The sequence below is a fragment of the Curtobacterium sp. NPDC089991 genome, from assembly GCF_044748425.1.
In the GTDB taxonomy this organism is placed as follows: Bacteria; Actinomycetota; Actinomycetes; order Actinomycetales; family Microbacteriaceae; genus Curtobacterium.
Genome location: NZ_JBIVGB010000003.1, coordinates 1 through 458589, shown reverse-complemented (window position 1 = coordinate 458589; position 458589 = coordinate 1). Strand labels below are relative to the sequence as shown.

Here is a 458589-nt window from a genome sequence, read left to right as displayed (position 1 = left end):
GGGTGAGCGTGGTGAAGGGGTAGTCGGCGATCTTCGGCTTCGCGGCCGAGATCGCGGCGATGAGCGAGGACTTGCCGGCACTCGGGAACCCGACGAGGGCGACGTCGGCGATGGTCTTCAGCTCGAGGCTGATGTCACCCGCCCAGCCCTCGGTGCCGAGGAGCGCGAAGCCGGGGGCCTTGCGCTTGGTGGTGGAGAGCGCCGCGTTGCCGAGGCCGCCCTGGCCACCGGGGGCCACGACGACGCGCATGCCGGGCTCGGTCAGGTCGGCGATGACCTCGCCGGCCTCGTCGTACACGACGGTGCCGATCGGGAGCGGGAGCTCCTGGACCTCGCCGCTGACGCCGCTGCGGTGGTCGCCCATGCCCGGCTGCCCGTTCTTGGACGAACGGTGCGGCGAGCGGTGGTAGCCGAGCAACGTGGTGACCTGCGGGTCGGCCACGAGCACGATGTCGCCGCCGTCACCGCCGTTGCCGCCGTCGGGCCCGGCGAGGGGCTTGAACTTCTCACGGCGGACCGAGACGCAACCGTTGCCGCCCTTCCCCGCGCTGAGGTGCAGGGTCACGCGGTCGACGAAGGTCGCCATGGTTCCACTCCTGGAAGATCGTTGCGCCGACGAGACCCGTCAGCGCGTTGTGCCGACGTGGTCCGTCAGCGCGTTGTGCCGACGTGATCCGTCGGCGGGAAAAGCGAAGGAGGGGCGGGCACTCGGCCCGCCCCTCCCGCTGAAGCTGATCGTCGCGACTACGCGTTGACGATGTTGATGACCTTGCGGCCACCCTTGGTGCCGAACTCGACCGAACCGGCCGAGAGGGCGAACAGCGTGTCGTCGCCACCGCGGCCGACGTTGGCGCCCGGGTGGAAGTGGGTGCCACGCTGGCGGATGATGATCTCACCGGCGTTGACGACCTCGCCACCGAAGCGCTTCACGCCGAGGCGCTGAGCGTTCGAGTCACGACCGTTGCGAGTGGAACTCGCACCCTTCTTGTGTGCCATGAGCTGACTCCCTTACGCGATCTTGGTGATCTTGACGCGGGTCAGTTCAGCGCGGAAACCCTGGCGCTTCTTGTACCCGGTCTTGTTCTTGAACTTCTGGATGATGACCTTCGGACCGCGCAGGTCGTCGAGCACCTCGGCGGTGACGGTCACGTTGACGAGCTCGGAAGCCGCCGACGTGATCTTGTCACCGTCCACGAGGAGCACGGGGGCGAGGTCGATGTTGCCCTTGTCGTCCGCCTTGACACGGTCGACGGTCAGGATGGTGCCGACCTCGACCTTTTCCTGACGGCCGCCGGCGCGCACTACTGCGTAAACCACGTGGAAATCCTTACGTAACTCTGCTTGAGGGAAGTCTCGGGTGCCCACTTCTGCACGAGCGGCTCCCGGAAGGCCGGGCCCGATCGGCGACGCAGGCAGAACGGCCCGCTGACACCAGGGATCGAGAATACTCGATCCCCATGGGTCCGGTCAAACGGCGACACACGTAAGATTGCACGGTGACCGTGTTGATCGACCCACCGACGTGGCCCGCTCACGACACTCTGTGGTCGCACCTCGTCAGTGATGAATCCTACGCGGAACTCCACGCGTTCGCTGCACGCGCCGGTGTGCCGCGTCGTGCGTTCGACCACGACCACTACGACGTGCCGCTCGCGAAGTACGACGAACTGGTCGCCGCGGGGGCCTCTGCGGTGTCCGGCCGGGAGCTCGTGCTGCGGCTCATCCGCAGCGGTCTGCGCGTGGCGCAGCGCGACAAGCGCGCCCACTGACTCGCCGCGCGTGCGTCCGGCACGCACGGTGCGAGGTTCCCGACTCGGTGCCGGGCACGCCGGCTCGCACGGCGTCCGGAACCTCGCACGGTGCGGACGGGAGGCCCGGCGCACCCCCGCCACGCCCGTCCTGTCGCACGGTGCGGGGCCGGCTCGCAGGCGTCCGCGCACCGTGCGAGGTTGCCCACAGCGTGCGAGGTCGGCAGCACGGTGCGTCGCCAGAGGCTCGCACCGTGCCGCGGCCGCTGCACCGCCCGGAGAACCTCGCACGGTGCGGCGACAGGCGTGCGCCGCACCGCGCATGACCGCGGTCGCGGCTCGGGCACGTGCGCACGGTGCGAGGTTGGCCACACGGTGCGAGGTACGAAGGCCGCACGATGTGGTCAACCTCGCACCGTGCAGCGCCCACACGACCGCCCACACGACCGCACGAGCGACGAAGCGAGGTCAGCGGGGCGCTGGACCACCCCAGGGGGCTGCCGGCGGCTGCTGCTGGTCCGGACGGGGCTGTGCGCCGTACTGGCCGCCGTACTGCCCGTGGGGGTCCGGCTGGACCAGACCCTGTCCGTACGGGCCCTGCTGCGGCTGCTGCGGCCCCGGCTGCACGGTCGCGGGCGGGACGGCGTCGGCGGGCCGTACCGTCCCCGGCAGGCCGGACGTCGGCGCGGGGCCACGGTTCCGTCGCGGGCGCCCGAGCCACAGCCACGCCGCGGTCGCACTCGCCAGGAGCATCACCGTGAACGGCACGCCGTTGCGGAGCGGGTTCGTGACGACGTCGATCACGAGTCGGGAACCTCCCGAGGTGATCGCGCCGAACGCCCCCGTGAAGACACCGACGAGCGCGAGGGCGATCGTCCCGGCAGCCCCGGCGAGCACCGCACGGAGCAGCACGGTCGGCAGCGGACTGCGGCGGGCGATCGGCGTCAGGAACGCCAGCGCCAGGAACGCCCCCGCGTAGAACGGGAACGGCGCCAGGAACACCGAGGCGATGAAGCTGCCGACCAGGCTGGCACCCGCGCCGTAGTGCGCGAACGGACTGACGACGAGCGACGTCCCGATGAGCCCGACGATGCCGGACACGAACTCGACCAGCACGAGGGACACCACGGCGATGAGCGCCCCGGCGGTGTTGTTCACCGAGGCGCCTGGCGCGAAGGCCCGACGTGGATCAGCCGGTGCACGCGACGGTCGCGGCGGGGCGTAGGGCACCCCGGCAGCGGGCTGGAAGCCGTGCGGCGGCTGCCCGCCAGGCTGCCCACCGTACGGCGGCGCGGAACCGCCGGCTCCCCCGGGTCCGGGCGGTGCGGGCTGCTGCCAGCCCGCACCGTAGTACCCACGATCCTGCTGCGGGTCACCGGGGTTCGTCACGCTCAGTTCCCCAGGATGACGGAGCCGTCGGTGTCCTCGCCGGACGCACCCTCGGTCGTGGCCGGGGCACTGATGCTCGGCGACGACACCCGGCGGGACCGCGAACGGCCCTGACCCGGCTGCTTCGGCTCGGGCAGCGCCTGGAGCACGGAGTCCAACAGCGACTCGGCGTCCGGGGCGACCTGACGCGGCTCGCGCTTCGGGGCGGCATTGAGCGGGATGTCCAGGATCGCGACCGTGTTGTCGGTCGGGGTCACCGTCGCCCTGGAGCTGACCCGACGGCGGGCCGGGGCCTTGGCCTTCGGCTCGCCGGCAGGAGCAGCAGCCTCGGCGACCGCCTGCTTCGGCGCAGCCTGCTTCGGCTCGTTGCGCTTCGGCTCGACCTGCTTCGGCTCGACAGCGGCCTCCGCCTCGACTGCGACGGGCGCCGACTCGGTGACCTCGGTGGTCTCGGTCGCGGCAGCGTTCGACTGCTCACCGCTCCGTCCACCACGGCCGCCACGGCGCCGACGCTTCGACCCGGTGGGCTGTTCGCCCGCTCCGGAGTCCTCGGACGCGGACGTCGCCGCGGGGACGTCGGCCGAGGTCGGTGCCTCCGCCGAGGTCGGCGATGCCGGCGAGTCCTCGTGCGGGATCGTCGAGGCGGCGATCCGCGACAGCGCACTCTTCACGTCGTCGGTGATCTGGTGCGCCTGGCTCGACTGCCCGTTCGACGAACCGGAACCCGAGCCACCGCCGGAGTTGCCCCCGCCGTTGCCGTGCCCGTTGCCACCGTTGCCGTTGCTGCCGTTGCCACCGGCACCGCTGCGTCCCTTGCGACGCCCCTTGCTCGGGCCCGGGTCGGCGTTGTTGTCGTTGACCTTCGCGTTGACCTCGTCGAGCGACTCGCGCAGGCCGACGCCGATCTTCTTGCGGGTCATCTGCACGAGGCCGAGCGAGGTGACCTCGGCGACCTGGTGCTTCGTGCGGTCGCGGCTCAGGCACTCGATCAGGCGACGGAGCACGAGGTCGCGGTTCTCCTCGAGCACCATGTCGATGAAGTCGACGACGATGATGCCGCCGATGTCGCGCAGGCGGAGCTGGCGGACGAGTTCCTCGGCGGCCTCGAGGTTGTTCTTCGTGACGGTCTCCTCGAGGTTGCCCCCGGAGCCGACGAACTTGCCCGTGTTGACGTCGACGACCGTCATGGCCTCGGTACGGTCGATGACGAGCGAACCACCGGAGGGCAGCCAGACCTTGCGGTCGAGCGCTTTGTCGATCTGCTCGTTCAGGCGGTACTCCTCGAAGGAGTCCGGGCCCTCGTAGCGGACGACGCGGTCCTTCAGGTCGGGCGCGACGGCCGACAGGTACTCGTCGATGGTGCCGCCGGCGGCCTCGCCGTCGATGATGAGCTTCGTGAAGTCCTCGTTGAAGACGTCACGCACGATCTTGACGAGCAGGTCCGGCTCCGAGTGCAGCATCACCGGGGCCTGGCCACCGGCGACCTTCTTCTGGATGGCCTCCCACTGGCTGGTCAGGCGCTGCACGTCGCGGGTGAGCTGCTCTTCCGTCGCACCTTCGGCAGCGGTGCGCACGATGACGCCCGCGTGCTCCGGCAGGACCTCCTTCAGGATCTTCTTCAGGCGCGCACGCTCGGTGTCGGGCAGCTTGCGCGAGATCCCGTTCATCGAGCCGTTCGGCACGTAGACCAGGTAGCGACCGGGCAGCGAGACCTGGCTGGTCAGGCGGGCGCCCTTGTGGCCGACGGGGTCCTTCGTGACCTGGACCAGGACCTTGTCGCCCGGCTTGAGCGCGGCCTCGATGCGACGGCCGTGGCTGGTGTCGACCGAGTTCCAGTCGACCTCGCCGGCGTACAGCACGGCGTTGCGGCCGCGGCCGATGTCGACGAAGGCGGCCTCCATCGACGGCAGGACGTTCTGCACCTTGCCGAGGTACACGTTGCCGATCAGCGACACGTTCTCGGACTTGGTGATGTAGTGCTCGGCGAGGATGCCGTCCTCGAGCACGCCGATCTCGATGGTCGACGAGCTGGAGCGCACGATCATCTGGCGGTCGACGCTCTCGCGGCGGGCGAGGAACTCGTCCTCGCTCACGACCTGGCGTCGGCGTCCGGCGTCACGGCCGTCGCGGCGGCGCTGCTTCTTCGCCTCGAGCCGGGTCGAGCCCTTGATGCGCTGCGGCTCGGTGATGAGCTCGGGCTCGCGGCGGCGGGGCTCCTGGTGGTCGCGCGGCTCGCGCGGCGCACGGGCCTCGCGGTCGGCGCTGCTCCCCCGACGACGCGAGCGCCGGCGGGATCCGCCCTGCTCCTCGCGGTCCTCGGAGTCGTACCGGTCATCGCGGTCGAACCGGTCCTCCCGCTCCGAGCGCTCGGAGCGGTCGGAGCGCTCGTAGCGGTCGTCTCGGTCGTCCTCGTCGCGCTCGTACCGCGCGGCACGGCGCGGCAGCTCCGGCAGGACGGGGGCGTGGAAGATCAGGCTGAGCGTGCTCGTCGCCTTCGGGACGAACGGCTCGGCTGGGGCGGCGGGTTCGCTCGCCTCGGCCGTCGGCTCGGTCTCGGTCGGACGGGAGGCACCACTCGGCTCCGCCACGTCGGCTGCGGGCTCGGTCGGCTCGGCCGTGACCACCGGCAGGTCGCCGGTCAGCGTGCTCACGTCGTCCGGCTCGGCGCTCTGCGCGGAGACGGCCTCGACCGCGACGGACACGGCTTCTGCCGGTGCCCCGTCCGCCGGTGCCCCGTCCGTCAGCGCGAGGGGCTCGTCGACGGCCGGCACCTGCACGGCGTCGGCCGCGACCTGCTGGCCGGACGACCGGGCGCGGCGTCCGCCGAACAGGCGGGTCCGACGCTTCGGGGCGTTCTCGTCGTTGGTCGTGTTGTCGTTGTTCTGCTCCACCATGGACTGGCGCACTCCTCGGCCCCACTCGCACCCTTGTCAGGCGGCGGGAATTCTTTGGTTGTGGCGGTGGCGTCGACGCCCCGCGCTCGCTGTCTTCGTGATCGGTCTGCGTCAACTTCTCGTTGCGTCCGCTGCCGTTCCGGTCCGGGCACCCGGCCCGGGTCGGCTCGGCGTCGGAGTGACGCTGTCCCGACCACGGTGCGCTCTCACCGCACCTGATCGTCCGGACACTGCCCCGTGGGGCACTGCCCGGAAAGCTCTCTTCGGTCTGCGGTTGCCCGCACGACCTCCGGCCAGTATCGCACGCCGCTCCCGGAAAGGACCGGAAGCCGCATGCGATGATGACGGCGTGAGCACGTCAGCGCCTGCCCCCCGTCGTCCGATCCCGATGGCCGTCTTCCTCTTGATCACCGGGTTCGTCGGCCTGTACGGGTCCTTCTCCCTGGTGCTCGACGAGTTCAAGAAGTACGCCGACCCCGACACGGTGCTCTCGTGCGACGTGAACCCGTTCATCAGCTGCTCGGACGTGATGGCGAGCTGGCAGGGCCACTTGTTCGGGTTCCCGAACCCACTGCTCGGCGTGATGGGCTTCGTGGCGCCGATCGCCGTCGCGGTGATGATGCTCGCGGGCTTCCGCAACGGTTCGCGGTGGTTCTGGATCGCGTTCAACGCCGGCGTGTTCCTGGCGTGGGTCTTCGTGACGTGGCTCTTCACCCAGACCGTCTGGTTCATCGGCGCGCTGTGCCCGTGGTGCATGCTCGTGTGGTCGATGACGATCCCGATGTTCTGGGTGTTCACGATCTGGAACGCCGCGCAGGGCCGCTTCGGTGCCCGCACCAAGCGAGTCGGCCGGGCACTGCTCCCGTTCTGCTGGGCGTTCCCGCTGGCGAACTACCTGTTCATCATCGTGACGATCATCATCAAGTTCCCGACCATCCTGACGGTCTTCTGATCCACTGCTGGGCGTCCCCGATGCGGCGCCCATGATGCATCGATGACGCGTCACCGAATTCCTGGGGGCCTCCCAGGCAGGACGCCCGATCGACCTCCGGGCAGCACCTACGCTCGATCTCGATGAGCGAGAACGAGAGCAAGAAGGTCCGTCGCGACGCCGCCCGAGAGCGCGCTCGCGAAGCCCGGGTGCAGGAGCAGGCGCGACGTCGCCGCAACAAGACGCTCGGGATCAGCGGCATCATCGTCGGCAGCCTGGCGGTCGTCGCCGTGGTCGTCCTGGTGATCGCGAACTCGGTGCAACCCGCGGGGCCCGGGCCGCGGAACATGGCGAGCGACGGCATCCTGTTCACCGGCCAGAGCAGCGAGATCGTGCCCGTCGAGACCAAGGCGACACCCGACGGCGGGACCCCGACGGCGACGGAGCAGGACGACTCGGTGGCGAACATCACCGTGTACTCGGACTACATGTGCCCGTACTGCAACCAGTTCGAGACAGCGCAGATGGACCAGATCGAGCAGTGGGTGAAGGCCGGCTCCGCGACGCTCGAACTGCACCCGTTCAACCTGCTCGACCGGGTGTCGCTCGGGTCGAAGTACTCCACCCGCTCCGCCGCCGCGGCCGCCTGTGTGGCGAACTACGACCCGGACGCGTTCCTGGCGTACAACACGTCGCTCTACGAGAACCAGCCGTCCGAGAGCACCAAGGGCCTGACGAACGACGAGCTGGCGTCCCTGGCGAAGGACGCCGGCGCGACGAACAGCAAGGTCACCTCGTGCATCACCGGGCAGCACTTCGCCGGGTGGGTCGCCGACGCCACGAACCGGGTGATGAACGACCCGATCCCGAACTCGTCACTCGACAAGGTGACGAGCACCCCGACGATCATCGTGAACGGCAAGCAGTTCACCGGCTCCCTGACCGACACCGACGCCTTCGCGTCGTTCGTCGAGCAGAACGGCGGCGCCGCGTAGGCACGAGGCAGCGCGACGACGAAGGCCCCCGCTTCCGGATGGAAGCGGGGGCCTTCGCTCGTGCGGGTGGTGCTACTTCGCCGCGGCGTCGATCGCGGTGATGACCGTGCTGAGGTCGTCGAGACGCTTGCCGTTGACGACCACGGTCGGCGTGCCGAAGCCCTGCGTGCCCTGCAGTGCCTCGTCCGCGGTGACGAGCTTGGTGGACTTCGTCACCCAGCCCTTGAACTGCTCGGTCGACAGGCACTCGGAGACGTTCGACCCGGTCGCGCCGCCCGCCTTCACGAGCTTCGCGATCTCGGCGTTCGTCAGGCCCGAGGTGCCCTCGGTGGGCTGGTTGGCGAAGAACTGCGTCTGGACGTCCAGGAACTTGTCCGGCGCGTAGTTCGCGACGCACATCGCGGCGTTCGCGGCCCGGCTGGCGTAGCGCGAGCTCTGGTAGCTGCGGTCGAGGATCGACACCGGCTGGATGGCCAGCGTCGCGTCGCCCGACTTCACCTTGTCCAGGATCTGGTCGGCGTAGGCGGCCTCGAACTGCTTGCAGACCGGGCAGGCCCAGTCGACGTACTCGGTGACCGCGACCGCACCGTCGGTGTTCGACGTCGGGACTGCCGACGGGGTGCCCTTCGCGGTGACGGCCTTCGTGGTCACCGGGGTGACCTCGCCGCCCTCGCCGGTGAACTGGATCGCGCCGGTGGCCATGTTCTTCGGCCCGGCAGCGGACACGGCGGGCGCGTTGTTCACGTTCACCACGACGAGCGTGATGATCGCGGCGATCGCGATGATGCCCAGGCCGATACCGCCCTGCAGGAACCATTTGTTGCGGCGCTTGCGACGCTTCTCGGCGTCGGCGCGCTGGCGCGAGACCTCACGCGCGTGCTGGCGACGCTCGTTCTTGGTGGGTCGGTCGTTGTTCGTCACGAGTCGTTCCCCCGGCGTCTCAGGCGAACCAGAGCGCGAGCTCGCGCGCCGACGACTCGGTGCTGTCCGACCCGTGCACCAGGTTCTGCTGCACCTTGAGGCCCCAGTCGCGACCGAGGTCGCCACGGATGGTGCCGGGTGCGGCGCTGGTGGGGTCGGTGGTGCCGGCGAGCGACCGGAAGCCGGCGATCACGCCGTTGCCGGCGACGCGCACGGCGACGACCGGACCGGACTGCATGAACTCGACGAGCGGCTCGAAGAACGGCTTGCCCTGGTGCTCCTCGTAGTGCGCGTCCAACAGGTCGCGCGGCGCGGTGAGCATCTTCAGGTCGACGATCTCGTAGCCCTTCGACTCGATGCGGCGGAGGATCTCACCGGTGAGCTGGCGGGCGACGCCGTCGGGCTTGACGAGGACGAGGGTCTCTTCGAGGTCGGACACGCAGTACTCCTAGTGTGTTCGCGGGATCGGAGGGGGTGGTCAGTCCTCGCCCGTGGCGGCCCGGCGCGCAGCGTTCTGGCGGTCGAGCTGACCGCCCTTGACGAAGCAGAAGACCCACAGCGCCAGGAACACCACGGCGACCGCGAACATGAACGGTTCGATGAACCCGGTGGCGAGGATGGCCGCCTGCAGCAGCCACCCGAACCCTACACCGGCGGGGTTGCCGGTCAGGCGTGAGGCCAGCGCCAGCACGACCATCGCACCGATGCCACCGCCGAACGCCAGGGCCGGCGGCAGGGTCCCCTTGCCGAACACGACGAGCATCGGGAAGAAGAACATGATCGCCTCGAGCACGAGCGCGATCGACAGCAGGCTCTCCTGCGCCCCGCGGTCGCGTCGCGGCTTCCGGGTGCGCGGTGCGCGCCCCGGCCGGGAGGTGGGCCCACGCGAGCCGGTTCCAGACGACCGCGGAGCTTGCGGAGAGGTCGGCTGGCCGTGCTCGTGGGGACGTGGTGCGTTCGTCACTTCGTCTCGCCTTCCCGGTGGACCAGGTCCATGACCGCACCCACCATCACGATGGAGCCCGCGACGAGCACGAGGGCGTCCTCGGCGTCCGCCTCGTCCGCCAGGTCGCGTGCCTGCTGCAGCGCGGCGGCGAGCGACGGTTCGACGACGACACGGTCCGCGCCGACCTCGTCCACGACGACCTTCGCGAAGGCGTCCGCGTCGAGGGCACGCTCCCCCGGGGGCTGCGTGACGACGAAGGTCTCGACGGTCCCCTTCAGCGCGCGGACGAACCCGCGGGCGTCCTTGTCGCCGAGGATCCCGACGACGCCGACGACGTGCTCGGACGGGAACGCCACGGGCAGGGCCTCGGCCAGGGCCTTGGCACCGTGCGGGTTGTGCGCCGCGTCGACCACGACGGTCGGGTCGGTGGCGATCGGCTGGAGGCGACCCGGGCTGGTGGCACCGGCGAGGCCCTCGGACAGGACGTCCTCGTCGAGCGCCTGGGTGCCCCGACCGAGGAACGACTCGACCGCGGCGATCGCCACGGCCGCGTTGTGCGCCTGGTGCCGCCCGAACAGCGGCAGGAACAGGTCGTCGTAGCGGCCGGCGATCCCCTGCACGGTGATGAGCTGACCGCCCACCGCCGGCGTGACGTCGACGAGCGAGAACCCGGTGCCCTCGACCGCGAGGGTCGACTCGGTGAGCTCGGCGGCACGCTCGAGTTCGACGAGTGCTTCGGGGACCTGCTCGCTCGACACCACGGCGGACGACGGCTTGATGATCCCGGACTTGGTCCGCGCGATCTCCGCCACGGTGCTGCCGAGCTGCTTCGCGTGGTCGATGGCGATCGGCGTGAACACCGCGACCTGGCTCTGCACGACGTTGGTGGAGTCCCACTCGCCGCCCATGCCGACCTCGATCACGGCGACGTCGACCGGCGCCTCGGCGAAGCACGCCAGGGCCAGGACGGTCAGTGCCTCGAAGAAGGTGAGCGGGAGCTCGCCCTTCGCGGTGAGCTCCTGGTCGGTCAGTTCGAGGACCGGGGCGATGTCGTCCCAGTTCTCGACGAGCCGGCTCGGCTCGATCGGCTGCCCGTCGATGACGATGCGCTCCCGGATCGACACCAGGTGCGGGCTCGTCATCAGGCCGGTGCGCAGACCGTGGGCACGGACGATGCTCTCGGTCGTGCGCGCGGTGGACGTCTTGCCGTTCGTGCCGGTGATGTGGATCACCGGGTACGCCAGGTGCGGGTCACCGAGCAGCTCGACGGCGCGACGGGTCGCGGTCAGGCGGTGCTCGGGCGACTGCTCACCGATCCGGGCGTACAGGGCGGCCTCGACGCGCTTGACCTCGTCGTCGTCACCGCCGTACGGCACGGCCTCGACCGGGGCGTCTCCGGACGGCCCCACCGGGATCCGGATGCCGTCCTCGTCGTGCTGGTCGTGCTGGTCGTGCTCGTCGTACTGGTCGTCGTCGCTCATGCGCGTGACACCTCCACGGTCACCTTCGCGCCGTCACCGACATCGGTGGTGGCGCCTGCCCCGAGGGGCACGATCTCGACGCTCGTCGCCAGGGTCTCCCCCGCGATGAGCTGCTGGTGGGTGCGCACCGACGCGTCGGCGGCCTCGTCGACCCCGAGGGTCAGGACGATGCGGTCGCTGACGTCCAGGTCGGCGTCGCGCCGGGCCTGCTGGACGGCACGGACGACGTCGCGGGCGAGCCCCTCGGCCTCGAGCTCGGGTGTGGTCACGGTGTCGAGCACCACGAAGCCGCCCTCGTCGAGGAACGCCACGGCGACCGACGGGTCGGCGACGGTGAGGTCGAGCGTGTACTCGCCCTCGACCAGGTCGACACCGCCGACGGTCACGCCGGACTCGGTCGCGGTCCAGTCGCCCTTCTTCGCGGCCGGGATCACCTGCTGCACGGCCTTGCCGATGCGCGGGCCGGCGACGCGGGCGTTGACGGTCAGCTTCCGCTCGATGCCGTACTGCGCCAGTGACTCCTCAGCCTGGGCCTCGAGCACGACCCGCTTGACGTTCAGCTCGTCGCGCAGGATGTCGGCGAACGGTTCGACCGCCGCCGGGTCCGGCACCACGAGGGTGAGCGTGGCGAGCGGCAGCCGGACGCGCTTGCCGGTCGCCTTGCGGAGCGCGAGGCCCTTCGAGGCGACGTCGCGCACGCGGTCCATCGCCGCGACGAGGGCGTCGTCGGCGGGGAACTCGGCCGCGTCGGGGAAGTCCGTCAGGTGCACGCTCCGACCACCGGTCAGGCCCTTCCAGATCTCCTCGGTGACGAGCGGGGCGAGCGGGGCCGCGACGCGGGTCAGGGTCTCGAGCACCGTGTACAGGGTGTCGAAGGCCGCACGGGCGTCGTCCCCTGCCGCACCGTCGGCCCCGGTCCAGAACTTGTCGCGCGACCGGCGGACGTACCAGTTCGTCAGCACGTCGGCGAAGTCGCGGACGGCCTGGGCCGCGAGCGGGGTGTCGAGCGCGTCGAGGTGCTGCTGCACGTCGGACACGAGCACCCGGGTCTTCGCGAGCAGGTACCGGTCGAGGACGTCGGTGCTGTCCGTTCGACGGGTGGCCTGGTACCCCGACTCCCCCGATGCGTTCGCGTAGAGGGTGAAGAAGTAGTACGTCGACCACAGCGGGAGCATGAACTCGCGGACGCCCTGGCGGATGCCCTCCTCGGTGACGACGAGGTTGCCACCGCGGATCACCGACGACGACATCAGGAACCAGCGCATGGCGTCGGCGCCGTCGCGGTCGAACACCTCGGAGACGTCCGGGTAGTTCCGCAGCGACTTCGACATCTTCTGACCGTCCGAGCCGAGGACGATGCCGTGGCTGATGACGTTCTTGAAGGCCGGTCGGTCGAACAGCGCGGTGGACAGCACGTGCATGACGTAGAACCAGCCGCGGGTCTGCCCGATGTACTCGACGATGAAGTCGGCCGGGTTGTGCGACTCGAACCACTCCCGGTTCTCGAACGGGTAGTGCACCTGGGCGTACGGCATCGACCCGGAGTCGAACCAGACGTCGAACACGTCGGTGATCCGGCGCATCGTCGAGTTCCCCGTGGGGTCGTCGGGGTTCGGGCGGGTCAGGTCGTCGATGAACGGGCGGTGCAGGTCGACCTCGCCGTCGGCGTTCAGCGGCAGGCGGCCGAAGTCGCGCTCGATGTCTTCGAGCGAGCCGTACACGTCGGTGCGCGGGTACTCGGGGTCGTCGGACTGCCACACCGGGATCGGCGTGCCGAAGTAGCGGTTGCGCGACACCGACCAGTCGATGGCGTTGCCGACCCACTTGCCGAACTGGCCGTCCTTGACGTTCTCCGGCACCCAGTTGATGTCCTGGTTGAGCTCGCCCATGCGGTCGCGGAAGTCGGTGACCCGCACGAACCACGACGACACGGCCTTGTAGATGAGGGGCTTCCGGCACCGCCAGCAGTGCGGGTAGCTGTGTTCGTAGGACGCCTGGCGGAGCAGACGACCAGCGTCGCGGACGGCCTTGGTCAGCGGCTTGTTCGCGTCGGACCAGAGCATGCCGGCTACCTCGCCGAACTGCGAGGTGAAGACACCGCCCTCGTCGAGGGAGAGCACCACGGGGATGCCGGCGGCAGCACAGACCACCTGGTCGTCGGCACCGTAGGCCGGGGCCTGGTGCACGATGCCGGTGCCCTCGCCGGTCTCGACGTAGTCGGCGACCAGGATGCGCCAGGCGTGCTCCATGCCCTCGGCTTCGGCGAGGAAGTCGAACAGGCGCTCGTACTCGACGCCGTCGAGCTCCGCACCCGTCAGGGTGCGGACGACCGCGGCAGCGGCGTCCTCGGCCGTCTCGTAGCCGAGGTCCTTCGCGTAGGCGGCCACGGTGTCCGAAGCCAACAGGTACGAGACGGAACCGGCGTCGGCACCGTCAGCCGCGCCTCCCGGCCCCGCAGGGAGCACCACGTACGAGACCGCAGGCCCGACGGCCAACGCGGCGTTCGTGGGCAGGGTCCAGGGGGTCGTCGTCCAGGCGAGCGCACGCACGCCGGCCAGCCCGAGCGACTCGGCGCGCGCGCCCTGCAGCGGGAACGACACCGTGACGGACTGGTCCTGGCGCATCTTGTAGACGTCGTCGTCCATGCGCAGCTCGTGGTTCGACAGCGGCGTCTGGTCGTTCCAGCAGTACGGCAGGACCCGGAAGCCCTCGTACGCCAGGCCCTTGTCCCAGAGCTGCTTCCACGCCCACAGCACGCTCTCCATGAACGTGGTGTCGAGCGTCTTGTAGTCGTCCTCGAAGTCGACCCAGCGCGCCTGGCGGGTGACGTACTGCTGCCACTCGTCGGTGTACTGCAGCACGGACTTCTTGGCGGCGGCGTTGAACACGTCGACGCCCATCTCGTCGATCTCGTGCTTCTCGGTGATGCCGAGCTGGCGCATCGCCTCGAGCTCGGCGGGCAGCCCGTGGGTGTCCCAGCCGAAGCGGCGGTGCACCTGCTTGCCGCGCATGGTCTGGTAGCGCGGGAAGACGTCCTTCGCGTACCCGGTCAGCAGGTGACCGTAGTGCGGCAGGCCGTTCGCGAACGGCGGGCCGTCGTAGAAGGTCCACTCGTCGCAGCCCTGGCGCTGGTCGATGGACGCCTGGAACGTGCCGTCGCCCTTCCAGAAGGCGAGGATCCCCCGCTCGACGGCGGGGAAGGACGGCGAGGGGACGACGCCATCGGCATCGGCGTTCAACGGGTACGGCACCGGGACTCCTTGTGGGTTCGCTCGATCTCCACGAGGACGGAGCAGGCTCCGCGGTACCACCTCGCTTGCCACGCCGTGCTGTCCGCACGTCACGACCGCTCGTGTTCGGGTTCGGTGCGGCCCGGTCCGCCCGGTTCTACTGACGAACCGCTCGCGCGGACCGCGTTCTTCCGGGAGCTCCCCGGTGATGGCCGGATCGACGCTCGTGTGACACGAGTTTAGCGGACGGGAGCATGCTGGAGGGATGCCCGACGACTCTGCCTCCGGCGAACGCCCGGAGTCCTCCCTCACCGTCATCATCGCCTTCGGCGCGAACCTGCTCGTCGCGATCGCGAAGACCATCGCGTCGCTCATCTCGGGTTCGGCCTCGATGGTGGCCGAGGCGGCGCACTCGTGGGCGGACACCGGGAACGAGATCTTCCTGCTCGTCGCCGAACGACGGGGCGCGCGGAAGCGCGACACCGCACACCCGCTCGGGTACGGCCGCGAGACGTACATCTGGTCGATGTTCGCCGCGTTCGGGCTGTTCACCGCCGGCGCCATCGTGTCGATCTACCACGGCATCTCCGAGCTCGGCGAGACGGGTCCGGCCGAGGACGTCCTGCTCAACTACATCGTGCTCGCGCTGTCGTTCTGCCTCGAGGGCACGAGCTTCCTGCAGGCGTACCGCCAGGCGCACGGAGCGGCGACGAAGCGCAAGGTGCCGGTGCTGCGCCACGTGCTGCAGTCCTCGAACCCGACGCTGCGGGCCGTGTTCGCCGAGGACGCCGCTGCGCTCATCGGCCTCGTCGTCGCGTTCCTCGGGGTGTTCCTGCACCAGATCACCGGCCTGGCGATCTTCGACGCGATCGGGTCCATCGCGATCGGCCTGCTGCTCGGGGTCGTGGCGATCATCCTCATCGACCGCAACCGCCGCTTCCTGCTCGGCGAGAGCACGTCGCCCGAGCTCGAGAACGCCGTGCTCGTCGAGCTGCTCGGCCGCTCGCAGATCGAACGTGTCACCTACCTGCACCTGGAGTTCGTCGGACCGTCGCGGGTGTACCTCGTCGCCGCCGTCGACCTGACGGGCAACGAGAACGAGGAGCACGTCGCGGTGCGGTTGCGCGACGTCGAGAAGTCGCTCGAGGACAGCCCGTACATCGAGGAAGCCGTGCTGACGCTGAGCTACCCGGGCGACGCCTCGCTGCGGCCGACGAGCGACGAGGTGCCCGAGGTGGTGCGCGACGGGACGGCCTCGGACGTGGCCGCCGGCGGCGCCGGGACGCTGCGCACCGACTGACGCGCGGGCGCCCGTCGCCGGCGTCAGCGGGCGTCGAGGCCGGCGACCACCGGGGTCAGCGCCGCCGCGACGTACTCGACGAGCGGCCGGCGGGCCACCCCGTCGGCGACCCACACCCCGAACGCCGCAGCAGCCGCCCCGAGCACCGCGCCCGAGACCGTCTGCGGCCAGAGCGACCCCGGCTGCTCCCCCGTGCGCCCGGCCACGAAGGCGGCGACGGCCCCGTGCTGCGCCATCACCCGGACGGCGACCCCGGCGACGAGCTCGGAGCCGATGCCCATCACCTCGGCCTGCGCGACCGCCCACGGCACCCGCTCGGGGTCGTGGGCCCGGGCCGCGGCGAGCAGGGCCTGCTCCACCGCACGCACCGCGCTGGGTTCGGTCGAGGCCGCCAGGTACCCGGGCAGCCCCGCGACCGCGGCGTCGAGCTCGAGCCACATCACGTCCGACTTCGCCGTGAAGTAGTTGAAGAACGTCGCGCGACTGACCCCCGCACGCACGGCGATCTGGTCGACCGTGGTGCGTGCGTACCCCTGCTCGAGGAACAGCTCGGCAGCGGCGTCCGCGAGGACCTCGGCGCTCGAGCGTCGGGGCCGGCCACCGCGGCGGATCGGTTCGTCCATGGGCCCCAGTAAACCGCTAGACTCGTTCAGCCATGATCTTGGACTCAGTACAGAAAACCGTCGCCGCCGTCGCGAGCGCCACCGCCGTCGTCCTCGTCCTCGCGGGGTGCAGCGGCGCCGGGACGAGCACCACGAGCAGCAAGCCGGTGAGCGGCGGGACCCTGACGTACGCCTCCGGCGACGCCGAGCCCACCTGCCTCGACCCGCACGTCGGCGGCAACTACCCGCAGGCGCTCCTGGCGACGCAGTACATCGAGGAGCTCGTCGGGCTCGAGGACGGCGAGCCGACGCCCGAGCTCGCGACGAAGTGGACCACGAGCGACGACGGCAAGACCCTCACCTTCACGCTGCGCGACGACGTCACCTTCACCGACGGCACCCCGTTCGACGCCGCCGCCGTCGTGGCGAACATCGAGCACGTGCAGGACCCGGCCACCGCGTCGAGCACCGGGTACCTCGCGCTGCAGTCCATCACGAAGGCGACGGCCACCGACGACCACACCGTGAGGCTCACCCTGAGCCGTCCGGACAGCGCGCTGCTCGAGTCCTTCTCGCAGCCGTGGGTCGGCATGGAGTCCCCGAAGGCGCTCGAACGCAAGCAGGCGACGAACTGCGAGTCGCCCGTCGGCACCGGCCCGTTCGAGGTCACCGGGTGGAAGCACGGCGACCGCGTCACCCTGACGAAGAACACCGACTACTGGGGCACGACGAAGCCGCGCCTGTCCGGCATCACCTGGCGCTTCCTGCCCGACTCGACGTCGCGCTACGCGGCGCTGCAGTCCGGCCAGGTCGACGTCATCGACAACGCGCAGCCCGACCAGCTCAAGGCTGCGTCGGCGAAGGGCGCCATCCGCGACCTCGACGCCCCGCGCCCCGGTGCCTCGAACCGCCTCGAGTTGAACTCCGGCCACGGCGTGTTCCGTGACGAGGCCGTGCGGCAGGCGTTCATCGCGGGTGCCGAGATCGACCCCGGCCTGCAGTCGCTGTTCCTCGGCACCGCGAAGCGCTCGTACTCCGTGCTCTCGAGTGCCGAACCGCTGGCCTACTCCGAGAAGAGCCGGTTCGACTACTCGCCGACGAAGGCGAAGCAGCTGCTCGACGACGCCGGCTGGAAGGTCGGGTCGGACGGCATCCGCGTCAAGGACGGCCAGCAGCTCACCGTGACGTTCCCGGTGTCGACGAACCAGTCGGTGCCGGCCGAGCGCAGCCTGTTCCAGCAGATCCAGGCGTCCGAGAAGGCCGTCGGGTTCAAGGTCGTGCTCGACGAGCTCGACCTCTCCAGCTGGTACGCGGCCCTCGCGGCGAACGAGTACGACCTGGTCAGCGCCCCGTACACGAAGGTCGGCCCCGACGTCCTGCGGATCCTGTACGACAGCGCGAGCATCGAGCCGGCGCCGTCCGGGTACTTCGCGAACCTCGCGCAGCTCGACGACCCCGCACTCGACACCCTGCTCGAGCAGGCGGCCCGCACCTCGGACGCCGACGAGCGCGCCGACCTGTACGAGCAGGCGCAGAAGACGATCCTGGCGAGCGACACCGTGCTCCCCCTCTACGATCAGCAGAACCACTTCCTGGTGCGCTCGGCCGTGCACGGCATCCAGACGACCTCGGTGTCCACGCCCTGGTTCGGCACGGCCTGGATCGACCGCTGACGCGGATGCCCTGGGTGTGGTGGGCCGTCCGACGGCTCGCGGGCGGGATCGGCGTGCTCTGGGCCGTCGCGACGATCGTGTTCGTCGCGATCCGGCTCATCCCCGGCGACCCCGCACTCGCGATCCTCGGTGGTCCGGGCTCGCAGGCCTCCGCCGAGGCCGTCGCCCAGGTCCGGCACGAGTACGGCCTCGACCAGCCGGTGCTCGTGCAGTACGCGGTGTTCCTCGGACGCCTCGCCACCCTGCAGCTCGGTGACTCGTACGCCTTCCGCACCCCGGTCGCGACGCTGCTCGGCCAGCAGCTGCCCGTCACGCTCACCCTGGCGGTGGCCGGGCTCGTCGTCGCCTGGGTCCTGGCGATCGTCGCGGCCTGGTGGTCGACGCAGCGCGGTCGGTTCGCAGCCGGGCTGACGAGCGCGCTGAGCGTCACCGCGAGCGTGATGCCGCACTTCTGGCTCGGCAGCGTGCTCATCGTGGTGTTCGCGAGCGCCCTCGGTTGGGTGCCCGCGGTCAGCGACGGAACCGTGCGCGGCTGGGTGCTCCCGGTGCTGACGGTGGCCGTCCCGGTCGCTGGGTACCTGGCCGAGACCGTGCGCGACGGGGTCGTCGACGCGCAACGGTCCGCCTTCGCCCTCGCCGCGCGGGGCCGTGGTGAGACCCGCCTCGGGCTGTTCGCCCGGCACCTGCTCCGCCACGCGGCGCTGCCCGGGATCGCCCTGTCCGCCTGGGCGTTCGGGTCCCTCGTGTCCGGCGCCGTCGTCGTCGAGTCCGTGTTCGCGCTGCCCGGCATCGGTCGCGCCCTGGTGACCGCGGTGACGCAGCGGGACATGCCACTCGTCGCCGGCATCGCGCTGGTGTCCGCCACTGCCTACGTCGTGGTGCTCGCGATCGCCGACCTCGTCGAACGTGTCGTCGACCCGCGCACCGGCGCCCCGCGCACAGGACGCGCGCGTGCTCCGCGCGCCGCCCGACGCCGTGGAGCCGACCACGAGGCGGCCGCGCGGTGAGCGGCATCGCCGAGCCGAGCCTCCCGACCGACCGGTCCGCCGACGGACGCCCGGCAGCCGGACGCGGTCCCCGCGCCCTCGGCGTCCCCGGCGCCGTCGCGGGTGCCGTGGTCCTGCTCGCCGTCGTGGCGGCCGCGTGGCCGGCGCTGCTCGGCGGCGCCGACCCGCTCGCGGTGCACCCGTCCGAAGCGCTGCTCGCACCGAGCGGCGCCCACCCGTTCGGCACCGATGAATCCGGACGCGACGTCCTGTCCCGGGTCGTCGCCGGCACGCGGGCCTCGCTCGTCGTCGGTGTCGCCGCGACCCTGATCGGCGGCGGGACCGGCGTCGTGCTCGGGGTCGTCGCCGGCCTGGGCGCCGGTGCCGGGCGTGTCGGCCGGCTGCTCGACGCCGTGATCGGCCGCGTCACCGAGGTCGCGTTCGCCCTGCCGCTGCTGCTCGTCGCCCTCGTGGTCATCGCCGTCACCGGCCCCGGCCCGGTGCCCGCCGTGCTCGCCGTCGGCTTCGCCACCGCCCCCGGCTACGCCCGCATCGTCCGTGGTCTGGTCCGCGCTGCCCGGTCGTCGCAGGTCGTCGAGACCGCCGTGCTGCTCGGCCGCTCCCCCGTCCGCATCGTCGTCCGGCACGTCCTGCCCACCGCACTCTGGCCCGTCGTCGCGGTCGCCACGCTCGGCGTCGGTCAGGCGATCGTCTGGGCCTCGGCGCTGAGCTACCTCGGCGTCGGCACACCGCCCCCGGCTCCGGAGTGGGGCGCGATGCTCGCCGACGGCCGGACCTACCTGCAGACCGCACCGTGGATGAGCACCTTCCCCGGGCTCGCCATCGTGGTGGTCGCGACCGCCGTCACCGTGCTCGGTCGCGCGATCCGCCGAACAGGAGTCGTCCGATGACCACCGTCCTCGAGGTCCAGGCGCTGCACGTCGCCATCGCGGGCACGCCGATCGTGCACGACGTCGCCCTGCGGGTCGACGCCGGCGAGTGCGTCGCCCTGGTCGGCGCGTCCGGCTCCGGCAAGACCGTCACCGCCCGCGCCGCGCTCGGCCTGTCCGCACCCGGCTCCGCCGTCCGCGCCGACGCCTTCACCGTCGCCGGCCTCGACGTCCGCGCGTTCTCCGATCGTCGGTGGCGCCAGGTGCGCGGGTCTCGGGTCGGCTACGTCGGCCAGGAGGCCCTGGGCGCGTTGGACCCGCTGCGTCCCGTCGGACGCGAGGTCGCCGACAGCCTCCGCCTGCACACCGAGTTGGGTGCGGCCGAGCGCGTGGACGCCGTGCGCGATGCCCTGCGCGCGGTGGGTCTCGACCCGGACATCGCGACCGACGGCCGACTCGCCGGCACGCTGTCGGGCGGGATGCGGCAGCGGGCCCTCATCGCGGCGGCCACCATCGGGGCGCCAGCGCTCGTGGTCGCCGACGAGCCCACGACCGCGCTGGATGCCGGGGTCGCGGTCACCGTGATGGAGCAGCTGCGGGCGGCGCAGCAGCGCGGGGCGGGGCTGCTCGTGATCACGCACGACCTCGGGCTCGTCGCGGGGTGGGCCGACCGGGTGGCCGTCATGCACGAGGGCCGGATCGTCGAGCAGGGCCCGGTCGCCTCGGTGTTGCAGGATCCGCAGCACGCCGCGACGCAAGCCCTGGTGCGCGCGGCCACTGGCGCTCGGTGCGAGGTTGATCACTCCGTGCGAGCTTCCGACGACGCACGGAGTGATCAACCTCGCACGGGGCGCGGCGGGAGGGCTGGCGGAAGGGCTGGGGTGCTCGTCGCCGCGGGCCTCGCGCGCGACTACGAGGGCGTCCGCGCCGCCGACGACGTGTCGTTCGGGCTCGACCGCGGGCGAGTGCTCGGGGTGATCGGCGCCTCGGGGTCGGGCAAGACCACCCTGGCGCGGATGCTCCTCGGGCTCGAGACGCCCGACGCCGGCACGGTCTCGCTCGACGGAGCCCCCTGGGTACCGCTCCCCGAACACGACCGACGACCCCGACGCCACCGCGTCGCGGCCGTCGTGCAGGACCCCGGCGCCACCTTCGACGAGCGGTGGTCGGTCGAGCGGGTCCTCGCCGACGCGTTCTCGCGGGGCGACGACCGCCGCGCCCGTGGTTCCCTCGCCGCCCGGGTGGACGCAGCCCTGCGACAGGTGGACCTCGACCCGGCGCTCCGGCCGCGGTCGCCGCTGACCCTGTCCGGTGGGCAACGGCAGCGACTCGCGATCGCCCGGGCACTCGCCACCGACCCCGAGGTGATCGTCCTCGACGAGCCGGTCACCGCCCTCGACGCCACCGTGCAGGACGCCGTGCTGACCCTGCTCGAGCGGCTCCGCGACGACACCGGCGTGGCGATGGTCTTCGTGTCGCACGACCTGCGGGCCGTTCGACGGATGGCCGACGACGTGCTGGTCGTGCACCGGGGCGCGGTCGTCGAGCACGGCCCCGCCGCGACGGTGTTCGCGCGCCCGGCGCATCCCGTGACCGCGCACCTGCTGCAGGCCGCGGAGCGGCTGGCGACGGGCCCCGCAGCCGACTTCGCGGGCTGAGCGACAGTTCGCGCGGTGCCGCGTCCGCGAACTGTCGCTGCGCGCGTGACGTCACCCACGGCCCTGAACGTGACCGGAGGCCCGGTGCGCGTCCGTGGCGGACGTGCACCGGGCCTCCAGGGCGGGTTGCCACGGGGCGGCCCCGGGGTCAGGAGTCGGCGGACTCCTTCTTCGCAGCGTCACCCGAGATGATCGGGATCTCACTCGTCGCGAACTCCTTCGCCCAGTCGGACTGCGCGAACTCCGAGTTCGGGTCGTTGTAGTCGTCGATCACGCCGGCGACCTCGTCCTCGGAACCGACCGTCGGGCCGGAGCCCATGAGCGGGGTGGCGGCGGTCTCCTTGGTGAAGTACACCGCGACGAGCCCGATGACGGCGGCCAGCATCAGGTAGAAGGCCGGGATGTCCTCGGCCCAGCCGTAGCCGGCGTCCTTCGCGGCGTTGATGAGCGCCGAGGTCGCGAGCGGGGTCGTGCCACCGAACAGCGACACCGAGACGTTGAACGCGATCGCCAGGGCGCCGTAGCGGATGATCGTCGGGAACAGCGCGGGCAGCGTCGACGGCATGGTCGAGGTGAACGTGACGAGCACGACACCGAGGATGAGCAGGCCGGAGAACACCCCGACGCCCGTGCCGGTCTGGACGAGCTTGAGGGCCGGCCAGGACAGCAGGATGAAGCCGATGCAGCCGGCGGCGAGCACCGGGCGACGACCGAACTTGTCGGACAGCCGGCCACCGAACGTGATGACGACCATCATGAGCAGCATCACGACGACGATCAGGATGAGGCCGAACGTGGCGTTCTGACCGAGGTTCTGCTCGAGGTAGGTCGGCATGTACGACAGCAGCATGTAGTCGGTCACGTTGAAGACCAGGACCAGGCCGATGCAGATGATGAGCGCGCGCCAGTTCTCGGCGAAGAGCTTGAGGAACGGGGTCTTCTGCCCCTCGCGCTCGGCGGCCTGCTCCTGCTGCTTCTGGAAGGCCGGGGTCTCCTCGAGCTTGAGGCGCAGGTACAGCCCGATCAGGCCGAGCGGGCCCGCGATGATGAACGGGATGCGCCAGCCCCAGCTGAGCAGGGCGTCCTCGGACAGGCCGAACTGCAGGCCGGTGACGATCGAGGCGCCGAGCACGTAGCCGGCCAGGGTGCCGAACTCGAGCCACGAGCCCATGAACCCACGGCGCTTGTCGGGCGAGTACTCGGCGATGAAGGTCGCGGCGCCGCCGTACTCACCGCCGGTCGAGAAGCCCTGCACGAAGCGGGCCACGAGCAGCAGGACCGGGGCCCAGAAGCCGATCGAGTCGTACGACGGGATCAGGCCGATCATCAGCGTGCCGGCGGCCATCAGGATCATCGTCAGCGCGAGGACCTTCTGCCGGCCGATCCGGTCGCCGATCGGACCGAAGACGGCGCCACCGATCGGTCGGACGATGAACGCCGCGGCGAAGAAGCCGAAGGTCGCGACGATGTTCGCGGCCGGGTCGCCCTGCGGCAGGAAGACCTGCGAGATCGTGACGGTCAGGTACGCGAAGATGCCGAAGTCGAACCACTCCATCGCGTTGCCGAGGGCGGCGGCCGCCACAGCGCGCTTGAGCAGCGACTCCTCGACGACGGTGACGTCGTCCTTCGTCAGGTTGCGCCGAGCGCGCTTCGCAGCGCCCTTCGTGCGCAGCGGTCGGTCGCCGTGCGGCAGCGGCCGATCGCCGTGCGGGTGGGGTGCGTCGTTCGGTGCCAAGTCGTTCCTCCGGTGTGCGGTGCGTCCTTCGGGCGTCCGGCGGACGGCAACGGTGCAGTTCCTGCGAACCCGCGCTCGCCGGACAAACCCCGACAGACTACCAGGTCTCCGGCGTGTCCGACAGGTCGGTGTGGTAATCGCCGCTCCGACGCGTCACCGATCGGAGCGGAGGAAAACCGGGGCTGCCCGGACCCGCACCGACGCCGCACCGCGGACCACGGTCAGCCGGCTCGTCGCCCCGGTCGCCGAGACCAGCGAGGAGCCGCCCGGCACGCCGACCGACGTCGTGCGGACTCCCGACGTCGACCAGAGGACGCGGACCACGTCCCCGCCCGAGCCGTACCTGACGATCCAGACCCCGCCCGTGCCGGCCCGTTCGACCGCCACGAACCGGCGATCACCGACGGTGCGCACGAGGACCGCGTAGGCCGCGGCAGCCCGCCGCGCCGTGTACCCACCACTGGCGGAGCCGTACAGGCCGTACCCGGTCGGTGTCGACCCCGCGTCGTTCAGGGTGAACGGCACGACGAGCGTGACACCGAGGTGCGCGGCGAGCGCTCCCCAGCGCACCAGCCAGGCGGACTGCACTGCGGGGGTGACGGTACCCGCCTGCCCCAGCGGACCGGCCTGCCAGCCGCCTTCGGTCCACCAGACCGGGACGGAGCGGTGTTGCGCCGTGAGGGCCGTCCGGAGCTCCCGCATCGCGGGCCCCAGAGTCGTCTCCGGCGGTCGTGTCCCGGTGTACGCGTGGACCGACACCGCGTCGACCGTCGCCGGACCACCTGCGGCGAGCCACTGCCGGAGCCACGGGTGCAGGCCGTCCGCCCCGAGCAGGCTCATGGCGGGACCCGCCACCACGGAGCCCGGCGCCGCGGCGTGGACGGCCGCGGACGCCGCCCGGGTCAGTGCGACGTAGCGTGCAGCACTGCGGGCCTCCGGCGCGACGGTGTTCGGCCACTCGTTCCAGATCTCGTACCCCGCCACGTCCGGGCCGAACGTCGCGGCGACGAACCCCGCGTACCGCGCGAACGCGGCGATGCCGGCGGCTGTGGTCGGACCACCACCGCCGTCGTGGTGGGGATTGCCGTAGTCGAGGACGATGAGCGGTCGGATCCCCGCCGCGCGGAGACGGTCGACGGACTTCCGGTACGACGCGGGCATGACGAGTTCGTCCCGGGCCTTCTCGACGCCCGTCCACCACAGGTCGACCCGAGCGGTCCCCACGCCGAGCCCCGCCGCGAGGGCCACCTTCGCGCCGTCCGCCGTGGTGTCGATGCCGGAACCGATCCCGAACCGAGCCGAACCGGTCGCGGCCGCAGCCGCGGCCGCGGCCGCAGCCGGCACCGGCGGGGACATCGGCAGGAGCAGCGCGGCCACACCGACGAAGGCGGTCGCGACTTTCTCGAAGGTATTCACGGATTGCACCCTACGAGCATTTCCGATCAATGCAAACAATTGCATTCGTGCGGCATTTGCGTATTTCCGCCGAAAGAATTCCCCATCCAGCATTCCCGCGGTCGACTCCGGGTCTCCGGCACCGGGTAACCTTGGGACACCACGCACCAGGCGTGGACACTCAGGCACCTCATCACGGACTCGGTGCCGCACACACGCACGGAAGGCGCAGCCATGACCAAGCCCATGCCCGAGAAGCCCAGCGTCGACGGACTCGAGCAGGTCTGGGGGCCGGTCTGGGAGCAGGACGGCACCTACCGCTTCGACCGTGACGCCGCCGGCCACCGCGACGCCGTCTACTCGATCGACACCCCGCCGCCGACCGCCTCCGGGTCGCTGCACATCGGGCACGTCTTCTCGTACACGCACGCCGACCTCAAGGCGCGGTTCGAGCGCATGCGGGGCAAGCACGTCTTCTACCCGATGGGCTGGGACGACAACGGCCTGCCGACCGAGCGCCGCGTGCAGAACTACTACGGCGTCCGCTGCGACCCGACCCTCCCCTACGACCCCGACTTCACGCCGCCGTTCGAGGGCGGCGACGGCAAGTCGTCGAAGGCCGCCGACCAGCTGCCGATCTCGCGCCGCAACTTCATCGCGCTGTGCGACCAGCTGACCGTGCAGGACGAGCAGCAGTTCGAGGAGCTCTTCCGCACCCTCGGCCTGTCGGTGGACTGGACGCAGTCGTACCGCACCATCGACGACACCTCGCGGGCGAGCGCGCAGCGTGCCTTCCTCCGCAACCTCGCGCGCGGCGAGGCCTACCAGGCCGACGCCCCGACCCTGTGGGACGTCACGTTCCGCACCGCGGTCGCGCAGGCCGAGCTCGAGGACAAGGAGATGCCCGGCGCGTACCACGGCATCGCGTTCCACCGTGCGGACGGCGGCGACGACGTCGTGATCCAGACGACCCGTCCCGAGCTGCTGCCGGCGTGCGTCGCCCTCGTCGCGCACCCGGACGACGAGCGGTTCCAGGACCTGTTCGGCACCACGGTCCGCTCCCCCCTGTTCGACGTCGAGGTCCCGGTGCTCGCACACCACCTGGCGCAGAAGGACAAGGGTGCCGGCATCGCGATGGTCTGCACCTTCGGCGACACCACCGACGTGGTCTGGTGGCGCGAGCTGCAGCTACCGAACCGCGCGATCCTCGGCTTCGACGGCCGCGTCCGTTCCGACGAGCCCGCGTGGATCGAGTCGGCGAGCGGCAAAGCCCTCTACGCCGAGATGGCCGGCAAGACCGTGTTCTCGGCGAAGAAGGTCGTCGTGGACGCCCTGACCGAGTCCGGCGAGCTCGTCGGCGACGTCAAGACGATCAACCACCCGGTGAAGTTCTTCGAGAAGGGCGACAAGCCCCTCGAGATCGTCTCGACCCGCCAGTGGTACATCGTCAACGGCGCCCGCGACGACGCCCTGAAGACGACGCTCCGCGCCCGCGGCGAGGAGATCGCGTTCCACCCCGACTTCATGCGCGTCCGCTACGACAACTGGGTCGGTGGCCTGTCCGGCGACTGGCTCATCTCGCGCCAGCGCTTCTTCGGCGTGCCGATCCCGGTCTGGTACCCGCTCGACGCCGACGGCAACCCGGTGTTCGACCAGCCGATCGTCCCGACCGAGGCGCAGCTGCCCGTCGACCCGTCGTCGGACCCGGCACCCGGCTACTCCGAGGACCAGCGCGGCGTGGCCGGCGGGTTCCAGGGCGAGCTCGACGTCATGGACACCTGGGCCACCTCGTCGCTCACCCCGCAGCTCGCGGGCAAGTGGGAGACCGACCCGGCGCTGTACGACCTGGTGTACCCGTACGACGTCCGCCCGCAGGCGCAGGACATCATCCGCACGTGGCTCTTCACGACGGTGCTCCGCAGCCAGCTCGAAGCGGACACCGTGCCGTGGAAGCACGCGAGCATCTCCGGCTTCATCGTCGACCCCGACCGCAAGAAGATGTCGAAGTCGAAGGGCAACGTCGTCACGCCGCTGTCGATCCTCGAGCAGCACGGTGCCGACGCGGTCCGCTACTGGGCGGCCTCGTCCAAGCTCGGCACCGATGCGGCGTTCGACCCGCAGAACCCGAAGCAGATCAAGGTCGGCCGTCGTCTGGCCATCAAGGTCCTGAACGCCGCCAAGTTCGTCTACGGCTTCCCGCTGCCCGAGGGCGCCACGAGCGTGACCGAGGCACTCGACGTCGACATGCTCGCCGAGCTCGGTGCGGTCGTCGAGCAGGCCACCGCCGCGTTCGACGGCTTCGACCACGCCCGCGCGCTCGAGATCACGGAGCGGTTCTTCTGGACCTTCTGCGACGACTACCTCGAGCTCGTGAAGGAGCGTGCCTACGGCACGGCGGCCGACGCGACGCACGAGACCCAGGCGAGCGCCGTCCTGGCGCTGCGCGGCGCGATCGACGTGCTGCTCCGACTGCTGGCACCGTTCCTCCCGTACGCGACGGAAGAGGTGTGGGCCTGGACCCACGAGACCAGCGTGCACCGGGCCTCCTGGCCGACCGCTGCTGACCTGCCCACCGACGCGGCCCCCACCGGGCTGCTCGCGGCCGTCGGACAGGCGCTCATCGGGATCCGCGGCGCGAAGACGTCGGCGAAGGCGTCCCAGAAGACGCCTGTCACGCGTGCCGTCGTCGCCGCGCCGACCGAGACGCGGGCGCTCATCGAGCGCGCGGCGGTCGACCTGGCGGCCGTCGGCCGCATCGAGAACCTGTCGTTCGTCGACGGCGACGAGCTCGCCGTCACCGAGATCGAGCTGGCGGAACAGCAGGCGTAACGTCGGTCGTCCGGGCCGGGTCGCGTCGGCGACCCGGCCCGTCCACCACCGGACAGGAGGCACGGATGCAGTTGGGCACACGATGGAGCGTGGGTGGGGAGCCGCCTGCGCGACTGCCCGAGGCGATGGTCGTCGCCGTGCGCGGGGTCGAGGACGAACTGGCGGCCGAGTCGGTCGACACGGGGACCTGGGGCTGGACCCTGACCTTCCTCGAGGGCAAGCCGATCGTCGAGCTCGACGACGGCACCTCGATCCACCTCGACGATGCCGGGCGCGCCCAGGTCACGAACCCCGACGACGCCGCGGAAGAGGACTGACGCGGGGCGCGTTCGCTCGGTGAGCAGAAATGGTCGGGTCCCCGGTGGGAACCCGACCATTTCTGCTCACGATGCGAGCGGCTACTCGGCGAGCCAGGTGAGCAGGACCTCGTTCACCTCGGCGGTGTGCGTGGTGAGCAGGCCGTGCGGGGCACCCTCGATCTCGACGTACTTCGCGGCCGGCAGGGCCTTGGTGAAGCGGCGACCGGTGGCGTCGATCGGCAGGATGTTGTCCGCCGTGCCGTGCACGATGAGCGCCGGGACGGTGACCTTGGGGATGTCCTGACGGAAGTCGGTCGGCCAGGTCAGCGGTGCTGCGGCGGACGCGATCGCACCCGAGCCGGCGGCGATGTTCCAGGCGTTGCGGACGGCCTCTTCCGAGATGCGCGAGCCGAGGTTCTCCGACAGGTTGAAGAAGTCCTGGTAGAAGTTCGTGAAGTACGCGTACCGGTCCTTCTTGACGTCGGCGGCGATGCCCTCGAAGAACGACATCGGGCCGGCGCCGTCGGGGTTGTCGTCGGTGATGGCCAGGAAGGGCTCGAGCGAGGCGAGGAACGCGACCTTCGCGATGCGGTCCTGTCCGTGGCGGCCGATGTAGCGGGCGATCTCGCCGGTGCCCATCGAGAAGCCGACCAGGATCACGTCGCGCAGGTCGAGGGTCTCGAGGACGGTGTGCAGGTCGTCGGCGAAGGTGTCGTAGTCGTAGCCGGTGCTCGGCTGTGAGGACTGCCCGAAGCCGCGGCGGTCGTACGTGATCACGCGGTAGCCGGCCTCGAGCAGGGCCGGGGTCTGACCCTCCCACGAGTTGCCGTCGAGGGGGAAGCCGTGGATCAGCACGATCGGCTGTCCGGTTCCCTTGTCCTCGTAGTGGAGTTCGATGTCGACGCTGTTCTCGGTTCCGACGGTGATGGCACCCATGATCGTTTCCTTCCCTGAGCCTCGCGGAGAACGTCCGTTCTCCGTCGATGTGCCTTACACTAGAGAACGATCGTTCCCGGCGCAACTCGGGAACGGTGAACACGCAGCGAACGGGGTACGTCATGGCAACCAGCACCATCAGCACGGTCGACGCCGGCGTCCGCGCACACATCGTGGACGTCGCCGACCAGCTGTTCTACGCGCGCGGCATCCAGTCCGTCGGCATGGACGAGATCCGCACGGGCGCAGGCGTCTCGCTGAAGAAGCTCTACGCGGCGTTCCCCGGCAAGGAGCAGCTCATCGCGGCCGTCCTGTCCGGGCGGCACGACCTGTGGGAGCGCGGCGTGCACGGCGCGGTCGAGGCGGCCACGACCCCGCGCGACAAGCTGCTCGCCGTGTACGACTTCCTCGAGTCGTGGTTCGGCGACGACACGTTCCGCGGCTGCGGGTTCATCAACGCCTTCGGCGAGCTCGGCGCGACCTCGCCCGCGGTCGCCGAGATCGCCCGCGACCACAAGGACTCGTTCCAGCGGTTCGTGCAGGAGCTCACCGCCGAGGTCGTCGCCGATCCGGACCGTGCCGAGGAACTCGCCGCACAGCTCGCCCTGCTCGCCGAGGGCGCGCAGACCACTGCTGCCATCGCCGGCACCACGGAACCTGCAGCGCACGCCCGCCGTGCCGCGTCGACGCTGATCGAGGCCGCGACGGGGCCGTCCCGCTGACCTGGTCGTTCCGGGCGTACCCGGTCGTTCCGGGCGTACCTGGTCGGTTCTTCCGACCAGGTACGCCCGATTCCGCTTTCCAGTCCGGTCGCGATGGGAAGGAACGCGACCACAGGGCGGACTGGGCCCACGCCGCCGGTTCCGGTGCGACGCGCCAGCGGCGCGACGGCCGTGCCGGTGGGGGGAGGCGCGGGGCCAGGCCGCCACGGGCCTCCCGTCCGCCCCGTCGCGGCGCGACGTCCGTAGGGTGGTTGCCATGGCAACCCCGTTCGACGTCCCGAGCACCCTCCCCTACGCCCTGCCGCCCTTCGGCGACGTGCGACTCGAGCACTACCGACCGGCCTTCGAGGCCGGCATGGCCGAGCAGCGCGCCGAGGTCGAGGCCATCGCCACCGATCCGCACGCACCGACGGTCGAGAACACCCTCATCGCCCTCGAGCGCTCCGGGCAGCTGCTGACCCGTGTCAGCCACGTGTTCTTCACGCTGTCGTCGGCGGACTCGACGCCGGAGCTGCACGACCTCGAGGCCGAGGTCTCGCCGTTGCTCGCCGCCCACCGCGACGCGATCACGCTGGACTCCCGGCTCTACGCCCGCGTGCAGTCCGTGCTCGACGGCGCCGCAGCCGCCGGGCTGGAGGGCGAAGCGCTCCGCCTGGTCGAGCGCACCCACGCCGAGATGACCCTGGCGGGCGCCGGGCTCGACGACGCCGGCAAGGAGCGCCTGACCGCGATCAACCAGGAGCTGTCCACGCTCACCACCACCTTCGAGCGCAACCTGCTCGAGGACACCAACGACTCCGCCGTGCACGTGACCAACGAAGCCGAGCTCGAGGGGCTCGACGACGGCGCGAAGTCCGCCGCTGCCGGTTCCGCTGCGGACCGCGGCCTCGAGGGCTGGCTCATCACCCTGCCGCTCTACACCGGCCACCCGTGGCTGCCGTCGCTCGCGAACCGCGACCTGCGCGAGCGCATCATGCACGCCTCGCTCGCTCGCGGCCGCCGCGGCAACCAGTACGACAACCGCGAGGTCCTGCTGCGCATCGTGCGGCTCCGTGCCGAGCGCGCCGAACTGCTCGGGTTCCCGAACCACGCCGCCGTCGTCACCGCCGACGAGACGGCGAAGACCCCCGAAGCCGTCGACGGCCTGCTGTCGTCGCTCGTCGGCGCTGCGGCACGGAACGCCGACGACGAGCGGGCCGTCCGGTCCCGCACGGTCGGGTTCGACATCGAGTCGTGGGACTGGGCGTACGCCACCGAGATCCTGCGCGGCGAGCAGTTCGCCGCGGACAGCTCCGCGCTCCGACCGTACTTCGAGGCCGACCGGGTTCTGCGCGACGGTGTCTTCCACGCCGCGGGTGCCCTCTACGGCCTGACCTTCACCGAGCGCCCGGACCTGCACGGCTACAACGACGAGGTCCGTGTCTTCGAGGTCACCGGCGAGGACGACGAACCGGTCGGGCTCTACCTGCTCGACCTGTACACGCGCGACGGCAAGCGCGGCGGCGCTTGGATGAACCCCGTGGTCGAGCAGTCCGAGCTGCTCGGCACGCTGCCCGTCGTGGTGAACAACCTCAACGTCGCGAAGCCGGCGCCCGGGTCGCCGACGCTGCTCATCCAGGACGAGGTCGAGACGCTCTTCCACGAGTTCGGCCACGCGCTGCACGGCCTCATCGCCCGCACCACGTACCCCCGGTTCTCGGGCACGAACGTCGAGCGCGACTTCGTCGAGTTCCCGAGCCAGGTGAACGAGATGTGGGTGTCGTGGCCGTCGGTCCTGGCGAACTACGCGAAGCACCACGAGACCGGTGCCCCGCTGCCGCCCGAGCTCGTCCTGGGCCTGAGCGAGTCCGAGGGCTTCAACGAGGGCTTCGGCACGACGGAGTACCTGGCCGCGGCGTTGCTCGACCAGGCGTGGCACCGGCTGTCCTCCGCCGACGCCGCTGCGGTCACGTCCGTCGAGGACTTCGAGCGGAACGCCCTCGCCGCCGCCGGCATCGCCGTCGAGGCCGTGCCCCCGCGCTACTCGTCGACGTACTTCGCGCACACGTTCTCGGGCGGGTACGACGCCGGGTACTACGGCTACATCTGGTCCGAGGTGCTCGACGCCGACACGGTCGAGTGGTTCCGCGACAACGGCGGGCTGGACCGTGCAGCCGGTCGACGCTTCGCGGAACGACTGCTGGGCGTCGGTGGCTCGAAGGACCCGCTCGAGGCGTACCGCGACTTCCGCGGCCGCGACGCCGAGGTCGGCCCGCTGCTGCGTCGCCGCGGCCTCGAGTAGGGCGCTGCGCGCGGGAGGTCCCCTGCGGGGACCGGGCGTACCGCGTCGAATCGGGCGTACCTGATCGGAACTTCCGACCAGGTACGCCCGATCTCACTTTCCATCGCAGCCGTCATGGGAAGAACCAGGCGTCGACCCGCGGGCCGTGCCGACCGCCCCACCACGACGAAGCCCCGCACCGATCCGGTGCGGGGCTTCGGAGCGAGCGGAGCGCTACGCCGACTTCTCGACGCGCTTCGCCCGCGGCCGGGGCACGATGGTCGGCGCTGCGTTCTCGAGCACGGACTCGCGGGTGATCACCACGCGGGCGACGTCGTCGTCGGACGGGACGTCGAACATCACCGGGCCGAGGACCTCTTCGAGGATGGCGCGCAGGCCACGGGCACCGGTCTGGCGCAGCACAGCCAGGTCGGCGATCGCCTCGAGCGCGCCCTGGTCGAACTCGAGCTCGACGCCGTCGATCTGGAACATCCGCTGGTACTGCTTGATCAGCGCGTTCTTCGGCTCGGTCAGGATCTGCATGAGGGCGGCCTGGTCGAGCTGCGACACCGTGGTGACGACGGGCAGACGACCGATGAACTCGGGGATCAGGCCGAACTTGTGCAGGTCTTCCGGCAGGACCTCGGAGTACAGGTCCTGGTGGTCGGTCGCACTGTGCAGCGGCGCCCCGAAGCCGATCCCCCGCTTGCCGACGCGCGAGGACACGATGTCCTCGAGTCCGGCGAACGCACCGGCCACGATGAACAGGACGTTCGTCGTGTCGATCTGGATGAACTCCTGGTGCGGGTGCTTGCGACCACCCTGCGGCGGGACCGACGCGACGGTGCCCTCGAGGATCTTGAGCAGCGCCTGCTGCACGCCTTCGCCGGAGACGTCGCGCGTGATCGACGGGTTCTCGGCCTTGCGGGCGATCTTGTCGACCTCGTCGATGTAGATGATGCCGGTCTCGGCGCGCTTGACGTCGTAGTCGGCGGCCTGGATCAGCTTGAGCAGGATGTTCTCGACGTCTTCACCGACGTAGCCGGCCTCGGTCAGGGCGGTGGCGTCGGCAACGGCGAACGGCACGTTGAGGCGCTTCGCCAGGGTCTGCGCCAGGTAGGTCTTGCCGCAGCCGGTCGGGCCGATGAGCAGGATGTTCGACTTCGCGATCTCGATGTCGTCGCGGTCTTCGGCAGCGGTGATCTGCCCCTGCGCACGGATGCGCTTGTAGTGGTTGTAGACGGCCACGGCGAGGGCGCGCTTCGCCGGGTCCTGCCCGATGACGTACTCCTGCAGGAAGTCGAAGATCTCGCGCGGCTTCGGCAGTTCGAAGTCACCGCTCGAGGTGTCCTCGCCGGCTTCTGCCAGACGCTCCTCGATGATCTCGTTGCACAGCTCGACGCACTCGTCGCAGATGTAGACACCCGGACCGGCGATCAACTGCTGGACCTGCTTCTGGCTCTTGCCGCAGAAGGAGCACTTGAGGAGGTCCCCGCTCTCTCCGATGCGTGCCATTGCCGTGCCTCCCTGGTTGGACGTGCCGGCCCGCGCACTCGCACCGGCCGCTGGTGCACCGCTGCTGGTGGGCACCTCGTCGTGGACACGAGCCTAACCGCAACCGGTGACACCGACCGTGCGGCGCCGCGGGATTTCGCGCGCGCGTTCGCCCAGGGCGTTCGGGCCTGCTACCGTGATCCAGTCTTCTCTACAAGTTGTAGAAACACCGTCCCGACCATCGAAGGATCCCCATGCAGAAGCGTCTCGCCGCCGGCGGCGCCGTCACCCTCGGCGCCGTGGCCGTCATCGTCCTCGGCACCGCCGGCGCAGCCAGCGCGCACGTGTCCGCGACGGCCACCTCGACCGCCGCGAACTCGTACACCACGGCGACCTTCTCGGTCCCGCACGGCTGCGACGGCTCCCCCACCACGAAGATCGAGTTCCAGGTGCCGGAGTCCGTCATCGAGGTCACCCCCACCGTGAACCCGAACTGGAAGATCACGAAGGCGACCGAGCCGTACACGAGCCCCTCGGCCGCGGCCGACGGTGAGCACGCCGAGGATGCCGCCGAGCGCGTCACGAGCATCACCTACACCGCGAAGACCCCGCTCCCCGCCGACGAGCGCGACACCTTCGCCCTCTCCTTCTCGCTGCCGGACGGCAAGGCCGGCGACCTCGTCGAGTTCCCCGCGATCCAGACCTGCGAGAAGGGCTCGGTCGAGTGGAACCAGGAGCAGCAGGCCGGCGAGGCCGAGCCCGAGCACCCGGCCCCCTCGATCACGCTGACCGCGGCCGAGGCCACGGACGACGACGGTGACCCGGTCGCCGCCACCCCGACCGCCGAGGCCGCAGCCGGCTCGACGACCCCCGCGGACCCCGACCTGGTCGGCCGCTTCCTCGGCCTGGGCGGTCTGGTGCTCGGCGCCGTCGCCTTGGTCGTCGCCGTCGCCGGCACGCGTCGTCGGAGCTCCACCAAGTGACGCAGCGCGGCTCGCGTCGGACTCGGCTGCGGTCCTCTGCCTGGAGGCTCGTGGCCGGGTCCGCCGCGGCCGTCGCGATCGCGGGCGGTGCGGTCCTCGGGCTCGCGGGTCCCGCCAGCGCGCACAACTACCTGATCGCGTCCACCCCGGAGGTCGGCGGCACGCTCACGAGCCTGCCGAAGGCGTTCGAGATCACCACGAACGACAAGCTGCTCGACATCGGCGACTCCGGGTCGGGGTTCGCCTTCCGGGTCGTGGGTCCGGACGGGAAGTACTACGAGGACGGCTGCGTCGACATCGACGGCCCCTCGATGACCACGCCCGCCGCACTCGGCGACTCGGGGAAGTACACCGTCGAGTGGCAGATCGTCTCCGCCGACGGCCACACCGTCTCCGACGAGTACGCCTTCACGTGGAAGGCCCCGTCCGGCTTCTCCGCGGCCTCGGGGTCCACCACGCCGCCCACCTGCGCCACCGCGGGAGACGACTCCACCGAGGCCGCCACCACCGGCACCGCCTCGGGTGACACCGACTCGGCCGCGACCGACGCGCTCTGGATCGGCGCCGGAGGCGTCGTCCTCGTCGCCGCGGTCGTCGCGGTCCTGCTGCTCCTGCGGCGCCGCCCCGCGCCCGAGACGGACGACACCGAAGACTGAGCCGACGGGGCGGACCCGCGCCGCGCCTCCAGGCCGGTGTGCTGGCGAGCCGGCGCACCCAGGTTCCACGACTCGCCGCTCAGGTCCGCCGAGGTTCCACGGCACGTCGAAAGGGCGGTCGAGATTCCAAGATCTTGGAACCTCGACCGCCCTTCGTCGGCGCCGAAGCGGCCTACGGTGCTACTTGACGAGCGCCGGCAGGTTCTTGCGGCTGGTGAGGACCTGGTCGATCAGGCCGTACTCCACGGCTTCCTGCGCGGACATGATCTTGTCGCGCTCGATGTCGTGGTTGATCTCCGCCGGCGTCTTGTTGGAGTGCTTCGACAGCGTCTCCTCGAGCCAGGTGCGCATGCGGAGGATCTCCGCCGCCTGGATCTCGATGTCCGACGCCTGTCCGCCACCCTGCTGGACAGCAGGCTGGTGGATGAGCACGCGGGCGTTCGGCAGGGCCAGACGCTTGCCCGGCGTGCCACCGGCGAGGAGCACCGACGCGGCCGAGGCGGCCTGACCGAGGCAGACCGTCTGGATCTGCGGACGGATGTACTGCATCGTGTCGTAGATCGCCGTCATCGCGGTGAACGAGCCACCGGGCGAGTTGATGTACATGACGATGTCGCGGTCGGGGTCCATCGACTCGAGCACGAGCAGCTGGGCCATGACGTCGTCAGCCGACGCGTCGTCGACCTGGACACCGAGGAACACGATGCGGTCCTCGAAGAGCTTCGCGTACGGGTCCTGGCGCTTGTAACCGTAGGCCGTGCGCTCCTCGAAGCTCGGCAGGATGTACCGATCAGAGGGAGCCGGGACGTTCTGCGCGCCACCGAGCATTGGGAGATGCATTCTCGTTTCCTTTTCTTCGGTGGGGGTCAGGACTGGGCGTCGGGGTCGGCAGCCGCGGTCGGCGTCGCGCCGTCACCGACGGTGCCACCACCGCCGACGACCTCGGCCGACGAGGCACGCAGGTGGTCGACGAAGCCGTACTCGAGGGCTTCCTGCGCGCTGAACCAGTTGTCGCGGTCGTTGTCCTTGAGGACCTGCTCGATCGACTTGCCGGTCTGCTCGGCCGTGAGCTCCGCCATGCGCTGCTTCATGTCGAGGATGACCTTGGCCTGCGTCTGGATGTCGGCAGCGGTGCCGCCGAACCCGCCGGACGGCTGGTGCAGCAGGACGCGGGCGTTCGGCGTGATGTAGCGCTTGCCCGGCGTGCCGGAGGACAGCAGGAACTGTCCCATCGACGCTGCCAGGCCGATGCCCACGGTCACGATGTCGTTCGGGACGAACTGCATCGTGTCGTAGATCGCCATGCCGGCGGTGATCGAGCCACCGGGCGAGTTGATGTAGAGGTAGATGTCCTTCTCAGGGTCCTCGGCGGCGAGCAGCAGCAGCTTGGCTGCGATCTCGTTCGAGTTGTCGTCGCGGACCTCGGAGCCGAGCCACACGATCCGGTCTCTCAGAAGGCGGTCAAAAACACTGGGGTTCAGTGTTGCTTCGGCCATGGAAAAGCTCCCGTTCAGTTGTCGCTTGTTGTCGAACTTATCGGTTGCAACGCACCACTTCGCGTGTGTTCGCCGACAGCAATGCGGTGGTGCGGAAAACACGAGACGGGAGGCACGGTGCCAGCTGGCACCGTGCCTCCCGTCTGTATCGCTGGTGGCGTCGAGTTCGTTACTCGGCGTCCTCAGCAGGGGCCTGCGCGACGCCCGCCGTGAAGGCGGACAGGTCGACTGCGTCGCCGTTGGTGTCCTTGACGGTCACCTTCGACAGGACGGTCGCGACTGCCTTCGAGCGGGCGACCTCGCCGACCATGCCCGGGATCTGGCCGTTCTGGTCGATGACCTTGATGAACTCGGCCGGCTCCATGCCGTACTGCGCAGCAGCCTGGATGAGGTACTGGGTCAGTTCCTCCTGGGAGACCTGGATCTCCTCCTTCTCGGCGATGGAGTCGAGGAGGATCTGCGAGCGGAAGGCCTTCTCGCTGGACTCGGAGACCTCCTTGCGGTGCTCGTCGTCCTCGAGGCGGTTCTCCTGCTCGAGGTGACGGTGCACCTCGTCCTCGATGAGCTGCTCCGAGATCGGGATGTTGACGTCCTCGATGAGCTTCTCGACGAGCTTGTCGCGAGCCGCGGCGCCCTGACCGAAGGTCTTGGACTTCGCGATCTGCTCCTTCAGGTCCGCCTTGAGCTCGTCGATCGTGTCGAACTGGCTGGCGATCTGGGCGAACTCGTCGTCGGCCTCGGGGAGCTCGCGCTCCTTGACGGCGGTGACGGTGACGGCGATCTGGGCGGTCTCGCCCTCGCGGTCGCCACCGACGAGCTTCGACTCGAAGTTCGTCGACTCGCCGGCGGTCAGGGACTCGAGCGCCTCGTCGATGCCCTCGAGCAGGTCGCCGGAGCCGATCTCGTAGGAGACGCCGGTGGCCGAGTCGACCTCGTCGTCGCCGATGCTGGCGGTCAGGTCGATCTGCGCGAAGTCGCCGGTCTTCGCCGGACAGTCGACGGTCACGAGCGTGCCGAAGCGGGTGCGCAGGTTCTGCAGCTCCTCTTCGATCTCGTCGTCCGACACCTCGACGGCGTCGACGGTGAGCTCGTACGCGGAGTAGTCCGGCAGGTCGAACTCGGGGCGGACGTCGACCTCGAAGGTGAGGACGAGGTCGCCCGCGAAGTCGGCGAGGTTCGGCAGTTCGGCGACGTCGGCCTCGGCACGGCCGAGGATGCGCAGCTCCTGCTCTTCGACCGCCTGGCGGTAGAAGTTGTCGATGGCGTCACCGACGGCGTGGTTCAGGACCTCGCCACGGCCGACGCGCTGGTCGACGATCGCCGGCGGGACCTTGCCCTTGCGGAAGCCGGGGATGTTGATCTGCTCGGCGATGTGCTTGTACGCGTGGTCGATGCTCGGCTTGAGATCTTCCGGCGTCACGTTCACGGTGAGCTTGACGCGGGTGTCGCTCACCTTGTCGACGGTGCTGGTGGCCACGGGATGTTCTCCTGTTGGTTGACGTTCGTGTGGTCGATGGTTCTCGAGGACCTGGTCGGGGCGACAGGAGTTGAACCTGCGACCTCCCGCTCCCAAAGCGGGCGCTCTACCAAGCTGAGCTACGCCCCGTTTGACTGGGCCAGGGTGTCCGCGCGCGCCGAAGGGCGCATGCGACGCCGATGAGTCTAGCGGTCCCCCGGTGCGCGGTTCCCGGGAGGGACGTCACTCGTCCGCTGCGGCGCGTCGCAGGCCGTTGCGCCACCACACGCCGACCACCACCTGGACCCCGAGCGCCGTGATCGCGAGCACGATGCCGACGACGATCCGCCACACGTGCAGCAGGGCGTGCGCGGGCTGCGACTGCGGATCGCCGAACAGCTCCGGGCGCATCGAGAACACGATCGCGGCGAGGACCACCAGCGCGTAGGAGACCACGCGCGACCAGCGGATCGTGCGCTCGGCGCCGGCGTCCGGCTTGGGGATGACGCGCCCTGGCATGTCGTGCTCGTTCGTCCGGTACTCGTTCGTCCGCTACGATGGTCGGGCTGCGACACGTGCGCAGCGCGGGGATGTAGCTCAATGGTAGAGCCCCAGTCTTCCAAACTGGCCACGCGGGTTCGATTCCCGTCATCCCCTCTCTTGCTTCAGCTGGTGCGCGGTTACACGCTCGGTGCGAGGTTGTTCCGGCGCACCGAGCGATCAACGTCGCACGAGGCGAACACGCGCGCACCGTGCGTCGTCAGGGACTGCCGAGTTCGAGCGTGATCTGCGGGGCGTCGCCGAGTTCCACCCGGGCACGCTTGCGCTCCGCCGCACGCAACGGCACGAGGTACCCGCCGTCCTTCGGGAACAACGAGGTGGTCCAGGTCACGGCGCCGATCGTCACCCGGGCAGGGATCACACCCCAGCCGTAGGTGAGCATCGGCGCGAGGTCGGCGATGACCTCGGCGACGTCCGGCGGCACGACGGCGAAGAAGAACGGTGACGGGCCGCGCCACTCGATCACCTCACCGCGGAACTCGAGCTCCATGTCGCGATCGTACGGCCGCGTCGTCGAGCGCGCCGGACCGGGTTCCGATCTCGGTCCGTGACGGTTCCGGTTCACGATCACCGGGATCTGCGAACCGGAACCGTCAAGCGCGAGGAGGAACTGGTGCCTCCTCGGAGCCAGCGGGACGTGGACGACGGACGCGCCCCGTGTTTCCAGGCCGGAACCGGGGAGCACGGGGCGCGAGCTGCCGTCAGCGCGAACGCGTCAGCGGTACGTCGCGGCCTGACCGTAGAGCTTCTGCGTCAGGGCGGAGACGTAGGCGGACTTGTCACCTCCCGGCAGGTTGTACGTCATGAAGACGCCGTACCCGTCCGCCTTCGTGCGCTGCGCGAGCGACACCGCCGTCGACTGCGAGGTGTTCTGGATGTCCACCGCCGCAGCGGACAACCGGTCCTTGCCGAGCCCCGGGATCGACGGCGCCGAGTACGTGCCGTAGTAGGGGTTCCAGGCGTAGTCGAGCTTCGAGCCGACGGTGCTGCTCGACGACGACAGCGAGGACGAGGCCGGGCCGATGTCGTAGAACGAGATGAGCTTGCCGGGCATCTGGGCACGCAGCGCGGTGATGAGCCAGCCGATCGACTGCTGGTTCGGCTGCGGGGTGCCGTTCGCGCCGTAATCGGAGTACTCGTCGTCGAGGTCGACGCCGTCGAGTCCGTACTTCGACACGGTGGCGGCGATCTGGGACGCGAAGTCCGACGCCGCGGCCTGGGTCGGGAAGTTGGCGATGCCCGCACCCTGGTGGTTGCCGAGGACCGACAGCGACACCTTGATGCCCTTCGCCTGCAGCGGCTTGATCTGCGTGGCGGCGTTGTCGAGGGTCGCCTGCACCTTGTCGTTGTTGACCAGAACCGCCTTGGAGCCGTTCCAGTTGATGTTCGCCGCGAAGATGATCGCGACGTCGAAGGCGTTCGCACCGCCGGACAGCGTGTAGCGGCCGACGTTCGCGAGCTGGTCGTTGTTGACCTCGACGTAGGCGATGCTCGTCGGCCCCGACTTCGTCGCGGCGGCAGTGCCGGCGGCGGCTGCAGCAGCGGTCGGTGCTGCGGTCGCGGCTGACGGCACCAGTGGCGCCGCCACCATCGCGGCGATTGCCGCCACGATCCCGAACTTCATGGACTTCTTCATGACACTCCTCTTCGAGTGATGAACCGGCCGGCGGTCGCCGACCGGGGTCTCAGACGCGCGGGAACCGGAAGGTCCGCACCTCGTACGCGTCGACGGCGAACGACGACGCATCCGTGTCGGTCAACGGCTCTTCGAGCAGGGTGACCTCGGCAGCCGGTCCGAACGGCCCGTCGACCTCGATCCCGCCGGTCCCCCGCCGCCCCACCGGCTCGTACACCCGCACGACCAGGTCGCCGGAGCGGTCGTCGGCGAGCTTGACGCTCGACAGCACGACCCCGCCGGACACCCGCACGAGCGGCGCGAACCCGTGCGCCCCGATGAGGGTCCGCGCGCCGGCGTTCATCCGGACGCCCGCCGCGGTGGCCCCGAGCTGGTCGGTCCCGATGACGATCCCGTACCGGTGTGTCTGCACGCCCTGGTCGGTCTCAGGGTCGGGGAACCGCGGTGCGCGCAGCAGGGACAGCCGCACGGTGGTGGTGACGTGCCCGTCGACGGCGTCGCGGGTGGTGTCGAACCCGTGGATCGAGTCGTTCACGAGCGCGACGCCGAAGCCCGGCTCGGACACCAGCACGTAGCGGTGCATCGACGTCTCGAACTTCGCGGCCTCCCACGAGGTGTTCGTGTGGGTCACCCGCTTCTGCGCCCCGAACTGCGTCTCGGCGACAGTGTGCTCGGCGCGGACGTCGAGCGGGAACGCGACCTTGAGGAACTTCTCGGTCTCGTGCCAGTCGGTCGTCTGGTCGAACTCGAGCGTGCGGGAGTCCGGTGCGAGGACGATCTCCTGCCGCACGGTCGAGTCGCCGAAGGACCGGGACACGACGACCCGGGCGACACCGGCGTCGTCGACCGAGGCCTCGAGCGACGAGACGTCCGCCAGGTCCTCGACCCGGTTCCGGTAGTACCGGTCGACGTCCCACGCGTCCCACATGTTCGGGAAGTCCTGGTGCAGCTGCAGCAGGTTCGCGGCCTGCCCGGCGGCGATCGCCTCGCGCCCGCTGGCCAGGTCGACGGCGCTCGTGACGAGTCCCTGATCGGTGACCGTGACGCGCACCAGCTCGTTCGTCAGCACGTACCCGCCGTCCTGCTCCGTCAGCGTGACAGCGGTCGGTTCCGCCACGTCGGTCGCCAGGACCGCGCCCTGCGCGGGTGCGCCGGCCTGGAGGAACGGGGCCGGGTTCACGACGACGGCTGCCTGCCCGGTACCGGCGAGCGCCGAGAGCGCCTGGCCGATGATCGCGGTCAGCGCCGCGGCCGTCTCGGCGTACTTCGCCTCGGCTTCGCGGTGCACCCAGGCGATCGAGGTGCCCGGCAGGATGTCGTGGAACTGCTGGAGCAGCACCTGCTGCCACAGGGCGTCGAGCTCGTCGTACGGGTAGGCGAAGTCGCTGCGTGCGGCGGCGGTCGTGGCCCAGAGCTCGGCCTCGATGAGGAGCTGTTCGCACCGGCGGTTGCCCTGCTTGGTGCCGTGCTGGCTGGTCAGGGTGGCGCGGTGCAGCTCGAGGTACAGCTCCCCCACCCACACCGGCGGGTCCGGCAGTTCGGCCTTCGCGCGGTCGAAGAACGTGTCCGGGTGCTCCCACCGGACCTTCGCGCTGCCCTCGAGGTCGGCGAGGCGTGAAGCCGTGCCGGTCATCTCGCGGGTCGTGCCGCCGCCGCCATCGCCCCAGCCGACCGGTGCGATCGAGCCCGTGGCAAGCCGGTTCTCACGGAACTGGCGGGAGGCCTTCGCGACCTCGCTGCCGGACAGGCGCGAGTTGTAGGTGTCCATCGACGGGAAGTGCGAGAACACCCGTGAGCCGTCGATGCCCTCCCACAGGAACGTGTGGTGCGGGAACTTGTTGACCTGGTTCCACGAGATCTTCTGCGTGAAGAACCACTCGAAGCCCGCACGGCGCATGAGCTGCGGCAGCGCCGGCGAGTACCCGAAGCTGTCCGGCAGCCAGACGCCCTTGGGTCGGATGCCGAACTCGCGCTCGAAGAACCGCTGCCCCTGCGAGAACTGGCGGACGATGCTCTCACCGGTCGGCATCACGGTGTCGGACTCGACCCACATGCCGCCGATCGGCAGGAACCGACCGGCCTCGACGGCGGCCTGCACCCGGGCGTAGACCTCGGGGCGGTGTTCCTTGATCCAGGCGTACTGCTGCGCGCTCGACATGCCGTACAGGAAGTCGTCGGTCTGGTCGATGAGCTCGGTCATGGTCGACGTGGTGCGGGCGACCTTGCGGATCGTCTCGCGGACGGGCCAGAGCCACGCGGAGTCGATGTGGGCGTGCCCGACGGCCGAGATCGTGTGCGCGGAGGCCTCGGCGGGAGCGGCGAGCACCTCGGCGAGCGCCGCACGGGCGTCCCCGGCGGTCTCCGGGATGTGCTGCAGGTCGAGCCGGTCCAACGCGTCGTCGAGGGCCTGCAGGATCCGCATCCGTCGTGGCCCCTCGGGCAGCTCGGCCTGCAGTTCGAGCAGGACGTCGATGTCGAGCGCGAGTTCGTGCACCTCGGACTCGAAGACGGCGAGGTCCATCCGGCGCGAGGTGTACAGCCGCTTCGACGACGAGGTCTGGATGTCGCCCTCGTGCGTGACGAGGAAGGGGTGGTAGTCGAGCAGGACGGGGTTCGACGCGGCCTCGACGAAGAGCTCGATCGTCTCCCCACCCTCGGCCCGTTCCGTCAGCAGCACCCACTGGTTGCGCGGGTTGATCGACTTCACCGGCGTGCCGTCGGCCAGGTAGACGAGCCCCTCGCACTGGAACCCGGGCATGTTCTTGTCGAACCCGAGGTCGATCACGGCCTCGACCCGGCGACCGGCCCACTCGGCCGGCACGGTCCCGGTCAGCCGGAACCACGTCGTCCCCCAGGCCGCACCCCAGGGCGTGCCGACCTCGTACGGTTCGAAGGTGAGCTGCAGGCCCTCGGTCGGCGGGACGGGCTCACCGGGCAGCTCGTGCCACGCGGTCTCCAACGGCACGGCGGTGGCGTGCACCGCCGGCGTGATGCGCTCGTCGAGGACCCGGCGGGCCCGTCCGGTGGTGAGGGGGATGTCGTCGTGCATGGGGGCTTCCAGGGTCGGGGCGTGGGCGCGGGTCAGCGCGTGGTCGCGGGGTGCGCGACGCGGATGGAGGTGGAGTCGAGCTCGGCGGGCACGTCGGCGCAGCGGTCGATGCCACGGGCGGCGAGCATCCCGGTGTCGCCGAGCCGAGACCGCAGGACGACCTGCGGGCCGCGACCGTCCGGTTCCGCCGACGCGACCGCGAGCCAGGCGGCGGCGAACCGTCCGCCGGGGGCGCAGTCGGCACGCATCCCGTGTCGGTCCGAGCCGTCGGGCAGCACGTCGTCGAGCACGAGCGCCGTGGCCGGCGGCGCAGCAGCGGTGTCGGTGGCGCCGGACCGTGCGACGGCCGCGAAGGCCTCGCCGGCGGGCTTGATCCGGCCGTCGTTGGTGAAGAGCCCGAGGTCGTACTCGAGCTCCGGGAAGTCGGCGAGCGACCTGGCGACGTCGTGCGAGCACCACCACGTGACACCGAGCACCTCCTGCGCCCCGAGCACGTGCCGGATGGTCTGCTCGGTGAACGAGGCGGCGTCCTCCGGGGCGACGACGTTGGTGGGCGCCCCGACTTCCTGCAGCCAGTTCGGCCGTGCGGGGTCGCGGTTCCACGCGGCGGCGAGCTGGAGCAGGTACTCGCCGTGCCGCACCGATCCCGGTCCGAGTGCGCCGTGCAGGGCCGCCGAGCCGTTGAACACCCACGAGTGCGTGACGGTGGCGTCACCGTGGTCCGCCGCGTGCTCCGGTCCGAACGGCTGCGCGTCGTCGTACCAGGCCGCGTCGTACTGCGCGACGGTGACCAGCGGCCGTGGACGCGACCCACTGCCGGACGGAGCCGACGCGGACGAGTCGACCCGGGCCTCCAGGCCGGACGAACCTGCCGAACCTGCCGAACCGGGCGGACCGGACGCGAGCCCGGACCGCGCCGCGGCGACCATCGCCGCCGCCCACGCGTGCCCCTGCTCCGCCGTGATGTCGTGCGGGGCGGGGTGCGGCGCGTGCGCGAACTGGTTCACCTCGTTGCCGATGGTGATGCCGAGCAGGTTCGGCTTGTCCGCGACCGCTGCGGCGAGCGCCCGGACGTACGCCGCGGTCGACGCGACGACGTCCGGGTCGGTGAACATGTTCCGACGGTGCCAGCTGTCCAGCCACGACGGCACGAAGTCGAAGCTCGACAGGTGCCCCTGCAGCGCGTCGACGTTGACGTCGAGTCCGAACGAGCCGGCGATGTCCACGACCGTCGCGACGTCCTGCAGTGCCGACGCCCGGATGAGGGTGCGGTTCGGCTGCACCACCGGCCAGAGCGGGAAGATCCGCACGTGGTCGGCGCCGAGCGAGGCGATCGCCTCGAGGTCCCTGGCGGTGTCCGACGGTGAGAAGTCGAGCCACGAGTGGAACCAGCCGACCGAGGGCGTGTAGTTGACCCCGAAGCGCATCAGCCCTTCACACCGCCCTCTTCGACGCCCTTGAAGAAGAACCGCTGCAGGACGGCGAAGATCACGGCGATCGGGATGAACGCGATCATGGTGCCGGCGGCGATCATGCGCTGGTCGGTCGCGAACGTGCCCTGCAGGTACTGCAACCCGACGGTCAGGGTGAGGTTCTCCGGCGACTGCAGCACGATGAGCGGCCACAGGAAGTCGTCCCACGCCCCGATGAACGAGAAGATCGCGATGACGGCGATGGTCCCCTGCACGGCGGGCAGCGAGATGTACCGCAGCCGCTGCATCGCGTTCGCACCGTCCATCACCGCGGCCTGGTCGATCTCCTCGGGGATCTGCCGGAACGCGTTGAACATGAGCAGCACGTTGAGTGCGGCGATCATGCCGGGCAGGGCGACGCCGACCAGGTTGTCGGCGAGGCCGAGGTCCTTGACGGTGACGAACTGCGAGATGATCGTCGCCTCGCCGGGCAGGACGAGGGTCGCGAGGAACAGTCCGAGCACGAGCTTGCGGTGCCGCCACTGCAGCCGCGCCAGGGCGAAGCCGGCGAGCGTCGCGAAGACGATGTTGCCGAACACGTCGATCGCGGCGACGAGCAGGGAGTTGCCGATGTAGCGCCAGACCGGGATCGCGGCGGCCACCTTGAGGTAGTTCTCGATGGTCGGCTCGGTCGGGATGAACGACGGGTTCGCGGTGTAGATGTCCTCGCCGGCGCCCTTGAGCGAGGTGGACAGCTGCCACAGGAACGGGCCGATCGTGATGAAGAGCACCACGATGAGCAGGACGTAGCGCACGACCTTCTCGCGGGTGGACATGACACCCCAGACCGCGCGACGGCGCTTGCGTCCGCCTCGTCCGCCTCGTCCGCCTCGTCCGTCTCGTCCGTCTCGTCCGTTCGGCCGGGAGGCCCGTCCCGCGTCCGTCGCGCCGGTCACGTCCGGCGTCGGGCTGGCTGCACCGCGCGCCCCGCCCAGGGCGGGTTCGGTGGTCGTCGTGTTCGTCACTTGTCCGCCTTGCTGTTCATCCGCGCGAGGGCGAGCATCGGGATCAGCGTCACGACGAAGAGCAGGAGGCTCAGGGCGGACGCGTAGCCGAGGTTGCCGGTGAAGCCGCGGGCGTACTGCTGGATGAGCATGACGAGCGAGTTGTCCTGCCCGCCGGGTCCACCGGTGCCGTTGGTGAGGATGTAGAGCTCGCTGAACACCCGGAGCGCGGAGACGCACACCAGGATCCCGACGAGCGTCATGGTGCCCCGGACCCCCGGCATGGTGACCGACCAGAACCGGCGCACCGACCCGGCGCCGTCGAGGGCGGCCGCTTCGTGCAGGTCCTTGCCGACGTTCCCGAGAGCCGCGAGGAAGATGATCATGTAGTAGCCGAGGCCCTTCCAGACCGTCAGGCTGATCGCGCTGAGGAGCAGCAGCCACCGGTCGGTCAGGAACGGGACGCTGCCCTGCACGACGCCGAGCGCCTGCGCCATCTCGTTGATGACGCCGCGGTCGTCGAGGATCCAGGTCCAGATGAGCCCGACGACCACGGCCGACGCGATGACCGGCGTGTAGAACGCCGTGCGGAAGAACGCGATCCCCGGCAGCTTCTGCTGGACGAGCACCGCGATGAGCAGCGGCAGCACGGTCAGCAGGGGCAGGCAGATCGCCATGTAGATGACGCTGTTGAGCAGCGCCTCCCACACCTGCGGATCGGCGAGCAGGGTCTCGAAGTTCTCGAGCCCGACCCACTGGCTCACGCCCCCCAGCGGGCTCGCGTTCGTGAACGACAGCCGGACGGTGTTGATCGACGGCCAGAGGCTGAACGCGACGAGCCAGACGAGGGCCGGCAGGACGAGCAGCCAGGGCGTGAACCAGCGGTTGGCGCGCATCAGCCGTTGGCCAGCAGGCTGTTCATCTTGGTCTGAGCCGTCTGCAGCGCCTTCTCCGGCGCGACCTGGCCCTTCATGGCGAGGGCGATCTGCTGGTCGAGGAAGTCCGTCATCGCGGAGTTCGCCTCGACCGGGTTGAGGACCTTCGCGGTCTTCAGGGCCTCGTTCGCCAGGACACGGGCCTCGCCGTTGACGGTGCCGTCGTCCTTCGAGAAGTACGGGTCGGACTGCGAAGACGTGGTCGACGGGAAGATGTTGACCTTGTGCGCGAACGCCTCTTGGTTCTCCGCGTTCGTCATGAACTTCGCGAACGCCTCGGCGGTGGCGAGGTGCTTCGACTTGGCCGACACCGACAGGCCCTGCACGTACAGCGGCGGGGTGTCGAGCGCCGGGCTGACCGTCACCTTGCCCTTGAGTGACGGGTTGTTCTTCTCGAAGTCGGCGAGCGAGGTCGCGCCGCCCGTGGTCCAGGCGACCTTCTGCTGCGTGAACAGCGTCGAGTTGCCGAGGTAGTCGCTGTTCAGCACGTTCGAGGGCATGTAGCCGTCCTGGTACGCGTCCTTGTAGCGCTCGATCAGGTCGGCGGCCTTCGACGAGTCGGCGAAGGTGAACTTCGTGCCGTCCGCGTTGAGGACCTTCACGCCGGCCAGGGTGAAGTCGCCGAGGCCGGGCTTCCGGCTCATCAGGTAGTCGGCCGGGCAGTTCTCGTGCATGGTCTTCGCCTGCGTGAACAGCTCGTCGGTGGTCTTCGGCGGGTTCTTCGCGTCGAGGCCGCACTTCGCGAACATCGTCGCGTTCCAGTAGTCGACGTCGGTGTTGAGGTACCAGGGGTAGCCGAACGTGCCGTCGACGCCCTTGTACTTGTAGGAATCGAGCGCGCCGGCGACGTACGTGCTCGCGAGCTTCGTGTCGTCCTTCGCGACGTCCTGCAGGAACCCGCGCTTCGCGAGCGGCAGGGCGATGTCCGGCGGCAGGTTGATGACGTCGGGCAGCGAGTTCGACGACGCCTGGCTGAGCACCTTGTCGGCGTAGCCGTCGCCTGGCTGGTCCTGCAGCTTGACCTTCGCGTCGGGGTGGGCCTTCTCGAAGTCGGCGATCACCCCGTTCAGGTAGCCCGTGTACGTCGGCGTGAGCGCCCACGTCTGCAGCGTGATCGACCCGCTGATCTCCCCGCTGCCGGTGTCGGCCGCGTTGCCGCCGCTCGAGCAGCCGGTCAGGACGAGTGCCGTGGCGGCAGCTCCTGCGAGCAGCGCTGCGGCGCGGCTCCTCGTCGCACGTGTGGTGGTCCTCATGGCGTCTGACTCCCTCGTCATCCTGCGTGGTCATCGTGCTGAACCGGTTCAGTTCCTGTCCCTGAACCCGCTTGTGGCAGTGACTATGGAGGACTAAAACGCTATAGTCAAGCCCGTGGCCACGAACCGTCGAACGACGATCTCCGACATCGCCGCGCGTGCCGGCGTGTCCGTCAGCGCGGTCTCGTTCGCCCTCAACGACCGCCCCGGCGTGTCCGACGAGACCCGCGAACGCGTCCGCGCGATCGCTCGCGAACTCGACTGGCAACCGCACACCGCAGCGCGCGCCCTGGGCGGCGCGAAGGCCGGCTCGATCGGCTTCGTGCTGAACCGGCCGGCCCGCACGCTCGGCACCGAGTCGTTCTTCGGCGACCTGATCTCCGGCATCCAGCTCGGGCTCGCCGGCACCCACGTCGGGATGAACCTGCTCGTGGCACGCGACGCGGCCGAGGAACTCGAGACCTACCGGGCCTGGTGGCGCGGGCACCGGGTCGACGGCGTCGTCGTCATCGACCCGCGGCGCGACGACGACCGGCTCACCCTGCTCGCCGAACTCGGCATGCCCACGGTCGTCGTCGGCTCCCACCCCTCACCCGAGGGCTCCGCACCGAGCGTCTGGATCGACGACGGCGACGCGACCGACACGGTCCTGCGGTACCTGCACGCGCTCGGGCACCGGCGCATCGCGCACGTCGCCGGGCGCCCCGAGTTCGAGCACACCGCCATGCGGATCGGCCGCGTCCGGGCCTTCGCGGCGACCGAGGGGCTCACGGACGCCGTGTCGATCCCGACCGACTACTCGGCCGAGGCCGGCGCGAGCGCGACCCGGACCCTGCTGTCCCGCAGCAGCCGACCGACGGCGATCGTGTACGACAACGACGTCCTGGCGGTCGCCGGACTCGGGGTCGCGAGCGAGATGGGCGTCGCCGTGCCGACCGACGTCTCGATCGTGTCGTTCGACGACTCGGCGATGATCCAGCTCGTCCGGCCGTCCATCACCTCGCTGACCCGCGACACCGTGGAGCTCGGGCAGCGCGCGGCGACACTCCTGCGAGCGCAGATCGACGCCACTGCACCGCTGGCGTCACGGCCCGGACCACCACTGACCTTGAGCGTGCGGGAATCGACGGCGCGCGCGCAGCCCTGACCGCTCCCCGACACGCCGAGCGGCACGTCGGCGTCCGTCCACGGCGCGCGGCGGACTTGACTCCCGTTCGAACACACGTTCGAATACCGTCGTGGGACGGCGTCGCGAGAACCGGTGGCAGCCCCCGGAGCACCCGGAGGTCGAACGTCCGCGCGCCTACTCGCTCTCAGAGGACGCCCGCGGGCCCGACGTCTGCCACGCCGTCACCCCCGTGCCGGTCTGGGCGTGGATCCAGTTCCCGACATTCCACGTCCGGGTGAAGGCCTTCGCGAAGAGCTGGACCCGCGATGCCGTCATGGTCGAGTGGGCCCAGTTCGGACAGCAGGCGGACGCGTGGGTGTGGCGGTCCGCCGTGAAGCACCGCACCCTGCGCGCCGACCAGGCGGAGCGCGCGATGCGGAGTCCGCAGAACGCAGCGCGTTGACTTCTGCTCGCACCCCGAGGATGGTTTAGCGAACACCGGTTCGGCAAGTAACTCACTGATCGAGGCATTCGTTCGAGTGCCGCTCCGGGACGAGGAGGCACCATGAAGAACACAGCGGTGCCGTCCTGGGTCGCCCACGTGCTCACCCCGCCCGAGGTCATCAGCGCCTACGTCGAGGCCCGGGTCAACGATCCGGCCCTGCTGTCGGGCGAGCACACGGAACCCACGTACGCCGACTTCCTCGGCGACGAGTAGACGGTCGTTCAGCGGCGTCGGCGGCGCGCGGACAGCGTGACGCCGACGCTCGCAGCGGTGACGCACACCAGCGCCACCGTCTCCAGCACGGACAGCCCCTCGCTGAGCACCACGAGACCGGCCAGCGCGGCGATCGCCGGGCCGAGACTCTGCAGCACGCCGAACACCCGCGTCGGCATCCGCCGCAGCGCCAGCATCTCGAGGGCGTAGGGCAGCACGCTCGACAGCACCGCGACCGCGCCGAAGACGAGCAGGAGCAGGGGTTCGCGGGCCACGCCGTCGACCGCGGACGGGAGCCCGAACGGCAGCGACACGAGCATCGCGACCACCATCGACACCACCAGGCCGTCGACACCCGGGATCGCGGCGCCGACGTGCCGGTTCATCACGATGTAGCCCGCCCAGCACGCCGCCGCGAGCACGGCCCAGACCACGCCGCCGACCTCGGTCACGGCGCTCGGGCCGACCCCGAGCAGCACGACGCCGGCGAGCGCCAGGGCGGCCCAGAGCGCGTCCCGCCACCGCCGGGTGTGCACGAGGGACAGGGCGAGCGGGCCGAGGAACTCGATCGTCACCGCGACGCCGATCGGGATGCTCGCGAACGACAGGTAGATGAAGACGTTCATCCCGCCGAGCGCCAGCCCGAGGCCGACCGCGCCGAGCCACTGCGCGCGGGTCCAGTGCCTGATGCGAGGACGGACGACCAGCGCGAGCACCACCGCGCCGATGACGAGCCGGAGCGTCGCGGCCCCGACCGCGCCGACGTCGTCGAAGTGGGTCTTCGCGATCGCGGCCCCGAGCTGGACGGACACCATCGCGGTGAGGGCGAGCAGCGGAGCCGGGATCCGGTCGGTACCGCGGGCCTGGTTCATCCGCGGGACCGGCTCATCCGAGGTAGGCGAGCACGGCGAGGACGCGGCGGTGGTCCTCGCCGGTGTCCTCGAGCGCGAGCTTGCCGAAGATGCTCGACACGTGCTTCTCGACGGCGCCGGTGCCGATGACGAGGGCACGGGCGATGGCCGCGTTCGTGCGACCCTCGGCCATCAGGCCGAGCACGTCGCGTTCGCGCGGGGTGAGCGCGGCGAGTGGGTCGCGCCGTCGGCTCATCAGCTGCGTGACGACCTCGGGGTCGAGCACGGTGCCACCGGCCGCGATCCGACGAACGGCGTCGTCGATCTCCTCGAGCCGGGTGACGCGGTCCTTGAGCAGGTAGCCGATGCCCGTCGCACCGGCGGCGAGGACGTCTTCGGCGTAGGTGGCCTCGACGTACTGCGAGAGGAGCAGGACCCCGGTGCGCGGGGCGATCCGGCGGGTCTCGACGGCGGCGCGGACGCCTTCGTCGGTGAAGGTCGGCGGCATCCGGACGTCCATGACGACGACGTCGGGAGCGCCGTCCGGCAGCGTCGCGAGGAACGCGCGGGCGTCGGCGTACTGACCGATGACGTCGATGCCGGCTTCGTCGAGCACGCGGGCCAGGCCCTCGCGCAGCAGGACGGCGTCGTCGACGACGACGGCCCGGATGCGTGCTGCATCCGGGCCGTCTGTCATGCCGACCAGCCTAGTGGGAGCGCGGGCGCTCCCGTGGGGTCACGACCGCGGGTTCGCCGTCGTGGGGACGCCGTTCAGGGCACCGAGCGGGATCCGCGCCGTGGCCTCGGTCGGGCCGCCCTCGGGGCTCGCGACGACCAGGTCGCCGTCGAGCGCGCGCATCCGGCCGATCAGGCCCTCGATGCCGTGGCCCTGCTGGGGTCGTGCTCCGCCGCGGCCGTCGTCGGTCACGCTGACGGTCAGGTACCAGAGCCCGGAGGCGTCGACCACGAGGCCGAGGTACACCCCGGCGGTCGTGGCACCGGCGTGCTTCATGGTGTTCGTCAGGAGCTCGCTCACCGTGAAGTACACGTTGCGCTGGATCTCCGTCGCGAGCTCGAGGCCCTCCGGCAGGCGGACGTCGAGGCCGACCGGGATCGGGGTGCGGGCGACGAGCGCTTCGAGGGCCGCCACGAGCCCGCGGTCGAGCAGGATCGGCGGGGCGAACCCGCGGGACAGCGCACGCAGTTCGTCGAGGGCGTCCTGCGCGTGCTCGGAGGCCTCGCCGATCAGCTGCTTCGCCTTCTGCGGGTCCTTCTCGAACGCGCGTTCCGCTGCCGACAGGTCCATCCGGAGCCGCACCAGGCGCTGCTGGGGGCCGTCGTGCAGGTCGCGCTCGATCTGGCGCAGGGCCTGACCCTCGGCGGTCACGGCACCGGCACGGGAGGCCTGGAGTCCGGCGACGCGCTGCTCGAGCTGCTCGGCACGGAACCCACCGAGCAGACCGAAGTCCACCCAGTAGTGCGCGATGACCGAGCCACGGGCCCAGAGCGGGAACAGCACGACCGAGGCGGCCATCGACAGCAACCCGAGGAACCCGAACCCGACGACGGAGGTCATGTCCCACCCGAAGTACTGCGCACTCAGTCCGTTCGCGAACGCGACCACCGCGAGCCCGACGGGCCAGAGGAACCCGGCGAGCAGCAGGACGCCGGCGCCCACGGTGAAGAGCGCGACGAGCGGGTAGACGACCGCTGCGTGCAGCAGGTAGAGCCAGTAGTGCGGGTTGGCGACCGCGGAACCGGTGCGCGTCCACCAGTTCTGCTGCCAGCGGGGCGTCCAGTCCACCGGGCGGATCGGACGTCGGTCGGCCCATCCGATGCGGAGCTTCTCGAACTGTCCGAGCCACCGCGCCACGAACAGCGCGATGAAGAACATCAGCAGCACGAACGGGTTGAACAGGTCGCGGAAGCCGCCGCCGAAGATCGCCGCGGGGAACGCGAAGTAGAGCGTGCAGAGCAGCACCCCGGTCAGGGCCATGTAGCCGAAGTCGCGCGGCAGGCGCTTCCACGACTCGCGGTAGAACGCACCGGCGGTCATGCCCGAGCCCGCACTGCCGCCCCGGCCGCCACCCGGCGCCGATCCGTTCGGCGGGGTCGCTCCCCACGACGCCGGCGGCGTCTGCTGGTCGTGCTGTCGCGGGTACTGCGGCATCGGCTTGGTGGCTCCAGGTGGAACGGAGTCGCCCAGCGGGACGGTCTGGGCCTGGTCGGGCGAGGGCGTGACGTCGTCCAGCGGGACGGTTCGCGCCTGGTCGAGGCGGTCGGTGTCGGTCATGACTCCAGCCTCGCGATCGCGGGGCCGTTCCCCCATCCTGCCCCCTCCCCACCCCGGGTGGGGTTATCCCCCCTCTCCACAGATCTCCCGAGGCCGATCGTCGCGGGACGGCCCGCAGGACATGCTCGTGGTGATGGGCGACGCACTGCGAGCACTGATCGACGCCGTCGGCCTCGAGGTCGGCCCCGGCGAGGAGATCCGATCCGACGACGGCCGCTGGACGCTCGATCTCGATCCGGACGGTACGCACGCCTGGGTCGCGACCCGGCACCGGCCGGTCTGGCTCCACCGCGACGACACACTCGTGTTCATCGAGGCTGGTGGAGCCGCACTGGTCGAGCAGCACCCGACGACGTCGATCGGCTCCGACCCCGAGCGGCACGGTCCGCCTCGAACTACTCCTTCGTACGACTTCCCGCACGAGGCCCTGTTCGCCGACACCGGCGTCGTCGTCGGATCGGCGACGCTGGGGCCACTCGCTGCCGAGGTCCTCGCGCTCCCGTCGATCGCCACCACCCAGCCCGCGGGCTTCCCGTCGGCGGACGTCGTGCTGGCGCTGCGTCACGTCGGTCACCTCGACGGCGGCCGGTGGCACGGCGTGCAGCAGGATGCGCTCGCGCGACTCGTGGTCACGACCGTGCTCCACGACAACCCACCGCCCTCGCTGCGCGACAACAGCCTGGCGAGGGTCCTCGACCGGCTCTTCGACCCGGCGGGCGGGCACTCGACTGCGGACCTGCTCGACGGCGTCGGCATGTCTCCGCGCACCCTCGAGCGTCGGTGCACCGAGACCACGGGCTGCACGCCGGCCCAGCTCGGGCGGTGGTTCCGGAGCCTCGCTGTCCGGAGTGCACTCACCCGGGGTGACCGTCCCGCCGAGGTCGCTGCCCGCTTCGGTTTCAGCACCACCGCCTCCATGCGACGCGCGCTGCAGCGAGTCCGCGCACCGGAGACCGACCTCCCTCGGAGGTTCTGACGGTTCTGGTTCACGAATCCCGCGGTTCGCGAACCAGGACCGTCAGCCGCCCGGACAGAACATGCTTTCCCCGCCGCGCGGGCTGCGCGTAGTGTGCGGGTATGCAGAACATCACGGGGGTTCGGGTGGTCTCGGCCGCGGCGGTCGTCGCAGCGGTCGTGTTCGGGGCGCGCGGACTGGTCGGGACGATCTGGCTCGCGCCGTGGGACCTGCCGAACGGGCTGCTCCTCGTCGCCACCGCGCTCGCCGGGCTGGCGGGTGCGGTCGTGCTCGTCGCGGCGGTGCGCGCTCGGGACCGTCGGGCGCTCGCGTTCGCGGTGTCGGTCCTCGCGTTCGCGCTCCTGTGGCCCGCGCCGGGCTGGGCCACCGCGGTGCTCGTCGTCGTCGCGCAGGGTGCACTCGTGGCGTTCGGCGTGCTGACCGTCCGGAACGAGGACGGCGTGCAGCGGGCCTTCGGCTGGGTCGTCACCGTGGCGGCGTCGCTGTGGTTCGTCACCGCGCTGCTGTCGAACGCGGTGCTCCTCACGGCGCTGCCGCAGGAGGCACTCGGCATCGCCTTCTCCGTCCCGGGGCTGCTGCAGACCGTGGCGTACCTGGCGGCGACGGTGCTCGTCGCCGTCCCGCTCCTGCGTCCGGTGGGTCGGGGCGTGAACGCGCTCTGGGCCTCGGCCGAGGTGCGCTGACTCCGCAACGACGCTGAGATCGCAGGGCCGGCGAGCGCCCCTCAGCCGGCCCGTGCCGCCAGGCGCTCGGATCGGCGCACTGCCTGTTCGTCCGGGTCCGGCACCGGCGCGGCCTGGATGAGTCGACGCGTGTAGGGGTCCTGCGGCGACCGGAGGATGGCGTCGCGACTCCCCTGCTCGGCGACCTTCCCGCCGTGCAGCACGACGACCCGGTCGCACAGCGTGTCGACCACGGCGAGGTCGTGGGTGACGAACAGGCACGCGAAGCCGAGGCGTTGCTGCAGCTCACGGAAGACGTCGAGCACCCGCGCCTGCACCGAGACGTCGAGGGCGCTCGTCGGCTCGTCGGCGATGAGCAGTGCGGGGTCGAGCGCGACGGCGCGGGCGATCGCGACGCGCTGCCGTTGGCCGCCGGAGAGCTCGTGCGGGAAGCGCTCGCGGTACCCGCCGTCCAGGCCGACGTCGGCGAGCAGCCGGTCCACGCGTTCGTCGATCTGGGCCGACGGCAGGCGCAGGATCTGCCGGAGCGGCTCGGCGACGGTCTGTCCGACCGTGTAGCGCGGGTTGAGCGACCGGAGCGGGTTCTGGAAGACCACGCCGACGTGTCGCCGCATCGCCCGGCGAGCTGCTCGCCGGGCGACCGCCACGTCGGTGCCCTCGACGACGACCGAACCTGACGTGATCGGTGCGAGCCCCACGGCGGCGCGGCCGATGGTGGTCTTGCCGCTGCCGGACTCGCCCACGAGTCCGACGATCTCACCGCGACCGACCGTGAACGACACGTCGTCGACCGCGCGGAACCGCCCGCGCAGCGCACCGCCGTACTCGACCACGAGGTGCCGGACGTCGAGGACGACCGACGGGGCTTCCGTGACGGGGTCGACCCGCGCCTCCCGGCCGACCTCGGTGCCCATGCGTGGGACCGCAGCGAGCAGGTCACGGGTGTAGTCGGCGGACGGTGCGGCGAAGACCGCGGCGACGGTGCCCGTCTCGACGACGCGACCGCGGCGCATGACGACCACGCGGTCGGCGATGTCGGCGACGACGCCCATGTCGTGGGTGATGAGGAGGATCGCGGTGCCGGTGCGTTCGCGCAGCGCACGCAGGACGTCGAGCACCTCGGCCTGCACCGTGACGTCGAGTGCGGTCGTCGGCTCGTCGGCGATGAGCAGGTCGGGGTCGGCGGCGAGCGCCATCGCGATCATCACCCGCTGCGCCTGTCCGCCGGAGAGCTCGTGCGGGTACTGGCCGAGCCGGCGTTCGGGTTCCGGCACCTCGACGGCACGCAGGAGTTCGAGCGAACGGTGCCGGACGGCGGCGCGGTCGTGCGAGGCGTCGGCGCGGCGGACGGCCTCGGCCAGCTGGAACCCGACCGTGAACACCGGGTTGAGCGCGGCCGACGGGTCCTGGAAGATCATCGACACGCTGCGGCCGCGGACCCCGCGCAGGGTGCGCTCGTCGGTGCCGAGCACCTCGAGGTCGCCGAGCCGGATGCTGCCGGAGGAGCGCGCGCCGTCCGGCGCGATCCCCATCGCCGTCATCGCAGTCATGCTCTTGCCGGATCCGGACTCCCCGACGACGGCGACGACCTCGCCGCGGCCGACGGTGAACGAGGCGTCGTCGACCGCGCGGACCTCGGCGCCGTCGACGTCGAAGGTCACGGACAGGTGGTCGACGGTCAGGACGTCGGTCATGGGGTCTCCGAGCGGTCGGTGCGGTCGCGGGCGGCCTTGAACGCCTCCCAGTCCTCGAGCATCTTGTGGTGGTGGCCCTGCAACCACTGCATGTAGTCGCGGCCGTTGAGCAGGCGCTCGCGGACCTCGGCGTCGACGTCGCCCGCCCCGGTGCGGCCGGCGTGCTCGACGACGGCCAGGCCGTGTCCGATGATGTCGCGCTGCCGGTCGAGGTACTTCCGCTCGCCGGCGAGCCAGGAACCCCAGACGTCGGCCTCGGCACGGAAGTAGTGGCTGCGCTCGCCGGCGACGATCTGGCGTTTCACGAACCCGGAGTCGACGAGCCGGCGCGTCGCCATCGAGACCGAGCCCGAGCTGGCGCCGAGGGCGCGTTGGAGGTCGGCCGAGGACGAGTGCGGTGCGCGCGTCATCATGAGGTAGCCGAGCACGCGGGCGTCGGTGAGCGCCATGCCCGCACCGTCGTTGAGCATGAGGGCGAACTCCTCGACGAACGCCTGACGCTCGGGTTCGAGCACGACGTCGTCGCGCCGACCGTCGACGTCGCTCACGGTGCCAGCCCTGCCGCGACCTCGGGCGACTCGGTCGGGATCGTCCACGGTTCCTCGGTCATGCCACCGCCGGCGCGGATCGACCGCACGGCGCCGTCGGCGTCGCGCGTGAAGGTGATGTCCTCGTCGACCGAGCCGAAGCGGTTGCCGTGCGTCATCCGGAGCGTGTCCGCGTCGACGACCTCGAGCCGGGTCGGGGTGTCGAGCGGTTCGGGTCCGGACGGGTCGACCTCGACGAGCCGGTCGCCGATGCGGGCGATGTCGCTGACGCCCCACGGGTTGGCGAAGCGTCCGGTGTACGCATCGGTGTCGACGTCGTCGGGCACGGGCGTGCCCGGCGCGGATGTGTCCGCCGCGGCGTCGAGCATCTGCACGACGGCGGTGGCGATGAGGGTGGCGGGCCCGGCGGCGGCGCTCGTCATGACGGACACGACGAGTCCGGATGCCGGGTCGAACAGCGACTGCGTGATGTGCCCGGGGAACCCGCCCGAGTGGCCGCGGACGTCGCGGCCTCCGATGCGGTCGACGATGAACCCGGCGCCGTAGCCGCGGGCGGCCGGGTCGTCGGTGGCGCTCCAGGCCTTGCGCTGCGCGAGTCGCTTCGAGTGGTCGTCGAGCAGGCTGCCGGCCCCGATGACGTGCTGCGAGAAGTACTTGACCAGGTCGGAGGCGGTGCCGTGGAACCCGGTGGCGGCGGCCATGGCGTGGGTGTCCACGTGGTCGATGCGCTGCCGCTGCCGCGCGGTGTGGAACCCGGTGTAGCCGATCACGAAGTCGTCGGCACGCGTGGGGTCCCAGTCCGGGCCGGTGTTCCGCAGGCCCAGGGGTTCGGTGATCGACTCGCGGACGAAGTCGTTGTAGGACTGCCCGGAGACCGCGGCGATGACGAGCCCGAGCAGCGAGTAGCCGAGGTTCGAGTAGTTGAACGACGATCCGGTGGGGACCTTCTGCCCGCGGTCGAGCACGAGTGCCAGCAGCTCCTGCTCGTCGGGGAACGGGCGCAGGAGCGACCAGTAGTCGCCGTCGTGGCCGTCGCGGATGACCCCGGCGCCCATCTCCATGAGCTCACGGATCGTGGCGTCGGCGAGCGGGGAGCCGCCGTCGACCAGCGCCGGGATGTACGTGCCGACGGTGTCGTCGAGCCGGAGCGACCCGCGCTCGGCGAGCTGGAGCAGTGCCGTCGCGGTGAAGGTCTTCGAGTGCGAGGCGATGCGGAACAGGTCGGTGGTGGTCAGGCGGCGCCCGGCCTCGACGTCGGCGTAGCCCCAGGCTTCGTCGAACAGCACCTCGCCGCCGAACCCGATGGCGACCTGCACGCCCGGCACCCGCAGCTGCCAGACCTTGTACGACACCCACTCGTGGATGTAGGGCAGGGTCTTCCGGTACGCGGAGAGGGTGTCGGTCACGGTGGTCCTTTCGAAGGGCGGTGGTTCGAGTCTGGCGCGTCGGTCGCGACGGTGCCCACCGCGACGCGGCGTGCACCGTGCAGGTCAGCGCCGACGCGGGTCGAGCGCGGCGCGCAGCGTGTCGCCGAGCGCGATGACGGAGAGCACCGTGACGGCGAGGAACGCCGCGGGTGCGATGAGCATGTGCGGGGCGCGGAGGAACTGCGACGTCGCGGCGGAGAGCTGCAGCCCCCACGAGATCGCCGGGCTCTCGAGCCCGATGCCGAGGTAGGTCAGCGACGACTCGGACACGATGACGCCGCCGACGGTGATGGTCGCGAGCACGAGCAGCGGCGAGATCGACGACGGCAGCACGTACCGGGTGGTGATCCGCCAGGTGGACAGCCCCATCGTGCGGGCGGCGAGCACGAACTCGGCGTTCCGCACGCTGCGGACGCTCGACCGCACGAGCCGGGCCATCGTCGGCCACCCGAACAGCGCGAGCACGAGCGACACCGTCAGCACGGACCGCTCCCCCACGCTGTTGAGCACCACGACGGCGCCGAGCAGGAACGGGAAGCCGAGGAACACGTCGGTCAGGCGGGCGAGCACGGCGTCGACCCAGCCGCCGACCATGCCGGCGATCGTCCCGATGACGACGGCGACCATGCCGGCGAGCACGGTGGTGAGCACTGCGACGGCGATCGACGACCGGGTGCCGTACACGACGTTGGCGTACACGTCGCAGCCCTGCAGGTCGAAGCCGAACGGGTGTCCGCTGGTCGGCGAGGCGCCGCTCTGCCCGAGGTCGCACACCCGGGGGTCACCGTGGCCGAACAGTCCGGCGAACAGCTGCGGGAACGACGCGATGAGCAGCACGACGACCAGGACCGAGGCGGGCACCCAGAAGCCCGGGGTGCGGGCCGCGGCCAGCAGGGGTCGTCGTCGGCCGCCGACGACGGGTTCGACGGTGGCGCTGAGCGCTGAGGTGGTCATGCGGCTGCTCCGGTCCGGACGCGGGGGTCGAGGGCGGCGTGCAGCAGGTCGACGAGCACGCTCGTGACGAGGAACACCAGGATGAGCGCGGTCGAGATGCCGACGACGACGGCGCCCTCGTGCGACCGGATGCCCTGGAACAGCAGGTTGCCGACGCCGGGCAGGTTGAAGATGCCCTCGATGATCACGGTGCCGCCCATCAGGTACCCGAGGTCGGTCGCCAGGTAGGTGGCGGTGGGGATGAGCGAGTTCCGCATCACGTGCACGCCGACGATCCGACCGGGTGCGAGCCCCTTGGCCCGTGCGGTCCGGACGTAGTCGGCGTCGAGGGTCTCGATCATCGAGGTGCGGGTGAGCCGGGACACCGCTGCGAGGCCGAAGAGCGCGATGACGAACGCCGGCAGGATGTACGCCGTCGGCCAGCCCGCGGTGACGCCGGCGACCGGGAACCAGTGCAGCCGCACCGAGAACACGAGCTGCAGGGCGACGCCGAGGACGAACACGGGGATCGCACCGACGACGATCGTGCCGACCAGGACCGTCTTGTCGAGGGCGGTCCCGCGCTTCAGGGCGGAGAGCACCCCGAGCCCGATGCCCAGGACGATCTCGAGGGCCCACGCAGTGAGCGCCAGGGTGATCGTGACGGGCCACCGCGAGGCCATCTGCTCGCCGACGGACTGCCCGTTGAAGTCGGTGCCGAAGTCGCCGCGGAACAGCCCGCCGACGTACTGCACGTACTGCAGCCAGAGCGGCTGGTCCAGGTGGTACTCGGCCCGGAGCGTGCGGACGACCGCGTCGCTGAGCGGCCGGTCGCCGCCGAGCGCCCGGATCGGGTCACCGGGCAGCGCGAACGTCATCGCGTAGATGAGGAACGTCACCCCGAGGAACACGATGGCCAGGCCGCCGAGCCGGCGACCGACGGCGAGCGTCGGACGCATCACGCGCCTCCCGACACGGCCGCCGACACCGGACGGGAGGCACGGGTCGGGTCCGCCACGTGCGCCGCGCAGGCGAGGATCGCCCCGTACTGCACCCCCACCAGTTTCCGCACCGGGATCGGGTCCGCCTCGGTGGCCGCGTCCGCCTGCCAGTGCGCGTAGCGCTCCGCCAGGCGGTCGCGCAGGCGCCGGAGCGGCGCGGACGCCGTACCGGCGCTGGTCTCCGCCTCGAACGCGCGGAGCAGCATGCCGCCGTAGCGCAGCCGGAAGCAGCGGACCAGGTCCTCGCAGCCGAAGCGCTCCGCGACGGTGGCCCGCCGGTCGGCCGGCTCGCGGTCGGCCCGGCGGCGGTCGGTGTCCGCCGTGCCGACGAGCATCGGCACGAAGGCCCGCGACGCCTCGAGGAACGGCGACTCGATCGACAGCATCGGCGACGCCTCGTCGAGCAGCTGCTGGAGTTCCTCACCCGAGGCGCCGAGCTCGGCGGAGCAGCGCCGCAGCAGGTCGGCGTACGACTCGTCGGTCGGGGTCTGGTCGTCGGCGTCCGGGCGGCTCCAGTACGGCAGTTCGGCCACCATGCACAATGCTCCGTGCCGCATCGCCCACGCCGCACTCGACGCACCGTGGATGTGCTCGCCCGGGTCGACCCCGAGTCCTTCGAGGTAGTCGTACGCGGTCTCGATCCCGTCCATCGCGAACACCGCGGGGGCGAGTTCACGCAGGAACGGTGACTCGGGCTCCCCGGTGTCGAGCGGCAGCCCGAGCGCGGCGGGGACCGCGTGCAGGGTGTCGACGACGTCGGGCAGGTCCTCGGACAGGTAGTAGTAGACCCCGCCCATCTCGCCGTTGTGCAGCGACACCAGCAGGTCCGGCTCGGTGTCGTCGATGAGCCGCATGAACGCGAGCGTCTCCGGCAGCACCTGGTCGAAGTACACCGACTTGTGGCTGTTCGGGAACGTCCACTCCACCTGGCTGTCCGGTGCCGGGCGGTAGAAGTGCCGCGAGTAGAACACGCGGTCGTGCGGGTCGTGGAACCACGCCTCGTTGAGCCGCATGCCGTCCGGGTCGATCGTCGGGACGATGTGCCAGGTGACGTCGAGCGCACGGGCGTCGTCGTCGGTGAGCACCGTCTGGGCGAGGTGCAGGGCCGTCCACGAACCGATCGGTTCGTTCGGGTGCACGCCGCCGACCACGACGGCGGCGTGCGACCCGGTGCCGATCCGGTAGGAGTGCAGTGGTTCGCCGAGGCGGCTGGTGCCGATCCGGGTGACCGTGACCTGGTCCGGGTGGGACGCTGCGAGCGCGTCGAACCGGGCGTGCAGGTCGTCGACGAGCGGGAAGCCGTCGTGGTCGGGGACCTCGGCCGCCAGGCGGAGGATGGTGCGCTGGTCCATGTGGTGGTGCCCTACTTCACGGCGATCTGCGCGACGACCGGGCTGCCGGCGACCGCGGGGAGCTTCGTGACCTTGTCGCTCGTGACGTACGAGTACTTGTCGAAGAAGGTCGGGACGACGGGGAAGTCCTCGAGCAAGGCCTCCTGCGTCTTCGTGTAGTACTCGTTCGCCTCGTCCTGCGAGCCGGCCGAGTCGGCCTTCGCCAGCAGCGCGTCGACGGTGTCGGACTGGTAGTACCCGGTGCAGGGCGAGCAGCCGCCGGCCAGGGTGAACAGGGCGCGGAGGGTGTTCTGCTGACTGATGTACAGCGCACCCCAGTGACCGAAGTGCGGGCCGGCGACCTTCTTGTCCGTCAGCTCGGAGTAGTACGAGGCCCAGTCGGTGGTGGCCTTCGCGACGGTGTCGACGCCCAGGTTCTGCCGGATCTGGTTGGCGTACGCCTCGTAGAGCGAGTCGAGGCCGCTGCCACCGGGGTAGACGAGCGTGATCGTGCCGTCGAAGCCGCCGGACTTCGCCAGGAGCTTCTTGGCCGCCGCGGGGTCGAACTCGCACGCGTCGCCGCAGATGCCCTCTTCGGTGCCGGACATCGACGGGGGCGTGAGCGCGGTGGCGGGTTCGTACAGGCCGCCGTAGATTGCCGTGTTCACCTCGTCGCGGTCGATCGACATCGAGATCGCGCGACGGACGTCGGGGTCGGAGTACCGGTCGTCCCAGAGCGGGAAGCCGAGGTAGTCGATGCCCGGGGCGTCGAAGGAGTGCAGGCGGTCACCGAAGTCGGCCTTCGCGCTCGTCATCTTGTCGGTCGGCAGGAACAGCACGTCGGCGTTGCCCGCGAGGACGTCGGTGTAGGCGGTGTTCATGTCCGAGTAGCTCCGGAACGTGACGTCCTTCGTGACCGGCTTCGTGCCCTCGTAGTCCTTCCACGCGGTGACGGTGAACTCCTTGTCCGCCTTCCACGCCGACTGCATCTCGTAGGGGCCGTTCCCGATCGGCTTCTTGTCGTACGCCTTCAGGTCGTCGTAGGCGGCCTCGGGCATCGGGTAGAACGCCGTCTGGGCCTGGCTGAGCTGGAGCGGGAACTGGCTGTCGGCGTGGGTGAGCGTGACCGTGAAGGTGTCCTTGCCGGTGACCTGCAGCCCCGACATCTCCTTCGTCTTCGGGGTGCCCTTCGCCGGGTTGAGGTCCGTGTACCCGACGATCGCGGCGAGCTGCCCGCTGTTCTCCCACGCGTTGGGGCCGTAGGCGACGTGGTTCCAGGCCTTCACGTAGCTCTCCGGGGTGACGGCCTCGCCGTTCTGGAACGTCCAGCCGTCCCGGAGGGTGATGGTCCACGTGGTGGCGTCGTCGCTCTCGACGCTCTTCGCGGCGACGTCGTGGAGCTCGCCCTTCGCGTCGGTCTGCGTCAGCGGTGCGAACAGGCTCTGCACCTGATCGAACGCGACGGTCTGTCGTCCGGGCGTCAGGTGGTCGGGCTCGCCGGTGGCGTACACCAGGCTCGATCCGCCGGCGGAGTCGGCCGTGCCGCTCGCCGAACAGCCGGTCACCACGAGCGCCAGTGTGGCTGCCGTGGCCAGGGCGGCGATGGTCCTGCGTCGCATGGGGGTCTCCTCGGGTCGTCGTTGATGAGTGAAGCTAGGCCCGTTCGAGCACCCGGCACAATGCTTCTTTCAATGAACTCTGAAACTTTTACCGTTCTGAAACACTCGCGAAACGACAGGTGTCGCGCTCGACCGGGGCCGTGTGCCACGCTCGGACCATGCGGCACACACCCCACTTCCTGATGACGGACGTCGACGAGGTCAAGCGCCTCGTCGCCGGCAACCCGTGGGCCACGATCGTGTCGCACACCGACGCCGGGATCGTCGCGTCGCACTACCCGTTCCTGCTCGAGACACCCGGGCCGGACGACGACCCCGACCAGGTCGTCCTCGTCTCGCACGTCGGCCGCCCCGACGAACTCGCGCACGAACTCGGCCGCCACGAGGTCCTGGTCGTGGTGCAGGGTCCGCACGGCTACGTCTCCCCCGCCTGGTACCCGCCGGAGCAGTTCGTGCCGACCTGGAACCACGTCACCGCCCATCTGTGGGGCACGCCGGAGCTGCTGTCCGACGACGAGAACTTCCGGGTGCTCGGCGAGCTCGTCGACCACTTCGAGCGCGTCATGCCCGAGCCGGTGTCCCTCGAGATCGACGAGGAGACCGCGCGCCGGATGGCGAAGGGCACCGTCGGCATCCGCATCCGGGTCACCCGGTTCGACGCCCGTGCGAAGCTCTCCCAGAACAAGGCGCCGGAAGTCGTCGACCGCATCATCGCCGGCCTGCGCGGCGACGGCCCCTACGCGTCGCCGGCGCTCGCCGACGAGATGGAGCGGGTCCGGTCCGTCGGGCCCACGACGGACAGCCGGGAGGCGCGATGAGCGAGATCCTGCTCCGCACCGTCCGCAGGGTGGGCACCTCCGGGGCCCCTGCCGACGTCCGCATCACCGACGGCCTGGTCACCGAGATCGCGCCGGCCGGCACGCTCGACCCCGCCGGCCCCGACACCGAGGTCGTCGACGCCGCCGGCGCCTGGCTCGGCCCCGGCCTCCGCGACCACCACACGCACTTCGACCAGTGGGCCCTGGTGCGCCGCCGCGTCGACGTCTCCGGCTGCGACTCCGCGGAGTCGACCGCCGCCCTCCTCGCCGCGGTCGCGCGGACCGGGGTGCCGGACCGCGTGCTGATCGGACACGGCTACCGCGACGGGTTGTGGCCGACCCCCGCACGACGCGAGCTGCTCGACCAGGCCGCACCGGGCCTCCCGACCGTCGTCATCAGCGGTGACCTGCACGCGGTCTGGTGCAACGCCCTCGCGCTCGCGCACTTCTCCGCACTCGTCGGCCGGCCGCTCGAGGCGGGTGACGACGGGATCCTGCGCGAGCAGGACGCCTTCGACGTGACCGGTGCACTCTCGCAGGTGCCGGACGACCTGCTCGACGGGTACGTCGTCGACGCCGCGGAAGCCGCCGCCGCGCGCGGTGTGACGGGCATCGTCGACCTCGAGATGCGCTTCGGCCTCGACCGCTGGGCGCGCCGGATCCACGCTGGCACCGACGCCCTCCGGGTGTCGTCGGGCGTCTACCCGGCGGAACTCGACGCCGTGATCGACCGCGGACTCCGCACCGGCGACGTCGTCGACCGGACCCGCGGCCTGCTCACGATGGGGCCGTTCAAGGTCGTCACCGACGGCTCGCTCGGCACCCGGACCGCGGCCATGGCCGACGGCTCCGGCGTGCTGGCGTGGGAGTTCGACGACCTCGTCGCGATCACCCGCCGAGCCGTCGACGCCGGACTCGTCCCCGCGATCCACGCCATCGGCGACCGGGCGAACACCCTCGCGCTCGACGTCTTCGAAGCCGTCGGCGCCCGCGGCACCATCGAGCACGCGCAACTGCTCGTCGACACCGACGTCGACCGGTTCGCCAGGCTCGGGGTGGCCGCCTCGGTGCAGCCCGAGCACGCCATGGACGACCGCGACATCGCCGACCGGCACTGGGCGGGCCGCACCGACCGCGCCTTCGCGTTCGCGTCGCTCGCCCGAGCCGGTGCCCGGCTGCTGCTCGGGTCGGACGCCCCCGTCGCGCCGCTCGACCCGTGGATCTCGATGGCCGCGGCCGTCGGACGCGACCGGGACGGCCGCGACCCGTGGCACCCCGCCGAACGGCTCTCCGCGCTCGCCGCGTGGCAGGGCTCGACGGACGGTCGGGTCAGCGTCGCGGTCGGTGACGTCGCGGACCTGGTGCTCGTCGGGTCGGACCCGCTGGCAGCGTCGTCGTCCTCGTTGCGGTCGATGCGGGTGCTCGCGACCGCGATCGCCGGACGGTTCACGTACTCAGAGCTCTGAAGCGCGCTACTTCTGGTCCTTCGGGCACCAGTAGAGCTTCCGACCGGCCATGTCGGCCACCCGGATCTCGGTGCCGCACACCCGGCAGGGCTCACCCTGGCGGTGGTAGACCCAGTGCCGGTCCTTGCGCGACCGCTGCGCCTTCTTGTACTCGGCGTCGGACAGGCCGTCCATCGTCATCATCAGGCCGTCGCGGACGCCGTCGTGCAGCAGCTTCGACCAGTCCGCCCACAGCGCCTTCGCCTGCTTGACGGTGATCTTCTTGCCGACCTTGTACGGGTCGATGCGCTGCCGGAACAGCAGTTCGGCCCGGTAGATGTTGCCGATGCCGCTCACCACGGACTGGTCCATGAGCAGCTGGCCGATGGCGACGTTCCGCTTCCGGACGTTGTCCACGAACGTCTTCTCGGCCTCGGGACCGTCGTCGTTCATCGGGTCGGGGCCGAGCTTGTCGAGGGCACGCTGCACCTCGGCCGGGGTCTCCACCACGCAGGCCGTCGGGCCGCGCAGGTCGGCGACGGTGTCCTCGGTCAGGATGCGGACGCGCACCTGACCGACGGGGTCCGGCGGGAACGACTCGATCGGGTCCTCGACCTTCTCCTGCTCGGCCATCCGGTACCGCGCCAGGCGGGGAGCACCGATGGACGTGAGCGATTCCTCGCCGTCGTCGTCGGCGGACAGCGCCGTGGCGGTCGACAGGTCGCCGGCGAAGTCCCACGCGCCGTAGAGCCCGAGGTGGACGCGCAGGAACAGATCACCCTCGAACTCGAGGAACATCTGCTTCGCCACCGCCCGGGCAGCGATCATCCGCTTGCCGTCGAGCTGCGCGGCCCCGGCGGCGAACCGCCCCTGCGGACTGGACACCTCGCAGCGCTTGCCGACGAAGTGCCGGGTGAACTGGTTGGCGATTCGGTGGACGGAGTGACCCTCGGGCATGGGACCTGTCTACTCGGCCGAGCCGTCGATCTGCTTGCCGGCGATGTGCCCCGTCTGCTCGTACTCGGCCAGCTGCGCGATGCGGCGTGCGTGACGCTCCTCGCCCGAGAACGGCTCGGCGATGAACAGGTCGACGAAGCGGATCGCTTCGTCCTCGGTGTGCTGGCGGGCACCGATCGAGATGACGTTGGCGTCGTTGTGCTGGCGTGCGAGGAGTGCGGTCGACTCGTTCCAGACGAGCGCTGCGCGGACACCCTCGACCTTGTTCGCGGCGATCTGCTCACCGTTGCCGGAGCCGCCGAACACGACGCCGAGCGCCTGGACGCCGGCCCGCTGGTCCTGCACCACGGCGTGCGCGGCGTTGATGCAGAACGAGGGGTAGTCGTCGAGCGCGTCGTACTCGGTCGGTCCGTGGTCCACGACCTCGTGCCCGGCTTCGGTCAGGTGCGTTGCGAGGGTCTGGTTGAACTCGAGGCCGGCGTGGTCCGTTCCGAGGTGGATGCGCATGGAACCGATCCTATTCCTGCGACTACTGCCCCCGGACCACCACGACGACGTACCGCGTGGGCCCCTCGCCCGGGTTCCGGTAGACCACGTCGGCGGGGTCACCGAGCTCGATCCGGTCCCCCGCGGCGAGCCGCGTCGGCTCGCCGCCGACGACGAGCTCGAGCACGCCGTCGACGACCCAGATGCAGTGCCGCAGGAACGCGTAGGCGGACGCCGGGTAGGCCACTTCGCGGCCGGCCGGGAGGCGCACCTCGGTGACGTCCGCGGGGAACGCCGCACTCGAGACCGGACGGCGGCGGTACCCGGTGTCGGGATCGGTCCAGGACTCCGCGGTCGCGCCGCGTTGGATGCCACGTGCGTCGTCGGGGTCGGTCGCCCTGGGCACCTCGTGCTCGAGGGCCTCGTCGAGGAGCTGCGAGATCGTCAGGCCGAAGGCGCCGGAGAGCCGGCCGAGGATCGTCGCGGTGGGGCTCGACACCCCGCGCTCGACGCGGTTGATCATCGCGCGGGAGACACCGGACTCCTCGGCGAGCTCGGTGAGGCTCCACTTGCGTTCGGTGCGCAGGCGTTGGAGGCGCTCGCCGAGGGCCCGTTCCGCGAGACCCGGCTCGTCGTCTACGATGTGAGACATGACGACAGCATATGCGACGAACGGGACGGATCCGGTCGTGGTGCGCGATTGCGGACCCGGCGACCTCGACGTCGTGCACGCCCTGCACGTCGACGCCGTGCTGCACTCCACCGCCATCTGGCAGGAGACCCCGCACCCCCGCGCCTACTTCGACGGCTGGCTGGCCGAGCGGCAGGGCGACGGGTACCCCGTGCTCGTCGCCGAGGTCGACGGCACTGTGGCCGGGTACGCCACGTACTCGCAGTGGCGGCCGCACCACGGGTACCGGCTGACCGTCGAGCACAGCGTCTACGTGGTCGAGTCGTTCCGCGGTCGGGGCATCGCCTCGACCCTGATGCGATCGCTCGTCGAGCGGGCGACCGCCGAGGGCCGGCACGTCATGATGGCCGGGATCTGCAGCACGAACACCGGGTCGATCGCCCTGCACGAGAAGCTCGGGTTCAGCACGGTCGCGGTCGTGCCCGAGGTCGGGCGCAAGTTCGACCGCTGGCTGGACCTGACGCTCATGCGCCTGCCGCTCGCCTGACGCGAGCCGAGGGGCGGGGGCGAGCCGCGCCTCCCGTCCGCTTGCCGGAGCGTCAGGCGGTGGTGTCGAAGATCGGGCCGACGGTGCGCGAGCGCTTGAGCTCGAAGAAGCCGGGGTACTTCGCCACGGCGACGACGCCGTCCCACAGGTCGAGCGCTTCCTGGCCCTTGGGTGCCGGGGAGATGACCGGGCCGAAGAACGCGGTGCCGGCGACGGCGATGACGGGCGTGCCGACGTCCTGTCCGACGCGGTCGATGCCGTCCTGGTGGCTGACGCGCACGGCGGCGTCGACCTCGTCCGTCCAGGCGTGGTCGAGCAGGTCGGCGTCGAGGCCGAGTTCCGCGAGCACGGCGGGGACCACCTGGTCGGGGTCCTGCTCCTGGCGGTGGTGGATGTGCTCACCGAGGGCGTCGTAGAGCGGCTTCACGATGTCCTGGCCGAGCCGGAGCCGCGCCGCCGTGACGATGCGCGGGTAGAGCTGCCCCTTGTGGATGCGCTCGCGGTACTCGTCGGGGATGTCCTGGTCCTCGTTCAGGACGAACAGGCTCATCACCTTCCACGTGACGTCGAGGTCGCGGTGCTCGGCGACCTCGCCCACCCAGCGGCTCGTCATCCAGGCCCAGGGGCAGTTCGGGTCGAACCAGAACTCCACGGTGGTGCGTTCGGTCGGGTGTTCCGTCGTCTTGTCCACAGTCGTCTCGCTCACGCTCCGAGCGTACGCGGCGTCGCTAGGCTGGGGACGACCGTCCCGCCGGTGCACGACGCCGTGCCGGGACTCCCCCTCGCGGACCACGATCGTCCGCGTCCTCAGCGAAGATGGAGCGTTGCGTGCCCGGAGAGAACCTCACCAGAACCGAAGCCCAGGAACGTGCCGGCATCGTCAGCGTGCAGACGTACGACGTCGAGCTCGACCTGACCCGCGGCGCCGAGACGTTCGGCAGCACCACCCGCGTGCGCTTCACCGCGACCGCCGGTGCGTCCACGTTCATCGACGCGATCACGAAGACCGTGCACTCCGTCACCCTGAACGGCACCGCGCTCGACGTCGCCGCGGTGAACGACGGCGTCCGCATCCAGCTCGACGACCTGCAGGAGCAGAACGAGCTCGTGGTCGTCAGCGACGCGCTGTACACGAACACCGGCGAAGGCCTGCACCGCTTCGTCGACCCCGTGGACGACGAGGTGTACCTGTACTCCCAGTTCGAGGTCCCCGACTCGCGCCGCATGTTCGCGGTGTTCGAGCAGCCCGACCTCAAGGCCCAGTTCTCCTTCACCGTGACGGCGCCGTCACGGTGGCAGGTCGTGTCGAACTCCCCGACGCCCGAGCCCCACGTCGACGGTGAGAACGCGACCTGGGCCTTCCCGCCCACCGCGACCATCTCGAGCTACATCACCGCGCTCATCGCCGGCCCGTACGAGGTCGTCCGCGACGAACTCACGAGCAGCGACGGCCGGACCATCCCGCTCGGCGTCTTCGCGCGCAAGTCGCTGGCCGAGTACCTCGACCCCGAGTACGTGTTCGAGACCACGAAGAAGGGCTTCGCCTACTACGAGGAGAAGTTCGACGTCCCGTACCCGTTCGAGAAGTACGACCAGCTCTTCGTGCCGGAGTTCAACGCCGGCGCGATGGAGAACGCGGGCGCCGTCACGTTCACCGAGACCTACGTCTTCCGCTCGAAGGTGACCGACGCCATCAAGGAGCGCCGGGTCGTCACGATCCTGCACGAGCTCGCCCACATGTGGTTCGGCGACCTCGTCACCATGAAGTGGTGGAACGACCTGTGGTTGAACGAGTCGTTCGCCGAGTGGGCCTCCACGATCGCCACCGCCGAGGCCACCGAGTGGACCGAGGCCTGGACCACGTTCCAGGCGATGGAGAAGTCCTGGGCCTACCGCCAGGACCAGCTGCCCTCGACCCACCCGATCGTCGCGACGATCAACGACCTCGAGGACGTCCAGGTCAACTTCGACGGCATCACGTACGCCAAGGGCGGCTCCGTCCTGAAGCAGCTCGTGGCGTGGGTCGGCATCGACGCGTTCTTCGCCGGCGTCTCGGCCTACTTCAAGAAGCACCACCACTCGAACACCGAGCTGCGTGACCTGCTCGTCGAGCTCGAGGCCACCAGCGGCCGTGACCTGTCCGAGTGGTCGAAGCTCTGGCTCGAGACCGCGGGCGTCAACACGCTCCGCCCGGAGATCGAGGTCGACGCGTCCGGCGCGATCACCGCGTTCGCCGTCCTGCAGGAAGCGCCGGCCGACTACCCGACGCTCCGCCCGCACCGACTCGCCATCGGCGTCTACTCCTTCGGGACGGACGACTCCGCGCCGTTCGGTGCCGACACCGCGTCGTCCGGCGGCAAGCTCGTGCGCGTGCACCGCGTCGAGATCGACGTCGACGGCGCACGCACCGAGGTCCCCGAGCTCGTCGGCGTGCAGCGCGGCGACCTCGTGCTCCTCAACGACGACGACCTGGCCTACGCCAAGATCCGTCTCGACGAGCAGTCCCGCACGACGGCGATCGAGCACCTCGCGGCCATCGCGAACCCGCTCGCGCGCTCCATCGTGTGGGGTGCGATGTGGGATGCCACGCGCGACGCCGAATCGCCCGCCAGCGACTACGTCCGGCTCGCGCTCGGCAACATCGCGACCGAATCCGAGTCGACGACCATCCGCACGACCCTGTCGCAGCTGCTCCTGACGACGCGCAACTACGTGGCGCCGTCGAAGGTCGACGCCACGGTCCGCACGGTGGGCGAGACGCTCTGGCAGCTCGCGGCCTCGGCCGAGGCCGGGTCGGACGCCCAGTTCCAGTTCGTGAAGTTCTTCGCGCAGATCGCGTCGACGCCCGAGCACGTCGCCACCCTGCAGGGGCTGCGCGACGGTTCGGTCACACTGAACGGGCTCGAGATCGACACCGACCTGCGCTGGGAGCTGCTCGAGGGCCTCGTGCTCGCCGGTGCCGCCTCCGATGCCGAGGTCGACGCCGAACTCGCGGCCGACAAGACCGCGTCGGGTGAGCAGGCCGCGGCCCGCGCCCGTGCGACGATCCCGACCGCCGAGGGCAAGCTGGCCGCCTTCGCGTCGCTCGTCGACTCGTCCGAGCTGCCGAACGCGATCGTGCGCCAGACCACGGTCGGGTTCCAGCACGTGAACAGCCCCGTCGTGCTCGAAGGCCTCGTGCCGAAGTACTTCGAGGTGCTCACCCGCATCTGGGCCGAGCGCAGCTACCACATGGCCGACACCATCGTCTCGGGCCTCTACCCGGCGCCGCTCGCGTCGGCCGAGCTCCGCGACGCCGCCCACGCGTGGCTCGAGGCGCACCCGGAGACCCCGGCGCTGCGTCGCATCGTGTCCGAGAGCGTCGCGGGCACGGAGCGTGCGCTCCGGGTGCAGGCTGCCGACGCCTGAGTCGCTCGTGAACACGGGCGGGGCCTCGGCGTTCCTCATGGAACGCCGAGGCCCCGCCCTCTAGCATCGACCGGATCATGAGCCTCGCTGCAACCACCGATGAGACCACGAAGGCCGTCTCCAACGCCTTCACCGACTTCGTCACCACCTGGCACGACGCGATCGTCATCGTGATCACGATCCTCGTCGCGATCATCCTCCGGCTGATCCTGCGCCGAGTGATCCGTCAGGTCGTCGACCGCGTCGTCTCCGGCGTCAAGAAGCGACAGGGAGCGACCGACACGCAGGCGCTCATCGCGTCGCCGGTGCAGACCGCACGCGTCGTGCAGCGCACCCGCACACTCGGGAGCGTCCTGCAGAACCTGGCCACGGTCATCGTCGTGGTGATCGCCCTGGTCGTGATCATCCCGCTCCTGGTGCCGAACGCCGCCGTCGGCATCGTCGGTGGCGCGTCGCTCGTCGCCGCGGGCCTCGCCGTCGGCGCACAGTCGATCGTGAAGGACCTGCTCTCCGGCATCTTCATGATCCTCGAGGACCAGGCCGGCGTCGGCGACGTCGTCGACACCGGGCAGGCCACGGGCGTCGTCGAGAACGTCGGGCTCCGTGTCATGCAGGTGCGCGACGTCAACGGGATCCTGTGGTTCGTGCCGAACGGGCAGATCCTGCGCGTCGGCAACCTGTCCCAGGGCTGGTCGCGGGTCCTCGTCGACATCACCGTCCCCTACGACACCGACATCGACGCCGTGCAGGATGCCCTGCTCGCGGCCGCCGTCACCATGTCGCAGGAGCCCCGCTGGCGCCAGCGCATCGTCGAGAAGCCGGAGATCTGGGGGCTGCAGTCGGTCTCCCCCGACGGCATGGTGTTCCGGCTCGTCGTGAAGACCCGCGCCTCCGAACTCGACGTCGTCGGCCGCGAACTCCGCGCCCGCCTGAAGCACGCCGTCGACGAGATCGGAGTCACCCTGCCGGCGATGGCGATGATCATGCCCGAGGGCTGGGAGAACGCGACCTCGATCAACGGGCTGCGGTCGGTGCAGACGCGTCCCACCCCGGCGCCGACCAAGCCGCGCCGCCCCAAGCGCAACGTGCTCGGGCAACCCATCCGGACCGACGACCACCACGACGGCGGGAAGGACCCCCAGTGACCGATCCCACACCTCCGAGCAGCGGTCCCGGCGGGGCTGGTCTCGGCGTGCCTGGCGTGCCGGGTGTTCCGGCGCAGCCCATCACGCTTCGCGTCGGCGAGCACGGCGTCTCGGCCACCGGCTCGCTCTTCGACCGCATTGGCGGCGCCCCGACCTTCGACCGGCTCGTCCGCCGGTTCTACGAGGGCGTGCAGCAGGACGACGTCATCTGGCCGATGTACCCGGCCGACGACCTCGAGGGCGCGATCTGGCGCCTGTCGGCCTTCCTGCAGCAGTACTGGGGCGGGCCGGGCACCTACAGCGAGGAGCGCGGACACCCCCGGCTCCGGATGCGGCACAACCCGTTCCGCATCACGTCCGAGGCCCGCGAGCGCTGGCTGCACCACATGCGTGAGGCCGTCGAGTCCCTGCAGCTCGCACCCCTCGACGAGGCCGAGCTCTGGGCGTACCTCGACCGCGCCGCGCACGCCATGACGAACACCTTCGACTGACGCCAGCTCTTCAGCCGCCCGGGTTCCGACTGCCGCCCAGGTTCCGACTGCCGTTCAGGTTCCGAAATCTGCACATCTCGGCGCCGCCTCGTCCCGTTCGTGGAACCTCGGCGAACGGTGCGCGGCATGTTGTGGAACCTCGACGGCGCTGACGCCGTCGTCGAGGGCCGTTCGTCGTCCTCAGCGCGCGTACGAGCCGGTGGCGAGGTCCTGGACCAGGGACGGGTGCGTCGGGTTCCAGCCGAAGGCGGAGCGGGCGTGGGCTCCGGACGCCTCCTGGTGCAGGAGCAGCGCGTCGGCGAAGGCCCCGCCGAGTCGCTCGCGCGAAGCATCGACGCTCTCGGCCACGACCGGTGCGCCGTGCGCCCCCGCTTCGGCGAGTTCGCGCACCGTCGGGTTGTCCCCGGTCGCGGCGACGATGTACCCGTCCTGCTCGGCACGCTCCAGCGCGAGGACGTAGAGCTCGCCGAGGTCGTCGACGTGCACCGTGGTCCAGCGCTGCGAGCCGTCACCGACCAGCGTGACCGGCTGGGTGCCGTCGCTGACGAACATCGCGGGGATGCCGGCACCCCGCCCGTACACGATGCCCGGGGCGACGATCGTGGTCCGCACGTCGCTCGCCCGCACGGCAGCCTCGTTCGCCGTGCGCCACGACGTCAGCTCGGGCGGATCGATCGGCGACTGCTCGGAGATGTCCGTCGAGTTGCCGAAGGTGAAGATGCCGCCGGTGTGCACGAACGGCTTCGGTGTGCCGGCGGACGCGCGCAGGACCGTCGCGGTGAAGTCCGGGTCGACGTCGGGCGCGGACGCCGTGTGGACGACGCCGTCGGTCTCGTGCACCAGTCGTTCGACGACCTCGGTGTCGGTGACGTCCCCGCCGAGGGCGTGCCCACCGGCGTCACGCACGTGCTGCGCCTTCTCGTCGGAGCGGACGATGGCGGTCACCTCGTGCCCGTGGGCGACGAGGGCGCGGAGGACGGAAGAGCCGATGTACCCGGACGCACCGGTGAGCAAGACGTGCATGCGGCCAGCCAACCACCTGGCCAGGACGTGACGTTCGCTACAGGTTCAGGGTCCAGGCGCGGCGTTTGACGAGCACGTGCCCGCGCGACGTCGTGAGACGGCTCCACGGACCGGTCTCGAACAGGCGGACCGGGTCGTGCCCGAGGAAGCCGAGGCTCTCCCCCGCGAAGCCTGCACCAGCGGGCAGGTGCTCGATGCCCGGCACCGGACGGCCCCAGACCTCGGATCGCACCTTGCGGATGATCGCCTCACCCGCGTTGGTCGGGACGGCGTCCGCGACCTCGGCGATGCCGTCACGGGTGGCGCGGCGCAGCAGCTCCGGCGAGACGTCGGGCAGCGGCACCCATCCGCCACGGGGCGGGGAGATCGCCGCCCACGTCACGGTGTGGACCTCGTGCGGGAGCTCGACCTCGATCGGGGTGGCCCGCGTCGGGTCGGCGCCGTCGGCGTGCTCGGCGTCCTGTGCCTCGGCGAGGAGCCGGAGCCGCTCGAGCAGGGACTGCAGCGGCACCACGGCGTCGATCGTCGCGGGCTCGGTGAGCGAGAACGTGCGGAGGCCGAGCACCGTCGGCAGCTCGTCGAGGAGTCCGAGGGGGTACAGGATCGCCGTGTAGACCGCGAGGACACCGGAGTCGGCGATGAACCGGACCGAACCGTCCTCGATCCGAGCGGCACGTCCGAGGTACGTGCGGAGGTCCCCGAGGGAGGCGGCGTCGGGAAGCGTGAACGAGGTGCCCATGTCGAACCGATCCTACCGGCGCACCCTGTGTTCGTAGACTGCACCACGTGAACGGCGAACCCGACTTCCTGCGGACACTCCGACTCGAGGACACCGGTGCGAGCACGGGTGAGACGATCCTCACCGGCGCGAACCACTGGTCCCCCGGCGGGCGGGTGTTCGGCGGCCAGGTGCTCGCCCAGTGCATCGTCGCTGCGCAGGCCACCATCGAGGGGCGTGACATCCACTCGATGCACGGGTACTTCCTGCGCCCCGGCGACATCGACGTGCCGATCACCTTCGGCGTCGAACGCATCCACGACGGTCGGTCCTTCGCGACACGGCGCGTGCAGGCCTACCAGCGCGGAGTTCCGATCTTCTCGATGATCGCGTCGTTCCAGGTGCCGGACACCGGGGTCGAGCACCAGGACCCGTACCCGGTGGACACGCCGTCACCGGAGTCGTTGCCGTCCGCCGCGTCGATCCTGTCCACCATCGACCACCCCGTCGCCAAGGCCTGGGCCGAGCGCTCGATCGACCTGCGGCACGTCGAGGGACCGGTGTTCGTCGACGTGCAGGGCGAGCACGTGCCGCACCAGGCGGTCTGGTTCCGTGTGCAGGGCGACCTGCCGGACGACCCGGCGCTGCACCGTGCGGTCCTCGGGTACGCCAGCGACCTGTCGATCCTCGAACCGATCATGCGGCGGCACGGCGTCGCCTGGGGCACGCCCGGCGTGAAGAGCGCCAGCCTCGACCACGCGATGTGGTGGCACCGCGACGGTCGGGCCGACGAGTGGATCCTGTACACGCAGGAGTCCCCCAGCGCCCAGGGCGGCCGGGGGCTCGCGTTCGGTCGGATGTTCTCCCGCGACGGACGCCTGCTGGCGACCGTGGCGCAGGAGGGCATGATGCGGGTCCCTACGGGCGGCTGAACTCCACCGGGGCCTCGAGGTACTGCTCGCACGCCGCACGCTCGGCCGCGGTCAGCCGCCGAGGACGGTTCGTGGCGGCGTCCACCATGACGAGCGCGGTCGTCGCCCGGGTGTAGAGCTCCGCCGGCTGCTGCCCGACCGGCGACCAGACCTCGTACGACACGTCGACGCTCGCCCCACCGAGCCGCCCGATCCACATCTGGATGTCGAGCGGCTGGCGCAGGTACGGGATCGACGCGAGGTACTCGAGGCGCTGTCCGGCGATCACCGTCATCGTGCCGGAGCCCGGCCGACCGTCGATGATCGGCTCGGGCAGGCTGCCGTCCGCCGACAGCTCACCCTCGTCCGGACCCCAGAACCCCACGATGCGCGCCTCCTCGAGCAGGCGCAGCATCGCGGAGTTGTTGACGTGGCCGTAGGCGTCGATGTCGCTCCACCGCATGCGGATGGGAGCGTGCAGTCTCGCCACGCGGGTCAGTCGCGGGTGAGCTTGCGGTACGTCGCGCGCCCGGGCTTCGCGGCATCGGCACCGAGGCGCTCGATCTTGTTCTCCTCGTACGCCTCGAAGTTGCCCTCGAACCAGTACCAGTTCGGCGTGCCGTCCTCGTTGAGGCCTTCCCACGCCAGGATGTGGGTCGCGATGCGGTCGAGGAACCACCGGTCGTGGGTGATGACCACGGCGCAACCGGGGTACTCGAGCAGGGCGTTCTCGAGGCTGCCGAGGGTCTCGACGTCCAGGTCGTTCGTCGGCTCGTCGAGGAGCAGCAGGTTGCCGCCCTGCTTGAGCGTCAGCGCGAGGTTCAGGCGGTTGCGCTCACCACCGGACAGGATGCCGGCACGCTTCTGCTGGTCCGGGCCCTTGAACCCGAACTGCGAGACGTAGGCGCGGGACGGGATCTCGGTCTTGCCGACCTGGATGTAGTCGAGCCCGTCGGACACGACCTCCCACAGGTTCTTGTTCGGGTCGATGCCGCCACGGCTCTGGTCGACGTACGAGATGTCGACGGTGTCGCCGATCTTCAGCGTGCCGCCGTCGAGGGGCTCGAGCCCGACGATCGTCTTGAACAGGGTCGTCTTGCCGACACCGTTCGGGCCGATGACGCCGACGATGCCGTTGCGGGGCAGCGTGAACGACAGGTCACCGATGATGACGCGCTCACCGAACTGCTTGTGCAGCTTCTCGGCATCGATGACCTGCGAGCCCAGACGCGGGCCCACGGGGATCACGATCTCCTCGAAGTCGAGCTTGCGGGTGCGCTCGGCCTCGGTGACCATCTCTTCGTACCGGGCGAGACGGGCCTTCGACTTCGCCTGACGACCCTTGGTGTTGCTGCGGACCCAGTCGAGCTCGGAGGACAGGCGCTTCGCGAGCTTCGCGTCCTTCTTGCCCTGCACCTCGAGGCGCGCACGCTTCTTCTCGAGGTACGTCGAGTAGTTGCCCTCGTACGGGTAGAGGCGACCACGGTCGACCTCGGCGATCCACTGGGCGACGTGGTCCAGGAAGTACCGGTCGTGGGTCACGGCGAGGACGGCGCCGTGGTACTGCTGCAGGTGCTGCTCGAGCCACTGCACGCTCTCGGCGTCCAGGTGGTTGGTGGGCTCGTCGAGCAGGAGCAGGTCGGGCTTCTGGAGCAGGAGCTTGCAGAGCGCGACACGACGCTTCTCACCGCCGGACAGGTGCGTGACGAGCTCGTCCCCCGGGGGGCACTGGAGCGCGGCCATGGCCTGCTCGAGCTGCGAGTCGAGGTCCCACGCGTCGGCGGCGTCGATCTCTTCCTGCAGTGTGCCCATCTCGGCGAGGAGCGCGTCGAAGTCGGCATCGGGCTCGGCCATCAGCGCGGAGATCTCGTTGAAGCGGGCGAGCTTCGCGTGGATCTCGCCGACGCCTTCCTGGACGTTCTCGAGGACGGTCTTCGTCTCGTCGAGCTCCGGCTCCTGCATGAGGATGCCGACGGTGAAGCCCGGCGTGAGCTTCGCCTCACCGTTCGACGGCTGGTCGAGACCGGCCATGATCTTCAGGATCGTCGACTTGCCCGCACCGTTCGGTCCCACGACGCCGATCTTGGCGCCGGGGAGGAACGACATCGTGACGTCGTCGAGGATCAGCTTGTCGCCGACCGACTTGCGGGCGCGGACCATCTGGTAGATGTACTCAGCCATATCGGCCCCAAGTGTAGTGACCCCGTCGGTGCGTCGCGCGCCCGGAACGGGATCGCCGCTTCGCGCACCCGGCGGGACGGGGGTCTGTCGGGATCCCTGGCGACGACGTAGGTTGTCCTCGCCAACCACCTCGGGGCCCGTCGCTCACCACGACGCGGACCGATCCAGGATCACGGACGGGATGACAACCATGACCAGGCACGCCACACGACTGCGCCGACTCGCGCTTCCCTTCGTCGGAGCGATCGCGCTCACCGTCGCCCTCGTCGCACCGGCCGCGCCGGCATCGGCCGCCGGTGCCGTCCCGAAGGGCAACCCGTACCTGCTCTACACGGCGAGCATCAGCGCCAACGGGTCCGGCACGGGCTACTCGTCGTACATCAACGTCCACGACGCCCACAACAACGCCTACTCCTTCGGCATCCAGTCGGACAAGGGGTCCCCCGAGAGCAAGGGCAAGCCGCGCTACATCTGGGAGCGCGTGCAGAACGGCAAGTTCACCTACGGCTACCTCGGTCCGGCGACGAACAAGCTCACGCCGATCGGGATGCGCTGGTACAAGAACGACGTCGCGACGATGATCGTGAACCACAAGACGATCGGCACCCTCAAGCTCAACCTGGACGGCCGGCTGTTCTTCAACGCCGAAGCGAACGCCCGACTCAACGGCGACGTCGTGCACTCGACCGTGCAGAACACGCGCATCACCGTCGGCGACCGGAAGGGCCAGACCGGCCTGAACGGCACGTGGAACACGAGCTTCTCGTTCCGCGGGCTGAAGGCGACGCAGACGAACAAGCCGAGGATCCAGGGCGCGACCTTCAAGATCGACGGCCGGGTCGCCGGGCTGCCGCGCGGTGGGAACTGGGACACCGAGCAGGTGTCCGGCATCGCGATGATCGCGCAGAAGTGGTGACCGTCCGGCGGGACTGACCGGACTCACGCGGCGACCCGGGCGAGGGGTCCGTCGTCATCCGGCGACTCGGGGTCGAACGCGGCACCGTCCTGTTCGAGCATGCGCTCCGACGGCCCGACCGGGTCGGCTTCGTCGAGTCCGTCGTCGATCCCGGCCCCGGTCCCGTGGTCGGTCCCGGGTGCGTCCTCGTCCTCGCGGTGGGCCCCGGCACCAGCCTCGGCCTCGTGCTCGTGCTCGGTGTCGTGCTCGTGCCGCGGACCGTCGAGCGCAGGAGCAGCGCCCAGCCCGCCGCCGTGCACCTCGCCGGTCCGGGGATCGACGCCCCGCACCCCGCCGTGCCCCGACGTCGTGTCGTTCACCTGCCGCGGCACCCGGACCCAGTTGCTGATGCCCCACGCCAGGTCGTGCCCGATGCCGTCGGCGTCGATCTCGACCGACGTACCGCCCCGGCCGTCGCGCTCCCAGGTGCGGATCCGGACGCGGCCGGAGACGACGATACGGTCGCCCTTCTTCAGGGACTTGAACACGTTCGACGCGAGGGAGCGGAACGCGGTGACGGTGTACCAGTTGGTCGCACCGTTGACCCAGGCCGCGCTGGCCCGGTCCCATCGACGTGACGGTGAGGCGAGCCGGAGGCTCGTGATGGCGATGCCGGTCTCGGTGACGAGGTGACGGGGTTCCGTGGCGACGATTCCGCAGACGGTGATGATGTCGTTCATGCGTCGATCGTCATCGAGCCCGGGGCTGCGGAAGCAGCCCCGGGCTCGATCTGTGGCGAGTGGACCCGATCAGGCGACCTGTGGAGGACGAGTCCCCCGGGCCTCCTGTCCGGCCCTGGACCGCTAGTGCGCTCGGAACTCGGGCCGCGCCGCGAGCGGGCCGAGCGCAGCGTGGACCGCGCCCTTCGCCGACTCGAGCGACGGGTAGAGCCCGCCGGCGCGCCCTCGTCCGTAGAGCTCGACCTGGAAGCCGTCCGCGGCACGGTGGATGCTGCCCACCGCACCCGCCGGACCGATCGCGACCCAGGTCCCGGTGTTGTTCGTCATCGTTCGACCACCTCCTCGTGGCCCCGACGCCCGAGGATCAGGACGCCAGGATGTACTGACTGTAGGCCTTGCGGACCTTGTTCACCTTCGGCAGCGCCACTGCGAGGCAGTAGCCCTGACCGGGGTTCTTCGCGAAGAAGTCCTGGTGGTACTCCTCCGCCGCGTAGAACGTCGTGAGCGGCTCGATCGTGGTGACGATCCCGCCGTCCCAGATGTCGGATGCGCGCTGGATCGCCTGCTCGAAGAGCGCGCGCTGCGCGTCGTCCGCCGGGAACATCGCCGAGCGGTACTGCGTGCCGACGTCAGCGCCCTGCCGGTTCAGCTGCCGCGGGTCGTGCAGCGTGAAGAAGACGTCGAGGATGACCTCGGCCGGGATCACCGTCTCGTCGAAGGTGACCGCGACGGCCTCGGCGTGACCGGTCGAGCCCGTGCACACCAACTCGTACGACGGGTTCTCCACCCGACCGCCGATGTAGCCGGACTCCACGTTCTGCACGCCCTGGAGCGTGCGGTACACGGCATCGAGACACCAGAAACACCCACCTGCGAGCACGAACGTGGTCATGGCGACAACCTACCTCGCCGACATCCGGCGGGGCCGAGCAGGGGACATCTCCTCCACAGCGCGCACCGCCCGTCCCGCCGTCCACGATGCGTCGGCAGAGCCCCGGCGTGTCGGTGGTGGCCCGTAGCGTCGAGACCACACCGACCAGGAGGCCACGATGCAGACCACGACCGAACCCGCACTGCGGATCCGCACCGTCCCGATCTCCCGGTCGCGCGGCGACTACCGCATCCTCGACGTCCGCGATGACCTGAGCCGCGTGACCCGCGCCAACGGCGAGATCGTCGGCTACGTCGACCGCATCGACGTCGCCGGTGACACCGCCTACCGCGCCCGTCGCTACGTCGCCACCGAGCGTCGGTTCGTCGAGCTGCCGAACGTGTGGTCCGCCGACGACGCCGTGGACTGCCTCCGTTGGTCATGATGTTCCAGATTGGAATCATCTCGGGTCGGATGCGCGGAACGCCGTTCGTCCTCCCCGGGGCCTGACCGTTTCGTGAGTATGGTGCGCGCATGGACTGGTGGAACGACCTGACCGACTGGACTTCGTCCGACGACGGGTGGCGGGTGATCTCGGGTGCCGTGATCCCCTTCGTCGCCATCGTCGTCGCCGGCGTGATCGCGGCGCTCATCGGACGGGGTGCGACCAAACGGGTCGTCGCCCTGCAGGAGCGCGAGTCGAAGAACGCCGCCGTCGCGGCGATCATCTCCGCGGCGCGCAAGGCCGCTGCTTGGGGTTCGCTCGGGCACGACGAACGCGGCTACGCGGACCACCTGGCAGAGGATGCCGACATCCGGCTCCGGCTGCTCCCCGTGCAGGGTGCGCCCCTCGCCGCCAACTGGGCACAGCACGAGATCGCCGACATCAAGAAGAACTCGTCGACCTTCAGCTTCCAGGCCGACCAGTCGCTCGCGGAGTTCCGCGACCGCCTGCTCGAGTGGCAGGCCCGTCCGGGCCGCGCTCGCAAGCTCTTCAAGGCCGACCTCGAGCGCTGGAAGTTCGAGTCCCCCGACCCGGATGCCGACCTGATCAAGCGCCAGCAGGACTGGAACGCCGACCAGAACGGCGCCGCCCGACCGCAGACCCCGGCAGCGCCCGCTCAGGCCGCTCCCGTCGAGCGCCCGACGCCGACGACGACGTCCCTGCGTCCGGCACAGCGTCCAGGAGGCACGCCCGCCTCCGCGCCGTCGGCCCCGGCCAACGCCGGGTCGGTCCCCGCCGGTGGCGCCCCCGCTGCCGCAGCCGGGTCGGCGTCCGCTCCCGCTGCAGGACCCGGGTTCTCGGTGAACCGCGGTGGGTCGGACGCCAACGCCACCCGCTCCTACGGCGAGAACACCACCCGCGTCTACGGTGACGACGCCGCACCGCCCGTGCGCCCGGCGCTCGGCACACCCACGTCCCCCGCACGCTCCACCCCGAGCCGCGGCACCGACGACACCGAGGTGGTCGACGACGACGCCGTCACCAAGGCCTTCGGCGACACCGATCGGGTGACCCCGGCCCGCGGCACCAACCGTCCCGCGTCGTCCACCGTCGCGACGCCGGCGCCCACCTCGGCCGACGCCCACGTCAACCGGACGCCCGCCAACGACGTCCCGACGACCCCGGGGACACCGACCACCCCGGGTGCACCGACGACCCCGGCGTCCGCTCCGGCTCCGAAGGTCGAGACGCCGGGCACGACGAACACGACGTCGATCCCGACCCGCATCACCCAGGCCCCGGCGGAGCCCACTGACGCGAGCGAGACGTCCGAGGCGCCGTACACGCAGCCGATCAGCGCCTCCGAACTCCGTCGCCGCGCCGCGGACGACGACGAGTAACGGGCACGGACACCCAGCACGCAGCACGCAGCACGCAGCACGCAGCGTCCGACACCCCCACGAACGAGCAACGGGCCGCCATCCGATCGGATGGCGGCCCGTTCGCGTCGTGCCCCCGGCAGGAATCGAACCCGCGGCACGGTGGGTAGAAACCACCTGCTCTATCCACTGAGCTACGGAGGCGAGCGACGTCGATTCTAACCGGGACCCGCCGCTCGAGCGGTTCCGGAACGGTTCGGCCGTCGTCTGCCCGCAGTTCGCCTCCGGGACACCCGCGCTTCGTACCGTCCGGGAGATGCACTCCTCTGCCACCGTCCTCGCCGTCGTCCCCGCACGCGCCGGCTCGAAGGGCATCCCGGGCAAGAACCTCCGGACGGTCGGAGGTCGGTCGCTCGTCCGTCGGGCCGTGGAGTCGGCACGCAGCGCAGCACTGATCGACGCCGTGGTCGTCACGACCGACGGTGACGCGATCGCCGCCGAGGCCCGCGCCGCCGGTGCCGACGTGGTCCGACGGCCGGCCGACCTCGCGGGCGACCAGGCATCGTCGGAGTCCGCGCTGCTCCACGTGCTCGACGAACTCGAGGCCGCCGGCGATGCGCTGCCCGAGATCCTGGTGTTCCTGCAGGCGACCTCGCCGTTCATCGACCCGGACGATCTCGACACGGCGATCCGGCGCGTCGCGGAGGGGCACGCCGACGTCGTGTTCGCCGCAGCGCCGTCGCACGCGTTCCTGTGGCGGGTCTCCGACGACGGTTCCGCCGTCGCCGTGAACCACGACGCGGCCACCCGTCCGCGTCGCCAGGACCGCGCGGCCGAGTACCGCGAGACCGGCGCCTCGTACGTCATGCGGACCGACGGCTTCCGGCAGCACCGGCACCGCTTCCACGGCCGCGTCGAACTCATCGCCGTCGACCCCGCCGGCGCGATCGACATCGACGACGAGACCGACCTGATCACGGCCGAAGCCACGGCCGAAGCCACAGCCCACGCCACGGCCGACGCCGTCGCTCCCCAGATCCCGGACCACGACCCATCCCTGACGCGGGCAGCCCCCCGCACTGAACGGAGCACCATGACCGTCACCATCGGCACGTCCACGATCGGCGCGGGCCACCCCGCGTACCTCATCGGCGAGATCGGCCTCAACCACAACGGTGACGTCGACATCGCCAAGCAGCTCATCGACGTCGCCGCCGACGCCGGACTGCAGGCCGTCAAGTTCCAGAAGCGCACCCCGGCCATCTCCACGCCCGAGCACATGAAGAACACGCCCCGCAGCACCCCGTGGGGCGAGATGACCTACCTGGAGTACCGCTACCGCGTCGAGTTCGACCGCGACCAGTACATCGAGATCGGCGACCACGCGACGCTGCGCGGCCTGGACTGGTTCGCCTCGCCCTGGGACGAGCCGTCGGTGGACTTCCTCGAGGACCTCAACGTCGTCGCGTACAAGATCGCCTCGGCGTCGGTGACCGACCTCGGGATGCTCGCGGCCGTCGCCGCGACCGGCAAGCCCGTCATCCTGTCGACGGGCATGTCGACGCTCGAGCAGATCGACGCCGCCGTCGACGCCCTCGGAACCGACCGCCTCGTGCTCATGCACGCCACGTCGACGTACCCGCTCCCCGCCGAGGAAGCGAACCTGCGCATGATCGACACCCTCGCGCACCGCTACTCGGGCGTGCCCGTCGGGTACTCCGGCCACGAGCCGGGCCTGCAGATCTCGATCGCCGCCGTCGCCCTCGGCGCCACCGCGGTCGAACGGCACATCACGCTCGACCGCACGATGTGGGGCTCGGACCACGCGGCCTCGCTCGAGCCGCACGGCCTGAAGACCCTGGCGCGGGACATCCGGATCATCGAGACCGCGCTCGGTGACGGGGTGAAGAGGATCTTCCCCGGCGAGCGGGCGCCGCTCGCGAAGCTGCGCCGCGTCGGCGCGTGAGCGGATGCAGTCCCCATCCGACCGCCGGCGAGCGGGCGCCGCTCGCGAAGCTGCGCCGCGTTGGCGCGTGAGCGGAGACCACGTGAGCAGAGACCACGTGAGCAGAGACCACGTGAGCAGAGGGCACGTGAGCGGCCCGGTCAACGAGACCGGCGCCCTGGACGTGCCGGCTGACGGGGGTGCGTCGACCGTCAGACGGGAGGCGCGCCTCCCGTCCGGCCCGTCACCCCGCGGTCGACGGGTGGTCGCCCTGGTCGACACCGACTCGTTCGCCAAGTGGGGCGCCCACCTGCTCGCGGCGGCGCCGGCCGGCTGGGACCTCGACCTGCGGACCGTCGCGACGCCGCGTTCAGCCAGCGCGAAGCAGCTGCGCTCGGCGTTCCGCGGGCTCGACGCACGACTCGCGCACCTGCGGACGGCTCCGCCGACGCCGAAGGACGTCGATGCCGTCGTCGAGGAGCTCCGCGTCGATCCGCCCGACGCCGTCCTCGTGTCCCTGATCGGCCCGGTCGCCGAACTCGTCATCGACGAGGTGCACCGCCGGATCCCGGACCGGCCGGTGCTGGTGTCCGGCCTGCCGGGCATCTCGTTCCCGGCGAAGTGGAAGGGCATCTTCTTCCGTGCGCGGGCCGACCTGTTCGTGCTGCACAGCCACCGCGAGGTGCGGGCGTACGAGGAGATGGCCATCGAGGGCGGTGTCGAGCCGCACTTCGCGCTCGCCACCCTGCCCTTCGCCCGGAGCGCGAGCGCCAGCGCCAGCACGGGCGCGACTGCCAGCGCCAGCACGGGCGCGCCCGATGCGCCCGGCGCACACGTCCGCGACGCCGTCGTCTTCGCTGCCCAGCCGAGCGTCCCGCTGGAGCGCGTCGACCGGGCCCTCGTCGTGCAGTGGCTCGTCGCGACCGCACGGCAGCACCCGGAGTGGCGCGTCGTGATCAAGACCCGCGCGGCCGCCGGCGAACACCAGACACACCGCGAGGAACACCCCTACCCAGACCTCGTGCCGGCCGACACACCGGCGAACCTGGTGGTCGAGAGCGGGCCGATGGCCGAACACCTCGACCGTGCGGTGGCCCTCGTGACGATCAGCTCGACGGCGGTGCTCGAAGCGGCCGCACGTGGTGTGCCCGCGCTGACGTTGACAGACTTCGGCATCGGCCGCCACCTCATCAACGAGGTGTTCGTGTCGAGCGGCCTCGAGGGCGACTCTGTCGACCTGGTGGACGGCCGGTTCGGCACGGTCCGACCGAGCTGGATGCAGGACAACTACTTCCACCCGGCCTCGGACGACGACTGGCAGCGCCGGCTCACCGAGCTCATGGCGCGGCGGGACGCCGGGACGCTCGTCGACCGGGAACCCGCACGCCGCAGCCGAGGCGGGGTGCTGCGCCGGGCCTGGGAGCGGAAGAACGCCCTGGGCGGATCGGACCGCTCGGCGCTGGGCTGGCTCGCGCTCGTGATCGGGGCGCCGATCCGGACGACGAAGCGGCTGGCGCGGAAGGCCAGGGCGCTGGTCGACCCGCCGGAGCCGGTCGTGGTGGCGGCGCCGACTTCCCAACGGGCCGCGGGCGGCGAGCGCGTGGCGGCCGCCGGCGGCGCGGCGAACGCCGGGTCAGAGGGCCTTGGCGATCGCCAGCAGGAGCTGGTCGCGGGTGGGGACCCCGGGTGAACGGAAGACCTCGGCCCCGTCCTCCCGCCGCACGATGATCGTGGGCGTGGAACGGATGCCGAGGTCCTCTGCGTCGTCGGGGTACGACGCCACGTCGCGTTCGGTCACGGCGAGCCCGGGGACGAGCGCCGACGCCTCGGCCGACACCCGGCGGGCGGCGGCGCACGGCGCACAGAAGGCGGACGTCCAGAGGTCGAGCTGCATGTGACCGTGCAACGCGGCGGCGCGGGGTTCTACTCCCGGTCGAACTCGCCGCTGCGGTCGCCGCGGTCGGCGAGGTCGTCCACCGGGTCGGACTCCCCCGGCTCGTACGTGAACTCGACCGAGGTCTGGTCGAGGACCTGACGGGACTTGGTGGCGCGGTAGGTGAAGGCCGTCTGCAGGCCCTCGACGTCGGCGAACACCGTGACCTCGTCGTCCAGCGCGTCGCTCGTCGCGGTGCGGGTGTCGGTCGTGCCGTCGAAGGGTCCGCCGTGGAAGATCGCGGTGTACTCGTCGCCTTCGTGGATGGTGATGTCGCTCATGCATCCCTTCTACCAGGCGGTGCCTGTTGCGGCCTGGTGCGGCCTGTTGCGCAATGCATAGCATCGCTATATAGTTCAGCTATGGAAACAACGCGTGCGCAGACGATCGAGACGCTCCTCGTCTCCGTCAACCGCCTGATCCGCAGCGCCGCGCAGTCGACGGGCAACACCACGTCGGCCGCGGTCTGGCGCACGCTCGGCATCCTCGAGTCCGACGAGCCGCTCCGGCTCGGTGAGCTGGCGGCCGCCTCGCGCGTGGCGCAACCCACGATGACCCGACTCGTCACGGGCATGCTCGCCGACGGCCTGGTCACGCGGAGCGTCGACCCCGACGACTCCCGCGGCCAGCTCATCGAGATCACCGACGCGGGCCGCGCCCGGCTCACCGCCTGGCGCGCCACGCTCACCGACACGGTCGGCCCGTTGTTCGCCGACCTCACCGACGACGACTGGGACGTGCTGCACCACGCGTCCGTCCTGATCGCCCAGCGCACCACCACCAGAACGGAGACCACCGCGTGAACGCCCACGCACCTGCCGGCCAGTCCGGCTCCATCCTCAAGCAGTCCTCAGCGGTCTGGGCGATCGCCTTCGCCTGCGTCGTCGCCTTCATGGGCATCGGCCTCGTCGACCCGATCCTCCCCGCGATCGCTGGATCGCTCAAGGCGACCCCGGCGCAGACCGAACTGCTCTTCACGAGCTACCTGGCCGTCACCGGCGTCGCGATGTTCTTCACGAGCTGGGTCTCGAGCCGCATCGGCGCGAAGCGCACCCTGCTCATCGGTCTGGCGCTCATCGTCCTGTTCTCGGTCCTCGCCGCGACGTCGAACAGCGTGTGGAGCATCATCGACTTCCGTGCCGGCTGGGGCCTCGGCAACGCGCTCTTCATCTCCACCGCCCTGGCGACCATCGTCGGTGCAGCGTCGGGCGGGACCGCCTCGGCGATCATCCTGTACGAGGCAGCGCTCGGCCTCGGCATCGCCGTCGGCCCGCTCGTCGGCGGCCTGCTCGGGTCGGTCAGCTGGCGCGGCCCGTTCTTCGGCGTCACCACGCTGATGGCCGTCGCGTTCATCGCGATCGTGGCGCTCCTCAAGACCGGCAGCCTCGAGAAGCCCACGCCCACGAAGCTCTCGGCGCCGTTCCGTGCCCTCGGCCGTCCCGCGCTCGCCGCACTCGCCGCGACCGCGCTCTTCTACAACATCGGCTTCTTCGTCCTGCTCGCCTACACGCCGTTCCCGCTCGGCTTCGGTGCGCTCGGCATCGGCTTCACGTTCTTCGGCTGGGGGCTCGGTCTCGCGATCACCTCCGTCTGGGTCGCCCCGATGCTCACCGCCCGTCTCCGCAGGACGACGGTGCTGAAGATCGCGCTGCCCCTGCTGGCACTCGACCTCTTCGCCGCGGCCGTCGTCGTGGACTCGCAGGTCGGCCTCATCATCTGCGTCATCATCGGTGGACTCGTGCTCGGTGTGCTGAACACGGTGCTCACGGAGTGCGTCATGGAGGCCACGGACCTGCCCCGCTCGGTCGCCTCGAGCGCCTACTCGGCCGTCCGCTTCATCGGCGGCGCCATCGCCCCGCCCGTCGCGACCCTGCTCGCCGACGCGTACGCACCCTCGGCCGCCTACGTCTTCGCCGGAGCGTCCGTCGCCGTCGCGTTCATCGTGATCCTCTGCACCACGAAGGTCCTGCGCCGCGTGGACGACGGTGCCGAGCCGGAGCGCGTCGAGGCCGAGGCCATCGGCGCCGGCGAGATGTCCTAGCCGCACACCTCCCCCGCCCCGCCGCCTCTTGCGCGAGCGGGCGAAACACCCGGGTGTCTCGAGACGCGGCCCGGGTATTTCGCCCGCTCGCGCTCTGCGCACTGGGCGCACGCACGTCCGCCCTCCGTCGTCCGCCCAGCTGGCCGCGAGCGGGCGAAATGTCTGGGCCCCCTGAAACGCGACCCGGGCATTTCGCCCGCTCGCGCGATGCGCACTGGGCGCGACCAGCCTGGAGGCGCGGCGCCAGTCCGTCGGACCGCCACCGGGCCTCCAGGCAGTCACCACCACGCCCCTCCGCCTCCGCCTCCGCCTCCGCGAGCGGGCGAAATGCCCGGGTGCCTCCCGCCGTGGCCGTGGCATTCCGCCCGCTCGCGGAAGCGCGGAGTGGCCGGAGCGCAGCCCCCTCCCGAGCGTCTCGCCGAGCGGGCGAAATACCCCGCCACCCCGCCGCGCAACCCCGGCATTTCGCCCGCTCGCGGTGCGCGCGCTGGACGCGACCAGCCGGGAGGCCCGACACCCGCCCGGCGGACCGGCACCGGGCCTCCAGGCCGTCACCACCACCGCCCCACGCGCCTCCGGCACCGCCGCGCCCGCGAGCGGGCGAAACACCAGGGTGCCTCTCGACGCGGCCCGGGCATTTCGCCCGCTCGCGGGTTCGGGGACGCGACCGCGCACCAGCGCGCACCAGCCGCGGACGCGACCGCGGACGCGCCCCCGCACCGGCCGCGCACCACCTGCGCACGGGGCGTGCGCGGGCCGGGAATAGGATCGTGCACATGGCAACCGCGAATGACCGCCTCGTCTGGATCGACTGCGAGATGACCGGCCTCGACCTCGAGGTCGACGAACTCGTCGAGGTGGCCGTGGTCATCACCGACTTCAACCTCGAGCCCGTGCACCCCGGATTCGACATCGTGATCAAGCCGGACCAGTCCGCGCTCGACAACATGAACGAGTTCGTGACGAACATGCACGTCACGTCGGGACTCATCGAGGAGATCCCGAACGGCGTCAGCCTGGCGGACGCCGAGTACCAGGTGCTCGAGTACATCCTCGAGCACGTCCCGGCCGAGGGCACCGCTCCCCTGGCGGGCAACACCATCGGCACCGACCGCGCGTTCCTGTCCAAGTACATGCCCCGCGTCGACGGCCACCTGCACTACCGCAGCGTCGACGTGTCGAGCATCAAGGAGCTCTGCCGCCGCTGGTTCCCGCGCGTGTACTTCAACTCGCCGGAGAAGCACGGCGGGCACCGGGCCCTCGCGGACATCCTCGAGTCGATCCGCGAGCTCGAGTACTACCGCCGCGCGGGCTTCGTCGCCGAGCCGGGGCCGACCACCGACGAGGTGCGTGCCGTCCAGGCCGAGGTCGTCGAGAAGTGGGAACCGCGCCTGACCCAGCCTGCGGCCGAGTGACGACACGGGTGGTCGGCACCGCCCGCAGCATGTACTACTATTGAGTGGTCGCGCCGGTCCGCCGGTGTGTGCATGGTGGATATAGCTCAGTTGGTAGAGCGCCTGGTTGTGGTCTAGGAGGTCGCGGGTTCGAGACCCGTTATTCACCCCAGTCGAGGGAGAGCCCCAGTTGCGTGTGACGCAACCGGGGCTCTCCCTCTGTGTTTGTCTGGGCGCCTCCGGCGCCGTGCGGCTTCGCCGCGAGTGGTCAGGGCGGTGTGGGACGATCCCTGCGTGATGGAGATGTCCGCCGACGACTTCGAGCAGCTCGTGACCGACGAACTCGACCTGCTCCCCGACGAGATGGTCGACGGGCTCGACAACGTGGTGTTCGTGGTCGAGGACGAACCGGAGAACGGCGAAGAGCTCTTCGGCGTGTACGACGGCATCGCGGCGACCGAGCGCGGGCAGTACGGCTTCGGTGAGCTACCCGACCGCATCGTGGTGTTCCGCAAGCAGCACCTGGCCGAGTGCGACACCGTCGAGGAGCTCAAGGACGAGGTGCACACCACCCTCGTGCACGAGATCGGGCACTTCTACGGCATCGACGACGAGCGGCTGCACGAGCTCGGCTGGGCGTAGGCGCCCACCCGGCGCACCCGGCGCCCGGCACCCGGCGCCCGAATTTCGGGCTCAGCGACACTCCTCGGGCGCACGAGCGCGAGAACTGTCGCTCACCGCGAGAGGTCGCGCCGCGCCCGCGCCGCGCCCGGCAGCGCCCCCTCAGAACCGCGTCGGCCCCACCTCGTGGTACTTCTCCCACGCGCCGACGGGTCCGCGCCCGTGCAGCGCGTACTCCCCCACGAGCCGCTCCTTGTAGACGGCCGGGTTGTGCGACGCCACGACGCGGGCGTTCCGCCAGTGCCGGTCCAGCGCGCGCGTCCGGTCGGCAGCGGACGCCCCGCCGACCTCGAACAGCTCGGAGCACGACCGCAGTACCCGCGGCCCGATCTCGACCTGCGCCTGGTAGACCGCGTTCTCGGCGGCGTCCAGCAGTGCGTGTTCGACCCCGACCCCCGGCTCGTTCGTCGCGACGACCTGGTCGAGCAGCCCCGCGGCAGCGACGACGAGCGACCGCGCGGTGAACGCCCCCGCGGACAACCGACCGAGGATCGCCAGCACCTGCGGGTCCTCGCCCGGCGTTGCCGCGTTCGCGTGGATGTACGTCCGGGTCCGCGGTCGCACGAAGGCGACCGCGTCGTCAGACACCGCCTGTCCGATCCCGGCCAGCACGGCCAGCAGGTACAGCTGGAAGAAGGCCTGGATGTGCGACAGCGGCGCGTCCTTGTACGCCGACACCACGGCGGGGACGACCGGCACACCCTCGAAGACCGTGGTGCCGGATGCGGTCAGCCGCTGGCCGAACCCGTCCCAGTCGTCGACGCTCGTCACACCTGGCGCGTCGACCGGCACGGCGAACGTCACGCGGTCGCCCGAGCGGTCCGCGGCCAGGTAGATCCAGTCGGCGTAGAGCGTGCCGGTCGAGTAGAACTTCCGCCCGTCGAGACGGAGGGAATCACCAACAGGCGTCACCGTCGTCGAGATGTCGGCCAGGGTCGTGCCGGTCCGCTCCGAGGTCGCGTTCCCCACGATCGCCCCGTCGACGATGCGCTGGAGCCACTCGTCCCGTCCGGCCGACGATGGCCGCAGCAGCACGAGTTCGGTGTACCCGAAGTGCCCTCGCCACAGGTGCGCGATGTTCGAGTCCGCGGCCGCCAGGTCCGCCACCAGCTGCACGAGTTCGACCAGGGTCACGCCGAACCCGCCGCGGTCCTCGGGGACGCGCAGCCGGCCGAACCCGGCGTCGGCGAGTGCGCGGACCTCGGCGTGCGGCAACGGCCGGTCGCCGGGGGTGCCGGAGGCGAGCTCGCGCTCGACCGCGCCCTCGCGGATGGTCGCGAACACGGGTGCGAAGCGTTCGCGCAGGGTCGCCAGACGATCGGCCGGGAGGCTCCTCACCCGTCCGTCGGTCGTCGTCGCGTCCGTCATGCGGTCACCTCCACGGCACGTGCCGCGTCCGCAGGCGCCGTCCCGGTCGCGCTCGCGCCGCCCGTGAACGCGCCGCGCCACTGCCGGGCGGGGTGCGAGTCCGGCAGCTGTGCGTGCCCGAAGAGCTTCTCGCGCAGGGTGCCCTCGCGGTACTCGGACTGCATCAGGCCACGCTCCTGCAGGGTGGGCGCGATGTGGTCGACGAACTCCTCGTACGAACCGGGCAGCGTCCAGTTGATGACGTTCACCCCGTCGACGCCGACGCGCTGCCAGTCCGCGAGTTCGTCGGCGATCTGGTCGGGCGTGCCGACGACCCGCGCACGGAGCTTGGCGGACAGGCGGGCGAGGTCGGCGATCGTGGGTTCGCGGTCGCCGGCGGCCTCGCGGAGCCACTGCAGGTGCGACTGCCCGGCGTGGGTGCGGACCTCGGACAGCGGGGTGTCCGGGTCGAGGGCCTCGCCGGTGTCCGGGTCGAAGCCGAGGTTCGAGTGCACCAGGAAGCCGTCGGCCGCCAGGTACTCGTCGATCTCCGCTTCCTTCGCCTTCGCCTCGGCCTCGGTGGACCCGGTGACGAAGGTCAGCCCGAGGAAGAACGCGATGTCCTCCCGCCGACGCCCGGCTGCCCGGGCGAGGTCGCGGGTCTCGCGGATGAGCTGCTCGGTGGCGTCCCGGTTCGAGGTCAGGATGAACTGGGCCTCGGCGTTCCGTGCCGCGAAGGCCCGACCGGCGGGCGAGGAGCCGGCCTGGAACAGCACCGGCGTCCGCTGCGGGCTCGGCGCGCTCAGGTGCGGCCCCTGCACGTCGTAGCGCTTCCCGTGGTGGTCGATGCGGTGCACCTTGTCGGGGTCGGCGTAGCCACGCACCGGGTCCTTCAGCACGGCGCCGTCCTCCCACGAGCCCTCCCAGAGCTTCGCGCAGACCTCGAGGTACTCCTCGGCCCAGACGTAGCGCTCGTCGTGCTCCTCGAGCCGGTCGGCGCCGAAGTTCCGGGCGGCGCTGTCGAGGGCGCTCGTGACGACGTTCCAGCCGATCCGGCCCCGGGTGATGTGGTCGAGGGTGGAGACCTTGCGGGCGAAGTCGAACGGGTGGGACTGGATGACGCTCGACGTGAACGCCAGGCCGAGGTGCTCGGTCGACACGGCGAGCGCGGAGAGCAGCACCGAGGGGTCGTTCGAGGGGATCTGCAGCCCCTCGCGCAGGTTGGTCGAGTAGTCGCCGCGTCCCGGTCCGTAGGTCCCGACGACGTCGGCGAAGAACATCGCGTCGAACTTGCCGCGCTCGAGGGTCTTCGCCAGGTCGGTCCAGAGCGTGACGTCGTCGAAGTCGGCCTGGCGGGCGTCCGGGTGCCGCCAGAGGCCGTGCTGGATGTGCGACGTCGTGTTCATGACGAAGGCCGCGAAGCGCAGCGGTCGGTTCGGTGCATCGCTCATGCACCCCATGTTCCCCGTGGTGCCGTCACGAGGGGCAGTGAGGTGACACCGCGTTACGCGGCTGGTTCCACCGGACGTCGGAGCCGACCATGCTGCTGAGGCATGCCGACCCCGACCACTGCTGCCGCGCCTCCCGTCCGCCGTGCCGAACCGACGACGGGCGCGACCCGTCGTCGGGTCGCCCTCGCCTCGTTCGTCGGCACGACGGTCGAGTACTACGACTTCTACCTGTACGCGACGGCGTCCGCCCTGGTGTTCGCGCCCACGTTCTTCCCGTCGGTGACGCCGGCGATCGGCGTGATCGCGTCGTTCGCGACCTACGGGGTCGGCTTCGTCGCGCGGCCGCTCGGCGGGGTGATCGCCGGACACCTGGGCGACCGCATCGGACGGAAGAAGCTGCTCGTCGCGTCCCTGGTGCTGATGGGCATCGCGTCGACCCTGATCGGGGTCGTGCCGTCGGCGGCGACCATCGGGGTCGGTGCCGTCGTCGCGCTGGTGTTCCTGCGGCTGCTGCAGGGCGTCGCCGCCGGCGCGGAGTGGGGCGGGTCCGCGCTGCTGTCCGTCGAGCACGCGCCCGAACGGCACCGCGGGCTGTTCGGGGCGTTCACGCAGATGGGGTCGGCGGGCGGGATGCTGCTCGCGACCGGCGTGTTCACCCTGGTGCGGTCCCTGCTCGGCAACGAGGTGTTCCTGGCCTGGGGCTGGCGGCTGCCGTTCCTGTTCTCCGCGGTGATCGTGGCCGTCGGCCTGGTGATCCGGCTCGGCGTGCAGGACGCTCCGGTGTTCCAGGAGCTGCGGGCCTCCGGCGGGGTCGAGCGGTTCCCGGTCTGGCAGGCGATCCGACACCACCCGCGCGCGATCCTGGTGACCGCCGGGCTGCGCCTGGTGCAGCCCGCGCTGTACTCGATCCTGACGACGTACTCGCTGACCTACCTCGCAGCCGTACGGGGACCGGCGGGCTCGGACGCCGGTCTGCAGGCGGTGCTCGTCATCTCGGCGGTGTCGCTCGTGTCGACGCCGTTCTGGGGGTGGCTGTCCGACCGGGTGGGACGCCGCGTGCTCACGATCTGGTCGGCCGTCGGCATCGCCGTGCTCATCTGGCCGTTCTTCGCGTTCCTCGACGCCGGGCCGCTCGTGCTGCTGCCGCTCGTGGCGCTGATCGGGATGTGCGTCTTCCACGACAGCATCTACGGGCCGCAGGCGGCCTGGTTCGCGGAGCAGTTCCCGACCGGTCGGCGGTACTCGGGGATGTCGCTCGGGTACCAGATCGGGTCGATCTTCTCGGTGGGGCTGACGCCGCTGCTCGCTGCGGTGTTCGTGGAGCTCGGTGGGGGCTCGCCGTGGATCCTGTGCGGGTACCTCGGGGTGTACGCGGTGCTGACCATCGTGGCGGCGGTGTTCGCGGTGGACCCGGTCGCGCGGGCGCGGGGCCGCGGCGCGCGGGGCGGCGCGCGGGGCGGCGCGCGGGGCGCTGCGCGGGGCCGCGCGCGGGGCCGAGTCTCGCGGTGAGCGACAGTTCTCGCGCCCGGGCGTCCGTGAACTGTCGCGCAGCCCGAGACTCGGCGCGGCCGGCCCGAGACTCGGCGCGGGCGGTCCGAGACTCGCGGCGACCCGCTATGTCCGCAGCACCACGTCGGCCAGGGACGCCGGGTCCTCGGCGGCGATGAAGTCCTGCTCCTGCGCCGCCCACCGGTCCCACTCGCGCGCGAAGGTGTCGCCGTCGCGGCCGATCGCCCGGTCCCAGCGGACTGCGTCGTCGGCCTCGAGCCACACCGCCAACGAAGCCAGCGGCGCTGACGCCCGGGACACCGCCCCGCAGCCCTCGATCACGATCGGCAGGTCGGGGTCGACCGCGGTCCACTCCGCCGGGCCGTCGGCCACCCAGTCCCACCGGCGGTACCCGCTGGGAGGCCCGAGCACGTCGCGGACCACGGCGTCGGCCGCCGCGCGGAGTCCGTCCCACCCCGGGTAGACGTCGTCGAGGTGCACGACCTGCGCCCCCAGCAGCTGCGCGAGCTGGTCGCCGAGAGTCGTCTTGCCGGTGCCGGAGCGCCCGTCGACCAGGACCACGAGGCGCCCGCCCGACGCTGCCGCGGCGCCTGCAGCAGCTGCGGCGACACCTGCGGCGAGACCGTCGCCGCCCGACGGGTCCGACGGGTCCGCCGGGTCAACCGGGTCCACCTGGTCCGCCGGGGCCACCGGGCCCGCCGACTCACGCACGCCAGGTCCCCGCTGCCACGGCGACCGCGATCGACGCGACACCGATCCCGACGAGCACCGCGACCATCGCCCACTCCGGCCACGCGAACCGGGCGACCCGCGCCCACGTGCGTCGCCCGGGAGCCCCGAACCCGCGCGACTCCATCGCCACCGCCAACGTCGTCGCCCGTCGCAGTGCCAGGACCAGCAGCGCGAACGCCATCGATGCCCCGCGCCGCAGCCGTCCGGTGTCGGCAAGACCCCGCGCACGCCGCGCCATCGCGAGCTGCCGCCAGTCGTCCACGAGCAGCGTCATCATCCGGATGGCCGCGAGGGCCCCGAGCACGAACCGCGCCGGCAGCCGCAGCACCTGCGCGAGCCCGTCGGCCAGGTCGGTCGGGTCGACGCGGATGAACAACGCGACCGCGGGCAGCCCCACCGCGAGCACGCGGAGCGCCGTCGCCAACGCGAGCGTGAGCGACCCGTCGGTGACGTGGGCGAAGCCGAAGTCGAACCACTCCCGTCCGGAGGGCCGCCCGTACAGCGCGATGCTCACCGCCGTGAGCGGCACGGCCACCAGGACCGGTGACACCCGCAGCAGCAGGGTCCGCACCGGCAGCCGCAGGAGGGGCAGCAGCGCGAGCTCGACCGCGAGGGCGACGGCTGCGGACACGACGTCCAGGCTCAGCACGAGGCACACGCCGAGCGCGAGGACGCCGACGAGCGAGGCCACCGGTTGGACGGCGGCTCGGTCGGCTCGGTCGGTTCGGCCTGGAGGCGCGGCTCGGCCCGCCGCCGTCGGCACCGTCTCCGGGGTGGTCGCCGTCGCACCCCCCTGGTCGCGTTCCACGCGCCCTTGGTCGCGGTCCACGCGCCGGGCGCCGTCCGCCGCGAGCACGACCTCGTCGGCGTCGAGCGCCCGGATCAGGTCGCGGTCGTGCGTGACGGCGACGACGGTGGTGCCGTAGTCGGCGAGTGCTCCGAGGTGCCGGACGACGGCGTCCCACGTGGACCGGTCCTGCCCGGAGGTCGGTTCGTCGAGCACGACGAGCGGCGGCCGCGCGGCGACGACCGCGGCGATGGCGAGCCGTCGCTGCTCGCCGCCGGACAGCGTGAACGGGTTGGCCTCGGCGAGGTGGGCGAGGCCGAACTCGCCGAGGAGCACGTCCGCCCGACCCGCGGCGTCCGGAGCACCGATCGCGCGGGGGCCGGCCTCGACCTCCTCGCGGACGGAGCCGGCGACGAACTGGTGCTCGGGGTCCTGGAAGACGGTGCCGATGCGAGCGGCGAGTTCGCGGCTCGACCACGTGTGCGGCGCCGCGTCGAGGCCTGAGGCGAGGTCCGTCGTGGCCGCGAGCTCCCCCGCGACCGGAGGCAGGAGCCCCGCGAGCGTGAGGCCGAGCGTCGACTTGCCGATCCCGTTCGGCCCCGTGATCGCCAGGACCTGCCCGGCTCGGAGTTCGAGGTCGATCCCGCTTCCCACCCGCTGTCGCTTGCCCCGGGCGGTCCCGAGGTCCCGCGCTTCGAGCAGCGCGCCCGCTCCCGTGCCCGCCCCCTCGCCGAGCGGGCGAAATGCCGCGGTCCCCTCGGCAGCCGACCCGGGCATTTCGCCCGTTCGCGCAGCCGCAGCCGCAGCAGGCCGCCCGCGGGCCGCGCCACGCTCCGGCTCGGCGCCGGGCACCCACACCCCGGCCGCGGTGAGCGCGGCGCCGTGGCGCACGAGCACCTCGGCAGGCGCGCCGTCCGCGACGACCCCGCCGCCGGGCTCGAGCAGCACGAGGCGGTCGACCAGGTCGAGCCAGGTGCCGATCCGGTGCTCCACCACGAGCAGGGTCGCCCCCGTCTCTTCGAGCAGTGCGCGGACGGCGTCGTGCACCTGGGCCACGCCGGCCGGGTCGAGGTTCGCGCAGGGTTCGTCGAGCACGAGGGCTCCCGGACGCATCGCGAGCACCCCGGCGAGCGCCAGTCGTTGCCGCTGGCCGCCGGAGAGCATCGCGGTCGAACGGTCGAGGGGCAGGTCGAGCCCGACGACCGCGAGCGCCGAGCGCACCCGTGCCCAGGTCTCGGCGCGCGGGACGCCGAGGTTCTCGCACCCGAAGGCCACGTCGTCGCCGATCCGCGACATCACGGTGTGCGCCTCGGGGTCCTGCATGACGAGGCCGACACGCCCGCGGACCGCGCGGGGGTCGGCACCGTCGACCAGGACCGAACCCTGCACGGAAGCAGCGGTGTCGTCGGTGGGGTCGGGTTCGTCGGGCAGCACGGCGGCCACTGCCCGGAGCAGCGTCGACTTGCCGGAGCCGGACGGCCCGACGATCGCGACCCGCTCCCCCGGCTCGACGGTCAGGTCGACGCCGCGGACGGCCCACTCGGCACGTTCGGGGTAACGCCATCCCCAGTCGCGGAACGCGATGCGCGCGGCGCGCACGCCGACGACGTCCGGGGACGTCGACGACGGAGCGGACACCGTCACACCAGTTCGCGCGGCCGACGCCGGCTGTGCTCCCGGCTGGCCGCGAACGACGAGAGCACGCCGGTGCGTGCGAGCGCCCGGACGACCAGCCATGAGCCGGCGCCCGCGATGACGGCACCCGACACGATCGCGCACACGACGTAGACGACCTTGAACGCGGCGTCGAGACCCGGGTACCACAGCACGGTGTCGTTGATGCCGAGCGCGAGACCGGCTGCGGCCCCCGCCAGGACGACGACCGGCAGCCGGTACACGCGGTACAGGAAGAGTGCGAGGACGATCTCGGCGCCGAGTCCCTGGACCAGTCCGGCCTCGAGCGTCAGCCACCCCCACTGCGTGCCGAACAGTGCCTCGACGGACGCGGCGACCATCTCGCCGTAGAGCGCGGCGCCGGGCTTGCGGACGACGATCGCGACGAGCGGCCCGGCGAGCAACCAGACTCCGCCGAACAGGGCCTTCGTGCCCGGGAGGACGAGGTCCATGACGGCGCTGATGGGTTCGTAGCCGAACTCCCACAGCCGGAAGACGACGCCGAGTGCCACCGCGAGCACGCTCGCGACGACGATGTCGACGACCCGCCAGCGCAGCGATCGCCGCGGGGCGGTGTGGACGGTTGATGACGTGCCAGAAGACATGGTGCTGGACTCCTCCCTGCGCCGGCATGATCCGGATCAGGTTCGACGGTCGGAGCGCCACTCGCTCCCTCTCAGCCCGGCGGTCCCGGACTCCCGTGTGTGTCCCAGCAGTCTAGACGTGGTCGCGACCACGTGACGGGTCGCGACCACACATCGGACGGGAGGCCCGTGGCGGGTCCGCCACGGGCCTCCCGTCCGGTGTGTCGCTACTTCTTCAGGACGCGCACCAGTTTGCGGAGCACGGTGCCGGTCACCCAGACGAGCGGGATGCTCACCGCGACGAGCGAGATGAGGTTCGGCTCGAACTCGAGGTCCTTGCCGGGGCGACGGATGTACGCGCCGACCGGGATCGACGCGCCGCCGCCACCACCGCCGCCGTTCTCGTCGTCCCCGCCGCCCCCGAAGCCGAACCAGCCGAGGGACACTGGGATGAGGGTCTGGTCGCCGACCTCGACGGGGTCTCCGTAGTTCGTGGAGACGCCGATCGGGCGTACCTTGTCTGCGATCTGCGTGACGATGTTGGCCATGCGCGCGACGCTACTCGTCCGTTCCTCCACAGGGCGGGCCACGCGCGCACGGGTACACAGCTGGTGCTTGTCTGCGGACGCGGACGGGTGTCACCGATATGTTGGCGCGACCATCACCTGGAGGACCGTTTGCACACCTGGCCCGGCAACCCGTACCCGCTCGGGGCGACCTACGACGGAAGCGGCACGAACTTCGCGCTCTTCAGTGAGGTCGCCGAGCGCGTCGAACTCTGTCTGTTCGACACCGACGGCAACGAAGAGTGCATCCCCCTCGTCGAGGTCGACGCCTACGTCTGGCACGCGTACCTGCCGAACGTCGGCCCCGGCCAGGAGTACGGCTTCCGTGTCCACGGCCCGTACGACCCCGACAACGGTGCACGCTGCAACCCGTCGAAGCTCCTGCTCGACCCCTACGCCAAGGCGACGAGCGGCGAGATCGACTGGGACCAGTCGCTCTTCGCCTACACGTTCGGCGACCCGGACTCGACGAACGACGACGACTCCGCGGCGCACATGATGAAGGGCGTCGTGATCAACCCGTTCTTCGACTGGCAGGGCGACCGCGCACCGCGCACGCCCTACGGCGAGACGGTCATCTACGAAGCGCACGTCAAGGGCCTCACCGAGACCCACCCCGACGTGCCCGAGGAGCAGCGCGGCACCTACGCCGGCGTCTCGCACCCCGCGGTCATCGAGCACCTGAAGCGACTCGGCATCACGACGCTCGAGCTCATGCCGGTGCACCAGTTCGTGAACGACTCGACCCTGCAGGACAAGGGGCTGTCGAACTACTGGGGCTACAACACCATCGGCTTCTTCGCGCCGCACTCCTCGTACTCGTCCTCGGGCGACCAGGGGCAGCAGGTGCAGGAGTTCAAGACGATGGTGCGGGAGCTCCACCGCGCCGGCATCGAGGTCGTGCTCGACGTCGTCTACAACCACACCGCCGAGGGCAACCACCTCGGGCCGACGCTGTCGTTCCGCGGCATCGACAACGCGGCGTACTACCGCCTGGTCGACGACGACAAGAAGTTCTACATGGACTACACGGGCACCGGGAACTCGCTCAACGTCGGGCACCCGCACTCGCTGCAGCTCATCCTCGACTCGCTGCGCTACTGGGTGACCGAGATGCACGTCGACGGCTTCCGCTTCGACCTCGCCTCGGCGCTCGCCCGCGAGTTCTACGAGGTGGACCGCCTGTCCGCGTTCTTCGAGCTCGTGCAGCAGGACCCGATCGTGTCGCAGGTCAAGCTCATCGCCGAGCCGTGGGACGTCGGCCCCGGCGGCTACCAGGTCGGCAACTTCCCGCCCCAGTGGTCCGAGTGGAACGGCAAGTACCGCGACACCGTGCGCGACTTCTGGCGCGGCGAGTCGTCGACCCTCGGTGAGTTCGCGTCGCGCATCTCCGGCTCGGCCGACCTGTACGAGCACGACGGCCGGACGCCCAAGGCGAGCATCAACTTCATCACCGCGCACGACGGCTTCACGCTGTACGACCTCGTCGCCTACAACGAGAAGCACAACGACGCCAACGGCGAGGACAACAACGACGGCGAGAGCCACAACCGGTCCTGGAACTCCGGCGCCGAGGGTCCGACGGACGACGAGTCCGTGAACGCCCTGCGGCTCCAGCGCCGCCGGAACTTCCTGGCGACCCTGCTCCTCAGCCAGGGCGTGCCGATGATCGCCCACGGTGACGAGCTCGGCCGTTCGCAGTCCGGCAACAACAACGTCTACGCACAGGACTCCGAGCTCAGCTGGATCGACTGGGACACCGCGGACGACGACCTCGTCCAGTTCACGGCCGACGTGGTCAAGCTGCGCCACGACCACCCGACGTTCCGTCGCACCCGGTACTTCAACGGGCGCCCGGTGCGCCGTGGTCAGGACGAGCCGCTGCCCGACGTCGTCTGGCTCACGCCCGAGGGTGACGCGATGTCGCCGGAGGACTGGGACTCCGGTTTCGGCAAGAGCGTCGGCATGTACCTGAACGGCGACGGCATCCGCGGGCGCGACTCCCGCGGCGAGCGCGTCACCGACGTGGCGTTCATCACGTACTTCAACGCCCACGACGACGTCGTGACGTTCACGTTGCCGCCCGAGGAGTACGCACCCGGCTGGACGGTCCGCATCGACACCGCCGAGCCCGGTGCCCGTGACGAGATCGTCGAGGCGGGCACACCGCTCGACGTGCCCGCGCGCTCGATGATCGTCCTGCGTGCCGAGCCGAACCACGAGGTCTCGGTCACCCCGGTCGAGGTCCAGCACCACGACGGCGCCCCCGAGCCCCGGTCCCCGCAGGACGCCGTCACCCCGGCCAACCCGGCCGGTTCCACCGCACCGAGCGGCACCGCGCGATGACGACCGTCACGCCGGGGGCCGGACGTCGCGTTCCCGTCTCGACGTACCGGCTGCAGGTCTCGGCGGACTTCGACCTGGCCGCCGCACGCGACCTCGTCGACTACGTGCACGACCTCGGGGCCGACTGGCTGTACCTGTCGCCGGTCCTGCAGTCGGAGCCCGGCTCGAACCACGGCTACGACGTCGTCGACCACACGCACGTCGACACCGACCGCGGCGGTGACGAGGCCCTCCAGGTCCTCGCCGAGGCCGCGCACGCGGTCGGGCTCGGCGTGCTGGTCGACGTCGTCCCGAACCACGTCGGGGTCGCCACCCCGGCGGTCAACCCGTGGTGGTGGTCCCTGCTCGAACTCGGCCAGGGCTCCCCCGTCGCCTGGGCGTTCGACGTCGACTGGGACGCCGGCGACGGCAAGGTCCGGGTGCCGGTCCTCGACGACCGGCTGCTCGACGCGGTCACACTCGACACGTCCGACGCCGAGCACCCGGTGCTCCGGGTCGGCGACACCGCGTACCCGACCGCGCCGGGCACCGCCCACCCGGGCGACTCGGTCGAGGCCGTGCACGCGCTGCAGCACTACGCGTTCGTGCACTGGAAGCGTGCGGACCACGAGCTGAACTACCGCCGGTTCTTCGCGGTGAACACGCTCGCGGCCATCCGGGTCGAGGAACCCGAGGTGTTCGCGGCGTCGCACGGCGTGATCGGCGGCTGGTTCCGCGACGGCCTCGTCGACGGCCTGCGCATCGACCACCCCGACGGACTGTACGACCCCGCCGGCTACCTGCAGGACCTCGCCGAGCTGACCGGCGGCGCGTACACCCTCGTCGAGAAGATCCTCGAACCCGGCGAGGAACTCCCGAGCTCCTGGCCGGTCGACGGCACGACCGGGTACGACGCCCTCGGTGTCCTGGACCGCGTTCTCGTCGACCCCGCGGGCGAACCCTCGCTGACCGCGGCGTCGGGCGCGGAGCCCGCCGACTGGCAGCAGCTCACGCACGACACCCGCCGCGGCATCGCCGACGGGATCCTCGGCAGCGAGGTCGAGCGACTCGCCCGACTGCTCGCGCCGGTCACCGCCGGAGCGGACGCGATCACGCACGAACGGCTCGTCGACGCCCTCGCCGAGGTCGTGGCGTCGTTCGACGTGTACCGCACCTACCTGCCCGAGGGCGCGCACCACCTCATCGCGGCGCTCGAACGCGCGGCAGAGTCCCGTCCCGACCTCGACGACGTCATCGACCGGATCGCACCGGCGCTCGTCGACCCGGACAACGCCGCCGCGATCCGCCTGCAGCAGACGAGCGGCATGGTGATGGCCAAGGGCGTCGAGGACACGGCGTTCTACCGCACGTCCCGCTTGACGTCCCTGAGCGAGGTCGGTGGTGACCCGAGCGTCTTCGCGGTGTCCGTGGCCGACTTCCACCAGGCGCAGCGCGACCGGCTCGGCAGCTGGCCGCACACCATGACGACGCTCACCACCCACGACACGAAGCGCAGCGAGGACACCCGCGCACGCATCGCGGTCCTGGCCGAGCTCGGCAGCGAGTGGGCCGACACGCTCGACCGGTTGCAGTCCCTCGTCCCGCTCGAGGACCGTGTGTTCGCGGACCTGCTCTGGCAGGCGATCGTCGGTGCCCGTCCCGCGAGTCGTGAGCGGCTGCACGCCTACGCCGAGAAAGCATCCCGCGAAGCCGGCGACAGCACCACCTGGACCGAGCCGGACACGGCGTTCGAGGAGCGCATGCACGCCCTCGTCGACGCGGCGTTCGACGAGCCCGCCGTGGTGGCCGTGCTCGATGCCCTCGACGAACGGATCGACGCGGCTGGGTGGTCGAACGGGCTCGCGCAGAAGCTCGTGCAGCTCACGGCACCCGGCGTCCCCGACGTCTACCAGGGCACCGAGTTCTGGGACCGGTCCCTCGTCGACCCCGACAACCGCCGAGCCGTGGACTACGCCGAGCGGCGCCACGTCCTCGCCGAGATCGACGGCCCGGACGACGACGGCCCCGAGGACCTCCCGGCGATCGGGATCGACGGCGCCGCGAAGCTCCTCGTGACCGCCCGTGCACTCCGTCTCCGCCGCGACCACCCGGAGCTCTTCACGCGGTACCTCGCGCTCGAGGCGACGGGCAGCGCGGCGGACCACGTCGTCGCGTTCGACCGCGGCGGTGCCGTGACGATCGCCACGCGCCTGCCGATCGGCCTCGAACGGGTCGGTGGCTGGGGTGACACCCTCGTGCACGCCGTCCCTGTCGACCGGGTCGACCTGCTCACCGGCAAGACCTTCCCGGCCAGCCGGGGCATCGCCCTCGCGGATCTGCTCACCACCTACCCGGTCGCGCTGCTCGTGCCGGCCGCCACGGTCGGGGAACCCGGCCACGCCGACACGGTGACCGACGCGTCCGACGCGGGACGGGCCTCCCGGTCGACCGCCCGGACCACCCCGGCGACCGAGTCCGACGCGCAAGCGGAGATCGACATCCTGGAGGGTCACGCATGACCGCACCCGACCGTTACGCCGTCTGGGCGCCCGAGCCGGACCGCGTCCGGCTGGTCGTCGACGACGTCGAGTACCCGCTGACCCGGGGCGACGACGACTGGTGGTCGACCGACGCGATCATGCCGGTTGTCGGTGCCCGCTACGGGTTCCGCCTCGGCGACGACGACGCGGTCCGACCCGACCCCCGCAGTCGCTTCCAGCCGGACGGGGTGCACGGCACGTCCGCCGTCGTCGACCCCGCGCGCTTCGCGTGGACCGACGAGTCGTGGACCGGGCGTCCAGCCCGCGGTGCCGTCATCTACGAGATGCACGTCGGCACCTACACGCCGGAGGGGACCCTCGACGCGGCGGCGCAGAAGCTCGACCACCTGGTCGAACTCGGCGTCGAGTTCGTCGAACTGCTGCCCGTGAACGGTGTGAACGGTGAGTGGAACTGGGGCTACGACGGGGTCGCCTGGTACGCGGTGCACGCCCCTTACGGCGGCCCCGACGCCTACGACCGCTTCGTCGACACGGCGCACTCACTCGGCCTGGGGGTCATCCAGGACGTCGTCTACAACCACCTCGGGCCGAGCGGCAACTACCTGCCGCTGTTCGGGCCGTACCTGGTGCAGGGGCTCGCGAACACGTGGGGCGACTCGGTGAACGTCGAGCACCCCGAGGTGCGTCGGTACGTGCTCGACAACGTGCGCATGTGGTTCCGCGACCACCACGTCGACGGGCTCCGGCTCGACGCCGTGCACGCGATCCGCGACACCACGCGGCCGCACGTCCTGACCGAGATGGCCGACGAGACGGACGCCCACGGTTCCTTCGTCGGTCGTCCGCTGTCCCTGATCGCCGAGTCGGACCTCAACGACCCGGTGATGTTCCGCCCGCGGGAAGCCGCCGGGTACGGGCTCGCCGGACAGTGGTCCGACGACTTCCACCACGCCGTGCACGTGGCGCTGACGGGCGAGACGAACGGTTACTACGCCGACTTCGCACCGCTGTCGGCACTCGCGAAGGTGCTCGACCACGGGTTCTTCCACGACGGCACGTGGTCGTCGTTCCGTGGCCGGCGCCACGGGCAACCGATCGACCGTGGGACCTCCCCGGCGACGGCCCTGGTGGTCACGAACCAGAACCACGACCAGATCGGCAACCGCGCGGCGGGCGACCGTCTGGCGGCGACGCTCGACGACGAAGGCCTCGTCATCGCTGCGGCACTGACGCTGCTGGGTCCGTTCACCCCCATGCTGTTCATGGGTGAGGAGTTCGCCGCGACGACACCGTGGCAGTTCTTCACGTCGCACCCGGAGCCCGAGCTCGGCAAGGCGACGGCCGAGGGCCGCATCCGCGAGTTCGCGGAGCACGGCTGGGACGAGTCGGCCGTGCCGGACCCGCAGGATCCGACGACGTTCACGAACTCGAAGCTCGACTGGGCCGACGTCAGTTCCGAGCGGGGGGCGGCGATCCTGCGTGCCTACCGGGTGCTCGTCGCCCTGCGCCGGACCGACCAGGCCTTCGTCGACCACCGGTACGAGGCGAACGCCGTGCGGTTCAGCGAGGACCGCCCGTGGCTGGTGCTCACGCGTGGGCTGCTCGGACCGGACGTGGCACCCGTGCACGTCGTGGTGAACTTCCTCGACGACGCAGCCGAGGTGCCGGTCCCCGGTGCCACCGGCGAAGAGCTCTACCGGTTCGGAGCGGCCGAGGTCGCGACGGACTGCGTGCGGTTCCGCGGCCGGGGTGTGGTGGTGCTGCGCTAGTCGCTGCACTGTCACCGAACCGAGACTCGGGGTGGGCGACGGTCTTCGTGCTGCACAGCACGAGTCCTGTCGCCCACCCCGAGTCTCGTCGAACGGTGGGCCAGCGGGTCAGGCCGCGTGGTCGGCCACGGCGTGCGCGTTCGTGCGCACGGACGGCAGCTTCCGGTGGTCCTTGACCAGGGAACGGGTCTCGCGGATGCGGCGGTCGATGCCCCACTTCGTCACGAGGGCCAGGCTCTCGCGCACGATGTTGCCGCTCATCTTCGAGACGCCGAACTCCCGCTCGGTGAACGTGATCGGGGTCTCGACGACGCGCAGCCCGGCCTCGAGGGCACGCCAGCACAGGTCGACCTGGAAGCAGTAGCCCTTCGAGGCGACGCCGGCCAGGTCGATCCGCTCGAACGCCCGTGAGGTGAAGACCCGGAACCCGCCGGTGGCGTCGCGGACGGCGATGCCGAGGGCCAGGCGCGTGTAGAGGTTGCCGCCACGGGAGAGCAGTTCGCGGTACCAGGGCCAGTTCTCGACCTTGCCGCCCTTGATCCAACGGGACCCGAGCACGAGGTCGTTCGTGTCCGCGAGCTCGAGCATCCACGGCAGGTACTCGGGGTGGTGCGAGCCGTCGGCGTCCATCTCGACGAGCTTGGCGTAGCCGTGCTCGAGGCCCCAGGCGAACCCGGACAGGTACGCGCCGCCGAGACCGTCCTTCACCGTGCGGTGCATGACGTGCACGCGGTCGGTCTCACGGGCGATGGCGTCGGCGATGTCACCGGTGCCGTCCGGCGAGTTGTCGTCGACGACCAGCACGTGGACGTTCTCGTCGGTGGCGGCGAGCGTGCGCTCGACGATGGGACGGACGTTCTCCGCCTCGTCGTAGGTCGGGATGATGACCAGGGTCTCGCTCATGGTGCTCCTCGTGCTCCACATCGAATGTATCGGTCGGTGTTTGGGTCAGTCCGACGAGAGGTCTGCGAACACGATCAGATTGTCCGTGTAGTGCCCGGTGGCGGTGTCGAACACGCCGTCGCAGGTGATCAGTCGGAGCTGGGGGGTCGGGGTGGTGCCGTAGACGTCGCTCGTCGGGAACGCCGACTTGGCGGCGCGTTCCGAGCGGTCGACGGTGAAGGTGCGGGTGCTGCCGTCGGACATCGCGACGTGGATCTCGTCGCCGGCGACCAGTTCGTCGAGCCGGAAGAACACGGCGGCGCTCGTCGGGCTGTCGACGTGGCCGGCGATGACTGCCGGGCCGACCTCACCGGGGACGATGCCGTCGCTGAACCACCCGGCGCTGTCCCAGTCGACGGGCGGGTCGAGTTCGCCGGCCGTGCCGCGGTGCAGGTCCTCGAGGTTCGACTGCACGCCGATCGCGGGGATCGAGACGCTGACGGGGGTCGCCGCGGATCGGGCAGCGGGTACGGCCGGGTCCTGGAACCCCTCGATGCCCGACCCTGCAGAAGCAGAAGCAGAAGCCGAACTCGACGGCGCCGAACCGGCCCGCCCGTCCGACCCGTCACTGCCGACGGTCGACGCGAGCGCCACACCGGTGACGCCGCCGCCCACGACGACCGCGGCGAGCACGGCCCCGATCAGCACGCCACGACGTCGGAACACCGAGCCACGCCCGGCGGACCGTCGGCCGGTCACGATGCCCCTCCAGCCGTCGTCGCGCAGCCGCCGAGCACGTCCGAGGTGAGCATGGTCGAACCGAGGGCGGCCCAGGCGTCCCCGTAGTAGGTCGGCGTGGTGGCAGCCGTCCGGTCGGCCCGCTCGAGGTCGTCGGCAGCCGCACCGGAGGAACCGGCCGCGTACTCGGCGGCGGCCCGGGCGGTGTACGCCAGGGCGTTCGTGTCCCCGGTCACGGCGGTGCCGCCCAGGTCGAGCTGCGCCGCGAGCTGCGTCGTCCGACGCAGGGTCGGGACGAGCGAGCCAGCCAGGGCGCGGTCGTCGGCGGAGCAGGCCTCGGCGTAGCGGACGGGCGTCCGCATCGCGTCGTAGCCGTACAGCACGCGCTGGTCCCCACCGGTGGCGGGCATCGGGTCGACGGTGCCGTCGGCGTGCACCTGCGACCAGTCGCTCGGCAGCTGCGACTCGTCGAGCACTGCCGCGGTCGCCGCGCGGGACCCACGGTTCAGCGCGGTCCAGCGGTCGTCGCCCGTGGCCTTCGCCAGCACCGCGAAGGCTGCCGGGGACGCGTACGAGGCGTTGTACCGGTACGGCTCGGAGTCCGCCCACGGCCCGGGCAGCAGGATCGTGCCGAGCTCCGTGGTCGCGGTCTCGTGTTCCAGGATCGCCGAGGCGATGCGCTTGCCGGCTGTCGTGTACCGGTCCTCGCCCCACGCGTCGCCGGCGAGCACCAGGGCCCGCGCGGCGTCGAGGTCGGCGTCACTGGCCGGCTGCTCGTCGGCGACACCGTCGTCGGGCGTCCAACGCCAGGCGAGCAGGTCGTCGTCGGTCAGCATGTGCGTCTTCGTCCACTTCCAGATGTCGTCGAACCGGTCGCGGTCGCCGTTCGCGAAGGCGATGAGCAGCCCGTAGGCCTGTCCCTCGCTGACGGTGTCGTCGCCCTGGTCGGTGCGGACGACGCGGCCGTCCTGCACGTACCGGTCGAGGAACTCCGTGCGGAGCTCCTTCGGGGAGCGTGCCGCGTCGGGCGCGCTGGTCGAGGTCGGGGTGGCGGCCGAGCCGCTCGAGGCCTCGGTGTCCTGCCCCCACGGGCGAACCGCGATGAGCGCGACGCCGACGGCGACGACCACCGCCGCTGCGGCGGTGACGGGTATCCAGGTCCTGCGGGTCATGCTGGCCTGCCTTTCCGTGGATGGTGACGATGGATCTGGACGGGAGGCCCGGATCACGTGAGCGTGTCGGCGCACGTGATCCGTGCCTCCCGGCCAGGGCGTCAGCGGTACAGCGAGCGGAGCGCTGCGATGGCCGTGTGGACGGCCTCCGTCATCGGACGGTCGGCGGCTGCGCCGCCGCCACCCGTCTGCACGCCGCCGGTCGGCGTCGCGGCGGTGGCTGCGGCGTCCGTGACCGGCACGACCGTCAGGTCGCCCTTGCTGTCGTCGAGGACGAACAGGGTGGAGACCGTGTTGCCCGCGAGGTCGACACTGGCGGTGCCCTGCTGGCCGCTGCCGGAGACGTCGAGCGTCCACTTGCCGGAGTCGACGGTGGCGTACTTGGTGGCGGTACCGAACTTCGCGCCCTCGGCGATGGCGGTGCCCTCGGAGGTGCTCACGTCGACCTGCTTCGCCGTGGTGGCGGCCTGGACCAGCCGGAGCTTCGCCTTGCCGTCGCCGGGCTGCTGCAGGTCGTCGGTGAACGCCGTCGTCTTGAGGTCGGTGTTCTTGCCGTACGCGACGACCGTGCTCGCGTCGCCCTTGTCGACCTTGACGTCGGTGGAGATCACGGGCGTGGAGTCCGGGGCGTCCGAGGCCCGCATCGACAGCACGTAGGTGCCGACCGGGAGCTCCTGGTACTTGCTGACCTGGCCGTACGTGACGTCGTCGAGCTCGAAGATCGTCTTGCCGCCGGACAGGCTGGACAGCTCGACGTCGACGCCCTTGGTGTCGGGCGAGAGGTGGCCGACACGGAGCCAGCCCTCGTCGGCGGTGGCGGCGGAGGCGGTCTGGGGTGCTGCGAGTCCGACGGTCGCGGCGACGAGGGTCGCTGCGAGTGCGCCGACGACGACGGTGCGGCGTCGCTGGGTGTGTGCGGTCATGGTCGTGCTCCTTCGGGTCGTGGTGCTGGTCGAGTGGTCTGCGGTGGTGCTGCGGGCCTTGCTGGGGCCGTGGATGCGAGCGTCCCCGCGAGCCGCCCCGCGAGCGGGCGAAATGCCGGGGTCGGCATCCGGAGCACCCGGGTGTTTCGCCCGCTCGGCGATCCGGGCGGCGGACGGGGCGGCGGCGGGGCGGCGGGTCACGAGGCGCTCGTCGCGGTCGTGGTCGGGTCCGCCGGGGTGTAGGTGACGGTGAGGCGTTCGCCCTCACGCTCGACCGACGCCGGCCGGAACGAATCGGGCATCGCCTCGAGGGTGGCGGCCACGCGCTCCGCCGAGGCAGCGTCGCTCGTGTGCAGGACGGCGGTGCGGAACGGCTGGCCGGTCTCGCCCGTGAGCGGGGTGAACCGGTCGACGCGGACGTCCTGGTCGGCGAGCACCTGGCCGAGCGCGATCATCGCTCGCGAGTCGACCTGACCCGCACGGAACTGCGACTTCGTGCCGTCGTCGGCCCGGAGCGCCGGGTTCGACGCCAGCTCGGTGCCCATGGTCTTCCGCAGGTCGCTGGCCCGGGTGATCGCGGTCTGTGCGGCCGTCGATCCCTCGGCGTGGATGCGTCGGACCTCGACCTGCTGGTCACCGGACCCGAAGGTCGCGACGGCCGTCGAGTTCTCGATCGCCTGGCGGATGTCGGACGACGAGTTGCCGCCGGTCCGCATGGAGTCCGTCGTGATGACGTAGTCCGAGTCCTTCCACCCGTTGGGCGACTGGCGCTCCACGGCTCCGTCGGTGTCGAGCTTGTAGTACCAGACCACGTTGTTCCGGGCGAAGCCGTCCTCGACGAGGTCGACCCACATGGCGTCGTCCACCAGCAGTCGGGAGGACTTCGAGACGTTGTCCCCGACCCACTGCTCGGCCTGCTGCATCGGCAGGTCGAGGTTGCCCAGGACGAAGCCGCGCAGCTGTGTTCCCCAGAGCGGCACCGCCACGACGAGTGCGACAGCGGTCGTGACGGCCCAGGTGATGCCGAGACCACGACGGGTCCCGGCGCCGAGGCGGGTTCGGGTGCGGACCCGACCGGCGATCGCCAGGACGGCACGCTCGGCCGTGTAGGCGACCAGCAGGGCGGCGAAGGGGATGAGCATGATGACGTACGGCACCGGCAGGTACCCGTTCGGGCGGAACATCATCGCGAGCAGGAAGACGAGCATCGCGGCGATCGGACGGACCCGTCGCATGAAGAGCCCGACGACCGCGGCGGCCGAGCCGAGCACGATGAACACCGGGTCGAGCGCCCACCACTGCGACGCGGCGGCGTTGGCCAGGCTGCCCGGGTCGAACAGCGAACCCGATGCCGAGCGCGAGCCGAGCTGGTAGGTGATGCCCTCGAACAGGCTGACCCGACCACTGCTCGGCAGCAGCTCGCCCTTGACCGCGGCGAGCAGCAGGTACCCGCCGCCGATGATGACGAGGACGGCGCCGGCGACGCTCAGCGTGTACCGGCGGGTGCTCTTGTCGGCGCGACGGATCGCCATCCAGATGAGGAACGGCAGGGCGAGCAGGTACGTCTCCTTGGAGAGCACCGCGATGCCGAGGCATGCAGCGGCGCCGGCGAACCCGGCGAGTTGCTGGCGACGGCTCAGGACGAGGACGAACGCGGCGAGCAGCCACGGCGTCGCGACGTTGTCGATGTAGACCGTGCGGTGGTACTGCAGGGCGAGCGGCGACAGCGCGAAGACGAGTCCGGCTGCGGCAGCGGTGATCCGGCCGGCACCGAGGCGGCGGGCCAGGACGAACAGCAGGATGCTCGAGACGGCGGAGAAGAAGACCATCGCCTCGCGGCCGGCCTCGACGGCGAACGGGTAGCGCGCGAACGCCCCGGTCAGACCGGTGTAGCCGGCGATCTGGATCCAGCCGAGTGGCGGGTGGTCGTACCAGTACGTGTAGTGCGTGATCTCGCCGAGGTGCATGATCGCCCAGGCCTGCGCCGTGTACGTTCCCTCGTCGTCGATCCGCTGCGGGGTGCCGGACATGTTCCACGCCTGCACGATGACGGTGACGGCGACGACGGGCAGCAGCCACGTCAGGCTCGCGGCGTGCCGGCGGAACCAGGCGCCGATGCCGGTGTGGTTCCCCGCGACGGCACCGCGGATCGGGATGCCGGTGGTGTTGGTGATGCTGGCGGTCATCGGGTCCCTCCTGTGGTCGTGCCGGCGAGCTCACGCTCGGAAGACGAAGACGAAGACGAAGACGTCGCGCCCGCGGACCCGGACCCGGACCCGGACCCGGATCCGGTCAACTCCGACGCGAAACCGACGACCTCGGCGGGCTGCTCGGCGTTCCGGTGCTGGCCCGTGTGCTCCGTCTTCTCCCAGCCGTTCTGCCCCTTGGCGTGGCGGACGACGGCTCGGACGGCTGCTGCGGCGAGGAAGATCTGGTACGGCACGAGACCGAGCACGAGCTTCACGTAGTCGCGGAACCGGACCTTCTCCTTGTAGATGCGACCGAACTCGTTGAGGCCGACGACCTCGACGGCCAGCAGCATGAGCGTCGGTGCCACCGGGATGAACGACACCAGGGCGATCGCCGTCGGCACCTTGACGAACAGGATCATCAGGACGCTGAGCGGGATGAGCAGACCGGTGGCCGCCTGGATGAACGGCATGGTCAGCATGTACCGGGCGAAGAATCGCTGACGGAACGACGGGAGCTTCTTCCACTCCCCCCTGCCGAGCACCTGCAGGAAGCCCTGGTTCCAGCGCGTCCGCTGCTTGAGCAGCGAGGCGAAGGTCGGCGGGGTCTCCTCGCGGGTGACGGCCTCGGGGCTGTACGCCACGACGACCTTCGCGCCGTCGGCGGACAGCCGGACGCCGAGCTCGCAGTCTTCGGCGAGGCAGTGCGCGTCCCAGCCGTTCGACCAGTCGAGGCGTTCCTTCGTCACGAAGACGGTGTTGCCGCCGAGCGGGATGAACTTCGAGCCGGCGTGGAAGTGCAGGCGCGAGCGGAACCAGAAGTAGTACTCCAGGACGTTCCGCAGCGACCACCAGCTGGACTTGAAGTTCATCAGCTGCACGCCGCCCTGCACGACGTCGGCGCCGGTCTCCTGGAACCGCGAGTCCACCAGGGTGAGCAGGTGCGGGTAGACCTCGTCCTCGGCGTCGAACACGCCGACGACGTCACCGGTCGCGTACTGCAGCGCCAGGTTCATCGCCTTCGGCTTGTTCTTCGGCAGGGTGTCGTCGACGACCACCCGGATCAGCTCGGGGTGGCGGGCTGCGGCGGCGCGCACGACGGCGTCCGTCTCCGGGTCGTCCTCGCCGACGATCGCGATGATCTCGAAGTTGGGGTGGTCCTGCTTCGCGAGCATGTCGAGCGTCTGGCCCATGACCTCCTGCTCGTGCCGCCCGGGCACCAGCAGGGTGAAGCGGTGCGCGGCCGGGCGCGGGGTCTGGCTGAAGCTCGTCGACTTCAGCGCGTCCCGCGAGCGCCATGCGTGCAGCATCCACCACAGCGTGGTGAGCGCGACGATCGTGAGCAGCACGGAGATCGCGATGAGCGCGGAGTAGCCGATCCACTCGCCCAGCGACCACGCGGCCTGCTGGGCGGCACCGGAGCCTCCGGTCGGGACGTCGGTGGTCCCTCGGTTCGGGACGCTCGACGGAGCGGTCCCCTCGTTCGGCTGGAGCAGCGGCCCTGCGGCCGTTAGCAGCGTGGCGGAGATGGTCATGCGGCGAGCCCCTTCGTGCGACGAGCATCGGTGGAACGGAAGACGAGGGCCTTGTACGCGGCGAACCGGAAGGCGGTTCCGAGCACGAGGCCGACGCCGTTGCCGGCGACGTTGTCGGCGAAGGTCGAGGTGAACCCGAGGACGTAGTGCGAGACGAACAGGCAGGCCGCGGCGATGCCGAGCCCGATCAGGTTCGTGGCAGCGAAGAGCAGCCCCTCGCGCACGGTCTCGCGGCGGCCGGTCTGGCGCTCGGCGCGGAACGTGATGAAGCGGTTGCCGATCCACGCCACGGCGGTCGCCACGACGGCCGACACGATCTTCGCGGCGATGGGACCGTCGGGCATGACGGTGGCGCGCAGCAGGTTGTAGATGCCCAGGTCGATGACGAAGCAGACGGCACCGATCGTGCCGAACGACGCGAGTTGCCTCGCGGTGGCGAGCAGGCGCGAGACCGTGCCGGGTCGCACGGTCGGCACCGTACCGGTGTCGGGTGACACCAGAACGGGGGTATCAGTTCGGGTCATGCCCCCGATTCGGGGGTAACGCGACTGCGGTTTGGGTGGGGTACGGGCTTACCCAGGTGTCTGCCAGTTCCACGACACGTGCCGTTCATCCGGGGTACGGACGGCCGATCTGTGCAGACCGGACCGGTCTGTGCAGGCCAACAGGGCTGTGCGGCCGACCGAAAAGCGGACGGGAGGCCCGTGGCGGCGTCGCCACGGGCCTCCCGTCCGATGGTGGGTCGCGTCTCAGGCGGGACGCTGCGCCGGGGACACGGTCTTGGCCGCGTCGCGCTCCGGGAGGTCACCCAGCGCCTCGTCGATGGCGGCGAGCGCGTCGGCATCGAGCGTGACGCCCGCTGCCTTCACGTTGTCCGTGACCTGCTCCGGACGCGAGGCACCGACGATCGCGCTGGCGACGTTGTCGTTCTGCAGCGTCCACGCGATCGCGAGCTGCGCGAGGGTGAGGCCGGCCTGGTCGGCGACGGGCTGCAGGCGCTGCACGGCCTCGAGGACCTCGTCGCGCATGAACCGCTTGATCATGTCGGCGCCGCCCTTCTCGTCCGTGGCGCGTGAGCCCTCGGGCAGCGGCTGACCCGGCTTGTACTTGCCGGTCAGCACGCCCTGCGCGATGGGCGACCAGACGATCTGCGACAGGCCGAGCTGCTTCGAGGCGGGGACGACCTCGCCCTCGATGACCCGCCACAGCATCGAGTACTGCGGCTGGTTCGAGATGAGCTGGAAGCCGAGCTCCTTCGCCAGCGCGGCGCCGGCGCGGATCTGCTCGGCGTTCCACTCGCTGACGCCGATGTAGAGCGCCTTGCCCTGGCGGACGACGTCCGCGAAGGCCTGCATGGTCTCTTCGAGGGGGGTCTCGTGGTCGTAGCGGTGCGCCTGGTAGAGGTCGACGTAGTCGGTCTGCAGGCGGGTCAGCGAGCCGTTGATCGACTCGAGGATGTGCTTCCTGCTCAAGCCCGTGTCGTTGTGCCCCTTCGGGCCGGTGGGCCAGTAGACCTTCGTGAAGACCTCGAGCCCCGCACGCCGCTCGCCCTTGAGTGCTTCGCCGAGGACGGTCTCGGCGGCGGTGTTGGCGTACGTGTCCGCGGTGTCGAACGTGGTGATGCCGGCGTCGAGCGCTGCCCGCACGCACTGGGAGGCGACGTCGTTCTCGACCTGCGAGCCGTGCGTCAGCCAGTTGCCGTAGGTGATCTCGGAGATCTTGAGTCCGGAGTTGCCCAGGTACCTGAATTCCATGGTCCCGACGCTACTGGAGCCCGCCGACACGTGAGGGGCCCCGCGAGTGCCTGCCGCCCGCCGCGGGGTGGGGCGGGGGTGGGTGGGGCGTGCGGTGCGGTCGGCCGCCGCGAGCGCCGGTCCCGCGAGGGTGGATCCCGTCCCGCGAGCGGGCGAAATGCCGGCGTGCCCGACGGCGACACCCTGGCAATACGACCGTTCGCGCCGTCGACGATGTCGCGACCGCGGGAGCCTCGCCGCGATGGGCGGGCTGACGCCGTCGCCGCGGTCCCGACCGCTGCGCTGACCGACCGGCCGGGCGGGCAGCGCTGCGGTCCGCGCCGGCGGGCGCCCCCGCGAGCGGGCGAAATGCCGCGGTCGCCACGCAGCCGGACCCCGGTGTTTCGCCCGCTCGACCGCGGCGCGATTCCTCCACAGGGGCGCCAGGATCGCGGGCCGTCCACACTGGAGGCACGACTCGCCACCGTCGCGCCCGCTCGGCTCCACGATGTGGAGATGACCGCCAGACGCCGACTCCCGTTGGCGCTGCGGGACGCCTCGTTCCGCGTCCGTGACGCACTGCATCGAGGGGTGTCCCGCGGCCGCCTCGAGGCACGTGACCTCGTCCGCCCGTTCCACGGCACCCGATCCGCGGTTCCGCCGCGAACCGTTGACGAACGCGCCCGCGCGCTGGCTCCCCGGCTGCGCCCCGACCAGGTGTTCAGCCACGTCACGGCCGCCGCGATCCTCGGCATCCCGCTCCCCCGCCGGCTCGAGGGCTCGCCGCGGCTCCACGTCACGACGATCGGGGTCGATCAGGCGCTTCGCGTCCGCGGCGCCGTCGGACACCGCGCCCACCTCGGCAGGGTCCGTGCGACCACCAGCCGAGGTGTGCGTCTGACGACGCCAGCGGACACGTTCGTCGCGCTGAGCACGATGTTGACGCTCGACGAACTGATCATCGCGGGTGACGCCCTCGTCGGGTGGCTCGGATGGGCGACCCTCGACGAGCTGATCCTGGCAGTCGGCCGGCGGCGCGGGCTCCGGGGCGTCGTGAAGCTGCGCCACGCTCTCGCCGAGATCAGGCCGGGTTCTCGTTCCCCGGGTGAGACCAGGGCACGGCTGACCCTCGTCCGCCAGGGACTCCCGGAACCCGCCCTGAACCACGACGTGATCGTGGACGGCAGGTGGATCGCGTGCGTGGACCTCGCCTACCCCGCAGCACGGGTGGCGATCGAGTACGAGAGCGATCTCCACCGCACCGACCCGGCCACCTTCCGGAAGGACCTCACCCGCGGTGAGCACTTGAAGGACGTGGACTGGTGGTTGGTCCGGGCCACGGCGGACGACGTCGGCCGAGGTGTCGATCGATTCGTACAGCGTGTGAGACGCCTCCTGCAGGCCGGGCTCAGCGCACCGCACGACCACCGCTTCGCGACGCTTCGGTGAACAATGGTTGACGCTTCAACCAAAAGGGTGCACACTGGCGTAGTATCAGGTTGATGCAGGCGCATGGATCGCGTCGCACCACAGACTCTCGTTCGGAAGAAGGACCACCATGACGCTCACCGCCACGACCATCCCCGGCTACCAGACCGGCACCTGGAAGATCGACCCCACCCACTCCGAGGTCACCTTCTCGGTCCGCCACCTCGCCATCAGCAAGGTCAAGGGCAAGTTCGAGACGTTCGACGCCACCGTCGTCACCGCCGAGAACCCCCTCGAGTCGACCGTCGAGGCGAACATCGACGTCGCGTCGATCAACACCGGCCAGGAGCAGCGCGACCAGCACCTGAAGACGAGCGACTTCTTCCTCACCGAGGAGCACCCGCAGCTCACCTTCCGCTCGACGAGCATCGAGGCCAAGGGCGACGACCTGCACATCGCTGGCGACCTGACCCTGCGCGGCGTCACCAAGCCCGTCGTCCTCAAGGCCGAGCTCGGTGGCTTCACGACCGACGGCTACGGCCAGGTCAAGTTCGGCGCCGAGGCGACCACGAAGATCGACCGCACCGAGTTCGGCGTGAACTGGAACGCAGCGCTCGAGGCCGGTGGCTTCACCCTCGGCAACGACGTGACGATCAACCTCGACGTCCAGTTCGTGCTCCAGGCGGCCTGAGTCCCTTCGGACTCGCTGCCTGACTGAGGGCACCGAACAGCACCACCCGAACCCGAGACACGCGCCCCGGCTCCCCACGGAGCCGGGGCGTTCGTCGTCCCCGCGGCGCTTCGGGGGTGCGTCCGTGCCCGCAGCCCGCCGCCCGCTGCGACGCGCGCGGGTGCTCCATCGCGAGCGCAACCGGGCGAACGGGCGAAATGCCGGCCTCATCTCGAACTCGACCCCGGCATTCCGCCCGCTCGCTCAGGGACCACGCGCTGGCACGCCCCTCCGGTGTCAGCGGGTGCAGTGCGCACCGACCCCGCGCCGGCGTGAACGGGCGGAAACGTCCGGTGGGTACGCGCACGACCGCGGCATTTCGCCCGCTCGGCCGGGCTCCTCGGCGTAGCGTTGGGCAGCGGACAGGGGCACGCCCGCACGCGCGGGAATCCGCACACCGGCCCCCGAGTTACAACGACACACGCACGACACGCACCACCCGCACCACCCGCACGAAGCACCGCACGCCAGCCCGACGAACAGGAGCACCACCATGGCCACCGACTGGATCGCGATGCAGGCCCTCGCGGCAGCCGAGTTCGGCCGCCGCGTCGCCGCCGTGACGGACTGGGACGCCGCCACCCCCGACTCCGAGTGGACCACCCGCGACCTCGTGACCCACGTGGTCGACGAGCAGCGCTGGATCCCGAAGCTCCTCACCGGGTGTGACTACGCCCAGGCCGAGGCGGACCTCGAGTCCATCGGCGACGACCTCGTGTCCGAGTGGCAGCGCTTCGCGACCGCGGCGACCGATGCCTGGCGGAACGCCCCGCAGGACACCCCCGTCCACCTCAGCACCGACGTCGTGCCAGCTGGCCAGTACCTCACCGAGCAGACCAGCGACATCACCATCCACACGTGGGACCTGGCGCGGGCGACCGGCACGGACGAGTCCCTGCCGGACGAGCTCGTGCAGGCGGTGTGGGAGTACTTCGAACCGCAGATCGAGGACCTCGCGGCCACCGGCTTGTACGCCGCCCCGGTCGACGTCGACCAGGACGCCCCACTCCAGGTCCGCCTGCTCGCCGTCACAGGCCGCGATGCCAAGGTGAGCGCATGACCAACGCAGCACCGAGCAACGCCGCACCAGGCAACGCGGCCCCGAGCAACGCAGCACCGAGCAACGCAGCACCGAGCAACGCAGCAACGACGAACACCACCCGCCTCGGCGCCTCCGGCCTCGAGATCAGCACCGTGGTCCTCGGCATGATGTCCTACGGCGCCCCCGACCGTGGCTCGCACGCGTGGAGCGTCGGCATCGACGAGGCCCGCCCCTTCGTCCGTCGCGCGTTCGACGCCGGCATCACCACCTTCGACACGGCGAACGTGTACTCCGACGGCTCCAGCGAGGAGATCACCGGCACGCTCCTCAAGGAACTCGCTCCGCGTGAGGACGTCCAGGTCCTCACCAAGGTCTTCAACCGGATGCGGCCCGGTCGGAACGGCGCCGGGCTCTCCCGCGCAGCGATCATGCACGAGATCGACGCCTCGCTGACCCGTCTCGGCACCGACTACGTCGACCTGTACCAGATCCACCGCTTCGACCCGGTGACCCCGATCGAGGAGACGATGGAGGCCCTGCACGACGTCGTCAAGGCCGGCAAGGCCCGCTACCTCGGCGCGAGCAGCATGTGGACGTGGCAGTTCGCGCAGATGCAGCACGTCGCCGACCTGCACGGTTGGACCCGCTTCGTCAGCATGCAGGACCAGTACAACCTGCTCGAACGCGAGGAAGAACGCGAGATGCACCCCTTCGCGCACGCGACGGGCGTCGGCGTGATCCCGTGGAGCCCCCTCGCCCGCGGCAAGGTCACCCGGCCGTGGGACGCCGACGGCTCCGGGTCGCGCGCGAGCACCGACGAGTTCGGCAAGACGCTCTACCGCCAGGACGAGGACGCGAACCGCGCGATCGTGGGAGCCGTCGAGTCGATCGCGAGCGACCGCGGCGTGAGCATGGCGCAGATCGCCCTCGCCTGGGTCGCGGGCAAGCCCGCGGTGAGCGCGCCGATCGTCGGTGCGACGAAGGAGCACCACATCGACGACGCGGTCGCGGCCGCCGCGATCACGCTGACCGACGACGAGGTGACGCGACTCGAGTCCGCGTACACGCCCCGGGTGCCGTCCGGTTTCTGACGCCCCCACGAGCGGACGGGAGGCGCGGCGCCAGCTGGCCACGGGCCTCCCGTCTGTCTCCGGTCACGTCCACGACACGTGACACGCGGACGTTTCAGGCAACGGCGCCGCGCTCGCGCTCGAGGCGCGCGATGCGCACGAGCGCAGCGCGCTCGGTGCCCGTCTGGTTGCCGAGCACCCCACCGATCCCGTCGAGCACGAGTCCGGTCGCCCGGCCGACGGGCAGTTCGACGGGTCCGATCGCGGGCGCCCGCAGGCCGAGCATCGAGCGGTGGCGGGGGTCGAGCGTCGAGACGGCGCCCTGGAACAGCGCCTGGTAGCCGGGCCGCAGCATCAGCGCGAGCGGTGGGTTCTTGATGAACTTGACGACGTCGCGGGTGCGGGCCGTGACGGCCAGTTCGCCGCGGTCGAGGTACCCGTCCATCTGGGCGCGGAGCTCGGCCTCGGACTCCGGGGCGTCCTCGACGCGCATGAGCCGGCCGGCGGTCGCCCACTCGCGGACGTAGGCGTCGGCGCCGCCGGGGATCGGGCCACCCCAGCGCTGCGCGGCCCGGAGGAACGCGTCGGTGAAGGCGAGGTGCACCCAGCGGGCCAGGTCGGGGTCGTTCGCCGCGTAGTCGCGTGCGACGCCGTGGCCGTCGACGTACTGGCCGCGAACGCGCTCGTGCAGGCGCAGCACCCACTCGCTCGCTCCGCGGGCGGTCGCGGTGTCGCCGTGCGAGACCGTGTAGATCCACCGGATGGTGCCGGCGAGTCGGCCGAACGGGTCCTCGCGGTAGCGGGAGTGGTCGGCGACGCCGGCGAGGGCTCCCGGGTGCAGGGCCTGCACGAGGAGTGCGCGGACCCCGGCGACGATCGTCTGCTTGCCGCCGTGCACCGCCCACGTCGCGGAACCGGGGCCGAAGAAGCCGGCGTCGGTGCCGTCCTCGAGTTCGTCGATCCACTCCGGCTTGCTCGTCGCCCCACCGGTGAACGTGTCGTTGAGGCGGGAGCGGAAGGCATCGGAGACGGAGGGCATGGCGTCATCGTCCGTCCGTCCCCTGGGAGCGCGCTCGGCTTCGTGCACCCCGATGGCGCCCGATGCCGGCCGATGCTTCCCAGCGGGCGCCGGGGTGGCCCGCTAGGTTGGGACGCGTGAGCATCGACACGCCTCGTCCCTGGCTTGCCTCGTACGCCCCGGGGGTCCCGCACGACATCGAGGAACAGCACGGTTCCCTGATCGACCTGGTCGAGGAGTCGGCGCGACGGTTCCCGGGCAGGGTCGCGCTCGAGTTCTTCAAGCGGACGACCAGCTACGCCGACCTGCAGGAGCAGATCCTCCGCGCGGCGAACGGCCTGCGCAAACTCGGCGTCGCTGCCGGCGACCGGGTGGCGATCGTGCTGCCGAACTGCCCGCAGCACATCGTGGCGTTCTACGCGGTCCTGCGCCTCGGCGCGATCGTGGTCGAGCACAACCCGCTGTACACGCCGCGCGAGCTCCGCCACCAGTTCGAGGACCACGGCGCCAAGGTCGCGATCGCCTGGGACAAGTCCGTCGCGACGCTGCAGGACTTCCCTGCCGACGTGAAGCTCGACGCGATCGTGTCGGTCGACCTGACCCGCGCGATGCCCCGCAGCACCCGGCTCGCCCTGGCCCTGCCGGTGGCGAAGGCCCGCGAGTCCCGCGCGAAGCTCACCACCGCGGTGCGCGGCACGACGAAGTGGGACGACCTGGTCCACACCCGCAAGCTGTCGAAGCGGCACCCGCGCCCGTCGACGGACGACATCGCCCTGATCCAGTACACCTCGGGCACCACCGGCACGCCGAAGGGCGCGGTCCTCACGCACCGGAACCTGCTGGCCAACGCCGCGCAGGCTCGCGCCTGGGTGCCGCAGATCCGTCGGGGCGACAACGTCGTGTACGCGGTGCTGCCGATGTTCCACGCCTACGGCCTCACGCTGTGCCTGACCTTCGCGATGAGCATGGCCTCGCGGCTCGTGCTGTTCCCGACGTTCGACCCGGCGCTCGTGCTCACCGCGATCAAGAAGCACCCGCCGACGTTCCTGCCCGCCGTCCCGCCGATCTACGCCCGACTGCAGCACGCCGCCGACTCGGCGAAGGTCTCGCTCGAGGGCATCGAGATCGGCATCTCGGGCGCCATGCCGCTGTCGCAGGACATCGTCGAGCCGTGGGAAGCCCGGACCGGCGGGTACCTGGTCGAGGGCTACGGGCTGTCCGAGTGCTCCCCCGTGCTGATGGCGAACCCGGTGTCCCCGGAACGTCGCCTCGGCTCCATCGGTCTGCCGTTGTCCTCCACCGAGGCCCGCGTGGTCGACCCCGACAACAGCACGAAGGTGCTCGGCGTCGACGAGCCCGGTGAACTGCAGGTCCGCGGGCCGCAGGTGTTCCGCGGCTACTGGGGCAAGGCCGAGGCCACGGACGAGGTCTTCACCCCCGACGGCTGGTTCCGCACCGGCGACATCGTCGCGATCGGCGCCGACGGCTACGTCCGGATCGTCGACCGTCTGAAGGAGCTCATCATCACGGGCGGCTTCAACGTGTCGCCGTCCGAGGTCGAGGACGCACTGCTCAAGCACCCGAGCGTCAAGGAGGTCGCGGTCGTCGGCATCACGCAGGGCGGCAACGAGCAGGTCGTCGCCGCCGTCGTGCCGAAGGACCCGTCCTCGTTCGACGCCGCGGCGCTGCGGGCGTGGGCGCGTGACCAGCTGGCGGCGTACAAGGTGCCGCGTCGGGTCGTCGTGGTCGAGGACCTGCCGCGCTCGATGATCGGCAAGGTGCTGCGGCGGAAGGTGCGGGACCAGATCCTCGCCGACGACTGACGCGCGTCAGCGTCCGCGGCGGCCGATGACGCGCGTCAGCGCAGGCGTCGCCCCGGCACCGCGAGCACGGCGAGCCCGGCCACCACGAGTGCGATGCCGAGCCATCCCGTCGCGCCGAGGTGCTCCCCGACGACGAGCACGGCGAGCACCGCTGCGACCACGGGCTCGAGCAACGACACCAGGGTCGCGACCGAGGCACCGACGGACCGCAACCCCACGGCGTACAGCGAGTGCCCGAGGACCGTCGGCACCAGGGCCAGGTACAGGAACACCGGCCAGTTGTCGCCCTCGCCGAGGTACGGTGCGCCGGCGAGGACCACCAGCACGACGAGCGGCACGGCAGCGATGCCGAACACGGCGCCGACGAGCCCACGGCCGTTCGGCAGCCCCGCCGCGACGGCTTCGACCCCGGGCCCGCCGGGCACCGACACTGCCCCGGCCGCCGCGTGCAGTCCCCGCGCCACCGCCCACGAGTACAGCGCGTAGGTGAGTCCGGCGAGCAGGGCACTGGCGATCCCGAGCGCGAGCGCACCACCACCGCCGTCGTGCTCCGACCGCGCCAGGGTCACGACGACCATGCCGGCCACGCTCACCAGCGTGGCGACGATCCACCTGCCGGTGACGGGCCTCCTGTCCGACACCCACTCCACGAGCCCGGCGAACACGGGTGACGACCCGATCGCGATCGTGGTGCCGAGGGCGACGCCCGCGTCGGCGAGGGCCGCGTAGAAGGCGACCGCGTAGACGACGAGCGCCCCTGCGCCGAGCAGCGCCCACCCTCGCGTGCGACGCTCGGCGACGGCGCGGAGCGTGCCACGTCCGGCGACGGCGGCGAGCACGAGTCCACCGATCCCGAAGGTGACCGCGCCGAAGACGAAGGCGGGGACGCCCGGGGCGAAGTGCGTCGCGGTGCCGGTGGTCCCCCAGACCGCGGCGGCGACGACCACCGCGGCGAGCCCACCGGCGGGCGTCGGGACCCGGCGCGCGCTGGCGGGACCCGTCACGAGACGTGGATGGACGGCCGGCGGTGGACGTCCGGTTCGGCTTCGCGCAGGACCTCGCGCGTGACGGGCGCGACGTCACCGGCACCGGTGAACACGAACCGCAGGGCGTTCCGGATCGGGCTGCCCTCGTTCCACTCGAAGTAGATGCTCGGGACGACCCCGGCGGTGTCGCGGATCGCGAGCAGGGTCGAGGCGATCGTGTTCGGCACGTTGCCGGACCGGACCCGGAGCACACGGTGTCCGTGCACGACGTGCCCCTCGACCAGCAGATCCTCTTCGAAGTCGGACGAGTCCGCGGGCAGCACCTCGAGGAACATCGTCGGGACGCGCGCCGGGATGCCGGAGTCGCGCCGTTCCTCGCGCCCCTTCGCCCGGTACGCCTCGGCGGTGCCGGCACCCGGCTCGTTCGCGATGATGCAGACCGCGCTGAACTGGTCGGCGTCGGCCTCGACGAACTGCCGGGCCGTGGCGTCCAGCTCGATCGACGACGCGCGGAGCTCGAACGACCGGCGCACCCGCGAGACGAGCGACACCACGACGATGGCGATGATGAAGATCGCCGCGATCCGGACGCCGTCGGGCCGCTCGATGACGTTCGCGACCGTCGTGTAGACGAACACGACCGAGATGACGCCGAACGCGATGGTGCGCTTCTTCTGCTGCCGGCGACGAGCCGACAGGGTGACCGCGACCGCGGCGCTCGTGATCAGGACGAGCACGCCGGTGGCGTAGGCCCCGCCCTGGGCGTCGACGTTCGCGCGGAACACGATCGTGATCAGGAAGGCGATGAGGGTGAAGATGATGACGAGCGGCCGGGTCGCCCGCGCCCACTGCGGCGCCATGCCGTAGCGGGGCAGGAACCGCGGCACCAGGTTGAGCAGGCCGGCCATCGCGCTCGCGCCGGCGAACCACAGGATGGCGACGGTCGAGAAGTCGTAGATCGAGCCGAACACCCCACCGAGGTACTGGTGCGCCAGGAAGGCCAGGGCCCGCCCGTTCGCACCGCCGCCCGGCTGGAACTCGTGCTGCGGGATGAGGAACGTCGTCGCGATCGACGAGGTGATCAGGAACGAGCTCATGATCACGGCCGCGACGGTCAGGAGCCGCTTGGTGCCGCGGATCCGACCCTCGGGCCGGGCACTCGTGTCGTCCGACGCGTCACCGCGCACCTGCGGCATCACCGCGACGCCGGTCTCGAACCCGGACAGGCCGAGCGCGAGCTTCGGGAACACGACGAGCGCGATGCCGACCATGACGAGGGGGTTGCTGTGCTGCGCGGTGAGCCCCGACCACCAGTCGCTGGCGACCATCGGGTGCTCGAAGACGTGCCAGAGCGCGACCACCACGACGACGGCGTTCAACGCGAGGAACACCGCGACGAGGCCGACCGCGATGCCGATCGCCTCCTTGAAGCCGCGGAGGAACACCACGCCGAGCAACAGCAGCAGCGCGAGGGTGAGCGGGACGGGGATCTCGGTGAACCAGTGTGGCGTGTACGGGTTCTCGGCGATGTGCGCCGTGGCGTCCGCCGCCGACAGCGTCATCGTGATCATGAAGTCGGTGACGGCGAACCCGAGCAGGACGAGCACCAGGAGCTTGCCGGCCCACCACGGCAGGAGCTTCTCGAGCATCATGATCGACCCGGCACCGCGGAAGCTGTCGCTCGCGACCCGGCGGTACACCGGCAGCGCGCCGAACAGCGTGACGAGCACGAGCACGATCGTGGCGATCGGCGACAGCAGACCGGCGGCGAGCGCCGCGATCGCCGGCTGGTACCCGAGGGTCGAGAAGTAGTCGACGCCGGTCAGGCACATGACCCGCCACCACGGGTGGGTCTTCTCGACCTCGACCTGGTGCGGACCCTGGTGGGATGCCCCTTGGTGGGCGCCCTGCAGCATCCAGCGACGCAGTCGGGCGCTGCGGTCGAGGGGTGGCTCCGTGGCGTCGCGCTGGGCGGCCCGCTCGGCGTCTGTCGCGGTCACGTGGACGATGCTAAGCCGTCCGGGTGACGCACGCGCGCACCCGGACGGCCCCTGTGGACAACCCGGTCCGGCTACCGCGGGGGCCGGGTGAACACCGCCACCAGCCCCGCCACCACCAGCAGGGCCCCGGCCGCCAGGCAGGCCGCCAGCAACAGGGTGGTCGGGTCGACCGAGAACACCGGGATCGCGCTCACGGCCATCGCGACCGCGAACACGAGCAGCACCACACCCCAGAAGATCGTGCCGAAGCGTGCACCACGGCGCGCCCGCGCGGGTTCCGGGGCCGGTACCGGCGCCGCAGGTGGGAACGTCTGGGTCGTCTCGTCGTCGTTCGTCATCGTCTCGTCCTTCACTCGTTGACGGTCAGCGCCCGGGGCACGTCGGCGGCGCCCCCGAGGATCCACAGGTGCACGGTCGTCGTCCCGCCCGCATCGGTACCGGCGGACCGTGCCGCCCGGTTCTCGACGGTGGTCGTGCCGAACAGCCCGCCGCTGCCGTCGTCGCCATCGTCGCCGTCGGTGTCGACGCCGTACCCGACGCCGCTCACCTCGACCCGGACCGGCACGTCGGTCGGCAGCAGCACCTCGGCCCCGCCGGCGCCGAGCCACAGGTTCACGTCACCACCGGCGTCGGTCTCGTCGAGCCCGCGCAGGTCGAGGGTCGGTCCGCCGACGAGCATCGCGTAGTTCCGTTCCGACCCGGCGGCGACGCTGTCGACCCGCCAGGTGGTCCCGCCGATCAGCGAGACCTGCGTGCCGGCGGGCAGCACCCCGGTGACGACCAGCGCGACGACGCCGATCGTCGAGAACAGGCCGAGGGCACCGTCGTCGCGTCCCCGGATCCCGGCGACGATGGTCGCGATCGCCAGCACGGCGACCGCCGCGGCGATGCCGAGCACCGCCACCGGCCAGGCCTCCGCCTGCGCCCAGACCGCGACGCCGGCCCCGGCGACGAGCGCCAGCCCGAGCGACACGGCGACGTACGCCGCGCTCGACCGTCGCTCGGCGCGGGTCGCGCGCCACGCGGCCGCCCGCTCCCGTTCGGCGCGCATCCGCTCGTCGTGTCGTCGCTGTCGGTCCTGCGGGGTACCGGGGGCGTTCCACTGCCAGGAGGCCCGGCCCGCGTCCGACGCCTCCCCCGCGTCCGCCGTCCACGCGGCTCCACCGGCCGGGCGCGGGTCGTCGGGGCTCGTCCAGAAGTCGCGCCGTGTCCCCGCTGCCGCGCCGGCGTCAGCGTCGGGCGCCGGCCCGTCGGTGCGACGACGCGCGACCACGACGGCCAGCCAGACGATCCCGCCGACGAGCGCGATGCTCCACGCCGTGCGCAGGGTCGCCTCGAGCCAGCCGGGCATCCCCCACGCCGAGGGCACGCCCTGCCACCAGATCCCCTGGACCGCGGGCACGAAGGTCAGCACCACGAAGACGCCGATCCCGATGAGCGCCGGGTCGAGCACGCCGCGGATCATCCGCTCGACGTGGATCCGTCCTGTGGTGTCCGGCAGCAGCGCCCACCCGACGGCGTACGCCAGGAAGACCGGACCGCCGAGCAGGGCGACGACGATCGCGACGCCGCGGACGACGAGCGGGTCGAGTCCGGTGCGTCGGGCCACGGCACCGCAGACGCCGGCGAGCCAGCGGTCGTCGGTGCGGGCGACGTCGAGTCCGCGGATCCAGTCGAAGAACCGGGCCGTCGAGTCGGCGGTGCCGGCAGCCGGGCCGGGAGCCGTGTCGTGCTGGTGATCGGTCATGGTCTCCAGCATCCCGGCCCGCGGTGGCGGACACCATCGGGGTTCCCCCTGACCGGTCCCTGATCCCTGCCCCGAACCCTGCTGGTGCGGGCGCCCGAGTGCCAGGATTGGCCCATGGCCACCGCTCGGATGACCCGCCCGACCCCCAGGGTCCTCGGCGGTGTCTGCAGCGGGTTCGCGACACACACCGGTCTGCCCCTGGGGGCAGTCCGCGCGGCGACGGCGGTCCTGGCCGTGTGCGGCGGGGCCGGGGTCCTGCTCTACGCATGGTTGTGGGCCACCACCCCGAGCGCGACGGAGTCCGCGACGACACCGCTCAAGGCCGTGCTCACGGCGCCCCGTCCGGACGGCGACGGCGACGCGACCGTGACCGTGAGCCGTCGAGCACCCGTCGTGGAGATCCTGCTCGGACTCGCACTGCTCGCCGCCGGGGGCGCGATCGTCGCCGTGCGCCTCGGCGCCCAGGTCCCGCTCGAGGTCGTCGTGCCCGGCGTCGTGGTCGTCACCGGTGCTGCCCTGGCCTGGCGGCAGTTCGACGCCCTGCGCACCGTCCGGGCCGCGGCGTCGTCGACCCTGGTCGTCCGGGCGCTCGGTGCACTGGTGCTCGTCGTGCTCGGCATCCTGTTGTTCTTCACCACGAGCGACCGGCCGAACGTGTGGACGGTGCTCAGCGCAGCGGTCGCCGTGCTGCTCGGCGTCGCCGTGGTCGTCGCGCCCTGGGTCGTGCGGCTCGTCCGGGACCTCGCCGACGAGCGCGCGGCACGGGTCCGCGACCTCGAGCGCGCCGAACTCGCCGCGCACCTGCACGACTCGGTGCTGCAGACGCTCGCGCTCATCCAGCAGAAGGCCGAGCCCGGCTCCGATGCCGCACGGCTCGCCCGGGCGCAGGAACGCGAACTGCGGTCGTGGTTGTTCGCCGAGCAGACCGAGCCGGCCCGTGACCTCGGCGCCGAACTGCGCGACGCCGCCGCCGACATCGAGGCCGAGTACCCGGTCCGCATCGACGTCATCGCGGTCGGCCCGTCGCGCACCGACCTGCCCGACGGTGTCGTCGCCGCTGCCCGCGAGGCGATGCTCAACGCCGCCCGGCACGCCGGCGGCACGATCAGCGTGTACGCCGAGACCGCGCAGGACGTCGTCGAGGTCAGCATCCGCGACCGTGGGCCGGGCTTCGACCCCGACGCCGTGCCCGAGGGACGGTACGGCGTGCGCGAGTCGATCACCGGGCGGCTGCACCGGCTCGGCGGCCGGGCGACCATCGCCCCGGGGCCCGGTCGCACCGGGACCGAGGTCCGCCTCCGGCTGCCGCTCGCGCCCACCGACCCCCACCACGAGGAGGACGCATGACCGAGCCCGACCTGCTCACCGTCGCCGTCGTCGACGACCACTCCATCTTCCGAGCCGGCGTGCGCGCCGGACTGCCACCGGGCCTCCAGGTCGTGGGTGAAGCCGCCACCGTCGACGAGGCCGTGACGCTCGTGGCGACCACTGCACCCCGTGTCGTCCTGCTCGACGTCCACCTGCCCGGCGGAGCCGGCGGTGGCGGCGCCGAGGTGATCACGCGGTCCGCTGCCGAGCACCCGGGCACGCTGTTCCTGGCGCTGAGCGTCTCCGACGCGGCCGACGACGTCGTGCGGGTGATCCGGGCCGGGGCCCGCGGGTACATCACGAAGAGTTCATCGAGCGCCGAGGTGGCCGAGGCCGTCCGACGGGTGGCGGAGGGCGACGCGGTGTTCTCGCCCCGCCTGGCCGGCTTCGTGCTCGACGCCTTCGGTGCGGTGAGCGGCGAGACCGCGCAGCACGACGCGGAACTCGACCGGTTGTCGGCGCGCGAGCAGGAGGTGATGCGCCTCATCGCGCGTGGGTACGCCTACAAGGAAGTGGCAGCGGAGCTCTTCATCTCGGTGAAGACCGTCGAGACCCACGTGTCGAGCGTGCTGCGGAAACTGCAACTGTCGAACCGGCACGAGCTGACGGCGTGGGCGCTGCAGCGCAAGCTGCTCTGAGCGCCCACGCGGTCACTTCGCGCTGATCCTGGCTGTGGATGGTGCAGTCTTGTTCACCGCCCCGACGGTCTCACTTCGCGCTGATGCGGGTGTACTTGTTGACCGCCCACGGCACGAACACGACGAGCATCACGGCGATCCCGATCAGCACCGTCACGATCGGGTGCTGCATCGTCCAGATGTCCGGCACCGGCGCCGACCCGACGTTGCCGAACAGCTCACGGGCCGCCTGCACGAGCGACGACACCGGGTTCCACTCCGCGAACACCCGCAGCACCAGGGGCAGCGTGTCGCTCGGCACGAAGGCGTTCGAGATGAACGTCAGCGGGAACAGGATCATGAACGAGGCGTTGTTGATGACCTCCGGCGTCTTGACGCTCATGCCGAGCAGCGCCATCACCCAGCTGAACGCGTAGCTGAACAGCAGCAGCAGTGCGATGCCGGCCAGGAACTCGAGCGGCGACGAGTTCACCCGCCACCCGACGGCCAGCCCGGTGAGCATCATGATCGCCATCGAGATCGAGTTGAGCACGAGGTCGGAGTTGGTCCGGCCGACGAGCACCGCAGACGCCGACATCGGCAGCGTGCGGAACCGGTCGATCAGGCCTTCCTTCAGGTCCTGCGCCATCGCCGAGCCCGAGAACGTGGCCCCGAAGACGACGGTCTGCGCGAAGATCCCCGCCATCAGGAACTGCGTGTAGTCGGTGCCCTCGACCGCGATCGCGCCGCCGTAGACCTGGCTGAAGAGCAGGACGAACATGATGGGCTGCAGCACGGCGAACACGAGCATGTCCGGCGACCGCTTGATCTTGATGAGGTTCCGCTTGGTGACGGTCCAGCCGTCCTCGAACCAGATGGCGACCGGCGAGGTGACGACGACGGGCAGCTGCCGACCCGGCGCGATGGTGGTGGCGGTCATCGGGCCGTCTCCTTCTGCTTGGTGGCGGCGGCTTCGTCGGCCTCGTCCTCCGTCGCGGCGTGGCCGGTGAGCCGCAGGAACACGTCGTCGAGGGTCGGTCGGCGCATGCCCGCGTCGTGCAGCTCGATGCCGGCGTCACCGAGGTCGGCGAGCACCCGCTGCAGCGCGGTGGGGCCGGCCTCGACCGCGATGGCGTGGGTGCGGCCGTCACCAGAGGCCTCGACGTCGCCGACGCCGTAGCGCCGCAGGACGGTCGTCACGGCGTCACCGTCGGTCTCGTCCACCAGGGTCACGACGACCCGGTGGCCGCCGACCTGCGCCTTGAGGTGGTCAGCGGTGCCCTCGGCGATGACCCGGCCGTCGTCGATGACCGCGATGTCGTCGGCGAGCCGGTCGGCTTCTTCGAGGTACTGCGTGGTGAGCAGGACCGTGGCGCCCTCGGCCACCAGGTCTTCGATGATGCCCCAGAGCGCCAGCCGGCTGCGGGGGTCGAGGCCCGTGGTCGGCTCGTCGAGGAACAGCACGCGTGGGTTCATCACGAGGGCTCCAGCGAGGTCGATCCGTCGCCGCATGCCACCGGAGAAGCCCTTCACCGGGCGGTCCCCGGCCTCGGCCAGGTCGAACACGTCGATGAGCTCACGGGCACGCTCCCGCGACGTCTTCCGGCCCAGGTGGTAGAGCCGCCCGATCATCTCGAGGTTCTCGAAGCCGGTCAGGTTCTCGTCGACCGCGGCGTACTGCCCGGACACCCCGATGGACCGCCGGGTGGCCTGCGGGTCGGCGATCACGTCGATGCCGTCGATCGTGGCCGTCCCGGAGTCCGGGGTGATGAGGGTGGTGAGCACCTTCACGGTCGTGGTCTTGCCCGCGCCGTTCGGCCCGAGCAGCGCCTTCACGGTGCCCTGCGGCACGGACAGGTCGAGTCCGGCCAGTGCGTGCACCGGCCCGGACTTCGACCGGTAGGTCTTGGTCAGCCCGGAGGCTTCGATGATGGCCATGTCGCTCCCTTGTCGACCACGGAGAATATCAGTGGGTCGGTGGGAACTCGTGACCGGTCACTCAGATGCCGAAGTCACCACCGAAGTCACTGGAGCCACCGCCGAAGTCGGATCCGCTGTCGCCCCAGCCCGCACTCTCGAACCCGCCGCCGTCGGACGCGCCACCATCGGACGCACCGCCGTCACCGGAGTCGGCTCCAGTGTCCTCCGAACCACCGTCACCCGCAGCGTCAGTACCGCCATCGAACGATCCGGGGTCCGGCAGGAAGGCGCTCATGATCGCCGAACCGATGACGTAGCCGGCCACGGTGCCGAGGATCGAGGCACCGATCATGCTGCCGAACGACGGTCCGCCGCGCTGCCCACCGAAGCGGCCACCACCGCCGACGCCACCGAGCGAGCGCTCCATGAAGCCCGGTTGGCGGATCTCGGACCGCGTCGCCGACTGCGCGAGCGAGCGGGGGTCGTCGCCGCGCGGGGCCTCACCGGGAGGCGCCGTGCGGGTGAACTCGTCGTAGACCATGCGGCGCTGTTCGTCGGTCAGCTTGGCGAACGCCTCGGCGTGCACCTCTTCGATGCGCTCGGGCGGCGCCGTGCGGAGCAGGTAGCGGTACCGCTCCACCGCGCGATCGTCGTCGGTCGTCGCGCCCTGCTGCTGCGCGGGTGCACCGCCCCACTGCGGCACGCCGTACTGGCCGCCCTGCTGCTGGGCCGCCGGCACCCCCGTCGGCGCGGGCTGGTGGTACGACTGCTGGCCGTACCGGTAGCCCTGCTGCTGCGGTTGCTGCGGCTGCCCCCACTGGTTCTGCTGCGCGTCGTACTGCTGCGCGTCACCGGTGCGGTCGCGGTCCGGACGTCCGAGCAGGCGGTCGAGGAATCCCATGGTCGATGCTCCTTCGGGTGCACGGGTGATCCGGTCGGACCGCCCGTGGCCTGCCACCCTATGGAGCGCGGTCGGCCGCTGACTGAGCGCCCGCTCAGAGTCAGCCGTGCGCCGCCGCGCCCGTGGGCGCACCGTGCGCACCTGCACGACCCGTGCCGGGTTGGCAGCACCGTGCGCGCCTACAGCACCGCACCCAGCGGCCGACCCCGCACCAGAACGCAGGCCCCGCACCGTGCGCACCACCCACCCGACGGGAGGCCCGTACCCGACCTGCCCCGCGCCTCCAGTCCGCACCGTGCGCACCTGCACGACCCGTGCCGGGTTGGCAGCACCGTGCGCGCCTACAGCACCGCACCCAGCGGCCAACCCCGCACCAGAACGCAGGCCCCGCACCGTGCGCCGGCCACACCTGCCGCGCGCACGCGCCGGCTCAGCCCGCCGCGGCGCCCACGGCGAGCGCGGCCGTCCACACCCCGTGCAGCTCGTCGGCGGCCCCGGGGTGCGCCACCAGGAACGGTTCGCCCACGGGCGGGAAGCCCTCGACCGGACCGGAGCGGGTCAGCACGATCCCGCCGGCCTCGTGCACGAGCAGCACGGCGGCCCCGTGGTCGACCGGGTTGAACGCCGACACGCACCCGCCGATCCCCCGCCCGGCCGCCACCTGCGCGATGGTCAACGTGCCGGAGCCCTGCACCCGCAGCGTGCACGACCGGTCGGCCAGGGCGTCGAGGAACGCACCGAACCCGGGCCACGGCCGGTGCCCGTCGAGCTCGGTGCCGACGACCGCCCCGGCGAGCGGCCGCGGGGTGTCGTCCAGCTGGAGCGGACGGTCGCGCAGGGTGGCACCGCGTCCGCGCCGTGCCTCGAGGACCTCGCCCCGCCACGGGTCGGCGACGACCCCGACGAGCGGCCGGCCACCGCGGGTCAGGCAGAGCGACATCGACGTCCAGGGCACGCCGTTCGCCAGGTTCGTGGTGCCGTCGACGGGGTCCAGGTACCAGCGGTGCCGGTCGCCCGGGGCGTCGCCGTACTCCTCACCGGTGAACCCGTGCGTCGGGAACGCCATCCGGACGCGGGACCGGACGTGCTGTTCGACCAGTCGGTCCACGTCGGTGACGAGGTCCGCGGGGTTCGCCTTGGTCCGTACCTCGCTGACGGGGTGCTCGCGGGTGAAGGCGATGACCTCGTGCGCGATGCGGTGCGCCAGGGCCTGGGCGCGCGAGGCGACCTCGGTCTCGGTCGGTTCGCGGTCCCGTTCCGGCCAGCCGTCCCGCTCCGCCGACGACAGCGCGGCGCCGATCGCGCCGACGTCGTTGGTGGTGATCGAGTCGACGCCGAGCCGTGCCGCCCAGAGCGCCGGTTCGGCCTCGTCGACGGTCCAGACGGCGACCCGCAGCCCCAGGGCGTGCGCGGCCTCGATCGTGCGCGGGGTGAGGAACGCGATGTCGAGGTTCAGGGTGGACGGGGTCAACGCCTCGAGGTCTGCCGGAGCGGGTGGGTCGAGCGACTCCCACGCGAGCCAGACGTCGGCGTCGGGCAGCACCGAGCGGACCGCGGCCATCGCCGCCGGCGCTCCGCACCACGCCACGGTGGTGGACGCGGTGGAACCCACGACGGTGCGGGCGGCGACGAGTCCGTCGGCCGCGTCCGTCAGGTCGACCAGCAGCACCGAGTGGCAGCCGTCGAGCCGTTCGAGGGCGGCGTCGAGACGCGGGATCCGGTCGAGGCCGTTGCCGAGTCGGGCGACGTCGCACCAGGCGACGTCGGACACCCGGCGAGCGTCACCCCACATCCGGCCGAGGGTCTCGTCGTGCAGCAGGACGGCGACGTCGTCGGCCGTGCGACGGACGTCGACCTCGATGACCTCGGCGCCGAGCGCCTCGGCGACCGCGATGGCGGGCAGGGTGTTCTCGCGCCGGACGCGCGGCGCACCGCGGTGGGCGACGAGCCGTGGCGGACGCACGCCGGGCCTCCCGGTCGGGCTGGTGGCGACCACCTGGTCGGCGGGCGCCGACACCGGGGCGCTCATCGGGTGCCCTCGAGCAGGGCACCGTCGCGGTACACGAGCACCTCGCCGAGGCGGACCCCGGTCTCGGTGCCGACCGTCGGGGGTGCTCCGGTGACGAACGCGCGGAGCTCGGCGCCGTCGGCGGCCAGCACCACCTCGGCGAAGTGCCCGCGCATCAGCACGCGGGCGACGGTCGCACGGATCGGCGAGTCGTCGGTGAGCACCACCTGCTCGGGTCGGATCAGGACCGTGTCCGCCACGGTGGGGCTGACCGACGTGCCGGCCAGGAACCGGCCGGTGACGGGGCTCGTCGACCCGATGAACGACGCGACGAACCCCGTCGCGGGGCGGGCGTACAGCTCGGTGGGCGTCGCGATCTGCTCGATGCGGCCGTCGTGCATGACCGCGATCCGGTCCGAGATGCTGAGCGCCTCGTCCTGGTCGTGCGTCACGATCACGGTCGTGATGCCGAGACGCTGCTGGATGCGCCGGATCTCGTCGCGGACGCTCACCCGGAGCTTCGCGTCGAGGTTCGACAGCGGCTCGTCGAGGAGCAGCACGTCGGGCTCCTGCACGATCGCCCGCGCCAGGGCGACCCGCTGCTGCTCACCGCCCGAGATCGCCGTCGGTTTCGACCCGGCGTGGTGGCTCAGACCGACGAGTTCGAGCGCGTCCCGCACCCGCTCCGCCACCCGCTGCTTCGGCACGCGTCTGGTCCGCAGCGGGAACGCCACGTTCTGCGTCACCGTCATGTGCGGCCACAGCGCGTAGTTCTGGAACACCATCGCGCTCGGCCGACGCTCCGGACCGATCGACGTGACGTCGCGGTCCCCCATCGTCACGACGCCGCCGTCGGCGGGCAGGAACCCCGCCACCATGCGGAGCGTGGTCGTCTTGCCGCACCCGGACGGGCCGAGCAGCGAGACGAGCTCGCCCTTCGCGACGTCGAGGTCGATGCCCGCGACAACGTCGCGTCCGCCGAGCGTCTTGCGCAGTCCGCGGATGGTGAGTCCGCCGGTGCGGGACCGGTCGGTCGTGCTGCCGTCGGCCGGGAGGCCCGTGGTGCGTTCCGCGACGAGCGTTGCGTCCGTCATCTGGTCGCCTTTCGTGCTGGTGGTGGTCATCGGATCTGGAAGCCGTCCGCCAGGCGGCCGCCCATGATGTGCTTCCGGGCGAGGAGCAGCAGGACCACGGACGGGATGCTCAGCGCGATCGCGAACACCGCCGAGACCTGCCGTGGGGAGTTCAGGACGAGCGAGTACATCGCCGTCGGCATCGTCATGTACGTCGGGGCGCCGACCAGGTACGTGCCCTGCGCCTCGTCGAACGACGCGAGGAAGGACATCACCATCGCGACGAGGATCCCCGGCCACGCGATCGGGAACGTCACCCGCCAGAAGGTCCGCCAGCGGCTCGCTCCGGCGTCGCGTGCTGCCTCCTCGAGGGACCGCGGCACGGCCGAGAACGCGGCGGCGGGCAGCCACGTCATGAACACCACGCACCCGAGGACGTGCACGATGAGGATGCCCGTGACCGTGTTCATGAGGTTCAGCGCGGTGAACATGGCCGACATCGTGACGAAGAGGCCCATCTTCGGGAACGCGTTCGTGGCGAACAGCCCGACCAGGACGAGCCGTCGCCCAGGGAACTCGATGCGGCTGATCGCCCACGCGGCCGGCAGGCAGACCACGGCGGCGATGAGGACCGTCAGCGGGGCGAGGACGAGCGAGTTCTGGACGGCGACCGCCAGGCTCCGGTCCTCGAACACGGTGCCCCACCACTGCAGCGTCCAGCCGTCGGGCAACAGGTTCGGGTACGTCCAGGTCGTGGCGAAGGCACGAGCCGCCAGCCAGAGGAGCGGACCGAGCACGAAGACGGCCAGCACGACAGCGGTCGCCCAGACGAGGGTGTTCCCGGTGAGTCGCTTGATCACGGCTGCTCCTGCTTCTGCTGCTGCTTCCGCAGCTCGCCGGCGTTCGCCCGGACCGTCGAGCGGAGGTAGAACACGCTCGCGGCCGCGGCGAAGGCGAACACGATGAACGCCATCGCCGTCGACTGCTGCGGGCGGTTGTAGGCCTGGAAGTACTTCGAGATGTCGACGCCGAGCATCGTCGGGGCGTTCGGACCGGTGAAGTACGGCACCGTGAACGACCCGAGGACCCCGATGACGGTGAACGTCGTCGCGATGACGAGCGGGGTCGCCGCCATCGGCAGGAGCACCTGCCAGACCACCCGCCACGTGCTCGCGCCGGCGTCCTTCGCGGCCTCGACCAGGGCGTCCGGAGTTCCCTGCAGCGCGCCGGCGATCATCAGCACCGCGAACGGCAGGCTCGTCCAGACGCTGCCGAACACCACGGCGACGAGGGTGTACCCCCACACCGGGACGTCGAGGCCGAACTGGGCACCGAGGCTGCGGAGGAAGCCCTGCGCATCGGTGAACGTCAGGACCGACCAACTCGCGATGACCACCGGCACGAAGAGCGGGACCACGGCCAGGACGCTGAGGCTCTTGCCGAGGAGACCACCGCGGAGCCGGAGGATCACCGCCACCGCCACGGCGAGCGCCACGGTCAGGCCGGTCGACAACGCGGTGACCCCGAGCGTCGCGACGAGGTCGCGCAGGAACGTGGCGTTGCCGAGCAGGGTGCCGTACACCGCGAACGAGAAGCCGCGCACGGTGTCGCCGCCGATGTCTGCGAGTGCCTGGTTCAGGCCGCCGGTGAACCCGAGGCTGAACAGGGCGGCGTTCACGACGGGCACGCCGACGAACAGGACCACGACGAGGACGGGCGCCGCGACGAGGGCGAGGCCCTGCCACCGCCGACGGCGGTCGAGCCGCTCCTGGACGGACAGCCGACCTGCGGTGTCCGCCGTGCCGTGGACGGGCGACGGGACGGGCGGGAGGCCCGTGGCGGAGTCGCCACGGGCCTCCCGGTCGGTCGCCGGGCCGTCCTGGACGGTCTGGGTCACTGCGGGACCTTCGCGTCCCACGCCGCGTTCATGTCGGCGGCGAAGTCGCTCTGGAACCCGAGGCGGAGCTGCGAGGGGTTCGCGTCGGCGAACTGCTCCGCGACCGACGCCGGCAGGCTGTCGAGCGGGATGACCGGGTAGCCGGAGACGGCGCTCGCGACGAGCTGCTGCCCCTTGGAGCTCAGCACGAAGTCGGCGAGCTGTTCGGCGGCGGCCTTCTTGGCCTTCGGCTCGGTCTTCGGGATGCCGAGGAAGCTCGCGCTGCCGGTGAACGACGGGTCGGTGATCTGGATCGCCTTGACGGTCTTCGGGATCACGCCGGTCTTCTGCGAGGTGATGAACTGGTCGCTCCACACCGGCGCCATCGCGATCTGGCCGCTGCCGAGCAGCTGCACGACCTGGTCGTTGCCGTTCGGGTAGACGCCCTTCTGGTACGTCGAGGGGCCGAGGTCCTTGAGCGCTGCGAAGCCCTTGTCCCACTTCGACTCGAGCGACTTGTCGTACGTCGTCTGCATCGTCGCCTGCTCATCCGCGGTCAGGTACTTCGCGAGCACCGTGGCGACGAACGAGCCGCCGGAGCCGCCGGACGACGGGGAGTTGTACGCGAACTGACCGGGGTTGGACTTGATCCAGGCGAGGAGGTCGTCGAGGGTCTCCGGCGGGTCCGTCACCTTGCTCGAGTCGTAGGCGAGCAGGACGCTCGAGGCGCGGTACGGGATCGCGCTGTCGCCGCCCTGCTGCTTCGTGGCCTCGGGGACGTCCTTCAGGTTCGGGATCGTGCTGTCGCTGACCGTGCTGAGCAGTCCGGCCTTGCCCGCGGTGCTGACGAAGCCGGCGTCGACCAGGTCGTACGCGACGGACTTGCCGGCCTTGACCGCCGTGGCCAGGTTCGCCTGGGTCTGCGCGTCGTGCTCGCCGTGCAGGTCGATGCTCGTGCTGACGTGGATCTTCGGGTTCGCCTTCTCGAAGGCGGGGATGAGCGACTTGTCCCAGAGGTCCTGGACGTTCGTGTCGCCGCTGATGAACACGGTGAGGTTCGTGGTGCCGCCGCTCGTGTCCGCGGCGTTCGAGGCGTTAGCGCTCTGGACGCAGCCGGACAGTGCGACGGTCGCGGCCGCCGCGATGGCGAGGCCGGCGAGGACTCGGGTCTTCACGTGGGTTCTCCCTGTTCCGTGGGGTGGGGGTGGTGCTGGGTGGGGGTGGCTTGTGCGGGTCGTGCGGGGTGGGGGTAGTGCGGGCCGTGTGGGAACGTTCCCGCGCCGAGGTCGAGTGTGGCGCTGCCGGGTGAACGCCGGGTGCCGCGGGCGTCGCCGCCGGGTGAACTCCGGGGGCCGCGGTCGGCGCAGCGCCTGCTCTGGTGCGAGGTTGATCACCCCGTGCGCCGCAACGACCTCGCACCGAGTGGCGAACTTCGCACGGCGCGGTCAGCGTCGCATCCGAACGCCTGCCCGCCGCAGCTTCGCGCGCAACGTCGCCTCGTCCCAGAGATCAGCCCATCGCAACCGCACGACGTGCCGGACGCCGGGCATGGACCGCAGCCGGTCCTCCCGGTACTTCTCGGCGATGACCACGTCCTCCGCCGAACGCCCGTTCCGCATCGTCGGGTCCCGGTACTTCACCTCGCCGTCGAACTCGACCACGACGCCGGCCGAGGGGAACCAGAAGTCCACCACGATGTCCGGTTGCCCGGACGACCGGAAACGGTGCTGCAGGACGGGCTCCTCCGTGCCGAACTGATCGAACCGGGTGCGCGCGATCGACTCACCCGGCGAGTCCGACGCGGAGTCGGCGAAGTCCACCGCACGGAGCGCGCGACGGCGCCCCTTGGGGCCACGTCGCGCGATCGTGTCGCGCACGGCTGCTCGGGGAAGACCCCGACGGAGCAGGTCGTCAAGCGCCACGACGGCGTCCATGAACGGGAGCGTGAGGGCCACGTCGGCAGCGATCCGAACAGGTCCGCTCAGCTGCAGGCCTTCCGGCGTGCTGATCCGGTTCGGGTCTGGTACCGGGTCGAGGTCGGCGTGGACGACGAAGGAAGCATTCGTGGTCCGCCGATCACTCCCGACCGAGGTCACGTGCACTCGATCGGGCGGCGGCGACACCGTCGGCACACCGAGTACGACCGCCGCCGAGACGTGTGAGACGACCTGGTCGGGTCCGATGCGATCGGCGGACGCACCGACGCGGACCAGGTGCTGTTCCGCTGGCCGGAGGGCTGCCCAAGCGGCAGCGTCGACGAACTTCCCTCGCCCGATGCGGACGAGCTCCTGCGCGTCCGCCCGCCTCCTGATCACCTCGGACTCGGCTGGATGGTGCGCCGAGGTCCGGAGGACGGTGACGGCGGGAAGTGGGGCGAGGGCGATCTGACGGTTCACCCCGACGATGGTGATGGTCGGGGAACGGGAGCCGTCGGGACGGCGGCGGATCTGTGGACAAGACGAGGGCGACGCCCGCCTGTGGAGAGGGCGGAGCCGTCCGGGCTGCGAGACTGTCCGGGTGAACACACGCACCTGGGGTTGGCTCGCAGCCGTCATCGACGTCGTCCTCATCGTCGTCTTCGCGCTCATCGGCCGTTCTTCCCACGGCGAGGGCAACACCGCACTGGGGATCTGGACCACCGTCTACCCGTTCCTGGCGGGCTGGGCGATCGGGTACGTGACGAGTGGAGCCTGGGCCCGCCCGCTGCGCTTCTGGCCGACCGGCGTCGTCGTCTGGATCCTCACGGTGTTCGTCGGCATGGCGATCCGCGTCGCCACGGGTCAGGGCGACGTCGACGGCAACCCGCTGCCGATCTCCTTCGTCATCGTCGCCACGATCGTGCTCGGGGTGTTCCTGCTCGGTTGGCGCGCGATCGCCCGCGGGGTGCTGCGCTTCACCGCGTCGCGGTCCCGGCAGGACGCCGCCGCGACCGAGGCGTGAACGGCAGCCGCGTGAACGGCAGCCGCGGGTCCCAGCCGACCATCCTCGACGTCGCCGCACGAGCAGGCGTCTCGAAGTCGGCCGTGAGTCGGGTCCTCTCCGGCACCGGACGGTTCTCCGACGAGACCCGTGAGCGGGTCGAGCGCGCCGCAGCCGAGCTCGGGTACGTCGCCAACGCCATGGCACGCGGGCTCGTCAGCGGTCGGACGCACACCATCGGGATGCTCGTCCGCGATGCGTCGTCGATGGTCTACACCGCACTGCACGCCGTGATGGAGCGCCGCGCATCGGAGCTCGGCTACCGCGTCGTCACCACCACGGGTGTCGGCCGTGTCGAGGACGAGAAGTCCGCACTCGCCGCACTCGTGTCGATGCGGGTGGACGGCCTCGTGGTCTGCAGCGGCTTGATGCCGTCGGCCGACATCGCCGAGTTCGCCCCGCGGATCGCCACCGTGGTCGCCGGTCGGCCCGAACTCCACCCGGCACTGTCCAGCGTGTACTGCGACGAGGTGGACGGTGGCGCGACCATCGCCGACGCCGTCGCCGACGCCGGCCACGGCACGGTCGCCGTTCTCACCGTCCCACTCGACAACGCGATCACGCAGCACGCCCGCTCGACGGCGATGGTCGAACGGCTCCGAGCGCGTGGTGTCCGGGTCATCGACATCGACGCCAGCTTCGTGCGACCGCCCGACGACCTCGCCGCCGACCTGGTCGACGCGATGCACGAGTCGGACGTGACCGCGGTGATGTGTCCGACGGACCGGCTCATGCTCGACGTGTGCGAGGCGCTCGCCCGCCGCGGTGTCCGGGTCCCGCACGACCTGTCGGTCACCGGGTTCGACGGCGTGTACCCCCTCGCGAGCGACTGGATCGGGTTCACGACGCTCGAGCAGCCGATCGAACGCATCGGCCGCGAGGCGATCGACCTCGTGATCGGCCGGATCGACGACCCGACGCGTGCCGTCGAGCACCGCTCACTCCGGGGCACCGTCGTGCCCGGTCGCACGCTGCTCCCCCGCTGACCGACGGACCGCGCACGGTGCGAGGTTGACCACTCGGTGCAGCGCAACAAGCGCGCACGGCGTGGTCAACCTCGCACCGGGCGAAGCCCGCGCCCGCGCGCGTCGCCGTCAGAACAGCCCGCTGCGCGGCCCCTCGTCCGGACCGTCGAACCCGCGGAACATGTCGGACACGAGCGCCTCGATCTGCGGTTCGACCAGGCGCTCGACCGCCTCGGCGATGCGCGGCCGGTGGTCGATGAGCGCCAGGCACACCGCCGTCCCGGTCGAGCGAGCGCACTCGTCGGACAGCTCGATCTCGTGCCGGAGCGCCGCCTTCGCCTCGTCCGACAGCGGCTCGCGCGGTGCCTGCTCCCCCGCGCCTGTCCCCGCCAGCTCCCCGAGCGTGAAGAGGAACGGCGAACCCGGCGAGGGCTCGGGATCGACGTCGAGGCCCTGGAACTCGGGCGACAGCCCCTCGGCCGGCTGGTACCCGGCGTGCCGCTTCCGCGCCGCGGCCCGCTCGAGCTCCCGCTGCAGCAGCGGCAGGTTCTTGGCGGTGTAGTCGTCGACGGCGTCCTCGACGATGGTCGAGATCCGGCCGATCAGCGCGTGCTGGACGGCGTGCGGGACGTCCTGCCCGAAGCCGGCGGCACTCGCGATCGGGGATCCGGTGCACTTCCGGCAGATGCGGGTGCGCGGGCGGGCGGTGCCGATCTGCCAGCGCGGCAGCCAGCGCAGCCAGACGTCGACGGCGCTGCGCACGCGTCCGTCGATGCCGTCCATGCCCCAACGATACGGAGCGGAGGCGCGGATCACCCGCTCATTCCGCGCGCCTGCCCAGAACGGCCGGGTTCTCAGGCCTTCGGTTCCGTCACGAAGTCGATGAGCTCCTCGACACGGCCGAGCAGCTGCGGCTCGAGGTCGGCGAAGGTGCGCACCTGTCCGAGGATCCGCTGCCACGCCCGCGCGATGTCGGCCTGCTCGGCGTTCGGCCACCCGAGCGCCTGGCAGATCCCCTTCTTCCACTCGATCGACCGCGGGATCGTCGGCCAGGCCTGCAGTCCGACGCGGGCGGGCTTCACGGACTGCCAGACGTCGACGAACGGGTGCCCGACGACGAGCACGTGCGCGCCCCACTTGCCGCGCATGACGGCCTCGGCGAACCGGGATTCCTTCGACCCGGGCACCAGGTGGTCGACGAGCACGCCGACGCGACGGTCACGGGTCGGCTGGAACTCGTCGAGGACGTCAGCCAGGTTGTCGACGCCGGAGAGCTCCTCGACGACGACGCCCTCGACGCGCAGGTCGGTTCCCCAGACCTTCTCGACCAGTTCGGCGTCGTGCTTGCCCTCGACCATGATGCGGGAGGGCAGGGCCACCCGGGCACGCTGCGACTCCACCGCGAACGATCCGGACGCGGTGCGGAGGCGACCACCGTCGGACGCCTGCCGCACGGCGGGCGCGGCCCCGGGCCTCCAGTCCGAGTGAACGGAACCCAGCGAACCCGGCGACCCGGCAGCAGCTGCGGCAGACCGGCCGACCGGCGCCTGCGGGCGGCCCAGCGTGACGAGCTCGCCCTCGAGCAGGAACTGCCCGGTGAAGGGGAAGGAACGGGTGCGGCCCTTCCAGTCCTCGAGCGCGATGTTGCCCGCCTCGAGTCCGACGACGGCACCGGCCCACCCGGAGTCCGGGTCCTCGAGCACCATGTCGCGTTCGAGCGGCACCTGCCGCACCTTCTTCACCCCGCGGGAGCGCCAGTCTCCCGAGAGCACGTCCCCGCCGTACCGGTCGTCGTCCACCCGCACGAGGGTACTGTCGACGTCGGCCCGGACGACGTCGACCGCGCCGACACCCACCATCTCGACGGAAGGCCTCCCGTGCGCGCAGCCATCATCCACGCCCCGAACGACATCCGCGTCGAGGAGCGCGACCGCCCCTCGGTGCTCACCCCGACGGACGTCGTCGTCAAGGTCGTCGCCGCGTGCGTGTGCGGCTCGGACCTGTGGCCCTACCGCGGCGTCACGAAGACGAAGGAGCCCCGGCCGATCGGGCACGAACTCGTCGGCGAGGTCGTCGCCGTCGGCGACGCGGTCACCGACCTGCACGAGGGCGACTTCGTGATCTCCCCCTTCACCATGAACGACGGCACCTGCCAGGCCTGCCGCCACGGGATGACCAGCGGCTGCGACCACCTGTCCGGATTCGGCGGGAAGGACGCGTACGGCGACCCGGTCGGAGGCGCGCAGGCCGAGTACGTCCGCATCCCGGATGCGTCCGCGACGCTGGTCGCGGTGCCCGGCCCCGTCGACCCGGCGCTCGTGCCGTCGCTGCTCACCCTGTCCGACGTCTTCTCCACCGGGCACCACGCCGCGGTGTCGGCGGCGGTCGGTCCGGGCAAGACCGTCGTCGTGGTCGGCGACGGCGCGGTCGGCCTGTCCGCGGTGCTCGCGTCGAAGCGACTCGGCGCCGAGCGCATCATCGCCATGAGCCGGCACGCCGATCGCCAGGCACTGGCACGCGAGTTCGGCGCGACGGACATCGTGTCCGAGCGCGGCGAGGAGGGCGTCGCGGCGATCCGCGAGCTGCTCGGCGGCGACCTGGCCGACTGCGCGGTGGAGGCCGTGGGCACCGAGGAGAGCATGGACCAGGCGCTGCACTCGGTGCGCGCGGGCGGCAACCTCGGCTTCGTCGGGGTCCCGCACGGCGTGCCGACCATCGGGACGCGCTACCTCTTCGACACGAACATCGCCGTCGCGGGCGGGATGGCGCCGGCACGGAAGTACATCCCGGAGCTGCTGCCCGACGTGCTGTCCGGAGCGATCGACCCCGGGCGCGTCTTCGACCTCGAGCTGCCGCTCGACGAGGCCGCCGAGGCGTACCGGGCGATGGACGAGCGCCGGGCGATCAAGGTGCTGCTGCGGCCGTAGGCGCCGGTCGCTCGCGGGCACCCGGCCGGCGCTCGGCGGGCCTCCGTCGGGGCGGCACGTTTCGCGCAGCAGAACGCGTGTTTCGAATCGGTAAACAAACCTTTCAGTAAAGAAGGTTGTCCGTTACAGTCCTCGACATGACCACACGAGGACGCACCCCCGGCCAGCCCGGTCTGCTGCGCGTCCTGAACGACCGGGCGGCCCTCGAGCTGCTGCTCGACGACGGCCCGCTCACGCGCAACGAGATCGCGCAGCGCACCGGGCTCAGCAAGCCCACCGCGGCCGAGATCATCCGCCGGCTCGAGTCGGCTGCGCTCATCCGCCAGGCCGGCACGGACACCCAGGCCGGGCGTCGCGGGCCGAGCGCCGTCGTGTACGAAGCGATCACCGACCGCGACCTCGGTGTCGCGGTGGACGTCCAGCTCGTCGACGTCCGGTCGACCGTGGTGGACGCCGCCGGCCGCACGTTCCCGGTCGCCACGCACCGGATGTCCGAGGCCGAGGTGCGCTCCCCCGGCGCCGACATCGTCGCCGCCGCGATCTCCCGCGCAGCCGCCGCGGCCGGTGTCGACCCCGAGCTCGTCACCGCCGTCGCCGTGGGTGTGCAGGCGAGTGTCGACCACGCCACCGACACCCTCATCTTCACCGACGGACTGCCCGGCTGGCCTCGTGAGCAGGTCAGCGCGACCCTCTCCGCCGAGCTCGGCGTCCACGTCGTCGTCGAGAACGACGCCAACCTCGCCGCCATCGCCGAACGCAACATGGGCGCCGGTCGGGCTCCCGGGTCCTTCGCGCTCTTCTGGATGGCCGAGGGCCTCGGCATGGCCCTCGACCTGCACGGTCACCTGCACACCGGCGCCTCCGGTGCCGCGGGGGAGATCGGCTACCTCAGCGTGCCCGCCGACGCACGCTCCATCGACCCGACGGCCACGATCGTCGCGGACCTCATCTCCGAGTCCGCGATCATCGCCCTGGCCGCCGAGCACGGGATCACGGCACCGGACGGCACCGCAGCCGACTGGCGCCAGGTGCTCCCGCAACTGCCCGGCCTGCCCGAGCAGCACCCCTTCACCGTCGCCCTCGGCGAGCGCGTCGGGCACAACGTGCTCCCCGCCCTCGCCGTGGCCGATCCCGAGACGGTCGTCCTGCACGGCCCGACCGGGATCGCCGGTGGCCCCGCCCTGGCCGCCGCCGTGACCGCCTGGCTCCGGACCCGCTCGCGCTGGTCCACCGCCGTGGTCGCGCCCGGCGTCCCCGACACCCCCGTCCTGCACGGTGCGCGGCACGTCCTCATCGACGTCGTCCGCACCGCGCTCGCGGACCGGCTCGAGCGCATCAGTGACGATGTCCCGACGCCGGACCCCGTCGAGCGCCCCTGAACGTTCCACCCGCACCACTCGAGGCACCATCACCCAGCCCTGTCACAGGGCTCTTCGTCGCGCCCGGAAACGGGCGGCGCCCGGAAACGGGCGGCGCCCGGAAACGGACGGCGACGGAGCGAGACCAGAGAGCGAGTACCGCCTTGTCCCTCCCCGAACCGAACGTCCCGCGCCGCCGGGTGTTCCGCCGCATCGCCACCGCCACGGCCGTCGCCGCGGCCGGCGCACTCGTCGTCGCCGGCTGCAGCTCCGGCAGCAGCGCCGACTCGATCGAGAAGAGCGCCCCGAAGGAACTCAAGGGCACCGTGTCCCTGTGGCACTTCTTCACCGGCCGTGAAGCCGGCGTCGTGAAGACCGCCGTCGAGGGCTTCGAGAAGGCCAACCCCGACGTCACCGTCGACATCCACGCCGGTCAGGACGACGAGAAGCTGCAGAAGGCGATCTCGTCCGGCCAGAACATCGACGTGGGTCTGTCGTACTCGACCGCGATCGTCGGCAGCTTCTGCTCCTCGGGTGCCTTCCGCGACCTGTCGCCGTACATCAAGCGCGACAAGGTCGACCTGTCCGACATCCCGAAGGCGGTGCAGTCGTACACGCAGTACAAGGGCACGCGCTGCACCCTGCCGGCCCTCGCCGACGTCAGCGCGCTCATGTACAACAAGCCGCTCCTCGAGAAGGCGGGCATCACGACTCCACCGAAGACCCTGGACGAGCTGAAGACCGACGCGCTGAAGCTGACGACGTACAACGCCGACGGCTCCATCAAGCAGCTCGGCTTCAACCCGCTCATCGACTTCTACGAGAACTCGCCCGAGCACTGGGCGCCGATGGTCGACGGCTCGTGGCTCGACAAGGACGGCAACAGCGTGATCGGTACGTCCGACGCGTGGAAGAAGCTGATCACCTGGCAGAAGGGCTTCGTCGACGAGATCGGCTACGACAAGCTCAAGGCCTTCACCTCCGGCCTCGGGCAGGAGTTCGCGGCCGACAACGCGTTCCAGACCGGTCAGGTCGCGATGCAGATCGACGGCGAGTACCGCACGGCGTTCCTCAAGGACCAGAAGCCGGACCTCGACTACGGCACGTCCCCGACCCCGGTGATGGACGGCCTCGGCAACTACGGCTCGACGTACATCGCGGGCAACGTCGCGGGCATCGCGAAGGGGTCCAAGAACCCCGAGCTGTCGTGGGCGCTCCTGAAGTACCTGTCCACCAACACCGACGCGCAGGTCACGATGGGCAACGGTCTGAAGAACATCCCGACGCTCACCTCGGCGCTGGAGTCCCCCGACCTCGAGGTCGACGAGAACTACAAGACCTTCGTCGACGTCGCGGGCAACAAGGACACGATGACCTCGCCGGGCACCGCGGACGGTGCCGCCTACATCGGCACCTTCACGAAGTTCTGGCAGGCCTACCAGCAGAACGGCGGCGACCTCGACGCGAAGCTGAAGAAGCTGGACTCCGACATCGACAACGCGAACCAGCTGGCTGGTCCGTGATGAGCCTCACCACCAAGACGACCGGCCGGGAGGCGCGGCTCGCCCGCGCCGCCCGGCCCACGGGCCCGACGGGGTCCGGTCCGGTGCCCCCGACGGCTCCGCGACGTCGGCCCCGTTCCGCAGAGTCCCGGCGCCGCCTCGTCGCCCTGACGATGCTCGCGCCGGCCCTTGCGGGCCTGGTGATCTTCTTCGCCTACCCGCTCGTCGCGTCGATCTTCTACTCGTTCACGCGCTACAACCAGCTGCAGGAGCCCGAGTTCGTCGGGCTCCTGAACTACAAGTTCCTGTTCACCCAGGACCCGCAGATCGGGCCCGCGGTCGTGAACACGTTGTGGTTCGTCGTCATCCTGGTACCGGTCCGGATCGTGTGCGGACTCCTGGTCGCCGGGCTGCTCAGCCGGGCCAAGACGGCCACCGGGTTCTGGCGGACGCTGTTCTACCTGCCCGCCCTGGTCCCGCCGGTCGCGAGCGTCGTGGCGTTCGTCTTCCTCTTCAACCCGGGCACCGGGCCGGTGAACCAGATCCTCCGGGTCTTCGGCATCGACGGCCCGCTGTGGTTCAACGACCCGGCGTGGTCGAAGCCGTCGCTCGTGATCCTGGGCGTCTGGGTGATGGGCGACATCATGATCATCTTCCTGGCGTCGCTGCTCGACGTGCCGCGCGACCTGTACGAGGCCGCGTCGCTCGACGGTGCGAACGGCGTCCAGCAGGTCCGGCACATCACCCTGCCGACAATCGCCCCGGTGATCGGGTTCGCCGCCGTGACGGGGGTGATCGCCGCGCTGCAGTACTTCACCGAGGCGGCCGTCGCCTCGGGCGTCGCGAGCGGCAAGGCGACGATCGGTGGCGGGACCGCCGCCCAGCTCGGCTACCCGGGCACCTCGCTGCTCACGTACACCGAGCTGCTCTACCAGCACGGGTTCGCGAACTTCCAGTTCGGCTACGCGTCCGCCATGGCCGTGGTCCTGTTCGTGATCACCGCGGTGGTGCTCGTCTTCACGATGCGCCGGATCAGTGTGTTCCGGCCGGAGGAGTCCTGATGACCGCCGTCTCCCAGTCCCCGCTCGCCCGGGCGCCACGGGGTCCAGCGCCCCGCACCGGCAGGCCGCGTGGTCGCTCCCTGGTGTGGATCGCCGAGCACGCCGCTCTGGTGGCCCTCGGCGTCCTGACCGTCGCCCCGATCGTGTTCGTCATCCTGACCTCGCTGATGTCGAGCAACCAGGCCCTCACGGCGTCGATCGTGCCCCGGCCGTTCGACTTCTCGAACTACGCGCGGGTGTTCACCGAGCTGCCGCTCACGCAGTGGTTCGGCAACTCGTCGATGTACGCCGTCCTCGCCACCGCGTTCATGCTCATCAGCTCGGTGCCGGCGGCCTACGCGCTCGCCCAGATCAAGTTCAGGGGCGCGAACCTGATCTTCACGGTGATCATCGTCGCGATGCTCCTGCCGCCGCAGGTCACCGCGGTGCCGGTCTACGTGATGTGGTCGCACCTGCACCTGACCGGCACCCTGTGGCCGCTCATCCTGCCGAACCTGCTCGGCGACGCCTTCAGCATCTTCCTGCTCCGCCAGTTCTTCATGACCATCCCGAAGGAGTACGGCGACGCCGCCCGCATGGACGGCTGCAGCGAGTGGGGCGTGCTCTGGCGCGTGGTCGTCCCGATGGCCCGCCCGGGCATCGCGTCGGCGGCGATCTTCATGTTCTTCCACTCGTGGAACGACTACTACGGCCCGCTCCTGTACGCGTCCGAGAACCAGGCCGCCTGGCCGGTGGCGTACGGGCTCGCCACGTTCCGCGGGCAGCACGGCACCGACTGGTCGATGACGATGGCGATGACCGTCGTCGTCATGGTCCCCGTCGTCATCATCTTCTTCTTCGCACAGAAGGCATTCGTCGAGGGCATCGCGCTCACCGGCGTGAAGGGATAGCAGCTCCAGTGAAACTCACAGTCGTCGGTGGCGGATCCACCTACACCCCCGAACTCGTGGACGGCTTCGCCCGGCTCCGCGACCAGCTCCCCATCGACGAGCTCTGGCTCGTCGACCCCGACCCGGTGCGCCGCGAACTCGTCGGCGGCGTCGCCAAGCGGATGTTCGCGCACGCCGGCCACCCCGGCACGATCCACGTCACCGACGACGTCGTCGCCGGGGTCACCGACGCCGATGCCGTCATGTTCCAGCTCCGCATCGGCGGGCAGGCCGCCCGGCAGCAGGACGAGACGTGGCCGCACGAAGCGTGCTGCATCGGGCAGGAGACCACCGGCCCGGGCGGGTTCGCGAAGGCGCTCCGCACCGTGCCCGTGGTCCTGGAGTACGCCGAACTCGTCCGGAAGCACGCCAAGCCGGACGCCTGGATCGTCGACTTCACCAACCCCGTCGGCATCGTCACCCGCGCCCTGCTCGAAGCCGGACACCGCGCCGTCGGCCTGTGCAACGTCGCGATCGGGTTCCAGCGACGCTTCGCGAAGGAGTTCGGCGTCGCCCCCGACCACGTCCGGCTCGACCACGTCGGCCTGAACCACCTGACGTGGGAGCGCGGCGTGCACGTCACGGGCGCGGACGGCGTCGAGCGCGACGTCATGGCGGACCTGCTCGCCGAGTCGGACGGTGCCCTCGGCCGGACGGCGGAGAGCGTGCACATGCACCCGGACCTCCTCCGCCTGCAGCACGCGATCCCCTCGTACTACCTGCGGTACTTCTACTCGCACGACATCGTGCTGCAGGAGCAGCTGCACGAGCCCACCCGTGCCGAGGCCGTCATGGAGACCGAGCGGGCCCTGCTCGCGAAGTACGCCGACGAGTCCGTCGTGACGAAGCCCGCCGAACTCGAGCAGCGCGGCGGCGCCTACTACTCCGAGGCGGCGATCGACGTGCTGTCCTCGATCCTGGGCGACCGGGGCGACGTGCAGGTCCTGAACGTGCGGAACGACGGCACGTTCCCGTTCCTGCCGGACGACCACGTCATCGAGGTGCCGTCACGCGTCACCCGCCAGGCGATCACGCCGTTGCCGGTCTCCCCGCTCGACCCGGACATGGTCGGACTCGTGTCGCACGTCGCCGGGTACGAGCGGCTCGCGCTCGACGCCGCGGTGCACGGCGGCCGCGACCGGGTGCTCCGTGCGATGTGGGCGCACCCGCTCGTCGGGCAGGTGGACAAGGCGGAGCAGCTCACCGACCTGCTCCTGGCCGCGAACGCGGAACACATCCCGTGGGCGCGATCGGAGCAGGTGACGTGGGCGGGCTGAGCCGGACCGGCGAGGCGGGCCCGGCCCGAGCCTCCCGTCCGCCCGCGCCGGTCCCACCGGACGCGACCGACGTCGTGCTCGCCGTCGACGGCGGCGGGAGCAAGACCGACGTCGTCGCGATCGCACTCGACGGGACCATCGTCGGGCACGCGCGCGGTCCGGGGTCGAACCCGCAGACGCGGGGCTGGGACCTCGCCGGCCCGATCCTCGACGACGTCCGCGCGCAGGTCGTCAGCGAGCTGGGCGACCGGCGCATCCGGACGACGCACGTGTACCTGGCCGGACTCGACCTGCACGACGAGCTCGTCGCGGCGACCGCGGCCCTCGCGCACTGGGCCGAAGACGGCGGCGAACCGCACGTCCTGGACAACGACCTGTTCGCGCTGCTGCGGGCCGGCACCCTGTCCCCCGACGCAGCGGCCGTGGTGTGCGGCACCGGGATCAACGCCCTCGCGGTGCGGGCGGACGGCACGACCGCACGGTTCCCGGCCATCGGGGACGTCTCCGGCGACTGGGGTGGCGGCGCGTGGCTCGGCAACCGGGCGCTCTGGCACGCGGCACGGGCCGACGACGGTCGCGGCCCGGCGACGACGCTGGTCGACGCGGTGCCGGCGGCGGTGGGCCTGCGCAGCGTCCGCGAGGTCACCGAGGCCATCCACTTCGGCCGCTTGGACCAGCGCGTGTTCAACCGGCTCTGCCCGGTGCTGTTCGACGTGGCCGGAGCCGGCGACGCGGTGGCCCGGGGCGTCGTGGAGCGGCAGGCGGAGGAGATCGTCCTGCTCGCCGCGGTCGCGCTCGAGCGGTTGGGCCTCGGAGGTTCGGTGGCCGACCCGGTGCCCGTCGTGCTCGGCGGCGGCGTGCTCGCTGCTCGGCACCCGTTGCTCGTGGACGGCGTCGTCGACGGGCTCGCTGCCCGGGTCCCCGGAGCGGTGCCGACCTGGGTGACCGATCCCCCGGTGCTCGGCGCGGGGCTGGCGGCGCTGGAGTCGGTCGGTGCCGACGACGCGGCGCTCGAGCGGTACCGCGAGGCCGTGCGCTCCCGTGCCTTCGCGAGCACGACCGCGCTGATCCGCTGACGCGCGCGCGCGGGCGCGGGCGCGGCGGGCGCGGCGGGCGCGGGCGCGGCGGCGCCCGCCCGCGCGCACGACCCCCTCGCGAGAGCGACAGTCTGCCGCCGAACATTCGCCGCAGACTGTCGCTCTCGCGGCACGAACCGCGCGGACCGACCGCCGGCTCCGGCGGCGGCCCCGCGGCCTACGCCCGCGCCAGCATCCCGAGCGTGTCGACCACGCGGTTCGAGAAGCCCCACTCGTTGTCGTACCAGGCGACGACCTTCACGTGCCGGCCCTCGTCGACGCGGGTGAGCAGCGAGTCGAAGATGCTCGACTCCGGCCGCCCGGTGATGTCCGTCGACACGAGCGGGTCCACCGTGAACGCCAGGACCCCGGCGAGCGGACCGGCAGCCGCGGCGCGGTATGCCTCGTTCACCTCGTCCACGGTCACGTCCCGCGACACGACGGTGTTCAGCTCGACGATCGACCCGACGGGCACCGGCACGCGGATGGCGTCACCGGACAGCTTGCCCTCCAGGCGGGGCAGCACCAGCCCGATGGCCTTGGCAGCCCCGGTCGTCGTCGGCACGATGTTCACGCCGGCAGCGCGGGCCCGACGCAGATCACGGTGCGGCCCGTCCTGCAGGTTCTGCTCCTGCGTGTACGCGTGCACGGTGGTCATGAACCCGTGTTCGATCCCCGCCAGGTCGTCGAGCACCGACGCCAGGGGTGCGAGCGCGTTGGTCGTGCACGATGCGTTCGAGATCACCGTGTGCACGGCCGGGTCGAACGTGTCCGAGTTCACGCCGTACGCGATGGTGGCGTCCGCTCCGGTGGCCGGCGCACTGATGAGGACCCGTCGGGCGCCGGCGGTCAGGTGCCCGGCTGCCGCGTCGCGTGCGGTGAAGCGTCCGGTGGACTCGAGGACGACCTCGACGCCGAGTTCGGCCCAGGGCAGGTCCGCCGGCGTCGTCGATGCGAGCACGCGGACGCGGCGGCCGTCGATGACGAGCGCGTCGCCGTCGACCTCGACGGTGCCGTCGAACGGCCCGAGGGCGGAGTCGTAGCGGAACAGGTGCGCGAGTGTGTCGGGGGCGGTCAGGTCGTTCACGGCGACGACCTCGAGGTCGTCACCGCCCCGTGCGAGCAGGGCGCGGAGCGTGTTGCGGCCGATGCGGCCGAAGCCGTTGATGGCGATGCGGGTCATGTGGAGTTCCTTTCGTTCCGTGGTCCATGCTCACGGGCCGGGAGGCACGGCTCCAGTGGCAGGGAAGCCAGCGTCCGAAAGGATGTCGCCACCACCGCCGCGTCGGCGCGGTCAGTCCTGGAACGTCCGGCGGTACTCGGTGGGCGAGGTCCCGAGGATCCGCCGGAAGTGCGTCCGCAGGTTCGCGTCGGAACCGAGGCCCGCTCGTTCGGCCACCTGGTCGACGCCGAGGTCGGACTGCTCCAGGAGCTCCCGGGCGAGGTCGACGCGCGCCCGCAGCACCCACTGCATCGGCGTGTACCCGGTGTCCTCCACGAACCGGCGTGAGAACGTCCGGGTCGACACCGTGGCATTGCGCGCGAGCGCTTCGAGCGTGAGCGGCTCGGCGAGGTGCCGGAGCGCCCACTCCCGGGTGTCGGCGAACACGTCGCCGAGCGGTTCGGGCACGCTCCGCGGCACGTACTGCGCCTGGCCGCCGCTGCGGTACGGGGCGCTGACGAGCCGTCGGGCGACGTGGTTCGACAGCGCCACACCGTGGTCCTGTCGGACGATGTGCAGGCACAGGTCGATCCCGCTCGCGGCGCCGGCACTCGTCAGCACCGAGCCCGCGTCGACGAACAGCACGTCCTCGTCGACGTCCACCTCGGGGTACCGCTCACGGAGCACCCGCGTGTAGTGCCAGTGCGTCGTCGCCCGGCGGCCGTCGAGCAGCCCGGCTGCCGCGAGCGCGAACGCCCCGGTGGAGATCGCCGCGATGCGGACGCCGCGCTCGTGGGCCCGCGCGAGTGCCGTGACGACGTCGGCCGGCGGCGCCGAGTCCGACGGACGACGGTAGCCGGGCACGAAGACGGTCTCCGCCCAGTCCAGTGCCTCCAGCCCGTGGTCGACCGCGTAGGCCAACCCGTCGCCGCCGGTGATCCGACCGGCCCGGGGGCCGCACACCCGCACCTCGTAGGGCATGCTCGGCCGGTTCGAGAACACCTGCGCGGGGATCCCGACGTCGAGCGGTTTCGCGCCGTCGAGCACCAGGACCGCGACGCGGTGCAGTGGGGTCCGGGCCATACCGGCGACGCTAGCCGAACACGTCACCCTCGCGTTCTCCACAGATCTGTCAGCCCCCTCCCCTAGGATCAGCACACCACGTACGCTCCGTACGTGCCGTACTCACCGGAGGCCCTCGTGCCCATCGCAGCCGACTACCCCACGTACTCGCGCGCCCGCGAGCACTTCAAGGACATGCTCGACGCCACCGCGACCGGCCGCACCGTGACGGTCGCCCGCGACGGCGCCGTCTCCGCGATGCTGCCCGTCGACCGGCTTCGCGACTACTTCTTCCGGACCGTCTCCCCGCGGGTCAGTGTCTTCCGCGAGGCCGGCGCGGTCGTCGCCCTCATGGAGGGGCGCCCGTTCGTCGCCCAGGGAACGGACGTCGACGACGCACTCGACGACCTCGCCCTGTCGCTGCGGGAGTACGCGGTCGACTGGGAAGACCGTCTCCAGCACGCCCCGAACCACCACGACGCGTGGGCGCTCGTCCAGCTGGTCAAGCTGTCCACGGACGCCGAACTGCGCGACTGGTTGGAGCGCGGCGGTGAGTAGCCCGAGGCACCCTGCTCCGAACCGCGAGCACCACGACACGTTCTGCACGACCGAGCGCTGGACACTGGTGCGCGGCGCCACCGGTCAGCCCGTCCGGCACCATCGCACCTACGAGCTCGTGCTCTGGGACGCACGCGTCCTGCGCACCCGGATCTCGAAGCCCGTCGACCGGTCGACCTACGGTGCGCGCATGTGGGCGCACGTCCTGCGCCACCAGCTGCAGGTCGATGCACCGGCCTTCTGGCGCTGCGTCGACGACGGCACGCTGCCGGACCGGGGCAGCCCCGTGCACCAGGCGCCCGCGAACGCCCTCCCGCTGTACCTGGTGCGGGCACTCCACGACCTCGGTGTGCCCGAGTCGGAGATCCTCGATCTCGGACCCGCCGGCGCTGCCGAACTCCACGCCGAGCTCCTGCGCCGGGCGGCCGAGCCGTCCTGACCGTCAGGCGTCGCGGACGGCCAGCACCCGGTGCGGCGATGCCCGTTCCGCTCGCCACCCGCTCGGCAACGAGTCCCGCAGCTCCGCCAGCGTGAAGGACCGGCGGATCGACCGCAGGCCGTCGATCCGGACGAAGGTCCCCGCGGACACCAGCGGCGACGCCAGCGCGTACGCCCGGTAGGCCTCGCGTGACCGACGGATGTCTGAGTGCACACTGCGACCCGACGCGAGCGCCTCCGAGTCCGCCAGGAACCCGTTCCGCTCGTCGTCGCCCAGGTGGTGCAAGACGTGGTTCGACACCACGACGTCGAACCGCTCGCCCGCCGTCACCAGGTCACCGCTCGACTGCTGCCGGAAGGTGACACCCCGCGGTGCCCGTCGGTTCGCCGCGTCGATCGCCCGCGGGTCCGGGTCGACCCCGACGACCTCGACGTCGAACCCGTCGCTCGCCGCCCACCGCACGACGGCCCGGGCCAGGTCGCCGCCGCCGCACCCGAGGTCGAGGACCCGGGCGCGGCCGTTCACCGGAAGGGCCGGCACGACGTGGGTCCGCCACGCCGAACGCCAGCCGCTCACCAGGGCGTTGACGAGCGCGAAGCGCCGGAAGGTCCGCGCGAGCGCGCGCGGGTCGCAGTCCGGGTCGTCCATGAGTTCGGTCAGGTCGACCGCGCGCGTGCGCAGGTCGAGGACCGGGAGGCCCGTGGAGCCGCCGTCGGGACGGCTCACGTGCGCACCATGGTCAGTCGCGCACTCTCGACCGTGAGACCGGGGCCGAAGGCGAGCGCCACGACGGCAGCACCGTCCGGGATCCCGGCGTCGAGTGCCTCGCGGAGCACGAACAGCACGGTCGCGCTCGACATGTTCCCGTGGTCGCGCAGCACCGTCCGGCTCGCAGCGATCGCCGTGTCCGGCAGGTCGAGCGCCTGCTGCGTGCGGTCGAGGATCGCACGCCCTCCGGGGTGCACGGCCCACACCGGCACGTCGGCGGCCGGTCCGTCCAGGAGTGACGCGACGGCCTCGGCGACGCTGCTGCCGACGAGCTTGGGGACCGTGGTGCTCAGGACCATCTCGAAGCCCTCGTCGCCGATGTTCCAGGCCATCTCGCCGGCGCTCTCGGGCACGACGGCGGTGGCGAACGCGTCGAGGCGCAGGCCGGGGCCGTCGGCGGTGACCACGACGGCGGCGGCACCGTCCCCGAAGACGCTGTTCGCGACGATCTGGTCCGGGTCGTCGCTGGCGCGGACGTGCAGGGTGCAGAGCTCGGCGCAGACGACCAACACGACGGCGTCCGGGTCGGCCTCGGCGAACGCGGCCGCGATCCGGAGCGCCGGGAACGCCGCGCAGCACCCCATGAAGCCGATGTGGTGGCGGAAGACGTCACGGCGCAGGCGGAGCTCGGTCACGATGTCCAGGTCCGGGCCGGGCTGCGTGAACCCGGTGCACGACACCGTGACGACGTGCGTGACCGCGGCCGCGTCGACGTCTGCGCGGTCGAGCGCGTCACGAGCGGCGTCGACGAACAGCGCCGGTGCGAGTTCTCGGTAGCGGTCGTTGCGGGTGCCCGTCGAGGGCGAGTGCAGCGCGCCGTCCGTGTCGCGGAACGCGCCCGCTGCACGGCTCCGGTCGAGTTCGGCCAGCACGGTGTGCCGGTGCTCGACCGCCGAGGCGTCGAAGGCTGCGGGGACGAGCCGCCGGCCGAGACGACCGAGCTCGGGCTGCGCAGCGAAGAGGTCTCGCACGGCAGCCTGCTCGAGCGTCGTCTCCGGGACGGCGGTTCCGATGGCGCGGATCGTTGCGGACACGACTCATCCTGTCACCGGGTCGCTGACGCGTCCCCAGGTTCTCCCACACCGCGGAACGGACACAGCACCGTGGTTTCCCACGGTGCTGTGTCCGGAACCTGGTTCCGCGGAACGGAACGGCGACTACGCCTGCTGCGCGCGCTCCAGCACCAGCTCGCGGACGCGGGCGGCGTCCGCCTGGCCCTTCATGGCCTTCATGACGGCGCCGATGATGGCGCCGGCGGCCTGGACCTTGCCGTCCTTGATCTTCGCGAGCACGTCCGGCTGGCCGGCGAGTGCTTCGTCGACCGCGGCGGTGAGCGCCGAGTCGTCGGACACGACCTTGAGCCCACGGGCCTCGACGACCTGGGCCGGCGAGCCCTCGCCGGCGATGACGCCCTCGAGCACCTGGCGTGCCAGGCGGTCGGTCAGGTCGCCGGACTCGACGAGCGCGATGACCTCGGCGACGTGCTGCGGCGACACGAGGTCGCCGGGCTCGGCGTCCTGCGCGTTCGCGACACGGCTGATCTCGCCGGTCCACCACTTGCGGGCCGCCTGCGGCGCGGCTCCGGCGGCGACGGTGCCCTCGACCTGGTCGAGCAGCCCACCGTTCACGACGTCCTGGAACTCCAGGTCGGCGAAGCCCCAGTCGCCCTTCAGGCGACGGCGGCGAGCCACCGGGGCCTCGGGCAGGGACGCACGGAGCTCCTCGACGACCGCGGGGTCGGGCACGACCGGCAGCAGGTCGGGCTCGGGGAAGTAGCGGTAGTCGTCGGCGTCCGACTTCGGACGGCCGGCCGAGGTCCGGCCGGTGTCCTCGTGCCAGTGGCGGGTCTCCTGCGTGATCGAGCCGCCGTCGGCCAGGATCGCGGCCTGGCGCTGGATCTCGTAGCGGATCGCACGCTCGACGGCACGGAACGAGTTGACGTTCTTCGTCTCGGTGCGGGTGCCGAGCTTCTCCTGGCCACGGGGGCGCAGCGAGATGTTGGCGTCGCAGCGCAGGTTGCCACGCTCCATGCGGGCTTCGGAGACACCGAGTGCGCGCACGAGGTCGCGGATGACCTGCACGTACGCGGCACCGAGCTCGGGGGCACGGTGCTCGGCACCGAAGATCGGCTTCGTGACGATCTCGACGAGCGGCACACCGGCGCGGTTGTAGTCGACGAGCGAGTACTCGGCACCCTGGATGCGGCCGGTGGCACCACCGACGTGCGTCAGCTTGCCGGCGTCCTCTTCCATGTGGGCGCGTTCGATCGGGATGTTGAAGATCGTGCCGTCGGCCAGTTCGACCTCGACCTCGCCCTCGAACGCGATCGGCTCGTCGAACTGCGAGACCTGGTAGTTCTTGGGGTTGTCCGGGTAGAAGTAGTTCTTCCGGGCGAACCGCGACGACTCGGCGATCGAGCAGCCGAGCGCAAGGCCGAGCTGGATCGAGTACCGGACGGCCTGCGCGTTGACGACGGGCAGCGACCCGGGCAGGCCGAGGTCGACCGGCGTCACGTTCGTGTTCGGCTCGCCACCGAAGAAGTTCGGCGCGTCCGAGAACATCTTGGTCTTCGTCGCGAGCTCGACGTGCACCTCGAAGCCGAGCACCGGCTCGTAGCGCTCCAGTGCCTCGTCGAAGTCCATGAGCGCGTCCTTCTGCGCCATCAGATCACACCTTCCTGCGCAGCCGACTGCTGACTCTGGTCGAGGTCCGGGATCCGGTCGATGAGCGGGGCTCCCCACTGCTGTTCGAGCAGACGCTCGAGTGCCGCACCGTAGCGGTACAGGCGGGCGTCCTCGCGCTGCGGGGCCATCAGCTGGACGCCGACGGGCAGGCCGTCCTCGGGTGCGAGGCCGTTCGGGATGCTCATGCCGGGCACGCCCGCCAGGTTCGCCGGGATCGTGGTGAGGTCGTTGAGGTACATCGCGAGCGGGTCGTCGATGCGCTCACCGATCGGGAACGCGGTCGTCGGGGCCGACGGGCTGATGAGCAGGTCGACCTGGTCGAACGCGGCCTGGAAGTCGCGCTGCACGAGCGTGCGGACCTTCTGCGCCGAGCCGTAGTAGGCGTCGTAGTACCCGGCGCTCAGGGCGTAGGTGCCGAGGATGATGCGACGCTTCACCTCGGGACCGAACCCGGCCTCGCGCGTGGCGGCCATGACGTCCTCGACCGTCGCACCGTTCTCCGGCGTGACGCGCAGGCCGAAGCGCACCGAGTCGAACTTCGCCAGGTTCGACGAGGCCTCGGCCGGCAGGATCAGGTAATAGGCGCTGATCGCGTAGGCGAACGACGGGGCGTCGATCTCGACGACGACCGCACCGGCCGACTCGAGCAGCGCGACGGTCTCCTGGAAGCGCTGGGTGACCCCGGCCTGGAAGCCGTCGCCACCGGCGAGCTCCTTCACCACGCCGACGCGCAGGCCGCGCAGCGTGTCCGCCTGCAGTCCTTCGCGGGCGGCGGCGGCCATCGAGGGCCAGGCGTCGGGGATCGAGGTGGAGTCGCGCGGGTCGTGCCCGCCGATGACGTCGTGCAGGAGCGCGGCGTCGAGGACGGTGCGGGCGACCGGGCCGATCTGGTCGAGGCTGGACGCCAGGGCGATCGCGCCGTAGCGGCTGACCCCGCCGTAGGTCGGCTTCACACCGACGGTGCCGGTGACGGCGCCGGGCTGACGGATCGAGCCACCGGTGTCGGAGCCGAGGGCGATGGGTGCCTCGTGCGCGGCGACGGCAGCGGCCGAGCCACCGCCGGACCCGCCGGGGATGCGGTCGAGGTCCCACGGGTTGTGGGTCGGTCCGTACGCCGAGAACTCGGTGGTCGAGCCCATCGCGAACTCGTCCATGTTGGTCTTGCCGAGCGGCACGAGGCCGCCGGCGCGGAGCTTCGCGACCGGGGTGGCGTCGTACGGCGGCATCCACCCTTCGAGGATCTTCGAGCCCGAGGTGGTCGGCATGTCCTGCGTGCACAGGACGTCCTTGATCGCGATCGGGACACCGGCGAGGGGCCCGAGGTCGTCGCCGGCCGAGCGACGCGAGTCGATCGACTTCGCGACGGCGATGGCGTTCTGGTTGACGTGCAGGAAGGCGTGCACGTCGCCGTCGACGGCGGCGATGCGGTCGAGGTGGGCCTGCGTGGCCTCGACGCTCGAGACGTCGCGCGCCACGAGGGCGTCGGCGAGCGCCGCGGCGCTCATCCGCGTGATGTCGGTCACTGTTCTTCTCCCAGGATGGCGGTCACTCGGAACCGTTCGCCGTCGGAGTCCGGCGCTCCGGAGAGCGCCTGCTCCTGCGTCAGCGTCTGGCCGACGACGTCGGGTCGGGTGACGTTGCCGAGCGGCACGGGGTGGCTCGTCAGCGGGACGTCGTCGGTCGCGACCTCGGCGACCTTGGCGACGCTCTCGACGATGTGCGACAGCTCCCCGGTCAGCTTCTCGATCTCGTCGGGCGTGAGTGCGATACGTGCGAGGTTCGCCAGGTGCGCGACCTGCTCGCTCGTGATGTCAGGCATGGTGCTCCGTCGATCGGTTCGTGGACGTCCGACAGTCTATTGGCTGCGGTCGATCACGCAGGCGCGGCTGTGGACGGCTGCCTGGAGGCCCGTCACCGGTCCGGCGGACCGGTGACGGGCCTCCAGGCGGCGTGGACCCGAGCCGTCACTTCCCGTTCTGGTCACCCGCTGCCGGAGCCGCCGTGGCGGCGGGCGCCGCCGGTTCCGCCGGCGCCGCCGGAGCAGCCGGTGCAGCGGGTGCAGCGGTCTGCGTCGGCGTGGTCGGCGTCGATTGGTCGGCCTGCGACGCACCGGATCCCGACGACGCCGAGGACTGCGACTGCGACGCGTGGCTCGCCTGCCCGATCATCGCCTGGCTCGGCGTGGGCAGGGCGTTCCCGCCGACCGTCTGGTCCAGGTACGCCATCATCGACTTCCCGACCCCGAACTTCGCGCTGTACCCGGTGGTGCCCTGCAGGAACGGCCAGTTCGCCAGGCTCACGCTCCCCTGCACGTTCCCGATCCAGGTGGCGTTCGTGTACTTCGTCGACGACGCGACGAGCCAGTTCTGCACGTCGCCGTCGGTGGTGCCGGTCTTCGCGAACTTCGGCACGCTGTCGCCGGGGTTCGCACTGGCGGCGGTGCCGGAGCCCGACAGCACGCCCTGCAGCGCGTAGTCGACGGTGCCGGCGACGTCCGCCGAGACCCCCTGCGTGCAGGACGACGGCGTCGGGGTGATCTTCGTGCCGTCCGACTCGGTGACGGAGTCGATCGCGGTCGGCGTGCAGACGACGCCGCCGTTCGCGAAGCCGGCGTAGGCCTCGGCCAGGTCGATCGGCGACAGCTCGTTGACGCCGAGGATCGACGAGGGGGTCTGTCCGAGGGCACCGCCGTCGGCGCGGTGGATCCCCATCGACTGTGCGAGCTGCGCGATCTTGCAGAGGTCGAGCTGCTTGCCCATCGCGCCGAAGGCGGTGTTGATCGACTCGACGGTGGCGGCCTGCACGGTCATCGACGCCGGCACGGACTCGGCGTTCGCGACCGGCCACGTCCCGCCGCTGACGTTCTGGCAGGAGTTCGTGAACTCCGAGTTCTGGAACGTGTGCTCGGTGGTCGACACCGATTCGGACAGGGTGTGGCCGGTCGCGAGCCACTCGGCCAGGGTGAACACCTTGTAGGTCGAGCCGGTCTGGAACCCGCCGGAGTTGCCGTAGCCGGAGTCCGCGCTGTAGTCCACCGCGGTCGACCCCGCTGCGGCGTTGTCGCCCTGCGTGTACGACGTGTTCTGCACCATCGACATGATGCGTCCGGTGCCGGGCTCGACGGTGACGTTGGAGCCGCCGACGTCGACGCCGGCCATCGTGGCCGGCACGTAGGTCGACAGTGCGGTCTGCGCCTGGCCCTGCAGGTCGAGGTCGAGCGAGGTGTGGATCTGCAGGCCCTTGGTGTCGAGCGTCGCGATGCGCGCCGCGGCGGTCTTGCCGAACGCCGGGTCCTGCAGCACCTGGTCGCGGACGTAGTCGCAGAAGTAGCCGGCGTCGTAGTTCGTCGCCGCGGTCGAGCAGCCGTTCGCGGTCTCGGTGATCTTCGGCGTGACCGGGGTCGCGATGGCCTTCGTCATCTCGGCCTTCGTGATCGACCCGTGCGCCTGCATGCGGCGGAGGACGTAGTCGCGTCGTTCCTTGGTGAGCGCGTAGCCGTTCGCCTGCCCGTTGTCCTTGTCACCGGGCACGTCGATGCGCAGGTTCGAGGGGTTGTTGAGGATCGCCACGAGCGTGGCCGACTGCACGAGCGACAGGTCCTTCGCGTGCACGCCGAAGTAGTACTCGGCACCGGCCTCGGCGCCGTACACCCGACCGCCGAGCCCGACGATGTTCAGGTACCCGGTCAGGATGTCGTCCTTCGAGTACTTCTTGTTCACCGCGATCGCGTACCGCATCTCCTGCAGCTTCCGCTGCGGGGTGACGCCGGCTGCGTCCTCGTAGCAGGCCTCCACCTTCTTCGCCGTGGCGGCCTGGTCCTTGCCGGTGAGCTCCTCGCACTGCTGCACGAGGACGTTCTTGACGTACTGCTGCGTGATGCTCGATCCGCCCTGGACGTCGCCGCCGACGACGGTCGCGGCGACTCCGCGCAGCGTGCCGAGGACGTCGATGCCGCCCTCGTCGTAGTAGCGGGGGTCCTCGGTGTCGATGGCGGCCTGCTTGAGCGTGTCCGCCATCTGGTCGGCCGCGACGTTCGTCCGGTTCTCGGCGTAGAACGACGCGATCTTGACCTGCTTGCCGCCCTTCGTCGCGTACACCGACGACACCTGCTGCGGCGTCTGCACGTCGAGGTAACTCGGCAGGTCCTCGAAGAACGCGACCGCACCCGAGGTGCCCTCACCCGCGACGGCGACCGCGGGCGTCACCGCGACGGCGACGAGCATGCCGGCGAGCACGGACATCACCACGAACATCAGGAGAGCACCAGGCCATCGCACCACACGCATGCCCCGAACCGTAGGGAGGCGGGCTGTACTGGTTCTGCCGTGGAACCGACTGAGGCTGCGCCGTCGCTCAGGTTGCCGCTCAGGCAACACCTGTCGCGGGTCGCGATCCGCGCGGGGTCGCGGATCCGGCCGGGAGGCCCGGTGCGGCCCCGGCACGTCGGCCGCCGGTCACGATCCGGTCACGCCCAGGGCCTCGCCCCGTCAGTCGCGGGGCTGCAGGTCCTGCGGACGGACCAGGTACATGTCGACCGACGCACCGACGACACCGTCGTCACCGGTGCTGCCGCGTCGGACCTGCTCGCGGACGAGGTCACCGCGGCCGATCCCGATCAGGGCGACGTCGTGCAGCGATGCGGTCCCCGGCTTGAGGTAGTCGTTGTGCCCGACCGGACGGCGGAACAGGTCCCCGGCGGCCAGCGCGTCGGCACCGCCGGCCAGGTTCATCACGGTGGCGCCGAACGACGAACCACCCGGGTCCGTGCCGTAGTACCCGGACCCCGCGATCGGGTCGCTGTGCGCGACACCGACGAACACCTCGTCCGAGGCGACGTCCAGGTCCGCCGCCGACCGGACGTCGCTGCCCGGTGACCCGAGCACGGTGAGGGTGTCGGCGCTCATCCGTCCGGAGGCGAGCGCCATGAGCGCCGTCGTCGACCCGTACGAGTGCGCCACGATGTTCAGCCGGGGCTGGTCGCCGTCGCGGATCTGCCGCAGGCCGTCGACGGTGCGCTCGAGTCGCTGCGCCCCGGAGTCGGCGAGGCTGAGCGACATGATGTTCGACAGGTCGGGCGTGCGGTAGCCCATCCACGCCACGACGGCGACGCCCGTCCCGTCGCCGGAGCCACCGGCGGCCAGCGGCGCGAGGGTCGCTTGTTCGCTCGCCAGGTCGTTGGCGGTGTTCGTGAAGTCGGCCATCTGCCCGGTCACGGTGAAGAACATCCCGGGGACGATGACGGTGACGTCCGCCGCGGTGTCGAGGTCTCCGATGCTGATCGCCGCTCGGCCCGCCGCCCGGGTGTCGAGCGTGATGAGGAACCGCTGCGGGTCACCGGGCTCGCGCCGCAGCGAGTCCCGCACCTGTCCGAGCATCGCGGCGTGCGCGGCACCGGTGTCGGGGTCGGCGAGTCCGGTGGTCAGGGTCGACCGGTTCGCGCGGTCGCGGACGGCGTACGGTACGCCCTCGAGGTTGCCGATGATCGACGGCGCGTGGACCAGGAGCGTGCCCTGTTCGTCGGCGTCGAGTCCCGCCCACCACTGCGCGACGACGGCCGCCGCGGGCGGGTCGTCCTGCGCGGTCGCCACGACACGGCGGTCGTCGGCGGCACGGCGCAGGTCACCGGCGCCGAGGACCCCGAGGTCGTCGAGGAACGCCCGACCGTGCGCGTCGGCGACGGTGTCGACGTCGATCTGTCCCCCGGTCATGACCGGCTGGGGCACCGCGTGGCGCTCGGAGACGAGCGCGACCGTCACGGTGGCCGTGGCGGCATGGGTCGGAGGCGCGACGGGGGCCTCGATCACTCCGAGCGAGTGCATCGAGGCGGTGAGCAGAGCCGCGGCGATGAGCAGCAATCGGGTCTCCCCCTGGAAGGCCGTCCCGCCGTCTCCCTGCAGACGACGGGTGATGCTCTGTCGAGTGTAAGGAGAATGCCCGAGGATCGGTCATGCGCGATGCAACTTGTCCCCCGAACTGGGTGCGTCGCACGGCGCGCCGCAGTGTGCGGCCACATCGCGGTCGTGCTCGTCGCCCCGGCTCACCCCTCGGGCGCGGGGACCTCCGGCTCGGGGAGCGCGCTCGGCCCCTCGGTCACGAGCAGGTGGAACTGCTCGGCGTCGATGATCCGGAGCCCCAGCTGCTCGGCCTTCGTGAGCTTCGACCCGGCCCCGGGACCCGCGGCCACGAAGTCGGTCTTCTTGCTGACGCTCGACGCCGCCTTGCCGCCGGCGGTGATGATCGCCTCGAGCGCGCCCTCTCGCGTGTACCCCTCGAGGGACCCGGTCGCCACGACCGTGACGCCGCTCAGGACACCGCCCTCGATCGCCGCGCCCCCGGGGCCGGGGTGGTCCGGCGTGTTGAACTGCACGCCCGCCGTCGTCCAGCGGTCGATGATGTCGCGGTGCCAGTCGACCTCGAACCACGCGAGCAGGGCGTCGGCGATGATCCCGCCGACCCCGTCGACCGCCGCGAGTTCCTCGCGCGAGGCGCTGCGGATCCGGTCGAGCGACCCGAAGTGGTTCGCGAGCGCCCGCGCCGCGACCGGTCCGACGTGGCGGATGCTCAGCCCCACCATGATGCGCCAGAGCGGTTTCGTCTTCGCTGCGTCGATGTTCGCGAGCATCTCGAACGCGTTCTTCGACGGGAAGCGGCTCGGCTCGCCGGTGTAGTCGGCCCCGCGTGCTTCGGGGTCGAACGGCGGGTCGGTCTTCTTGCGCGCGCGGCTGAACGGGGTCACGCGCTTCGGGGCACCGGCGTCGTCGACCTTCTCCATGCCGGTCTCGGCGTCGCGGACGATCACCTCGATCGGGACGATGTCCTGCATCGTCAGGTCGAACAGCCCGGCCTCGGTCACGACCGGTGGGGTGTCCGGGTGCAGCGGCTGCGTGAGCGCTGCGGCTGCGACCTCGCCGAGACCCTCGATGTCGAGGGAACCGCGCGATGCGATGTGCTCGACACGACCGCGGACCTGCGCGGGGCAGCTCTTCGCGTTCGGGCAGCGGAGGTCGATGTCGCCTTCCTTCGCGGGGGCGAGCTCGGTGCCGCACTCCGGGCAGTGCGTCGGCATCACGAACTCGCGCTCCGTGCCGTCGCGCAGGTCGACGACCGGCCCCAGGACCTCGGGGATGACGTCGCCGGCCTTCCGCAGCACGACGGTGTCGCCGATCAGGACGCCCTTCGCCTTGACCACCTGCTGGTTGTGCAGGGTGGCCTGGCGGACGACCGACCCGGCGACCTCGGCCGGGGCCATCACCGCGAACGGGGTCGCACGCCCGGTCCGCCCGACGCTGACGACGATGTCGACGAGCTTGGTGTGGACTTCTTCCGGCGGGTACTTGTACGCGATCGCCCACCGGGGTGCACGAGACGTCGAGCCGAGTTCTTCGTGCAGGGCGAGGTCGTCGACCTTGATGACGACGCCGTCGATCTGGTGCTCGACCGAGGCACGGCGGTCGCCCGTGGAGCGGACGAAGGCGTTCACCTCGTCGATGGTGTCGAAGACCCGGTAGTGGCTGCTCGTCGGCAGGCCCCAGGTCTCGAGCAGCTCGTAGACCTCGGACTGCGAGCGGACGTCGGTCTCCTGCTCGAGTTCGCGCACGGGCCATGCGCCGATGCCGTGCACGAGCATCCGCAACCGCCGGAGCCGGTCGACCATGAGCGCGCGCTTCGCCTCGGACTTGCCCTCTTCCTTCTGGCGGAGGGACCCGGCGGCGGCGTTGCGCGGGTTGGCGAAGACCCGCTCCCCCGCCTCGCGCTGGTTCGCGTTGAGCTCGTCGAACTCGGCGACCGGGAAGAAGATCTCGCCGCGGACCTCGACCAGGGGCGGGTGGCCCGTCCCCGCCAGCCGGTCCGGGATCGTGCCCATCGTCCGGACGTTGCCGGTGACGTCCTCGCCCACGACACCGTCACCTCGGGTCGCCGCTGACAACAGGCGGCCGTGCTCGTAGCGCAGGTTGATCGCGAGGCCGTCGATCTTCAGCTCGGTCAGGAACCGGACCCGCTCGGCGCCGGCGTCGCGCTGCACCTTGACGGCCCACTCGGTGAGCTCGTCCGGGCTGAACACGTTGTCGAGCGACAGCATCCGCTCGGCGTGCTCGACCGGCGCGAACTGCGTCGTCTGCGCCTGGCCGCCGACGGTCTGGGTCGGGCTGTCCTCGGTCAGGAGCTCCGGGAACCGCTGCTCGATCGCGTCGAGCCGGCGGACCAGCACGTCGTAGTCGGCATCGGCTTCCGGTGAGCCGTTGTCGCCCTGGTAGTACGCCTGTCGCAGCTCGTTGATGCGGGCCCGCAGCCGGTCGACCTCGCGCCCGGCCTGGGCGGCGTCGAGCCCGTCGGGGTCGATGGTCTCGAACGTGGCGTCGGTCTCGCTCATGTCATCAGTTCTACCGTGTGCCACCGACGGCGCGTGCAGCGGACCCACCGCCCGGGAGCGGCGGTCTCAGGCGTCGACGGGGACGGCGCTGACGGTGTTGTCGATCGTGCACTGTCCGAGCACCCGGGTGCCGACGTAGACCACGGCCGTCTGCCCGGGGGCGACCCCGTGCAGCGGCTCGTCGACGTCGATCACGAGCACGTCGTCCTGCACCCGCGCGGTCGCCGGCACCGGGTCGGCGTGCGCCCGGATCTGCACGTCGCACGCGAACGGCGTCTGCGGGTCGGCGGGTGCGGTGCCGGCCCACGTGAAGCGGGAGCCCGACATCGACGACACGGCCAGTGCCTCCTTCGGGCCGACCACGACGGTGTTGTCCTTCGGGCGGATCTCGAGCACGAACCGGGGCTTGCCGTCGGCGGCGGGGCGCCCGAGCGACAGTCCGCGGCGCTGCCCGACCGTGTAGCCGTGCGCGCCGTCGTGGGAACCGACGACGGTGCCGTCGCGCTCGACGACGTCACCGGTCTCGCTGCCGACACGGTCGGCGAGCCAGCCGCGGGTGTCGCCGTCGGGGATGAAGCAGATGTCGTAGGAGTCGGGCTTCTGGGCGACGGTCAGCCCACGCTGGGCGGCCTCGGCCCGGACCTCGTCCTTCGACGGGGTCGCCCCGAGCGGGAACATCGCGTGCTGCAGCTGCTCGGCGGTCAGGACCCCGAGCACGTAGGACTGGTCCTTCGCCCACGCTGCCGATCGGTGGAGTTCGCGGGAGCCGTCCGGGCCGGTGACGATCGAGGCGTAGTGCCCGGTCGCGACGGCGTCGAAGCCCAGGGCCAGCGCCTTCTCGAGCAGCGCCGCGAACTTGATCCGCTCGTTGCACCGCATGCAGGGGTTCGGGGTGCGGCCGGCCTGGTACTCGGCGACGAAGTCGTCGACGACGTCCTCCTTGAACCGGGCCGAGAAGTCCCACACGTAGTAGGGGATGCCGAGGGCGGACGCGGCGCGCTGGGCGTCCATCGAGTCCTCGATCGTGCAGCACCCGCGACTGCCGGTGCGGAGCGTGCCCGGCATCCGGCTCAACGCCAGGTGCACGCCGACCACGTCGTGCCCGGCGTCGACCGCCCGGGCAGCAGCCACCGCCGAGTCGACCCCACCGCTCATCGCCGCCAGAACACGCATGCCTCCAGGGTAACCCGCCGACGAACCCGTACCGCTGGCGTACCGTTGGTCGAGCGATGGCCACGACGGGGAACGACTCATTCGACTTCCGGTCCGTCCTGTTGTCCGGGTTCCTGCCCGCGGCACTGTTCGCCATCGGCGAGGGCGCGATCATCCCGATCATCCCGATCGCCGCGGACTCCCTCGGCGCGACCCTGGCGTTCGCGGGCTTCGTCGCGTCGCTCATCCTGGTCGGCGAACTCATCGGCGACGTGCCGTCCGGCATCGTCGTCGCGCGGATCGGCGAGCGGAACGCGATGATCGGCGCTGCCCTGGTGTCGGTCGGCGGCCTCGTCGTCTGCACGACCGCGGCGAACGCGTGGGTGCTCGCGCTCGGGGTGTTCCTGGTCGGCGTCTCGACCGCGGTGTTCGCCCTGGCACGGCACGCCTACATGACCACCGCGATCCCCGTCCGCATCCGAGCCCGGGCGCTGTCGAGCCTCGGCGGGGTGTTCCGCTTCGGGTACTTCGTCGGACCGTTCCTCGCCGCCGGCGTGATCCACCTGACCGGCACCACCGCGAGCGCCTTCTGGATCCACGTCGTGTGCTGCCTGGCGGCGGCGACAGTGCTCCTGGTGCTGCGCGACCCGGCGACGGGCGCACGCGGTCTGCGGTTGCCGCCACGGGCCTCCCGGTCGGGGTCGGACGCGACCGGCGTGACCGAGCCGTCCACCGACACCGGAGCGGTCTTCGTCGGCAAGGAGGCGCACGGCCTCTTCCGCACCCTGCGCACGAACCGGGCCGTGCTGCTGCGGCTCGGTAGCGGCGCCGCGCTCATCGGCGCGATGCGTGCCGGACGCCAGGTGATCCTGCCGCTGTGGGCGGTCAGTGTCGGGCTGAACGACTCGACGGCCGCTCTGATCATCGGCATCGCCGGTGCCGTCGACTTCGCGCTGTTCTACACGAGCGGCCAGATCATGGACCGTTGGGGGCGGTTGGCGAGCGCACTCCCCTGCATGCTCGGGCTGAGCATCAGCTACTTCCTGCTCGCCTGGAGCGGGCACCTCGACGCGCGGGTCGGCTGGTTCGTGGGGATCGCGATGGGGATGTCGCTCGCCAACGGCGTCGGCTCCGGCATCCTCATGACGCTCGGCGCCGACCTCGCCCCGCGCGACGACCCGGCGCCGTTCCTCGGGGCCTGGCGCTTCACCGGCGACTTCGGGTCCGCTGCTGCGCCGCTCGTGATCTCCGGGGTGACGGCCGTCGCGACGATCGCGGTTGCCAGCGGCGTGATGGGCGTGCTGGGCCTGATCGGTGCCGGAGTGCTGCTGCGGTACGTGCCGCGGTACCTGCCGCGCCAGCTGCGCTGACGCGCGCTGCGCGCAGCCGTTTCCCACGACTCGGTGCGAGGTTGCCCACTCGGTGCGCGCTTTCTGCCCCGCACGGAGTGATCAACCTCGCACCACCGACGTCCACCGACGTCCGCCGACGTCCGCCGACGTCGGCCGACCAGCGCGCGCTCGGTATACTGCCGCTGCTCGCGGGAGTGGTGGAATCGGTAGACACGCAGGATTTAGGTTCCTGTGCCCCAGGCGTGAGGGTTCGAGTCCCTCCTTCCGCACCGACCGTTGCGTGCTCGCGCATCTCATACCACCGAGGGACGCTCCGGTCACGCGCGGACGGTACCCTCGTCGTGCGGGTGACCCTCCCGTCACCGCATCTGCACGACCGGAAGAGACATGCACTCCGTCGCACTCGCCCTGATCCCATGGCTGGATCCGCAGTACATCCTCGACCACTTCGGGGCGGTCGCAGTGCTCGTCGTCTGTGCGATCGTCTTCGCCGAGACCGGTCTGCTGATCGGCTTCATCTTCCCGGGCGACAGCCTGCTCGTCATCACCGGCCTGTTCGCGTTCGACCGCGGCGGCGAGATCGGCGGCATCCCGATCTGGGTCGCTGCCCTGATGATCGGCGCCGCGGCGTTCCTCGGCGGAGAGCTCGGGTACTACATCGGCAAGAAGGCCGGTCCGCCGATCTTCGAGCGCAAGGAGAGCGGTCTGTTCTCCAAGGCGAACGTCGAGCGGACCAACGCGTTCTTCCACCGGTTCGGTCCGCTCGCGGTGATCCTGGCGCGCTTCGTGCCGGTCGTCCGCACCTTCGCGCCGATCGCCGCCGGCGTCGGCCGCATGGACTACAAGAAGTACTCGCTCTACAACGCGATCGGCGCCGTCGTCTGGGGCGTCGGCGTGACGTTCCTCGGGTACTTCATCGGGCACATCCCGTTCGTCGCCCACATCGTGCGCGAGTACATCGACATCATCCTGCTGGCCGCGGTCGTCGTGACCGTCGTGCCGATGGCGCTGACCTACATCCGGAACGCCCGCAAGGCGAAGAAGCACGAGCACCAGGCCGAGTCGACGGCCGTCGACCCGCAGCTGTAGCTGTCGCCGGACCGGACGCGACAGGCCTACACCGTTCGGTGTGGGCCTGTCCTCGTCGCGGGTGGGCGGTTCAGAGCCCGAAGTGCTCCCGCACGACCGGCGCGATGCCCCGGAACGCCTTGCTGCGGTGCGACAGGGCGTTCTTCTCGTCGCGGGTGAGCTCGGCCGACGACCGGTCGGCGTCGTCGGGCCGGAACACCGGGTCGTAGCCGTGTCCGCCGTCGCCGACCGGCGCGGTCAGCACCTCGCCGTTCCACACCGCCTCGACCACGTGCTCGAACCCGTCGGGCGTGACGAACGCGGCCGCGCACACGAAGGCGGCGGTGCGCTCCACGACGCCGTCGAGGTTCTGCAGCAGCAGCGCGATGTTGTCGGCGTCCGACCGGGTGCCCGCGTACCGCGCCGAGTGGATGCCCGGGGCGCCGTCGAGCGCGTCGACCGCGATGCCGGAGTCGTCGGCGAGCGCCGGCAGTCCGGTGTGGGCGACCGCGGCACGGGCCTTGATCAGCGCGTTCGCGGCGTAGGTGTCGCCGTCCTCGACCGGCTCGGGGCCGTCGTAGCCGACCAGCTCGACACCCTCGCCCAGCGCCGACCCGAGGATCTCGCGCAGTTCCACGACCTTGCCCTGGTTGTGGGTGGCCAGGACGACGGTGCCGCTCACGCCAGCCCCAGCACGGTCTTCTGGATCGCCGCGAGCGACTGGTTGCCGGCCAGGCCCAGGTCGAGCAGGACGTTCAGCTCGTCGCGGTCGAACGGCGCGTGCTCGGCGGTCCCCTGCACCTCGATGAACTTGCCCGACCCGGTCGTGACGATGTTCATGTCGGTGTCGGCGGCGGAGTCCTCGGTGTACGCCAGGTCGAGCATCGGCTCGCCCGTGACGATGCCGACCGAGATCGCCTGCACGCTGTCGGTGAGCGGGGTGGCCTTCTTGCCGATGAAGCCCTTGCCGCGGCCCCACTCGATCGCGTCGACCATCGCCACGTAGGCGCCCGTGATCGACGCCGTGCGGGTGCCGCCGTCGGCCTGCAGCACGTCGCAGTCGATGACCAGGGTGTTCTCGCCGAGGGCCTTCGTGTCGACCACGGCGCGGAGCGAACGTCCGATCAGCCGGGAGATCTCGTGGGTGCGGCCGCCGACCTTGCCCTTGATCGACTCGCGCTGCATGCGCTCGTTCGTCGACCGCGGCAGCATCGAGTACTCGGCGGTGACCCAGCCGGTGCCCTTGCCGGCGAGCCAGCGGGGCACACCGTTCGTGAACGAGGCGGTGCAGAGCACCTTGGTGTTGCCGAACGAGATCAGCGCGCTGCCCTCGGCCTGCGTGCTCCACCCCCGCTCGATGGTGACGGGACGGTGTTCCTCGGCCTGGCGGCCGTCGATGCGGGTGGTCATGGTGTCCTTTCGGTCCGGCCTGGAGGCGCGGTGCGGGTCGTCGGGGCGGGCGGCGGCTGGCGGCTGGTCGCCGCTCAGGCCCGCCCACGGGGCAGCGTGATGGCGCCGGTCTCGAGGTGGCCGACGCGGACGATCTCGGGGCCGAGGAACCGGCGGGCGAGCCGCAGGAACCCGTCCTCGTCGTCGCCGGTCGACTCGAACGAGTACGTCGGGGCGGTGGTGGAGGTGCGTTCGAGGCCGTGCTCGACGAGCCGGCGGTACACGTCGTTGGCGGTCTCCTCGGCACTCGACACCAGGGTGACGTCCGGGCCCATCACGTACTGGATGGCGGCGGACATCAGCGGGTAGTGGGTGCAGCCGAGCACGAGGGTGTCGACGTCGGCGGCGCGGATCGGGTCGAGGTAGCCGGCGGCGACCTCGCGCAGCTCCGGTGACGAGGTGTCCCCCGCCTCGACGAACTCGACGAACCGCGGGCACGCCGCCAGGGTCAGGCTGACGTCGGAGGCCACCGCGAAGGCGTCCTCGTAGGCGCGCGAGGTGATGGTGCCGACCGTGCCGATGACGCCGATGCGCCCGGTCCGGGTCTGCTTCACGGCGGCGCGGGCGGCGGGCTGGATGACCTCGACCACCGGGATGCCGTACGCCTGCTCGTACCGTTCGCGGGCGTCGCGGAGCACGGCCGACGACGCCGTGTTGCAGGCGATGACGAGGGCCTTGACGCCGAGTTCGACCAGGTCGTCCATGACCTCGAGCGCGTAGCGGCGGACGTCGGCGATGGGCTTCGGGCCGTACGGCGAGTGCACGGTGTCCCCGACGTACCGGATGCTCTCGCGCGGCAGTTGGTCGATGATCGCGCGGGCCACCGTGAGCCCGCCGACCCCGCTGTCGAAGACTCCGATCGGTGCATCCGTCACGGTGACCAGCGTACCGACGCGCGCTGCGGACGTCGGGACCGACCGCCTGCGCGCCGCGGGCCGCACGCCCGAGGCGATCCGGGCCTCCCGGAGGTCACGACACTAGTGTCGACAGCGTGACCAGCGCGCTCCTGACGGACCAGTACGAACTCACCATGGTCGACGCGGCCCTGAAGGACGGCACCGCCCACCGGCGCTGCGTCTTCGAGGTGTTCGCCCGGCGACTCCCCGACGGTCGTCGCTACGGCGTCGCGGCCGGCCTCGGCCGGTTCCTGACCGCCCTCGGCGACTTCCGCTTCGGCGACGACGAGATCGGGTTCCTGCGCGACCGCGGGGTCATCGACGAGGGCACCGCAGCCTTCCTCGCCGACTACCGGTTCACCGGGGACGTCCGGGCGTACCGCGAGGGCGAGGTGTACTTCCCCAACTCCCCGATCCTGCAGGTCGAGGGCACGTTCGCCGAGGCCGTCGTGCTCGAGACGCTCGCCCTGTCGGTCTTCAACGCCGACTCCGCCATCGCCTCGGCCGCCGCGCGCATGGTCTCCGCCGCCGACGGGCGTCCGCTCGCCGAGATGGGCTCCCGCCGCACCGGCGAGTGGAACGCCGTCGCCGCAGCACGGGCCGCGTACATCGCCGGGTTCGGCGCGACGAGCAACCTCGAGGCCGGCCGCACCTGGGGCATCCCGACGATGGGCACCGCGGCGCACGCGTTCACCCTGCTGCACGACTCCGAGGAAGCGGCGTTCCGGTCGCAGCTCGACGCCCTCGGCAACGGCACGACGCTGCTCGTCGACACCTACGACATCGAGCAGGCCGTCGAGACCGCCGTCCGGCTGACCGACGGCAAGCTCGGCGGTGTCCGCATCGACAGCGGAGACCTGCCCTCGGTCGTCGCGGCCGTCCGGGCGCAGCTCGACCGGCTCGGCGCGACCGACACCAAGATCACGGTCACGAACGACCTGGACGAGTACACGATCGCGGCCCTCCGTGCGGCCCCGGTCGACTCGTACGGCGTCGGCACCTCGGTCGTCTCCGGCTCGGGGCACCCGGCCGCCGGCATGGTCTTCAAGCTCGTGGCGCACCAGTCCGCCGACGGCGACGACTGGGTCGCCGTGGCGAAGAAGTCGGCGGACAAGGCCTCGATCGGCGGGCGCAAGGAAGCCGGCCGACGCCTGCGCAACGGTGTCGCCACGGCCGAGGTCGTGCTCACCGCCGGACAGGTCGGCCCCGACGAGCGCCCGCTGCTCGTGCCCGTGGTCACCGGCGGCGAGGTCGATCCGGCGTTCCTCGGAGCACAGGGTGTCGAGGCCGCGCGGGCGCACCACAAGCGGGCGAAGGCCGAGCTGCCGGCGGACGCCGCGCGCATCGGTCGCGGCGACCCCGCGATCCCCACCCTGGTGATCTGAGCGCGCCGCTGCGCGCCGCTGCGCATCGCTTGGTGAGCAGAAATGGTCGGGTCCCCGAAGGCGACCCGACCATTTCTGCTCACGATGCGCAGGCTGCGTCTACTCGGACTTCATCTTCTCGTAGATCGCCTTGCAGTCCGGGCACACCGGGAACTTCTCCGGGTCGCGGCCCGGGATCCACTTCTTGCCGCACAGCGCCTTGACCGGCTTGCCGGACAGGGCGGACTGCAGGATCTTGTCCTTCTTGACGTAGTGCGAGAACCGCTCGTGGTCGCCGGGTTCGATCGCTTCGTCTTCGAGGAGCTTCTCGAGCTCCCGGTCCATCACGTCGAGGCCGCCGCCCGGTTCCGTCATGCTCATGGGTCCAGGGTACGACGGTCTGCGCACGTTGGTCTGCGCACCTTGCGCTCGTTCCGGAACGCTAGTTGCGCTGCGCCGCTGCCAGCAGGTCCGGGCCGCGCCGGTCGAACAGCCGCCCGCCCGCGAAGATCCCGATGACGAGCACGACCACGCCGATCCCGATGCCCACCGCGAGCGTCAGCATCGACCACGGCTCAGCGCCGCGGACGAAGGCCAGCACCGCGAGCCACGCCGCCGGGACGGTGCAGACCACGATGCCGATCACCATCATCGACTGCGCGACCGTCGCCGTCACACCCGCGGCCTGCGGCTGCTGGAACGGGTGGTCCCCCGGCCGCACGGTCGGGTAGGGCAGCAGGACGGACACGACGCTCGACAGCCCGAGTCCGGACAGCAGGGCGCTGGCGCTCACGCCGATCAGCAGCGGGAACACCGTCCAGTCGTCGAACAACCAGGCGGACACCGCCGAGCCGGCCACGATCGCCGGCGCACCGACGACGAGCACAGGGACGACACGGCCGAGACGGTCGCTCCACCCGGGAGCCCCGGAGGCGACGTGCAACCACACCGCGGTGTTGTCGTACGAGACGTCGTTGTGCGGCAGGAACCCGGCGATCAGCGCCATGAGCGGCAACGGCACGAGCGCGGTCCAGTGCCACGGCACCCCGGCGACCCCGAGCGGGATGACGACGAGCGGGACGAACAGGATGATCAGGTACGAGGTGCGGTACCGCGGGTCGCGCACCCAGTAGGTCAGGGCGCGGGCGGCGACGGCGGCGACCGGTGTCGAGCCGAGCCGGTCGAACCAGCCGAGCCCCTGGTAGCGCCGGGTCCGGGTGCGACCGTCGACGGTGTCGAGCGCCCGACCGACGAGCGCCCACCACGCCCAGGTCAGCAGGGCGACGACGGCGATCGCGACGAGCAGCTTGAGGAACCCGGTGCCGACGTGGCCGCTGGCGACCTCGGCGGGCACGGCCCAGGCGGCACCCCACGGCGTCCACCCCGCGACGTCCGCGACGCGTTGCATCTCGGTGCCCTCGGGGTCGAGCCAGTCGACGCGGAGCAGCAGCGAGACCGCCGGGATCGCGAGCACGATGATCACGAGCGCGACGAGCCACCCGGCGTCGCGGGACCGGTGCGGACCGATCAGCCGCGAGCCGACGGTGCAGCACACGCGGACCAGGAGCGCGCAGGTGGCGATCGCGAGCAGGCCGCCGATCACCGCGAGCACACCGGTCCCGGCGTCACGCGCCCAGGCGATCGACTGGGCGACGGCCACGACGACGACCCCGATCACCGGGATACCGATCAGCCCGGCGACGACGAGGCCGATCGCGAGCCCGCGACGGCCGATGCCGAACACCGCGAAGCGCCGCGGGTCGAGCTGGTCGCTCCGTCCGACGACGAGCGGGACGACGGTGAACGCGAACGCGATGAGCGTGCCGACCGGCACGGTGACCGCGCGGGCCGTGTCGGGGTCGGCGGACCGCAGCGCGACCGTCTGCGTCGCGACGAACACGGCGGCGAGGAGCCCGACGAGGCTGCCGAGCACGACGAGCACGGACCGGCGGGCGCTGCCGCGGACCTCGCCCGCGAGCAGGTCGGCCCTCAGCCGGAGAAGCTGTGCAACCATTCCATGCTCTCTGCCACGACGCGGCCGCCCGCGAGTTCGACGAACTTGTCCTCGAGGCTCTTGCGACCGCGCACCTGGGCCATGGTCCCCGAGGCGAGGACCTTGCCGCCGACGATGATGGCGACGGAGTCGCAGGTGCGCTGCACGAGCTCCATGGAGTGGCTGGAGAGCACGACGGTGCCGCCACCGCGCGTGTAGCGGCGCAGGATGTCGGTGATGGTCGCAGCGCTCACGGGGTCGACCGACTCGAACGGTTCGTCGAGCACGAGGACCCGCGGAGAGTGGATGAGCGTGGCGGCCAGGGCGATCTTCTTCGCCATGCCCACCGAGTAGTCGGCGACCTGGCGACCGAGCGCCTCGCCGAGCCCGAACGCCTCGGCCAGGTCGGTGCTGCGCTCGCGGGCCGTGGCACCGTCGAGACCGCGCAGGGTGGCCGAGTAGTAGAGCAGCTGCGCACCGGTGAGGCGGTCGAACAGCCGCAGGCGGTCCGGCAGCACGCCGAGGCTGCGCTTGGCGGCCGTGGGGTCGGCCCAGACGTCGTGGTCCAGGACCGTCACGGACCCGGCGTCGGGACGCAGCAGACCGGTGATCATCGACAGGGTGGTCGTCTTGCCGGCGCCGTTCGGGCCGACCACGCCGAAGATCGAGCCCTGGCGGATCTCGAGGTCGACCTCGTCGACGGCGAGGGTCTGCCCGTACCGCTTGACGAGGCCGTCGGCGGCGAGCACGACGGGCTGCAGCTTCTGCGGGGCCTTGGGCGCGGTGGCCCGGGGAGCACGCTTCTTCGCGGCGGAGCTCGTCGCGGCGTCCGCCTCCGGTGCGTCGGTGTCCGGTGCGCCCTGCGCTGCGTGCGCGGTCGCGTCCGTCGCGGACTTCGCGGACGTCGCGTCGCTCGACGCGGGGCCGGGAGGCACGGTGCCGGTCGTGCCGGCGGCCTTCGCCGGTCGCTTGGTGCGTTGCTTCGTGGTGCGCGCCTTGGCAGGTCGGGCGCCGGTGGTCGTCGTCGGGGCCGCTGCCGCGGCACGGGCCGCGGGACCGGGCGCTGCGGTGCCGGGCACTGCGTCCGACTGCGGCTCGGTGACCGGATCGGTGTCGGCGGCCGTGGTGTCGGCAGCCGTGGTCTCGTCGGTCATCTCGTCATCAACGGAGGCGTCGCGCGCATCCGGTTCCCCCATGTCGTCGTCGTCGGCGTCGTCCCCCGCCGCGGCGTCCACCCGGTCGGCGGCACGCTCGTCGGCGTCCTGCTCGTCGGTGTCACTCGCTTCGGTCATCCAAGCAGCGTCGGTCGTGGCGTACACGTCCTCGTTCTCTGCTCTGGCGGCCATCGCCCAACCGTACCAACGCTCTCCGGACAGCGGGGAACCGCCCGCTCCAGTGTCACGAAATGAGTACGAAGCGCGGCGGACCTACCCCTTGAGCGGGTGTTTCCGTATCATTCACCAGGGCACGAAGAAGTGTTCACCACTTGGAAACCTGCTCCGGCGGGCTCTCCGACACCGTGCAGCGGCCGCCCTCGTGGCCCGCGGCGTCCGGTTCTCGGCGAACTCGGACGTTCCGCGAGCAGACTCGACGAGGCCCGCCCGTGCCCCAGGGCGCGCGGGCGGACACCAGAAGGGACCAGCATGACCACGCAGATCGTGATCCTCGCAGCGGGGATGGGCAGCCGGCTCGGCCGCAGCCTGCCGAAGCCGCTCACGGAGCTCAGTGACGGCCGCACCATCATGCAGCAGCAGTTCGACAACATCCGCGCCGCGTTCGGTTCGAGCGCCCGCGTGACGATCGTCGTCGGCTACAAGTCGGAGCACATCGTCGAGGCCTTCCCCGACGCGTCCTTCGTCTACAACGAGTCCTACGACTCCACCAACACCTCGAAGAGCCTGCTGCGCGCCCTCAAGGCGACCGGCAAGAGCGGTGTCCTCTGGATGAACGGCGACGTGGTCTTCGACCCGATGGCGCTCGTCCGTGCGGCCGACATGATCGATGAGGACCACTCGTTCGTCAGCGTCAACACCGACAAGGTCTCCGACGAAGAGGTCAAGTACACCGTCGACGCCGAGGGCTTCATCCACAAGCTCTCGAAGCAGGTCGTCGGCGGGCTCGGCGAAGCCGTCGGCATCAACTACGTGTCGGCGAACGACAAGCAGGCCCTCATCCGCCAGCTCGGTCGCGTCGACGACCAGGAGTACTTCGAGGGCGGCATCGAGGCTGCCATCGCCGAGGACGGGCTACGCTGGTCCCCGATCGACATCTCCGACCTGTACGCGGTCGAGATCGACTTCGCCGAGGACCTCGAGCGCGCGAACAACCTGTTCGCCTGAACCTCCGTCAGGACCCCTTCGGCGGTTCCGCCCGAAGGGAAACCGTGACCACAGCGAGCGCGCCGACCGTGCCCGCGGCTGCCGCACCAGCGGCGACCCGGAGCGCCGGTCGGCGCTATCGTCATGCCCTCTGGCTGCTGACCGTCCGCGACCTCCGGGTCCGGTACTCGACGTCGGCGCTCGGGTACGTCTGGTCGATCCTCGACCCGCTCGTGATGTCGGCGATCTACTGGTTCGTCTTCACCCAGGTGTTCCACCGCGGTTCGGTCGGTGAAGACCCGTACATCGTCTTCCTGCTCTCCGCGCTGCTGCCGTGGATGTGGTTCACCGGGGGCGTCTCGGACTCCACGCGGGCGTTCATCAAGGAGTCGAAGCTCATCCGCTCGACGACGATCCCCCGCACCATCTGGGTCGCGCGGATCGACGCGTCGAAGGGCATCGAGTTCCTGCTGAGCCTGCCGGTGCTGGCGGCGTTCGCGATCGCGACGGGTGCGCACCTGCACTGGCAGGTCGTCTTCTTCCCGCTGGCGATCGTGCTGCAGTGCGCGCTGGTGTACGGCCTCGGCCTGATCGTCGCGCCGCTCGTCGTCTTCTTCCGCGACCTCGAGCGGGCGACCAAGCTCGTCCTGCGCTTCCTGTTCTACGCATCGCCGATCATCTACGGCACGCACGCGCTGCCCGACGCCCTGCGCCCCATCGCCGCGGTCAACCCGCTCACCGGCATCTTCGGGATGTACCGCGCCGCGTTCTTCCCGAGCCAGCTCGACTGGCTCGAGGTCGGGGCGTCGGTGGTCATCACGGGCATCGTCCTGGTCATCGGCTTCGCGGTGTTCCGACGCAGCGAGCACCGCGTGCTGAAGGAGCTGTGATGACCGCCACCGACCAGACCCGACGTACCGAGACCGTCGCGCCGGTGATCTCCGTGCGCGACGCCGGCATCTGCTTCAAGCGCAACCGACGGGCGAGCCGCAACTTCAAGGACCTCTTCGCCGGACGCGGCCGCCGCAAGCGTGCCGACGAGTTCTGGGCGCTCCGCAACGTGTCGTTCGACGTCCGTCCGGGCGAGGCGATCGGCGTCGTCGGTCGGAACGGTCAGGGCAAGTCCACGCTCCTGAAGCTCGTGGCGCAGGTGATGCTGCCGGACGAGGGCCGGATCGACGTCGGGGCCGGCGTCGCGCCGCTCATCGAGATCACCGGTGGGTTCGTCGGCGACCTGTCCGTCCGCGACAACGTCTACCTGACCGCCGGCCTGCACGGCATGTCGCGCGCCGAGATCCGTGCCGCCTTCGACGAGATCATCGACTTCGCCGAGATCGCGGACTTCGTCGACACCCCGTACAAGCACCTGTCGAGCGGCATGAAGGTGCGCATCGCGTTCGCGGTGATCTCGCGGCTCGACGAGCCCGTCATCCTGGTGGACGAGGTCCTCGCCGTCGGCGACAAGGCCTTCCGCGAGAAGTGCTACAGGCGGATCGAGGAGCTCCTCGCCGGCGGTCGGACGCTCTTCTTCGTGTCCCACAGCGACAAGGACCTGCGCCGGTTCTGCGACCGCGGTCTGTACCTCGACAAGGGCCGACTGCAGCTCGACGGCACCATCGAGGAAGCGCTGGCGCAGTACTCCGCCGACTACGGCGTCTGACCGGTCGGGTACTCCCCCTCCACAGCCAGGGCACCACGGTGCCCCCTCCACAGCGACGGGTTCCCGGGTGCTGCGCCGGGGCCCCACCGTCGGACCCTCCCCCTAACGTTCCCCCCATGCACCACCCCGCACCCGCGTACGCCGTCCCGTTCACCATCGACCGCTCGCAGGCCCCGCGCCGGTACGACCTCGTCAACACCGGGGACGAACCGGTCGACGGCCTGACCCTCACCCACCTCGGCAACGGCTACAGCCCGCCGCTGGCGGTGCACCGGCTCGAACCGGGTCGACGTCTGTCCGTCGCCGTGTTCGGCGCGGATCCGCAGGACACCGGCGTCGTGATCGTCCGCTGGCGCCGTCCGGACCGCTCCGAGTACGTGTGGCGGATGTCACTGGTCGGTCAGGGGCTGCACCCGTGACCGTGTCCGGACGGGGCTCAGCGTTCGCCGCGCTCGGCAGCGACGGTGCGCCAGCGCTCCAGCAGCCACTCGACGGCGGCGTGGAACCGGGCCGTTGCGGCACCGGGCGTGGTGTCGCCGAAGTAGCGCGCCACCCACTGCTGCAGCTTGGCGAGCTCGGCGGCGTCCCCCACGGCGGCGTCGATCCGCGCGAGCACCGACGGCGCGTCGGCCGCGGTCAGCCAGTTGGCGTCGCTCAGGTAGCCGCGTTCGTCCACATCGGCCTCCGGCGACACCGGGCGGGTCACGATCAGGGGCTTCCCGACCGCCAGGCGGTCGTAGATCATCGCGCTGATGTCGGTGATCGCCACGTCTGCGTCGGCCAGCTGCCAGCCGAGCTCGCCGCCCTCGTCGTGGACGTGGTGCGCGGTGGGGTCGGCCGCGTTCGCCGCCGTGATCGCCGCGACGATCCGCTCGTGTGCCGTTCGGTACGCCGGGTCGAGCACGCCGCTCCGCGGGTGCGGGCGGTACACCAGGCGGTGGCGGGGCGACGCGAGCACCTGCTCGGCGATGGTGGTGCCGTGGGACGCGATCGAGCCGTACGCCGCGGCGCCGCGGTCGCCCTCCCACGTCGGTGCGTACAGCACGACGGTCCGGTCGTCGGCGGGGTACGGTGCCGCGCCGGCGAAGTGGTCGGCCTGCGGGCGGCCGATCGCGATGGTCCTGGCGTCGAGGTCGTAGTCCCACAGCGCCTCGGCGAGCCGACCTCGCGCGGCGTCCCCGGCGATCAACGCGTAGTCGTACGCCTTGAACTGGTTCGTCGTCATGTACATCTTGTCGCTCTCGCCGTGGTTGACGAAGACGTGCCACATGCGCCCGTACCGCATCATCTGGAAGTTGCGGGCGTTCTGGTTGACGTACAGCACCACCTTCGGCGCCTGGGTCTCGACGAACTGCTCCAGGTCGACGACCTGACGGGCGTACACGGCGGGGACCGGCGACTCGTCGATGAGCGTGGTCATCGTGCCCGGACTGCGCGCGATGATCGCGACCGGGTGCGTCTTCGCCAGTTCGGCCAGCGGCGCGTACCACTGGCGCACCTGGTACATGTTCACGGGGCCGTCGGCGAAGTACACCGCGATCTCGATCGTGCCGGGCGCCGGCGCCGCGACCGACGGCAGGCGACGGGCGAGCTCCCGGCGGCTCCGGCGCGAGGCGAGCAGGCGCTGGGCCAGGCGCACGGCGGTCCGCACGTCACTGGTGATCGGCATGGACTGTCTCCCGTTCTGCGGTGGCGATGGGGTTCGGAGTGGTCAGACGACGGGCGGGCGCCCGGCGAGCGTCATCCGGGCGACGGTCAGCCAGCTCATCGGTCGGGTCGGCCCGCAGTCGGTGGTCCGTCCTTCGCGGATGCCGGCGAACCACGTCGTCAGGCGTCGCGGGTGTCGCCACCAGCGTGCGACCTGGATCGCGGCCCACGAGCCGACGTAGAGCGGCCGGAGCGGTGCCGGCAGGTTTCGTCGGGCCAGCCAGACGCGGTTGCGGGCGTTCAGGCGGTAGTACTCCGTGTGCCGCGCCGGGTCGATGGCCGGGTGGTGTGCGACCAGGTCGCCGGCGTACCAGGCACGTCGACCGGCGTCCCACACGCGCCACGCGAGTTCGATGCCCTCGTGCGCGTAGAAGTACTCCGCTCCCCAGCCCCCGACGACCCGGTACACGTCCATCGGCAGCACGACGGCACCCTCCCACACCGAGAACACCGGCGACGAGTGGTCCGGCTCGCCCTTGCGGATGCGTGGGACCCAGCGCCGCGGGTTGGCGGCGCCGGTCGGGTCGACCACGCGGGGCTGGAGCAGTCCGAGCGAGGGGTCGCGTTCGAAGCGGCCGACGGCGTCCTGCAGGAACGTCACCGAGGGGATCGAGGCGTCGTCGTCCAGGAAGAACACGTAGTCCCCCTCGACGACCTCGGCACCGGCGTTGCGGCCGGCCGGGATCCCGAGGTTCTCCGGCAGCGCGAGCGTCCGCACCCCGTCCGGCAGGCCGGTCGGCTCCCAGCCGTTGCCGACGCAGACCACGTCGAGTTCGACGCCCTGCTGTGCGAGCACGCTGTCGAGCCCGCGGCGCAGGTCGTCGGGCCGCGTGCCCTGGGACAGGCTCACGACGGCGACGCGGGGTCGCTGCGGGTGCGCGACCGCGTGGCGACGAACGGTGCTCGGGGTCACCGCGTCATCGGCCGCCGCGTCGTCGCTGACCGCGTCGTCGGGCACCGCGTCGTCGGTCACGCCTTGACCCGCTTGGACGCGATGATCGCCAGGAAGTGTCCGACGGTCGCCAGCACGGCCAGCGGCAGCAGCGCCCCGACCAGGATCCGGCTGGCGAGCGTGTCGCCGATCGCCAGTCCGATGAGCGCGAACAGGAACGCGAGCATGCTCAGCTCGACCGAGTGGTACAGGCGGTGGAACGGCAGGAAGCGGGCCAGGCGGCGGAGCGAGGCGAGCTTCCGGCCGGACGGCGCGGTCGAGGCGTCGCGTCGGTCGACGAGCTTGTCGAGCCCCGCGTTCGCCCGGGCGACGTGCACCATGTCGTTGAGGGCCTTGTTCAGCACGATGACCAGACCGAGCGCGCAGCCGATCGTGGTCCACATCCAGTCGGCGCCGTGGATCGGCCAGGTGGCGGCTCGGATGCCCAGCGCGACCGGGATCAGTCCCTCGGTCGTGTAGTGCCCGACCTTGTCCAGGAACACCCCGGCGGGCGAGCGGGTGCCACGCCACCGTGCGACCTCGCCGTCGCAGCAGTCCACGAGCATCTGCAGCTGTCCGAGCACCAGGGCGAGCGCTGCGCCCCAGATGCCGGGGATGAGCAGGGCCGCGGCGATGCTCCACCCGACCAGGATCATCAGGCCGGTCACCTGGTTGGCGCTGACGCGGGTCTTCAGCAGCACCCAGGTCAGGTACGGCGAGACGTCGCGCAGGTACAGCGACGCCGTCCAGTGCTCGGCGTTGGCGCGGGCGCGGACCTCGTCCGGCTGGGCGACGGCCCGCAGCTCGGCGATCGACGTCGGGCGTGCGGATCCGCGGCCGTGGGTGGCGGGGTCGGTCATGGGGTCACCGTCCGGTGTGGGTGGTCAGCTCGGAGGTGCGGGTGAGGAACCCGATGATGAAACCGAGCCCCCATCCCACGTGGATGCAGGGCAGCACCACGAGCAGCCAGAGGAAGGTCGCCACCCCGGACCGGCGCGCGACGGCGACCGACCCGAGGACGACGAAGAGCAGGTACACGGCGGGCACGGCGAACCCGAGGAGCGCCCAGGCGACCGGGCTGCCGAGGGCTGCGCCGACGACACCGACGACGCCGGCGAGGATCCCGACGGCCATGGCGGCGACCATCGCGGGCGGCACGAAGTACCGCAGGCCGTTGTTCGCGGGGAACCGACGGGCGAGCTCGCCTCGCCACAACCCGGTGGCGACGAACTGCCGCACCAGGCGCTTCAGGCTCGGTCGCGGGCGGTAGGTGACGACCAGCTCGGGCGTGAACCACACCGTGCCGCCGGTCTGGCGCAGGCGTCGGTTCAGTTCCCAGTCCTGGCCGCGCTTGATGCCCTCGTCGAACAGGCCGACCTCGAACAGGCGGTCGCGGCGGAAGACGCCGAGGTACGCGGTCTCGGCCGGGCCGGCGGTCCCACCGACGTGGTGCGGGGTGCCGCCGAGTCCGACGCGGCTGCCGTACGCCAACGCGACGGCCCGCTCGAACGGGCTGCGGCCCTCGGCGCGCATGATGCCGCCGACGTTGTCCGCACCGGACTCGAGCAGGGTGCGGACGGCGATGCGCGTGTAGTCCGGGGGCAGCACCGAGTGCGCGTCGACGCGGACCACCACGGGGTGCACCGACGCCGTGATCGCGACGTTCAGGCCGGCCGGCGTGGACCCGACCGGGTTGTCGATCGCCCGGATACGTGGGTCGGCCGCGCTCATCTCGGCCACGAGCTCGTTCGTGCCGTCGATCGAGGGGCCGAGCGCGAGGATGACCTCGAACACGCCGGTGTAGTCCTGGTCGAGCAGGCTGGCGACCGCAGCGCGGACCTCGGTGACCTCGTTGAGCACGGGCATCACGTACGAGACGCCCGGCAGGGGCTGTCCGTCTGTCTGCATGCGTACCTCGGGGTGCTGGCTGGGTGCACGGGACGCACCGGGGCGGTGCCGCCCCGCAGAGCGACCATGAGCCTATCAAGACCCGAACCCGGAACCTGCGGGGCGCCCGCGACGCGACCCGCAGACGGACGGGAGGCCCGGCGCACGTCGTGCACCGGGCCTCCCGTCCTGTCCGTGGTGGCGTCAGCCCTTGCTGTCGTACGTGCCCAGGGTCACGTCCGCCTCGCGGGACTGCCCGTTCCGGAGGTAGCTGATCGTCGTCGACGCACCGCCCGCGAAGTACCGGACCTGTGCCGTCAGGTCGGTGGCGTCCGAGACGGTCGCCGAACCGATCTTCGTGACGACGTCACCCTTCTGCAGACCGGCCTTCGCCGCCGCACCGCCGGACGAGACCGACTTGATGAGCGCACCCATCTGGGTCGCGCTCGCGTTCTCCGAGGCGTCGCCGACCGTGGCACCGAGCAGGCCGTGCGTGGCCGAGCCCTTGTCCTTGATCTCGTTCGCGACGCGCTTCACCAGGTTCGACGGGATCGAGAAGCCCACGCCGATGCTGCCGGCCGCCGAGTCCGACGACGACGAGCTGCCGGCCGAGGCGATGGCCACGTTGATGCCGATCAGCTTGCCCTTCGCGTCGAGCAGGGCGCCACCGGAGTTGCCCGGGTTGATCGACGCGTCGGTCTGGATGACGGGCAGCGAGACCGTGGTGTTCGCGGACGAGCTGCTGCCGTTGTCGCCGTTCCCCCAGAAGTCGAACGGGCCGCTGCCGCCGTTGCCGCCCTCGTTCGAGTCGCCGCCCTCGCTGGGAGCGCTCGACGTGACCTGGATGCTGCGGTTCAAGGTCGAGACGATGCCGTCCGTGACCGTGTTCGACAGGCCCAGGGGCGCACCGATCGCGACCGCGGTGTCACCGACGTTGAGCTTCGTGGAATCGGCGAACTCCATCGGCTTGAGGTCGGTCGCGTCGATCTTGATGACCGCGAGGTCGACCGTCGGGTCGGTGCCGATGAGCTTGCCCTCGTAGATCTTGCCGTTCGAGGTCGTCACGGTGATCGAACCGTTCGAGCTGTCGCCGTCGAGCGTCACCACGTGGGTGTTCGTGACGATGTAGCCGTCCTTGCTCATCACGACGCCCGAACCGGTGCCGGCCTCGTTGCTGGACGACACGTTGATCGTCACGACCGACGGCGTCGCCTGAGCAGCGACCGCGGTGACGACGGTCGCGGAGTCGTAGTCGTTGACCGTGAGGTTGCCGCCCTGCGACGAACCGGACGACGTGACGGTGCCGCCCTGCGACGACCCGGCGAGCCACCCGGCGCCGCCGCCGACCAGACCCGCGACGACCAGTCCGGCGATGATCGGCAGGACGAGCTTGCTGCGGCCCGAGCGGGTGGTGGTCGTCGTGGCCGCTGCACCCGCTGTTCCGTCAGCGAAGTAGTGGCCGTTGCGCTGGTTCGCGCCGTCCACGTCGCCGAAGGCGCTCGTGGCGGACTGCGGTGCCTGCGCCGACGCCGTCGCGTACTCCGACGAGGACGCGGGGGCAGCGGCGGAGGCCGGCTGGGCGTACTCGCCGTACCGCGGCTGGCCCGCGGTCGGCTGCTGGCCGTACTGCGGCTGCTGGGCCTGGCCGTACTGGCCCTGCTGGCCGTACTGCGACTGCTGACCGTACTGGGACTGCTGGTTCGGCTGATTCTGGCCGTACTGGGACTGCTGGTTCTGGCCGTACTGGGACTGCTGGCTCTGGCCGTACTGGGACTGCTGGCCGTACGGGCTCTGCTGGGCCTGGCCGTACTGCGGCTGCTGGTTCTGGCCGTACTGGCTCTGCTGGGCTTGCCCGTACTGGCTCGTCTGGTCTGCGGCGGGCTGCTGGCCGTACTGGGACGCCTGCCCGTACGGGGAGGTCTGCTGGCCGTACCCGGCCGGCTGCTGGCCGGCATCGCGCTGCTGGTCGCCCGAGAGCGTCGGGTACGGAGCCGTGTAGCGGTCCGTGGGGTGGTCGGTCGCCGACGGGATCACGTCGGTGTGGTCGGCGCTCGTGGCGTCGTCGGACCGCTCGGCGCTCTCGGGCTGCTCGGCGTCGTTGAACTGCTCGGAGTCGTTCGGCATCGACGTGTTCCCCTTCGTGGCCGCTGCGGCGGCGTCCTCACTGGCGGCAGGCGATGCCGCATCGTCCGGACGGCGGTCGTCGCCCTGCCCGTTGGGCGTGGTGTCGGTCATGCTGGACGTGCTCCTTTCAAGCTCGTGCAGTCTGTCGCAACCACCTGAGCGGTGCTTCTGGCGACGCTGGAAGCATCCTCTGCCGATCTTATGCGTGGGCTGTGGGTCCGTCCCCGGATCGCCGTCGGACGGCCAGCTAGGTTGGGGTCCGTTCAGCGCGACACGTCGTCGCCGTCACCGGAGGGAACCACATGCGGCAGGCAGGACCCTGGTTGCGAGCAGCCGAGGGAGCGATGCTCCTGGGACCCGACGGCGTCCCCGCGCCCACCGTCTTCGCCGAGATGAGCGCCCTCGCCGCGAGCACCGGCGCGATCAACCTCGGGCAGGGCTTCCCCGACCAGGACGGCCCCGCCGAGGTGCTCGAAGCCGCGGTCCGCGCCATCCGGGACGGCGTCAACCAGTACCCGCCCGGACGCGGGACGGTCGACCTCCGCACCGCCGTGGCCGAACACCAGCAGCGGTGGTACGGCCTCGAGGTCGACCCTGACCGGCAGGTCCTGGTCACCGCCGGCGCCACCGAAGCCCTCGCCGCGACGCTCCTCGCCCTGGTCGAACCGGGCGACGAGGTCATCACGTTCGAACCGTTCTACGACGCCTACGGTGCGCTCGTCCGGCTCGCCGGCGGCACCCACGTCACCGTGCCCCTCACTGCTCCGGACTTCCTGCCGGACGAGGACACCCTGCGCGCGGCGTTCACCGACCGCACTCGCGTCGTGCTCGTCAACACGCCGCACAACCCGACCGGCCGGGTCCTGCCCGACGAGGTCCTGCGCACGATCGTGGAACTCGCGACACGGTACGACGCCCTCATCGTCACCGACGAGGTCTACGAGCACCTGACGTTCACCGTCCCGCACACGCCAATCGCGACACTGCCCGGAGCCGCCGAGCGGACGGTCTCGATCTCGAGCGCCGGCAAGACCTTCAGCACCACCGGTTGGAAGATCGGTTGGCTCACCGCTCCCCCGACGCTCGTCGACGCGATCACGACGGTGAAGCAGTACCTGACCTTCGTCAACGGCGCACCGTTCCAGCCGGCCGTCGCCGTCGGACTGCGGTTGCCCGACGCCGTCTTCACCGGGATCGCCGCCGAACTCGCCGCCAAGCACGAACTGCTCGCCTCGGGGCTCCGGTCAGCGGGCTTCGACGTCATGCGGCCGGACGGCGGGTACTTCGTGATCGCCGACACCGCGCCGCTCGGGTACGACGACGCCAGGGCCTTCTGCCTCGAGCTGCCCGCCCTGGCCGGGGTCGTCGGCGTGCCGGTGTCGGCCTTCGTCCGGCCGGACCACGCCGCGGGCTACCGGTCCCTCGTGCGCTTCGCGTTCTGCAAGCGGCGTTCCGTTCTCGAGGAGGCCGCCGGCCGCCTGGCAAGCCTCCACGCGCCGTCCTGAGCCCGATCCCGCCACCGGCGCAGTCGCGACCACGGATCGGACGGGACCTGCCGGTCAGGGGCGAGCCGTGCCTCCAGGCCGGGCGCGCAGCGCGACGTCGTACCGGCGGAGTGCCAGCGACGGGTTGACCTGCCGGACCGCCTCGGTCACAGCGGTGTCGACGGTCGCGACGAGCGTGCCGGGCGCAGAGCCGGCCGACGCCACGGCGACACCGGAGGGGTCCAGCACCACCGAGGCGCCGATGCCGATCGGGGGCGTCTGGCCGACACCGACGACCCAGACGGTGTTCTCGATCGCCCGCGCGGTGAGCAGGGTCCGCCAGTGGTGCTCCTTGCCGGGGCCGCGCACCCACTCGGCCGGCAGCACGACGACGTCGGCCGCACCGTGCTCGGGCGCTGCCAGCCGCCGGGTGACCTCGGGGAAGCGCAGGTCGTAACAGGTCTCGAGCCCGATCCGGAGGCCCGCGAACTCGAAGACCGGCAGCTGCTCCGGGTCGCCGGACTCGATGCGGTCCGACTCCCGCGACCCGAAGGCGTCGTAGAGGTGCACCTTCCGGTACGTCGCAGCGAGCTCGCCGGTGGGGAGCACTGCCACCAGGGTGTTGCGGAAGCGCGTGGGGCCTGCCGGGGTCGCTGCGTCGGACGTTGATACGTCGGTCGTCTCGGCGATCCCGACGACGAGCGCGAGTCCGGTGTCGCGGGCGATGTCCTGCAGCCCTGACACGAAGGGGCCGTCGAGCGGCTGCGCTGCGGCGACGAACCGGTCGTCGATGTCGGCGGTGAAGTACGACGAGTACTCCGGCGTGACGAGCAGGGCCGCTCCCCGCGCCGCTGCGTCGGCTGCCGCGGTCCGGACGGTCTCGAGGTTGGCCACCGGGTCGTCCACGGGAGCGAACTGCGCGGCGGCGATCGTGAGGGTGCCCATCCGCCGAGCGTACCGGCGCACTGCGGAGCGTTCCGGCGTGGAGGAGCCCGGGAACGAGGAAAGCCCCGGTCCTTTCGGACCGGGGCTTTCGTGTGACGCTTGGTTGCGGGGGCAGGATTTGAACCTACGACCTCTGGGTTATGAGCCCAGCGAGCTACCGAACTGCTCCACCCCGCGGCACATTGAATAGCCTACACACGGTCGTGGCGGGGCACAAATCGTGTGCCCCGCCACGGCGTGTCAGCTGCCGTCTTCGGCTGCGGTCGCGGCCTCGATCGCCTCTTGCAGGCGCTTGTCGGCCTCGGCTGCAGCGACCAGGTCGTTGTCGGCGTAGGCCTGCTGACGGTCCTGCAGGGCGTCGTTCGCGTCGGACAGCGCCTGCTGCAGTGCGTCGTTGTCCGTGGTGCCCGAGCCGGTCGAGCCACCGGTCGACCCGGAGCCCGAGTCGGAACCGGAGTCGGACGAGCCCGACCCGGACGAACCGGAGTCGCTCCCCGAACCACTGGCATCGGAGTCTCCGGCAGCAGCACCCGAGTCACCGCCGAACAGCGAGTTGAGCGCCTCGTCGAGGGTGTCCTCGAACGCGATCTTGTCGCCGAACGCGACGAGCACCTTCTGCAGCAGCGGGTACGAACCGCTCGACGTCGACTGCACGTACACGGGCTGCACGTACAGGAAGCCGCCGCCGACCGGAAGGGTGAGCAGGTTGCCCTGCTTCACCGTCGAGTTGCCGCGCTTCAGGATGTTCAGCTCCTGCGACACCGTGGTGTCCGAGTTGAACAGGTTCTGCACCTGCGCCGGGCCCGGGATGTTGTCGGTCTTCGGCATCGTCAACAACGTGAGCTTGCCGTAGCCCGACGCCTTCTTGCCCTTGCCCGCACCTCCCGCGTCGGAGTCGGCGGCCAGGTAGCCGGTCAGCACGTTGCGGTTGTTCGCACCGGCGGACTGCTGGGGGATGTAGGTCGTGTACAGGTTGTACGCGGTCTCCTGCCCCGGCACCTTCATCGTCAGGTAGTACGGATCCTGCAGGTTCGCCTTGCTCGCGGTCGTCGTCGTCTGCGCGCCCAGGGCGTTGGTGGTCGTCGACGTGTCGGCGGCGCTCGCATCCGTGTCGGTCGACCCCGTGGTGGTGGGCTCCTGTGGTGTGTTCCACGCGTCGTCACCCGAGTAGAACGAGTTCGCGTTCGTCACGTGGTAGGTGCCGAGGATCGACCGCTGCACCTTGAACAGGTCCGTCGGGTAGCGGACGTGGTCCAGCAGCTCGGCGCTCATGCTCGACACCGACTTGACCGACGTCGGGAAGATCTTCTCCCACGTCTTCAGCACCGGGTCCTTGGTGTCCCACGCGTAGAGGGTCACCTTGCCCGTGTAGGCGTCGACCGTGGCCTTCACCGAGTTGCGGATGTAGTTGACCTGGTCGGTGCGGTACGCCGAGGACTCCGAACCGGCGATGCTGTCCGACAGGCTCTGGCTCTGCGAGTACGGGTAGGCGTCGCTCGTCGTGTAGCCGTCGACGACCCACTGGATGCGGTGGTCGACGATCGCCGGGTAGGCGTCGCTGTCGACCGTCAGGTACGGCGCGACCTTCTGGACACGCGTGATCGGGTCGCGGTCGTAGAGGATCTGCGAGTCCTTGTTGACCGCGTCCGACAGCAGGACCTGCTCCGACTGGAACTTCGCCGCGTAGACGAGTCGGTTGAAGAAGTTGCCCACACTCGGTCCGCCGTCGCCGGAGTACGTCGTGGTGGCGTTGCCGCCGTTGTCGTCGTCGGATCCGGACGGGTAGTCGAGCTCGACGTCCTTCGAACCCTTCGGCGCGCCGACGATCGAGTACGCCGGCGAGGTCTCGCCGAAGTACACGCGCTGCTGGAAGTCACCCAGCGCACCGTTCGAGGGGATGCCCGACTCGAGGAAGACCGGCTTGCCGTCGCTCGCGCGCTGGTTGCCGAAGGCCGCGGTCACGCCGTAGCCGTGGGTGTACACGAACGCCCGGTTGTACTGGGTGTTCGCGGCCGAGCTCAGACCGTCGAGGTCGATGTCGCGCACCGCGATGACGGTGTCCTCGGTCTCGCCCTTGACGTCGTACCGGTCGACGTCGAGCTCGTCCGGGAACTGGTAGTACTGCCGGTACTGCTGCAGCTGACTGAAGGTGTCGGAGACGATCTTCGGGTCGATGAGGCGGATGTTCGCCGTCGTCTGGGCGTCCTGCGCGAGGGCGCCGGAGCTGGCCTCGGTCGTGGCGTCGTAGTTCTGTTCCTTGACGTCGGAGACACCGTAGGCGTCCCGCGTGGCCTTGATGTTCCGCTCGATGTACGCGGACTCGTAGGTACGCTCCGAGGGCTTGACCTGCAGGCGCTGGACGATCCAGGGGTAGATGCCCCCGATGACGATCGCGGCGACGAGCAGCAGGCCGGTGCCGACGATCGAGATGCGCCAGCGGCCGATCACCGCGGTGACGATGAACAGGATCGCGACGATCGCCGCGATGCCCGCCATGATCTCGCGACCCGGGATGACCGCGTTGACCTCGGTGTACTGGGCACCGGTGATGAGCGAGTTCGACTTGGTGAGCGCCGCGTACTGGTCGAGCCACAGGCTGACGGCCTGCAGCGCGATGTAGAGCGCAGCGGTGACGGCGAGCTGGATGCGCGCGGCACGGGAGATCCGGACTTCACGTCCCCCGAAGCGCAGCGCGCCGTACAGGTAGCAGGCGGCCAGGGCGGCGAGCCCCGCGATCAGCACCACGGCCGACGAGTACGCCACGATCGAGCGCCAGAACGGCAGCTCGAAGACGTAGAAGCCGATGTCCAGGCCGAACTGCGGGTCCGTCTTGCCGAACGGGGTCCGGTTGAAGTACTCGAGCACCATGCTCCAGCGCCCCGAGGTCGACAGCCCGGCGAAGATGCCGAGCACCACCGGGATGCCGATCATGACGGCGCGGCGCAGCGGTTCGATGACCTGCTGGTACCGGTCCAGCTGCGAGTTGAGCTTCGCGTAGACCGGGCGGTACCGGAAGGCCAGTCCGATGCTCAGGAAGACCGGGATCGCCATTCCCAGGAAGCCCGCGAGGAACATCAGGGTCCCTGCGATCCACCGCGTCGTGAGGACCTGCTGGAACCCGAGCTGCGCGAACCACGCGTAGTCGGTGTACAGGCTGGCGAAGATGAAGAAGCCGATCACCAGTGCGGCCAGCACGATGATCGTGACCACGATCGGGACCCGCGGCGAACGCCGCCCCGAGGTGGACGAGGTTGTCGTCACTTGATGTGCTCCAGACGTGTCGGACCGGCGGGCCCGGCTCGCGGCGGGCCGTCAGTGCACTGATCCTATTGGACCGGGCGGACTGTGAAACTGTGCGAGGACTCAGGAACCCGGTCAGGAACCGCAGCGGGCGAGCTTCGCGGTGCTCTTCCCGTCGGCGATCGTCTGCAGGTCGGTGACGGCCTGGTCGAGCGTCGACACCTTGTAGACGTCGAGCCCGTCCGGCACGTGCCCGACGACCTCGCCGCAGTTGTCGGCCGGGGCGAGGAACACCGTCGCCCCCGCTTCCCGCGCTCCGTAGAGCTTCTGCCGGATGCCGCCGATGGCTCCGACCTCGCCGTCGGCGGTGATCGTGCCCGTCCCCGCGACATGCTTGCCGCCGTTGAGCTTGCCGGGTGTGATCTCGTCGATGATCCCGAGCGCGAACATCATGCCGGCCGAGGGGCCACCGACGTCCTGCAGCTTGATCGAGACGTCGAACGGGAAGTCGTACTTCTCCGTGACGCCGACGCCCAGGAGCGCGGTGCCCTGCTCGTCGCGCGGGGTCACCCGGACGTCCTTCGTCGCACCGTCGCGCTCGATGGTGACGGTGGCCGGGGTCGACGTGCCGTGCTTCGCGACGAGCTCCCGCAGCGAGGTGGCGTCGGCGTTCGTCGTGAGCGAGGTGCCGTCGAAGGCCGTGATGACGTCGCCCTTCTCGATCGGGCCGTCGGCAGCCGAGCCGGGCTGCACGGTACCGACCTCGAGTTCGGTCGGCAGGTCGTTCCCCTGCTGGATCAGTGCTGCGGCCACTGCGGACTGCTGCGACGCCTGCATGTCGGCGGAGTCCTGCTGGTTCACCTGCTCGGTCGTGGTGCCGGTCGGGTAGATCGCCTCGACCGGGATCACGGCCTCGGACTTCGTGAAGATCGCCCGGACGACGCTGGTCCACGACGGACGGTTCGTCGCGTCGCCCTGGATGCCGACCGTCAGCATGTCGAGCGCACCGGCGGTGGGGTAGGTCTCGTGCCCGGAGACCTGGATCAGCTTGACGTCCTTCGCGTCCTTGCCCGTCCCCTGCTTCTGGGTCCCGATGGTGTTGTAGACCGGTCCGGGGACCTCGATGAGGTACGGGCTCGGCAGCACGCTCGCCAGGATCCCCAGCACGACGGCACCGATCACGAACGCCCACCCGACGGTCCTGGCACGCGAACGACGACGGGGCGCGGGGGTGAAGAGGGTCACGCGGGGTCCTTCCAGGGGCGGTCGCCGGGCCTGACGGCGGGGCGGTCGTCCGCGCCGTGCGGCGGGACTGTTCGCCCTCGGCGCAGCGGTTCGGGCGTTCCCACGGGGGCATCCCAGGTGCGGCCCCGTGAGCAGCGATTAGCGTAGTCGGCATGCCTGATGAACCACAGCCGGGGCCGGACGACGACTTCCAGGAGATGCTGCGCAAGCTGCTCTCGGGCGAGGGCCAGATCGACCCGTCGCAGCTCGCCGGTGCGGCCGGCCTGCCGAACGACCCGGCCTTCGTCGCGAACCTGATGAGCCAGCTGCAGCGTGCCGCGCAGTCCGGCGGTGACGGCATCGACTTCTCCGCGACCGCCGAGCGCGCCACCGCGATCGCCCGCGAGGGCGGCCACGCCGTCGACCCGGTGGCCTCGCAGGCGGCCGACCAGGCGTTCCAGGTCGCCGCCCTCTGGTTGGACGAGGTCACGACCGTGGCCGAGCTCACCGCCACCCCGAGCCTGTACACGCGGGAGCAGTGGGCGAAGGCGACGGTTCCGGTGTGGACCCAGATCGCCGAGCCCGTCGCGTTCAGCATCGCCGATGCACTGACCGAGGCCATCGACCAGCGTGCTCCCGAAGAACTCAAGGCGATGCTCGGTGACGTCTCGAAGGCGATGCGCGGCGTCGGCGGTGCCCTCTTCGCCATCCAGCTCGGCCAGGTCGTCGGCCAGCTGTCGAAGGAGGTCGTGTCCGGCGGCGACGTGGGTGTCCCGCTGCTGGACGAGCAGGTCGCAGCACTCCTGCCGCAGAACGTGGCCGAGTTCGCCGAGGGACTCGACGTCTCCGAGGACGAGGTCCGCATCTACCTGGCGGTCCGCGAACTCGCGCACGCACGGCTCTTCCGCTCGGCGCGGTGGCTGCGACTGCACATCATCTCGTCGATCACGGACTACGCACGGGGCATCCACATCCCCTTCGACCGCGTCGAGGAGCTCGCCGCGGACATCGACCCGACCAACCAGGAGCAGCTGCGGGACGCGCTCGCCTCGGGCGCGCTCATCCCGCCGCGCACGCCCGAGCAGGATGCTGCGCTGGCACGACTCGAGACCATGCTCGCGCTCGTCGAGGGCTGGGTCGACACGGTGACCGCCGCCGCCACCGTCCGGCTGCCGAAGAGCGGCGCCATCGCCGAGATGGTCCGCCGTCGCCGTGCAGCCGGAGGACCCGCCGAGTCCGCGTTCGCGACGCTCGTCGGCCTCGAACTGCGACCCCGCCGTCTGCGCGAGGCCGCCGCGATGTGGCAGCGGGTGACGGACGAGCTCGGTGCCGAGCAGCGTGACGCACTCTGGTCGCACTTCGACCTCGTCCCCACGTCCGACGACGTCGACGCACCGGACGCCCTGGTCGCCCGTCTGCGGAACCCCGCGCAGACCGAGGAGGACGACGCGTTCGACAAGGCGCTCGAGGACTTGCTCAACGACGCCACCGGCGCCCGTCCGCACGAGGACGAGTCCGGCCGGATCGACGACGGCGCCCCGGGCACCGACGGAACGGGCACCGGCAAGACGGCCACCGACGGAACGGGCACCGACGAGACAGGCACCGACGAGGACCACCCCGGCGACCAGCCCCGCTGAGTCCGGCACCGCCGAGTTCTCCACAGATCCACCACCCGGCCCCACGCGTGCCCCCGACTCGGGCACCGTGGGGTCATGGGCATCCGCATCGATCCGACACTCGAGTTCGTCTGGCGCGACCCGACGACGGTGCAGCTCGGGGCCGATCCGCCTCGTGCCGTCGTCGACGTCCCGACCACGGGCGAGGAACGGTTCCTCAGTGCCCTGCGGCGTGAGACGGGGCGCGAAGCGCTGAGTGGCCTCGCCGTCACCTCGGGCTGCCCACCGGACGTCGCCGCGCGCGTGCTCGGTGCGGCGTCCCCCGCGGTGATCGACGTCCTGCCCGAACCGCTCGAACGGGTCGAGGTGCACGGGGCCGGCGGGTTGGCGGACACGATCGCGGCCCACCTGTCCGGTGAGGGCGTGACCGTCGCGCGGACATCGTCCCCGCGGGGCGGCCCGGTCGAGCTGCCGGAGCACGAACCCCGGCTCGCCGTGGTGGTCGCCGACCACGTCGTCGACCCCGCGCTCCGCGCCGCCTGGACCCGCAGGGGCGTGCCGCACCTGGCTGTGGTGGTGGGCGACGGCCGCATCCGCCTCGGGCCGTTCGTGGTCCAGGGGGCCGGCCCGTGCCTCCAGTGCGCGGAGTTCGCACGCGTGGACGACGACCCGGCGTGGCCCGCGATCGCGTCGCAGCTGTGGGGACGACCACCGGCGCCGCTGTCACCGTGGCGGTCCGCCGCGGTGGCCGCGGCCACCACCCGGCTGCTCGTGCAGCGCCTGCCGCTCCGGTCGCAACGTGCCGACTCGGACCAGGTGGTGTTCGACCGCGACGACCTGGCCGTCAGCCGGTGGTCGGTGCCGCCCCATCCGCGGTGCGCGTGCCGAGCACTGCCAGGAACCGACTCGGAGCGCGGGCTCCCCCACGCGTGGAACCCTGTCTCGACCACGTGATCGTCACGGTCCGCCGGGCGCGGGTCAGGCCGACGTAGAACAGGCGACGTTCCTCGTCCACCTCGGTGTCGGTGGTGGCGTGTGAGATCGGCAGGAGTCCCTCGGCGGCACCGGCGATGACCACGTTCGGCCACTCGAGCCCCTTGGACGAGTGCAGGGTCGCCAGGGTCACGGCGTCGACCTCGGGCTCGTGGTGGGTCGCGGCACGGTCCACCAGGTCCTGGGTGAACTGCTGCATGGTCGTGCCGGCGGGGGCGTCCTCGGCCAGGCCCATGATCGCCTGCAGGGCTTCCCACTGCTCGCGGACGGCGCCGGTGCCCTCGGGGGCGGTCGACGTCCACCCACTGACCTGCAGCACGAGGCGGACACGGCGGGTCAGTTCGTCGTCGGTCTGCCGGATCGCCTCGCCGCGCATGTGGTGCACCGCGAGCTTGACCTCGGGCCGGTTGAAGAAGCGCGTGCCGCCCTGCACCCGATAGGGGATGCCGTTGCGGCCGAGTGCGGACTCGAGGGCCGCGGACTGGGCGCCGACGCGGAACAGCACCGCGCAGTCGCCGTACGAGGCTCCGCCGGCGACGAGTTCCGCGATGCGCCGGGCGATGGTCTGGGCCTCGTCGCCGTCGTGCACGCACGGCACGACGACCGGGTCCGGACCGGGCTCCTGCGTCTGCGCGACCAGGTCGAGCGCACCCGGTTGCCCGCGCATCAGGGCGTTGGCGGCGTGCACGACCTCGCGGGTGGAGCGGTAGTTCCGCTCGAGTCGCACGACCGATCCGCGGGGGAACTCCGAGCCGAAGCCGAGCAGGTAGTCGCTCGACGCACCGGCGAACGAGTAGATCGTCTGGCTGGCGTCGCCGACGACGCACAGGTCGTCGCGGCCACCGAGCCAGGCCCGCAGCAGGTCGTGCTGCACGGGCGAGACGTCCTGGTACTCGTCGACCACGAAGAACCGGTACTGCTGCCGCACGTAGGACGCCACGCGCGGCTCCGACTCGACCATGCCGAGCGTGGCGAGCAGGACGTCCTCGAAGTCGAGCTGTCGGCGGTCGTCCTTCAGGCGCTCGTAGGCCTTCATCAGGTCGATCACCCGGCGCGGCGAGGTGTCGCGCGGCATCACCCGTTCGGCGGCGGCGGCCTCGTACTCCTCGAGCGAGAGCATCTGCACCTTGCGCCACTCGACCTCGGCGGCCAGGTCGCGCAGCACCGGGGTGTCGACCGACATCCCGACGGTGTCCGCGGCGTGCGCGATCATCCGGCCCTTGGACTCGACGATCTTCGGCGCGTGCCCGCCGACGGTGTCCGGCCAGAAGTAGCTGAGCTGCGCCATCGCCGCGGCGTGGAAGGTCCGCGCCTGCACCGTGCCGGCGCCGAGCGAGCGCAGCCGCGACCGCAGCTCCCCGGCGGCGCGGGTGGTGAACGTCAGCGCGAGGACGTGGTTCGGTGCGTAGGTGCCGGTCGCGACGCCGTAGGCGATGCGGTGGGTGATCGCACGGGTCTTGCCGGTGCCGGCGCCCGCCAGGACCGCGACGGGGCCGAGCAGGGTCCGGGCGACGGTGCGCTGCTCGGTGTCGAGAGCGGCGAGGAGTTCATCGGGCGACGGCGGACGGACCTCGGCCGAACCGGCCGACCCGCCTGCACCGCCCGGACCAGCGCCAGCCGACACCGGCCCACCACCAGCACTGCTCACGGCAGGTCCAGCGGCCCGCCGTACCACTCCTCGATGATGGCGCGGGCGATCGAGGTCCGACCGGGCAGCAGCAGGGTGTCCCCCGCGCGCTCCCGGATGTCCTTGCGCGAGAACCAGCGCACGTCGAGGATCTCGACGCCGTCGGGCCGGGCGGTCGACGGGTCGCCGTCCACTGCGCGGGCACGGAAGCCGACCATCAGCGACGCGGGGAACGGCCACGGCTGCGAGCCGAGGTACTCGGGCTCCTCGACGTGCACGCCGGACTCCTCGAAGACCTCGCGGCGGACGGCGTCCTCGAGCGACTCCCCCGGTTCGACGAACCCGGCGAGCAGCGAGTAGCGGTCGGCGTCCCACGCGGCGTTCGAGCCGAGCAGGATGCGGTCGTCGGCGTCGACGACACCGACGATGATCGCGGCGTCGGTACGCGGGAAGTGCTCGTGTCCTTCAGGGTCGCGGCGCACCCACCCGCCGGTGACGACGTCGGTCGCGGACCCGGTGCGGGGCGAGAAGCCGTGGACGGCGTGCCAGTTCGCCATCGCCACGGCCTCGACCGCCAGGCCCTGGTCGCGCGGGGACAGCTCGGTGCCGAACATGCGCAGGCTCTCCCACGCGTCGTCGGACGGTTCGATGGCCGACGCGGTGGCGTCGTCGACGAGGGCCGCGACGAAGCGGGTGCCGGCGGGGGCGTCGGCAGCGTCGGACACGGCGCGGCCGAGGTACAGCGTCACGGTGCCGTCGGGGACGTCGGCCGCGGTCACGAAGCGCAGGGTGCCGTCGGCGTTCCGGAGCATCTCCGAGCCGTGCACCGGCAGGTACCGGGTCGCGGAGTCCTCGCGCAGGACCCGGTCGAGGTCCGGCGTCGTGCGGAACTCGGCGTCGCGGTCGAGTTCGTTGCGGGACAGCGGGAGCCGGGAGGCGAACTCGACGGTCACGGCAGAGGGCTCCTCGGTTCAGGTGCAGGCGAGGCCTGCGGGCGGGGCGTGCGGGCGGGGCGTGCGGCAAGGCGTAGTGGGAAGGCTTCGGGAACAGCGTGGCGTGCACCGGTGCAGGCGTCACGCACCTACCCTGAGGGGCATGGCGGGATCCCAGTTCACTCTAGCCGCGTTGGCGACGACGGCCGTGCCCGGTCTCGTCGTCACGGGCACGCGCACGCTCGGCTCGGCCGCGGCCGGCGACTACGAGTCGGCTCTCCTCCGCGACGCCGACGGCGCCCTGACGGTCATCCGACGTCCCCGGAACCAGCGGGCGGAAGCCCGGCAGTCGGCCGACCTCGTCGCGATCCGTGCGCTGAGCGCCGGGATCCGCACGCGCCTCCCGTTCGGTGTGGCCGAGTACCGCGGTCAGGCGCCGATCGGATCGACCCGCGCCATCGTCACCACCCGGCTGCCGGGCGCGCACCCGACGCTCGCGTCGTTCGCCGAGCGCCCCGAGCTCGCCACGAGCGTCGGCCGCGCCCTCGCCGCGATCCACCAGCTGCCGACGAGCTTCGTCTCGGACGCCGGCCTGCCGTCGCTCACCCCGTTCGAGGTGCTGCGCTCCGCCGTGTCCGTGATGGACCGCGCCGTCGCCACCAAGCTCGTGCCCGCCGCCCTGGTCGAACGGTGGGAGGGTGCCGCGCGCGACCAGCAGCTGTGGCAGTTCACCCCCACCGTCGTGCACGGTTCGATCGGCACCGGCGTGCTGCTCGTCGACGGCGATGCCGTCAGCGGGATCCTCGACTGGGGCGAGCTCCGACTCGGAGACCCGGCGAAGGACCTCGCCTGGGTGCTCGCCGGCCGACGCGACGCCTTCGACACCGTCCTGAGCGCCTACGAGGCGAACGGCGGCGGACGCGACCGTCAGCTCGCACAGCGCGCCCGGGTGCACCACGAACTCGAGACGGCGCACTGGCTGCTGCACGGCGTCCAGGCGAAGAGCACCGAGGTCGTCGACGACGCGGTCGCGATGATGCACCGGCTGGTCGACGCGGTGCACGCGCCGAGCGCGGAGCCGCTGCAGTCGGTGTCCCCCGAGACGATGGAGATCGGCGAGGTCGAGCAGTTGCTGTCGTCGACCGAACGCCGACACGGCTGACCGCCGCTCCGACGTTCCGGCTCGTGCGCCGCGCTCACCTCTGCCCGAGCGGTCACGCAACGTCGTCCGCCCTGCGTTCGAGCGACCGTCCACGACCAGTCCGCAGCCGCCGACGGGCTGTCGTGACCAGTGGCGGTCGCGCTGGGCGGTGGGCGCGACTGCCTGGAGGCCCGGTGCCGGTCCGCGAGACCGGCACCGGGCCTCCCGGGTGGCGGGCTGGGCGCGGCGCGCTCCCCGCCCGCGTCCGGCACCGAGCGGTCACGACTCCCCGCCCTCCGAGCACCGACCGGCCACGAACCGTCGGCCGTCGAGCCTCGCACTGACGGCCTGTGACCGGTCGCCGTGCACGCCGCGGGATGTCGCGACCCCTCGTCGGTCAGCCGATCGCGGCCGTCCAGGCGCGCTCGAGTCCGGCACGGTCCAGCAGCTCGGTCGGACGCACCTCGAGGTCGTCCGCGACGAAGTAGAACACGGCGTCGACCTGGTCGAGCGGTCGACCGGTGAACTCGGCGTAGGCCACCCGGTACAGGGCGAGCTGCAGCGTCCGTCGGGCCAGGTCGTCGGCACCGGACGGCGCCTTGCCCGTCTTCCAGTCGACGACCTCGGCACGCCCGTCGATCTCGTAGACGGCGTCGAGCTTGCAGACGACGCTGTGTCCGAGGAACGGGATGTGGATCTCCCGCTCGACCTCGACCGGCGTGCGGGCGGCCCACCGTGAGCGGGCGAAGGTGGCCTGGAAGTCCGCCAGTCGTCGGGCGTCGTCGTCCGTGACCACGGCGTCCGTCGAGGCGTCGACCAGGTCGTCGGCGTCGAGGTCGAGCTCGTCGCCCCACACGTCGAGGGTCTCGAGCGAACCGCCCGTGCGGGCACGCTGCTCCACCCACTGGTGGAAGAGCGTGCCGAGCCGGGTCGCTCGGTACGGACGCTCCGGCATCGGCCGCCGCAGGCGTTCGGCCACCTTGTCCGGCTCGGTCAGGTAGTCCTTGAAGCCGGAGGCCGGCACGCGGTGCGGGACCACGACCGCGTGCTTCGCGTTCCGGGTCGCGCGTCGTTCGGCGAGCAGCAGGTCGATGTCGGCCGCGTACCGGCCGGAGGCACCGGGGTTGGCGTTCCGGACCCGCTCGGCCGCCGCCAGCACCCTGGGCGCACGCTGCCCGAACGGCACGTGCGGCCAGAGCTGCTGGGCGCCGTCCTCGCCGAGGGGGTTCTCGTCGTGCACGGTGGTCTCCGGGATCGCGGTGCCGTCGACGACCCCGGCCTCGACCAGGTCGTGCAGGTACCGGCTCGGCTCGGTGGGGCGCACGCCGCCGGCCCAGAACGAACCGGACACGAGCAGGTCGTGGCGGGCACGGGTCAGCGCGACGTACGTGAGTCGGCGTTCCTCGTCCTCGTTGCGGGCCTTCACCTGCTCCTTGAAGGCGTCGATCGCGGTCGTGACGTCCTTCTGGGTCTCCTGCCCGCGCCACGCCAGGCTCGGCAGCTCGGCGCCGTCCCCCCGGAACTCGTACGGCAGACGGCCGAAGCCGAGCCACCCGGACGAGCCCTCCTGCGGCCGCGCGGGCAGGCCGCCCTCGACCATGCGCGGCACCGCGACGGCGTCCCACTCGAGGCCCTTCGACCCGTGGATCGTCAGGATCTGGACCGTGCCGGCTTCGGGTTCCTCGGAGCGCGGGCCCATGTCGTCACGGCGGGCGGCGGCGTCGATCCACCCCAGGAAGGAGCCGAGGTCGGCACGGTCGTCGGTGGACACGAACCCGGCGAGCTCGTCGATGAAGGCGTCGAGGTACGCCCCGCTGCCCTGCTCGTGCGCCGCGACCTCGATGTCGAGCCGCATCTCCTGCACCACGAGCGTCACGAAGTCGACCAGGTCGCTGCCGGCCCGCGACCGCAGCATCGCGAGCTGCGTGCCGAGCGCCCGCATCCGGCTGCGGCCGGCGGGCGTGATGCCCTCGAGCGCGCCGTGCTCGTCCGGTGCGGTCGCCACGAAGTCCAGGGCGTCGACGATCGAACCGTGCTCGCCCGCAGCCACCGAGGCGCGGAACGCCGCCGTCAGCTCGTCGTCGAGCCGCTGCTGCGTGTGGTCGCGCTGGAACAGCCACCGCGCGAGGTGGTGGAGGGCGACGACGTCCGCCGCGCCCACCCGCCACCGGGCACCCGCGAGCAACCGGATGAGGTCGTTGCCGGCAGCCGGGTCGTGCAGCACCCGCAGGCACGCGACCAGGTCCACGATCTCGGGGCGCTGCAGCAGGCCGCCGGTGCCGAGCACGTGGAAGGGCACAGCACGCGCTCCGAGCGCCGCGGTGAACGACGCCAGGTCCTTGCGGGCACGGAGCAGCAGGGCCATCGACCCGGTCGGGTTCCGCTTCCGGTGGCCCTGGAACCACGCGGCGACCTCGTCGGCCTCTTCCGGCAGGGTCTCCGGGAACACCGCCCGGACCGTCCCGGCGTCCGCACCGGGTCGCGGTGACAGGCGCTCGACGTCGACCTCGGACGCCTCGGACAGCGGCGCCACGATCGCGTTCGCCCCCGCGAGGACGTCGACCGGGTTCCGCCAGCTCGTCGACAGCGCGAACGTCACGGGCCGGACCGCGTCCGGCTCGGTGCCGCCGAAGTCGTGCGGGAAGCGTGCGAGGTTCGCGGCGCTCGCACCGCGGAACCCGTAGATCGACTGGTGCGGGTCACCCACGGCCATCACCGAGTGCCCGCGGAACAGCCGGGCGAGGAACCGGGTCTGCACCACCGAGGTGTCCTGGTACTCGTCGAGCAGCACGACGCCGAACCGCTGCCGCAGGTCCGTGACCACCCGCGGCGCGGACTCGGCCGCGGCGAGCGCCAGGGCGATCTGGTCGGAGAACTCGACGAAGCCGCGGTCGACCTTCTGCCGTCGGAACTCCGCGACCAGGTCGGCGAGGGGCTCCAGCGCACCGATCGCGGCGACGGCCTCGGTGATCGCCTTGTACGGCTTGCCACGGTTGCCGGGCAGTTCGAGCAGGTCGGAGAACTCGACGGCGAACCGGTGGAGGTCCTCGGGTTCGACGAGGTGCTCGGACGTGGCCCCGGCGAGCGCCACGACGGCCGCCGTGAGCGTGTCGACGTCGCGGTCGAGTCCGGCCAGTCGGTCGTCACGCGCGGCCACCACGACGCGGCGGGCCAGCTGCCAGGCGGACGGTTCGGTCAGGACCTGGGACTCGCCGTCGCGGCCGACGAGCAGGGCGTTCTCGCGGAAGACGGCGTTCGCGAACGCGTTGTAGGTCGACACCGTGGGCGCTTCGAAGGCGTCGCCCGGGGTGATCAGACCGACGTCCTCGAGTGCACGGATGCGGTCGTTGATGCGCACCGAGAGCTCGCCGGCGGCCTTGCGGGTGAAGGTCAGACCGAGGACCTCGTCGGGGCGGACCATCCCGTTCGCCAGCAGCCAGACCACCCGAGACGCCATCGTCTCGGTCTTGCCGCTGCCGGCTCCGGCGACGACCAGGGCGGGAGTGAGCGGGGACTCGATGACGGCGCGCTGCTGTGCGGTCGGGCGCGGGCGGCCGAGGGCGTCGGCGATGGCGTCGGCGCCGTGCCGCACCACAGGCGCAACGAGGACGTCCGTCGTGTCGGTCGTGTCGGTCACCAGGTCACCTCCGAGACAACGTGGATGCGGCACTCGACGCCGGTCCGGGCCTTCTCGCAGTGGTCGTCCACGTTCGCCAGGAAGGTCCGTCCGGCCATGCCGCGCGCGACCCCGTGCAGGCGCTCCCGGTAGGCGTCGCGCGCCTCGGCGTCGAACGCGTGCTGGGTGCGCTCCGAGTAGGCCTGCCCGCCGCGGGGGTTCTGCACGAACACGAGTCGGGCGTCCGTCATGGGCGAGCCGGCCGGAACGCCCTCGACCGCGCCGTCCTCGATCGCCAGCTGGTACGCGCCGAGCTGCGGGTGCTCCGGCATGTCGTTCTTCTCGCTCGGCATCGAGCGTCCGGTCTTGAGGTCCACGACGCTGACACGGCCCTCGGGGTCGACCTCGATGCGGTCGATGCTGCCGCGCATCCGGGCGGGGCCGGTGACCAGGGCGAACGAGGTCTCGGCGCCGAGCAACCGGCGGCCAGCGCCCGCGAAGGTCCGCAGGTAGTCGCTGAGCCCCTCGATCATGCGGCGGGTGCGCGCGCGTTCCCGATCGGCCACCCACGGCGACTCGAAGGTCAGTTCGTCCCACCGGGCCTCGACCCGCTCCCACAGCGACTCGACGTCGATCTCGGTCGCGTGCTCCATCGCCTCGTGCACGATCGTGCCGATCCCCATCGCCGGACTCGGCGCACCGCCGCCGAAGGTCTGCACGAACCAGTGCACCGGGCACTCCTCGAACGTGCCGATGCGCGACGGCGAGACGGACACGGTCGGGGCGACGGGTTCGCCGCCCTCGACCTCGGGGGCCGGGTCGGCGTCGAGGTCGACCAGCGGCTCGTCGGTGGTGGGCTCGGCGAGGCCGTACCAGTCGTCCGGTGCGGCCCCGGGGACCTCGGCCTCGGCCAGTCGGGCGAGCGCCGAGGCGGCCTCGTGGTCGCCGGACAGGACGACCCGACGTCGCAGGGACCCGGCCAGTCCGCGCAGGGACAGCGGGTGCACGGTCGGCTGCCGGTCCGGCGGCACCGGCACCAGGCGGACGAACGGCGACGGGGACTCGTCGTCGTTGGCGACGGTGCCGATCACGACCTGCGTGGTCGCGCGGGAGACGGCGCGGGCGAACAAGCGGAGTTCGTCGGCGACCACCGCGGCGCGGTCGTCGATCGGCGAACGCTCGGCCCCCGACGCTGCACGGACCAGGCCGTCCGGATCGAGCAGACTGCCGCGCACCCGGGTGTTCGGCCACACGCCGTCCTGCAGCCCGAGCACCACGACGACGTCGCACTCGAGTCCGATCGTCGCCGAGGGGGTGAGCACCCGGACCCGGCCGGCGGTGCGGTCGGGGCCGATGGAGTCCTCGGGCAGGTCGGAGCCGAGCAGGTCGTCGACGAACACCCGGGCCGGGGCGTCCGGGGTGCGTTCGACGAACCGCTTGGCGGCGGTGAACAGGCCGACGACGGCGTCGAGGTGCCGGTCCGCCTCGCCCGCTCCGACCCCGCCGGCTGCGGACTGCCCGCCCCACGACTTCGCGAGGCCGCTGCGCTCCCACAAGCCCCAGAGGATCTCCTCGATGCTCGATCCGGACTCGGCGTCGGCGTGTGCCTGCACCAGGCTGCGTGCGAGTCGGGTCGCGCGTCTGGCGAAGCCGGCGTCGACCGTGGCCAGACGTTCCGGGGCACCGAGCGCGTCGATCAGGAGTTCGTCGGCCGTGCGGGTGCCGTCGCCGGCGAGCTCTTCGCGCCGCAGGGCGAGCCGCAGCCGGCGCATCGCCAGGGTGTCGAGTCCGCCGAGCGGCCCGGTGGCGAACGCGGTGGCCAGGGAGGCGTCGAGGGGCAGGACCCCGAGGGCGACCGCCGCGGCGTCGAGCAGCGCCCGCGCCGCCGAGTCGTCACGGGGGCGGACGGGCGCGGCACCGGCGGTCGCGGGGACCTCGGCCACCGAGAGCGCACGCACGAGCTCGGGGATCGCGGCGCCGCTGCGGGTCACGACGGCCATCCGGTGCCACGGCACACCGTCGAGCAGGCGGTGCTCCCGGAGCCGCCGCGCGACGGCCACGAGCAGCGCCGACCGGCTCGCCGCCTCGAGGTGCACGACGGCGTCGGCTCGGGCGTCCTCGTCGCTCGCCGTGGCCGCGCGCTGCCGACCGGCCGCTGCCGTGCCGATGCGCCCCGTGATCCCGGAGACCAACGACCGGATCGGCGCGGGGTACCGGTGCACGGTGCCGAGGAAGAGTTCGTCGACGCGGTCCACGCCGAGCCGCACGGCCAGGCGCCCGAGGACGTCCGGTTCGGCCCCGCGGAACGCCGAGGCGGCGATGTCCGGGTCGCCGAACGCGACGACCTGCACGCCGGACCGGGCGAGCGCACCGAGCAGTGCCACCTCGCCCTCGACGAGTTCCTGGGTGTCGTCGACCACGATGAGTCCGAGGGCGGCGATGCTCGCCGGGAGTTCCCCGCGCAGCACGGCCGCGGTGGCGAACGCGACGAGCTCACCGGAGTCGAGGCTGGTCGCACGGAACGCGGTGACCGAGGCCCGGTACTCGTCGACGAAGTCACCGACGGCCCGCCACTCGGGTCGACCGCCCTCGTCGCCGAGCTCGCGCATGTCCTCGGGCTCGACGCCCGCCGCGACCGCACGCATCATGACGTCGCGCAGCGCGGTCCGGAACCCGGCGCGCTCGCGCACCACCGCGGTGATGGGTTCGGGCCAGTCCGGACCGGTGCCGTCGAGCTCGTGACCGGCGAGCAGGTCGGCGATGATGCGGTCCTGCTCGCCACCGGTCAGCAGCGTGGGCGCTTCCTGCGCCTGGACCGCGGCGGCGTGCGCGACGATCTGGAAGGCCAACGAGTTCACGGTCCGGGCGAGGGCTCCGGGCACCACGCGGTCGACGGCGGCGGCGAGGCGGTCACGCAGGGCGGTGGCAGCGGTCCGCGACGAGGTCAGCGCGAGCACGGTGGCGTGCCCGTCGGGGCTGATCGCGTCCGGTCGGCGCAACCGGTCGGCGACGAGCCGGGCGAGCGTGGTCGTCTTGCCCGTGCCGGGAGCGCCGATGACCGCCGCGTGCCGGCCGTCGGGCAGCGCGAGCACGGCGGTCTGGGACGGGTCGTCGGCCAGGGCGCGTGCGACGCCGACGTCTGCGGGGGCTGGCGTCAGCGTGGTCTGCGGCACGCTCGTACGGTACCCACGACCGCCGACACCACCCGGCCCGACGCGGGCGCGGCGCGCACCCGGGCCGCAGAGTGCGCCCGCGGCGAACGTCCGATGTCCTCCGGGACCGCTCGGATACGCTGTGCTCGTGGACATCAAGATCGGCATCATCAACAGCCCGCGCGAGATCGCGTTCGAGACCGCCCAGACCGCCGACGAGATCGAGAAGGCCGTGTCTGAGGCCCTCGCGTCGAAGGCGACGCACCTGTCGCTCCAGGACGAGAAGGGCCGTCGCTTCATCGTTCCGGTTGCCGCCCTGGCGTACGTCGAGGTCGGCGCGGAAGAGGCACGCCGCATCGGCTTCGTCGCCTGACGACGTGGAACTGCTCTTCGCCGTCCTCGGCGGCCTGATCATCGGCGGGATCGCGCACGTGGTCCTGCCCTGGCGCGCCAGTCGTGGCGTCTTGATCGGGCCCGCCGTGGGCGGTATCGCCGCTGCCGTGCTGTGGGAGGCACTGACCTGGGCCGGATGGCGGTACGACGCCACCTGGATCTGGGTCGTGGCCCTGGTCGGTGCGGGCGTCGTCGCCCTCGTCGTCGAGTGGCTGCTCGGGACGCGCCGCGACAAGAGCGACGTCGAGTACTACGAACGACTCAAGGCCCGCGGGGCCTAGGCCGTCAGGCCGAGCGCGTCCATCCGACGGGTGTGCGCCGCGATCAGTTCGGTCCAGACCGGCTCGAGCCGCTCCTGGTCCTCGCGCGCGTGCGACGCCAGCGCCGACCGCGCCACGAGCAGAGTGTCGCCGACCAGACGCCGGCCCCACATCGCCAGGCGCGAGCCGACCTCGGGGTCGTCCTCGATGCGGGCGGTCAGTTCCTCGACGACCGCGGGTTCCTCACGCGCGTCGAACACGGAGCGCAACCGCTGCCGCACGTCGTTCGGCAGCGACCGCAGCAGGTTGCCGAACAGGTCGTTCAGGATGCCGGCCGTGACGTAGCCGGTCAGCATCGACTCGTACCAGTCGGCGCCGCTCGTGCGCTCGAGGAACCGGTCGATCGCCTCGCGGTGCGGCGCCATCAGTTCCGCCGGGTCCGACCCGTTGCGTTCGATCTCGGCGACGATCGTGCGGTGCCGGTCGAGCGCCGTCGTCGCGAGCACACCCGTCACCAGGCGACCGGACAGCGTCGGCGCCGAGGCACCGGCACGACCCATCGTCTCGTAGACGGAGAGCTGCAGGTACGCGGCCTGGCCCAGGTAGACGTCGAGCTCGGGGGTGACGTCGTCGAGCGCCAGACGCTTGACCTGGCTTGCGTTGCGCGGGTTCCGCGACGCGAGCCACGCTGCTGCGAGCTGCGCCGCGCGCTTCCGGTTCCACCACGACACCACCCGGAGAGCATAGCGGGAACCGCCTCGCGCCCCGCTCCACCCGCCCATCGGTAGACTGGCCCGGACTTCCACCAGAACTAAGGTGATTCTTTGACTTTCGCAGACCTCTCCATCGAGCAGGACATCGTCGACGCGCTCGCGGGCAAGGGCATCCTCGAGCCCTTCCCGATCCAGCAGCAGACGATCCCGCTCGCCCTCACCGGCCAGGACATCATCGGCCAGGCCAAGACCGGTACCGGCAAGACCTTCGGGTTCGGCCTCCCCCTCATCCAGCGCCTCGGCGCCGACCCGGCGCCCGGCGTCAAGGCCCTCGTCGTCGTCCCGACCCGCGAACTCGCGGTCCAGGTGACCGAGGACCTCGAGGTCGCCACCTCGAACCGCCCGACCACCGTCGCGGCGATCTACGGCGGCAAGGCGTACGAGGGCCAGATCGAGCAGCTCAAGGCCGGCGCCCAGATCGTCGTCGGCACGCCCGGGCGCCTCATCGACCTGCAGCGCCAGCGACTCCTCGACCTGTCCCACGTGCAGGAAGTCGTCCTCGACGAGGCCGACCGCATGCTCGACCTGGGCTTCCTGTCGGACATCGAGCGCATCTTCCAGGCCATCCCCGAGGTGCGGCACACGATGCTGTTCTCGGCCACGATGCCCGCGCCGATCGTCGCCCTCGCCCGCCGGTTCATGAGCCGTCCGGTGCACATCCGGGCGACCGACCCGGACGAGGGCCTCATGCAGGCCAACATCAAGCACCTCATCTACCGCGCGCACTCCCTGGACAAGGACGAGGTCATCGCCCGCATCCTCCAGGCCGAGGGCCGCGGCAAGACCGTGATCTTCACCCGCACCAAGCGTGCGGCGGCGAAGCTCGTCGAGGAGCTCAAGGACCGCGGGTTCAACGCCGCAGCGGTGCACGGTGACCTCAACCAGGAGCAGCGCGAGCGCGCGATGGCCGCCTTCAAGGCCGGCAAGCGCGACGTGCTCATCGCCACCGACGTCGCCGCCCGCGGCATCGACGTGGACGACGTCACGCACGTCATCAACCACACGATCCCGGACGACCCGGACACCTACCTGCACCGCGCCGGTCGTACCGGCCGTGCCGGCAAGACCGGCATCGCGGTCACGTTCGTCGACTGGGACGACCTGCACAAGTGGACGCTGATCGACAAGGCCCTCGAGTTCGGCATCCCCGAGCCCGTCGAGACCTACTCGTCGTCGCCGCACCTGTTCGAGGAACTCGACATCCCGAAGGGCACCAAGGGCCGTCTGCCCGGTGCCTCGTCGCACGCCGCGTCGGCCGGTGCCCCCGCCGAGAAGCGCAGCAGCGACCGTCCGGCCTCCGGTCCGCGTGACGCGTCGCGTTCGCGGTCGCGCAGCCGCACCCGGTCAGGAGGCTCGGAGCAGCCCGCCTCGCAGGCTCCCGCCACCGAGTCCGCGGCTCCGACCTCCGCGCCCACCGACGACTCGTCGGCCACCGAGGGCGGGACCACCGACGGCGCCGCGAAGCGTCGTCGCCGTCGCCGCCGTCGCGGAGCCGGCACCGGCGATGCCTCGGCGACCGCCTCGGCACCGCAGGGTTCGTCGGACGGCGAGTAGCGCCTCCAGACCGAAGGGTCCGTCGCTGACGCGACGGGCCCTTCGTCGTCCCCGCCTGCCGACTGCCCCCGCGAAAGCGACAGATTGCCGCGAACCGTCGGCGGGAATCTGTCGCTTTCGCGGAGGGGTCAGGCCGCGCCGAGCGAGAACTGTCGCTTCGGTGGGGACGAGCCTCGGGTCAGGACAGGCGCGAGCCGGGGCCGACCACGGGGGCGCTCCCGGTGGCCTCGGACAGGATGGCGTCGAACGCGACCCGAGCCGTCCGGTGCTCGCCGAGCCGGTTCGGCTTGCCCGTGCCGTGGTAGTCGCTCGAACCGGTGACGAACAGGCCGTAGCGCGACGCCCAGTCGAGCAGGGTGCGCTTGCCGTGCGCCAGGTTCTCGCGGTGGTCGACCTCGAGCCCGCCGAGCCCGGCGTCGACGAGGTCGCGGAGCATCGGCTCGTCGATGACGATCCCCCGCGACGAGGCTGCCGGGTGCGCGATGACCGGCACACCACCCGCCTGTCGGATGAGTTCGACGCCGCGCAGGGGCGACGGCGCCTCGTGCGGTTCGTAGTAGCCGGACGCCGGGTGCAGGATGCCGCGGAACGCCGCGCTCCGGTCGGACTCGAGGCCCCGCGCGACGAGCGCGTCGGCGATGTGCGGGCGGCCGATGGTGGCCCCGGGGCTCGCCTGCGCCAGGACGTCGGCCCAGGTGATCGGGTGGTCCTCGCCGATGCGGTCGACCATGCGGTGCGCGCGGGAGAGGCGGCCGGAGCGGATGCGGTCCGTCTCCTCGACCAGGCCCGGGTCGTGTGGATCGACCAGGTAGCCGAGGACGTGCACGCTGCGGAAGCCGATGCGCGTGCTGAGCTCGAGACCCGGCAGGAGCGTCAACGGCAGCTCGCGTGCGGACCCGGACGCGTCGGCCCAGCCGGCGGTCGTGTCGTGGTCGGTCAGCGCGACGGCGTCCAGGCCGGCGGCCGCGGCCGCTCGGACGAGCTCCGCGGGTCGCTCGGTGCCGTCGGAGACACTCGAGTGCGCGTGCAGGTCGATGAACGGGTCGGGCACGTCGACAATGCTATCCACAGGTGAGGGGCTGCACAGGACGCCGGTGCAGCGCGGTGCGATGATGGGGGCATGGCCGACACGACTCCCCGCGCGACGAGCAACCGATCCACGACCCCCGGGTCCTCGACCTTCAAGGACTTCATCGGGTCGCAGTGGGCCGACCGCGAGCAGACGATCCCCGAGCCCCGCGAGCAGGCCGCCTTCGCTGCCGAGCGTCGGGCCCGCATCTCCGAGCTGCACCCGGGCCGCACGATCGTCGTCCCCGCCGGACAGGCCAAGGTCCGCTCGAACGACTGCGACTACCCCTTCCGCCCGCACTCCACGTTCGCGCACCTGACCGGGTGGGGCACCGACACCGTCGTCGGCTCCGTCCTCGTGATGACGCCGAACGGCTCCGGGCACGACGCCACGCTCTACTTCCGTGCCACGGCCGGTCGTGAGTCGGAAGAGTTCTACGCGAACCCCGAGATTGGCGAGTTCTGGGTCGGCCCGCGTCCCTCGCTCGACGCCGTCGCCGCCGACCTCGGGCTGGCCACGGCCGACCTCGGTGCCTTCTCGGACGTCGCCGACGGGCTCGACGCCTCGGCGCTGCTCGTGCGCGAGGCCGACGACGACCTGACCCGCACCCTCGACGCACGACTCGGCAGCGCCGTCGGCGGCGCGCCGAAGACCGACGACGCACCGGCGACCGACGACGTCCTCGCCCGCGACCTGTCCGAGCAGCGCCTGGTGAAGGACGCGTACGAGGTGGGCGAGCTCCGCAAGGCCGTCGACGCGACGAAGCACGGCTTCGACGACGTGATCGCCGACTTCGACGCCGTCCTGGCACACCAGCGGGGCGAGCGCATCGTCGAGGGCACCTTCAACCGCCGGGCTCGTGCAGACGGCAACACGGTCGGCTACGACACGATCGCCGCCTCGGGCCACCACGCCTGCATCCTGCACTGGACCCGGAACGACGGCGCCGTGCAGCCGGGTGACCTGATCCTCATCGACGCCGGGGTCGAGGTCGACTCGTTCTACACGGCCGACATCACCCGCACGCTGCCGGTCAGCGGCACGTTCTCCCCCGTGCAGCGCATGGTCTACGACGCCGTGCTCGAGGCAGCAGACGCCGCGTTCGCCATCGTCAAGCCGGGCATCACGTTCCGCCAGGTGCACGCCACCGCGATGGAGGTCATCGCCCGCAAGACCGCCGAGTGGGGCTTCCTGCCCGTCTCGGCAGAAGAGTCGCTCGAGGCGGACAACCAGTTCCACCGCCGCTACATGGTGCACGGCACGAGCCACCACCTCGGCCTCGACGTGCACGACTGCGCGAAGGCCCGTCGCGAGATGTACATCGACGGCGTCGTGCAGCCCGGCATGGTGTTCACGATCGAGCCCGGTCTGTACTTCCAGCAGGACGACCTGACCGTGCCCGAGGAGTTCCGCGGCATCGGCGTCCGGATCGAGGACGACATCCTGGTCACCGAGGACGGGGCCGAGAACCTGTCGATCGGCATCCCCCGGACCCCCTCGGAAGTGGAGGGGTGGATCGCCCGCTCCGGCCGCTAGCCTGAGCGGGTGACGACGCCCGACGCCTCCACCGACTCCCGCACGCCGCAGTTCTCGATCGAGGTCGAGCACTTCGACTCCCCCGACGCGCAGCGACTCCGAGCCGCGCAGCGCCTGGAGATCGACCGTGCCTACGGCGGCGACACCGAACCCGGCGAGAAGCCGACGGCGGACTCCATCGCGGTGTTCTTCCTGGCGCGCGACGAGGCCGGCACTCCGCTGGCGTGCGGCGGACTGCGGGTCGTCGACGACGGCATCACCGAGATCAAGCGCATGTACGTCCGGCCGGAGTCCCGCGGTTCGGGTGTGGCGGCCGCGCTGCTGCGTCGGCTCGAGGAGGCCGCGCTGGACCTCGGGTCACCGGCGCTCGTGCTCGAGACGGGGAACGAGCAGAAGCGCGCCGTCGGGTTCTACGAGCGCGAGGGCTTCACGCGGATCGCCAACTTCGGCCCGTACGTCGGCGCCCCGCTGTCGATCTGCTACTCGAAGGTGCTGTAACCCGAGCACACCGGCCCCGAACACACCGGCCCCGAGCACGCAGGCGTCAGGGGCGCTCGTCGCCCTTCGGGGACGACGGCGACGACGGGGTCGATGAAGACGACGGTGCCGGCGGCGTCGCACCGGGCACCCGCTCGCCGTACTGCGGCGGGTCCTGCGGACGACGCTCGGGGATCGCCGGCCCACCCGAGGTGGGTCGGTCCGCGGGGGCGGCAGCGGACGGGTCGGCGTTCTCGCCGTACCGGGGCCCGTCGTTCGTGCCGTACCGCGGCGCGCTCGACGCACCCGGCGCCGTGGGCGCTTCCGTCTGCGCGCCGGGGGCCGACGTGCCGGGCTGCTGCGGGCCTCCTGGCTGCTGGTGGGGTGTGGCGTGTCCGCCGTACGGCGACTGCTGCTGCGGCGGGGCGGGACGCCACGGCTGCTGTCCCTGCACCGGTGCGCCGGGAGCGCCCTGCTGGGGCTGCTCGTTCCAGTGCGTGGACGGCGTCGCACCGTGCTCACCCAGGATCCGCTGCGCCTGACCGGTCAGCTGCGGGTTGACGACGATCTGGTAGTTCGTGGCGAGCACCTGGTGGACGCTCGTGAAGTCGCGCTGTCGCTTGGTGATCGCGAACGAGACGATGCCGTAGAGCATGCCGAACGCGGCTCCGATGATCGCGGCGGCGAGGATCAGGCCACCGGAGCTCGGCGAGAACAGGGTGAGCACGATGCCGAAGAAGATGCCGAGCCAGAGACCGGACAGGGCTCCGGCGATCGCCGCACGGCCGTAGGTCATCTTGCCGGTGACGCGCTCGACGGTCTTCAGGTCGTTGCCCACGATCGAGAGCTGGTTGACCGGGAAGTCGGCGTCGGCGAGCTTCGCCACGACGCGCTGCGCATCGGGGTAGCTGTCGTACGTGCCGAGGACGTCGCCCTTGGGCAGCGTCGGGAAGGCCTGGGCGGTCCTGCCGGCGAAGGGACTCTGATTGCTCACACAGCCATCATTCACCGCGCACCTTGCAATCGCACGTGCACCGCCGGGGAAGCGCCAGCACGCAACCGACTACGCTGGGTCGGGTGAGCGCCACGAAGGTCTTCGTCGCCCGCCTCGCCGGGTGCTCCGTCTTCGACCCCGCGGGCGACCGCGTGGGCAAGGTCCGGGACGTCCTGGTGGTCTACCGCCGGGCCGATCCCCCGCACGTCGTGGGGTTGATCGTCGAGGTGCCGGGCAAGCGCCGCATCTTCGTCAGCGTCGGCCGCATCACCTCGATCGGTGCCGGCCAGGTCATCACCACCGGGCTCGTCAACATGCGCCGCTTCGAGCAGCGCGGCGGCGAGGTCCGGGTGATCGCCGAGATGCTCGGTCGCAAGGTGCTCATCAAGAACCAGCGCATCCGGGCCACCATCGAGGACGTCGCGATCGAGGACCGCGGGCAGGGCGACTGGGAGGTCGCACAGCTCTTCCTCCGTAAGCCGAAGACCACCCCGTCGCCGTTCGGCAAGGGCCCGACGACGTTCGCGACGTGGAACGAGGTCACCGAGGACGAGCTCCCCGGCGAGGCCCAGTCCGCCGAGCACGTCATCGCCGCGTACTCCGACCTGGTGCCCGCCGACCTGGCGAGCACGCTGCTCGACCTGCCGGAGGAACGCCGGTTCGAGGTCGCCGAGGAGCTCCCCGACGACCGGCTGGCCGACGTGCTCGAGGAGATGCCCGACCAGGAGCGCGTCGAGATCCTGTCGCGGCTCGAGGACTCCCGCGCGGCCGACGTCCTCGACCAGATGCAGCCGGACGACGCCGCCGACGTACTCGCGCAGTTCTCCGACGAACGGAGCGAGGCGCTCCTGCAGCTCATGGAGCCGGAGGAGGCGCAGGACGTCCGCATGCTCCTGGAGTACGAGCCGGACACCGCCGGTGGTCTGATGACCACCGAGCCCGTCATCGTCTCCGCCGACGCGACCGTCGCCGAGGGGCTCGCACTCGTCCGCCGACACGACCTCGCCCCGGTGCTCGGCGCCGCGGTGTGCGTCACGCTGCCGCCGTACGAGCCGCCGACCGGTCGGTTCCTCGGGCTGGTGCACTTCCAGCGCATGCTCCGCTACCCGCCGAACGAACGGCTCGGCACGCTCATCGACCAGCAGACCGAGCCGGTCCGGGTCGACGCGAGCGCCGCCGAGGTCACCCGCGTGATGGCGACCTACAACCTGCTGTCCGTCCCCGTGGTCGACGACGCCCACCGCCTCGTCGGGGTGGTGACGATCGACGATGTCCTCGACCACGTCCTGCCGGACGACTGGCGAAGTCAGGGCGAGGGGGAACCCTCACCGCTTCCACGCCAACGCCCGCGCAAGACACCCGTGACGACGGGAAGGAGGACCACCCGTGGCCCGAACGGATGAGAACCGTCGTGATCGCGAGCGCTCCGACGTCCGCCTCGACTCCCCCAAGGGCATGCGCACGCGCGTGCTCCCGACCCGCCGTCGTGGCGGACGCGGTGACACGTTCGGTCGCGCGACCGAGGGCATCGCACGGGGCATGGGCACGCCGTGGTTCCTCATCGGCCTCACCCTGTTCTGTGTGGTCTGGATGGGGTACAACACCCTCGCGCCGAAGCCGTGGCAGTTCGACTCCGCCGCGATCGGCTTCACCGCGCTGACCCTGGTGCTGTCGCTGCAGGCCTCGTACGCCGCCCCGCTCATCCTGCTCGCGCAGAACCGGCAGGACGACCGCGACCGCGTGCAGTTCGAACAGGACCGGCAGCGTGCGGAGCGCAACCTGGCGGACACCGAGTACCTGGCGCGCGAGGTCGTCGCGCTCCGGCTGGCGATGCGCGACATGGCGTCGAAGGACTTCATCCGTGCCGAGTTGCGGTCGCTGCTCGAGGAACTCGACCGGCGCGACGCCGACGACGCCGGCTACGCGAGCGAGCCCGGCAGCTCCACCCGTGGCTGACGCGGCTCCCGCCGACGAGCAGCTGGGCACGGCGGTCCTCGCCGCGCTCGGCCGCGTGATCGACCCCGAGATCCGTCGGCCCGTCACGGAACTCGACATGATCCGTGGTGTCGACGTGCAGCCGGGAGGCGCGGTGCGCGTCGACCTGCAGCTCACGATCGTGGGGTGCCCCGCCGCCGACACCATCGAGCGCGACGTGCGCGTCGCCGCCGGTTCCGTGGACGGGGTGTCGTCGGTCGACGTCGACGTGTCGGTGATGGCCCCCGCGACGCGTGCCGCGCTGACCGAACGCCTGCGGGCCGGCCGGCCGAACGGCGTCCAGTTCACGGCGGACTCGCTCACCCGGGTGATCGCCGTCACGAGCGGCAAGGGTGGTGTCGGCAAGTCGACGGTCACCGCCAACCTCGCCGTCGCCCTCGCCCGCCGGGGCCTGCGGGTCGGGATCGTCGACGTCGACGTGCACGGCTTCAGCATCCCCGGGCTGATGGGACTGACCGACGAGCACGGCGTCGCGCCGCGGCCGACCCGGGTGGACAGCATGATCCTGCCGCCCGTCGCCCACGACGTGAAGGTCGTGTCGATCGGGATGTTCGTCGACGACGCCTCCACCGCGGTCTCCTGGCGTGGCCCGATGCTGCACCGCACCGTGAACCAGTTCCTGACCGACGTGTTCTTCGGCGACCTGGACGTGCTCCTGCTCGACCTGCCGCCCGGTACCGGCGACGTCGCGATCTCGGTCGGCCAGCTCCTCCCCCACGCCGAGGTCCTGGTCGTCACCACACCCCAGGCCGCTGCGGCCGACGTCGCCGAGCGCAGCGGGATCGTCGCACGCCAGACGGGCCAGCGGGTGATCGGGGTCATCGAGAACATGGCCGGGCTCGTCCAGCCCGACGGCTCGGTCCTGCACCTGTTCGGCGAGGGCGGTGGCGCCGAGACCGCCGCACGGCTGTCCCGCGGCCAGGACGCCCCCGTGCCGGTGCTCGGCAGCGTGCCGCTGTCCGTGCCGCTCCGTGAGGGCGGGGACACCGGCCTGCCGGTCGTGCTCGGCGCGCCGGAGGACCCCGCGGCAGTCGCCCTCGCCGCGATCGCCGACGGCATCACGACGATGGGGCGCGGACTGGCCGGACGGAAGCTGGGTCTGTCGCTGTCCTAGGCTCGTCAGCATGAGCATGGATCACGTCAGCGTCGACTGGGACCGCGCCCGCGACACGAACCGGGCGAACTGGGACGACCGGGTGCCGATCCACGAGGGCGCCTACGCCGTCGACGAGCTGTCCGACCCGGCGCACCGCTCGGACGTCGTGCGCGACGACCTGCCGGCCCTGACGCCGTGGCTGCCGAACGGCTCGCTCGCCGGCCTCGACGTCTGCCACCTGCAGTGCCACATCGGCACCGACACCGTGTCGCTCGCCCGCGAGGGAGCCCGGCTCACCGGCGTCGACTTCTCCCCCGCGGCGCTCGCCTCCGCCGCCGGCCTCGCGACGCGGCTCGGCATCGACGTCACCTGGGTGGAGACCGACGTGCTCGACGCCCGCGCTGCCGTCTCCGGCGACTTCGACGTCGTCTACACGAGCATCGGCACGATCTGCTGGCTCCCCGACCTCGACCGCTGGGCCGCACAGGTCGCCGGCTTGCTGCGCCCGGGCGGGGTGTTCTTCATCCGCGACGGCCACCCCGCGCTCTACGGCCTCGACGAGACCGCCGACGAGCTCGTCACCCGGTACCGGTACTTCCCGGACGGCACCGCGCAGCAGTGGGACGACGCCGGCACCTACGCCGGCGACGGCACCGTGGCGAACACCCGCACGTTCGAATGGCCGCACCCGCTGTCCGAGATCGTGAACGCGCTGCTCGGCGCCGGACTCCGACTCCGCCGCCTGGACGAGGGGCGCACCCTGCCCTGGCGCTTCAGTCCCCGCATGGAGGACACCGGTGACGGCTCGTGGGCGTGGCCCGACGCTGACCGCGACCGTGTTCCCCTGACGTACACGATCGTCGCCACCCGCGACTGACGACGGGCGCCTGCCATCCGCTCGGCGCGCGCCTGTACGTTCGTTCATGGACAGGTCGTTCCACCCCAGAGCATTATGCAAGGGCATTGCACAATGCCCTTGCGGAATGTGACCGCCTGGGCTCCACCCGCCGGACGACGACGTCCGGCCGAGGACAGGAGAACCGTGTGAACCAGAACACCCGAGTACGGATCGGCCTCGTGGCCACCGTCGCCGCAGTGATCGCCGGCGGATCCCTCGCCGCAGCACCGGCCATCGCCGCGACACCGTCGTGCGCGACCGCGTGGACCGCCGGCACCGCGTACTCCGGCGGTGCCACCGTCAGCGAGAACGGATCGAACTACACCGCGAACTGGTGGACGCAGGGCGATGACCCCGCGACACACGCCGGGGCGACGGGCAGCGGCCAGCCGTGGACGTCGACCGGCGCCTGCTCCGGCACGGGCACGGGCGGCGGGACCACTCCTCCCGGTGGGGGGACGACCACCCCCGGCACGGGCGGGAGCGGCGGCACGGCCAGCGGACTGGTGTTCAGCCCGTACAAGGACATCACCGTGAACCTCGACTGGAACACGAACGTCATGAACACCGCGGTCACCGGGACGCGGATCCCGGTGGTCGGCTCGAGCAACAGCCTGGTGTCGACCCGGGAGCCCGGCCTCAAGGCGCTCACCCTCGCCTTCGCGACCGGCACGTGCGGCAGCGAGAACTGGGGTGGCGTCGCGGCGGATGCCTTCGCGAACGCCAACATCCCGAAGCTCGACGCCGCCGGGGTGAACTACATCATCAGCACCGGTGGAGCCGCCGGTTCGTTCAAGTGTTCGGGCGCCGCACTGCAGTCGTTCATCGCCCGGTACGCGACCCCGCACATGATCGGCGTCGACTTCGACATCGAGAGCGGTCAGTCCGCCGCCGACGTGCAGAACCTCGTGGGCGCCGCAGCCCTCGCCCAGGCGAAGTACCCGGGCATGCGCTTCTCGTTCACGCTCGCGACCCTGGCCGCCAGCGACGGCTCGTACGGCGGGCTGAACAGCACCGGCGACGCCACCGTGAAGGCGATCAAGGCGTCGACCCTGACGAACTACACGATCAACCTCATGACGATGGACTTCGGCCGCGCGACCACCGCGAACTGCGTGCTCTCCGGCTCCACCTGCCAGATGGGCAAGTCCTCGATCCAGGCCGTCACGAACCTGCAGCACACGTACGGCATCGCGTCGTCGAAGATCGAGGTCACCCCGATGATCGGCGTCAACGACACCACCGACGAGGTCTTCACCCTCGCCGACGTCGACACCCTGTCCGCCTACGCGAAGGCCAACGGCCTCGCTGGGATCCACTACTGGTCGCTCGACCGGGACACGCCCTGCGCCTCGACGACGGCGTCGTCCACGTGCAGCTCCGTCCCGAGCGCACCGGCACTCGCCTGGACGGACCGCTTCCTCGCCGACCTGAAGTAGCCGACCTGAAGTAGTCGTCACCACACCGAACACGGGAGGCCCGGTGCCAGCTGGCACCGGGCCTCCCGTCCGTCAGGTGGTCACGTGACGGGCGTCAGGTCGCTTCCGCGTCGAAGGGCGGCGCTTCTCCCGCGGCCAGCGGCACGACGGGAGCCGTCGCGCGGACCTTGGAGGCGGTCACCTGCGCGGTCTGGACCGCGGCGGCGCTGCTGGCGCTGCCGGAGTCGAGGAGCGCATCGCGGATGATCCGGCGGGGGTCGTACTGTCGCGGGTCGAGCTTCTGCCACTCGATGTCGTCGAACTCGGGGCCCATCTCGTCGCGCATCCGCTCCTTCGCGGTGTCGGCGAACCGGCGGACGGCCTTCACGAACTCGGCCAACTTCTGGGCGTACATCGGCAGGCGCTGCGGCCCGAGCAGGAGCACGGCAATGATCCCGATGATCAGGATCTTGTCGAGCGGGATGTTCACGTGAGCGAGCCTAACCCGTACGGCTCCGATGCACCCCTAGAGTTGTCAACCGAACGGAGTGTGCGTGTCAGAGAAAGAGTCGAACTGGAAGTTCGCCGAGGACATCGTCTCGGAGTCCGAGGCGATCGCCCGCGCTCGTGAGCACTCCCTGGAGCTCGGTGTCGAGGCGATCTCGCCCGCGATCGGCGCGCAGATCGGCGTCATCGCCGCAGCCTCCCGAGCCACGAGCATCATCGAGATCGGGACGGGCCTGGGAGTCTCCGGGCTGTACCTGCTCGGCGGCGCGCCGGACGCGACCCTGACCACGATCGACGTCGAGGTCGACCACCAGCAGTTCGCCCGCGACGCCTACATCAGCGCCGGCACCGCCCCCGCACGCATCCGGCTCATCCCGGGCCGCGCGAACCAGGTGCTCCCCCGGATGAACGAGGCGTCGTACGACGTCGTCCTGGTCGATGCCGACCCCGAGCACGTCATCGAGTACGTCGAGCACGGGCTGCGGCTCGCACGCCTCGGCGGGACCGTCCTGGTGCCGCACGCCCTGTGGCGCGGACGCGTCGCCGACCCGGTCAAGCGCGACCGGGCGACGACCGACTTCCGGCTGCTGCTCACCGAGGTGTCGACGTCGGGGGCGGTGCGCAGTGCGCTCTCGCCGGCCGGTGACGGGCTGCTGCAGCTGACGAAGGTCACCGCGTAGCAGCCGTCCCCACCGGTCACTCGAGGTGCCGCAGGTACCGCTCCGGTGACTCGAGGAACGACCGCTGGTTGCGCACCAGATCGAGGTCCTCCCACTCGGTGCGCCGGAATCCCCACTCGCCGACCTCGTGGATCGTCGCGCCGGGGAACGCCGCCAGGACCGGTGAGTGCGTCGAGAGCACGACCTGCCCGACCCCGCTGTCGACGATCGACCGCAGCAGCGCGATGAGCGTCAGACAGCCGGAGAAGGACAGCGCCGACTCCGGTTCGTCGAGGATCCAGAGCCCCGGCCACTGCGCGCGGTCGATGACGAAGTCGAGGAACGACTCACCGTGGCTGCGCTCGTGGAACACCGGCTCGGGGCGGGAGTGGTTGGGATTGTCCTCGAGGTAGGCGAAGAAACCGTGCATGGTCTCGGCACGCAGGAAGAACCCACCGCGGGGCGCACCGAAGTCACGGCGGAGGACGATGTGCTGCCACAGCGACGACTCGGACGGACGCGTCGAGTGGTTCGCCAGGGTGGAGCCACCCTCGGGTGACATGCCGAAGCGCAACGCGATCGCCTCGATCAGGGTGGACTTGCCCACACCGTTGTCGCCGACGAACACCGTCACCGGGTCGAGGTCGAGTCCCTCGTCGAGCAGCTGCCGCACCGGGGGCAGCGTCGCCGGCCAGACGTCTCGCGGCATCGGGTCCGGGTCGCGGTACTCCTCGACGCGGCGGATCGGCATGTGGGTCCTCGGCACGAGGCCATCCTGCCGGACCCGACCGACAGCGCGACGGGCGCGCACGCCGACGGCGCGGCGCCCCGGACGCAGACGACGGGCCCGGCGCGTACACGCTCCGGACCCGTCGTTCTGGTGCTTTCGACTACGAGGCCGAGACGACCTCAGCGAGTGCGTCATGGAGTTCCTTGGCCTCGGCATCGTTGACCGAGACGACCAGGCGGCCTCCTCCTTCGAGCGGAACCCGCACGATGATGAGTCGACCCTCCTTAACAGCCTCCATCGGCCCGTCACCGGTCCTCGGCTTCATGGCTGCCATCAGATGTCCCCTTTCGTGCAGTACATGCCCGCTCATTATCTCGTATTGATGGGGCAACTGCGAAACCGCCCAGGTTGGGGGTGTCGGATCGGCGGTTCTTCGCGGGTTCCGTTCGTAACCTTGGCGGATGCCGAACATCCGCTCCATGCGCCGTCAGTCCCCCAGCGGACGTCCCGACCGGGCCGGGCGGACCGGACCGGCCGAGCGGACCGGTCTGGCCGGACGATCCGCGCGGTCCGACGACGCAGTGCCCGCCGGCCTGCGGATCGGTGCGGCGTTCACCTGGCGCATCCTCGTCGTCGGTGCCGGCCTCGCCCTCCTGGTGGCCCTGGTCGTGCTGCTGCAGGACATCGTGGTGCCGTTCCTCATCGCGCTGCTCGTGTGCGCACTGCTCATGCCGATGTCGTCGTTCCTGCAGCGGCACCGGTGGCCGAAGTGGACGGCGGTGCTGTCGAGCCTCGTGGCGCTGGTGCTGGCACTCGGCGGGCTGGCGCTGCTCGTCACCGAGCAGGTGCGGTCCGACCTGCCGTCGCTCGAACGCCGGCTCCACCACAGCGTGCAGTCCCTGCGGACCCTGCTCGACAGCGAGCCGTTCGGGATCACGGCGAAGGACGTCGACTCGTGGGTGTCGAACGGCTTCGACTACCTGCAGGCGCACGCCGCGACGATCCTGTCCGGGTTCCAGGCCGCCGGCACCGGCGCCGTGCACGTGCTCGAGGGGCTGTTCATCATCGTGTTCACGACGCTGTTCGTGCTCATCGACGGCCCGCGCATCTGGGGGTGGGTCGTCCGGCTCTTCCCGCGCCGGGCACGTGCTCGCATCGACGTCGCGGGGCACGCCGGCTGGAAGACGCTGACGAGCTTCATCCGCGTCCAGCTCGTGGTCGCCGTCACGGACGCCCTCGGTGTCACCATCGGCGCCCTCGCGCTGCAGATCCCGCTGGCGATCCCGATCGGCGTGATCGTGTTCTTCGGCGCGTTCGTCCCGGTCGTCGGTGCGATCGTCGCCGGCGCGGTCGCGGTGCTCATCGCCCTGGTCTTCAACGGCTGGGTGCCGGCGCTCGTGATGCTCGGCATCGTGGTGGTCGTGCAGCAGCTCGAGAGCCACGTCCTGCACCCGTTCCTGACCGGCACGGCCGTCAAGGTCCACCCGCTCGGGGTCGTCCTCGGGGTGACCGCGGGCACGACGATCGCGGGTGTCGTCGGCGCGTTCTTCGCGGTGCCGTTCATCGCCACCGTCAACGCGATGGTCGTGGCGGCGGCGAACTGGCGACCGGGTGACCCGGAGCCGATGTCAGCGACGGTGCCGAAGCGCGAGCGGAGCGGTCCCGCCGCACGGCTCCTGGCCCGCGCCCAGGCCCGTGAGCGCCGTGCCGATCACGGCGGGGTCCAGTCGTAGCCGTCGATCCACCAGCAGTAGTACAGCCAGACCCACTGCAGCCCGACGAACGCCACCACGACGGCCACCCGGTACACGCGGGACCGCGGCAGCGCCACGATGCCGAGCAGTGGCGCGATCGGCACCAGGATCCGCCAGGTGCTCGACTGCGGGAAGAACACGGCGAGCAGGTACACGACGTAGGCGATGCCCCAGAGGCGCAGCTCGATCCCGATCACCCGTGCTGCGGGCATGCAGACGAACGCCACGAAGCCGACGACCACGACGGCCAGCAGGACCCCGCCGGCGGGCTGGTGGAACCACCACCCGAAGCCCTGGATCCACGGCGCGAACGGCACGAGCTCCTGCCACCCGACGTAGGACGACCGCCAGGCGAGCTCGGTGTCGGTGTAGGCCTTGGGCACCCCGGTGACGGCCCAGGCGATCGCCGGCCACGCCAGGCCGACCAGTCCGGACACGACCGCGACCACGGCGGGCGGCACGAGGCAGCGCAGGGTGAGCGGCTCCGACGACCGCACCCACGCGGGCCGGATCGCCCAGGCGCCGACGAACAGCACGACGAGCAGCGCGAAGGCGAGCCCGGTCGGCCGGGTCATCCCGAGCAGCAGCACGACGGGCAGCATCGTCCACCACCGCCGGTCGACCATGAGCAGCAGCGCGACGAGCAGCAGGAACAGCCCCATCGACTCGGCGTACGCCACCTGGAACATCGCCGACACGGGCGCGACGCAGAACAGCACCGTGGCGAAGGTCGATCGCGCCGGGTCGACGAAGCGCCCCATCAGGCGACGGAACACGAGCGCAGCGCCGAGTCCGGCGAGCAGCGAGACCGCCACCGCGACGAACTCGAACGACGCTCCGGTGAGCAGCATCAGGCCGCGCACCAGGAACGGGTACGCGGGCATGAACGCCCACGCGTTCTCGGTCACGTGCCCTGCCGCGTCCACGGGCAGGGTCGACGGGTAGCCGCCGGTCGCGATGACGCGGTACCAGGCGCCGTCCCAGATGGACGCGAACGACAGGTACGCCGGGTGCTGGACGGTGAACGAGTTCGCCGCCTGCACGCTCGCGAAGGCCTGCATCATCAGTCCGGTGACGAACCGGGCGAGCACGTAGACGACCGTGATGCGGACCCACCACGGCACCACCCGGTAGCGGGCGCGCCAACGGGTGCGTGCAGGGGTCGGCCGGGTGGCCCCGGCCGTCGTCAGGCCGTCAGCCACCGACGGAGGCCGGCCTCGACCGCGGTGATCTGCGCGACCGGGACCTGCTCGTCGTCGTGGTGGGCGAAGACCGGTTCACCGGGTCCGTAGTTGACCGCGGGCACCCCGAGCGCCGAGAAGCGGGCGACGTCGGTCCAGCCGTACTTCGGGCGGGGCTGCGGGCCACCGACCGCCGACACGAAGTCCTGCGCGAGCGGGGCGTCGAGGCCGGGGCGGGCACCGGCAGCGAGGTCGACGATGGTCACGTCGTAGCCCTCGAAGAGCTCACGGATGTGCGCCACGGCCTCGTCGGCCGAACGCGACGGCGCGAAGCGGTAGTTCACGTGCACCATCGCCTCGTCCGGGATGATGTTGCCCGCGATGCCGCCGCTGATCCCGACGGCGTTGAGGCCCTCGCGGTACTCGAGCCCGTCGACCGTGACGGTGCGGGGCTCGTAGGCGGCCAGCGTGGCGAGGATCGGTGCCGTCTTGTGGATCGCGTTGTCGCCGATCCAGCTGCGGGCGCTGTGCGAGCGCTTGCCGAACGTGCGGATCTCGGCGCGGAGGTTGCCGTTGCAGCCACCCTCGATCTGCGCGCCGGACGGCTCCCCCAGGATGGCGAAGTCGGCGGCCAGCAGTTCCGGACGGGTCCGGGCGAGACGACCGAGGCCGTTCAGCAGGTCGCTGACCTCTTCGTGGTCGTACCAGACCCACGTGACGTCGACCGAGGGCTCGACCAGGTCGTACGCGAGCTTGAGCTGCACTGCACAGCCGGCCTTCATGTCGACGGTGCCGCGACCCCACAGGATCTCGGTGCCGTCCTCGGCGGTGCGGAACTCGGTCGGCAGGTTGTCGTTGAGCGGCACGGTGTCGATGTGCCCGGCGATCACGACGCGGCGGTCGCGGCCGAGGTTCGTGCGGGCGACGATCGCGTCGCCGTCCCGGATCACCTCGAGGTGCGGCAGCGGTGCGAGCACCGCCTCGATCGCGTCAGCGAGGGCCTGCTCGTTCCCCGACACCGATTCGATGTCGCAGATGGCACGGGTGATGTCGATGGACGAGGCGGTGAGGTCGAGCTGCTCCGGCATGCGGTCACCTTATCTGCCGTCGCTCCCGTCGCGCTGGCCCACGGCACGGCGGCCGGGAGGCACGGTGCGGTTCCGCAGCGTCCGTCCGGTCGGTCCGGTGCTCCCGTCCAGTGCGTCGGTACCCTGGTGCGGTGACCGACACGACCGCTGCCACCGACCCGACCGCCACCGCCGACCGCCCGACGCACGCCTGGGGCCACGGCCTCGCGACGATCGCCGCCGACGGCACGACGCTCGACACCTGGTACCCGGAGACCCACCTCGGCCCGTTGCCCGCTGACGCGGTGTTCCCCGCAGAACTGCAGGCGCACGTCGGCGACGACCCCCGCCGGGAGGTCCGGGTCGAGCCCGTCACCACCGAGGTCACCATCGACGCCGCCCCGACCAGCACCGAGGACGCGTACCTGCGCCTGCACCTGCTGAGCCACCTGCACGTGCGTCCGAACACCATCAACCTCGACGGTGTCTTCGGGTACCTGCCGATCGTCGCGTGGACGAACGCCGGGCCGGTCCACCCGGAGTCCCTGACCCGGCTTCGCCCGTCGCTGCAGCGCGCGGGCATCGCTGTGCACGCCATCGACAAGTTCCCGCGCCTGGTCGACTACGTCGTGCCGGACCGCGTCCGCATCGGTGACGCCAACCGCGTCCGTCTCGGTGCGCACCTGGCACCGGGCACGACCGTCATGCACGAGGGCTTCGTGAACTTCAACGCCGGCACGCTCGGCGACGCCATGATCGAGGGCCGTGTCTCGCAGGGCGTCGTCGTCGGCAACGGCACCGACATCGGCGGCGGGGCGTCCATCATGGGCACGCTCTCCGGCGGCGGCACGCACCGGGTCTCCCTGGGCGAGCGCGCGCTGCTCGGTGCGAACGCGGGTCTCGGCATCTCCCTCGGCGACGACTCCGTCATCGAGGCCGGCCTGTACGTCACGGCCGGCACGAAGGTCGTCCTGGTCGGCGCCGCACCGAACCCGGACGGCACGCCGAAGACCGTCAAGGCCGCCGAGCTGTCCGGCACCCCGAACGTCCTGTTCCGGCGCAACAGCGTCAGCGGCGCCGTCGAGGCGCTGCAGCGCAAGGGCGAGGGCATCCAGCTCAACACCGCGCTCCACGCGTAGGCCTGGCCCCGCGAAAGCGACAGAGTCCTGCGAACTGTTCGCGGGACTCTGTCGCTTTCGCGGGTGAGAACGCGCGTCAGCGTGCGGGGAGGTCCCGCTTCGGCGCACCCACGTAGAGCTGCTGCGGGCGACCGATCTTGTTGAGCGGGTCGTTGTTCAGCTCGCGCCACTGCGCGATCCAGCCGGGCAGGCGGCCGATCGCGAACAGCACCGTGAACATCCGCGGCGGGAACCCCATCGCCTTGTAGATGATGCCGGTGTAGAAGTCGACGTTCGGGTACAGCTTGCGGTCGATGAAGTACTGGTCGCTCAGCGCGATCTGCTCGAGCTCCTTCGCGATGTCGAGCAGGTCGTCCTGCACGCCGAGGGACTCGAGCACCTCGTCCGCCGACTCCTTGACGAGCTTCGCGCGGGGATCGTAGTTCTTGTAGACGCGGTGTCCGAAGCCCATGAGCTTCACGCCGCGCTCCTTGTTCTTCACCCGCTCGACGAAGCGCTGCACGGGCTCTCCGGAGTCCTTGATCTGCTGCAGCATCTCGAGCACGGCCTCGTTCGCGCCGCCGTGCAGTGGCCCGTACAGGGCGTTGATGCCGGCCGAGATCGACGCGAACATGTTCGCCTTCGTCGAGCCGACCAGGCGGACCGTCGCGGTGGAGGCGTTCTGCTCGTGGTCCTCGTGCAGGATGAGGAGCCGGTCGAGGGCCTTCGACAGCACCGGGTTCGGCTGGTAGGTCTCGGCCATGGTGCCGAAGTTCAAGCGCAGGAAGTTGTCGACGAACGACAGCCCGTTGTCCGGGTACAGGAACGCCTGCCCGATGGACTTCTTGTGCGCGTACGCGGCGATGACCGGCAGCTTGGCGAGCAACCGCACGGTCTGCAGCTCGACCTTCTCCGGGTCGTCGACGTCCATGTCGTCCTCGTAGTACGTCGACAGGGCGCTGACGGCGCTGGACAGCACGGACATCGGGTGCGCGGAGTGTGGGAGCGCGTCGAACAGGCGCCGGAGGTCCTCGTGCAGCAGGGTGTGCCGACGGATGCGGGCGTCGAAGTCGGCGAGTTCGGACTCGTCGGGCAGCTCGCCGTAGATCAGGAGCCACGCGACCTCGAGGAAGGTGCAGTTCGACGCGACCTGGTCGATCGGGTACCCGCGGTACCGCAGGATGCCCTCGTCGCCGTCGATGTAGGTGATCGCGCTCTTGGTCGACCCGGTGTTCACGAACCCGTAGTCGAGCGTGTTCATCCCGGTCTGCTTCTTGAACGTCGAGATGTCCATGGTGGACGCGCCGTCGACGCTCGGCAGGATCGGGAACTCCGCGCTGCCGCCCGGGTACGTCAGCGTCGCGGTCTCGCCCGTCTGTTCGGCGGCGGGACTCACGGGCACGGGCGTCGTGGGCGGTGTGGCCGTCTTCTGAGCGTCGTTGGCAGTGTCAGTCACGTTGACAGCCTAATCGCGGCGTCTGTCGCTCGTGCACACATCGATGGTCACGACTTGGTGGGAACCCCCGGTTGCGCTCCGGGCGGAATGCACGATCCGCCCCGTCGCGGGGTCCGTCCCCGCGCTACGCGGTGCCGAGCCGACGGCTGCTGGCCAGCCGCTGGGCCGCCGCGGCGATGCGCTCGTCGGTCGCCGTGAGGGCCACCCGGACGTGCTCCCCGCCCGCTGTGCCGTAGAACGTGCCCGGTGCGACGAGGATCCCGCGGTTGGCCAACCACGACACCGTGTCGAGCGCCGGCTCACCGCGGGTCGCCCAGAGGTACAGGCCGGCCTCGCTGTGGTCGATGCGGAAGCCGGCGTCCTCGAGTGCCCGTCGGAGCATGTTCCGGCGCGCCCGGTAGCGGGCCTTCTGCTGCTGCACGTGGGTCTGGTCCGCGAGTGCGACGATCATCGCTTCCTGCACCGGCAGCGGCGGCATCAGCCCCGCGTGCTTCCGGACCGCGAGCACGTCGGCGAGGATCCGAGCGTCACCGGCGACGAACGCCGCGCGGTACCCGGCCAGGTTCGACTGCTTCGACAGCGAGTACACGCTGAGCACGCCGTCGACCGAGTCGCCGACGACGCGGGGGTCGAGGATCGTGGGGGTCGGGGTGGTCGCGTACTGCGGGTCCCAGCCGAGCTCGGCGTAGCACTCGTCGCCGACGATGACGGCACCGAGTTGGCGGGCCCGGTCGACCGCTGCGCGCAGGTCGTCGATGGAGAGCACGCGGCCGTCGGGGTTGCCGGGCGAGTTCAGCCACACCAGCTTCGTCGTCGCCGGCCACGCGGCCGGGTCGTCCGAGGCGAGGGCGTCGGCACCGACCAGGGCCGCACCGAGCTCGTAGGTGGGGTACGCAGCGGCGGGGAACACCACGGTGTCGCCGGCGCCGATGCCGAGCCAGAGCGCCAGGCCGGCGATGAACTCCTTCGACCCGATCGTCGGCAGCGTGTGCGCCTCGGTCAGCTGCACCCCGTGCCGGCGGCCGTACCAGTCGGCGATGGCCTGCCGCAGCGCCGGGGTGCCGGCGACCTGCGGGTAGGCGTGCGCGTCGGTGGCGTCGGCGAGAGCACGCCGGACGACCTCGGGGGTGGGGTCGACGGGCGAGCCGACGCTGAGGTCGACGATGCCGCCCTCGTACCCGGCCGCGCGCTGCTTGAACGGGACGAGCTGGTCCCAGGGGAAGTCGGGCAGGTCGAGCGCCACGTGCGTGTCCGGCTCAGCCGCGGGGCGGTTCGGCCATGACGACCGGGTGGTCCTTGTGGATCACACCGACCTTCGCGGCGCCACCGGGCGAGCCGACTTCCTGGAAGAACTCGACGTTGGCCTTGTAGTAGTCGGCCCACTCGTCGGGCAGGTCGTCCTCGTAGTAGATGGCCTCGACCGGGCACACCGGCTCGCACGCACCGCAGTCGACGCACTCGTCGGGGTGGATGTACAGCGAGCGGTCGCCCTCGTAGATGCAGTCGACGGGGCATTCGTCGATGCAGGCACGGTCCTTGACGTCGACACAGGGCTGGGCGATCACGTAGGTCACGGTTCGGGTGCTCCCTTCGACGAGCGGGTTCGAGTCTACTCGCGGCCCGGGGCCGTCCGGGACCGCAGCCCCGACAGGTCCGGCCACGCGAGCACCAGGGCGGCGATGACGGCGGGGGCGAACGTCCACACGTACCCGGCCGCGTTCGCCAGCACGAGCGGCGAGCCCTGGCCGCCGACGGAGACGAGCACCTGCGTGGCGACGAGGATTCCGATGCCGATCGCGGCGACCATCGCCCGCGACCGGTACAGCAGCCGGATGCCCACGGTCAGCCCGATCACGAGCAGCGTGGTGATCACCATGCCGATCGGGAACGCGGCGGCGCCGACGGTCTGCTGGTGCGTCACGGTGCCCAGTCCGCCGGTGACGAGCCCGAGCACGAGCGCGACGGCGACCGCGGCGACCTTGCCCTGGCCGGTCATCTCGGCGTAGGTCTGCGGTGCCGGGGGCTGCGGGTCGGCGTCGTGCCGGAAGGCCTCGACGGCGGGGGCGTGCTCGCGGACGCCGTGCGGCATCACCCACGACAGCGCGGTCGGGTCGGCGGGGTCGACCGGGTCGACGGTGACCTGCGAGCGGTACTGCTCGACGGCGGCACGCACCCTCGCCCGCACCGGCAGGACGTCGACGGTGACGTCGGCGTCCCCGGTCTCCGGGGCGACGATCATCGAGAACGCCACTTCCTCTGCCCGGGCCGCGTACCGAGCAGCGTGGTGCACACGCACGTGGTCGGGGTGGCCGTACCCGCCGTCGTCGGCGTAGCTCACGACCGCGTCCGCCCCGGTGGAGCGGATCGCGGCACGGACGTCGTCGACGACCTCGCCCAGATCGGCGGCGGTCAGCGAGTCGGCGGGGGCGTCGTCGGCGGCGGTCGCCCGCCCGTCGGGCCCCCACTGCATGCCGGAGTCGACGTACCGGCGTTCCGGCAGGTCGGTGGGCCGGGCACCGCGCCCGCCGAGCCACAGGTGCGCCGGGCCGCCGAGGGCTGCGAGTGCCGCGTCGATCTCGGTCTCGCGGTGCGCGGCGACGCGTTGTGCGTCTCCGGCCAGGGGCGCGAGCCGCTCGGTGAGCATCTCGCCGCGCTCACCGCGGGTCGCCGTCAACACGGTGACCTCGGCGCCGAGCTCGAGCAGGGTCGCGATCGTCCCACCGGACGACAGGGTCTCGTCGTCGGGGTGGGCGTGCACGAACAGGACGCGCTCGGGGCGCGTGACGGAGGCCTTCGACATCGCCCCCAAGGGTACGGGACTAGCGGGCCGTGACGATGTAGGTCGCGGTGACGCCGTCGTCGCCGTCCGAGAACGTGAGCACGACGCGGTACCCGTCGCTGCGGAACATCCCGAACGCACTCGACGAGTCGGCGCGCTTCGCCGATTCGGTGTAGCCCGCGTCGGCGAGCTGCTGCGCGGCGGAGGCGAAGTCGTCGACCGACCCGGCGCGCACCTGCACGACCCACCCGGAGCCGTTCGGTCCCGCTCCCCCGCCGAGCACCGTGCCGTCGACGAGCGGCACGTCGGACGACGGGAACCCGTCGGGCACCTTGCCGTCAGAGGTGACGTTCGCGCCCTTGAGCGCCGTGTCGAGCGCACCGTCGATGCCGCCCGCGACCGAGGACATGCCGTCCTGGATCGCCTTGCCGTCGATGCCCGCGACGCCGTCCGCGACCGTCGAGGCCACCGAGGACCCGAGGTCCGTCGCCTGCTTCACGGAGTCGGACGAGCAGCCGGTGAGTCCGGCCAGGGCGATGCCGGCGGCGACGGCGGCGATCAGCGGGGTACGGAGGGAACGCATGCGCCGACGGTAACGGGTGAGCCGGGAGGCACGGCGCGAGTTGGCTGTGAACGTCCTGTCCCCGGGACGGTCACCCGCGCGGCGGGGCCGCCCCGCGCCTCCCGTCCACCCGTCAGGCGACGTAGGCGCGCGTCGCGGCCACCAGGGCGTCGACGCCCACCGGGATCGCGGTCTCGGCCTGCGGCGCGTAGAACGGCGAGTGGTTGCTCGGGATGTCCTCGCCGCGGCGGAACAGCTCCGGGTCGGTGATCCCCGTGAACCAGTACACGAGCGGGACGCCCGCCGCCGTCGCGAGCTGCCCGACGTCCTCCGACGCCATCGCCAGCCCGATCTCGAGCTCGCGGGCACCCGGCACGGCGGCGCTGACGGCCGCGAGCACCCGGGCAGCAGACTCCGCGTCGTTCACGGTCACCTCGGCGCCGGGCGACCGCACGATCGTCGGCTCCGGCAGCCCGCCGGCGTCGCTCTCGGCACGGACGATCCGCTCGATCGACGCGATGATGCGCGCACGGGTGTCCTCGTTGCGGGCACGCGTCGAGATCTCGATGACGGCCTGGTCGGGGATGATGTTCGCGCGGGTGCCGGCGTGGAAGCTGCCGACGGTGACGACACCGGCGTCGCTCGGTGAGACCTCGCGCGAGACCACGGTCTGCAGCCGGACGACGGCGGATGCGGCGGTGACGACCGGGTCGAGGGAGGCCTGCGGTGCGGAGCCATGCGCCCCGCGACCGTTGAAGGTCACCGTGAGCCGGTCGCTCGAGGCCATCACCGGGCCGGACCCGATCGCGACGATGCCGACCGGGGCCGGAGCCGAGTGCTGGCCGAGCACGACGTCGGGCTTCGGGAACCGGTCGACCAGGCCGTCCTCGACCATGGCGCGGGCGCCGGAGATGACCTCCTCCGCCGGCTGGAAGACGCCGACGACCGTGCCGCTCCACTGGTCCCGGGTGGCGACGAGGCGCTCGAGCGTGCCGAGCAGCCAGGTGACGTGGATGTCGTGGCCGCAGGCGTGCATCGTCGGGACGTCGTTGCCGTCCTCGTCGGTGCCGCGGTGCTGGCTGGCGTAGGACAGCCCCGTGCGCTCCTGGACCGGCAGGCCGTCCATGTCGGCGCGGAGCCACACGACCGGGCCCTCGCCGTTCGACAGGACGCCGACGACACCGGTGCCACCGACGCCGGTGGTCACCTCGATGTCACCGAGCTCGGCGAGCCGGTCGGCCACGATGCCCGCAGTGCGGTGCTCCTGGAAACCGAGCTCGGGGTGGGCGTGCAGGTCCTGGTACAGCGAGAGGAGGTCGAGGGTCACGGCATCCACCGTAACCCCCGACCTCCTCAGGTCGTGCTCTTGCTGACGCGACGCGTCGCTTGGTGCTTACGCGTCCTGACGCTTCAGGCGGGCGTACGAGCGCTGGCGAGCCTGCGCGTCGAGCTCGACCTTGCGGATGCGGACGACGGCCGGGGTGACCTCGACGCACTCGTCCTCGCGCGCGAACTCCAGGCACTCCTCGAGGGAGAGCTGGCGCGACGGCGTCATCGACTCGAAGGAGTCGGCGTTCGCCGAACGCATGTTCGTGAGCTTCTTCTCCTTCGTGATGTTGACGTCCATGTCGTCGGCGCGCGAGTTCTCGCCGATGACCATGCCCTCGTAGACCTCTTCGGTGGGGTTGACGAAGAACGTCATCCGCTCCTGCAGGTTCGTGATGGCGAACGGCGTGACGACACCCGAACGGTCGGAGACGATCGAGCCGTTGATGCGGGTCTGGATCGGGCCGGCCCACTCGTCGTAGCCGTGCGAGATCGCGTTGGCGATGCCGGTGCCGCGGGTCTCGGTCAGGAACGACGTGCGGAAACCGATCAGGCCGCGCGACGGGACGATGAACTCCATGCGCACCCAGCCGGTGCCGTGGTTCGTCATGTTCTCCATGCGGCCCTTGCGAGCGGCCATGAGCTGCGTGATCGCGCCGAGGTACTCCTCCGGCGTGTCGATCGTCATGTGCTCGTACGGCTCCTGCAGCTTGCCGTTCTCGTCACGCTTCGTGACGACCTGCGGCTTGCCGACGGTGAGCTCGAAGCCCTCGCGACGCATCTGCTCGACCAGGATGGCGAGCGCGAGCTCACCACGGCCCTGGACCTCCCACGCATCGGGGCGACCGATGTCGAGGACCTTGAGCGAGACGTTGCCGATGAGCTCGCGGTCGAGGCGCTCCTTGACCATGCGGGCGGTCAGCTTGTGCCCCTTGACCTTGCCCACGAGCGGGCTGGTGTTCGTGCCGATCGTCATCGAGATCGCCGGGTCGTCGACCGTGATGGTCGGCAGCGGGCGGACGTCCTCGGGGTCGGTCAGCGTCTCACCGATGGTGATCGTGTCGAAGCCGGCGACGGCGACGATGTCACCGGGGCCCGCCGACTCGGCCGGGTAGCGCTCGAGGGCCTTGGTGATGAGGAGCTCGGTGATGCGGGCGTTCACGACGGTGCCGTCGTGCTTGACCCACGCGACCGTCTGGCCCTTCTTCATCGTGCCGTGGAAGATGCGCAGCAGCGCGAGGCGACCGAGGAACGGCGACGCGTCGAGGTTGGTGACGTGGGCCTGCAGCGGGTGCTGGTCGTCGTACTTCGGCGCGGGGACGTGCTGCAGGATCGCTTCGAACAGCGGCTCGAGGTCGTCGTTGTCGGGCAGCGAGCCGTCGGCCGGCTTGTTGCGCGACGCGGCACCGGCACGACCCGAGGCGTAGACCACGGGGACGTCGAGGATCGCGTCGAGGTCGAGGTCGTCGACCTCGTCCGACAGGTCGGACGCCAGGCCGAGGAGCAGGTCCTGCGACTCGGAGACGACCTCGTCGATGCGGGAGTCGGGGCGGTCCGTCTTGTTGACGAGCAGGATCACCGGGAGCTTGGCGGCGAGCGCCTTGCGGAGCACGAAGCGCGTCTGGGGCAGCGGGCCCTCGGACGCGTCGACGAGCAGGACGACACCGTCGACCATGGAGAGGCCTCGCTCGACCTCACCACCGAAGTCGGCGTGACCCGGGGTGTCGATCACGTTGATGGTGATGGGGCCGTCCGCGCCGAACTCGGTCGCGTGCTTGCCGTTGTAGAGCACCGACGTGTTCTTCGCGAGGATCGTGATGCCCTTCTCGCGCTCGAGGTCGTTCGAGTCCATCATGCGGTCTTCGCCCTCGAAGTGGGCGTCGAACGAGTTGGTCTGCGTGAGCATCGCGTCGACGAGGGTGGTCTTGCCGTGGTCGACGTGTGCCACGATGGCGACGTTGCGCAGGTCGGACCGGGTGGCGAGCGCCATACAGGACATCCTTCAATTTCTGGGAGAGTGTCGGGCCAGTGATTTGTCGGCACCGCACCCGCGGGCAGAACGCCCGACACGCCAGTCTACCGGTAGTTCGCAACCGTCAGGAGTACAGCAGATGAGCCGACGGCGAACGTGGGTCGAGATCACCATCGTGCTGCTGCTCTCACTGGGTGCCAGCGCGCTGTACTCGATCCTCCAGATCATCGACGACCTGTCGCAGACGACCCCGCTCGGCGAGCAGTCCACGGCACTCAACACGTCGTCGACGACGGTGCAGTACGTCGACCTGGCCCGGCAGCTGCTCGGCATCGCAGTGGACCTGGCACCGGTCGCGCTCGTGTGCTTCCTGCTGTGGAGCACGTCGCGCCCGCACCTGTCCCGGCTCGGCATCGACCGGTTCCGGGTGAAGCCCGACCTGGGCGGTCCGGCGCTCATCGCGCTGTGCATCGGGATCCCGGGGCTCGCCCTGTACTTCGCCGGGCGTGCGCTCGGCATCACGGTGAACGTGGACCCCGCTGCCCTGAACTCGTACTGGTGGACGGTGCCGGTCCTGCTGCTGTCCGCGATCCGCTCCGGCCTGCAGGAAGAGGTCATCGTGATCGGGTACCTCTACGCCCGGCTCGGCGACCTGGGCTGGGGGCGGTGGCAGGTGATCCTGTCGACGGCACTGCTGCGCGGGAGCTACCACCTGTACCAGGGCTTCGGCGCGTTCGTCGGCAACGCCGTGATGGGCATCGTGTTCGGCTGGATCTACACGAAGTGGGGCCGCCTGATGCCCCTGATCATCACGCACTGCCTGCTCGACGCCGCGGTGTTCGTCGGGTACCCCTGGGTCGCGAGCGCGTTCCCCCGGTTGTTCTCGTAGCGTGAGCACATGAGCATCCCCGAGGTCGGCGAGTCCGCGCCGACGTTCACCCTGCCGGGCATGATCGTCCGCGACGGGGTCCGCACCGACGACGAGTACGACCTGTCGTCGGAGATCGGCCGGACCGTGGTGCTCGCCTTCTACCCCGGCGACGCGACGGCCGTCTGCACCGCGCAGCTCTGCAGCTACCAGGCCGAGCTCGACGAGTTCGACGACCTGGGCGCCGTGGTGTGGGGCATCAGCCCGCAGGCCCTCGACTCGCACGAGACGTTCGCACGCGGCTCCTCGCTCACGTTCCCCCTCCTGAGCGACACCGCCGGCTCGGTGATCCGCGACTACGGCGTGCGTGCGCCGGGGATCGGACTCCGTCGGTCGGTGTTCGTGATCGGTCCCGACGGGGTCGTGCGGTGGCGGCACGTCGGCCTGGTCGGTCTGCGGTTCCCGACGGCCGAGACCATCCGGGAACAGATCGAACTGCTCGTCTCGTGACCGGATCCCGCTGATCCCGCGGATCCGACGGTTCCCGCCGTTCCCGGCGTGGGCAATCCCCGAATCCGTCGCCATGGGGTATTGACACCCGAACTGGGGGCGACGACCATTGTCGGCACGAGAGGTCCACGCAGGATCTGCCTCCCCGGGGAATCGGGTCGTCCGGAGATACGCGCTGGTGTGTCACACCCGCTCCCCGGGCGTCTCCGGGGAGGCATCTCGTAACCTCGTCCGGTGCACACCACCATCGTCGCCCCGGACCTCCGCCGTCTCGCCATCGCCCTCTGGGTCCTCGCGGTGGCGCTCGTCCCCCTGGCACTGCTCGGTGGCAGCAACCCGTGGCTCGTCCCGGTCCCGAGCATCTGCATCGCGTTCGTGGCGTGGGCCGCGCTCTGGCGGCCGCGCATCGAGCTGACGCCCGAGCACCTGCGGATCGTGGACGTCCGCCGCACCAGCACCTACACGTGGTCGCGCGTCACCGAGGTGCGCACGAAGTACGGCATCGAGGTCGTCACGACCGAGGGCGTCCGCCGCGTCTGGATCGCGACGCGCCCGACCGCGCGGCTCACCGCCCAGGTCCATGGCCGACCGGGAGGCCCGGATCACCTCGACGTCGACGCTGCGGCCGCGCAGATGCTGACCCTCGTGCCCGCCACGGCTCCGCAGGACGGCCCGCCGCCCGCGACCGTGACGGCGGCGCCGATCACCCACCGGGTGCACGGGTGGACGGTCCTGGCGTTCGTCGTGCTCGGGATCGCGGCGTCGCTCGCGGCGGCCCGGCTGTAGCGTCCCGGCGTCCACTCCCCCGCCGACGCAGAACGACACCCCCGACGTCGTGCGACGTCGAGGGTGTCGTTGCGGGTCGTGCGACCGCGGGACTACTTGGTGTAGCCCACGTCCTGCCACTTGACCGAGTACTGCTGGAACTGCGCGGGGCCGTAGTTCACGAGGTCCTTGCGCACGCCCCAGGCGTACGGCTCGGCGAACAGCGGGATGGTGCCGGCGACGGCGACGATCTTCTTGTCGATCGCCTGCGCGTCCTTGATGCGGGCGTCGGCGTCGAGCTCGGCGTTCGCCTTGTCCCATGCCGCGCCGAGCGAGTCGTCCGTCACGCCGGTGTAGTTCTGGCCGGCGTCGGCGGGGTAGTAGATCGACTTGAGCGACGAGATCGGGAACGGCGTGCCCTGCCACGCGAAGTACGTGGCGTCGAAGTCACGGCCGTCGGTGGTGATGTACTTCGTGAAGAAGTCGTCCGAGGGCACGGTGTCGATCGTGACCTTGAAGCCGGCGAGCTTCGTCTGCTGCTGCACGAGCTGCGCGACGTTCGCCGAGTTCGGGTTGTCCGACGGGATCACGAAGCGGACGTCGAGTTCCTTGCCGCCCTTGGTCGCGTAGCCGTCCGAACCGACCTTCCAGCCGGCGTCCTCGAGCTTCGACTTCGCCTTGTCGGTGCTGTAGCCGTAGACCGACGAGACGTCGTCCTGGTAGCCCTCCTGACCGGGCAGGTACGTCAGGTTGTTGAGCACGTCACCCGGGCTCTTCACCGGCGACAGGATCGCCTGGGCGAGGACCTTGCGGTTGATGGCCTGGGCGAACGCCTGGCGCACGTCCTGGTCCTTGAAGACGTCCGAGGTGCCGTTCAGCGTGATCTGCCGCTGCGTGGTGCCGAGCGAGCGCTCGATCTTCGAGTCGGAGCGGGAGTTCGCCGTCTTGAGGTTGTCGGCGCTGCCGTTCAGGTTGAACGCGTCGAGTTCCTTGTTGCCGTACGCCTGCGCGACACCGTCACGCGAGACCGTCTTGAAGACGATGGTGTCGAGCTTGCCCTCGTCGCCCCACCACTTCGGGTTCTTCTCGAACGTGAGGACGCCGCCGTTGGCGTCGAAGGACTTCACGATGTACGGGCCACCGGAGACGTAGGTCTTGCCGTCAGCGGCGTACGGACCCTTGGCCCAGGCGGTGTTGAAGTGCTCGGGGGTGTCGACGGCCCAGTACGGGTAGATCGCGGTCAGGACGCTCGCCCAGTCGGCGTTCGTCTTCGAGAACGTCATGATGACGTCGCGCTCGTCCGAGCCCTGCTTGACCGAGTCGACGTCCTCCCACACGTTGGTGGCGAGGGGCGCGAAGGCCTTGTTCGTGCCGTTCAGCGCCTTCCAGTTCGCGATGACGTCCTTCGCGCTGATCGGGGTGCCGTCAGACCACACGGCCTTCGGGTTGATCTTGATCTCGACGGTCTGGGGTGAGTCCTTGGTCAGCTCGACCGAGGTCGCGAAGTCCTTGTTCACCTCCCACTCGCCGTTCTCCTTGAACTGGATGAAGCCCGGCAGGTACGCACCGGAGATCGTCTGGTCGTCGACGGTTCCGGAGTCGAGGTTGTTGATCTGGAAGTTCGCCGGAGCGGTGTCGATCGGCAGGGTGATCGACCCGCCGTCCTTGACGTCCGCGCGGTCCGCGACGGTCCAGCCGGTCGACTTCAGCGACGACTCGGCGACCGCGGAGCTGCTGTTTCCCGCCTGTCCACCGCCGGAGCAGCCGGCCAGCACGACGGCCGCAGCCGCAGCGGTGGCCAGCACGGCGATGCCCTTGATCCTCTTTCGCATGGCGAGGATTCCCTTTCGTTGTGGTTCGCGCAGTTCGCGCTGGAACGCGGCGACCCCCGCCGCCACGCCTGTTGGTTGAGAACCCTAGTCACATCCGAAGGCTCCACAAGGGTTGATGTGGGGAATCGAAACATGCTCGTAACGAATGTTGCATAGCGTCACAACGGAAGTCCCACCCCTCCGTCGCGAGCGGCTAACCTGTCGCCACCGACAACGCCGTCCGGACGGACGGCCGCACCCCACGAGGTCCCAGTACATGCTTGCCTTCATCGCAAAGCGGATCGTCAACTACATCGTCCTGACGATCGTCGCGACGACCCTCGGTTACATCCTCGCCAGCAGCACCCTGAACCCGGCTGCCCGGTTCCTGGGCCGCAACCCGGCCGTGCCGCAGGGCACGATCGACGAGTCCCTGCGGAAGCTCGGTGCCGATCCGGGCACCCCGCTCATCGTCCGGACCTGGACCTGGTGGTCGAACCTGATCACGCACGGATCGCTCGGCATGAGCACGCGCGGCACCGAGGTCACGGCCGACATCGTCGCCCGCTCCGGTACGAGCCTGCGCTTGCTGGTCATCGGCACCCTGCTCGGCGCGATCCTCGGGGTGCTGCTCGGCGTGTGGAACGCCGTCCGCCAGTACCGCACGTCGGACCAGGTCTCGACGTACCTGTCGTTCGCGGTGCTCGCCACCCCGACCTTCGTCATCGCGGTCGTCCTGATGATCCTCGCGACGGCGATGAACCAGGGGCTCGGCACCCAGGTGATCCGGTTCACGGGTGAGTACACGCCGGGGGTGAACGGGTTCTTCCCGGTGCTCGGCGACCGACTGATCCACCTGTTGTTACCCACGATCTCGCTGACCGTCGGCGCCGTCGCCACGTACTCGCGGTACCAGCGCTCCGCGATGCTCGACGTGCTGTCGAACGACTTCATCCGCACCGCGCGGTCGAAGGGCCGGACGCGTGGATCGGCCATCATGCGCCACGGCGTCCGCGTCGCCCTCATCCCGATGTCGACGTTCTTCGCGTACTCGTTCGGGCTGATCCTGACCGGCGCGAGCATCACCGAGCTGGTCTTCAGCTGGCACGGCATGGGCGAGTACTTCGTCCAGGGCATCACCAACAACGACATCAACGCGGCATCGGGCACGATCCTCTTCACGGCGATCCTCGTGCTCATCGCAGGAACCCTCGCGGACCTGCTCTACGCCGCGCTCGACCCGCGAGTGAGGGTGTGACCCGTGTCTGTTCTCGACCCCACGACCACGACCACCGCCGGTGACCCCGGAGACGGCAACGCCGGCACCCCGGCGCACGTCATCGAGGTCAAGGGCGGCCGCACGCCGCTCTGGCGCAAGGTGTTCGGCACCTGGCGTGCCCGCATCGGTGGCGGCGCCCTGCTGCTCATCCTGCTGTGGGCCTTCGTCGGCCCGCACCTGTACCACTGGAACGCCGTCGACTCCGACGGTCTGGCGTTCGGCATGCCGCCGAGCGCCGCGCACTGGTTCGGCACGAACGACATCGGCCAGGACATCTACGCGCAGACGCTCGTCGGCCTGCAGAAGTCGCTGCTCATCGGCCTCATCGCCGGTCCGGCCGCCACGCTGATCGCCGGCATCGTCGGTGCCATCGCCGGCTACTTCGGCGGCACCGTGGACCGCGTGCTCGTGTGGGTCATCGACCTGCTGCTCGTGATCCCGTCGTTCTACGCGCTCGTGCTCCTCAGCCCGGTGTTCAAGAACCTGACGTGGGTGGCGCTCATCGTCGGCCTGGCGGTGTTCAGCTGGATGGTGATGGCCCGCGTGATCCGCGGCCAGACGATGTCCCTGCGCGAACGCGACTACGTCAAGGCCGCCCGTTTCATGGGCGTCCCCTCGTTCACGATCATCCGACGGCACATCCTGCCGAACGTGGCGTCCCTGCTCATCATCGACGCGACGCTCGGCGTCGGGGCCGCGATCCTGGCGGAGAGCTCGCTGAGCTTCTTCGGCTTCGGCATCCAGATCCCCGACGTCTCGCTCGGTACCCTGCTCGCCGCGGGCAGCCAGTCCGCCGTCACCCGCCCGTGGCTGTTCGTCCTGCCCGCCGCGACCCTCGTCGCGACCGTGCTCTCGACCAGCCTGCTCGGCGACGCCCTGCGCGACGCCATCGACCCCACCTCCGGAGCCAACCGTGACTGAGCCGCTGCTGACCGTGTCCGACCTGTCGGTCACGTTCAACCCGAAGACCAAGCCCGTCTACGCCGTCCGCGGGGTCGACTACACGGTGGCCCCCGGCGAGTTCCTCGGGATCGTCGGCGAGTCCGGCTCCGGCAAGTCGGTGTCCTCGATGGCCGTGATGGGTCTGCTCCCGTCGTCGGCCCACGTCGAGGGCAGCATCCGCTTCGACGGCCAGGAGCTCTTGGGCAAGAACGACCGCGAGATGTCCCGCCTGCGCGGCGGCGACATCGCGATGGTGTTCCAGGACCCGCTGTCCGCTCTGACGCCCGTGTACACGATCGGCCAGCAGATCATCGAGGGGCTGCGACTGCACGATCGCTCCCTCACCCAGCACGCCGCCCGCACCCGCGCCGAGGAACTCCTGCGCGTCGTCGGCATCCCGAACCCCGCTCGGCGCCTCGACGCGTTCCCGCACGAGTTCTCCGGCGGCATGCGGCAGCGCGCGATGATCGCCATCGCCATCGCGAACGACCCGAAGCTGATCATCGCCGACGAGCCGACCACCGCGCTCGACGTCACGATCCAGGCGCAGATCCTCGACGTGCTGCAGACGGCGAAGGACATGACCGGCGCGGCCGTGGTCCTCATCACGCACGACCTCGGTGTCGTGGCCGGCAACGCGGACCGCGTCGCCGTGATGTACGCGGGCCGCATCGTCGAGACGGCTCCGGTCGAGCCGCTCTTCCGCGAGCCCGTCATGCCGTACACGATCGGGCTCCTCCGCTCGATGCCGAACATGACCGCGGCCCGCACCGAACGACTCGTCCCGCTCGAGGGCCGCCCGCCCCTGCTCACGCAGAAGCCGACCGGCTGCCCGTTCGCCGACCGCTGCCCGGCGGTCATCGACGCCTGCCGCGACGGCGAGCCCGCGCTGGTCGAGCCGACCGTCCCGCAGAGCGGCGACAACCCGGTCCTGACCGGGACCGTCCCGACGATCGGTAACGGCACGCTGCTCGACGACCACACCGCCGCGTGCATCCGTCGCGACGAGATCGCGGCGGGCACCCTCGAGCGGTCGGAGATCTTCCCCCGCCCCGAGGACATCCCCGAGGCGGCGGTCGACCACGGCGACGACGTCGTGCTCGAGCTCACCGACGTCGTCAAGACGTTCCCGCTCACCAAGGGCGCGCTCTTCCGGCGGCAGATCGGCGAGGTGCACGCGGTCGACGGCATCTCCCTGACGCTGAAGCGCGGGCAGGTGCTCGGGTTGGTCGGTGAGTCCGGCTGCGGTAAGACCACCACGATCATGGAGATCCTCGAGCTCGCCGGCGCCCAGCAGGGCACCATCCGGGTGAACGGCGTCGACACCGCGTCGCTGTCGAAGAAGGACCGCCTGGCGATCCGCCGCGACATCCAGGTCGTGTTCCAGGACCCGATGGCGTCGATCGACCCCCGGCTCGACATCGGTTCGGTGATCGGTGAACCGCTGACGGTGCACGGGGTCGCGAAGGACGAGATCCGCCGCCGGGTCCGCGAGGTCCTCGAGCTCGTCGGGCTCGAGCCGAGCTACATCGACCGGTACCCGCACGAGTTCTCCGGTGGCCAGCGGCAGCGCATCGGCATCGCCCGGGCGCTCATCGTCGAACCGAAGATCCTCGTGCTCGACGAGCCCGTCTCGGCGCTCGACGTCTCGGTGCAGGCCGGCGTGATCAACCTGCTCGAGGACCTGAAGCACCGCCTCGGCCTGTCGTACCTGTTCGTCGCGCACGACCTGTCCGTCGTCCGGCACATCGCCGACGACGTCGCGGTCATGTACCTCGGCCGGATCGTCGAGTACGGCGACGGCGACAAGGTGTTCTCCGACCCGCAGCACCCGTACACGCGGGCCCTGCTGTCGGCCGTGCCGGTGCCGGACCCGTCCGCCGAGGCCGCCCGTGGTCGGATCCTGCTCGACGGGGACCTGCCCTCCCCCACCGAGCGCATCGACGGCTGCCGGTTCCGCACCCGCTGCCCGCTCTACCAGCTCCTCGACGAGGGTCGGCAGGAACAGTGCCGCACCGTCGATCCGCGCCTGCAGGACGTGCACGGCCGCGGCGTCGCGTGCATCCAGACCGACCAGGAGCACCTGCTCACCGAGCGGGTCGGCGCGGTCGTCTGACGACGCGGGTCACGTGGTGGACGTGACCAGAGGACGGACGGGAGGCCCGGCACACGTCGTGCGCCGGGCCTCCCGTCCGTCTCGTGGTCGCGATCGCGAGCCGCGTCAGGCTCCCAGCCACAGGCTGAGCAGCGAGGCGGCGAGCAGCGCCAGCGCCGCTGCGCCGACCGCCAGGGCCGGCACGTCCCAGCCGCGCACGGCATCGCCGTCACCGGCGACGGCACGCTGCTCAGCCCACCGGTCGAGCAGCACGGTCATCTCGTCCGGCTGGCGCAGCACGGCACGCTCGCCGCGCCGGGCCGGCTTCGGCCGGGGCAGCGACGGACCGCCCCAGCACTGCACGCGACGGCCGGCGACCGTCTCGATGACGATCTGCCAGCGGAGCTTGACGTCGGCGACCGCGTGCCACTGCACCACGGTGCGGCGGAGCGGGTTGACGACGGTGACGGCCGTGTCGTCGATGCGGATGCACGGGCGGTAGGTGAGCACCCACAGGACCCAGACCAGCACGGCGATCGGTCCGACGGCGTCGAGCACCACGATCCAGCTGCCGCGCACCGCCGCGTCGACCAGCAGGAAGAGGCCCAGGACGGCGACGAGGCCGGCCGCCACGGCGCCTCCGCGACCAGCGCGGAGGACGACGGGACGTCCGGCCTCGTTCGTGTCCAGCAGGATCAGCGTCCGAACTCGAACCCGGCGCCGGGGATGGCAGCCAGGAGGTCCTTCGTGTACTGCTCCTTCGGGGCGGCGAAGACCTCGTCGGTCGTCGCCTTCTCGACGATCTTGCCCTGGCGCATGACGCACACGTTGTCCGCGACCAGGCGGACGACCGCCAGGTCGTGCGTGATGAACAGGTAGGTCAGGCCGAGTTCGGTCTGCAACTCCGTCAGCAGGTCGAGGATCTGCCCCTGCACGAGCACGTCGAGCGCGGAGACGGCCTCGTCGAGGACGATGACCTCCGGCTTGAGTGCGAGCGCGCGCGCGACGGCGATACGCTGCCGCTGCCCGCCCGAGAGCTCGTTCGGGTAGCGGTTGACCATCGACTTCGGCAGCGCGACCTGGTCGAGCAGCTCGAGCACGCGGGCTCGACGCGACGCCTTGTCGCCCACCTTGTGCGTGGCGAGCGGCTCGGCGATCGTGTTCCCGACGTTGTACATCGGGTCCAGCGAGCCGTACGGGTCCTGGAACACCGGCTGCACGCGGCGGCGGAAGTCGAAGAGGTCCTTGCCCTTCAGCGCGCCGATGTCGATGCCGTCGAACTGCACGGTGCCGCTCGAGATGCTCTCGAGCTGCAGCACCAGCTTGGCGACGGTCGACTTGCCCGAACCGGACTCGCCGACGAGCGCCGTGGTGGTGCCCTTCGGGATCGCGAACGACACGTCGTCGACGGCCTTGAGCTCGCGGGTGGCGAGGCTCTTGCCGCGCAGCTTGTAGATCTTCTCGAGGTTCTTCACCACGATGAGGTCCTCGGCGGGACGGTGCTCGCGCTCCTGCGCCCGGGCGATGAGCTCGGCGTCGTCGTTGCCGGCGTCGGCGATCTCGATGCGCTCGTGCTGCACCTTCGACTGGATGCGGCGGCTCGCGAGCGAGGGCGCCGCGGCGACCAGGCGCTGCGTGTACGGGTGCTGCGGGTTGGCCAGGATCTCCTTCGAGGGACCGGCCTCGACGACCTGGCCCTTGTACATCACGACGAGCTTCTCGGCCCGCTCGGCGGCGAGGCCGAGGTCGTGCGTGATGAACAGCACCGAGGTGCCGAAGTCGCGGGTCAGGCTCTCGAGGTGGTCGAGGATGACGCGCTGGACCGTGACGTCGAGCGCGCTCGTCGGCTCGTCGGCGATGAGCAGCTGCGGGCGGCTCGACAGACCGATGCCGATGAGCACGCGCTGCCGCATGCCGCCGGAGAACTCGTGCGGGTACTGCTTGAGGCGGTTCGCGGCGTCGCCGAGGCCCGCCTCCTTCAGGACCTCGATCGCACGGTCGCGGACGGCCTTCTTGCCGGTGGCCATGCCGTTCGCACGGATGGCCTCCTCGACCTGGAAGCCGATCGACCACAGCGGGTTGAGGTTCGACATCGGGTCCTGCGGGACGTAGCCGATCTCCTTCCCGCGGATCTCGGACATCTCCTTGTCGGTCAGCCCGACGAGCTCACGCCCGTTGAACTTGATCGACCCGCCGGTGACCTGGCCGGTGCCGGGCAGCAGCTTGATGATCGCCTGGGCGCTCGTCGACTTGCCGGAACCGGACTCGCCGACGATGGCCAGACGCTCGCCCTGCTCGAGAGTGAGGTCGACACTGCGCACGGCCTGCACGAGACCGGACTGCGTCTTGAAGCCGACCTGCAGCTCGCGGATCTCGAGCAGCGGGGCGCCGTCGGCGTTGGTGCGTCGGCCGGTGGGGTTGGTCAGCGTCTCGCTCATCGGCGGGCCCTCGCCTTCGGGTCGAGCGCGTCGCGCACCACGTCACCGAGGAGCAGGAACGCGAGCACGGTGATGGACAGCGCGGCCGACGGCCAGAAGATCGTCGACGGGTTGGTGCGGATCGACGTCTGCGCCGTTCCGATGTCGAGACCCCAGCTGAGGGCCGACGGCGGCAGTCCGATGCCGAGGAACGACAGGGTCGCCTCGGCCACGATGAAGGAGCCGAGCGAGACGGTCGCGACCACGATGACCGGAGCCAGCGAGTTCGGGATGACGTGGCGCAGCAGCGTCTTGAACCGGCTGACGCCGAGGGCGGCCGACGCCATGACGTAGTCGGCCTGCTTGGCGCTCAGGACGGCACCACGCATGATGCGGGCGATCTGCGGCCACGCGAACGCGGCGAGCACGAGCGCGACGGTGATCGCGTTCCGCGCGGGGATGACGGACATGATCACGATCGCACCGAGGACGGTGGGGATCGAGAAGAAGATGTCGCCGATGCGGGACACGATCGTGTCGAGCCAGCCGCCGTAGAAACCGGCCAGTGCGCCGATCACGATGCCGACCAGCGACACCAGGACCGTCGCGACGATGCCGACGATGAGCGAGTTCTGGGCGCCCCAGATCACGCGGGCGTAGACGTCGGAGCCCTGACGCGTGAAGCCGAGGATGTGCCCGGCCTCGGGTCCGCCGTCACTGTTGTCGAGGTTCGACGCCCGCGGGTCGACGTGGGCGAAGAGCCCGGGGAAGACCGCGACGACGATGATCAGCAGGATCAGGATCGAGGAGATCCAGAACGTCGGGCGGGTCCGCATGGACTCCCAGGCGTCGGTCCACAGGGAACGGGTCTTCTCGTCCTCGTTGACCTGGTCGATCGCCTGCAGGGGCGTTTCCTCCAGCGGGGCGACGAAGTGCGTCGCCGAACGGGGTGCGGCGTTACTTGGCATAGCGGATCCTCGGGTCCAGGACGGCGTAGAGCAGGTCCACCAGGAGGTTGGCGAGCATGAAGATGATGACCATCACGGCGACGAAGGAGACCACCGTCGGACCCTCGCCGAGCTTGACGGCGCGGAACACCGTGCCGCCGACACCGTTGATGTTGAAGATGCCCTCGGTGACGATCGCGCCGACCATCAGGTTGCCGATGTCGACACCCAGGTAGGTCACCACGGGGATGAGCGAGTTCCGGAAGATGTGCACGCCGACCACACGACGACGGGGCAGGCCCTTCGCGGTCGCGGTGCGCACGAAGTCCGCCGTGGTGTTCTCGGCGACGCTGGCGCGGGTGAGGCGCACGATGTAGGCGAACGACACCGTCGCGAGCACGATGGCGGGCAGGACGAGCTCGGACCAGGGGGCCTCTCCGGACACCGTGACCCGGAACAACCCGAGCTTGATGCCGAACACGTACTGCAGCAGGAACCCGACGACGAAGGTCGGCACCGAGATGAGCAGGAGCGACACGACCAGGGCGGTGGCGTCGAACAGCTTGCCCTTGCGCAGACCCGCGATGACACCGACGACGATGCCGGCGACGGCCTCGAACACGAGCGCGAGGATCGCCAGGCGAGCGGTGATCGGGAACGCCGAGGCGAGCTGCTGGCTGACCGGCAGACCGGAGTAGGTCACGCCGAGGTCGCCGCGGAACACGCCGCCGATCCAGAGCAGGTACTGGACGATGAACGGCTTGTCCAGGTTGTACTGCTGGCGCAGCGTCTCGATGACCTGCGGCGACGGCTGGCGGTCGCCGAACAGTGCTGCGATCGGGTCGCCGGGCAGCGAGAACACCATGAAGTAGATGAGGAACGTGGCCCCGAAGAACACGGGGATGAGTTGCAGGAGGCGCTTGCCGAGGTACCAGAGCATCAGATCCCTGCCCGGTCCGGAGCGATGTCGATCAGGTTCATTGTGGTGAGGGGTGGACGTTCCGAGGGTCGGCACGGATGTCCGGTTCGGGCGGCGGCGCCCGATGTGGTGGGGGAAGGTGTTGCCGCCGAGGTACGGGGGTTCGGGGACCTGTGCGGTCCCCGAACCCCCGTCCGGTGGTCGCGAGGCAGGATACCTGCCCACGCGGTGCTCTCGAGGAGAGCGGTGTTACTTCGTGACCTCGATGTCGTAGTACAGCGGCACCGAGTTCCAACCGAACTTCACGTTGGACACGTTGTCGGCGTTCCAGACACCGGTGACGTTCGAGTACCAGAGCGGGATCTCCGGGAGGTCCTTGAACAGGAGCTCCTGGGCCTGGTCGAAGGACTTGTTGCCCTCTTCGACCGTGGCGGCCGAACGGCCCTCGGCGAGCAGGTCGTTGTACTCCTTGGAGTCGTACCGCGAGTAGTTGTTCGACGAGCCCTCACCCATGGTCGGGCCGAGGAAGTTGTACAGCGACGGGTAGTCGGCCTGCCAACCGGTGCGGCTGCCGCCCGTGAGCTTGTCGTTCGTCTGGAGGTCAAGGGCCTCCTGGAACGTCGGGATCGCGTTGCCCTCGGCCTTGATGCCGAGCGTGTTCGAGATCGAGTTCGTGACCGCGGTCACCCACGCCTCGTGCCCACCGTCGGCGTTGTACGTGATGGTGAGGGTGTCGTCGTACTTCGAGATCTTGTCGGCCTCGGCCCACAGCTTCTTGGCCTCGGACTCGTTGTAGTCCAGGACGTCGGAGCCGTCGAGGTCGTCGTTCCAGCCCGCGATGACCGGCGACGTGAAGTCCTTCGCCGGGGTGCGCGTGCCGTCGAAGATCTTGTCGGTGATCTGCTTGCGGTTGATGGCCATCGAGACGGCCTCACGACGCAGCGTGCCTTCCTCGCCCTTCCAGTGGTCGAGGTAGTACGGCAGGTAGATCGCCTGGAAGATGGCGGCCGGCTGGTTGACGTTCGAGTCCGGGAAGTCCGACTTGTACGTCGCGAAGGCTGCGTCCGGCACGGCGTCGAGGACGTCGAGGTTGCCGCCCTGCGCGTCGGAGTACGCGGTGTCCTGCGAGGCGTAGAACGTGATCGTCAGACCACCGTTCTTCGGCTTGCGCTTGCCCTCGTAGTCCTTGTTGGTGACGAGCTTGATGGACTGGTTGTGCGTCCAGGCCTTCTTGCCGTCGAGCTTGTACGGACCGTTGCCGATCGGGCTCTCACCGAACGCCTTGGTGTCGTCGTAGAACGAGGACGGCAGCGGCACGAACGCCGAGTAGCCGAGCGACAGCGGGAAGTCCGACTGGGCCGACTTCAGCGTGACGGTGAACTCGTCGTCGTCGACGACCTTGAGGCCCGTGAGCTCCGAGTCCTTGTCGGCGTTGTAGCCCTCGATGTTCTCGAAGAAGTAGCTGGCGCCCTGGGCGTTCGACTTCTGCGCGGCCCAGTTCCAGGCCTTGGTGAAGGACTCCGCGGTGACCTTCTCGCCGTTCGTGAACGTGTAGTTCGTGTTCAGCTTGATGTCGAAGGTCTTCGAGTCATCGGTGTCGATGCTCTTCGCGACCTCGTTGACGGACTTGCCGTCGGCGTCGTAGGACACGAGGCCCTCGAAGAGCGAGTCGATGATCTTGCCGCCACCGGTCTCGGTGGTGTTCGACGGGATCAGCGGGTTCTGCGGCTCGCTGCCGTTGGTCGTGACGATGCCGGACGCGTTGGACGAGCCCGAGCCACCCCCACTGTTGCTGTTGCTGGAGCAGGCGGTCAGGGCGAGTGCTGTGGCCCCGAGCACGGCGAGGGCTGTGAGCCCGGCGCGCTTCTTGATCAAGGTTCCTCCTGGTGCATGGGACGCGCAAGGGCACAGCGGTGTCACCCGGGCGCGTTTGACATCTGCACTGTAGGCAAGGTGGACAGCAGCCTCCAAACCCTGGAGCGAACGGTTACAAGCCGGTAACCAACTTGCACGATCCTTGCGAGAAGATGCAAGATTCGCGCGCTTGCTGAACGCCCTCGCGCTTTTATTGCATCTGCATGAAATTCGTTGCACTGCGACACAGTTCTGTGCAAGGAAGACCTGTCCCGAGTCCCCCTCAGGACCCGGGCATCCGCGCCGCACCAGCCGTACCGTGAACACGTGCTCGCGAACGACATCCCCCATCTCCACGTCCCCTCCTCCCCCACCGTCAGCGGTGATCCCGGGGACGGCGGAGCGGCCTTCGTCGCGGTCTCGCGTCCGGACCTCGAACAGGACGCGTACCGCAGCACCATCGAACGCGTGACCGGCGAGGGCGCGGTCCGCTGGACGTCGGGCGACCGCGATTCGTCGCCGACACTGTCACCGGACGGTCGCTGGCTCGCCTTCCTCCGGTCCGTCGACGACGACCACGGCGTCGCCCACCCACAGCTCGCCGTCGCACCGGTGCACGGCGGCGAGGCCCGCGTCGTCACCGCGCTCCCCCTCGGTGCCGGCGACCCCGTCTGGTCGCCCGACTCGACACGTGTCGCGGTGACCGCACGGTTCCCCGAACCCGGGCGCTACGGCTCCGCAGTCCCCGGCGGCGACCGTCGCCCGGCAGCGGCCGCCGAGGAGCCGCGGCTCGTGTCGCGGCTCGACTTCCACGTCGACGGCACGGGGTACCTGCTCGACAAGCCGCAGCAGATCGTGGTCGTCGACGTCACCGACCCGGCAGCGGCACCGGTGGACTCCCCGCTCACGAGCGCGCCCTGCTCGGTCTCCGCACCGGCCTGGTACCCGGACGGCGGCGCGCTCCTCGTCGTCGCCCCGCGAGACCTCGGTGTGCGTGAGACCCACGACGACGACCTGTACCGCGTCGACGCGTCCGACGGCACGATCGCGCTGGCGATCCGGACCGAGGGCTCCGTCAGCTCGATCGCGATCGCCCCGGACCGTACCGTCCACTACGTCGGGGCGTCGCACCGCGACGGGCGACTGGTCGGCGAACCCGAAGGGCTGTGGGTCGCGGCCCACGACTCCGAACCGGTCCGACTGACCGCCCGCGAGACGGTCGACGTCTCCGGGACGCCGGTGTTCCACCGCGACGACGTCCTCGTGCAGGTGCTCGACCGCGGCACCGTCACCGTCCGTCGTGTCCCGGCCGGCACGACGGCTCCGCTCCGGCTGGACCAACTGGGGGTCGTCCTCGGCGGCCGTCTGGTCGTCTCGGGCTTCGACGTCGACGGGGACGTCCTGGTCACCACGGCTGCCACGACGGACTCGCCCGGCGAGGTCCACGTCGTCGACCTGACCGCCTCCGGCGATGCCGTCCCCACGGTCCTCACCGACTACGCCGCCCCGCTCCGGTCCGAGGCATCGGCCCCCGGTGTCCGCCGCATCGAGGAGCTCACCGGGAACGCTGCCGACGGCACCCCGGTGCACGGCTGGGTCGTCCTGCCCGAGGGCGAGGGGCCGCACCCCGTCCTCCGGGTGGTGCACGGCGGACCGTTCGGCCAGGACACCTGGGCGTTCTTCGACGAGGCGCAGGTCTACGCCAGTGCCGGGTACGCCGTCGTCATCGGCAACCCGCGCGGATCCGGTGGGTACGGCCTCGACCACGGCCGCGCGGTCATCGGGGCGATGGGCACCGTCGACGTCGACGACGTGCTCGCCCTGCTCGACGCAGCGCTCGAACGCCCCGACCTCGACGCGGCACGCGTCGGCATCATGGGCGGCTCGTACGGCGGGTTCATGACGAGCTGGGTCGCCGCCCACCACGGCGAGCGGTTCATCGCCGCGTGGAGCGAGCGCGCCGTGAACGCGTGGGACTCGTTCGCGGGCAGCTCCGACATCGGTTGGTACTTCGCCGACGCGTACGTCGGTGCCGACCCGGAAGAGCAGCGTCGCCGGAGCCCGCTGACGTACGCCGCGCAGGTCACCATCCCGTTCATGGTCGCGCACTCGGAAGCGGACTGGCGCTGCCCGATCGAGCAGGGGCAGCGCCAGTTCGTGGCCCTCCGGCGCGGAGGGGTCGACGCATCGTTCCTCGTGTTCCCGGGCGAGGGCCACGAGCTCTCCCGCTCCGGCACGCCGTGGCACCGCGTGCAGCGGTTCGAGCACGTCCTCGCCTGGTGGGCGGAGCACCTGCCCGTCACGCCGGTGGACGCGGGTCGCTAGGCGAACGCCTCCACCGGCGGGCACGCGCACACCAGGTTGCGGTCGCCGTACGCCTGGTCGATCCGGCGCACCGGCGGCCAGTACTTGCGGCCGCTGATGCCCGGCAGCGGGTAGACAGCCTGCTCGCGGGTGTAGGCGTGCTCCCACTCCCCCGAGATCACCGAGGACGCCGTGTGCGGGGCGTGCACGAGCGGGTTGTCGTCCGCCGGCCACTCCCCGCGCTCCACGGCCGAGGCCTCGGCACGGATGGCGAGCATCGCGTCGACGAACCGGTCGAGCTCGGCCAGGTCCTCGCTCTCGGTCGGCTCCACCATCAGGGTGCCGGCGACCGGGAACGACATGGTCGGGGCGTGGAAGCCGTAGTCGACCAGGCGCTTGGCGACGTCGTCGACGGTGATGCCGGTGGTGTCGCGCAACGGCCGCAGGTCGAGGATGCACTCGTGCGCCACGAGGCCGTCCTCGCCCGTGTAGAGCACCGGGAACGCGTCGCGCAGTCGGGCCGCGATGTAGTTCGCTCCGAGCACGGCTGCCTCGGTCGCACGGGTGAGGCCCTCGAGCCCCATCATCCGGACGTAGGTCCACGTGATGGGCAGGATGCTCGGGCTGCCGTACGGGGCCGCGCTGACCGGGCCGCCGGCGTGCGCCAGTCGGCCGTCGGCATCTGCCGCGGTCGAACCGGGCCGTCGGTCGCCCTGCTGGGCGAACGGGTGCCCCGGCAGGTACGGCGCCAGGTGCGCCTTCGCTGCGACCGGACCGACACCGGGTCCGCCACCGCCGTGCGGGATGCAGAAGGTCTTGTGCAGGTTGAGGTGCGAGACGTCGCCGCCGAAGTCGCCGAAGCGGGCGTGGCCGAGCAGGGCGTTGAGGTTCGCGCCGTCGACGTAGACCTGGCCGCCGGCGTCGTGCACGGCGTCGCAGATCTCGCGGATGTCGTGCTCGTACACGCCGTGGGTCGACGGGTACGTGATCATCAGCGCCGCGAGGGTGTCGGCGTGCTGTTCCGTCTTCGCGCGGAGGTCGGCGAGGTCGACGTTGCCGTTCTCGTCGCAGGCGACCACGACGACCTTCATGCCGGCGAGCACCGCGGACGCGGCGTTCGTACCGTGCGCGCTCGACGGGATGAGGCAGACGGTGCGCTCGGTGTCGCCGTTCGCCAGGTGGTACCCGCGGATCGCGAGGAGTCCGGCGAGCTCACCCTGGCTGCCGGCGTTCGGCTGCAGGGACACGGTGTCGTACCCGGTGACCTCGGCCAGCCAGGACTCCAGGTCACCGATCATGTCGAGGTAGCCCTCGACGTCGCCGCGCGGCGCGAACGGGTGGATGTTCGCGAACTCCGGCCACGTCACCGCGGCCATCTCGGTCGCCGCGTTGAGCTTCATCGTGCAGCTGCCGAGCGGGATCATGCCCCGGTCGAGCGCGTAGTCCTTGTCCGCCAGGTGCTTCAGGTACCGCATCATGCGGGTCTCGCTGCGGTGTGCGCTGAACACGGGGTGCGTCAGGTACTCGCTCTCGCGCACCAGACCGGCCGGGAGGCCCGTGGCCGCGTCCCGCACGGCCGCCTCGGTCGCCGGGACGGTCACGTCCACCGCCCCGAACACGCCCGCCAGTCGGGTGACGTCGTCGGGCGTGGTCGTCTCGTCGACGGAGAGCTGGAACACGTCCTCGTCCACCTGGTGCAGCAGGAAGTCGGCGTCCTGCGCTGCGCTGACGATCGCCCCGGCGCGACCGGTGGCCCGCAGGGTGAGCGTGTCGAAGAACGCGTCGTGCACGACCTCGAGCCCGGCGTCACGGGCGACCGCGGCGAGCGCCGACGTCGTCCGGGCGACCCGGTCCGCGATGAAGCGCAGCCCCTCGGGCCCGTGGTAGACGGCGTACATCGAGGCCATCACGGCGAGCAGGACCTGCGCGGTGCAGATGTTGCTCGTCGCCTTCTCGCGGCGGATGTGCTGCTCGCGGGTCTGCAGGCTGAGGCGGTAGGCCATCGCACCGTCGGCGTCGAAGGACACCCCGACCAGGCGACCGGGCAGCTGGCGTTCGAGGCCGGCCCGGACGGCGAGGTACCCGGCGTGCGGGCCACCGAAGCCGAGCGGGACGCCGAAGCGCTGGCTCGTGCCCACGGCGACGTCGGCACCCAGGTCACCGGGGCTGGCGAGCAGGGTCATGGCGAGCAGGTCGGCCGCGACGACGGCGATGCCGCCGCCGGCGTGGACGCGCTCGATGATCGGCGACGGGTCGACGATCCGGCCGGAGGCACCGGGGTACTGCACGATCACGCCGAAGGCCCCGTCGAGCTGGGCGTCGGTCGGCCCGACGACGGGGTCGAACGCACGCAGCGTGATGCCGACGGCGTCGGCGCGGTGGTCGAGCAGCGCGCGGGTCTGCGGCAGCAGGTCGTCGTCGACCAGGAACGCGTCGCCCTTCACCTTGGACGCGCGGCGGGCGAGGAGCATGCCCTCGACCACGGCGGTGCCCTCGTCGAGCATCGAGGCACCGGCGGTGGCCATGCCCGTCAGGTCGGAGACCATCGTCTGGAAGTTGATGAGCGCTTCGAGCCGGCCCTGCGAGATCTCCGGCTGGTACGGCGTGTAGGCCGTGTACCAGCTCGGGTTCTCGAGCACGTTCCGCTGGATCACGGCGGGCGTGTGGGTGCCGTGGTAGCCGAGGCCGATCATGGCGCGGCGGACGGTGTTGCGTCCGGCCTTGGTGCGGAGTTCGGCGAGCGCCTCGGTCTCGCCGACGGCGGCGGGGATCACCGAGTCGGTGACGGGTGCTGCGTGGATCGACTCCGGGATCGCCGCGCGGACCAGGGCGTCGAGCGACGGCCGGCCGACCATGTCGAGCATCGTCTGCTGGTCGGCCGGGGTGGTGCCGATGTGGCGGTCGGCGAACGAGGTCTGCAGGTTCTGGAACACCTGCTGGTCGTCGGAGCCGGTCATGCGATGGACGCCCGGTACGCGTCGTGGTCCATCAGGTCCTCGGGGAACGAGGTGCCGTCGACCTTGATCTTGACGAGCCAGCCGGTGCCGAACGGGTCCTGGTTGACCGTGTCGGGGGCGTCGACCACGGCGTCGTTGACCGCGACGACCTCGCCCTCGATCGGCGCGAAGAGCTCACCGACGCTCTTGGTGGACTCGATCTCACCGATCTGCTCGCCCGCGGTGGTGGCGGTGCCGACGGCGGGGAGCTCGACGTAGACGACGTCACCGAGCTGCTCGGCGGCGTGGTCCGTGATGCCGACGGTGACGGTGTCGCCCTCGACGAGGAGCCACTCGTGGTCGGCGGTGTACTGGAGTGCGGTCTGGTCGCTCACGGGATCAGCCTTTCTGAGGACGGCGGTAGAAGGGGAACGCGGTGACGGTGCTGGGGATGGCCGTTCCGCGGACGTCGATGTGCAGGACTTGTCCCTCGGTGGCGAGCGCCGGGTCCACGAAGGCCATCGCGACCGGGTGGCCGAGCGTCGGCGAGAGGGCACCCGAGGTGACGGTGCCGACGACCGCGCCGTCGTGCACCACGTCGTAGCCGGCACGCGGGGCGCGGCGGCCCTCGGTGACGAGCCCGACGAGCACGCGGGCGTCGTCCGACGGCGCGACACCGGCAGCGCCGACGAAGTCACCGGTCTTCGCGACCACGCGACCGAGGCCTGCCTGGGCGGGGCGCACGTCGGTGCCGAGCTCGTGCCCGTACAGGGGCATGCCGGCCTCGAGCCGCAGGGTGTCGCGCGCCGCGAGCCCGGCGGGGACGACACCGCGGTCGGCGCCGGCCTCCAGCAGCGCGTCCCAGATCGCCGGGGCGACCTCCGGTGCACTGTAGAGCTCGAAGCCGTCCTCGCCGGTGTACCCGGTGCGGGCGACGAGCACCTCGGAGCCGTCGAACACGGCGTGCAGGGCGCGGTAGTAGCCGAGGTCGTCGAGGGGGCTCTCCGGCTGCAGGCGGTCGGCGACGACGAGGGCGTCGAGCGTGCCGGCGGCCGCGGGGCCCTGGATCGCGACGAGTGCGGTGCTGTCCGAGTCGTCCGACACCGCGACGTCGAACCCGTCGGTGCGCGCGGACAGTGCGGCGACGGCGACCTCGCGGTTCGAGGCGTTCGCGACGACGAGGAACACGTCGTCGTCGGTGCGGTACACGACGAGGTCGTCGAGGATCCCGCCGTCCTCGGCGAGCAGCAGGGAGTACTTCGCGCGGCCGAGCGGCATCGCGCCGAAGGAGCCGGCGAGCGCATGGTCGAGGAACACGACGGCGTCCGGACCGGTGACGCCGATCTCGGCCATGTGCGACAGGTCGAAGACCCCGGCCGACTGGCGCACGGCGTGGTGCTCGGCGAGGTCGGACGAGTAGCGCACGGGCATGCGGTACCCGGCGAAGTCGGTGAAGGTCGCACCGGCGGCTTCGTGCGCGGGTTCGAGCGGGGACGAACGCAGTGGCGTCGGACTCATGGCGGAGTTCTCCTGGCATCAGCAGGGCCCGGCGACGATCGCCGGGTGGAACTCCCCCTCTGTCATGGGCCTGAGAGTTTCACCGCGGCCCGTGAGGTCCGGCGGCTTTCACCGTGGGCGAGACGACTGAGCGTCTGCTTTTCAGAGTGGCCTGTCCGCTGCGGTGTGGGACCTGAGAGATTGACGGGGGGATTGCTCCTTCGGTGCCGTGCGTGCACCCGAGGGCGCGGTGTGCCCGTGGGCACGATGTACCCGTTGGCACTGCACGGCGTCTCCCGCGACGGATGAGCGGCCGGTGTGTTCAGTTGTCCGCGCCGAGCATACCGAGACCGCGTTACGAACGTGTGTCGCGTGCCGGCCTTCGACATCTCGTAGAATGCGGGGATGGCCGGACAGCGATCACGCCCCAGGGGGCAGCTCGAGCAAGCGGTGCTCGACGCGCTCCGTTCCGTGACCGACGGCCTCACCGCACGACAGGTGCTCGATGCCTTCCCGGAGCCCCGGCCGGCGCTGACCACCGTGCTCACCGTCCTCGACCGGCTCGGCCGCAAGGGCCAGGTGGAGCGGCAGGAGCACGACGACGCCCCGCTGAGCTTCCGTGCCGTGCACAGCCGCGACGAACAGACCGCATCCCTCATGTCGAGTGCGCTCGCCGCCTCGGCCGACCGTGAAGCAGCGTTGCTGCAGTTCACCGGCTCGCTCGCCTCCGACGACCTCGAGGCCCTTCGCCGCGCCCTCGACGCCCGCGCACGTTCCTGACCGGGGTCGCTCCGTGGTCGTCGCCGGCATCGCGCTCATCGTCCTCGCCCTGCTGGTGGTCGTGTTCGCCCCGAGGGTGCTGACCCGCTCCGCCTGGACCATCGACCGCCCGCGCACCGCCCTGGTGTGCTGGTCGCTCGCGGTGCTGCTCGGCGTCGTCGGGTTCGTCGCCGGCATCGCCCTCGTCGTGCTCGCCGACCGGCCGCTCACCGAGCTCCTCGGCGGTGACGGCTCCCCCACGCACGGCTTCAACGTCGGCGTCGCACTGCTCGCGGTCATCGCGTTCGTCGTCGCCGTCCGCGTCCGGCCCGGGCCCGAGCACGAGGCCGTCCGCCAGGCCATGCGATCGGGCGTCGCGCCGCACCGCGAGATCGACGGCACCCCGGTGGCCGTCGTCGACGCGGACCACGCCCTGGCCTGCGCCGTGCCCGGGCGGAGCGGCGGTGTGCTGGTCAGCACCGGCTTGGCAGACCGGTTGCGGACGGACGAACTGGAGGCCGTGGTCGCCCACGAGCGCGCCCACCTGACCCAGCACCACGCGGCTGCGGTCGCGGTCGCCGAATCGATCGAACGTGCGGTCCCATGGGTGCCCGGTGCGCGCGCCATGGCGCGCTCGACGCGCGTCCTCGTGGAGTTCGCCGCCGACGACGCCGCAGCCCGACGTGTCGGACGCGACGCCCTGCGCCGGGCCGTCCTGGTGGCGGACGAGAGCAGCGCGCTCGGGGCGATCCGGGCCTCCCGTCTGTCCTGACGGGGCGATCCGAGACCGCACCGTCGCCCGAACGTCTGTCCTGAGCGAGCACGTGTCGGAGGCGAGGCATATGGTGATCGGACCGTGAAGCCACTGACCGAAGCCGACATCCGATCCTCGTTCGTCAACGCCACCCCCGACGAGCTCGAGCAGCTGCCGATCCCCGGCCTGCACGAGATGCTCTGGGACGAGCGCGAGTTCCTGGGCTGGCGCGACCCGCAGGCTGCCCGCCGCGGGTACATCGTGTCCTGGATCGACGACCGCCCCGTGGGCATCATCGTCCGGTCCGCCGGCGGGTCCCTGCGCGCCGGCATCGCCGCGATGTGCTCGTTCTGCCACTCCCCCCAGCCGGCGACGCAGGTGCGGCTGTTCTCGGCACCCCGTGCGGGCGAGGCCGGGCGCAACGGCAACACGATCGGCACCTACATCTGCGAGGACCTCGGGTGCTCCATGCTCATCCGCACCGCTCCCCCGCACCTCAACCCGCCGGCGACGATCGCGATGCGCGGTGCCTCGCTGCTGCAGCGCGTGCAGAACTTCACCGCGGACATCATGAAGTCGGCGTGAGCCACTTCGGCACCGCCCGCTGGGCCGTGGTCGAGGAACTCGGCGACGGCCGTTGGCGCCTCACCCTGCGCGACGAGGCCGACGACGAACTCGGTGCGTTCGGCCTCGGGGTCGAGGGGCCGTGGGACCCGGACGTCGAACCCCACGTCGGGTTCGTGCTCGTGCAGCTCGGGCTGACCCTGCGCGGTGCACGGCCGTGGCACGTCGACGAGCTCGGCGACCACCGGGCGCCCGTGCTCGCGCTCGGCTGAGCGAAGCGCTTCCAGCCGGGCGTCGCTCAGTCGGCGTCGCTCAGTCGGCTTCGACGAAGTTCCGCAGGATCTCGCGGTCGTCGCCGGCGCGCATCGCCCACGACAGCTCGCTGCGGTGATCGCTGTCGGTCAGCGGCAGCAGCACGACGGTGTCCGGTGCGGCGAGCGCGGCACTCTCCGGAGCGACAGTCACGCCGAGTCCCGCCCCCACCAGGTGCAGGACTGTGGCCCAGGTCGTGGCCTCCTGCACGACCACGGGCCGTCGGCCACCGGCGGTGACCGGGGCGAGGTTCCGCTCGGTCGCGAGCGAACCGGCCACGGCGGGGAAGAACACGAACGGCTCGTCCACGAGCTCGGTGCCGCGGATCGCCGCACGGCCCGCGAGCCGGTGTCCGCGTGGGACCGCCGCGACGAACGCCTCGGTCCGGAACGGCAGCAGCCGCACAGCGGGGTCCGGGTCCGGGTCGCGCACGACGGCCAGGTCCAGCTCGCCCCGCACGATCCGCGCGAGGAGCGTCGACGAGTAGCCCTCGGTCAGGTCGACGCGGACCAGCGGGTACCGCTCCCGGAACGCCTGCACCCGCTCGATCGGCCCGAGGGGCAGCGCGGAGACGACGAACCCGACGTCGAGCCGGCCGGCCTCACCTCGCCCGACCCGGACCGTCTCGTCGAGGTCGCGGCGCACCTGCCCGAGCAACGACCGCGCACGCCCCCGCAGCGTCTGGCCGGCGGCGGTGAGGGCGACGCTGCGGCTCGTGCGGACGAACAGGTCGACGCCGAGTTCGCGCTCAGTGCGGCGGATCTGCTGGGACAGCGCGGGCTGCGCGATGCGGAGGCGCTCGGCAGCGCGGCCGAAGTGCAGTTCGTCGGCCACTGCGAGGAACGCACGGAGCTGACGGACGTCGACGTCCGGATCCCGATCCATGCACGCAGCCTATCGATCGAAGCGAACGAGTATTGGACGTGACCTCATCCGGGTCGGAGGATGGAGCCATGCCCGAAGCGACCTCCACCGTCACCATCGCCGACCTCGCCACCCCCGCTGACGCCGAGGCGTTCCGTGTCCTCAACGAGGCCTGGATCACGCAGTTCTTCGCGCTCGAGGACGAGGACCGTAAGTTCCTCGGCGACCCCGTCGGCCACGTCGTCGAGCCCGGCGGCGCCGTGTTCGTCGCGCGACTCGACGACCAGGTGATCGGGTGCATCGGCATCGTGCCGACGGCCCCGGGGGTGTTCGAGCTCGTGAAGATGGCCGTCGCGCCCGGTCACCAGGGGCACGGCACCGGTCGGAAGCTCATCGCCGCTGCACTCGACCGCGCCCGGGAGCTCGGCGCGCAGCGGATCGACCTCGAGAGCAACGCACAGCTGGCCAGCGCCGTGCACCTGTACGAGGCGTTCGGCTTCCGACACCTGCGCGAGGACGAGCTGGTCCCGAGCCCCTACGTCCGTGCCGATGTCCACATGACGCTCGAGCTGCGCTGACGTTGGAGCGGCACTGACGGCGTCACGGTTTCGGTACGCTCACGGCATGGCGACGTACGAGGTGCAGGCGGTCCGTGAGCGCGGCGCGTGGCAGGTGTTCATCGACGGCTTCATGGTCACCGAGGTGGACCGCTGGCCAGCCGTCGGCTTCGTCGCCCGCGAGATCCTGGCGATGGACCGCACCGACGACCTGCAGATCCGCGTCGTCGGGCGCAACCAGTACATTGACTGACCCACGCGCTCACGCGACGTGCCAGACCAGCCCCTCCTGCGCACTTGACGGGTACGCCGAGGCGATCCGGAACACGGCCTCGCGCAGCGTCTCCGGTGAGCACGCCAGGTTGAGGCGGACGAACCCGCGCCCCTCGCTCCCGAACCCGAGCCCGGAGTTCAGCGCGACGTAGGCGTTCTCGCGCAGTGGAACGGCCGGGTCGTCGCCGAGCCCGATCCCGCGGAAGTCGAGCCACGCCAGGTACCCGGCGCGCGGCCGCGTGTAGACCACACCGGGCAGGTGCTCGGCGAGGAGCTTCGCGAGCAGCCGGTCGTTGGCCACGATCCGGGACACCACGTCGTCGAGCCAGGTCGTCCCGACGGTGAACGCGGCGAGGTTCGCGTGCAGCCCGAGGATGCTCGTGCGGCAGGCGACCTCTTCCCACAGGGTGTCGAGGAGTGCGGCGGTCCGGTCGTCACCGGCGACGATGATCGAGCACTTCACACCCGCGAGGTTCCAGCCCTTGCTCGCCGAGGTCACGCAGACGCTGCGGGCGCCGGCCGGCTCGGCGACGGCCGCGAACGGGGTGAACTGCACGCCGGGGTGGGTCAGGGGTGCGTGGATCTCGTCGCTGATGACGAGCACGTCGTACTTCGCCGCGAGTTCTGCGATCGCGAGCAGGTCGGCGCGGTCGTGCACGAGGCCGATGGGGTTGTGCGGGTTGCAGAGCAGGAAGACGCCGACCCCGCTGGCGAACGCCCGCTCGAGTCCCTCGAGGTCGAGTCGGTACTGCCCCCACTGCTCGAGCAGCGGGACCTCTTCCACCTGACATCGGGCCTCGTCGACGAGCTCGAAGAACGGCGGGTACACCGGCGGCGTGATCGCGACGCGACCGCCGTCGGGCAGCGCGAGCCGCAGCGACTCGACGATGCCGACGCTGACGTCGGTGGCCAGGTGGATGCGCGACGGATCGATCTCCCAGCCCCAGCGGTCGAGCGCGAACTGCGCGAACGCGGGCGCGAGTGGCCCGGGTCCGTCGAGGTAGCCGAGATCGGACTGCGACACGCGCTCGATCAGGGCCTGGCGGATCTCCGGCGCGACGTCGTGGTCCATCTCGGCGACGAACAGGGGCAGCACGTCGGGCGCGTACCGCGTCCACTTGATGCTCGTGCGGACCCCGCGGAGCGTGCCGACCGGGTCCTGCTCGTCGCTCGCCATGCGTCCCAGCATGCACCGACCGGGAGGCCCGGCGCGAGCCCGCCTGTCATCCAGCGTCGTCTTCCGCGCACCCTGGGACGCGGGGCGTCGCCCCGCCTACTGTCGGTCCCATGAGCACGAGCATCGCCGACAAGGCCACCACCCTCAAGCAGCTGCACGAAGCCCCGGAGATCCTCCGCGTCGTGAACGTGTGGGACGCGATCACCGCGAAGGTCGTCAGCGACCTGCCCGGCACGAAGGCGATCGCCACCGCGGGGCACTCGATCGCCGCGTCGTACGGGTACGAGGACGGCGGGATGCCCCTCGACCTCGCGCTGTCGGGTGCCGCAATCGTGGCCGCCGCGACCGACCTGCCGGTCACCGCTGACCTCGACGACGGCTACGAGGACCCGGCCGAGACCATCCGCCGCGCGATCGGCTCGGGCATCGTCGGCGCCAACGTCGAGGACCGCCTGCGTCCCTTCGACGAGGCCGTCGCCCGGGTCGCCGCGATCACGGCCGCTGCCCAGGCCGAGGGCGTCGACTTCCAGTTGAACGCCCGCACCGATGCGATCGCCCGCGGCGGCGACCGTCCGATCGACGAGAGCATCGCGGACGCCATCGCCCGCGGCAGGGCGTTCCTCGACAACGGCGCCGCGCTCGTCTTCGTGCCCGGTGCGATCCAGCGCGACGTCGTGGAGCAGCTCGTCGCCGGCCTCGGCCGCGGCAAGCTGTCGGTCATCGGCCTGCCGGGAGCCCTGCCCGCCGCCGAGTACGAGGCCCTCGGCGTCGCCCGCATCTCCTACGGTCCGCTCACGCAGCGCGTCGCGCTGCGCGCGCTCCGCGACCTGGCGACCGACCTGTACGCCGACGGCGTCGTGCCGGAGGACACCCCGACCCTGAACTGACGGAGCAGACGGACGGGAGGCCCGTGGCGGTGTCGCCCCCTCCCTCGCAGGCTCGGTCGGCGCGCCCCGCGCAACGCTTCGCGTTGCCGCTGAGCGGGGCGCGCCCGTCCGTCCTGCGGTCGCGATCGCGACCCGCTCAGCTCAGCCGAGCGCCGGGTACAGCGCGGGCGTGGTGCGCGCCTTCGTCTCCTGCTCGAAGGCGTAACCGAGGCCGATCAGCGTGCTCTCGTCGAACGAGCGACCGAGGAACTCGAGGTTCACGCCGGCGCCGGTGATCGTGCCGTCGGCCGCGGTCGCCTGCCCCATCGGGACGGTGATCGCCGGCATGCCGGTGTTCGGGCTCAGACGCATGTTCGTCGACTGCGTGCCGTAGGGCGTGCCCGACGGGTAGATGAGCGAGTCGAGGTCCTGGTCGTCGAGCATCTGCGTGACGAGCTGCTTGCCGGTGGCGAGCTGCGTCGTGTGCGACCCCGTCGGCCCGGCCCACGCCTGGTACTGCGCGTCGGTGATCAGGTCGCGGGACTCGTAGGTCGACTTGCGGCTCGGCACGTACTCGCCCGAGGCCAGGATGCCCTGCAGGGACCGGGCGGTCACGTCGGGGTCGAGGTGCTTCGCGACGTACTCGTCCAGGTCGTGCTTGAACTCGTTCGTGCTGCCGCTGCCCTCGGACAGGACCCGGTTGAAGGCCGTCGTCGCGGTGATCGGGACGACGGTCGCCCCAGCGGCCTCGAGCTTCGCGACGGACGCGTCGAACAGTCGCTTGGCCGTGGCGTTCGTGCCGACCATGCTCGTGACGTAGCCGATGCGGGCGCCGTCGAGCGAGTCCGCGTCGAGCGAGGACGTGTACGAGGTCGGCACCCTGCCGGACTGCGCGCTCGTGACGGGGTCGGCCGCGTCCACGCCGGTGACGGCGTCGAGCGCGACGGCCGCGTCGGTCACCGAGCGGGCGATGGGCCCGCCGGTGTCCTGCGACAGTGCGAGCGGGATGATGCCGTCGCGGCTGGCCAGGCCGACCGTCGGGCGGATGCCGACGAGCTGGTTGTACGTCGACGGGATGCGGATCGAGCCCCCAGTGTCGGTGCCGAACCCGATGCCGGCGAGGTTCGCCGCGATCGCCGCACCGGTCCCACCGCTGGAGCCACCGGCGGTCTGCGCCGTGTTGTACGGGCTGGCGACCAGCAGGGACGAACCGGCGGGCTGGTTCGACGAGAACTCCGAGACGAAGCCGTAGGCGAACTCGTCGAGGCTGGCCTTGGCGAGGATCACCGCACCGGCACCGCGCAGTCCGGCGACCATGGTGGCGTCGGTGTCGGTCTGGTTGTCGTCCCAGCAGCCGCAGCCGCCCGTGGTCGGCATGTCCTTGGTGTCGTAGTTGTCCTTCACCGCGATCGGCACGCCGAGCAGCATGCTCGTCATGCCGTGCTCGGCACGCTCGGTGTCCGCCGTCTTCGCGGCGGCGAGGGCCTCGGCGTTCGTCGTGACGATCGAGTTGAGCGCACGGCCGGTCGACGCGGAGTCGACCTTCGTGCGGTCGTACGCGGCGATGCGGTCGAGGTAGTCCTGCGTGATGGCGACCGAGGTGGTGACCCCGGCGTTCATCGCAGCCTGCATGTCGATGGTGGACGCCTCGACGAGCGTGAACGGGCCGTCGTCGTAGATCATCCGCTGGGACAGCGCCGCGATGTCCGCGACGGTGATCGTGCCGTCGGCGTCGGTGTCCGCGGCGCTGACCGTCGCCCAGTCACCGCTGGCGCTCGTGGCCCCGAGGTGCTCGGTGAGCACCGCGAGGTCGGCCTTCGTGACCTGGTCGTCGCCGGTCAGGTCGAGGTCCGTGTAGTACGGCGCGAGCATCGCGGCGGGGCTGGCGTCCACGGCTGCCGGTGCTGCTGCGGCGGTGATCGCGGGGGTCGCGGCGAGGACGGTGCCGACGAGGGCGATGAGCGAGGCGCCGGCGACGGCCGTGCGCTTCCGGGCGTGCTTCGTGCTGGGGTCCGGCTTGGTGATCGCCTGCTTGCTGGCGTCCGGCTTGGTGGCGGTCATTCTGCTGCTCCGGTGCGCTCGCGGCGGGCGCGGCGCGCACGCAGGGTGATCAGGGTCCCGCCAGCGGCGAGGAGGGCCAGCGACGCGGCGATCCACGGGGCGACGTCGGCGCCGGTCCAGGCGAGTTCGCCGCCGGTCGGACGGTCACCACCCGCTGCGGCCACGGCGGTGGCGCCGCTGGTCGGGTCGGAGGGGTCGCTCGGGCCGGCGGTGGTCGTCGGGTCAGGGTCGCCCGTGCCAGCGCCCGGGTCGGCCGTGGCGGTGGCGCCCGGGGTGGGCGTGGCCGTCGGGGTGGGCGTCGGGGTGGCCGTCGCCGCTGCAGCGATCGAGATCGAGGTGCTCGCCGGGTCGGTGAGCGTCGTCGAGGTGCCGTCGGAGCCGACGAGCGTGATGCTCGTGACCGCCAGGTCGACGCTGCCCGGTGCGGTCGGCGTCAGGCCGATCGAGGCAGCGAGGTCGCCGTCGAGCGCCGGGGACGTCCCGAGGCGGGTGTGCACGATCGTCAGGGCGTCGCCGTCCTGCTCGACGCTGTCGAAGCCGCCGTCGGGACCGGTGACGCTGTCCTCCACGTACGACACGGAGTCCGCGTCGGCATTGAGGGTGATCTCGTAGGCATAGACGTCGGTCGTCGCCGGGATCGTCAGGTCGACGTCGAAGGCGGTGCCGACGGTCGCGGTGGCGGGGGCGTCGATGGTCGCGGTCGTCGCGGTCGGTGCTGCCTGGGCCGGCGAGGCGGTCAGGGCGGCGAGGCCGATCGCCCCGGCGGCGACGAGTGTCGAGGACACGATCGTCGCGCGGGGGCGCAGCCGGAGGCGGTGCTGCATGGGTGCAGGTCCTTCGGGAGGAGGTCGGGTGCTGAGCGGGTACTCAGTGATCCGAAAGCTAACGGTGCGCTGTTTCCGGCTCGGGCCCGGCACGTTTCCGCGCCGTTACGGCTCCGTCGCACCGCTACTGTCGTGCCATGTCGCTCGACGTCGAAGCCCTGCTCACCCCGCCCTCCCCCGTCGCCGCACGGGCGTTGGACGTCGTCCGCACCTGGTCCTCCCCCGCCCTGGTGAACCACTGCCTGCGCTCGTGGGCGTGGGCGGTCCTGCTCGCCCCGACCGTCGACCTCGAGCCCGACCCCGAGCTGCTGTTCGTCGCGACGATGCTGCACGACCTCGGCGTCACACCGTCGTTCGATGCCCACGACGTGCCGTTCGAAGACGCTGGTGGTGCCGTGGGCTCCGTCTTCGCCCTCGGCGCCGGGTGGGACGCAGCGCGCGCTCGACGCGTCGGCGAGGTCATCGAGCGGCACATGTGGACCTCCGTCGACCCCGCGGTCGACGTGGAGGGGCACCTGCTCGAGGTCGCCACCTCGCTCGACGTCTCCGGGGCCGGGTTCTCGCGGTGGTCCACCGACGACCTGCACGCCGTCGCCACCGCACTGCCCCGCCTCGGGTTCTCCGGCACGTTCGACGAACTCATCCACGCGCAGGCTTCGCGCAAGCCGTCCTCGACCGCCGCTCGGCTCGACGGCTCCGGCAACGTGGCTGCGGGTGGCTCGCGATGGGACGCGTTCCTGGCCTCCTGAGTCGATCTGCCGGTCCGCTGGACTTCTCGGCATCGGGCCCGTATAGTGTTTCTTTGGTGCACTGCAGCGAACCCATCTGACTCGCGCACACCAACGTCTCGACACCGACTCACCCGAGTCGCATTCCAACCGAGACCACCGCTTGATCCGAACGGATCAGCAGCACGTTGAAACTCGACGTGCGCGCCCCGCACTCGATGCGCCGCGCCGGACTGAGACGTCCGCCGACACCGAGTCGCCCTGGCGCCGAATGACCAGGAAGTACAGCACCATGACCAGCAACGAACGAATCACCGTGTTCGGGACCGCACTCGCGGCCCCGACGATCACCCCCGACCGCATCGCCGAGTTCCCCGTGCGTGACGACCGCTCGCAGCGCGAGTACCTCGTCCGCATCGCGGCCGACGACCTGCAGACCTTCGTCACCCGCGGCACCCGTCTGGATGCCGTCGGCGAGGCCGGCTGGACCGTCCCGGGCCGCTCCTGGGCCGGCGAGGCCAGCCGGACCCTGCTGCAGGCACAGTCCGTGCACGCAGGCGACATGGCCCTCGCGGCCTAGGCTCCACCAGGACGAACACGAAGCGCCGCCGGGCTGTCCCGGCGGCGCTTCGTCGTACCTGCGACCGGCCGTGCGACGGTCACACACCTCGACGGGCCGCAGCGACGACCTGCGATGCCGCCCCGAGCACGCCGGGCACGATCGCTGCGAGCGCTCCGACGGTGTGACCGGCCGAGATGAGGATCGCCCCCGCGATGAGCGCTCCGACGGTGAGCACCTGCGCACCGATGACACCCGTCAGGACGGCGACTGCCTCCGCTCTGCTCAGACGCTCGACGGCGTCAGCAGCGACCGCTTCGGAGCGGAGGTGGCAGCCGATCATCCGCTCGGCCGCTCCCGGAACGAGCCGCTCGTACTCGGCCAGGACGCGTGGAGACGCTACCGGTCCACTGAACATCTCCGTTGCAGCGATGTTGAGAACGTTGGCGTCCGCCTCTCCTCGGCTGCCGCTCGCTGCGCCGCTGACGCCCGCCTCTCGTTCAACAGTTCCCGCATCGCCCGCGCTCGGGAGCTGTCCCCCGTGAACCCGACGTACAGGCCGTGCATCACCGCAGTCTTCACCAGAGTCGCCGTCATAGCCCACGCCCTGCCCTTCATCACCGGTTCGTGGTGACCAGGCTCGATCAGCGTTGCCTGCCGTACCAAACACTTTGCATGCACGGCTGCTTCGCGACGTCAGTACTCGCCCTTCACCACGAAGAACGAGCCGCGGATCGTGCCGGCGAGCTTCGACTTCTGCCGCGCGAACTTGAACTTGTCGGCGAGTTCCTCGGGCACGTCCATGCCGTCGGAGAGCTTGAAGCCGACCGCACGCTTGCCGCCCGGTTCGAGCGTGTAGAGCACGTTGATCGCCAGGCCGGACTCGTAGAACACGTACGTCCAGCGCACGCCGTCGACGAGCGCTTCCGTGGCTTCGAGCGGTGGTGACGCGATGACCAGCCCGCGTTCCTCTTCGAGGACCCGCCGCACGTAGGCGACGAGGTCCGGCACGTCAGCTGCGGCGTGCGTGGTGAACACGTGGTCGTACTTGTTCGCGAAGTACCGCGCCTCGTTGGCCCGGAGCCCGGCGAGTGCGTCGGCGACCGGCGAGGACTCGAGACCCACCGTGGACACGTTCACGAAGTCGACGACGTACGACATGGGGGCCTCCTCGGGCGCTCGGACGTGCCGAATCTAGTCCACCGCACACCTTCCCGAGCGAGCGCGACACATCTATAGTCGAGAGCTATAGATGGAGGTGCCCATGCGAGTCGAACGTGCAGCAGAACTCATCCGCGCTGCCCGCGAGGACCTGGGCCTCTCACAGACCAGCCTCGCCGCCGCCGCCGGGATGCAGCAGCCGACCATCTCCGCGTACGAGAGCGGACGCAAGCAGCCGCGGCTCGAGTCGCTCCAGCGGATCCTCACTGCTGCGCACACGCGCCCGAGCATCCCTCTTGCCGTCTACGCCGACGCGATCCTCGACGAGGCGAAGCGGTTCCACCTCGAGAACGTTCGCGTCTTCGGTTCCACGCTCCGCGGGCAGGACACCGAGCACAGCGACATCGACCTGCTCGTACACCTGACCCCAGCCGCATCACTGTTCGACCTCGGCGGCTTCGCCCACGAGGTCGAGACCATCACGGGCTTCGACGTCGACGTCCTCACCGACGACCTCGAGGACGACGAGCACTTCGCGCACGTGCTCGACGAAGCAGTGCCGCTGTGACCCCATCGCCCCGGTTCACCCCACGGCAACGCGTTGATCGCGATTCAGCCGACTCAGCAGACCGCTGGCCGTCGCTGCAGGCGAGCTTCCTCGACTTGCTCGCCGAATGTTCGCAGATCGTCGAACACGGCCGCGTCGAGTTCGACGCAACTCGGAGCCTGACGTATCGAGCGGCTGAGGCCGTCATCATCCACTTCGACGACCTGCTTGGACGTCTTCCCGCCGACAGGGAAGCCCGACTTCCGTCCGACCTGTCGCTCGCCGCTGTCAGGAAGACGCGAAACATCCTCTCGCACGACTACCGGCAGGCGCGGAAGGAGATCATCTGGGAGGCGATCGAGCACCGCGTCCCAGCGGTCATCATCGCGCTAGTCGACTGAGCCGAGCTCATTGCTCCGGGCGTGGATCGACTCAGTTGATCCGCTCGAACACCATGGTCGCCTGCAGTCGGTCTCCGCCACCGAACCCAGTACTGCCCGACGAGGCCGTCGTGATCGTGTGCAGCCGGTAGCCGAGCGCCGCCTGTGCGTTGATCGCCTTCTCCAGCTCGGTGAGGTTGCCGGATCCCGTCCCGAAGAACTTCTCCCGCAGGACCACCTGCAGGACGACGTAGCTCATGCCGTTCTGCGCCGGCCGAGGCTGTCCGCCTGCCGCGGCCTCCGCTTGGATACGGTCGATCACTCCGCCGATACCGGGCGCGCCCGGTGCCTTCGGCTGCACCTGCTCCGTCCACGCCGAGCCGTCCCACCACCGCATCGCGCCGGAACCGTCGTCGTACCAACCTGCCTGTGGGTTCGTCATGCGCGCATCCTGGCGCACCCACGGCGAGGTCAGTTGTTGAAGCGGAACTCCACCACGTCGCCGTCCTGCATGACGTAGTCCTTGCCCTCGATGCGGGCCTTGCCGGCAGCGCGGGCCTCGGCGATGGAGCCGGTCTCGACCAGGTCACCGAACGAGATGACCTCGGCCTTGATGAAGCCCTTCTCGAAGTCGGTGTGGATGACGCCGGCAGCCTGGGGTGCCTTCCACCCCTTGCCGATCGTCCACGCGCGGGCTTCCTTCGGACCGGCCGTCAGGTAGGTCTGCAGCCCGAGTGTGTCGAAGCCGATCCGTGCGAGCTGGTCGAGTCCGGATTCGGTCTGGCCGGTCGACTCGAGCAGTTCGGCAGCGTCGGCCGGGTCGAGGTCGATGAGCTCTGACTCGACCTGGGCGTCGAGGAACACGGCCTGGGCCGGGGCGACGAGCGCGGCCAGCTCGGCCTTGCGAGCGTCGTCGGTCAGGATCGCCTCGTCGACGTTGAACACGAAGATGAAGGGCTTGGCCGACAGCAGTCCGAGCTCGGCGATCGGTGCGAGGTCGATCTTGGTGGCCGAAAGCAGGGTGCCCTGCTCGAGCGCGGCACGGGCCTCGCGAGCGGTCTCGAGCACGATCGGCTCGGCCTGCTTGAGCTTCACGGTCTTCTCGTACCGCGGCAGAGCCTTGTCGATCGTCTCCATGTCGGCGAGGATCAGCTCGGTGTTGATGACCTCGAGGTCGTCCTTCGGGGACACCTTGTTTGCCACGTGCACGACGTCGTCGTCGGTGAAGCCGCGGACGACCTGCGCGATGGCGTCGGCCTCGCGGATGTTGGCGAGGAACTTGTTGCCGAGCCCTTCACCCTCGCTCGCACCCTTGACGATGCCGGCGATGTCGACGAACGACACCGGCGCGGGCACGGTCTTCTCCGAGTGGAAGAGCTCGGCGAGCTGGTCGAGCCGCGAGTCGGGCAGGTTCACCACCCCGACGTTCGGCTCGATCGTCGCGAACGGGTAGTTCGCGGCGAGGACCTGGTTCTTGGTCAGGGCGTTGAACAGGGTCGACTTGCCGACGTTCGGGAGACCGACGATTCCGATGGTGAGAGCCACGGAAGAAGAGCCTACCGGCGGCGGCCCGCCGGAGCCGACCCGGGCCTCCAGTCCGTCCTTGAGAACGGCGGAGGCTATCCGCCCGTCTGGTGTGCGGCCAGGGCCGCGACGCGGCGCTCGACGACGTCGAAGACGTCGGCCTGCAGCCGCTGCGAGCGCCGCCAGTCGCCGGCGACCTGCAGCGAGTGGTCGGCACGGTCGACGGTCTGGAGGCGCGCAGCAGTCCCCGAGACCCGCTCGGGCCGCCACATGGTGTCGTCTCCACCCCCGATCGCGTCGTGCGCGTCGGTGGCGGCGGCGAGCGCCGTGGCCACGTCGTCGTGTGTGAGGACCGGCGTGAGCCAGACCCCGGGCACGTCGTTCCGGATCGCCCACGGCAGGGCGAAGCACCCGAACGACTTCGCGATGACCAGGTCGGGTAGGCGATCGCCCAGCGCAGCCCCGATCGCGGCCTCGACGAACGCCACCGGGTTGGCTCCGGCGTCGTCGTCGATGGTCCAGGCTGGAGCCACGACCTCGCACCCGGCCGCCGACGCGATGGCCTGTGACCACCACAGCAGCGGCGCCTGTTGTCCGTAGCCCGCCCCGGCGAGCACCAGCACGAGCGGCCGACCGTCTCCGTCGTTCCCCATCCGGGCACGCTACCGCCCGGAACGCACCGCGACGGCTTCTGGCAGCGTGGTCCCCGTCGTCCGGACCGGGCGACGGAACAGGAGGACGTCGATGTGGTTCGAACGCGACGAGCGCGGTGTGCACTCGGTGGGCATGGGAGCGCCGGGGCTCCGGCAGCGCTTCGCACCGGAGACCCTCGCCGCCCTCGAGCAGGCCTCCCGCGCTGAGCTCGAGCAGCTGCACGACGCGATGGCCGAGCTCGAGGCGGACGTCCTGGTCGTCTACGACCCCGAGGACGACACGATCGACTACGCCGAGGAGGACCGCTTCCGCGGGATCCCGCTCCCCCGTGACTCCGGCTTCCCGGTCATCACCGGCGACCTGACCGCCGGACTCACCGAACACGTCGAGAGCCTGCCGCTGCGCTGGCGACTGGACGGCGTCGCGGTGGCGTTCGAGATGGTGGGGACCCTGCTCGCGCCGTACTGGAAGCGCGAACGAGCCCGTCGGACGGCGACGTGGCGCGCGACGGCGCGACGTCGGCGCAGCGGTTCCCGGTCGGCACGACGCCGCTGAGCGTCCGGCCGCAACGCCGAGGCGGCTTCCGGCGATGTCGGCGCCCCGTGCGACGATCGGAACCGTGCCGTTGAACTTCACCGCGATCGACTTCGAGACCGCGAACAGCTCGCCCGCCAGTGCGTGCTCCGTCGGACTGGTCAAGGTCCGCGCGGGCCGGGTCGTCGACCGGGCGTCGTGGTTCATCCGCCCGCCGTTCGGACACGATGCGTTCCTCGAGTGGAACACCCGGATCCACGGGATCGTCGCCGAGGACGTCGTCCGCGCGAAGACGTGGGAGCAGCAGTACCCCGACCTCGTGGCTTTCGCCGAGGGTGACGTCCTGGTCGCGCACAACGCTCGGTTCGACATGGGCGTCATCGCCGGTGGGTGCTCGGCAACGGGCATCGACCTCGCCGAGCACCACTCGATGTGCTCGCTCGCGGTGGCCCGCAAGACCTACACGCTCGACTCCTACCGACTGCCCGTGGCTGCCATGGCCGCCGGGTTCGAGGGCTTCCAGCACCACGATGCCGCCGCCGATGCCGAGGCGTGCGCCGCGATCGTCATCCACGCCGCCGGCCACCACGGCACCGACACGGTCGAGGCCCTGGGTGCAGCGACCCGCGTGACGATCGCCCCGGTCCGGGCCCGAGCCGAGAAGCCCAAGGCCTCGACGCCGCAGCCCCGGCTGTCGAACCGCCCGATGGTCTTCGCCGACTGAGCTGACCGAGCCGGCCGAGCCGGCCGAGCCGGCCGAGCCGGCCGAGCCGGCCGAGCCGAAGGTCCCTGTCGCGGCCTCGACAGCAGCACTACGCTCAGCGCATGGCTGCGCCCACCACGATCGAACGCGAGACCGTCATCACGGCTCGCGCCGCGGACATCACCCCGTACCTGGCAGACCTGCACCGCTGGGTCGAGTGGTCGCCGTGGGAGGGGCAGGATCCCGCGCTGCAGCGGACGTACACCGGTGAGCCGGGGACGGTCGGCTCGACGTACGCCTGGAAGGGCAACCGCAAGGCCGGCGCCGGGTCCATGGCGATCACACGGGTCGATGCCACCGAGGTCGACGTCGACCTGCAGTTCACCGCACCGTTCAAGTCGTCGAGCGCGGTGGCGTTCCGGTTGCACGAAGCGACCGACGGCACGCGGGTCGTCTGGTCGATGACGAGCCCGCAGAACCTGATGTCGCGCGTGATGGGGGTGTTCGTCAACATGGACAAGTTCCTCGGCGGCGACTTCGAGAAGGGCCTCGCCAAGCTGAAGGCTGCGGTCGAGCACTGACGGGAGTGGCACACCGGGGAGCAGGGCACCCGGTGGTATTGTCACGACAATCCCTCGGCATCGATGCCGAACCCGCAATTCCCCGAAGGACCGCGATGACCAACGAAGGCCAGCTGCCGTCCGACCTGTTCATGGACCTGGACCGGTCGGGTCCCATGCCCCTCTACTTCCAGGTGGCCTCGCGCATCGAGGAGTCGATCCGCTCCGGTGTGATGCCTCCCGGCGCCCGTCTCGAGAACGAGATCGCGCTCGGCGAACGCCTCGGGCTGTCCCGCCCGACGATCCGCCGGGCGATCCAGGACCTCGTCGACAAGGGTCTGCTCGTCCGCCGCCGCGGCATCGGCACACAGGTCGTGCACGGCCCGGTGACCCGCAAGGTCGAGCTCACGAGCCTGTACGACGACCTGGCCCAGGGGTCACAGGCACCGGCGACGAAACTCCTCGAGCGCAACGACGTCCCTGCCTCGGACGAGGTCGCCGCAGCCCTGAGCATCGAGCCCGGCACGATCGTCGCGCACATCCGCCGCGTGCGGTTCGCCGAGGACGTCCCGATGGCGATCCTCGAGAACTACCTGCCGCCGGAGTTCCTCGAGATCACCGACCAGGACCTGCAGGACCACGGGCTCTACCAGCTGCTCCGCGGTCGCGGCGTGACGATGCGGGTGGCGAAGCAGCGGATCGGTGCCCGCGCGGTCACCGACGAAGAGGCCGGTCTGCTCGAGATCGAGGACGGCGACCCTGTGCTCACCATGAGCCGCACCGCGTACGACGCCTCGGGCCGCGCGGTCGAGTACGGCGTGCACTGCTACCGCCCCGACCGCTACTCGTTCGAGGTCACCCTCGTCGACAAGTAGGCAGTTCGTCAAGGGGGCACGACACGCTGTCGGCGATGCGCCGAGTGGCCACGAACTGTCGCCCGGACGCCCGGCAGCCGACACTTCGTGACCACTCGGCGGAACTGAGCGGGGTGTCGTGACCACCCCACTCCCGCGCCTGCGTCACCTCAGGCCGGCGCGGGCACGCCGAGCTCGCCGGTCACGTACTGGGCGCGGCCGAAGCCGAACGACCAGTCCTGCGGGCCGTTCTCGACGTAGCCGATGAAGACGTCCTCGGACGCGACACCGATCGCCGCCAGGGCGTCGTGGATGGCCGCGTACAGCGTCGTCTTCGCCTCGTCGGTGCGCCCGCGCTGCGTGAAGACCTGGATCATGATGACACCCTCGGTGCGCTCGAACCCCAGGCCGGCGTCCTCGGCGATGATCTGCTGCGCCGGGTGCTCGGTGATCACCTGGAACCGGTCGCGCACGGGGATCGCGTACACGTCGACGATCGCCTGGTGGATCGCGTCGGCGATGGCGCGCACCGCCTGCGGCGTGCGGCCGGTGGCGAGGTCGATACGGACGAGCGGCATGGTGCCTCCTGCAGTTCGGGACTTTGTCCTGACAAACTAACATGGATCGAGACGCAGCAACAGACGGACTGGAGGCGCAGTGCCAGCTGGCACCGCGCCTCCCGTCCGTCGTCCGCGACCGTCTAGAGCACGGGGGTCGCCGCCGCGTAGGTGAGCGGTCCGTCGACGCGCGCGACGTCGTGCCACGCGCCGTCGGCAAGGGACGCCTCCGCCGCCTCGACGATGGACGCAGCCGCCAGCCCGTCGGCGACCGACGGGGCGAGCTGCTCCCCGCGACGGACGCTCGCGATGAACTGGGCGGCCTCGATCGTCTTCAGGTCGTCGTAGCCCATGGCCGTGCCGGCGCCGGGCTGGAAGCGCGCGAACTCACCGTCACCCGAGGCGACGTAGTGCGTGGCGTAGCCGTCCACCTCTTGCCCGTCGAGGTACACCTCGAGCTCGTTGAGACGCTGGAAGTCCCACCGCACCGAACCCCTGGTGCCGTAGATCTCGAGCGTGTACTCGGCGTGCGGCCCCCGCATGACGCGGCTCGAGTCCATGGTGCCGACGGCGCCGTCCTCGAAGCGGAAGAGCAGGGCGGCGTAGTCCTCGTTCTCGACGCGGCCGAGATCGCCGGTGGCAGCGGCGCTCCGGTCGACGATGCCGGCGGCTGGCTTCGGGCGCTCCTGGATGAAGGTCTCGGCGAGCGCGCTCACACTGGCGATCCGACCGACGACGTACTGCGCCAGGTCGAGGCCGTGCGACAGCAGGTCGCCGAGCACACCCGAGCCGGCACGCTCACGCTCGAAGCGCCAGGTCAGCGGCGCCGCAGGGTCGGACGAGTAGTCGGCGAGCAGCGACCCGCGCACGTTCGTGATCCGACCGAGGCGGCCGCTGCGGACGAGTTCGCGCGCCCGCTCGATCGCGGGGGCGTGCCGGTAGTTGAACCCGACGCTCGTGATGACGCCCGCGCGCTGGACGGCCTCGTGGATCTGCCGCGAGTCGCTGGCGTAGCGGCCCATCGGCTTCTCGATCCAGAACGGCTTGCCGGCCTCGGCAGCGGCGACCGCCATCTCGCGGTGCAGGAAGTTCGGCGAGCAGATCGACACGACGTCGACGGCTGGGTCGGCGAGGACCTCGTGGTAGTCGGCGACCGCCCGCTCGTAGCCCAGGCGGGTGACGGCCTGGTCACGTGCGGCCTCGATCGGGTCCGCGGCGACGACGAGCCGGGGCTGCACGCCGAGCTCCGGGAAGTGGTCCGGCAGGGCGCGGTAGGCGCGGGAGTGCAGCCGCCCCATCCAGCCGACCGAGATGAGGCCGACACCGATGCTGTCCATGGGAACTCCTTCGTTCGTGGGCGCCGATTGGAGCGCGCCAACCATCGTACGGGATCGCTCGTGGTTTGTCAGTACAAAGACCGTGAGCAGAAGACGTCGGGTCACCTGGGGCGACCCGACGTCTTCTGCTCACGAAGTGGCTCGGCTCAGTTCGGCGGGAAGATGATGTCCCGCACCAGGTTGTCGAGCTGCGCGTCGGCGTCGAGGAACTGGCGCAGCGTCGTCACCGTGGCACCGAACCGGTCGAACTCGTCGATCGTCATGCCGTCGACGTCGTACCCGCGCGCGAACTCGGGCGTCGCCGCGCGCAGGGCCGCGATGACGTCGGCCGGTACCTCGTCGTGGATGGCGTCCGGACGGAACGGGAACGCGTTCGCGTTGATGTCCTTCGTCCACTGGAACGGCGGCGAGACGACGAGGTCCCCGCCCTGGAACTCCGACCACTGCAAGGCGTTCCGGAAGGCGGCGACGAGCACACGCGACCGGAAGCCACGCTCCTGGAACACCCGGTAGGCGTTCTTCACCGCGGCGACGCCGGCCCACTCGAGGATGCCGGGGTCGACCATGACGTGGTCGCGCTTGACGACGGTCTTCAACCAATCGTCGAACCGGCCGGCCATCAGCGTGACGACGTGGCCGAACTCCTGGTCGGGCAGCCCGTCGGCGGCACGACGGTCGAGCGCACGCTCGATGGCTTCACCGACGGCGACGACCTGCGGCACCGTGAACGACACCGTCGCGTTGATCGAGACCCCGCGGTAAGCGGCCTCCTCGATCGCGGCGATGCCGACCTTGGTGGCGGGGATCTTCACGATGATGTTCGGGGCGAGCTGCGAGAACCGCACGGCCTGCTCGACCAGGGCGTCGGCGTCGCGGTGGAACCGCGGGTCGGTCTGCATCGACAGGCGACCGTTGCGGCCGCCGGACGCCTCGAACGCGGGCAGCAGCTGCTCGGCCGCCGCGATGGAGAGCTCCTCGACGGCCTTCCAACCGATCCAGGACTCCCCCGCGGTCGGGTGCTCCGCGGCGATCTCGCGGATGCGCGGCACCCAGGTCTCCGGGTCCTGCTTGATGCAGGTGTACGCGATCACCGGGTTGCAGGTCGCCCCGACGGCGCCGTACTCGTGGATCGCGGTGGACAGTTCGCGCGGGTCGGCGGAGTCGTTCCACAGGGCGGTCACGGTCTGCGACGCGGCCTGCAGCGTGACGGGTCGGACGTCGGCGTCGGTGGTCGCCGGTGACGAGAGGGTGTCGGTCATCGTGTGAGTCCCTTCTTGATCGTGTCGAGCTGGAAGCGCGAGACCTCGTCGGCGTTCTCGTCCTCGGCGAAGACGCTCGACACCGCGACGGTGTCCTCGCGCGCCGTGAAGCCGACCCGGTCGAGGGCGGCCCAGAAGGCGTCGAAGTCGACGTCCGCCTGGCCGACCGGCAGGTGCTGGTGTACGCGGACCGGGTTGCCGGGCGGGTTGGTGATGTAGCGCAGGCCGTGCGACCGGTGGTGGTCGTACGCGTCGGCGACGTGCACGAGCTGCAGCGAGTCGCCCGCGGCGTCGATGATCTCGTCCATGTTGCCGCCGTAGTGGAACGTGTGGCAGGCGACGTAGACGAAGCCGATGCTCTTCGAGTTCAGCCCGCGGATCACCCGGAGCGCCTCGAGCCCGTCCTCGACGAAGTCGTCGGGGTGCGGGTCGATGAGGACCCGGATGCCGGAGTCCTCGATGATCGGCAGGAGCTCCTCCATCGCCCAGTGGAACTGGTCCTCGGACTCCTCAGCGCGTTCCGGGCGGCCGGAGAACTCCGTGTTGATCGTGTCCACGCCCAGGCGCTTCGTGATCTCGATGACCCGCTTCCACTTCTTGACGGCGGCCTCGCGGGCCTCCTTGTCCGGGCCGGCCCAACGCAGGACGGGCAGGACCGACGCGACCTGGACCCCGGCCGTCGTGCACGCCGCGGCGAACGCGTCGACGAGGTCGTCGTCGGCCGTGGGGTGCCGGTAGAAGGGGATGAAGTCCTTGTGCGGGGTGAGCTGCAGGTACTCGTAGCCGAGGTCGGCGACCTTCTGCGGGAACTCCAGCAGCGACAGGTCGTGGTGGTACGGCGTGGGGTCGAGCGCGATCTTCGGCATCGATCAGGCCGTCTCGTAGAACGCGGGCTTCGCGGTGGCGTACGTGATCGGCTCGAGCGCACCGGACTGCTGCGCGCGCACGGCGACCTCGGCGACCACCGACGCCGTGTAGCCGTCCCAGGCGCTCGGACCGTCGATGCCACCGGTGCGCGCGGCGTCGACCCAGCGCTGCACCTCTTCGTCGTACGCGGCACCGAAGCGCTCGACGAACGACGGGGTGACGCCCTGGCCGGAGACGCCCTGCGACACGAGGTTGAGCGAGGTCTCGCGACCGATGTACGCGACACCGGACTCGAACACCGCGTCGGTCGTGACCTGGTAGCCGAACTGGGCGTTCACGTTGATCTCGACGATCGCCATGGTGCCGGACTCGGTGGTGAACAGCACGAACTGCGGCTCGGGCAGGTCGGCCGGGGCGAGCGAGTTCTTGCGGGGCTTCTTGACCTCGACGCTCGTGATCGCCTCGCCCGTGATGAACGGGATGATGTCGATCTCGTGGATCACCGAGTCGTGGATGAGCATCGACTCGCTGAAGTTCGGCGGCGTGGTCGGGTTGCGGTGCGCGTGGTGCAGCGCGAGCAGGGCCCCGTTGGCTCCGGACTCGCGCAGCGCGCGCAGCTCCTGGTAGCCCTTGTCGAAGCGGCGCATGAAGCCGACCTGGATCTTCGGACGGTCGGACGTCGCCTGCTCGAGCTCGACGATCCGCAACGAGTCCTCGGCCGAGGTCGTCAGCGGCTTCTCGCACAGGACGGCGAGACCGCGCTCGATCGCCGGCACCAGGACCGGCTCGTGCAGGAAGCCGGGCGTCGCGACGATGACGGCGTCGATCGGGGTGGCGTCGAGCGCCTCCTCGAACGATGCCGCGGTGATCGCGCCGGGCGCCTTCGCCGCGGCGGCGGTCGCGCGGCCGGTGTCGGGGTCGACGATCGCGACGACGTCCGCGCCGGCGATGGTCGAGGTGATGCGACGGATGTGGTCGCTGCCCATGGCGCCCGCGCCGACGACGGCGACGCGGAGGTTGTCAGTGGTGCTCATGGCGGTGCTCCTGGGGTAGATGACGCTGCGTGGACGGCTGCTGGGGCCGGTCAGGACACGCGGGCGGCGGACGTGGAACCGAGGATGTGCTGGAAGGTGCGCTCGGCGATCGGGCCGGGGGCGTCGACCGAGCAGCCGTACATGTCCTGCTCGACGATGCCGAAGACGTCCGGGTTGATCTTCGCGACGGCCTCGATGATCGGGCCGAGCTCCGGGGTGCCGTGCGGCGGCTCGGTCATGATCCCCTGCGACACGGCGGTGGCGAACGGGACGTCGTTCTTCAGCACGTCGAAGAGCAGGTCGGTGTCCACCTGCTTGAGGTGCAGGTACCCGATGCGCTCCGGGTGCGCGGCGATGAGCTTGAGGTTGTCGCCGCCGTAGTACGCGAAGTGCCCGGTGTCGAGGCAGAGGTTCGTGTACGCCGGATCAGTCTCCGACAGGAACCGCACGGTCTCCTTGTAGGTGCCGACGTGGCTGTCCGCGTGGGTGTGGAACTGCTGGTGGACGCCGTACTCCTCGAGCAGCGCCTTGCCGAGCTGGTCGTGGCCCTTGCCGAGGCGGTCCCACTGCTCGTCGGTCAGGGTGCGCGACTCGAGGACTTCCTCTGTGGCGTCCGAGCGCCACAGGTCCGGGATCGTCACGAGGTGCTGGGCGCCGAGCTTCGCCGCCAGACCCGCGACCGCCACGGCCTGGTCCCAGGCACGCTGGAACTGGTCCTCACCCTTGTGGAACCCGGTGAACACCGTTCCGGCGGACAGCTTCAGCCCGCGCGACTCGAGCTCGTCCGACAGCTGCGACGGGTCGGTCGGCAGGTAGCCGTACGGTCCGAGCTCGATCCACTCGTACCCGGCTGCGGCCGCTTCGTCGAGGAAGCGCTTCCACGGCACCTGGTTGGGGTCGTCGGGGAACCAGACGCCCCACGAGTCGGGGGCGGTGCCGATCCGGATGGCGTCGGTGGCGGTGGCGGTGTCGGTCATGACGTCGTCGTCTGCTTTCTGGGTGTGGTGCGTGTGGTGGACGGGGGTGCTCAGCCGAGCAGCGGGCGCTGTGCGGCGACCTGCTGCTCGTACTCGGCGCGGGCGGTCTGCGTGCTCGACAGCGTCGAGGTCTGCGCCACCGGCACGTCCCACCAGCCGTCGCCCTCGGGGGCGTAGACCAGCGGGTCCGAGTTGATGTGCACGAGGGTGGTGTGGTCGTTCGCCTTCGCCTGGCGCACCGCGGCCTTGAGGTCCTCGATGCTGTCCGGGCCGGGCTGGACCTCGATCACGTCGACGCCGTACGACCGCGCGTTCGCCGCGAGGTCGACCGGCAGCGGGTCGCCGTTGTCGAACGACTGGGTCTCGTCCAGGTAGCGGTACTTCGTGCCGTAGCGCTCGGACCCGACGGTCTCGGACAGGTGCCCGATCGACGCGTACCCGTGGTTCTGGATGAGCACGACGATGATCTTGATGCCCTCGGCCACGGCGGTGACGAGCTCGGTGTGCAGCATGAGGTAGCTGCCGTCGCCGACCATGACGATCGCGTCGCGGTCCGGGGCGCCACGACGGACGCCGATGCCGCCGGCGATCTCGTAGCCCATGCACGAGAACGCGTACTCGACGTGGTAGCCGAGGGCGTCCTGCACGCGCCAGAGCTTGTGCAGGTCGCCGGGCAGCGAGCCGGCCGCCTGGATGACGACGTCGCGCGGGTCGGACACCGACTGCACGGCGCCGATGATCTCCGGCTGACCGGGCAGGTCTGCGCCGGACGGCGCGAACGCGCCGTCGACGGCTGCGTCCCACGCCGCCTTCAGCGACGCGATCTCCGCAGCGTAGGTGGCGTCGACGACGAACGCGGGCTCTGCGGGTGACGACCCGGACGACGCGAGCGCCGCGGTCAACGCGACCAGGGCCTCCCGGGCATCCGCGATCAGCGGCAGCTGCGAACCGTGCTTGTACGCGTCGAACGCGGCCACGTTGACGTTCACGAACGTGACGTCCGGGTTCTGGAACGCGGTCCGCGACGCGGTCGTGAAGTCGCTGTAGCGCGTGCCGATCCCGATCACGACGTCCGCCTGCGCGGCGACCGCGTTCGCGGCGGCCGTGCCGGTCGCGCCGATGCCACCGAGGTACTGCGGGTGGTCCCAGACGAGCGAGCCGCCGCCGGCCTGCGAGGTACCGACCGGGATGCCGGTCGCCTCGACGAAGGCCGCGAGCTCGTGCTCCGCGCCGGAGTACAGCACGCCACCGCCCGCGACGATCACCGGACGCTGCGCGCCCCGGATCGCGGCGACCGCACGCGCCAGCGGCCCGTGCTCGGGCAGCGGCCGACGGATGTGCCACTCGCGCGGCTGCAGGAACGCGACGGGGACGTCGAACTCCTCGGCCTGCACGTCCTCGGGCAGGGCGATCGTCACGGCGCCGGTCTCGGCCGGGTCGGTGAGCACGCGCATCGCGGCGAGCGCGATCGAGAACAGCTGCTCGGGGCGCTCGACGCGGTCGAAGTAGCGCGACAGCGGACGGAACGCGTCCGTCACCTGGATCGAGGTGTCGTGCGGCAGCTCGATCTGCTGGAGCACCGGGTCGGTGGTCCGTGTCGCGAACGTGTCCGACGGCAGCAGCAGAGCGGGCAGGCGGTTCGTCGTCGCGAGCGCAGCGGCGGTGAGCATGTTCGCGGCGCCCGGGCCGACCGACGCCGTCGCGGCGAAGGTCGCACGGCGGCGGTGCATGCGGGCGAAGCCGACGGCCTCGTGCACCATCGCCTGCTCGTTGCGCGCCTGGTGGTACGGCAGCAGGCCGGGCTGTTCGACGTGGAGCTGCTTGATGGCCTGTCCGACGCCGGCGACGTTGCCGTGCCCGAAGATGCCGAAGATCCCCGGGATGGTGCGTTCGCGGACGTCGCCGTCGACGGTCCACTGGTTGGCCAGGAACTCGACGAGTGCCTGGCCGACGGTCATCCGGCGCGTGTTGGTGGTCACGCGTGCTTCCTTTCGTAGGGCAGGCGCGGGTCGAGCTGCTCGCTCGCCCAGGCCTGGCGGACCCAGCCGTGGGCCGGGTCGTCGGTGATGTTCCAGACGCGCTCCGGGTCGGGCCCGGCCATCACGTTGAGGTAGTACATGTCGTAGCCGGGGGCGGCGACGGCGGGACCGTGCCAGCCGTGCGGCACCAGCGCGACGTCGCCGGTGCGCACTTCGCGGAACTCGTCGATCGGACGGTCGTCCGATGCGTACGTGCGGTGCAGTGCGAACGGGTCGGCGGTGGCCGGAGCGGAGAGGCCGCGTGCGACCGCGGACTCGTAGTAGTAGATCTCCTCGAGGTTCGACTCCTCGCCCGGCACGTTCGTGTCGTGCTTGTGCGGCGGGTACGACGACCAGTTGCCGGCCGGCGTGATCACCTCGCACACGATGAACTTGTCCGCGTCGAGGGCCGCCGGGGTGCCGAAGTTGTGCACCTGGCGGCTGGACTGCCCGGCACCGCGGAGCTCCACCGGCACGTCCTGCCGGGCCACGTACGTGGTCGCCTTGACGGTGTCGGTGGGCGCCTCGGCGACCGCGAACCGGCCCGCGCCGGTGATCGTCGCCGCGGTGCCGGACCCGAGGTACAGGACGTCGGTGGGGCCCTCGAAGACGTTCGCGCGCCCCTGCAGGGTCTGCTCGCCGTCCCCGGCGGCGCCCGCGTAGGTCACGTGGAACGACCCGGCGAGCGGCACGACGATGCGCTCCACGGCGTCGGCCGGGAGGCGCAACTCGCGCGTGCCGGTCGGGTCACCGTCCGTCAGGGTGCCGGTCCGGAGCCCGGTGTGCGCCCATCCTGCGATGCGGCCGTCGACGACGTCGGTCCAGCCGGCCTCCGGCCGGCTCCCCTTCGGGATGAACCACTGGTCGTGCTCGTGCTGTTCGTTCGCCATGCTGCGGCTCAGTTGTTCGACGGGAAGCCGAGGTTGATGCCGCCGTGCGACGGGTCGAGCCAGCGGCTCGTGATCGCCTTCTGGCGGGTGAAGAAGCTCACGCCGTCGGCACCGTACGCCTTGTGGTCACCGAACAGCGAGTTCTTCCAGCCGCCGAACGAGAAGTACGCGACCGGCACGGGGATCGGGACGTTGATGCCGATCATGCCGACCTGCACGTCGCGCTGGAAGCGACGGGCAGCGCCGCCGTCGTTGGTGAAGATGGCGGTCCCGTTGCCGTACGCACCCGAGTTGATGAGCTCGAGGCCCTCTTCGTACGTGGCGACCCGGACGACGCTCAGCACCGGGCCGAAGATCTCCTCGGTGTAGACGCGGCTCGTGGTGGGGACCTGGTCGATCAGCGTCGGGCCCAGCCAGAAGCCGTTCTCGTCGCCGTCGGGTCGGACGGTGCGGCCGTCCACCACAACCACCGCACCGTCCTGCTCTGCGACCTCGATGTACGAGGCGACCTTGTCACGGTGCTGCTTCGTGACGAGCGGGCCCATGTCGCATCCGCGACGACCGTCGCCGATGCGCAGGGTGGCCGCGCGGTCCTTGATCTTCTCGATGAGCTCGTCGGCCACCGGCTCGACGGCGACGACGACCGAGATCGCCATGCAGCGCTCACCGGCGGAGCCGAAGCCCGCGTTGATGGCGTTGTCCGCGACCAGGTCGAGGTCGGCGTCCGGCAGCACCAGCATGTGGTTCTTCGCGCCGCCCAGGGCCTGCACGCGCTTGCCGTGCTTCGTGCCCGTCTCGTAGACGTACTGTGCGATCGGCGTGGAACCGACGAACGAGATCGACTCGACGTCGGGGCTCGTGAGCAGACCGTCGACGCTCAGCTTGTCGCCGTTGAGGACGTTGAAGACACCGTCGGGCAGACCGGCCTCGGAGAACTTCTCGGCGAGCCAGATGGCGGCGCTCGGGTCCTTCTCGGACGGCTTCAGCACGACGGTGTTGCCCGCGGCGATCGCGATCGGCAGGAACCACAGCGGCACCATCGCCGGGAAGTTGAAGGGGCTGATGATGCCCACGACGCCGAGCGGCTGCCGGATCGAGTACACGTCGATGCCGGTCGAGACCTGGTCGGAGAACTCGCCCTTGAGCAGGCTCGGGATGTTCGTCGCGAGCTCCACGACCTCCTGCCCACGGGCGATCTCACCCAGGGCGTCGTCGATGACCTTGCCGTGCTCGCTCGTGATGATCTCGGCGAGCTCGCCCTTGTCGCGGTTCAGGATCTCGCGGAACGAGAACAGGATCTGCTGGCGCCTGGTGAGCGACAGGTTGCTCCACGCCGGGAACGCCGCCTTGGCGCTCGCGATGGCGGCCTGGATCTCGTCCTCGTTCGCCAGGGCGACCTGCTTCGTCGCGACGCCCAGGGCCGGGTCGTACACGGGGGCGCTGTTGCCCGACGCGGACTCGACGTGCTTGCCGCCGATCCAGTGGCCGACGGTGGTGGTGGCTATCTCCGTGGTGGTCATGCGTTGCTTCCTTCGAGTGTGGTGGCTTGTTCGTGCGTGGTGCCGGCGTTCGCGGTGCCGGCGCTCCCGGTGTGGACGAGGCCGGCGGCCACGTCGACCGCGGTGGCGACGTCGCCGTCCGGCGGGTAGAGCAGGGTCCGGCCGACGACCAGGCCGCGCACGCCGGGCAGGGCCAGCGCGTCAGCCCACTTGGCGTACGTCTCGAGCGGCTTGCTCGACGGGTCGCCACCGAGCAGGAGCGTCGGCAGCGTCGTCGCCGCCATCACCCGCTCCATGTCGTCGACGACCGGGATCTTCAGCCAGCTGTAGGCGCTGGACTCCCCCAGGCCCGCGGCGATCGCCATCGAGGTGATGACGGCGTCGGCGGTCAGGTCGTTCACGACCCGGCCGTCCTGCCACGCAGACATGAACGGTTCGAGCATGATCGGCAGCTGGAGTGCGGCGGCCTCGCTGACGGCGCGGGCCGTGGCCTCGAGCGTCGGGGCCGTGCCCGCGTCCTCGAGGGCGATGCGCACCAGGAGCTTGGCGAAGTCGAGTCCGGAGTCCTTGATGGCCTGCGCCGAGTACGCGGTGTAGCGGTCGTCCATCTCGAACGTCGCGCCGCGCAGCCCGCCGCGGTTCATCGACCCGACGACGACCTTGCCGTCGAGGGCGCCGAGCAGTGCCAGGTCCTCGAGGATGTCGGGCGTCCCGAGCACCCCGTCGACCCCGGGGCGCCCGAGCGCCGTGACGAGCCGCTCGAGCAGGTCGTAGCGGTCGGCCATGGCGGACTCGTCGTTCCGGACCGCGAGGGCACCGCGTGCCGGGTGGTCGGCGGCGACGATGAAGAGCTTGCCGTCGTCGGCGAGCAGGGAGCGCTTGTGCCGCGCGTCGAGCACGGACCGCACCAGTTCGGGCTGTCCGGCGCGGATGTCCCGGAGGCGCTGGAAGTCAGCGGGGCTGATCTCAGGCATGGGTCTTCTCCTCGGTGTTGGTCGCCCCCGTGTGCGTCATGCCCTCGGCGGGGTTGTCGGTCAGGAACTGCTCGATCTCGTCGCTCGTCGGCATCGCGGTCGAGCACTCGAACCGCGTCGCGACGATGGCACCGGCGGCGTTGCAGAACGCGAGGATCCGCTCGAGGCTCCAGCCCTGCAGCAGGCCGTGGGTGAGCGCGCCGCCGAAGCCGTCGCCGGAGCCGAGCCCGTTCACGACGTCGATGTGGTGCGGACGGAACTCGACGAACTCGTCGCGGGTCTTCGCCAACACGCCCTTGGGACCCTGCTTGACGATGGCGATCTCGACGCCGCGCTCGAGCAGGGCGTCGGCGGCACGGACCGGATCGGTCTCACCGACGGCGACCTCGCACTCCTCGCGGTTGCCGACGGCGACCGTGGCGTGTTCGAGGGCGACGGCGACCTCGCGCGTCGCGGCCTCGGGGCTCGACCAGAACATCGAGCGGTAGTCCAGGTCCAAGACGGTGTGGTTCTTCGTGCTGTTCTGCGCGGCTGTGCGCGCTTCGTACGCGACGTGGTGTGCCTGCCGGCTCGGCTCTTCGCTCAGGCCGGTCACCGTGGTCCAGAAGATCTTCGCCCGCTCGATCTCGTGCAGCGGCAGCGACTTCGCCGTGATCATCAGGTCCGGCGCCTTCGGGGCACGGTAGAAGTACAGCGGGAAGTCGTCCGGCGGGAAGATCTCGCAGAACGCGACGGGGGTGTTCAGCCCCTCGACCGTCTCGACGAAGGCGTTCGCGACGCCGAACTCCGGCAGGGTGCGGGCGATGTACCGGCCGAAGGGGTCGTTGCCGGTGCGGGTGATGACCGCGGCGTCGGCACCGTGGCGCGCTGCGGCGATGGCGACGTTGGTCGCGCTGCCGCCGACGGACTTCGAGAACGTCGTGACGTCTTCGAGTGGGCCGGTCTGCTGCGGGTAGATGTCGACGCTGACGCGTCCCATCGTGATCACGTCGTAGGCGTGGGGAGCGGGGTTCGTCATGCGACGTGGTGGACCTTCCGTGCGGCTTCATCGGCGGACGTTCACGACTGTACACCGTGTTTGCCCTAATGTCATGACATGGTTTTCGGGGCTGGTCCCGCCGGGCGCGTGGCCGCGTCGGTGTGCCGGGACGCCCGGCGTCGGTGTGCCGGGAGGCCCGGTGTCGGTGGGTCCTGCCAAGGTCACGACATGCAGATCCTCGCCCTGGTCATCGGTCTCGTGATCGGCATCGCCGTCGGTGCGGTCGTCGCCTGGTCGCTCGCGCGGTCGCGCGCCGGCGTCGACGCCGCCGCGTCGCGCGCGAGCGCCGAGGCGCTCCGCACGCGGCTCGACGAGGTCCGGCGTGACGCCGAGGAACGCCTCGACGCGCAGGACGCCCAGTACCGCCGACAGGTCGACTCCCTCGAGCGGCGCTCCGCCGAGCTCGAGCACCTCGTGCAGCGCATGCACGGCGCGGACTCGGCCCGGAACCAGAACGAGTCGAAGGTGCTCTCCGCCCTCAGCCCCGTTGCCCAGACCCTCGACGTCATGCGCACGAAGATCGCCGAGCTCGAGCAGTCCCGCAGCGAGCAGTACGGCGCCCTGTCCGCCCAGCTCCGGTCGGCCGCCGAGTCCGAGGAACGCCTGCGCGCCACGGCCGACACCCTGGCCAGCGCCCTGTCGTCGAACAGCACCCGCGGCGTGTGGGGCGAGACGCAGCTGCGCAACGTGGTCGAGGCGGCCGGGTTGCTCGAACGGGTCGACTTCGACGTGCAGTCCTCGGTCACCACCTCAGCCGGCACCGCCCGACCCGACATGGTCGTGCACCTGCCCGGCGGCAAGACCATCGCCGTCGACGCCAAGGTGCCGTTCAGCGCCTACCTGCAGGCCGCCGAGATCCCGGCGACCGCCACCGGAGCCGAGGGGGCTCGCCGCGACGCCCTCATCGGACAGCACGTCAAGGCGCTCCGCGCGCACGTCGACGCCCTGGCAGCGCGCGAGTACTGGACTGGGTACGACGCCTCCCCCGAGCTCACCGTCGCCTTCATCCCGTCCGAGTCGCTCATCTCGAGCGCCCTCGCCGCCGACCCCGGCCTGCTCGACCACGCCTTCCGCAAGCGCATCGCCCTCGCCTCTCCCGTGACCCTGTGGTCCGTGCTCAAGACCGTGGCGTTCTCGTGGCAGCAGGACGTCGTCTCGCAAGAGGCCCACGAGCTCTTCAAGGTGTCCCGCGAGCTCTACGGCCGGCTGTCCACGATGGCGGGGCACGTCGACAAGCTCGGCCGCTCGATCCGGGGCTCCGTCGTCGACTACAACCGGTTCGTGGGGTCGCTCGAGCGGCAGGTGCTGCCGAGTGCACGGCGGTTGTCGCTGCTCGACGAGTCGAAGGTGATCGCGGACCCGGCGTCGATCGAGGACGAGCCGCGGTTGCTCACGGCGCCGGAGCTGGTGGGGGCGGTCGACGAGGACTGACCGTCCGCTCGCGGCGTCGATCCGCGCCGGTCACCTCCGTTCGTGCAGCGATCCGGAGCCGTCGCAGCGACGTCTCAATGCCTTCCGATCATTGATTGCGTCTTCCCCGCTCCTCCTTCGCCGCTCGGTCGAGCACTTTGATCAACGGCTTCGGTGCCAGGAACGCTCGCGCCAGCCCCTGAGCGGTGAAGCCGTCTGCACCGACCAGCCGAGCTTTCGCTCCGGCGCTCAGCATGCCCTTCGCGCCAGCCACCGCGTCCTCCACCGCGAGCGGATGTGGATTCGATCGATTCGGTCGTACGGGGAGAGAACGTCGGACGAGCAGCCGGAGCGGAGTCTCTCCAGCTACCGCAGAGTTGAGCGCGCCCGGATCGGCTCGAATTGCCGATTGCATGTCGATGAGCGACCCACGCGACGCGGCCTCGAACACGACTGATGCGTCCGATTCATCGCTCTTGAGCATCCGATCCTGCTGCAGCACGATGATGAGTCCGGCGGGTGCGTCCGCGAGGATCCGAGCGTAGCTCAACGGGGTCGCGCCCAGGTCGTTGACTGAGAAGGGATCCGCTCCGGCATCGAGCAAGAGATTCACCGGATCGAGTCCGCCGCCGCCCGAGTTCGCCACTGCGAGCTGCAGCGGCGTCGTCCCCCAACGGTCCGGCGCATCCACCTTCACCCCGAGGTCCAGGAGCGCCCGTATCGCATGCACCGCGCCGTGCTGAGCGGCGAAGTGGAGGGGCGTGAGGGCGTCGGTATGAGCGCGGGAGGCTGAGGACCCTTCGAAGCCTTCCGCAGCGATCCTCGCGATCGCCTGCGAATCGTCCGCAATGATCGCATCCCAGAAAGCAGAACTGTCCGTCGCGGTGCTCATAAGATGATGCTGTTCAGCCCTTCCACGTCCTCGCCGGGTCCCGAATCGGCCAACACCACGAGTGAGCATCTCGATCGCATCGACCTCTCATCTCTCCGAGAGGTACCGCGCGGGAACGAACAATGCCAGCGTCACTCGGTCGTGGCCTTCCGAGAACTCGACGCCTTCCCGGTGCGCGCGATCCGCATCGACCCGCAGCAGGACGGGAGCGGGAGACTTGCGTCGACCCGCTTGCATCGCCAGCTCTCGATCAGTCGTCAGATGCGCGTACTGGCGCCCCATGGGCAAGAGACCATCGCGCAGGATCGACTCAGCCGCCGCGGGAGAAGTCGCGTGCCAGAGCACCGGTCGCGGCACGATCGCTGGCTTCACGATGCGCTCGTCGGTCGAGTGGCCGTACTGTGCGCGGATCCGGTCACCCTCCACCGCGAAGCGCTGCTTGTCAGACTCGGCGACGATGCGGCGCAAGTCCTCCACCGTTGCGTCCACGCCCGACCGCGCCAAGGCCCCGGCGAGATCTGCGAGCGGGACGCTCCCGTCGGCGCCGAGCTCCAGCCCGTACGAACCCGGTTCGTGCCGCAACGCATGCGACATCGCCTTGCTGATCGACGTGTCCTTTCGGGGCATGCCTCAGTCCTCTTCCTGCTCCGCGAGCCACACTGCTCGGTGCTCCTCCATTTCCTCCCACCAGACGTCGAACGACGTCCACTGACCCCGGTACTCCGTCCCGGGCGAAGCGAACGTGTGGATGATCAGGACAGGAGGGTTGCCCGAACGGTCGCCACCGTCGAAACAGAACACGTCGTCCGTGTCCTGGTGCTTCGCGAAGGGCACGAGGGAACGGGTCGGATACTGCTCCCCAACGATGTCAGCCCAGTTCTCTGTCTGGCTCTCGTACTCAGACGTCCACATGAAGGGATCGATGTCGGGAAGCGGGTCTTGTGCAAGGGCACGTTGGAAGCGCTCGGGGTACTGGAATCCCTCGGGCGCGATCAAGCGCGCCTCGACTTGCCGTTCCTCGACGGTTGTTAGTCGACGTTCCCTCACTGTGGTGCTCCGGTGAGCTTCGGGAGGTCGTGAGACCCAGCTGGATTCGCTTTCGACCAATTCGTGCCTTGCGACTTCATCCGAACCTCAGCGGCCTCGCCCCACGTTCTGGGCTCGGCGTGGCCACGCTTCGTGAAGCGTTCAACCTCTCTTGCGGTCAACGGTTCGTGGTGTTCGTGTGCGCGCGCCTGCACTGGCGTTTCGGTCTCCCGCGCGGCTCTGATCCGAGTGTTGTCCATGCTGGTGCTCACGCCGTCCGGCATCTCCACCACGTCTACCGGGTCTCCGCGCCAACCGCCGTCGCGCATGCTGTTTGTGATGTCGTCGTAGGTGTACGGCTCACCGGTGGTGCGGTCGATCTTGTTGAAGGAGACAGACTTCTGCGAGAACCGAACAGCACCAGGTTCGAACGGCCGAACGACTCGCTGCAATGGCGTGAACAGCTTTCCCAGCTTGGACGTCGCACTGAAGGCATTGACCTGCTTCGCGATCACATCACGTCCACGTGCGAATCGACTACCGACGTGCAACAGCGAGGTCGCCCGTCCACCCTTACTCGCCATCCGCATCGCCCGAGCCGTCACCCCTAGGCCACCTGCCAGTGGGACGCAGTCGACGAGGGCCCACGCGAGGTCCCACCCGTCGGCGGTGCCCTTGCTCATCTTGTACAACGTGTCCGCCAACACCACAAGCGCGATCGCCGCGATGATCAACGTCCACGGCCCCGGGATGATCATCGCGATGATCCCGCCGACCGCGACGACGACCTTCGCGATGGAGACGATGGTCTCCCATGCCTCGGACCCGAAGATCTTGTCCCACGTGGACTGCTTCCCCAGCCCCGCGTCGGCCGCTTCACCGATCTTCGTCGCGGTCCGCTGCTCCGCGTCCTGCCAGTCACCCTTCGCATCGGCGACGAGCCGCTTCGCCGCATCGATCCGCGACTGCGCCGCCGCGATGTCGCCCTGCGCGGACGACACGGACCCCTGCGCGACGGAGGCGTTGTCGGACGCGGCCCGCAGCTGCGCCGGTGACGGCACGTCCACCCCGTCGGGCACCTCGGACCCGGCCGGGTACTCGTCCGCGACCTTCGACAGGTCGGACGATGCCGACTGGTAGTGCGACAGGTTCGACTGCGCATCGGAGAGCCGGTCCTGCGCCGCGGCGAGGTCCCCGGAGGCGTCCTTCGCGTCCGCGAGCGCACCATCAGCCCGGTACTGGGTGTCATCGACCGTGTCCGCCCACCCCGACAGGGCCGTTGCGGCGAGTTCGTACGAGTCGACGAGCTTGGTCAGGTCCGACGGGGTGTCCTCGATCGCGTCGACGAACACGTCCGCGGCTTCACCCTCCCAGTCGGTCAGCCACCCGGACCCTTTGACGGACTTCAGCCGGGTCGAGGCGTCATCGGCCGCGTCGGAGATGCGCTGGTACTCCCGCGACATCATCCGCAACGTCGACGGATCCCCCTTGACCGGGTCATCACCCTGATCGACGACATCCCACCCCGACGGCCGCCCCATCATTCCTCCCCAGGTCCGATCTCCGCACACTTCTTCACAGATGTGCGGTTGTGACCATATCAGGGGTCACAGATGCCGATGATTCGAATCATCGTGTGCTCTCGTCCCGTGCACGGGAAAACCCGCCCGCGCCACGCGACGACGTGGTGCGGACGGGTCTCGACGGTTCAGCGATGACTCGCGCCGATCAGGATCTCGCAGGGATCAGAACCACTTCTCCGCACGGTGGTCCGCCTGGATGCGACGGATGGTGTTCGAGCGGGACCGCAGGACGAGCGAGTCGGTGTGGATGACGCCGCGCGAGCGACGGACACCGTCGACCAGGACACCGTCGGTGACGCCGGTGGCGACGAAGAACGTGTTGTCACCCGTGACCAGGTCGTCCTGGTCGAGGACCTTGTCCAGGTCGTGGCCGGCGGCGATGGCGCGCTCGCGCTCCTCGTCGTCCTTCGGCTGCAGCTTGCCGAGGATCACGCCGCCGAGCGCCTTGATCGCGCACGCCGTGATGATGCCCTCGGGGGTGCCGCCGACACCGACGCACATGTCGATCGTCGAGCCGGGCAGCGCGGCGGCGATGCCACCGGCGACGTCACCGTCGAGCAGCAGACGCGTCCCGGCGCCCGTCGCACGGATCGCACGGATCAACTCGTCGTGACGGGGACGGTCGAGCACGGCCACGACCATGTCCTCGAGGTCCTTGCCCTTGGCCTTCGCGAGCGCGCGGATGTTCTCGCCGATCGGCTTCTCGAGGTCCAGGACCCCGCGGCCCTCGGGCCCGGCGGCGATCTTGTCCATGTAGAACACGGCGGAGGGGTCGTACATCGAACCGCGGTCCGAGACGGCCATGACGGAGATGGCGTTCTGACGGCCGGCTGCGGTGAGCGAGGTGCCGTCGATCGGGTCGACCGCGATGTCGCAAGCCGGGCCGTGGCCGTTGCCGACGTGCTCGCCGTTGTAGAGCATCGGGGCGTTGTCCTTCTCGCCCTCACCGATGACGACGACGCCGTCGAAGTTCACGGTGCCGAGGAACTTGCGCATCGCGTCGACCGCGGCGCCGTCGGCGAGGTTCTTCTCACCACGCCCGACCCACGGCTGCGCACGGATCGCGGCGGCCTCCGTCGCACGCACGAGCTCGAGGGCCAGGTTGCGGTCGGGCTGGAGGAACAGGGAGCCGGTTTCCGTAGAGGGAGTCACGACCCGAGCCTACCGACCGGCGGCCGACCGGCGGTCCGGACACCGGGCCCGTGCACGCATGTGCACGGCGGACGCGAGCCGACCGCGTAACCCGCACCGCGCCTCCAGAGCTTCTGACTACGATCGGCGGGGACATCACCGAAGTCGAAGGAGATCCACGTGCCCATCGCAACGCCGGAACAGTACGCCGAGATGATCGAACGCGCGAAGGCGGGCAAGTTCGCGTACCCCGCGGTCAACGTGTCCTCGTCGCAGACCATCAACGCGGTCCTCCAGGGCCTGCAGGAGTCCGGCTCGGACGGCATCCTCCAGGTCACGACGGGCGGTGCCGACTACTTCGCCGGCCAGACGATCAAGAACCGTGCCGCCGGTGCCCTCGCGATGGCGAAGTTCGCCCACGAGGTCGCGAAGAACTACGACATCACGGTCGCGCTGCACACCGACCACTGCCCGAAGGACGCCCTCGACGGCTTCGTCCTGCCGCTCATCGCAGCGAGCGAGGAAGAGGTCCGCGCCGGGCGCAACCCGATCTTCCAGTCGCACATGTGGGACGGCTCGGCCGTGCCGCTCGACGAGAACATCGAGATCGCGAAGACCATGCTCGAGAAGACGCGGAACATCAACGCGATCCTCGAGGTCGAGATCGGTGTCGTCGGCGGCGAAGAGGACGGCGTCGAGCACGAGGGCACGAACGACGCCCTGTACACGACCCCGAACGACGTCGAGAAGGTCGTCGACGCGCTCGGCCTGGGCGACAAGGGTCGCTGGATCGCCGCGCTCACCTTCGGCAACGTGCACGGCGTCTACAAGCCGGGCAACGTCAAGCTCCGCCCCGAGCTCCTCGGCGAGATCCAGGCCTCGGTCGCGGCCAAGCACGGCACCGGCGAGAACCCCCTCGACCTCGTCTTCCACGGCGGCTCCGGCTCGACCGACGACGAGATCCACGAGGCCGTCCGCAACGGCGTCATCAAGATGAACATCGACACGGACACGCAGTACGCGTTCACGCGCTCGATCGCCGACTCGATGTTCCGGAACTACGAGGGTGTCCTGAAGATCGACGGCGAGGTCGGCAACAAGAAGCAGTACGACCCCCGCGCCTGGGGCAAGGTCGCCGAGTCCGCCATGGCGGCTCGCGTGGGCGAGGCCGCGAAGGTGCTCGGCTCCGCCGGTCACACCAAGGGCTGACACCGGGAGCAACTGCCAGGAGGAACGGGGCGCGTCCGACGGACGTGCCCCGTTCTGCGTCCGGTCGACTCCACCGCATGCCACGATGGGCAGGTGACCGTCGACGCCATCGCCTCCGAGTTCGCCCAGTTCGTCACCGAGTCGCCCACCGCGTTCCACGCGGCAGCGGCCGCCCGCGACCGCCTCGTCGCAGCCGGGTTCACCGAGCTGTCCGAGCTCGACGCCTGGCCGACCGAACCCGGCGCGTACGTCGTGGTCCGCGACGGTGCGGTCATCGCGTGGCGCCTGCCGGAGGGTGCACCGGCGACGACCCCGTTCCGGATCCTCGGCGCACACACCGACTCCCCCGGGTTCCGGATCAAGCCGAACCCCGGAGTCCGCACCGGCGGGTGGGAGCAGCTGAACGTCGAGGTCTACGGCGGCGCGCTCCTGTCGACGTGGTTCGACCGCGACCTGCGCATCGCCGGCCGGGTCGTCGACGCCGACGGCAGCGTGCGGCTCGTCAGCACCGACGCGGTCGCCCGCATCCCGAACCTCGCGATCCACCTCGACCGCGGGGTGAACGACGGCAAGGAGATCGACCGCCAACGCCACACGCTGCCGATCGTCGGGGTGGACGGCGACGCCGGAGGGACCTCGGTCGTGGAGTGGTTGCGCGCTCGCCTCGGAGACGATGCCGTGTCGTGGGACCTCTTCCTCGCCGACACCCAGGCCCCCGCCCGCATCGGCATCGAGCGCGAGTTCCTGGCGTCGGGCCGGATGGACAACCTGACGAGCGTGCACGCCGGACTCCGCGGCATCGTGGACGCTCCGGCCGACGGTGACCACATCCCCGTGTTCGCGGCGTTCGACCACGAGGAGATCGGCTCCTCGACCCCGTCCGGTGCCGGTGGCCCGTTCCTCGAGGACGTCCTCGGCCGCGTGCAGGAGGGTCTCGGCGCCACCCGCTCCGAGGCCGCTCGGGCGTTCCGCGCCTCGTGGCTGCTGTCGAGCGACGCCGGGCACCTGGTGCACCCGAACCAGCCGGAGAAGCACGACCCGACGAACCGTCCGCGCCCCGGCGCCGGTCCGCTGCTGAAGATCAGCGCGAACCAGCGCTACATGACCGAGGCCAAGGGCGAGGCCGTCTGGACCGCCGCGTGCGAGACCGCCGGCGTGCCGTGGCAGCCGTTCGTCAACGTCAACACGATCCCCGGCGGCTCGACCATCGGCCCGATCGCGGCGACCCGGCTCGGGATCCCGACGATCGACATCGGCGTCGGGCTGCTGTCGATGCACTCGATCCGCGAGCTCGTGCACGTCGAGGACCTGGCGTCACTCCACGGCGCCGTCGCGGCGTTCCTGGCAGGCTGAGCCCTGGCCGGCTGGACCCGGCCGGCTGAGCCCTGGCCGGCGTTCGCGGGCCGGGGTGGTCGCGACTCCCCGCGCGCGCAGGACCGAGTGGTCACGAACTGTCGGGGGCCCCGGCGCCGGACGACACTTCGTGACCGCTCGACGGCGGGCATGCGGCGTGTTGCGACCACTCGACGCGCGGATGCCAGCGCCGCGAGCGGTCAGGCGGTCTGGCGGTCTGGCGGTCCGAGGGTCAGGCGCCGGCCTGGCGCATCATGAACTCGACGAACTGCGGGTCCTGGAACACCACGACGACGAACGCGATGGTGCTCACGAACGTGGCCACGACCGCGCCGACGATCGGCACCCAGAACGTGCGCTTGCGTGCCCGGAGCCGGCGGATCGACCACCACGCCACGAGCGCGAAGACCACGACGTTCGTGATCGCCCCGATGATCGCGGCACCGCTCAGTGCACTCGGGTCGTTCAGCGCCGTGTACTGCGTCTCGAGGGTCCGACGCACCGTCGACGCGACGTTGGTCACCGCGAGGGACTGCACCACGGAGATGAGTCCGAAGGCGAGCAGCCCGACCGTCAGGACGAAGTCGGCGGGCGTGCGTCCGAACCGGCTCGTCGACGCGGACCGCTGCGGCCCGCCCGTGGTCGGGTCGCCGGCTGCGCCGGGTCGGCCTGGAGGCACGGTGCCGGTCGGCGCACCGGCACCGGACCGGTACGCGGTCGCGCCGTCCTGCCCGGCCTGGCTCGCCGCCTGCTGGCGGCGGTCGCGCTCCTGCTGCTCGCGCTCCTGACGTTCCTGTTCGACCAGGACCGGGTTGACCCATCCCTCGGGCGCGTACTCGCCGTACGCGGGGGCGGGTCGGCCGTGGACCCGGCCGCTGACGGCACCGGCGGCCGTCGTCGGGGACGTGCCCCGGGCCTCCTGGCCGGCTGCTGCCGTGTCGTCGACGTGACCCGGCTCGCGCTGCGGCACCGAGCCCCAGCCGTCCGCGCCGCTCATGCCCGACGCCCGCCGAGCGCGCGCGTCGGGTTGCCCGACGCGTCGGTGCGGAGCTCCTTGGGGAGCGAGAACATCAGGTCTTCGTGTGCGGTCACGACTTCTTCCACGGCGCCGTACCCGGCGTCGGCGAGTTGTTCGAGGACCTCGGCGACGAGCTCTTCGGGGACGGACGCGCCGCTCGTGACGCCGACGGTGGCGACGCCGTCGAGCCACTCCTGGCGGATCTCTTCCGCGTAGTCGACGCGGTGCGCGGCCTTCGCCCCGTGCTCCAGGGCGACCTCGACCAGACGGACGCTGTTCGACGAGTTCGCGGAGCCGACGACGATCACCAGGTCGGTGCCCGGGGCGACCTTCTTGATCGCGACCTGGCGGTTCTGGGTGGCGTAGCAGATGTCGTCGGACGGCGGATCCTGGATGGTCGGGTACTTCTCGCGCAGCAGGCGGACGGTCTCCATCGTCTCGTCGACGCTCAGCGTGGTCTGCGACAACCAGACGAGGTTGTCGGGATCGGGGACGTCGAGCGCGGCGACGCCGTCCGGGCCGTTGACCAGGATCGTGCGCTCGGGGGCGTGGCCCATCGTGCCCTCGACCTCTTCGTGGCCGGTGTGTCCGATCAGGATGATGGTCCGCTCGGCCTTGGCGAACCGGGTGGCCTCGCGGTGGACCTTGGTGACCAGGGGGCAGGTGGCGTCGATGGCGTGCAGGTCGCGGTCGGCGGCACCGGCCACGACGGCGGGTGAGACGCCGTGGGCGCTGAAGACGACGTGCGAACCGCGCGGGACCTCGGCGACGTCGTCGACGAACACCGCACCCCGCTGCTCGAGGGTCGACACGACGTGGACGTTGTGGACGATCTGCTTGCGGACGTAGACGGGCTCGCCGTACTGCTCGAGCGCCTTCTCGACCGCCACCACCGCTCGGTCCACCCCGGCGCAGTAGCCGCGGGGTGCCGCGAGCAGCACCTTCTTCGGACCGGCGACCGGCTCGTCACGCAGTCGCCCACGCGCCGCGTGCACACGCGGTGGGGCGAGCGGGACCGTGTGGCCGTTGGTGATCGTCACGTCCCCGATGATAGGTGAGCGGGACGCACGCGACCTGGGCGCGAGCGCCGTCGGTGGAGAACCCGCCGCTCGCCCGCTGTCACCGGTGTCGGGCACGATGGACGTCCAGCACGAGAAGGAGCGACATGGCGATCGAGCAAGGCCCGCCGACGGCCGACAACCCGTGGCCGGTCGCGCTCCTCGGCGCGAAGCTCCGCGACTGGATCGACCGGCTCGGCACCGCGTGGATCGACGGCGAGATCACGCAGTGGAACGTCGCGGGCGGCAACGTCTACGGCAAGCTCAAGGACGTCGAGGTCGATGCGACGGTGTCGTTCTCGATCTGGTCGAGCGTGCGGTCCCGGGTGCCGGCGGACATCAAGCAGGGCGACCGGGTCGTCGCAGCGGTCAAGCCGAACTACTGGGTCAAGGGCGGCTCGCTGACCATGCAGGTCGTCGAGATGAAGCACGTCGGCCTCGGTGACCTGCTCGAACGGCTCGAACGACTGCGCCGGACCCTGGGCGAAGAGGGGCTGTTCGACCCCGCACGCAAGAAGCGTCTGCCGTTCCTGCCGCACCGCATCGGCCTGATCACCGGCAAGGACTCCGACGCCGAGAAGGACGTCAAGCGCAACGCGCAGCTCCGGTGGCCGCAGGTCGAGTTCCGCACGGTCCACACCGCCGTGCAGGGCGAGCGGACCGTGGGCGAGGTCACGGCGGCGATCCTCGAGCTCGATGCCGACCCGACGGTGGACGTCATCATCATCGCCCGTGGTGGCGGCGACTTCCAGAACCTGCTCGGCTTCAGCGACGAAGGACTCGTCCGCGCAGCAGCAGCGGCGAGCACACCGATCGTGTCGGCCATCGGGCACGAGGCCGACCGTCCCATCCTCGACGAGGTCGCGGACCTCCGTGCCTCCACCCCCACCGACGCCGCCAAGCGCGTCGTGCCCGACGTCGCGGAGGAGCTCGCGAACGTCCGGCAGGCCCGCGCCCGCATCGGCCTGCGGTTGTCGCAGACGCTCGCGGTCGAGGCCGACCGGATCGCAGCACTCCGGTCACGCCCGGCGCTCGCGTCGACGGCGTGGCTCGTCGACACCCGCGCGGAGGAAGTGGCCCGCGACCTGTCCCGGTCGCGGGAGCTGCTCGATCGTCGGCTCGAGCGGGGCCACTCCGAGGTCGGGCACCTGACCGCCAGGCTCCGTGCACTGTCGCCGCGCGACACCCTGCGCCGCGGCTACGCGATCGTGCAGCGGGCCGACGGCGGCGTGGTGCGGTCGTCCGACGACCTCACCGGGCAGACGCCGGTGCACGTCACGCTCGGCGCGGGGACGGCGACCGGAACGCTCGAGCCGGACGGGCCGGGTCCGGACGGGTCTGGCTCGGCCGGGTCGGGTTCGGCCGGGCCGGGTCCGGACGGGTCGGGTCCGGCCGCCTGACGCGTCGGGGTCGCCGACGGCCTGGTCACCAGCCGCGGTCGCGCAGCCAGGTCGTCGCCAGCGTGCTCCACGCCTCGGCCGGCCCGAGGCCCTCGGCGAGCCCGATGCCGTGCACCCCGCGCTCGAACACGTGCAGGTCGAACGGCACCCCGTGCCGCGCCAGCGCGTGTGCGTAGGACAGCGAGTGCGTCACCGGCACGTGCTCGTCCTCGGCCGTGTGCCACAGGAAGGTCGGCGGGGTCCGGTCGTCGACGAGCAGGTCCGCGTCCACCGCGGACCGCTCGCGGACGCTCGCGCCCGGTCCGAGCAGGTTGTCGGAGCTGCCGACGTGCGGGTGGTCCGTCATCGACGTCACCGGGTAGCAGAGCACCGTCAGGTCGGGCCGGTCGTCGACGTCCGACACGGCGCGCTCGGCCGGCGTTGGTGCGTTCGACACGAGGGCCGCCAGGTGCCCGCCTGCCGACGAACCGATCACGACGATCCGCGGATCGGACGGGAGGCCCGCCCAGCGTCCGGCACGCAGGTCACGGACGAGCGCTCGGGTCGCCACCACGGCGTCCGGGTGGCGGTTCGGGGCGAGCGGGTACGCGAACACGACCGCGTCGATGCCGATCCCGTTCAGCCAGCGGGCGTACCCCTCCCCCTCGTGCGGGGCGTGCATGCCGTACCCACCCCCGGGCAGGACGACCGCGAGCGAGGGGCGGCCCGGCAGCCCGTCGCGCTCCGCGCTCGGTCCGTCCGGTGCCGGGTACCAGTCCACGCCCTCGGGGAGATCTGTCATGGCGCGACCCTACCGGCCGGTGTTCTCCCCAGGCGCAGCGGGCACGTCGGTCAGTCGGTGGACCCTCGGTAGGATCGAGTCGTGCCATCCCAGCAGGAACCCGAGCAGACCGACGTCCAGTCGCTGAGCTACGAAGCAGCCCGCGACGAACTCGTGCGTGTCGTGAGCGAGCTCGAACAGGGCTCCGCGACCCTCGAGCGCTCGCTGTCGCTCTGGGAGCGCGGCGAGGCCCTGGCCGCCCGGTGCGAAGAGTGGCTCGTCGGTGCCCGGGCCCGGCTCGACGCGGCCCGCGCGGCCAGCAGCGCCGAGGACGGCTCCGCCCGATGACCGACGCGAACGGTCGCCCGATCGTCGCCGAGCTCGGCCGACCCGAGACGGCAGAGGAGACCTGGGCACGCAAGGACGCTGCACGGACCGCTCGCCGCCAGCACCAGACGGCCTTCAACCTCGTGATCGCGCTCATCGCGTCGCTCGGCATCGTGCTGTTCCTCGTCGCCGTGGTCGTGCGGCCGAACACCACGGTCGACCGCACCGTCGACTACCAGCAGATCGCGGCCGATGCCCACGTCGGCGACATCATCCTCGCCGCCCCCGACCTGCCGAGCGGCTTCACGTCGAACCGGGCCGACTTCTCCGACAAGACCTCGGACGACGTCGACGTCTGGACCGTCGGGTTCGTGACGCCGGACAAGCAGTACCTCAGCCTGCAGCAGGGCGTGGACGCGAACGGCTCGTGGGTCTCGAACCAACTCGACCAGCGACCGTCGACCGGTACTCGCGTCATCGACGGCACGAAGTGGACCGTGTACGACCGACGGGCCGAGGGCTCGGATGCCGGCAACCACGCGTACTCGCTCGTGTCCACGTTCGGCACCAACACGATCGTGCTCTCCGGCACCGCCGACGACTCGTCGTACCGCACCGTGGCCACGGCCGTGACGAAGCAGTTCTCCCAGTAGCGACCGCCGGACGAATCCTGCCGGACACCCCGGCGCCCGACCACTCGACCTGATCCGACCCGATCCGAGGAGCCCCATGCCCGACCGCGCCGCCTCCACCCCGTCCGACGCCCTGCGCCTGCTCGTCGACGGCAACGCCCGCTTCGCCGCCGACAAGCGCCGCATGGGCCGCACGGACCCCGACCGCCGCACCGAGCTCCAGGGGTCGCAGGCGCCGTTCGCGACCGTCCTCGGCTGCTCCGACTCGCGCGTGCCGTTCGAGCACGTGTTCGACGCGGGCATCGGTGACCTCTTCGCCATCCGCAACGCCGGGCAGATCGTCGACGACGTCGTGCTCGGGTCGATCGAGTTCGCGGTCGTCGCGCTCGGCACCCCGCTCGTCGTCGTCCTGCGCCACACCCGGTGCGGTGCCGTCGCCGCGGCCCGCTCGGGTGAGCCGGTCCCCGCGCCGCACCTGCAGGCCCTGGTCGACGCCATCGCCCCGAGCGTCGAGAAGGTCCGTGCCACCGACGCCGAGCTCCCACAAGAAGCGATCGGCGCCGCCCACCTCGAGGCCACGCTCCGCCAGGTGCTCGAGCGCTCCGGTGCCGTCTCCGACGCGATCGCCGAGGGCCGGCTGGCCGTCGTCGGCGCGACCTACGACCTCGGCACGGGCGAGGTCACGATCGACACGGTGGTCGGCAACGCCTGACGGCCCCTCGGCGCCGCACCCGCACGTCCCACATCCGTCGCACCGGTACAGTCGAACGAGACGCCCGGCGCCGGTTCCGTGACCCACGGAGACCTCGTGCGCCGGCGCAGTCCCCCGACGCGACCGCGTCCGGCGAGCACCCCAGGAAGGACCACGACGACGTGACCGACACCACCGAGACCGAGTTCCGCATCGAGCACGACACCATGGGCGAGGTGCGGGTGCCGAAGTCGGCGTTGTACCGCGCCCAGACCCAGCGCGCTGTCGAGAACTTCCCCATCTCGGGCACCGGGCTCGAGTCGGCCCAGATCGTGGCGCTCGCCCGCATCAAGCGCGCTGCGGCCATCGTGAACGGCGAGCTCGGCATCGTCGAGCCCGCCGTCGCCGACGCCATCGCGGGCGCGGCGGACCTGATCATCGGTGGGCAGCACCACGACCAGTTCCCCGTCGACGTGTACCAGACCGGCAGCGGCACCTCGTCGAACATGAACATGAACGAGGTCCTGGCCACGCTGGCGTCGGACATCGGCGGCACCGCGGTGCACCCGAACGACCACGTCAACGCCTCGCAGTCCTCGAACGACGTGTTCCCGACCTCGGTGCACGTCGCCGTGACCGAAGCCCTGCTGCGCTCGCTCGTCCCGGCGCTCGAGCACCTCGCCGAGTCCCTCGAGGCCAAGGCGACGCTGTGGGCCGACGCCGTGAAGTCCGGCCGCACGCACCTGATGGACGCCACCCCGGTCACCCTCGGCCAGGAGTTCGGTGGCTACGCACGCCAGATCCGCCTGGGCATCGAGCGGGTCACCGCGACGCTCCCCCGCGTCGCCGAGGTCCCGCTCGGCGGCACCGCCGTCGGCACCGGCATCAACACCCCGAAGGGCTTCCCGCAGCGGGTGATCGCCCAGCTCGCGAGCGACACCGACCTGCCCATCACCGAGGCCGTCGACCACTTCGAGGCCCAGGGCGCGCGCGACGCCCTGGTCGAGGCCTCAGGGGCGCTCAAGGTGCTCGCGGTCAGCCTGACGAAGATCAACAACGACCTGCGCTGGATGGGGTCCGGCCCGAACACCGGGCTCGGCGAACTGCACATCCCCGACCTGCAGCCGGGCTCGTCGATCATGCCCGGCAAGGTCAACCCGGTCATCCCCGAGGCCACCCTGATGGTGGGCGCGCGGGTCATCGGCAACGACGCCACCATCGCCTGGGCGGGTGCGTCCGGTGCGTTCGAGCTCAACGTCGCGATCCCCGTGATGGGGACGGCGCTGCTCGAGTCGATCCGCCTGCTGGCGAACAGCTCGCGGGTGCTGGCCGACAAGACCATCGACGGGCTGCAGGCGAACCTCGAGCGCGCCCGGGCGTTCGCCGAGTCGTCGCCGTCGATCGTCACCCCGCTCAACCGGGTCATCGGCTACGAGGCCGCGGCGAAGGTCGCGAAGTACGCCGTCGCCGAGGGCATCACCGTCCGCCAGGCCGTCGTGGCGCTCGGCCACGTCGAGCGTGGCGAGGTCACCGAGGAGCAGCTCGACGCGGCACTGGACGTCCTGTCCATGACCCACCCGAACTGAGCTCTTGCCGCGGGCAAGTCTCGCGGTGAGCGACAGTTCTCGCGCCGGTGCGCGCGAGAACTGTCGCTCAGGCCGAGTCTCGGCCGACGGACCTAGACCAGGTCGGGCGAGTCCAGCAGGTCCGTCACGAGGGCAGCGATCGCGGAGCGCTCCGACCGGGTCAGCGTGACGTGGGCGAACAGCGGGTGGCCCTTCAGCCGCTCGATGACGCTCGCGATGCCGTCGTGCCGTCCGACCCGCAGGTTGTCGCGCTGCGCGACGTCGTGGGTGAGCACCACGCGTGAGTTCTGCCCGATGCGGGAGAGCATCGTGAGCAGCACGTTCCGTTCGAGTGACTGTGCCTCGTCGACGATCACGAACGCGTCGTGCAGGGACCGACCGCGGATGTGCGTGAGCGGCAGGACCTCGATCAGGCCGCGCTCGATCACCTCGTCGAGGACGTTGTCGGACACCACCGACCCGAGGGTGTCGTAGACCGCCTGCGCCCACGGGTTCATCTTCTCGCCGGCGTCACCGGGCAGGAACCCGAGGTCCTGGCCACCCACGGCGTACAGCGGCCGGAACACCATGATCTTCTTGTGCTGCTGCCGCTCGAGCACTGCTTCGAGCCCGGCGCACAGGGCCAACGCTGACTTGCCCGTGCCGGCGCTGCCGCCCAGGGACACGATGCCGATCTCGGAGTCGAGCAGGGCGTCGATCGCGAGCCGCTGCTCGGCGGACCGGCCGCGCAGCCCGAAGACCTCGCGGTCGCCACGGACCAGGGCGACGGAACCGGCGGTGTGCACGCGACCGAGGGCCGAACCGCGCTCGGAGTGGATGACGACACCGGTGTTGACCGGCACGCCGTCGAGCTGGACGGAGCGGATCTCCTCCTTCTCGTACAGGTCGGCCATCTGCTCGCCGGACACCTGCAGGTCGGCGATGCCGGTGTAGCCGGAGTCGACCGCGAGCTCGGCGCGGTACTCCTCGGCCGCCATGCCGATCGACGACGCCTTGACGCGCAGGGGCAGGTCCTTCGACACGACGACCACGTCGAGCCCGTCGTTCTGCAGGTTCGAGGCGACGGCGAGGATGCGGGAGTCGTTGTCGCCGAGCTGCAGCCCGGACGGCAGGACGGACTGGTTGGAGTGGTTCAGCTCGACGCGGAAGGAACCGCCGTCACCGAGCGCGATCGGGAAGTCGAGCCGTTCGTGTTCGATGCGCATCTCGTCCAGCAGCCGCAGGGCCTGCCGCGCGAAGTACCCGATCTCCGGGTCGTTGCGCTTCGACTCGAGTTCGCTGACGACCACCACGGGCAGGACCACCGCGTGCTCGGCGAAGCGGAACAACGCCCGCGGATCGCTGAGGAGCACCGATGTGTCGAGCACGTACGTGCGCTGGGCGACCGACGTGGACGAGTCCGCGGTGGGCTGGTGCTGGGTTCCGCGAGAGACGTTCTGAGAGGTCACGACCACTCCATCCCCGGGCCGCGAGCAGCCCGGTCCATGTCCTCGAACGCGGCCGTGGAGCGGGTCCCGAAGCACCGACTGTGGCCGCTTCGATCGGGCGCGGTGCCCGATGGGGACAACGTACGTCCGCCCTCCGACACCCCGCCAGCGACACGCGGTTTCCGGCGTTACGGTCACGTGAACAACGTGACACCGGCAGTTGACCGGTCACGAGCTGTGGGCTGCGGCTGTGCCGCCCGACAGACGGTGACCAGTCGACGGACGTGCGCGGTGCGTCGTGACCCTCGCGGGTGGCCGACAGGAGGCCCGTGGCGGCCGGGCACCGCGCCTCCAGGCCGCCCGTTGGTCGCGACTCGTCGCGCGGACGGCGTCGAGTGGTCACCAACTGTCGGCTGCGACCGCGCGAGCCGACAGTTCGCGACCACTCGACAGAGGGGAGGCCCGTGGGGGCACCGCCCCGCGCCTCCCGTCCGCCTGTTGGGCGCGCGCTACTGCAGCGTGGCGTACGAGACGCAGGCGTCCCGGAACATGTCGAGCGTCTCGTCGGTGGTCGAGGCGAAGACCGACACCCGCGCGACGCCGAGCCGCGTCGTCGCGGTCACGCCGTGGTTGTGCAGCGCCGCGGACAGCGCGGTCAGGCGCCCCTCGGCCGGCCGCAGCACGACGATGCCGGCGCGCTCGCGCGGGTCGCGGCTGGACTCGACCTCGAGCCCGAACTCGTCCGCGATCGCGAACACGCGCTCGACGCGCTCGGTGACGCGCTCCTGCACGGCGGCGACACCGACGGCGGTCAGCCGGTCCAGCGACACCGCGAGGCGGGCCTGCGCGATGGGGTCGATGCGGGTCATCTGGTACCCGGCGGCACCCGGGCGCACGGCGGGGACGTCCACGGGCCAGCCGGTGGTGCCGTGCGGGCCGGACAGCGCCGGACGCAAGCGGTTCAGGGCGCGGTCGCTGAAGGCGGTGAAGCCCGTGCCCCAGCCGGCGTGCAGCCACTTCTGGCCGCCGGTCGCGACGACGTCCGCGATCTCGTAGGGGGCGTCGACGACTCCGAAGCCCTGGATCGCGTCGAGGATCAGCAGGCGGTCGCCGATGACCTCGCGGATGCCGGCGAGGTCGGCCAGGTAGCCGGTGCGCCAGTCGACCAGCGACACCGCCACGGCCGTCACGTCGTCGGTCAGGCGCTCCTGGATGAGCGAGGGGGTCATCCACCCGGCACCGGACTCGATGACGACCGGCTGGACCCGGCCGCCGGTCGCCGAGGCGGCGCTCGCCAGCGCGAGCGGCAGCGAGGGGTACTCGTCGGCCGACACCAGCACGCCGCCGGTCAGGCCGAAGGCCGTGTGCAGCAGGCCGGGCGTCGTCGCGGTCTGCGAGACGACCTGGTCCTCGCGGCGACCGACCAAGCGGGCGGCGACCGTGCGGACTCGGGCGTCCTGCTCGTCGAGGGTCTCCATGGCGCCGAAGCGCATGTGCTCCTGGATCGTGCCGAGCACGCGCTGCTCCTCGAGCACGGCGGTCTGCACGGGGCCGAACGCAGCGTGGTCGAGGTAGCCGGGGTCCTCGGAGAAGCCCGCGGCGTACTCGTCGATGTTCACAGGTGCAACCTTCCGTGGGACGAAAACCCTGTGAGTCTACTGGGATCACTGAACGTCAGCGAACCCAGGCCGATCCGCGCAGTAGCGAGGAAGCGTCAGCCGCCGAAGCGTCGCGACCGGAGCCCGAAGTCGCGGACAGCGCGCAGGAAGTCGACCTCGCGCAGGTCGGGGTAGAGCGCCTCGACGAAGTAGAACTCGCTGTGCGCGCTCTGCCACAGCATGAAGTCGGACAGCCGCTGCTCACCCGAGGTCCGGATCACCAGGTCGGGGTCAGGCTGTCCCTGCGTGTACAGGTGGTCGCCGATGAGCTCGGGGGTCAGGACCTCGGCCAGGGTGTCGATCGTGCCGCCACCTGCGCCGTGCGACTCCACGATGCTGCGCATGGCGTCGGCGATCTCGCGGCGCCCGCCGTACCCGACGGCCAGGTTGATGTGGAGTCCGGTCCGGCCGGCGGTGCGCTCCTCGGCCTGCGCGAGCGCGGACACGAGCGAGTCGGGCAGGCCCTCGTTCGACCCGACGTGCTGCACCCGCCAGTCCGTGGTGTCGGCGAGCACCCCGGCCAGGTCGCCGATGATGCCGACGAGCTCGCTGAGTTCCGCTCCGGCACGTCCGGTCAGGTTGTCGGCGGAGAGCAGGTAGAGCGTCACGACCTCGATGCCGAGCTCGTCGCACCAGGTCAGGAACTCCGGGATCTTCGCGGCGCCGGCGCGGTGGCCGTGCGCAGCGGACTCGAGCCCGAGCTGCTTCGCCCACCGACGGTTGCCGTCGACGATCATGGCGACGTGCTTCGGCTTCGCGCTGCCCTCGATCTGGCGGCGGATGCGGCTCTGGTAGGCGCGGTAGAGGATCCCTCGTCCTGCCCATCCCACCCTGCCGGTCACGCACCGAGCGTAGTGCACCGTCGGTCGGAGCGTCCCGAGTGCGGCTCCCCCAGAACTCGTGGCATCCGTTCGGGCACGGGGCTTACAGTCGGCACATGCAGGACGAGCACGAGACCGCCACCCTCCCCCACGTCCCGTTCACCGAAGAGGCCGCGACGACCACGGAGGACACCCGCCCCGCCTGGCGCGGGTGGATCCACCTCGGCGCGTTCCCGTTCGCCATCGCGATGGGCATCGTCCTCATCGCCCTGGCCGACAGCACCGCGGCGAAGGTCGGCAGCGCGGTGTTCATGGCCACGTCGCTGGCCATGTTCGGGGTCTCCGCGACGTACCACCGGTTCCCGTGGGGGCCGACCGTCAAGGCGGTGCTCAAGCGCATCGACCACACGAACATCCTGCTGCTCATCGCCGGCACCTACACGCCGATCGCGATCTGCGCCCTGCCGCACACCCTGATGGTGGTCGTGCTCTGGGTGATGTGGTCCGGCGCCGCCCTCGGCATCGCCTTCCGGGTGCTGTGGATCAACGCGCCCCGGTGGCTGTACGTGCCGATCTACCTGGTGCTCGGCTGCGCGGCGCTCGGGCTGCTGCCGCAGTTCTTCGCGGCGAGCGTCCCGATGACCGTGCTCATCCTGTCCGGCGGTGTCGCCTACATCATCGGCGCGCTGGTCTACGGCTTCAAGCGGCCGAACCCGGTGCCCACCCAGTTCGGCTTCCACGAGGTGTTCCACGCCCTGACGGTCGTGGCCTTCGGCGCGCAGTGGGTCGGTGTGCTCATCGTCGCCCTGGACCCGGTGCGCTGACGGTCGCACGTTCCTTCCCGGAACGCGCGCGATGCCTGGTTGTTCCGGGCGTACTCACCCGGAACTTTCGACCAGGTACGCCCGATCCGCCCAGGCACGCCCGGTTCCGTCAGGCGCTAGCGCGTCAACCGCGCTCGGTGTCGTCCCCGACGTCGGCTCGGCCGTCCTCGGCCGCACGCCGCTCCGACTCGTCCGTCGCCGGACCGTCGACCGCGGTGCCGTTCGCTTCCGCCTCGAGACGCTCGCGGATCTCCGACCGGTAGCGCGTCCGGCGGATGCGCCGGGTCATGTCCACGACCAGGACGATCGTCGCGATCGCCACGAGCGCGATGGCGATGAACCCGACGACACCGGGGGTGACGTTCACGTCCGGCACGACGCTGGGGCTGGGACTGGGGGTGGCGGCGAGTGCCGCCGCGATGGAGCTCACGGGGTCGGTTCCTTGTCGGCAGGGATCCCGGCGAACAGATCGGTCTCCGGGAGCTCGGTCGGCACGCGGGCCTCCACGAGCTGGTAGTCCTCGGTCGGCCACACCGTGGCCAGGAGGTCGTTCGGCCAGTAGAAGAACGCACTGTCCGGTGCCACCTGGCTGGCGTGGGCACGGAGCGCGGCGTCGCGCTGGTCGAAGTACTCGTGCACGTCGACGTGCGTGGTCGCGAGGTCGGGCCGGTCGGCGAACCGCTCGACCCACTCGCGCAGCTGCTCGATCGCGGGGCTGTCCGGGTCGCGGTCCTGCAGCGCCTCGAAGATCGTCCGGAAGCGGCGCGGGTTCATCGTGCGCTCGTAGTAGAGCTTCGCGATCGACCACGGTTCGCCGGCCGCGGGGTACGCAGCGGGATCGGCCGCGGCTGCCCAGGCGGCGACGGACACCTCGTGCGTGCGGATGTGGTCGGGGTGCGGGTAGCCGCCGTTCTCGTCGTAGGTGACGAGCACGTGCGGACGGAACCGGCGGATCACCCGGACGAGCGCCTCGGTGCTGTACTCGAGCGGCACGGTCGAGAACGTGCCGGGTCGGACGGTCTCGCCCTTCTCGGCGTCGGGCAGTCCGGAGTCGTGGTAGCCGAGCCACAGGTGGTCGATGCCGAGGGCTGCCTGCGCGGCGGCCATCTCACCACGGCGGTACCCGGCCATGTCGCGGTGCGCACGGCTCGTCGCGGGCTCGCCGAGCTGGTCGTTGAGGATGTCGCCGGCCTCGCCCCCGGTGCAGGAGACGACCAGCACCTCGTGCCCCTCGGCCACGTACTTCGCCGCGGTCGCCGCCCCCTTGCTCGACTCGTCGTCGGGGTGGGCGTGGACGGCCAGCAAGCGGTACGGCACGGGACTTCCTCACGTGGGTGAGCGTGGGCGAGCGGAGGACGAGCGAGGACGGGAAGTGCACAGCGACGCGTGAACTACCCTGGGATCAGGATAATCACCCCGGGAGCCCCGAACTGTCCGAACAGCACCACACCGCCACCCTCGACGACCGCTACGGCCGCACCCCGGCCCGAGCGCGCCGTAGCAAGGCCGTCGCGATCACCGCCGCCATCGCCGTGGTCGTGGTCTTCGCCGCCTGGGTGATCTGGGCGGGTCTCGACCAGTCCGACCGCGGCCTGACCGACGACGTCGTGGGGTACGAGGTCCTCTCCCAGCACAGCACGGTCGTGCACTCGCAGGTCTCCGTCGACCCGGGCGTCCGGGCGAAGTGCGCCGTCCAGGTCCTCGACAAGAGCTACTCGATCGTGGGCTGGAAGGAGATCACCCTCGCCCCGTCCGAGCAGCGCACCCGCAGTGTCAGCACCGAGGTGACGACCACGACCCGTGGCGTCACCGGCTTGATCCACGACTGCTGGATTCCCTAGACTGTCCTGATTCGCCTCTCGAGACCGACCACTCGGCCGGTCTCGTTTTTCATGGTCGAAGGGACAGAAGATGAGCAACGACACGCAGGTCACCTGGCTGACCCAGGAGGCGCACGACCGTCTCCAGGCGGAGCTCGACGAGCTGAGCGGCGAGGGCCGTGCCGAGATCGCGCGCCGCATCGAGGCCGCTCGCGAAGAGGGCGACCTCAAGGAGAACGGCGGCTACCACGCCGCCAAGGACGAGCAGGGCAAGATCGAGGCGCGCATCCGCGTCCTCACGAACCTCCTCAAGCACGCGACCGTCAGCGAAGCCGTCTTCGACGGCACGGTCGAGCCCGGCACCGTCGTCACCGCGGTCATCGCAGGCGACGAGTCGACGTTCCTGGTCGGCAGCCGCGAGATCGTCGCCGAGGGCTCCGACCTGACGGTCTACAGCCCGGTCAGCCCCGTCGGCGCGGCGATCGTCGGCCTCAAGGCCGGTGACAAGGCCACCTACACGGCGCCGAACGGCAAGGAGATCGCGGTCGAGGTCGTCAAGATCGAGCGCTACGAGCCGTAGGCAGCACCACAGACGGACAGGAGGCCCGGGGCGACACCGCCACGGGCCTCCCGTCTGTCCGCTGGTCGCGTCCACGGCCCCGCCCGCCGGGGCGCACCACGGATCCGACAGGACACGCGTCGAACGACTCGTGGATCGTCGCAGGACACGTGCGCAGGGCTAGTGCTCGAGGAGCTCCGGGCGGAAGCCGACCTCGTGCAGGCGCTGGATGACCTCCTGCGCGTGCTCGGGGCCGCGCGCCTCGATCGACAGGTCGAGGGCCACCTCGTTGATGACCAGGCCCTGTCCGTGGCGGGTGTGCAGGACCTCGACCACGTTCGCGCCGGCGTCCGAGATCACCTGGGCGACCCGGGCGAGCTGGCCGGGACGGTCCGGCAGCATGATGCGGATGCCGATGTAGCGCGACGCGGCGACGAGACCCCGGGTGATCACGCGCTCCATCATGAGCGGGTCGATGTTGCCGCCGCTCAGCAGCACGACGGTGCGCCCGGTGTCGCGGACCGCGCCGGACATGATCGCGGCGACACCGACTGCGCCGGCGGCCTCGACCACGAGCTTCGCACGTTCGAGCAGCACGAGCAGGGCGCGGGCGGTGTCGTCGTCGGAGACCGTGACGATGTCGTCGACCAGGTCGCGGATGATCGGGAAGTTCAGGTCGCCGGGGCGGGCGACCGCGATGCCGTCGGCGATCGTCGGTGTCGTCGTGATGGTGACGGGCTCGCCGGCGCGGATCGACGACGGGTAGGCAGCGGCGTTCTCGGCCTGCACCCCGATGACCTTGATCGGTCGTCCGAGCCGCTCGGCCATGCCCTTGACGGCGAGGGCGATGCCGGAGATGACCCCGCCGCCGCCGATCGGCACGACGACGGTGTCCACGTCGGGCACCTGGTCGATGATCTCGAGGCCGAGCGTTCCCTGGCCGGCGATGACGGCGGGGTGGTCGAACGGCGGGATGAAGACCGCGCCGGTGTGCGCGGCGAAGTCCTTGGCGGCGCTCAGGGCTTCCTCCACCGAATGGCCACGCAGGACGACCTCGGCGCCGTAGTGGCGGGTGGCCTGCAGCTTCGGCAGCGCGACACCGACCGGGGTGAAGATCGTCGCCGGGATGCCGAGCTCGCGGGCGGCGAGGGCGACGCCCTGGGCGTGGTTGCCGGCGCTGGCCGCGACGACGCCCTTGGCGCGCTGTTCCTCGGACAGGGTCGACAGGCGGTTGTACGCGCCGCGGACCTTGTACGCACCGGTGCGCTGCAGGTTCTCGCACTTCAGGTGCACCGGTGAACCGAGCACCTCGGCCAGGAACTGCGAGGTCTCCATCGGGGTGACGCGCGCGACGCCCGAGATGGTCTCCCGCGCCGTCTCGATGTCCGCGAGGGTGGGGATCGCGGCGAGCGTGTGCTGGGAGGCGCTGGTGTCGGTCACTCCCCCATCATCGTCGTTCCGGGCGTCCGCGGCGAACCCGTGACACGAGGGATCGTTCAGCGTCAGCCTGCCGTCCCCTTGACCGCGGTCGGCTGCTCGTCGGTGCCCGGCTTCGGGACGTCGCCACGGCGCTTGCGCAACTTGAGGACCTTGCGCCGGCGCTTGGTCCGGACGTTCTCGTCGTGCGCGTCCTGCTTGGCCTCGAGCACGTGGTCGGAGTCCATCGTCTTCCACCGACCGCTCGAGATGGTCGTGACCATGGAGTTGACGGTGGCGATGAGCGGGACGGCGAAGAACGCGCCCGCGATGCCCGCGAGACCCGACGCCGCGGTGACCCCGAGGACGACGGCGAGCGGGTGCACCTTGACAGCGCTGCCCATGACGAGCGGCTGCAGGATGTGTCCCTCGACCTGCTGCACGACCAGGATCACGCCGAGCATGATGACCGCCGCCACCGGGCCGTTGAAGACCAGGGCGACGAACACCGCCAGGAACCCGGTGACGATCGCGCCGACGACCGGGATGAACGACCCGAGGAACACGAAGACCGCGATCGGCACGACGAGCGGCAGCTGCAGGAAGAACGCACCGAGGCCGATGCCGACGGCGTCGACGAACGCGACGAAGATCTGCACCCGGATGAAGCTCGTCAACGTCGTCCAGCCGGCGACCCCGGCGCCGTCGATCGCGCTGCGGGCGTTCTTCGGGAAGAGCCGGACCGTCCAGCGCCAGACGTTCTTGCCGTCGATGAGCAGGAAGATCACCGTGAAGATGACGATGAACAGGCCGGTGAGGATGTGCGTCAGCGACGACCCCGCGCTGGCCACTCCGGACAGGATCGAGCCGGAGTTGCTCTGCAGCCAGTCGGTCGCCTGGTTGAGGTAGGAGTTCAGGTCCTTCTGGCTGATCCCGAGCCCGGAGCTGAGCACGAAGTCGCGGATGTTGTCGTACTGCGACAGGGTGCGGTCGCGGAGCGACGGGTAGGCGGCGGCGATCTGGTCGACGACGAGCCAGATGAGCGCCCCGACGGCGGCGAGCCCACCGACCAGGCTGACGATGACCGCGAGCCACTTCGGCACGTGGTGGCGCTGCATCCAGTTCGACAGCGGGACCAGGAGCGCGGCGACGACGATGCCGATGAGGAACGGGATGAGGATCTCGCTGAACAGCGTGACCAGGTAGATGACCACCGCGACGACGCCGACCACGACGAGGATCCGCCACGACCACGCACCGGCGATCCGCATGCCGGGCGGCACCGCGTCATCGACGACGACGGGATCCGTGTGCGGTGTCTTCTTTCCCCAGGCCATGGGCCGATCCTAGCGATCCGAACGTCCTCGCGTTCCAGATACGGCATACGTTCGGACGCCGCGCTGTCGGCGGGGTTCGGTAGCGTCGCCGCATGGTCAGGTCCTCGCTCTCCGCCGCCGAAGCCCGCCGCGTCACCCTCGCCGCGCAGGGGTTCGGTCGGCCACCGGCGACGGACGTCTCGACGCGTGCGGTGAACGCAGCGTTCGCCCGGCTCGGGCTGCTGCAGATCGACTCGGTGAACGTGTTCGAGCGCAGCCACTACCTGCCGCTCTTCGCACGACTGGGGGCGTACGACCGGTCCACGCTCGACCGACTGACCCTCGGCCGGTCCGGGCCCTACACCGAGTACTGGGCGCACGAGGCAGCCCTCATCCCGCGCGACGACCTGCGGCTGTTCCGCTGGCGGATGGACGCCCTGCGGGACCGCGACGCCGGTCCGACCCGGATCGACGGCGTCACCCGCACCGCCGGGGTCCGACGCGAGCTGCACGCGCTCCTGCGTGCCGAGGGGCCGATGCGGGCCAGTGCGGTCGAGCACGAGTCGAACGTCCGCCGTGGTCCGTGGTGGGGCTGGAGCGACGTGAAACTCGGGCTCGAGCAGATGTTCCGCTGGGGCGAGGCCGTGAGCGCCGGACGGTCGGGCTTCGAGCGCGTGTACGCCCTGCCCGAGCAGGTCCTGCCGGCCGGGTTCCTCGAGACGGCACCGCCGCGCGCTGCCGCAGTGCTCGAACTCGTCCGGCACGCCACCCGCGCCCTCGGCGTCGGCACCCGAGCTGACATCGCCGACTACTACCGACTGCGGTCGGACGACACCGCCGGCGCCATCGCGGAGCTCACCGCTGCCGGCGAGCTCCTGTCCGTGCGGGTCGAGGGCTGGGGTGAGCGGGCCTGGCTCCACCCCGACGCCCGGGTGCCCCGGCAGGTCACCGCCGACGCGGTGCTCAGCCCGTTCGACCCGGTCGTGTGGTTCCGCCGGCGCGCGGAGCGGATGTACGGGTTCCACTACCGGATCGAGATCTACACACCGGCCCCGAAGCGGGTGTTCGGGTACTACGTGCTGCCCGTGCTGCAGGACGACCGCCTCGTCGGCCGGGTCGACCTGAAGAGCGACCGGCAGCGTGGCGTGCTGCGGGTCCGGACCGCGTGGCAGGAGCCCGGCGAGCACCTCGATGCCGAGCGGCTGGCCGAGACCCTCCGACGCACCGCCGCCTGGCAGGGACTCGACGAGGTCGAGGTCACGGATCGGGGCACGGCTGCGGCCGCGGTCGCCGGGGCGCTCGGCCTTCCGCTGGTCCCGCACGAAGCCGTCGACGACGCCGATGCCCCGGAGCCCACGGTGCAACTCGACGCCGTCGAGGCCTGACCGGCGTCAGAAGCGGTCGGCGTTCGCCCGCAACCGTGCGATGCGGTCCGGCAGCGGCGGGTGCGTCGAGAACAGCCGGTCCATCACGCCGGGGCGCATCGGGTCGGCGATCCACAGGTGGGCCATCGACGAGTTCTGCGTCTGCATCGGACGGCCGTACGCGCCGAGCTTCTCGAGCGCCCGGGCGAGGCCCTCGGGGTGACGGGTCGTCATCGCACCGGTGGCGTCGGCGAGGTACTCGCGCTGCCGGGACACCGCGGCCTGCACGCCCGCCGCGGCGATCGGCGCCACGACGACGGCCACGATGCCGGCGATGAGCAGCACCGGGTTCGCGCCACCGCCGTTGTCCGAGTTGCGGTTCCGGCCGCCGGACAGGCCGCTGAAGATCGAGATGCGCAGGAGCACGTCGGCGATCAGGCCGACGGCGACCACCAACCCGAACACCATCGTCGAGACCCGGATGTCGTAGTTGCGGACGTGCCCGAGTTCGTGGGCCATCACACCCTGGAGCTCCTGGTCGTCCATGATCTGGAGCAGCCCGGTCGTCGCCGCGACCACGGCGTGCTCCGGGTCGCGCCCGGTGGCGAAGGCGTTCGGCGACGGGTCCTGGATGACGTAGACCCGGGGCATCGGCATGCCGGTCGAGATCGCGAGGTTCTCGACCGTCCGCCAGAGCCGCGGTTCGGAGGTGCGGTCGATCTCGATGCCGCCGGCGATGGCGGTCGCCTGCCGAGCAGCGAAGAAGTACTGCAGCACCGCGTAGCCCAGGGCGACGGCGAGCACGATGACGCCGATCGAGACGTTCCCCGCCAGGTAGCCGCCCAGGAACCCGAGCGCGCCGATGATCAGCAGGAAGACCAGGACGATGACGACGGTGTTGCGCTTGTTCCGCGCGATGGCGCTGTACACGGCAGCTGCGAGGCTGGGGTCAGAACTGGACGCGCGGCGGCTCGGCGATGGCTGCCGGCTCGGCGGTCTCGAAGAACGTCGCCTCGGCGAAGCCCCGTCGCTTGGCGAACGTGGAGTTCGGGAAGACCCGGATCTTCGTGTTCAGCTCGCGCACGCCGCCGTTGTAGAAGCGCCGGGCGGACTGGATCTTGTCCTCGGTGTCGACGAGCTCGGTCTGCAACTGCAGGAAGTTCTGGCTCGACTGCAGCTGCGGGTACCCCTCGGCGACCGCGAACACGCTCTTCAGCGCCTTCTGCATGTGTCCCTCGGCCGCGGAGGCCGTGCCGGCGTCACCGGCCGTCAGGGTCTCGGAGCGCGCCTTGGTGACGTCGTCGAAGACGGCCTTCTCGTGGGTGGCGTACCCCTTGACCGTGTCGACGATGGTCGGGATGAGGTCGGCGCGCCGCTTCAGCTGCACCGAGATGTCGCTCCAGGCCTCGTCCACACGCACCTTGAGCGTGACGAGCGAGTTGTACGTCACCCAGAGGTAGATCCCGATGATGACCAGGATCACCACCACCACTCCGACGACGATCAGCGTCGTGACGAGTCCGGTGTCCATGCGTGGGTGCTCCTTCTCGCGTTCGGATCCGCGGTGCTGCGTGGCCTGAACGGCCGTCGTGAAGTCTACCGACGCGTCCGCAGTGCTCGCGTCGACCGCCAGGGTTCACGGGCGATTCCCGAGTCACGCACACCGGGCGTTCGGGCTGCGGGGCGAACACGACCGGATGCGGGACATCATCCGCGAGGTGTATTGACCCAGCGGCCCGGATCACGTGGGATGGAGCCGGTGAGCACGCGAGGGGACAACGTGGACGACCGGGCCGTCGGGGGCGACGGCCCTCGTCGTCGTACCCGGTTCGTCGCGCTCGCCTCGGCCACGGCCGTCCTCGCCGCGGCGCTGCTGGCGGCGGCGGCCGCCCCTGCGTTCGCCGGCACGGCGCCCCACGAACAGGCGACCACCGAACGCGTCAGCGCCGCGAGCACCGCGACCCCCGCACCGGGCGAACTCGTCGGCCCCCCGAGCAGCGGTCGCCCCGGCACCCCCACGCCCCCGCCCGCGTCCACCGGACGACCGCCCGTCGCACCGACCATCGCCGACCCGGGGGACGTGACGAGCAGCACCGCCCGGTTCCACGGCACCGGGACCCCGGCGCACGTCGTCCGCGTCGCGGGCCCCGCGTCGACCGGTTCGACCGGGTGCTCGGCCCAGGTGCAGGCGAACGGTTCGTGGTCGTGCCTCGGTACGGTGCGGTCGGGTCCGCAGCAGGTCTTCACGGTGCGGGACGTCACCGCGCCGAGCCAGCCGCCCGCGAGTGCCCCGGCTTCCGACGTCATCGTGCCGCCGACCATCGCGTCCGACCACCCGACCAGCGGCGCGCTCTCCGGCACGGGCTTCCCCGGTTCCACCGTGGTGCTGTCGGTCTCCGGATCGTCGACGCAGCAGACCGCCCCGGTCGGCCCGGACGGTCGGTGGGTGACCTCGCTCGCCCTGCGGTCCGACGCGACCGTCACCGTGACCGCCTCGCAGACCGCCAGCACGGCGCGCGGTTACCGCTCCGACCTGCGCAGTGCGTCTTCGGCCCCCGTGCGGATCACGGTCGACCGCACAGCACCGGCAGCCCCGCGGATCACCGCACCCGACGACGGCGACCGCGTCGGTTCGCGTGCCACGGTCGTCCGCGGCACCGGCGAACCCGGTGCCGACGTGACCGTCTACGTCGACCGCGCACCCGTCTGCCGGGCCGAGGTCGCTGCGAACGGTTCCTGGTCCTGCTCCACCGCTGGGTCGCAACTGCGGGCTGGCGGACACGACCTCACCGCCACGCAGCACGACGCCGCCGGCAACTACTCGCGGTCGTCCGCTGCCGTGCAGGTCACCGTGTGGTCGACCTCGGGCGCCCCGAACGGCACCCCCGGCACCTCTGGAACCGGCGGGGACGCACCGACCAACGGCACCGGCACCACCGGCACCGGCAACGGCACCGGAACCGGAACCGGCACCACCGGCACCACGACCGCACCGGGTGACGGCCAGACCCCCGGCGACGCGGGGACCCCGGCCGGCACCGGAACCGGGAACGCCGGCGGCACCGGCGACGACGGCCCCGGATCGGCGGCAGCGCCCGGTGACGGCACCGACCCGACCGGCACGAGCACCCCCGGGGCCGCAGGCTCCGGCGGCCACACCGACTGGTCGGGCCCCGCGGGCGACTGGACCGCCGCCACCGCCTACGACCGCACCGTTCCGACGATCCAGGCCGCGTTCTCCTGGCGGACCGTCCTGATCGCCACGGCCGTCGCCGCCGGGTTCCTCCTGCTCATCGCCGCACCCCTCGCGCTCGTCGCCGCCGCTGCCCGCGGGCGCATCCGCTCGCCCTTCGCCGGACTGCTCGGGCGGAACCGCTCGCGCTCGGACCGCTCCGGGTCCGACGACGTGCTGCCGACCTGGGTGTCGATCACGGTCGCGGTGGCCGTCGCCGTCCTGTGCACGCTGCTCGGCGTGGGCGTCTCGCTCGAGGCCCGCTACGTCCGCCTCGCCATCGCCGTGCTGCTCGGCACCGCGGTGCTCACGGCGGCCGTGGTGCTCGTGACCCGGTGGGCAGCCGGGCCCGACCACCGTGCGGTGGGCTTCCGGGTGTCCCCGTGGCTGGTGCTCGCGGCGCTCGTGGCGTGCGGGATCACGCGGGCCGCGGACCTCTCCCCCGCCCTGATCGTCGGGATGGTGCTCGTGCCGTCGGGACGCCCCGACCTGGACACCGCCGCGCTGCGCCTCGGCTCCGGGATCGCCGCCGGTGCCCGGAGCGCGACCTGGCGGACGATCGCGCTGCTCGGGCTCGCGACCGCGGGGTGGGTGCTCCACAGCCTGACCGCGGGCGGGGGCTTCTGGTCCGCGTTGACGTCGGAGTTCGCCATCACCCTGTGCGTCGGCGGGGTCGGAGCCGTCGTCGCGACGCTGCTGCCGTTCGCGGGTTCCGCCGGCAGTGCGGTCCTGATGGCCTCGCGTGCCCGGTACGTGGCACTGGCGGTCGTCGCGGTGGCGCTCACCGCCGCGGTCTACTCGGGTCCCGCGGGGACCCACGCGTCGCCGGTGCTGCTCGGCGCGGTCGGCGCGGCCTGCGTGGCGGGCGCGATCGGGGCCTGGTTCTGGGCGCGCACCGCGCGACCGGACGCGGCCGCCTGACCCGCACCGGGCCTCCCGTCCGCCGTCCCCGCGCGGCGGATACAGTGACGATCGGTGCGTGACGCGCCGTTCGACCGCCCCAGGGAGCGATGATGACCGAGACCCGATCCGACTACGACCCGACGCGGTTCCGCGAGGTGTTCGAGGGCAGCTACACGTACGCGAACGGCTTCGCGCGGAACACCCACCGCTTCGCGGACCGGCCCGCGCTGCGCGACCCGGACACGGGTCGGTCGTGGACCTACGCGGAACTCGGGGACGTCGTCGACCACATCGGCGGGTGGCTCGTCCGGCACGGAGTCGGTCGCGGTTCGGTCGTGATGGTCGAGCTGTTCAACTCGCCCGAGTTCGCGATGCTCTACCTGGCGTGCCACCGCATCGGCGCGGTGTTCTCGCCGACGAACTTCCGGCTCGCGCCCGACGAGGTCGCCTTCATCATCGAGGACTCCGCGCCCGTGGTGCTGGTGCACGACGCAGTGCGTGGCGACGACATCGTTCGAGCGCTCGAGACCGCGCCGCACCGTCCCGACCACATCGTCGTCGTCGGTGGCGACGACCACGCAGCGCACCACGACGACGACCCCACACACGACGCGCGCGTCGCGTTCACCGCCCTCCTCGCCGCCGACCCCGTCACCCCCGCCGAGCTCGCCGCGACCGAGCCGCGCAGCACCTACGACGAGACCACCCGGCTCTACACCTCCGGCACCACCGGGCGACCGAAGCCGGTGCCCCTGCCGAGCCTGGTCGAGGTGCTCAGCGCCCACGACGTCGTGATGCACTTCCCGCTCAGCCCCTTCGACAAGACGCTCAACATGTCGCCGCTGTTCCACCGTGGCGGCCTGTACTCGGGCGGCCCGAACCCGGTGTTCTACGTCGGCGCCGAGCTCACCACCCTGCGGCACTTCGACGCCGAGCGGGTGCTCGACCTGGTCGAGTCCGAGCGGCTGACGTTCCTGATCGGTGCGCCGCCGAACCTGGTGCAGCTCGCGAACGCGCAAGAGGCCCGGCCCCGCGACCTGTCGTCCCTGCACGGCATCGTCACGATGGGTGCACCGCTCGACCGCGCCGCCGCACTCCGCTACCAGGAGCTCCTGTCCCCGCGGATCTTCAACGGCTACGGGACGACCGAGACCTTCTGGAACACGTTCCTGCGTCCTGAGGACTTCCCCGACGGCGCCGGCTCCACCGGACGAGCATCGACGGACGACGACGTCGCCGTGGTGCGCGTCTACGAGGACCGCCTGGCCGACCCGAGCGACACCGTGCCGAAGGACGGCTCCGAGATCGGCGAGTTCGCGGTCCGGACCGTGAAGTCCGGCTACTCGTACCGCAACCCGGGGCTCGAGGCGGAGAAGTTCGCGAACGGCTGGTTCTACCCCGGCGACCTCGCGACGTGGGACGAGCACGAGCGGGTGACGATCGTCGGCCGCAAGGACGACATGATCATCTCCGGCGGCGAGAACGTCCACCCCGTCCAGGTCGAGGCCGCACTGCAGGAGCACCCGGGCGTCGCCGACTCGATCGTCGTCGGGATCCCGGACGAGCGGTGGGGCGAGGTCGTCACGGCGTACGTGGTCCGTGCAGCGGGACGGCTACCGGACGACGACGTCGCGGCCGCCGCCGAGCTCGAGGAGTGGACGGGCTCGCACCCCGGGCTCGCCCGCTACAAGCGGCCGCGGCGGTACCGCTTCGTCGACGAGCTGCCCTACAACGCGACGGGCAAGAAGGTGCACTACCTCGCCAAGGCGACGGCAGCGGAGGACCAGGCGGCGGGCCGACTGCTCGAGCCGTAGCGGGCTCTGCACGTGCGCGGCGCCGGACGTCAGCCGGTCGCGTCCACGGCCGTGCCTGCGTGCGTTCCTTCCCATGCCGCGTGCGGTGCTTTGCCGGATCGGGCGTACCTGGTCGAAACTTCCGACCAGGTACGCCCGATCCCGCCAGGTACGCCCACGTGGCCCCGGGCGGCGCGGGGCCACCCGGGCCGGCGCTACGTGTGGCTCGGCGCGTTCCGGGCGAACAGACCCGGCAGCAACCCACCGATCTTCGTCCCGATGCACAGGCTGACGAAGGTCGCCAGGGGCGTCGCGAGGGACTCGGGGTCGAACGTGGCCACCGCCACCAGCCCGACGGTCCCGGGGACGAGCAGCAGGAACGCCGGGAAGAACGACACCGTCGCCGGGATCGCCGGCACGAGCCGCTCGAGCAACCGCGTCGCGACGAACAACAGCGCCGCCGTCGCCCCGGTCGCGACGACGCTCCCCCACACCGGCGTCGTCCCGCTCACCAGCGCGTAGGCGGTGACCATGACCGCCACCGACACGAGCGTCAGCCGCCAGCCCGAGCGGAACACCAGGCCGAGGCCGACCGCCAGGACCACCACTGCGACCCACGACACCCAGTAGGACGGCACGGACTCCCACCCGGCCAGGTCCGTGCCGACGCCGGCGACCTCGCCGACGAGTGCCGCCGAGGACGGGTCGACGTGCAACCCGGTCAGCGCACTGCCCGAGGCGATGCCGGCCGCCATGAAGCCGAGCATGATGAGCCCCTGGACCAGCCGCGAGGACCCGGTCACGATGTCCGCGGCGGTCAGTTCGAGCAGGGCGTTGGTTATGAGGGCACCGGGGACGAACACCGCCACCGGGGCGCACACGGCGAACAGCGGGACCTGCTCGAACCCGGCACCCGCGGCGACGAGTCCGACGATGGCCGTCGACACGAAAGCGGCAAGGAACGGGATGATCGCGACGGCCTCGCGGAAGCGCCGGAGCAGCAGTCCGATGACCCCGACGAGCGCACCGACCAGGAGCGCGAGCAGGATCGCCCACCACGGGCACCGGAACACGACGGCGAGCCCGGCGGAGGTCAGCGCGTTGCCGAGGATCCACGGCAGTGCGGGCGGCGGGACGGTGCCGGCACGGATGGCCCGGACCCGCGCGGGGATCTCGGCGAGGGCGATCGACCCGCTCTCCAACCCGAGCACGACCCGGTTCGCTCGTGCAGCCTGTCGCGACGACAGCTCGACGCCCTCGGCGTTCACGATCGTCGCCGCACCGGTCGAGACCTCGCTCACCATCACGAGCGCCGGCAGCACCCCGATCGCCAGGGTCGGACCGACCCCGGCGGCGTCGCGGGCCTTCTCGAGCGCCGAGCGGACGTCGGTGACGGAGCTGCCCGCGTCGAGCAGCAGCGCACCGAGTGTGCCGAGGAGCATGCCGACGGGGACGGTCTCGCCGTCGACGACCTCGACGTGGGCCTCGGGCCGACGGAGGGCGTTCTGCAGGTTCGCGAGTGCGCTTCCGAGTCCGACCACGCAGGCGATGTTAGCGATCGAGCGTGGCCTCGATGACCACGTTGTCGACCGAGGCGGAACCGTCCGGCCGCTGCAGGCACGTGATGAGCAGGAGCCGGCCGGGCTCGTCCGCCCAGACGTCGGCATCGGCGGCCACGGTCGCCTTCGTGATCCGCTCGGAACCGGTCACCGTCCACCGCGCGTCGCCGATCCGGACGCTGCTGCCGACCGCGACCTCGGAGCGTTGCCCGTCGACGTCGATGAGCAGGTTGCCCGGGCCGATCGCACCGTTCCGCAGCGAGTGCATGACGACGAACACGGTGCCGTCCGCGCGGTCCGCCAGCGGGACCCCCAGGTTGCGGACCCGGTAGGCCTCGCTGAACCCCGGCGGCGTGATCTGCCCGTCGACGGCGTCCAGTTCGCCGAGCGGCACGTCGAGCCCGACCGTCGGCACCACGAGCTGGACGCCGGTGTCGGCGACGGCGTTCGACGCAGACGCCGCCGTCCCCGACTCGCCCGGGTCGAGCGTGACCTGCTTGCCGTCGAGCGACGTGCCGGTGATCGCCGTCGGCGAGGCCGCTCCGGTGGTCGCCGTGACCACACCGACCACGCCGACGACGAGGGTCGCCGCGGCGAGCACGGCGATCGTCCAGAGCAGCGCGGTGCGCGGTCGGGTGGGTGGGGCGGTCATCTTCCGTTCCGGGGTGGTGACGGACGTGTCGGACGGGAGGCGCGCCTCCCCTCCGACACCTGCGTGCCGGGATCCGCGTGGCGGGGTCGACCGCCCCGCGGATCCCGGTGCGTCAGTCCTGCTGGGTGACGCGGCGGCGGTACGCGATGAACGCGACCGAGCCGAGGGCGACGACGCCGACGGCCGACAGCCCGATCCACGGCAGGGCCGAGGTGCCGGAGACGGTGCCTCCGGTGTTCACGGCTGCGCCGGTGGTGACGGCCGTGGTGGTGTCGATCGGGTCGACGACGACGGTGCCGTCCGCGGTGACCGTGATGGCGAGCGAGACCACGGCGGTGCCGTCCGAGGACTCCACCGCGACGGTGTGCGCTCCGGCCGGGGTTCCCGTGGGGATCACGACCGAGGTCGCGAAGGCCCCGTCGGCGTCCGTGGTCACGGTGCCGAGGACGACAGGGTCGCTGTGCAGGACGATTGAGTACTCCGACGCTGCCGGCAGGCCCTCGGCGCGCAGCGGCACCGAGTCGCCGACCGTGAAGGTGGTGGTGCCACCGGTGCTGATCGACGGGGCCGGGGTGGTCGGCGCGGTGGTGGGCTCCGTGGTCGGGCCGGTGGTCGGGCCGGTGGTCGGGCCGGTCGTGGGCTCCGGGGTGCCCGGCTCGCTCGGCTCGGTCGTCGGCTCCGGCGTGCCCGGCTCGCTCGGCTCGGTCGTCGGCTCCGGCGTGCCGGGCTCGCTCGGCTCGGTCGTCGGCTCCGGCGTGCCGGGCTCGGTCGGCTCGGGTGTGGGTGCCTCGGCCGCCGTGTAGGCGATCGAGATCGGCTGCGGCTTCTTGGCCGCGGCGTCGTTCGCGCCGGACGTGTACCAGTACGAGCTCTGACCGGTCTCGTTCTGGAAGTCGACGAAGTCAGCCGGCCACGAACCCCAGTCGGCGTTCGTCTTGTTCAGGCTCGTCGCCGAGGCGGGCTCGACGCCCTGCCAGTCCGGGCTCACGGTGATGCCCGAGCTCGTGACGTCGACATCGGTGAGGGTGGCGAGGTGCACGGTGCGCGGGGTGAGCGGCGCCCAGCTGCCGCCGTCCCGCGAGGCGGCGTAGCCCGACGCCGTCGCGGTGAGCTCACCCGTGCCGTCCGCTGCGACGTGCAGTTCCGGGTCCTCGGCGGACCAGTAGGTCAGGCCACCGTAGAACGCGACCGTGAAGCCGCCGTCCCACGCGATGTCCGCGGTGCCGGCTGCGGCGTCCACGGTACCCGTCCCCGCGGCGAGCGTCAGGACGCCGGCGGTCGTGGTGCCCGGGCGGACCGTGGTGCCGTCGCCGGTCTGGCACTTCGTGGCGAAGGTCGGGGTCGAGGTACCGCCCGCGGCCTTCGGGTAGGCGATCGAGACGTTGCCGGCCGAAGCGGCGTAGCCGGGCGACGGGTTGGTCGCGGTCCACGGAGCCGAGGCACCCGAGTTGCCGGCGACCCCGGCGGACAGGAAGTTGCAGCCGCCGAAGTAGGCGCCGGCGTTGGCCTCGTTGCTGAGGCTCCAGGACAGCGACGCGTCGGTGACGTCGGCGGAGGCGGCGTTCGCGGGGGCAGCGCCGAGCGCGGCGGCCGCGGCGATCGTCGCGCCGAGGGCGACGGCGGTCGCGCCGGCGGCCAGACGCCGGGCGCGAGGAGAGGACAGGTGCATTCGGGTGGTCTCCAGGTTTGGGTAGCCTTACCTAACTCCCTGAGCATAGAGACGGGAGTTAGGTTAGGCAACCCTAAGTTGTACTCGGCCGGACATGTTCGTGCGCGGACCTGGTTCGCGCTTGGCAAAGCGACAGCTGTCCGCACGGACGCGCCGTCCTGCCCGCGAAAGCGACAGTGTGCCGCGAACGGTTGACGGCACGACGTCGCTTTCGCGGGACGCACGCGTGTGACGGACGGGAGGCGCGGTGCGGGCGCGCTACGGGCCTCCCGGCCGGGCTGGGGTCGGTTCACACCCGCCGAAGCGACAGATGCACCCGCGGTCGCGCCGTCTTGCCCGCCAAGGCGACGGTGTGCCGCGAGCGGTTGACGGCAGACTGTCGCTTTCGCGGAACGCACACTGGTACCCCCGGTGGGACTCGAACCCACAACTCGGCGATTTTAAGTCGCATGCCTCTACCGATTGGGCCACGGGGGCGGGCCGCAACAGCCTACCGATGCGCGAGAGGCGGCCACCCCGAAGGGTGACCGCCTCTCGTGGGCTGCTGCTGGGACTACTTGGCGTCGGCCGGGGCCTTCACGGGCTCGGCCTCGTTCGAGACGTCCTTGGCGGGCTCGCCGTACGCCGGGCCGGCGGCACCGGCGGGCTTGCCCTCTTCCGGAGCCGGAGCGGCGGCCGGAGCTGCCGGGGCCTCGGCCGCGGGCTTCGGACGGGACGCGAAGGCCTCGAACGCAGCGCGCGGGGTCTCACGGTCGTCGAGCGACGCGATGTCGCGGCCCAGGAAGAAGCCACCGACCCAGTCGCCGATGACGCGCCACTTGCGCTCCCACGACGGCATCGCCATGCCGTGGTAGCCGCGGTGCGCGCCCCACGCCAGGAAGCCCTTCATGGCGAACTTGCCGGACTGGAACACGCCGATGCCGAGACCGAGGCCCGCGACGGCGCCGAGGTTCTCGTGCTTGTAGTCGGTCGTCGCCTCGCCACGGATGGTCGCGACCAGGTTCTTCGCGAGCTGCTTCGCCTGACGGACGGCGTGCTGGGCGTTCGGCACGCAGAAGCCGCCGACGCCACCACCGGTGAGGTCCGGCACGGCTGCGACGTCGCCACAGGCCCATGCGTCCGCGATCACGCCGTTGTCGTCGACGACGCGCAGGTCGGGCTGCACGCGGATGCGACCGCGCTGCTCGAGCGGGAAGTCGGTGCCCTTGACCATCGGGTTCGCCATGACACCGGCGGTCCAGATGATGAGGTCGGACTCGATCTTCTCGATCGCGCCGTCGCTCGTCTTGAGCTCGCAGACGCCACCGACGGCCGAGGCCAGCTGGGTCTCGAGGTGCACGTTCGCACCGCGCTGCGCCAGGTTCTTGAGCACCCAGTGCGAGGTCTCGAGCGAGACCTCGGGCATGATGCGGCCCATCGCCTCGACCAGGTGGAAGCGCGTCTCGTCGAAGGAGAGCTGCGGGTAGCTCTTCAGCAGGTCGGTGACGAAGGAGCGGAGCTCGGCGAACACCTCGATGCCGGCGAAGCCACCACCGACGACGACGACGGTCAGCAGGCGGTCACGCTCGGGACCGGCCGGCAGGTTCGCCGCCTTGTGGAAGTTCGTGAGGATCTTGTCGCGGATCGCCGCGGCTTCCTCGATCGTCTTGAGGCCGATGGCCTCGTCCGCAACACCCGGGATCGGGAACGTGCGAGACACCGCGCCGGCGGTCATGACGATCTGGTCGTAGGACTCCTCCCACGCCTCGCCCTCGGTCGGCGTGATCGTGGCGGTCTTCGTCGCGTGGTCGACCTTGGTGACCTTCGCGGTGACGACGCGGGTGTTCTTGAGGTGGCGGCGGTGCGAGACGACCGCGTGACGCGGCTCGATCGAACCGGCAGCGACCTCGGGCAGGAACGGCTGGTACGTCATGTACGGCAGCGGGTCCACCATGACGACCTCGGCTTCGCCCTGGCGAAGGTGCTTCTCGAGCTTCCATGCGGTGTAGAAACCGGCGTAACCGCCGCCGACGACGAGGATCTTGGGCACGGGGGATGATCTCCTTGGATGGGGGTTTCGGAGTCGAGTCAGACTTCGCCGCCACCCGCCCCGACTCCAGCGTCTGCACCGTCATCATACGCCCGGCACTCACACCGGGAGGGCGACCAGTCCGCGCGCTCGAGCGCGAGGTCACCGATGGGGTTGACGCCGGGTCCGGCGGCGAGGGCGTGACCGACGAGGGCGTGCAGGCACTTCACACGGGTGGGCATGCCACCGGCGCTGATGCCGACGATCTCGTCGACGTGCTCGATCGACTCGCGATCGGCCAGGTAGGACTCGTGGGCCGCGAGGTACGCGGCCGCGGTGGTGTCGTCCTCGAGCAGTGCTGCCAGCTCCGGCATCACCTGGTTGGCCTCGAGGGTGCTGACCGCGGCGGTGGCCGCGGGGTGGCACAGGTAGTAGAACGTCGGGAACGGGGTGCCGTTCGACAGTCGGGGCTTCGTGGAGACGACCGTGGGGTTGCCACAGACGCACCGTGCCGCGATCCCGATGACGTCGCGTGCCGGTCGGCCGAGCTGCGCCGACACGACCTGGACGTCGCGGTCGGAGGGCGGGTCGAAGGGAGGGGTCGTCACGGGAACGTGAGCCTACCGGAGACCCGGTACCCCGCGCACCGTCGTGCCGGACGGGTCCGGCTCGGAGCTACTTGCTCTCGCCGGTGCCCGAGACGTCCGGGGCCACGAGGTCGGCGGCGGTCTCGTCGGTGAGCCCCGACTGCAGCACGGAGGACAGCATCGCCTGCACCCAGTCCACCTTCGGCGTCTGGACCTTCGTGCTGACGGGCGTGCCGGAGTCCGTCGTCGGCGTGGTCTCGGCCTTCCGGTCCTCGGCGCCCATCACGAGGTAGCTCTCCTCGCCCGGGTACACGTAGAGCAGGCGGTCGCGCGCCTGCGCCTCGATGTACGCGGGGTCGTCCCAGCGGGCGACGTCCTTCTTCTTCTGCGTGACGTCGGCCTTCTGGCTCGCGACCTCACGCTGCTGCTGGGCGATCTGCTCCTGCTGCTGGATGAGCGTGCGGAGCGACGGGGCGAGCACCACGACGAAGAGCACGATAATCGCGAGCATCAGCAGGCTGAACCCGGAGAAGTGGATCGAGCGGTACCAGGGCTGCGCCGACGTGCTGCCGTCGGGCATCGCCACGGGGACGCGGCGGACGCGGGGCTTCTGGCTGGGCACGTCCCGACGATAACCCGACCGACGCGGTGGGAGCGCCCGGCACGCGGCCGTTCGGTGGCCTCTCAGCGACTCGCGTCGTCCGATCGATGCTGCCGGGAGGCGCGGCTCCGGTCCGCACCGTCCGGCCCGTGCCGGGAGTGGTCACGACACACCGCCCGGCGTGCGTCCGGCGGCCACGTCCTGTCGGCCAAGCCCGGGCCAGCCGACGACTCGTGACCACTCGACGCAGCGCGCGCGGCAGGTCCTGACCCCGGCACGGAGGGACGCGATCGAGGTCCGCACACGACGAGACGCCGTCCTCCCGGAGGAGGACGGCGTCTCGGTGGTGCTGGTGCTACTGGCCCGGGTGGTTACAGGGCAGCGGCGCGCGGGAAGGCCGAGCGACCGGCGTACACCGCGGCGTCGCCGAGCTCTTCCTCGATGCGGAGCAGCTGGTTGTACTTCGCGACGCGGTCCGAACGAGCCGGTGCACCGGTCTTGATCTGACCACCGTCGACCGCGACCGCGATGTCCGCGATCGTGGTGTCCTCGGTCTCGCCGGAGCGGTGCGACAGGATCGAGGTGAGGCCGTGACGGTGCGCGAGCGAGACCGCGTCGAGGGTCTCGGTGAGCGTGCCGATCTGGTTGACCTTCACCAGGATCGAGTTCGCGGCCTTCTCGTCGATGCCCCGCTGCAGACGCTTCGGGTTGGTGACGAACAGGTCGTCGCCGACGATCTGGACCTTGTCGCCGAGCTCGGCGGTCAGGTGCGACCAGCCTTCCCAGTCGTCCTCGGCCAGCGGGTCCTCGATCGTGACGAGCGGGTAGTTCGCGACGAGGTCGGCGAAGTACGCGGTGAACTCCTGGCTCGAGAGCTGCTTGCCCTCGAACGAGTACTTGCCGTCGTGGAAGAACTCGGTGGACGCGACGTCGAGGCCGACGGCGATGTCCTTGCCCGGGGTGTAGCCGGCCTTCTCGATCGCGGTCAGCAGGAAGTCGAGCGCCGCACGGTTCGACGCGAGCTCCGGCGCGAAGCCGCCCTCGTCGCCGAGGCCGGTCGCGAGGCCCTGCTTCTTCAGCTCGCCCTTGAGGGCGTGGTAGGTCTCGACGCCCCAACGGAGCGCCTCGGAGAACGACTCGGCGCCGTACGGCACGAGGAAGAACTCCTGGATGTCGACGTTGGTGTCCGCGTGGGCACCGCCGTTGACGACGTTCATCAGCGGAACGGGCAGCGTGTGCGCGTTCGGGCCGCCGAGGTAGCGGAACAGCGGCAGGTCAGCCGAGTCGGCAGCGGCACGGGCCACGGCGAGCGAGGCACCGAGGATCGAGTTCGCGCCGAGACGGGACTTGTTCTCGGTTCCGTCGAGCTCGATGAGCGCGGCGTCGACGAGGCGCTGGTCGGTGGCGTCGAAGCCCTCGAGCGCCGGGCCGATCTCGTCGAGGACGGCGTCGACGGCCTTGAGCACGCCCTTGCCGCCGTAGCGCGAGGCATCGCCGTCGCGGAGTTCGTACGCCTCGAACGCGCCGGTGGAGGCACCGGAGGGGACGAGCGCGCGGGACACGACGCCGTCGTCGAGGAGGACCTCGACCTCGACCGTCGGGTTGCCTCGGGAATCGAGGACTTCGCGTGCGCCTACGGCATCGATCAGGGCCACGGGGTACTCCCTACACATTGGTTGTGGTGTTTGCGGGACCGATCCTAGCGAGCCGAGGTGAACACGACGTCGACCGTGACGCCCGGTGTGGACAACTCAGTCGAGCGGGCGGAACTCCACACCCTCGAGCGACGTCGTGTCGGCGCCGACGGTCGCGAAGGCGGAGAACCCCTGCGCGGCCAGACCGGCGAGCAGGTTCTTCGTGTTCTTGGTGCGCCGTTCGAGCCGCACGCGCCGGTGCGATGCGAGCGCCTCGGTCTTGAGGGCCGCGAGCCGGACCGGGTCGACGTCCTTGTCGTAGACGAGCACCACGGCGTCCGACTCGGCGGACTCCGGGAGTGTCACGAGGTCGACCAGGCGCTCGAAGCCCAGCGAGAAGCCGACCGCGGGGACGTCCTGCCCGAGGAACCGACCGATCATGCCGTCGTACCGACCGCCGCCGCCCAGGCTGTAGCCGAAGTCGGGGTGCGCGACCTCGAAGATCGTGCCGGTGTAGTAGCCCATGCCGCGCACGAGCGTCGGGTCGAAGCGCAGGTCGACGCCGGGCAGCGCTTCCCGCAGGCGCAGCAGGTCGGCGAACGCCTCGGCGTCGAGCCACGCAGCCCCCTCGACCGAGGTCCAGTCCGCGGCCTCGAGCGAACGGATGGTGTCCTCGAGCCCCGGCAGCTCCTGTCCGACGGTGCTGCGGAGCTCGGCGGCGACGCCGTCCGGGCCGATCTTGTCGAGCTTGTCGACCGTGATGAGTGCGCGGTCGGCGGCAGCGGGGTCCGCGATGCCCCACGACGCCAGCAGGGTCAGCAGGATCCGCCGGTCGTTGATGCGGATCGTGGTGCCGGTCACCCCGAGCGCGTCGAGCGCGGCGGTCGTGGCGCGGATGAGCTCGATCTCGGCCAGCTGCCCGGGCTCCCCCAGGATGTCGATGTCGCACTGCACGAACTGGCGGTAGCGCCCCTTCTGTGGACGCTCGGCGCGCCAGACCGGCGCGATCTGCACCGATCGGAACACCGAGGGCAGCTCGGCGCGGTGCGAGGCGTAGAACCGGGCGAGCGGCACGGTCAGGTCGAACCGGAGCCCGAGGTCAGCGAGGTCGAGCGGCGCCTGGGCAGCCTGCAGGTCCTCGGTGCTGAGCCCGCGCTTCATGACCGCGAACGCCAGCTTCTCGTTGTCGCCGCCGAGCCCGGAGTGCAGCCGCGCGGCGTCCTCGACCACGGGGGTCTCGATCTCGTCGAACCCGTGCCGCGAGTAGACGTCACGGACGACACCGAGCACGTGCTCGCGTCGGGCCTTGTCCGCCGGGAGGAAGTCGCGCATGCCACGGGGTGCCGTCACGGTCGTCGCCATGGCGTCAAGTCTGGCAGATGCGCATCGACGAGTTGCGCGGCATGCGTCCTACTGGCATACTGCATTCAGTACCTCGGTTCGGAGCGTGCCTGATCCACTCTCCGGACCGATCGCGTGGGCACCGTGCTGCAGTGTGCCCCGCGACCCGAGCGGGTTCTGCGTGCACACCTCTCCCTGGGGGTGTGCCCACCCGCTCACGGGCGCCCTCCTTTTTCGGGTTAGGAGGGCGCCCTTCTCTTTGCCCGCGCACACACCCTGCGGCTCCCCGCGCACTCACTCCGCGGCGCGGCCGGCTTCCTCGAGCGCAGCGACCGCCACGCGGAGACTCGCGACCGGGTCGATCCCGTCCCGCACCGCTCCGGCGACCTCCTCGAGCATCGCGATCCCCCACGCCGGGTCCACCGCCCCCGCACCGTCGGCCGGTGCCGGCGACCCGACCGATGCCCGAGCGGTCCCCGCTCCGGGTGCCGCAGCCGACGTGGCGGACGTGCCGCCGGCCTCCCGGTCAGCGACCGAGCCGAACGCGGCGGACGCGACGGACTCGACGGACTCGACGGGCGCGACGGGCGCGGCGGCCACGACCGACGCGACGGCAGTGTCGGCCGCACCGTGCTCGTCCAGGCGCTCCAGCAGCTTGACGGCCCGCTCCAGTGGCGGCATCGCACGCGGGACGCCGTCGAGGGCGCTCGTCCGGGCCGACTTCTCCGCCGCCTTCGCCGCGCGCCACACCCGGACCACGTCGTCGACGGTGTCCGCGGTCTCGTCGCCGAACACATGCGGGTGTCGACGGACCATCTTGTCGCGGACCCCGGCGGCGACGTCCTCCAGGGTGAACTCCCCCGCGCGTTCGGCGATCCCGGCGTGCAGGACGACTTGGTACAGGACGTCGCCGAGCTCCTCGCGGACGTCGTCCGGGTCGCCGTCGTCGATGGCGTCGACGAGTTCGTAGGACTCCTCGACCGCGTAGCGCGCGAGCGTGGCGTGGGTCTGCGCCCGGTTCCAGACGCAGCCCCCGTCCTCGGCGAGCAGGCGGTCGACGACGGTCACGAGGTCCGGTACGGCGGTCATCGCGCCATCGTCTCACCCACGTATGCTGGTCGTGGTGTGTCGGGAAGTCTGGTCGACGGACTACCACCCGACCCCTCGAGACGGAGATCCATGTCGTCCCTCGTCCGCTCCCCCCGCTTCAGTGCCATCGCGCTCCTGACCGCCGCCGTGCTCGGCCTGGTCGTCGCGAACTCTCCGGTCGGCCCCGGCCTCGAACGGCTGCTCGACGCGCACCTACCGCTCGGTGCCGTCGGCCTCGACCTGTCGATCGCGCACTGGATCAGCGACGGCCTGCTGGCGGTGTTCTTCCTGCTCGTCGCGATCGAGCTGAAGCAGGAGCTCGTCGACGGTGAGCTGTCGAACCCCAAGACCGCGATCATCCCCGCCATCGCGGCGGTCGGCGGCGTGCTCGTGCCGGCGGGCATCTTCCTGCTCGTCACCGCTGGCACGCAGTACACGCACGGCTGGCCGATCCCGACGGCGACCGACATCGCGTTCGCCCTCGGTGTCCTGGCGATGTTCGGTCGCGGGCTACCGAGCGGCATCCGGGTGTTCCTGCTCGCACTCGCGGTGCTCGACGACCTCATCGCGATCATCATCATCGCCGTCGTGTTCGCGCACGACACCGACTTCCTGGCCCTCGCCGGTGCCGTCGTCACGCTCGCGGCGTTCTGGCTGCTCGGCCGGATGCTCCGTCCGGGGCGCAGCGGGCAGACGCTGCTCATCGTGGCGATGGTCGTGGTCGGGCTCCTGACGTGGTGGCTCGTCTACCACTCCGGCGTGCACGCCACGATCGCCGGCGTCGCGCTCGGGCTCGTGCTCCCCCGGCGTCCGGGCCACACCCTGCACGAGAACGTCGAGCCGTGGTCGAACGCCATCGTGTTGCCGGTGTTCGCGTTCGCGTCGGCCGCGGTGGTCATCCCCGCCGTCGGCATCGGCGAGCTCTCCCCCACGTTCTGGGCGGTCGTCATCGCGCTGCCGGTCGGCAAGGTCATCGGGATCACGCTGTTCGGCGCGGTCGCCACGCGGATCTTCCGCTCACCGGGGCGGTCGTCGTTGTCGTTCTTCTCGATCATCACCGTCGGGGTGCTCGGCGGGATCGGCTTCACGGTCTCGCTGCTCATGAACGAGCTCGCGTTCGCCCGGAACGAGGAGATCCTCGACGAGGGCGTGCTCGCCGTGCTCGTCGGCTCGGGCATCGCCATCGTCGCGTCGGCGGTCGTGGTCACGCTGCGGGCGCGGGCGTACCGCGGGCGGCGCGAGCTGTCCGAGGCCGAGGCGACCGAGTAGCGGGCGCGGGCCGGCGCGGGCGCGCACCACCTTTGCGACGATCCACGCGTCGACCGACGCGTGGATCGTCGCGAACAGCGTGTGCGCGGTGGACGCGCCCACGAGCGGACGGGAGGCACGGTGCCAGCCCGCACCGTGCCTCCCGTCCGTCGCCGCTCGCGACCACTGCGCTCCTTACGCGGCCGGCGCCTCCGCCGGCGTCGTCGCGCCGTACACGGCGGTGAGGATGCTCTCGACCCACTGGATCAGGGCGTCGTCCGGCAGCGCCTGGTCGTGCGGCCGCGGCATCGGGATGCTCGCCGCGTTCTGCTGCGGGAACCACTTCGCGCCCGGGAACATCCGCTTGAGCCGCACCTGCGACGAGTCGGCGAGCTCCTTGCCCGCCACGCGCAGGTTCGACCCCATGACCACCACGTCGGACAGGCCGACCTGCTGCGCCATCCGACGCAGGCGGGAGACCTCGACCAGCGTCTGCACGGCCTGCGGCGGCTGCCCGTAGCGGTCGGTGAGCTCGTCGAGCACCATGTCGATGGCGTCCCGCTGGGCCGTCGGAGCCGAGGCCGCTGACAGCTTCTGGTACGCCTCGAGCCGGAGCCGCTCGGACTCGACGTAGTCCTCGGGGATGTGCGCGTCCACCGGGATCTCGAGCCGCAGCTCGGTCTGCCCCTCGGCCACGTCACCGCGGAACTGCGAGACGGCCTCGCCGATCATCCGGAGGTACAGGTCGAACCCGACGCCCGCGATGTGCCCGGACTGCTCGCCGCCGAGCAGGTTGCCGGCGCCGCGGATCTCGAGGTCCTTCATGGCGACCTGCATGCCCGCGCCGAGCTCGTTGTTCGCCGCGATGGTCTCGAGGCGGTCCTGTGCGGTCTCGGACAGGGGCTTCTCGGAGTCGTACAGGAAGTACGCGTACCCGCGCTCGCGCCCTCGGCCGACACGACCGCGCAGCTGGTGGAGCTGCGACAGCCCGTACTTGTCGGCCTTGTCGATGATGAGCGTGTTCGCGTTCGCGATGTCGAGGCCGGTCTCGATGATCGTCGTCGACACGAGGACGTCGAACCGGCGCTCCCAGAAGTCGACCATGACCTGCTCGAGGGTGCTCTCGGACATCTGCCCGTGTGCCACGGCGATGCGGGCGTCCGGCACGATCTCGGCCAGGTGCGCGGCGACGCCCTGGATGTCCCGCACGCGGTTGTGCACGTAGAACACCTGGCCCTCGCGCAGGAGCTCGCGGCGGATCGCGGCGGCCACCTGCAGGTCGGACTGCGGCCCGACGAAGGTCAGGATGGGGTGGCGGTCCTCGGGTGGGGTCGCGAGGGTCGACATCTCGCGGATCCCGGTGACCGCCATCTCGAGTGACCGCGGGATCGGGGTCGCCGACATCGCCAGGACGTCGACGTTCGTCTTGAACTTCTTCAGCTGGTCCTTGTGCTCGACGCCGAACCGCTGCTCCTCGTCGATGATGACGAGCCCGACGTCCTTGAAGGTGATGCCCTGCGACAGGATCCGGTGGGTCGCGATGACGATGTCGACGGTGCCGTCGGCAAGCCCGGCGATGGTCTCCTTCGACTCCTTCTCGGACTGGAACCGGCTCAGGGCGCGCAGGTGCACGGGGAACCCGGCGAAGCGCTCCTGGAACGTCTCCATGTGCTGGCGGACGAGCAACGTCGTCGGCACGAGCATGACGACCTGCTTGCCGTCCTGCACCGCCTTGAACGCGGCGCGGATCGCGACCTCGGTCTTGCCGTAGCCGACGTCGCCCGAGAGCAGGCGGTCCATCGGGATGGGCCGCTCCATGTCCCGCTTGATCTCGTCGATCGTGGTGAGCTGGTCGGCCGTCTCGGCGAACGGGAACGCCTCTTCCAACTCGCGCTGCCACGGGGTGTCCGGGCCGAACGCGTGCCCCTTCGACGCCATCCGCGCCGAGTACAGCTTCACCAGGTCGACGGCGATGTCGCGGACGGCCTTGCGGGCCTTCGACTTGGCGGCGGACCAGTCCGAACCGCCCATCTTCGACAGGGTCGGGGACTCGCCACCGACGTACCGCGAGAGCTGGTCGAGCTGGTCGGTCGGCACGAAGAGCTTGTCGCCGGGGTAGTTCCGCTTCGACGGCGCGTACTCGAGCACGAGGTACTCGCGCTGCGTCTTCACCGCGTTGCGGCCGCCGGAGCTGACTTCGCGGCTCACCAGTTCCACGAACTTGCCGATGCCGTGGGTCGCGTGCACGACGACGTCGCCCGGCTTGAGCTGCAGCGGGTCGACCACGTTCTTGCGACGGCTCGCGAGCTTCTTGACGGTGCGCGCGCCCTGCTGGACGCTCCGGCCGTAGAACTCCGCTTCGCTGAGCACGACGATGCGCGGATCCGGGATGGCGAAGCCGTGCTCGACGGTGGCCGTCGTGACGATGGCGACACCCGGTTCGGGAGGCGCGGGCAGGGCTTCGGCACGGGCTGCGACCCCGGCGTCGGCGAGGACCTGCACCGCCCGCTCGACCAGACCCTGGCCCTGGGCGGTCACCACGACCGCCCACCCGTCATCGGTGAGCGCCTTGACGTGCGCGATCGCGCCGTCGGCGCTGCCCGCGAAGCTCGGTACTGCCTCGGCACGGACGCGGATGTACTCCCCCGCCTCGGCTGCTGCTTCGGCGTCGGTGAGCACGCGCGCGGTGTCGCCTTCGTCGAGACCGGAGTCGAACGGCGACACCGTCCACCAGGTGCGCTGGCCGCGGGTGTTCTTGAGCTGCTGCACCGTCAGGAAGTTGCCGGCGTCGAGGTCGATCGGCGCCTGGGCCCCGGCGACCGCGGCGCTCCACGCGGCCTGCAGGAACTCGGTGTTCGTCTCGGCCAGGCTGTTCGCGCGACCGTTCACCCGCTCGGGCGAGAACACCGCGATGGTGGCGTCCTCGGGCAGGTACGACGTCATCGGGACGAGGTCCTGCACGAGCGCGGGGGCGAGGGACTCCATGCCCTCGACCGGGATCCCCTCGGCGATCTTCGCGAGCATCTGGGACAGGTTCGGGAACTCGTGGAGCATCTCGCGCGCCCGCTGCCGGACGTCGTCGCTGAGCAGGAGTTCGCGCGAGGCCGTGAGTTCGACCGAGCCGAGGTCGTCCTCGGTCGTGCGCTGGTCGGCGACCGAGAACGCCTTGACGGCCTCGATCTCGTCGCCGAAGAAGTCGACGCGGACGGGGTGGTCCGCGGTGGGCGGGAAGACGTCGAGGATGCCGCCGCGCACCGCGAACTCACCGCGCCGCGTGACGAGGTCGACGCGGGCGTAGGCCATGTCGACCAGCTTCGCGGCGATGGCGGCCAGGTCGTTGCCGCGCGAGTCGGTGCGCAGCACGACGGGTGCGAGCGAGGTCAGGTTGGCGGCGATCGGCTGCAGCGCTGCGCGGACGCTCGCCACGACGATGGTGGTGCGGCGGTCGGCGGCGTCGGCGGCGGCGGCGGACCAGGACGCGAGCCTGCGGAGCGTCGCGATGCGGGTGCCGACGGTCTGGGCACTCGGGCTGAGCCGTTCGTGCGGCAGGGTCTCCCACGCCGGGAACTCGAGGACGTCGGCGTCGGGGACGTAGCTGCCGAGGGCGTCGCGGACCGCTTCGGCTTCACGCCCCGTCGCCGTGATGACGAGCACGCACTGCGGCCCGTTCCGCTCGGCGAGCAGCGCCCCGAGCAGTGGGACCCGCAGGCCGTCGACGACCGAGAAGTCGGCGTCACGAGGCGCGGCGCGGAGCACGCGATCGAACGCGGAGGCGCGCGAGAGCGCAGGGATGATGCCCGAGATCGTCACTCAGGAGATGGTACCGGCCCCCACCGACACCGCCCGCGTGGTGCGCGACGGGCGAACACGGCCGGGATCGGTCAGCGCGGTCAGGACGGCGCGTGCACCCGCTGCTGCGCGGCGACGAGTCCGACCTCGGCGATCGCCTCGACCGCGTCCGCGGCGTCGGCCAGCAGGATGGGCAGCGACTTCTTCTCGGCTGCGGAGAAGTCACGCAGCACGTAGTCGGCGGGGTCCTGACGACCGGGCGGACGACCGATGCCGACCCGCACGCGCGTGAACTCGTTCGTGCCGGTGGCCTTGATGATGTCGCGCAGCCCGTTGTGCCCGCCGTGACCCCCGCTGCCCTTGAGGCGGACGGTGTCGAACGGCAGGTCGAGCTCGTCGTGCACGACGACGAGGTCGGCCGGGGTGGCGCTGTAGAACCCGAGGACCGACGAGACCGGTCCGCCCGAGGTGTTCATGAACGAGCCCGGTTTCGCCAGCACCAGGCGCGGACCGCCGGGCACCAGGCGCCCCTCGGCGACCTGGTTCGGCGTCTTGTGCTTCTTGAACCGCGCACCCATGCGGGCGGCGAGTTCGTCGAGGACCATCTGGCCGACGTTGTGACGGTTGCCGGCGTAGTCGGGCCCGGGGTTCCCGAGTCCGACCACGACCAACGTTCGATCCGCCACAGCGTCGACCAGATGCCTTCGAAGGGGTGTTACTCGGAGTCGACCGGCTCGGAGCCGCCCTCGGCACCGGCTTCGGCACCGGCCTCGGCCGAGGCCTCGTCCGCAGCGTCGTCGTCAGCGGTGCCACGCGGGGTGACGATCGCGACGACCAGCGCCTCGGCGTCGGTCTCGAGCTCGGCGCCCTCGGGGAGCTCGAGCTGGGCGGCGTGGATCTGCACGCCGTCCTCGAGGCCCTCGACGTTGACGACGACGTGCTCCGGGATGTCGGTCGCCAGGACCAGCAGGGAGACGGTGTTCAGGTCCTGCACGTGGATCGTGCCGGAGAAGGACTCGCCCTCGATGACGACGGGCACGTCGACCGTGACCTTCTCGCCGCGGCGCAGGACCACGAGGTCGATGTGCTCGATGATCTGGCGCACCGGGTCACGCTGGACGTCCTTGACGAGGGCGAGCTGGGCCGCACCCTCGATGTCGAGGTCGACGACCGCGTTGGCGGTACGGACGAGCAGCATGGTCTCGTGACCGGGCAGCGAGATGTGCTTCGGCTCGGTGCCGTGGCCGTAGACCACTGCCGGGATCTTGTCGGCGGCGCGGAGCTTGCGCGCTGCACCCTTGCCGAACTTGGTGCGGACGTCCGCTGCGAGCTTCGTGTAGTCGGCCATGGTGCCTCCTGGTCTCGGGGGTCGACACCGGCGGTCCGGCATCGTGGGGGTCTGTGGTGTTGCAACTCGAACGCGTGCACGCGTGAGGAACGTTCCCTGGGCTGGGCCGGGTCTCCCACCGCGTCGATCACGGCCGCTGTCGCGGCCCTCGCCGAAGTCAATCACCGACTCTACCAGCACCCGCCGGGCGTGTCGTGCCTCAGTGCCCAGCGGCCACCGCCTCCTTCGGCACCTTGAGGAACGACAGCACCACGAAGGCGAGGACGTAGAGGCCGACGAACGTCCAGACCACGCCACCGGGCCCACCCCACGGCAGGACGGCGCTGACCACGGCGTTGCCGAGGAAGGTCGCACCGCCGGCCGCCGTGGCGTACATGGCCATCGCGGCGCCGCGGCGCTCCTCGCCGGCGAAGGCAGGGACGATCGCGCCCATGGGCGTGAACCCGGCGAGCATGATGCCGAACACCGTGCCCGCGGCGGTGGCGAGCCAGAAGCCCCACTCGGAACCGGCCGGCACCAGGTGCGGGACGTACCACCAGGCCAGCAGCCCGATCGCCGAGGCGCCGATGCCGAACCACTTGACGGTGCGGATCCAGCCGATGCGGTCGCCGAGGGCGCCGAAGAAGGCGTTGAACAGGATGTTGCCGGCGTAGACGATCACCGTCATCGTGAGCCACTTCGACTGGCCCCACCCGAGCTCGGTGCCGATGATCGCCGGCATGATCACGAACATGCCGAACTCGGGCGCCGTGTTGACGAGCCGGATCAGGACGGCGAGCAGGACCTTGGGGCGCGTGATGCAGACCTCGATGCCGCTGGCGATGACCCGTGCGGCGGAGTGCGAGCGCGGGGCGATGCGGCCGAGCCCGGTCCGCTCGTGCACGCCGAACCGGACGATCACCCAGCCGGCCACGACCAGGACGAGCGACAGGGCCATCGACCACGTCTCACCCGTGTGGCCGCCACCGAACGCGGGGATGCTGCCGATCGCGATGAGCGAGCCGAGCGTCGGCAGGCCGCCGGTGAAGACGACGTAGAACCAGCCGACGGCCGTGGCGTTCCGGTCGCGCGCCACGGTGTGGTTCACCCAGCAGAGGAACGAGAAGGCGAACAGCGGGAAGCCGAGTCCGCGCAGGAAGTACGTCAGGGCGATCAGCCCGACCGACCCGGTGGGCAGTGCCGCGAGGAACGCGACCTGGAACACCACCCACAGGACGGCCCCGATCGTCATGACGCGGCGCGGGCCCCACAGCTCGGAGAGCACGCCGGCGAAGTAGGACGCCACCAGGACGGCGACGCCGTAGATGCCGATCACTATCGCGGCGCTGTCCGTACCGCCCGAGCCGAGGGCCGCGGCGATGTGCGGAGCGATGAAGTTCGACTCGATGCCGTCGCCCGTCATGAAGACGAGGACACCGAGGAAGCCCCAGCGCAGCGGGTGCGGGATGCCGAGGCGGGCGATGAAGCCCTCGCGCCCGGCAGCCGGTGGTGCGGTGGCAGGTGGGGCGGTCGTCACGCCGTTCGGCGGGGTCAGGGTCGTGGTGCGGTTGGTGCGGGGTTCCGACATGTGTCGTCTCTCCTGGAGGGGCCCCGGAGTGCTCGACCCGGCATCGCGGCATGTCTCCGGGGTGCGCCGCGCGCCACGCACCCGACCGCCCGCGCAGTGGCTGCGGGCGGTCGGGGCGTCGGCGATGATGCGAGTCCTGTACCCGGGGCGCCCCGTGCTGATGCGGAGACGGATCCCGGCGGACCATCGCCGGCCCGAAGCATGGTGTCCGACGTTAGACCGCTCCAACGCCACTCGTCAAGAACGACAACTGTTGTGTAACGATCGGCGGTCGTGCCGCGCGGAGGGAGTCGTTCCGGGCGTAGTGGGTCGTTCCGGGCATAGGTGGTCGTTCCTTTCGGCCGAGTACGCCCGATTCGACCTTCCATCGCGCGCGTGATGGGAAGGAACGCTCCGCGAGGCTCAGCGGCCGAGGCTGCGCCGGTGCTCCTGGGCAGCCGCCAGCAGCTCGCGGGCGTCGTTGCTCGTCGCCTCGGCGGCGTCGCGCGCCCGTTCGAGGGCCTCGATCTCCGCGATCGCCCGATCGAGCTCACGCTGCAGGTCAGCCCGGCGGTCCTCGGCCTGCTCGAGGTCCGCCTCCGCGGCGTCGAGTGCGGCATCGGCGTCGCGCGACTCGCTCCGGGCGGCGGTCTCCGCCTGGCGTGCGGCCTTCCGCTCAGCGGCCGGGTCACGCTTCGGCTCGGGCTGGGCGTCCGGCTGCGGTCCGTCCTGGGGTTCCGTCTCCGTCGACCGGGAGGCACGGCTCGCCTTCCGCGCGCCCCTCGCCTGGGTGATCGGGATGGGTGGGGCATCGCTGCCGGACCAGGCGTCGGGCACCGCGTCCGGATCCGCGAGCGCCCCGTCCAGGTCGACCGCGTCGAACCCCACGCTCTCCAAGGGCGTCACGAGCAGCCCCGAACGCACAGCGGCGCCTGCGTGCGGATCGGCCATCGCAGCTTCGATCGTCGCCCGCACCTGTGCCAGCACCGCCGCCGTCACCGGGTGTCCGGCGTCCGAGGCGAGGTCGGCGCCGGCCTGCGTCAACGCCTCGATCACCTCGGAGCGGTGCTGTCGGAGTGTCCGGATCTCGCCGGGGTCGGCGTCGGCCTGGGCCTTGCGGAGGGCTGGCCCGAGGTCGACCGCGTCGTCGAGGGCGCCGTCGTGCGCGAGCAGGTCCACGACCCACGCTGCCGGTGCCGGCTTCCGGAGCTTCCCGATCGCCGCCGCCAGGGACCGGTCGTCCTTCCGGACCGCGCGTTGGCGAGCCGTGCGCTCGGCGACGAAGTCCCCCGGCGCGACGAGCAGCAGCTCCCGGGCGACCTCTGCGAACTCCACACCCACAGCTTGCCGCTACCAGTCGTGCACCGTTCCGTCGGCCAGGCGGTTGAACGGCAGGTAGGCCTGCTCGTACGGGTACTTGCCGGCCTCGTCGACGTCGAGGCTGACCCCGAGGCCGGGCTCGTCACCGGGGTGCAGGTAGCCGTCCGTGAAGGTGAAGGTCTGCCGGAACACCTGGTTCGTCTGCGGCCCGTGCTGCATGTACTCCTGGATGCCGAAGTTGTGGATCGCCATCCCGAGGTGCATCTGGGCGGCCAGGCCGACGGGCGAGATGTCGGTCGGCCCGTGGAACCCGGACTTGATCTGGTACATCGCCGCGTAGTCCATCGTCTTCTTGAGCGGGGAGATGCCGCCCATGTGCGTGACGGCTCCGCGGACGTAGTCGATGAGCTGGTCGCGGATGATGTCCTTGAAGTCCCAGATCGTGTTGAAGACCTCGCCGATCGCGAGCGGCGTGGTGGTGTGCTGCCGGACGAGCTTGAGTGCCTCTTGGTTCTCGGCGGGGGTGCAGTCCTCGAGCCAGAACAGGTCGTACGGCTCGAGGGACTTGCCGAGCTTCGCGGCCTGTAGCGGGGTCATCCGGTGGTGCCCGTCGTGCAGGAGCGGCAGTTCGGGTCCGAACTCGTTCCGGACGGCCTCGAACACGGTGGGCACGTGGCGCAGGTAGGCGCGGGTGTCCCAGTCCTCCATGGCGGGGAAGGCTCCGCGCTGGGCCGGCTCGAAGTCGTACCGGACGCCCTCGTTGCCCTCGGTGGTCTTGTTCGACGCGATGCCGTAGATGCTCTCGAGGCCGGGGACGCCGGTCTGCACGCGGATCGAGCGGTAGCCCTCCTCCTGGTGCTCGCGGATCGAGTCGAACAGCTCGGGGAGCTCCTTGCCCGAGGCGTGCCCGTACGCCATCAGCCCGGTGCGCGAGGCACCACCGAGCAGCTGGTACAGCGGCATGCCGGCGACCTTGGCCTTGATGTCCCAGAGCGCCATGTCGACGGACGCGATCGCCGCCATCGTGACCGGGCCGCGACGCCAGTACGACGAGCGGTACAGGAACTGCCAGGCGTCCTCGATGCGGCTGGCGTCGCGGCCGATCAGCAGCGGCACGACGTGCTCGGACAGGTACGCGGCGACACCGAGCTCGCGGCCGTTCAGCGTCGCGTCACCGAGGCCCGTGACACCGTCGGCGGTCGTGATCTTCAGCGTGACGAAGTTCCGGTTCGGGCTGGTGACGATGACCTCGGCACGCTCGATGAGCTGGCCGCGGTCGGCCGACGCCCACGTGTCCGGACGCCCGGAGGTGTGCCCGGTCGCCGCGCCGGTGTCGGCGGCGCCCGGCACCGGGGCCGCGGGGTTCGTGGTGGTGTCGGTCATGCGTGGACTCCTTCGTCGGTGCTCGTTCGGGCGGTGCTGGTGGTGGTGCGTGCGGCGGTGCTCGCCGCCCGGATGTCGTCGGCCGCTGCGGTGATCGCGTCGACCACGGCGGTGGTGTCGAGGTCGGGGGCGATGACGCGCAGCACGTCGCGCACGTCCGAGTCTGCCCCGGGGGCTCCGTCGTCGTCCACGAGGTCGGGCTGCGTCGTGACGTGGAGCCACCACGCGGCGATCGCGGTCGCGGCGCCGGGCCCGATGCCGGCGGACGGCTCGCGCTCGAGTCGGTGCCGCACGACGTCGACGACCCGGACGGGGAGCTTCTGCGACCCGCCGGACGCGATCTGCCGCAGGGTGTGCCGGATGCGGGGGTTCTGGAACCGGTCCACCAGGGCGGCACGGGCGTCGGTGACCTCGTCGGCAGGCAGGGGCAGTTCGCGGGCGGCCTCGTCCCACAGCTGCTCGACGGCGGCACGGCACACCGGGTCGTCCATGGCCGCGGCGACGGTCTCGTGCCCGAGCTGGAGCCCGAGGTACGCGAGCAGCGAGTGCGAGCCGTTCAGCAGCCAGAGCTTCCGCTGCTCGTACGGGGTGACGTCGTCGACGATGCGCACGCCGGCGGTCTCCCACGCGGGGCGGTCGATCCCGTCGAAGGCGTCCTCGAGCACCCACTCCGCGAAGGGCTCGGTGACGACGGGCACCCGGTCCCCGGCGAGTGCTCCCGGCAGGGCGGCGAGGCCCTCGACGTCGGCGTCGGTGGTCGCAGGGGTGATCCGGTCGACCATCGACGACGGGAACGAGACGTTCGCCTCGATCCACGCGCGCAGGTCGGGGTCGGTGGTGGCGCCCAGCACGGCCTCGCGCAGCACCGCGCCGTTGTGCGTCAGGTTGTCGAGGCTGACGAGCGCGATGCGTCCGGAGCCGGCGGCACGCCGGGCGTCGAGCCCCGCGACCAACCGGGCCGGGACGTCGGAACCGGACCGGTAGCCCTGCTCGGTGACCGTCAGCGTGACGATGGTGGTCTCCGGGGGCGCGACCACGTGCCTCCAGGCTGTGTCGTCGCTGCCCGGGTGGGCGGCCACGATCGTGTCGACCACCTCGGCGTCGTCGCCGGTCGCAGCACGCGTGATGAGCGTGTACCGGCAGTCCTGCGCGGTGAGGGCGTCCGCCGCCGCGGGCGAGCGGCCGGTGAAGGCCGTGATGCCCCACGGCTCCCCCGTGGTGTGGGCGGTGTACAAGGCGAGGTGGGCACGCGCGAACGCGCCCACCCCGAGGTGGACGATGCCGGGGCGGCGATCGGTCATGCGGTCACCGCGACAAGGGACCGCAGGTACGCCAGGTTGTCGGCGGTCCGGGCCTCGAGGGGCAGGTCGGTGGAGAAGTCCTCGATGGTGACCCAGCCGTCGTAGCCGACCTGGCGGAGGGCGTCGAGGTACTCGGAGACGGAGGCCTGCCCGGTGCGCAGCGGCGCCCACTCGTTCTGCCAGATCGTGCTGCCGTCGGCGCGGGTGTCGCCGGTGTCGACCCAGCGGGCGTTCTTCACGTGGGCGTGCGCGAGGTACGGGCCGAGGAGCTCGAACGCGGCGAGGTGGTCCTCCTGCCCCTCGATGACCAGGTTGCCGAGGTCGTGGATGACGCCGAGGTGCTCCGGGTCGAGGCCGTCGACGAGCCGCAGCGCCGCCGAGGCCGAGGGCGTGATCGTCATGTGGTGCAGCTCGACGAGCGCCTTGACACCGAGCTCGGTCGCCCGGGTCACCGCCCACTCGAGGTCGGCGCGGGTGCGGTCGAAGATCTGCCCGTACGTCTCGCCGGTGCGTTCCTTCTCCTGCCGGTACATCGGCATCGAGACGCGGACCTGGCGGGCGCCGAGCTCGCTCGTGACGCGGAGCATCGTCTCGACGCCCTCGTGGTCCGACGCCTGCTGGTACCCGCCGATGCCGGAGTACTCGAGGCCGGCGGCGTCGGTGATCCGCGCGATCTCGCCGACCTGGTCCTGGATGCCGGTGAACTGCCACGTGGAGTTGTTGCCGGCCCAGAACGAGCGACCGGCGGGCACGACGGTGCCGTCCGCGGGGCGGTCGTCGACGATGCGCCACTCGACGCCGTCCCAGCCCTGCTCGGCCAGCGTCGAGGCGGCCTGCGACGGGGTCCAGTCGGGGGTGGAGGCGGTGAACACGGAGAACTTCATCGGGTGGCTCCTTCGGTCGCGGTGGCGGTTGCGGGTGCGCCGACGACCGGCACCACGTCGTCGTACTTGCCGTCGATCACGTCGTCGATCCGGACGGGCTGCCCGAGCGTCGCGCTGACGTACAGCCCGCGGACGGTGGCGAGCGACACGAGGGCCGCGTCGACGGTCACGCCGGGCGCACGGCCCTCGCGGATCGCGGCCACGATGTCGGTGTACTGCCGGCCGTGCCCTGCGGCGAAGTGGTCGGGCTCGGCAGGGCCGCCGACGACGTGCTCCGGCGGGACGACGTCGTCCTTCTGGTCGACCGCGCCCGCGACCGCCGAGGCGTTCGAGGTGGTCGACGCGGACTCGAGCGTGGCGGCGTCGGGTGCGATGTGGAAGTAGGCCAGGCGGTCGTCGTCGACGATCGCCGACCCGTGCGTGCCGTACACGGCGTAGCGGGCGGAGAGGCCCGGGTACGCGGCGGTCGTGCAGTGGATGACACCGAGCGCGCCGCCGGCGAACCGGACGGTGGCGACGGCGGTGTCCTCGACCTCGATGCGGTCGTGCGCGAGCAGCCCGGTCTGGGCCGAGATCTCGACCGGACGGCCGAGCGCCCAGACGAGCAGGTCGACGGTGTGTACGCCCTGGTTCATCACGGCGCCACCACCGTCGAGCGCCCAGGTGCCGCGCCAGTCGCCGGAGTCGTAGTAGCCCTGCGACCGGTACCAGGCGACGCTCGCCAGGCCGGAGGTCACGGTGCCGAACCCGCCGTCGTGGGCGGCTGCGGCGACGGCGGCCGAGGCCGGGTCGAAGCGGTGCTGGCTGATGACGCTCGTGACGAGTCCACGCTCGCGTGCCGCTGCGGCGAGCGCGGCGATCTGCCGGGCCCGGGGCATCGTGGTGTCGAGGGGCTTCTCGATGACGACGTGCTTGCCGGCGGCCAGGGCGGCCTCGGCGAGCTGGACGTGCATGCCGGAGGGCGAGCAGATCGCGACGACGTCGATGTCGGTCTGCGCGATCGCTTCCTCGATGGTGGACGTCGTGACGGGGCGGGTGACGCCCAACGCCTCGATCTCGTCGGCGGCGCTCGTGGCGGCGGCGGGGATCGCGTCGACGAGGGCGACGACCTGCAGGTCCGGGTGGTGGACGGCGACCGTGGCGTGGTGGCGTCCGATGACGCCGGCGCCGACGACTGCCAACTTCAGTGGGGTGGTCATCGCAGGGTGACTCCGATCTGGTCGGTGAGGGTGCGGAGGGCACGACCGGCGCGACCGAAGGCCGCGGGGCCGGAGAACCCGCCGAGGGAGGTGAAGTCGCTGAGGTGCGGCTCGAGCGAGGCGTAGCCGGAGTAGCCGGCGTCGCGCAGCGCGGTGAGGGTCTGGAGCAGTTCGCCGTCGCCCTCACCCGCGGGGACGACCGACGAGTCGGCGGCCAGGGCGTCCTTGACCTGCAGGTAGTCGACGTAGGGCGCGAGCTGCGCCCACCCGTCGGTGAACGGCTTGACGCCGCACTGCACGTAGTTCGCGTTGTCCCAGGCCAGTCGGAGCGCCGGGGACCCGACGCTCTCGACGATGTCGAGCACGCGCGAGGGGACGTCGCCGTAGATGTCCTTCTCGTTCTCGTGCAGCAGGGTCACGCCCTCGCGTGCGGCGAGGTCGGCCAGGGCGCGCATCCGGACGAGGACGTCGTCGCGGACGTCCTCCGGCTGCCGGCCCTCGAAGTAGAACGAGAAGATCCGGATGTTCGTGGTGCCGAGGGCGTGTGCGGCGGCGATCGCGCGACCGAGCCGTCCGACCTCGTGCTCGACGGGCTCGTCGACGGAGACCTTGCCGATCGGCGAGGCGATGGCGGACACGGTCTGTCCGCGCTCCTCGAGCAGGCGGTGGAGTCCGGCGAGCTGGTCCTCGTCGAGGTCGACGACGTTCGCGCCCCAGGCGCTGCGGACCTCGATGGCGCTCGCGCCGAGCGCCTGCAGGACCGCGACCTGGACGACGGGGTCGGCGTCGATCTCGTCGCCGAAGCCGGAGAGTTCCCACGTGGGCTGGTCGGTCATGGTGTCCTTTCGTGTCGGACGGGAGGCGCGTGGCGGGGCCGCCACGGGCCTCCAGTCCGGTTCTGGGTTGCGGTGACTGCCGCGCTCACTTGACGGAGCCGGCCGTCAGACCGCCCACCAGGTAGCGCTGGAAGATGAGGTACAGGGCGACGACCGGCACGGCGCAGACGATCGAGGCGGCCATCATCTGGCCGTAGATCGGGACAGCACCGCCCTCTTGCGCGGTGCCGAGCACCTGCAGGACCACGGCCACCGTCCGGGTGTTCGGGGTCGTCATGATCGTGGAGAACAGGACGTCGTTCCAGCCGAGCAGGAAGGCGAAGATCGCCGAGACGACGATGCCGGGCCACGACAGCGGCAGGACGATCTTCGTCAGGATCTTCGTGCTCGAGGCGCCGTCGATGCGGGCGGCCTCCTCGAGTTCCTTGGGCAGACCACGCAGGTAGGTGACCATGACCCAGGTCGAGAACGGCAGGGCGAACGTCAGGTAGGTGACGAACAGACCCCAGCGGGTGCCGATGATCTGCACGCCCGTGGCGCTGGCGATGTTCGAGAACACCACGAACACGGGCAGCAGCAGGAGCGTGCCGGGGATCGACTGCAGCGCGAGGAGCCCACGCAGGATGGTCAGGCGGCCGAGGAACCGGAACCGGACCAGCACGTACGCGGTGGACACGGCGAGCGCGGCACTCGCGATGGCGACCGCGCCGGCGGTGAGCATCGAGTTGACCAGCCCCTCGCCGAGGGCGACCGTCGACCAGATCTCGACGTAGTTCGACAGCGTGAACTCGGACGGGAAGTACTCGCCGCGGGCGACCGCGACGTCCGAGTTCACCGAGCCGAACAGGATGTACAGGACCGGGACGGCGATGAACGCGATGATGATCGCGATCACCACGATGAGCAGCCAGCGGGGCAGGAGCCGGGTGACGTCGGTGTCGTAGGGGCGTTTGTGGCGTCGACCGGGTGCGGTGATGCTCTCGGTCAGGGTCGACGTCGGGCGGGTCCGGGTGGTGCCGGCGAAGGATGTGCTCTGGGCGCTCATGCTCGTGCTCCGTCGATGTCGGCGGCGGTCGGGGCGGCGGCGAGCGTGGCGCGGTCGGCGCGGCGCTGCTTCCGGTTGGGGCCCGCGTCGTCACCGGTGTCGAGCTTGACGGCTCGCAGGTAGACGAACAGCGGGATGGCGACGATCACGAGCGAGCAGATCGCCATGGCTGCGGACAGACCGAAGCGGAACGACTGGAAGCTCGCGATGTACGTCAGGACGGGCATGACCTCGACGCTCGACGGCAGCGGGATGCCGAACAGCACGAACGGCAGGGTGAAGTTGTTGATGTTGTGCAGGATCGCGATGATCACGGCCAGGCTGAGCGGCCCGCGCAGGTACGGGAAGATGATGTAGCGGAGCTTCGCCCACCAGGTCACCCCGTCGAGCGCGGCGGCCTCGTGCACCTCGTTGTCCACGGCCTGCAGTCCGGCGAGCGACAGCAGGTAGACGAACGGCCAGCTCGTCCAGATCATCACGCCGGCCAGCGCCCAGTAGGACGCGGAGCCGTTCAGCCAGAGCACGTCGGTGTGCAGGATCGAGTTCACGACGCCCTGCGGCTGCAGCATCGTGCGGAAGAACGTGCCGACGACGAACGCGGGCAGCACGTACGGGATCAGGTAGATCGACCGGACGAGGCCGCGCCCCGGGAACCGGTTCTGCGTCGAGATCGCGGCCGCGACGCCGATCGGCACGGTGACCGCGGTGACCAGGACGGACAGCGACACCGAGATCCAGATCGAGTGGAGCAGGGGCGAGTTCGTGAAGGCCTCGGTGAAGTTCGCGAAGCCGATGAAGGGGGCGCTGAACCACTGCCGCAGCGTGTACTGGTCCAGGTCGAGCATCGCGATGTAGAAGCCCACCAGGAGCGGCACCACGATGACGGCGAGCATGAGGACCCCGCCGGGGATGAGCATCCAGAGCGGACGCTCCTTCTTGTACAGCGGCGTCGTGCCGTGCGGGCGGACCGTCGGCTCCGTGCGCTGCGGCGGTCTGGTCTGGGTGCTGGTCATCACAGACCTCCGTTCTTCTGACGGTCGAGGGTGGACTGGGCGTCCTTCTGGGCGTCCTGCAGACGCTTGCGGAGCTGGTCGTCGGTGACCTCGCCGCTCTTGAGCGACGGGATCGACTGCACGACCACGTCGACCAGGGCGAGCTGGATGTCGGACCAGGCGCCGGTGAAGGCGGTGGGCTTCGACAGGCGGCCCGCGTCGATGATCGGCTTGAGCTGCGGGTTGTCTGCTGCCAGGTCAGCGGCAGCGGACGCGTTGGTCGGCAGGTTGCCGAACAGGTCGTAGTACTCGAGCTGCGCCTTCGGTGCGCTGAGCTGCTTGACGAAGTCGAAGGACAGCTGCTGCTTCGTGCCGTAGTCGGCCACGACCCAGTTGTCGCCGGACAGGATGCTCGCGGCCTCGATGCCGTCGGCCGGGCGCTCGCTGGCCCCCGGCGGGACGGTGGGGAGCAGGGCGAACTCGTACTTGCCGTCGACCTTGGTGTCCTTGAACGAGTTGATCGCGGTGGTGGTCGTCATCGGGAAGAACGCGGCCTTGCCCTCGGTGAACTGGGCCAGGGCCTGGGCGTTGTTCCAGCCGATCGCGGCCTTGTCGACGACGCCGTCCTTCGTGACCCAGTCGAAGTAGGTCCGGTACGCGTTCTCGACGGCGTCGCTGTCGATCTCGGCCTTCCCGTCCTTCGAGACGATGGTGTTGCCGGCGTTCTGCGCCATGCCCCACACGAACTTCCACGGGTCGAAGCCGTCGGCGTAGGCGATCGCCAGGCCGTGCCGGCCGTCACCGGTGGTGGCCTTCGCGTCCTCGGTCAGCTCGTCCCACGTGGTCGGCATGTCGGTGATGCCGGCCTTCGCGAGGAGGTCCTTGTTGACGGCCATCACGAACGGACGGCTGGCGAACGGGATCCCGATCTGCTTCGAGTCGCTCGGACCCGAGATGCCGAACGAGGCCGGGTCGAACTGGTCCTTGCCGCCGATGGCCTGCCACTCCTTCGATCCCATCTCGACGAAGGCACCGGTGGCGTAGGCGGTCGGGGTGAACGTGGTGCCGATGGCGTAGACGTCGGGGCCCTGGCCGGAGATGACGCTGGTCTGGATCGCGGTCAACTCCTCCTGCGCGGACGAGTAGGTCTCCCACTGGATGTCCGCACCGGTGGTGCGCTTGAACTCGGCAGCAGTGTCCTGCTGCCACTGCTTGCGCTCCTTGGGGTACGTGGTGTCCGCGCCCATCATCACGCGGAGGGTGTTCGGGTCGTCGCCGCTGCCGTTCACGACGGCGCAGCCCTGCAGGGAGAGAGCGGCGAGGGCGATCACCGCGACGGCACCGACGAGGGTGCGGGGCTTCAGCCGTGTTCTGTTCATCCGGGGGCTTCCTCCTCGAGACCTCCTCCGGGCGGCGCTGCCCGGTGGCACCACTGTTCCGCCGTTGGCAACATCCGGCAACCGGTTGCCACTTGTTGCCAGACGCGAATACGTTCGGCCTCGTGAGCGACACAGACATCGACGTCTCCGGCGCCGGCAGCGGCTTCGGCACGCGATCCGACGCGAGCGCCGACACGAGCGTCGGCGCCGGTTTCAGCGCCGCCCGGCGCGTGACCATCCGGGACATCGCCGACGCGACCGGAGTGGCCCCGTCGACCGTGTCCCGCGCACTCTCGCTGCCCGACCGCGTGAACCACACCACGCAGGAGCGCATCCAACGAGCGGCCCGCGAACTCGGCTACGTCGCCAACTCGCAGGCACGGGCCCTGACGTCCGGCCGCACCCGGGCCGTCGCCGTGCTCGTCTCCGACATCACGAACCCGTTCTACTTCGACGTCATCCGTGGCACGCAGCACCAGCTCGCCGGCGCCGGGTGGACGCAGTTGCTCGTCGACACCGAGGAGTCCGCCGACGCCGAACTCGCCACCCTGAGCTCGATCGGCGCGAAGGCCGACGGTGTCGTCCTCACCGCCTCACGCCTGTCCGACGCGCAGATCGCCCGGTTCGCCGAGCGGATCCCCCTCGTCGTCGTCAACCGTCGCCCCGCCGGGGTGCCCTCGGTGCTCATCGACACCCCCGGCGGCGTCGAGCAGGCCGTGCAGCACCTCGTCTCCCTGGGCCACCGCGACGTGCTCTACGTCGCCGGTCCGGACAGCTCGTGGTCGAACGAACGCCGGTGGAAGGCGCTCGTGCGCGTCGCGAAGCGCCTCGGCGTCCGCGTCGCCCGCATCGGGCCGCACGCGCCGTTCGTCGACTCCGGAGCCGCAGCCGCCGACGCCGCCGTGCACGCCGGGGCCACCGCCTGCATCGCCTTCAACGACCTGATCGCGATCGGCATGCTCGCGCGGCTGCGGGAACGGGGCGTCCGCGTCCCCGAGGACATGAGCATCGTCGGCTGCGACGACATCTTCGGTGCCGACTTCTGCAACCCGCCGCTCACCACCATGACCTCGCCGATCGAACGCGCCGGCCGGGTCGCGATCCGGATGCTGCTCGGCCGCCTCGGTGCGATCCCCGCCGACGAGCTGCCCGGTGAGCACATGACCGGCGCCGTCGCACTGCCCACCCACCTGACCGTCCGGGAGTCGACGGGGCCCGCGCCCGCCTGACACCGGCGCGAGCCCGTTGCACCCGCCGGCCCTGCCGCGCCCCGCCGTCCGTACCGTTCTCGAAGGAGTCGATGATGACCCAGACCAGCACCGCCACCCGTCTCGCCCCGCACCCCGACCGGCTGCTCCCCGCCGACCCCGGTGCGCGCCAGGTGGCACGGACCGTCTACGACGCGGTCAAGGACGCACCGATCATCTCCCCGCACGGCCACGTCGACGCGGCGCTCATCGCCGCCGACCAGCCGTTCAGCGACCCCGCGTCGCTGCTCATCACGCCCGACCACTACGTGCTCCGCCTGCTGCACGCGAACGGGGTGGACCTGGCCGCGCTGGGACGCGCCGACCCGTCGGGGACCAGCCCCGTGCCTCCCGGTCGCGCCATCTGGCGGAACCTGGCGGACCACTGGGACGACTTCCTCGGCACCCCCGTCCGCTACTGGTTCGAGACCGAGCTGCACGACGTCTTCGGACTGACGGAGCAGCCGTCGGCGGCGAACGCCGACGCCCAGTACGACCACATCGCCGGCCTGCTGGCGTCGCCCGCCTTCCGCCCGCGCGCGCTGTTCGACACCTTCGGCATCGAGGTCCTCGCCACCACCGACGGCCCCGCCGACGACCTCGCCGCGCACGCGCAGCTCGCCGCCGACCCCACGTTCACCGGCCGGGTGGTCCCCACGTTCCGCGCGGACGCCGTGTTCGACCCGTCGCGGCCGGACTGGAGGCCCGTGGTCGCGTCCATCGGGCAGGCCGCCGGCATCGACACGGGCACCCACGCAGGGCTGTTGGCAGCACTCCGCGCACGTCGCCAGTACTTCATCGAGCACGGCGCGACGGCCACGGACACCGGGGTGCTCGACGCCGGATCGTCGCCGTTGTCCGCCACGTCGCGCGAGCGTATCCACGCCGAGGCGCTCCGCGACCCGTCTTCCGTCTCCGAGGCGGACGCCACCGCGTACCGGCACGACATGCTCTACCGCTGGGCCGAGATGAGCGTCGAGGACGGCCTCGTCATGCAGCTGCACCCCGGCGTCATCCGGAACCACCACGCACCGACGCTCGAACGCTTCGGCCCGGACACCGGCCACGACCTGCCCGCCGTCGGCTCCTTCACCACGCCGCTGCGGCCGCTCCTGGAGTCCTTCGGCACCGCGCCGGGCTTCCACCTCGTGCTGTTCACCGTCGACGAGACCGTCTTCTCGCGCGAGATCGGCCCGCTCGCCGGCTTCTACCCCGCCGTGTACGCCGGAGCACCCTGGTGGTTCATCGACACCCCGGCGGCGATCGGCCGCTACCGTTCCGCGATCACCGACTCGGCGTCGTTCACGAAGACCTCCGGGTTCATCGACGACACCCGGGCGTACTGCTCCATCCCCGCGCGGCACGACATGGCGCGGCGAGCGGACGCGGCGTACCTGGCTTCACTCGTCGTCACGCACGAGATCTCGGAGGAGGACGCCGTCCGCACCGCGGGGCGGATCGTGTCCGACATCCCGCGGGCGGCGTTCAAGCTGTAGCCGTGTGGGCCGGGGCCGTGACGCTGCGGACGCGTTCCAGCGCGGAACGGATCTCGGCTTCGGCCGTCTCGGCGTCGGGCGCCCACCGGCACTCGAGCGAGACGGCGCCCCGGTACCCGCCGTCGTGCACGGCGGCGAGGAACTCGCGCCAGACGTCGTCGACCGTGCCGGGCGGCCGACGGTCCGGATCGCTGAGGTGGACGTGCCCGATCCGGTCGCCGTGGCGCCGCAGGACCTCGAACGACTCGCCCTCGTTCCGGATGTGGAACAGGTCGGCGACGACGCCGACGCCGTCGAGGGCTGCACCGTCGAGGAACGACACCGTCGCATCGACTGTGTGCAGGACGTTCGTCTCCGCGCGGCTCAGGGGCTCCACCACGATGCGCAGGTCGTTCGCGGCGGCCACGTCACGCGCGGTCCGGACCACCTCGCCGAACCGGCGAAGGGCGTCGTCGCCCGCCATGCCGTCGGGAGCGTTCCGAGCGGTCCCCGACCCGAAGACGATCGTCGCGCCCGGTTCCGCGACCGACCGCACGATCGGCAGGACCGACTCGAAGTACGACCGGACCGTCCCGAGCTCCGTGGTCAGCAGCGGGAGGTCGCCGGGCACCAGGATGGCGAAGGACGGGAACCGCTGGCCGGCGTAGACCTCGTTCCGCCGCCACCCCGTTCCGTCGCGGACCGCGAGGTTGCCGGCGATCGTCGGCTCCACGTGGTCGGCGCCCGCGCGGCGGACCACCTCGGTCAGTTCTGCCCCGGCCACGACGCCGAGTCCCCTGGACGACATGCGGTCCATGCAACTCGTCCGAGGTCCCGACGGCGACTGTTGCCGTCCGTTGCCACCGGCGCCGGTACGGTCGGACGATGGACCTCGACGTCACCGCTGCGTACGGCGACCGTGCGGGCGAGTACGCGGAGGTCCTCGGATCGATGTCGGCCGTCCAGGACGAGGACCGGACACAGGTCGAGGCCTGGGCGTCGGGATCCGGTGCTCGCATCCTCGACGCAGGGTGCGGGCCGGGGCACTGGGCCGCACACCTGGCGGATCGTGGGCACGCAGTGATCGGCATCGACGCGGTCGCACCCTTCGTCGAGCACGCACGACGTGCGCACGACGGCGTCGACTTCCGCCTGGGCGCGTTCGAGTCCACCGGTCTCGACGACGGCAGCGTCGACGGGGTGCTCGCCTGGTACTCCGTGATCCACCACGATCCGTCCTGCGTCGGCGAGGTCTTCGACGAGTTCCGCAGGGTGCTCCGGCCGGGCGGCGGCCTGCTGGTCGGGTTCTTCGAGGGGCCTTCGATCGAGTCCTTCGACCACGCGGTCGTCACGGCGTACCGGTGGCCGACGGGCGCGCTGGCGGAGGTCCTCGAGGACCACGGGTTCGACGTGGTGGACGTCCGGGCCCGGGTCGATCAGGGACAGCGGCCGCACGCTGCCATCCGCGCGAAGCGGCGGTGAGGTTCCTCAGCCGGCGGTGCCATCCGCTGCAGCCGTCGTTCAGGCTTCAGCAACCAGCGATTGCAGCACCGCGGAGATGTCCGCAACCGCGTCCAACTCCCCCTCGGCGATGGCGATGATCAGTTCGTACGCCTCGTCGTTCGTCGCGCGCAACCGAAGCCCGTTGACCCCGAGGAACACCACCAGCAGCATCAACCCCAGGCGCTTGTTGCCGTCGACGAGTGCATGGTTCCGAACCGCGGAGTGCACGAGCGCTGCCGCCTTCTCGAGCAACGACGGATAGGCGTCGCGTCCACCGACCGAGGTCGCTGGTCGGGCCACCGCGGCCTCGAGGAGTCCAGCATCTCGGATGACGAAGTCCGGCCCCAACGTCCGCCGAGCGATGTGCAGCGCTTCGTCGATCGTCAGGTGGATCATCGTCCGAGTCGCTCGAGCGCCTTGGCGAAGTTCGGCAACTCGCGGTCGAGGACCCCGTCGATGAGGTCACGTCGGCTGTGGTGCTCGATGTACTCGCGGATCGCTTCCCGCGCGATGTCCTGCATCGATCGGGCTTCGAGGTCGGCCCGGGTTCGGAGCGCAGCCGCCTCGGCATCGTCCAGTCGAAGGGTCATGGCCATGCGCAGGACGGTATCACAGTTGATACCACGGTCATCGATCAGCAGCACCGACCGGCGTCCCTTCGCTCGAGGCGTCGACGTCGATCTCGATGGTGGGGTCGACGCGTGGCGGCTTGATGCGACCTGTCACTGGATTGTTCACTGTCATGATCCGAGTGTTGCGCGGTCGCTCCTCCGCCGGGGGAAGGTCTGGGAGAGGTTGTGGACGATCCCTTGCGAGGACTTCACTGTGGAGAAGTGAGGCTCAGCCGGAAGTGACCGACAGCGCTGCGAGGATCGTCGTCACCGTGTCGTCGACCGACCCGTCGATGGAGACGTCGACGGCGGCCTCGTCGGCCTGCGGCCGTTCGAGCGTCGCGAACTGGGAGTCGAGCAGCGACGACGGCATGTACTCGTGGTGCCGGTGCGCCTGCCGCTCGGCGATGAGGTCGTGCGAGCCGTCCAGGAACGCGATGACGAGGCCCGGCGCCGACTGCCGGAGCCGATCGCGGTAGACGCGCTTGAGGGCGGAGTTGGCCATCACGCAGCGGCTCCCGGACGCCTCGACGACGGCGATCCGCGCGGCGCAGGCGTCGAGCCACGGCCAGCGGTCGTCGTCGGTGAGGGGGACGCCCTGCCGCATCTTCTCCTTGTTCGCGGCCGGGTGCAGGTCGTCGGCGTCGACGAACACGGTCGGTTGGCCCTGCTCGGCGAGCGCGTCGGCGAGCGCCTGCCCGATCGTGGACTTGCCGGAACCGGAGACGCCCATGACGAGGACGGGTGGGAGGGCAGCGGTGTCGGTCATCCCTCCACAGTATTGACGGGGTGAACAGTGGTCCCCAGTTGCCGTAACACCCGTGCGGTCCCAGGGCGCCGACCGTAGGTTGGTCTCACGTCCGGACAAAGGAGACGACGTGGCAGACAGCACTGGTCAGGCGAACATCGGGGTCATCGGCCTCGCCGTCATGGGGTCGAACCTCGCGCGCAACCTCGCGTCGCGTGAGGGCAACACGGTCGCGGTGTACAACCGCACCTACGCCCGCACCGAAGAACTCATCAAGGAGCACGGCGACGCCGGCTTCATCGCGTCCGAGGACATCGACGGCTTCGTCGCCTCGCTCTCGAAGCCGCGCACGGCGATCATCATGGTGCAGGCCGGCAAGGGCACCGACGCCGTGATCTCGCAGCTCGCCGAGAAGTTCGAGGAAGGCGACATCATCGTCGACGGCGGCAACGCCAACTTCCACGACACGATCCGGCGTGAGCACGACCTGCGCGAGAAGGGCCTCAACTTCGTCGGCACGGGCATCTCCGGTGGTGAGGAGGGCGCGCTCAAGGGGCCGTCGATCATGCCCGGCGGCTCGAAGGAAGCCTGGGAGACCCTGGGCCCCATCCTCAAGTCGATCGCGGCGGTCGCTGAGGGCGAGCCCTGCGTGACCCACATCGGCACCGACGGCGCCGGCCACTTCGTCAAGATGGTGCACAACGGCATCGAATACGCTGACATGCAGCTCATCGCCGAGTCCTACGACCTGCTCCGCCGCGTCGGCGGGCTCTCCGTCGAGGACCTGGTCAAGGTGTTCCAGGAGTGGAACGGCGGCGACCTCGAGTCCTACCTGATCGAGATCACGGTCGAGGTCCTGAAGCAGCGCGACGCCGACTCCGGCAAGCCCCTCGTCGACGTCATCCGCGACGAAGCGGGGTCCAAGGGAACGGGCGTGTGGACCGTGCAGAACGCGGTCGGACTCGGCATCCCGGTCTCCGGCATCGGCGAAGCGGTGTTCGCCCGCGCAGTGTCGTCGAAGCCGTCGCAGCGTGCCGCGGTGCAGCAGGCGTTCCCGGACCGGCCCGACATCGCCGAGGTCCCCGAGGGCTTCGAGGACGACGTCCGCGCGGCGCTCTACGCCTCGAAGGTCGTCGCCTACGCGCAGGGCTTCGACCTGATCATCGCCGGGGCGAAGGAGTACGGCTGGGACATCAACCTCGGCAACGTGGCGAAGATCTGGCGGGGTGGCTGCATCATCCGTGCCCAGTTCCTCAACCGCATCGTCGAGGCGTACGACAAGAACCCGGAGCTCGAGTCACTGCTCGTCGACCCGTACTTCGCGAACGCCGTGCAGGAGGGTGAAGCCGCCTGGCGCCGCATCGTCGGGATCGCCGCCGCGTCGGGGATCCCCGCGCCGGGCTTCTCGTCGGCGCTGTCCTACTTCGACTCGCTCGCCTCCGAGCGGCTGCCCGCCTCGCTCATCCAGGGGCAGCGCGACTTCTTCGGCGCGCACACCTACCAGCGCATCGACAAGGACGGCACCTTCCACACGCTGTGGTCCGACGACGACCGCCGCGAGGTCGACCAGGAACCGTCCACCCACTAGACCGCGGCACGACCGCACCCTCGAAGGGCCCTGCCGATCGGCGGGGCCCTTCCCACGTCCGACAGCAGTGCGCTCGGTCACGACGATGTGCTCGGTTCAGGCGACGATGCGCTCGCGCGCGAGGTCGGCGACGAGCCGGTCCAGCCGCTGTCCGCGGCCGAGCAGCCGACGAGAGCCGGGAGCCGTCCGCACGAAGAAGGTCGCGACCGCCGGGGTGTCGTCCGGCCGGACGTAGTGGATCGCGACCGCGCACGCCCGACGGGCATCGGCGCGGTCACCGTCGCCGTGGACGTCCTCGATCCCGACGTGCACCACCCGGCTCCACCGGACCACGAGCAACCGTGTGGCCTTGCGGTCGTCGAGTTCCCACAGGGAGGCCTCGGTCGCCCCGAACGCCCACGTCACACGGGCACCGAGGCTCACCTCCGGCCGGACCTCGGCGATCGCGTCGCGCAGTTCGGTCGTCGGAGCCGCCGGCACGAGCCAGACCGTGGGGTCGATGCGGCGGATGGCGAGCGCGAGGGCCTCGTCAGCGTGCCGGCGACGTACCGCAGCGGCACGGAAGACCGCGACCACGATGACCGTGACGCCCAGCGCGATCGCACCGAACTCGACGATCCCGAACCAGGACAGGTCCACGTCAGGTGCCGTCGCGACGACGATGATCCGCGCGGTGAGGAGCGCCGCCCAGATGCCCACGATCACCCACCGCAACGTGGACAGGCGCTGTGCAGCCGACATCGGCGTGCGGTCGGATCGGCGGGCGCGGCCGGGGCGCGGAACTGGATCTGGACGCCTCGGCACACCCCGATCCTCGCACGGCCCGATCGGCAGGTGCTGGCCGGGGTCGGTGAACGCCCGGGGAACCGCACGCACAGCCGACGAGCGGCCGGGCGACCTACGCTCGGGCGGTGACCACCGAACGCACCACGGACGTCCCGACGCCGGACGACCCATCGACGGACGAACACCCGGCCGGAGCCCCGCTCCGCCGGCCCGCGGTCCTCGCTGCGGCCGTCGGTCTCGTGGCCGCCGCCGCCTTCCTCGGGATCGCTGAGTTCGGCGCGCTGCTCCTCGGTGGTGCCGGCAGCCCGTTGGTGGCCGTCGGGTCCGCCGTGATCGACCTCGCACCTGCGGGGGCCAAGAACCTGATGGTCGCCCTGTTCGGCACCGGCGACAAGGTCGCACTGTTCGCGCTCATGACCGTCATCGTCGCCGCGATCAGCGCCGGGGCCGGGGTCCTCGAGCGCGCTCGGCCGCCCTTCGGGGCACTCGTCTTCGCCGTCGGCGGCGTGCTCGCGCTCATCGCGGTGAGCACCCGTTCCGGCAGCGGTACGTTCGACGGCGCTCCCACCGTGTTCGGCGTGGCGGCCGCCGTGATCACCCTGCGGCTGCTGCTCCGCCGGCTCCGGCTCTGGGAGGCCGCAGCGGCCGTCCCGTCGGCGTCACCGCGACCTGCCTCGACCGAGCGCCGCGCGTTCCTGGTCTGGGGTGTCACGACCGCAGCGGTCGCGGTCGTGGTGGGCACGGCCTCCCGGGTGGGGTCGTCCGCGATGCAGGCGGTCGCCGCTGCCCGACGAGCCGTGCGCCTGCCCGCGGCGGCGACGCCCGCACCGGCCGTGCCGGGCGGCGCCTCGCTCGACGTCGACGGGATCACGCCGTACGTCACACCGAACGCCGACTTCTACCGGATCGACACCGCGCTGCGCGTCCCCTCCATCGATCCGGGTGACTGGAGCCTGCGCATCCACGGCGCCGTCGAGAACGAGGTCACGCTGACGTGGGACGAGCTGCTGGCCCTGCCGCTGGAAGAGCACATGGCCACCCTGAGCTGCGTGTCCAACGAGGTCGGCGGCGACCTGATCGGCAACGCGCTCTGGCTCGGGTACCCGATCCGGGAGCTGCTGGCCCGCGCGAAGCCGACCGGGGACGCCGACATGGTGCTGTCCCGCAGCATCGACGGGTTCACCGCCGGGACGCCGTTGGACGTCCTGCAGGACGAGGGCACCGACGCGCTCCTCGCCATCGGCATGAACGGCGAACCGCTGCCGACCGAGCACGGGTTCCCGGCGCGGATGGTCGTGCCCGGGCTGTTCGGGTACGTGTCGGCGACGAAGTGGGTGACCGAGATGGAGGTCACGCGCTTCGCCGATGCACAGGGGTACTGGACGCCGCGCGGATGGTCGGAACGCGGGCCCGTGAAGCTCGAGTCGCGCATCGACACCCCTCGGAACGGGACGACCGTGACCGTCGGTGAGCAGGTCGCCATCGCCGGGGTCGCCTGGCAGCCGCACACCGGGGTGAAGGCCGTGCAGGTCCGGGTCGGCTCGGGTGCGTGGCAGCAGGCGGAACTCGCCGAGTCGGTGTCCGCGGACACCTGGCGCCAGTGGGTGCTGCGGTGGACGCCGACCGCGGGGTCGCACCGGATCGAGGTCCGTGCCGTGAGCGCCGACGGCGAGGTGCAGACGAGCGTCGAGCGGCCGCCCGCGCCGAACGGGGCCTCGGGCTGGGCGTCGGTGACGGTCGACGCGAAGTAGCGCTGGCCGGCGCGGTTCGGGGGCGTCGGGTGGGGCCGCGCGGCACGCCGTCCGCTGGTCGTCGAGGTTCCGAGATCTCGGCATGTCGAGCGTCCGAACGGCCGTCTGTGCGACCTCGGCGGAACTGAGCGGCGTGTCGCGACCAGTCGGCGAACCAGGCGCCGGCCGAACTCGCGCGGGTCGAGCCCGTGCCGGCCGGACTCGCGCGGGTCGGGTCGTCGGCTCTGACTCGTCGGGTCAGACGGGGAGCGTCGCGACGACGCAGGTGCCGTCGACCTCGTCGTCCTGCTCGACTACGGCCGTGAACCCGGCGGACACGAACGCCGCGACCGACGCATCTGCCTGCGCCACCGACACCTCGATCACGACCGAACCACCGGGGCGCAGCCACTCCCCCGCTCCTGCGGCGATCCGCCGGTGCAGGTCGAGGCCGTCCGCGCCACCGTCGAGGGCCACGCGGTGCTCGTGCTCACGCGCTTCGACCGGCATCATCGCGATCGACGCCGTCGGGACGTACGGGGCGTTCACCGCGATGACGTCGACGGCGCCGCGGAACCGGTCCGGCAGCGGCGCGAACAGGTCGCCGGCGACGACGATCCCGCGGTCGCCGATGTTCTCGGCCGCGACGTCGACGGCATCCGGGTCGATGTCCGTCGCCACGAGGTCGAGCGCGCCGACCCGGCCGAACAACGCCACCGAGATCGCACCGGCGCCACAGCACAGGTCGACCACGCGGTCGTAGCGCTGCAACCGACGGGCAGCCTGCTCGACGACGACGGTCGTCCGGGCACGGGGGACGAACACCCCAGTGGTTACCCGGATGCGGTGTCCGTCGAAGGCGGCCCAGCCGAGGACGTACTCGAGCGGCTCACCGGCGAGGCGACGCTGGACCAGGGAACGCAGCCGGACTGGTTCACCGTCGCCTGCTTCGAGGAGCAGGTCGGCTTCGTCCTCGGCGAAGACGCTCCCCGCGGCCCGGAGCCGGGCCGCGAGGGCGTCACGCGCGGGATGGGTCACCAACGGTCCGCAGACACGTCACGTCGACGAGACGGTGAGGCGCCGCCGGCTGTGCCCATGGTTCGACGGCTCCGCTACGCTGCGCCGTCGAACATCGACGTGACGGACCCGTCGTCGAAGACCTCGTGGATGGCGCGGGCCAGGAGCGGGGCGATCGGCAGGATCTCGAGACGGTCCCAGCGCTTCTCGACGGGCACCGGCAGGGTGTCGGTGACGACCACACGGTCGATGAACTCGCTCTGCAGCAGCTCGGTGGCCGGGTCGGAGAACACGGCGTGGGTCGCGGCGACGACGACGCCGATCGCGCCGGCCGCCTTCAACGCCTCAGCTGCCTTGGCGATCGTGCGCCCGGTGTCGATCAGGTCGTCGACGAGCAGGCACCAGCGGCCGGAGACGTCGCCGACGATCTCGTGGACCGTGACCTGGTTCGGGACCAGCGGATCGCGACGCTTGTGGATGATGGCGAGGGGTGCACCGAGCTTCTCGGACCAGATGTCGGCGACGCGGACGCGCCCCATGTCGGGAGACACGACCGTCAGCATCGACGGGTCGAGGATCTCGCGGAAGTGCTCGAGCAGCACCGGCATGGCGAAGAGGTGGTCGACCGGGCCGTCGAAGAAGCCCTGGATCTGGGCGGCGTGCAGGTCGACGCTCATGATGCGGTGCGCGCCCGCGGCCTTGAACAGGTCGGCGACGAGGCGGGCCGAGATCGGCTCGCGGCCGCGGCCCTTCTTGTCCTGACGGGCGTACGGGTAGAACGGCGCGACGACGGTGATGCGCTTGGCCGAGGCCCGCTTCAGCGCGTCGACGATGATGAGCTGCTCCATGAGCCACTCGTTGATCGGCGCCGTGTGCGACTGGATGACGAACGCGTCGCACCCGCGGACCGACTCGTCGAACCGGACGTACAGCTCACCGTTCGCGAAGGTCCGGGCATCGGTGGGGACCAGGTCGACACCGAGTTCCTCTGCGATCTCGGCGGAGAGCGCCGGGTGTGCTCGCCCCGAGACGAGGACGAGTCGTTTCTGGCCGGTTGTCTTGATTCCGGACAAGTGCGGTGCTCACTCCCTGACCCGTGTGGGGTCGATGTCGACGACCGGTGGTCGCCAGGATCTATTCGCCGTTCGCGTGCCGAGCAGCCTCGGCCGCCGGTGTGCCGGGTCGGTGTTCCTCGACCCATCCGTCGGTGTTGCGCTGTGGGGCGTAGCTGATCGCGAGCGATCCGGCCGGGACGTCCTTGCGGACCGTCGTTCCGGCACCCGTGTACGCACCGTCACCAATCCTAACCGGGGCGACGAACACGTTGTGCGAGCCTGTACGAACGTGCGAGCCGACCTCGGTGCGGTGCTTGTGCACGCCGTCGTAGTTCGCGGTGATCGTGTTCGCGCCGATGTTCGAGTCCTCGCCCACCTCGGCGTCGCCGATGTACGACAGGTGCGGGACCTTGCTGCCGCGCCCGATCTTCGCGTTCTTCGTCTCGACGAAGGTGCCGATCTTGCCCTGGTCGCCCAGGATCGTGCCCGGACGCAGGTACGCGAACGGCCCCACCGAGGCACCGTCACCGATGACCGCGAGGGTGGCGTCGACCCGGTTCACCGTCGCGCCGGCACCGACCTCGGTGTCGCGCAGCGTGGTGTCCGGCCCGACGACGGCACCGGCGGCGATGGCGGTCGCGCCGAGGAGCTGGGTGCCGGGCAGGACCTCGGCATCCGCTTCGATCGAGACGTCGAGGTCGATCCAGGTGGTGGCCGGGTCCTGCACGGTGACGCCGGCGAGCTGGTGTCGGCGGACGATGCGGGCGTTGAGCTCGCGGGCGGCGTCGGACAGCTGCGCGCGGTCGTTGATGCCGGCGACGAGCCACGGGTCGGTGAGCGTGACGACGTCGATGCGCCCGCCTCGCGCACTGATCAGCGCGGGGGCGTCGGTGATGTACTTCTCGCCCTGCGCGTTCGCCGTGGTGAGCGACGGCAGGACCGCCCGGAGGCGCGTCACGTCGAACGCGTAGATGCCCGCGTTCGCCTCGGCGATGGCCAGCTGTTCGGCTGTCGCGTCCTTGTGCTCGACGACACCGACGAACGCGCCGTCAGCATCCCGCACGATCCGTCCGAGGCCGGTCGGGTCCGGGGCGATCGCACTGACGAAGGTCGCGCCGTTTCCCCCGCCGGCGTGGGCGTCGACGAGCAGGCGGAGCGACGCCGCGTCGAGCAACGGGACGTCGCCGGAGAGCACCACGACGGCACCGTCGAAGTCGGTGGGGAGCGCCTGGACCGCGACCTCGACCGCACGGCCGGTGCCGGGGACGTCGTCCTGGTCGACGATGATGGCGTCGGGCGCGCGCTCGGTGATCTCCGCTGCGACCAGGTCACGCTCGTGCCGCACGACCACTGCGACGTGCTCCGGCCCGAGGGACGACGCCGTCCGCAGGACGTGCGCGATGAGCGGCAGCCCGGCGAGCCGGTGCAGCACCTTGGGGGTGGACGACTTCATGCGCGTGCCCTGCCCGGCGGCGAGGACGACGACGGCGATGCGCTGGTCGGTCATGGGTCCATCCTGGCGCACCCGCGCTGCGGAGTCCGCTGGAACCGCGGCCCTGTGCAGAACCGTGCGCACAACCGCACCGGGGACGTTCCTTCCCATCGACCTCGGGATGGAAAGCGGGATCGGGCGTACCTGGCCGGAAAGAACGACCAGCTACGCCCGAAACGACCAGCTACACCCGAACACCTACCCGCGCAGCACCCGCGGCTCGGCCTTCACGAACGCCATGAGCACCAGCCCCACCACGAGCACCACCACGATCCCGAGGATCCCGAAGCGCGTCGAGCCGCCGACCGTCACCGCGACACCGAACAGTGCCGGCGCCAGGAACGACGCCGCCCGGCCGGTGGTGGCGTAGAGGCCGAAGAGCTCGCCCTCGCGGCCGGGGGTCGCCAGCCGCGCCAGGTACGCCCGCGACGACGACTGCACCGGTCCGACGAACAACGCCAGGGTCAGCCCCAGCACCCAGAACCACTCCGTCCGACTGCCGACCGCCAGGACGCCGAGCCCGCAGGCAGCGAGGCCGATCAGCGACACCATGATGAGCGCGCGCGAGCCGAAGCGGTCGTCGAGCCGTCCGGACACGAAGGTGGCGACGCCGGCGACGACGTTCGCAGCGATGGCGAACAGGATGACCTGCGAGGCGCTGAACCCGAACACCTGCGCCGCGATGATCCCGCCGAAGGTGAACACCGCGCCGACGCCGTCGCGGAACACCGCGCTGGCGACCAGGAACGCGAGTACGTTCCGCCGTTCGCGCCAGAGCCGGGCGATGTCCCGACCCAGGTCGCGGTAGGCACCGAGCACGCCGCCGGTGTGCCGGTGGTCGGGCGCGGCCTCGGGCACGACGACGAAGAGCGGGATCGAGCTGACCGCGAGCCACACGGCGGCGATGCCGATGGCGACGCGGACGTCCCACTGCCCGGTCGCGACGGTGGCCGGCAGCTGCAGCAGTCCGCCGACGACGCCGTCGCCGCGGAAGTCCTGGATGCAGAGCACGAGCAGCAGCACGAGCAGCACGATGCCGCCGAAGTACCCGGCGGCCCACCCGATCGCGGACACCCGTCCGGTGCGCTCCCCCGACGCGACCTGCCCGATCATGGCGTTGTAGCCCACGCTCGCGATCTCGTACGCGACCGTGCCGATGCCGAGCAGCGCCGCCCCGAGAACGAGGTACGGCTGGCTCGGTGCGACGAAGACCATGCCGCCGATGGACAGCACGATGCCGATCGTGGCGATGAGGACGGACCGGCGCCGGTGCCCGGACGAGTCCGCCAGGCGTCCGATCGCCGGGGCCACGAGCGCGACGACGATGCCGGCGATCGTCAGGGCCGTGGAGACCACCGCGGCGTTGTGGGCGAGTTCGCGTTCCACCAACGCCGTGCCCGCGGCGGACGTGTCGGCCACCTTCGCCGGGTCGACGAACGCCCGGCTGGCCAGGTACGTGCTGAACACGAACGTGGTGACGACGGCGTTGAACGCCGCGGACCCCCAGTCCCACAGCGCCCAGGACACGAGCGCACGCCGGTCGGTGCGCTGCGGCACGACGGCGGCCGGTGAAGCGGTCATGCGCGAACCGTAGCGCGTCCCGGTGACGCGCCGGTGGCCCCGTTCCGGGTCACGTGCCGGACGGGAGGCGCGTGGCGGCCTGGCCACGGGCCTCCCGTCCGCACCGTGCGCGCGTCGTCACCCGGTGCGAGCTTCCGCGCACCGTGCCCGCCCACAGGGCGACACCATGCCGACGACCGTGGACACAACGACGAACCTCGCACCGTGCGCCAGCCGCCAGCCGGACGGGAGGCGCGTGGCGGCCTGGCCACGGGCCTCCCGTCCGCACCGTGCGAGCGCCGTCACCCCGTGCGAGCTTCCGCGCACCGTGTCCGGTCGCAACCCCGCACGTGGCACGCAACGCGGCACGGGGCGGCGAACCGCGCACCGTGCGCGCTCAGGCGGGGACGCCGCCGGGGTAGACGACCGACTTGAGGGAGTCCGGGTCGGTGTCGCTCTCGAGTGCCTCGCGGACCTCGTCGAGGCCGAACCGACCCGTCACGAGCGAGTCGAGGTCGATCTGCCCGGACGCGACCAGGCCGATCGCGACGGGCCACGTGCCGGTGTAGCGGAAGATCCCGGTGACCGTGACCTCGAGGTTCTGGATGTGCTCGACGGGCAGGGTCATCTCGGAGTTGCCGAGCCCGACGAGCACCGCGGCGCCGGCCGGTCCGACCGCCTTGATGCCGTCGGACACGGCACGGGGAGCACCGCTGGCATCGATGAACGCGTCGACCGGGGCGATGTCCGAGGCGACGGACACCACGGTCGGGTCGACGACCTCCGTGGCGCCGTACTGCAACGCACGCTCCCGGCGCTCGGGGACCAGGTCGCTGACGACGATCCGGGTGGCGCCGAAGGCCCGCGCGGCCTGGGCGCAGATGATCCCGATCGGACCGGCACCGGCGATGAGCACCGAGGACCCGGGGACGATGCCGGCCTTGCGGACCGCGGCGATCCCGACGGACAGCGGTTCGAGCAGGGCACCGGCCTCGAACGAGACGGAGTCGGGCAGGACGTGGGCGAACTCGGCCTCGATCGTGACGAACTCGGCGAAGGCGCCGTCGACCGGCGGGGTCGCGTAGAAGCGCATGTGCGGGCAGAGGTTGTAGCGGCCGGCCAGGCACTGCGCACAGCGGTGGCACGGGCGCTGCGGTTCGACGGCGACGCGCTCCCCGACGCGGGCGGGGTCGACGCCAGCGCCGACAGCGGTGATCGTGCCGGACAGCTCGTGACCGAGGACGAGGGGCTCCTCGACGACGAAGTCCCCGATGCGGCCGTGGCGGTAGTAGTGCACGTCGGAGCCGCACACCCCGACGGCGGCGACCCGGACGAGCACGTCGCCCGGTTCGACCTCGGGCACGGGGCGGTCCTCGACGGTCAGGTCCTGGGTCCCGAGCAGCACGCTGGTGCGCTGGCGCTGGATGGAGGTCATGGGGTTCTCGCTTCCTCGGCCGCGGCGTCGCGGTCGGACGTGGGGGTGGTGGAGTGGTCGGGCGTGGGGGTGGTCGTGGAGTCGGCTGGAGCTGGCCTCGGGACGAGCCGGGCTGCCGTCGGGTCGCGCAGCAGGTCACGGAACCCGAGTTCGGCGGCACCGCGGAGCAGCACGTCGGCACCGAGCGCCGCCGGAGCGATCCGCAGCCGTTCGGTCACGGCGGCCATCGACTGGGCGCGGACCTCGACCTCGATGCGGTCGCCGACGTGCTCGAGCAGCACCCCGAGGAACCCGCCGAGGACGACCACCTCGGGGTTGACGGTGTGGATCGCGTTGCGGAGCGCGGTGGCGAGCGCCGTCACCTGGCGGTCGACCACCCGCTCGACCTCGGGTCGGCGTTGCGCGAGCACCGCGGCGAGCGCGGACGGGTCGTCCGGGGCGACACCGGCCGCCGCGACGAGGGCGTCGCGCGAGGCCTCGGTCTCGAGGCACCCGACGGCCCCGCAGTGGCAGCGGACACCGTTCGCCGCGACGAACGTGTGGCCGAGCTCGCCGGCGTAGCCGTCCGCGCCGCTGAGGGGCCGGGCGGCGCTGATGACACCGCCGCCGATACCGCTCGCGCCGCCGTTGAGGTAGATCAGGTCGTCGACTCCGCGGCCGCTGCCGTACAGGCGCTCCGCCCAGGCACCGGAGTTCGCGTCGTTCGTCGCACGGACCGGGAGGCCGGTGCGCTCGGCGAGGGGACGGGCGATCGGTTCGTCGTGCCAGCCCAGGTGGGGCGCGGAGCGGACCACGCCGTCCTCGACCCGTACGGTCCCGGGCACGGCGACGCCGATGCCGGCGATCCGGGCGGGTGCGGCGTCCCCGGCGACCAACCCGTCCAGGAGTCCGGCGATGGTCTCGACTGCCTGGGCAGCGGTCGGGGCCGAGCGACTCGACGCCACCGCACGGTCGCGCACGCTGCCGTCGAGCCCGACCAACGCGACGGTGACGGCGTCCACCTCGACCGTGACGGCGACGGCGACCACCTCGGCGGCAGCACGAACGACGGGGCTCGGACGGCCGACGCCAGGGCTCGGACTGCCCGCGACACCGGCGCTCGTGCTGCCCGTCGCGGGGACGTCCTCGTGCACGAGTCCGCGCTCCACCAGTTCACCGACGAGCGTGAGCGTGGTCGACCGGTTGAGACCGGTGCGTCGGGTGATCTCGGCGCGGGTGATGGGACCGTCCTCGTGCACCAGGCGGAGGACGCGCGCAGCGTTGCCGCGTGTCGGGGTCTGCGCGACGACGGGTGCCGCTGTCAGGCGAGCCATCGGGTCCTCTCGGTCGTGCTCCGTGTGTGCTGGCCCATCCTCGCGTGTTCGGTCCTTCCCAGAACGCCCGCGATGGGAAGCGGGATCGGGCACACCTGGTCGAAACGAACGACCAGGTACGCCCGGATCCGGCAGGTACGCCCGGAACCGCCGGTCACCGCGAACGCGAGAACGCGGCGTCGAACGAGGCCTCCGGCGGCGCGATCGTGCCGAGCTGCCGCACGAACGCCAGCGCCTCGGGTCCTCCGACGAGTCGGTCCATGCCGGCGTCCTCCCACTCGACGCTGGTGGGGCCGGTGTACGCGATGTGGTTCAGCACGCGGAACACGCGCTCCCACGGCACGTCACCGTGTCCGGCGGTCACGAAGTCCCAGCCGCGGCGCGGGTCGCCCCACGGCAGGTGCGAACCGAGCCGGCCGTTGCGCCCGTCGAACTGCTTCACCGACTCCTTGCAGTGCACGTGGTACACCCGGTCGGCGAAGTCGAGCAGGAACGCTGCGGGGTCGAGGTCCTGCCAGACGAAGTGCGAGGGGTCGAAGTTGAACCCGAACGCCGGCCGGTCCGCGAAGAGCTCGAGCGTGCGCTTGGCGGTCCAGTAGTCGTAGGCGATCTCGGACGGGTGCACCTCGAGCGCGAAGCGGACCCCGACCTCCTCGAACACGTCGATGATCGGCGACCACCGGTCGTGGAAGTCCTGGTACCCGGCGTCGATCATGCTCGGCGGGACCGGCGGGAAGCCCGCGACGGTCTTCCAGATCGACGACCCGGAGAACCCGGTGACGGTGTCGACCCCGAGTGCCGCTGCGGCGCGTGCGGTCCACTGCAGTTCCTCGGCGGCACGCTGTCGGACACCTTCGGCCTCGCCGTCGCCCCAGACGTGCGGCGGCAGGATGTCCTCGTGCCGCTGGTCGATGGGGTCGTCGCACACGGCCTGGCCGACCAGGTGGTTCGCGATGGTCCAGACCCGCAGCCCGTTGCGTTCCAGGATCGCCTTCCGCTCGGCGACGTACGAGGGGTCCGTCGCGGCGCGCCGGACGTCCAGGTGGTCGCCCCAGCAGGCGATCTCGAGGCCGTCGTACCCCCAGTCGCCGGCGAGCCGGGCGACCTCCTCGAAGGGCAGGTCGGCCCACTGTCCGGTGAACAGCGTGACCGGCCTGGAGGCCCGGGTCGGCTCCGCCTGGTCGCTCGCGTCCGTCGTCGTCATCGTCGTCGTCCTTCCGTGCGGTGGTCGGGGTCCGTGCTGTGTTCGAGCTGCGTGCTGTGGTCGAGGTCCGTCACCATGACCCGGGTGCGGACCCGGCGGGGACGGTGGCGGGGCGGTCGACGCGCGAGCGCACGTCGACGACCGTGTGGTCACGGGCCGCGGCCGAGACGGCCTCCATGACCTCGAGCACGTGGAACGCGAGGTCGCCGGAGGCCCGGTGCGGACGGTCCGTGGTGATCGCGTGCGCCAGGTCGGCGAGCCCGTAGCCGCGACCGGCGTCGGCGTACCCGGCGGAGACCGGCAGCTCGCGCCACTCGCGGTCGTCCGCCGTCGCGATCGACACCGGGTCCGAGAACCGGTTCGGGTCCGGCACACCGAGGGTGCCGGCCGTGCCGTACACCTCGAACAGCGGTGCTCGGGTGGCCCAGACCTCGAACGAGACGGTGACGGTGGAGACCACGCCGTCCTCGTGCTCGAGGATCGCGACGACGTGGGTGTCGATGTCGACGGGGATCACGGTGCCGGCGTTCGGTCCGGTCGCGATCGTCCGCTCGCGGGTGGAGCGCGTGGCACTGCCGCTCACCCGGACGACGGGCCCGAAGAAGCTGACGAGGCTGGTCAGGTAGTACGGCCCCATGTCGAGCAGCGGTCCGCCACCGGGCTGGTAGTAGAACGCGGGTGCCGGGTGCCAGAGTTCGTGGCCGGGGGCGCTCCAGGCGACGGCCGCTCCGACCGGGGTGCCGATCAGGCCGTCGTCGAGGGCGGCCCGCGCGGTCTGGATGCCGGTGCCGAGCACGGTGTCCGGGGCGCTGCCGACCCGCAGGCCCGCGGCTCGGGCGGCCTCGAGCACCGGTTCGGCCTCGGCCGTGGACATCGCCAGGGGCTTCTCGCCGTAGACGTGCTTGCCCGCGGCGAGCGCCCGGGTCGCGACGTCGGCGTGGGCGGCGGGGATCGTCAGGTTGAGCACCACGTCGACGTCGTCGGCCGCGAGCAACTCGTCGACGCTCGTGCCGCGCACTCCCTGCGCGGCGCCGACCGCCTGCGCCCGGTCGACGTCGAGGTCGGCGACCGCGACGAGCGCCAGGCCGGGCAGGGCCGGGAAGTGTTCGAAGTACTGCTGGCTGATCACGCCGACGCCCACCACCCCGACGCGGAGGACGGGTTCGTTCACCGTGCTGCCCACAGGAGGCCCCTCTCGATGATGGTGCGGAGCGGCTGCGACTCGACGACCTCGAGGCGGTGCCCGGGTGCGGAGACGAACACGCGACCAGCACCCCACTGCCGTGTCCAGATCGCCGGGGCGGTGACCGGACGGTTCCAGGCGTCGAAGTCGCGCGCTTCCTGCGTGGTGGTCGCGAGGACGTCGTTGTACTCGTCGGACAGCACCCAGTACTGCTCGGTGACGAGGTCGAAGTCCTCGATGCCCTGCGTGATCGGGTGCGATCGTCCGAGGTCGGTGAGGTGCACCGTGTACGGGATGTAGTTGTCGGACTGCTCCCCGACGCGCTCGTCGGGGTGCTTGCCGGCGTGGTGGGCGAACTGGCCGCCGACCATGTGCAGGTAGTCGGCGGTGTTCCGGAACGCGTCCGCGATCCCGCCGTGCCAGCCGGCCAGTCCGGCGCCGTTCAGCACCGCGCGCTGCAGCCCGGCGAACTCGTCGTCGGCGATGGTCGACATGGTGACGACCTGCACGATCAGGTCGACCTCGGCCATGACGGACGCGTCGGCGTAGACGGCCGTGGAGTCCGACACCCGGACCGCGAACCCGTTGTCGCGCAGGAACGGGACGAACAGGTCGGTGGTCTCGACGGGCTGGTGGCCGTCCCATCCCCCGCGGACGACGAGCGCCTGGCGTGTCCCGTCGGCGGCGGTCACGCGGTCACCGTCCAGCTGCTGCCGTCGGCGGCACTGCGTTCGACGGCGTCGAGCACCCGCTGCACGTGCAGGCCGTCCTCGAACGAGGGCGACGGGTCGGTGCCGGCGACGATCGATTCGACGAAGTCCTTCACCTGGTGGCTGAAGGTGTGCTCGTACCCGATGAGGTGTCCGGTGGGCCACCACGCCGCCATGTAGGGGTGCTCGGGTTCGGTGACCAGGATGCGGCGGAAGCCCTGCTCTCCCGCGGGTGCCGACGACTCGTACAGCCGCAGTTCGTTCATGGACTCGAGGTCGAACTGGATCGCTCCCTCGGACCCGCTGATCTCGAGCGTCAGGCCGTTCTTCCGGCCGGTGGCGTAGCGCGTGGCCTCGAACGTGCCGATCGCGCCGTCGGCCGCACCGCCGCCGAGTCGGGCGGTGAAGAACGCGGCATCGTCGACGGTGACCTGCCCGCGCTCGCTCGACGCCGTGCCGGAGAGTCCGACGCCGTCGGCGAGCAGGGGGCGCTCGGTCACGAAGGTCTCGAGCAGGCCCGACACCCGGGTGAGCTCGGCGCCGGTGACGTGCTCGACGAGGTCGATCGCGTGCGCGCCGATGTCGCCGAGCGCACCGGAACCGGCGAGCTCCTTGTCGAGGCGCCAGGTCATCGGGCCGTCCTCGTCGGCGAGCCAGTCCTGCAGGTAGAGCGCGCGGACCTGGCGCACGGTGCCGATCCGGCCGTCCTGCACGAGCTGTCGGGCGAAGGCGATGGCCGGCACCCGGCGGTAGCTGAACCCGACCATGGCGCGGACCCCGTGCGCCCGGGCGGCTGCGGCAGCGGCGGTCATCGCCTCGGCCTGTTCGACGGTGTTGGCGAGCGGCTTCTCGCACAGGACGTGCTTGCCGGCCTCGAGCGCGGCGATCGCGATCTCGACGTGCGACGACCCGGGCGACACGATGTCGACGACGTCGATGTCCGGGTCGGCCACGACGGCACGCCAGTCGGTGGATGCCGACTGCCAGCCGTACTGCACGCGAGCCGCCTCGGTGCGTTCCGGGTCGCGCCCGACGATCACCGCCATCTCGGGCTCGACCCCGAGGTCGAAGAACCTGGGGGCGGTCCGCCACGCCTGTGAGTGTGCGGCTCCCATGAAGCCGTGCCCCACCATGGCGATCCGCAGTCGTTGCTGCGCCGTCGAAACACTTGCCATCCGCTCGCTCCTTTGCGATCACGTCCTTGCCACAGCCAACACTACCGCTTATGTTGGGCGCGGCAACATTTTGTTTCGACGACGAACGGTGACCACCATGGCAACGACGCCCACCCGTGCAGACAAGTTCTCCTTCGGTCTCTGGACCATCGGCTACAACGGCTCCGACCCCTTCGGCGGGCCGACCCGTCCGGCCCTCGACGTGGTCGAGGCGGTCGAGAAGCTCGACGAGCTCGGCGCCTACGGCCTGACCTTCCACGACGACGACCTGTTCGCGTTCGGCTCGACCGACGCCGAGCGGCAGACGCAGATCGACCGCCTCAAGGGTGCGCTCGACTCCACCGGCCTCATCGTGCCGATGGTGACGACGAACCTGTTCTCCGCACCCGTGTTCAAGGACGGCGGCTTCACCTCGAACGACCGGCAGGTCCGCCGCTTCGCGCTCCGCAAGGTCCTGCGCAACATCGACCTCGCCGCCGAGCTCGGTGCGTCGACGTTCGTGATGTGGGGCGGCCGCGAAGGCTCCGAGTACGACAGCGCGAAGGACGTGCAGGCCGCACTCGAGCGCTACCGCGAGGCCGTCAACCTGCTCGCCGACTACGTCACCGACAAGGGCTACGGCATCCGCTTCGCGATCGAGCCGAAGCCGAACGAGCCGCGCGGCGACATCCTGCTGCCGACCCTCGGCCACGCGATCGCCTTCACCGAGACCCTCGAGCGCCCCGAGCTGTTCGGCATCAACCCCGAGGTCGGCCACGAGCAGATGGCGGGCCTGAACTTCACGGCCGGCATCGCCCAGGCGCTTTACCAGGGCAAGCTCTTCCACATCGACCTCAACGGTCAGCGCGGCATCAAGTACGACCAGGACCTGGTGTTCGGCCACGGCGACCTGCAGAACGCGTTCTCGCTCGTCGACCTGCTCGAGCACGGTTCGCCGCAGGGCGGCCAGGCCTACGACGGCCCGCGCCACTTCGACTACAAGCCGAGCCGCACCGAGGACATCACGGGCGTCTGGGACTCGGCGGCCGCGAACATGCGCATGTACCTGCTCCTCAAGGAGCGCGCGCAGGCCTTCCGCGCCGACCCCGAGGTGCAGGCCGCGCTCGAGGCCTCGAAGGTCGGGGAGCTCAGCACGCCGACCCTGAATGACGGCGAGTCCTACGACGCCTTCCTGTCCGACCGCTCGGCCTACGAGGACTTCGACGCCGACGCGTACTTCGGCGGCAAGGGCTTCGGCTTCGTCCGACTGCAGCAGCTCGCCATCGAGCACCTGCTCGGCGCGCGCTGACAGGCTGCGGGGATGACACAGCTCGTCGCCGGCGTCGACTCGTCGACCCAGTCCTGCAAGGTCACGATCCGCGACGCGGCGACGGGTGCCGTCGTCAGTGAGGGACGTGCCGCCCACCCGGACGGCACGTCCGTCGATCCCCGCCACTGGTGGGACGCCCTCGGCACCGCGGTCGCGGACGCCGGCGGGCTCACCGACGTCGGCGCCGTCGCGATCGCCGGGCAGCAGCACGGCATGGTCGCGCTCGACGCCGACGGTCACGTGGTCCGCGACGCCCTGCTCTGGAACGACGTGCGCAGTGCGGATGCGGCCGCGCAGATGGTCGAGGAGATCGGACGGGAGGCGTGGGTCGCCCGGACGGGACTGGTCCCGGTGGCATCGTTCACCGGTACCAAGCTGCGGTGGCTCCGCGACGCCGAGCCGGACAACGCCGGCCGCGTCGCAGCCGTCGCGCTCCCCCACGACTGGTTGTCGTGGCGGCTGCGCGGGTACGGCCCGGCCGACGAGAGTCCGCTCGGCCCCGACCTCGACGCACTCGCCACCGACGCCTCGGACGCCAGCGGCACGGCCTATTGGGACCCGGTGCGCCGGGAGTACGACCCGGAGCTGTTCGAACTCGCGCTCGGTCGCCCGATGCGCGTCGCCGGCTCCGAGCCGACCGCGGACACGGTCGTCGTGCCGCGCGTGGTCACCCACGACGAGGCGATGGGGACGCTCGACGTCGACGTCACGCTGCCGAACGGCTCGGTCGCACCGTCCGGACTGGTCGTGGCCGCCGGACTCGGCGACAACGCCGGTGCGGCGCTCGGACTCGGACTCGCTCCCGGGGACATCGCGGTGTCCCTGGGGACCAGCGGGACCGTCTTCGGCGTCACCGCGACCGAGGTCCTGGACGCGAGCGGGACCGTGGCGGGCTTCGCCGACGGGACCGGGTCGCGCCTCCCGATCGTCACGACGCTCAACGCAGCCCGCGTGCTCGAGGTGATCGGCGGCCTGCTCGGCGTGGACCACGACGCGCTCGGCGAGCTGGCGCTGCAGGCGCCGGCCGGGGCCGACGGCCTCGTGCTGGTGCCGTACTTCGTCGGCGAGCGCACGCCCAACCGGCCGGACGCGACCGCGTCACTGCTCGGGATGACCCCGGGCACGACCGACCGACCGCACCTGGCGCGCGCCGCGGTGGAGGGCATGCTCTGTGCCCTGGCCGACGGGCTCGCCGCGGTCGAGGGGACCGGCGTGACCGTGTCACGACTGCTGCTCATCGGCGGGGCCGCGCGGAACGAGGCCGTCCGGACCGTCGCGGCGCAGGTGTTCGGGCGCGACGTGCTCATCCCGGAACCCGGCGAGTACGTGGCGTCCGGGGCCGCGCGTCAGGCAGCCTGGGCGTTGACCGGCGCACTGCCGTCGTGGGACATCGCGACGACGACCGTGCCGGCGGACCCGCACCCCGAGGTGCTCGAGCAGTACCGCGCCGCGGCGCGCTGACCGGTCGTCCACCCAGCAGGAACGGGCGTACCTGGTCGGAGCTTCCGACCGGGTACGCCCGTTCCTGCCAGGTAAGCCCCGCCAGCTACGCCCGCCAGCTACGCCCCCGCCAGCGTCGGTTCCTCGGTGTCGTCGACGTCCTGCCAGCTCCCCGCGACCGGGAACTCCGTCACCCGGAGCCGCGCCGACCCGTACGGCACCAGCCGCAGGTCGCCGTCGGGCACGTGGTCGAGCACCGGACTGAACGGCGGCAGGTCTGCCTGCGCACCGGCCATCCGCCACCCGGTCGCCCGCGCACCGGGAGCGTGCAGCACGACCGGAGCGGTCCGGCGGTCACGCAACGACCACGGCGCAGCCGGCACAGCACCGCGGGTGATCCGCCAGCGGTCGGCGTCTCGGACCTCGGCGAGCGCCCAGTTCCAGGACCCACGGGCGTGCACCTCCCACTCGCCGATTCCGGGCGCACCGTGGTGCTCCACCCAGTGCTCGCCGGGCGAGTACACCATCGTCAGCGGCCCGAGTCGGACCGCTGCAGCCTGACGCTCTCGCCGGACCACCCGCGCCCGCATCGGCAGGACGAGGACGACCGCGCCCGCCGACGACCAGTCGCGTTCCAGGGTCACGTACCCGTCGACGACCTGGAGGCCCGGATCACCACCCTGCGCCGCCAGCGGCACACGGTCGCCGCCGACCGACAACGCAGCGTCACGTGCCCAGGACGGGATCCGCAGGCGCAGGGCGAACGGGGTCGTGCGGGCGGTGTCGACGCGGATCGTCACGGTCTCGTCGAACGGGTACTCGGTGTCCACGGTGATCGACACGTCGTCGTCGTCGACCGTGGTCTGCACTGCGGAGGGTGCGTAGGCGACGACGCGCAGTCCGTCGTCGTCGCGCAGCCACAGGTGGGACACGAACTTCGGCCACCCCTGGTGCAGGTTCGCCGTGCAGCACCCGAAGTGCGGTTCGAGCCCGAAGATCCCGGCGTCGTCGGACGAGAAGCTCCACTCGCGTCGGGCGACGGAGACCTCGACCTGGTTCGTCTGCTGGTGGTACTGGTGTCCGCGCATCTCGGGGTCGCTCGACGCCGGCAGCAGGTTGTAGGCGAGCTCCTCGAGCCGGTCGCCGTCGATGCCACGTCCGTACACCTGCGCGTGCACCGAGGCCGTGAACATCATCTCGACCACCTGGCACGTCTCGATGCCCGCGGTGGCTTCGCGGCCGCCGAGCCACTCGTCGCCGGAGAACCACCCGTTGGCCTGCCCGTGCCACCGGTCGAGTGCCGCGAACGACGTCTCCGTGCGTGCGGCGTGCGCGGCGAGGCCGTGGTCGCGCAGGGCGTCGACGGCGCCGGTCTTCAGGCCCATCGCCACGTTCGGCCCGTGGGTCCGGTGCGAGAAGGTGCGCGCCGGGCCGGTGATCAGTTCGTCGGCCAGGTAGTCGTCCCAGCGGATGGTCTGGGCGGCGAGCAGGTCGACCAGTTCGAGCAGCCAGGCGTCGCCCGTCCGCTCGTGCAGCCACCAGACCGACAGCGCGTTGTCGGCACCGCGTGCCCGCCCCCACGAGGTCAGCGGCCGGCCCGGCAGGTGGTCGAGCTGGTGACGGAAGTAGCGTTCGAGGAACGGCGCCACCCGCTCGTCACCGGTGGCGTCGGCGTGCTGCGTGAGCACCTTGAGCGCCACCATCCGCGGCCACCAGTCGTCGTTGCCGGTCGGTCCGAAGAACCCGTCCTCGCGCTGCGACCCGAGGATCCACTCGATCCACGGCGTCGCGAGGTCGAGCAGCCGCTGGTCCTGCAGCACGTGGGCGAGCGGCACCAGGCCGTCGAGGTAGTACGGCCCGCGCTCCCAGTTCTCGCCCGTTCCGCCGAGCCACCCGCTGTCCGGGCCGACGTCGGGCCAGATCGCTTCGAGCTGCCCGGTGATGTTGTCGGCCTGCAGCCGGAGCTGGTCGCGCAGCCAGCCGCGGGGCGTGATGGTGCCGAGTGCCAGTGGGCGGTGCGGACGCCCCACGGTGGCAGCGTCGGTGCTGGTCGTGGTGGCGGTGCCGGTGTCCGTGATGGTCATTTGATGGATCCTCCGATGAGACCTTTGGTGTAGTACCGCTGCAGTGCGAGGAACAGCACGACCACCGGGACCGTCGCGACGCACGCGATGGCGGTGAGGAGCCCCGGATCGATCACCGGCACGCCGGGGATCTTGAAGGACGTGCTGATGCTCGACAGGGCGAGCGGCAGGGTGTACTTGCTGTCGGTCGACAGGAACGTCACGGAACTGAGCAGGTCGTTCCAGCCGGCCATGAAGCCGAAGAGTGCGGTGGTGACGAGTCCTGGCCACGCCAGCGGGAGCATCACCGAACGCAGGATCCGTCCGGTGCCCGCGCCGTCGATCGCCGCGGCGTCCTCGAGCTCCGACGGGATCCCGTCGAACGTGTTGCGCATGACGAACACCGAGAACGGCAGCTGGAGCGTCACCAGCACCAGCACCACCCCGGCGAGTGAGTCGAGCAGCCCGAGTCTGCCGAGCACGATCGAGAGCGGCGTGAGCAGCCCCTGGAACGGCACGACGAGCGGTGCCAGCAGGAGCACGAACACGATCGCGCTGCCGCGGAACCGGATCTTCGACAGGGCGTACGCAGCGAGCGTCGACACGAGGGCGACGAGCACCGCGACTGCGATGGCGACGACGAACGAGTTGACGATGTTCTGCCGCAGGTCCACCGACGGGTCGAAGACCTTCGTGTAGTTCCGGAGCGTGAGCGTGGCGATCGACTCGAACCCGATCCCCTGCGCGTCGGCGTCCGCCGGCAGGAACGACCGGAACAGGATGTACAGGACCGGTGCGATGAACAGCAGCGCGAGCACGGTGCCCACGGCGACGTAGGCGACACCACTGGCGTGCACCCGTCGACGACGCGGTGGTCCGTGCGGGGTCGCGCCCGGCACGTCGGTCCGGTCCGTCCCGTCCGGTCGGGAGGCGCGGCTCGCGTCGCGTCGAGCAGCTGCGGTCGTCCGCCTGGTCACGTCGGTGGCGCTCATCGGTCGTCCTCCGTTCCGGTCGAACGCAGGGCCCGGAGCTGGACGACCGCGATCGCCAGGATGATCACGGTGAGGATCATCGACAGCGCGGCGCCGTAGCCGAGGTCGTAGCGGACGAACGACTGCTGGTACGTGTACATGACCGTGGTGGTGGTCGACCCGCTCGGGCCGCCCTTGGTCAGGACGTAGAACTGGTCGAAGACGAGGATCGAGCCCGACACCGCGAGCAGCATGCAGAGTGCGAACTGCCGCCGGACGAGCGGGAACACCACTGAGCCCTCGCGGCGCCACCACCCGGCGCCGTCGATCTTCGACGCCTCGATCACCTCGGTCGGCACGGCCTGCATGCCGGCCATGAGCAGGATCATCGCGACGCCCATCGACTTCCACACCGTCAGGACGATGACCGCCCAGAACGCCGTGTCGGGCGAGGTGAACCACGCGGTGTCACCGTTCGTGATCCCGATCGACCGCAGCAGGACGTTGATCGCCCCGGTCCCCGGCACGAGCAGCACGTTCGCCATGTACGCCGCGGCGGTGAACCCGATGACGACCGGCATGAAGAACGCCGTCCGGACGAAGGACACGAACCGACCCTCGCCGCGGACCATCGTCGCGGCCCCGTAGCTCACCGCCATCCCGAGCGGTACGGCCACGACGGTGAACAGCAGCGAGAAGACCAGCGAGCGCCAGAACGCCGAGTCCTGGAACGCCTGCGCGTAGTTCGCGACACCTGCCCCGCTGACCCGACCGAGCAGCGGCCAGTTCGCGAACGACATCCCGACGAGCAGCACCATCGGCACGACGAAGAACACGACCGCGAGGACGAGTGCGGGAGCGACGAGCACCCACGCCAGCGTCTGGCGTCGACGACTCGCGGAGCGCGGACGGGAGCGCGCACCCCCGTCCGCGACGCCGGCGAGCGCCGAGGAGGTGACGGCTGTCACTGCCCGACCTGGCTGTACGCCTGCTCGATGAGCGAGTTCGCCTGCTGCTCGGCGCTCTCCAGCGCGGAGTCGGCGTCGGCGCCCTGGAAGATGACCTTCTGGGACTGCTGCGCCCAGGGACCGTTCGGGTCGTTGATGACCGCGTTGTAGGCGATGCTCTTCGGGAGCTTGCCGATCGCGAGCGTGTCGACGATGTCCTTCGACCAGTCGTCCGTCGCGAGGCTCTTCGCCACGGCCAGGTCCGGCGCGATCCACCCCTGCGAGAGGTCGATTTCGGCGGCTTCCTTCGAACTGACCAGCCACTCCATGAGCGACCACGCGCCGTCGGCGTTCTTCGCGCCGGCGGTCATGCCGATCTCGTCACCACCGAGGAACGAGCCGGAGCCGCCCTCCACGCCGGGGATGCCGACCGCACTGCCGAAGTCGGCCTTCTTCGCGGTGAGGGTGTTCGCGCCGCCGAACAGGATGCCGACCTTGCCGTTCAGGGCGTTCTGCTGCCCGACGTTGCCCGGGTCCTGGTTCGGCTCGTCGGTCTTCTGCATGAGCCCGGACTCCCACATCTCCTGGTACCAGTCGACCATCCCGACGAGTTCCGGGCTGGTGAACTCCGCCTTCTGGCTCTTGCCCGCCGCCGTCAGGACGCTGCCGCTCTTCGCCCACGAGCTCGGGAACCCGGTCCACGCCTGTCCGACGCCGCCGAGGGTCGAGAACCCGGTGACGCCTCCCCCGAGCGCCTGGATCTTCTCAGCCGCGGCCTTCACCTCGGCGAGGGACGTCGGCGGCTTGGCCGGGTCGAGGCCGGCCTTCGTGAACAGTGACTTGCTCCAGAACATCTGGGAGCCGGTGAGCGCCACGGGCAGGGCGTAGTTCTTGCCGTCGAGCGTGCCGATCTCGACACCGGCCGGCGCGAGGTCGCCCTTGTTCGACAGACCCTTCACCTTGTCGGTGACGTCGGCGAGCAGCCCCTGGGTTGCGAGCAGCGGCGTGTTGACGATGTCGTAGCTGACGAGGTCCGGGACCGATCCGGCCCGCGCGGAGTTGGCGAGCTTCGTGAGGTACTGGTCGGCCTGGATCGTGGAGAGCTTCACCGTGACGTCCGGGTGTGCCTTCTCGTAGGCCTTGACCTGGTCGGTCAGGTCGACGCCGCCGTCGCGCTGCCAAAGCGTCACCGTGCCCTTCGCGGAACCTCCGCTGTCGGCCGTCCCGCTCGATGAGCACCCGGCCAACCCGAGTGCCGCGACCGTGAGGGCGGCGGCCAGGGTCGCGGTCCGCCGGATCGTGGATGTCTTCATCGTCATCTCCAAATCACTCCTTGCCGCATCGTTGCGGCAAGCTTTGCTGTGTTTGCCGAAGGTAGAACGGGACAACAGCCGTGTCAATGCTTGACGTCGGAATCGTTGTACGGCAAGGTTTGCCGGGTGCCGTACGCTCGGATCGCTAGGAGGACGCCGTGGTCAATCGACGTGAAGTGACGCTCGCCGACGTCGCCGCACAGACCGGCGTGTCCGTCGGGACGGTCTCGAAGGTCCTGAACGGCCGCGGACAGATCGCCGAAGGGACGCGGCAACGCGTCGCAGCAGCCGCCACCGAGCTGGGACTGAGCGTGCGCGCCGCGACGCCAGCCGCGCCTCCCGGTCGGTCCTTCCTGGTGGGCGTTCTGTCCACCGACGCCTACGGACGCTTCACGATCCCGATCCTCACCGGAGCCGAGGACACCTTCGGACCCGGCGAGGTGTCGATGCTGCTCGCGGAGAGCCGCGGCGATCCGATCCGCGAGGCCCACTACGTGCAGACGTTCCTCAACCAGCGCGTCGACGGCATCGTCGTGACCGGTCGCTCCAGCGACCCGCGTCCCTCGATCACCGGGCTGCTCGGTGTCCCCGCCGTGTACGCGCTCGCGCCCTCGCTCGATCCGGACGACGTCTCGATCGTGCCGGACGACGAAGCCGGCGCGGCACGGGCGATCGACCACCTCGTGGGCTCCGGCAGGCGCTCCATCGCGGTCGTCGCGGGTGCACGGCGGCACACCGCGACGGCGCACCGCGTCGACAGCGCGAAGCGGGCCGTCGCCGCAGCCGGCGCGACCCTCGCCGGAGGAGACGCCCTGTACGGCGAGTGGAGCGAGCGGTGGGGGTACGAAGCGGCCACCCGCTTGCTCGGGACCGACTTCGACGGCGTGTTCTGCGCGAGCGACCAGATCGCCCGCGGTGTCGTGGACTGCCTGCGGGACAACGGCATCGTCGTGCCGACCCAGGTCGGTGTCGTCGGTGTCGACAACTGGAGCGTCATCACCGATGCGGCGCGACCGAGCATCACCTCGGTGGACCTCAACCTCCGCGAGGTCGGGCGGCAGGCCGCGGCCCTGCTCATGCGGACGATCCAGGGCGAGGAGGTCGCCGGTGGCGTCCGCACCGCGGAGTGCTTCCTCGTTCCTCGACAGTCGACCTGATGGACCCGGCACTGTCCCGGGCACTGCTCGCCGCGGGCCTGCCGGCCACCGGGCACTTCGTGCCGACGGGTGGTTGGGTCAGTCGCGCCTGGGTCGGCGACGAGTTCGTCGTCCGCCTGAGCACCGGACTGATCCGCGGCGCGTACGACCACGAGGCCGCGGTGGTCGACGTGCTCGACGGCACCGACGTCCCACACGCGCGGCACGTCGCCCACGGCGACGGACCCGACGGTGCCTGGTACGTCTCCGAACGGCTGCCGGGCCGGACCCTGCACGACGCCTGGCCGTCGGCCGACACCGGGGAGCGTCGGTCGGTGATCGAGAGCCTCGGCACCGCCGTGCGTGCACTCCACCGCGTGCCGGTACCGGACGGCCTGCTCCCGCCCTGGCTCGCCGACGCGCTGGCCGGCGGCCCCTGGCCTGCGTACCACCCGCCCGTCATCGGTTCGTTGCGCGGGCTGGTCGATGCCGCGCGGCGGTCGGTCGAGGTCGATGCCCGTCTGCTCGACGATGCCCGTCTGCTCGACGACGTCGCGGACTGGATCGAGGACCGGACCGCGTTGTTCGCCGAGGACCGCCCCGTCCTCGTCCACGGAGACCTGCACGGGTCCAACATCATGGTCGACGACGGGCGCGTGACCGGGATCATCGACTTCGCCGAGGCCCTGGCGCAGCCCGCGGACGCCGAGCTCGACACGATCCTGCGGTGGTGCGCGCGGCCAGGTGAGTTCCCGCCGAGACCCGGCGAGCCAGGACTCGACGTGTCGACCCTCGCACCGGTCCCCGGATGGTTGCGCGGCACCTACCCGGAGCTGTTCGAACGTGCGGATCTGCGCGAACGACTGCAGTGCTACGACATGTACGTCGAGCTCGCGATCCTCGCGCACCATCCCGACCCCGAGGTCCGGGAACTCGCGGCGGGCCGCGTCGCTCGTCTGCTCGCCGGTCACGACCACGTCGACGGCCTGGTCTGGGACGCCTGATCGCACCGGTACCTCGCCGGTCGACGCACCTCGGCGTAGCGTGCCACGCATGGGCGTCAGGAACCACCTCGTGGAGGGCGTCTCCGGTACCGGGAAGACGGCTGTCTGCCTCGAGTTGCGCCGGCGCGGCTTCCCGGCGGTGAACGGGGACCGCGAACTCGCGTACCAGGGTGATCCCCGCACCGGCGCCGCCGTCGACGGTCTGTCCGGCCTCGACGTGCACGCCCACCACCTCTGGAACGCCGAGCTGGTCCGGGAGCGGGCGGCGGACCGCTCGGAACCGGTGACCTTCTTCTGTGGCGGATCCCGGAACGTCGGCGCGTTCCTCGACCTGTTCGACGAGGTCTTCGTCCTGACCGTCGACGCAGCGACGCTCGACGACCGGCTCGACGCGCGCGCCGGCGACGAGTGGGCGGGGCGGGGCCGAACGGCCGAGCGGGCCCTGGTCCGTCAGCTCCACGCGTCCGGTGCGGACACACCTCCCGGCACGCCGATCGACGCGACCCGGCCGCTGTCGGCGGTCGTCGACGAGATCCTGCGGCGGTGCGGCCTGCTCGGGGCGTGACCGACGCCCCCGGGCCGCCGCGGTCGCTCGCCGCTCACTCCCCCGAAGCGCGCTCGATCCGCTCGAGACGTTCGATGCGCTCGATGCGCTCAAGACCGACCCGGCACCGGTCGACGTACTCGGCGTACAGGTCCGGCCGTTGCTCCCGCGCCCACCGGGTCACGTCGACGAGGTGCAGCGCGGTGAGCGACGCCAGGGTCGCGTGGTCAGCCGGGCTGGCCAGCCCGGCGGCGGCGGTGAACTCGTCGTACTCGGCCCTCGAGATCGTCGCGTCGACGAACGCCCACTCGAACACCCGACGAGCGTCGGTCCACGGTGACGGACCGGTCTCGGCAGCACCCCAGTCGATGAGCACGGGCGCGCGACCCGGTCCCCGTGCGATCAGGTTCCGCGGTGCCAGGTCGCCGTGCGCGAGTCCGAACGCGAATCGCTCCGCGGCCAGCCGCTCGAAGTGCCTCCGGAGCGCGCCGGCCGAGGTGTAGGCGCCGTCGTGGCGGAGTGGGTCGTCCGCGACGAGCGCTGCGCTGTTGTACGCCAGGTGCGCCGACCACGCCCGAGCCAGGTCGGTGCCGAAGCGGGTGTACAACGACGGCGGCGCCTCCGCCAGGCTGATCGAGGCGACGGTGCGGGCGGACGATCCGAGCCACGTCCAGGGGTGCTCGATCGGCCGCGGGTCGGGTTCGACGTACTCGGACACGATGAAGGGGACGCCGTCCTGGACACCGTGGCCGATCGGACGAGCGACGGTGATGCCCGCTGCGGCAGCCGCTCGCGCGGCCCACGCCTCGACGGGGAACTCGTCCGAGCGCAGGGGGTCGACGGGGAACCGCACGACGACGTCGGCACCGACCGCTCGCCGCACCCGGTACGTGTGGTTCACGGATCCGCCCAGCAGCCGTTCGGCCTGGTCGTCCGAGCTCCCGACGGCGCGCAGCACCGCGTCCAGACGGTGGCGGTGGGTGTCGTCGTCGAGCACGCACCCATCATGGCCGTCGGGGTGTCACGCCCGCCGCATCGTGTCCCGGGGGTACTCGCCGTGGCGCTCGAGGTAGGCGGCCGAGAACCGACCAGCGTGGGCGAACCCCCACTGCCGGGCGACGTCGGCGATGCTCGTCCCCGCCGGGTCGGCGTGCACGAGCTCGTCGCGCACCCGGTCGAGACGGACCCCGCGCAGGTAGCCGTTCGGGCTCACCCCGAGCTGCCGCTGGAACGCCTGCTGCAGGGCACGCAGGCTCAGGGAAGCCACCTCGGCCAGGTCGGTGCTCGTGATCGGCAGGTGGGCGTGCTCGTGCACGTACTCGACGGCCCGGCGGATGTGCGCGTTGCGCGGGAGCAGGAGTTCGTCCGGCAACGTGGCCGAGACGACCGGGTACAGCTCGAGCAGCGCCAGTGCCCCCAGCCGGCCCATCTCGGCCTGCAGCAGCGGTGAGACCTGCCGGTCGAGCACCGTGTGCGAGATGAGCTTGACGGTGTTCCGCCACATCGTCACGGCCCGGTCGTCGGGCTGCACGGTGTGGTCGAGCTGCACGCCGCCCGACGCCGCGCCGCGCTCGCCGGCGACCTCCTCGAGCGATGCCCGGTTGATCTGCACGAGACGCTGGTCGTAGTCCTGGTACGTGAACGCGGCGCCGTCCTGCGGCCACAGCTGCGGCCGGCCCACGGCGCTCACGAGGCGGTCGTCGCCCTCGCCGATGAAGCCGGTACCCCGGGTGATCCACTGCACGACGAAGTCGTCCGACGGCGTCATGACGCCGTCGAGGTGCCCGTCGAACCGGATCGCGCGCAGCGTCATCGTCGAGTCGCCGACCGCCGAGTACCGGAAGGTGAAGGGCTGCGCGGTCGTCTCGGCGCGCCACTCGGAGGCGTCGTACGCCCCGACCAGGAAGTCGCGTGCTTCGTCGACGTCGGCGGACCGGACGTCGTCCTGCACGCGAGCTCGTTCGTCTGTCATCGGTTCACCGAGAGCAGTGTGACCGAACGGACACGCGTCGTCCGTGTCGCTGTCCGAGAAGCGCTACCGACGATCGTCGTCGCGTGGACCGGATGCTCCTGGCGACGGGACGATGTCCGGATTTCGACCGCCGGGCCGCTCCCGACATCCGCGATCCGTCGAGTCATCGGTCCTGGCGCGCACCGACGACCCCGCTGCTCGTACGGTCGTGTCATCCAGCGGCAACGGGCCGCTCAGGAGAACACGAGGACGACATGACCGCCGTGACCGCAACTCCGGTCCACCCGATCAGCGCACCCAAGCAGGCATTCGAAGCGACGTCGGCGTCCGGCCGACGCAACCGCCACCGCGGCGGCTTCAGCGAACTGCGGGACGCCCAGCGACAGCGCACGCTGCAGATCGCCGCGGTGAGCACCGGCATCGTCTCGGTGAGCGTCCTCGCGTCCGCCGCCGCCGTGCTCGGACTCTCCGCGTGATCCGCGAGGGATCCACGTTCGAGGACGTCCGCACCCAGGCCATCGACATGACCGCACTCTTCGCAGAACAGGAACGCCACGATGCTTGACCAGAGCACGCTCGAGCAGCTCCGCAGCAACCCGGTCGAGTGGCGCCGACGGGGCTTGACCCCGCCCGCCGACCTCGACGAGATCGTGCAGGCCCGTCTCAGTGCGCACATGGGTCACGCCGACCCGTCCTACGCGGACTTCTTCGCATCCTGAGCTCTCGACCGCCGTCCGAACCGATCGATAGGGTGATCCACACTTCCCCATGACGCTCCTCACACTCACGCCCCCGGCCGTCGAGACGACCGCGCAGCGCACCGCATCCAAGGCCGCCGACGACCTCTTCACGGCACACGGCGTGATCCCGGTGCGCTTCGAGGACGTCGCCGCGCACGCGGGCATGAGCGTGGACGAGCTGACGGCGGCCTACCCGTCCAAGCAGGCGCTCGTGGTGGCGGTCCTGCGACGCTGGCACGGCGCGTGGCGTCGAGCCCTGGACCACATCGCCACCACCTCAGCGGATCCCCGCGACGAGATCCTCGGCATCTTCAACTACCTCGAGGAGTGCTTCGCGGACGAGGGGTGGCGCGGCTGCGCGTTCATCAACGGACACGCCGAGCTCGGACGCCAGGACCCGGAGATCGCCGCGCTCGCAGCCGAGCACTTCCGCGACGTCGAGAGCCACCTCACGTTGCTGTGCACCCGTGCGGACATGCCGGCGCACATCGCCGAGACCCTGTCGCTGCTGGTCGAGGGAGCCCGGGTGGAGTCAGCCGTGCAGGGCTCGGCGAAGCCCGCCCGGAGCGCGCGGCTCGGTGCGGCCATGATCATGTCGGTGTTCGAGGAGCGCACGACGTTCTGACCGGCGGCCGGACGTATGATCCGGGGAACCACTCGTCACCGAAGACGGAGACCGGAATGACGCGCACCGAGCCCACCACCGCCGCTCACCACGGCACCCCCAGACCGACCCGAGCCACCGCCTCGGTCGCCGCGATCCTGGCCGAGTCCGCCGCGCGGTACCCGGACGACGTCGCCGTGATCGTCGGCGACCACCGCACCACCTACGCCGAGCTGTGGTCCGAGACCCTCGCCTACGCCGGAGCGCTCCGGGCCCGCGGGGTCACCGAGGGATCGCGCGTGGCGATGCTCGTGCCGAACGTCGCGGACTTCGCCCGCGTCTACTACGCAACCCTCGCACTCGGCGCCGTCGTCGTCCCCGTCCACGCGCTGCTCAAGCGGCGCGAGATCGAGTACCTGCTGCAGGACAGCGGCGCCATGCTGCTCGTCTGCGCTGCCCCGCTGCTCGCCGAGGGCGCAGCCGGTGCCGAGCTCGCCGGCGTCGACGTCATCACCGTGCTCGCACCGGCCGACCACGACGACCACGACGGCCACGACGGCACAGACCGCCTCGAGGCCCTGGCCGCGGCAGCCGAACCCCTCGACACCTACGTCCCCCGCGACCCCTTCGACACCGCGACGATCCTGTACACGAGCGGGACCACCGGCAAGCCGAAGGGTGCAGAGGGCTCGCACTTCGCCCTGCTCGAACAGGTCAACACGAACCTGATGAGCACCTTCGACATGCACCGCGGCGACGTCCTGCTCGGGGCACTCCCGCTGTTCCACACGTTCGGTCAGACCTGCACGATGAACACCGGGTTCCGCGCCGGTGCCACCATCGTGATGCTCCCGAAGTTCGACGGCGACGCAGCACTGTCGGCGATGGTCGAGCACGGCTGCGAGATCTTCATGGGGGTGCCGACGATGTACATGGCACTGCTCGACGCCGCGACCCGCAACGACGCCCGCCCGGACCTCCGCTACGCGATCTCGGGCGGGGCGTCGTTGCCGTTGGCCGTCCTCGAGCGGTTCCAGTCCGTGTTCGACGCGCCGATCCACGAGGGCTACGGCCTGACCGAGACGTCACCCGTGGCCACCTTCAACCACGTCGGCCGAGCGCCCCGACCGGGGACGATCGGGACGCCCGTGTGGGGTGTCGACGTCGAGATCGCCGACCCGGCCACCCCGGACGCGATCGTGCTGCTGCCGCACGGCGAGATCGGCGAGCTCGTCATCCGCGGGCACAACCTGATGAACGGGTACCTGGACCGGCCGGAGGACACCGACGCGGCGATCGTCGACGGGTGGTTCCGCACGGGCGACCTCGGCACGAAGGACGACGACGGGTTCCTGACGATCGTCGACCGCACGAAGGACATGATCATCCGCAACGGCTACAACGTGTACCCGCGGCAGGTCGAAGAGGTGCTGGCGACGCACCCGGACGTCACCATGGCGGCGGTCTTCGGCGTCCCGCACGAGCTGCACGGCCAGGAGATCGAGGCCGCCGTGGTGCTCCGTGCCGGTGCGACCGTCAGCCCCGACGCGCTCGTCCGCTTCGTGTCCGACGAGATCGCGGCGTACAAGTTCCCGCGGGTCGTGCACGTGGTCGACGCCCTGCCGCTCGGACCGAGCGGCAAGGTCCTGAAGCGGACGCTGGTCGAGCAGTTCAGCACACCGGTCGACGCGGCGACTGCTCCGGCCTGACACACTCGGAGCGTGATCACCAGGCCGCGTTCCGCCCTCCTCGCCGCTGTCCTGACCGCGGGCCTCGTCCTGACCGGCTGCACCGGCCCCGCGAACGCCGAGTCCGGCACACCCGACTGGTTCGACGTCACGGGCTTCCAGCCAGAGGGGGCGGACCCCGCGCTGATCGACGCCAACGCATCGGCGATGGACGTCGTCGGCGTCGACGGGCTGCTGCTGAGCCGGACCGGCACGCGCGTCAGCACCCCCTCCCGCGAGGCGAGGACGCAACGCAACCGGGCGCACGCCAGCGGGCTCGAGGCGCAGCTGCTCGTCAGCAACTACGCCGACGGCGACTTCAGCGAGCCGATCGCCCGGAGGATGCTCCGGTCCCCCGCCAACCGGTCCCACGTCGTCCGCGCGCTCGCGACCGACGTGCGATCCGGCGGGTGGGACTCGGTCATGATCGACCTCGAGGCGTTGACCGCAGCCGACACGGCGGGGTTGACGGCCTTCGCGCGGGAGCTCCGTGCGGCGGTCGGCGACGACGTCCGGCTCGACATCGCCCTGTCGGCGTCGACGACCGCGGCCGGGTACGCGCGCATGGGGTACGACGTCCGCGCACTCCGCGCTCCGCTGGACCACCTCACACTGATGGCCTACGACCAGCACGGCCCGTGGGAGCCGGACGCACCGGGGCCGGTCGGGTCGTTGCCCTGGGCGTCGAAGTCCGCCAGGGCGCTCGCCACCCTCGCGCCCGCCGACCAGATCGTGCTCGGCGTCGCCGGGTACGGCTACCACTGGAAGGGGCCGCGACCGGCGGGGCAGCTGTCCGACGACCAGGCCCGTCGTCGCGTCCGGAAGGCCGGCATCACCCCGACCTGGAACGCGACAGCGGGCGAGTGGACGGCGACCCTGCCCAGCGACGAGGTGCTCTGGTGGTCCGACGCGCGGTCGCTGCGCGAGCGCGTGGCCCTCGCCGAGCGGCTCGGCCTGACCGGGGTCGCCGTCTGGTCCCTGGACCTGTCGGACGCGCTGGACACGGTGCACTGACGGCGACCGACGAGCGGACGGGAGGCCCGGTGCGGGCCCGCCACGGGCCTCCCGTCCGCCGCCGCACGACGCAACTGCCGTGGCGGGCTTGACAGCGTCGGCTAATGGTCTTAGCTTCTAGCTAACACACTTAGCCATGGAGGCAGTCATGCTCGAACACCTGCGCACCGACGAAGGCACCATCGCGTACGACGTCAGCGGCGACGGACCGCTCGTCGTCCTCGCACACGGCATGGGCGACAGCCGGCACGCCTACCGGTTCCTGGTCCCCGAACTCGTCGCCGCCGGCTACCGGGTGGCGAACGTCGACATCCGCGGGTGTGGCGACTCGAGCACGGGATGGGCGTCGTACCAGCGCGCCGACATCGCTCGCGACCTGGTCGCCGTCGTCCGGCACCTCGGCGGCCCCGCGGTCATCGTCGGGCAGTCGATCAGCGGCGGGGCGGCCACCATCGCCGCCGCCGATGCCCCCGACGTCGTCACCGGCATCGTCGAGCTGGCACCGTTCACGCGGAAGCAGTCGTTCGACCTCGGCGGCCTGCTCCGGAACCGCCACCACCGCGCCGGCACGCTCCAGCTCGCCAAAGTGATGACGACCGGGAGCCTGACCGGCTGGCTGGCCTACCTGGACCTCGCCGTGCCGACGAAGCCGACCGACTGGACCGAGGAACTGGGCCGCATCGAGTCGACGCTGCAGCAGCCGGAGCGGATGGCGGTGCTGCGCGCGATGACGAAGACCTCGCCCGCCGACGCCGGTGCACGGCTGGCGGACGTGCGGTGCCCCGTCCTGGTGATCGAGGGCAGCGCCGACCCGGACTGGGCCGTCCCGCGTGCCGAGGGCGAGCGGGTCCTGGCCGACCTGCCCGACGGGCTCGGCGAGCTGGCCGCCATCGACGGTGCCGGCCACTACCCGCACACCGAGAGCCCGACCGAGGTCCTCGCACTCGTGCTCCCCTTCCTCGGCCGCACGCTCGCGCCGGTCGGCGGCCACCGTGGCTAGGGCAGGACTCGACCCCGCCGCCGTCACCACCGCCGCGGCGGGGCTGGCCGACGAGATCGGGCTCGCACGGCTGAGCATGAGCGTCGTCGCCGAACGGCTCGGCGTGAAGTCGCCGTCGCTGTACAAGCACGTCGACGGACTCACCGACCTGACCCGCCGGATCGCGATCCTCGCCGCGAACGAACTCGGCGACGACCTGCGCGACGCGATGCAGGGGCTCGCCGGGCGCGATGCCGTCGAGGCGGCCGCGCAGACCGTCCGCCGGTACGTGCAGCGGCACCCCGGTCGGTACGAGGCGACGGTCGGGATCCGTCCCACCGGGCCGGACGACCCGTTGGCCGTCGCCCTGGAGCGCACCCTCGCCTCGTTCGCAGCGGCGCTGCGCGGCTACGGGCTCGACCCCGCCGACGAGGTGCACGCGCTCCGCCTGCTGCGCAGTGTCCTGCACGGCTTCGCGACCATCGAGACGTCCGGTGGGTTCCAGATGCGCACCGACGTCGATGCGAGCTTCGAGTGGATCATCGCGTTCCTCGACCGGGGGTTCTGCGCGACGACCGCCGCCCCCAGTCATGGTCACGATCCGGACTCCCCGTCGGTCTGAAGCGGTCCCAGGCCCTACGATCCGAGGACGCCTGAGCTTTCTCGGCTGATCCACACGATCCGGCACCCGACCGGACACGATCCAGGGGGACCCGTGCGCCACAGCGCCTCCACCGTCCGACGCGCCTGCGCCGTCGGCACCACCGCAGCCCTCGTCGCGCTGACCACGGGCCTCGGCCTCGTGACCGCGACGGCCGCCCACGCCGAGCCGGCGAGCGACCCGGCGGCGTCGACCGCGACGTCCGCTCCCGCGGCGACCGACGCCCAGGCGTCGACCGCTTCGCCGACTGCGGATCCGTCCGAGCCGGCCGCTGCGGAGCCGTCCGCCCCGACGTCCGCGACGCCGTCGCCCGATGCTGCGCCGACGACCACCGAGCCGTCGAGCGACGCCTCGACGCCCACGGCGTCCGAACCGGACCCCACAGCCGCCGCCCATCCCTCCGCCGCAGTGCCCACCGCCACGCCGTCACCGACCTCGGCGCCGACCGCGCAGCAGGCCGTCGACCCCGCCGTCACCATCACCGGCGACACGGAGGTCGGTTCCGTGCTCACCGCCGTCCCCGTCGGCTTCGACGAGGACGGGGCGTTCCGGTACGTCTGGACCCAGGCCGGTTCCACCACGGTCCTGGCGACGAGCGGCTCGTACACGATCGATGCGGCGCAGGCCGGGGAACGGGTGTCGGTCCAGGTCACCGGTGCCCTGCCCGACGGATCGACGGCGACCGTGACGGCGACCTCGGCCCCCGTCACGCAGGACCCGGTGTTCGTCGACGCCGCGGGCACGCCGATCGCCGAAGGGGCAGACGCCGGAGACCCGCTCGCCCTCGAGACGACCGCTGGCGACCCGTTCTCGTACACCTTCCGGGCGCAGGGCTCCCCCGCCCCGACGTACGCGCTCGCCTGGTACGACGGCGACGACGACGGCGACGTCGTCATGACGAAGTCGCAGGCAGCAGCACTCTCCGCGGGCACCGCCAGCGACTCCGGCTGGACGATCGGGTTCGGGTTCCAACCGGACGACACGGACGAGGAGTTCGGTCCGGACATCCAGCTGCCCGACGGCATCACCTTCGACGCCGCCACCGGTGAGCTGAGCGGCACCGCCACGACGGCGTCCTGGTACCAGTTCGCGATCACGGCCACGAGCGGTACCGAGTCGGTCACGCAGTACGTCGAGCTGACCGTCGACCCGGCCGCCGCGTACGGCGTCCAGGTCTTCACCCTCGACGCGGCGTCGATCGACGCGCCGAAGAAGACGATGTGGATCATCGGCACGGACGGCACCGTCCTGACCGTGAAGCTCACCATCGACGAGGACGGCTCCTTCGGGGGTCTCGACGTCGTGGACGGTGGACGTCCGACCGTCGCGCAGGGCGGAACACTCGTCGTCTCCGGCAACCTGGTCGACCGCTTCGGGAACCCGATCGACCCCGCCGACGCGGACGGCAACCCCGTCTGGACGCCGATCGTCAGCTCGGACGTCGCCAGTGACGTGATCGCGCCGTACACCGAGTTCGACGCCGAGAGCGCTGTCGGCGTCACCTTCCCGCACGCCTCGACGCACACCCTGACCGTCGGCGGCGAGGGGCTGCAGAGCACCTCGTTCTCGGTCGACGTGCGCCCCACCGTGCCGACGGTGTCGACCGAACCGACGGTCGCCGTCGGGGGGACGACCCCGACCACGGGGCAGCTCGCCTACACCGGTTCGGACGCCACCGGCGCCCTGCCGTGGGCGGTCGGCCTCGTCCTGGTCGGCGCCGGCCTGATCGGCGCACGCGCAGTGCGCCGTCGTCGCGCCGCGCTCTGATCCGACACCCCTGAGGGACGGGAGGCCTGGTGCCAGCTGGCACCGGGCCTCCCGTCCGGAGATCCATGCTCTCGACCCTGCTCATCGAAGTACCGTGGCTCGCGTTCGGCGTGCTGATCGCGGTCATCGTCGTCGCGCCCGTCGTGGGCGTCTGGCTGGCGCGCCTGCCGCGGCTCACCGCCGTGCTGTTCGGCCTCGCCGTGGTCGTGGCGCTCGCGCTCACCATGTCTCCCGACGGCGCTCCCCGGTCCGACGTCACCTGCAACGTCGGGCTGCCGTACCTGGCGCCGACCGCGGTCGAGTCGACGGCCAACGTGCTGTTGTTCGTGCCGGTCGCGTTCCTGGCCGGGGTGCGGTGGCGGCGCCCGGTCCTCGCGGCCGTCGGCGCCAGCGCGTTCTCCGTCCTCATCGAGGTCGTCCAGGCGGTCCTCCCCGTGATCGGTCGGGCGTGCGACACGAGCGACTGGATCACGAACACCATCGGCGCCGTGGTCGGTGGGGCACTCGCCGCCGTCGGCGTGCTGTGGGCACGTCGGCGCGTGGCGCGGGTCAGCTGACCCGGGCGAGGGAGCAGCCCGAAGGCACGGCGCACCGTGTCGGCACCGTCAGCGCCGACGTCCTTCCCACATCGACGCGACGGTCGCCAGGAGCGCGTCGAGTCCGACGTCGCCCCGCACCGATTCGACCATCTGCGCGACACTCGCGACGACTGCATCGGACACTGCCTGCGTCTCACGGACCGTGGTCCCGCGCCCGCGGCCGGTGGCGATCAAGCCGTCTGCCTCGAGCTGCTGGTAGGCCCGCGCGACCGTCCCCGGGGCGACGCGGAGGTCGCCGGCGAGCTGTCTGATCGACGGGAGCCGCTCGTGGGCCGTGAGCTCACCGGACCGGATCGCGTCGGCCAGCTGCTTGCGGACCTGCTCGAACGGTGGCGTCGGGTCATCGGCGCTGAGGGTGATCACGCGGCGACCGCCCCCGTCGCGATCAGGCGGGCTGCCGTCACGGCTCGGACGACCGCCGCGACGGCCGTGACGACGCCCGCGAACGCGACGACGACTCCAGCCAGGACCACGACCATCCCCAGCCGCGCCACCACCGTTGCGGCCCCTCCGGCCAGACCGGAGTCGAGGTGCAGCGCGTTCATCAACGGCAGACCGGCCGCCGAGAGGAAGACCGCCGCGGTCAGGAGTGCAGCGGCAGTCCCGACCAGTGCGACGACCTGCCCCGCACGCTGGCGCAGCGCTCCGTCCGCTGCATCGAGATCCGGCCAGGCCGCCGCCGGGGTCACCGCGATCCGCCAGAGCGACGCCCACACCCCGGCCGAGAGCAGCGCGATGCCGAGGAGCGCCGGAAGGCCGAAGTACCAGCCGGGGAAGAGGTAGGGCCCGTCGCCGGCGGGGCACTGCATCGGGAACACGCTCGTGCACAGCCACCGCCCGTCCGGCGCGGGAGCCGATCCGAGCCCCGCAACCAGGACGATGCCGACGGCACATCCGACCGCCCACCAGAGACGCCGCCACTGCTGCGGAAGCAGGGCACTCCGTGCGGACCGTACGTGCAACGACGCGGAGCGGTGCGCCGTCGCGCCGTCGATCGCGACGGCGGGGATCGCGGCGAAGACGAGGAGTGCGACCCCTGCGCCGGCGCTGGGCCCCACGAAGAACGACACGCCTTGCAGCGCTCGTGCGTTCGTCCCCGCGACCGCACAGGCGACGAACACGGCCAAGCCGACGACGAGGCTCACGACCACCCGGACCAGGAGTGCCCGCTGCGCCACCACCACCGCTGCGCCTCGTTCACTCGACGAGGACCGGCGGAGCCGGAGCCATCCGGCCAGCCCACCGACTGCGAGTGCTGCGACCAGCACTCCTGCGAATCCCACGACGTACTCCATGACCCCTCCAATGTACTGTCCAGAAGGTACAAGCCGGAGCGCCTCTGTGTCAACAGCTCGGTACAAGTTCTTCCGGGCCCTCAGCTGTCTGCGTCACCCGGTGAGGCGATCTGCACCCGGGCAGGCAGGCAGTTCACGGCCGCGCGCCAGCTCCACGCCGCCCCCGCGAACACCAGCACCGTGATCACCCAGAGCAGCCACGGCACATCGGTGTCGAGCAGTCCGAGACCGAGCGGGAAGAGAGCCATCCCGATCGAACTCGCGGTCTGGAACACGCCGATCGCGCGACCCCGCACGCGCGGATGCGGAGCCTCGGCCATGACGGCGTTGGCGGCCGGCAACGCGATCATGTCCGCCGCTGCGAGCAGTACCCCAACGACGGCGACGTAGGACCAAGCCACGGCACCGTCCAGCGGCGGGAGGACGATGAGCGGAAGCGCGGTCAGCGCAGTGAGCAGGGCGCCGACCGCGACCAAGGTCCCGCGCCGGAACCCGACGACCCACCGCGTGACCGAGGTCTGGAAGACGGCACAGAGCGCGGTGGCGATGGCGAACTGCATGGGTGCCACCGCCAGCGGCATGTGCCACTGCTGGACGAACAACACACTGAGGGCGACGTTCGGGAGGACCATCGCCGGGCCGATGAGGAACTGCCCGAGGGTGATGAGTCGCATCGAGCGGTCCGCGAAGAACTCCCGGATCGTGCCGGACGACTCGTCCGCACCGCGTGGCGGCTGCGGGTGACGTGCCCGTTCGCCGGTTCGTTGTGTGGCGAAGACGACCGCCGCCGCGACACTCGTGACCACGTTCGCGAGGATGAGCCAGCGGAGTCCGTCCTGCCCCTGCGCGAGCGTGACCGCCGCGAGGATCGCCCCTGAGCCGAGGGCTGCCGCCTTGATCGCTTCGAGGAACGCGAACCACCGTTCGAACGGTCGCCCGTCCGCGAGGTCGTGGACGTAGGCAGTCCACGACGTCCAGTACAGGCGCTCGGACGCGTTGGCGAGGAAGATCGCGACGAACACCAAGACCGGGTCGTGCGCGATCAGATAGACCGCGAAGCCCGCGGCGGACATCAGGTTGTTGACGATCATCGACACCTTCGCGCCGAGGCGATCAGTCACCACCCCGCCCAGGAGACCGATCGGCAGCGCGACGAGGGATGCCGCCGTCGACAGCAGACCGATGACCGTGAGCGGTAGGTCGGTGGTGAGGGTGAAGTAGACGATCGTCAGCGGCAGCGTCAGGCCGGCGCCGACAGTGTCGATGAGCACCGCGAACGTGACGAAGCGGTGTTCGGAGAGTGCTGAGCGTGCAGCCCGGAGTCGGGCAGAGGCGAAGAACACGAAGGATCCCAGGAGTCATCGCGACGCAGAGCCGTCGCGGGCGTGCAGAAGGATCGCGAGCGGGTCGCTCGCGATGCGATTGCCTGCGCGGGTGCGCTGGCTCAGTTCTGCGTTGCCATGACTCCGGTGTGATGGTCGGACGTGCGCCGTCCGATCAGGCTAGCCCTTCGCACCCTCCACGGCGATGTGGATGGCCTGCTGCATACGGACCGCGACCTTCTTCGACATCGCGACCGTCGGGTGGACACCGTCGTACGTACGGCTCGACGGCCATCCACCGTTCAGCTGCCGGTCCGCCGCCCACGGGTCGACGAACAGGTAGCCGTGGGTGAGTGCGTAGTTCTGCAGGTCACGGTTGAGGATCTCGCCCTGCTTGCGACGGTCGATGCGCTTCTTGCCGTACTTCGTGATGTTGGACGGAGCGATCGCGGCGATGACGACGTGCCGGGCGCCGATCTTCGTCACGATCTTGCCGATGTTCTGCTGGATGCTCTTGCTGCTGTAGGCGTACCGGAGGTCGTTCGTGCCGGCCATCACGACCAGGACGTCAGCGTCCTTCGCCGACGACCGGGTCAGGATCCGCGGCGTCGTGGCACCGCCGATGGCCGTGCCGCCGATGTTCGTGAGCGTCTTGTCGTTCATCTGCCGCATCCACGAGCCGTCCATCGCGGTCAGCGAGTCCCCGGCGTAGGTGACGGAGATCGTCGACGGCGTGGGCTTCGGCGTCGCGCTGGGCTTCGGGGTCGCCGTGGGCTTCGGAGTAGCCGTGGGTTTCGGGGATGCCGTCGGCACCGCGGGCGCGGACGGCGTGACGGGAACCGGGGTCGAGGCGGTCGGCTCGGAGGTCGGGGCCGGCGCGTCCGTCGCGGTCGGCGTGGCGGTCGGCGTCGCGATCGGTGCCTCGACGGCGGTGGCGGTGTTCGGGATCGCGGCGAGCAATGCTCCGGCGATGACGACGACCGAGGTGGTGGCGGCGATGAAGGGCAGGCGGGAAGGGCGCGGGGAGTGCGGCAACGTGAGCTTTCGTCTAGGTACGATCCCCTTCACCTTATTGGAAGCGAGGACATGTCATCATCCCCAACGCGGGGGGTGGATCACGATCCACATCGGCTAGGGTTGTCACGAGCCAACATTCACTGCGGAAGGTGTGTCATGCCCCTCGACGATGAAGCCCCGGGTCGCGTGCTCGCACCGGGCCAGACCTGCCGGATCCGGATCTGGCACCGAGCCGATCGCAGCGTGACCACCGTGCACGAGTCCGCCGAGCGGCTCTACGAAGCGCCGAACTGGACCACCGACGGCCGTCTCGTGCTGAACGGCGACGGGGTCCTCTGGACGATGCCGGCCGACGGCGCCGCAGCTCCGGAGCACGTCGCGATCGAGGGCGTCCCGCCCCTGAACAACGACCACGTGCTCGATCCCGACGGCGTCACCGTGCACGTCAGCGCGAACGACTTCCACATCTGGAGTGCCCCGCTCGCCGGCGGCGCAGCGACCCGGGTCACCGCGGACGACGGCGGTCTGCACTTCCTGCACGGCGTCAGCCCCGACGGCTCCGAGCTCGCCTACGTCCGGCTCGACCCGTCCGGTGACGCCGTCTGGGCCTCGGGCACAATCCGGGTGATGGGCGTCGACGGCAGCTCGGACCGCGCCGTGACGACGGACCCCTCCGCGGCCGACGGCCCGGAGTGGACGCCCGACGGCGCGTGGATCCTGTTCAACACCGAGCAGTTCGAGTCCGCACCGGGGCACGCGCAGATCGCCCGGGTCCGACCGGACGGCACCGGGATCGAGCAGCTCACGGTCGACGAGCACGTCAACTGGTTCCCGCACCCCGCCCCGACCGACGACGCCGCCGTCTACCTGTCCTTCCCGCCCGGCACCGAGGGGCACCCGGCCGACGAGCGCGTGCGGTTGCGCCTCGTCACCGGTGACGGATCCGTCAGCGCCTGGGGACCCGAGGTCTGGCAGGCAGCCGAGACCATCGTCGAGCTCGACGGCGGGCAGGGCACCCTCAACGTCAACGGGTGGGCTCCCGACGGGTCCGCCTTCGCCTTCGTCGACTACCCCACCGGAGAACCCGCATGATCGTCCACACCGTCTGCTTCACGCTCGTCCACGCCGCCGGCTCCCCGCACGAGGCAGCGTTCCTCGAGACCGCCCGCGACACCCTGCCGGCGATCCCCGGCGTGCAGGACTTCACGGTGTCCCGCCAGGTGTCCACACAGAGCGACTTCCGGTTCCAGTTCTCGATGGCGTTCGCCGACCAGGACACCTACTCGGCGTACGACGCACACCCCGCGCACCAGCGCTTCGTCGCCACCCGTTGGGCGGACGAGGTCGCATCGTTCCAGGAGTTCGACTTCGTCCCCCTGCCCGCCTGAGCGAGTGCGGGTCGCGAACGCGACCAGGTGACGGACGGGAGGCTCGGTGCCAGCTGGAACCGGGCCTCCCGTCCGTCACGCGGTGACCACCACCGCTACTGGTTACTGAAGGCGGCGTCGAACGCAGCCTTCGGCTGCGGCCAGAGCAGGGAGCGGACGAACGCGGCCGCCTCCGCGGCGCCGTGCAGGCGGTCCATGCCAGCGTCCTCCCACTCCACGGAGATCGGGCCGGCGTAGCCGATGTGCCGGAGCGCGCGGAACGCGTCCTCCCAGGGGATGTCCCCGTGCCCGGTCGAGACGAAGTCCCATCCGCGGCGTGGATCGCCCCACGGCAGGTGGGATCCGAGGATGCCCTGCCGGCCCGACGCGGAACGGATGCGGGTGTCCTTGCAGTCGACGTGGTGGATGCGGTCCGCGAAGTCGGTGATGAAGCCGACGGTGTCGATGCCCTGCCACGCCATGTGCGACGGGTCCCAGTTGAACCCGAAGGCCGAGCGGTGGTCGATCGCCTCGAGGGCACGCACGCTCGTCCAGTGGTCGTACGCGATCTCGGACGGGTGGACCTCGTGGGCGAACCGGACACCCTCGGCCTCGAACACGTCGAGGATCGGGTTCCACCGGTCCGCGAAGTCCTGGTAGCCGGCGTCGATGACGTCCTGCCCGACGGGCGGGAACATCGCGACGTACTGCCAGATGCTCGATCCGGTGAACCCGACGACGGTGTCGACACCCATCTTCCGGGCCACGCGGGCCGCACGCTGCATGTCGGCGGCGGCGCGCTGCCGGACGCCCTCGCCGTCACCGTCGCCCCACACGGTGTCGCGCAGGATCGCGCGGTGGCGGAAGTCGATCGGGTCGTCGCAGACGGCTTGCCCTGCGAGGTGGTTCGAGATCGCCCACACCCCGAGGCCGTGGCGGTCGAGGACCTCGAGCCGGCTCCGGAGGTAGGCGTCGTCCTCGTCCGCGCGGGCGAGGTCGAGGTGGTCGCCGGACGCTGCGATCTCGAGACCGTCGTAGCCCCACTCCGCGGCCAGGCGGGCGACCTCCTCGAAGGGCAGGTCGGCCCACTGCCCGGTGAACAGGGTGACGGGGTTGGTGGTGGTGCTCATCGTTCCTCCGTGCTGGTGCTCGTCCACCGTCCGGTCGCGGCTCCGCGCAGGACGGCGTCGACGACCTCGAGGGAGCGGACACCGTCCTCGACGGTGGGGAGTCCCTCGGGTGTCTCGCCACGGACCGCGGCGTAGGTGTCGGCGCAGAACGCCGCGAAGGCGTCCGTCCAGCCCTGCGGGTGCCCGGCCGGTGTCCGGTTGAGCCGCGCCTGGCCGGCGGAGACGGATCCTTCGGCACGGTGCACCGTCGTGGAGCCGTGCTCGCCGCCGAACCACACGGACTCGGGGTGCTCCTGGTCGAACACGGCAGACCCCTGCGAGCCGTCGACCTCGATCCACAGGCGGTTCTTCCGGCCGGCGGCGACCTGCGAGACGACGGTGTTGGCCAGGGTGCCGTCGGCGGTGGCGAAGGTCACGACGGCGGTGTCCTCGGTGCGGACCGGGACGGTGCCGGTGCCGGTTTCGGCGCTGGTGCCGGTTCCGGTTCCGGTTCCGGTTCCGGTTCCGGGTCCGGGTCCGCCGAACGATGCGCCGGCGGAGGTGGGGTCGGGGCGCTCGGCGTAGGCGATCGACGTCCGGGCGGTCAACTCCGTGAACCTCGTTCCGGTGATGAACTCGGCCAGGTCGGTCCAGTGCGTCCCGATGTCCGCGAACGCCCGCGACGGACCGCCCCGCTCCGGGTCGACCCGCCACGTCGAGGCGTCCGGCGACACCATCCAGTCCTGCAGGTACGAGCCGTGCACGGTCAGCACCCGGCCGAGCGTGCCCGCGGCGACCCGGGCACGGAGCTCCCGGACCATCGGGTGGTACCGGTACACGTACGGGACCGTGCTCACCGTGCCGGCGGCGCGCACGGCATCGGCGAGCCGTCGGCCCTCCGAGAGCGTCATCGCGACCGGCTTCTCGACGACGGTGTGCAGCCCGGCCGCCGTGGCGGCCAGGGCGTAGTCGACGTGGGTGTCGTTCGGCGTGCAGACGTGCACGACGTCCAGCCGATCCGCGACCAGTTCGTCGACGGACGCGTACCCGGTCGGCACGCCCCACCGTTCGGCGGCCTGCCGGGATCGCGACGCCGACGAGCCGAGCACCCCGCCGACGACCGCGCCGGCGTCACGGGCCGCCCGGACGTGCGCGTCCGCGATCATGCCCGTCCCGATCACGGCGACGCGGAGTGCGATCACCGGCGTCCCTCGAGGAACGCACGGAGCCCGGCGACGACGAGGTCGTGGTCCTCCGTCGAGGACAGGCCGGAGGCCGTCGCGGCCGCGACCACACCGGCACCGCGGACCCGGATCGGGAACGACCCTCCGGTCACGGCGTACTCGGCGCCGAGCCACCCGATCGCCGCGGGATCGACCCCGGCGGCGGACAGCCGGGCGTCGACGAGGGCACTCGACTGCTCCATCCGGAGCACGACCGCGGCCTTGCGGCCGATCCAGACGTGCTGGTCCGGGGTGATGCCCGGGGTCGCCGCGCGGAACAGGCCGAGGCCGGGACGACGGATGTCGATGCCGACGGCGTGGCCGGCCTCGTGGGCGATGCCGCGGATCAGGGAGCCCAGCTCCCAGGCGTCGTCGTGGGTGAAGGCGTCGAGCACGAGGTCGCGCTCCTGCTGTTCGAGGGTGGTGATGAGGTCGGACATCGTCGTCTCCTGCTCAGCCCGCGGCGATCTGCGCGCGGGCGGTGTCGACGGTCTCGAGGATCGAGATCGTCTCGTCGAGGGTGTGCAGCGGGGACTCCGTCCGCCCCTCGCCGACGAAGCGTGCCAGGGCGGTGGCTTCCCAGGCCAGGGCGGCGAAGCCCCGCAGTGGTGTCGGGTCCTGCCAGTGCAGGACGGGCGAACCGTGCGCTGCTGCCGAGATCGTGAAGGTCGTCGGGTTGTAGAACGGTCCGGCGAAGTCGATCGTGCCCTCGGTGCCGGCGATCGACGCGGTGGTGGGCGTGCGGGCGGCGATGGTCGTGTGCAGGACGGCCTGGGCGGCGCCGTGTTCGAGGACGAGCGAGCCGGAGGCGTCGACGCCGGACTCGGTCATCCGGCCTCGTGCCGTGACGCGGTCCGGGGTGCCGAGCACCATCGACGCGAACTGCACGGCGTAGATGCCGAGGTCGAGCAGCGCTCCCCCGCCGAGCTCCGGACGGAACAGCCGGTGGTCCGGGCCGAACGGGATCGCCTGACCGTGGTCGGCGAGCACGCTGCGCACCTCGCCGAGCGCTCCGTCCGCCAGCAGGGTCCGGAGCACCGAGGCCTGCGGCAGATACCGGCTCCACATGCCCTCCATCGCGAGCACCCCGGCGGCGCGTGCGGCGTCGGCGACGGTGCGGGCCTCGGCAGCCGTGACGGTGAAGGGCTTCTCGATGAGCACGTGCTTGCCGGCGGCGATCGCTGCCAGGGCCACCGCGGCGTGCTCACTCTGCGGTGTCGCGATGTAGACCACGTCGACGTCGGGCCGGGCGACGAGGGCGTCGACACCCTCCACGGCTGCCTCGATCCCGTGCTCGGCGGCGAACGCGGATGCGCGGGGCAGTGACCGGGACGCGACGGCGACGATGCGCTGGGCGGTCGAAGCGCGCACCGCGGTGGCGAACTCGCCGGCGATCCAGCCGGGGCCCACGATCCCCCAGCCGAGGGACGGCTCACCGGACGCCGTCGTGAAGAGCTCGGGTTCGGGCAGGGCGGTGGGGATCATCGTGCTCCAGTGCTCTCGGTTCCGTGGTTCGTCGTCGGGCGGTGGCATTTGCGCTTGGCACGAGATAACATCGCCGACGTCGTCAGGTTAGCACGAGCCAAACGCGCGTCACCGATGACCGGGTTTCCGACCGGACGACGTGCACACGACCCGAGGAGGAGTCGATGTCGACAAGGCTGCCGGCGCACCCGTTCACCACCGCCACCCCGACCAACCACGTCAGCAACTGGTACCTGACCGCCCTCGGACTGGCACAGTTCGGCATCTACGTGGCGATCTTGTCGCCGGTCTACGTCAGCATGCAACTGAAGGCCCAGGCGCTGAACCCCGACGACCCCGCCTCGGTGATCGCCGTCGCGCTGCCGCTCGGATCGCTCGGCGCGATCTTCGGCAACCCGCTGTTCGGCGCCCTGAGTGATCGAACCCGGACGCGGTGGGGGCGCCGCCGCCCGTGGCTACTCGGCGGCATCCTGGTGCTGCTCGGCGGACTCGCCATGGTGGCGTACTCGCCGAACGTCGGCATGCTCACCGTGGCGTGGATCATCTGCCAGCTCGGGTCGAACGCCGCCTACTCGGCCATGATGGCCAGCTGGGCGGACAACGTGCCCGAGCTGCAACGCGGCCGCGCCTCGAGCGTGATCGGGCTGGCGCAGAACCTGGCCGTGCTCGCCGGCACGTACGCCGCCGTCCTGCTGGTCGAGAACCTGCCGCTGCTGTTCATCTTGCCCGGCATCCTCGGCGTGCTCTGCGTGCTGGTGTACGCGTTCGTCACCCCCGACCGCATCCCCGAGGTCCGACCGAAGCCGTTCTCGTGGCTCACGATCGTGCAGACCTTCTGGACGAACCCGATCACGCACCGCGACTACGGACTGGCGTGGTGGTCGCGGTTCCTGATCATCCTCGCCACGTTCCTGTTCACGACGTTCCGGCTGTTCTACATGCAGGACCACCTCGGCATGACCGCGCAACGCGCCACCTCGGCAGTGGCGTTCGGTGTCCTCCTCTACACGATCGCACTCATGATCGGCACGGCGTTCTCGGGCTGGCTGTCCGACCGGCTGCGGCGCCGCAAGGTGTTCGTCGGCGGCTCGACCCTGCTCTTCGGCGTGGGCCTCGTCGTGCTCGTCTACGCGCAGGACGTCACCGTGTTCTACGTCGCCGAGGTGATCATGGGCTTCGCCTACGGCATCTACGTGGCCGTCGACAACGCCCTGGTGGTCGACGTCCTGCCCGACAAGGACAAGCCCGGCAAGGACCTCGGCGTCATGAACATCGCGAACTCCCTGCCGCAGTCGTTCGCGCCGGCACTCGGTGCCTTGCTGCTCGGGGTCGGCGCTGGTGACAACTACCCGGTGCTGCTCTGGGGCGCCGGCATCGTGGCACTCGTCGGCGCACTCGTCGTGATCCCGATCCGCAGCGTGCGCTGAGCGGCAGCGACCCCGACCCGGAACGACGTGGTCGACGTCGCACGACGTCCACCACGTCGTTCCGGGTCAACGCTCGACGCTCAGCGCTCGGCAGGACCCGTCGACGCGCGCACCACGAACCCGGTCGGTGTCGCGACACGACGTCGCTCCCCACCGTTCCCCGAGGTCCGGTCGAGGACGGCAGCCAGCGCCGCGTCGACCGTCGCCTCGACGTCCTGGTGCACCGACGTCAAGCGGTGGTAGCTGAGCGACGCGAGGTAGCTGTCGTCGAAGCCGACCACCGACACCCGTCCCGGCACGTCGACACCGTGCTGCGCGAAGACGGCGAGCAGGCCGGTGGCGCACTGGTCACCGCAGCAGACCACGGCGGTGGGCAGGGTGTCGCGGGCGACGAGCGTGCGGGCGGCCGCGGCGCCATCCTCTTCGCTGAAGCCGCTGGGGACGACGTCGGTCTCGGCTGCGAGTCCGACGCCCTGCATCGCGGCACGGTACGCGGTCGCACGATCGAGGCCGACCAGCCCGTCCTCGCCACCGACGTAGGCGATGCGGCGGTGACCGAGACCGATCAGGTGCTCGACCGCGGCGCGGAGCCCACCGGTCTCGTCCACGTGCACGTTGTCGGCGTAGGGGGCGTCCGTCCACTCGCCGAGGAGCACGACCGGCACGAGGCGACTCGCCTCCTCGAGCGCGGTCGCGTCGGGGTCGGGGTTGAACACGACGAGGGCCTCGACGCGTTCGCCGAGCAGGTCGGCCACCACCTGGTCCGTCGAGCGCTCGGCACCGGCGGGGCCGAGGGCGACGCCGAAGCCCTGCTCGGCGGCACGGGCGAAGAGCCGTTCGACGAACCGGACCTGGAACGGGTTGCGCATGCTGAAGACCGCGCCGATGAGCCGCGTGCGGCCCTCGCGGAGCAGCCGGGCCGAGGTGTGCGGGCGGTAGCCGAGCTCGGCCGCCGCCGCGAGGATCCGGTCGCGGGACTCCGCGCTGGGTCCGGGCGCACCGCGGAGCACGAGCGAGACGAGCTGCCGGGACATCCCGACGTGCTCGGCGACGTCGCGCATCGTCGGCAGGCGGCCGCCGGTGGGGCGCCGCTCCGGCAGGTCGTCGGTCCCCGTCGTCACCCGGCCAGTCTGGCACGTGCGAAGGACGCGTAGGCTGCGATGGCACGAGCCAATCCCTGCGAGAGGACGACGATGACCCTGACGCTGCCCACCCCGGTGCTGCCCGACCCCGACGCCGTTCCGGCCCTGCGGTGGGGCGTGATCGGCACTGGCATCGCCGGCAAGTTCGTCACCGCGATCCACCGGCACACGCCGCAGCGGGTGATCGCCGTGACCGCCCGTGATGCTGCGAAGACCGCACGGTTCGCGAAGGAGCACGGTATCGACCGGACCGTGCCGAGTGTCGAGGCGCTCGTGACCGACCCCGAGGTCAACGTCGTCTACGTCGCCACCCCGCACCCGCTGCACCGCGAGCAGGCCCTCGCTGCGATCGCCGCCGGCAAGCACGTCCTGATCGAGAAGCCGATCGCGATGTCCGCTGCCGAGGCGCAGGAGATCACCGGTGCGGGACGGGCCGCCGGTGTGCTCGTCATGGAGGCGATGTGGACGCGGTACCTGCCGCAGTCGGACATCATGCGGCGACTGCTCACCGACGGCACGATCGGCACCGTCCGGCTCGTGACCGCCGACTTCGGGTTCGTGATGCCGTACGACCCGGGGCACCGCCTGTGGGCGCCGGAGCTCGGCGGCGGCGCGCTGCTGGACGCCGGCGTCTACCCGATCTCGTTCGCCGCCTCGGTGCTCGGCTCCCCGGACCGCGTGCTGGTCGAAGGGGCGAGCGGTCCGGGCGGCGTCGACGTGCGCGCCGACCTGCTGCTCTCGTACGCGGGCGGAGCCCGGTCGATGTTGTCGACGTCGCTCGAGACCGCGCTGCCCGTGCGAGCCTCGGTCGTCGGCACCGAGGGACGCATCGACGTCGGCAGCCCGTTCTTCGGGCCCTCGTCGATCACCGCGGTTCGTGGGAACTTCGCGGCGTCGGAGTCCGCGACCTGGACGGACCAGCGACTCGAGGTGCTGCATGACGGGCTCGCCTACCAGGCCACCGCACTCGCGTCCTTCGCAGCCGAGGGGCGGATCGAGTCGCCGGTGCACACGCACGACGATGTCGTCGGCGTGATGCGGGTCATCGACACGGCCCGGGCAGCGATCGCTGCGGCCCCGTGACGGTCAGGTGAGCCCGACGTTCCGCAGCCACCGGTCGACGTCGTCTCCGGCAGCGCGCTCGCGGACGTCTTCGCCGCGCACTGCGAGCCCCTCGCCGAGCGTCGCCCCGGTGTCGAGGTCGCGGTAGAAGGACTCGGTGGAGCCCAGACCGCTCACCGCGTACGTGACGACCGGCAGCAGCCGCTTGCCGGACAGGTCGACGGCCTCGACGAAGGTCGCCATGATCATCGGCGGCTGGACGTTCCAGATCGGGCTCCCGAGCAGCACCGTGTCGTAGGCGCGCAGATCGGGCAGTTCGCTCGCGATCTCCGGACGGGCGTCGTCGTCCTGCTCCGTGCTGTTGCGCGCCACGGTGGCGTCGTAGCGGTCGGAGTAGGGGTCGGCGGCCTCGATGCGGACGACGTCGCAGTCGATCCGGTCACCGATCAGACCGGCGAGGACCTCGGTGTTGCCCGTGTCGATGGTGCGCCGACCGCCGTTCCAGTAGTTCTCGCCGGGTCGGGAGAAGTACGCCAGCAGGACGCGGTCGTCGCGCGCGGTCGGGGACACGGTGCTCCTCGGGGTGGTGGACGGAGTGGGCGCGGTGGTGCACGCGGCCAACAGCCCACCCACGGCGACACTGAGCGTGCTCGCTGTGGCGGTCCGCAGCACCTGGCGGCGGGTGGGCTGCCGGCCGGGCACGCAGATCAGGCTTCGGCGCGGCCGGTGAGCCAGCGGACCATGTCGGGGTCGACGTGGGAGAAGAACTGCGACTCACCGGCCTCGAGCTCGGCCATCGTCGCCATCTGCTCGTCGGTGAGCTCGAAGTCGACGACGTCGAGGTTCTGCTGCATGCGCTCGGGCTTGACGGACTTCGACACGACCACGACGCCGCGCTGCACGAGCCACCGGAGCACGACCTGCGCGACCGACTTGCCGTGCGCCGCACCGATCTCGGACAGGACCGGGTTGGCGAACAGGTCGTTCTTGCCCTCGGCGAACGGCGCCCACGCCTCGAGCTGCACGCCCTCCTTCTGCAGCAGCTCCTGGTAGTCGGCCTGCTGGTGGAACGGGTTCGTCTCCATCTGGTTCACCGCGGGCACGACGTCGGCGAACGCGATGAGGTCCACGAGTCGGTCGGCGGCGAAGTTGGACACGCCGATCGCGCGGAGCCGGCCGTCTCGGTGCGCCGCTTCGAGGGCACGCCACTCGCCGTAGTAGTCACCGAACGGCTGGTGGATCAGGTACAGGTCGAGGTAGTCCAGGCCGAGCTTCTGCAACGACGTGGTGATCGCGTCACGGGCGCCGTCCTCGCCGCGGCGCTGGATCCACAGCTTCGAGGTGATGAACAGCTCCTCGCGGGGCACACCGCTGGCGGCGATGCCCCGGCCGACGGCTTCCTCGTTGCCGTACGAGGCTGCGGTGTCGATCAGTCGGTAGCCGGCCGTGATCGCATCGGTGACGGCCCGCTCGGTCTCGTCGGCGGGGATCTGGTAGACGCCGAAGCCGAGCTGCGGCATCGTCGTACCGGTGTTGAGGGTCACTGTGGGAGTCGTGTTGGCCATGACTCCATGAGACTCCCGCGGCGGCGTGCGTGGGAGGGCGGGCTCTTCCGTGTACCAGCAGTCACTCCTTCACGACAGCGCGTCGTCGTACGGTGAGGAGTATGGACAACCAGGCCGAGGTCAGCGACTTCCTCCGCACCCGGCGTGCTCGCATCACGCCCGAGCAGGCCGGCCTCATCAGTGGCGGTCGGCGGCGCGTCCCCGGGCTCCGTCGCGAGGAGGTCGCGATGCTCGCGGGGACGAGCATCGACTACTACGCCAAGATCGAGCGCGGGAACCTCTCCGGGGTGTCGACCGAGATCCTCGAGGCGATCGCCCGTGCGCTGCAACTGGACGACGCCGAGACCGAGCACCTGCACGACCTCGCCCGCGGCGCGGCTCCGGCCCCGATCCGTCGGCGGACCACCACGCCGGAACCGGTCGTGCGTCCGAGTCTCCAGCGCTTCCTCGACACGGTCACCGGGACACCGACGTGGGTGCGGAACCGGCAGATGGACATCGTCGCGACGAACCCGCTCGGCCGGGCGCTCCTGGCACCGGTCCTCGACGCCCCGGGCGCGCAGGGCAACAACGCACGCTTCACGTTCCTCGACCCTGCGGCCCGGACCTTCTACCCGGACTGGGTGGCGGGCGCGAACAGCATCGTCGCGACGCTCCGACAGACCGCCGGACAACACCCGCACGACAAGGACCTCACCGGACTCATCGGGGAGCTCGTGACCCGGTCCGACGAGTTCCGGGCCCGCTGGGCTGCCCACGACGTCCGGTTCCACCGCACCGGCGCGAAGCGGATCCACCACCCCGACGTCGGCGACCTCGAGTTCACGTACGAGGCGTTCGACCTGCCCGACAGCCCCGGGTGGACCATGTACGCCTGCACGGCGACAGTCGGGTCCCCCACCGAAGAACGTCTCACCCTGCTCGGCAGCCTGTCGGCGACCTCCGCCACGAGCTGACCCGGGTACCGTCACTTCCGTGCCCGGTCGTCGCCTACCGCACCGACTCCATCGCGGAGTACTGGGTCACCGGCCAGGACACCCCGAGCGTCTCGCTCGAGACCGCACCCACGACGACGACGGTGACCCGCGGTCTGCACCTGGCGTTCGAGGCCGCGAGCCGCACCGAGGTCGACGCGTTCCACCGGGCGGCCGTCGCAGCCGGCGGGGTCTCGCGCCACGAGCCCCGGTAATGGCCCGAGTACCGCGCCGACACGGCGTTCGTGAGCGACCCCGACGGCAACGACGTCGAGGCGCTCGTCAAGGAGCACTGACCGCGGCGACGGGCCGTGCATCCTGAACCGTCCGCACGGCCCGCCCCGTCGGCGCGGCCCGGCTCAGCCCACCGTCCACTCGACCATCCGCGGGTCGTCCAGCGTGACCTCGTGCACCGGCCCCGTCACCATGACCGTGGCACGCTCTGTGGCGGAGCCGGGGACGGGCCGTCGGACCGGCCCGCCACCGGACGCGACGATCCCACCTGCCGGCACCGGGCCTCCCGGTCGTGACGCCGCCGCGTGGGACGCGACCCAGACCTGCACGTCCCCGGGTTCGACGACCCGGCGCATGCGACGGTCGGTGAACGCGAACCGCTGGACGGGGACGCGGAAGCGGACCCGGGTGGACTCCCCCGCGGCGAGCGCGACGCGCGCGTAGCCGAGCAGCTGGACCTCCGGTCGGGTGACGCTGCCGTGCACGTCGTGCCCGTAGAGCTGGACGACGTCCTCGCCCGCGTGTGCGCCCGTGTTCCGGACGCTCACCGAGGCGTCGAACAGCCCGTCCGAAGGCACCGACGCGTCGACCGTCAGCTCCTCGTACGCGAACGTCGTGTAGCCGAGGCCGAAGCCGAACGGACGGACCGGCGTCGAGTCGGCGGCCGTGACGTCCGAGGGGCCCCCGAGCCGCGGGTGCAGGTACGTGTACGGCTGGGCGCCGGCGGCCCGCGGCAGCGAGACGGGCAGGCGACCGGACGGTGACGCGGCGCCGGTGAGCAGCTCGGCGATGGCGGTGCCGCCCTCCTCACCGGGGAAGAACGCCTGCACGACCGCCGCGGGTCGTCGAGCGCCAACAGCGACTCGGCTCGCGCCGGCCGGGCCAGCGGCGACGACGCCGTCGTCGTCGCCGTCGAGCGCCCACCCGATGGCGTACGGCCGCCCGGTCAGCAGCACCACCACGGTCGGCGTGCCGGTGGCGACGACCGCCTCGACGAGCGAGCGTTGCACACCCGGCAGGTCGAGCGACTCGGTGTCGTTCCCCTCGCCGACGGTGCCGCGGCCGAACAGGCCGGCCTGGTCGCCGACGACGACGACCGCGACGTCGGACGCGGCGGCCACGGCGACGGCATCCGCGAACCCGGCACGGTCGGAGCCGGTGACGGCGCAGCCCGCGGCGAAGCGCACGGCGTCGTCGCCGAGGGCGTCGACCAGCGCCTCGCGCACGGTCGGGATGGCGAAGCCGAGCGGCAGGTCGGGGTGCGAGGCGAGCACGTGGTTGGCGAAGGAGTAGCAGCCCTGCAGGGCCTCGGCGCGGTCGGCGTTCGGGCCGATGACGGCCACGGACGCCCCGGGCCGCAACGGCAGGACGGGCGCGGCGGCCGGCGCGCCAGCGCCAGCACCAGCACCAGCGCCAGCGCCAGCCCCAGCACCAGCGCCAGCACCAGCACCAGCGCCCACATCGTCGTTCGACAGCAGCACCAGCGACCGCGCCGCCAACTGCTTCGCCAACGACCGGTGCAGCGGGGTGTCCAGGTCGATGCCGGTCGGCGGTTCGTCCTCGAACGCCTGCGGGTCGAGCAGCCCCAGTCGCTCCTTCTGCCGCAGCACCCGAAGGACGGCGCGGTCGACCAGGGCCTCGTCGAGCAGACCGGCCCGCACCCGCTCGACGAGCGGCGCGAGGTACGCGTCCCCGGTGGGCAGCTCGACGTCGATGCCCGCCTCGAGCGCGAGCGCCGCTGCTTCACCACGATCGGCGGCGATGCCGTGCATCACCTCGAGGAACGCGACCGAGAAGTAGTCCGCCACGACGGTGCCGTCGAAGCCGAGCTCGTCACGCAGCAGTCCGGTCAGCAGTTCACCGTTCGCCGCGACGGGCACGCCGTCGATCTCGGCGTACGAGTTCATGACGCTCCGGGCGCCACCGTCGCGCAGGGCCATCACGAACGGCGGCAGGTAGACGTCGGCGACCTCGCGCGGTCCGGCGTGCACGGGTGCGTGGTTCCGCCCCGCCTGCGAGGCCGAGTACCCGAGGAAGTGCTTGAGCGTCGCGTCGACGCCGGCCGCCTGCAGGCCGCGCACGTAGGCGGTCCCCACGGTGCCGACCAGGTACGGGTCCTCGCCGATGCACTCGTCGACCCGCCCCCATCGCGGGTCGCGGATCACGTCGAGGACCGGTGCCAGGCCCTGGTGCACGCCGAGCTGCCGCATCGACGCACCGATGGCGGCGCCGACCTGCTCGACCAGCTCCGGGTCGAAGGCCGCACCCCACGCCAGCGGGGTGGGGAACGTCGCGGCCTTCCACGCTGCGAGCCCGGTCAGGCACTCCTCGTGCACGAGCGCAGGGATCCCGAGCCGGGTCTCGCGCTTGAGTCGCCGCTGTTCCGCCCACAGCCACGCCGCGCGGTCGTCGGGTTCGACCGGTCGGGTGCCGTAGACGCGGGTGAACTGGCCGATGCCGTCGCGGGTGATGTCCGCCAGGGTGCGGCCGTCGGCGGCCGCCGCCATCTCACCCTGCATGGGCGCGACGACGCCGGTCTGGTCGAGCCAGTAGCCGACGAGCTGCGCCGCCTTCTCGTCGAGCGTCATGGCGGCGAGCAGGGCGGTGGCGCGGTCGGGTCCGGTCGCGTCGGGTGCGTCGGGTGCGTCGGGTGCGTCGTTGTCGTCCTGGAGGCGCGGCTGGCGTCCGGTGTCCCGGGTCGCGTCCGTCGTCGTCACCCCTTCACCGCCCCGGTCAGGCCGCCGACGATGCGGCGCTGGAAGATGGTGAAGAACACGAGCGCCGGGATCATCGACATCGAGGTGAACGCGAGCACCTTGGCGGTGTCGACGGAGTACTGCGACGAGAACGCCTGCACGCCGAGCGGCAGTGTGTAGCTGCCCTCGTTGTTCAGGATGAACAGCGGCAGGATGTAGCTGTTCCAGCTCGCGATGAACGCCAGGATGCCGACCGTGACGACGCCCGGCAGCGACAGCGGCACGACCATGCGGAAGAAGAACCCGAGCCGGCTGGCGCCGTCGATCGACGCTGCCTCTTCGAGCTCGTCCGGGATCGCCCGCAGGAACGGCACCAGGATGATGACCGTGGTCGGCAGGGCGAAGGCGATCTGCGGCAGGATCACGCCGGCCAGGCTGTTCGTCAGCCCGAGGTCCTTCACGAGCAGGTACAGCGGCGTGATGGCGACGGTGATCGGGAACATCAGACCGGCGGCGAACAGGGCGTACAGCGCACCGCGGCCGGCGAACCGGTAGCGGGCGAGCACGAAGCTCACCATCAGTCCGAGCACGACGACGCCCGCGGTGGTGGTCACGGCGCTGATCGTCGAGTTCGCGAGCTGCTGCCAGAAGATGCCGCTGGACAGCACGGATCCGTAGTTGCCGAGTTCGAACGGCGCTGGCAGCCCGGCCGGGCTCGTGGTGATCTGCGAGTTCGTCCGGAAGCCGCCCAGCACGATGTACAGCACCGGGGCGAGGTTCGCGGCGACGAACAGGATCGCCACCAGGTAGGTGAGCGGGTTCGCGCGACCGATGGCCGCGCTGGACCGCCGCTCCCGCGTGGCCCGCCGCCCGGGGGCGACGATGCTCGTGGTGGCCATCAGTTCTTCCTCTCGGTGAGTGCACCCGCGGTGTCGCGGCGGAGCACGAAGCGCTGGTAGATCAGGGCGACGGCGAGCGAGATCACGAACATGACCACAGCGACGGCGCTGCCGAAACCGAAGTTGCCGGACGTGCGACCGTTGGCGACCATGTACGTCGCCATCGTCGAGGTGCCGGCGGTCGACGAGATGTACTGCCCCCAGATGATGTAGACGAGGTCGAACAGCTGCAGTGAGCCGATGATCGACAGGAACGCCCAGATCCGGATGGTGGGGCCGAGCAGCGGCAGGGTGATCCGCCGCTGGATCTGCCAGTAACCGGCGCCGTCGATGGCCGCGGCCTCGAACAGCTCCTCGGGGATGCTCTGCAGGCCGGCCAGGAACAGGATCACCGCGAAGCCGATGTACTTCCACGAGATGATCACGAGCAGGGTCCAGATGGCGATGTCCGGGTTGGACAACCAGTCGGCCCGCAGCCCGCCGAGGCCCATGCCCTGGAGCAGGTCGTTCACCGCGCCGTTCGACTGGAGCATCAGGCTCCAGCCGGTGCCGACGATCACCTCGGAGATGACGTACGGCACGAACACGAGCACGCGGACGAGCCCGCGGCCGTGCATCTTCTGGTTGAGCAGCAGCGCGAGCACGATGGCGATCGGCCCCTGCAGCACGAGGGACAGCACGACGATGAAGCCGTTGTGCATCAGGACCGCGTGGAACGCCTTGTCCTGGAAGATGATCAGGTAGTTCTGCAGCCCCACGAAGTCGGTGGGTGGGCCGTAGCCCTGCCACTTGAAGAACCCGTAGTAGGCGGCGAGCACCACGGGCAGGATCACGAAGGTGACGAAGACGATGACCGCGGGGCCGGCGAGCACCGCGATCTCGACGCGCTTCCGCCAGTCCGCGATGCGGCGCGTGGACCGCCGTCCGGCGGGGAGCGGCGTACCGCTCCCCGCCAGGGACGTCCCCGCGGCCGTGTCCGACCCGGTGGCCGGGGTCGTGCCGAGCGAGGTGTCGAGGGTCATGGTCAGCCCTTGGCCGCAGCCTGGTTGGTGGTGTCCACGATGTCCTTCGCGCTGCCCTTGCCGGCGAGCAGGTCGACGACGCTGGTGTTCAGCGCGTTGCCGACGTTCTGGCCGTACAGGGTGTCCAGGTACTGCGAGACGAACGGCGCGTCCTGGTAGGCGGCGAGCGCCGACTTCAGGTAGTCCGCGTCGACGACCGACTGGGCCTCCTGGTTGACCGGGATGGCCTGGAACGCCGTGTAGTAGGCCTCTTGGTTGTCCTTCTGCACGATGAAGTTGAGGAAGTCCGTGCAGGCCTTCTTCGGAGCCTTCGCCGAGCAGGAGTTGCCGTCGACGCCGCCCATCATCGACTTCGGGTCACCCTTGCCCCCGTCGATCGTGGGGAACGGGAACCAGCCGAGGTCGGCCAGCGGCTTGCCGTCCGGGGTGAGCGAGCTGATCACGCCCGGGTCCCACGCGCCCATGAGTTCCATGGCGGCCTTGTGGTTGGCCAGGAGTCCGGCGGAGCTGCCGGCACCCTGCTGGGCAGCGGTCGTCAGGAAGCCGTCGTTGAACGGCTTCGTCGCGGTGAAGTCCTCGAGCTGCTCGCCGGCCTTCGTCCAGCACGCGTTGTCGAACTTCAGCGACTTCGCCGCGCCCTCGAGCGTCTTCTGGCTGCACTCGCGCAGCGCGAAGTTGTAGTACCAGTGGGCGGCGGGCCAGGCGTCCTTCGCACCGACGGCGACGGGGTCGATGTCGGCGGCCTTGAGCTTCGCGATGTCGTCGTTCAGCTCGTCCATCGTCGTCGGGGTACGGTCGATGCCGGCTTTCTGGAACAGGTCCTTCGAGTACCAGATGCCCTCGGGGAGCACGGCACCGGGCATGGCGTAGGTCTTGCCGTCCTTCTCGTAGCCCGCGAACGTCCCGGCGCTGATCGACTTCTTCGCGTCGGCGCTGATGGAGCCGGAGATGTCCATGAGCTGCCCGGCGGCGATCATCGCGTCCATCTTGCCGCCGCCGCGCTGCAGGAAGACGTCCGGCCCGTCGCCCGAGTTGAGCGCGGTCTGCAGCTTGCCGTCCAGGTCCTCGTTCTGGATGGCCTGCGTCTTGATGGTGACGTTCGGGTACTTCGCCTCGAACGCCTTGACCGTCGAGGCCCAGTAGGCCTTGCCGGGTCCGGTGGTGGAGTTCTGCCAGAAGGTCATCGTGACCTTCCCGTTGCCGTCGTCGGCCGCGTTGCCGCCTGCCGAGCAGCCCGTGGCCACCAGTGCTGTCGCCCCGATCAGCGCGATGGCTGCCGCGGCACGGATCTTCCTCGTCATCGTGGAACTCCTCGTGTCGTCGTTGACATGCAGCGACATCCACTGCCGCTGCGGAGAGCGTGCCAGGTGCTCCTGCCGCTTGTCAATCGATATCGATAACGTTTTCTACACCGTTTCGACACGCCATCAGCGGTACGGTGAGCACATGGACTCGGCACTCGGCGCGCGTCCCGGTGCCGGCCGGGTGACGATCGGCGACGTCGCACGGGTCGCGGGGGTCTCGATCCCCACCGTGTCGAAGGTCATCAACCAGCGCGACGGCGTCGCCGCGGCCACGATGATCCGCGTGCAGCAGGTCGTCGCCGACCTCGGCTACGAGACGTCCTTGGTCGCCCGCAGCCTGCGGAGCTCCCGCACCGGGGTCGTCGGGATCCTGGTGCCCGAGTTCGAGCCGTTCTCGACCGAGCTCCTGCGCGGCATCTCGAGCGCGACGACCGGCACCGGCTACGAGCTGCTCGCCTACGCCGGCCTGATGACCGGCGCCGACCGCCCGGGCTGGGAACGCCGGTCGCTGTCCCGCCTGTCCGGCACCCTCATCGACGGCGCCATCGTCGTCACCCCGACCACGGCCCTGTCGAGCTCGTCGATCCCGGTCGTCGCGATCGACCCGCACACCGGGCCCGAGGGCCACGCGACGGTCGACGCCGACAACGAGGGCGGGGCGGTCCAGGCCGTCGAGCACCTGCTCGCGCTCGGGCACACCCGGATCGCGCACCTGCGCGGCCGCGTCGATCTGGCGTCCGCCCAGCTGCGCGAGGCCGGGTACCGCTCCGCACTGACCGCCGCCGGACTCCCGATCGACGAGCGGCTCGTCCGCGACGGCGACTACCAAGAGGAGCAGTCCGCGGCTGTCGCGCGCGACCTGCTCACGATGGACGAGCGACCGACCGCGGTGTTCGCCGCGAACGACTCGTCGGCCGTCGGTGTGCTGCGAGCCGCGGCGGAGCTCGGCCTGCGGGTGCCGGAGGACCTGTCCGTCGTCGGGTTCGACGACGTCCCCCAGGCGTCGATCACCACCCCGCCGCTCACCACCGTGTCGCAACCGCTGGCCGAACTCGGGTCCCGTGCGGTCGAGATGCTGCTGACGATGCTCCGTGGTGAAGCCGCGTCGGACCACGTCCGTCTGTCGACCACACTGCGGGTGCGTTCCAGCACCGGCCCCGCGCCGCGGCCCTGACCCCCGGCTAGCGGCGCAGGGTCTGCTTCGGGTACTCGCCGAACCTGGCTGCGTACGACGCCGAGAACCGGCCGAGGTGCGCGAACCCCCAGCGTCGGGCGACGTCCCCGATCGCTCCGACCTGCGGGTCGAGTGCGAGGAGTTCGCTGCGCACGCGGTCCAGACGGACGTCCCGCAGGTAGGTGAGCGGCGACACGTCGAACACCCGACGGAACGACTCCTGCACCGACCGCACGCTCAGGCCGGCCACCGCGGCGAGGTCGGCGATGGTCACGGTCTCGGACGCGTGCGCGTGGACGTACTCGACGGCGGCGCGCAGCCGGGCGTTCCGCGGCAGGGCCAGTTCGGCCGGCAGGTCGTCGAGCTGCGGCGGGAAGGTCTCGAGGAAGGCGGCGATCGCGAGCGACTTCGCCGCGACCCAGGTGTCGGAATCCGGACCGCCGACACGGAGCGCGCGGGACAGCGCGGCGAGGGCACCCTGCCACCGGCCGTACATCGCGTTGTCCGGTTCGCGCGTGTGGTCGAAGCGCAGCGGGCGGTCGCCCAGGTCGAGCTGTTCGCTGGCGACCCGGTGCACGAGCTCCCGGTCGAGGTGCACCAGACGCTGGTCGTGGTCCTCGGCCGCGAAGACGAACGCGGTGTCGCAGGGCAGCAGCGTCGGCACGTTCCGGTGCAGGTCCACCCGCTGCCCGCCGACGTCGAGGTGGGCGCTGCCGCTCGTCATCCACGCGACGATGTAGTCGGTGCTGATCGGCATCGCACCGCGCAGGACGCCGCGCATCTGGGACCGACGGATGCTGATCTCGGTGTCGCCGACCGCGGTGTAGCGGTAGAGGAACTCGCTGCCGGTCTGCTGGGCGGACCACTGCTCGGCGCCGTGCACCATGGCCAGGTCACGCGCCGCCGACTCCGGATCGATGCCGGACACCTCGAAGCGCACCGACTCGCTCGCGCGTCCGCCGGCACGTGGGGAATCGTACGTGTCAGTCACGGTGCATCGCCCCCGTGCCGGACACCCGAACCTGACCGTGCAACTCGTTATGTGGATACGCTGACCCGGTGAGCACGGCGTACGGTGGCGCGGACCCGATCGGTCCGAAGGGGGCGCGCTCGTGAGCGATCTCGACCTCGTGGCGGCGCTGACCCGACTCGAAGCAGCAGTGTCCGCACTGCGGGCGCGGCTGCGCGACCAGCTCGACGTCTCGGGCAGCGACCTGACCGTGCTGCAGTTCGTGTCCCGCGCCGAAGCGGCCGACCGGACCGTCCGCGTGAAGGACCTCGCGAAGCACCTCGGCCTGACCGGCCCGGCGGTGACCGGCATGGTGGACCGACTCGAGCAGAGCGGACACCTGAGCCGCGTGCCGAACCCGGCCGACGGGCGGAGTCGGCACATCGAGCTGACCGAGACCGCCAGGCGTGACTACTCGATCGCCATGGACGGCACGAACAAGCACCTGCACGAGCTGTTGGCCTCCTTCTCGGAACGGGACAGGGTCCGGTTCGTCCGGATCGTCGACCGCATCATCGCGGCCGTCGACCTCGGCGCCCCGAGCCCCTGACGGCAGGGTACGGGCGGTCAGCATGCGGCTCCGGTGATTGTCCACCATGCGCAGCTAGGTAACGATGCTACCTATCTCGGGCGCGGGCGGCATCGAGGAGCGACACGGAGTTCGGCCCCACCACGGCGCTGGCCAGGTCGACGCGGGCCAGTCCCCCGGGCACCAGGGCGTCCGCGATCGACAGGCGGAGTGCGGTCTGCGTGTACTGCCCGGTCGTCGCACGGCCGGCCGGGGTCGGGGCGGCCGCGAGGTCCTGTTGCACGTTCACCCGGAGCGAGAGCACCCCGGGCAGCCGTGCGAGGACCGTCCCGAGCGCACGGACGACCGGGCCGCCGATCGTCGTCGTCAGCGTCGTGCCGAGCGTCCCGACGAGTGCGAACAACCGGGTCGTGAGCGTCCCCACCACCGCCTGGGTCAACGGGTTCACGAGCGACGTCGCGAGGCCGGTCACGACGCCGAGCAGGCCACCCAGGTCGAGTCCGAGCAGCGCGACCCCGACCGACAGCTTCGTCTGCCCCGCCATGAGCGCCGCGACCCCGGTGTCGACGCCGATCGACAGCGTGGCGATCTTCACGCGGATGCCGAGCACCAGGGGTGCGCTGAGGTCGGCGGCGAGCGCGATCCGGACGTGCAGGGACCCGAGCGCGGTCGTCAGGGCGGTCGTGATCTTCCCCGCCCAGGCGTCCACCACCTGCCCGAGCCGGTCGGCCAGCGCACCGAGGGTGACGGCGTCGAGCACCACCTCGTGGTTCGGCGGCAGGTCGTTGAGCCCGTGCTCGTCGTCGCCGAGCAGGTGCGCGAGGTCGACCCGGACGGATCCGGCCGACAGGTCGAGCGACAACGTTCCGCCGGCGTCCTGCACAGGTTCGGCGAGCAGCGGCGCGACCGCGCCCGCCAGGTCCGGCCCGGTGATCTCGACCGTGCCCCCGATGGTGCCGAGCCCGAGGCTGCCGATGAGCCCGCCGAGTACCCCGAGCACGCCCTGGTTGATCGTCCGTGCGAGCACCCCGTCCGTGCCACCGAGCGCGTCGACCGTGGCGTCGAGCTGCACCACGGTGTCGTTCACGGCCGTGACCAGCGCACCGACGAGCGGGCTGTCCACACGGAGGTCGAGGCTCGCGATGCCGTAGTCGCGATCGAGCCCGGCGGGCCCGCTGTCGGCTGCCACCTGCTGCACCGCGGCACGCAGGTTCGTCGCGAGCGTGCGCTGGACGACCCCGCCCCACACGTCGTCGCTGATCGCGTCGCACCCGGCGAGCTGCGCACTCGCACCGACGGCTCCGACGTCGAGCCCCACGTCGGTGACGTCCGCGATGCCCGGCAGTGCGCGGCCGAGCGTGATCGACGCCGGGTCGGGCAGGTCGCCGGACGGGGTCGTCGGCGTGACGAGCACGCCACCGGAGTCCGCGACGAGCCCGGATGCCGCCACCGCGTCACCGGTGCCCGACGCCGTCGCGACCTGGTTCACCGCGCCCGCCGAACCGGCCGGCAGCCCGAGGCCGAGACCGGTGAGGTCGATGCCCGCCACGTCGCCGAGCAGCCCGACGTCGAGCGGGTTGCCGAACGCCTGCGTGAACGGGCGGCCGCCGGTGCCGAGCTCGGGCGCGGTGGCCGGCTCGACCGATGCCGGTGCGGCTCCGGTCTTCGCGACGTCGACCCCGCGCACCGTGGCGACGTCGTCGAGGTCGATGCCGGCGATGCTCCCGCCCAGGAACCGGCTCGAGGCCGTCGACGTGTAGTCGGCATCGGTGCCGCAGTCGAACGACGACGTGCCCACGGCCCCGTGCGCCCACTCGCGGTCCGACCACGACGCGGTGCTCGGGACGGCGGTGGGCGTGACCAGGGCTGCTGCGACGACGATGCCGGTGACGACCGCGATCCGGCCACGGCGCAGGTGCAGCGGACGCCGGGTCACGACCGGCTCCCGGGGCGCCGGAGCCGGAGGGCGACGCCGGCGAGCACGGCCGCGACCGCGACGAGCACCGGCCCCGCGAACCCGCCACCGGTCATCGCGAGGACGACCGGACCGACGTCGTCGAAACCGCCGTCGCCACTGCCGTCGCCGTGCGTCGGGCGTCCGGGCACGACGGGGTCCCCGCCGCGAGCGGTCACGCCGACGCCGACCTCGGCGGTCCGGGGCACCGTGGTCGCGGCGTCACCGAGGGACAACCGGACGAGCAGGTACGCCGAGCCGTCGCCGTCCGGGTCGGGCACACGGACCGACGGCGCGGTGGTCGCCCAGTCGACGAGGGGGACGGCGTCGACGAGGGCGGCGGTCTGTCCGCCGCACGTGGGGGCTCCCGACGGGTCCCCCCACGGCTGGTCGCACGTCGCGACCGTCACGAGCACGCCGTCGGTCCCGCCCGGCAGGCCGCCCCGCCCCGTGAGCTGCAGGTCGAGGGTGACCGGGCCGGGCTCGTCGACGCTCGTCCGCACCTGCCACGTGACGTCCGCGTCGTTCCCCGCCCCGGGCAGCACGAGGGGCTCCGGACCGGTGTGCAGCACCAACCGGCCCGGCGTGCCGGTCTCGGCCACGGGCCTCCAGTCCGTCGCGGCGACCGCCACCGCCGTCGTGCCGATGCCGGCCGCACCGGCGAGCACCGCGGCGACCGCCGCGGAGGTGGCGAGGACGCGGGTCACGAGTCCTCCCGCCGGGCCGGCCAGAACGCCCACGCGACGAGCACGCCGACGAGCGCGACCGCCAGCCCACGGGCCGGGGCACTCGTGACCACGACGAGCACCGAGCCCAGGCCGGGGGCGTGCGCCAGCACGAGTCCGGCGTGCCGGACGACGTACGGGTCGCGGTCGTCGGAGGCGTTGTCGTCGCCCCGCAGGGTGAGCGACCGCGCCGCGGAGTCCCCCGGGACCCGGTCCACCGCGACCACCCGGTGGGTGACGGGCAGGGCCGCCCCCGCGCGTGGGACCGTGACGACGTCCCCGTCGGTGATCTCGGCCGCGGGCACGCGGTGCGTGATGGCGAGCCCGCCCGCGGGGATCGTCGGGGCCATCGACCCGGTGGTGACGACGACGAACGACAGCCCGGTGAACGCCACGGCGGCCCAGGCGAGCAGGCACGTGAGCCCGACCGCGCCGACGACCGTCAGGACGACGGTACGGATGCGGTCGGCGGGACGACGGGGCGGCGCCGCGCCCTCGTCGGAGGACGTCGGCGCGGTGGAGCCGCGCACGGCCGCGCTCAGTCGGACTCGGCGGCGAACTGCCACGCGGGCGCGGCCGTCCGCCCCTGGAGCGCGTCGACCGTGGTGCCGGCCGGCAGCGTCGGCGACTCCGGCAGCGAGACCTCGAAGCAGTACACCTGCGTCGACCCGCCGGCCGCGGCGAGGGGCCGCGCGATCGTCGCGGCAGCCGTGCCGAGCGGCCCGGACGCGACGCTCGTCCACGGCACGTCGAACGCGGTGGCGTCGCACACGGCGGTGGTGTCCGTGATCGCGGCGACCCGGACCTGCAGGGCGTTCCACAGCACGTCGTCGGCGTCGGAGACCGTGACCCCGGTCGCCGGCACCGCTGCCCGGAGCACCAGGTCGCCGGCGATCGAGTCGGCGGCGGTGCGGAGTGCGACGGGGGCGTAGGTCGCGGTGCCCGGCGACAGGGCGAGCGCGTCGACGGTGAACCGGAGCGCCTGGCCCGGGTTCGTCTCGTCCGAGGTGAAGCCCGCCGCGGCGAACGGCGCCGTGACGTTCTGCTCGACCTCGAACCCGGACGTCCCCACGCCCGGCCCACCCGAGCCGTTGCCGCCGAACACCCACTCGGTGTCCGTCCACGACGCGAGCGTGTAGCCCGCGCCGCCGATGACGAGGACCCCGCCGGCAGCGAGCGCGAACACCCGGTTGCGACGCCGGGAGCGGCGGGCGGTGTCGTCCGCGGCGCGACGGCCACGGTTCCGGGCGCGCGGGGGCGCAGTGCTGTCAGCCATGACGTGTCTCCTGATCCGTGACGCCGATCGGTGGCGGCGACGGCCGGGGTGGTTGGTCCTGGCCGTCGCCGTCGACGTCTGCTCCGATCCTGGCGGACTATCCCTCAGGAATCAATGGACGCGTCACCCCTTGACGGCACCGGAGGTGAGCCCCGACACGATCGAGCGGCGGAACACGAGCACCAGGATCACGATCGGCACCGTCGCCGCGACGCTCGCCGCGAAGATCTGCGCGAAGGGCACCGTGAACTGCGTGCCGAACAGCGCGATGCCGACCGGGATCGTCCGGAACGAGTTCTCGCTGTTGAACGTCAGCGCCATCAGGAACTCGCTCCACGACGCTGTGAACGTGAAGACGCCGACCGTGAACAGGCCCGGCTTCGCCATCGGCAGGATCACGCTGAGCACGGTGCGCCAAGCTCCCGCCCCGTCGATCTCGGACGCTTCCTCGATCGTCGAGGGGATCCCGACGAGGTAGTTCCGCATGATCCAGATGGCGAACGGCAGGTTGAACGCGACGTACGGCACGATCAGTCCCGGGTACGAGTTGAGCAGCCCGAGGTTGCGCTCGAGCAGGTACAGCGGCGTGAGCACCGCGATCGCCGGGAACACCGACAGCATGAGCAGCGACGTCATGATCGCCGTGCGGCCCTTGATCCACCGGCCGGCGAGCGCGTAGCCCGCCAGGAACGCCAGCGCGAGCACGATCACCGTCGTCGACACCGACACGATGACGCTGTTCACCATGTACTGCCCGAGCGCGTTGTCGCGGAAGGCCACCACGAAGTTGTCGAGGGTGAACGCCTGCGGGAACGCGGTGGGCGGCGACTGCCCGATCTCGGACGCCGGCTTGAGCGACGTCGACACGAGCCAGTACAGCGGCAGCGCCGTGAGTACCGCGATGACGACGCCGCTGACGTTGACGGTGTTGACCCACTTGCGCCAGCCCTTGCGCACACGTTGACGGGGCATCAGGCATCCCCTCCCTTCGCCTGGTTCCGGAAGGCCCGGAGGAACAGAAGACACCCGGCCGCGACGATGATCGCGGTGGACGTCGCGATCGCCGCGCCCGGGCCGATGTTGATGTCCTGGAACAGGACCTTGTAGCCCATGATCGCGAGCGACTGGGTGGCGGTGCCCGGTCCGCCGTTCGTCAGCACGAAGGGCAGGTCGAAGACGCCGAACGCCTGCAGGATGCGGAACAGCACCGCGATCGTCAGCGTCGGGGTGAGCTGCGGCAGCACCACCCGCCAGAACGTCTGCCAGGTGCTCGCGCCGTCGAGTTCCGCGGCCTCGTAGTGGTCCTCGGAGATCTGCACGAGCCCGGCGAGCAGGATGATCGCCACGAAGGGCGTCGTCTTCCAGATGTCCGCGACCATCAGGCCCGTGATCGCGGGCACCGGTTCGCCGAGGATCACCGGGGCGTCCCCGAACAGGCCGAAGAACCACGTCGCGACGCCGTAGGTGCTGTCGTAGATGTACTTCCACAGCTGCGCGTTGACGATGGTGACGAGCGACCACGGGATGAGCATGAGCGCGAGCATCCAGCCGCGCGTGGCCCCGAGCCGCTCGAGCACGAGGGCGACGAGCATCCCGAGCACGAGCTCCACCGAGACGGTCACGACCGTGTACAGCACCGTGAAGCCGAGGGCTCGGTACCAGTCCGCGCTCTGCAGCAGGGCCGCGTAGTTGCCGAGCCCGAACGACTGGATCGTGAACCCCTCGTAGCCGACCTCGACGTCCGCGAAGCTCAGGACGATCGAGTAGACCACCGGGAAGATCGTCACCGCCGCGACGACCAGGAGCGCCGGGGCCGCGAAGCCCCACGCGCCCCGCGCGCGGATGCGGTCGAGACGCGACCGCCCGCTCAGGCGGGGCGGCGGGTCTTGGCGACCCGTGCCTCCCGGCCTGGTGCCCGACCGTGTGGCCGTGCCGGCGCTCACAGCGCCTCCCCCTGCAGGGCGAGCGCGATGGCCGAGGCCATCGTGCTCGTGCCGCCGTCGACGGACGCCTGTCCGCCGAGGATGCTGTTGCCGTTCTGGTACACGCCCTGCGAGACCTTCGGGTAGTACGCGGTCGACGTCGGACGGGGCACGAGCGTGATGCCGGCAGCGGTGTCGTACGTCGGGCGCTGCTGCTGCTTCGCGTCCTCGCTGACGAGCGACGCGCTGCGGGCCGGCAGGACGCCGCCCTCGCGGGTCAGGAACTGCTGCGCCGTCTCGCTCGACATCCAGCGTGCGAACGTCAGTGCCGCCGCGGGCTGCTGCGTGTGCGGGTTGATGTAGTTCCCCCACCCGCCGATGGTCGAGTGGTGCTCGTCCTGCCCGTCGAACGTGGGACGGGCGGCGAGCCCGACCTTGCCCGCGACCTGGCTGTCCGGCCCGTTGGCGATTCCCCACGCGTACGACCAGTTGCGCAGGAACGCCGCCCGGCCTCCCGAGAAGGCGTCGTTCGTGTCCTGCTCCTGGTACGTCAGGGTGGCCCGGGGGCTCGCGCCGTCCGTGATCAGGGACCGCATGAACTCGAAGGCGCGCTTCGTCTCCGAGCTCGTCGTCTCGGGCTTCGTCAGGTCGTCGTTGAGCAGCGAGCCGCCGGCGTCCGCGACGAACTCGGTGACGTTGCAGGTGAGGCCCTCGTACACGTCGCCCTGGAACGCGAACCCGTAGCTGACGTCACCGGTGTCGACGAGCTTCGCGGCCGTCTCGCGCACTTCCTCCCACGACCCCGGCACCTGCAGGGAGTGCTTCGCGAGCAGGTCCTTCCGGTACAGGAAGAACGACTCGTCGATGTAGAGCGGGAACATGTAGTACGTCCCGTCGACGCTCGCCGCCTGCCGCAGGCCCTCGGGGAACTGGTCGAAGAAGTCCTCGCCCACGAGCTGGTTCACGGGGGTGGCGAGCTTGTTCTTCGCGAACTGCCCGGGCCACGCGACGTCACCGAGGTAGACGTCCGGCGTGCTGCTGCCGGCCGCGATCTGCGTCGTCAGGCTCGTCCGGTTCGTGTCGGTGTCGCTCGGGGCGCTGACGATCCGCACCCGGATGTTCGGGTGTTCCTTCTGGAACTCCGCGATGAGCCGGCGCCGCAGGTCACCGCCGTCCTTCGAGGCGACCTGGCCCGCCCACCAGCTGATCGTCGCCTCGCCCTCTGGCGGGTCGGTGGGCCAGTCCTGGACCAGCGTGCGCTCGGGGCGCGTGGAGCAACCCGCGAGGAGCAGCACCCCCGCTCCCCCGAGCAGGAACATCCTGCGGTCGATGGCCATCCGTCCTCCTCGACGTGTGGTGCTGCGAACCTGTGCGTCCACACAACCAACGGACCCTGAGCGCCCGGTGGGCGCGCGGCGGCGGGCGCGGGCGGCGGGCGCGGGCGCGGGCGGGGCGCGGTGCCGAGCTTTCGCGCTGGGCGACAGTTCACGGGTTCGCGGCCCCGCGAACTGTCGCTCAGCCCGAAACGTGGGAACGGGCGGACGGGAGGCCCGTGGCGGCGCCGGACCGCGCCTCCCGTCCGGCAGGTGGTCAGGCGGGGGCGGGGGCCGTGGACTCCGCCGTGCGGAGCGTGCACGGCAGCAGGAAGTGCGGCAGGTCGTCGGAGGTGCCGTCGAGCTGTTCGATGAGGGCGTCGGCGGCCCGGATCCCGAGCTCCTGGCCCGGGGCGACCATGGTCGACAGCCGCGGGTAGTGCTGGTCAGCGTTGGCCTCGGACGACGCGATGCTGAGCACGGAGACGTCCTCGGGGACCCGCCGCCCGGCGGTGTAGAGGCCGACGAGGACACCGGCGGACGAGTCGTCCTTCATCACGAGCAGCGCCGTGACGTCGGGGTCCGCCGCGAGCAGGTCGCTCGTGGCCTGCCGTCCGCCGTCGCTGCCCGGCCCGGCGGTGACGACCGTCCCGGCCAGCCCGCGCTCGGCGATCGCGCGCCGGAAGGTCGCCTCGACGCGCAGGTGCGGGGCGTAGCCGGCCATCGGGGTGCCCTCGAGGTCCTCGAGCACGAGTCCGAACCGGCGGTGCCCGAGCGTCTCGAGGTGGTCGAGGCTGTCCTCGATGGTCGTCTCGAAGTCGATGTCGACGAAGGGCAGACCGCTGCTGTCGCGGGTCCGGCCGATCAGGGTGAACGGCACGCCGAGGTCGGTGAGGACGGCGACGCGGGGGTCGTCCATCCGCACCTCCATCAGGATGACGCCGTCCACGAGCCCACCCGACACGAGGTCGTCGAGGTCGTCACCAGCGGGGTCCACCGGCCAGAGCACGAGGTGGTAGCCCCGCTCGGACGCCCGTTCCGCCGCACTCATGAAGAACTGCGAGGTCGTCGGGCTGAAGCGGTTGCCGGTGGTCGGGAACAGCAGCGCGATGATCCGGGTCCGCCGGCTCGCCAGGGCCCGGGCGACGACGTTGCCGCGGAACTTCAGCTCGCGCATCGCGGTCTTCACCCGCGCGGTCGTGCCGGGGGTCACGTACTTCGTCCCGTTCACCACGAAGGACACGGTGGCGATCGAGACCCCCGCCCGATCGGCGACCTGCTGCATCGTGGCCATGGCGCTGATCTTAGCGCGCACGAAGTCAGAAAAGCGCTTTACAGGTGAAGCGCTTATCTGTTAGCTTCTCGCCCCAGGAGCACAGCGACGATGACGTCAGCGGCCTCGTCGATGCGTGCCTGCCCCAGCACCCGTCAAGAGAAGAGCTCTGCAATGAAGCAAAGATTCCCCTCCATGTCCCGCCGGACGCGCGCCCTCGTCGGCGCTGTCGCCGTCGTCGCCACGATCCCCCTGGTCCTGTCCGGCTGCTCCGGCTCCGGATCGGCCTCATCGGGCGGCAGCAAGGCCCTGACGATCGAGGACTACTACGACGCGAACTACAACCCGGTCTACAAGACCTGCGCGAAGGAGGTCGGCGCGACGGTCACGATCAACCACGTCGCCGGCGCCGGTCTGATCGCGAAGGTGCTGCAGCAGGCATCGTCGAAGACGCTGCCTGACGTCCTCATGCTCGACAACCCCGACGTCCAGCAGATCGCCTCCTCCGGTGCCCTGTCCGACCTGTCCGACTACGGTCTCGACGCCGACGGCGACGTCCCCGGCGTGAAGGCGGCGAGCACCTACAAGGGCAAGCTCTACGGCCTGCAGTCGAACACGAACTCCATCGCGCTCTACTACAACAAGAAGCTCCTGGCGGACGCCGGCGTCCAGCCGCCCAAGACGTGGGACGAGCTCAAGGCCGCGGCGAAGAAGCTCACCAAGGGCTCGACCTACGGCTTCGCGATGAGCAACATCAACACGTACGAGGGCACCTGGCAGTTCCTGCCGTTCTTCTGGTCGAACGGCGGTGACGAGAAGGACATCGCCACCGCGGACGCCACCCAGGCGCTGCAGCTCGTCGAGGACCTGCAGGATGACGGCTCGATGTCGAAGAGCTCGATCAACTGGGCCCAGGCGGACGTCAACAACCAGTTCCTGGCCGGCAAGGCCGCGATGATGATCAACGGTCCCTGGCAGCTGCCGGCGCTCAACGAGAAGAAGAGCCTCGAGTTCGACAGCGTCCCGATCCCGACGCGCACCGGCGAGGCCACGGTCGCACCGCTCGGCGGCGAGGCGTTCACCGTCCCGCAGACCGGCGACAAGGACAAGATGCAGCTCGCCGGCAAGTTCGTCGGCTGCCTCCACTCGCAGAAGATGCAGAAGACCCTGTCCGAGGTCAGCGGCAACGTGCCGACCAACCTCGAGGCCGGCGCCGCCTGGGCGAAGGACCACCCGCAGGTCGCGTCCTTCGTCACCACGGTGCAGACCGCTCGCGCGCGCACCGGTGAGCTCGGACCCGACTGGCCCAAGGCCGCCACGAAGATCTACACCGCCGTCCAGCTCGCCCTCACCGGCAAGGCCAGCCCCGAGGCAGCGCTCAAGCAGGCGCAGTCGCAAGAGCAGTAGTCCACGGGGAGCCGGCCGACCGGTCGGCTCCCTCCGGCGTGCAGGAAAGGACCCCGGCGTGAGCGCCTCGACACAGACACGACCACGGACGATCCCGCCCGTGACGACACCCCGACCCGGGCAACGACGAGCCCGGTTCCGATCCGGCGTGACCCGATGGCTCTTCGTGGTGCCAGCGGCGGTCTTCGTGGCCGTCTTCTTCGGCTACCCCGTGGTGAAGAACATCATCATGTCCTTCCAGGACTACACGACGGCGACCTTCTTCACCGGCGAGGCCCCCTGGGTGGGACTCGGCAACTACATCTCCGTGTTCCAGAGCTCGGTCTTCACGACGAGCCTCGTGAACACCGCCCTGTTCACGGCCGGCTCGATCATCCTGCAGTTCGTCATCGGGCTGAGCCTCGCGTTGTTCTTCCGTCGGCACTTCCCGCTGTCGGGCTTCCTGCGGGGGCTCCTGCTCCTGCCGTGGCTGCTGCCGCTCATCGCCTCGAGCGCGGTGTGGAAGTGGCTGCTCGACCAGGACAGCGGGGCGCTCAACCAGCTCCTCGGTGTGGTGGGCATCGCCCCGGTCCCGTGGTTGGTCAGCCCGAGCCTCGCGCTCATCGCCGTCATCGGCGTCAACGTGTGGCTCGGCATCCCGTTCAACACGACGATCCTCTACAGCGGCCTGCAGTCCGTGCCGCCGGAGCTCTACGAGGCCGGGTCGCTCGACGGCGCCACCGGGTTCAAGGCGTTCTGGTACATCACGTGGCCGAGCATCCGGTCGGTGGTCAGCGTCGTGGTCGTGCTCGGGGTCGTCTACACGTTGAAGGTCGTGGACATCATCCTCGGCCTGACCGGCGGCGGGCCGGCGAACTCGACGCAGACCCTCGCCACGAACGCGTACCACCAGTCGTTCATCAACTTCCAGTTCGGCATCGGAGCCGCGGTGAGCAACGTGCTCATCGTCGTCTCGTTCGTCTTCGCGATGGTCTACATCGCGATCTCCCGGAAGGCGGTCGACGAATGAGCGTCGGACTCGCGAACCAGACCGTCACCGCCACCCGCGCGATCACGACGAAGCGGACCACCCGGGCACCCCGCCCGCGCGGTTCCGCCAAGGGCATCCCGTTCACGATCCTCGGGTGCGTGTTCCTCGCGATCATGGTGTTCCCCGTCTACTGGATGGTGAACACCAGCCTGCAGGCGACGTCCGGGGCCGCTACGGCGACGTGGTTCCCGTTCTCCCCCACCTTCGCGGGGTACGAGGCCGCGTTCGCCCAGCAGGGGCAGAACTTCCTGTCGAGCATGATCATCGGCCTCGGCACCGTCCTGCTGACGCTGGCCATCGCGACGCCGGCCGCCTACGGGCTGGCCCGGTTCCGGATGCGCGGCGGCCGGGTGTTCCTGCTCGTGCTGCTGATCACCCAGATGATCCCGGCGATCGTCATCGCGAACGCGCTGTACACGCTGTTCAACAACATCGGGCTGCTCAACAGTTACGTCGGGCTGATCCTGGCCGACAGCGCGGTCCAGGTGCCGTTCGCCATCCTGCTCATGCGCGCGTTCATGGAGTCGATCCCGCCGAGCCTGGTCGAGGCCGCACTGGTCGACGGCGCCAGCGACTTCCGGGCGTTCGTGTCGATCGTCGTGCCGATCAGCCGGAACGCCATCGTCACCGCGGCGCTCTTCACGTTCCTCGGCGCGTGGGGTGACTTCCTCATCGCACTGACCCTGACGTCGACGACCGCGGTCCGACCGATCACGCTCGGCATCTACAACTACATCGGCTCGAACGTCACCGACTGGGGACCCGTCATGGCGACCTCGGTACTGGCCTCCCTGCCCGCTGCCGTCCTGCTGATCTTCGCGCAGAAGTACATCTCCGCTGGTGCCCTCGGCGGTGCCGTCAAGTGACGGCCCCGGACCGACGCCACCACGTACCCCAGCCAGAAAGGCACACCATGACCACCACCCCGCTGCGCATCACCGTCTGGGGCGAGAACGTCCACGAGCAGGTCGAGCAGCACGTCGCCGAGCGGTACCCCGACGGCATGCACGGCGCGATCGCCGACGGCATCCGCGAGAACCTGCCCGACGCCGTCGTCCGGACCGCCACCATGCAGGAACCCGAGCACGGCCTGACCGACGAGGTCCTGGCCGCGACGGACGTCCTGACCTGGTGGGGGCACGCCGCGCACCAGGACGTCGACGACGCCGTGGTCGACCGGGTGCACAAGCACGTCCTGTCCGGCATGGGCCTGGTCGTCCTGCACTCCGGCCACTGGTCGAAGATCTTCGGCAAGCTGATGGGCACCACGTGCACTCTTCGCTGGCGGAGCGAGCACGACCAGGAACTCGTCTGGACCGTCAACCCGCAGCACCCGATCACCCGCGGCGTCCCGAACCCGATCGTCATCCCCGAGCAGGAGATGTACGGCGAGTACTTCGACGTACCGACCCCCGACGAGCTCGTGTTCATCTCGGGCTTCACCGGCGGCGAGGTGTTCCGGAGCGGCATGACGTACCGCCGCGGCATGGGGAAGATCTTCTACTTCTCGCCCGGCGACCAGGACTTCCCCGTGTACCACCACAAGGACGTCCGCCGCGTGATCGCGAACGCCACCGAGTGGGCGCGGCCGGAGCGCGAGCGGGAGATCCCGACGCTCCGCCGCTACGACCTGGGCGAGTACTTCGAGGGCCAGCACTACCGCGGCCCGTTCGACGACGCGCCCGTCGACGACGCCTCTGTCGACGACGCCCCCGTCGACGACCACGCCGGGGCGCAGGCGTGACCGCGCTCCGCGTCCTGCAGGTCGGTGCCGGCGGCATGGGCCGGGCCTGGCTCGGCACCGTCGCCGCCGACCCCGACGTCGAGCTGGTCGGCATCGTCGACCTCGACCTCGATGCCGCCCGGGCCGGTGCCGAACACGCCGGCGATCCGAGCATCCCCGTCGGCACCGACCTGACCGTGCTCGCCGCCGAGACCGGTGCACAGGCGGTGCTCGACATCACCGTCCCGGTCGCGCACCACCCCGTCACGCTGCAGGCCCTGCACGCCGGGCTCCCCGTGCTCGGCGAGAAACCCGCAGCGCAGACGGTCGCCGAGGCACTGTCGCTCGCCGCGGCCGCCGAGGCCACCGGCAAGCTGTTCATGGTGTCGCAGTCGCGGCGCTACAACGACCAGCTCGTCGCGTTCCGCCAGCACGTGCGCGGCCTGGGCGCGATCGGCGGCCTGGGCACCCGGTTCGCCAAGGCCCCGCACTTCGGCGGCTTCCGCGAGCAGATGGACGACGTCCTGCTGCTCGACATGGCGATCCACGCGTTCGACTCCGCCCGCTACGTGCTCGAACGGGACCCGGTGTCGGTGTACTGCGAGTCGTGGAACCCGTCGTGGTCCTGGTACCGCGGCGACGCGGCGGCGGCAGCGGTCTTCGCCTTCGAGGACGACGTCCGGTACGTGTACGACGGCTCGTGGTGCGCGCCGGGGGCCGAGACCTCGTGGAACGGCGACTGGCGAGCCTCGGGTGCGGCTGGCACGGCGCTGTGGGACGGCGACCACGACCCGTCCAGCGACCTCGACGGCACCCTGGGCACGCCGTCGCCCGCTGCCAGCGTGGGGCACGAGATCGCCGGGGCGCTGACGTCGTTCGTGCACGCCGTGCGTTCCGGCGAGACCCCGGACGGTGAGGTGCACGGCAACGTCATGAGCCTCGCGATGGTCGAGGCGGCGATCGCGTCGACCCGCACCGGGCAGCGCATCGTCATCGACGAGGTGCTCGAGCGCGCACACGTCGAGGCACTCGCCGCCGAGCGGCACGACGCGGTCCGCGACCGCCTGGCCGCCTGGGGCCCCGTGCGCGAGGCACTGAGCGCCCCCGTCCCCACGCCGTAGGCGCCCCGGCACGCCCGCGCGTGTTCCCCCGAGGTTCCGAAATCTCGGCATGTCGGCGGCCGTCAGGCTCCCGATCGGAACCTCGGCGGACGTGAGCGGCGAGTCGCGGGACCGCGACCGCTCCTGTCGAGCGCGGCGCGTGCGGTGGACGCGACCGAGGACGGACGGGAGGCCCGTGGCGACGCCGCCACGGGCCTCCCGTCCGTCCCGCGGTCACGTCAACGCGGGATGACCGAGAACAGGAACCTCTTGCGGACCATGTACCAGGCCAGCAGGATCAACGCCGAGTGCACCACGAAGCCGATCCAGAAGTCGCCCCACGGCACGCCGGGGATCGACGCGATCGCCAGCGCGAAGAACACCTGCCACACGAAGACGTAGAGGCTGGCCTGCCCGATCGGGATCCAGAGCCAGCCGATCGCCGTCGAGATCGGCTTCCAGAACACCGTCAGGATCGCGTACGACACGATCGCGAAGAACGCGATGTCGACCAGTCGGCCCCACTGCAGGTCCACCCGCTGGTACGCCGTGTTGTACAGGTCCTCGTACATCGACGCCGGGAACGGGACCGGTGTGAACCCGGCGTGGTTCGCCGCCCAGACGTACACCAGGAACGCCGCGTAGCCGCCGACACCGATGCCGACCAGCACCTTGCCGAGACGCCCGGTGAGCGCGCCGATGATCTGCCGTCGGTAGTACCCGAGCACGAGCCCGTGGGTGAACACGACCTGCCAGGTGAGCAGCGGGAAGACCGCCTCGAACTGCGAGTTCAGCGGGCGGAACTCCGGGTTGAGTGCCTGGAACACGTAGAGCGCCCAGCTCACGACGAGCACCACCCACCAGAAGCCACGCCGGATCAGCCAGAGCAGCGGCGGGATGAACAGGCTCAGCACCACGAACAGGCCCATGATGTTGAACGGCCACGGGCCCATCTCGAGCAGCAGGAACTGTCGGATGGCGTACCACGGCGGCGGGTAGCCGAGCAGCTGCATCGCGTTCGGGTACAGGTCGTACACCCGGCCCTCGGCACCGACACCCCCGGTTCCGGTCCCCCGGTCGGTGAACGTCGTGATCGCGTCGGTGTTCAGGAACGGGACGAAGCTCAGCGCGAAGACGACCGCGATCACCACGAGCGTGACGAGGTACTGCTTTCGGGCACGCTTCCACGCCCCGATCGCGGCCGCCCACTCGCCGAACTTCTTGATGGCGAACGGGTAGGTCATGCCGAGGACCATGCCGGACAGGAACACGAACATCTCGGCACCGGTGATCGCACCGACCGCGTGCAGCGTGAGGTACGAGTACGGCCCGCCGATCTCGATGTGGGTGATCACCACCGCCAGGATGATGAACCCGCGGAACAGGTCGAGACGCAGGTCACGCCCGGGTTTGCCGTCGTCGGGGTAGCGCCAGCTCGGCAGCAACCGTCCGAACAGCCCGCTCAGCAGGAACACCACCGCCAGGCCCACCGCGACCCAGACGATCCACGCCATCTGGTCGCCGCCGGTGTCGTACTGCTGGTCGGTCGCGGCGTTGCCCTGCTGCGTGGTGATGCGGTCGGTGACGGGCCCGAAGGCGAAGTGGTCGCCGCGCTCGAGGTCGGTGCGGAACGACCCGGCGATCCCGGGCACCGCTGTGTCGCGCCAGTCGGCGACACGGTTCCCGGCCTCAGGCTCGCGGCGGTTCGTCTCGAGGAAGGTCACGCCCCGGATCAACGGGCGGTCCTGGACCGAGGCGATCACCTGCCGCCACCAGCCCTGCTTGACCGGGAGCTCCGCGTCGCCCCGGCGGGTGTGGTCGTACAGTGCACCGGTGTCGAGCAGCATCGACCGGTCGCCGTCGACGGCGAACCGGTCGTAGAAGCTGTCCGCCTGCTGCTGCTCGTAGCCCCACGTCTCGTCGAACCGGGACTCGACCTCGCCACGCTCCGGCACGTCGTTGCGGGTGAGGGGGACGTCACGACCGGCGGCTTCGGTCGACTTGCCCTTGCCGAAGTAGTACATCGACAAGCCGACCCAGTCCACCGAGGCGTCGCCCGGCCAGTACGGTTCGTAGGGGTCGTCGGCCGCGGTCAGCTCGCCGTCGCCGTTGGTGTCGAGCTTCGCGACGTCGGTCGCGGAGAGGTCTGCCAGTCGTCCCGCGGACTCGCCGAACGGGTACCCCGCACCGTACGACGGCGACCACACCATGCGCGCGTCGGAGTCGCCGCCGTGCACGGCGGTCGCGAGCGTCCGGAACGCCTGCACGAACTGGGTCGGCTGCTGCCCCCAGCGCACCCACGTGCCGTTCATCTGCGGCGCGAACCGCACGAGCACCTGGGTGTCGTACTGGTCGTGGATCTCCTGGAACGCGGTGTTCGCGGCGCGGGCGTCGGCGGCGTCGAGTGACCGGAGCGACTGCCCGGGCTCGAGGCTCACGACGAGGACCGCGCCCTGCGTCGCCGCGGCACGCGTCGCGCGGAGGAGCTCTCGCCTGGCCGAGCGGTCCAGCGGGTAGTCGATCTCCACCCCGTACATCGACGGCGTCGCACCGAGCCGTCCCTCGTACCCCGCCGGGGAGTCGTCGCCCCAGTCGAGGTCCGGGCCGAACCACGTCGTCCCGCTCGCCGGCTCCGTCGCCGCGGCCGTGTGCACCGTCACCGCGGACGCCGGCAGTGCACCGCCGAGCAGGAGCGTCGCGATCGTGACGAGGACGGCGACCACGCGGGCCGCCAGCAGCCTCACCGGTCGCACACCAGCGTCCAGACGTTGTGCCCGTGCTCGTGCCGGTGCTCCAGGCGGTCGAGGGCGGCGATCGCGAGCGCCAGACCGCGTCCGCTCTCCTGCTCGACGTCGGCCATCGTGACGGCGCTCAGGTCGATGTCCACGGGCAGACCGTTGTCGGTGAGCTCCGCGGTGAGCGCCCGCTCGGTCGACTCGAGCCGCACGGTGTAGCGCCGACCGGTCTCCTGGTCGGCACGGATCGTGTGCTCCACGATGTTCGCCGCGACCTCGGCCAGCGCGGTCTCCAGCGCGAAGCGGAGCCGGGCGTCGTCGATGCCGAGGCCGTCCCACCAGACGCCGAAGCGGTCCTGGACCTCGTCGAGCGACACGGGCGTCGCGGCGACGTCGAAGGTGGTCTCGGCGTTCACAGTGGTCCTCCGGCGGTGCTCGACTCGTGCTCTGACTGGACTCCCGTGCCCGGGCCGCGGTAGAGCACGGCCCGGATCACGATGCTGAAGATGAACAGGTCGAAGACGACCCATGCGGTGTTGACGAGCGGCGCGATGCCCGACGCCTGCCCGGTCAGGTAGCGGATGCCGATCAGGATCAGTGCCGCGACCAGCGCCCCCATCGCGATGAGCTGCGGCTTGACGAGGTCCCACCGGGGCTTCTGCTCGGTGTCGTCGCGCACCTTCGGCGTGACCCGGAACCCGAGCGGCTTGCCGCGGAACACGTTCTCGAACGCACTCGTCACCGCCTCGATCCACACCGGGAACAGCGCGAGCGAGTACTGCTGCCCACGCCACGTCGGCCTGCCGGCGGCCACCACCCAGAACAGGAGCTGGTTGAGCACGAGGAACGGGATCAGCCGGGCGAAGAAGTCGACGCTGTAGGCCTGCACCGGGACGACGCCGAACGACAGGCAGAGCACCGGGGCCGCGATGTACACGATCGCGGCGAACCCGGACAGGTAGCTCCACATCGTCGAGAAGTACATCAGGCGCTGCCCCCAGGACAGGCCCTTCTGCACCAGCGGGTTCTCGCGGAAGAACACCTGCATGGTGCCCTGCGCCCAACGGAGCCGCTGCACGAGCATGGTCGGCAGGTCCTCCGGCGCCAGGCCCTTCGCCAGGATCTCGTCGTGGTACGCCGACTTCCAGCCGAGCCCGTGCAGCCGCATGGCGGTGGCCATGTCCTCGGTCACCGAGATCGTCGCCAGCGGCATGATCGGCTGCGCCTCGTCGTCGCGGTTGACGTCGAGTGCCCGTGCGAGGACCGCGATCGACTCGATGGCCGCCACGGGCGATGCGTCGCGCCGCCCGAGCACGTCGAGCGCGGCGTCGTCGAGCCCGGCGAAGGTGTTCGCGTCGGTCGACATCGCGGCGAGCTCCTGCAGGTCGTTCCGCACCGACTCGAGGTCGGCGGCGGCGAACCGGAAGGCGATCGTGTCGATCCCCCGCTGGAACGCGTAGGTGACGTCGCCGAGCGGTTCGCCGGCCCGGACCTGGTCGCGAGCGCGGTCGACGACGGCTTCGGCCTCGTCCAGGGCGCCGAGCACCCGCGGGTCCGTCTCGGTCTCACGCGCACGGGCCAGCAGCTTCCGCGACGTCGTGATCGTGCGCTGCACCGAGGCTTCGACCTCGACCACGTAGCGGGAGATGCCGAGCTGCATCAGTGCCTCGCGCCGCAGGATCGCGTTCGACCCGCAGAAGAACGCGGCGTTCCAGCCGTCCTTCGACTGCTGGATCGGCCCGTAGAACAGCGGCGCCTGACTGCCGAGCAGGTCCGCCTCGGGAACGTTCTCGAACCACTGCGGCGTCTGTACGAGCGCCATCCGCGGGTCCTTGAAGTAGCCGAGCGTGCGGTCGAGGATGCCGGGCTCCGGTACCTGGTCGGCGTCGAGGATGAGCAGGAACTCGCCCTGGGTCGCGAGCAGGGCGTTGTTGAGGTTGCCGGCCTTGGCGTGCCGGGGACGGTCGATCCAGTCGGCACCGCGGGTGATGACGCCGATGCCGAGCGAGTCGGCGGCCGCACGCATCTCGGGGCGGTTGCCGTCGTCGAGGATCCACGTCGTGTGCGGGTGTGTGATCGCCTGCGCCGCACGGGCCGTGCGCACGACCATCTCGACGGGTTCGTTGTAGGTGGTGATGAAGACGTCGACCGTGACGTCGGAGGACGGCTTCGTCGGGGGCTCACCGCGCTCGCGCAGGCGCCACGCCCCGAACGCGAACAGGAGCGAGTCGATGACGCTGTAGGTCTCGGCCAGGATGAGCGGCACGGCGATCCACCAGGAGTGCCAGTTCACCGAGGCGGCCCAGCGCCAGACGACGTAGTTCACGCCGGCGATCGACGCCAGGAGCGCGACCGTGCGCACCGTGACGAGTCGTCGGCGAGCCGTGCCGGTGGTGAGCCGGCGGCGGTCCTGGCGGCTGACGTCGAGCGCCGTCACCGGGTCGCTCCGACTGCGGGGTCGCCGGCCGAGCTGCGTCGCAAGGGTGCCTCCTGATCCGCGCGGACCCCGGCCGCAGCGCACGCCCGGGTGTGGTGCCGTCCGGCCGCCGCCCAGGGGACACCGTGCCGGCCGTCCGCTCCGGTCGTCGGGCACGACCTCGGCGTAGGGACCTGTCTACCGCAGTGACCGGCACTCTGTCAGGCCCCGAGTGCGAGTCGTGGACAACGGCCCGGGCAGACCCGCACGACCGGGTCAGAACGCGGCGGCGAACCCGAGGTCGTCGGCGAGCCGCGCGATCACCTGGTCGAAGTAGCCGGCGCCGTCGGACACCGAGCCGACGAAGTGGCCGAAGAGCTCGAACGAGATCGTCCCGAACACCATCGACCAGGCCATCAGGGTGCGGACCAGGACTTCGTCGGGCAGTGCGATGCCGAGCGACCGCAGGGTGGTCACTGCGTCCGCGACTGCGGGGCCGGCCGCCCCGGGAGCCGCCGTGGGCGCGGCGGGTGATCCGGGCCTCCCGTCCGCCCCCGACGCCGACGTGACGTCCCCGCGGGGCGCGACCGCATCGGCCACCACCCGCACCAGCGCGAGCGTCGTCCGCGCGGCGGGCACGACCGTCTCGCGCGTTGCAGCGTAGCCCGGCACGGGCGACCCGAACAGCAACGCGAAGTCGCCCGGGTGCGCGACGGACCACGATCGGATCGCGCGGCACGCGGCGACCCAGCGTGCACCCGGTTCCGGGCCGGCCGCGGCGTCAGCAGCCTCGACCGCTGCGCCGAGTTCGTCGTAGTCGACGATGAGCAGCGCCGTCAGCAGGTCGTCGCGACTCGGGAAGTACCGGTACACCGCGGACGACACCATGCCGACGTCGCGGGCAACGGCTCGGAGGCTGAGCGCTGCGGGCCCCTCGTCGGTGAGGCGGGTGCGCGCAGCGGCCAGGATGTCCGCCCGGATCGTCTGCCGGGCGAGCTCGCGTGCTGTCGGTGCCATCCGGTCACCATGCCACACGAGAGCACTGCACACAAATGAGAGCAGTGCTCTTGCTCTTTCGTGTCCGAGCGCGCATCCTGGTTGCGAGAGCACCGCTCTCGCAACCAGAACGGAAGCAGGGACCATGTCGCACAACCACCTCGTCATCGGCGCCGGCCCGGTGGGCCGCCACGTCGCCGCGCTGCTCGCCGAACGCGGTGAGCACGTCACCGTCGCCACCCGCTCGGGTCGGGACACCGGCCTGTCAGGGGTCGATCACCTCGCGCTCGACGCCTCCGACGCCGAGGCCCTCACCCGGGCAGCCGACGGCGCCGCCGTGCTGTACAACTGCGCGAACCCCGGCGACTACACCCAGTGGGAGCGCACCTGGCCACCGCTCGCGGCGTCGATGCTGACCGCTGCCGAGCGGACCGGAGCCGTCTACGCCATCACCGGGAACCTGTACCCGTACGGCCCGGTCGACGGCCCGATGCGCGCCGACACACCGGACGCGGCGACCGACCACAAGGGGATCCTCCGCGCACGGCTGTGGGCCGACGCCCTGGCCGCGCACCGTGCCGGACGCATCCGGACGGTCGAGGTCCGCGCTTCGGACTACGTCGGGCCGGGCATCGGGGCGAACGGACACGTCACGCGGGTGCTGCCGGCCGCACTGCAGGGGAAGGCCGTGACGATGATCGGCAGGACCGACCTGCCACACACCTTCACCGACGTGCTCGACGTCGCCAGGACCCTGGTGGCGGCGGCCTCGGACGAGCGCGCGCACGGCCGCACGTGGATGGTGCCGAGCAACGCTCCTCGTACCCAGCGGCAGGCGCTGACCGAGGTGCTGGCCGCGGCCGGCAAGCCACCCGTGCCCGTCCACCGGATGCCCGCTGCGGCGATCCGTGCGCTCGGGCTCGTGTCGCCGATGATGCGGGAGCTCGCCGAGATGAGCTACCAGTGGACTGCGCCGTACGTGGTCGACGATGCCGAGAGTCGCGCGGTGTTCGGCATCGAGCCGACCCCGTGGGACGAGGTGTGTCGCCGGACCGTGGTGGGGGTGGTGTGAGGCGGGCTGGGGGGCGCTGCGGGGGCGGGCGGCGGGGGCGGGCTGCAGGCTGCGGCGGGCTGCGGCGCCGCCGAGGTTCCACAACATGCCGCCGGTGTGCCGCCGAGGTTCCACGGAGCGGCCGAGAGCGCGCCGAGGTTCCGAGATCTCGGAACCTCGGACCTCGTACCCTGCACCCCACCCCGCGCCCCCACCCCGCGACACCGGGTGGCGCCGAGGTTCCACAACACGCCGCCGGTGTGCCGCCGAGGTTCCACGGAGCGGCAGAAAGAGCGCCGACACTCCAAGATTTCGGAACCGCGGGCCCCGCCGCACGACGCCCGCGCCCGCCCCACCCCGCCGCACGACGCCCCCCCCCCCGCCCGGAACACAGGACGGGGTGGGACGCGCCGTTGCGTCCCACCCCGTCCTGCCTCGGCCTGCCGGTCAGATCACCAGCAGCCGCGAGTACTGCGCCGACGACAGCTGCTGCGCAGCCCCGCCGGAGGCCGGCACGCGCCACAGCCCGGCCGAGGGCCCGCTGTCGACGTTCGCGAACACGTCGCCGTCGTCGGAGGCGGCACCCGTGTTCGCCCCGCGCGACCCCGCCGTGATGCCGGAGACCGCCACGGTGGACTTCCCACTGGAGCCGACCACGAGCTTGTCCGGGATTGTGCGGTCGACCTTGCAGCCGGCCGGGCTGGTCGGGTACTCGGCGGGGGCGCTGCACCACTCGGCGGACTGCAGCAGAGAGAACCCGTCGGCGTTGGCGGCCGCGTACTCGAACGCCAGCCGGGGCTCGATCCGCGTCAGCGCCGTGGCGCCCGGCTTCAGCTGGTACCAGGCCCACGAGCCGGCGCCACCGGGAGAACGGATGTCGACGTACACGTTGCCGTGCGAGTCCGCGAGGACCGCTGCGGGGTACCCGACGCCGGAGCTGCCGGGGAGCGTGATCGCCCGTGCGGCCGTGCCGGTGCCCACGACGATCGGGGAGATCTGCGAACCGCCGACGGCGACGACCTTGCCGTCGGGGGTGACGGTCCAGAACCGCTGGCCGCTGCCCGTGGCAGTCAGGTCGAGCACGGTCGTCGCGGTGGAGCTGCCGACGGCGAGCTTCTGCACGGCCCCCGTCACCGAGTCGATCCAGTACAGGTTGCCGGCGACGTCGGAGCGCAGGTCGGGGGTCAGGTGCAGCCCGGTCGCCAGCGTCCGCGTCGCGCTGCCGTCGGCGGGGTGGAACAGGATCGAGGTCAGGTCCGCCGAGGGGGTGAACACGTCGCCGACGTCGTCCGCGGCGAAGCCCGTCCCGTTGGCCGCGACGACCTTCCCGGCGCCGGAACCGTCCTCGGCGAAGCGCACGACGTTTCCGGATGCGTCGAGGGCGAACAGCGACTGCGTCGTGTCGACCACGGACGGCGTGGTGTAGCGGACCAGGATCGTGCGGCCGGACTTCTTCGCGCCGATCGCTCGGACCGAGAACTTGTAGGTCGTCTTCGGCGTCAGGTCACCGAAGCGGTCGGACCGCGCCTTCGCCGGCAGCCGGTCGACGCCGTTGCCGGGCTGGTGCTGCGCGGGGGCGATCGTGACCTTCCAGCCGGTCACCTTCGCGCCCGACTTCGGGGCGCCCCAGGTCACGGTCGCGCTGTCGCCGGCTCCGGTGACCCGGACGGTGGTGGGCGCTCCGGGCGCCGAGGACGAGGGGGCTGCCGTCGCCGGCGCCACTCCCCCGATGACGAGCGCCGCCGCTGCTGCGACGGTGATGAGTGCTCGGTACACGTTCGTTCCCCTGCCTTCTCCGCGGCTCCCTGCGTCACGGCTCCAGGTATCACAGCACCGCTCGGACGCCAGGGGAACGGATCCGAGCGTGATCTGCGGTTCCCCGCACCGCAAGGCTGGTGACGCACCGCCGGCACGCGGGGCGGCCGCGGCGGGAGACGCGACCGGACGACGGACGGGAGGCACGGTGCCAGCTGGCACCGTGCCTCCCGTCAGGATGGGGTCGCGTTCAGGACGCCACTCGCGTCGACGACGCGACTCGCGTCAGTAGCGCGGCTTGCGCTCCGGACGCTCGTCGCGGCGGCCGCCACCACGGCGGTCGGGCTTGATCTCGATGAGCTTGCCGCTGATCCGGGTGTCGGTCAGGCGGTCGAGCACGCCGCCGTCCATGTCGGCGGGCAGCTCGACAATGGAGAAGTCCGGCTGGATGCGGATCGCACCGAAGTCGTCGCGGCGCAGGCCGCCCTCGTTGGCGAGGGCGCCGACGATCTGGCGCGGCTCGACGCGGTGGCGGCGGCCGACCTCGATGCGGTAGGCGGTCATCGGCTGCGAACGGCGGGGCGCACGGTCCCGGTCGCCACCACGGTCGCCACCTCGGTCGCCGCGCGGCCCACGGTCGTCACGTGCACCGCGGTCGTCGCGCTCGCCACGGCGGGCGTCGCGCTCCATCTGGGTCCGGAGTGCGTCGTCGGCTGCGGTCAGGAGCAGCGGCGAGTCGCCCTGCGCCACGACGGCCAGGGCGGCGGCGACGTCGTCCGAGGGGACGTCGTGGTGCTCGACGTAGTGCGCGATGACGTCGCGGAAGGCAGCGATGCGACCCTGGTCCTCGAGCGCCGCGGTGATCGCGTCGTCGAAGCGGGTCAGGCGCGTCTCGTTGACGTCGTCGATCGTCGGCAGCTGCATCTGGGTGAGCGGCTGCTTCGTGTGGCGCTCGATCGCGGAGAGCAGGCGACGCTCGCGGGGGGTGACGAAGCTGATCGAGTCACCCGAGCGGCCGGCACGACCCGTGCGGCCGATGCGGTGCACGTAGGACTCGATGTCGACCGGGATGTCGTAGTTCACGACGTGCGTGATGCGGTCGACGTCGAGGCCACGGGCGGCGACGTCGGTGGCGACGAGGATGTCGAGCTTGCCGGACTTCAGCTGGTTGACGGTCCGCTCGCGCTGGGCCTGGGCGACGTCACCGCTGATGGCGGCTGCGGCGTAGCCACGGGCCCGGAGCTTCTCGGCCAGGGTCTCGGTCTCGCTCTTGGTGCGGACGAAGATGATCATGCCCTCGAAGTCCTCGACCTCGAGGATGCGGGTCAGGGCGTCGACCTTCTGCGGGTACGAGACCATCAGGTAGCGCTGCGTGATGTTCGCGGCGGTCTTGGTCTTGGTCTTGACGGTGATCTCGGCCGGGTCCGTCAGGTACTGCTGCGAGATGCGGCGGATCTGGGCGGGCATGGTCGCGGAGAACAGGGCGACCTGCTTGTCGTCGGGGGTGTCCGCCAGGATCGTCTCGACGTCCTCGGCGAAGCCCATCTTGAGCATCTCGTCGGCCTCGTCGAGCACGAGGTACTTCAGCTCGGACAGGTCGAGCGTGCCCTTCGCCAGGTGGTCCATGATGCGACCGGGCGTGCCGACGATGACGTCGACGCCGCGGCGCAGGGCGGACAGCTGCACGCCGTACGCCTGACCGCCGTAGACCGGCAGGACGTGGACGTGCTTCATGTGCGACGCGAACTGCTCGAACGCCTCGCACACCTGCAGGGCGAGCTCGCGCGTCGGGGACAGCACGAGGGCCTGCGGCTTCTTGCTGCCGGGCTCCATGCGGGACAGGATCGGCAGCGCGAAGGCGGCGGTCTTGCCGGTTCCGGTCTGCGCGAGGCCGACGACGTCGCGGCCGTCGAGCAGCGTGGGGATGGTGGCTTCCTGGATGGCGGAAGGGGTTTCGTAGCCGATGTCCTTGACGGCCTTGAGCACAGCATCGCTCAGGCCGAGATCGGCGAAGGTCACCACGGGCCCCTCGTCGGTGGTCTCGGTGGTGGTGGCGGTGTCCGTGCTCATACACCAACGGTATCTCGAATGCACGCTCCGCAGTGACCGGGGGGCGTGCGGACGGGAGGAACGAGGCGGGCCCGCCCCGCGCCTCCCGTCCTCTTGCTGGTCACGTCACGGGCGCGTGGTGCCGATCCCGAGGACCGCGTCGGCCCGGTCGTTCAGTCGCGTGAGCATCTCGGCGAGCGAGCGCAGCTCGTCCGAGGCGAACTCCTCGGTGAGGTCGTCGAAGACCTCGGCGCCGGCGGCGTCGAGCTGGTCGAGCAACTGCTTGCCCGCGGGTGCGAGCGAGACCAGGGTCGCTCGGCCGTCGGCGGGGTCCGGCGAGCCGACCAGGTGCTCGGCCTCGACCAGCGACGCCACCCGGCGACTGATCACCGGGCGGGACAGGCCCGTCGCGTCGGCGATCGCGGTCGCACGGACGGGTCCGTGACCGGCGACGGCTCGCAGGATCACCCGCGCGGTCGGGTCGAGGCCGCCGCTGGACTCGATGAGCGAGGAACGCAGGGTCTGCCGGACCCACAGCCGGTCGAGCTGGGATCGCAGGAGTCGCTCGGCGGCACGCCGGTCGTCGCACATGGGGCCAGCGTAGTGGGCACATTTAGTTGCTTGCTGGAAGCAACAGATGTATCGTTGCGCGGTCTGCAAAGTTACACAGCACGAAAAAGGAGTTCGATGACCGCCACCGCACCCGTCCAGGTGCAGCACGGTCGGCACACCGCCGAGGCCCCAGCAGCCTCCGGCGGGACCGGCCCGCAGCCCCTGATGACCCACCGCCAGATCCTCCTGGTGATCTACGGCCTGATGGCGGGCATGTTCCTGTCGTCCCTCGGCCAGACGGTGTTCGGCACGGCGATCCGCACCATCGGCGACGACCTGCACGGCCTCGACCAGCAGGCCTGGGTCACCACGGCCTACCTGATCACCTCGACGATCGCGACGCCGATCTACGGCAAGCTCTCCGACATCTTCGGCCGCCGGCCCCTCTACATCTTCGGCATCGTCGTGTTCATCCTCGGCGCCGTCCTGTCGTCGATGTCCACCTCGATGCTCATGCTCGCGGCCTTCCGCGCCGTGCAGGGCATCGGTGCCGGTGCGCTCATGTCGCTGCCGCTCGCGATCATGGGTGACATCCTCGCCCCGCGCGAACGTGCCAAGTACCAGGGCTACTTCCTCGCCGTGTTCGGCATCTCGTCCGTCATCGGGCCGCTCATCGGTGGGCTGCTCGCCGGTTCCTCCGAGATCCTGTGGATCACGGGATGGCGCTGGGTCCTGCTGATCAACGTGCCGATCGGCGTCGCGGCGCTCCTCATGGTCATCGTCTTCCTGCACCTGCCGAAGGTGCACAGTGCCGACGACGCGAAGCCCAAGGTCGACTGGTGGGGCGCGACCGCCGTCATCGTCACCCTCGTGCCGCTGCTGCTCGTCGCCGAACAGGGGCGCATCTGGGGCTGGGGCTCCCCCGCCGCCATCGCCTGCTACGTCGTCGGGGTCGTCGGCCTGGTCGGGCTGCTGCTCATCGAGTCGAAGATGGGCGACGCGGCGATCATCCCGCTCAAGCTCTTCCGCTCGGGCACGTTCTCGATGGCGACCGTCATCGGGTTCCTGGTCGGCTTCGCGATGTTCGGTGCGATGCTCACCATCCCGCTCTACCTGCAGATCGTCGTGGGGCTCACCCCGACCGAGTCCGGCTTCGCCACGCTGCCCCTGGTCGGCGGACTCATGATCGCCTCGATCACGAGTGGTCAGATCGTCGCCCGCGTCGGCCGCTACCGGATCTTCCCGGTCATCGGCACCGCGCTCGTGTCCGCCGGCTACGTCGTCCTGACCTTCATGTCGATCGACAAGCCGCTCTGGTTCCTGATGATCGGCATGTTCCTGATCGGCCTCGGCCTCGGGTCGGTCATGCAGTCGCTGACCCTGGCCTCGCAGGGCTCCGTCGAGGCCCGTGACATGGGCGTCGCCACGTCGTCCGCCACGTTCTTCCGGCAGATCGGTGGAACGCTCGGCACCGCGGTCCTGCTCTCCATCCTGTTCTCGGTGATGCCGGCGAACATCCTGACGGCCACGGCGAACGAGAAGGACCTCGGTCCGGCGCTCGACGCCGCGCTCAACCCCACCGTCGCCAGCGCGAAGGCGAACCAGGGCGCCATGGACAAGATCTGGACGCCCGTCGTCACCCCGCTCACGAAGACCGTGCAGTCGCAGCTCGACGCTGCCTCGGCGAAGGCGACGCAGGCCGCCGACGCCGCGGTCACCGAGCAGGTCACGGCAGCCGTGCAGCAGCAGGTCGCCGCCGGTGCGGTCCCCGCCGCCTCGGCCCAGTCCGTCATCGACCAGCAGGTCGCAGCGGCGACGCCGGCGGCCGAGCAGTCCGCGCTCGAGCAGGTCGCCGACCAGGCACACGCCAGCGTGCAGGACGGCACCGTGTCCGTCGACTGGTCGAACGCCTCGCAGCGCTCGTACTGGGTCGACGAGCTCACCCCGGAGCTCGCGAAGAAGATCGACGACGGCAACACCACGAGCGACAGCGCCACCAGCACGAACGACACCTCGTTCCTGACCGGTGCCGACAGCCGCCTGACCCGGCCGTTCATGGCGGGCTTCAACGCCTCGTCGGTGACGATCTACTGGGTCGGCCTCGGCGTGATCCTGCTCGCGTTCGTGCTCACCTGGTTCTTCCGGGTGCCGCCGCTGCGTCAGCGCTCCGCCCTGCAGGAGCGTGCCGACCTGTCCGCCGAGGCCCAGCTCGAGGCCGAAGCCGGCGCTGCCGCTGCCGACGCCGGCTCGTTCACCGGTCCGATGACCGGGTCCGTGCCGACCGGATCGGGTTCGACCGGATCCACACCGACGCACCGTCGGTGACCGACCGGGCCGTCCGTGCCGTGCCCCCTTTCCGGCACGGGCGGCCCACCAACCCCCACCACCACCAGGAGTCCACGTGATCACCACCCCGGCAGCTGCAGTGGCGACGGAGCCGTGCACCCTGCGGGAGCGCAAGAAGCAGCAGACCCGGCAGGCGCTGCACGACGCGGCCCTGACGCTGGTGTCCGCGCACGGGCTGGACGGCGTCACCATCGAGCAGATCTGCGCCGATGCCGACGTCTCGCCTCGCACCTTCTTCAACTACTTCTCGTCCAAGGCGCACGCCGCCCTCGGACTCGACTCCGTCGAGGTCCCGGAGCCTTCCGCAGCATGGTTCACCGAGGCTCGTGGCGGCCTGGTCGACGACCTCTGCACCCTCGTCGCGGCGACCGTACCGCTGTCCCAGGACCGCCGCCGGATGAAGGAGCTGCTGGTCCTCCGGCCCGAGATGTCGTCGATGGTGATGCAGTGGATGGCCGAGTCGCGCCAGTCCCTGCTCAGCGTCGTGGGCACCAGGACCGACGACCAGACCGCTCGCACGGCGGTGACGCTCGTGATGTCGGCGCTCAGCGAGGCCGCCCACCGCGACTCCGTGCGGAACAACGACGAGCTCGCGGTGCGGCTCCGGGCCGTGGTGCGCGAGATGGCGGCGCTGGCCTCCTGACGGGGTCGTGCGGGCCGCCGCGCGGAGCGTACCGAGTCGTTTCGGGCGTACCGGGTCGGAACTTCTGACCAGGTGCGCCCGATTCCGCTTCCCATCGCACGCGTTCTGGGAAAGAACGTCAGGCGGTGGCGACGCTTGCTCGCCGCCGAGCTGGCCGGTGCCACACGAGCGCGGCGTTGGCGCGGTCGCGGGCGAAGCGGAGCACCCGCAGCACCACGATGTCGTGGTCGCCCGCACGGTGGACGGCCTCGACCGAGCACTCCAGCCACGAGTGCGCGCCGTCGAGCAGGATCGCTCCCGCCCCGGTGTCCGTGGACGGCACGCCGACCAGTCGCTGCGACCGATCGCGGGAGGCCAGCTGACGGGTCTGCTCGGCGTGGCCCTCGGCGAGCACGGAGATGCCGAGCACCGGCGCACCGGCCAGGTCCGGCCAGGTCGTCGACGAGTGCTGCACGGCGATCGTCGCGAGCGGCGGGTCGTACGAGACCCCGACGGTGAACGACGTCACCACCATGACGACCGGCACGCCGTCGACCCGCGCGGCGATGGCGGCCACGACGGAGGGGACCTCGGCGATCGCCTCGCGGATGTCGAACGGGTCGTCGGTGAAGTCGTGCTGCATGGTGGTTCCTTCGTTCAGGAGCGGGCGAGCAGGGTGCGGGCACGGCGCTCGTCGGCACGCATCGCGGCGACGAGGGCGTCCGGCCCGGGGAACGTGCGCTGCCGCCGGAGCCGACGGCCGACAGTGAGCTCGACGGGGGTGCCGTACAGGTCGCCGTCGAAGTCGAGCACGTGGATCTCGACGGTGCGCGGCCGGTCGGCGAAGGTGCTGTTGCTGCCGATCGACACGAGCGCCTTACGGGCACCGGACCAGGTCGGCGCGGTGAGCCAGCCGACGTAGACCCCGTCCGACGGAACAGCGCCCGCGTCGTCTGGCAGCAGGTTGGCGGTCGGGAACCCGAGCCCGTGCCCGACCCCGGCGCCGTGCACGACCGCGCCGGTCAGGACCGCCGGCGCTCGCCCTGGCAGGGACGCCGCCGCCACGAGTGCCCCGAGGGCCGCCAGCGCCAGGGCACCGAGGGCCACCGCGTCGGTCGACACCGCGAGCAGCACGGCGGTGACCGTGCTGCCCAGGACGGCACCGAGCTGCTTCACGGTGTTGAAGGTGCTCGACGCCGCACCGATGGTCGCCGATCCGGCGCCGAGCACCGCCGCGAGCGAGAACGGGGACCAGACGAACGCGTTCGCGACCCCGAAGCCGGTGAACGCCGTCGCCACTGCCCAGAGGGGTGCGGCGGTCCCGATGAGCACGGCGGTCAGTGCCACCGAGACGACGAGCAGGACGGCGCCGATGGTCGCCGTTGCACGGGGGCCCGCGGTGTTCGTCGTGCGGCCGACGAACGGTGCGGCGGCCAGGCAGGCGACCCCCATCGGCACGAGCACGAGGGCCGCGGCGCCGGGTCCGAGACCACGTCCGTCCTGCAGGTCGAGCATGAGCGGGATCGGGGCCGACCCGACGCAGAACGACGCCGCGGTCGCGCCCCACGAGCCGGTCACGAACCCGCGGTCGCGGAACAGCCCGAGCGGGACGAGCGCCCGGTCCCCCGCGCGGCGCTGCACCGTGAGGACCGCGGCGACGACGAGTGCGCCGAGCACCACCAGACCGACCCGCGGCAGGGGTGCGGCGAGGACGCCGTCGCCCGTGCCCTGGACACCGACGACCACCGCGAACACCCCGGCGGTCACCCCGACGACGGCGAGTACCGGCAGGGGCACCGCGATGCGCCGGGACACCGGCACGAACCGCAGCACGGCAATGGCGGTGACGATGCCGACGGGCACGTTCACCAGGAAGACCGACGGCCACCCCCACGCCTCGACGAGCACGCCGCCGACGATCGGGCCGGCGACGGTCGCCGCACCGCCACCGGCGCTCCAGACGGCGAGCGCGACGGCGAGCCGGGGTGGTTCGAACAACGAGCGGATCACGGTCAGGCACTGGGGTGTCAGCAGCGCCGCACCGACGCCCTGCACGGCGCGCCAGACGATGAGCGCGCCGATCCCCGGTGCGAACGCGCACCCGACCGACGCGACGGTGAACACCGCGAGCCCGAGCAGGTAGACCCGGCGGTGCCCGAAGCGGTCGCCGAGCCGTCCGGCGACGAGGAGCGGCACGGCGAACGCGAACAGGTAGGCGCTGTTCACCCAGACCGACAGTGACGCGTCGGTGCCGAGGTCGCTGCCGATGTCCGGCAGGGCGACGGACACGATCGTGCTGTCCAGCAGCAGCATGAAGAAGCCGAGGCAGAGCCCGCCGAGCGCGAGCCACCGACGGGCCGGGGTCACCTCACACCGCCAGGTTCTCGCGGAGCGTCGACCCGGGGTACCGCGGTGCCAGGGCACCTCGGGCACGCAGCTCCGGTACGAGCAGCTCGCTCAGGTCGGCGAACCCGGTGGGCATGCCGAGCGGGCTGGACAGCATGTAGCCGCCGCGTCCGCCGGTGGCCGCGAAGTTCTCCTGCAGGGCGTCGGCGACCCCCGCGGCGTCGCCGACCAGCATGTGGTCGAGGCCCGTCGCGGCACGCCAGCCGTGCTCGAAGAAGTCGTCGCGGTCCATGGTGTGGTCCTCGCCGAACTCGGCGACCAGGCTGCCGACCAGGCCGGCCGGGCTCGCCTGCGCGGCGACGATCTCGTCGCGCAGCTCGCCGAGGCGGAACGTCTCCGGGAGCGTGGAGAAGTCGTACCCGGCGTTGTGCGAGATGAAGGTGCCGACGGCCTCGCGGTTCCAGAACGACAGCAGCGAGTCACGGCGGGCGGCGGCCTCGGCGTCGGTGGCCCCGACGATGACCTGGGTCGCCCAGAGGATCCCGACGCCGGACGGGTCCCGACCGGCGTCGGTGAGCGCTGCGTCGAGGGCGTTCCGGTGCCGGAGCTGTCCGGCGACGCTCGACCCGAACCCGAACACCAGGTCGGCGAACGACGCACTGGCGGCGATGCCGCGCGGCGAGTTGCCGGCCTGCACGACGACGGGGTGCCGCTGCGGACTGGGGACGCTCGCGAGCGGGCCGCGCACCTTGAAGAAGCGGCCGTCGTGGTCGATGGGGTGCACCCCGGCCGGGTCGGCGAACCGGCCGGTCGCGCGGTCGCGGACGATCGCGTCGGGGGCGACGGAGTCCCAGAGCGCACGGCAGACGCCGATGAACTCCTCCATCCGTTCGTACCGCAGGTCGTGGTCGATCAGGTGGTCGGACCCGTAGTTCGCCGCGTCCGCGCCCCGCGACGAGGCGACGACGTTGAACGCCATCCGCCCGCCGGTGACGTGGTCGAGCGAGTTGAGCAGTCGGGCGACGGAGAAGGGGTGGGTGAACGTGGACGAGTAGGTGAGCCCGAACCCGATGTGCTCCGTGACGGTGGACATCGCGGCGATCACGGGCGACATGTCCTGCCGGGGCCACTGGATGCCCCACTCGACGGCCGGGTCGATGCTGCCGCGCCACGTGCTCGGCACACCGGACCCGTCGCCGAAGAACAGCATGTCCACGCCTGCGCGCTCGGCGGTCCGGGCGACCTCCATGTACATGCGGACGTCGGGGAAGTCCTGGCCGACCCAGCTGCCGGCCGCTGCCCACCGCCCCTCGGTGTGGGTGAAGGACAGGTCGTAGGCCAGGTGCATGCCGCTCATCGGGCACCCACCGGCGAAACGGACGCAGACGCAGACGCAGACGCGGACCCGGACGCAGACGCAGACGCAGACGCAGCAGCGTCAGCCGCCGCGCGCCACAGCGCGACCGTCTCGTCGGCGTCGGTCACGACGCCCACGTTGAGGTCGATCAGGGTGAGTGCGGCGTCGTGCACGTCGGTGTCGTACGCGGCGGTGGCGTCCTGCGGGACCACCACGGGCCAGCCGAGCTGCATCGCGTCCTGTGCGGTGGCGAGGACGCAGCACTCGGTCGTGAGTCCCACGACGGTGACCCAGCCGATCCCTGCGGCGGTGAGCCGGGCCTCCAGGTCGGTGCCCAGGAACCCGCTGTAGCCGCGCTTGACGACGCGTGTCTCGCCGGGGGCGGGCGCCGTGCGGTACCACTCGGCGCCCTCCGTGCCGATCCGGCAGGGCTCGTCGTCCGGCATCGGGCCGTCCGGGTCACCGCCGCGCAGCCACGTGCTGGAGCGCCACGGCCGCGCCGGGTCGCTGCCGAGTTCGACCCAGACGACGGGGACGCCCGCTGCGCGGGCCTCGTCGACGAGCGAGCCGATGCGGGTGACGGCGGCGTCCACCGCGACGGACGCGCGGTCGTCGAGTCCGTAGGGGGCGATCCGCGCCGGCTCACCGAAGTCACACTGCACGTCGACGACGACGAGCGCGGGGCGGAGCGGAGCAGACAGCAACTGCGCGAGCCGCGGGTCGCGACCCGCGTCGGGTCCCCCGGTCACCGGACGACCGCCGCGTCGTGCTGGCGGAGCGCCGGCAGGACGGTCTCCCCGAACAGCACCATGTCCTGGTCGTACTCGGGGAAGATCAGCATCAGGCCGTCGAGCTCGCCCCGGTCGACGATGTACTCGATGTGCTCGGTGACGGTCTCGGCGGACCCGGCGACGTACGCGGTCTGGAACGCGTCCTCACCGGCAGCACCGTCCGCCCAGGCACGCGCCTGCTCGGCGGGGACGCCCCACGACGCCCGCATCGAGGCCAGTGCCTCGCGGTCGACGCCGGCACCCCACTCGCGCACCTTCCGCTGCGCGGCGGCGTCGGTCTCGCCCTGCACGACCGTGAGCATCGAGTAGGTGCGGCACTCGCGTCCCTCGGCGGCGGCACGGTCGTGGACGTCGCGGGACAGGTCGCGCATCTCGTCCAGGCTGTCCGCTGCCAGGAATGCGCCGTCGGCGTGCTTCGCCTGGAACGCCCGGGCTGCCTCGGACTTGCCGGCGCTGATGATGGTCGGCCGCGATGCGGGGTGGGGGCGGGACTCGCACGCGTCGAGGTCGAAGTACGGCGTGTGCATCGTCACGCTGTCCTCGGTCCACAGGCGCGTGACCGCCTCGGTCCAGAGCTCCGTCATCCGGTACCGGTCGGCGTGGCTGAGGGCCGCGTCCCAGATCCCGAACTGCTCGAACTCCGCCGCGTAGGCGCCGTTGACGATGTTCATGCCGGCCCGGCCGCCGGAGACGTCCTGCAGCGTCGTGTACATCTTCGCGGCGACCGCCGGGTTGTGGACGTTGGCGTGCATGGTCGCCCAGATCTTGACCCGCTCGGTGGCCTCGGCGATGCCGGCCATCATCGTCATCGACTCGAGGGAGCGACCCCAGTGGTCGGTGGAGCCGCCGAAGCCGCGCCACTTCGCCATCGACATCACGAAGTCCAGGCCGATCGTCTCGGCGTGCAGCGCCGCGCGCTTGTTCCACGCGTAGGTCGCCTCGGGGTGGGGTGCCGTGGTGGAGAGCATCCACCCGCCGTTGCCGATCGGGAGGAAGATCCCGTACTCCTTCGCGGGCATCTCACGCCGCCTTTCTGGTCGTTGCGGAACACTCGGTGACGATGGCGCTCACGGTGCCGGCCACACGGTCTCGCCGTCCTTCGTGATGGCGTCGATGTACTCGTTCGTGAACCAGCTCTTCGCGTCGTCGGCGGTCACCGAGCTCTTGACGATGTCGAACTGGTGCAGCATGTCGACGAGCTTCGTCACGTTCTCCGGGTCGATCCCGCCGAGCGGCTGGTCCGGCGTCGGGTTGTCCGCGATGACCTTCGTCTCGGTGGTCCAGATCTTGGTGTTCTGGGCGGTGTCGTAGGTGGCGCCGGACAGCTTCGCGGCGTACCCGACGCACTGCTTGGTCTTCGCCTCGCTCGCGGAGCAGAAGTCGTAGGCGTGCAGGGCTGCGCGCAGGACGTCCTCGACCGCGGTCGGGTGCGCCTTCGCGAAGGCGGGGTTGACGGCCATCGCGCCGATCGACGAGGGGATGTCGTAGTCGACGGGCTGCCAGACGGTGACGTCGTCACCGGCGGCCTTGAGCAGGTTCGGCTCGTTCGACACGAAGCCGGTCAGCGCCTCGAGGCCGTTCTGCTTGCGGGGCAGGACGGACGGGTCGTAGCCCTCCTTGACGAGCGTGAGGGAGTCCCACTCGACGCCGGCCTTCTCCATCATCGCCCGGACCGAGGCGGGGACGTAGCCCTTGTGGCCGACGACCTGGCCGTCGAGCTGCGGCAGCTTCGTGATGTCCTTGTTCGTCATCAGGACGTCGAGGCCGGCGTTCGAGTACGACGAGATCCCGGTGATGTCGATGCCGTTCGCGCGGGCCTGGATGAGGTCCTGCTCGGCGACGGCGGACACGGTGGCCTGGCCGCTGGCGAGGAGCTTCGTGTTCTGGGCGGTGTCACCCGAGCCCGGCTTCAGGGTCACGTCGAGGCAGAGGTCCTTGAAGTAGCCGAGCTCGTCCGCCGCGATGTACTCGAGGATCGACGCCGACGACTGGTACTGGTAGCCGGACAGGTAGGTGATCTTGCCGGCGTCCTGGTTCTCCTTGCACCGCTCGGCCGAGATCGCGCTGCCCTCGGACGAGGTGGTGCCGGCGCTCGAGCCGGTGCTGCAGCCGGTGAGCGCGAGGGCGACGACGGCGGTGGCGAGGGCCGCGAGTGCGGCCTTGGTGCGGTGCTGCATGGTGCTGTGCTGCATGGTCACTCCTGTGGGAAGGGATGGGTGGTGCAGGGCGGGTGCGGGTGGGTCGGTGGGTCGCCGGACGTCGGCCTGGAGGCGCGGCTGACGTCGCGCGGGCAGGCTCGCGCCGGCGGGTGGTGCGGCAGGGCCGCGGGGCGGCCGCATGGTGCGGCCGGCGGACCGCGCGTCAGTCGTTCGCGGTGCGGTGCCAGTGCAGGACACGGCGCTCGACGACCGTGATGAGTCCGAGCAGGACCACGCCCATCACCGCGAGGATCGCGATCGCCGCGTAGACGACGTCGAGCTGGTTCATCGACGACGCCGTGCTGATCACGGTGCCGAGGCCGCCGGTCGAACCCGAGGCGGACAGCTCCGCGACGACCGCGCCGATGATCGACAGCGGGAACACGATCCGGAGTGCCGCGAACACGAACGGCAGGGCGTTCGGGATCCGCAGGTGCACGAGCATCTCGAACCGGGAGGCATCGATCGTCTTGTACACCTGCAGCACGGGCTGCGGCACGGACCGCAGGCCTGCGGCGGTGTTGATCAGGATCGGGAAGAAGCAGATGAGCGCCGTGATGACGAGCTTCGGCAGCGGCCCGAACCCGAACGCCACCACCAGGGCCGGGGCGATCGCGACGAGGGGCGTGACGTTCAGCACGATGGCGATCGGCATGACCGCACGGCGGACGATCGGCAGCTCACTCGTCAGCACCGCGAGCACGAAGGCGGCGAGGAACCCGATGGCCAGGCCGACGAGCGACTCCGCCAGGGTGATGCCGGCGTTCTGCAGGTAGTAGGGCAGCTGCGTGGCCAAGGTCTCCCCCACCGCGGGCAGCGGCGGCAGCAGGTACGGCATCGCCGTCGCGCCGATCTGCCAGAGCACCGACAGGACGGCGAGCATCACGACGAGGGGCAACCAGACGGTCGGTCGGAGCCAACCGGGCACCGGTCGGCGGGCGGTGCGTCGCTCGGCGTCGGCCGTGGTGGCGGTCGCGGCGGGCGTGGAGGTGGTGGTGGCGCTCATCGTCCCGTCTCCCTCAGGCCGCATCGGTCATGCGCCAGGCGCTGTGCAACCGGGTCCGGACCAGGTCTTCGTACTCGTGGAACCGCTGTTCCTCGAACAGCCGCTGGTTGCGCGGGCGGGGCAGGTCGATGTCGATGACGTCGACGATCCGGCCGGGGCGCGGCGCCATCACGACGACGGTGTCCGACATCCGGACGGCTTCGGACACCGAGTGCGTCACGAAGAGCACCGTCGTGCGCAGCTCGTCCCACAGGTCGAGCAGCTGGTCCTGCAGGCTCTCGCGGGTGAACTCGTCGAGCGCCGAGAACGGCTCGTCCATCAGCAGGACGTCGGGGCGCAGGCCGAAGGCACGGACGATCGCGGCACGCTGCTGCATGCCGCCGGACAGCTGTGCGGGGAGCTTGTCCATCGCCTCGCCGAGTCCCGCCATCCGCAGGAGTTCGCGCATGTCCGGGCCGGTGCCGGTACTGCGCTCCTCGAGGTCCTCGATGGCGGCGCGGCGGCGACCGGCACCCGGGTTCACGCGCCCGGCGAGCGACACGTTCTGCAGCACGGTGAGCCAGGGCAGCAGCGCCGGTGCCTGGGGCACGAGTCCGATGAGCTTCGCCGCGCAGGCCTGGGCCGGCGTGACACCGTGCACCCGGACGTCACCGCGGTCGGCGGGCTCGAGCCCGGCCACCAGGCGGAGCAGCGTCGACTTCCCGCAGCCGCTCGGGCCGATGAGCGACACGAACTTCCCGGGCTCGATGGTCAACTCGACGTCGTCGAGCGCGACCATGGCGCTCGGGCCGCTGCCGTACACCTTGCGCACCGCGTCCACGCGGACCGCTGATGTGGTCATCCGTTCCTCCATACCGTCGGCGAGCACGCAGGCTCGGTCTCGTATGGCGGAGAGCGTGCGTCGCGAGCTCGGGTTGGTCTGCGACGCGGAAATCCGCTGCTGGTGATGAGGTTAGGGCGCCCGTGTTACGGAGTCGGACCACATGTGTTGCGAACGTGTGAACGAGTGCGCGGGTCGGGTCGACTGGGCTCAGCGCGGCGAGGGCACCGCGGTCTGGCCGTCCCAGACGAGCACCTCGACGCCGAGGTCCTCGGCGGCCACCGCCACCCACCCGGCGAGCGCCCTCGCCGCGGGTTCGGCGACGACGAGCACTGCTCGTTCCACGCCGGGGACCGACTGCCGCAGCCACAGCAGCTTGAACAGGTCCGCCATCACCTTGTTGCGCCAGGCGGGCTTGTAGGCGCCCTGGTTCGCGACGAGCTGCACGACGACGCGGTCGGCGGCGTCGATGCCCTCGACCTCGACGCGGGCGCGGTCGAGCACGACGGTGCGCGGGCGGAGGACGAGGCCGAGGGCGGTGCCGGTGTGCTCGAGCATCCGGCGTTCGACGGAGTCGGGGGCGAACCGGCCCCACTCGGAGCGCGCGACGGGGACCTCGGTCATGTCGGCAGTGTAGGCGGCGCGTCCCGCCTCAGACGACCGACCACCCACCGTCGCTCGGCAGCACGGCGCCGTTCACGTTGGCGGAGTCGTCGCTGAGCAGCCAGGTGATGGCCGCTGCGAGCTGCTCCGGCTGCGCCACCGGCGGGATGGCGACCTGCATGATGGGGCCGACCCGGCTGGCGGCGTACTCGCTGCGCATCGGCGCCTCGATGTTCGTCGCGACCGCGCCCGGCGCGACCGCGTTTGCCCGGATGCCCTGCGGCCCGTGGAAGAACGCCACGCTCTTGGTGAACCCGGCGATCGCGTGCTTCGACGCCGTGTACGCGGCACCCGCTGCCGAGGCACGGAGTGCGGCCTCGGAGGCGACGTTCACGACGGCGCCGCGGCCGGCGGCGATCATGTGCGGCAGGACGGCGCGGGTGAGGCGCATCGGTCCGGTGACGTTGACGCTGAAGACGCGGTCCCAGGTGGCGTCGTCGACCTCGCTCGGCGGCAGGAAGGCGTCCATGATGCCGGCGACGTTCGCCAGTCCGTCGATGCGATCGCCCGCTGCCGCGATGAGTGCGTCGATGGTCTCGGTGGCGGCGACGTCGCCGACGACGGTCTCGAGTTCGAGGCCCTCGAGTTCGGAGCGGAGCGCGTCGAGGCGGTCGGCGACGACGTCGGTCGCGATCACCCGCCCGCCCTCGTTCGCGATGCGCGTCGCCGTGGCGCGTCCGATGCCGGAACCCGCCCCGGTGACGATGATGGTCCTGCCGGTGAAACGTCCGGCGGTGGTGTCGGTCATGTCGTCTCCTCACTGAGAGGCGCTCGCTGCGCCACGATGGTTATAGCACTCAGTGCCGAAAGGACTCCATGCGCCCGACGAGCGACCGGCCGACGAGCGATCGACCGACGGGACGCCCCCGCACGATCGACCCGGACGCGGTGTCCCTCGTGGCGCTCCGGCTGTTCGACGAGCAGGGCTTCGACGCCGTGTCGATGGACGACGTCGCCGCAGCTGCCGGCGTGAGCCGCCGGTCGTTGTTCCGGCTGTTCCCGAACAAGGCGACGCTCGTCTGGGGCGGGCTCGACGAGTTCGCCTCGCGGTTCGGTGACGCGCTCCGACAGCGGCCGTCCACGGAGTCGTCGTCGGTCGCCCTGCGTGCCGCCTACCGGATCGGCGCGACCTTCCCCGACGACGCCGTCGAGGTCACCCGCCACCGACTCCGTGTCATCCGCGCCAACCCCTCGCTCGAGCACGTCGGCGCGGCCACGGTCACGACCCTGACCGACGCGATCGTCCGGTTCGTGGCCGAGCGGGACGGCGCGACGCCCGACGACCTCGCGGTGTCGGTGCGCGCGCACGCCCTGGCGGCCGCGGCGAGCGCGGCCCTCACCTGGTGGGCGCTGCACGGCGACGGCCGACCGGAGGACGTCGTGGACCGCGCACTCGCCCTGCTCGCCTGAGACGCGCCCTGGACACGACCACCGGACGGACGGGAGGCCCGTGGCGGGCGTGCCACGGGCCTCCCGTCCGGCACCCGGCCGGGCTCAGCCCATCGCGCGCTTCCCACGGACGTCGCGCGACAGCGCGTCGATGCGCGCCACCTCGTCGTCAGTGAGCCGCACGTCGGCGGCGGCGACGTTCTCGGCGACGCGTCCGGGGTTGCGCGATCCGGGGATCGGGACCAGGTCGGCGCGCTTCGCCAGGATCCAGGCCAACGCGAGCTGCGAGAGCGAGACGCGCTTCGCGTCGGCGATCTCGGTGAGTGCGGCGACGACGGCGACGTTCGCGTCGAAGTGCTCCGGCGCCCACCACTCGAGCTGCTGGCGGATGTCGTCGGCCGCGTAGGCGCTCGCCGGCTGCACGGCACCGCTCAGGAACCCGCGCGCCAGCGGCGAGTAGGCGACGACGCCGATGCCGAGCTCGTCGACGAGGGGGAAGAGCGCCTCGGACTCCCGCGAGAAGACGGAGTACTCGGTCTGGAACGCCGAGATCGGGTGGACCGCATGGGCACGGCGGATCTGGTCGGCATCGGTGTTCGACAGGCCGAGGTACCGGACCTTGCCGGCCTGCACGAACTCCTGCATCACGCCGACGACGTCCTCGATCGGGACAGCCGGGTCGTGGACGTGCTGGTAGAGCAGGTCGATCGAGTCGGTGCCGAGGTTCTGCAGGCTCGCGTCCACCACCTGCCGGATGTGCTCCGGTCGGGAGTCCGGTGCGTAGGCCTCGGGCGTGAACCCGAACTTCGTGGCGATGGTCACCTCGTCGCGGATCGGGGCGAGCGCCGCGCCGAGGAGCCGCTCGCCGGTCCCCCAGCCGTACAGCTCGGCCGTGTCGAAGTGCGTGACGCCGAGTTCGTGGGCGTGCCGGATCGCGGCGACGGACTCGGTGTCGTCGCCGGGTCCGTACGCGAACGTGGTGCCCATGGCGCCGTAGCCGATGGCGCTGACGGTGAGGCCCTGTCGGCCGAGGGTGCGTTGCTGCATGGTGCCGTCCCTTCGTGACGTGTGGTGGTCATGCGAGTGGCACTGTACGCCACTACTGTCAGAGTCTGACAACTTGGACCGAAGGTGACGTCGCGGTACGATCGGCCCCGTGAGCGACGTGCGAACCGGCCTGCGGGACATCACCCGCGATGCCGTCCGCGCGCGCATCGCGGCCGTGGCCCTCGAGCGGTTCGACACCGACGGGTTCGACAACGTCACCGTGGAACAGGTCGCCGCCGAGGTGGGGATCTCGGCGCGGAGCTTCCACCGGTACTTCCCCGCGAAGGAGGACGCCGTCATCGGCGACCCCGCGCGACACCGGGACGCCCTCGCCGAGGCGTTCCGGTCACTGTCGACGACCCAACCGGTGTGGCCCGCGCTGCGCGAGGCCTTCGCCGAGATGCTCGAGCGCGGCAGCACCGACGACCCCGAGACCGGTCGACGGTCCGTCCGCGTGATGACGAGCACGGCGTCACTGCGCGCACGGAACCTCGAGAAGCACCAGGCCTGGGCGGACGTCCTGACGCCCCTCGTCGTCGAGCAGCTCCACGGGCCGGACGCCGACCTGCGCGCACGGGTCCTCGTGCAGGCAGCCCTCGGTTGCTTCGACGTGGCGATCACCACCTGGGCCACGGGCAACGACCCCGACGCGGCCGCGATCCTGCGACGCGCGTTCGACGGCATCGCACCGAGCGCCTGACGAGCGGACGCGCGCCGTCGTCCAGCGGTATCGTCCGGGCATGAACGTCACCGGACCGTCGCCGTACTTCCAGTTCGCCGGCACCGCCAGGCAGGCACTCGAGCACTGGCAGGGTGTCTTCGGCGGCGAGGTCCAGATCGCGACCTACGCCGACTTCTCACGGACCGACGGCCCCGCCGACGCGGTCGCCCACGGACAGCTCACCGGCGGGCTGCAGCTCTTCGCCGCCGACGCGAGCGAGACCGACGAGCCGTTCGCGGCGACCGGCCTGCTGTTCTCGCTCCTCGGGGCCGACGAACCCGACGTGCTGCGGCGGTGGTTCGACGCGCTCGCCGAGGGCGGCACGGTCGTCGACGCCCTGCAGCAACGGCCGTGGGGCGACTGGGACGGCACCGTGCGGGACGCGTTCGGTGTCACGTGGCTGATCGGGTTCGAGGCGTCAGCGCTGGGATGATGGGCGCATGACCGACCGCCCCGCCGTCCTGTTCGTGTGCGTCCACAACGCCGGACGCTCGCAGATGGCCGCGGGGTGGCTGCAGCACCTCGCCGGTGACAGCGTCCGGGTGTTCTCCGCCGGCAGCGAGCCCGCCGACCAGGTCAACGCCGTCGCCGTGCAGGCCATGGCCGAGCAGGGCATCGACATCGCCGACGCCCGGCCGGCGGTGCTCGAGGCCGAGACCGTGCGCGAGTCGGACGTCGTCATCACCATGGGCTGCGGGGACGCCTGCCCGGTGTTCCCCGGCAAGCGCTACGAGGACTGGGACCTCGACGACCCGGCCGGGCTGGGGATCGAGCAGGTCCGCCCGATCCGCGACGACATCCGGATGCGGGTCGAGCGGCTGATCGCGTCCCTGTAGTCGGCTACTGCTGGTCGGACGGCAGCAGCGGCGCCCAGAGGGCATCCGGGCCGTCAGCCTGCACGGCGTCGCGCTCGAAGCGGAAGCCGTAGTCGCGCACGAAGTCGAGTGCGGCGGCCTGCTCGTCCTCGGCGTCGTCGTGCGCAGCGTCGAACAGGTACACGCCGTGCCCCATCTTCACGCCCGAGTCGCTGATCACCGTGAGGTCCCAACGCCCCTCCTCGGCGCGTTCGATCCGCACGACGGCGGCCTGTGCAGCGGTGAAGTCAGCCATGGCCTCAGCCTACGGACGGTGCCCCGGCGGCGTTCAGGGTCGGCCGCGCCCACTACGCTGAGCACCGTCACAGGCCCGGACGAGCGGAGAACGAAGTCATGTCAGTCGGATTGCTCGCCGTGGTGGACGACATCCTCTCCGCGGCCCTGAAGGCGAGCGCGAAGACCGCCGGGGTCGTCATCGACGATGCCGCGGTCACTCCGCAGTACGTGCAGGGACTCGCGCCGGCCCGGGAACTGCCGGTCGTCGGGCGCATCGCGCTCGGCAGCCTGTTCAACAAGTTCATCATCATCATCCCGCTGGCGCTGCTGCTCACCGCGTTCGCGCCCTGGGTGCTGCCGTACCTCCTGCTCATCGGCGGGACGTACCTGTGCTTCGAGGGTGCGGAGAAGGTCACCGAGTGGTTCGGTGTCCACCACGGCGCAGGCTCCACCGACTCGGTCACCGAACCGAAGCTCGTGTTCGGCGCCATCCGGACCGACCTCATCCTGAGCACCGAGATCATGCTCATCGCCCTGGCCGGTCTCGACCCCGACCTCGGGCTCTGGCCGACACTCGGTGCACTCATCGTGATCGGGCTCGTCATGACCGCGGTCGTCTACGGCGCGGTGGCCCTGCTGGTGAAGATCGACGACGTCGGTCTGCAGATGATGAAGAACTCGGTCCGCCGGACCCGTCGCACAGGAGCGCGGATCGTGCGGGCGATGCCGACGGTCTTCCGGGTCATCAGCGTCATCGGCACCGTGGCCATGCTCTGGGTGGGCGGGCACCTGGTCATCGCGAACCTCGCCGAGACCTTCTGGCACGGCCCGTACGACCTGCTGCACACGATCGAGCACGCGATCGAGGCAACAGGCCCGGTCATCACGTGGATCGTCGACACCGCGGTCTCGGCGGTCGCCGGTGTCGTCCTCGGCATGGTCGTCGTGGCGATCGTCCTCGGCATCGGTCGCCTCCGCGGGAAGCACTGACTTACACTTCTGTTCCGGCGTCGGAACACGAGTGTTCCGACGGTGCACGCGTCGAACGACTCGTGGAGCGTCGCAGAACGGGTGCGCGCGACCCGCGCCGCGCGCCTACCCTGGCGCGCATGGCAACGGTGCGACAGGTCCAGGTGACGTTCGACTGCGCCGAGCCGGAGCGGGTCGCCCGGTTCTGGTGCGAGGTCCTCGGCTACGAGGTCCCTGCTCCCCCGCCCGGGTTCGACGACTGGCATGCGTTCAACGCCTCGCTCCCGCCCGAGCACCAGGACTCCGCCTTCGCGTGCGTCGACCCGACGGGCGTCGGGCCGCGGCTGTTCTTCCAGCGGGTGCCCGAGGGCAAGACGGTGAAGAACCGCGTGCACCTGGACGTCCGGGTCGGCACCGGTCTTGTCGGCGAGGAACGTCTCGCAGCGCTCGATGCGGAGAGCGCTCGCCTCGTCGCGCTCGGCGCGACGCAGTTCCGCCGCATGCTCGCGGATCAGGTCAACGAGTCCTGCATCGTGATGCAGGACGTCGAGGGCAACGAGTTCTGCCTCGACTGATCCGCGAGCCCGCGCAGGTTCAGGCCACCGGCCCGTACGTGCTCACCTCGACGGCGTCGAGCTCGAGCTCGGCGGTCTGCTGGATGAGTGCCAGCAGGTCGGCGTCGAGCCCGGGAGCGAACTCCTCGAGTCGCTCCGGAGCGATGAACGACGGCACGCCGGCCGGGGCCTGCTCGGTCGCCGTCAGGTCCGTGCCGTCCTTCGACGGGGACGCCCCGCGGAAGATCTTGCCAGCCTCGGACGCCCCGTCGAGGTCGAAGCTGTACTGCTTGCTCTGCAGCCCGAGGTCGAGGAGCTCCTTGACCTCCGGGAACCGCTCGGCGTTCGTCTTCGGGATCGGCAGCAGGGTCTTCCAGTCGACGCCGAGGGTCTCGAGCGCCTTCGCGTACGCGTTCTCGTGCGCCTGGTCACGGACGATCAGGTACGCGACGGTGCTGCGCGCGGTGGGGTTGTCCGTCATCTCGTAGATCCGGCACTTCTGCAGGCGACCGGTGGACTCGAGCATCAGGTTGTAGAGCAGGTCGAGCGGCAGGTTGCCGGAGTTGTAGACGTAGCTGCCGCTCCACGGGTTGCCGGCCGAGTCGACCGGCAGGGCGCCCTGAGCGCCGACGAGGTAGTGGTGGATGTTGCTCGTGTCGAGCGCGATGCTGAGCGGCGTCGCACCCTTCGCACCCGGCTTGTCGAGCGGGTCGGTGAGCTTGCCGGTGTACTCGGGCGAGCCGTCGAGCAGGCGGGAGATCGTGGTGCCGATGAGCTCGACGTGGCTGATCTCCTCGGTGCCGACGCCCTGGATGAGGTCGCGGTACGGCTTGGCCGCCGGGCCGCGGAAGTTCATCGCCTGGAACAGGTACTGCATCATCGTGCGCATCTCGCCGAACTGCCCGCCGAGCCCTTCCTGCAGGGCGTTGGCGGCTGTCGGGTCGGGCTCGCCGTCAGCGATCTCGTTGATCCAGGTCTGTGCGTGGAAGTACATGGGGCCTCCTTGCTCACCGCGACGGATCCGCCGCGTGCCTCACCGTCGTCCGGCGTCCCTGGCAGGCGACACGGGTCGTCCACTCAGCGCGGTATCGTCGTCGGCGCCGCACCGCCGCGCCCGGAAGGACCCCCGAACCGATGACCGTCAGTCACGCCGTCGACACAGCCGCCCTCGACGACCTGCTCGAGCCGGACCAGGTCCTCCGCGACCCGGCGTCGCTCGAGCGGTACCGCCACGACGACGCCGAGTGGGCCGACTCCACCGCACCGCTCGCCGTCGTCCTCGCACGCAGCACCGACGACGTCGTCGCCACCGTCCGGTGGGCGGCAGCCGCCGGCGTGCGGGTCGTGCCGCGCGGCGCCGGGACCGGGCTGTCCGGCGGGGCGAACGCGATGGCCCGATCGGTCGTCCTGTCCCTCGAGCTGATGGACGCGGTGCTCGAGGTGAACACCGACGAGCGCTACGCCATCGCCCAGCCCGGTGTGGTCAACGACGCACTGCGGGCTGCCGTCGCGGAGCACGGACTCTGGTACCCGCCGGACCCGGCGAGCTCGGCGATCTCGACGATCGGCGGCAACGTCGCGACGAACGCCGGCGGGATCTGCTGCGTGAAGTACGGCGTCACCCGCGACTACGTGCTCGGGATGACCGTGGTGCTGGCCGACGGTTCCGTGGTGGAGCTCGGGCGCCGCACGGCGAAGGGCGTCGCCGGGTACGACCTGGCCGGCCTGATCGTCGGGTCCGAGGGCACGCTCGGCATCGTCGTGTCGGTCACCGTCAAGCTGCTCCCCCTGGCCGGACGCGACGAACGTGCTGTGATCGGGTACTTCCCCTCGCTCAGCACCGCCGGGGACGCCGTCGCCGCGATCTCGCGTGCCGGGATCATCCCCGCCGCACTCGAGATCGTGGACCGGACCTGCCTGCGGGCCGTCGACGACTGGATGCACCTCGGGCTGCCGTCCGACGTCGACACCCTGCTGCTTGCCCGGGTCGACGAGCGTGGTGCCGCGGGGGACGAGCTCGCCGACCAGGTCGCAGCCGTCTTCGCGCAGGCCGGCGGCACCGACGTCGAGCGCGCCACGGACCCCGACGACATCGACCGACTGTTCCAGGCACGGCGACTCGCGTACCCGGCACTCGAGCGGCTCGGCCCGGTGCTCACCGAGGACATCTGCGTGCCCCGAAGCGCGGTGCCCGAGATGCTCCGACGGATCCAGGCGACTGCGGCAGCGCACGACGTCACCATCGCGAACATCGCGCACGCTGGCGACGGCAACCTGCACCCGCTGATCATCGCTCCCGAGGGCGACGAGGCCGCGAAGGCCCGCGCGAAGCAGGCGTTCGACCAGATCGTCGCGGACTGCCTGGCACTCGGCGGCACCGTCACGGGTGAGCACGGCGTCGGCCTGCTCAAGCTGCCGGGCCTGCGGCAGGAGCTCGGCGAGCGGGTCCTCGCGATGCACCGTGCCGTCAAGGACGCCCTGGACCCGGAGGGCACCCTGAATCCCGGCAAGGCGTTCTGAACCCACGTGGACGACGGACGGGAGGCCCGGTGCCAGCTGGCACCGGGCCTCCCGTCCGTCCGCTGGTCGCGTCCAGGGCGCGAAGGTCACAGACCGGTAACGAGGACAGATCGGTCCAAACCTTTTGCCGGAGGCCCCCGAATCACCTGCACAGACCGGGAAACACCCGGAGCGCTCACCAGCCGCACATTGCTGGTTCTCCACCCTGCACCAGGGTGTGTTCGGCGCGCACACAGCAGCCGCGCCGAGCGCGACACCTCAGCAAAGGAAACGATCACCATGCGCAAGAGCCTGAAAACCTCCATCACCCTCGCCACGACCGGCGCCCTCGTGCTCGGCGGTGCCGCGTTCGGC

At 71.1% G+C, this 458589-nt stretch carries 416 protein-coding genes, 7 tRNA genes, 1 pseudogene and 2 riboswitches (1 of these 426 only partly in view); of the genes and pseudogenes, 164 read left to right on the top strand and 260 right to left on the bottom strand.

From position 1 onward, the window contains the following. From obgE to rplU, 3 genes are all read right to left on the bottom strand, one after another. Window positions 1-586, bottom strand: the 5' end (the start) of a protein-coding gene (gene obgE / locus ACIPV1_RS11470) for a GTPase ObgE (RefSeq protein WP_123293957.1). It extends 1001 nt beyond the left edge of the window; 586 of the gene's 1587 nt are visible here — the first part of the coding sequence; it begins with the start codon at window positions 584-586; its stop codon lies beyond the left edge, outside the window. 158 nt (window positions 587-744) lie between these two features. Then, a complete protein-coding gene (gene rpmA, locus ACIPV1_RS11465; protein WP_071257351.1) occupies window positions 745-996 on the bottom strand; it encodes a 50S ribosomal protein L27 in 252 nt (83 codons plus the stop codon). 12 nt (window positions 997-1008) lie between these two features. Then, entirely contained in the window at window positions 1009-1317 is a 309-nt protein-coding gene (gene rplU, locus ACIPV1_RS11460; RefSeq protein ID WP_111084536.1) for a 50S ribosomal protein L21, read from the bottom strand. A gap of 179 nt (window positions 1318-1496) precedes the next feature. Between rplU and ACIPV1_RS11455 the strand changes: the two genes are divergently transcribed. Beyond that, window positions 1497-1769 (top strand): DUF4031 domain-containing protein, encoded by a 273-nt coding sequence (locus ACIPV1_RS11455; RefSeq protein ID WP_123313478.1) that lies wholly within the window; start codon window positions 1497-1499, stop codon window positions 1767-1769. 447 nt (window positions 1770-2216) lie between these two features. Here the strand turns inward: ACIPV1_RS11455 and ACIPV1_RS11450 are convergent, their stop codons facing one another. Both ACIPV1_RS11450 and ACIPV1_RS11445 read right to left on the bottom strand, forming a co-directional pair. Then, window positions 2217-3137, bottom strand: a complete 921-nt coding sequence (locus ACIPV1_RS11450) for a hypothetical protein (RefSeq protein ID WP_402726394.1) — start codon at window positions 3135-3137, stop codon at window positions 2217-2219. Window positions 3138-3139: 2 nt separating this feature from the next. Beyond that, on the bottom strand, window positions 3140-6031 hold the full coding sequence (locus ACIPV1_RS11445) for an Rne/Rng family ribonuclease (protein WP_402726393.1): 2892 nt from the start codon (window positions 6029-6031) through the stop codon (window positions 3140-3142). A 349-nt stretch (window positions 6032-6380) separates the two neighbouring features. On the opposite strand from ACIPV1_RS11445, the gene ACIPV1_RS11440 reads away from it, so the two are divergent. After that, complete coding sequence (locus ACIPV1_RS11440) at window positions 6381-6983, top strand: vitamin K epoxide reductase family protein (protein WP_402726392.1); 603 nt, start codon at window positions 6381-6383, stop codon at window positions 6981-6983. A gap of 122 nt (window positions 6984-7105) precedes the next feature. Next, a complete protein-coding gene (locus ACIPV1_RS11435) occupies window positions 7106-7957 on the top strand; it encodes a DsbA family protein (RefSeq protein WP_402726391.1) in 852 nt (283 codons plus the stop codon). 72 nt (window positions 7958-8029) lie between these two features. Here the strand turns inward: ACIPV1_RS11435 and ACIPV1_RS11430 are convergent, their stop codons facing one another. From ACIPV1_RS11430 to ileS, 5 genes are read right to left on the bottom strand one after another with little or no spacing between them, the layout of a single operon-like run. Continuing rightward, window positions 8030-8878: a DsbA family protein gene (locus ACIPV1_RS11430; RefSeq protein ID WP_402726390.1), complete on the bottom strand. Its 849-nt coding sequence runs from the start codon at window positions 8876-8878 to the stop codon at window positions 8030-8032. Window positions 8879-8897: 19 nt separating this feature from the next. Next, window positions 8898-9317, bottom strand: coding sequence for a nucleoside-diphosphate kinase (ndk, locus tag ACIPV1_RS11425; protein WP_111084529.1), 420 nt, complete (start codon window positions 9315-9317; stop codon window positions 8898-8900). Between the two features lie 39 nt (window positions 9318-9356). After that, window positions 9357-9842 (bottom strand): DUF4233 domain-containing protein, encoded by a 486-nt coding sequence (locus tag ACIPV1_RS11420; RefSeq protein ID WP_402726389.1) that lies wholly within the window; start codon window positions 9840-9842, stop codon window positions 9357-9359. Then, window positions 9839-11305: a bifunctional folylpolyglutamate synthase/dihydrofolate synthase gene (locus tag ACIPV1_RS11415; RefSeq protein ID WP_402726388.1), complete on the bottom strand. Its 1467-nt coding sequence runs from the start codon at window positions 11303-11305 to the stop codon at window positions 9839-9841. The genes ACIPV1_RS11420 and ACIPV1_RS11415 overlap by 4 nt, the downstream gene beginning before the upstream one ends. Further along, window positions 11302-14556, bottom strand: coding sequence for an isoleucine--tRNA ligase (gene ileS / locus ACIPV1_RS11410; protein ID WP_402726387.1), 3255 nt, complete (start codon window positions 14554-14556; stop codon window positions 11302-11304). The genes ACIPV1_RS11415 and ileS overlap by 4 nt, the downstream gene beginning before the upstream one ends. A 244-nt stretch (window positions 14557-14800) precedes the next feature. On the opposite strand from ileS, the gene ACIPV1_RS11405 reads away from it, so the two are divergent. Next, a complete protein-coding gene (locus ACIPV1_RS11405) occupies window positions 14801-15835 on the top strand; it encodes a cation diffusion facilitator family transporter (RefSeq protein ID WP_123938848.1) in 1035 nt (344 codons plus the stop codon). A 23-nt stretch (window positions 15836-15858) separates the two neighbouring features. Here the strand turns inward: ACIPV1_RS11405 and ACIPV1_RS11400 are convergent, their stop codons facing one another. Then, window positions 15859-16458, bottom strand: coding sequence for a TetR/AcrR family transcriptional regulator (locus tag ACIPV1_RS11400; RefSeq protein WP_123938849.1), 600 nt, complete (start codon window positions 16456-16458; stop codon window positions 15859-15861). Window positions 16459-16490: 32 nt separating this feature from the next. On the opposite strand from ACIPV1_RS11400, the gene ACIPV1_RS11395 reads away from it, so the two are divergent. Genes ACIPV1_RS11395 through ACIPV1_RS11380 form a run of 4 tightly spaced genes read left to right on the top strand, consistent with a single transcriptional unit; the run spans window position 16491 to window position 21644 of the window. Next, window positions 16491-18110: an ABC transporter substrate-binding protein gene (locus tag ACIPV1_RS11395; RefSeq protein ID WP_402726386.1), complete on the top strand. Its 1620-nt coding sequence runs from the start codon at window positions 16491-16493 to the stop codon at window positions 18108-18110. A gap of 5 nt (window positions 18111-18115) precedes the next feature. After that, window positions 18116-19117, top strand: coding sequence for an ABC transporter permease (locus tag ACIPV1_RS11390; RefSeq protein WP_402726385.1), 1002 nt, complete (start codon window positions 18116-18118; stop codon window positions 19115-19117). Further along, window positions 19114-20007 carry an ABC transporter permease gene (locus ACIPV1_RS11385; RefSeq protein ID WP_402726384.1) on the top strand — a complete coding sequence of 298 codons (894 nt, stop codon included), beginning with the start codon at window positions 19114-19116 and terminating at the stop codon, window positions 20005-20007. Before ACIPV1_RS11390 ends, ACIPV1_RS11385 begins: the two co-directional genes overlap by 4 nt. Then, window positions 20004-21644: an ATP-binding cassette domain-containing protein gene (locus ACIPV1_RS11380; RefSeq protein WP_402726383.1), complete on the top strand. Its 1641-nt coding sequence runs from the start codon at window positions 20004-20006 to the stop codon at window positions 21642-21644. Before ACIPV1_RS11385 ends, ACIPV1_RS11380 begins: the two co-directional genes overlap by 4 nt. Window positions 21645-21792: 148 nt before the next feature. On the opposite strand, the gene proP is transcribed toward ACIPV1_RS11380, so the two are convergent. Beyond that, window positions 21793-23379, bottom strand: a complete 1587-nt coding sequence (gene proP / locus ACIPV1_RS11375; RefSeq protein ID WP_235035912.1) for a glycine betaine/L-proline transporter ProP — start codon at window positions 23377-23379, stop codon at window positions 21793-21795. Window positions 23380-23532: 153 nt separating this feature from the next. Next, a complete protein-coding gene (locus ACIPV1_RS11370) occupies window positions 23533-24795 on the bottom strand; it encodes a hypothetical protein (protein WP_402726382.1) in 1263 nt (420 codons plus the stop codon). Between the two features lie 213 nt (window positions 24796-25008). Between ACIPV1_RS11370 and valS the strand changes: the two genes are divergently transcribed. After that, window positions 25009-27603, top strand: coding sequence for a valine--tRNA ligase (gene valS / locus ACIPV1_RS11365; RefSeq protein ID WP_402726381.1), 2595 nt, complete (start codon window positions 25009-25011; stop codon window positions 27601-27603). Between the two features lie 65 nt (window positions 27604-27668). Then, window positions 27669-27920 (top strand): hypothetical protein, encoded by a 252-nt coding sequence (locus tag ACIPV1_RS11360; protein WP_123938854.1) that lies wholly within the window; start codon window positions 27669-27671, stop codon window positions 27918-27920. Window positions 27921-28001: 81 nt separating this feature from the next. Here ACIPV1_RS11360 and ACIPV1_RS11355 read toward each other — a convergent pair whose 3' ends face one another. Continuing rightward, window positions 28002-28838 (bottom strand): alpha/beta fold hydrolase, encoded by an 837-nt coding sequence (locus ACIPV1_RS11355; protein ID WP_123938855.1) that lies wholly within the window; start codon window positions 28836-28838, stop codon window positions 28002-28004. Between the two features lie 122 nt (window positions 28839-28960). On the opposite strand from ACIPV1_RS11355, the gene ACIPV1_RS11350 reads away from it, so the two are divergent. Both ACIPV1_RS11350 and ACIPV1_RS11345 read left to right on the top strand, forming a co-directional pair. After that, window positions 28961-29560 carry a TetR/AcrR family transcriptional regulator gene (locus ACIPV1_RS11350; protein WP_123938856.1) on the top strand — a complete coding sequence of 200 codons (600 nt, stop codon included), beginning with the start codon at window positions 28961-28963 and terminating at the stop codon, window positions 29558-29560. 256 nt (window positions 29561-29816) lie between these two features. Further along, the gene (locus ACIPV1_RS11345; RefSeq protein WP_402726380.1) at window positions 29817-31841 is read left to right on the top strand and encodes a M3 family metallopeptidase; all 2025 of its coding nucleotides are present in this window, start codon (window positions 29817-29819) and stop codon (window positions 31839-31841) included. Between the two features lie 213 nt (window positions 31842-32054). Here ACIPV1_RS11345 and clpX read toward each other — a convergent pair whose 3' ends face one another. Beyond that, window positions 32055-33335: an ATP-dependent Clp protease ATP-binding subunit ClpX gene (gene clpX, locus ACIPV1_RS11340; protein ID WP_111084519.1), complete on the bottom strand. Its 1281-nt coding sequence runs from the start codon at window positions 33333-33335 to the stop codon at window positions 32055-32057. Window positions 33336-33568: 233 nt separating this feature from the next. Between clpX and ACIPV1_RS11335 the strand changes: the two genes are divergently transcribed. Then, complete coding sequence (locus ACIPV1_RS11335) at window positions 33569-34297, top strand: YcnI family protein (protein ID WP_123938858.1); 729 nt, start codon at window positions 33569-33571, stop codon at window positions 34295-34297. A 50-nt stretch (window positions 34298-34347) separates the two neighbouring features. Then, on the top strand, window positions 34348-34953 hold the full coding sequence (locus ACIPV1_RS11330; RefSeq protein WP_185094262.1) for a copper resistance CopC family protein: 606 nt from the start codon (window positions 34348-34350) through the stop codon (window positions 34951-34953). Between the two features lie 180 nt (window positions 34954-35133). Here ACIPV1_RS11330 and ACIPV1_RS11325 read toward each other — a convergent pair whose 3' ends face one another. The 5 genes from ACIPV1_RS11325 to ACIPV1_RS11305 form a co-directional block, all read right to left on the bottom strand. Beyond that, window positions 35134-35793 carry an ATP-dependent Clp protease proteolytic subunit gene (locus ACIPV1_RS11325; RefSeq protein WP_111075987.1) on the bottom strand — a complete coding sequence of 220 codons (660 nt, stop codon included), beginning with the start codon at window positions 35791-35793 and terminating at the stop codon, window positions 35134-35136. 26 nt (window positions 35794-35819) lie between these two features. Beyond that, the gene (locus tag ACIPV1_RS11320) at window positions 35820-36449 is read right to left on the bottom strand and encodes an ATP-dependent Clp protease proteolytic subunit (RefSeq protein ID WP_111084515.1); all 630 of its coding nucleotides are present in this window, start codon (window positions 36447-36449) and stop codon (window positions 35820-35822) included. Window positions 36450-36618: 169 nt separating this feature from the next. Beyond that, complete coding sequence (tig, locus tag ACIPV1_RS11315; protein WP_402726379.1) at window positions 36619-37926, bottom strand: trigger factor; 1308 nt, start codon at window positions 37924-37926, stop codon at window positions 36619-36621. Between the two features lie 52 nt (window positions 37927-37978). Then, window positions 37979-38055, bottom strand: a tRNA-Pro gene (locus tag ACIPV1_RS11310). A 93-nt stretch (window positions 38056-38148) separates the two neighbouring features. Continuing rightward, a complete protein-coding gene (locus ACIPV1_RS11305) occupies window positions 38149-38424 on the bottom strand; it encodes a hypothetical protein (RefSeq protein WP_402726378.1) in 276 nt (91 codons plus the stop codon). Between the two features lie 67 nt (window positions 38425-38491). Between ACIPV1_RS11305 and ACIPV1_RS11300 the strand changes: the two genes are divergently transcribed. Then, window positions 38492-38562 (top strand) — tRNA-Gly (locus tag ACIPV1_RS11300). A 103-nt stretch (window positions 38563-38665) separates the two neighbouring features. On the opposite strand, the gene ACIPV1_RS11295 is transcribed toward ACIPV1_RS11300, so the two are convergent. The 7 genes from ACIPV1_RS11295 to ACIPV1_RS11265 form a co-directional block, all read right to left on the bottom strand. Then, entirely contained in the window at window positions 38666-38956 is a 291-nt protein-coding gene (locus ACIPV1_RS11295; protein ID WP_123938861.1) for a DUF1905 domain-containing protein, read from the bottom strand. 225 nt (window positions 38957-39181) lie between these two features. Next, entirely contained in the window at window positions 39182-40102 is a 921-nt protein-coding gene (locus ACIPV1_RS11290; protein WP_402726377.1) for an endo-beta-N-acetylglucosaminidase H, read from the bottom strand. 49 nt (window positions 40103-40151) lie between these two features. Beyond that, the gene (locus ACIPV1_RS11285; protein WP_402726376.1) at window positions 40152-43151 is read right to left on the bottom strand and encodes an alpha-mannosidase; all 3000 of its coding nucleotides are present in this window, start codon (window positions 43149-43151) and stop codon (window positions 40152-40154) included. A 32-nt stretch (window positions 43152-43183) separates the two neighbouring features. Next, window positions 43184-44578: a cellulase family glycosylhydrolase gene (locus ACIPV1_RS11280; RefSeq protein WP_123293980.1), complete on the bottom strand. Its 1395-nt coding sequence runs from the start codon at window positions 44576-44578 to the stop codon at window positions 43184-43186. Next, on the bottom strand, window positions 44578-45399 hold the full coding sequence (locus ACIPV1_RS11275) for a carbohydrate ABC transporter permease (RefSeq protein ID WP_123294190.1): 822 nt from the start codon (window positions 45397-45399) through the stop codon (window positions 44578-44580). The genes ACIPV1_RS11280 and ACIPV1_RS11275 overlap by 1 nt, the downstream gene beginning before the upstream one ends. Window positions 45400-45584: 185 nt before the next feature. Beyond that, window positions 45585-46463: a carbohydrate ABC transporter permease gene (locus ACIPV1_RS11270; protein WP_131878500.1), complete on the bottom strand. Its 879-nt coding sequence runs from the start codon at window positions 46461-46463 to the stop codon at window positions 45585-45587. Continuing rightward, window positions 46463-47755, bottom strand: a complete 1293-nt coding sequence (locus tag ACIPV1_RS11265; RefSeq protein ID WP_123938865.1) for an ABC transporter substrate-binding protein — start codon at window positions 47753-47755, stop codon at window positions 46463-46465. The genes ACIPV1_RS11270 and ACIPV1_RS11265 overlap by 1 nt, the downstream gene beginning before the upstream one ends. A 115-nt stretch (window positions 47756-47870) precedes the next feature. Between ACIPV1_RS11265 and ACIPV1_RS11260 the strand changes: the two genes are divergently transcribed. The 3 genes from ACIPV1_RS11260 (at window position 47871) to ACIPV1_RS11250 (ending at window position 49581) form a co-directional block, all read left to right on the top strand. After that, window positions 47871-48902: a LacI family DNA-binding transcriptional regulator gene (locus ACIPV1_RS11260; RefSeq protein WP_123938866.1), complete on the top strand. Its 1032-nt coding sequence runs from the start codon at window positions 47871-47873 to the stop codon at window positions 48900-48902. 91 nt (window positions 48903-48993) lie between these two features. Continuing rightward, window positions 48994-49326 (top strand): hypothetical protein, encoded by a 333-nt coding sequence (locus ACIPV1_RS11255; protein WP_123293983.1) that lies wholly within the window; start codon window positions 48994-48996, stop codon window positions 49324-49326. Window positions 49327-49428: 102 nt separating this feature from the next. Beyond that, window positions 49429-49581 carry a hypothetical protein gene (locus ACIPV1_RS11250; protein ID WP_159572741.1) on the top strand — a complete coding sequence of 51 codons (153 nt, stop codon included), beginning with the start codon at window positions 49429-49431 and terminating at the stop codon, window positions 49579-49581. Between the two features lie 8 nt (window positions 49582-49589). Here the strand turns inward: ACIPV1_RS11250 and ACIPV1_RS11245 are convergent, their stop codons facing one another. From ACIPV1_RS11245 to ACIPV1_RS11235, 3 genes are read right to left on the bottom strand one after another with little or no spacing between them, the layout of a single operon-like run. Continuing rightward, the gene (locus ACIPV1_RS11245; RefSeq protein WP_402726375.1) at window positions 49590-50453 is read right to left on the bottom strand and encodes an EamA family transporter; all 864 of its coding nucleotides are present in this window, start codon (window positions 50451-50453) and stop codon (window positions 49590-49592) included. 13 nt (window positions 50454-50466) lie between these two features. Then, complete coding sequence (locus ACIPV1_RS11240) at window positions 50467-51129, bottom strand: response regulator transcription factor (protein WP_111084503.1); 663 nt, start codon at window positions 51127-51129, stop codon at window positions 50467-50469. Between the two features lie 39 nt (window positions 51130-51168). Further along, window positions 51169-52725 carry a sensor histidine kinase gene (locus tag ACIPV1_RS11235; RefSeq protein WP_123293985.1) on the bottom strand — a complete coding sequence of 519 codons (1557 nt, stop codon included), beginning with the start codon at window positions 52723-52725 and terminating at the stop codon, window positions 51169-51171. Between the two features lie 133 nt (window positions 52726-52858). Between ACIPV1_RS11235 and ACIPV1_RS11230 the strand changes: the two genes are divergently transcribed. Both ACIPV1_RS11230 and ACIPV1_RS11225 read left to right on the top strand, forming a co-directional pair. Then, window positions 52859-53701: a helix-turn-helix domain-containing protein gene (locus ACIPV1_RS11230; RefSeq protein WP_402726374.1), complete on the top strand. Its 843-nt coding sequence runs from the start codon at window positions 52859-52861 to the stop codon at window positions 53699-53701. Between the two features lie 101 nt (window positions 53702-53802). Beyond that, window positions 53803-54384, top strand: coding sequence for a hypothetical protein (locus ACIPV1_RS11225; RefSeq protein WP_402726373.1), 582 nt, complete (start codon window positions 53803-53805; stop codon window positions 54382-54384). Window positions 54385-54425: 41 nt separating this feature from the next. On the opposite strand, the gene ACIPV1_RS11220 is transcribed toward ACIPV1_RS11225, so the two are convergent. The 7 genes from ACIPV1_RS11220 to ACIPV1_RS11190 form a co-directional block, all read right to left on the bottom strand. Continuing rightward, a complete protein-coding gene (locus ACIPV1_RS11220) occupies window positions 54426-56078 on the bottom strand; it encodes a dipeptide ABC transporter ATP-binding protein (protein ID WP_402726372.1) in 1653 nt (550 codons plus the stop codon). After that, window positions 56075-56626 carry a GbsR/MarR family transcriptional regulator gene (locus ACIPV1_RS11215; RefSeq protein WP_402726371.1) on the bottom strand — a complete coding sequence of 184 codons (552 nt, stop codon included), beginning with the start codon at window positions 56624-56626 and terminating at the stop codon, window positions 56075-56077. The genes ACIPV1_RS11220 and ACIPV1_RS11215 overlap by 4 nt, the downstream gene beginning before the upstream one ends. Next, on the bottom strand, window positions 56623-58032 hold the full coding sequence (locus ACIPV1_RS11210; protein ID WP_402726370.1) for a serine hydrolase: 1410 nt from the start codon (window positions 58030-58032) through the stop codon (window positions 56623-56625). The genes ACIPV1_RS11215 and ACIPV1_RS11210 overlap by 4 nt, the downstream gene beginning before the upstream one ends. A gap of 84 nt (window positions 58033-58116) precedes the next feature. Continuing rightward, window positions 58117-59007: an ABC transporter permease gene (locus ACIPV1_RS11205; protein WP_194672387.1), complete on the bottom strand. Its 891-nt coding sequence runs from the start codon at window positions 59005-59007 to the stop codon at window positions 58117-58119. Continuing rightward, a complete protein-coding gene (locus tag ACIPV1_RS11200) occupies window positions 59004-59945 on the bottom strand; it encodes an ABC transporter permease (RefSeq protein ID WP_123293990.1) in 942 nt (313 codons plus the stop codon). Before ACIPV1_RS11200 ends, ACIPV1_RS11205 begins: the two co-directional genes overlap by 4 nt. Next, the gene (locus ACIPV1_RS11195) at window positions 59945-61339 is read right to left on the bottom strand and encodes a M14 family zinc carboxypeptidase (RefSeq protein ID WP_402726369.1); all 1395 of its coding nucleotides are present in this window, start codon (window positions 61337-61339) and stop codon (window positions 59945-59947) included. The genes ACIPV1_RS11200 and ACIPV1_RS11195 overlap by 1 nt, the downstream gene beginning before the upstream one ends. An 11-nt stretch (window positions 61340-61350) precedes the next feature. Then, on the bottom strand, window positions 61351-62937 hold the full coding sequence (locus ACIPV1_RS11190) for an ABC transporter substrate-binding protein (RefSeq protein ID WP_402726368.1): 1587 nt from the start codon (window positions 62935-62937) through the stop codon (window positions 61351-61353). A 158-nt stretch (window positions 62938-63095) separates the two neighbouring features. On the opposite strand from ACIPV1_RS11190, the gene ACIPV1_RS11185 reads away from it, so the two are divergent. Continuing rightward, a complete protein-coding gene (locus ACIPV1_RS11185) occupies window positions 63096-63755 on the top strand; it encodes an FMN-binding negative transcriptional regulator (RefSeq protein WP_123938875.1) in 660 nt (219 codons plus the stop codon). Further along, window positions 63752-65221, top strand: coding sequence for an amidohydrolase (locus tag ACIPV1_RS11180; protein WP_402726367.1), 1470 nt, complete (start codon window positions 63752-63754; stop codon window positions 65219-65221). The genes ACIPV1_RS11185 and ACIPV1_RS11180 overlap by 4 nt, the downstream gene beginning before the upstream one ends. A 6-nt stretch (window positions 65222-65227) precedes the next feature. Here the strand turns inward: ACIPV1_RS11180 and ACIPV1_RS11175 are convergent, their stop codons facing one another. Genes ACIPV1_RS11175 through ACIPV1_RS11165 form a run of 3 tightly spaced genes read right to left on the bottom strand, consistent with a single transcriptional unit; the run spans window position 65228 to window position 67295 of the window. Then, on the bottom strand, window positions 65228-66157 hold the full coding sequence (locus tag ACIPV1_RS11175; protein WP_123293993.1) for an Fpg/Nei family DNA glycosylase: 930 nt from the start codon (window positions 66155-66157) through the stop codon (window positions 65228-65230). Window positions 66158-66166: 9 nt separating this feature from the next. Next, on the bottom strand, window positions 66167-66664 hold the full coding sequence (locus ACIPV1_RS11170; RefSeq protein WP_123293994.1) for a ribose-5-phosphate isomerase: 498 nt from the start codon (window positions 66662-66664) through the stop codon (window positions 66167-66169). A gap of 22 nt (window positions 66665-66686) precedes the next feature. Then, window positions 66687-67295 (bottom strand): XRE family transcriptional regulator, encoded by a 609-nt coding sequence (locus ACIPV1_RS11165; RefSeq protein WP_123673322.1) that lies wholly within the window; start codon window positions 67293-67295, stop codon window positions 66687-66689. Here ACIPV1_RS11165 and ACIPV1_RS11160 point away from each other — a divergent pair. Next, window positions 67294-67821, top strand: a complete 528-nt coding sequence (locus ACIPV1_RS11160; RefSeq protein ID WP_131878477.1) for a GNAT family N-acetyltransferase — start codon at window positions 67294-67296, stop codon at window positions 67819-67821. The two genes, ACIPV1_RS11165 and ACIPV1_RS11160, sit on opposite strands and share 2 nt — an antisense overlap. 52 nt (window positions 67822-67873) lie before the next feature. On the opposite strand, the gene ACIPV1_RS11155 is transcribed toward ACIPV1_RS11160, so the two are convergent. Then, window positions 67874-68434 carry a disulfide bond formation protein DsbA gene (locus tag ACIPV1_RS11155; RefSeq protein ID WP_402726468.1) on the bottom strand — a complete coding sequence of 187 codons (561 nt, stop codon included), beginning with the start codon at window positions 68432-68434 and terminating at the stop codon, window positions 67874-67876. A gap of 215 nt (window positions 68435-68649) precedes the next feature. On the opposite strand from ACIPV1_RS11155, the gene pepN reads away from it, so the two are divergent. The 3 genes from pepN (at window position 68650) to ACIPV1_RS11140 (ending at window position 72865) form a co-directional block, all read left to right on the top strand. Continuing rightward, the gene (gene pepN / locus ACIPV1_RS11150; RefSeq protein WP_402726366.1) at window positions 68650-71229 is read left to right on the top strand and encodes an aminopeptidase N; all 2580 of its coding nucleotides are present in this window, start codon (window positions 68650-68652) and stop codon (window positions 71227-71229) included. 77 nt (window positions 71230-71306) lie between these two features. After that, entirely contained in the window at window positions 71307-72374 is a 1068-nt protein-coding gene (locus ACIPV1_RS11145; RefSeq protein WP_123938881.1) for a mechanosensitive ion channel family protein, read from the top strand. Beyond that, window positions 72371-72865: a globin gene (locus ACIPV1_RS11140; protein ID WP_279432377.1), complete on the top strand. Its 495-nt coding sequence runs from the start codon at window positions 72371-72373 to the stop codon at window positions 72863-72865. The genes ACIPV1_RS11145 and ACIPV1_RS11140 overlap by 4 nt, the downstream gene beginning before the upstream one ends. 180 nt (window positions 72866-73045) lie before the next feature. Here ACIPV1_RS11140 and ACIPV1_RS11135 read toward each other — a convergent pair whose 3' ends face one another. Together ACIPV1_RS11135 and ACIPV1_RS11130 are read right to left on the bottom strand one after the other, a co-directional pair. Next, window positions 73046-73888: an NAD-dependent epimerase/dehydratase family protein gene (locus tag ACIPV1_RS11135; RefSeq protein WP_123938882.1), complete on the bottom strand. Its 843-nt coding sequence runs from the start codon at window positions 73886-73888 to the stop codon at window positions 73046-73048. Between the two features lie 37 nt (window positions 73889-73925). Continuing rightward, the gene (locus ACIPV1_RS11130; RefSeq protein WP_111086787.1) at window positions 73926-74627 is read right to left on the bottom strand and encodes a hypothetical protein; all 702 of its coding nucleotides are present in this window, start codon (window positions 74625-74627) and stop codon (window positions 73926-73928) included. Between the two features lie 47 nt (window positions 74628-74674). On the opposite strand from ACIPV1_RS11130, the gene ACIPV1_RS11125 reads away from it, so the two are divergent. Continuing rightward, window positions 74675-75538, top strand: a complete 864-nt coding sequence (locus ACIPV1_RS11125) for an acyl-CoA thioesterase II (protein ID WP_123294002.1) — start codon at window positions 74675-74677, stop codon at window positions 75536-75538. Here ACIPV1_RS11125 and ACIPV1_RS11120 read toward each other — a convergent pair. Beyond that, entirely contained in the window at window positions 75525-75980 is a 456-nt protein-coding gene (locus tag ACIPV1_RS11120) for a thioesterase family protein (RefSeq protein ID WP_123294003.1), read from the bottom strand. The two genes, ACIPV1_RS11125 and ACIPV1_RS11120, sit on opposite strands and share 14 nt — an antisense overlap. A 32-nt stretch (window positions 75981-76012) precedes the next feature. After that, window positions 76013-77698: an energy-dependent translational throttle protein EttA gene (gene ettA / locus ACIPV1_RS11115; protein WP_123938883.1), complete on the bottom strand. Its 1686-nt coding sequence runs from the start codon at window positions 77696-77698 to the stop codon at window positions 76013-76015. Window positions 77699-77888: 190 nt separating this feature from the next. On the opposite strand from ettA, the gene ACIPV1_RS11110 reads away from it, so the two are divergent. Beyond that, complete coding sequence (locus ACIPV1_RS11110; protein WP_123938884.1) at window positions 77889-78614, top strand: hypothetical protein; 726 nt, start codon at window positions 77889-77891, stop codon at window positions 78612-78614. Between the two features lie 23 nt (window positions 78615-78637). On the opposite strand, the gene ACIPV1_RS11105 is transcribed toward ACIPV1_RS11110, so the two are convergent. The 3 genes from ACIPV1_RS11105 to msrA form a co-directional block, all read right to left on the bottom strand. Next, window positions 78638-79333, bottom strand: a complete 696-nt coding sequence (locus ACIPV1_RS11105) for a single-stranded DNA-binding protein (protein WP_123938885.1) — start codon at window positions 79331-79333, stop codon at window positions 78638-78640. 123 nt (window positions 79334-79456) lie between these two features. Next, window positions 79457-79660 (bottom strand): methyltransferase, encoded by a 204-nt coding sequence (locus ACIPV1_RS11100; RefSeq protein ID WP_123294006.1) that lies wholly within the window; start codon window positions 79658-79660, stop codon window positions 79457-79459. A 37-nt stretch (window positions 79661-79697) separates the two neighbouring features. After that, window positions 79698-80225, bottom strand: a complete 528-nt coding sequence (gene msrA / locus ACIPV1_RS11095; protein WP_123938886.1) for a peptide-methionine (S)-S-oxide reductase MsrA — start codon at window positions 80223-80225, stop codon at window positions 79698-79700. Between the two features lie 157 nt (window positions 80226-80382). Between msrA and ACIPV1_RS11090 the strand changes: the two genes are divergently transcribed. Together ACIPV1_RS11090 and ACIPV1_RS11085 are read left to right on the top strand one after the other, a co-directional pair. Beyond that, window positions 80383-80649, top strand: a complete 267-nt coding sequence (locus ACIPV1_RS11090; RefSeq protein ID WP_123938887.1) for a hypothetical protein — start codon at window positions 80383-80385, stop codon at window positions 80647-80649. Window positions 80650-80738: 89 nt separating this feature from the next. Then, window positions 80739-82049, top strand: a complete 1311-nt coding sequence (locus tag ACIPV1_RS11085; RefSeq protein WP_123938888.1) for a hypothetical protein — start codon at window positions 80739-80741, stop codon at window positions 82047-82049. 110 nt (window positions 82050-82159) lie between these two features. Here the strand turns inward: ACIPV1_RS11085 and ACIPV1_RS11080 are convergent. Continuing rightward, window positions 82160-82232, bottom strand: a tRNA-Arg gene (locus ACIPV1_RS11080). 112 nt (window positions 82233-82344) lie between these two features. On the opposite strand from ACIPV1_RS11080, the pseudogene ACIPV1_RS11075 reads away from it, so the two are divergent. The 3 genes and pseudogenes from ACIPV1_RS11075 to ACIPV1_RS11065 all read left to right on the top strand — a co-directional run. After that, window positions 82345-82887: pseudogene (locus ACIPV1_RS11075) on the top strand (cytidylyltransferase domain-containing protein); the annotation flags it as partial. A gap of 234 nt (window positions 82888-83121) precedes the next feature. Next, the gene (locus tag ACIPV1_RS11070; protein WP_123294011.1) at window positions 83122-83994 is read left to right on the top strand and encodes an N-acetylneuraminate synthase family protein; all 873 of its coding nucleotides are present in this window, start codon (window positions 83122-83124) and stop codon (window positions 83992-83994) included. 127 nt (window positions 83995-84121) lie between these two features. Next, complete coding sequence (locus ACIPV1_RS11065) at window positions 84122-85663, top strand: DUF6716 putative glycosyltransferase (RefSeq protein WP_123938890.1); 1542 nt, start codon at window positions 84122-84124, stop codon at window positions 85661-85663. Here the strand turns inward: ACIPV1_RS11065 and ACIPV1_RS11060 are convergent. Both ACIPV1_RS11060 and ACIPV1_RS11055 read right to left on the bottom strand, forming a co-directional pair. Continuing rightward, the gene (locus ACIPV1_RS11060; protein WP_123313641.1) at window positions 85607-85867 is read right to left on the bottom strand and encodes a thioredoxin family protein; all 261 of its coding nucleotides are present in this window, start codon (window positions 85865-85867) and stop codon (window positions 85607-85609) included. The genes ACIPV1_RS11065 and ACIPV1_RS11060 overlap by 57 nt on opposite strands. A gap of 29 nt (window positions 85868-85896) precedes the next feature. After that, a complete protein-coding gene (locus ACIPV1_RS11055; RefSeq protein ID WP_111086801.1) occupies window positions 85897-86187 on the bottom strand; it encodes an oligoribonuclease in 291 nt (96 codons plus the stop codon). Window positions 86188-86268: 81 nt separating this feature from the next. Here ACIPV1_RS11055 and ACIPV1_RS11050 point away from each other — a divergent pair, with 81 nt between their 5' ends. From ACIPV1_RS11050 to ACIPV1_RS11030, 5 genes are all read left to right on the top strand, one after another. Next, on the top strand, window positions 86269-86709 hold the full coding sequence (locus ACIPV1_RS11050) for a MarR family winged helix-turn-helix transcriptional regulator (RefSeq protein ID WP_123294015.1): 441 nt from the start codon (window positions 86269-86271) through the stop codon (window positions 86707-86709). Next, window positions 86706-87947 carry an MFS transporter gene (locus ACIPV1_RS11045; protein WP_123938891.1) on the top strand — a complete coding sequence of 414 codons (1242 nt, stop codon included), beginning with the start codon at window positions 86706-86708 and terminating at the stop codon, window positions 87945-87947. The genes ACIPV1_RS11050 and ACIPV1_RS11045 overlap by 4 nt, the downstream gene beginning before the upstream one ends. A gap of 776 nt (window positions 87948-88723) precedes the next feature. Then, window positions 88724-89362, top strand: coding sequence for an oligoribonuclease (gene orn, locus ACIPV1_RS11040; protein WP_402726365.1), 639 nt, complete (start codon window positions 88724-88726; stop codon window positions 89360-89362). Window positions 89363-89437: 75 nt separating this feature from the next. Further along, window positions 89438-89513: transfer RNA gene (locus ACIPV1_RS11035), tRNA-His, on the top strand. 125 nt (window positions 89514-89638) lie between these two features. Next, complete coding sequence (locus tag ACIPV1_RS11030; protein ID WP_123341128.1) at window positions 89639-89983, top strand: metallopeptidase family protein; 345 nt, start codon at window positions 89639-89641, stop codon at window positions 89981-89983. Between the two features lie 141 nt (window positions 89984-90124). Here ACIPV1_RS11030 and ACIPV1_RS11025 read toward each other — a convergent pair whose 3' ends face one another. Together ACIPV1_RS11025 and ACIPV1_RS11020 are read right to left on the bottom strand one after the other, a co-directional pair. Beyond that, complete coding sequence (locus ACIPV1_RS11025) at window positions 90125-91390, bottom strand: acyl-CoA dehydrogenase family protein (protein WP_402726364.1); 1266 nt, start codon at window positions 91388-91390, stop codon at window positions 90125-90127. After that, window positions 91387-92820: an LLM class flavin-dependent oxidoreductase gene (locus tag ACIPV1_RS11020; RefSeq protein ID WP_402726363.1), complete on the bottom strand. Its 1434-nt coding sequence runs from the start codon at window positions 92818-92820 to the stop codon at window positions 91387-91389. Before ACIPV1_RS11020 ends, ACIPV1_RS11025 begins: the two co-directional genes overlap by 4 nt. 102 nt (window positions 92821-92922) lie before the next feature. Here ACIPV1_RS11020 and ACIPV1_RS11015 point away from each other — a divergent pair, with 102 nt between their 5' ends. Next, complete coding sequence (locus tag ACIPV1_RS11015; RefSeq protein WP_402726362.1) at window positions 92923-94329, top strand: MFS transporter; 1407 nt, start codon at window positions 92923-92925, stop codon at window positions 94327-94329. A gap of 105 nt (window positions 94330-94434) precedes the next feature. On the opposite strand, the gene ACIPV1_RS11010 is transcribed toward ACIPV1_RS11015, so the two are convergent. From ACIPV1_RS11010 to ACIPV1_RS10995, 4 genes are all read right to left on the bottom strand, one after another. Then, complete coding sequence (locus ACIPV1_RS11010) at window positions 94435-95040, bottom strand: ATP-binding protein (RefSeq protein ID WP_402726361.1); 606 nt, start codon at window positions 95038-95040, stop codon at window positions 94435-94437. Beyond that, window positions 95033-97585 carry an ATP-binding cassette domain-containing protein gene (locus ACIPV1_RS11005; RefSeq protein WP_402726360.1) on the bottom strand — a complete coding sequence of 851 codons (2553 nt, stop codon included), beginning with the start codon at window positions 97583-97585 and terminating at the stop codon, window positions 95033-95035. Before ACIPV1_RS11005 ends, ACIPV1_RS11010 begins: the two co-directional genes overlap by 8 nt. Beyond that, window positions 97489-98127, bottom strand: a complete 639-nt coding sequence (locus tag ACIPV1_RS11000; RefSeq protein WP_402726359.1) for an ECF transporter S component — start codon at window positions 98125-98127, stop codon at window positions 97489-97491. The genes ACIPV1_RS11005 and ACIPV1_RS11000 overlap by 97 nt, the downstream gene beginning before the upstream one ends. Continuing rightward, window positions 98123-98234, bottom strand: a riboswitch (TPP riboswitch). (Overlaps the previous gene by 5 nt.) A 99-nt stretch (window positions 98235-98333) precedes the next feature. Further along, a complete protein-coding gene (locus ACIPV1_RS10995) occupies window positions 98334-98654 on the bottom strand; it encodes a hypothetical protein (RefSeq protein WP_111086838.1) in 321 nt (106 codons plus the stop codon). A gap of 129 nt (window positions 98655-98783) precedes the next feature. On the opposite strand from ACIPV1_RS10995, the gene glgX reads away from it, so the two are divergent. The 3 genes from glgX to treZ are packed head-to-tail and all read left to right on the top strand — an operon-like array spanning window position 98784 to window position 105267. Next, window positions 98784-101018, top strand: coding sequence for a glycogen debranching protein GlgX (gene glgX, locus ACIPV1_RS10990; protein ID WP_123294024.1), 2235 nt, complete (start codon window positions 98784-98786; stop codon window positions 101016-101018). Beyond that, window positions 101015-103516, top strand: coding sequence for a malto-oligosyltrehalose synthase (gene treY / locus ACIPV1_RS10985; protein WP_402726358.1), 2502 nt, complete (start codon window positions 101015-101017; stop codon window positions 103514-103516). Before glgX ends, treY begins: the two co-directional genes overlap by 4 nt. Then, window positions 103513-105267, top strand: coding sequence for a malto-oligosyltrehalose trehalohydrolase (gene treZ / locus ACIPV1_RS10980; RefSeq protein ID WP_402726357.1), 1755 nt, complete (start codon window positions 103513-103515; stop codon window positions 105265-105267). Before treY ends, treZ begins: the two co-directional genes overlap by 4 nt. A gap of 108 nt (window positions 105268-105375) precedes the next feature. Here treZ and ACIPV1_RS10975 read toward each other — a convergent pair whose 3' ends face one another. The 8 genes from ACIPV1_RS10975 to ACIPV1_RS10940 all read right to left on the bottom strand — a co-directional run bounded on the left by ACIPV1_RS10975 (window position 105376) and on the right by ACIPV1_RS10940 (window position 114460). Further along, the gene (locus tag ACIPV1_RS10975; RefSeq protein ID WP_123294027.1) at window positions 105376-106170 is read right to left on the bottom strand and encodes a polyprenol monophosphomannose synthase; all 795 of its coding nucleotides are present in this window, start codon (window positions 106168-106170) and stop codon (window positions 105376-105378) included. 45 nt (window positions 106171-106215) lie between these two features. Next, complete coding sequence (locus ACIPV1_RS10970; RefSeq protein ID WP_402726356.1) at window positions 106216-106908, bottom strand: class F sortase; 693 nt, start codon at window positions 106906-106908, stop codon at window positions 106216-106218. After that, window positions 106905-108059, bottom strand: a complete 1155-nt coding sequence (locus tag ACIPV1_RS10965) for a glycosyl hydrolase family 8 (RefSeq protein WP_402726355.1) — start codon at window positions 108057-108059, stop codon at window positions 106905-106907. The genes ACIPV1_RS10970 and ACIPV1_RS10965 overlap by 4 nt, the downstream gene beginning before the upstream one ends. 101 nt (window positions 108060-108160) lie before the next feature. Further along, window positions 108161-108982 (bottom strand): DUF4397 domain-containing protein, encoded by an 822-nt coding sequence (locus tag ACIPV1_RS10960; protein ID WP_123294030.1) that lies wholly within the window; start codon window positions 108980-108982, stop codon window positions 108161-108163. A 197-nt stretch (window positions 108983-109179) separates the two neighbouring features. Beyond that, window positions 109180-111168 (bottom strand): glycosyltransferase family 39 protein, encoded by a 1989-nt coding sequence (locus ACIPV1_RS10955; protein WP_132099623.1) that lies wholly within the window; start codon window positions 111166-111168, stop codon window positions 109180-109182. Beyond that, on the bottom strand, window positions 111165-112706 hold the full coding sequence (locus ACIPV1_RS10950; protein WP_402726354.1) for a glycosyltransferase: 1542 nt from the start codon (window positions 112704-112706) through the stop codon (window positions 111165-111167). The genes ACIPV1_RS10955 and ACIPV1_RS10950 overlap by 4 nt, the downstream gene beginning before the upstream one ends. Next, window positions 112703-113173: a GtrA family protein gene (locus ACIPV1_RS10945; RefSeq protein WP_243649870.1), complete on the bottom strand. Its 471-nt coding sequence runs from the start codon at window positions 113171-113173 to the stop codon at window positions 112703-112705. The genes ACIPV1_RS10950 and ACIPV1_RS10945 overlap by 4 nt, the downstream gene beginning before the upstream one ends. A 282-nt stretch (window positions 113174-113455) precedes the next feature. Then, entirely contained in the window at window positions 113456-114460 is a 1005-nt protein-coding gene (locus ACIPV1_RS10940; protein WP_123294033.1) for an aldo/keto reductase family protein, read from the bottom strand. A 495-nt stretch (window positions 114461-114955) separates the two neighbouring features. Between ACIPV1_RS10940 and ACIPV1_RS10935 the strand changes: the two genes are divergently transcribed. The 4 genes from ACIPV1_RS10935 (at window position 114956) to ACIPV1_RS10920 (ending at window position 118730) form a co-directional block, all read left to right on the top strand. Then, window positions 114956-115888, top strand: coding sequence for a hypothetical protein (locus tag ACIPV1_RS10935; RefSeq protein WP_123938907.1), 933 nt, complete (start codon window positions 114956-114958; stop codon window positions 115886-115888). Window positions 115889-115997: 109 nt separating this feature from the next. Next, on the top strand, window positions 115998-116558 hold the full coding sequence (locus ACIPV1_RS10930; protein ID WP_111086826.1) for a YceI family protein: 561 nt from the start codon (window positions 115998-116000) through the stop codon (window positions 116556-116558). A gap of 532 nt (window positions 116559-117090) precedes the next feature. Continuing rightward, window positions 117091-117657 (top strand): TIGR03086 family metal-binding protein, encoded by a 567-nt coding sequence (locus tag ACIPV1_RS10925; RefSeq protein ID WP_123294035.1) that lies wholly within the window; start codon window positions 117091-117093, stop codon window positions 117655-117657. Between the two features lie 146 nt (window positions 117658-117803). Next, window positions 117804-118730: an aldo/keto reductase gene (locus ACIPV1_RS10920; protein WP_402726467.1), complete on the top strand. Its 927-nt coding sequence runs from the start codon at window positions 117804-117806 to the stop codon at window positions 118728-118730. Window positions 118731-118824: 94 nt separating this feature from the next. On the opposite strand, the gene ACIPV1_RS10915 is transcribed toward ACIPV1_RS10920, so the two are convergent. Next, the gene (locus ACIPV1_RS10915) at window positions 118825-119748 is read right to left on the bottom strand and encodes an oxygenase MpaB family protein (protein WP_123938909.1); all 924 of its coding nucleotides are present in this window, start codon (window positions 119746-119748) and stop codon (window positions 118825-118827) included. 62 nt (window positions 119749-119810) lie between these two features. Here ACIPV1_RS10915 and ACIPV1_RS10910 point away from each other — a divergent pair, with 62 nt between their 5' ends. Then, window positions 119811-121550, top strand: coding sequence for a long-chain-fatty-acid--CoA ligase (locus ACIPV1_RS10910; protein ID WP_402726353.1), 1740 nt, complete (start codon window positions 119811-119813; stop codon window positions 121548-121550). Between the two features lie 35 nt (window positions 121551-121585). Here the strand turns inward: ACIPV1_RS10910 and ACIPV1_RS10905 are convergent, their stop codons facing one another. From ACIPV1_RS10905 to ACIPV1_RS10890, 4 genes are all read right to left on the bottom strand, one after another. Beyond that, entirely contained in the window at window positions 121586-122554 is a 969-nt protein-coding gene (locus tag ACIPV1_RS10905; RefSeq protein WP_402726352.1) for a DMT family transporter, read from the bottom strand. Further along, the gene (locus ACIPV1_RS10900; RefSeq protein ID WP_243648898.1) at window positions 122551-124452 is read right to left on the bottom strand and encodes an amino acid transporter; all 1902 of its coding nucleotides are present in this window, start codon (window positions 124450-124452) and stop codon (window positions 122551-122553) included. The genes ACIPV1_RS10905 and ACIPV1_RS10900 overlap by 4 nt, the downstream gene beginning before the upstream one ends. A 155-nt stretch (window positions 124453-124607) precedes the next feature. Continuing rightward, window positions 124608-124874, bottom strand: coding sequence for a hypothetical protein (locus tag ACIPV1_RS10895; protein WP_148067807.1), 267 nt, complete (start codon window positions 124872-124874; stop codon window positions 124608-124610). A gap of 11 nt (window positions 124875-124885) precedes the next feature. Beyond that, window positions 124886-126283 (bottom strand): PspC domain-containing protein, encoded by a 1398-nt coding sequence (locus ACIPV1_RS10890; protein WP_402726351.1) that lies wholly within the window; start codon window positions 126281-126283, stop codon window positions 124886-124888. A gap of 114 nt (window positions 126284-126397) precedes the next feature. Here ACIPV1_RS10890 and ACIPV1_RS10885 point away from each other — a divergent pair, with 114 nt between their 5' ends. Continuing rightward, window positions 126398-127630, top strand: coding sequence for a PspC domain-containing protein (locus ACIPV1_RS10885; RefSeq protein WP_402726350.1), 1233 nt, complete (start codon window positions 126398-126400; stop codon window positions 127628-127630). Beyond that, entirely contained in the window at window positions 127627-128289 is a 663-nt protein-coding gene (locus ACIPV1_RS10880) for a response regulator transcription factor (protein WP_123340759.1), read from the top strand. The genes ACIPV1_RS10885 and ACIPV1_RS10880 overlap by 4 nt, the downstream gene beginning before the upstream one ends. A 70-nt stretch (window positions 128290-128359) precedes the next feature. On the opposite strand, the gene ACIPV1_RS10875 is transcribed toward ACIPV1_RS10880, so the two are convergent. The 9 genes from ACIPV1_RS10875 to ACIPV1_RS10835 all read right to left on the bottom strand — a co-directional run bounded on the left by ACIPV1_RS10875 (window position 128360) and on the right by ACIPV1_RS10835 (window position 138442). Further along, window positions 128360-129208 (bottom strand): ABC transporter permease, encoded by an 849-nt coding sequence (locus ACIPV1_RS10875; RefSeq protein ID WP_123294045.1) that lies wholly within the window; start codon window positions 129206-129208, stop codon window positions 128360-128362. Further along, window positions 129205-130206, bottom strand: coding sequence for an ATP-binding cassette domain-containing protein (locus ACIPV1_RS10870; RefSeq protein WP_123294046.1), 1002 nt, complete (start codon window positions 130204-130206; stop codon window positions 129205-129207). Before ACIPV1_RS10870 ends, ACIPV1_RS10875 begins: the two co-directional genes overlap by 4 nt. Before the next feature lie 61 nt (window positions 130207-130267). Next, window positions 130268-131089 (bottom strand): hypothetical protein, encoded by an 822-nt coding sequence (locus ACIPV1_RS10865; protein WP_402726349.1) that lies wholly within the window; start codon window positions 131087-131089, stop codon window positions 130268-130270. Window positions 131090-131519: 430 nt separating this feature from the next. After that, a complete protein-coding gene (locus tag ACIPV1_RS10860; RefSeq protein ID WP_402726348.1) occupies window positions 131520-133118 on the bottom strand; it encodes an inositol monophosphatase family protein in 1599 nt (532 codons plus the stop codon). Beyond that, a complete protein-coding gene (locus ACIPV1_RS10855; RefSeq protein ID WP_402726347.1) occupies window positions 133115-134191 on the bottom strand; it encodes an ABC transporter ATP-binding protein in 1077 nt (358 codons plus the stop codon). The genes ACIPV1_RS10860 and ACIPV1_RS10855 overlap by 4 nt, the downstream gene beginning before the upstream one ends. A gap of 26 nt (window positions 134192-134217) precedes the next feature. Continuing rightward, the gene (locus ACIPV1_RS10850; protein WP_123340755.1) at window positions 134218-135030 is read right to left on the bottom strand and encodes an ABC transporter permease; all 813 of its coding nucleotides are present in this window, start codon (window positions 135028-135030) and stop codon (window positions 134218-134220) included. Next, window positions 135027-136067, bottom strand: a complete 1041-nt coding sequence (locus ACIPV1_RS10845) for an ABC transporter permease (protein ID WP_402726346.1) — start codon at window positions 136065-136067, stop codon at window positions 135027-135029. The genes ACIPV1_RS10850 and ACIPV1_RS10845 overlap by 4 nt, the downstream gene beginning before the upstream one ends. Beyond that, complete coding sequence (locus tag ACIPV1_RS10840; protein ID WP_159574140.1) at window positions 136064-137221, bottom strand: extracellular solute-binding protein; 1158 nt, start codon at window positions 137219-137221, stop codon at window positions 136064-136066. The genes ACIPV1_RS10845 and ACIPV1_RS10840 overlap by 4 nt, the downstream gene beginning before the upstream one ends. A gap of 270 nt (window positions 137222-137491) precedes the next feature. Next, a complete protein-coding gene (locus tag ACIPV1_RS10835; RefSeq protein WP_131921619.1) occupies window positions 137492-138442 on the bottom strand; it encodes a hypothetical protein in 951 nt (316 codons plus the stop codon). Window positions 138443-138563: 121 nt separating this feature from the next. Between ACIPV1_RS10835 and ACIPV1_RS10830 the strand changes: the two genes are divergently transcribed. Together ACIPV1_RS10830 and ACIPV1_RS10825 are read left to right on the top strand one after the other, a co-directional pair. Next, window positions 138564-138986 (top strand): DUF3054 domain-containing protein, encoded by a 423-nt coding sequence (locus ACIPV1_RS10830; RefSeq protein WP_235035981.1) that lies wholly within the window; start codon window positions 138564-138566, stop codon window positions 138984-138986. An 11-nt stretch (window positions 138987-138997) separates the two neighbouring features. Next, a complete protein-coding gene (locus tag ACIPV1_RS10825) occupies window positions 138998-140011 on the top strand; it encodes a LacI family DNA-binding transcriptional regulator (RefSeq protein WP_194673589.1) in 1014 nt (337 codons plus the stop codon). 108 nt (window positions 140012-140119) lie between these two features. Here ACIPV1_RS10825 and ACIPV1_RS10820 read toward each other — a convergent pair whose 3' ends face one another. Next, on the bottom strand, window positions 140120-140773 hold the full coding sequence (locus ACIPV1_RS10820; RefSeq protein WP_131845375.1) for a spermidine/putrescine ABC transporter substrate-binding protein: 654 nt from the start codon (window positions 140771-140773) through the stop codon (window positions 140120-140122). A 71-nt stretch (window positions 140774-140844) separates the two neighbouring features. Next, window positions 140845-141789, bottom strand: a complete 945-nt coding sequence (locus tag ACIPV1_RS10815; protein ID WP_402726345.1) for a DUF3097 domain-containing protein — start codon at window positions 141787-141789, stop codon at window positions 140845-140847. Window positions 141790-141867: 78 nt separating this feature from the next. Here ACIPV1_RS10815 and ACIPV1_RS10810 point away from each other — a divergent pair, with 78 nt between their 5' ends. From ACIPV1_RS10810 to ACIPV1_RS10780, 7 genes are all read left to right on the top strand, one after another. After that, window positions 141868-142917, top strand: coding sequence for an alcohol dehydrogenase catalytic domain-containing protein (locus ACIPV1_RS10810; RefSeq protein ID WP_132099612.1), 1050 nt, complete (start codon window positions 141868-141870; stop codon window positions 142915-142917). A gap of 137 nt (window positions 142918-143054) precedes the next feature. Then, window positions 143055-144296: an ROK family transcriptional regulator gene (locus ACIPV1_RS10805; RefSeq protein ID WP_402726344.1), complete on the top strand. Its 1242-nt coding sequence runs from the start codon at window positions 143055-143057 to the stop codon at window positions 144294-144296. Between the two features lie 143 nt (window positions 144297-144439). Further along, on the top strand, window positions 144440-145798 hold the full coding sequence (locus tag ACIPV1_RS10800) for an extracellular solute-binding protein (protein ID WP_243834027.1): 1359 nt from the start codon (window positions 144440-144442) through the stop codon (window positions 145796-145798). Beyond that, window positions 145798-146838, top strand: coding sequence for a carbohydrate ABC transporter permease (locus ACIPV1_RS10795; RefSeq protein WP_200849231.1), 1041 nt, complete (start codon window positions 145798-145800; stop codon window positions 146836-146838). Before ACIPV1_RS10800 ends, ACIPV1_RS10795 begins: the two co-directional genes overlap by 1 nt. After that, window positions 146838-147728, top strand: coding sequence for a carbohydrate ABC transporter permease (locus ACIPV1_RS10790; protein WP_402726343.1), 891 nt, complete (start codon window positions 146838-146840; stop codon window positions 147726-147728). Before ACIPV1_RS10795 ends, ACIPV1_RS10790 begins: the two co-directional genes overlap by 1 nt. A gap of 8 nt (window positions 147729-147736) precedes the next feature. After that, window positions 147737-149044 carry a 6-phospho-beta-glucosidase gene (locus ACIPV1_RS10785; RefSeq protein WP_123340745.1) on the top strand — a complete coding sequence of 436 codons (1308 nt, stop codon included), beginning with the start codon at window positions 147737-147739 and terminating at the stop codon, window positions 149042-149044. Next, entirely contained in the window at window positions 149032-150120 is a 1089-nt protein-coding gene (locus tag ACIPV1_RS10780; protein ID WP_260155048.1) for an N-acetylglucosamine kinase, read from the top strand. Before ACIPV1_RS10785 ends, ACIPV1_RS10780 begins: the two co-directional genes overlap by 13 nt. 178 nt (window positions 150121-150298) lie before the next feature. On the opposite strand, the gene gap is transcribed toward ACIPV1_RS10780, so the two are convergent. Both gap and ACIPV1_RS10770 read right to left on the bottom strand, forming a co-directional pair. Next, window positions 150299-151303: a type I glyceraldehyde-3-phosphate dehydrogenase gene (gene gap, locus ACIPV1_RS10775; RefSeq protein WP_402726342.1), complete on the bottom strand. Its 1005-nt coding sequence runs from the start codon at window positions 151301-151303 to the stop codon at window positions 150299-150301. Window positions 151304-151414: 111 nt separating this feature from the next. Next, entirely contained in the window at window positions 151415-152365 is a 951-nt protein-coding gene (locus tag ACIPV1_RS10770; protein WP_123938927.1) for a GlxA family transcriptional regulator, read from the bottom strand. 93 nt (window positions 152366-152458) lie between these two features. On the opposite strand from ACIPV1_RS10770, the gene ACIPV1_RS10765 reads away from it, so the two are divergent. Together ACIPV1_RS10765 and ACIPV1_RS10760 are read left to right on the top strand one after the other, a co-directional pair. Beyond that, a complete protein-coding gene (locus ACIPV1_RS10765; protein ID WP_123294062.1) occupies window positions 152459-152902 on the top strand; it encodes a prevent-host-death protein in 444 nt (147 codons plus the stop codon). Next, window positions 152895-153341 (top strand): cytotoxic translational repressor of toxin-antitoxin stability system, encoded by a 447-nt coding sequence (locus ACIPV1_RS10760; RefSeq protein WP_185094268.1) that lies wholly within the window; start codon window positions 152895-152897, stop codon window positions 153339-153341. The genes ACIPV1_RS10765 and ACIPV1_RS10760 overlap by 8 nt, the downstream gene beginning before the upstream one ends. A 3-nt stretch (window positions 153342-153344) precedes the next feature. Here the strand turns inward: ACIPV1_RS10760 and ACIPV1_RS10755 are convergent, their stop codons facing one another. From ACIPV1_RS10755 to mnmA, 9 genes are all read right to left on the bottom strand, one after another. Continuing rightward, entirely contained in the window at window positions 153345-154067 is a 723-nt protein-coding gene (locus tag ACIPV1_RS10755; RefSeq protein WP_123938928.1) for a methyltransferase domain-containing protein, read from the bottom strand. Beyond that, the gene (locus tag ACIPV1_RS10750; RefSeq protein WP_402726341.1) at window positions 154064-155143 is read right to left on the bottom strand and encodes a type III polyketide synthase; all 1080 of its coding nucleotides are present in this window, start codon (window positions 155141-155143) and stop codon (window positions 154064-154066) included. Before ACIPV1_RS10750 ends, ACIPV1_RS10755 begins: the two co-directional genes overlap by 4 nt. Window positions 155144-155266: 123 nt before the next feature. Then, window positions 155267-156772, bottom strand: a complete 1506-nt coding sequence (gene gatB, locus ACIPV1_RS10745) for an Asp-tRNA(Asn)/Glu-tRNA(Gln) amidotransferase subunit GatB (RefSeq protein ID WP_123340738.1) — start codon at window positions 156770-156772, stop codon at window positions 155267-155269. Then, the gene (gene gatA / locus ACIPV1_RS10740) at window positions 156772-158316 is read right to left on the bottom strand and encodes an Asp-tRNA(Asn)/Glu-tRNA(Gln) amidotransferase subunit GatA (RefSeq protein WP_402726340.1); all 1545 of its coding nucleotides are present in this window, start codon (window positions 158314-158316) and stop codon (window positions 156772-156774) included. The genes gatB and gatA overlap by 1 nt, the downstream gene beginning before the upstream one ends. Beyond that, window positions 158313-158612 (bottom strand): Asp-tRNA(Asn)/Glu-tRNA(Gln) amidotransferase subunit GatC, encoded by a 300-nt coding sequence (gatC, locus tag ACIPV1_RS10735; protein ID WP_111085021.1) that lies wholly within the window; start codon window positions 158610-158612, stop codon window positions 158313-158315. The genes gatA and gatC overlap by 4 nt, the downstream gene beginning before the upstream one ends. Before the next feature lie 145 nt (window positions 158613-158757). Next, window positions 158758-161079 (bottom strand): transglycosylase domain-containing protein, encoded by a 2322-nt coding sequence (locus tag ACIPV1_RS10730; protein WP_402726339.1) that lies wholly within the window; start codon window positions 161077-161079, stop codon window positions 158758-158760. A 201-nt stretch (window positions 161080-161280) separates the two neighbouring features. Further along, window positions 161281-162648 (bottom strand): alpha/beta hydrolase, encoded by a 1368-nt coding sequence (locus ACIPV1_RS10725; RefSeq protein ID WP_132099605.1) that lies wholly within the window; start codon window positions 162646-162648, stop codon window positions 161281-161283. Window positions 162649-162830: 182 nt separating this feature from the next. Further along, window positions 162831-165164, bottom strand: a complete 2334-nt coding sequence (ligA, locus tag ACIPV1_RS10720; protein WP_402726338.1) for an NAD-dependent DNA ligase LigA — start codon at window positions 165162-165164, stop codon at window positions 162831-162833. Window positions 165165-165230: 66 nt separating this feature from the next. Further along, window positions 165231-166337: a tRNA 2-thiouridine(34) synthase MnmA gene (gene mnmA / locus ACIPV1_RS10715; RefSeq protein ID WP_402726337.1), complete on the bottom strand. Its 1107-nt coding sequence runs from the start codon at window positions 166335-166337 to the stop codon at window positions 165231-165233. 56 nt (window positions 166338-166393) lie between these two features. Between mnmA and ACIPV1_RS10710 the strand changes: the two genes are divergently transcribed. The 3 genes from ACIPV1_RS10710 (at window position 166394) to ACIPV1_RS10700 (ending at window position 168757) form a co-directional block, all read left to right on the top strand. Further along, entirely contained in the window at window positions 166394-167686 is a 1293-nt protein-coding gene (locus ACIPV1_RS10710; protein WP_123294070.1) for an MFS transporter, read from the top strand. A 170-nt stretch (window positions 167687-167856) separates the two neighbouring features. Next, a tRNA-Leu gene (locus ACIPV1_RS10705) sits at window positions 167857-167937 on the top strand. Window positions 167938-168055: 118 nt separating this feature from the next. After that, window positions 168056-168757 (top strand): DedA family protein, encoded by a 702-nt coding sequence (locus ACIPV1_RS10700; protein ID WP_205464149.1) that lies wholly within the window; start codon window positions 168056-168058, stop codon window positions 168755-168757. 70 nt (window positions 168758-168827) lie between these two features. On the opposite strand, the gene rdgB is transcribed toward ACIPV1_RS10700, so the two are convergent. The 3 genes from rdgB to murI form a co-directional block, all read right to left on the bottom strand. Further along, window positions 168828-169418, bottom strand: a complete 591-nt coding sequence (gene rdgB, locus ACIPV1_RS10695; protein ID WP_111085014.1) for an RdgB/HAM1 family non-canonical purine NTP pyrophosphatase — start codon at window positions 169416-169418, stop codon at window positions 168828-168830. Further along, window positions 169415-170146 carry a ribonuclease PH gene (gene rph / locus ACIPV1_RS10690; protein ID WP_111085013.1) on the bottom strand — a complete coding sequence of 244 codons (732 nt, stop codon included), beginning with the start codon at window positions 170144-170146 and terminating at the stop codon, window positions 169415-169417. Before rph ends, rdgB begins: the two co-directional genes overlap by 4 nt. A 74-nt stretch (window positions 170147-170220) precedes the next feature. Beyond that, window positions 170221-171060, bottom strand: a complete 840-nt coding sequence (gene murI / locus ACIPV1_RS10685) for a glutamate racemase (protein WP_123938935.1) — start codon at window positions 171058-171060, stop codon at window positions 170221-170223. Window positions 171061-171215: 155 nt separating this feature from the next. On the opposite strand from murI, the gene ACIPV1_RS10680 reads away from it, so the two are divergent. Continuing rightward, the gene (locus ACIPV1_RS10680; protein WP_402726466.1) at window positions 171216-172466 is read left to right on the top strand and encodes a nicotinate phosphoribosyltransferase; all 1251 of its coding nucleotides are present in this window, start codon (window positions 171216-171218) and stop codon (window positions 172464-172466) included. Window positions 172467-172565: 99 nt separating this feature from the next. Here ACIPV1_RS10680 and ACIPV1_RS10675 read toward each other — a convergent pair whose 3' ends face one another. From ACIPV1_RS10675 to ACIPV1_RS10665, 3 genes are all read right to left on the bottom strand, one after another. Beyond that, entirely contained in the window at window positions 172566-172826 is a 261-nt protein-coding gene (locus ACIPV1_RS10675) for a DUF3039 domain-containing protein (protein WP_111033217.1), read from the bottom strand. A gap of 61 nt (window positions 172827-172887) precedes the next feature. Further along, window positions 172888-174459, bottom strand: a complete 1572-nt coding sequence (locus tag ACIPV1_RS10670; protein ID WP_402726336.1) for an ABC transporter permease — start codon at window positions 174457-174459, stop codon at window positions 172888-172890. After that, window positions 174435-175784, bottom strand: coding sequence for an ABC transporter ATP-binding protein (locus ACIPV1_RS10665; RefSeq protein ID WP_260155049.1), 1350 nt, complete (start codon window positions 175782-175784; stop codon window positions 174435-174437). The genes ACIPV1_RS10670 and ACIPV1_RS10665 overlap by 25 nt, the downstream gene beginning before the upstream one ends. Before the next feature lie 297 nt (window positions 175785-176081). Between ACIPV1_RS10665 and ACIPV1_RS10660 the strand changes: the two genes are divergently transcribed. From ACIPV1_RS10660 to ACIPV1_RS10645, 4 genes are all read left to right on the top strand, one after another. Further along, on the top strand, window positions 176082-176777 hold the full coding sequence (locus ACIPV1_RS10660) for an NTP transferase domain-containing protein (protein ID WP_111085011.1): 696 nt from the start codon (window positions 176082-176084) through the stop codon (window positions 176775-176777). A gap of 44 nt (window positions 176778-176821) precedes the next feature. After that, window positions 176822-177646, top strand: coding sequence for an ABC transporter permease (locus ACIPV1_RS10655; protein ID WP_395875334.1), 825 nt, complete (start codon window positions 176822-176824; stop codon window positions 177644-177646). Beyond that, window positions 177646-178416 carry an ABC transporter ATP-binding protein gene (locus ACIPV1_RS10650; protein WP_123938938.1) on the top strand — a complete coding sequence of 257 codons (771 nt, stop codon included), beginning with the start codon at window positions 177646-177648 and terminating at the stop codon, window positions 178414-178416. Before ACIPV1_RS10655 ends, ACIPV1_RS10650 begins: the two co-directional genes overlap by 1 nt. 116 nt (window positions 178417-178532) lie before the next feature. Beyond that, entirely contained in the window at window positions 178533-178835 is a 303-nt protein-coding gene (locus ACIPV1_RS10645; RefSeq protein ID WP_111085009.1) for a hypothetical protein, read from the top strand. Window positions 178836-178852: 17 nt separating this feature from the next. Here the strand turns inward: ACIPV1_RS10645 and ACIPV1_RS10640 are convergent, their stop codons facing one another. The 5 genes from ACIPV1_RS10640 to ACIPV1_RS10620 form a co-directional block, all read right to left on the bottom strand. After that, a complete protein-coding gene (locus tag ACIPV1_RS10640; protein ID WP_123938939.1) occupies window positions 178853-180085 on the bottom strand; it encodes a CDP-glycerol glycerophosphotransferase family protein in 1233 nt (410 codons plus the stop codon). A 42-nt stretch (window positions 180086-180127) separates the two neighbouring features. Continuing rightward, on the bottom strand, window positions 180128-181036 hold the full coding sequence (locus tag ACIPV1_RS10635; protein WP_123939023.1) for a glycosyltransferase family 2 protein: 909 nt from the start codon (window positions 181034-181036) through the stop codon (window positions 180128-180130). 56 nt (window positions 181037-181092) lie between these two features. Further along, window positions 181093-181914, bottom strand: a complete 822-nt coding sequence (locus ACIPV1_RS10630; RefSeq protein ID WP_123294078.1) for a CDP-alcohol phosphatidyltransferase family protein — start codon at window positions 181912-181914, stop codon at window positions 181093-181095. A 4-nt stretch (window positions 181915-181918) separates the two neighbouring features. After that, window positions 181919-182962, bottom strand: a complete 1044-nt coding sequence (locus tag ACIPV1_RS10625; RefSeq protein ID WP_123294079.1) for a glycosyltransferase family 2 protein — start codon at window positions 182960-182962, stop codon at window positions 181919-181921. 183 nt (window positions 182963-183145) lie between these two features. Further along, on the bottom strand, window positions 183146-185176 hold the full coding sequence (locus ACIPV1_RS10620; protein WP_260155050.1) for a S1C family serine protease: 2031 nt from the start codon (window positions 185174-185176) through the stop codon (window positions 183146-183148). A gap of 191 nt (window positions 185177-185367) precedes the next feature. Here ACIPV1_RS10620 and ACIPV1_RS10615 point away from each other — a divergent pair, with 191 nt between their 5' ends. Continuing rightward, window positions 185368-186570: an aminotransferase class I/II-fold pyridoxal phosphate-dependent enzyme gene (locus ACIPV1_RS10615; RefSeq protein ID WP_402726335.1), complete on the top strand. Its 1203-nt coding sequence runs from the start codon at window positions 185368-185370 to the stop codon at window positions 186568-186570. Between the two features lie 54 nt (window positions 186571-186624). Here the strand turns inward: ACIPV1_RS10615 and ACIPV1_RS10610 are convergent, their stop codons facing one another. The 4 genes from ACIPV1_RS10610 to ACIPV1_RS10595 all read right to left on the bottom strand — a co-directional run bounded on the left by ACIPV1_RS10610 (window position 186625) and on the right by ACIPV1_RS10595 (window position 191979). Then, on the bottom strand, window positions 186625-187494 hold the full coding sequence (locus ACIPV1_RS10610; RefSeq protein WP_402726334.1) for a carbon-nitrogen hydrolase family protein: 870 nt from the start codon (window positions 187492-187494) through the stop codon (window positions 186625-186627). Window positions 187495-187594: 100 nt separating this feature from the next. Next, window positions 187595-187671, bottom strand: a tRNA-Met gene (locus ACIPV1_RS10605). A gap of 63 nt (window positions 187672-187734) precedes the next feature. Then, the gene (locus tag ACIPV1_RS10600; protein WP_173169512.1) at window positions 187735-190704 is read right to left on the bottom strand and encodes a UPF0182 family protein; all 2970 of its coding nucleotides are present in this window, start codon (window positions 190702-190704) and stop codon (window positions 187735-187737) included. 165 nt (window positions 190705-190869) lie between these two features. Then, on the bottom strand, window positions 190870-191979 hold the full coding sequence (locus ACIPV1_RS10595) for a S16 family serine protease (RefSeq protein ID WP_248704188.1): 1110 nt from the start codon (window positions 191977-191979) through the stop codon (window positions 190870-190872). Window positions 191980-192131: 152 nt separating this feature from the next. On the opposite strand from ACIPV1_RS10595, the gene ACIPV1_RS10590 reads away from it, so the two are divergent. Next, a complete protein-coding gene (locus ACIPV1_RS10590; protein ID WP_243649851.1) occupies window positions 192132-193598 on the top strand; it encodes a zinc-dependent metalloprotease in 1467 nt (488 codons plus the stop codon). A gap of 75 nt (window positions 193599-193673) precedes the next feature. Continuing rightward, window positions 193674-194531: a hypothetical protein gene (locus ACIPV1_RS10585; protein WP_402726333.1), complete on the top strand. Its 858-nt coding sequence runs from the start codon at window positions 193674-193676 to the stop codon at window positions 194529-194531. Here ACIPV1_RS10585 and ACIPV1_RS10580 read toward each other — a convergent pair. Together ACIPV1_RS10580 and nudC are read right to left on the bottom strand one after the other, a co-directional pair. Further along, window positions 194422-196218 carry an ATP-dependent helicase gene (locus ACIPV1_RS10580; protein ID WP_402726332.1) on the bottom strand — a complete coding sequence of 599 codons (1797 nt, stop codon included), beginning with the start codon at window positions 196216-196218 and terminating at the stop codon, window positions 194422-194424. The genes ACIPV1_RS10585 and ACIPV1_RS10580 overlap by 110 nt on opposite strands. Continuing rightward, window positions 196215-197150, bottom strand: a complete 936-nt coding sequence (gene nudC / locus ACIPV1_RS10575) for an NAD(+) diphosphatase (protein ID WP_402726331.1) — start codon at window positions 197148-197150, stop codon at window positions 196215-196217. The genes ACIPV1_RS10580 and nudC overlap by 4 nt, the downstream gene beginning before the upstream one ends. A 142-nt stretch (window positions 197151-197292) precedes the next feature. Here nudC and ACIPV1_RS10570 point away from each other — a divergent pair, with 142 nt between their 5' ends. Beyond that, window positions 197293-198291, top strand: coding sequence for a phosphotransferase (locus tag ACIPV1_RS10570; protein WP_123294087.1), 999 nt, complete (start codon window positions 197293-197295; stop codon window positions 198289-198291). 376 nt (window positions 198292-198667) lie between these two features. Here ACIPV1_RS10570 and ACIPV1_RS10565 read toward each other — a convergent pair whose 3' ends face one another. After that, window positions 198668-201907, bottom strand: coding sequence for an ATP-dependent DNA helicase (locus ACIPV1_RS10565; protein WP_402726330.1), 3240 nt, complete (start codon window positions 201905-201907; stop codon window positions 198668-198670). Beyond that, a complete protein-coding gene (locus tag ACIPV1_RS10560) occupies window positions 201904-205059 on the bottom strand; it encodes a PD-(D/E)XK nuclease family protein (protein ID WP_402726329.1) in 3156 nt (1051 codons plus the stop codon). The genes ACIPV1_RS10565 and ACIPV1_RS10560 overlap by 4 nt, the downstream gene beginning before the upstream one ends. 127 nt (window positions 205060-205186) lie before the next feature. Here ACIPV1_RS10560 and ACIPV1_RS10555 point away from each other — a divergent pair, with 127 nt between their 5' ends. Together ACIPV1_RS10555 and ACIPV1_RS10550 are read left to right on the top strand one after the other, a co-directional pair. After that, on the top strand, window positions 205187-205411 hold the full coding sequence (locus ACIPV1_RS10555) for a DUF3107 domain-containing protein (RefSeq protein ID WP_111084998.1): 225 nt from the start codon (window positions 205187-205189) through the stop codon (window positions 205409-205411). 4 nt (window positions 205412-205415) lie between these two features. Further along, window positions 205416-205712 (top strand): hypothetical protein, encoded by a 297-nt coding sequence (locus ACIPV1_RS10550; RefSeq protein WP_123294090.1) that lies wholly within the window; start codon window positions 205416-205418, stop codon window positions 205710-205712. On the opposite strand, the gene ACIPV1_RS10545 is transcribed toward ACIPV1_RS10550, so the two are convergent. Then, window positions 205709-206425, bottom strand: a complete 717-nt coding sequence (locus ACIPV1_RS10545) for a ferritin-like fold-containing protein (RefSeq protein ID WP_235035842.1) — start codon at window positions 206423-206425, stop codon at window positions 205709-205711. The genes ACIPV1_RS10550 and ACIPV1_RS10545 overlap by 4 nt on opposite strands. A 90-nt stretch (window positions 206426-206515) precedes the next feature. On the opposite strand from ACIPV1_RS10545, the gene ACIPV1_RS10540 reads away from it, so the two are divergent. Further along, window positions 206516-208018, top strand: a complete 1503-nt coding sequence (locus ACIPV1_RS10540; protein WP_131878363.1) for a DEAD/DEAH box helicase — start codon at window positions 206516-206518, stop codon at window positions 208016-208018. Window positions 208019-208196: 178 nt separating this feature from the next. On the opposite strand, the gene ACIPV1_RS10535 is transcribed toward ACIPV1_RS10540, so the two are convergent. Beyond that, the gene (locus ACIPV1_RS10535) at window positions 208197-209069 is read right to left on the bottom strand and encodes a PHP domain-containing protein (RefSeq protein ID WP_123938949.1); all 873 of its coding nucleotides are present in this window, start codon (window positions 209067-209069) and stop codon (window positions 208197-208199) included. Window positions 209070-209138: 69 nt separating this feature from the next. Here ACIPV1_RS10535 and ACIPV1_RS10530 point away from each other — a divergent pair, with 69 nt between their 5' ends. Both ACIPV1_RS10530 and ACIPV1_RS10525 read left to right on the top strand, forming a co-directional pair. After that, complete coding sequence (locus tag ACIPV1_RS10530) at window positions 209139-210623, top strand: aminopeptidase P family protein (protein WP_402726328.1); 1485 nt, start codon at window positions 209139-209141, stop codon at window positions 210621-210623. Between the two features lie 9 nt (window positions 210624-210632). After that, on the top strand, window positions 210633-211121 hold the full coding sequence (locus ACIPV1_RS10525) for a GNAT family N-acetyltransferase (protein WP_123294095.1): 489 nt from the start codon (window positions 210633-210635) through the stop codon (window positions 211119-211121). A 46-nt stretch (window positions 211122-211167) separates the two neighbouring features. Here the strand turns inward: ACIPV1_RS10525 and ACIPV1_RS10520 are convergent, their stop codons facing one another. Further along, on the bottom strand, window positions 211168-212094 hold the full coding sequence (locus ACIPV1_RS10520) for a general stress protein (RefSeq protein ID WP_402726327.1): 927 nt from the start codon (window positions 212092-212094) through the stop codon (window positions 211168-211170). Between the two features lie 83 nt (window positions 212095-212177). Between ACIPV1_RS10520 and ACIPV1_RS10515 the strand changes: the two genes are divergently transcribed. The 5 genes from ACIPV1_RS10515 to ACIPV1_RS10495 all read left to right on the top strand — a co-directional run bounded on the left by ACIPV1_RS10515 (window position 212178) and on the right by ACIPV1_RS10495 (window position 217522). Further along, window positions 212178-213497 (top strand): magnesium transporter MgtE N-terminal domain-containing protein, encoded by a 1320-nt coding sequence (locus tag ACIPV1_RS10515; RefSeq protein ID WP_111084991.1) that lies wholly within the window; start codon window positions 212178-212180, stop codon window positions 213495-213497. A 52-nt stretch (window positions 213498-213549) separates the two neighbouring features. Further along, the gene (locus tag ACIPV1_RS10510) at window positions 213550-214050 is read left to right on the top strand and encodes a DUF1003 domain-containing protein (RefSeq protein WP_123294206.1); all 501 of its coding nucleotides are present in this window, start codon (window positions 213550-213552) and stop codon (window positions 214048-214050) included. After that, window positions 214043-215203: an Mrp/NBP35 family ATP-binding protein gene (locus tag ACIPV1_RS10505; protein WP_402726326.1), complete on the top strand. Its 1161-nt coding sequence runs from the start codon at window positions 214043-214045 to the stop codon at window positions 215201-215203. The genes ACIPV1_RS10510 and ACIPV1_RS10505 overlap by 8 nt, the downstream gene beginning before the upstream one ends. Window positions 215204-215213: 10 nt before the next feature. Continuing rightward, window positions 215214-216062: a bifunctional 2-polyprenyl-6-hydroxyphenol methylase/3-demethylubiquinol 3-O-methyltransferase UbiG gene (locus ACIPV1_RS10500; RefSeq protein WP_131921591.1), complete on the top strand. Its 849-nt coding sequence runs from the start codon at window positions 215214-215216 to the stop codon at window positions 216060-216062. 167 nt (window positions 216063-216229) lie between these two features. Then, window positions 216230-217522, top strand: a complete 1293-nt coding sequence (locus ACIPV1_RS10495; protein ID WP_402726325.1) for a carbohydrate-binding protein — start codon at window positions 216230-216232, stop codon at window positions 217520-217522. Window positions 217523-217616: 94 nt separating this feature from the next. Here the strand turns inward: ACIPV1_RS10495 and ACIPV1_RS10490 are convergent, their stop codons facing one another. Then, complete coding sequence (locus ACIPV1_RS10490; protein ID WP_111084987.1) at window positions 217617-217991, bottom strand: twin-arginine translocase TatA/TatE family subunit; 375 nt, start codon at window positions 217989-217991, stop codon at window positions 217617-217619. Window positions 217992-218055: 64 nt separating this feature from the next. Between ACIPV1_RS10490 and ACIPV1_RS10485 the strand changes: the two genes are divergently transcribed. After that, window positions 218056-218688 carry an O-methyltransferase gene (locus tag ACIPV1_RS10485; RefSeq protein ID WP_123294100.1) on the top strand — a complete coding sequence of 211 codons (633 nt, stop codon included), beginning with the start codon at window positions 218056-218058 and terminating at the stop codon, window positions 218686-218688. A 16-nt stretch (window positions 218689-218704) separates the two neighbouring features. Here the strand turns inward: ACIPV1_RS10485 and ACIPV1_RS10480 are convergent, their stop codons facing one another. Beyond that, on the bottom strand, window positions 218705-219433 hold the full coding sequence (locus ACIPV1_RS10480; protein ID WP_402726324.1) for an AAA family ATPase: 729 nt from the start codon (window positions 219431-219433) through the stop codon (window positions 218705-218707). Window positions 219434-219557: 124 nt separating this feature from the next. Next, on the bottom strand, window positions 219558-219731 hold the full coding sequence (locus tag ACIPV1_RS10475) for a DUF3117 domain-containing protein (RefSeq protein WP_123673120.1): 174 nt from the start codon (window positions 219729-219731) through the stop codon (window positions 219558-219560). A gap of 127 nt (window positions 219732-219858) precedes the next feature. Between ACIPV1_RS10475 and ACIPV1_RS10470 the strand changes: the two genes are divergently transcribed. Continuing rightward, complete coding sequence (locus ACIPV1_RS10470; RefSeq protein WP_402726323.1) at window positions 219859-221130, top strand: AI-2E family transporter; 1272 nt, start codon at window positions 219859-219861, stop codon at window positions 221128-221130. Here ACIPV1_RS10470 and ACIPV1_RS10465 read toward each other — a convergent pair. Further along, a complete protein-coding gene (locus ACIPV1_RS10465) occupies window positions 221109-222353 on the bottom strand; it encodes a hypothetical protein (RefSeq protein ID WP_402726322.1) in 1245 nt (414 codons plus the stop codon). The two genes, ACIPV1_RS10470 and ACIPV1_RS10465, sit on opposite strands and share 22 nt — an antisense overlap. Continuing rightward, entirely contained in the window at window positions 222338-223420 is a 1083-nt protein-coding gene (dapE, locus tag ACIPV1_RS10460) for a succinyl-diaminopimelate desuccinylase (RefSeq protein ID WP_402726321.1), read from the bottom strand. The genes ACIPV1_RS10465 and dapE overlap by 16 nt, the downstream gene beginning before the upstream one ends. A 131-nt stretch (window positions 223421-223551) precedes the next feature. On the opposite strand from dapE, the gene dapD reads away from it, so the two are divergent. Further along, entirely contained in the window at window positions 223552-224538 is a 987-nt protein-coding gene (dapD, locus tag ACIPV1_RS10455; RefSeq protein WP_402726320.1) for a 2,3,4,5-tetrahydropyridine-2,6-dicarboxylate N-succinyltransferase, read from the top strand. 76 nt (window positions 224539-224614) lie between these two features. Here the strand turns inward: dapD and ACIPV1_RS10450 are convergent, their stop codons facing one another. The 7 genes from ACIPV1_RS10450 to typA form a co-directional block, all read right to left on the bottom strand. Next, window positions 224615-225913: a citrate synthase gene (locus tag ACIPV1_RS10450; RefSeq protein WP_123340789.1), complete on the bottom strand. Its 1299-nt coding sequence runs from the start codon at window positions 225911-225913 to the stop codon at window positions 224615-224617. A gap of 184 nt (window positions 225914-226097) precedes the next feature. Further along, window positions 226098-227216, bottom strand: a complete 1119-nt coding sequence (gene dapC / locus ACIPV1_RS10445; RefSeq protein WP_402726319.1) for a succinyldiaminopimelate transaminase — start codon at window positions 227214-227216, stop codon at window positions 226098-226100. 13 nt (window positions 227217-227229) lie between these two features. Next, complete coding sequence (gene fdxA, locus ACIPV1_RS10440) at window positions 227230-227547, bottom strand: ferredoxin (protein WP_069711637.1); 318 nt, start codon at window positions 227545-227547, stop codon at window positions 227230-227232. Window positions 227548-227582: 35 nt separating this feature from the next. After that, window positions 227583-228773 (bottom strand): PIG-L family deacetylase, encoded by a 1191-nt coding sequence (locus ACIPV1_RS10435; protein ID WP_402726318.1) that lies wholly within the window; start codon window positions 228771-228773, stop codon window positions 227583-227585. 19 nt (window positions 228774-228792) lie between these two features. After that, a complete protein-coding gene (locus ACIPV1_RS10430) occupies window positions 228793-229335 on the bottom strand; it encodes a hypothetical protein (RefSeq protein ID WP_123673112.1) in 543 nt (180 codons plus the stop codon). Between the two features lie 112 nt (window positions 229336-229447). Then, entirely contained in the window at window positions 229448-230641 is a 1194-nt protein-coding gene (locus ACIPV1_RS10425) for an amidohydrolase (protein WP_402726317.1), read from the bottom strand. Between the two features lie 66 nt (window positions 230642-230707). Further along, on the bottom strand, window positions 230708-232630 hold the full coding sequence (gene typA / locus ACIPV1_RS10420) for a translational GTPase TypA (RefSeq protein WP_111084979.1): 1923 nt from the start codon (window positions 232628-232630) through the stop codon (window positions 230708-230710). Between the two features lie 121 nt (window positions 232631-232751). Here typA and ACIPV1_RS10415 point away from each other — a divergent pair, with 121 nt between their 5' ends. From ACIPV1_RS10415 to ACIPV1_RS10405, 3 genes are all read left to right on the top strand, one after another. Further along, entirely contained in the window at window positions 232752-233501 is a 750-nt protein-coding gene (locus ACIPV1_RS10415) for a CPBP family intramembrane glutamic endopeptidase (RefSeq protein ID WP_123294108.1), read from the top strand. 9 nt (window positions 233502-233510) lie between these two features. Beyond that, a complete protein-coding gene (locus ACIPV1_RS10410; protein WP_131878336.1) occupies window positions 233511-233990 on the top strand; it encodes a peroxiredoxin in 480 nt (159 codons plus the stop codon). Between the two features lie 234 nt (window positions 233991-234224). Next, entirely contained in the window at window positions 234225-234776 is a 552-nt protein-coding gene (locus ACIPV1_RS10405) for a hypothetical protein (RefSeq protein ID WP_402726316.1), read from the top strand. Window positions 234777-234868: 92 nt separating this feature from the next. Here the strand turns inward: ACIPV1_RS10405 and ACIPV1_RS10400 are convergent, their stop codons facing one another. Beyond that, on the bottom strand, window positions 234869-236587 hold the full coding sequence (locus tag ACIPV1_RS10400) for an ABC transporter family substrate-binding protein (protein WP_402726315.1): 1719 nt from the start codon (window positions 236585-236587) through the stop codon (window positions 234869-234871). Between the two features lie 256 nt (window positions 236588-236843). Here ACIPV1_RS10400 and ACIPV1_RS10395 point away from each other — a divergent pair, with 256 nt between their 5' ends. Genes ACIPV1_RS10395 through ACIPV1_RS10385 form a run of 3 tightly spaced genes read left to right on the top strand, consistent with a single transcriptional unit; the run spans window position 236844 to window position 240903 of the window. Then, window positions 236844-237824, top strand: a complete 981-nt coding sequence (locus ACIPV1_RS10395; RefSeq protein ID WP_123294112.1) for an ABC transporter permease — start codon at window positions 236844-236846, stop codon at window positions 237822-237824. Between the two features lie 3 nt (window positions 237825-237827). After that, the gene (locus ACIPV1_RS10390) at window positions 237828-238766 is read left to right on the top strand and encodes an ABC transporter permease (RefSeq protein WP_123294113.1); all 939 of its coding nucleotides are present in this window, start codon (window positions 237828-237830) and stop codon (window positions 238764-238766) included. Next, window positions 238759-240903 (top strand): dipeptide ABC transporter ATP-binding protein, encoded by a 2145-nt coding sequence (locus tag ACIPV1_RS10385; protein ID WP_123294114.1) that lies wholly within the window; start codon window positions 238759-238761, stop codon window positions 240901-240903. The genes ACIPV1_RS10390 and ACIPV1_RS10385 overlap by 8 nt, the downstream gene beginning before the upstream one ends. 105 nt (window positions 240904-241008) lie before the next feature. Here the strand turns inward: ACIPV1_RS10385 and ACIPV1_RS10380 are convergent, their stop codons facing one another. The 5 genes from ACIPV1_RS10380 to ACIPV1_RS10360 form a co-directional block, all read right to left on the bottom strand. Beyond that, the gene (locus tag ACIPV1_RS10380; protein WP_402726314.1) at window positions 241009-241515 is read right to left on the bottom strand and encodes a hypothetical protein; all 507 of its coding nucleotides are present in this window, start codon (window positions 241513-241515) and stop codon (window positions 241009-241011) included. Between the two features lie 62 nt (window positions 241516-241577). Next, on the bottom strand, window positions 241578-243320 hold the full coding sequence (locus tag ACIPV1_RS10375) for an ABC transporter ATP-binding protein (protein WP_123938968.1): 1743 nt from the start codon (window positions 243318-243320) through the stop codon (window positions 241578-241580). Then, on the bottom strand, window positions 243317-244267 hold the full coding sequence (locus ACIPV1_RS10370; RefSeq protein WP_123938969.1) for an ABC transporter permease: 951 nt from the start codon (window positions 244265-244267) through the stop codon (window positions 243317-243319). The genes ACIPV1_RS10375 and ACIPV1_RS10370 overlap by 4 nt, the downstream gene beginning before the upstream one ends. Continuing rightward, complete coding sequence (locus tag ACIPV1_RS10365; protein WP_123938970.1) at window positions 244257-245186, bottom strand: ABC transporter permease; 930 nt, start codon at window positions 245184-245186, stop codon at window positions 244257-244259. The genes ACIPV1_RS10370 and ACIPV1_RS10365 overlap by 11 nt, the downstream gene beginning before the upstream one ends. A gap of 228 nt (window positions 245187-245414) precedes the next feature. Beyond that, the gene (locus ACIPV1_RS10360) at window positions 245415-247040 is read right to left on the bottom strand and encodes an ABC transporter substrate-binding protein (RefSeq protein WP_123938971.1); all 1626 of its coding nucleotides are present in this window, start codon (window positions 247038-247040) and stop codon (window positions 245415-245417) included. A gap of 306 nt (window positions 247041-247346) precedes the next feature. Here ACIPV1_RS10360 and ACIPV1_RS10355 point away from each other — a divergent pair, with 306 nt between their 5' ends. Further along, window positions 247347-249344, top strand: a complete 1998-nt coding sequence (locus ACIPV1_RS10355; RefSeq protein ID WP_123938972.1) for a S9 family peptidase — start codon at window positions 247347-247349, stop codon at window positions 249342-249344. On the opposite strand, the gene gcvP is transcribed toward ACIPV1_RS10355, so the two are convergent. From gcvP to gcvT, 3 genes are read right to left on the bottom strand one after another with little or no spacing between them, the layout of a single operon-like run. Continuing rightward, complete coding sequence (gene gcvP, locus ACIPV1_RS10350) at window positions 249341-252280, bottom strand: aminomethyl-transferring glycine dehydrogenase (RefSeq protein WP_402726313.1); 2940 nt, start codon at window positions 252278-252280, stop codon at window positions 249341-249343. The two genes, ACIPV1_RS10355 and gcvP, sit on opposite strands and share 4 nt — an antisense overlap. Continuing rightward, a complete protein-coding gene (gene gcvH, locus ACIPV1_RS10345; RefSeq protein ID WP_123294121.1) occupies window positions 252277-252654 on the bottom strand; it encodes a glycine cleavage system protein GcvH in 378 nt (125 codons plus the stop codon). The genes gcvP and gcvH overlap by 4 nt, the downstream gene beginning before the upstream one ends. 4 nt (window positions 252655-252658) lie before the next feature. Then, on the bottom strand, window positions 252659-253777 hold the full coding sequence (gene gcvT / locus ACIPV1_RS10340; RefSeq protein ID WP_402726312.1) for a glycine cleavage system aminomethyltransferase GcvT: 1119 nt from the start codon (window positions 253775-253777) through the stop codon (window positions 252659-252661). Between the two features lie 49 nt (window positions 253778-253826). After that, window positions 253827-253932: riboswitch (glycine riboswitch) on the bottom strand. A gap of 229 nt (window positions 253933-254161) precedes the next feature. Between gcvT and ACIPV1_RS10335 the strand changes: the two genes are divergently transcribed. The 4 genes from ACIPV1_RS10335 to ACIPV1_RS10320 all read left to right on the top strand — a co-directional run bounded on the left by ACIPV1_RS10335 (window position 254162) and on the right by ACIPV1_RS10320 (window position 256105). Beyond that, window positions 254162-254536, top strand: coding sequence for a BlaI/MecI/CopY family transcriptional regulator (locus ACIPV1_RS10335; RefSeq protein WP_111084962.1), 375 nt, complete (start codon window positions 254162-254164; stop codon window positions 254534-254536). A 13-nt stretch (window positions 254537-254549) separates the two neighbouring features. After that, complete coding sequence (locus tag ACIPV1_RS10330) at window positions 254550-255287, top strand: M48 family metalloprotease (RefSeq protein WP_111084961.1); 738 nt, start codon at window positions 254550-254552, stop codon at window positions 255285-255287. An 84-nt stretch (window positions 255288-255371) separates the two neighbouring features. Continuing rightward, on the top strand, window positions 255372-255854 hold the full coding sequence (locus ACIPV1_RS10325) for an FBP domain-containing protein (RefSeq protein WP_123673093.1): 483 nt from the start codon (window positions 255372-255374) through the stop codon (window positions 255852-255854). Further along, a complete protein-coding gene (locus ACIPV1_RS10320; RefSeq protein WP_402726311.1) occupies window positions 255851-256105 on the top strand; it encodes a hypothetical protein in 255 nt (84 codons plus the stop codon). The genes ACIPV1_RS10325 and ACIPV1_RS10320 overlap by 4 nt, the downstream gene beginning before the upstream one ends. A 40-nt stretch (window positions 256106-256145) precedes the next feature. Here ACIPV1_RS10320 and ACIPV1_RS10315 read toward each other — a convergent pair whose 3' ends face one another. Next, window positions 256146-257030, bottom strand: coding sequence for a LysR substrate-binding domain-containing protein (locus ACIPV1_RS10315; RefSeq protein ID WP_402726310.1), 885 nt, complete (start codon window positions 257028-257030; stop codon window positions 256146-256148). Window positions 257031-257098: 68 nt separating this feature from the next. On the opposite strand from ACIPV1_RS10315, the gene ACIPV1_RS10310 reads away from it, so the two are divergent. Then, a complete protein-coding gene (locus ACIPV1_RS10310; protein ID WP_173169486.1) occupies window positions 257099-257587 on the top strand; it encodes a GNAT family N-acetyltransferase in 489 nt (162 codons plus the stop codon). A gap of 46 nt (window positions 257588-257633) precedes the next feature. Further along, the gene (locus ACIPV1_RS10305; protein ID WP_123313312.1) at window positions 257634-257819 is read left to right on the top strand and encodes a hypothetical protein; all 186 of its coding nucleotides are present in this window, start codon (window positions 257634-257636) and stop codon (window positions 257817-257819) included. A gap of 9 nt (window positions 257820-257828) precedes the next feature. On the opposite strand, the gene ACIPV1_RS10300 is transcribed toward ACIPV1_RS10305, so the two are convergent. Then, window positions 257829-259016, bottom strand: coding sequence for a MalY/PatB family protein (locus ACIPV1_RS10300; protein WP_260155056.1), 1188 nt, complete (start codon window positions 259014-259016; stop codon window positions 257829-257831). Window positions 259017-259126: 110 nt separating this feature from the next. Between ACIPV1_RS10300 and ACIPV1_RS10295 the strand changes: the two genes are divergently transcribed. Beyond that, window positions 259127-259903, top strand: coding sequence for an isocitrate lyase/phosphoenolpyruvate mutase family protein (locus ACIPV1_RS10295; protein WP_123938980.1), 777 nt, complete (start codon window positions 259127-259129; stop codon window positions 259901-259903). A 141-nt stretch (window positions 259904-260044) separates the two neighbouring features. On the opposite strand, the gene ACIPV1_RS10290 is transcribed toward ACIPV1_RS10295, so the two are convergent. Both ACIPV1_RS10290 and ACIPV1_RS10285 read right to left on the bottom strand, forming a co-directional pair. After that, window positions 260045-261943 (bottom strand): amidase family protein, encoded by a 1899-nt coding sequence (locus ACIPV1_RS10290; RefSeq protein WP_123938981.1) that lies wholly within the window; start codon window positions 261941-261943, stop codon window positions 260045-260047. Then, window positions 261940-262767 carry a hypothetical protein gene (locus ACIPV1_RS10285; protein WP_123938982.1) on the bottom strand — a complete coding sequence of 276 codons (828 nt, stop codon included), beginning with the start codon at window positions 262765-262767 and terminating at the stop codon, window positions 261940-261942. Before ACIPV1_RS10285 ends, ACIPV1_RS10290 begins: the two co-directional genes overlap by 4 nt. Before the next feature lie 137 nt (window positions 262768-262904). On the opposite strand from ACIPV1_RS10285, the gene ACIPV1_RS10280 reads away from it, so the two are divergent. After that, the gene (locus ACIPV1_RS10280; RefSeq protein WP_402726309.1) at window positions 262905-263516 is read left to right on the top strand and encodes an HD domain-containing protein; all 612 of its coding nucleotides are present in this window, start codon (window positions 262905-262907) and stop codon (window positions 263514-263516) included. Window positions 263517-263787: 271 nt separating this feature from the next. Continuing rightward, window positions 263788-264075 (top strand): hypothetical protein, encoded by a 288-nt coding sequence (locus ACIPV1_RS10275; RefSeq protein ID WP_111084949.1) that lies wholly within the window; start codon window positions 263788-263790, stop codon window positions 264073-264075. A 79-nt stretch (window positions 264076-264154) separates the two neighbouring features. Here the strand turns inward: ACIPV1_RS10275 and ACIPV1_RS10270 are convergent, their stop codons facing one another. Further along, window positions 264155-264397 (bottom strand): hypothetical protein, encoded by a 243-nt coding sequence (locus tag ACIPV1_RS10270; RefSeq protein ID WP_111084948.1) that lies wholly within the window; start codon window positions 264395-264397, stop codon window positions 264155-264157. Window positions 264398-264750: 353 nt separating this feature from the next. Next, complete coding sequence (locus ACIPV1_RS10265; protein WP_123294134.1) at window positions 264751-265215, bottom strand: phage tail protein; 465 nt, start codon at window positions 265213-265215, stop codon at window positions 264751-264753. A gap of 103 nt (window positions 265216-265318) precedes the next feature. Between ACIPV1_RS10265 and ACIPV1_RS10260 the strand changes: the two genes are divergently transcribed. Both ACIPV1_RS10260 and ACIPV1_RS10255 read left to right on the top strand, forming a co-directional pair. Further along, window positions 265319-265783, top strand: a complete 465-nt coding sequence (locus ACIPV1_RS10260; protein WP_123938985.1) for an XRE family transcriptional regulator — start codon at window positions 265319-265321, stop codon at window positions 265781-265783. Next, window positions 265780-266163: a HepT-like ribonuclease domain-containing protein gene (locus ACIPV1_RS10255; RefSeq protein WP_123938986.1), complete on the top strand. Its 384-nt coding sequence runs from the start codon at window positions 265780-265782 to the stop codon at window positions 266161-266163. Before ACIPV1_RS10260 ends, ACIPV1_RS10255 begins: the two co-directional genes overlap by 4 nt. A gap of 31 nt (window positions 266164-266194) precedes the next feature. Here ACIPV1_RS10255 and ACIPV1_RS10250 read toward each other — a convergent pair whose 3' ends face one another. From ACIPV1_RS10250 to ACIPV1_RS10240, 3 genes are all read right to left on the bottom strand, one after another. Further along, on the bottom strand, window positions 266195-266584 hold the full coding sequence (locus tag ACIPV1_RS10250) for a DUF2510 domain-containing protein (RefSeq protein ID WP_123938987.1): 390 nt from the start codon (window positions 266582-266584) through the stop codon (window positions 266195-266197). Window positions 266585-266613: 29 nt separating this feature from the next. Further along, window positions 266614-267687 (bottom strand): redox-regulated ATPase YchF, encoded by a 1074-nt coding sequence (ychF, locus tag ACIPV1_RS10245; protein WP_131845308.1) that lies wholly within the window; start codon window positions 267685-267687, stop codon window positions 266614-266616. A 74-nt stretch (window positions 267688-267761) separates the two neighbouring features. Next, a complete protein-coding gene (locus tag ACIPV1_RS10240) occupies window positions 267762-268319 on the bottom strand; it encodes a hypothetical protein (RefSeq protein WP_402726308.1) in 558 nt (185 codons plus the stop codon). Between the two features lie 91 nt (window positions 268320-268410). On the opposite strand from ACIPV1_RS10240, the gene ACIPV1_RS10235 reads away from it, so the two are divergent. From ACIPV1_RS10235 to ACIPV1_RS10220, 4 genes are all read left to right on the top strand, one after another. After that, window positions 268411-268875, top strand: a complete 465-nt coding sequence (locus tag ACIPV1_RS10235; RefSeq protein WP_132099571.1) for a hypothetical protein — start codon at window positions 268411-268413, stop codon at window positions 268873-268875. A gap of 64 nt (window positions 268876-268939) precedes the next feature. Continuing rightward, window positions 268940-269578: an exonuclease domain-containing protein gene (locus tag ACIPV1_RS10230; protein WP_123294211.1), complete on the top strand. Its 639-nt coding sequence runs from the start codon at window positions 268940-268942 to the stop codon at window positions 269576-269578. Window positions 269579-269679: 101 nt separating this feature from the next. Then, complete coding sequence (locus ACIPV1_RS10225; protein ID WP_402726307.1) at window positions 269680-270138, top strand: SRPBCC family protein; 459 nt, start codon at window positions 269680-269682, stop codon at window positions 270136-270138. Between the two features lie 95 nt (window positions 270139-270233). Beyond that, window positions 270234-270992, top strand: a complete 759-nt coding sequence (locus ACIPV1_RS10220) for a GntR family transcriptional regulator (RefSeq protein ID WP_123294141.1) — start codon at window positions 270234-270236, stop codon at window positions 270990-270992. A gap of 149 nt (window positions 270993-271141) precedes the next feature. Here ACIPV1_RS10220 and ACIPV1_RS10215 read toward each other — a convergent pair whose 3' ends face one another. From ACIPV1_RS10215 to iolC, 11 genes are all read right to left on the bottom strand, one after another. Continuing rightward, on the bottom strand, window positions 271142-271549 hold the full coding sequence (locus ACIPV1_RS10215) for a tautomerase family protein (RefSeq protein WP_123938991.1): 408 nt from the start codon (window positions 271547-271549) through the stop codon (window positions 271142-271144). 122 nt (window positions 271550-271671) lie between these two features. Further along, the gene (locus ACIPV1_RS10210) at window positions 271672-272865 is read right to left on the bottom strand and encodes a Gfo/Idh/MocA family protein (RefSeq protein WP_123938992.1); all 1194 of its coding nucleotides are present in this window, start codon (window positions 272863-272865) and stop codon (window positions 271672-271674) included. A gap of 146 nt (window positions 272866-273011) precedes the next feature. Further along, on the bottom strand, window positions 273012-274124 hold the full coding sequence (locus tag ACIPV1_RS10205; protein WP_402726306.1) for a transaldolase family protein: 1113 nt from the start codon (window positions 274122-274124) through the stop codon (window positions 273012-273014). Further along, a complete protein-coding gene (locus ACIPV1_RS10200; RefSeq protein WP_123938993.1) occupies window positions 274121-274990 on the bottom strand; it encodes a sugar phosphate isomerase/epimerase in 870 nt (289 codons plus the stop codon). Before ACIPV1_RS10200 ends, ACIPV1_RS10205 begins: the two co-directional genes overlap by 4 nt. Before the next feature lie 3 nt (window positions 274991-274993). Continuing rightward, window positions 274994-276025: a Gfo/Idh/MocA family protein gene (locus ACIPV1_RS10195; protein WP_123294146.1), complete on the bottom strand. Its 1032-nt coding sequence runs from the start codon at window positions 276023-276025 to the stop codon at window positions 274994-274996. Window positions 276026-276075: 50 nt separating this feature from the next. Then, window positions 276076-277002: a sugar phosphate isomerase/epimerase family protein gene (locus ACIPV1_RS10190; protein ID WP_402726305.1), complete on the bottom strand. Its 927-nt coding sequence runs from the start codon at window positions 277000-277002 to the stop codon at window positions 276076-276078. A 50-nt stretch (window positions 277003-277052) separates the two neighbouring features. Then, window positions 277053-278960 carry a 3D-(3,5/4)-trihydroxycyclohexane-1,2-dione acylhydrolase (decyclizing) gene (gene iolD, locus ACIPV1_RS10185; protein ID WP_402726465.1) on the bottom strand — a complete coding sequence of 636 codons (1908 nt, stop codon included), beginning with the start codon at window positions 278958-278960 and terminating at the stop codon, window positions 277053-277055. Window positions 278961-278977: 17 nt separating this feature from the next. Continuing rightward, on the bottom strand, window positions 278978-279910 hold the full coding sequence (gene iolB / locus ACIPV1_RS10180; RefSeq protein ID WP_402726304.1) for a 5-deoxy-glucuronate isomerase: 933 nt from the start codon (window positions 279908-279910) through the stop codon (window positions 278978-278980). Between the two features lie 8 nt (window positions 279911-279918). Beyond that, window positions 279919-281430: a CoA-acylating methylmalonate-semialdehyde dehydrogenase gene (locus ACIPV1_RS10175; RefSeq protein ID WP_402726303.1), complete on the bottom strand. Its 1512-nt coding sequence runs from the start codon at window positions 281428-281430 to the stop codon at window positions 279919-279921. Beyond that, window positions 281427-282383, bottom strand: a complete 957-nt coding sequence (locus ACIPV1_RS10170; protein ID WP_200849152.1) for a class I fructose-bisphosphate aldolase — start codon at window positions 282381-282383, stop codon at window positions 281427-281429. The genes ACIPV1_RS10175 and ACIPV1_RS10170 overlap by 4 nt, the downstream gene beginning before the upstream one ends. Beyond that, window positions 282376-283401: a 5-dehydro-2-deoxygluconokinase gene (gene iolC, locus ACIPV1_RS10165; protein ID WP_402726302.1), complete on the bottom strand. Its 1026-nt coding sequence runs from the start codon at window positions 283399-283401 to the stop codon at window positions 282376-282378. The genes ACIPV1_RS10170 and iolC overlap by 8 nt, the downstream gene beginning before the upstream one ends. Window positions 283402-283590: 189 nt before the next feature. On the opposite strand from iolC, the gene ACIPV1_RS10160 reads away from it, so the two are divergent. Next, on the top strand, window positions 283591-284853 hold the full coding sequence (locus tag ACIPV1_RS10160) for a DNA recombination protein RmuC (RefSeq protein WP_402726301.1): 1263 nt from the start codon (window positions 283591-283593) through the stop codon (window positions 284851-284853). Window positions 284854-284941: 88 nt separating this feature from the next. Here the strand turns inward: ACIPV1_RS10160 and ACIPV1_RS10155 are convergent, their stop codons facing one another. The 5 genes from ACIPV1_RS10155 to glpX form a co-directional block, all read right to left on the bottom strand. After that, the gene (locus ACIPV1_RS10155) at window positions 284942-285724 is read right to left on the bottom strand and encodes an ankyrin repeat domain-containing protein (protein WP_402726300.1); all 783 of its coding nucleotides are present in this window, start codon (window positions 285722-285724) and stop codon (window positions 284942-284944) included. An 87-nt stretch (window positions 285725-285811) separates the two neighbouring features. Then, on the bottom strand, window positions 285812-286351 hold the full coding sequence (locus ACIPV1_RS10150) for an RNA 2'-phosphotransferase (RefSeq protein ID WP_131921565.1): 540 nt from the start codon (window positions 286349-286351) through the stop codon (window positions 285812-285814). A 3-nt stretch (window positions 286352-286354) separates the two neighbouring features. Beyond that, window positions 286355-286720 carry an SMI1/KNR4 family protein gene (locus ACIPV1_RS10145; RefSeq protein ID WP_131878246.1) on the bottom strand — a complete coding sequence of 122 codons (366 nt, stop codon included), beginning with the start codon at window positions 286718-286720 and terminating at the stop codon, window positions 286355-286357. Window positions 286721-286767: 47 nt separating this feature from the next. Further along, window positions 286768-288291, bottom strand: a complete 1524-nt coding sequence (locus ACIPV1_RS10140) for a putative T7SS-secreted protein (RefSeq protein WP_402726299.1) — start codon at window positions 288289-288291, stop codon at window positions 286768-286770. A gap of 204 nt (window positions 288292-288495) precedes the next feature. After that, complete coding sequence (glpX, locus tag ACIPV1_RS10135; RefSeq protein ID WP_111084799.1) at window positions 288496-289485, bottom strand: class II fructose-bisphosphatase; 990 nt, start codon at window positions 289483-289485, stop codon at window positions 288496-288498. A gap of 159 nt (window positions 289486-289644) precedes the next feature. On the opposite strand from glpX, the gene fbaA reads away from it, so the two are divergent. Both fbaA and ACIPV1_RS10125 read left to right on the top strand, forming a co-directional pair. Further along, entirely contained in the window at window positions 289645-290673 is a 1029-nt protein-coding gene (gene fbaA / locus ACIPV1_RS10130; RefSeq protein ID WP_123294161.1) for a class II fructose-bisphosphate aldolase, read from the top strand. Between the two features lie 93 nt (window positions 290674-290766). Beyond that, window positions 290767-292026: a M18 family aminopeptidase gene (locus ACIPV1_RS10125; protein ID WP_123939030.1), complete on the top strand. Its 1260-nt coding sequence runs from the start codon at window positions 290767-290769 to the stop codon at window positions 292024-292026. Window positions 292027-292258: 232 nt separating this feature from the next. On the opposite strand, the gene ACIPV1_RS10120 is transcribed toward ACIPV1_RS10125, so the two are convergent. Next, the gene (locus tag ACIPV1_RS10120; protein WP_402726298.1) at window positions 292259-293023 is read right to left on the bottom strand and encodes a DUF6264 family protein; all 765 of its coding nucleotides are present in this window, start codon (window positions 293021-293023) and stop codon (window positions 292259-292261) included. Then, window positions 293020-294084, bottom strand: a complete 1065-nt coding sequence (locus ACIPV1_RS10115; RefSeq protein WP_402726297.1) for a 4-hydroxy-3-methylbut-2-enyl diphosphate reductase — start codon at window positions 294082-294084, stop codon at window positions 293020-293022. The genes ACIPV1_RS10120 and ACIPV1_RS10115 overlap by 4 nt, the downstream gene beginning before the upstream one ends. Before the next feature lie 125 nt (window positions 294085-294209). On the opposite strand from ACIPV1_RS10115, the gene xseA reads away from it, so the two are divergent. Beyond that, complete coding sequence (gene xseA, locus ACIPV1_RS10110; protein WP_402726296.1) at window positions 294210-295502, top strand: exodeoxyribonuclease VII large subunit; 1293 nt, start codon at window positions 294210-294212, stop codon at window positions 295500-295502. 25 nt (window positions 295503-295527) lie between these two features. On the opposite strand, the gene ACIPV1_RS10105 is transcribed toward xseA, so the two are convergent. Next, entirely contained in the window at window positions 295528-296283 is a 756-nt protein-coding gene (locus ACIPV1_RS10105) for an alpha/beta hydrolase (protein ID WP_402726295.1), read from the bottom strand. A gap of 81 nt (window positions 296284-296364) precedes the next feature. On the opposite strand from ACIPV1_RS10105, the gene ACIPV1_RS10100 reads away from it, so the two are divergent. The 4 genes from ACIPV1_RS10100 to ACIPV1_RS10085 all read left to right on the top strand — a co-directional run bounded on the left by ACIPV1_RS10100 (window position 296365) and on the right by ACIPV1_RS10085 (window position 299498). Further along, window positions 296365-296610 (top strand): exodeoxyribonuclease VII small subunit, encoded by a 246-nt coding sequence (locus ACIPV1_RS10100; RefSeq protein WP_111084805.1) that lies wholly within the window; start codon window positions 296365-296367, stop codon window positions 296608-296610. Continuing rightward, entirely contained in the window at window positions 296607-297242 is a 636-nt protein-coding gene (locus tag ACIPV1_RS10095) for a DUF4245 domain-containing protein (RefSeq protein ID WP_402726294.1), read from the top strand. The genes ACIPV1_RS10100 and ACIPV1_RS10095 overlap by 4 nt, the downstream gene beginning before the upstream one ends. 76 nt (window positions 297243-297318) lie before the next feature. Next, on the top strand, window positions 297319-297933 hold the full coding sequence (locus ACIPV1_RS10090) for a carbonic anhydrase (RefSeq protein ID WP_111084807.1): 615 nt from the start codon (window positions 297319-297321) through the stop codon (window positions 297931-297933). 161 nt (window positions 297934-298094) lie between these two features. Continuing rightward, a complete protein-coding gene (locus ACIPV1_RS10085) occupies window positions 298095-299498 on the top strand; it encodes an aspartate ammonia-lyase (RefSeq protein WP_123294166.1) in 1404 nt (467 codons plus the stop codon). 92 nt (window positions 299499-299590) lie between these two features. On the opposite strand, the gene ACIPV1_RS10080 is transcribed toward ACIPV1_RS10085, so the two are convergent. From ACIPV1_RS10080 to ACIPV1_RS10070, 3 genes are all read right to left on the bottom strand, one after another. Continuing rightward, window positions 299591-300952: a PhoH family protein gene (locus ACIPV1_RS10080; RefSeq protein WP_185021053.1), complete on the bottom strand. Its 1362-nt coding sequence runs from the start codon at window positions 300950-300952 to the stop codon at window positions 299591-299593. Between the two features lie 482 nt (window positions 300953-301434). Then, a complete protein-coding gene (locus ACIPV1_RS10075; protein WP_111084809.1) occupies window positions 301435-302544 on the bottom strand; it encodes an aminotransferase class V-fold PLP-dependent enzyme in 1110 nt (369 codons plus the stop codon). Window positions 302545-302639: 95 nt separating this feature from the next. Continuing rightward, entirely contained in the window at window positions 302640-303425 is a 786-nt protein-coding gene (locus tag ACIPV1_RS10070) for an isoprenyl transferase (protein ID WP_173170760.1), read from the bottom strand. A 95-nt stretch (window positions 303426-303520) separates the two neighbouring features. Between ACIPV1_RS10070 and ACIPV1_RS10065 the strand changes: the two genes are divergently transcribed. Further along, window positions 303521-304228: a hemolysin III family protein gene (locus tag ACIPV1_RS10065; RefSeq protein WP_123294746.1), complete on the top strand. Its 708-nt coding sequence runs from the start codon at window positions 303521-303523 to the stop codon at window positions 304226-304228. 124 nt (window positions 304229-304352) lie between these two features. On the opposite strand, the gene ACIPV1_RS10060 is transcribed toward ACIPV1_RS10065, so the two are convergent. Together ACIPV1_RS10060 and mca are read right to left on the bottom strand one after the other, a co-directional pair. Continuing rightward, window positions 304353-304658: a hypothetical protein gene (locus ACIPV1_RS10060; protein WP_123294745.1), complete on the bottom strand. Its 306-nt coding sequence runs from the start codon at window positions 304656-304658 to the stop codon at window positions 304353-304355. Then, entirely contained in the window at window positions 304655-305545 is an 891-nt protein-coding gene (gene mca / locus ACIPV1_RS10055; RefSeq protein WP_123294744.1) for a mycothiol conjugate amidase Mca, read from the bottom strand. The genes ACIPV1_RS10060 and mca overlap by 4 nt, the downstream gene beginning before the upstream one ends. A 23-nt stretch (window positions 305546-305568) precedes the next feature. Between mca and ACIPV1_RS10050 the strand changes: the two genes are divergently transcribed. Both ACIPV1_RS10050 and greA read left to right on the top strand, forming a co-directional pair. Beyond that, window positions 305569-306069 carry a DUF4307 domain-containing protein gene (locus ACIPV1_RS10050; protein ID WP_159574203.1) on the top strand — a complete coding sequence of 167 codons (501 nt, stop codon included), beginning with the start codon at window positions 305569-305571 and terminating at the stop codon, window positions 306067-306069. Between the two features lie 70 nt (window positions 306070-306139). Next, complete coding sequence (gene greA / locus ACIPV1_RS10045) at window positions 306140-306628, top strand: transcription elongation factor GreA (protein WP_111084815.1); 489 nt, start codon at window positions 306140-306142, stop codon at window positions 306626-306628. 159 nt (window positions 306629-306787) lie between these two features. Here greA and ilvA read toward each other — a convergent pair whose 3' ends face one another. Further along, window positions 306788-308047, bottom strand: a complete 1260-nt coding sequence (gene ilvA, locus ACIPV1_RS10040) for a threonine ammonia-lyase (protein ID WP_123340649.1) — start codon at window positions 308045-308047, stop codon at window positions 306788-306790. A 62-nt stretch (window positions 308048-308109) separates the two neighbouring features. Further along, window positions 308110-309360: an AI-2E family transporter gene (locus ACIPV1_RS10035; RefSeq protein WP_123294741.1), complete on the bottom strand. Its 1251-nt coding sequence runs from the start codon at window positions 309358-309360 to the stop codon at window positions 308110-308112. Between the two features lie 92 nt (window positions 309361-309452). Between ACIPV1_RS10035 and ACIPV1_RS10030 the strand changes: the two genes are divergently transcribed. After that, entirely contained in the window at window positions 309453-310724 is a 1272-nt protein-coding gene (locus tag ACIPV1_RS10030; protein WP_402726293.1) for a winged helix-turn-helix domain-containing protein, read from the top strand. A gap of 6 nt (window positions 310725-310730) precedes the next feature. Here the strand turns inward: ACIPV1_RS10030 and ACIPV1_RS10025 are convergent, their stop codons facing one another. Continuing rightward, entirely contained in the window at window positions 310731-311633 is a 903-nt protein-coding gene (locus tag ACIPV1_RS10025; RefSeq protein WP_111084819.1) for a M48 family metalloprotease, read from the bottom strand. Between the two features lie 19 nt (window positions 311634-311652). Then, window positions 311653-312234, bottom strand: a complete 582-nt coding sequence (locus tag ACIPV1_RS10020) for a LemA family protein (protein WP_111084820.1) — start codon at window positions 312232-312234, stop codon at window positions 311653-311655. Window positions 312235-312462: 228 nt separating this feature from the next. On the opposite strand from ACIPV1_RS10020, the gene ACIPV1_RS10015 reads away from it, so the two are divergent. Beyond that, complete coding sequence (locus tag ACIPV1_RS10015; protein ID WP_402726292.1) at window positions 312463-314856, top strand: Ig-like domain-containing protein; 2394 nt, start codon at window positions 312463-312465, stop codon at window positions 314854-314856. A 92-nt stretch (window positions 314857-314948) separates the two neighbouring features. After that, on the top strand, window positions 314949-316652 hold the full coding sequence (locus tag ACIPV1_RS10010) for a class I adenylate-forming enzyme family protein (protein WP_402726291.1): 1704 nt from the start codon (window positions 314949-314951) through the stop codon (window positions 316650-316652). Between the two features lie 194 nt (window positions 316653-316846). Here ACIPV1_RS10010 and ACIPV1_RS10005 read toward each other — a convergent pair whose 3' ends face one another. The 10 genes from ACIPV1_RS10005 to ACIPV1_RS09960 form a co-directional block, all read right to left on the bottom strand. After that, complete coding sequence (locus tag ACIPV1_RS10005; protein ID WP_123294738.1) at window positions 316847-318172, bottom strand: threonine/serine exporter family protein; 1326 nt, start codon at window positions 318170-318172, stop codon at window positions 316847-316849. Window positions 318173-318182: 10 nt separating this feature from the next. Beyond that, a complete protein-coding gene (locus tag ACIPV1_RS10000) occupies window positions 318183-318842 on the bottom strand; it encodes a class F sortase (protein WP_402726290.1) in 660 nt (219 codons plus the stop codon). 112 nt (window positions 318843-318954) lie between these two features. Beyond that, window positions 318955-320511 carry a hypothetical protein gene (locus ACIPV1_RS09995; RefSeq protein WP_402726289.1) on the bottom strand — a complete coding sequence of 519 codons (1557 nt, stop codon included), beginning with the start codon at window positions 320509-320511 and terminating at the stop codon, window positions 318955-318957. A gap of 400 nt (window positions 320512-320911) precedes the next feature. Next, window positions 320912-320988, bottom strand: a tRNA-Leu gene (locus ACIPV1_RS09990). A 76-nt stretch (window positions 320989-321064) separates the two neighbouring features. Then, window positions 321065-322540 carry an NAD(P)/FAD-dependent oxidoreductase gene (locus ACIPV1_RS09985; RefSeq protein ID WP_123294735.1) on the bottom strand — a complete coding sequence of 492 codons (1476 nt, stop codon included), beginning with the start codon at window positions 322538-322540 and terminating at the stop codon, window positions 321065-321067. A 38-nt stretch (window positions 322541-322578) separates the two neighbouring features. Further along, window positions 322579-323127 carry a DUF501 domain-containing protein gene (locus ACIPV1_RS09980; RefSeq protein WP_111084823.1) on the bottom strand — a complete coding sequence of 183 codons (549 nt, stop codon included), beginning with the start codon at window positions 323125-323127 and terminating at the stop codon, window positions 322579-322581. 67 nt (window positions 323128-323194) lie between these two features. Next, window positions 323195-323728 carry a septum formation initiator family protein gene (locus ACIPV1_RS09975; protein ID WP_111084824.1) on the bottom strand — a complete coding sequence of 178 codons (534 nt, stop codon included), beginning with the start codon at window positions 323726-323728 and terminating at the stop codon, window positions 323195-323197. Between the two features lie 350 nt (window positions 323729-324078). Further along, window positions 324079-325362, bottom strand: coding sequence for a phosphopyruvate hydratase (gene eno, locus ACIPV1_RS09970; protein ID WP_111084825.1), 1284 nt, complete (start codon window positions 325360-325362; stop codon window positions 324079-324081). A gap of 96 nt (window positions 325363-325458) precedes the next feature. After that, window positions 325459-326703 (bottom strand): histidine--tRNA ligase, encoded by a 1245-nt coding sequence (hisS, locus tag ACIPV1_RS09965; protein WP_123939044.1) that lies wholly within the window; start codon window positions 326701-326703, stop codon window positions 325459-325461. Window positions 326704-326976: 273 nt separating this feature from the next. After that, window positions 326977-327771, bottom strand: a complete 795-nt coding sequence (locus ACIPV1_RS09960; protein ID WP_402726288.1) for a MazG family protein — start codon at window positions 327769-327771, stop codon at window positions 326977-326979. Window positions 327772-327861: 90 nt separating this feature from the next. On the opposite strand from ACIPV1_RS09960, the gene nhaA reads away from it, so the two are divergent. Beyond that, window positions 327862-329040, top strand: a complete 1179-nt coding sequence (gene nhaA, locus ACIPV1_RS09955) for a Na+/H+ antiporter NhaA (protein WP_402726287.1) — start codon at window positions 327862-327864, stop codon at window positions 329038-329040. A gap of 174 nt (window positions 329041-329214) precedes the next feature. Here the strand turns inward: nhaA and mfd are convergent, their stop codons facing one another. The 13 genes from mfd to ACIPV1_RS09890 all read right to left on the bottom strand — a co-directional run bounded on the left by mfd (window position 329215) and on the right by ACIPV1_RS09890 (window position 346041). Further along, window positions 329215-332829, bottom strand: a complete 3615-nt coding sequence (mfd, locus tag ACIPV1_RS09950; RefSeq protein ID WP_402726286.1) for a transcription-repair coupling factor — start codon at window positions 332827-332829, stop codon at window positions 329215-329217. Window positions 332830-332909: 80 nt separating this feature from the next. Then, window positions 332910-333494, bottom strand: a complete 585-nt coding sequence (gene pth, locus ACIPV1_RS09945) for an aminoacyl-tRNA hydrolase (protein ID WP_131845277.1) — start codon at window positions 333492-333494, stop codon at window positions 332910-332912. A gap of 29 nt (window positions 333495-333523) precedes the next feature. Next, window positions 333524-334156 carry a 50S ribosomal protein L25/general stress protein Ctc gene (locus ACIPV1_RS09940; protein WP_111084831.1) on the bottom strand — a complete coding sequence of 211 codons (633 nt, stop codon included), beginning with the start codon at window positions 334154-334156 and terminating at the stop codon, window positions 333524-333526. A 199-nt stretch (window positions 334157-334355) separates the two neighbouring features. Continuing rightward, complete coding sequence (locus ACIPV1_RS09935; RefSeq protein WP_402726285.1) at window positions 334356-335723, bottom strand: RbtT/DalT/CsbX family MFS transporter; 1368 nt, start codon at window positions 335721-335723, stop codon at window positions 334356-334358. Window positions 335724-336125: 402 nt separating this feature from the next. Beyond that, complete coding sequence (locus ACIPV1_RS09930) at window positions 336126-337037, bottom strand: hypothetical protein (protein WP_402726284.1); 912 nt, start codon at window positions 337035-337037, stop codon at window positions 336126-336128. A 15-nt stretch (window positions 337038-337052) separates the two neighbouring features. Beyond that, window positions 337053-338405: a D-mannonate dehydratase ManD gene (gene manD, locus ACIPV1_RS09925; RefSeq protein WP_260213489.1), complete on the bottom strand. Its 1353-nt coding sequence runs from the start codon at window positions 338403-338405 to the stop codon at window positions 337053-337055. Further along, a complete protein-coding gene (locus tag ACIPV1_RS09920; protein ID WP_402726283.1) occupies window positions 338402-339706 on the bottom strand; it encodes a mannitol dehydrogenase family protein in 1305 nt (434 codons plus the stop codon). The genes manD and ACIPV1_RS09920 overlap by 4 nt, the downstream gene beginning before the upstream one ends. Continuing rightward, window positions 339703-340590, bottom strand: coding sequence for a sugar phosphate isomerase/epimerase family protein (locus ACIPV1_RS09915; RefSeq protein WP_402726282.1), 888 nt, complete (start codon window positions 340588-340590; stop codon window positions 339703-339705). Before ACIPV1_RS09915 ends, ACIPV1_RS09920 begins: the two co-directional genes overlap by 4 nt. Then, complete coding sequence (locus ACIPV1_RS09910) at window positions 340587-341789, bottom strand: Gfo/Idh/MocA family oxidoreductase (protein ID WP_402726281.1); 1203 nt, start codon at window positions 341787-341789, stop codon at window positions 340587-340589. The genes ACIPV1_RS09915 and ACIPV1_RS09910 overlap by 4 nt, the downstream gene beginning before the upstream one ends. Beyond that, window positions 341786-342625 (bottom strand): sugar phosphate isomerase/epimerase, encoded by an 840-nt coding sequence (locus ACIPV1_RS09905; RefSeq protein ID WP_132099548.1) that lies wholly within the window; start codon window positions 342623-342625, stop codon window positions 341786-341788. Before ACIPV1_RS09905 ends, ACIPV1_RS09910 begins: the two co-directional genes overlap by 4 nt. Before the next feature lie 85 nt (window positions 342626-342710). Next, on the bottom strand, window positions 342711-343670 hold the full coding sequence (locus tag ACIPV1_RS09900; protein WP_165901164.1) for a carbohydrate ABC transporter permease: 960 nt from the start codon (window positions 343668-343670) through the stop codon (window positions 342711-342713). Continuing rightward, window positions 343667-344683: a carbohydrate ABC transporter permease gene (locus ACIPV1_RS09895; protein ID WP_402726280.1), complete on the bottom strand. Its 1017-nt coding sequence runs from the start codon at window positions 344681-344683 to the stop codon at window positions 343667-343669. Before ACIPV1_RS09895 ends, ACIPV1_RS09900 begins: the two co-directional genes overlap by 4 nt. After that, the gene (locus ACIPV1_RS09890; protein WP_402726279.1) at window positions 344683-346041 is read right to left on the bottom strand and encodes an ABC transporter substrate-binding protein; all 1359 of its coding nucleotides are present in this window, start codon (window positions 346039-346041) and stop codon (window positions 344683-344685) included. Before ACIPV1_RS09890 ends, ACIPV1_RS09895 begins: the two co-directional genes overlap by 1 nt. A gap of 122 nt (window positions 346042-346163) precedes the next feature. Between ACIPV1_RS09890 and ACIPV1_RS09885 the strand changes: the two genes are divergently transcribed. Continuing rightward, window positions 346164-347270 carry a LacI family DNA-binding transcriptional regulator gene (locus ACIPV1_RS09885; RefSeq protein ID WP_402726278.1) on the top strand — a complete coding sequence of 369 codons (1107 nt, stop codon included), beginning with the start codon at window positions 346164-346166 and terminating at the stop codon, window positions 347268-347270. Window positions 347271-347344: 74 nt separating this feature from the next. Beyond that, window positions 347345-348784 (top strand): glucuronate isomerase, encoded by a 1440-nt coding sequence (gene uxaC, locus ACIPV1_RS09880; RefSeq protein WP_402726277.1) that lies wholly within the window; start codon window positions 347345-347347, stop codon window positions 348782-348784. On the opposite strand, the gene ACIPV1_RS09875 is transcribed toward uxaC, so the two are convergent. Beyond that, on the bottom strand, window positions 348774-349571 hold the full coding sequence (locus tag ACIPV1_RS09875) for a sugar phosphate isomerase/epimerase family protein (protein ID WP_402726276.1): 798 nt from the start codon (window positions 349569-349571) through the stop codon (window positions 348774-348776). The genes uxaC and ACIPV1_RS09875 overlap by 11 nt on opposite strands. Before the next feature lie 77 nt (window positions 349572-349648). Between ACIPV1_RS09875 and ACIPV1_RS09870 the strand changes: the two genes are divergently transcribed. Further along, window positions 349649-350245, top strand: a complete 597-nt coding sequence (locus tag ACIPV1_RS09870; RefSeq protein WP_402726275.1) for a class I SAM-dependent methyltransferase — start codon at window positions 349649-349651, stop codon at window positions 350243-350245. A 39-nt stretch (window positions 350246-350284) separates the two neighbouring features. Here ACIPV1_RS09870 and ACIPV1_RS09865 read toward each other — a convergent pair whose 3' ends face one another. The 3 genes from ACIPV1_RS09865 to ACIPV1_RS09855 all read right to left on the bottom strand — a co-directional run bounded on the left by ACIPV1_RS09865 (window position 350285) and on the right by ACIPV1_RS09855 (window position 351646). Further along, entirely contained in the window at window positions 350285-350662 is a 378-nt protein-coding gene (locus ACIPV1_RS09865) for a type II toxin-antitoxin system death-on-curing family toxin (protein ID WP_123340626.1), read from the bottom strand. Next, the gene (locus tag ACIPV1_RS09860; RefSeq protein ID WP_402726274.1) at window positions 350659-350862 is read right to left on the bottom strand and encodes a hypothetical protein; all 204 of its coding nucleotides are present in this window, start codon (window positions 350860-350862) and stop codon (window positions 350659-350661) included. Before ACIPV1_RS09860 ends, ACIPV1_RS09865 begins: the two co-directional genes overlap by 4 nt. 244 nt (window positions 350863-351106) lie before the next feature. Then, the gene (locus tag ACIPV1_RS09855; protein WP_402726273.1) at window positions 351107-351646 is read right to left on the bottom strand and encodes a gluconokinase; all 540 of its coding nucleotides are present in this window, start codon (window positions 351644-351646) and stop codon (window positions 351107-351109) included. A gap of 109 nt (window positions 351647-351755) precedes the next feature. On the opposite strand from ACIPV1_RS09855, the gene gndA reads away from it, so the two are divergent. Further along, a complete protein-coding gene (gene gndA, locus ACIPV1_RS09850) occupies window positions 351756-353213 on the top strand; it encodes an NADP-dependent phosphogluconate dehydrogenase (protein WP_333926730.1) in 1458 nt (485 codons plus the stop codon). Between the two features lie 96 nt (window positions 353214-353309). Here the strand turns inward: gndA and ACIPV1_RS09845 are convergent, their stop codons facing one another. Then, complete coding sequence (locus tag ACIPV1_RS09845) at window positions 353310-353954, bottom strand: hypothetical protein (RefSeq protein ID WP_123294712.1); 645 nt, start codon at window positions 353952-353954, stop codon at window positions 353310-353312. 170 nt (window positions 353955-354124) lie between these two features. Here ACIPV1_RS09845 and ACIPV1_RS09840 point away from each other — a divergent pair, with 170 nt between their 5' ends. Beyond that, the gene (locus ACIPV1_RS09840; protein WP_402726272.1) at window positions 354125-355750 is read left to right on the top strand and encodes a molybdopterin-dependent oxidoreductase; all 1626 of its coding nucleotides are present in this window, start codon (window positions 354125-354127) and stop codon (window positions 355748-355750) included. Window positions 355751-355987: 237 nt separating this feature from the next. On the opposite strand, the gene ACIPV1_RS09835 is transcribed toward ACIPV1_RS09840, so the two are convergent. The 10 genes from ACIPV1_RS09835 to ACIPV1_RS09790 form a co-directional block, all read right to left on the bottom strand. Further along, window positions 355988-356767, bottom strand: coding sequence for a putative protein N(5)-glutamine methyltransferase (locus ACIPV1_RS09835; RefSeq protein ID WP_402726271.1), 780 nt, complete (start codon window positions 356765-356767; stop codon window positions 355988-355990). Window positions 356768-356841: 74 nt separating this feature from the next. Continuing rightward, complete coding sequence (locus ACIPV1_RS09830; protein WP_123294708.1) at window positions 356842-357819, bottom strand: ribose-phosphate diphosphokinase; 978 nt, start codon at window positions 357817-357819, stop codon at window positions 356842-356844. Between the two features lie 61 nt (window positions 357820-357880). Beyond that, a complete protein-coding gene (gene glmU, locus ACIPV1_RS09825) occupies window positions 357881-359308 on the bottom strand; it encodes a bifunctional UDP-N-acetylglucosamine diphosphorylase/glucosamine-1-phosphate N-acetyltransferase GlmU (protein WP_132099537.1) in 1428 nt (475 codons plus the stop codon). A 183-nt stretch (window positions 359309-359491) separates the two neighbouring features. Then, window positions 359492-360874 (bottom strand): MFS transporter, encoded by a 1383-nt coding sequence (locus ACIPV1_RS09820; protein WP_123939066.1) that lies wholly within the window; start codon window positions 360872-360874, stop codon window positions 359492-359494. A 376-nt stretch (window positions 360875-361250) separates the two neighbouring features. Further along, on the bottom strand, window positions 361251-362288 hold the full coding sequence (locus ACIPV1_RS09815; RefSeq protein ID WP_123939067.1) for an NAD(P)-dependent alcohol dehydrogenase: 1038 nt from the start codon (window positions 362286-362288) through the stop codon (window positions 361251-361253). Beyond that, window positions 362285-363601 carry an ROK family transcriptional regulator gene (locus tag ACIPV1_RS09810; protein ID WP_123939068.1) on the bottom strand — a complete coding sequence of 439 codons (1317 nt, stop codon included), beginning with the start codon at window positions 363599-363601 and terminating at the stop codon, window positions 362285-362287. Before ACIPV1_RS09810 ends, ACIPV1_RS09815 begins: the two co-directional genes overlap by 4 nt. A 154-nt stretch (window positions 363602-363755) precedes the next feature. Further along, window positions 363756-364805, bottom strand: coding sequence for a sugar phosphate isomerase/epimerase (locus ACIPV1_RS09805; protein WP_123939069.1), 1050 nt, complete (start codon window positions 364803-364805; stop codon window positions 363756-363758). Between the two features lie 70 nt (window positions 364806-364875). Next, window positions 364876-365976, bottom strand: a complete 1101-nt coding sequence (locus ACIPV1_RS09800; protein WP_123939070.1) for a Gfo/Idh/MocA family protein — start codon at window positions 365974-365976, stop codon at window positions 364876-364878. Then, entirely contained in the window at window positions 365973-366680 is a 708-nt protein-coding gene (locus tag ACIPV1_RS09795) for a ThuA domain-containing protein (protein WP_123939071.1), read from the bottom strand. Before ACIPV1_RS09795 ends, ACIPV1_RS09800 begins: the two co-directional genes overlap by 4 nt. Beyond that, window positions 366677-367873, bottom strand: coding sequence for a Gfo/Idh/MocA family protein (locus tag ACIPV1_RS09790; protein WP_260155063.1), 1197 nt, complete (start codon window positions 367871-367873; stop codon window positions 366677-366679). Before ACIPV1_RS09790 ends, ACIPV1_RS09795 begins: the two co-directional genes overlap by 4 nt. A gap of 97 nt (window positions 367874-367970) precedes the next feature. Between ACIPV1_RS09790 and xylA the strand changes: the two genes are divergently transcribed. Together xylA and ACIPV1_RS09780 are read left to right on the top strand one after the other, a co-directional pair. Then, a complete protein-coding gene (gene xylA / locus ACIPV1_RS09785) occupies window positions 367971-369161 on the top strand; it encodes a xylose isomerase (protein WP_111084913.1) in 1191 nt (396 codons plus the stop codon). Window positions 369162-369173: 12 nt separating this feature from the next. After that, window positions 369174-370643, top strand: coding sequence for a xylulokinase (locus ACIPV1_RS09780; RefSeq protein ID WP_123939072.1), 1470 nt, complete (start codon window positions 369174-369176; stop codon window positions 370641-370643). Window positions 370644-370741: 98 nt separating this feature from the next. Here the strand turns inward: ACIPV1_RS09780 and ACIPV1_RS09775 are convergent, their stop codons facing one another. Genes ACIPV1_RS09775 through ACIPV1_RS09760 form a run of 4 tightly spaced genes read right to left on the bottom strand, consistent with a single transcriptional unit; the run spans window position 370742 to window position 375916 of the window. Beyond that, entirely contained in the window at window positions 370742-372706 is a 1965-nt protein-coding gene (locus ACIPV1_RS09775; RefSeq protein ID WP_402726270.1) for a beta-L-arabinofuranosidase domain-containing protein, read from the bottom strand. Then, window positions 372703-373677: a carbohydrate ABC transporter permease gene (locus tag ACIPV1_RS09770; RefSeq protein ID WP_123939074.1), complete on the bottom strand. Its 975-nt coding sequence runs from the start codon at window positions 373675-373677 to the stop codon at window positions 372703-372705. Before ACIPV1_RS09770 ends, ACIPV1_RS09775 begins: the two co-directional genes overlap by 4 nt. After that, window positions 373674-374624, bottom strand: a complete 951-nt coding sequence (locus ACIPV1_RS09765; RefSeq protein WP_123939075.1) for a carbohydrate ABC transporter permease — start codon at window positions 374622-374624, stop codon at window positions 373674-373676. The genes ACIPV1_RS09770 and ACIPV1_RS09765 overlap by 4 nt, the downstream gene beginning before the upstream one ends. Then, window positions 374621-375916, bottom strand: coding sequence for an ABC transporter substrate-binding protein (locus tag ACIPV1_RS09760; protein ID WP_185094277.1), 1296 nt, complete (start codon window positions 375914-375916; stop codon window positions 374621-374623). Before ACIPV1_RS09760 ends, ACIPV1_RS09765 begins: the two co-directional genes overlap by 4 nt. A gap of 158 nt (window positions 375917-376074) precedes the next feature. Here ACIPV1_RS09760 and ACIPV1_RS09755 point away from each other — a divergent pair, with 158 nt between their 5' ends. The 3 genes from ACIPV1_RS09755 to ACIPV1_RS09745 are packed head-to-tail and all read left to right on the top strand — an operon-like array spanning window position 376075 to window position 378621. Further along, the gene (locus ACIPV1_RS09755; RefSeq protein ID WP_123939077.1) at window positions 376075-377073 is read left to right on the top strand and encodes a LacI family DNA-binding transcriptional regulator; all 999 of its coding nucleotides are present in this window, start codon (window positions 376075-376077) and stop codon (window positions 377071-377073) included. After that, the gene (locus tag ACIPV1_RS09750; RefSeq protein WP_123939078.1) at window positions 377073-378056 is read left to right on the top strand and encodes a phosphotransferase family protein; all 984 of its coding nucleotides are present in this window, start codon (window positions 377073-377075) and stop codon (window positions 378054-378056) included. Before ACIPV1_RS09755 ends, ACIPV1_RS09750 begins: the two co-directional genes overlap by 1 nt. A gap of 49 nt (window positions 378057-378105) precedes the next feature. After that, window positions 378106-378621, top strand: a complete 516-nt coding sequence (locus tag ACIPV1_RS09745; RefSeq protein ID WP_123939079.1) for a nucleoside kinase — start codon at window positions 378106-378108, stop codon at window positions 378619-378621. Between the two features lie 34 nt (window positions 378622-378655). On the opposite strand, the gene ACIPV1_RS09740 is transcribed toward ACIPV1_RS09745, so the two are convergent. Further along, window positions 378656-379597 (bottom strand): phosphotransferase, encoded by a 942-nt coding sequence (locus tag ACIPV1_RS09740; protein WP_123939080.1) that lies wholly within the window; start codon window positions 379595-379597, stop codon window positions 378656-378658. Between the two features lie 24 nt (window positions 379598-379621). Then, window positions 379622-380572, bottom strand: a complete 951-nt coding sequence (locus ACIPV1_RS09735) for a helix-turn-helix domain-containing protein (RefSeq protein ID WP_111084859.1) — start codon at window positions 380570-380572, stop codon at window positions 379622-379624. Between the two features lie 254 nt (window positions 380573-380826). Between ACIPV1_RS09735 and ACIPV1_RS09730 the strand changes: the two genes are divergently transcribed. From ACIPV1_RS09730 to ACIPV1_RS09690, 9 genes are all read left to right on the top strand, one after another. Beyond that, window positions 380827-381048: a hypothetical protein gene (locus ACIPV1_RS09730; protein WP_123939081.1), complete on the top strand. Its 222-nt coding sequence runs from the start codon at window positions 380827-380829 to the stop codon at window positions 381046-381048. An 81-nt stretch (window positions 381049-381129) separates the two neighbouring features. Continuing rightward, window positions 381130-381291, top strand: a complete 162-nt coding sequence (locus ACIPV1_RS09725) for a hypothetical protein (RefSeq protein WP_159573320.1) — start codon at window positions 381130-381132, stop codon at window positions 381289-381291. Window positions 381292-381340: 49 nt separating this feature from the next. Continuing rightward, a complete protein-coding gene (locus tag ACIPV1_RS09720; RefSeq protein ID WP_123939082.1) occupies window positions 381341-381937 on the top strand; it encodes a TetR/AcrR family transcriptional regulator in 597 nt (198 codons plus the stop codon). A 56-nt stretch (window positions 381938-381993) separates the two neighbouring features. After that, window positions 381994-383625: a long-chain fatty acid--CoA ligase gene (locus ACIPV1_RS09715; RefSeq protein WP_123939083.1), complete on the top strand. Its 1632-nt coding sequence runs from the start codon at window positions 381994-381996 to the stop codon at window positions 383623-383625. A 12-nt stretch (window positions 383626-383637) separates the two neighbouring features. Further along, entirely contained in the window at window positions 383638-384657 is a 1020-nt protein-coding gene (locus ACIPV1_RS09710) for a glycosyl hydrolase family 18 protein (protein ID WP_123939084.1), read from the top strand. 148 nt (window positions 384658-384805) lie between these two features. Further along, window positions 384806-385657, top strand: coding sequence for an alpha/beta fold hydrolase (locus ACIPV1_RS09705; protein ID WP_123939085.1), 852 nt, complete (start codon window positions 384806-384808; stop codon window positions 385655-385657). Continuing rightward, entirely contained in the window at window positions 385650-386258 is a 609-nt protein-coding gene (locus tag ACIPV1_RS09700; protein ID WP_123939086.1) for a TetR/AcrR family transcriptional regulator, read from the top strand. The genes ACIPV1_RS09705 and ACIPV1_RS09700 overlap by 8 nt, the downstream gene beginning before the upstream one ends. A gap of 93 nt (window positions 386259-386351) precedes the next feature. Further along, window positions 386352-388064, top strand: a complete 1713-nt coding sequence (locus tag ACIPV1_RS09695) for a putative Ig domain-containing protein (RefSeq protein WP_123939087.1) — start codon at window positions 386352-386354, stop codon at window positions 388062-388064. A 65-nt stretch (window positions 388065-388129) separates the two neighbouring features. Further along, window positions 388130-388621 (top strand): VanZ family protein, encoded by a 492-nt coding sequence (locus ACIPV1_RS09690; RefSeq protein ID WP_123939088.1) that lies wholly within the window; start codon window positions 388130-388132, stop codon window positions 388619-388621. A 48-nt stretch (window positions 388622-388669) separates the two neighbouring features. On the opposite strand, the gene ACIPV1_RS09685 is transcribed toward ACIPV1_RS09690, so the two are convergent. The 4 genes from ACIPV1_RS09685 to ACIPV1_RS09670 form a co-directional block, all read right to left on the bottom strand. Beyond that, the gene (locus ACIPV1_RS09685; RefSeq protein ID WP_243649836.1) at window positions 388670-389026 is read right to left on the bottom strand and encodes a GntR family transcriptional regulator; all 357 of its coding nucleotides are present in this window, start codon (window positions 389024-389026) and stop codon (window positions 388670-388672) included. Then, complete coding sequence (locus ACIPV1_RS09680; protein ID WP_260155065.1) at window positions 389023-389946, bottom strand: hypothetical protein; 924 nt, start codon at window positions 389944-389946, stop codon at window positions 389023-389025. Before ACIPV1_RS09680 ends, ACIPV1_RS09685 begins: the two co-directional genes overlap by 4 nt. A gap of 92 nt (window positions 389947-390038) precedes the next feature. Further along, complete coding sequence (locus tag ACIPV1_RS09675; protein ID WP_185094278.1) at window positions 390039-391301, bottom strand: MFS transporter; 1263 nt, start codon at window positions 391299-391301, stop codon at window positions 390039-390041. A 159-nt stretch (window positions 391302-391460) separates the two neighbouring features. Further along, complete coding sequence (locus ACIPV1_RS09670) at window positions 391461-392093, bottom strand: SGNH/GDSL hydrolase family protein (RefSeq protein WP_260155073.1); 633 nt, start codon at window positions 392091-392093, stop codon at window positions 391461-391463. On the opposite strand from ACIPV1_RS09670, the gene ACIPV1_RS09665 reads away from it, so the two are divergent. The 3 genes from ACIPV1_RS09665 to ACIPV1_RS09655 are packed head-to-tail and all read left to right on the top strand — an operon-like array spanning window position 391993 to window position 393685. Further along, window positions 391993-392415: a hypothetical protein gene (locus ACIPV1_RS09665; protein ID WP_123939091.1), complete on the top strand. Its 423-nt coding sequence runs from the start codon at window positions 391993-391995 to the stop codon at window positions 392413-392415. The two genes, ACIPV1_RS09670 and ACIPV1_RS09665, sit on opposite strands and share 101 nt — an antisense overlap. A 38-nt stretch (window positions 392416-392453) precedes the next feature. Continuing rightward, window positions 392454-393389, top strand: a complete 936-nt coding sequence (locus tag ACIPV1_RS09660; protein WP_123939092.1) for a hypothetical protein — start codon at window positions 392454-392456, stop codon at window positions 393387-393389. Then, entirely contained in the window at window positions 393386-393685 is a 300-nt protein-coding gene (locus tag ACIPV1_RS09655; protein WP_123294686.1) for a Dabb family protein, read from the top strand. The genes ACIPV1_RS09660 and ACIPV1_RS09655 overlap by 4 nt, the downstream gene beginning before the upstream one ends. A gap of 95 nt (window positions 393686-393780) precedes the next feature. Here the strand turns inward: ACIPV1_RS09655 and ACIPV1_RS09650 are convergent, their stop codons facing one another. From ACIPV1_RS09650 to ACIPV1_RS09635, 4 genes are read right to left on the bottom strand one after another with little or no spacing between them, the layout of a single operon-like run. Next, the gene (locus tag ACIPV1_RS09650; RefSeq protein ID WP_123939093.1) at window positions 393781-394794 is read right to left on the bottom strand and encodes a sugar phosphate isomerase/epimerase; all 1014 of its coding nucleotides are present in this window, start codon (window positions 394792-394794) and stop codon (window positions 393781-393783) included. After that, on the bottom strand, window positions 394791-395975 hold the full coding sequence (locus tag ACIPV1_RS09645; protein ID WP_123939094.1) for a Gfo/Idh/MocA family protein: 1185 nt from the start codon (window positions 395973-395975) through the stop codon (window positions 394791-394793). The genes ACIPV1_RS09650 and ACIPV1_RS09645 overlap by 4 nt, the downstream gene beginning before the upstream one ends. Continuing rightward, entirely contained in the window at window positions 395972-396436 is a 465-nt protein-coding gene (locus tag ACIPV1_RS09640) for a heme-degrading domain-containing protein (RefSeq protein WP_123939095.1), read from the bottom strand. The genes ACIPV1_RS09645 and ACIPV1_RS09640 overlap by 4 nt, the downstream gene beginning before the upstream one ends. Before the next feature lie 13 nt (window positions 396437-396449). Beyond that, window positions 396450-397481 (bottom strand): Gfo/Idh/MocA family protein, encoded by a 1032-nt coding sequence (locus ACIPV1_RS09635; RefSeq protein ID WP_123939096.1) that lies wholly within the window; start codon window positions 397479-397481, stop codon window positions 396450-396452. A 164-nt stretch (window positions 397482-397645) separates the two neighbouring features. Between ACIPV1_RS09635 and ACIPV1_RS09630 the strand changes: the two genes are divergently transcribed. Further along, complete coding sequence (locus ACIPV1_RS09630) at window positions 397646-398908, top strand: MFS transporter (protein ID WP_123939097.1); 1263 nt, start codon at window positions 397646-397648, stop codon at window positions 398906-398908. An 80-nt stretch (window positions 398909-398988) separates the two neighbouring features. Here the strand turns inward: ACIPV1_RS09630 and ACIPV1_RS09625 are convergent, their stop codons facing one another. Further along, window positions 398989-400029: a LacI family DNA-binding transcriptional regulator gene (locus tag ACIPV1_RS09625; protein WP_221182576.1), complete on the bottom strand. Its 1041-nt coding sequence runs from the start codon at window positions 400027-400029 to the stop codon at window positions 398989-398991. 72 nt (window positions 400030-400101) lie between these two features. Between ACIPV1_RS09625 and ACIPV1_RS09620 the strand changes: the two genes are divergently transcribed. Beyond that, complete coding sequence (locus tag ACIPV1_RS09620; protein ID WP_123340599.1) at window positions 400102-401133, top strand: Gfo/Idh/MocA family protein; 1032 nt, start codon at window positions 400102-400104, stop codon at window positions 401131-401133. 3 nt (window positions 401134-401136) lie between these two features. Here ACIPV1_RS09620 and ACIPV1_RS09615 read toward each other — a convergent pair whose 3' ends face one another. Continuing rightward, entirely contained in the window at window positions 401137-401814 is a 678-nt protein-coding gene (locus ACIPV1_RS09615) for a flavodoxin (protein WP_123939098.1), read from the bottom strand. 5 nt (window positions 401815-401819) lie between these two features. Next, window positions 401820-402677, bottom strand: a complete 858-nt coding sequence (locus ACIPV1_RS09610) for an aldo/keto reductase (protein WP_123939099.1) — start codon at window positions 402675-402677, stop codon at window positions 401820-401822. 101 nt (window positions 402678-402778) lie between these two features. On the opposite strand from ACIPV1_RS09610, the gene ACIPV1_RS09605 reads away from it, so the two are divergent. Further along, the gene (locus ACIPV1_RS09605) at window positions 402779-403633 is read left to right on the top strand and encodes a helix-turn-helix transcriptional regulator (RefSeq protein WP_123939100.1); all 855 of its coding nucleotides are present in this window, start codon (window positions 402779-402781) and stop codon (window positions 403631-403633) included. Window positions 403634-404010: 377 nt separating this feature from the next. On the opposite strand, the gene ACIPV1_RS09600 is transcribed toward ACIPV1_RS09605, so the two are convergent. The 4 genes from ACIPV1_RS09600 to ACIPV1_RS09585 form a co-directional block, all read right to left on the bottom strand. After that, window positions 404011-406473 (bottom strand): glycoside hydrolase family 3 protein, encoded by a 2463-nt coding sequence (locus ACIPV1_RS09600; RefSeq protein ID WP_123939159.1) that lies wholly within the window; start codon window positions 406471-406473, stop codon window positions 404011-404013. Window positions 406474-406598: 125 nt separating this feature from the next. After that, a complete protein-coding gene (locus tag ACIPV1_RS09595; RefSeq protein WP_123313217.1) occupies window positions 406599-407480 on the bottom strand; it encodes a carbohydrate ABC transporter permease in 882 nt (293 codons plus the stop codon). Continuing rightward, window positions 407480-408502: a carbohydrate ABC transporter permease gene (locus ACIPV1_RS09590; RefSeq protein ID WP_402726269.1), complete on the bottom strand. Its 1023-nt coding sequence runs from the start codon at window positions 408500-408502 to the stop codon at window positions 407480-407482. The genes ACIPV1_RS09595 and ACIPV1_RS09590 overlap by 1 nt, the downstream gene beginning before the upstream one ends. A gap of 2 nt (window positions 408503-408504) precedes the next feature. Then, window positions 408505-409803 carry an ABC transporter substrate-binding protein gene (locus ACIPV1_RS09585; protein ID WP_402726268.1) on the bottom strand — a complete coding sequence of 433 codons (1299 nt, stop codon included), beginning with the start codon at window positions 409801-409803 and terminating at the stop codon, window positions 408505-408507. Between the two features lie 145 nt (window positions 409804-409948). Here ACIPV1_RS09585 and ACIPV1_RS09580 point away from each other — a divergent pair, with 145 nt between their 5' ends. Next, a complete protein-coding gene (locus ACIPV1_RS09580) occupies window positions 409949-410980 on the top strand; it encodes a LacI family DNA-binding transcriptional regulator (protein WP_123939104.1) in 1032 nt (343 codons plus the stop codon). A gap of 7 nt (window positions 410981-410987) precedes the next feature. On the opposite strand, the gene ACIPV1_RS09575 is transcribed toward ACIPV1_RS09580, so the two are convergent. Next, window positions 410988-411971 carry an AraC family transcriptional regulator gene (locus tag ACIPV1_RS09575; protein WP_123939105.1) on the bottom strand — a complete coding sequence of 328 codons (984 nt, stop codon included), beginning with the start codon at window positions 411969-411971 and terminating at the stop codon, window positions 410988-410990. A gap of 121 nt (window positions 411972-412092) precedes the next feature. Between ACIPV1_RS09575 and ACIPV1_RS09570 the strand changes: the two genes are divergently transcribed. Next, complete coding sequence (locus tag ACIPV1_RS09570) at window positions 412093-412539, top strand: MarR family winged helix-turn-helix transcriptional regulator (protein ID WP_123294672.1); 447 nt, start codon at window positions 412093-412095, stop codon at window positions 412537-412539. 67 nt (window positions 412540-412606) lie between these two features. On the opposite strand, the gene ACIPV1_RS09565 is transcribed toward ACIPV1_RS09570, so the two are convergent. The 8 genes from ACIPV1_RS09565 to ACIPV1_RS09530 form a co-directional block, all read right to left on the bottom strand. After that, window positions 412607-414454, bottom strand: coding sequence for a choice-of-anchor G family protein (locus tag ACIPV1_RS09565; RefSeq protein ID WP_123939106.1), 1848 nt, complete (start codon window positions 414452-414454; stop codon window positions 412607-412609). After that, on the bottom strand, window positions 414451-415179 hold the full coding sequence (locus ACIPV1_RS09560; protein ID WP_123939107.1) for a hypothetical protein: 729 nt from the start codon (window positions 415177-415179) through the stop codon (window positions 414451-414453). Before ACIPV1_RS09560 ends, ACIPV1_RS09565 begins: the two co-directional genes overlap by 4 nt. Continuing rightward, the gene (locus tag ACIPV1_RS09555) at window positions 415176-415727 is read right to left on the bottom strand and encodes a signal peptidase I (RefSeq protein ID WP_123939108.1); all 552 of its coding nucleotides are present in this window, start codon (window positions 415725-415727) and stop codon (window positions 415176-415178) included. Before ACIPV1_RS09555 ends, ACIPV1_RS09560 begins: the two co-directional genes overlap by 4 nt. Window positions 415728-415735: 8 nt before the next feature. Next, window positions 415736-416473 carry an acyl-CoA dehydrogenase gene (locus ACIPV1_RS09550; RefSeq protein WP_260155066.1) on the bottom strand — a complete coding sequence of 246 codons (738 nt, stop codon included), beginning with the start codon at window positions 416471-416473 and terminating at the stop codon, window positions 415736-415738. Window positions 416474-416596: 123 nt separating this feature from the next. Then, entirely contained in the window at window positions 416597-417445 is an 849-nt protein-coding gene (locus ACIPV1_RS09545; RefSeq protein ID WP_243648957.1) for a carbohydrate ABC transporter permease, read from the bottom strand. Continuing rightward, entirely contained in the window at window positions 417445-418416 is a 972-nt protein-coding gene (locus ACIPV1_RS09540) for a carbohydrate ABC transporter permease (RefSeq protein ID WP_185021092.1), read from the bottom strand. Before ACIPV1_RS09540 ends, ACIPV1_RS09545 begins: the two co-directional genes overlap by 1 nt. After that, window positions 418413-419732 carry an ABC transporter substrate-binding protein gene (locus ACIPV1_RS09535; protein ID WP_131922243.1) on the bottom strand — a complete coding sequence of 440 codons (1320 nt, stop codon included), beginning with the start codon at window positions 419730-419732 and terminating at the stop codon, window positions 418413-418415. The genes ACIPV1_RS09540 and ACIPV1_RS09535 overlap by 4 nt, the downstream gene beginning before the upstream one ends. A 253-nt stretch (window positions 419733-419985) precedes the next feature. After that, window positions 419986-421002 (bottom strand): LacI family DNA-binding transcriptional regulator, encoded by a 1017-nt coding sequence (locus ACIPV1_RS09530; protein ID WP_173170643.1) that lies wholly within the window; start codon window positions 421000-421002, stop codon window positions 419986-419988. Between the two features lie 174 nt (window positions 421003-421176). On the opposite strand from ACIPV1_RS09530, the gene ACIPV1_RS09525 reads away from it, so the two are divergent. From ACIPV1_RS09525 to ACIPV1_RS09505, 5 genes are all read left to right on the top strand, one after another. After that, entirely contained in the window at window positions 421177-422388 is a 1212-nt protein-coding gene (locus ACIPV1_RS09525; RefSeq protein ID WP_123294666.1) for a sugar ABC transporter substrate-binding protein, read from the top strand. A 148-nt stretch (window positions 422389-422536) separates the two neighbouring features. Further along, a complete protein-coding gene (locus tag ACIPV1_RS09520; RefSeq protein ID WP_123939110.1) occupies window positions 422537-423397 on the top strand; it encodes a carbohydrate ABC transporter permease in 861 nt (286 codons plus the stop codon). Then, window positions 423394-424284 carry a carbohydrate ABC transporter permease gene (locus ACIPV1_RS09515; RefSeq protein WP_111084887.1) on the top strand — a complete coding sequence of 297 codons (891 nt, stop codon included), beginning with the start codon at window positions 423394-423396 and terminating at the stop codon, window positions 424282-424284. Before ACIPV1_RS09520 ends, ACIPV1_RS09515 begins: the two co-directional genes overlap by 4 nt. 47 nt (window positions 424285-424331) lie before the next feature. Further along, entirely contained in the window at window positions 424332-425162 is an 831-nt protein-coding gene (locus tag ACIPV1_RS09510; protein WP_123939111.1) for a ThuA domain-containing protein, read from the top strand. Beyond that, on the top strand, window positions 425159-426262 hold the full coding sequence (locus ACIPV1_RS09505) for a Gfo/Idh/MocA family protein (RefSeq protein ID WP_260155067.1): 1104 nt from the start codon (window positions 425159-425161) through the stop codon (window positions 426260-426262). The genes ACIPV1_RS09510 and ACIPV1_RS09505 overlap by 4 nt, the downstream gene beginning before the upstream one ends. A gap of 218 nt (window positions 426263-426480) precedes the next feature. On the opposite strand, the gene opgC is transcribed toward ACIPV1_RS09505, so the two are convergent. The 4 genes from opgC to ACIPV1_RS09485 all read right to left on the bottom strand — a co-directional run bounded on the left by opgC (window position 426481) and on the right by ACIPV1_RS09485 (window position 432409). Further along, window positions 426481-428985, bottom strand: coding sequence for an OpgC domain-containing protein (gene opgC, locus ACIPV1_RS09500; protein WP_123939112.1), 2505 nt, complete (start codon window positions 428983-428985; stop codon window positions 426481-426483). After that, a complete protein-coding gene (locus tag ACIPV1_RS09495) occupies window positions 428982-429392 on the bottom strand; it encodes an ATP-binding protein (RefSeq protein WP_402726267.1) in 411 nt (136 codons plus the stop codon). Before ACIPV1_RS09495 ends, opgC begins: the two co-directional genes overlap by 4 nt. Beyond that, window positions 429389-431338 carry a glycosyltransferase gene (locus tag ACIPV1_RS09490; protein ID WP_395875409.1) on the bottom strand — a complete coding sequence of 650 codons (1950 nt, stop codon included), beginning with the start codon at window positions 431336-431338 and terminating at the stop codon, window positions 429389-429391. Before ACIPV1_RS09490 ends, ACIPV1_RS09495 begins: the two co-directional genes overlap by 4 nt. A 330-nt stretch (window positions 431339-431668) precedes the next feature. Continuing rightward, window positions 431669-432409: a TetR/AcrR family transcriptional regulator gene (locus ACIPV1_RS09485; RefSeq protein WP_402726266.1), complete on the bottom strand. Its 741-nt coding sequence runs from the start codon at window positions 432407-432409 to the stop codon at window positions 431669-431671. 124 nt (window positions 432410-432533) lie between these two features. On the opposite strand from ACIPV1_RS09485, the gene ACIPV1_RS09480 reads away from it, so the two are divergent. Then, window positions 432534-433460 carry an NAD-dependent epimerase/dehydratase family protein gene (locus tag ACIPV1_RS09480; RefSeq protein ID WP_123939115.1) on the top strand — a complete coding sequence of 309 codons (927 nt, stop codon included), beginning with the start codon at window positions 432534-432536 and terminating at the stop codon, window positions 433458-433460. Window positions 433461-433886: 426 nt separating this feature from the next. On the opposite strand, the gene ACIPV1_RS09475 is transcribed toward ACIPV1_RS09480, so the two are convergent. The 3 genes from ACIPV1_RS09475 to ACIPV1_RS09465 all read right to left on the bottom strand — a co-directional run bounded on the left by ACIPV1_RS09475 (window position 433887) and on the right by ACIPV1_RS09465 (window position 437834). Beyond that, complete coding sequence (locus ACIPV1_RS09475) at window positions 433887-435215, bottom strand: fibronectin type III domain-containing protein (protein WP_185094280.1); 1329 nt, start codon at window positions 435213-435215, stop codon at window positions 433887-433889. A gap of 264 nt (window positions 435216-435479) precedes the next feature. Continuing rightward, window positions 435480-437264, bottom strand: a complete 1785-nt coding sequence (locus ACIPV1_RS09470; RefSeq protein ID WP_123939117.1) for a DEAD/DEAH box helicase — start codon at window positions 437262-437264, stop codon at window positions 435480-435482. Between the two features lie 105 nt (window positions 437265-437369). Next, on the bottom strand, window positions 437370-437834 hold the full coding sequence (locus ACIPV1_RS09465) for a MarR family winged helix-turn-helix transcriptional regulator (RefSeq protein WP_123294655.1): 465 nt from the start codon (window positions 437832-437834) through the stop codon (window positions 437370-437372). A gap of 96 nt (window positions 437835-437930) precedes the next feature. Here ACIPV1_RS09465 and ACIPV1_RS09460 point away from each other — a divergent pair, with 96 nt between their 5' ends. Both ACIPV1_RS09460 and ACIPV1_RS09455 read left to right on the top strand, forming a co-directional pair. Continuing rightward, on the top strand, window positions 437931-440120 hold the full coding sequence (locus ACIPV1_RS09460; RefSeq protein WP_402726265.1) for an MDR family MFS transporter: 2190 nt from the start codon (window positions 437931-437933) through the stop codon (window positions 440118-440120). Between the two features lie 76 nt (window positions 440121-440196). Next, window positions 440197-440784, top strand: a complete 588-nt coding sequence (locus ACIPV1_RS09455; protein WP_123939119.1) for a TetR/AcrR family transcriptional regulator — start codon at window positions 440197-440199, stop codon at window positions 440782-440784. A gap of 118 nt (window positions 440785-440902) precedes the next feature. On the opposite strand, the gene ACIPV1_RS09450 is transcribed toward ACIPV1_RS09455, so the two are convergent. The 10 genes from ACIPV1_RS09450 to ACIPV1_RS09405 all read right to left on the bottom strand — a co-directional run bounded on the left by ACIPV1_RS09450 (window position 440903) and on the right by ACIPV1_RS09405 (window position 450692). Further along, the gene (locus ACIPV1_RS09450) at window positions 440903-441406 is read right to left on the bottom strand and encodes a flavin reductase family protein (protein WP_402726264.1); all 504 of its coding nucleotides are present in this window, start codon (window positions 441404-441406) and stop codon (window positions 440903-440905) included. A 14-nt stretch (window positions 441407-441420) separates the two neighbouring features. Then, complete coding sequence (locus tag ACIPV1_RS09445) at window positions 441421-443130, bottom strand: MFS transporter (RefSeq protein ID WP_402726263.1); 1710 nt, start codon at window positions 443128-443130, stop codon at window positions 441421-441423. A gap of 1 nt (window position 443131) precedes the next feature. Beyond that, entirely contained in the window at window positions 443132-444466 is a 1335-nt protein-coding gene (locus ACIPV1_RS09440; RefSeq protein WP_123939121.1) for an NtaA/DmoA family FMN-dependent monooxygenase, read from the bottom strand. After that, a complete protein-coding gene (locus ACIPV1_RS09435) occupies window positions 444463-445215 on the bottom strand; it encodes a cysteine hydrolase family protein (RefSeq protein WP_123939122.1) in 753 nt (250 codons plus the stop codon). Before ACIPV1_RS09435 ends, ACIPV1_RS09440 begins: the two co-directional genes overlap by 4 nt. Beyond that, window positions 445212-446276 carry an LLM class flavin-dependent oxidoreductase gene (locus ACIPV1_RS09430; RefSeq protein WP_111086881.1) on the bottom strand — a complete coding sequence of 355 codons (1065 nt, stop codon included), beginning with the start codon at window positions 446274-446276 and terminating at the stop codon, window positions 445212-445214. Before ACIPV1_RS09430 ends, ACIPV1_RS09435 begins: the two co-directional genes overlap by 4 nt. A gap of 48 nt (window positions 446277-446324) precedes the next feature. Next, entirely contained in the window at window positions 446325-447449 is a 1125-nt protein-coding gene (locus ACIPV1_RS09425) for an ABC transporter substrate-binding protein (protein ID WP_260155069.1), read from the bottom strand. A gap of 169 nt (window positions 447450-447618) precedes the next feature. Beyond that, complete coding sequence (locus ACIPV1_RS09420; protein ID WP_221182577.1) at window positions 447619-448461, bottom strand: ABC transporter permease; 843 nt, start codon at window positions 448459-448461, stop codon at window positions 447619-447621. 13 nt (window positions 448462-448474) lie between these two features. Further along, window positions 448475-449302, bottom strand: coding sequence for an ABC transporter ATP-binding protein (locus tag ACIPV1_RS09415; RefSeq protein WP_123294748.1), 828 nt, complete (start codon window positions 449300-449302; stop codon window positions 448475-448477). Between the two features lie 189 nt (window positions 449303-449491). Then, the gene (locus ACIPV1_RS09410; protein ID WP_123939123.1) at window positions 449492-449905 is read right to left on the bottom strand and encodes a hypothetical protein; all 414 of its coding nucleotides are present in this window, start codon (window positions 449903-449905) and stop codon (window positions 449492-449494) included. A 28-nt stretch (window positions 449906-449933) separates the two neighbouring features. Next, window positions 449934-450692, bottom strand: coding sequence for an SDR family NAD(P)-dependent oxidoreductase (locus ACIPV1_RS09405; RefSeq protein WP_159573985.1), 759 nt, complete (start codon window positions 450690-450692; stop codon window positions 449934-449936). A 68-nt stretch (window positions 450693-450760) separates the two neighbouring features. Here ACIPV1_RS09405 and ACIPV1_RS09400 point away from each other — a divergent pair, with 68 nt between their 5' ends. Continuing rightward, window positions 450761-451354 carry a TetR family transcriptional regulator gene (locus tag ACIPV1_RS09400; RefSeq protein WP_402726262.1) on the top strand — a complete coding sequence of 198 codons (594 nt, stop codon included), beginning with the start codon at window positions 450761-450763 and terminating at the stop codon, window positions 451352-451354. 84 nt (window positions 451355-451438) lie between these two features. Here ACIPV1_RS09400 and ACIPV1_RS09395 read toward each other — a convergent pair whose 3' ends face one another. After that, window positions 451439-452380, bottom strand: coding sequence for an aldo/keto reductase (locus tag ACIPV1_RS09395; RefSeq protein ID WP_402726261.1), 942 nt, complete (start codon window positions 452378-452380; stop codon window positions 451439-451441). Between the two features lie 109 nt (window positions 452381-452489). Between ACIPV1_RS09395 and ACIPV1_RS09390 the strand changes: the two genes are divergently transcribed. Genes ACIPV1_RS09390 through ACIPV1_RS09380 form a run of 3 tightly spaced genes read left to right on the top strand, consistent with a single transcriptional unit; the run spans window position 452490 to window position 453937 of the window. Further along, window positions 452490-453080, top strand: a complete 591-nt coding sequence (locus tag ACIPV1_RS09390) for a TetR family transcriptional regulator (RefSeq protein ID WP_402726260.1) — start codon at window positions 452490-452492, stop codon at window positions 453078-453080. Window positions 453081-453120: 40 nt separating this feature from the next. Continuing rightward, window positions 453121-453534, top strand: a complete 414-nt coding sequence (locus ACIPV1_RS09385) for a VOC family protein (protein WP_123939127.1) — start codon at window positions 453121-453123, stop codon at window positions 453532-453534. 7 nt (window positions 453535-453541) lie between these two features. Further along, the gene (locus ACIPV1_RS09380) at window positions 453542-453937 is read left to right on the top strand and encodes an arsenate reductase ArsC (protein WP_402726259.1); all 396 of its coding nucleotides are present in this window, start codon (window positions 453542-453544) and stop codon (window positions 453935-453937) included. Between the two features lie 4 nt (window positions 453938-453941). On the opposite strand, the gene ACIPV1_RS09375 is transcribed toward ACIPV1_RS09380, so the two are convergent. Continuing rightward, complete coding sequence (locus ACIPV1_RS09375; RefSeq protein ID WP_402726258.1) at window positions 453942-454211, bottom strand: hypothetical protein; 270 nt, start codon at window positions 454209-454211, stop codon at window positions 453942-453944. Window positions 454212-454309: 98 nt separating this feature from the next. Here ACIPV1_RS09375 and ACIPV1_RS09370 point away from each other — a divergent pair, with 98 nt between their 5' ends. Together ACIPV1_RS09370 and ACIPV1_RS09365 are read left to right on the top strand one after the other, a co-directional pair. Beyond that, on the top strand, window positions 454310-455182 hold the full coding sequence (locus tag ACIPV1_RS09370; RefSeq protein WP_123294644.1) for a DUF808 domain-containing protein: 873 nt from the start codon (window positions 454310-454312) through the stop codon (window positions 455180-455182). A 119-nt stretch (window positions 455183-455301) separates the two neighbouring features. Then, on the top strand, window positions 455302-455736 hold the full coding sequence (locus ACIPV1_RS09365; RefSeq protein ID WP_402726257.1) for a VOC family protein: 435 nt from the start codon (window positions 455302-455304) through the stop codon (window positions 455734-455736). Window positions 455737-455755: 19 nt separating this feature from the next. Here the strand turns inward: ACIPV1_RS09365 and ACIPV1_RS09360 are convergent, their stop codons facing one another. After that, window positions 455756-456709 (bottom strand): manganese catalase family protein, encoded by a 954-nt coding sequence (locus ACIPV1_RS09360; RefSeq protein WP_402726256.1) that lies wholly within the window; start codon window positions 456707-456709, stop codon window positions 455756-455758. 140 nt (window positions 456710-456849) lie between these two features. Between ACIPV1_RS09360 and ACIPV1_RS09355 the strand changes: the two genes are divergently transcribed. Continuing rightward, window positions 456850-458235 (top strand): FAD-binding oxidoreductase, encoded by a 1386-nt coding sequence (locus ACIPV1_RS09355; RefSeq protein WP_402726255.1) that lies wholly within the window; start codon window positions 456850-456852, stop codon window positions 458233-458235. The last annotated feature ends 354 nt before the right edge of the window (window positions 458236-458589 follow it).

Bases quoted from the DNA above. Each gene is read 5' to 3' on its own strand.
- ACIPV1_RS09420 (WP_221182577.1), bottom strand. From the start codon at position 448,461: ATGAGCGCCACCACCACCTCCACGCCCGCCGCGACCGCCACCACGGCC.
- ACIPV1_RS09900 (WP_165901164.1), bottom strand. From the start codon at position 343,670: ATGAGCGCCCAGAGCACATCCTTCGCCGGCACCACCCGGACCCGCCCG.
- ACIPV1_RS11170 (WP_123293994.1), bottom strand. From the start codon at position 66,664: ATGCGCATCCACCTCGGAACGGACCACGCCGGCCTCGAGTTCAACCAG.
- ACIPV1_RS11225 (WP_402726373.1), top strand. From the start codon at position 53,803: ATGCAGAACATCACGGGGGTTCGGGTGGTCTCGGCCGCGGCGGTCGTC.
- gcvP (WP_402726313.1), bottom strand. From the start codon at position 252,280: ATGACCGGCTCCGACGACCAGCAGGTGTTCCAGAACCTGCAGACCTCG.
- ACIPV1_RS11050 (WP_123294015.1), top strand. From the start codon at position 86,269: ATGGAAACAACGCGTGCGCAGACGATCGAGACGCTCCTCGTCTCCGTC.
- ACIPV1_RS09780 (WP_123939072.1), top strand. From the start codon at position 369,174: ATGACACAGCTCGTCGCCGGCGTCGACTCGTCGACCCAGTCCTGCAAG.
- ACIPV1_RS10370 (WP_123938969.1), bottom strand. From the start codon at position 244,267: ATGCCAAGTAACGCCGCACCCCGTTCGGCGACGCACTTCGTCGCCCCG.
- ACIPV1_RS09775 (WP_402726270.1), bottom strand. From the start codon at position 372,706: ATGACCATCACGGACACCGGCACCGCCACCACGACCAGCACCGACGCT.
- ACIPV1_RS10475 (WP_123673120.1), bottom strand. From the start codon at position 219,731: ATGGCAGCCATGAAGCCGAGGACCGGTGACGGGCCGATGGAGGCTGTT.
- ACIPV1_RS11275 (WP_123294190.1), bottom strand. From the start codon at position 45,399: ATGTCCACCCGCGAGAAGGTCGTGCGCTACGTCCTGCTCATCGTGGTG.
- ACIPV1_RS11205 (WP_194672387.1), bottom strand. From the start codon at position 59,007: ATGACCACCTCAGCGCTCAGCGCCACCGTCGAACCCGTCGTCGGCGGC.
- ACIPV1_RS10295 (WP_123938980.1), top strand. From the start codon at position 259,127: ATGAGCACGAGCATCGCCGACAAGGCCACCACCCTCAAGCAGCTGCAC.
- ACIPV1_RS11145 (WP_123938881.1), top strand. From the start codon at position 71,307: ATGAGCCTCGCTGCAACCACCGATGAGACCACGAAGGCCGTCTCCAAC.
- ACIPV1_RS11445 (WP_402726393.1), bottom strand. From the start codon at position 6,031: ATGGTGGAGCAGAACAACGACAACACGACCAACGACGAGAACGCCCCG.
- ACIPV1_RS10240 (WP_402726308.1), bottom strand. From the start codon at position 268,319: ATGGGGAACGACGGAGACGGTCGGCCGCTCGTGCTGGTGCTCGCCGGG.
- ACIPV1_RS11015 (WP_402726362.1), top strand. From the start codon at position 92,923: ATGCCGACCCCGACCACTGCTGCCGCGCCTCCCGTCCGCCGTGCCGAA.
- ACIPV1_RS11250 (WP_159572741.1), top strand. From the start codon at position 49,429: ATGAAGAACACAGCGGTGCCGTCCTGGGTCGCCCACGTGCTCACCCCG.
- ACIPV1_RS09730 (WP_123939081.1), top strand. From the start codon at position 380,827: ATGACCGCCGTGACCGCAACTCCGGTCCACCCGATCAGCGCACCCAAG.
- ACIPV1_RS10975 (WP_123294027.1), bottom strand. From the start codon at position 106,170: ATGAGCGAGACCCTGGTCATCATCCCGACCTACGACGAGGCGGAGAAC.
- ACIPV1_RS10225 (WP_402726307.1), top strand. From the start codon at position 269,680: ATGGCTGCGCCCACCACGATCGAACGCGAGACCGTCATCACGGCTCGC.
- ACIPV1_RS10275 (WP_111084949.1), top strand. From the start codon at position 263,788: ATGACCAGCAACGAACGAATCACCGTGTTCGGGACCGCACTCGCGGCC.
- ACIPV1_RS10855 (WP_402726347.1), bottom strand. From the start codon at position 134,191: ATGACGGACGCAACGCTCGTCGCGGAACGCACCACGGGCCTCCCGGCC.
- ACIPV1_RS09995 (WP_402726289.1), bottom strand. From the start codon at position 320,511: ATGCACCTGTCCTCTCCTCGCGCCCGGCGTCTGGCCGCCGGCGCGACC.
- ACIPV1_RS11135 (WP_123938882.1), bottom strand. From the start codon at position 73,888: ATGCACGTCTTGCTCACCGGTGCGTCCGGGTACATCGGCTCTTCCGTC.
- dapE (WP_402726321.1), bottom strand. From the start codon at position 223,420: ATGCCGGAGCAGCTCGACCTCACCGCCTCGTCCATCGACATCACCCGT.
- ACIPV1_RS11345 (WP_402726380.1), top strand. From the start codon at position 29,817: ATGGCAACCCCGTTCGACGTCCCGAGCACCCTCCCCTACGCCCTGCCG.
- ACIPV1_RS10030 (WP_402726293.1), top strand. From the start codon at position 309,453: ATGGTCAGGTCCTCGCTCTCCGCCGCCGAAGCCCGCCGCGTCACCCTC.
- ACIPV1_RS11160 (WP_131878477.1), top strand. From the start codon at position 67,294: ATGACGACAGCATATGCGACGAACGGGACGGATCCGGTCGTGGTGCGC.
- ACIPV1_RS09860 (WP_402726274.1), bottom strand. From the start codon at position 350,862: ATGGCCATGACCCTTCGACTGGACGATGCCGAGGCGGCTGCGCTCCGA.
- ACIPV1_RS09480 (WP_123939115.1), top strand. From the start codon at position 432,534: ATGTCGCACAACCACCTCGTCATCGGCGCCGGCCCGGTGGGCCGCCAC.
- ACIPV1_RS11025 (WP_402726364.1), bottom strand. From the start codon at position 91,390: ATGACGGACGCGACGACGACCGACGGACGGGTGAGGAGCCTCCCGGCC.
- ACIPV1_RS10270 (WP_111084948.1), bottom strand. From the start codon at position 264,397: ATGATCGGCTGCCACCTCCGCTCCGAAGCGGTCGCTGCTGACGCCGTC.
- ACIPV1_RS09770 (WP_123939074.1), bottom strand. From the start codon at position 373,677: ATGAGCGCCACCGACGTGACCAGGCGGACGACCGCAGCTGCTCGACGC.
- ACIPV1_RS10630 (WP_123294078.1), bottom strand. From the start codon at position 181,914: ATGACCGACCCCGCCACCCACGGCCGCGGATCCGCACGCCCGACGTCG.
- treY (WP_402726358.1), top strand. From the start codon at position 101,015: ATGACGACCGTCACGCCGGGGGCCGGACGTCGCGTTCCCGTCTCGACG.
- ACIPV1_RS11165 (WP_123673322.1), bottom strand. From the start codon at position 67,295: ATGTCTCACATCGTAGACGACGAGCCGGGTCTCGCGGAACGGGCCCTC.
- ACIPV1_RS10105 (WP_402726295.1), bottom strand. From the start codon at position 296,283: ATGACAGATCTCCCCGAGGGCGTGGACTGGTACCCGGCACCGGACGGA.
- ACIPV1_RS09650 (WP_123939093.1), bottom strand. From the start codon at position 394,794: ATGAGCACCACCACCAACCCCGTCACCCTGTTCACCGGGCAGTGGGCC.
- ACIPV1_RS10375 (WP_123938968.1), bottom strand. From the start codon at position 243,320: ATGAGCGAGACGCTGACCAACCCCACCGGCCGACGCACCAACGCCGAC.
- ACIPV1_RS10665 (WP_260155049.1), bottom strand. From the start codon at position 175,784: ATGGCCGCCAGAGCAGAGAACGAGGACGTGTACGCCACGACCGACGCT.
- ACIPV1_RS10220 (WP_123294141.1), top strand. From the start codon at position 270,234: ATGACCAACGAAGGCCAGCTGCCGTCCGACCTGTTCATGGACCTGGAC.
- rph (WP_111085013.1), bottom strand. From the start codon at position 170,146: ATGACCACCCGCATCGACGGCCGCCAGGCCGAGGAACACCGTCCCGTC.
- ACIPV1_RS11270 (WP_131878500.1), bottom strand. From the start codon at position 46,463: ATGCGCGCCAACCGCTGGTTCACGCCCTGGCTGCTCGTCCTGCCGGCC.
- ACIPV1_RS10645 (WP_111085009.1), top strand. From the start codon at position 178,533: ATGCACCACCCCGCACCCGCGTACGCCGTCCCGTTCACCATCGACCGC.
- ACIPV1_RS10500 (WP_131921591.1), top strand. From the start codon at position 215,214: ATGAGCATGGATCACGTCAGCGTCGACTGGGACCGCGCCCGCGACACG.
- ACIPV1_RS09450 (WP_402726264.1), bottom strand. From the start codon at position 441,406: ATGCAGCACGACTTCACCGACGACCCGTTCGACATCCGCGAGGCGATC.
- ACIPV1_RS09715 (WP_123939083.1), top strand. From the start codon at position 381,994: ATGACGCGCACCGAGCCCACCACCGCCGCTCACCACGGCACCCCCAGA.
- ACIPV1_RS11070 (WP_123294011.1), top strand. From the start codon at position 83,122: ATGACCGTCACCATCGGCACGTCCACGATCGGCGCGGGCCACCCCGCG.
- ACIPV1_RS09735 (WP_111084859.1), bottom strand. From the start codon at position 380,572: ATGACAGACGAACGAGCTCGCGTGCAGGACGACGTCCGGTCCGCCGAC.
- ACIPV1_RS10805 (WP_402726344.1), top strand. From the start codon at position 143,055: ATGACCACACGAGGACGCACCCCCGGCCAGCCCGGTCTGCTGCGCGTC.
- ACIPV1_RS10335 (WP_111084962.1), top strand. From the start codon at position 254,162: ATGGCCGGACAGCGATCACGCCCCAGGGGGCAGCTCGAGCAAGCGGTG.
- ACIPV1_RS10790 (WP_402726343.1), top strand. From the start codon at position 146,838: ATGACCGCCGTCTCCCAGTCCCCGCTCGCCCGGGCGCCACGGGGTCCA.
- ACIPV1_RS09655 (WP_123294686.1), top strand. From the start codon at position 393,386: ATGATCGTCCACACCGTCTGCTTCACGCTCGTCCACGCCGCCGGCTCC.
- ACIPV1_RS10190 (WP_402726305.1), bottom strand. From the start codon at position 277,002: ATGACCGACACCGCCACCGCCACCGACGCCATCCGGATCGGCACCGCC.
- ACIPV1_RS09750 (WP_123939078.1), top strand. From the start codon at position 377,073: ATGGACCCGGCACTGTCCCGGGCACTGCTCGCCGCGGGCCTGCCGGCC.
- ACIPV1_RS11245 (WP_402726375.1), bottom strand. From the start codon at position 50,453: ATGAACCAGGCCCGCGGTACCGACCGGATCCCGGCTCCGCTGCTCGCC.
- gap (WP_402726342.1), bottom strand. From the start codon at position 151,303: ATGACCCGCATCGCCATCAACGGCTTCGGCCGCATCGGCCGCAACACG.
- ACIPV1_RS11390 (WP_402726385.1), top strand. From the start codon at position 18,116: ATGCCCTGGGTGTGGTGGGCCGTCCGACGGCTCGCGGGCGGGATCGGC.
- ACIPV1_RS10530 (WP_402726328.1), top strand. From the start codon at position 209,139: ATGGCCGACACGACTCCCCGCGCGACGAGCAACCGATCCACGACCCCC.
- ACIPV1_RS09630 (WP_123939097.1), top strand. From the start codon at position 397,646: ATGTCGACAAGGCTGCCGGCGCACCCGTTCACCACCGCCACCCCGACC.
- ACIPV1_RS10930 (WP_111086826.1), top strand. From the start codon at position 115,998: ATGACGCTCACCGCCACGACCATCCCCGGCTACCAGACCGGCACCTGG.
- ACIPV1_RS10610 (WP_402726334.1), bottom strand. From the start codon at position 187,494: ATGGGCACCCTCACGATCGCCGCCGCGCAGTTCGCTCCCGTGGACGAC.
- ACIPV1_RS10470 (WP_402726323.1), top strand. From the start codon at position 219,859: ATGCCGAACATCCGCTCCATGCGCCGTCAGTCCCCCAGCGGACGTCCC.
- ACIPV1_RS09525 (WP_123294666.1), top strand. From the start codon at position 421,177: ATGTCCCGCCGGACGCGCGCCCTCGTCGGCGCTGTCGCCGTCGTCGCC.
- ACIPV1_RS09905 (WP_132099548.1), bottom strand. From the start codon at position 342,625: ATGACCGACCAGCCCACGTGGGAACTCTCCGGCTTCGGCGACGAGATC.
- ACIPV1_RS11325 (WP_111075987.1), bottom strand. From the start codon at position 35,793: ATGCATCTCCCAATGCTCGGTGGCGCGCAGAACGTCCCGGCTCCCTCT.
- ACIPV1_RS09760 (WP_185094277.1), bottom strand. From the start codon at position 375,916: ATGAAGACATCCACGATCCGGCGGACCGCGACCCTGGCCGCCGCCCTC.
- ACIPV1_RS10795 (WP_200849231.1), top strand. From the start codon at position 145,798: ATGAGCCTCACCACCAAGACGACCGGCCGGGAGGCGCGGCTCGCCCGC.
- ACIPV1_RS10285 (WP_123938982.1), bottom strand. From the start codon at position 262,767: ATGCAGCACCGCCTCCGGCTGCGCCCCCGCGCGACGATCGTGTCCTCG.
- ACIPV1_RS10590 (WP_243649851.1), top strand. From the start codon at position 192,132: ATGCCTGATGAACCACAGCCGGGGCCGGACGACGACTTCCAGGAGATG.
- ACIPV1_RS09590 (WP_402726269.1), bottom strand. From the start codon at position 408,502: ATGACCCTCGACACCTCGCTCGGCACGACCCCGGCCACCGGGTCGGAC.
- ACIPV1_RS10000 (WP_402726290.1), bottom strand. From the start codon at position 318,842: ATGACCGCCCCACCCACCCGACCGCGCACCGCGCTGCTCTGGACGATC.
- ACIPV1_RS11380 (WP_402726383.1), top strand. From the start codon at position 20,004: ATGACCACCGTCCTCGAGGTCCAGGCGCTGCACGTCGCCATCGCGGGC.
- ACIPV1_RS10210 (WP_123938992.1), bottom strand. From the start codon at position 272,865: ATGGACAGCATCGGTGTCGGCCTCATCTCGGTCGGCTGGATGGGGCGG.
- ACIPV1_RS10035 (WP_123294741.1), bottom strand. From the start codon at position 309,360: ATGGCCTGGGGAAAGAAGACACCGCACACGGATCCCGTCGTCGTCGAT.
- manD (WP_260213489.1), bottom strand. From the start codon at position 338,405: ATGACCGACACCACCACGAACCCCGCGGCCCCGGTGCCGGGCGCCGCC.
- ACIPV1_RS10160 (WP_402726301.1), top strand. From the start codon at position 283,591: ATGCAGATCCTCGCCCTGGTCATCGGTCTCGTGATCGGCATCGCCGTC.
- ACIPV1_RS09430 (WP_111086881.1), bottom strand. From the start codon at position 446,276: ATGCCCGCGAAGGAGTACGGGATCTTCCTCCCGATCGGCAACGGCGGG.
- ACIPV1_RS09410 (WP_123939123.1), bottom strand. From the start codon at position 449,905: ATGACCGAGGTCCCCGTCGCGCGCTCCGAGTGGGGCCGGTTCGCCCCC.
- ACIPV1_RS11295 (WP_123938861.1), bottom strand. From the start codon at position 38,956: ATGGAGCTCGAGTTCCGCGGTGAGGTGATCGAGTGGCGCGGCCCGTCA.
- mnmA (WP_402726337.1), bottom strand. From the start codon at position 166,337: ATGCGTGTTCTGGCGGCGATGAGCGGTGGGGTCGACTCGGCGGTGGCT.
- ACIPV1_RS10670 (WP_402726336.1), bottom strand. From the start codon at position 174,459: ATGGTTGCACAGCTTCTCCGGCTGAGGGCCGACCTGCTCGCGGGCGAG.
- ACIPV1_RS11005 (WP_402726360.1), bottom strand. From the start codon at position 97,585: ATGGCTGGTCGTCCGGGCGCTCGCACGCACCGGCGTGCTCTCGTCGTT.
- ACIPV1_RS09845 (WP_123294712.1), bottom strand. From the start codon at position 353,954: ATGTCGGCTGCACAGCGCCTGTCCACGTTGCGGTGGGTGATCGTGGGC.
- ACIPV1_RS11350 (WP_123938856.1), top strand. From the start codon at position 28,961: ATGGCAACCAGCACCATCAGCACGGTCGACGCCGGCGTCCGCGCACAC.
- ACIPV1_RS10200 (WP_123938993.1), bottom strand. From the start codon at position 274,990: ATGCCGAAGATCGCGCTCGACCCCACGCCGTACCACCACGACCTGTCG.
- ACIPV1_RS10995 (WP_111086838.1), bottom strand. From the start codon at position 98,654: ATGGCCAACATCGTCACGCAGATCGCAGACAAGGTACGCCCGATCGGC.
- iolD (WP_402726465.1), bottom strand. From the start codon at position 278,960: ATGACCGTCGGCCAGGCACTCGTCGAGTTCCTGGCCAACCAGTGGACC.
- ACIPV1_RS09595 (WP_123313217.1), bottom strand. From the start codon at position 407,480: ATGGCCACCACGAGCATCGTCGCCCCCGGGCGGCGGGCCACGCGGGAG.
- ACIPV1_RS10260 (WP_123938985.1), top strand. From the start codon at position 265,319: ATGCGAGTCGAACGTGCAGCAGAACTCATCCGCGCTGCCCGCGAGGAC.
- ACIPV1_RS10175 (WP_402726303.1), bottom strand. From the start codon at position 281,430: ATGACCACCACGGAGATAGCCACCACCACCGTCGGCCACTGGATCGGC.
- ACIPV1_RS09820 (WP_123939066.1), bottom strand. From the start codon at position 360,874: ATGACCGCTTCACCGGCCGCCGTCGTGCCGCAGCGCACCGACCGGCGT.
- ACIPV1_RS10875 (WP_123294045.1), bottom strand. From the start codon at position 129,208: ATGACCGCCACCACCATCGCGCCGGGTCGGCAGCTGCCCGTCGTCGTC.
- ACIPV1_RS09380 (WP_402726259.1), top strand. From the start codon at position 453,542: ATGACCGACCGCCCCGCCGTCCTGTTCGTGTGCGTCCACAACGCCGGA.
- ACIPV1_RS11000 (WP_402726359.1), bottom strand. From the start codon at position 98,127: ATGTCTTCTGGCACGTCATCAACCGTCCACACCGCCCCGCGGCGATCG.
- glmU (WP_132099537.1), bottom strand. From the start codon at position 359,308: ATGACCGACCAGCGCATCGCCGTCGTCGTCCTCGCCGCCGGGCAGGGC.
- ACIPV1_RS10730 (WP_402726339.1), bottom strand. From the start codon at position 161,079: ATGCGTGTGGTGCGATGGCCTGGTGCTCTCCTGATGTTCGTGGTGATG.
- ACIPV1_RS11030 (WP_123341128.1), top strand. From the start codon at position 89,639: ATGGAGATGTCCGCCGACGACTTCGAGCAGCTCGTGACCGACGAACTC.
- ACIPV1_RS10250 (WP_123938987.1), bottom strand. From the start codon at position 266,584: ATGACGAACCCACAGGCAGGTTGGTACGACGACGGTTCCGGCGCGATG.
- gatC (WP_111085021.1), bottom strand. From the start codon at position 158,612: ATGCCTGACATCACGAGCGAGCAGGTCGCGCACCTGGCGAACCTCGCA.
- ACIPV1_RS11130 (WP_111086787.1), bottom strand. From the start codon at position 74,627: ATGGGCACCTCGTTCACGCTTCCCGACGCCGCCTCCCTCGGGGACCTC.
- rpmA (WP_071257351.1), bottom strand. From the start codon at position 996: ATGGCACACAAGAAGGGTGCGAGTTCCACTCGCAACGGTCGTGACTCG.
- ACIPV1_RS11235 (WP_123293985.1), bottom strand. From the start codon at position 52,725: ATGACCGACACCGACCGCCTCGACCAGGCGCGAACCGTCCCGCTGGAC.
- ACIPV1_RS09870 (WP_402726275.1), top strand. From the start codon at position 349,649: ATGGACCTCGACGTCACCGCTGCGTACGGCGACCGTGCGGGCGAGTAC.
- ACIPV1_RS10820 (WP_131845375.1), bottom strand. From the start codon at position 140,773: ATGGACGGCATCGACGGACGCGTGCGCAGCGCCGTCGACGTCTGGCTG.
- ACIPV1_RS10620 (WP_260155050.1), bottom strand. From the start codon at position 185,176: ATGACCGACACCACGCCCAACGGGCAGGGCGACGACCGCCGTCCGGAC.
- ACIPV1_RS10660 (WP_111085011.1), top strand. From the start codon at position 176,082: ATGACCACGCAGATCGTGATCCTCGCAGCGGGGATGGGCAGCCGGCTC.
- ACIPV1_RS10215 (WP_123938991.1), bottom strand. From the start codon at position 271,549: ATGCCGCTCGTCCGTATCGACCTCGCCACCGGCCGCACGCCGCAGGCG.
- ACIPV1_RS09585 (WP_402726268.1), bottom strand. From the start codon at position 409,803: ATGACGAGGAAGATCCGTGCCGCGGCAGCCATCGCGCTGATCGGGGCG.
- ACIPV1_RS10205 (WP_402726306.1), bottom strand. From the start codon at position 274,124: ATGACCGACACCCTCTCGTCACCGGCGACCACCGACGCCGACGTCCGA.
- typA (WP_111084979.1), bottom strand. From the start codon at position 232,630: ATGGCGCTCGCCACCCGGTCCGACCTGCGCAACGTCGCCATCGTGGCA.
- ACIPV1_RS10315 (WP_402726310.1), bottom strand. From the start codon at position 257,030: ATGGATCGGGATCCGGACGTCGACGTCCGTCAGCTCCGTGCGTTCCTC.
- ACIPV1_RS10170 (WP_200849152.1), bottom strand. From the start codon at position 282,383: ATGCCTGAGATCAGCCCCGCTGACTTCCAGCGCCTCCGGGACATCCGC.
- ACIPV1_RS09415 (WP_123294748.1), bottom strand. From the start codon at position 449,302: ATGACCACATCAGCGGTCCGCGTGGACGCGGTGCGCAAGGTGTACGGC.
- ACIPV1_RS09725 (WP_159573320.1), top strand. From the start codon at position 381,130: ATGCTTGACCAGAGCACGCTCGAGCAGCTCCGCAGCAACCCGGTCGAG.
- ACIPV1_RS10625 (WP_123294079.1), bottom strand. From the start codon at position 182,962: ATGCAGACAGACGGACAGCCCCTGCCGGGCGTCTCGTACGTGATGCCC.
- ACIPV1_RS10400 (WP_402726315.1), bottom strand. From the start codon at position 236,587: ATGCGAAAGAGGATCAAGGGCATCGCCGTGCTGGCCACCGCTGCGGCT.
- ACIPV1_RS10300 (WP_260155056.1), bottom strand. From the start codon at position 259,016: ATGGCGAGCGACGAGCAGGACCCGGTCGGCACGCTCCGCGGGGTCCGC.
- ACIPV1_RS09610 (WP_123939099.1), bottom strand. From the start codon at position 402,677: ATGGCCAACACGACTCCCACAGTGACCCTCAACACCGGTACGACGATG.
- ACIPV1_RS11060 (WP_123313641.1), bottom strand. From the start codon at position 85,867: ATGCAGCTCGACCTCTGGACGTCCGCCTTCTGTGCGCCGTGCGCCGCC.
- ACIPV1_RS10090 (WP_111084807.1), top strand. From the start codon at position 297,319: ATGCCCGACCGCGCCGCCTCCACCCCGTCCGACGCCCTGCGCCTGCTC.
- ACIPV1_RS11090 (WP_123938887.1), top strand. From the start codon at position 80,383: ATGCAGACCACGACCGAACCCGCACTGCGGATCCGCACCGTCCCGATC.
- ACIPV1_RS09790 (WP_260155063.1), bottom strand. From the start codon at position 367,873: ATGGCAAGTGTTTCGACGGCGCAGCAACGACTGCGGATCGCCATGGTG.
- ACIPV1_RS10280 (WP_402726309.1), top strand. From the start codon at position 262,905: ATGTCGCTCGACGTCGAAGCCCTGCTCACCCCGCCCTCCCCCGTCGCC.
- ACIPV1_RS10950 (WP_402726354.1), bottom strand. From the start codon at position 112,706: ATGACCATCTCCGCCACGCTGCTAACGGCCGCAGGGCCGCTGCTCCAG.
- ACIPV1_RS09865 (WP_123340626.1), bottom strand. From the start codon at position 350,662: ATGATCCACCTGACGATCGACGAAGCGCTGCACATCGCTCGGCGGACG.
- ACIPV1_RS09635 (WP_123939096.1), bottom strand. From the start codon at position 397,481: ATGATCCCCACCGCCCTGCCCGAACCCGAGCTCTTCACGACGGCGTCC.
- ACIPV1_RS09620 (WP_123340599.1), top strand. From the start codon at position 400,102: ATGACCCTGACGCTGCCCACCCCGGTGCTGCCCGACCCCGACGCCGTT.
- ACIPV1_RS10880 (WP_123340759.1), top strand. From the start codon at position 127,627: ATGACCGAGCCCGACCTGCTCACCGTCGCCGTCGTCGACGACCACTCC.
- iolB (WP_402726304.1), bottom strand. From the start codon at position 279,910: ATGGCGAACGAACAGCACGAGCACGACCAGTGGTTCATCCCGAAGGGG.
- ACIPV1_RS10700 (WP_205464149.1), top strand. From the start codon at position 168,056: ATGCACTCCGTCGCACTCGCCCTGATCCCATGGCTGGATCCGCAGTAC.
- ACIPV1_RS09550 (WP_260155066.1), bottom strand. From the start codon at position 416,473: ATGGCTGACAGCACTGCGCCCCCGCGCGCCCGGAACCGTGGCCGTCGC.
- ACIPV1_RS10010 (WP_402726291.1), top strand. From the start codon at position 314,949: ATGACCGAGACCCGATCCGACTACGACCCGACGCGGTTCCGCGAGGTG.
- ACIPV1_RS10910 (WP_402726353.1), top strand. From the start codon at position 119,811: ATGCCGGCCGATGCTTCCCAGCGGGCGCCGGGGTGGCCCGCTAGGTTG.
- ACIPV1_RS11020 (WP_402726363.1), bottom strand. From the start codon at position 92,820: ATGAGCGATGCACCGAACCGACCGCTGCGCTTCGCGGCCTTCGTCATG.
- greA (WP_111084815.1), top strand. From the start codon at position 306,140: ATGAGCAACGACACGCAGGTCACCTGGCTGACCCAGGAGGCGCACGAC.
- orn (WP_402726365.1), top strand. From the start codon at position 88,724: ATGGCAACCGCGAATGACCGCCTCGTCTGGATCGACTGCGAGATGACC.
- ACIPV1_RS09855 (WP_402726273.1), bottom strand. From the start codon at position 351,646: ATGACCGACACCGCTGCCCTCCCACCCGTCCTCGTCATGGGCGTCTCC.
- ACIPV1_RS10640 (WP_123938939.1), bottom strand. From the start codon at position 180,085: ATGCCGATCACCAGTGACGTGCGGACCGCCGTGCGCCTGGCCCAGCGC.
- ACIPV1_RS09465 (WP_123294655.1), bottom strand. From the start codon at position 437,834: ATGTGCGACGACCGGCGTGCCGCCGAGCGACTCCTGCGATCCCAGCTC.
- ACIPV1_RS11200 (WP_123293990.1), bottom strand. From the start codon at position 59,945: ATGCGTCCGACGCTCGCCGTCGGTCGCCGGCTCGGCGGCCTGGCCATC.
- ACIPV1_RS10885 (WP_402726350.1), top strand. From the start codon at position 126,398: ATGGCCACCGCTCGGATGACCCGCCCGACCCCCAGGGTCCTCGGCGGT.
- ACIPV1_RS10960 (WP_123294030.1), bottom strand. From the start codon at position 108,982: ATGACCGCACACACCCAGCGACGCCGCACCGTCGTCGTCGGCGCACTC.
- ACIPV1_RS11105 (WP_123938885.1), bottom strand. From the start codon at position 79,333: ATGAACGACATCATCACCGTCTGCGGAATCGTCGCCACGGAACCCCGT.
- valS (WP_402726381.1), top strand. From the start codon at position 25,009: ATGACCAAGCCCATGCCCGAGAAGCCCAGCGTCGACGGACTCGAGCAG.
- gcvT (WP_402726312.1), bottom strand. From the start codon at position 253,777: ATGAGTCCGACGCCACTGCGTTCGTCCCCGCTCGAACCCGCGCACGAA.
- ACIPV1_RS09395 (WP_402726261.1), bottom strand. From the start codon at position 452,380: ATGCAGCAACGCACCCTCGGCCGACAGGGCCTCACCGTCAGCGCCATC.
- xseA (WP_402726296.1), top strand. From the start codon at position 294,210: ATGGCGATCGAGCAAGGCCCGCCGACGGCCGACAACCCGTGGCCGGTC.
- uxaC (WP_402726277.1), top strand. From the start codon at position 347,345: ATGACCCAGACCAGCACCGCCACCCGTCTCGCCCCGCACCCCGACCGG.
- ACIPV1_RS09940 (WP_111084831.1), bottom strand. From the start codon at position 334,156: ATGGCCGACTACACGAAGCTCGCAGCGGACGTCCGCACCAAGTTCGGC.
- ACIPV1_RS09910 (WP_402726281.1), bottom strand. From the start codon at position 341,789: ATGACCACCCCACTGAAGTTGGCAGTCGTCGGCGCCGGCGTCATCGGA.
- ACIPV1_RS11400 (WP_123938849.1), bottom strand. From the start codon at position 16,458: ATGGACGAACCGATCCGCCGCGGTGGCCGGCCCCGACGCTCGAGCGCC.
- ACIPV1_RS09355 (WP_402726255.1), top strand. From the start codon at position 456,850: ATGACCGTCAGTCACGCCGTCGACACAGCCGCCCTCGACGACCTGCTC.
- ACIPV1_RS09370 (WP_123294644.1), top strand. From the start codon at position 454,310: ATGTCAGTCGGATTGCTCGCCGTGGTGGACGACATCCTCTCCGCGGCC.
- xylA (WP_111084913.1), top strand. From the start codon at position 367,971: ATGGCAACGACGCCCACCCGTGCAGACAAGTTCTCCTTCGGTCTCTGG.
- ACIPV1_RS11220 (WP_402726372.1), bottom strand. From the start codon at position 56,078: ATGACCGACGTCCTGACCGTCGACCACCTGTCCGTGACCTTCGACGTC.
- ACIPV1_RS09470 (WP_123939117.1), bottom strand. From the start codon at position 437,264: ATGAGCACGGACACCGCCACCACCACCGAGACCACCGACGAGGGGCCC.
- ACIPV1_RS10435 (WP_402726318.1), bottom strand. From the start codon at position 228,773: ATGTCGAAGGCCTCCGTCACGCGCCCCGAGCGCGTCCTGTTCGTGCAC.
- ACIPV1_RS10675 (WP_111033217.1), bottom strand. From the start codon at position 172,826: ATGAGCATGACGGAACCGGGCGGCGGCCTCGACGTGATGGACCGGGAG.
- ACIPV1_RS10870 (WP_123294046.1), bottom strand. From the start codon at position 130,206: ATGGCCATCATCGAAGCCTCCGGGCTGACCAAGACCTACCGGTCGAAG.
- ACIPV1_RS11155 (WP_402726468.1), bottom strand. From the start codon at position 68,434: ATGACGAGCCGCTGGGTGGGCGAGGTCGCCGAGCACCGCGACCTCGAC.
- ACIPV1_RS10900 (WP_243648898.1), bottom strand. From the start codon at position 124,452: ATGCTGCAGGGCGCCCACCAAGGGGCATCCCACCAGGGTCCGCACCAG.
- ACIPV1_RS11265 (WP_123938865.1), bottom strand. From the start codon at position 47,755: ATGAGGACCACCACACGTGCGACGAGGAGCCGCGCCGCAGCGCTGCTC.
- ACIPV1_RS09515 (WP_111084887.1), top strand. From the start codon at position 423,394: ATGAGCGTCGGACTCGCGAACCAGACCGTCACCGCCACCCGCGCGATC.
- ligA (WP_402726338.1), bottom strand. From the start codon at position 165,164: ATGAGCGAGACCGACGCCACGTTCGAGACCATCGACCCCGACGGGCTC.
- ACIPV1_RS09400 (WP_402726262.1), top strand. From the start codon at position 450,761: ATGCGCCCGACGAGCGACCGGCCGACGAGCGATCGACCGACGGGACGC.
- ACIPV1_RS11320 (WP_111084515.1), bottom strand. From the start codon at position 36,449: ATGGCCGAAGCAACACTGAACCCCAGTGTTTTTGACCGCCTTCTGAGA.
- ACIPV1_RS10235 (WP_132099571.1), top strand. From the start codon at position 268,411: ATGTGGTTCGAACGCGACGAGCGCGGTGTGCACTCGGTGGGCATGGGA.
- ACIPV1_RS11055 (WP_111086801.1), bottom strand. From the start codon at position 86,187: ATGAGCGACATCACCATCCACGAAGGCGACGAGTACACCGCGATCTTC.
- ACIPV1_RS09915 (WP_402726282.1), bottom strand. From the start codon at position 340,590: ATGAAGTTCTCCGTGTTCACCGCCTCCACCCCCGACTGGACCCCGTCG.
- ACIPV1_RS09660 (WP_123939092.1), top strand. From the start codon at position 392,454: ATGCCCCTCGACGATGAAGCCCCGGGTCGCGTGCTCGCACCGGGCCAG.
- ACIPV1_RS10915 (WP_123938909.1), bottom strand. From the start codon at position 119,748: ATGCCCTCCGTCTCCGATGCCTTCCGCTCCCGCCTCAACGACACGTTC.
- ACIPV1_RS11360 (WP_123938854.1), top strand. From the start codon at position 27,669: ATGCAGTTGGGCACACGATGGAGCGTGGGTGGGGAGCCGCCTGCGCGA.
- ACIPV1_RS11435 (WP_402726391.1), top strand. From the start codon at position 7,106: ATGAGCGAGAACGAGAGCAAGAAGGTCCGTCGCGACGCCGCCCGAGAG.
- ACIPV1_RS10305 (WP_123313312.1), top strand. From the start codon at position 257,634: ATGGCGACGTACGAGGTGCAGGCGGTCCGTGAGCGCGGCGCGTGGCAG.
- ACIPV1_RS10955 (WP_132099623.1), bottom strand. From the start codon at position 111,168: ATGACCGCCAGCATCACCAACACCACCGGCATCCCGATCCGCGGTGCC.
- treZ (WP_402726357.1), top strand. From the start codon at position 103,513: ATGACCGCACCCGACCGTTACGCCGTCTGGGCGCCCGAGCCGGACCGC.
- ACIPV1_RS09545 (WP_243648957.1), bottom strand. From the start codon at position 417,445: ATGCCCCGTCAACGTGTGCGCAAGGGCTGGCGCAAGTGGGTCAACACC.
- ACIPV1_RS09405 (WP_159573985.1), bottom strand. From the start codon at position 450,692: ATGACCGACACCACCGCCGGACGTTTCACCGGCAGGACCATCATCGTC.
- ACIPV1_RS10140 (WP_402726299.1), bottom strand. From the start codon at position 288,291: ATGGGGCGGCCGTCGGGGTGGGATGTCGTCGATCAGGGTGATGACCCG.
- ACIPV1_RS10935 (WP_123938907.1), top strand. From the start codon at position 114,956: ATGACCGCCAGACGCCGACTCCCGTTGGCGCTGCGGGACGCCTCGTTC.
- ACIPV1_RS10415 (WP_123294108.1), top strand. From the start codon at position 232,752: ATGAGCCGACGGCGAACGTGGGTCGAGATCACCATCGTGCTGCTGCTC.
- ACIPV1_RS10150 (WP_131921565.1), bottom strand. From the start codon at position 286,351: ATGCCCCGAAAGGACACGTCGATCAGCAAGGCGATGTCGCATGCGTTG.
- ACIPV1_RS10065 (WP_123294746.1), top strand. From the start codon at position 303,521: ATGCAGGACGAGCACGAGACCGCCACCCTCCCCCACGTCCCGTTCACC.
- ACIPV1_RS11100 (WP_123294006.1), bottom strand. From the start codon at position 79,660: ATGACGAACAACACCGGGACCTGGGTCGCGATCGGTCCGGCGGGTGCG.
- hisS (WP_123939044.1), bottom strand. From the start codon at position 326,703: ATGGCGACGACCGTGACGGCACCCCGTGGCATGCGCGACTTCCTCCCG.
- ACIPV1_RS09425 (WP_260155069.1), bottom strand. From the start codon at position 447,449: ATGCAGCACAGCACCATGCAGCACCGCACCAAGGCCGCACTCGCGGCC.
- ACIPV1_RS10510 (WP_123294206.1), top strand. From the start codon at position 213,550: ATGCGCACGCGCGTGCTCCCGACCCGCCGTCGTGGCGGACGCGGTGAC.
- ACIPV1_RS11110 (WP_123938884.1), top strand. From the start codon at position 77,889: ATGACCAGGCACGCCACACGACTGCGCCGACTCGCGCTTCCCTTCGTC.
- iolC (WP_402726302.1), bottom strand. From the start codon at position 283,401: ATGACGAACCCCGCTCCCCACGCCTACGACGTGATCACGATGGGACGC.
- ACIPV1_RS09385 (WP_123939127.1), top strand. From the start codon at position 453,121: ATGAACGTCACCGGACCGTCGCCGTACTTCCAGTTCGCCGGCACCGCC.
- ACIPV1_RS10770 (WP_123938927.1), bottom strand. From the start codon at position 152,365: ATGGCCCGGACCCCACTGCACCGCGTCGCGGTCCTGGTGCTCGACGGC.
- ACIPV1_RS09815 (WP_123939067.1), bottom strand. From the start codon at position 362,288: ATGACCTCCATCCAGCGCCAGCGCACCAGCGTGCTGCTCGGGACCCAG.
- ACIPV1_RS09890 (WP_402726279.1), bottom strand. From the start codon at position 346,041: ATGAACAGAACACGGCTGAAGCCCCGCACCCTCGTCGGTGCCGTCGCG.
- ACIPV1_RS10710 (WP_123294070.1), top strand. From the start codon at position 166,394: ATGGCCACGACGGGGAACGACTCATTCGACTTCCGGTCCGTCCTGTTG.
- ACIPV1_RS11395 (WP_402726386.1), top strand. From the start codon at position 16,491: ATGATCTTGGACTCAGTACAGAAAACCGTCGCCGCCGTCGCGAGCGCC.
- ACIPV1_RS10195 (WP_123294146.1), bottom strand. From the start codon at position 276,025: ATGAGCACCACTGACAACCTCCGCGTCGCCGTCGTCGGCGCGGGCGCC.
- ACIPV1_RS09510 (WP_123939111.1), top strand. From the start codon at position 424,332: ATGACCACCACCCCGCTGCGCATCACCGTCTGGGGCGAGAACGTCCAC.
- ACIPV1_RS09535 (WP_131922243.1), bottom strand. From the start codon at position 419,732: ATGGCCATCGACCGCAGGATGTTCCTGCTCGGGGGAGCGGGGGTGCTG.
- ACIPV1_RS09920 (WP_402726283.1), bottom strand. From the start codon at position 339,706: ATGACCGATCGCCGCCCCGGCATCGTCCACCTCGGGGTGGGCGCGTTC.
- ACIPV1_RS09935 (WP_402726285.1), bottom strand. From the start codon at position 335,723: ATGTCGGAACCCCGCACCAACCGCACCACGACCCTGACCCCGCCGAAC.
- ACIPV1_RS11175 (WP_123293993.1), bottom strand. From the start codon at position 66,157: ATGCCCGAGGGTCACTCCGTCCACCGAATCGCCAACCAGTTCACCCGG.
- ACIPV1_RS11190 (WP_402726368.1), bottom strand. From the start codon at position 62,937: ATGCGACGCAGGACCATCGCCGCCCTGGCCACGGCAGCCACACTGGCG.
- ACIPV1_RS10925 (WP_123294035.1), top strand. From the start codon at position 117,091: ATGGCCACCGACTGGATCGCGATGCAGGCCCTCGCGGCAGCCGAGTTC.
- ACIPV1_RS09690 (WP_123939088.1), top strand. From the start codon at position 388,130: ATGCTCTCGACCCTGCTCATCGAAGTACCGTGGCTCGCGTTCGGCGTG.
- ACIPV1_RS11335 (WP_123938858.1), top strand. From the start codon at position 33,569: ATGCAGAAGCGTCTCGCCGCCGGCGGCGCCGTCACCCTCGGCGCCGTG.
- ACIPV1_RS09720 (WP_123939082.1), top strand. From the start codon at position 381,341: ATGACGCTCCTCACACTCACGCCCCCGGCCGTCGAGACGACCGCGCAG.
- ACIPV1_RS10865 (WP_402726349.1), bottom strand. From the start codon at position 131,089: ATGGGATTCCTCGACCGCCTGCTCGGACGTCCGGACCGCGACCGCACC.
- ACIPV1_RS11195 (WP_402726369.1), bottom strand. From the start codon at position 61,339: ATGGACCAGCGCACCATCCTCCGCCTGGCGGCCGAGGTCCCCGACCAC.
- ACIPV1_RS09810 (WP_123939068.1), bottom strand. From the start codon at position 363,601: ATGGCTCGCCTGACAGCGGCACCCGTCGTCGCGCAGACCCCGACACGC.
- ACIPV1_RS10615 (WP_402726335.1), top strand. From the start codon at position 185,368: ATGCGGCAGGCAGGACCCTGGTTGCGAGCAGCCGAGGGAGCGATGCTC.
- ACIPV1_RS10365 (WP_123938970.1), bottom strand. From the start codon at position 245,186: ATGCTCTGGTACCTCGGCAAGCGCCTCCTGCAACTCATCCCCGTGTTC.
- ACIPV1_RS09485 (WP_402726266.1), bottom strand. From the start codon at position 432,409: ATGGCACCGACAGCACGCGAGCTCGCCCGGCAGACGATCCGGGCGGAC.
- ACIPV1_RS11305 (WP_402726378.1), bottom strand. From the start codon at position 38,424: ATGCCAGGGCGCGTCATCCCCAAGCCGGACGCCGGCGCCGAGCGCACG.
- nhaA (WP_402726287.1), top strand. From the start codon at position 327,862: ATGTCGTCCCTCGTCCGCTCCCCCCGCTTCAGTGCCATCGCGCTCCTG.
- ACIPV1_RS10395 (WP_123294112.1), top strand. From the start codon at position 236,844: ATGCTTGCCTTCATCGCAAAGCGGATCGTCAACTACATCGTCCTGACG.
- ACIPV1_RS10020 (WP_111084820.1), bottom strand. From the start codon at position 312,234: ATGGACACCGGACTCGTCACGACGCTGATCGTCGTCGGAGTGGTGGTG.
- ACIPV1_RS09360 (WP_402726256.1), bottom strand. From the start codon at position 456,709: ATGTACTTCCACGCACAGACCTGGATCAACGAGATCGCTGACGGCGAG.
- gatB (WP_123340738.1), bottom strand. From the start codon at position 156,772: ATGGCGCAGAAGGACGCGCTCATGGACTTCGACGAGGCACTGGAGCGC.
- ACIPV1_RS10290 (WP_123938981.1), bottom strand. From the start codon at position 261,943: ATGACCGCCACCAAGCCGGACGCCAGCAAGCAGGCGATCACCAAGCCG.
- ACIPV1_RS09605 (WP_123939100.1), top strand. From the start codon at position 402,779: ATGGACAACCAGGCCGAGGTCAGCGACTTCCTCCGCACCCGGCGTGCT.
- ACIPV1_RS11280 (WP_123293980.1), bottom strand. From the start codon at position 44,578: ATGCGCTTCGGGGTCAACTACACGCCCTCGGTCGGCTGGTTCCACTCG.
- ACIPV1_RS10680 (WP_402726466.1), top strand. From the start codon at position 171,216: ATGGTCGACGCGGCCCTGAAGGACGGCACCGCCCACCGGCGCTGCGTC.
- ACIPV1_RS09705 (WP_123939085.1), top strand. From the start codon at position 384,806: ATGCTCGAACACCTGCGCACCGACGAAGGCACCATCGCGTACGACGTC.
- ACIPV1_RS10860 (WP_402726348.1), bottom strand. From the start codon at position 133,118: ATGAGCGCCCCGGTGTCGGCGCCCGCCGACCAGGTGGTCGCCACCAGC.
- ACIPV1_RS09745 (WP_123939079.1), top strand. From the start codon at position 378,106: ATGGGCGTCAGGAACCACCTCGTGGAGGGCGTCTCCGGTACCGGGAAG.
- ACIPV1_RS10410 (WP_131878336.1), top strand. From the start codon at position 233,511: ATGAGCATCCCCGAGGTCGGCGAGTCCGCGCCGACGTTCACCCTGCCG.
- ACIPV1_RS11240 (WP_111084503.1), bottom strand. From the start codon at position 51,129: ATGACAGACGGCCCGGATGCAGCACGCATCCGGGCCGTCGTCGTCGAC.
- ACIPV1_RS10310 (WP_173169486.1), top strand. From the start codon at position 257,099: ATGCCCGAAGCGACCTCCACCGTCACCATCGCCGACCTCGCCACCCCC.
- ACIPV1_RS09875 (WP_402726276.1), bottom strand. From the start codon at position 349,571: ATGTCGTCCAGGGGACTCGGCGTCGTGGCCGGGGCAGAACTGACCGAG.
- ACIPV1_RS10890 (WP_402726351.1), bottom strand. From the start codon at position 126,283: ATGACCGATCACCAGCACGACACGGCTCCCGGCCCGGCTGCCGGCACC.
- msrA (WP_123938886.1), bottom strand. From the start codon at position 80,225: ATGACCACGTTCGTGCTCGCAGGTGGGTGTTTCTGGTGTCTCGATGCC.
- ACIPV1_RS09530 (WP_173170643.1), bottom strand. From the start codon at position 421,002: ATGGCCACGATGCAGCAGGTCGCCGATCGGGCGGGGGTCTCGATCGCC.
- ACIPV1_RS11180 (WP_402726367.1), top strand. From the start codon at position 63,752: ATGAGCGAGATCCTGCTCCGCACCGTCCGCAGGGTGGGCACCTCCGGG.
- ACIPV1_RS09895 (WP_402726280.1), bottom strand. From the start codon at position 344,683: ATGACCAGCACCCAGACCAGACCGCCGCAGCGCACGGAGCCGACGGTC.
- ACIPV1_RS09440 (WP_123939121.1), bottom strand. From the start codon at position 444,466: ATGAGCGGCATGCACCTGGCCTACGACCTGTCCTTCACCCACACCGAG.
- ACIPV1_RS09640 (WP_123939095.1), bottom strand. From the start codon at position 396,436: ATGTCCGACCTCATCACCACCCTCGAACAGCAGGAGCGCGACCTCGTG.
- ACIPV1_RS10120 (WP_402726298.1), bottom strand. From the start codon at position 293,023: ATGAGCGGCGCGGACGGCTGGGGCTCGGTGCCGCAGCGCGAGCCGGGT.
- ACIPV1_RS09460 (WP_402726265.1), top strand. From the start codon at position 437,931: ATGACCGCCACCGCACCCGTCCAGGTGCAGCACGGTCGGCACACCGCC.
- ACIPV1_RS10570 (WP_123294087.1), top strand. From the start codon at position 197,293: ATGGCGGGATCCCAGTTCACTCTAGCCGCGTTGGCGACGACGGCCGTG.
- clpX (WP_111084519.1), bottom strand. From the start codon at position 33,335: ATGGCACGCATCGGAGAGAGCGGGGACCTCCTCAAGTGCTCCTTCTGC.
- ettA (WP_123938883.1), bottom strand. From the start codon at position 77,698: ATGGCTGAGTACATCTACCAGATGGTCCGCGCCCGCAAGTCGGTCGGC.
- ACIPV1_RS11405 (WP_123938848.1), top strand. From the start codon at position 14,801: ATGCCCGACGACTCTGCCTCCGGCGAACGCCCGGAGTCCTCCCTCACC.
- ACIPV1_RS11085 (WP_123938888.1), top strand. From the start codon at position 80,739: ATGGACTGGTGGAACGACCTGACCGACTGGACTTCGTCCGACGACGGG.
- ACIPV1_RS11415 (WP_402726388.1), bottom strand. From the start codon at position 11,305: ATGAGCGACGACGACCAGTACGACGAGCACGACCAGCACGACCAGCAC.
- ACIPV1_RS09960 (WP_402726288.1), bottom strand. From the start codon at position 327,771: ATGACCGCCGTACCGGACCTCGTGACCGTCGTCGACCGCCTGCTCGCC.
- ACIPV1_RS11120 (WP_123294003.1), bottom strand. From the start codon at position 75,980: ATGCGGTGGAGCGACATCGACGCCTACGGCCACGTCAACAACTCCGCG.
- ACIPV1_RS09805 (WP_123939069.1), bottom strand. From the start codon at position 364,805: ATGACGACGACGGACGCGAGCGACCAGGCGGAGCCGACCCGGGCCTCC.
- ACIPV1_RS09365 (WP_402726257.1), top strand. From the start codon at position 455,302: ATGGCAACGGTGCGACAGGTCCAGGTGACGTTCGACTGCGCCGAGCCG.
- ACIPV1_RS10095 (WP_402726294.1), top strand. From the start codon at position 296,607: ATGACCGACGCGAACGGTCGCCCGATCGTCGCCGAGCTCGGCCGACCC.
- ACIPV1_RS10895 (WP_148067807.1), bottom strand. From the start codon at position 124,874: ATGACGAACGACGACGAGACGACCCAGACGTTCCCACCTGCGGCGCCG.
- ACIPV1_RS09600 (WP_123939159.1), bottom strand. From the start codon at position 406,473: ATGACGCTCGACGAGAAGGCGGCGCAGCTCGTCGGCTACTGGCTCGAC.
- ACIPV1_RS11185 (WP_123938875.1), top strand. From the start codon at position 63,096: ATGCGGCACACACCCCACTTCCTGATGACGGACGTCGACGAGGTCAAG.
- ACIPV1_RS10965 (WP_402726355.1), bottom strand. From the start codon at position 108,059: ATGACCCGCAGGACCTGGATACCCGTCACCGCCGCAGCGGCGGTGGTC.
- ACIPV1_RS09580 (WP_123939104.1), top strand. From the start codon at position 409,949: ATGGACTCGGCACTCGGCGCGCGTCCCGGTGCCGGCCGGGTGACGATC.
- ACIPV1_RS10940 (WP_123294033.1), bottom strand. From the start codon at position 114,460: ATGGAATTCAGGTACCTGGGCAACTCCGGACTCAAGATCTCCGAGATC.
- ACIPV1_RS09375 (WP_402726258.1), bottom strand. From the start codon at position 454,211: ATGGCTGACTTCACCGCTGCACAGGCCGCCGTCGTGCGGATCGAACGC.
- ACIPV1_RS11290 (WP_402726377.1), bottom strand. From the start codon at position 40,102: ATGAAGAAGTCCATGAAGTTCGGGATCGTGGCGGCAATCGCCGCGATG.
- ACIPV1_RS10265 (WP_123294134.1), bottom strand. From the start codon at position 265,215: ATGTCGTACGTCGTCGACTTCGTGAACGTGTCCACGGTGGGTCTCGAG.
- ACIPV1_RS11285 (WP_402726376.1), bottom strand. From the start codon at position 43,151: ATGCACGACGACATCCCCCTCACCACCGGACGGGCCCGCCGGGTCCTC.
- ACIPV1_RS10650 (WP_123938938.1), top strand. From the start codon at position 177,646: ATGACCGCCACCGACCAGACCCGACGTACCGAGACCGTCGCGCCGGTG.
- ACIPV1_RS10585 (WP_402726333.1), top strand. From the start codon at position 193,674: ATGGGCATCCGCATCGATCCGACACTCGAGTTCGTCTGGCGCGACCCG.
- ACIPV1_RS11230 (WP_402726374.1), top strand. From the start codon at position 52,859: ATGGGCGACGCACTGCGAGCACTGATCGACGCCGTCGGCCTCGAGGTC.
- ACIPV1_RS10155 (WP_402726300.1), bottom strand. From the start codon at position 285,724: ATGAGCACCGCGACGGACAGTTCTGCTTTCTGGGATGCGATCATTGCG.
- ACIPV1_RS10430 (WP_123673112.1), bottom strand. From the start codon at position 229,335: ATGCGTTCCCTCCGTACCCCGCTGATCGCCGCCGTCGCCGCCGGCATC.
- ACIPV1_RS11355 (WP_123938855.1), bottom strand. From the start codon at position 28,838: ATGGGTGCCATCACCGTCGGAACCGAGAACAGCGTCGACATCGAACTC.
- ACIPV1_RS10920 (WP_402726467.1), top strand. From the start codon at position 117,804: ATGATGTCCTACGGCGCCCCCGACCGTGGCTCGCACGCGTGGAGCGTC.